This is a genomic window from Rhizobium sp. PL01, from assembly GCF_033447125.1.
GTDB lineage: Bacteria > Pseudomonadota > Alphaproteobacteria > Rhizobiales > Rhizobiaceae > Pararhizobium.
In genome coordinates this window covers 226,299-667,271 of record NZ_JAWQUM010000002.1, presented here as the reverse complement: position 1 = coordinate 667,271, position 440,973 = coordinate 226,299, and the positions used below count along the sequence as shown (strand labels likewise).

Below are 440,973 nucleotides of genomic sequence, written 5' to 3'. Positions count from 1 at the left end.
GAAGGAAGAAGGCGGCCGTCATACACCGTTCTTCACCAACTACCGTCCGCAGTTCTACTTCCGCACAACGGACGTGACCGGCATCGTGTCGCTTCCTGAAGGCACGGAAATGGTTATGCCTGGTGACAACGTCACGGTTTCCGTCGAGCTGATCGTTCCGATCGCGATGGAAGAAAAGCTGCGCTTCGCTATCCGCGAAGGCGGCCGCACCGTCGGCGCCGGCATCGTAGCCTCCATCGTCGAGTAATTTACTCGGTTGGGAAGCGGCGCGTTATAAGCGCCGCTTCCTTGAAATTTTGCTGGTCGAAGCCTGCACCTGAAGGTGTATGCCTCTCGAATTGACGGAAGTGCGAAAAATCGTGCTTTCGTGGGCGTTCGGTCATTGTGTCGGACGCCGATTCCGTATATGTGCGGGTCGAATTGCAGAAACGGACAGAGAGTGATTTGCTCTTTGTGCTCTTTGAAGCATCAGCACCCGGAAACGACTAACGAACTGCCTCAATTTGTGGCATTCGCTAACAACAACAAGGATAACTCGAATGAACGGCCAGAATATCCGTATCCGCCTCAAGGCGTTTGATCACCGGATTCTTGATGCCTCCACGCGGGAAATCGTTTCGACGGCCAAGCGCACAGGCGCTTCGGTCCGTGGTCCGGTGCCGCTTCCTACGCGGATTGAAAAGTTTACTGTCAACCGCTCGCCCCACGTCGACAAGAAGAGCCGTGAGCAGTTCGAGATGCGCACCCACAAGCGCCTCCTCGATATCGTCGATCCTACTCCGCAGACTGTTGACGCGCTGATGAAGCTCGACCTCGCTGCCGGCGTAGACGTGGAAATCAAGCTTTAAAAACAAGGAAGGTACGTGGACTTCGGTCCAACGGCTTCCAAAAACGGGCGACCCTCAATTTTCCGGCCAAGTGGGCGGGTGATCCGAGGGAGACCTTAAACCAGAGATGTAACGGGGTTTTCTCCGTTGCTAACTCTTAAGAGGAATGAACCAATGCGTTCAGGTGTGATTGCACAGAAGATTGGGATGACCCGCGTCTATAACGACGCTGGTGAGCATATCCCGGTTACAGTATTGCGGATGGAAAACTGCCAAGTGGTAGCCCATCGCACAGAAGACAAGAATGGCTACACCGCAGTTCAGCTCGGTGCGGGTCAGGCTAAAGTCAAGAACACGAGCAAGCCGTTGCGTGGTCAGTTCGCTGCCGCCAACGTAGAGCCGAAAGCCAAGGTCATTGAGTTCCGCGTTTCGTCGGACAATCTGATCGATGTCGGCGCTGAGCTTACTGCAAACCATTTCGTCGCCGGCCAGCTGGTCGACGTGACCGGTACATCTTCCGGTAAGGGTTTTGCCGGTGCCATGAAGCGCCACAACTTCGGCGGTCTGCGTGCAACGCACGGCGTGTCCGTATCGCACCGTTCGCATGGTTCGACTGGTTCCAACCAGGATCCGGGCCGCGTCTGGAAGGGTAAGCGCATGGCTGGCCACATGGGTCAGACACGCATTACCACCCAGAACCTGGAAGTGGTCTCCACCGATGAAGACCGCGGTCTGATCCTCGTCAAGGGCGCCGTACCCGGCTCCAAGGGCGCATGGATCGTCGTTCGCGACGCCATCAAGTCCGGCACTCCGGCTGACGCTCCGCGTCCTGCCGCTGTGCGCGCAGCCAAGTAAGGGGGCCAGATCATGGATCTCAACGTCACCACACTCGAGGGCAAAGAGGCCGGTACGGTTTCCCTGTCCGACGCGATTTTCGGCCTTGAGCCGCGCGAAGATATCATTGCCCGCGTCGTTCGCTGGCAGCTTGCTAAGAAGCAGCAGGGTACGCACAAGGCAAAGGGTCGTGCAGAAATCGCACGCACCGGCGCCAAGATGTTCAAGCAGAAGGGTACGGGCCGCGCTCGTCACCATTCGGCTCGTGCTCCGCAGTTCCGCGGCGGTGGTAAGGCTCATGGCCCGGTTGTTCGCAGCCACGCCCATGACCTGCCCAAGAAGGTTCGTGCTCTCGGCCTGCGCCATGCGCTGTCCGCTAAGCTGCGTGCCGAAGAGCTGATCATCGTTGACAACCTGGTTGCTGCTGAAGCCAAGACGAAGGTGCTGACCGGCGCATTCGCAACGCTCGGCCTGACCAACGTGTTGTTCATCGGCGGCGCCGAACTCGACAGCAATTTCAAGCTCGCAGCTCAGAACATCCCGAACGTGGACGTTCTGCCGGTGCAGGGCATCAACGTTTATGACATTCTGCGCCGCGGCAAGCTCGTCCTGTCCAAGGCTGCAGTTGAAGCTCTTGAGGAGCGGTTCAAATGACTAACCTTCGCCACTATGATGTGATCCTCGCTCCGTCGATCACCGAAAAGTCGACGCTGGTTTCTGAACAGAACCAGATCATCTTCAACGTCGCCAAGGATGCGTCGAAGCCTGAAATCAAGGCTGCAATCGAGGCACTGTTCGGCGTCAAGGTTACGGCTGTCAACACGCTGGTCCGCAAGGGCAAGCTGAAGCGCTTCCGTGGCTTCGCTGGCCGGCAAAAGGACGTCAAGAAGGCTATCGTCACGCTCGCTGACGGTCAGACCATCGACGTCTCCACCGGACTCTGAGGAATAGAACAATGGCATTGAAAAGTTTCAATCCGACCACCCCGAGCCAGCGCCAGCTGGTCATCGTCGACCGGTCCGGCCTGCACAAGGGCAAACCAGTCAAGTCGCTGACCGAAGGCCTGTCCTCCAAGGGCGGACGTAACAACACTGGCCGCATCACCGTGCGCTACCAGGGTGGTGGTCACAAGCGTACCTACCGCCTGATCGACTTCAAGCGTCGCAAGTTCGACGTTGAAGGCACGGTTGAGCGTCTGGAATACGACCCGAACCGCACGGCGTTCATCGCGCTGATCAACTATGCGGACGGCCAGCAGGCTTACATCATCGCTCCGCAGCGTCTCGCTGCCGGCGACAAGGTGATTGCTTCGGAAAAGCAGGTTGACGTGAAGCCAGGCAACACTATGCCGCTTCAGTACATGCCGGTTGGTTCGATCGTTCACAACGTCGAGATGAAGCCAGGCAAGGGCGGTCAGATCGCTCGTTCCGCTGGCGCCTACGTTCAGCTGGTCGGTCGCGACCAGGGCATGGCGATCCTTCGCCTGTCGTCTGGCGAACAGCGCCTGGTGCACGGCTCCTGCCTTGCAACGGTCGGTGCAGTCTCCAACCCTGACCACGGCAACATCAACGACGGCAAGGCCGGTCGTTCGGTGTGGCGTGGCAAGCGTCCGCACGTTCGCGGCGTCGTCATGAACCCTGTTGACCATCCGCACGGCGGTGGTGAAGGCCGCACCTCGGGTGGCCGTCATCCGGTTTCGCCTTGGGGTAAGCCCACCAAGGGCAAGCGTACGCGCTCGAACAAGTCGACCGACAAGTTCATCATGCGCTCGCGTCATCAGCGTAAGAAGTAAGAGAGGAAGTCTCCAATGACTCGTTCAGTATGGAAAGGTCCGTTTGTTGACGGCTATCTTCTCAAGAAGGCTGAGAAGGTTCGTGAAGGCGGCCGTAACGAAGTGATCAAGATGTGGAGCCGTCGCTCCACCATCCTGCCGCAGTTCGTCGGTCTCACGTTCGGCGTCTACAATGGCAGCAAGCATGTTCCGGTTAGTGTCAACGAAGACATGATCGGTCACAAGTTCGGTGAATTCTCTCCGACCCGGACCTATTACGGTCACGGTGCGGACAAGAAGGCAAAGAGGAAGTAATTATGGGTAAGGCAAAAGCCGAACGCCGGCTGAAGGATAACGAGGCGCAGGCAATCGCGCGCACGATCCGCGTCAGCCCCCAGAAGCTCAACCTGGTAGCTGCGATGATCCGCGGCAAGAAGGTCGACCGGGCTCTGGCCGAACTCGAGTTCTCGCGCAAGCGGATCTCGGACACTGTCAAGAAGACGTTGCAATCTGCGATCGCAAACGCAGAGAACAACCACGATCTCGACGTCGACAGCCTGATCGTAGCCGAGGCTTACGTTGGCAAGTCCATCGTCATGAAGCGTTTCCACGCTCGTGGCCGTGGCCGTGCATCGCGTATCGAAAAGCCTTTCGCGCATCTGACGATCGTTGTTCGCGAAGTCGAAGCTAAAGGGGAGGCCGCATAATGGGTCAGAAGATCAATCCAGTCGGCTTCCGCCTCGGCATCAACCGTACCTGGGATAGCCGCTGGTTCGCGGACAACGCAGAATACGGTCAGCTTCTTCACGAAGACCTGAAGATCCGTGCCTATGTCATGGAAGAGCTGAAGCAGGCCGGTATCGCCAAGGTGATCATCGAGCGTCCGCACAAGAAGTGCCGCGTGACGATCCACTCGGCTCGTCCGGGCCTGATCATCGGCAAGAAGGGCGCAGACATCGAAAAGCTGCGCAAGAAGATCGGCGAGATGACCAAGTCGGAAACGCACCTCAACATCGTTGAAGTGCGCAAGCCGGAAGTTGACTCGACGCTCGTCGCCCAGTCGATCGCTCAGCAGCTCGAACGCCGCGTGGCTTTCCGCCGTGCGATGAAGCGTGCCGTTCAGTCCGCAATGCGTCTTGGCGCCGAAGGCATCAAGATCACCTGCGGTGGTCGTCTCGGCGGTGCTGAAATCGCGCGTACCGAATGGTATCGTGAAGGCCGCGTGCCGTTGCACACGCTTCGCGCCGACATCGACTACGGTGTGGCTGAAGCCAAGACCGCTTTCGGTATTTGCGGCATCAAGGTCTGGATTTTCAAGGGCGAAATCCTCGAACACGATCCGATGGCTTCCGAGCGTCGTTCGTCCGAGGCAGATGCCCAGGGCCCCAGCAGCAACAACCGTCGTCGCGAAAACGCGTAACAGTCGTTCCTGGCAGCTAATATCGGAGAATTAAAAAAATGTTGCAGCCAAAGCGCACTAAGTACCGCAAGCAGTTCAAGGGACGCATCAAGGGCGTTGCCAAGGGCGGTTCCGACCTTGCTTTCGGTGAATTCGGCCTGAAGTCTCAGGAGCCGAACCGCGTAAACGCACGCGAGATCGAAGCGGCCCGCCGCGCGATCACCCGTCACATGAAACGTGCCGGCCGCGTATGGATCCGCGTATTCCCAGACGTACCGGTCACGGCAAAGCCGACCGAAGTCCGCATGGGTAAAGGTAAGGGTTCGGTTGAATATTGGGCTTGCAAGGTCAAGCCCGGCCGAATGATGTTTGAAATCGACGGCGTCAGCGAAGAACTCGCCCGTGAGGCGCTTCGCCTTGGTGCTGCGAAACTCTCTGTCAAGACGCGCTTCGTTCAGCGCATTGCAGAGTAAGGAGTAAAGCCCAATGAAAGCCGATACCATCCGCGCGCTCAGCGCCGATCAGCTCAACGAAGAGCTCGCCAAGCTGAAGAAAGAGCAGTTCAACCTGCGCTTCCAAAAGGCCACAGGCCAGCTCGAAAAGTCGTCGCGCATCAATGAAGTCCGCAAGGGCATTGCGCGCGTCAAAACCATTGCCCGCCAGAAGGCGGCAGAAGCCAAGGCTTAAGGATCTAAGAATATGCCAAAACGCATTCTGCAGGGCACAGTCGTCAGCGACAAGAACGATAAGACCGTCGTGGTCCGTGTCGAGCGTCGTTTCGCGCACCCGATCTTCCAGAAGACCGTTCGCCGGTCCAAGAAGTACAAGGCGCATGACGAGAACAACCAGTACAAGGTCGGCGATCAGGTTTCCATCGAGGAATGCGCGCCGATTTCTAAGGATAAGACCTGGACAGTGGTTTCCGCTCAGGCCTAATTCTTAAGAGTTTCGCATCCGGCCCTTGCGTCGGCTGCGAAAATCTGTATGAAGCAGCGTAAGGACGCTCGACTACGAGCGTTCTTTTGCTTTGAGCGCACGGAAGGTCCTGTTTAGGAAACCACCCTGGCAACGATCGATCCCGCGCGAGAACAGAAATTTAGAAGCTGGAACAGGGGGCCCTCAATCTGATGAGGTTGGCCCAACCGGTCCGGTCACAACAAGAAGGCGACCTGACATGATTCAGATGCAAACAAACCTCGACGTGGCGGATAATTCCGGCGCACGTCGTGTCATGTGCATCAAGGTGCTGGGCGGTTCCAAGCGCAAGTACGCTTCGGTCGGCGACATTATCGTCGTTTCGATCAAGGAAGCTATTCCGCGCGGCCGCGTCAAGAAGGGTGATGTGATGAAGGCGGTTGTGGTTCGCACAGCCAAGGACATCCGTCGTCCGGACGGCAGCGTCATCCGGTTCGATAACAACGCAGCTGTTCTTATCGACAACAAGAAAGAGCCGATCGGCACCCGTATCTTCGGACCGGTTCCGCGCGAACTTCGCGCCAAGAACCACATGAAGATCATCTCGCTGGCTCCAGAAGTACTGTAAGGAGCGATTGAGATGCAAAAAATTCGTAAGGGCGACAAAGTCGTCGTATTGACCGGCAAAGACAAGGGTCGTTCTGGGGAAGTTCTCCAGGTTCTGCCTAAGGAAGACCGGGCCGTTGTGCGTGGCGTAAACATGGTGAAGCGTCACCAGCGCCAGACCCAGGCCCAGGAAGCTGGTATCATCAACAAGGAAGCCTCCATTCACCTTTCCAACCTTGCGGTTTCCGACAAGGATGGCAAGCCGACCCGCGTCGGCTTCAAGGTTCTTGAGGACGGCAAGAAGGTCCGTGTGGCCAAGCGTTCGGGAGAAGTGATCGATGGCTGACGTCAAGAAGTACGAGCCGCGGCTCAAGGTTGATTACGTCGAGCGTATCACCAAGGCGATGCAGGAGAAGTTCTCCTACGCAAACGTCATGCAGATCCCACGCCTCGACAAGATCGTTATCAACATGGGTGTTGGTGAATCGACGGCTGACTCCAAGAAGCCAACGGTTGCTGCAGCAGACCTCGCAGCGATTGCCGGCCAGAAGCCGGTCATCACCAAGGCCCGCACCTCGATCGCCGGCTTCAAGCTGCGCGAAGACATGCCGATTGGCGCAAAGGTTACCCTGCGCGGCGTTCGCATGTACGAATTCCTGGACCGCCTGATCAACATCGCGCTTCCGCGCGTTCGAGATTTCCGCGGCCTGAATCCGAAGAGCTTTGACGGCCGTGGCAACTTCGCCATGGGTGTCAAGGAACACATTGTGTTCCCGGAGATCAACTACGACAAGGTTGATCAGATGTGGGGCATGGACATCATCGTTTGCACGACGGCAACGAACGACGACGAAGCTCGCGCTCTGCTCACAGAGTTCAACTTCCCGTTTCGCACGTAAGCCGTAACGACAAGCAGAAGGATTAAGTTGAATGGCGAAGACGAGCGCAATTGAAAAAAACAATCGCCGCCGTAAGTCGGTTGCCCAGGATGCGTCCAAGCGCGCAGTCCTGAAGGCAACCATCATGAACCAGTCTCTTCCGATCGAAGAGCGCTTCAAGGCAACTTTGAAGTTGGCGAGCCTGCCGCGTGACGGTTCCAAGACCCGCGTTCGCAACCGTTGCGAAGTGACCGGTCGTCCGCGCGCATATTATCGCAAACTCAAGATGTCGCGTATTGCGCTTCGTGAACTTGGCAATTTCGGCAAGGTGCCGGGCATTGTTAAGTCGAGCTGGTAAGGAGACGGGTAGATGGCAATGACTGATCCGCTGGGCGATATGCTCACCCGTATCCGCAACGGTGCTGCACGCCGCAAGTCGAGTGTTTCCACTCCGGCTTCCAAGCTGCGCGCACGCGTTCTGGATGTCCTTCAGGCTGAAGGCTACATCCGCGGTTACTCGGAAACAGAATTTGGTAACGGCAAGGCCGAGATCAATATCGAACTGAAATACTACGAAGGTGCGTCGGTGATCCGTGAGATCGGCCGCGTATCGAAGCCGGGCCGCCGAGTTTATGTCTCGGTCAAGTCCATTCCGCAGGTCGCGAACGGTCTCGGTATCACTATCCTTTCGACTCCGAAGGGTGTGATGGCCGATCATCAGGCACGCGAACAGAACGTTGGTGGCGAGGTTCTCTGCTCCGTATTCTAATACGGTAGCAGTGACCTCCATAACGGACAGACAGGTTTGAAATATGTCTCGTATCGGTAAAAAGCCCGTTCAGGTTCCTGCAGGTGTCACGGCCACGGTTAATGGCCAGACAGTGACTGCAAAGGGCCCGAAAGGCGAACTCTTCTTCGTTGCTAACGACGAAGTCGTCGTAAAGCTGGAAGACAACAACGCGGTGTCGGTGACCCCGGTTGACCAGTCCAAGGATGCTCGTTCGAAGTGGGGCATGTCCCGCACGATGATCGAAAACATCTTCAAGGGCGTCAAGGACGGTTACGAGCGCAAGCTCGAAATCAACGGCGTCGGTTACCGCGCGACGCTTCAGGGCAAGAACCTGCAGCTCGCACTCGGTTTCAGCCATGACGTTGTCTACCAGACTCCTGAAGGCATCTCGATTGCTGTGCCGAAGCCGACGGAAATCGTCGTTACCGGCATCGACAAGCAGCAGGTCGGCCAGGTCGCGGCGGAAATCCGCGAATACCGTGGTCCTGAGCCCTACAAGGGCAAGGGCGTTCGGTATGCAGGTGAGCGGATTGTCCGCAAAGAAGGCAAGAAGAAGTAAGGATCACGCGAAATGGCTACAAGGAAAGAGACACTTGTGCGCCGCGCCAGCCGCGTGCGCCGTCAAGTCAAGGCAGTGGCCAATGGCCGTCTGCGCCTGTCCGTTCATCGCTCGTCGAAGAACATCTACGCACAGGTTATCGATGATGTTGCTGGCAAGACCGTTGCGTCTGCCTCGACACTCGACACGGATCTGCGTCCGTCGCTTAAGACGGGTGCTGACACGGCAGCAGCTGCTGCCGTTGGCAAGCTCCTCGCAGAGCGCGCCTCGAAGGCTGGTGTCAAGGACGTTGTCTTTGACCGTGGCGCCTTCATCTATCACGGCCGCGTCAAGGCGCTCGCCGAGGCAGCCCGCGAGGGTGGCCTGAACTTCTGATGCAATTTCCAGGCATTCGTGTCTGGACTTATGAAAGTTGCACGGATACTACCCGGTCGCTTCGGTCTCGTACCGAAGCGACTTTTGTCAATCTGCCGATTGCACCCGGAAAAGAAAAAGGAAAAGGACAATGGCACAAGAAAAAAGAGGTTCGCGCGATGATCGCCAGAACCGCGAGGAGCGCGACAGCGAATTCGTTGACAAGCTCGTAGCAATCAACCGCGTCGCAAAAGTCGTCAAGGGCGGCCGTCGTTTCGGCTTTGCCGCTCTCGTCGTCGTTGGCGACCAGAAGGGCCGCGTTGGCTTCGGTCATGGCAAGGCACGTGAAGTGCCGGAAGCCATCCGTAAGGCCACCGAAGCTGCCAAGCGCGAACTGATCTTCGTTCCGCTGCGCTCGGGCCGTACGCTTCATCACGACGTTCATGGCCGTCACGGCGCAGGCAAGGTTCTGCTGCGTGCTGCCAAGGCCGGTACCGGTATCATTGCTGGTGGTCCGATGCGCGCCGTTTTCGAAACGCTCGGCATGCACGACGTTGTTGCGAAGTCGACGGGTTCCTCGAACCCGTACAACATGATTCGCGCCACGTTCGACGCCCTGAAGAGCCAGATGCACCCGAAGGATATCGCAGCTCAGCGCGGCATGAAGTATGCCACTCTGCAGGGCCGCCGCGTATCCGCCGGCGTTGCTTCCGAAGAATAAGGGAGCCAGACAATGGTCAAGAAAGAAGCTGCAAAGAAGACGGTTTCGGTCGAACAGATCGGTAGCCCCATTCGCCGCCCAGCCGTCCAGCGCGCAACGCTGATCGGTCTCGGTCTCAACAAGATGCACCGGGTTAGCGTTCTGGAAGATACACCTTCCGTCCGCGGCATGATCCGGGCCGTCCAGCACCTCGTTCGCGTCGTCGACGAGAAGTGAGGGGGATACCATCATGAAACTGAATGAAATCAAAGACAACGAAGGTTCTACCAAGAACCGCAAGCGTCTCGGCCGAGGTATCGGCTCCGGATCCGGCAAGACTGCCGGCCGCGGTGTCAAGGGTCAGAAGGCTCGTTCCGGCGTCGCCATCAATGGCTTCGAAGGCGGCCAGATGCCAATCTACCGCCGTCTGCCGAAGCGCGGCTTCAACAACATCTTCCGTTCGGATTTTGTTGTTGTGTCGCTCGGCCGTATCCAGATCGCCATCGACGCGAAGAAGCTTGATGCTTCCAAGACCATCGATGCTGCTGCTCTGACGGCTGCTGGCGTTATCCGTCGCGCCAGGGATGGCGTTCGGGTCCTCGCCGATGGCGAACTGAAGGCAAAGGTAACGATCGAAGTTGCCGGCGCTTCCAAGCCTGCGATCGAAAAGATCGAAAAGGCTGGCGGTTCGATCAAGTTGCTTTCGGGCGCTGCTGAATAATAAGTTGCTGATGAACCGCCCGGGGTGCTTCACACCGGGCGGTTTTGCTCCCATATGAGAGCCTCACAGATTGCACGGCCGGATTCGTCCGGCGCAGCAGAATATTGATCGGGAACCACGGTGAGGCGCGAGATTGCAGTTGCAGTCGTTTCCAAGCCGGTTTTCATAAAAAGAAGATAGCTCTTTCCGGATCTGACCGGGTTTCCCCGCGGGTTCCGAACTGGCTACGCGGAGAATTGCATGGCTTCTGCAGCGGAACAGCTCGCCTCCAACCTGAATTTTGCGACATTCGCAAAAGCCGAAGATCTGAAACGCCGCCTCTGGTTTACCCTTGGTGCGCTTCTGGTGTATCGCCTTGGCACCTATATTCCGCTGCCAGGCCTGAACCCGGAAGCTTTTGCACAGGCATTTGCCGGGCAGAGCGGGGGTATCCTCGGCCTTTTCAACATGTTTTCCGGCGGCGCCGTCGAGCGCATGGCGATTTTCGCCCTCGGCATCATGCCTTACATTTCCGCCTCCATCATTGTTCAGCTGATGACCTCCGTGGTTCCCTCGCTCGAGCAGTTGAAAAAGGAAGGCGAGCAGGGCCGCAAGGTCATCAACCAGTACACCCGCTACGGCACGGTGCTGCTCGGCACGCTGCAGGCCTATGGCATCGCAGTCGGCCTTGAGAGCGGCAACGGCCTCGTCGTTGATGCGGGCTGGTTCTTCCGGATCTCTACGGTCATTTCGCTGCTCGGTGGCACGATGTTCCTGATGTGGCTGGGCGAACAGATCACCTCGCGCGGTATCGGCAACGGTATTTCGCTGATCATCTTCGCCGGTATCGTCGCGCATCTGCCGACGGCTCTGGCCGGCACGCTTGAACTCGGCCGCACCGGCGCTCTGTCGACTCCGCTGATTCTCGCCATCATCGTCATGGTCGTTGCTGTTATCGCGCTGATCGTCTTCGTTGAGCGTGCCCAGCGCCGGCTTCTGATCCAGTATCCGAAGCGGCAAGTCGGCAACAAGATGTTCCAGGGTGACACCTCGCATCTGCCGCTGAAGCTCAACACCGCCGGCGTCATTCCTGCAATCTTCGCGTCGTCGCTGCTGCTTCTGCCGGCGACGCTTGCTGGCTTTGCCAACAGCGCTGTACTGCCAGGCTGGGCAACGACCATCGTTGCTGCCCTCGGCCACGGCAAGCCGCTCTACATGGTGCTCTACGGCGGCATGATCGCGTTCTTCGCCTTCTTCTACACGGCCATCGTTTTCAATCCGAAGGATACGGCCGACAATCTGAAGAAGCACGGCGGCTTCATCCTCGGTATTCGCCCAGGCGAGCGCACCGCTGAATACATCGACTACGTGTTGACGCGCATCACCGTGCTCGGCGCGATCTATCTGATGTTCGTCTGCATTCTGCCCGAAGTCATGATCGCGCAGACCGGCGTGCCGTTCTACCTTGGTGGTACGTCGCTTTTGATTGTTGTCAGCGTTACCCTTGATACTGTAGCACAGGTGCAGGGTCACTTGATTGCCCAGCAGTATGAGGGGCTGATCAAGAAATCAAAGCTGCGTGGAGGGAAGAGGGGCCGATGAGACTAATATTTTTAGGACCGCCGGGTGCAGGCAAGGGAACACAGGCCAAGCTCCTGACGGAAAAATACGGTATTCCGCAGCTTTCCACAGGCGATATGCTGCGGGCGGCCGTTCAGGCTGAAACCGAGGTTGGCAAGCGCGCCAAGGCCGTCATGGACGCCGGCCAGCTCGTTTCGGACGAGATCGTCAATGAAATCGTATCCGACCGGATCGATTCGGCTGACTGTGCGAATGGTTTCATCCTCGATGGCTATCCGCGCACCGTTCCGCAGGCTGTTGCCTTGGGCAAGATGCTTGCAGGCAAGGGATTGCGGCTCGATTCGGTTATCGAATTGAAAGTGGATGAAGATGCGCTTGTACGGCGCATTGAGAATCGCGTAGCAGAAACCATTGCCGCTGGCGGTAAGGTTCGCTCCGACGATAATCCGGAAGCATTCAAGAAGCGTCTTGTCGAGTATCGCGAGAAGACGGCGCCGTTGTCGCAGCATTATGCTGTGACGGGCGAGTTGAAGACAGTTGATGGAATGGCGCCGGTCGAGACCGTCACGTCTCAGATCAACGCAATTCTGGCATCGGCTTCGGCCGACGCCTAAAAGGCAGTTCTTGAAAAAGGACTGCCGGGGAGTTGACTTTTGCGGTCGATTCCTTCAAAGACCGCGCTAACTCGCAGCATGCTAGGGATCGGCGCGGATTTCAAAGACGAAGTCCGGGCGCGATTCTTTTGACGTGTTCCGAACAGAACTTTCACAGTCGGCCTCTCAAGGGCTGCATAACGAAGCACCTATTGCCGGATGGCAACTGGAAGCAAGGAGAACAGGCGTGGCACGTATCGCTGGCGTCAACATCCCGACGAGCAAGCGCGTAGTAATCGCGCTTCGTTACATTCACGGGATCGGAGCGAAGTTCGCACAGGAAATCGTCGAGAAGGTCGGTATTCCGGCTGAACGTCGTGTGCACCAATTGACGGATGCTGAAGTTCTTCAGATCCGCGAAGCTATCGACCGCGATTATCAGGTTGAAGGCGACCTGCGTCGCGAAACCTCGATGAACATCAAGCGTCTGATGGACCTGGGCTGCTACCGCGGTCTGCGTCACCGTCGTTCGCTGCCTGTTCGCGGTCAGCGCACGCACACCAATGCCCGCACCCGTAAGGGCCCGGCAAAGGCGATTGCAGGCAAGAAGAAGTAATTTCCCAGAAATGGGAAATGCAGAGGCTGGCGCTTGGCGCCGGCCTCTTTTGTGGTTTCGGATGGGCGCGCCTCGCGTCCCTCCGGTGGAGCTGCTGGAACTACGGCAGTGACGATATCGCCGCGCAGAACGGGTTTTCCGTTCGCGCATGACTTGAAAATTCAGGGCAGGGGTTATCCTCCGCCCGGTGGAGCCGCTGGTACTACGGCGGTGCAGAGATCAACGAAAGGTATACCATGGCCAAGGAAGCCACACGCGTTCGCCGTCGCGAGCGGAAAAACATTTCTACGGGCGTTGCACACGTCAACTCGTCGTTCAACAACACGATGATCACCATCACCGACGCACAGGGCAACGCGATTGCCTGGTCTTCGGCTGGTTCGAAGGGCTTCAAGGGCTCGCGTAAGTCGACCCCGTTCGCAGCCCAGATGGCTGCTGAAGATGCGGCCAAGAAGGCCCAGGAACACGGCATGAAGACGCTCGAAGTCGAAGTTTGCGGCCCGGGTTCCGGCCGTGAATCGGCTCTGCGTGCGCTTCAGGCTGCTGGCTTCATGATCACCTCGATCCGTGACGTCACGCCGATCCCGCACAATGGTTGCCGTCCGCGCAAGAAGCGCCGCGTTTAAGTTTACGCATTCATCCTGCCGGTGAGGGGGTTACCTCTCCCGGCGCTTCAAGGCTCGGTTGTCACGATTGGATGGTGGCAACGAACGGAAGGCAAAACATATGATTCAGAAAAACTGGCAGGAACTGATCAAGCCGAACAAGGTTGAGTTCTCCTCGACCGGCCGCACCAAGGTTAGCCTTGTTGCCGAGCCGTTGGAGCGTGGCTTTGGCCTGACCCTCGGCAACGCGCTTCGCCGCGTTCTTCTGTCGTCGCTTCGTGGTGCTGCTGTTACTGCAGTGCAGATCGACGGCGTTCTGCACGAGTTCTCCTCGATCCCGGGCGTCCGGGAAGACGTGACGGACATCGTGCTCAATATCAAGGAAATCGCCATCAAGATGGATGGCGACGACGCAAAGCGCATGGTTGTGCGCAAGCAGGGTCCGGGCGTTGTTACCGCCGGTGACATCCAGACGGTTGGCGATATCGAAATCCTCAACCCGAACCATGTGATCTGCACCCTCGACGAGGGCGCTGAAATCCGCATGGAGTTCACCGTCAACAACGGCAAGGGCTACGTGCCTGCGGACCGCAATCGTTCGGAAGATGCACCGATCGGCCTTATCCCGGTCGACAGCCTGTATTCGCCGGTCAAGAAAGTGTCCTACAAGGTGGAAAACACCCGTGAAGGCCAGGTTCTCGACTACGACAAGCTGTCGATGCAGATCGAGACCGATGGTTCGGTTACCGGTGAAGATGCAGTCGCTTTCGCGGCCCGCATCCTTCAGGACCAGCTCGGCGTTTTCGTCAACTTCGACGAACCGCAGAAGGAAGCCGAAGAAGAAGCCGTTACCGAATTGGCGTTCAACCCGGCACTGCTCAAGAAGGTCGACGAACTGGAACTTTCCGTCCGTTCGGCCAACTGCCTGAAGAACGACAACATCGTTTATATCGGCGACCTCATTCAGAAGACCGAAGCCGAAATGCTTCGTACTCCGAACTTTGGCCGCAAGTCGCTGAACGAAATCAAGGAAGTTCTCGCTTCCATGGGCCTGCATCTCGGCATGGAAGTGCCCGCATGGCCGCCCGAGAACATCGAAGATCTCGCCAAGCGTTACGAAGACCAGTATTAACAATAAAAAAGGCAGGTTTTGACTGCCTTTCCCCGTCAAACAGCAGGCAAAAGTCTGCATGTGCCAGGAAACGGCAGGCCCATACGCAAGAGGGAACCTGCAATTAAAGGAGAATAGCAATGCGCCATGGTGTAGCCGGCCGCAAGCTGAATAGAACTGCAAGCCACCGTAAGGCAATGTTTGCCAATATGGCTGCTTCGCTCATTGAACATGAGCAGATCGTCACGACCCTGCCGAAGGCAAAGGAAATCCGTCCGATCGTCGAGAAGCTCGTCACGCTCGGCAAGAAGGGTGACCTTCATGCTCGTCGTCAGGCCATCTCCCAGATCCGCGACGTTGCTGTCGTCGGCAAGCTGTTCGACGCCATCGCAACACGTTACGCAACCCGCAACGGCGGCTACCTGCGCATCATGAAGGCTGGCTACCGTCACGGCGACAATGCGGCTCTGGCTGTTATTGAATTCGTTGACCGCGACACCTCGGCCAAGGGCGCCAAGGACATCGCTCGCGTTGCTGCCGAAGCAGAAGCTGCAGACGCAGCCTGATCCGACTGGATCTTGTCTAAGATAATAAAAGCGGCCGGGTGGTTTTCACCCGGCCGCTTTTTTGCGTTCTGCCCTGTGCCCGGGAGTTGCCTCTATGGCGCGTCGCTGACCGTTCGCCTGGCCGCAGCCGACTGAACGGATTGGCGTTTGCGGCGCAGATAGGGCTTGCGCACCGCACGCCAGCCAAGCAGCAGGGCGACGAGCGCGAGATAAATTGCCTGCTCCGGGCCGACGACTTTGACGGACATGGCAAAATGCAGCGCGCCGGCGGCAGTGATGACATAGGCGAGGCGATGCAACGTGTTCCAGCGTTGCCCGAGCCGGCGGATAGACCAGGCATTCGATGTCAGTGCCAGCGGCACCAGCACGACAAGCGCTGCCATGCCGATGGTGATGAACGGCCTCTTGATGATATCGGCGACGATAGCCGTGATGTTCAGGGACTGGTCGAGCACCATATAGGTGAGGAAATGCAGCAGTACATAATAGAAGGCGAGCAAGCCGAGAGCACGCCGGTAGCGAAGCCAGTTGATCCCAAATAGATCGCGTAGCGGCGTGATTGCCAGCGTAGCGATCAGAAACCTTAGCGCCCAGATGCCGAGCAGGTGTTCGAATTCCTTGACAGGATTGCCGGGCAATTGCCCGGTCGCACCGAGATAGAAGGCGTAGGCTGCCGGGACCAACCCGATGATATAAAGCGCCCAGACAGAGGGGCCATGCAACCGCTTGGGCAGGGAAGGGAGGGGCGCCATCGTCAGAAGTTCGCCTTGAGGTCCATGCCGCTATAAAGCCCTGCGACCTCGTCGGCATAGCCGTTGAACGGCAGTGTCGGCCGGCGGTTGGAGCCGAAGAAGCCGCCACCGCCGATGCGATTCTCCGATGCCTGACTCCAGCGGGGATGATCGACGGCGGGATTCACATTGGCGTAAAAGCCGTATTCGCTTGGCGCCGAGAGATTCCACGTCGACGGTGGTGGTGTCTCCGTCAGTGAAATGCGGACGATCGATTTGATCCCCTTGAACCCGTATTTCCACGGAACGACGAGGCGCACAGGTGCGCCGTTCTGGTTCGGCAGGGTGTTGCCGTAAACGCCGAGCGCAAGGATGGCCAACGGGTGGTTGGCTTCATCAAGGCGCAAGCCTTCGCGGTAGGGCCATGGTAGTGGCTGGAAGAAACCGGATTGTCCCGGCATTTCTTCCGGCCGGACGATTGTTTCGAACGCCACATACTTGGCGCTGCCGAGCGGCTCGACCTTGTCGAGCAGTGCCTTGAGCGGAAAGCCGACCCATGGAATGACCATCGACCACGCTTCGACGCAGCGCATGCGGTAGACGCGCTCTTCCATAGGGAAGGCCAGAAGCTCCTCAAGGCCAAATTCCTTCGGCTTGCCGACAAGACCGTCCACCTTGATCGTCCACGGGGATGGCTTGAACGACGCCGAGTTTGCCGCCGGATCGCCCTTGCCTGTGCCGAATTCATAATAGTTGTTGTAGCCGGTCACGTCTTTTTCGGGCGTCAGCTCCTCATCGACCTTGTAGGTGCTTTGTTGCGCTGTCAGGGGAGCGGCAGTGGCAGCAAGGCCGCTTCCGGCAGCGATCAGGCCACCGGCCGCCATGCTCAGGAAGGACCTGCGTTTGACGAAACACTGCTCCGGTGTGATCTCCGACGATGCGATAAAGGGTTGGCGGTAGGCTGGCATGGGCGATCCTGACGTTTAGGCGATGATGTTCAAGTAAAGTTGCCGGACTTTCCACCATCGAAAAAATCCGGGAAAGCCACGTTTTCGTGTACGGGATGTGAGCGCTACCGAATTCGACCAGCACAACAGCATGTGCCATTTGCCTTTTTTCCGGCGAGATCCTATCTGATCGTAGGATAACATTGGAGAACGTTTCATGATCTTTGGCTGTCGGGCGCTTGCTGCCATTTTCCTTTCCGTCGTTGTCTCTGGCCCGGTAAGCGCCCAGGATGCAAAGGCCGTTCCGCAATCCCGCATCGAGATGCAGCTGTCGTTTTCGCCGCTGGTCAAACAGACGGCCAATGCTGTCGTCAACGTCTACGCCGAAAAGACCGTTCAGAGCCGGTCGCCGTTTGCCGACGATCCGTTCTTCGAGCAGTTCTTCGGTCAGCGCATGCCGAACCGGTCGGAAAAGCAGTCCTCTCTCGGCTCCGGCGTCATCGTCGGCAAGAACGGCATCGTGGTCACCAATTATCATGTCATCACCGATGCCGATAATATCAAGATTGCGCTCGCCGATGGCCGCGAGTTCGAAACCTCGGTCATGCTGAAGGACGAACGGCTTGATCTCGCCGTTCTGAAAATCAAATCCGACGGCCCCTTTGACACTGTCCCGCTTGGTGATTCCGATGCCGTCGAAGTCGGTGATCTGGTGTTGGCGATCGGCAATCCCTTCGGCGTCGGCCAGACCGTCACCAGCGGCATCGTTTCGGCACTGGCGCGCAATCAGGTAATTTCCGGCGATTTTGGCTTCTTCATCCAGACCGATGCGGCAATCAACCCAGGCAATTCCGGTGGTGGCCTGATTGATATGAATGGTGAGTTGATCGGCATCAATACCGCAATCTTTTCGCGCGGTGGCGGCTCCAACGGCGTTGGCTTTGCCATTCCCGCCAATCTCGTCAAGGTCTTCGTGGCGTCGGCCGAAGGTGGCAATGGCAGCTTTACCCGGCCGTTCATTGGCGCAAGCTTTGAACCGGTGACTTCGGAAGTTGCCGATGCGCTCGGGCTCGACCGGGCGCGTGGCGCGCTGGTGAGTTCCGTCATCGAAGGCGGTCCGGCGGAAAAGGCAGGCATCAAGCCGGGGCAGGTGATCACAGCCGTCAACGGTATTCCGGTCGAGCATCCCGATGCGCTGGGGTACCGCCTGACAACGGTCGGGATCGGCCATGTCGCCAAGGTAACGGTGATTGAAAATGGCAAGACCCGAGATATCGACCTTGCGCTGGCCGAAGCGCCGGAAACATCGCCGCGCGACGAGCGGCTGATTGAGGGGCGCAACCCCTTCGCAGGCGCCGTGGTTGGCAATCTGTCGCCGCGCCTTGCCGATGAACTGCGGATGCCAGCGTCGTCGCAAGGTGTTGTGATTACAGAGATCAATCGTGGATCGCCTGCAGCCCGCGTCGGTTTCCAGCCGAAAGACATCATCATTGCCGTCAATGGTACGCCGATCGACAAGTCCGCCACGCTTGAGACCATTGCCAAGGATAATCCGTCGCTGTGGCGCGTCGAGATTGAACGCAACGGTCAACGCATCCGCCAGTTCTTCCGGTGATCGTTTTGCCGGGTTTAGGCGAACCCAAGGACGTAAGCATCTTGCACCGGCCGGTCATGGAACCGGCCGTTCCGGATGGAGGAGTTGCGTGTGACGCTGTTCGATGAGGCTACCCACCGGCCGCTTGCTGATGCTCTTCGTCCTGAAACGCTGGAAGAGGTCATTGGTCAGGATCACCTTCTGGGCGAGAATGGACCGATTGCCCGCATGCTGACAGGCGGTACAGTCGGATCCTTTATTCTCTGGGGGCCGCCTGGCGTCGGCAAGACCACGATTGCGCGCCTTGTCGCCACCTCGGCGAAAATGGAGTTCGTCCAGCTTTCAGCCGTCATGTCGGGCATCGCCGATCTGCGCAAGGTTTTCGACACCGCAAAAAGCAACCGCACCATTGGCCGCCAGACGATTCTCTTCGTTGATGAGCTGCACCGCTTCAACCGCAGCACCCAGGATGCGCTGCTGCCACATGTCGAAAACGGCTCGGTCATTCTGATTGGTGCGACGACGGAAAATCCGAGCTTCAGCCTGGTGGCGGCATTGCTGTCGCGGCTGAAGGTTTTCACGCTCAATCCGTTCGATGCTGCCTCCTCCGAATTGCTCTTGGCGCGGGTCGAGAATTTTGTCGGAAAGCGCTTGCCGCTGACAGATGATGCGAGATCCTCCCTGATCAACATGGCCGATGGGGACGGGCGCTATCTGGTGGGTCTGGCCGACGACGTTCTATCGCTCGGTGAGGACGGCGATCTCGACATCGGGCGGCTTTCGAAGGCCCTGCAGAAACGTATGCCTGTCTACGACAAGGCGCAGGATGGTCATTACAATCTGCTGAGCTGTTTCCATAAAAGCCTGCGGGGCAGTGATGTCGATGCAGCATTATATTGGGGTGCGCGGATGGTAGATGCGGGTGAAGACCCGACGACCCTGTTTCGGCGGCTCGCCTGTGCTGCCAGCGAAGATGTCGGCATGGCCGATCCGAACGCCATGCCGCAGGTCATCGCCGCCTGGACCGCTTTCGAGCGCATCGGCTGGCCGGAGGGTCGTTTGTTTATTGCCCAGGCGATTGTCTATGTGGCGACCGCGCCAAAATCGAATGCCAGTTACCGGTCTTTTGATGCAGCACTGGAGATGGCCCGCCAGACCGGCTCGATTCCTCCGCCAAAGAGCATTCTTAACGCCCCGACCAAGTTGATGAAGGATCTCGGTTATCACGAGGGTTACAAATACGACCACGATTATCCGGACGCCTATTCTGGACAGGAATTCTTTCCAGAAGAGCTGCGCAGCAAGGACACGCGGTTTTACAAGCCACAGGAACGCGGCTTTGAGCGTGAAACACTCAAACGCCTGGAGTTCTGGCAACGCCTGAAGCGCGACCGCTCGTCAAAGGAATAGGCTGGATCGGTCGCTGCCGACCCAGCCGGAGTTAGTTCACTCGGGCAGTTTGAAGAACGCCTCGAGGCGATAGCCATCGGGATCGACGATAAAGCCGGCATAATAAAACTGGCTGTATTCCGGCCGCAATCCCGGCAACCCGTTGTCTTCGCCGCCGTTTGAGACACCGGCTGCGTGGAAGGCATCGACCGAAGCGGCATCGGGTGCGATGAAGCAGAAATGCAGGCCGGAGCTTCTGTCGGCGGGGACGGGGCTCTCGACCTTTGCAATCCACAGGCTGATCCGGTCCGAACCATAACCGATCACGGTGTCTGTTTTTGACAACCGCTCGTAACCGAGCGGCATCAGAATCGCGTCATAGAAACGGCGCGAACGATCGAGATCTTTTACGCCAATCGACACATGGTCAAACATTGCGGAATACTCCCTGTTTCGCGCCCATCTTCTCCGTTCAAAATCACCCGCACAAGAGCAAACCGTATTTGAACGCGGATTGTCTTTCGCTGGCAGGGGGAGAGCTGCGAATGGTTGGCACGGCTGGCAAGCTCTTGTCACAGTCAAACCGGGGTAGCATAGAGTGCATATGCAGACGGCTGCACGGGATCGGCATACATGCCACGACCCGAACATCCGCGAGGACGGCCTCGCTCCTTTGGACGGAGTCATTATGGCCTGGATTATCCTCTTCCTCGCAGGAATTCTTGAGATCGGTTGGGCGATCGGCCTGAAATATACCGAAGGCTTCACCAAGCTTCTGCCCACAGTTCTGACCGGCGCCTCGATGGTGGCCAGTGTCGTCCTGCTCGGCATCGCCGTACGCACTTTGCCACTGGGCACAGCCTATGCTGTTTGGACCGGTATCGGCACGGTTGGAACGGTGATCCTAGGCATCGTGCTGTTTGCCGAGCCGGCAACAGCCGTTCGCATCGGCTGTATCGCGCTGATCATTGCCGGCATTGCCGGGCTGAAGCTGACCGCCTGAAAATTCTTCGATGCTGAAAAGAAAACACTCCCGTGCAGGTCGTTGCGCGGGAGTGTGGCTGTATCGGTTGCTGATGCCTTGGAAATCAGCGCAGGGCGTCGAGCGTTGCCGTTGCGGCCTGCATTTCCCGCCAGCGGTTTTCGCGGCGCTGGAAGGCTTCGTCGTCGGTGCCCCAATGCTCGATCTGCCAATCCTCGTCGACATGAGCAAGTGCCCAGGCCTCTTCCGCCGATAGCTGCTTTTCGGCAAAGGCTATGGCGAGCAGGGCAGAGCCGGTGAGCGTGGTGATCGTGTGCAGGCAGGCAAGACCGAGTGGTGTCGCATAGGCACGAAGCGCTTCGGCAACGCCGTTGATGGCGGCGCGCGGCTGGACCTGATGCACAACGCCTTCGACGAGAACGAAGCGCGCGCTCAGTTTTTCCGATGCCCAGTTGACGACCGGATCCCAGCGTTCCGACTGGCGAACAACCAGGCCCTCAGGCTCACTAGCCCGGTAGCAGAGAAGATCGGTTCCGGCAAAGTTGAGGATGTCGTCAAAAACGGCGCGGATATCCTTGGAGACGCCATCGATCGCCGTGTTGGCAAGCCGGGTGACGGGCATAGTCGCCGGGTTGATCTCTTCCTTCTGGGCATCCCATTCGGCCACCAGCAGATCAGCGGCGGCTTGGGTCGGAACAGTCAGATACTGTTTTGCCGGGGTGCGCACAGAGCGGCCGTCGAGGAGAATGGCGTGGCCGCCGTCTTCTGCCGGGCCGATGCTCACCGTGGTATAGAAACGCTTCGCCAGCGGCTTGTGCATCTGTATCTGCGCGCGGCGTACGGGATCCGGATCGCTTAGCGCGTCAGACAGATCGTCGCGAATATCAGGCATGATGTGTCTCCATCCAGTCCAGAATATCATGCGGGGTGCGGGCAATGAAATCTGCCCCAGCTTCGATGAGCTCGGGAACGGACGCATAACCCCATGCGACACCGATGGCGGATGCACCGGCGCTCTTGGCCATCTGCATGTCGTAGATCGCGTCACCAATGACGACGGTATCCCTGGCGTCGATGCCAGCCTCGGCACAGCACTCCGTCACCATCGCTGGATGCGGCTTGGAAGGGCAGTCATCCGCCGTCCGGGAAACGAAGAATGTCTTTTCATAACCGTGGCTTGTACAGATCTGATCAAGTCCTCGGCGGGATTTTCCCGTTACGGCACCCAGAAGCAGTCCATCACGGGCCATCAGCGTCGCGATGAGCGGAGCAATACCGTCAAACAGCGGCTCGCGAAAATTCATCTCGGTGCGCACGCTGCCATAAAGCTTCTTGTAATGCGCCGTCATCGCCAGGGCACGATCGTCCACATGCGGCTGGTGCATCAGCCGGGCTATGGCGATATCGAGGGTCAGGCCGATAATGCTTTTCGTGGCATCCAGCGAGATTCGTTCGAGGCCAAAATCCTCGAACGTACGCGCCATGACTTCGTGGATGAGCCCGGCGCTGTCGACCAGGGTGCCGTCACAATCGAATAGAGCGAGTTTCATCAATCGTCGGCTTCCTCGGCGCTGGCCATGTCGAAACCGATCAGATTCCAGCTCTGGACCATGTGTGCCGGCATTGGCGCGGTGACGATCAGGCGTCCGCCGTCCGGATGGGGCACGTCAATGCGCCGGGCGTGGAGATGGAGCTTGTTCTGGACGCCGCCGGGGAATGCCCAATTGAATTCAGCGCCAAAATACTTCGGATCGCCGATGATCGGGTGGCCGATATGGGCGGCATGGACGCGCAACTGGTGGGTACGGCCGGTATAGGGTTCCATTTCCAGCCATGTGAGGTTCTGGCCGGCGGTCTCGATAATCCGGTAGTAGGAAACGGCGTGGTCGGCGCCGTCCTCGCCATGTTTGGCAATCCGCATGCGGTCGCCGTCCGGCGTCTGTTCCTTGACCAGCCAGGTCGAAATCTTGTCTTCCTTCTTGCGCGGAACACCCTTGACCATCGCCCAGTAGGTTTTCTTGGTATCGCGTTCGCGAAACGCTGCCGTCAGCTTCTGGGCGGCGCCACGGGTGCGGGCGATCACCAGAACGCCGGATGTATCGCGGTCGAGGCGATGCACGAGGCGCGGTTTCTCGCCCTTTGGGCTGGTCCAGGCTTCCAGCATGTCATCGATATGACGGTTGATGCCCGAACCACCCTGAACTGCGATGCCCGGCGGTTTGTTGAGAACGATCACCTTGGCGTCTTCATGCAGGAGCATGCGCGATAGAAGCTCATGATCGGAGGCGTGCCGCAGGTCACGGCCGGCAATCGGGCCTGTCCGTGTCTTCGGATCGACTTCCATCGGCGGGATGCGCACGACCTGACCGGGCTGGACGCGCATATCCGACTTGACGCGGCCGCCATCGACGCGGACCTGGCCGGAGCGCAGCAGCTTCTGCAGCGGACCGAAGCCGAGGCCCGGATAATGTATCTTGAACCAGCGATCAAGGCGCATGCCCGCCTCGTCGGATTCGACTTGCTTGTGTTCAATACCCGCCATGTGTTTCTACCTGCATCCAAGTGCCATAGCGCCCCGACATTGGTGCCGACCGGAAATCCGTGCGCAAACTGATTTATGACAGAGCAGGCCGGTCCAATCGGACGCACGGCGCTCTGAGAGGTCCCTTTAGACTATTGTGCGCATAAGGACCAGCCCGGCAAACACCGCTACTGCCGAAAGAAGCACGCTGGAAGCCACATAAATCAACGCCGTGACCGGTTCGCCGCGTTCAAACAGCGTGATGGCGTCCAGAGAGAAGGCTGAGAAGGTGGTGTATCCACCAAGAATTCCGGTGATCAGGAACAATCGCATCTCGGCCGATGCCCCGAATTTGCGCGCGATCATCTCTGCAAAGACGCCGATCAGGAAGGATCCGGTGATGTTGACCGTCAGCGTTCCCCACGGAAACGACGGGCCGAAACTGCGCAGCGTCCAGAGCCCGACGAGATAGCGCAGGACCGAACCGAGAGCGCCACCGGCGGCAACGAGAAGGATATGTATCATGGGAAATGCCATAGCCGAAACCGGCGGGGCAGAAAAGATGGCCGTCCGTTTTGGTGCATCTGAAACCGCCCTGCTGCTAATTGGCGGACAAGCGGAAAACCAATTTTTAACGCGAAAATGCTTATATGCCAGTCTCCCACCAAGCTGTTTTCAAGCGGACGTACCATGACAAAAGTGAAATTCAGCTTCACCCATTACGACCTCAAGCAGCAGCGCGCCGGCGTGACCATCGAGATCACCCTGTCGGCGGTTGCCAATGTCCGGCTGATGACCGGCAACAATTTCCAGCTCTATACGGAAACGCTGAAGCACCAGTTCGTCGGCGGTGTGGCGCGCAAATCACCGATCCGCCTGACCATCCCGCAATCCGGTCACTGGCATGTGGTCGTCGATATGGAAGGCCATCATGGCCAGTGCGAATCGAGCATACGTATCGTTGAAAGTCTCGCCCGTCCGAGCTTCCAATCCGCATCGTGAAACGAACCGCGCCGTAGAGAGACGCGGTTCTTCAATCCGGACGGATAAAGCTTAAGCCAGCCGCTCGGCGTGCCATTTCAGATGCTCGTCCATGAAAGACGAGATGAAATAGTAGGAGTGATCATAGCGCTCGTGCATGCGCAGTGTCAGACCGATGCCGGTGCCCTTGATGGCGTCCTCGAACAGCCATGGACGCAGGCCTGTTTCCAGAAAATTGTCGGCCTTGCCCTGATCGATCAGGAATTCCGGGAAGCGCGCCCCGTCTTTCACCAGTGCACAGGCGTCGTATTGCCGCCAGCTAGCCTTGTCGTCACCGAGATATTTCTCGAAGGCGCCAATGGACCAGTCAGCAGTCGAAGGTTCTACGATCGGCGCGAAGGCCGAGCAGCTCTTGAACCGGTCGGGGTTCTTCAGCGCGATGGTCATGGCGCCGTGGCCGCCCATGGAATGTCCAAAAATGCCCTGCCGTGCCATGTCGGCACGAAAGTGCTGGGCGATGAAAGCCGGCAGTTCTTCAGTGATGTAAGTATACATCTGGTAGTTCTCGGCCCACGGCTCCTCCGTGGCGTCGAGATAGAACCCGGCACCCTTGCCCATCTGCCAGTTTGTCAGCTCGTCCGGAACGTCGCTGCCGCGCGGGCTGGTGTCGGGGCAGACGATGATCAGCCCAAGCTCGGCTGCCATCCGGCGATATTCGCCTTTTTCCATGACGTTGGCATGCGAGCAGGTGAGGCCGGAGAGATACCAGACGACCGGGCAGGGAGCGGTGATCGCCTGTGGCGGAATATAGACTGCAAAGGTCATCTCGACGCCGCAAGCCTGTGAATCGTGCGAAAAAACGCCCTGCATGCCGCCGAATGCGGTGTTTTGGGAAAGGACTTTCAAACTGTGCTCCTTCGAGGCTGAACGCGATCCTATGCCAGCGAAACGGCTGCGTTGACCGCAGCCGCCACCAGCACGGTGTTGAAGAAAAAGGAGACGACCGCGTGCAGAAGGTTGATCTTGCGCATCTCGGTCGTGGTCACGGCGACATCCGAAGTCTGGGCGGTCATGCCGATCACAAACGCGAAGTAGAGGAAATCGTAGCCGCTGGGGTCCTTGGTGCCGGGGAACTCGAGACCGTGGTTTTTGTCGTCGCCTCCGCCCGTCTCCAGTCGCCAATATTGGTGGGCATAGTGCATAGCCGCCATCGTGTGGATGGTCAGCCAGCCGAGCGTGACGGAACCGAAGGCGAGAACAAGTTCAACCACCGTTTCGCTGCGGCCTGCGTTCAACGCCAGGAACAGCGATACGATTGAAATCGCGGCGGTCGCCACCGTGACGGCAAAGATGATGATCGCCGGCTCGTCGGTACCGGCCGCGTTGTGCTTGAGGTAGGCCGCGGTGAGCTTGGGCAAACGTTGGCCGATCATCACCAGGTAGACGAGGAAGAAGACCACCGCCGCCCAATTGATGGCGAGCTTCGGTGCGGCAAAGGCGGAGATGGCCAGCGTGATCAGCGCGCAAATGCCGCCCGTGTAGAACGGTGCATGGCGGCGACGGGCGATCTTGCTGTCCATCTTGCTCATAGGGCCTCCCAGCCGTTCTAGCGTTGTTTGACGCGGCGGCAAAGCCGGTCGAGCGTTTCGAGGAAAGCCGACCGGTCGCGCGGCGAGAAGGCGGCATTGTAACCCTTGCTCTCCCCGGTCTCGCGCAAATGTGCACCGAGATCCCGCATGGCGGTTGCCATGCCGATATTGGCCTTGTCGAAGACACGTCCTGTTGGTCCGGTGACCTGTGCACCGGCGGCAACGCAGCGGCCGGCCAGCGGCACATCGGCGGTAATCACGATGTCACCGTCGCCAGCGCGTTCGGCGATCCAGTCGTCAGCGGCGTCGAAACCCGCCGAGACGATGACATTGCTCACCATCGGGTCACGCGAAGGTCTGAGGCCGGAATTGGCGACCAGTATGACCGGCAGGCCGTGGCGCTCTGCGACCTTCAAGATTTCCGGTTTGACCGGGCAGGCATCGGCATCGACATAGATGGTGCTTTTTGGCAGGGTTGGGTCTGACATGGCTGCTAGTATCGCTTCCCTGTTGTCATGGCCGCGCCGGAGAATTGCTCATCGGCTTTATCGCTTCGCCGGTCGTGGCTTTTGGCCGCTCGAGCGATCGCGCCGCGCCGCTGCGGATCCACGTTTCCGTCGAAATCTTCTCGCCATCGGCGTAGGCCCAATGTCCTTTCCAGGAACCATCCGGCTGCCGATCATATTGCGAAATTCCAAAGCCGCTTTCGTTGCCGTAGCCGACGGTGATCATATCGTCATTCGCTGAGGCAATCCCCGTCGTTTCTTTGCTGCCACGCCTGCCGCCGATGCCGACGCCGTTTGATTCCGTTCCGGCAATCGTCCACGCCACCGAATAGGTTTCGCCCGTGCGGCTGACGACGACGGTTCCCTGATATTCGCCACCGTCGTCGGGATTGGTGCCGATGACGTCATAGGTGCCGACCGGATCGGCGAGGGCCGGGGCGGAAAGGGCGGCAGCCAAAAGAAGGCTGGCAATGCCAAAACTAAGCCTGATCATTCCGCCCCGCATGCTTTTCTTCCCTGGACCATTTTCGGTCGTTGTCTTTTGAACGCATAGCTGTCCGGCTGTTCGAAATCCAGAACCATATCAAGCGGGCAAAGATCCCCTGACAAATAAGCGCCGCGCCTTGAACAGACGCGGCGCCCTGGAGACGGTTTTTCGATGATCAGAAAACCAGGGCCGTATCGGCCGGCTTCTGCTAGTAGATCACCACGCTGCGGATGCTTTCGCCCCGGTGCATGAGGTCAAAGCCCTTGTTGATGTCTTCGAGCGGCATGGTGTGGGTGATCATCGGATCGATCTGGATCTTGCCCTCCATGTACCATTCGACGATCTTCGGCACGTCGGTACGGCCGCGCGCGCCGCCAAAGGCGGTGCCCATCCAGTTGCGGCCGGTGACCAGCTGGAACGGACGGGTGGAGATTTCCTGGCCAGCACCGGCAACGCCGATGATCACCGACTTGCCCCAGCCGCGATGCGACGATTCGAGCGCCTGGCGCATCACCTTGGTGTTGCCGGTGCAGTCGAACGTATAATCGGCGCCGCCGATCGTGTCGCCGTTGCGTTTGGTCAGGTTGACCAGATAGGGCACGATGTCGTCGCCGACTTCCTTCGGGTTGACGAAATGGGTCATGCCGAACTTTTCGCCCCAGGCCTTGCGGTCGTTGTTGATATCGACGCCGATAATCATGTCAGCGCCGGCAAGGCGCAGGCCCTGCAGCACGTTCAGACCAATACCGCCGAGACCGAAGACGATGGCGGTCGAGCCAATTTCGACCTTGGCCGTGTTGATGACGGCGCCGATGCCGGTCGTCACGCCGCAGCCGATGTAGCAGATCTTGTCGAACGGTGCGTCCGGGTTGACCTTCGCCAGCGCGATCTCGGGCAGGACCGTGAAATTGGCAAAGGTCGAGCAGCCCATATAGTGGAAGATCTTGTCCTTGCCGATCGAGAAGCGCGACGTGCCATCCGGCATCAGGCCCTGACCCTGTGTTGATCGGATCGAGGTGCACAGATTGGTCTTGCGGCTGAGGCAGGAATAACATTCGCGGCATTCCGGCGTGTAGAGCGGAATGACGTGATCGCCCTTCTTCAGCGAGGTGACGCCTGGGCCGACATCGACGACGATACCGGCGCCTTCATGGCCGAGGATGGCCGGGAACAGGCCTTCCGGATCGGCGCCCGACAGGGTGAACTCGTCGGTGTGGCAGATGCCGGTCGCCTTGACCTCGACCAGCACTTCGCCGGCGCGCGGCCCGTCCAGCTGAACGGTCATGACTTCGAGTGGCTTGCCAGCCTGCACGGCAACAGCGGCGCGTACGTCCATAGTTCGTCTCCCTGAAATGATTTCGCGCCACAATCGCAGAGTGGACGATGGCGCTCAAGCCGGAATCGGCCCAGAATCGGTCGTAAATATTACATGTCCTGTAGGACGCGGTTGATCTCCATCTCAAGGGCGGAGATCGCCTTTCCTGTCTGCTCGTGCAGTTTCTTCACCTGTATCAGCTGGTCGCGCAATGGACCGGATGCCGTGCTTGTGAGGTCATCCTTTGGTGCTTCGCCGATCCCGGCGATAAGCCAGGCCGGTGCTACGCCGAGCACACCGGCAAGCATGAAGAGCCGGTTGGTGCGTGGCTCGGAGCGGTCGCGCTCCCAGGCAGAAATCGTATCGGTGCGCACCCCGAGCTGGTTGGCCAGATCCTTTGTCGAAAGATTCATCGCATCGCGGGCACGCCAGATACGGCCTCCCAGCGTATCATTGTCGCTTGGCTGGCGAATCATGGCTAAAGCGGTATCGGTCGATAGACGCATCGGTCTCTCCTTTGTGCCTTGCTGGCTTGGATGGGTCGAGTTCCGGGGCGGCCGCGTGATCGCGGTCGATGACTTTATCGTTGCAATTTATAGGTCATCCGGCGAGATTGGACACCCTTCCACGTCAAAAATGCAGCCAAAAACGTCTTCCGGTCGTTGCCGATGTTCGACGATGCCGAGAATGGGACCTCCACATTGACCGCTTCCCATCGCCCTTCCGATAGCCCGGCCCATACCGTCATGCAGGGGCTGGCGATCATGGTGTTCGCCATGCTCATCCTGCCTTGCATGGATGCGATCGCCAAGTACATGGCGGTCTACCAAGGCATGTCGCCGGCGCAGGTGACATTCTACCGGTTTTTCTTCCAGCTGGTCTCCATCCTGCCGATGCTGCTTTCAACCGGCGGTCTTCGGGCGTTGAAACCGAAGCGTCTCTGGTTCAATCTTTTGCGCGGCGTGCTGCTGGCTGCGGCGGCCTTGCTGTTCTTCGTCTCGGTCAAATACATGCCGCTTGCCGATGTCTTCGCCATCTATTTCGTCGAGCCGTTTATCCTCACATGCCTGTCGGCTCTGATCTTGCGTGAAAAAGTCGGCTGGCGGCGTTGGTTTGCGATCTTCATCGGTTTCGGTGGAGCGATGATCGTCATCCAGCCGAGTTTCGAGATCTTCGGGTTGAAATCCTTGCTGCCGGTTTTCTGCGCCTTCCTGTTTGCCTGCTATTTGCTGTTGAACAGGGTTGTCGGCAATGCGGACACGCCTTTGACGATGCAGACGATCGCTGGCATTGGCGGCTCGCTGTTCATGATAGCCGCCATCGCGGTCGGCTACAGCGCCGGGTCGGTGGATTTCATACCGTCACTGCCGCACTCCACCCTGGGCTGGGTGCTGGTTATCGCGCTCGGTACCATCTCCGGCTACGGCCATCTTCTGGTGGTCAAGGCATTTCAGGCAGCCCCCGTGTCGCTTCTGGCGCCGTTCCATTATCTGGAGATCATTACCGGCACCGCGCTGGGCTTCCTGATTTTCGGCGAATTCCCGACGCTGTCGAAATGGCTGGGTATCGCCATTATTGTCAGCTCCGGATTGTTCATGATCTGGCGGGAGCGGAGAGCCGGGTTAATGGTAAAAATTGATTGAATCTTTCAAGCCTTTGCTAACGCTCATTCTTTCCGAATTCGCAACCGCCCGTGTCTTAGATTCAATCCAGTTTCATGATGAAACGGGAGAGAAACGATGGGTGAACTTCGTCTTTCTTATCCGGCATGTGTCATCGCCGGAAAGACGCGCTTGACGGTCGACGATATCGCCATTCTGCGTGAACATGTTTTCGTTCCAGGGATTACCGCTTCGCAAGACGCGGTAATCCTCCTGGCGATCAACGGCTCGTGCAGCGAAAAGTGCCCGGAATGGCATCGCTATTTCATCGACGCGATGACGGAATTCATCGTCCGAACCAGCTACCCGCAAGGCGCCATGGATGAATGGAATGCCGATTGGCTGATTGCGATGATCTCCACACGCGGCGTGGTGAATTCGCGGATCGAGCTCGATCTGTTGTTTCACATCATCGACATCTCCACGAAAATTCCAGACAGCCTGTCCATCTTTGCGCTGGAACAGATCCGTATGGCGATGACCGAGGATGCCAGTGCCAGTGCCAGTGCCTGGGCCGGGCTGCGCGGCAGCCGGCAAAATGGGCTGCAGAAAGCCGATATCCTTCTGATTGCCCGGGTCATGAGCGCCATTGCCCGCTCTCGCGGTAGCCAGTTGACCTTACGGGAACGCAGGATGCTTGAGCAGGTTGGTATTCTGACCGGGCTTTCGGGCGAGCGGATTGAAGCAGCATAGCGCTTTAACAGCAGGGAAGCCGGCAGATGCCGGCTTCCCGCACGATTTGTTCACGCTCTGCAGCTAGCGTTCGGCTGACGATCAATTGGAGAGCGCATATGGCGACGCATGCACCGGCGATCGCGCTGCTTGTCATCAATGTCGGGCTGCTCTGGCTTCTGCTGGCCGTTCCTCTCGGATTGCGCACTGTGCGTGTGCGTGGATCGTTTCGTGCAAGCCGGGAAAAGGTCTGGAATGCCGTTTTTCCCCTTGGAACGTCGGCCGACTGGCATCATTCGGTTCTGACCAGCCGGATTATACCGGACACCCCCAACCGGGTGCAGCAGACCTATACTCATCTCGATCGGCACGGCCAGCCAATCGTCCGGTTGCTGGAGATCACCGAAACGGTGCCGGACACTGAGTATGATGCCCGCGTGCTCGATGACAGCGCACTCGATGCCATATTCTGGAAAGATTTTCGCGAACGCCGGCGGCTGGTCGAAGACGGCGACATGGTTCACCTGACGATCGAGCAGACGGACCGCTATCGTGGCCTGGCATTTCTGATCTTTCGCTTCTTTGCCCTGCGGCGCGAGGTAAAAGCGCTGCAGCAATGGCTCGAGACCGGACAGAGCAAGCCGGCGCGCGTCGTATTCGAGCATCCGCTTGTCCAATGTGGGTTGGCGCTTCTATCGACACTGCTTCTGTGGCCGTTCTTCGGTCTCACCCGTGGCGGCCTGTTACTGTCGGCACTTTTAACGCTGGTCATCGTCCTGCACGAACTGGGCCACATGGCCGCTTACCGTGCCTTCGGACACAAGAGGGTGCGGATGATCTTCGTGCCGCTGCTGGGCGGTGTCGCCATCGGCGGAAGGCCCTACAATTCTCTTTTCGAGGTTGCCACCTGCGCCCTCATGGGCGCCGGCATGTCGGCCTTCCTCATTCCCCTGGCCATCATTCTGTACGAGGCAGCGGGTAATGAGGTGTTCGGGTCGGGAACGGCGGTTCTGATTTTCCTGCTGATCCTCGGTGCCTTCAACCTGCTCAATCTTCTGCCAATGAACAGGTTCGATGGCGGCCAGGTCTTGCGCCAGGTTTTTCATTCACATGTCAGCCGGATGGTGGGAAGTTTTCTCATCACCTTGATCATCGCCGGTGTCGGCTGGCGGATCGGTATGCCAACACCGGCATTGCTGGCAGGGCTCGCCGTGTTTGCCCTTTTGAGCATGATGGGCACCAGCGGCGTCAAGCCGCGCCACCGCCTCGACGAGATGACGGGCGGCCAGCGAATACTCAGTGGCCTGGGCCTATACTCCGCTGTGGCACTGCATGGTTATGCCATCGTCTATGCGACCGACCGGTTGTTTTCCTGATCCAGCGGCGGACAGTCGGCGTCATTGACGGCGGGGCCGAAAATATCTCCGAATGCTTGCCGAAGCTTGATGTCGACATCGGTCATCATCACCGGCAGGCCGAGATCGACCAGGCTGGTGACGCCATAGCCGCGAATACCGCACGGCACGATGCCGTCGAAATGTTCGAGGTCGGGATCGACATTCAGCGACATGCCGTGAAAGCTCACCCATCGGCGCAGGCGGATGCCGATCGCCGCAATCTTGTCCTCCGCTATTGAGCCGTCTGGCAGGCTCGGCCGTTCCGGACGCCGGACCCAGACGCCGACGCGGTCCTCGCGCCGTTCACCCCTGACATTCATGCTGGCGAGCGTTTCGATGACAAGGCTCTCCAGCGCCGCGACAAAGGCGCGAACATCCTGCTTACGCCGCTTGAGATCGAGTATGACGTACACGACGCGCTGGCCCGGGCCATGATAGGTGTATTCGCCACCACGGCCGGTTTGAAACACTGGGAATCGGCCGGGCATGACGAGATCGTCGGCATTGGCGCTGGTTCCTGCGGTATAGAGGGGCGGATGTTCGACGAGCCAGACGAGTTCGTCCGCTTCGCCCGCAGCAATTGCCGCTGCCTCACGCTCCATTGTTTCGATTGCGTCGGCATATTCGACCGGCGAGGGCGCGATTCTCCACCGCACCGGCGGACAGCCATCGGCTGCGAAGAACGTTTTCCCTAGATTTTCGCGTTGCATGGTCAAAGCAATCCCGTTGATTTGTTTTTCTAAATGGTACGCCGAAGGCCAAGAGTCCAGCATTCTCAGGGGTGCGAGAACTGGCCTGTTGAAATAGTTGATGTTGCCGTCAATTTTCTGTCATCCTGCCCTTGTGCACCCCAAATGCTTTTGCTACATGCAGCCCCGCTGGAGCAGTTCGGCACCTACCACGATGCGGTCGTGGCGGAATTGGTAGACGCGCAGCGTTGAGGTCGCTGTGGGGCAACCCGTGGAAGTTCGAGTCTTCTCGACCGCACCATTTGGCCTTCGGGCCAAACAAGAAACCCGCTTTTAGCGGGTTTTTTTGTGTCTTATCATCGTGTTGGTTTTCGATGCGCCCCGTGGCAAAGCGAAGCCTGCGGCAACCTAACCCGGTAAAGTGCCGATTTTCGGCGCACTAGAGCTACAAATCCACCTCTCCGGATAGAGAGTAGCGGCACACATCAAGGCTGCGGCACTATGAGCGTTCGCAAGCAGACTATGCTGTTGTGTGGGACGACGACGCCACCATTCGCGTATTTTCACAATCCACCATGGTCGTTCAGTCTGAAGTCTTCGGCTCTGCGTCTTGAAATGATTTTCAGCGAGCGATCTGGCTGTATTTGATAGGTCTCGCTCCAATAGTTGCCGCTGTTGTCGTGGAAGGTGTGACTGAACGTGCTACCGGCTGGCGACTTCGTCAACTTGGTGCGCGGCTGGCCATTGTAGGTGATGCTGCCCGGAATTGGCTCCACGTCCACTGCTGTGCATGAGGCAAGCAGTACCGCTGCCACCATAAACATGCCCCGTTTCATTGCCGGTTTCCTCCTATCGCCCTTCGTTATTTTATACTCTTCTAATTAAAACGCGCCAGCATGAAATCCAACGATGAGATCCAGTCACGCATCTGCGCGTCCGCCAGCGTTTTCGGTTTCGCTGGGGCTCGTTCCCACTTCAGGTGATGCTTGATCGCCAAATGGCATGGTTGCGGCGTGGCCGGTATCTGGCACTCGCTCTATGCTCCTGCACTTTTGCAGCTTTTTTCAAGAAGCAGCTGCCTTCTCCTGCTTGGCAAAGCGCTTGATCGCCCGCTCGCGTTTCAGGCGCGACAACCTTTGAAGCCAGAAGAGACCGTCGAGCTGATCGATCTCGTGCTGGAGGCAGATGGACAGAAGGCCGTCTGCTTCATCTTCCTTCAATTCTCCCAGAATCGTCTGGTAGCGGACGCGCACCTGACTGGGCCGGGTCACATCTTCGCTTACTCCCGGCATCGAAACGCTGCCCTCCGTATGTGATGCCGTTTCAGTCGATGACCATGTAATTTCCGGGTTGACGTAGATTTTCACGCCAGACTGAGGATCGAGTTCGATGACGGTCAGGCGCTGCAGCACACCGATATGCGGCGCGGTAATGCCGATTCCGGGGGCCGCCCGCATGGTGTCGAGCAGGTCTGCCGCCAGCGTCTCAAGCTCTGCATCGAATTGCGTCACCTTGCTGGTGGACATGGATAGAAAGGGATCGGGAAAACGCTGGATGGGTCGTATGGACAAGGCGTGTCTCCGTGGTTTTTCGCTCCGTCAGAGCTAAACATTTCATATTATTTTGCAACAGCTTGAGTAAAAACGGCGGCAGGATCGGATTGCCAACGCATCGGGTTGTGGACCTCACCGGTTTGTTGGGCTAGCAGGACAGGGCGGTTCAATTTTTCAATCCGGCCGTGGCCTTCGGTCGATGACATTGCCATCCTGCTCCCGTCCGGTTCTGCCGGCGTCTTGGATGGCTGCAATTCTTTTGAGGGCGGGCACATGAGCAGTACCGGCGACCAGGACAAAGACCGCAATCCTCCGGAAGCCGATGTTTATGACGGCTCGGATATCTACGCCGAAGATGGCTCGGTGCGTTCCGATTATCTGATGCATGTCGGTGCCGCCATTGCCGACCGTGATCTTCTTTATCTGCGCCAGCACGTCGCTCGCCTGCACGCATCCGAAATGGGTGACCTTCTGGAAGCGATACAGCAGGACCAGCGCCGGGCGCTGGTTTCGCTGCTGGGCGACGATTTCGATCTGTCGGCGCTGACCGAGGTGGATGAGGCCATCCGCCTCGATATCGTCGAACACCTGCCCAACGAACAGATCGCCGCAGCTCTTGGCGAAATGGATTCCGACGACGCCGTCTACATTCTGGAAGACCTCGATCAGGAGGATCAGGAAGAGATCCTGTCAAAGCTGCCGTTTACCGAACGCGTGCGGTTAAGAAGGTCCCTTGATTATCCCGAAAGCACCGCCGGCCGCCGCATGCAGACGGAGTTCGTCGCGGTGCCGCCGTTCTGGACGGTCGGCCAGACCATCGACTACATGCGCGAAGACGAGAACCTTCCGGAGAGCTTTACCCAGATCTTCGTCATCGATCCGACCTTCAAGTTGCTAGGCGCGCTTGATCTCGACCGTGTGCTGCGCACCAAGCGCTCCGTCAAGATCGAGACAATCATGCGCGAAACCAACCATCCGGTGCCGGCCGAGATGGACCAGGAGGAGGCGGCACAGCTTTTCGAGCAGTATGACCTTCTGTCCGCAGCCGTCGTCGATGAGAACAACCGCCTGGTCGGGGTGCTGACCATCGATGACGTAGTCGACGTGATCCAGGAAGAAGCGGAAGAAGACTTGATGCGCCTTGGCGGCGTCGGTGATGAAGAGCTGTCCGATTCGATCGGCAGCACGTCGCGTTCGCGCGTGCCGTGGCTGATGGTCAATCTCTTCACTGCATTTCTGGCCGCTTCAGTCATCGGGCTGTTCGAAGCAACGATCCAGCAGATTGTCGCCCTTGCCGTACTGATGCCGATCGTTGCCGGCATGGGCGGCAATGCGGGCTCGCAGACGATGACGGTGACCGTGCGCGCGCTCGCCACCCGCGATCTCGATATTCACAATGCCTGGCGCATCGTTCGCCGTGAGGCCGGTGTTGGCCTGTTAAACGGGCTGTTGTTCGGCATTCTGATCGGTATCGTCGCCGGTGCTTGGTTTCAAGACTACAATATTGGCGGTATCATCGCGGTTGCGATGTTGATCAACATGATTGCCGCCGCGCTTGCCGGGATCACGATCCCGTTGCTGCTTGACCGGTTCGGCGCCGACCCTGCCGTGTCGTCTGCGGTTTTCGTCACGACGGTCACGGATGTCACCGGCTTTTTGGCATTTCTGGGGCTTGCAACGTGGTGGTTTCACATCGGTTGACGCTCACGCCGAAGTTTGACTTTTACGTCAAAGTCAATCAAACTACCCTCTGACATTGTAGCGGCCCCAAATCAGGTGGCGGACCGGTGCGACACTTCAACCGCAATTGCATTCTCAGGCGCACTGTGCCCGATTTTCGCGATTGCGGCGTAAGGCGAGGCAGGCGTGGACAAGTACTATACCATTACGGAGCTGACGCGGGAATTCGGAGTTTCGACCCGTACTCTGCGCTTCTATGAGGACGAGGGACTTATCCATCCAGAGCGGCGCGGCAGGACACGTTTGTTCCGTTCGGCAGACCGCCGCCTGATCATGGAAATTCTGCGCGGCCGCCGTATCGGCTTCACCATCGCCGAAATCCGCGAGATCATCCAGGTCTACCGGGATCCACCGGGTGAGGCCGGTCAATTGCGCCTGTTGATGAAGCGTGTCGAAGAAAAGCGCGACGATCTCAACCAGAAGCGCAAGGACATTGAGGAAACCCTGGAGGAACTCGGCAATGTCGAGGAAGCCTGTCTGACCCGGCTCGCCGAAATTGGCGTTGGTACCTGATCGTCACGGCTTTCTACCGGTTCATTTCTAAAACAACCTGATCCAAATTCTGCCACCGAGCATTGGCGGTCTGCACGTCACAGCACGTTCACAGCTGCATGCAATATCGCCTTCGTCACACAAATCGGAGGCTTGCATGTCAGATCGCCAGAAAACCCGCGCCCGGCCAAACCCACGCCGCGCCTTTTCCTCGTCCTACGGTGAAATTCTCGCAGAGGGCGTCAATCGCCGCACTGTTCTCAAGGGCCTTTTCGGCTCGGCCGCCATTGCCGCACTCGGTAATGGCTTTTCAGCCCATCCGGTTCAGGCTGCTGGCACGTCCACATTGACGTTCAAGGAATTGCAGCGGGTCCGCGATACCGCCGACCACTGGCCGGAAGGGTATGGCCGCCAGATCCTCGCCCGCTGGGGCGATGCACTGTTTCCCGACAGCCCCGCCTTTGACATTGCCAGCCTCGACGGCAAGGCGGCGGAACGCCAATTCGGCTACAACAACGACTTTACCCAGTTCCTGCCCTTGCCGCAGGGCTCGACGTCGTCGGATCGCGGGTTGATGGTCGTCAGCCATGAATATGCCTCACCCTTCCTGATGTTTCCAGGCCTCACAGACGAGGATTATCGCGAAAAGCTGACCGAAAACCAGATCCGCGCCCTGATGGGCTGTCTTGGGGTGAGCGTCTTTGAAGTCGCAAAGACTGGCACCAACTGGAAGATTGTTCTCGATAGCAAACACAATCGCCGCATCCATATGGGCACGGAGATGGATATTTCCGGCCCGGCGGCTGGTGATGATCGCCTGAAGACCAAGGCCGATCCGACGGGACGGATTGTCTTCGGCACGATCTCCAACTGTAACGGCGGCATCACGCCCTGGGGCACGATGCTATCCGGCGAGGAAGGCGCAATGGATGTCTTTGCCGGTGATTACAAGACGCTGCCCAATCAGGAACTAGTCGAACGGCAGGGTTGGGACGAAGACGAGAACGACATCTATGCGGTCAGCCGCATCGACCCACGCTTCAAGTTCGAGGAAGAACCAAACGAGTGGATGCGATTTGACTGGGTGGTCGAGATCGACCCGTTCGATCCGGATGCAAAGCCGGTGAAGCGGACATCGCTTGGCCGCATGACCCATGAGGGTGCGCAGGTCACCGTGGCGCCGGATGGCCGTGTTGTGGTGTTCATGGGCGATGATGACGACTTCGAATATCTCTACCGTTTCGTCACCCGCGATCCCTGGAACCCCGCCGACCGGGCTGCCAACAAGGACCTGCTCGACAATGGAACCTTGTCCGTCGCCAAATTCGCAAGCGACGGCACCATGGCCTGGTTGCCGCTGGTGGCAGGGCAAGGGTCGCTGACGGCGCAGACCGGTTTTGCCACGCAGGCAGACGTTGTGCTCAACACCCGCGCTGCAGCCGATCTGGTTGGCGCTACGCCCATGGATGCGCCGGAAGGGTTTGTGCCGCATCACGGTACCGGGAAACTCTACGTCGCGATGACAGAGAACGAGGACCGGCTGGCCGTCGGCAAGGGTGACGAGCGCGAAACCGTCAATATCGCCAATCCGCGCGGACCAAACCCGCATGGTCATCTGCTCGAACTCGTACCGCCCGGTGCGCCGGAGAAGCCGGATCATGCCGCCGATACCTTCACATGGGATGTGTTTGTGCTCTGTGGCGATCCCGCAAAGCCCGAGGATGAGGCGATGTTCAATCCCGCGACAACAGCGTCGGGCTGGTTCACTGACCCCGACAATCTCGGTGTCGATCCGGCCGGGCGTCTGTGGGTCACCACCGACGGTCCGCCACCGGAAGGCATCGCCGACTCGATGTATGTGATGGACACCGAGGGCCCGGGCAGGGCGTTGCCAAAGCTGTTCTATATCGCGCCGGTCGGTTCGGAATGCTGTTCGCCGACCTTCACGCCGGATGGCACGAATGTGTTCGTCTCCATCCAGCATCCGGGCGAATTGCGGCTGACCGACAATGAAGATGCAACGGCGATCGCCGATGCCGGAACCGCTTGGCCGGACTTTGCCGACGGCATCCCGGCGCGTCCGTCACTGGTCGTGATCACGCGCGATGATAAGGGTGTGGTTGGAAACTGAGACCGAAAAAAGTGTCGAGGCCGGTGGGTTCAGATCCACCGGCTTGTGGCGCGGCAATAGCGTTCGAATTCGAAGCCGAAGCGCGACAGGAGGTGGCGTTCTTCGTTGCGGACGGCAAACAGCGTCATGACCGCAACGGCAGCGCTGGCCATGATGAAGAACCAGGGATTGAGCGTGATCAAGCCGAAACCGACCATCATCAGGGTGTAACCGAGATAGATGGGATTGCGGGTGAAAGAGAATGGTCCGCAGGTGACCAGATAGGATGAACCTCGATGCGGCAGAACCGCCGTACGCCGTTCGATCAACGTCTTCACCGCCCAGACATCCAGGCAAACTGCAATGACGATCAGCGCCGAGCCTGAAAGCCAGGGGAACCAGCCATGGCCGTGGATGACCGAAATCGGCAGTGTCCGCCCCAGCGCCACTGCCCCCGAAAAGGCCGCCACATAGAGAAACGGGGGCCAGGGATAGGTCAACGGTTTGGCGCGATAGGCGTTCATATCCTATTCCTTGGGTTGTGACACCATGGTGCATTGCCCGGCGATTCGCGCAATGCGCTCATCCGTCTTGACGTCAATTTTGCCTTCGTTCAGCGGCTCGAAGAGGTTTTCTTCCATCAGCTTGTCCAGCGTGCAGCCGCAGAAGGTGGTGCAGAGTGCCGCACTTTCCTGCAGGCTGCAGGAGGCCACGCAGTTGTTTTGATAGGTCTCGACCGGATCGGGCTTGGCAGCTGGAAAACCCAGAGAATAGACATAGACCAGCGCGAAGAGCAGCGGCTGATGAACAAGATAGATGATCAGGCTGTGACGGCCGGCGGCCGTGAGGATCGTCTTCCAACGGGCGCTGCCATCGGTGCGCAGTTTCTCGAACCAACCGAGGCTGAGCGAAATACGTGCGATGGCGATACCTGCCAGGAACGGCGCCAGCCAGGGAAGCAGCGGCACGTAATCGTTGGAGCGCGGCAGTGTCTCCGATAGTCCGACCCACCAGAGCGCCGGCGTGTCGAAAATAGACGAGCGCAGATAAAACGGTGCCGCAAATGCAGCCGCAGCAGCTATCATCGTCAAGATTGGGGGCAGGCGCAGGAAGAGAAGACCGATCAGGCTTGCCGCAGCAATTGAATGCAAAATACCGAAGAAGATGAAGCCATCGGGAAAGGCAAACCAGGTAGCGATGGTGATGACCAGCGCGGCTGCGGCGATCTTGGCAAAGCGGATGGCGAAGGCGCGCGGCTTGAAGGCCGGATAATGGCCAAGCACCAGGCCGACCCCCGCCAGAAACAGGAAACTGCTGGCGATCATCCGCGCATAGATCTTGAATGCACCTGTGCCGACCGTTCCCGGATCGAGATAGCCGAAATATTCCAGATCCCAGGAAAAATGGTAGGTTGCCATGGCGATCAGAGCGAACCCGCGCAGGGCATCGATTGCCCAGATACGGCCACGCCGTTCTGCGGCTACCGGCGGTGCCGTCCCGTTGTTGGTTTCGCTGGCTGCGTTGGTAATCAACATGGCTCAATCTTTTCCGATGGCGAGATCATAGCGCGGCGAGCTTGCGTCAGGCGCAACGCATCGCAAGGCTTGTCGCCCGAGACTTTCAGGGGTTTGTGTCGTCAAGAAGGGCTTCGCGCGCTTCCGAATAGAATTGCCGGCGTGTCAGCACGAAAATGACGAAAACCGTCAGCGCGATGAAGACATAGGGGCTGATGAACCAGCCGAGATAGCCGATCGACAGGAAAACGCTGCGCAGTCCGGCATTGAAATGCTTGGCCGCAAGAATGTTCATTTTCACTGCCCGCCCGGCGGCGCGTTCCGCTCCAGCGCGATCCTGCATGATGTCCGACATCATCGGAATGCAGCCGACGAGAATGGAGCAATAATTGAACAGGCGGTAGGACCAGGCAAATTTGAAGAAGGCATAGGCGAACAGGCAGGCAAGGCCGCCAACCTTCAGCTCAAAGGCCGTGCGTCCGCCATGGAAGACATAGGGCAGGTCGCCCATGATCGCCTCGACCCGATCGGTGGCACCCAGAAGCGCAAAGCAGCCGCCGAGCGCAAAGATTGTCGTCGAAGCGAAGAACGCGGTTCCCGCCTGCAGTCCCGCCACGATCTGGGTGTCGATCATCTTCAGGTCGCGATTGAGGGAATTCAGCAGCCAGCGCCTCCGGTTCTCCATCATCAGGCGCGTCAGGCTGATGCGCTTGAGGTGCACCTTGCCGTCCGTTGCCCAGTTGTAGCCGGTCCACAGCAGTGCAAAGACTGCGAGCGCGATATAGTCGGTGAGTGTCATGCCTCGTTTTTGGCATGCTTTGCTGAAATTGCAAGGTATCGCGAAACTTTACCCTGCCCCTTGAAATCTGTGGCCGGGCATGGCGACTTATGGATCAGGAATCATGCTACAGCCACCCAGCAGCCGCTCGTGTCGCACGCACGGGAGCGGATGTCGGTTGATCACCTGATGACCAGCGCAGTATGGCCTAGTTTCGATGCAATGATTATGGTCCGGCAATCTTGCCCGGTCCTGCAGTCCCGGGGCGGAGTTCGCATGTTTCTTTCGGTTTTTGATGTCTTCAAGATTGGTATCGGCCCCTCCAGTTCGCACACGATGGGACCGATGTCGGCCGCCAATCGCTTTCTCGACCTCATCCTGTCGAGCGACTGGCCGCGCCCCGCCAATGCCACTGTAGCGTCGATCAAGTCGAGCCTGCATGGTTCGCTGGCCTTTACCGGCATCGGTCATGGGACGGGCAGGGCGGTCGTTCTCGGGCTGATGGGCGAGCGTCCGGACCGGGTAGATCCCGATCGTATGGATCCGATCATAGAGGAAGTCGAGCGTACCGGACGGGTTACGCCTGCGGGGCATCCGAGCTACGAATTCCAGCCTAAGACCGATCTGGTTTTCGATAAGAAAGTGCCGCTGCCCGGCCACGCCAATGGCATGTCCTTTTCCGCTTTCGACAAGGACGGACGGCTGCTCCTGAAGCGGGTCTACTACTCCATTGGCGGCGGCTTCGTCGTTACCGATACCGAACTTGAGGCGATGAAGGCGAGCAAAACCAAGCCGGGCGGCGTCAAGGTTCCCTATCCTTTCTCGACCGCAAAGCAGATGCTTGACATGGCCCAGCATTCCGGCCTGTCGATCGCCCAGATGAAGCGGGCAAACGAGGAATGTTCGATGTCAGCCGAGGAGCTCGACGAAGGCCTCGACCGGATCTGGGCGGCGATGAAAAGCTGCATTGATCGTGGACTGACCGGGTCCGGCATTCTCCCGGGCGGCCTTAAAGTGCGCCGCCGCGCCGGTATGATCCATGACAAACTGCAGGACGAATGGCGTTCCAACAAGATCAACCCTTTGCTCGCCAACGATTGGCTGAGTGTTTACGCCATGGCGGTGAACGAGGAGAATGCCGCTGGCGGCCGCGTCGTCACCTCGCCGACCAATGGTGCTGCCGGTGTCGTGCCGGCGACCATCCGTTACTACCTGCATTTTCATGAGGATGCCGATCACCACGGCATTCGCGACTATCTGCTGACGGCGGCCGCAATCGGCGGCATCATCAAGTTTAATGCCTCGATCTCCGGCGCTGAAGTCGGCTGTCAGGGCGAGGTCGGTTCAGCCTCGGCAATGGCGGCGGCGGGACTTGCCGCTGTGATGGGTGGCACGCCGGAGCAGATTGAGAATGCCGCTGAAATCGCGCTGGAGCATCACCTGGGCATGACCTGCGATCCGATCGCCGGTCTCGTGCAAGTGCCGTGCATCGAGCGCAACGCGCTGGGTGCGGTCAAGGCCGTCACCGCGGCGTCCTTGGCGCTCAAGGGCGACGGCCAGCATTTCGTGCCGCTCGACGCCTGCATCGAGACGATGCGCCAGACCGGTTTCGACATGCACGATAAATACAAGGAAACGTCGACAGGCGGCCTTGCCGTCAACGTTGTCGAGTGCTGACAGGTACCCATCTGTGGAGCGGTCGAGAACAGGCTTGACCGCGACCGCTTTGCGGGTGTTCAACTCCGGCCATGGCCTTGCATCTCATCAAGCTCTGCGTCGGCGCAGAATCGATTGACGACCTTCGCGAATGGGTGTCGCGCAAAGCACTGACGGCAATCGCCGCCGGTCTCGAACCACATTCCTACCATACGACGCGCATGGTGCCGAAGCGTGTCGAGGAATTGCTGGAGGGCGGATCGCTCTATTGGGTGATCAAAGGGCAGGTGCAGGCGCGTCAGAAGCTGACCGGCATCGAAACCTTCACCGATTCAGAGGGCATCGGCCGCTGCAATCTGATCCTCGGCCCGGAAGTCGTCGAAACGACCTATCAGCCGCGCCGTGCTTTTCAGGGTTGGCGCTATCTCCAGGACACTGAAGCGCCGCGCGATTTGGCGGCATTGGGCGCTGCTGCGGAAATGCCGCTGGAGCTACGCCGCGAACTGGCCGAGCTCGGCCTTCTCTGAAAATTGAAGCCATCATGAAAAAGCCCGGCGGTGCCGGGCTTTGATCGTTGGATGTCCATATTTCTATCGGATCCGCAGCCGGATCGGATACCGCCCGGACGGGGACGTCACGTGCACGTGGATTTGTGCATCCGGCTGTGTCGAGCGCCATGCCCGTGCCCCATGCGTCAGAAGCAGCGTTACCAGATCCTTGGTCTTCGACCGCGGCCTGCTGCCGAGTTCGGCAATCCGCATCGCCGCTTCGTGCAAAGGATGCAGGCCGGAACGCGGTGATTTCCGCTTCTTGTCCGGCGCAGGCGTCATGCCCGATCCATTCTCATTCATTCCCATAACTAACCTCGTTACGCAAAACCAAATCCGAGGAGGATCACCGGCAAACGCTACACGCCGCTGATCGAAACTTGTGTGATGTTGTTACTGCAGGCTTGCCCAGCAGGCGAAGCCCTTGCTCTTCAATGTCTTGCAGGCGGAAACGGCCTTGTCCTGATTGGAGAAGCCGCCGAAGCGCGCCCGGTAGAGGTGGCCGTCGCCGCTCGCAAAAGCGACCGTGAACGGCGTTGCATTACGTAGGGCCTTGCCGCCCTTGTCTTTGGCGTTTTCGAGCAATGTCATGGCTTGGCCCTTGTCCGGTGTCGCACCGATCTGGATTACCCAGCCAGCCGGCGCGTTGTCGGCGGCCGCAGCCGTTTCGGCAGCAGGCTTGGCAACCGAATTGGTGACCTGGTTATCGACATCGGCGGCCGGGACGGGAGCAGCTTTGGCAAGCTTGCGGCTCTGTGCTTGCAGCGTGTTCGGCATGACCTTGTCATTCAAAAGCGGATTGGCACTGGCTTTGACCGGCGCTGCATAGGCAACTTCGATGCTTTTGGTGGTTTCGCCGCTATAACGGAAATCCGGGACCGGGCCGTTGTTCGGCAGGTTGAAGCTTCCGCCCGTCGCGGCAACGACCGTTTCAGCCGGCTCTGTCACAGCTTGCGCCTGCATGGTCGGCGCATCCGCTGTTTCGGCAACGAGATTACCACCGCCACGGCGCGAAGCGGATGGCATGTACTTGGCGACGAGAGCGCGCATCTGTGCGTCGCGGGCACCACCGGACTTGCCGCCCAGAACGACGCCGACGATGCTGCGTCCGTCCGCCTCAGCAGATGTCACGAGGTTGAAACCGGCTGCGCGGGTATAGCCGGTCTTGATGCCGTCAACGCCGCGCACATTGCCGAGCAGGCGGTTGTGATTGCCGATCGTTTGCTTGCCGAAGCGGAAGCTGCGGGTGGAGAAATAGGAATAATACTGCGGAAAGTGCTGGCGAAGCGCCATGCCGAGCCGGGCCTGATCGCGTGCCGTCGTCATCTGCGCGTCGTTCGGCAGGCCGTTGGCGTTGCGATAGGTGGTTCGAGTCATACCGAGCGCACGTGCTTTATTGGTCATGATGCGGGCGAACCGGTCTTCGGAACCTCCGAGCAATTCGCCCAGCGCAGTCGATGAGTCATTGGCGGAGCGTGTGACCATAGACAGGATTGCCTGTTCCACGGTGATCGAATTACCGGAACGCACGCCGAGTTTCGACGGCGGCTCAGCCGATGCATTCTTGGAGAACGGAACAGGCGTGTTCTTGTTGATCTTTCCGGCTTCCAGCGCCTCGAAAGTCAGATAGAGCGTCATCATCTTTGTCAGCGATGCTGGATAGCGCAGGCTATCGGCGTCTTCGCTGTACAGTACCTTGCCGGTCTTGGCATCGACCACGATACCCGCATATTGCGCGGCGTAAGCGACGGGGATTGCCGTAAATGTGGCGGCCAGCGATACCAGCAGTACCCGGCACGCCTTCTTGAAAAATAGCACAGGGGCGTATGGAGCGGAGCCGTTGAATATGGATTTGGACACTACACTACTCTTCATTCTATTTTCACAGATGCCGTCCGGGCGTGGCCTGCAGAAACGACTGTTCTCGAAACTCTATCGGGATAGCGTTACCAATCGGTTTATGATGAATGATTGGTTTCAGTAGTCTGATGTCTTCTTTTGCATTTTGGTACAGTCCCGCTGCTGGTGCGGACTCCGGAACGCGACACGCGCGGCGAAGAAATTCAAGGGATCAGCTTGTTGTTCAGGAATGTTGCGACGGCGGTGTCGATGGCTTGCCATTGTGGCAGCAATTGGCTGGAAAAGCGGTAAAGCACAACAAGATCGCGGCCGATGTGAATATCGCGCTGGCAATCGGCGCTGGTCGATAGGGCAGGCGTTGCTGGCATCATGCAGCGCACGGCGTAAGGCGTATCGCCCTCGCGGTTCGCCGTAAAAAAGACTTCCTGACCATAGCCGGAGTTTTGTTTCGTTTCGTGCCGCACCAATCCTGCCGGACCGGGCAGCATCGTTCCGTTGAAAAGATGCTGGTAGATAGGCTCGATCCGTCCCGACATGTCGCGTGACATCGTGCTTTGGGAGATATCAAGGAAAAGCAGCGATTCCGGCTGGTTGACATCATTGAACAGAGCGCGTGTCTCGTCTGTATACCCCTGCAGTCCCGGCCAGGTGAGGTAGAGATCGACGCGTTCGGCGCGGCCGGTCACACGCTGCTGTTCGAAGCGGATGAAATTGGAAGAAAACCGCAGATGATCCTGGCCGATGAAGATATCGGTCGGCTCCGTGTTGGTCGTGTGCCCGGCCAGCGCCAGGTTTTTTCCATACCAGCGGCCGGCAAGGCTGATGGTTGCGGTCAAGACTGCCAGCCCGACGACAATGGCCGTCAGGGTGTAGACGAAACGTGCGGAGATCAGCGGAGCGTGACCTTCATTATTGGCTGTCATGGACGGTTCGCGGTCTTGCTGTCGTTAACTGGAAGTATCGTCGCCGGGTTGGCTTGTGCCGGAATGGAGCAGCGCAACGCGGCACGGAAATTGCTGATCGAGGGAGCAATGCAAGGCTGGCTTAACATGGTTAATTTTCAATGAATATCGCGATGCTTCTCATCCTGCTGGCCACCGGTTTCGGTACCTCATTCCTCGTGCTCGATATCAGTCGCGCCGCCGCTCGCCGCCACTGGCCGACAGTTGATGGTGCCGTGGCCGAACGATTTCGGCCGTTTGCAGTATTTCTAGCGCTATTTGCTGGTCCAGCTTTGTTTGCCGGTTCCGTATGGCGGATGCGGATGGCTGACACCTTGTCTTCGATCGAAGTCCTTGTTGCCGCTACGATCGCTTCCGGTTGGGCCATTTGCTATGGACTGGTGATTGTGCAGGGGGCCTGGCGTCTGTTCCCAGCAGGCCTCTGAGTTTCTGACAATAGAAAAAGGCCGGTTCCGGGGACAGCGGAACCGGCCAGCAGGGCCTTGGTCTGGGGCGGGGATGGGGACTGACCGAAGCCCTTTTCACGCGCAGCCCGGGCATCCTGAGCCGGGTCGCGAATGTCAGGTATTCATCTGCCTTACTGGCTGACGCTGCCGACAGCCACGGTGCGGCCGTCCTGAAGTTTCACCCAGCGGCCGGAATGCTGTTCCGACTGGCGCTTGAGATAGGTGTATTCGGTCTCAGACCACAGCAGCACCTTGTTGCGCATGTTGTCGAGGACGAAGTCGCCGCGATCGGTCCGCACCGTCAACACCGCATGGCCTTCGCCGTTTGGCTGTAGCACGACGGTGATCAGCAGATCTGACGGCGAGAAGCCTGCCTTCATCAGGCGTTTGCGCTTCAAGAGCACATAATCTTCGCAATCGCCGACCTTGTCGGGATAGGCCCAGTGCTCTTCGACGCCGTAGATTTCCATATCGGTCAGCGGCGCCACGGATTCGTTGACGTCGTAATTGACCTCGAGAATTTTCTTCCACCCTTCGCGGGTGAGGGGCAGAGGCCCGTTATTGCCCGGGTTGGCGCGGCATTCCTGCGGCAGGCTCCGGCAGAATTCATAATGTCCGACAGGCGGGTTGGTGCTGCCGCTGGTGATCATGTTGGCGGGCAGGGCAAAAGCCGATTGTACCGCTGCTGCCGAAAGAAATGCGCCGATCAGGCTGGCCTTCAGGAATGATGTCGTTGTCATGCTTGTCTCCCCGTTCTGGAGTGACAATGACACCGAGATTTTTATCGCTCGCGAAAATTGGAAGTAAAATAAAGTACAAAACAAATTGAAATAAGTAGAAAATTCGAATTAATCTTGAATAGATATTGAATCTTGTTTTATTCAAATTCATCTAAAATTTGAACTGTTCTCACATTGATGCACGAGCCATTAACGCCAGAGAAACCACTTATGTTACTGTAAACGCAGGGGGTTATTTCGGTCCGGCAGGTTTTTCGCGGCGATTTTTTACGCTCGATCTGAAAGTCCGGTACGTCAGAAATGAGTGAAGGGGCACCGGTTTAGACTTGATTTACCAAAGCAACTGCCGATTTCGGCTGGAATTTGCTGAAAATCACGGAAAAATTATTTTCTATTCTGGCACGGAAAATGATGGCCAGACTGTGTTTTCATCAAAACGGCACGCATCAGGGGCAGGATTTGTATCATATTGGGTCGCCGCGCTCTGCGCGCAAAGCGGGATTACGGCGCGCGTGCTTGGCCGCCGGCTTGCATTTCGGGAACTGGCTCACGGAACCCGCGTTATCCTGGCTGGCGACGGACCAGAACAGCAGGAGGCAAATAGCCATGACCGAACTCCCGGATATCTACAGAAGCTATATCGCCTGCCTGAACAAGCAGGATTGGCCAAACCTGGGAGCGTTTGTTGCCGACGGCGCCTGCCACAACGGCAGGCAGATCGGATTGGCCGGGTATCGCGACATGCTCGAAGGCGACTACCTCGATATCCCCGATCTCCAGTTCAATATTGAGCTGCTGATCTCGGATCCGCCCTTTCTCGGGAGCCGCCTTGCGTTCGACTGCACGCCGAGAGGGATGTTTCTCGGTCTGCCGGTCGACGGCCGGAGAATTTCCTTTGCCGAGAATGTCTTCTACGAATTTCGAAACGGAAAGATTGCGCGCGTCTGGTCGATTATAGACAAGGCAGCCATCGAAGCTCAGCTCTAGGCGATTTCTATCGCGTTGCGGACGCGTGCCATTGCGGATAAATTGTGCCGCAGGAAATGGCCATATGTCGAGGCATGAAGACCCATGGAAGCATCGGAGCAGATCGATCGGCTGATCGCTGGTCTTACCGACTGGCGTGGCGCTACGCTCGCCAGCATTCGCAAGGTCATCCTCGAGGCCGATCCCGCGATCGTTGAGGAATGGAAGTGGATGGGTAGCCCGGTCTGGTCTTGCGACGGGAACATGGTGGTCGGCAATGCCCATAAAGACAAGGTGAAGCTGACCTTTTCCCATGGTGCGAGCCTGCCTGATCCCGACACGCTGTTCAACAACGGCTTCGGAGGCAAGGTCTGGCGCGCGATCGATGTTTTCGAGGGCGATAGGATTGACGAAGGTGCGCTAAAACAGCTCATCCGTTCGGCGGTCGAGCACAATCAGAACAAAAAGAAGGAAAAAGCGGCGGCTGCTTCACGTGCGAAAGCGCAGAAGAAGGACGCCTGAACCTACGGTAGGTCCTGTCGCATCTAGCACCGAGAACTGGATAAGTGTGTATCAAGCTGTGGGTGGCTTTCAGGTGAGGGCGCTGCGGACCTAGAGAAACTCGCGCAGAGCCTCACGTGATTGAATTCCGAGGAATTCGATCGCCACGCCTTCCTGGAAATGACGCACCACGCGGCCTTTCATGCTGCCGAGCAGAATCGCTGTGCCGAGCGGAAGGCGGGTCTCCATGTCGACGGCGGCACCGGACAGGGAAAGGTCAATGATACGGCAGACATATTTGCTGCCGTCTTCCAGGGTGATTTCCGTGCGGATCTTGCGCGGCGCAAGGCGGTCGTGGCGCCGGTCTTCCGGCAATCCCAGTTCGTGCTTGTTGGCAATCCAGGTCAGTTGTGCCGCGAGCTTTTCGCGCTTGCGGTCGGTGGCATTGATCTGGATAACGAAGGCGTTTTCGGCGAGGCGCGAAACCGTGCCTTCCAAGCGTCCCACATGATCGACATAGGCGATGATACGTTCGCCGGCTCGCGGCCGGGCATCGCAGGTGAACAGCACATCACCCGGAGACATATCGATAGCGGTGCACTCGAATTCATCGTGATTGGCAAGCATGAGGCGGCCTGTCAGGTTCACAGAAACGCGCTGGAAAGCGCCTTCGTTGTGCTGCTTGGGGCCGGCCGTCTGCGATTGCTGAAACGAATACATGACCACACTTGTGCAATGTCCATCCAAGTCACAGCTTTAACCTCTTCCAGTTAACAGAAGGTTTTTGTGCGTGCCTGTATTTGAACCGTATTAATCTCTGCGGCCACCCTCAAGCACCCGAAGATGAAGCACGCGGCGGATGGCGCCGGCTATACTGTGATCGCCCATCGGTTGGTGGGCCGTCTGCTGGCGGGTTGCGGACGGGGCGGTTCCTGGAGCGTTATGTAGAAACAGGTCGGTCTTCTCGATATCGAGAACACGCATGCCGTCGAGTTCGAGATAATTGACCGGGGTAGCCTCAAGCCAGTGCGGGCGCGACAGCGGAACCAGCGCGCCGATGATGCGATCGACATTGCCGTCCGGCGAGCGCAGCGGCAGGAGGATGATCTCGGTCGGCAGGCGGTCGGCAACGCCCGCAAGCGAAACGGACGACAGAACGACCGGCGTCTTCTGTGTCATTACGTCGTTCGCGATGCGGGCAAGACGACCGGTTTGTTCGGCAAGCCAGAGCGCATCAAAGGTCGAACCACGCAGTTCGCGCGCAAACAATGCACAGATGCGCGTGCCGGCGAGCCGGAAACGGATATCGCCACGCGGTGTTTTTTCCAGGATAAAGAGATCCGCCAGGATATTGCGGATCTGACCGGGCTCAATCTGGCTGCGGGCAGGCACCTCGCGATGCCCCCGCAACTCGTCCCAATAGGCGTAGATCTCTATAGCGGTCTTGCTGCGCATGCTCTCATTCCATTCGACACATGTTTGTGCCGCTTTGGCACATCCGGCCGGAAAAATGCTCCGGTAGGGATTACTCAGCGATTTTCGTGCCAGCTCGGTATTAAGGTTAATGTTTGGTTTAGATTGAAAGTGCCCGGCTCTGATGGCATGAAAGGGCATCACTTCACGAAGGGTTGCCTTCGGCACACTGACTTAAGGGCTCGGGGTTTTTGGGGGCTCACCGGCCGTTCAGTTTTTTGACTGAACGGCCTTTTTTTGTCGGCAAACCTGCGCCTGAATTGCAAAACCTTTTGATTTGATCTCTTCCCGCAAGCTGTGCGAACAAGTGCCGCGCATCTCACCGCTTTTGACGTGACCGTGAATCGTATAGAGCGAGACATGAGAGCCCGGTGAGGATGAGCCGGCGGAAGGAAATGTGAGTAGCATGACGGACCAAACCGACGGTGCGACGCCGCCGCAGGGCGCTGAATCGGACTATGTAACGCGGGTCAGCGAACCGGCGTTCAATCTGCCGTCAGGTCTTGTTGCCATGCTGGCATTGCTGGTGGTCATTCATGTCGTGCGCACGTATCTCATATCGGCCGCCATCGACAGCGAAGTGATTTTGAACTTCGCGTTCTGGCCGGCGCGGTACGATCACCCCTTCGCGGACCAGAATTTTGCCTGGCTCTGGAGCCCGCTCACATATTCCCTGCTGCACGGCTCCTGGGAACACCTGATTTTCAACGGATTCTGGATGGTGGCGTTTGGCGCCCCGGTTATTCGCCGGATCGGCCCGGCGCGTTTTATGCTTTTCTGGTGCCTTTCGGCTGTTGCCGCCGTCGCGTTGCATGTCGCGTTCCATTGGGGTGAAACGATCTTTGTCGTTGGTGCCTCCGGCGTGGTCGCCGGTCTGATGGGCGCCGCTGCCCGCTTCGTCTTTTCGCCCAGCGGCCGAATCAGCCGGCAGTTTGCCCATCTCAACCGCCGGCTGACCGTCGGCGAGGCGCTGTCGAACCGCTCGGTCGTGGTTTTTACCGGCATCTGGTTCCTGACCAATTTCCTGATCGGCCTTGGCGTCTTTGCCTTTGGCGGGGCAGGCGGCATTGCCTGGGAAGCGCATATTGGCGGCTTCCTGTTCGGCTTTCTGCTGTTTGGCCTTTTCGACCCGCGCCAGTAACCTTCGCAAGGCTGTGGCTGGTTTTTGAAAGCCCGTTGCTCGTTTTTTAAAGATTGACGGTCTCACCGAGAGCGCTTGATTTTCGGCGGCCTGTAGCGCACCATTCCCATCCGAAGGCAGTGAACCGCGAGGAGTCTGGTTTGCTGCCAGTGGGCAGATAACGCGACAGGAATGATGTCTGTCTTGCGAATTGGTCCATAATCGCAGCGCGAGGAGCGCTTATGCGGTTCGCCAATATCCCGGTCAGATGCAGGTCGCTGAAACGGGAGGGTTTGAATGTCTGTTAAGGCAATACTCAATGAAAAGGGCCGTCAGGTCGTGACGGTCGATCCGCAGGCCAAAGTGCGCCAGGCGGTCGCCTTGCTGAGTGAACATCGCATCGGTGCCGTTATCATCGTCAAGCCGGGCGACAAGATCGCTGGCATATTGACGGAGCGCGATGTGGTGGCGGCGATGGCCAAGTTCGGTGCAGACTGCCTGGACAAGACGGTGTCTGCTGTCATGTGGTCAAAGGTGTATAGTTGCACCGAGGACATGAGCATCAATGACATCATGGAAATCATGAACAATATGCGCGCGCGCCATCTTCCCGTCGAAAAAAATGGACGGCTGGTCGGCATCGTTTCGATCGGCGACGCGGTTCGTCACCATATCCGCGCGATCGAACACGAGGCCGAGCAGATCAAGGCCTATATCGCCGGCTAACGGCGTGTTTCTCATAGAAATGCCGCGCTGCTTTGAAGGCCGCGCGGCATAAGTTTTGATAGTCATGCCGCGACTATCGCAGCATGACTTCCTGAAGCCGTTGCAGTTCGCTGAGCTTGGCCTTGGTTTCGTAGTAACCGCGATCGATCGCTTCGCCGGCGCGGTGAAACTCCGACAGGCCTATATCGTTAAGCTTGGGATGCAGCGCCAGGTCCGGTGGATCTCCTGCAAGGCGCGCGCGTGAAATGCGGTCTTGGATGATGTTGAAAGCCTGGACCATGACGCTGGTCATGCCCAGCCGTCCTGCCTGGCCTTGCGGTTGTTTCGGCATCTGCGGCTGCTCGGCGGTATGGCTTCCCGCATTGTGCTTGATGACGGCGGAGCGGCCGTAGAGATCATAGTTGAGGTTGACGGCAACGACCAGCTGCTGCTCGTGGGCGCGGCAGACAGATACCGGAACCGGATTGACCAGCGCGCCGTCCATCAAGGTGCGATTGTTGCATTTAACCGGCTCGAAAATGCCGGGCAGCGCATAGGAAGCGCGGATCGCGGTGATCAGCGATCCCTGTCCGATCCAGACTTCGTGGCCCGAATTGACCTCGGTCGCGACAGCGACGAACGTCCGATCGAGGCCCTCGATCGACAGGTCCTGCAGGTGTTCCTGCATGCGCTTGGTCAGGCGGAGGCCGCCGAACAATCCACCGCCGCCGATGGCGAAATCAAGCAGTCCGGCGATGCGGCGCATGGTGAGGGAGCGGGCGAAGGTTTCGAGCTCATCGAGCTTTCCAGCCAGATAACAGCCGCCGACCAGCGCGCCGATCGATGTGCCGGCGATCATGCCGACTTCGATCCCTTCCTCGTCCAGCGCTTTCAGCACGCCGATATGGGCCCAGCCGCGGGCAGCCCCGCCGCCAAGGGCAAGGGCGATTTTGGATTTGGGAGGTTTGATCTCTATGGGGGGAGGAGACGCCAGGGCATGGGAAGGGCCGCCGGGCGCCGATGCATCTGCGGTGATACCGCTGCGATTGAATGTCCAGTTCAACATTCGGCACCTCCATGCCGCAGAACACACTGTTACAGGCCGTCACGTCTCGCTTTACTGCGTTGCAAGCGCATGCCGTAAGAACTCAATCTACTGGAGGGCGTTCCGTGCGGGTGTTCCCGGCGGAACGCTTCCTTGTTGTCGAGATTACGCGCCCAGTCTGGTTGCGAAATCGTGAATCTGCGAAGAATGTGAGCCAAAAAGCGCCAGATGATTAATTTTTGCCGTAAACGTCGTCCGGATGGAAATGAATTTCGGTGTCAACAATGTTAAGCAACGTGACGCCGTCCTTGGCTTCGACAGCGCGATAGAAACAGGAACGTCTGCCGGTGTGGCAGGTCGCGTCATGGCCAGCCACGCGAACCTTCAGCCACAGGGCATCCTGGTCGCAATCGGTGCGCAGTTCCACGACTGTCTGCAGATTACCGGAGGTTTCGCCCTTCTTCCAGAGACTTTTGCGCGAGCGGCTATAGTAATGCGCGATCCCGGTCTCGATGGTTAGCGCCAGCGCTTCGGCATTCATGTGTGCCACCATCAAAAGCACGCCGTCATTTGCGTCGGTGACGACGGCGGTGATCAGCCCATTGGCGTCGAAACGGGGCGTGAAAGCGGAGCCGGATTCCAGCTCCGCCTTGTCGGCGGACGGGCGGTCGAATTCAATCGTCATCGGAAGGCTCCGGTTGACGGAGCTTACTTGAAGCCCCGCAGCATGGTCATGAAGCGGGCCTGCTCGGCAGGCTCGGTCTTGAAGGCGCCGGTGAAGGTGGTGGTCAATGTCGTCGAGCCCTGCTTCTGGACGCCACGCATTGCCATGCACATATGTTCGGCTTCGATCATCACGGCAACGCCGCGCGGCCGCAGCGTGTCGTCGATCGCCTTGGCGATCTGTGCGGTCATGGTTTCCTGCGTCTGCAGACGGCGGCCGAAGATATCGACAACACGGGCGATCTTCGACAGTCCGAGCACCTTGCCATCCGGCAGGTAGGCGACATGCGCCTTGCCGATGATCGGAACCATGTGATGTTCGCAGTGCGAGAAGAACGGGATGTCCTTGACGAGAACGATGTCGTCATAACCGCCGACCTCCTCGAAGGTGCGGCCAAGCACGTCCTCGGCGGCAAGGTCATACCCGGAAAACAGCTCTTTATAGGACTTGGCAACGCGCGCCGGCGTATCGAGAAGCCCTTCACGCGCCGGATCGTCACCGGCCCAGCGCAGGAGAACGCGTACCGCGTCCTCGGCTTCCTTCTGGCTCGGCCGGCCGTCGGTGGCGGGCAAGGCAGGAAAATTCTTGACTATGGCGTCCATAATGGCCTCTTGCGTAACGCGGGGTTACTTGACGTTTATCTTTTCGGACAACTCGCCACTGGCCATTGACCTGACGTTTTCAGGTCTGGTTTCCGTCGGCGGGCTCCGGGGCTTTCCGATTTGCAGAGGTTAAGGGCTCTGGATCATCCGGCACGGTTTCCCAAACAACAGGCGACTGTTCGCTCTTGCGAACCTGTCGCCCCCACACGACATACCATATAATATGCCGGGATACATGTGGAAGGGGCACAGATGGAGACAGTGTGTTTTTTTCCAGGATACGATAGAAAATCATGCGCCGTTTGCCTGAAAACGCGCAAAAACAAGCGGATCGCGCCGAATGATGGACGAAATCTATAATAGCAGGATCCTTGAGTTTGCCGGCAATATCCCCAAAAGCGGCACGCTTGCCGATCCCGATGCAGAAGCGAGCGCCCATTCCAAGCTGTGCGGCTCGAAGGTGCGCATCGGCCTGAAGATGGACGGCGATACCGTCACCGACTTCGCTCATGAGGTAAAAGCCTGTGCTCTCGGGCAGGCGTCATCCTCGATTATGGCGCGTCATGTCGTCGGCGCGACATCCACCGAAATCCGTAAGGCCCGCGAAGACATGCTGGCGATGCTGAAGGCAGACGGCGAGGGGCCATCGGGCCGTTTCGAGGACATGCGCTTCCTGAAACCCGTCAAGGATTATAAAGCCCGCCACGCCTCGACCATGTTGACCTTCGATGCTGTCGTTGAGGCCATCGATCAGATTGAAGCGTCGCGCGTGGCCAAGGCTGCCCGCTGAGATGTGTGGCGAGCCGGGATGCCAAGGGCACGATGATAGCGGCGCAAGGCGTCCCTATTCAGGCCGGAATTATGCAGGCCCGTTTCGCAAGACGCCGGGGCGGCTTTTCGGCATGGCTTTCGTCCGGCTCTACCAACTGACGTTGTCCGGCTTTATCGGCAATTCCTGCCGTCATATCCCGACCTGTTCTGAATATGGCTATGAGGCCATCGCCCGCCACGGCTTCTGGCCGGGGGGCTGGATGGTGCTGTTCCGCTTCCTGCGCTGTGGTCCGGGCGGCACGAGCGGGCTCGATCCGGTGCCGGAAAAACTGTCGCCGTCGAAGCATTGGTACACGCCGTGGCGCTACTGGCGGCCGACCGCGGTCTTGCAATGACGGTCTATGTCGCTCTTCTCCACAGCATCGTTCTTGGTGCGGGGCGCCGCGTCATAATGTCGGATTTGCGGGCAACGGCCGAGCGCATCGGCTTTCGATTGCCGCGGACATTGGTTGCAACGGGAAATCTGGTCTTCGACGTCGACTTTGACAGTGTTTCCGAAGTGGAGAATGCGCTTGAACTGGCCTTTGCCGAGGATTTCGGCACGCCTGTCGATATTATCGCGCGGACTGGGGAGAGTTGGCTTGCCCTTGCTGCCGGCAATCCCTTTCCCGCCGCAAGTGATGCGGAAGCGCAAAATATCGTCGTGCGGGTGATGCGCACGCCGTTGTATCTCGGTGTCTTGCAGGATTTGGAACGCCGCTGTGATGGTGGCGAGCAAATTCGGATTATCGATGGCGACCTCTGGATCCATTTTCCGGGCAAGCCGAGTGAGTCCAAACTGCTTTCGGCGTTGACCGCCAAACGCCTTGGTCCCGGCACGCTGCGCAACTGGAACACGGTGCGCGGTCTTGCAGATATGATCAAAGCCTGATCAAGCCTGTTCTTTACTCCGCCACAAAAACGCTCTATCACCCGCGCGTCAATTTGCCGGCTGTGCCGGTCATTAAAACCACCCGCATTCGTTGGCGGGACTGGACAAGGAAGAAATCATGTCTGACGCTGTTTCCCTTACATTTCCCGATGGTTCCGTCCGCGGTTACGCCGCTGGCACGACGGGCCGTGAAGTTGCCGAATCGATCTCCAAGTCGCTTGCAAAGAAGGCCATCGCGATCGCGCTGGATGGCGAATTGCGCGACCTGTCCGATCCGGTCGTCTCCGGCAAGCTCGAGATCGTAACGCGCGAAGACGCCCGCGCACTCGAACTGATCCGCCACGACACCGCCCACGTGATGGCCGAAGCCGTGCAGGAACTGTGGCCCGGTACGCAGGTGACTATCGGTCCAGTGATCGAGAACGGCTTCTATTACGACTTTGCCAAGAATGAGCCTTTCACGCCCGACGATCTGCCGAAGATCGAAAAGCGGATGAAGGAGATCATCCAGCGCAACAAGCCGTTCACCAAGGAAATCTGGCCGCGCGACAAGGCGCGTCAGGTCTTTGCCGACAAGGGCGAGGCCTACAAGGTTGAACTGGTCGATGCGATTTCCGCCGATCAGGATCTGAAGATCTACTATCAGGGCGACTGGTTCGACCTTTGCCGTGGTCCCCACATGGCCTCCACCGGCCAGATCGGCAATGCCTTCAAGCTGATGCGGGTGGCCGGTGCCTATTGGCGCGGTGATTCAAACAACCCGATGCTGACACGCATCTACGGTACGGCCTGGCGCACGCAGGAAGAACTCGACCAGTATCTGCACATTCTGGCCGAAGCCGAAAAGCGCGACCATCGCCGCCTTGGCCGCGAGATGGATCTGTTCCATTTCCAGGAAGAAGGCCCGGGCGTCGTCTTCTGGCATGGCAAAGGCTGGCGCGTTTTCCAGACGCTGGTCGCCTATATGCGCCGCCGTCTGGCGGGCACCTATCAGGAAGTCAACGCGCCGCAGGTGCTCGACAAATCGCTGTGGGAAACGTCCGGCCACTGGGGCTGGTACCGCGACAACATGTTCAAGGTGACGGTCGCCGGTGATGAAACCGACGACGAGCGCGTCTTTGCGCTGAAGCCGATGAACTGCCCCGGCCATATCCAGATCTTCAAGCATGGCCTGAAATCCTACCGCGAACTGCCGATCCGTCTTGCGGAATTCGGCAATGTCCATCGCTACGAGCCTTCGGGCGCGCTTCACGGTCTGATGCGGGTGCGCGGCTTCACGCAGGACGATGCGCATGTGTTCTGCACCGACGAGCAGATGGCGGCCGAGTGCCTGCGCATCAACGATTTGATCCTGTCGGTCTATCAGGACTTCGGCTTCAAGGAAGTCGTGGTCAAGCTATCGACCCGTCCGGAAAAGCGCGTTGGTGACGATGCCCTTTGGGATCGCGCCGAAAGCGTCATGATGGACGTGCTGAAGACGATTGAAGCGCAGTCGGAAGGCCGCATCAAGACCGGTATCCTGCCGGGCGAGGGCGCTTTCTACGGTCCGAAGTTCGAATATACGCTGAAGGATGCCATCGGCCGTGAATGGCAGTGTGGCACGACACAGGTCGACTTCAACCTGCCGGAACGCTTTGGTGCCTTCTACATCGACAGCAACTCCGAAAAGACGCAGCCGGTAATGATCCACCGCGCCATCTGCGGCTCGATGGAACGTTTCCTCGGCATCCTGATCGAGAACTTCGCCGGCCATTTCCCACTGTGGCTCTCGCCGCTGCAGGTCGTCGTCGCCACGATCACCTCGGAAGCCGACGATTACGGCCGTGAAGTTGCCGAACTGCTGCGCGACGCGGGGCTTGAGGTTGAGACTGACTTCCGTAACGAGAAGATCAACTACAAGGTTCGCGAGCATTCGGTGACCAAGGTGCCGGTGATCATCGTCTGCGGCATGCGCGAAGCCGAAGAGCGCACCGTTAACATCCGCCGTTTGGGCTCGCAGGCCCAGACGCCAATGACATTGGACGACGCGATTGTGTCGTTGGTGTCGGAAGCAACGCCGCCGGATGTGAAGCGCAAGGCGGAGCGCCGGAACAAGGCCAAGGCCTGATCATCGCGAAAGTGTGTATGATCTAATTAAGAAGGTGTGGCAGGGCCACACCTTCAGTTTACTGTCAGAAAACTGTAACATTCGCAGACTATCCGGTTGATGCGTGATCGGCGGGCATGAACACTCGCCTTTGCAGCGCAAATCCGGTGAAACCGAAATGCCTGTGCTGCGTCGCTTCGGACGCACATTTTGGAACGGGGAACAACGTGCAGTTCAAAGAGCTGTCTTACGCCAACGAAAACGATCGACGGCTGAAACGTTGGTTTATCCGTTCCATGGAAGGTCTTGCAGGGCGCAATCGTTATGCCAGGCTCTACACCCAATGGCGCGATACGATTGTCGGCAAGAGCGACCGGATTTTCGGGGAAATGCTGGAGCTGATCAATGTGCGCGTTCGCGTGCAGGGCGAGTGGCCACCACGCAATCTGCCGGATACGCCCGTGGTCATCGTCGCCAACCATCCCTTCGGTATCGGCGATGGCATTGCCGTGCTGTCGCTTGCCGAACAGCTCGGCCGGCCGTTTCGTGTGCTGATCAACAATGAGCTTCTGAAAGTGCCGGAAATGGCACCCTATTCGTTGCCGATTTCATTTGAAGAAACCAAGGAAGCTCTGGCGATCAATATGCAGACGCGCCACGAGGCCGTACGCCTCCTGAAGGAGGGCGTCACACTGATCGTCTTTCCGGCCGGTGGGGTTGCCACGGCGAGGAAGGGATTTGGCAGAGCCGAGGATCTTCCGTGGAAAATGTTTCCGGCCAAACTTATCCAGGCGGCCAAGGCAAGCGTTATTCCAATATATTTCGAAGGTCAGAATGGCCGGCTGTTTCACCTGGCAAGCAGGGTATCGCTGACATTGCGCATCTCCCTGCTGATCCGCGAGTTCCGGAGGCTTTCCGGCACGACCATCTCGTCGCGCATCGGTCAGCTGATCGCCTGGGAAGAACTGAGCGCCATCGGTGACCGCAAAGATATCTTGACGCGGATTTATGACGGCGTGTTCTGCATGGCGCCGCCACGCCGCCGGTTCCTCAGCAGGGCTACGTCCTGATACTTCAATCCTGCGCGTCTGACGCGCCGGACGCGGGCTGCGTGCCCTTGTCGTTGAGCAGGACCTCGACATCGGTGTTGACGCCGGCTTTCACAGTGAAATCACGCTGGAAAATCTTTTCGTTGTTGCGGGCGATTGCTGAATAGCTGCCTTCAGCCAAGACTAGCGTTGGAAACGCGCCGACACTTTCACTGACGACGTCGCCGGATGAGGTCAGGATCGACCAGGCCGTGTCGGCGATCGCTTCGCCGCCGGGCTCGGAGACAAGCTTCAGCGTCAATTTCGCCGCGCGATGCTGGATCGTTGCTTCCGTCAGTTTGCCGGCTTCGATCTGGATATCGGCGCGAATAACGGCATTGACCGAACCGTAGTTGGAAACGACGTGATAGGTGCCAGTGTTCAACCGGACGACCGTGTTCGCCTTGACGTCGGCAACCACAAGCGCGCGTTCGCCATCTTCCTTCGAATCCGCTGAAAAGATCGAAAAGCTCAGTTCGCCTGGCGGGATGCGCACATCGCTGCCGGATACGGCATTGAGCATGACACCGCCGGCATCAAGCACGAGCACTTGTTTTTCGACGAGGCCGGCGTCCGCCACCCTGATCTTGCGCGTCGCACCAGCGCGGCCGAAGGCGACATTGACGAAATATTCGCCGGGGATCAGTTGGAACGCGGCCGATCCACCTTCCGACGTTGCCACCAGCGGCAACTTGCCGTCCGAGCCGGGAATAGGGCTGAAAACGCGCCAGGTCAAACCTTGTTCGACAGACTTGCCCTTGTCCGTCAAATGCGCTTCTAGCGCAATGTCCTTTGCTGTCGGACCTTGCGTCGCGGCATCCGGGACCAAGGGATTGAAGCTGTTGAGCTTCGGCATTTTCTTGGATGGAGCGGATACAGCCGGAAAGGCCTTGAAGGGGTCGGCAAGCTCCTGCGCCCGCAGCCCGCTATTGCCTGCTGTTGCAAGAACGAGCGCTACGACGATAGCGCGAACGTGACCGGCCTTGATGTGCATGGGGTGGTTGACATCCTGAGTGTGTGGCTCCACTTGAAACGCCGATATGGCAATTTCGTGGCTGCCTGTGTGGCGGCGGCGTGCGATGGCAAACTAGTGGAAATGTATAGCGATGAAAACTGAAATCAGTCTGCGCGATTATCTGGCAACCCGCCGGTCTATTCCCGCCTTTCAGATGGGGGGACCGGGACCGGGCACGGCTGAGATCGAAGAGATGCTGACACTTGCATCGCGGGTGCCGGATCATGGCAAGCTGGCCCCCTGGCGCTTTATTGTCTATCGCGGTGAAGAGCGGGTTCGCATCGGTGCCGAACTGGCAAAAATGGCGCTCGCAGCCAAACCTGATCTTTCCGAAGAGATGGTCAAGGTTGAAAATGCCCGGCTGTCGCGCGCGCCAGTCGTCGTCGCCGTCGTCAGCAAGGCGGCCCCGCATTTCAAGGTGCCCGAATGGGAACAGGTGATGTCCGCAGGTGCCGTCTGCCTCAACCTGCTGATGGCTGCTAACGCGCTCGGATTCTGCTCAAACTGGCTGACGGAATGGTACGCCTTCGACGAGAAGGCCTATCCGCTGCTTGGCGTAAACCCCGGCGAAAAGATCGCGGGCTTCATCCATATCGGCACGCCGCAGGTTCCTCCGACGGAACGCCCGCGTCCGGAGCTCGCTGAAATCGTTACCTGGGTTGGCGAGGACGCCTGATGTTTTATGCGACCGCGGAAAATGCGCACGGCCTTGCCCACGACCCATTCAAGGCCATCGTCTCGCCGCGGCCGATCGGCTGGATCGGATCAAAGGCTGCCGATGGCAGCCTCAATCTCGCGCCCTATTCGTTTTTCAATGCGATCAGCGATACGCCGAAGCTGGTGATGTTCTCGTCATCCGGCCGCAAGGATTCTGTTCGCAACATCGAGCAAACGCGGGAATTCACCGCCAATTTCGTCAGTTTCGATATTCACGAGGCGATGAACATCACATCGGCTCCGGTTCCGCATGGTGAGAGCGAATTTGCGCTTGCCGGATTGACGCCGGTCGAAGGCCAGTTCGTCCAGGCGCCGTTTGTTGCCGAAGCTTATGCAGCACTCGAATGCAAGGTGACGGAAATATTCCAGCCCAAGGCGCTTGATGGCACTCTGTCCGAAAACCATGTGGTCATCGGCCAGGTCGTCGGTATCCACATTCGCGAGGAAGCGATCCGGGATGGCCGTTTCGACATGGCAAAGGTCCGGCCGGTCGGCCGCATGGGATATATGGATTATTGCGATGCTGGAGACGTTTTCGAGATGTTCCGGCCGAAGCGTTAGGGCCGGTCCCTATTATCCCGCAAGTGCCGCGAGTTGCGCGGCATTCCTGGCAACCACGCCGGAAAAACCATCGGCAAGAGCGATCTGGCGCGTGGTTTGCGGGTCGTTATCCGTGTCTTTCAGCAGCTCATAGCAGGCAATACCCGCCTGCCTTGCCTTGATGACAGCGGCCGCGCGAGCAAGGAGAAGCGGCGCGCCAGCTCTTGACGCTGCCATATTGAACGCCTGGCTTGCCGTTGCCTGCGTCACGCCTTCACCGTCGAAAATAATGGCTTTCAGCCGGTGCGACACGACTTTCAGCGAGGTGAGCGAGAGAAGGAAAGCCGCATCCTCGCCAAGCTCGGCAACCAGCGCAGTTGATCCCGCCTCGATCCCGTTTCTGGCTTCCGCGACCCGCAGCATCACGTCGAATGTCTGGATATCGGTGGCACCGCCACAGCCGGAAAGCACAAAGCCATGCGGGCGCAGCTTAAGCAGCCGCTCGATCGCGGTCTGGCCAGCCTCGTCATCGGGCCTGCGAACACGAAACAACATGCAGGTTGCCACCGACTGCCCTTGCGTGAGGATCGGCTGTATCTCGCCGGCTGCGCTCACGGTTGCCCAGTCCTTGCGGATATCAAGGATCACCGTCGCAGCCCCGCCCGCATCGATCTGCGGCGGCAGCGCATCCGGCGCTGCGCAAATCATCGGCAGCGCGATTTCGAAGCGGTTAACGGACATGGTGAACCAATCTTAAACCTTTGATCGCTAACGTATGAGGCACCATGATTGTGGCTGGTTGGTGTGTAGTGAGGCGTCGGTGATCATTCAAGCATTTCTTCGTTGGGTCGAAACCGCCAAAACTGGCGATCGGGTTCGGGCGGCGCAGGCTTTGGGCCGTGCCTATGTTGCGGCAGAAATGAATACGCTCGACGTGCATGCAGCTGAAATGGCGATGACATTTCTTCTCGACGATCCCTCACCAAAAGTCCGGTTGGCGCTGGCCGAAGTGGTCGCCGATTGCGCCCGTATTCCCCGCTCGATCATCCTGTCGCTTGCCGAGGACCAACCTGAAACCGCCTACGCCGTCATTTCACGCTCTCCTGTGCTGAACGATATGGACCTTGTCGATCTTGCTGCCAAGGGCACGCCGGAGACCCGTGCGGTCATCGCTGCCCGTCAGGCCATGTCTCGGCCGGTTGCCGCCGCCATCGCTGAAATCGGCGGCGAGGAGGAGGTTTTGATCCTGCTCGAAAACGAACAGGCGCGGTTCTCCTGCCGGACGTTGAAGCGCCTGAGCGACCGGCTCGGCCATCTCTGGTCGGTCCGCAACACCCTGCTTGACCGTGACGATCTGCCGGCCGATGCGCGCCATGCGCTGGTTGAGAAGGTCGGGGCGGCCCTGTCCGGGTTTGGTCTCGTGCAGGCCGCAATTGGCGAACGCCGGGTCGAGCGCATTACCCGCGAAGCCTGCGACAAGGCTGCCGTCGGCATGGCAGGGGCTGCGCAGGCGGATCAGATCCCCAATCTGGTGGAGCACCTTCGGGTAACGGGACGGCTGACGCCGGCTTTCCTTTTGAACGCGCTGTGTTCCGGCAAGATCGATTTTTTCGCAGCCGCCATCGTCAACCTGTCTGCGGTCGCCGATAAGCGGGTTCGCTCGATCCTGTCTGACGGCCGCATCCATGCTATTCGTGCCTTGTTTGAAAGTGCAGGCCTTGGCCGTGACGTCAGCACCCTCTTTGCAGAGGCCGTATTGATCTGGCGTAAGGAAAACCGGGTCGGTTCACCGGGCGTGACATCAACAATTTCCGCCGTCTTGCTGTCGAAACTGCGCGGTAGAAACTATGTCTCTGAGGCATCCGGTGGTCTTGCTGATCTGATCGAGAAGCTGACCATTGCCGAGCAGCGCCAGACCGCCCGCGACTATGCGCAGCTTGCAGCACGAGAAGCTGCCTGACCTTTTAGGCACCCGCGCTTCCTGTTGCCCGACCATGCTGACAATCGGCCTTTGACACAGGGTCCCAAACTTACCATGTAGCGTGTGGATATTAGAGCGGTAGGTTGCAGGGGTAGAGCCGTGAATAACGATAGGACAAGACCAGTCGCTGTAACCGGCATAGGCGGTTTTCTCGGCCGTCATGTTGCCGCGCATTTGTTGTCGGCTGGCTACGAGGTTCGTGGAACCATTCGGTCAATGCAAAAGGCGGAGGCCATCGAGGCGGCGATCCGCTCTGTTGATGACGCAGCTCAAGGAAAGCTCTCCTTCGTTGTTGCTGATCTCACGGCTGATGCGGGATGGGATATTGCCTTTGCAGGGGGCAGCCATGTCATTCATACCGCATCGCCCTTTCCTTCGCGTACTCCCAAGCACGAGGATGACCTTATTCTTCCCGCTCGCGAGGGAACGTTGCGTGTCCTGCGGGCCGCAAAAAATGCCGGGGTCAAACGCGTGGTGCTGACGTCCTCGATCGCTGCCATCAGCTATGGTCCGGGCATAGCGCCTTTTACGGAAGCCGACTGGACTGATGTCAACGGGCGGCTTGCCACCCCCTATTACAAGTCAAAGACGCTCGCCGAGCGCGCTGCCTGGGACTTTGCGCGCGAACATGGCCTTGAGCTGGCCGTCGTCAATCCGGGGATGATCCTCGGACCTATCCTTGGCACGGAAACCGGCACATCGGTTGGCCTCGTGCAAAGCCTGTTGAAGGGCCGTTATCCCGCCATGCCGGATTTCAGCGTGCCTGTTGTCGATGTGCGCGATGCTGCAGAGGCCCATGTTCTTGCCATGACGGCCGCTACTGCTGCTGGCGAGCGTTTCATCATTGCCGAGGAGGCGCTATCGATCAGCGATATCGTTAAGGTCCTGAAACGGGACTTCCCGGCTTATCGGAAAAAAATGCCGAAATTCGTTCTGCCCAACTGGCTGGCAGGAATTGCGTCGCGCTTCGATCCTGGTCTGAAACTGATTGTCGGCGAACTGGGCCGCGACGCGCGCGTGTCGAACGACAAGGCGAAGCGTTTGCTGGGCTGGAAGCCTCGTTCAGGGGACGAGGCAATCCGTGCCAGTGCGGAAAGCCTGATCGCAGCCGGGCTGGTATAGGCCTATTCGGTGAATTTCCGCGCCACCCAGGAATAGCCATCCTCGATATAGTGGACGGGCTTGGTCACGGCGTTGCGCAGCGCCGACGCGTCGGGCAGGGCTCCGGTGATCATAGCCAGGGTCCGGCGGGGCAGGTTCGGTTGTTTCTGTTCGGTGGTGGGCGGTGCGGGTACGGTGTCCTGCGTGACGGCAGGCGTCTGATCGAGCGCCGTTTGGTTGGTCGGTGCGGGTGCCGGATCCTTGGCATTGGCCATATTGTCACCGGATGTTTCGCAGACTGCGACGATCACCGGGTAGTTGACGTTGGAGAATTTTGGCAATTGTTTCTGCGATTCCGCATCGCATAGGGCAATCGTCTGCCAGGTGCCGTTGACCGTCGAGACGTAGTGGCATTGGCTGACACCGTCGTCGCAGCCGAGAATTGTCATGACGATCAGGGCAGGAACCATTGTGGATGTTTCTCCAAGTCGGTGAAGATGTGGCTCGCTAGGAAGCGATTCTGTATTCTCTGAACTAAAAGTCCGTTTGCTCCGGAAGTAAGGCGAAATGGGAAACGGTTGAAAACAATTTGTTTCTGCCGGTTGCGCCGGGTGAGAGACGATTGTCGAGCATTGCGAGATTTGGCGTCTGTCGTTTTCTGCGCTGTGCGTTAGTGTTGACCTTGAGCGGCATGAATCGACCTGTGAGGGAATAACGCCAAGTGACTCTGACCATTGAAAAAGAACCGCCACGCCAAGCGGGTGTCCTACACCTGCTCGACCAATCAGACGCCTATGCACAGTCGCTTTATCCGGCAGAAAGCAATCACCTGGTCGATATCTCGACGCTGGAGAAACCATCCGTTTCCTTCTTTGTCGCCCGCCACGAAGGACAAGTCGTCGGTTGTTGTGCGCTGGTGGATTCAGGCGATGGCAGCGCCGAGATCAAGCGCATGTTCGTTGATCCGCAGGCACGCGGCCTGAAGATCGGCCGCAAGTTGCTGGAGCATCTCGAAGGTCACGGCCGCGATGCGGGGCTTTCGGCGATCCGGCTTGAGACCGGCATCTATCAACCGGAGGCGATCGGTCTCTATAAGACTGCTGGTTATGTCGAGATTGGGCCGTTCGGTTCCTATCAACCGGACCCGTTCAGCCTCTTCATGGAAAAGGCAATCGCCTGACGCAAGGCGAACTCCCCGAGAGGAAAAGCGTTTCCGCTCCGTGAGTTGGAGCGGAAAGCTGAATCAATTCAACAACGTGTTGAATCGGCCCGTGAAGGTCCTGAACTAGATATCCAGGTTATCTGCAAACACGGCGCGTTCCTGGATGAAGCGGAAGCGGGCGTCGGCCTTGGTGCCCATCAGGTTGTCGACGGCTTCGCGCGTGCCTTCGAAATCCACCTCGTCGATGGCGACCTTCAGCAGCGTCCGCTTGGAAGGATCCATCGTGGTTTCCTTCAGCTGCGCCGGCATCATTTCGCCAAGGCCCTTGAAGCGGCCGATCTCGACCTTGCCGCGGCCGTTGAATTCCGTCTCCATCAGTTCCACCCGATGAGCGTCGTCGCGGGCGTAGAGTGTCCTCGCGCCCTGGGTAATGCGGTAGAGCGGCGGCACGGCCAGATAGAGATGGCCGCCCCGGACGAGATCCGGCATTTCCTGATAGAAAAAGGTGATGAGCAGCGAGGCGATATGGGCGCCATCGACGTCGGCATCGGTCATGACGATGACGCGCTCGTAACGCAGGTCTTCCTCGCGATACTTGCTGCGCGTGCCGCAGCCAAGCGCCTGGATGAGGTCGCTGATCTGCTGGTTGGCGCCGAGCTTTTCACGCCCGGCGCTGGCAACGTTGAGGATCTTGCCGCGAAGCGGCAGGATTGCCTGGTTAGAGCGGTTGCGCGCCTGCTTGGCCGAACCACCGGCCGAGTCGCCTTCGACGATGAACAGTTCGGCACCCTCGGCCGAGTTCTGCGAGCAGTCGGCAAGCTTGCCCGGCAGGCGCAGCTTGCGGACCGCCGATTTGCGGGTGACTTCTTTTTCCTTGCGGCGGCGCACCCGTTCGTCGGCGCGCTCGATTACCCATTCCAGGAGCTTGTGGGCTTCCTGCGGGTTGTCGGCGAGGAAGTGGTCGAAGGGATCGCGCAGGGCATTTTCGACGATGCGCTGGGCCTCGACCGTCGCCAGCTTGTCCTTGGTCTGGCCGACGAATTCCGGTTCGCGGATGAACACCGACAACATGCCAGCCGCGGAAATCATCACGTCTTCTGTGGTGACGATAGCGGCGCGCTTGTTCTGCGTCAGTTCCGCATAGGCTTTCAGGCCCTTGGTCAGGGCGATACGGAAGCCGGCTTCGTGCGTGCCGCCTTCGGGGGTCGGGATGGTGTTGCAGTAGGAATGCACGATGCTGTCGCCGCCATACCAGGTGACGGCCCATTCCATTGCGCCATGGCCGCCGGTCTTTTCGGTCTTGCCGGCAAAGATTTCGCGGGTGACGGTGAATTCCTTGCCCATCGTCGCCTGAAGATAGTCTTTCAGACCGCCGGGGAAGTGGAACACGGCCTTGTCAGGCGTATCTGTGCCTTCGATCAGCGAGGGATCGCAGGACCAGCGGATTTCAACGCCGCCGAACAGATAGGCTTTCGAGCGCGCCATGCGAAACAGCCGGGCCGGATCGAATTTTGCGTGCGAGCCAAAAATCTCCGGGTCTGGATGGAATTTGACCTTGGTGCCGCGCCGGTTCTGGATATCGCCCAGTTCCTCCAGCCCGCCCTGCGGAATGCCCCGCGAAAACCGCTGGCGATAGAGCTTGCGGTTACGGGCAACCTCGACTTCGAGAATGTCCGAGAGAGCGTTGACGACCGAGACGCCGACGCCGTGTAGACCGCCGGATGTTTCATAGACCTTGCTGTCGAACTTGCCGCCCGCATGTAGGATGGTCATGATCACTTCGAGCGTCGACTTGCCCGGAAATTTCGGATGGTTCTCGACCGGAATGCCGCGGCCGTTATCGGTGACAGACAGGCAGCCTTCGGCATCGAGATGGACGTCGATGAAATTGGCGTGGCCGGCAACCGCTTCGTCCATCGAGTTGTCGATGACTTCGGCAAACAGATGGTGCAGCGCCTTTTCGTCGGTACCACCGATATACATGCCCGGACGCCGGCGCACCGGCTCCAGGCCTTCAAGGACTTCGATGGTCGACGCATTGTAATCGCCGGTATCGGCCTTCAGCGTGGTGGACGCGCCGCTGCGCTGCTCCGCCATGGGAGAGGCGGCGGGCGTAGCAACAACCGGCTTCGGCACGACGGGATCCGTCGCAGGCTTGGGTACCAGGGGCATTGCTGAAAAGAGATCGTTGCTGTCGGTCATAGTCTGTTTTGATGTCTTTCCGTGGTGGCGGCTTCAGACCCGGCCCGGAGTGCGGACTTGGTCGTCATGCTGGGCCGTCATGAATGTCTGCACGAATCGCCGGAATTCTGCCAAATTCTTGGCGCGAGAGCGACCAGGCCATATGGCTCAGTCGGCGCGCGCCGATACGCTGCCTTCAATAGCCCCAACTGTTGCGTTGCGGAAGGTCTGATGGCAAGGCTTGGATCAAACGAGGAACATTCAGGATGCACCTGTCCACAGCTCATTTGGTCTTTCGCGTTCTTTTGGGCTGTGCCGTCGGCACCGCTCTGGCTTTGCCACTGCAGGCCGCACCGCTGAAGCCATTCAAGGACGAGCTGTTTTCCTACGGAATTGTGCTTGAGACTGCGGATGACGGTGATTACCGCGTCGTAGACTACCAGAAAATGCGCGATCTCCACGCCCGCGATCAGGAACCGGAGCGCCGGGTAAAACGTGCCTATGTGTCGCTCGGCGTCAAGCGTGAGCAGGTCAATGAGACGATCGATACCGGTAACCGGCCACTTGATGTGATGCGCGTCGGCGCCGCGGCCGGTGCGGCATTCACAGTCATTTTCATCCATGGCCGGGGCGGCGACAGGCGGTTGGGTGCCAATGACTGGTCGTTCGGCGGCAATTTCAACCGGCTGAAGAACCTCGCTGTCGACAATGGCGGTGTTTATTATGCACCGAGCATGCGCTCGTTTGATGATGCGGGCGTTGCGGATATCGCGGGATTGATCGCCTATGCCCGGCAGCAATCACCGGACAGGCCGGTCGTGCTTGCCTGCGCCTCGATGGGTAGCTTCATCTGCTGGGGCCTCACCCGCAATCCGCAGGCGGTTGGTGCTCTCAAGGGCATGATGATCATGGGAGGCCCGACCGACCCGGCCTTCAGCAAGAGTGCCGCCTACAAAAAGAAGCTACCGATCTTCTTCAGCCATGGCAGTGATGACACCGTCTATGCCGCAGCCGGTCAGATTGCGTTCTACCGTTCCTTGAAGAAAGCGAATTATCCCAGCCGCTTCGTCCTGTTCCAGACCGGGTCGCATGGAACCCCCGTTCGCATGACCGATTGGCGCGATGCGTTGAACTGGATCGGACTTGATTGAAGCTCCTAATATATCCGGGATTTGTTAACCAACGCAGCAATTTGAAACTCTAACGCGAGCGCTGTTTGCACTTTAGAAAGCTGATCATGGGACTGTCCCGGGTATATATTCTTGGGGTTTGATCTTATGGATGCTCGAACAGAAACGCGGCATATTCCGCTGTGCGTCGATCTTGATGGCACATTGCTTGCTGCTGACACGCTCTGGGAGGGCGTGGCGATCATTCTTTTGCGCAATCCGCTGATGTTGTTTGCAGTGCTTGTCTGGATGTCGAAGGGCAAGGCACGGCTGAAATACGAAGTTGCTGCGCGCTCCGGACGGCAGGCGGCCGACTGGCCTTATCGCGAGGCGGTGCTCAAGCGTCTGACGCGCGAGCGCGAAACCGGCCGGCAGATCATCCTTGTTACCGGCGCCGCCGAAAGCGTGGCACTCGGGGTTGCTGCCCATACCGGCGCTTTTTCGTCTGTCCTGCACAGCACCACGGACATCAACCTTACCAGCCGCCGCAAGCGGGAAAAGCTGATCGAACAGTTCGGCGAGGGCGGTTTTGACTATATGGGCAACAGCCGCGATGACGTGCCGGTGTTTGACGCAGCGCGCAAGGCGATTGTCGTGGCGCCGGATGCCGCCGCCGAGAAATGGCGCCGGGCGCATGATGCCGAGCGGCTTGATCTCGGCAAGGCCTCTCGTTTTGCAGCCTTGAAATCGATCCGCGTGCATCAATGGGCAAAGAACGTGCTGATCGGCGTGCCGATGATCCTCAATCATGACATTCTGCACATGGATGCGGTGGTCAATGTCATCCTCGCGTTCTTTGCCTTCAGTTTTCTTGCCTCTGCCGTCTATGTGGTCAACGACCTGTCGGATCTCACCAACGACCGGCGCCATCCCAAGAAACGCAACCGGCCGCTGGCCAGCGGCCAGATGTCGGTGCCGATGGGCCTGATGATGGCGCTGTGCCTACTGGTGGCTTCGCTGTCGCTGACGGCTGTGCTGCCTTCTGATTTCGCCCTTGTACTCGGCTTCTATGCCCTGGCGACGACGGCTTATACGTTTGTACTCAAGCGCAAGCTGCTGGTTGATGTCTTCACGCTGGCAGGGCTTTACACGGTTCGCATCATCGCCGGTGCAGCGGCGACCGGCACAGAACTTTCCTTCTGGCTGCTGTCGTTCTCGATCTTCTTTTTCCTTAGCCTGGCGCTGGTCAAACGCTATGTCGAACTCGACGAGTATGATGGCCGTGACGGCAACCAGGTGCCCGGGCGCGGCTATCTGGCCGTCGATTTCGAAATGGTCGGGCAGGCAGGCGTCTCTTCTGCGTTCGCTGCCGCGCTGGTTCTGGCGCTCTATATCCACAGCAAGGAAATGCAGGAGATGTACACGCTGGACTGGGCGCTCTGGCCGCTTTGCCCTCTGGTGCTCTACATGCTGCTGCGCATCTGGATGCTGGCGCGCCGTGGCATGCTGCATGAGGATCCGGTGGTGTTCATCATGCGCGACTGGCGCAGCCTTGTGACCATGGCGATCGGCGCAGGGTTTGTGCTCGCCGGTGCTATGGGAACGCCATGACCGCCGCTGAATTTGACAGCTGGGGCCGGATTGATTGCCGCGCCCGGCAGTCCGTATCGCCCGATGCCTACGAGAACCTCCGTGAAAATGTGGCACCTGGCGCCTTCCTGCCGTTCGGCAACGGAAGATCCTATGGCGATAGCTGCCACAATGATCACGGCAGGCTGATCGAAAGCCGGGTGCGCACTCGTATCATCGGGTTTGATCCGGGAACCGGGATCATCTCCTGCGACGCAGGCGTAACGCTTCGCGCCATTCTCGAAACGGCGATCCCGCACCGGTTTTTCCTGCCGGTGACGCCGGGAACGGCTTCGGTCACCGTCGCCGGTGCTGTCGCTAACGACGTTCACGGCAAGAACCATCACGCACGCGGCACGTTCGGCAAGCATGTGCTCAGTCTGACATTGTTGCGGTCGAACGGCGAAGTGCTGACGTGCTCGCCAGCGGAAAACCGTGATTTGTTCTTTGCCACCATCGCCGGCATGGGCCTGACGGGATTGATTGTGTCGGTTGATCTGCAGCTGATGAAGGTGCCGTCAGCCCACATCCAGCAGCACGCCATCCGTTTCGACAGTCTGGACGAATATTTCGGTATGGTCGAAACCGTTGACGGCGAGCATGAATATTCCGTCGCGTGGATCGATCAGTTGGCGACCGGAAAACGCACGGGCAGGGGCGTTCTTCTTGCTGGCGACCATGCCGATGCTTCCTGCGAGTTTCCCGACATGCCGCGTGCAAGGCGGTTGGCTGTGCCGTTTGCGCCGCCGTTTAATCTCCTGAACACGCTCACGCTGAAGGCGTTCAACGAGCTGTATTTCCGTAAGGAAAAGCCGGGTGAAACGGTCAAGACAGTCAAGTGGCCGGGTTACTTCCACCCGCTGGATGCCATCGGCAACTGGAACCGGCTGTATGGCCCCAAGGGCCTCTACCAGCACCAGAGTGTCTATCCGTCAGAGAACGCGCCGGAGCTGACGGCACAGCTGCTGGAGACCGCCCGCAAGGCTGGCCACGCCTCCTTCCTCACCGTTTTGAAAAAGTTCGGGGAGCAGACATCCGGCGGACTTTTATCCTTTCCGAGGCCTGGTTTTACACTGACGCTGGATTTCGCCAATCAGGGTGAAGAGACCCTTAAGCTCCTCAACCGTCTGGACGCCATGGTTGTCGAGGCTGGCGGTGCCATCAATCCCTACAAGGATGCCCGGATGAGCCCGCAAACCTTTGATTTCTCGTTCCCGCAATGGCGCAAGCTGGAAGCACTACGTGATCCGGCAATGGTCTCGAATTTCTGGAAGCGGACGGCTTTGGCTTTGCCAAAATGAGAATACGAACAATTTGAATTAAATAAACGCGGGAATTTCACGGAATATACGGCTCTTGCCTGTAGGTATTGCGACGGGAATAGGGGATTTTAACATGAAGTATATCGTATTCATTCTCTTCACCGTGATTACCAACGCTGCGGCACAAGTCATGCTCAAACAAGGCATGCTGTCGCTCGGACCGTTGAGCTTCACGGCTGATACTTTCATTGCCCGCATTTTCCAGGTGGTTTTCAACCCCTGGGTTTTCGCCGGACTTGCGACCTTCGTCATTTCGATGGTGTCGCATCTTTACGTATTGTCGAAGGTGGAACTTTCCTTCGCCTATCCATTTCTGAGCCTTGCCTATGTGGCAGTGGCCGTCTTTGCCTATTTCGTCTTCCACGAGGATCTGAACGCCTGGCGCATCGCCGGCATTGGCTTCATCTGCGTCGGAACCATTCTCATCGCCCAGTCCGGCATGTCCTCGCACGAGGAGCAGCCTTCGCTTGAAGCAGCGGGCGCAAAAACAGCAAAAATCGGGAGTGCATCATGAAACATATCATTTTCGGCGGTGACGGTTTCGTCGGTCGTCATCTCGCAGAGCGTTTGGTCCAGGACGGTGAAGAGGTTCTCGTTGCCGATATAGCCAAGTCCGACCTGCCACATTACGCCCGTGCCCGTTTTGTCCATTGCGACGTCACCAACGCCGATGATGTGATGAAGGTCGAGATCGGCCCGGACGACATGGTCTACAACATGGCGGCCAAGATGCTGTCGCCGTTGCAGGTGCGCTCCAAGCGCTGGCAGTTCTTCTGGCCGGTCAACTATTACGGCGCTGAAAACATCATGAAGGCGACGGCAAAGTCCGGCGCCAACCGGCTGGTGCAGTTCACCACCGATATGATCTACGGGCATACGGTGATGTCGCCGCAAACCGAGGCGCATCCGGCGAAGCCCTTGGGTGAATACGGCAAGTCGAAATGGGCAACCGAGCAGCTCGCCGCCGAATGGCGCAAGCAGGGCATGAACATCTCGATCTTCCGGCCGCGCCTGATCATCGGCCCTGGCCGCCTCGGCATCCTGGAAAAGCTGTTCAAGCTGATCGACGCCAACCTGCCGGTGCCGATGATCGGTTCGGGCAAGAATCCGTACCAGTTCATCTCGGTGTTCGATTGCGCCGAAGCTGCGCGTCTTGCCTGGAAGGGCGGCGTACCGAACGAGGCCTACAATCTCGGCTCCGACAATCCGCCCTCGGTGAAAAAGCTGCTCGGCGACCTGATCGTCCATGCCGGTTCGAAATCGTTCCTTTTACCGACACCGGGCTTTGCGGTGAAGGCGACGCTGGCTGCCTTCGATTTCGTCAACATGCCGATCATGGATCCGGAACAGTACCTGATCGCCGACGAGATGTGCATTCGCGAAACCGGCAAGCTCAAGAAGGAGCTTGGCTGGAAGGCGCAGTACAATGACGGCGCCATGCTGATCGCAGCCTATGACGAATACCGCGCCAAGAAAGCCGGTAAGCTTTTCGCACAGACAACCGCCGTACCGGCCGAATGAACCAGGGGATCAGGACAATGCTCGACAAAACGCAATCTGTCGCCATCGACGCGCCCGCCCTTTCAGGCGGCATCAGCAAGCCCAACCTCCTGACGGTTGAACAGGCCAAGGATATGAGCGTCGCCGACATGACGACGCTGTTCAAGGAGCACCTGAATCCGGGGCAGCTTCACTTCATGAAGCTGCTCGGTTTCAACAAGATAAAGATCGAGACGGCCGAGGGTATGTATTACGTCGACCAGAATGGTCGAAAGATTCTCGACTTTTTCGGTGGTTTCGGTTCGTTGGCGCTCGGCCACAACCATCAGCGCCTGATATCCGCGCGAAAACAGTTCCAGGACGAGAATCGCCACGAGATCGGTATCGCCTTCATGTCGCAATATGCTGCGGCACTCGCCAAGAACCTCGCCGAGATCGCGCCGGGCGACCTCGACATGGTGTTCCTCGGCTCCTCCGGCTCGGAGGCCATGGAAGCTGCCATCAAGCTTGCCGAGCGCGTTGCCGGCCCGAAGCGGCCGCGCATCGTCTATGCCGAGAACTCCTTCCACGGCAAGACGCGCGGTGTATTGTCGATCACCGACGGTCCACTTTATCGCGGCGAGTTCAAGCTGCTTGAAAACAACGTCAAGGTTCCCTTCGGCGAGATTGAGGCGATCCGCCGTGCTTTCGAGAGCGATCCGACGATCGGCGTCCTCGTGCTGGAAACCATTCAGGGCGGCGGCGGCATCAACATCGCACCGCCAGAGTTCTGGCAGGAAGTTCGCGCGCTCTGCAACAAGCACGGCGTCATCTGGGTGGCTGATGAGGTGCAGTGCGGCGTCGGCCGGTCCGGCCGCTTCTTCGCCTTCGAATATGCCAACGTGGTGCCTGATATCACCGCGGTCGCCAAGTCGCTCGGCGGTGGCAAGACGGCCATGGCCGCGATGATCGCCCGCCGCGAAATCTACATGAAGGCCTATGGCACGCCGAAGACTGCGATGATCCATGCCCATGCCACGTTCGGCGGCATCGGCGAGGCCTGCATTACGGCGATCGAGACTTTGAACGTTCTCTATGACGAGGACCTGATCGAGAACTCAGCCGTGCAGGGCGAGTACCTGTTGGAACGCCTTACCACGCTGAAGGAAAAATATCCGAAGATCATCAAGGACGTGCGCGGGCAGGGCCTGATGATCGGCCTTGAGTTCCAGGATTTCAGCCAGACGTTGCCGCTCGTGCTGCGGCCGGTGGTGGCGGTGTTGGACGACAAGTTGAAGGGCTCGCTGTCGGGCTTCATCGGCGCGCTACTGCTGCGCGACTACGATACGCTGGTGGCGTTCACGGAGTATAACCGTAACGTCATCCGGCTTTTGCCGCCGCTGATCTGCGAGCGCCAGCATGTCGACCAGCTCTGCGACGCCCTCGATGACCTGCTTGGCCGCGGTATCATCCGCATCGTCAAGGATTTCGTCGGCAGCCAGTTCGGCTGATCGAAGCGTTGAACTCGAGAAAGGGGTACGGTGCCGCATGCGCCGTGCCTTTTTTGATTCCGCCGTCAGGGCGGCGCTCTGCCAATTGGCGTATCGAAGTGAAGTGCCTCCGAGCTTGCCTTGGGCGAGACGTGATAACATCGTTATCCGCTTTGCGCCCTATTGTGGTTCATCGCCTACTTGACATATCCCAGCCTACCAACTCGGTACGAAAGCAAGATAACGGGCAGAATGAAACTAACCGCCGCTCATATTTTCCTCGTATGCGTTTTGACAGTCTATCCGCTGAATGTTGTGCCGCCTGCTTGGACGCTTGGGACACCACGGGTGCTGGAGAGGCCCCAACTGATTGCATGGGCGTCACTCGCCGGGTTCATCGATGGATGCGATTACGCCGTTTATCGGCTTTCATTGAGCATGACGGAAAAAGTTCGCACGATAGGCTTGAAAGCCTTTGAAGGACCCAACGCGAAACCGATCAGCAATTCCGAGCGTAATCCGTATAGCAAGTGGGCCCAGACCCCTGTGCCACTGGACGAACCAGTCTATGCGCTCAACAGTGGCGGTTGTAATGGCCCAGGCTATAGCTTCGATCTGCAAAAGGTGGCTGGTGGCAACACATCCTATTTCAGCCTATCTCGTAATCATGAAGGCATCTGGCTAGTTGATACCGTCGAGGGCATTGTTGTATTCAGCTATTCCGGCTAGCGCGGCCTTACGCTCCATGCAGCGAGTGCACGGAATACAAACTTGCAATATCCGATTTCGGCGTATTCTGGTCAGCACGGCGCGGCGGTTTATTTGGACCATAATCGGCCTCCCACTTCGCGGCATTCAACATCTTCTCGCGGGCTCATGCTTCCCGCCGGGATAGCTTCAGTCCGGCCACAATGGAGACTGCGGATGGGCATAAAGCCAATCGGTCAATCTACTGTTTCAGCGTCGAAATCTCGACCCGGCGATTGCGGCCGTCTTCGGGATCGGCCGGAAAGAGCAGGGCGGTTTCGCCGAAGGCGCGCAGGACGAGCCGCCGAGGATCGATCTGGTAATGCGCCAGCAGATACTGCGTCGCCGATGCGGCTCGCGCCCGGCTGAGATCGAGATTGTCTGCATCGCTGCCGGCCGCATCCGTATGGCCGCCGATGACGAACCGGTAGGATTTAAGGTCGCTGGATTGCAGCGCCATGCCAACATTGTCGAGAAGGCGCTCTGCCTGCGGTGTCAGTTCGGCTGAGCCGAAGCGAAAGTTGACGGCGAGATTGACCGTCGCTGCGAGCGTGTCGCCATAGCTGTTGACCTGCTCCAGGTCCTTGGCGCCGACGATCTTCAATCCGCGCGTTTTTTCCCTTTGCACCAGCACGGGATTGAGCGAGCGGACCAGAAGGTCCGGCGTTGCCGTGGTCAATACGTCCTGTGCGCTTGCGGCGACCGGAAGCAGGCCGAGGCTGAAAACCAGAGATTTGAAAAAGCATACCACATGCATCCGCCCCGGGTTCCCAAGCCATGAAATAAGTGAAGAACAAGCAATGCAGGCAAGAGTAGAATTGCATCCATACGCCGTCAATTCCCAGACAGGGAGCGGCGACGTCAAGCCATCTTGGGCCTTGAGCGGCTGGCTGACCTGTTCCCGCAGGAACAGTCTGCGGACATTGGAAGGGCGCAGCCCGGCGGTATCGTGAAGACTAGTGTTTTTGCCCGTTCACCATCATGTCGAACTGCACGATGTTGGAATAGATCGGTATTCCCACCGACATGTCATAGCGGGTGCGGTAGACGCCACCTTGAATGTGAAAGCCGATGATCCGCTTGTTCCATTTGGTCAGCGTCGCGTCAAAATGTTCGGTTCTGGTCGTGCCCTTGGCCGTGAGATTGCCTTCGATGTCGGCGGTGTCTTCACCGGTACGGGTGATCTTCGTCGAGCGGAAGATGATCTTCGGATAGTTCGTGGTGTCGAACACGGCGGTGGAGCGCAGGAAACTCTCGATACGTGGCTCGCCGGTCTGGACCGTTTCCGGAAAGAGCGCAAATTCCACCACGGATTTGCCGATGTCACCGCTATCCAGCTGGAACGTGCCAGAGAATTTTGTGAATTTTCCGGAAATGCCACCGCCACCGCCGACCTGGCCGACTTTGAAATTGATCTGCGAGGATCCATCGATGTCGTAGCGGCCGGCTGCGTCATCCAATGTCGGCGCCTTGGCCTGAGAGGCGGATGCGGGCAGTACGAAGCCTGCGAGTGTTATCCATGTGGCGGTGATTGTCGTGAAGTGTGCGGACATTGTTACGATCCTTCCCGATGCTTGGTTGGCGCTCGGTAAGACGCACGATGGGTGAGGAATATTCCTAGCCATTCTGTCGCCTGTTGCGCAGCATGCGGACAAGCACCGCATCGTGCCGGATGAAATGATGGTGCAGGGCCGCACCGGCATGCAGCAGGACAAGCGCGGCCAGACTATAGGCGAGGACTGCATGGGCGGTTGTCCACAAGGCCTCGGCGAGGGCGGATTTCTCCAGCGGCAGATGCGGGATGACGACGATATTGAAATAGAAGCTCGGAATGTCCAGCGTCGAGGTCGAGGCAAGCGCCCAGCCGGTGACCGGCACCGCGAGCGTCAGGCAAAGCAGCAGGATATGAACGAGAAAGCTTGCATGTCTTTCGCGGGCCGAAAGCCCGGCCACGGGCGCCGGATGCTTTCCGGCAAGCCACCAGAGGACCCGGATGACGCAAAAGCCAAGCGCGGTGAACCCGAACGACTTGTGCCACTGGAACAGGTCGAATTGCAGCACCGGGTCGATGCCCGGCCGGGCCATGGCGTAACCGAGCACCAGTAGCCCGGCGATCAGAATGGCAATCGTCCAGTGAAGAAGGATGGTCACCCATCCGAACGCGTCCAGCCCGTTGCGCAGCATCACTGATCTCCGACTGTCAAAAGCTCTGTCGAATCATCGCTCTTTCCGCATGGCCGAACAAGCCGTGTGTCCTTCACGGTTTCGATACAGGAGCTTGGGATATCAGGCGCAGCATGGGTGCCGTGTTCGCCGGCGTGCTTTTCTTTGTCCGGCTTATTTGCTAGGGCCTTTGCCGGGAAAAGGACAATGCCCTTAAGGAGACGACATGACGCCCGACGTAAAACCGCTTGTTGCCGGAAACTGGAAAATGAATGGTTTGCGGGCTTCGCTCGATCAGATCAAGGCGATGGCGGAAGGCGTCAAGGGCGGTCTGTCCGCAAAGGTCGAAACGCTGATCTGCCCACCGGCGACGCTGCTCTATGTGGCAACGGCGCTGTGCGACGACAGCCCGCTTCTGATCGGTGCGCAGGATTGTCATGACAAGGTTTCCGGCGCCCATACCGGCGATGTCTCGGCTGAAATGATCGCCGATTGCTTCGGCACCCACGTGATCGTCGGCCATTCCGAGCGCCGCACCGACCATAAGGAAACGGATGCACTCGTTCGGGCAAAGGCCGAGGCTGCCTATGCCGCCGACCTGATCGCCATCATCTGCATCGGTGAAACCGGTGACGAGCGCAAGGCAGGCCAGACGTTGGACGTGCTGAAGCGCCAGCTGGCAGGCTCCATTCCGAATAGTGCGACTGCTGAAAACACCGTTATTGCCTATGAGCCGGTCTGGGCGATCGGCACCGGCCTGACGCCGACCGCAGCGGACGTCGAGGAGGCGCATGCCTTCCAGCGTTCCGAACTGGTCGCACGCTTCGGCCCGGCCGGCGCCAAGATGCGCATTCTCTACGGCGGTTCGGTCAAGCCGGGTAACGCAAAGGAATTGATGGGCATTGCCAATGTCGATGGTGCTCTGATCGGCGGAGCAAGCTTGAAAGCCGACGACTTCCTCGCCATTTACCGGGCGTATGAAGAATTGACGGCTTGATGCCAGCGATTGGCGCTAAGCCGTCCTTTAGGTTTCTGTCCGCCGATCCTTGGTATTAAGTCCATGGAGAGACGGGCAGGGGCTTTTAATGCGCGGTGGCTTGGTATATGCAGCCGCCAACACTAATCTTTTCCGCTTGGAGCGGACGTCGAAACTTGCGTTGCAATTTCGCTGCGTCTCCTATGACGGACGATCACTCGATCGCGTGTCAGGTCTTCGGCTTTTGTGAAGCCGGACTGAGCGTGATCTAAGGCAGGACTGGACAAAATGCAGACCGTATTGCTTGTCATCTATCTCATGGTTGTTCTGGCGCTGATCGGCGTCGTGCTGATTCAGCGTTCCGAAGGCGGCGGCCTCGGCATCGGCGGCGGTTCGGGCTTCATGTCTGCCCGTGGTACAGCCAATGCTTTGACCCGTACCACCGCGATCCTCGCAGCCCTGTTCTTTGTTCTGGCGCTCGGCATGGGCATTCTGGCCCGCTACCAGCCGAATGCGACCGACGTTCTCGACCGGATCCCCGGCACGACCAACAACGGCAAGGGCGTGCTTGATTCGCTCGGTGGTGGCACGACGCCGCCAGCTGGCGAGACGCCTGCGCAGACACCGGCGCAGTCCGGCGCCAATACACAGACGCCTGCGACCACCACGCCGGCGACGACACAGACACCTGCCACGCAGACCCCTGCGACGACCGAGACAAAGCCGGCAACATCCGGTTCGGACGTTCCAAGCGGCCAGTAAGGCCGGAAGCAGATATAATCGCCGGCGGAAGCCAGTCTTCCGCCGGTTTTCTTTTGTTTGAATTTTGCCACCTGAACTTTTTGAACGGAAAAATTCTGAAAGATGAATTTTTCGGTGGCGGAATCATTTTTGAAACGGTATCCGGTGAAGCCCATGGCGCGATATGTATTCATCACTGGCGGCGTGGTTTCGTCCCTTGGTAAAGGGATCGCCGCAGCTGCTCTCGGAGCGTTGCTGCAGGCCCGGGGTTACCGGGTGCGGATTCGCAAACTTGACCCCTATCTGAACGTCGATCCGGGCACCATGAGCCCGACGCAGCACGGCGAAGTGTTCGTGACGGATGACGGCGCGGAGACGGACCTCGATCTCGGTCACTACGAGCGCTTTACCGGCCGCTCGGCGACCAAGACCGACAACATTACCACCGGCCGCATCTACAAGAACATCATCGACAAGGAACGCCGCGGCGACTACCTCGGCGCGACCGTTCAGGTCATTCCGCATGTCACCAACGAGATCAAGAATTTTGTCACCGAAGGTAATGACGATTTCGATTTCGTCATCTGCGAAATCGGCGGCACCGTCGGCGACATCGAAGCGATGCCGTTTATGGAGGCGATCCGCCAGCTGAAGAATGATCTTCCGCGTGGTACCGCGATCTATCTCCACCTGACGCTGATGCCATATATCGCTGCGGCCGGCGAGTTGAAGACCAAGCCAACCCAGCATTCCGTCAAGGAACTGCAGGCGCTCGGCATTCATCCCGATATCCTGCTGGTGCGCGCCGACCGCGAAATCCCGGAAGCCGAACGCCGCAAGCTGTCGTTGTTCTGCAACGTTCGTGCGTCTGCCGTTATTCAGGCACTGGACGTGGCTTCGATTTATGACGTGCCGATCGCCTATCACCGCGAAGGCCTCGACAACGAGGTCTTGGCCGCCTTCGGTATTGAACCGGCACCGGCGCCCCGTATCGAGAACTGGCTTGAAGTCGCCAACCGTATCGGCACGCCGGAGGGCGAAGTCACCATCGCTATCGTCGGCAAGTACACCGGCCTCAAGGATGCTTACAAGTCGCTGATCGAGGCGCTCTACCACGGTGGCATTGCCAACCGGATCAAGGTGAAGCTCGAATGGATCGAGGCGGAGGTCTTCGAAAAGGAAGATCCGTCGCCTTATCTCGAAAAGGTCAACGGCATTCTCGTTCCCGGCGGTTTTGGCGAACGCGGTTCCGAGGGCAAGATCCAGGCTGTGCGGTTTGCCCGCGAGCGCAAGGTACCGTATTTCGGCATCTGCTTCGGCATGCAGATGGCGGTCGTTGAAGCGGCCCGCAATCTCGCCGGCATCGAAAAGGCCTCGTCGACCGAATTCGGCAAGACCGAAGAGCCGGTCGTTGGCCTGATGACGGAATGGGTCAAGGGCAATGCGCTGGAGAAGCGCGCAGCGTCGGGCGATCTCGGTGGTACCATGCGTCTTGGCGCCTACAAGGCGAGCCTGAAGAAGGGCACCAAGATCGCCGATATCTACGGTTCGACCGAGATTTCCGAGCGCCACCGTCACCGTTACGAGGTGAATGTCGATTACAAGGATCGGCTGGAAGCCTGCGGTTTGGAATTCTCCGGCATGTCGCCGGACGGTATCCTGCCGGAAACCGTCGAATACCCGGATCACCCGTGGTTCATCGGCGTCCAGTACCACCCGGAACTGAAGAGCCGCCCACTCGACCCGCACCCGCTGTTTGCCAGCTTCATCGAAGCCGCAGTCGAGCAGAGCCGACTGGTTTAGGAACGAGGTGGTCCCATCCGGTCCACTTTGAAAGCCAAATATTTCTAGCTGCAAAAACACCCGCAAAAGCCACGCTTTGCGGGTGTTTCCATGTCGAAGACGTCTCAAATTTCCGGTAAGATGAAGTTTGTCGTGAAGTTTAGCTGTTGCGCGACAAAAATGCGAAACTTTGCCGGGAAGCTGGTACAGGTCGAAGCTGATCCCTTCTTGTTGCACGCGGCCCATGACATCCTCCATCAGCTTTCGCGAACGCATTGCCCTCTATGCTCTTCTGACCTCGCTGACTTCGCTCAGCATCGACGCATTGTTGCCTGGGTTACGCCAGATCAGCGAGGATGTTGGTACCGCGCCCCCGCTTTCCACTCAGCACGTCATATCGCTCTTCATTTTCGGTATGGCGTTCGGTGAATTGCTCCTGGGGCCACTGTCCGATGCGATGGGGCGGAAAAAGGCGCTCGTGCTCGGCCTCGGCGTCTATATGGCCGGAACAATCACGGCCATGTTGGCCGGATCGCTCGAAATGGTGATCCTTGGCCGGTTTCTTCAGGGCCTTGGCGTGTCCGGCCCGAAGATCGCAACGCGCGCCATGATCCGTGATCAGTTCGAGGGCGAAGCGATGGCGCGTGTGATGTCCCTGATGTTCACGCTCTTCATTCTCGTGCCAATGCTGGCCCCTGCCTTGGCACAGGGATTGATTTCGTTCGCCGGGTGGCGATCGGTCTTCGGCGTCTATCTTGTGATGGCGGTGTTGCTTGGCCTTTGGCTGGCGATGCGGCAACCCGAAACACTGCCTGCCGAAAAACGCATACCCTTCCGGCCGAAGCTGCTGTTTTTGAACGGCCGGCGTATCCTGTCAAAACGCCGGGTAGTGTTGCTGATTATTGCGACCGGTATCGTGTTCGGTGCGCAGCTTCTCTATCTCAGCACGGCGGCCGATCTGTTCTTTGACGCCTATGGAATCAAGGACACCTTCCCTCTCTATTTTGCGATGCTGGCCACGGGCGTGGGACTTTCTTCCTTTCTCAATGCAGAGCTCGTGCTGCGGTTTGGGATGGATACCATGGCGCGTACCGCCTTCATGGGATTGGCATCGACCGGTCTTCTGATGCTGCTCGCATCCGTGCTCTGGGGCGGCCTTCTGCCGCTTGCCGCGTTGATGGTGTTCTGTTTCTCAGCCTTCTTCGCCATTGGCATATTGTTCGGCAATCTCAATGCCATGGCGATGCGTTCTCTTGGACAGGTTGCGGGCCTGGGCGCATCACTGATCGCGTCGGGATCGAGCCTCATCGCCACCCTGTTCGCTATCGGAATCGGTCATTTCTACGATGGTATGACCACGTACCTGGCAGCAGGTTATTGTATCGCAGGTGTCAGCGCGCTCATTCTGGCGGAACTGGCAATGCAGGGCGACCCTTCGCCAGTCGAAGCGGCTCGCTAGGTAGCAGACGGCGACTATCTGACGGCTTTCATTTCACGGCAGACACCGTGCGGGGGCGCTTCCTGATGTCTTGGGTTTCCGGTTTTCGCCTTTACATCGCGCCCTTCGGCGCTAGGTCGCTGGAATGGCTTTTGTAAAGGCGCGCATCATTTCCTCCAATGGAAGCCGGCTGCGCACCTGAGGAAGGAATGTATGATGACGGATGCTGCCGGCACGGAAACACACAGGACTTTGCAGGCAGAAGTCCCGGTCAGCGCAACGCTTCATGTCTGGTTGAAGGCGGTCACGCCGGATGCACCGGGGACAATGGCCTTCATGCTCGGTGGCGACAAGATCGGCGAGGTTTCGGTCAGCAATGCGGAGGAATATGTCTTCCGCACCTTCATCGCCACAAGCGGTGGCGACCTTGCCTGCATCTATGACACCGCGACCACAGCGGTTTCCGTCGCTTATTTTTTCAACGCAGCCGAGGTGGTGGAAAAGGGCATTACGGTGATGCACACCAGTGCCGCCAATGCGCCGGCCCCCGTGCCGCACGGCTATCACTTCCGCCCGCCGTTCGGCTGGATGAACGATCCCAATGGTTTTGGCCGGTTTGCCGGGCGACCACACCTGTTCTATCAGCATTATTCCCACGGTCTTCGCTGGAACACGATGCACTGGGGACATGCGGTGTCGGAGGATTACGTCCACTGGCATCACATGCCGATCTTCCTGTTTCCCTCCGAAGACCTGACCGCACGCCCGGATCGGCGGGGCGGGGCCTTTTCTGGTTCCGCCATTCCGATCGACAATGAGGGTGGCATCCGCGTCTTCTTCACCGAGCAGGTGATCGACCGCACGCCCGAAACCCAAGTGCAATTGACCGCTACCTCTCACAACATCATCACTGCCAGCGAGGCGCAGGTTATCTTGCCCAGTCGGCCAGCGGGCCTCGGCCTGACGCTCGATTTTCGCGATCCTTACGTGGTCAAAGGGCCGGATGGACTGTGGAAAATGGTGCTCGGCAGCCTTAGCCAGCAGGGCGGTGTCATTCTTCTCTACGAGACGGACGATCCGGCAGCCGCCGATGGCTGGCGTTTCACTGGTACGCTGCTTCTGGAGGAACGGTTCGGCACGGCGGTGATCGAATGCCCCTGCCTCTTGCCGCTCGATGGTCCGGCCGCCGATCCACAGACTCGTTGGGGGCTGATCTATGGGCTTATGAACAGCACGCACGCCGATACCGGACGCAAGAACTTGACGCTGATTGCCGTCGGTCATTTCGATGGCGTTCGTTTCCAGACGGACTTTGAGCAGGAACTGGACTTCGCCACCGACAATTATGCATTTCAGGCCTTCGTCGACGACGGTATACCGGTCGGCATCGGCTGGCTCGCCAACTGGGCGGATGTCTCCCACACGATCGATTTTCCAACGGCGATGACGTTGCCACGCAACCTGCGTCTTCACGATGGCGCTATCCTGACGCCACCGGTTGCGGCGGTTGACAGCATACGCAATGGGGTGATCGACGATACTAGGCTTGTGGCGGGCGAAACTGTCCGGCTCGAGAACGGCGCGGTCGAAATCGTTCTGGACTTGTCGTGGCCTGGCGCATCCTTCGTTCTCCATTTCGATCATCCGGACGTCGATCTGGCGCTGCAACTCGATGCGGAGGGGTTGTCGATCCTCTACGCCCTGCCGGGGGCGGCGCCCGGTCCGCGTTATATCGCGCGCGGTGCGCGGCCTTCCACCCTGCGGATTTTCCTCGACGCAGGCTCCCTCGAAGTCTTCGCCGATCATGGCCGGTGGGCAGGAACAAAGCGGATCGAAGGGTTTGAACCGGTCCGCTCGGTGCGTCTTGACGCGGCGCAAGGTTACGTAACGTCAGGCAGAATTTTTGCATTGAAATTATAGAGTTTTTCGGCGTGAGGGCGCACTAGGGCAGGGGTCGATTTATCTAAAAACCGATCTTTAACGTTTACCGGTTAGTAATCTCTCTGAAAGTGAGAGATCTGAAGCGATGCGTATTGCGTTTATCGTCGCCCTTCTGCTGCTGGCTGGCTGTGCGAGTGCCCCTAGAGACACACGGAACGCCTGCGCGATTTTCGAGCAGCGCGACGGCTGGTTCAACAATTGGCAGCGCGCCGCAAACCACGCCGAGCGCGAATATGGCGTTCCCGTGCATATCCTTATGGCGACGATTTACACCGAATCCGGCTTCCGCCCGAATGCCCGGCCGCCGCGCACCAAACTGTTCGGGTTCATCCCCTGGAAGCGGCAATCGACGGCCTATGGTTTCTCGCAGGCGCTGAATGGCACGTGGTCAGAATACAAACGCTCGACCGGAAACCTGATGGCGCGGCGGACGAAATTCTCCGACGCTATCCATTTCGTCGCCTGGTACCACAATAAAAACAGCCGGAAGAACGGTATCGCCCGCAACGATGCCTACAATCTCTATCTGGCTTATTATCTTGGGGATGCCGGCTACAGAAAGGGCGGCTGGCGCGGCAATACCCAGTTGCAGAAAGCCGCCCAGCGCTCAGCAAACATCGCCAATTCCTATGCCAAGCAGTTGCGTTCCTGCAACTGATCCGAATGCCTCATTTTGAAAATGCCGGATCCCAGTAGGGCGGGCTGCCGAACGCGGCGCGCAGATGATCGGCCAGCGCTTTTAACTTGACCGACGGCCGCCGTCCTTCCGGATGGGCGATGTGGATATATTCAAGCTCCGGCTGGACGCCTATATCGATTGTCTCGAGTTCGCCGGCCGCAACCTGTGCGCCGACGATGAACATCGGAATGAGTGCGATGCCGAGCCCGGCGATGGCGGCGTCGCGCAGCATGTCGCCGTTGTTCAGGCCAAGGCCCATTTTCCCACGCACGATGACGGTGCCACCGACGCTGGGAAATCGCCAATCGGCCACGCCGCGGTTGGTGTAGAAGATGCCGCGATGCTGTTCGAGGTCCTCGATGGACGCCGGCTTGCCGTTGTCTCTGAGATAGGCCGGTGAAGCGACCAGCACGCGCCGGCTCGGTGCGAGACGCCAGGCCATGAGCCGGGAATCGGCGATCGGGCCGTTGCGCACCACGGCATCATATCCGTCCGCTGCTGCATCGACACGCCGGTCATCGAGATCGAGTGTCAATTGAAGTTCGGGATGGTCCGCCAGAAACGGATAGAGCGCTGGGCCAAGATGCATGCGGCCGAAAGTGACCGGTGCGGAAATGCGCAAGGGGCCGGAGATCGTGCCGCGCCGCTCGGCCATATCGGATGTAGCCGCCTCGATCTCCTGAACGATCCGGTGAGCCCGCTCGAGAAAAGCGGCTCCATCCTCCGTTAGGGTGAGCTTGCGCGTCGTGCGGTGGAGCAGGCCGGCGCCAAGGCTGCGTTCCAGTTCGGCCAGCCGCTCGCTGACCACGGATTTCGACAACCGCAGCCGCCGCGCCGCCTCGCTGATCGAGCCGCTTTCGGCCACGGCGACAAAACTGGCAATCCCGTCGAGCTTCATCATCGTTCGGTTTTTCCGGATACGAGTTCCTTGATTTGAAGACTAATCCGAACGCTGGAATAAAGCCATATTCACCTCAAGCAAACGGCATGAAACGGTATGAAGAGGCAGCCGACACGGCGTCTCAACCGATCTGCCGAAGAGGAAGACATCATGGAACGCCTGTCCAACAAAGTCGCAATCGTCACCGGTGCCAGCGCCGGTATCGGCCGCGCCACCGCCAAGCTTTTTGCAGCCGAAGGTGCAAAACTCGTTGTCGGCGCCCGCCGCCAGAACGAGCTTGATGAACTCGTAGCCGAGATTAAGGCAGAGGGCGGGCAAGCCGTCGCTCTGGCCGGTGACGTCCGCTCGGAGGAATACGCCAAGGCACTTGTCGCTCTGGCGGTTGAAAAATACGGCCGCCTCGACATCGCCTTCAACAATGCCGGTACACTTGGCGAGGCGGGCCCTTCCACCGGTGTCTCCGAACAGGGCTGGAGTGATGCAATTGCCATCAACCTCACCGGCTCGTTCCTTGGCGCCAAGCACCAGATCGCCGAAATGATCAAGCATGGCGCAGGCTCGGTGATCTTCACCTCGACTTTCGTCGGCTACAGTTTTGCCTTTCCGGGCGTTGCCGCTTATGCCGCCTCGAAGGCCGGCCTGATCGGCCTGACACAGGCACTTGCTGCAGAATTCGGTCCGCAGGGCGTGCGCGTCAATGCCATCCTGCCCGGCGCTGTTGATACGGATATGTACCGCGAGATGAACAACACGCCGGAATCGCAATCCTTCATCACCAATCTGCATGCGCTGAAGCGTGTCGCAGCACCTGAAGAACTTGCCCGCTCGGTATTGTATCTCGCGTCCGACGATTCTGCCTTCGTCACCGGCACTGCCTCGCTGGTTGACGGCGGCGCCTCGATCACCCGCACCTGACTTTTCAACTGAACCCCAGTAATCACGCATCATTCAAGGAGCTTCATCATGTCACGCCTGCAGAACAAGACAGCCCTGATCACCGGCGGCACCAGCGGTATCGGTCTTGAAACCGCCCGCCAGTTCATCGCCGAGGGCGCTCGCGTCGCCGTTACAGGCACAAACCCGAAAAATATTGAAACGGCGCGCGCCGAACTCGGGGATGGGGTCGTTTTCATCCAGGCCGACGCCGGTGATGTCGCCGGACAGAAGGCGATCGCCGAGACTGTCGGGGAGGCATTCGGTCATCTCGACATCCTGTTCGTCAATGCCGGTGCCGCGGATTTCCGGCCGATCGAGCAGTTCGACGAAGAGGCTTTCGATCGCTCCGTCGCAATCAACGTCAAAGGCCCGTTCTTCCTGATCCAGGCGCTTCTGCCAATCCTGGCCAATCCGGCTTCCATCGTGCTGAATACGTCGATCAACGCCCATATCGGCATGCCGAACACCAGCGTTTACGCGCTGACCAAGTCTGCCTTGCTGTCCTTTGCCAAAACCCTGTCCGGTGAATTGATCGGCCGCGGCATCCGCGTCAATGCCGTCAGTCCTGGTCCGGTCTCGACGCCGCTCTACGGCAAGCTCGGAATGTCGGCTGCGGATACGCAAGCCATGGCTGCGGCCAAGATCCCGGTCGGCCGATTTGGCAATCCGAGTGAAATCGCCAAGGCCGTGGTTTTCCTCGCTTCCGACGAATCGGCTTTTACGGTTGGCAGCGAATTGATCATCGATGGCGGCATGAGCACTCTCTGATCGATGATCCGCATGGCCCGGCCTCCAGCGTTGGGCCATGCGGTTGCGATCAACACAAAGTCGACAATTCAACATTTCCTTGAAATCGACGGTCAAAAAGGGCAAAGCACCAACCAACGACCAGTTACAGGGAAATTCATGAGCGCCGCCTCCCGTACACCCCGTCTGCTCGACCATCTGGTCCTGCCGGTTATCGATCTGGCAACGGCCAGGTATCGCTACGAGCAGCTTGGCTTTACCGTCGCTGCGGATGCGCTCCATCCCTTCGGCACCGAAAACGCCTGCGTCTTCTTTGCCGACAAGACCTATCTTGAGCCTCTGGGGATCGCCCAGCGCGAGCAATGCGAAGCGGCTGCACTGGCCGGTAATGTCTTTACAGGCCGGGACCAGGCCTACAGGTTCCGGCGCGGACAGGACGGCTTTTCCGCAATAGTGGTAAGCACGGACGACGCAAAAGCCGACCACGTCCGGTTTCAGGAACGAGGCATTTCGGCTGGCGACATGTTGGAGTTTTCGCGGCCGATGAAGCTGCCGGATGGTTCCGAGGCTGTCGGCAGCTTTCGCCTGTCCTTTGCCGCCGATTTGCGCGCGCCTGATTTCTTTTTTTTCAGCTGTCAGCGCGTCAAGTCGTTGCCATCGGACCGTTCCGCTTTGGAAACTCATGCGAACGGCGTCAAGGGTGTGGCCGAAGTCGTGCTGTCGGAGCCCAATCCGACCGATTTCCAGTATATCCTGCAGGAAGTGGTCGATGAGCGCGAGGTTTCTGCGCATTCTTTCGGCATGGACATCGAGACGCGCAACGGCGTCAAGATTTCCGTCCTCAACCCGGCCGGCATGGCGGGCTTCTTCGATAAGAAGACACCGGGCCATTCGCGCGGCCTGCGCGGCCGGGCCATTGTCTTCAAGGTTGCCGATCTCGCTGCGACCGAACAGCTACTCACTGCCAATGCAGTGTCCTTCATCAGAAAAGACAATCGCCTGATCGTTCCGGAGACTCCGGGGCAGGGTGTCATCTTCGCATTCGGAGAATAATCATGCAGACCAATGCAAACGTGGTGGCCGGTAGCGGTGCCTCCCAGGTGGTGTTTTCCAACACGCAGAAACTGTCGCTGATCGCCGGTCCCTGCCAGATGGAAAGCCGCGATCATGCCTTCATGATAGCCGGCACAATGGTCGAACTCTGCAAGTCGCTCGGTCTTGGCTTTGTCTATAAATCGTCCTTCGACAAGGCTAACCGCACGTCGATCTCCGGCAAGCGCGGCATCGGCCTTGAAAAGGCGATGGAAATCTTTGCCGATCTCAAGAAGGAATACGGCTTCCCGGTTATCACCGACATTCACACGGAAGAGCAGTGCGCACTGGTCGCGCCGACGGTTGATATCCTGCAGATCCCTGCTTTCCTCTCCCGTCAGACGGATCTTTTGATTGCCGCTGCGAAGACCGGCCGTGTCATCAACGTCAAGAAGGGTCAGTTTTTGGCTCCTTGGGACATGAAGAACGTGCTCGCCAAGTTCACAGAAAGTGGCAATCCGAACGTGCTTCTGTGCGAACGCGGCGCTTCCTTCGGCTACAACACACTCGTCTCTGACATGCGCTCGCTGCCGATCATGGCGAGCCTTGGCGCCCCGGTGATCTTCGACGCCACCCATTCCGTGCAGCAGCCGGGCGGGCAGGGCGCATCGTCGGGCGGGCAGCGCGAATTCGTCGAAACCTTGGCACGTGCAGCTGTTGCTGTCGGCGTCGCCGGTGTGTTCATCGAGACGCATGAGGATCCGGACAATTCGCCGTCCGATGGCCCGAACATGGTGCATCTGAAGGACATGCCGCGTCTGCTGGAGACGTTGCTGGCATTCGATGCGGTTGCAAAACGCTGAAGGCGGGCTTTGTGAATTTTTTTTGAAGGCCGGGCGCCGGGCTGCAATTGCTCGGGCCCGCCATTGTAATTTCCGGTCCATGAATTATGACAGGGCCATCCTCCACCACCACGTTTGAAGCAGGGAAGAGATCATGACTGCAATCATCGACATCATCGGCCGCGAAATTCTCGACAGCCGGGGTAACCCGACCGTCGAAGTCGACGTCCATCTCGAAGACGGCAGCTTTGGCCGCGCCGCCGTTCCGTCGGGCGCTTCCACCGGCGCACATGAAGCCGTCGAACTGCGCGATGGCGGCAAGCGCTATCACGGCAAGGGTGTCGAAAAGGCAGTCGAAGCCGTCAACGGTGAAATCTTCGAAGCGATCGGCGGCATGGATGCTGAAGACCAGCTCCACATCGACGCCACGATGATCGAACTGGACGGTACGGCCAACAAGTCGCGTCTCGGCGCCAACGCCATCCTCGGCATTTCGCTCGCCGTTGCCAAGGCCGCTGCCGAAGCCTCCAACCTGCCGCTGTTCCGCTATGTCGGCGGCCCGAACGCCCGCCTGCTGCCGGTGCCGATGATGAACATCATCAACGGTGGCGCCCATGCCGACAACCCGATCGACTTTCAGGAATTCATGATCCTGCCGGTTGGCGCCGAAAGCCTGCGCGACGCCGTCCGCATGGGGGCGGAAGTGTTCCACGTTCTGAAGAAAGAACTGTCGGCCAAGGGCCACAACACCAATGTTGGCGATGAAGGCGGTTTTGCACCGGGCCTCAACAGCGCGTCGGAAGCGCTCGATTTCATTATGAAGTCGATCGAAAAGGCTGGCTACAAGCCGGGCGAAGACATGTTCCTCGGCCTCGATTGCGCCTCGACCGAATTCTTCAAGGACGGCAAGTACGTCATGGAAGGCGAGGGCCGCACTCTCGAGCCAGGCGCCATGGCCGAATACCTGGCCGAACTGGCTGCAAAGTACCCGATCGCTTCGATCGAAGACGGCATGGCTGAAGACGACTGGGAAGGCTGGAAGACACTGACCGAGCTCGCCGGCAAGAAGTGCCAGCTGGTCGGCGACGATCTGTTCGTCACCAACTCCTCGCGCCTGCGCGACGGTATCAAGATGGGCGTCGCCAACTCGATCCTCGTCAAGGTCAACCAGATCGGTTCGCTCTCGGAAACGCTCGATGCGGTCGAAACAGCCCACAAGGCCGGCTACACCGCCGTCATGTCGCACCGCTCGGGCGAAACCGAAGATTCGACGATTGCCGATCTCGCCGTTGCCACCAATTGCGGACAGATCAAGACCGGTTCGCTGTCGCGCTCTGACCGTCTTGCCAAGTACAACCAGTTGATCCGCATCGAGGAACAGCTTGGTCCGCAGGCAAAATATGCTGGCCGCTCGATCCTGCGCGGCTGATATCCGCAAGCTTTGACATGAAGACACCCGCGTCTGGAAACGGACGCGGGTTTTTTGCTGCCATTTCTTATGGTCAACGGTCGGTTAATCAATGGCTGGTAGCGTGTCTTTGTATTGCGTATCAGGGCATGATCTATGTGGACCAAACACCATAAGAAACGGCAGCTCGGGCGGTTTGTGATGCCGCTCATCACCGTCGCTTTCCTCTCCTATTTCGGATATCATTCTATCCATGGCGATTATGGATTGAAGGCGACCGAGAAGTTCGACCGGCAGCGTATCGAGCGCCAGGCTCGTCTGGATGAGCTGACGAAGCAGCGCGAAACTCTGGAAAAAGAAGTCGCGTTGCTGAGTGACGGCTCGCTTGAGCGCGACATGCTTGATGAAAAAGCACGGTTCGGCCTGAATATGTCCCGCAGCGACGAAATCGTTATTTTTCACTAAGTTGCCGCATTAACCGAAAACAGGTTAATTCGAAATATGTCATTTTTATCAACGTGTTGATAGGAATGTGAGCCATGCAAATATGGCATTGCTGTGATCGCATTCTTTCCCTATGGTACCGCAAAAGCCAACCATAGGGAGGATTGAATGGCACCGCGAAAATCCGCGTCCGTTTCCAGTCGCAAGGCCGCTGCAAAGCCAGCTAAAAAGGACTTCACAAAGGGCACGATCGCCGAGTTCGATCGTGATACCGATCTGAAGGCCTACCGCGAAATGCTCCTCATCCGCCGTTTCGAGGAAAAGGCCGGCCAGCTCTATGGTATGGGCTTCATCGGTGGTTTCTGTCACCTCTACATCGGCCAGGAAGCTGTCGTCGTCGGCATGCAGATGGCGTTGAAGGAAGGCGATCAGGTCATTACTGCCTATCGTGACCACGGCCATATGCTGGCCTGCGGCATGAGTGCGCGTGGTGTCATGGCTGAGCTGACCGGCCGCCGCAGCGGGCTTTCCCGCGGCAAGGGTGGCTCGATGCACATGTTTTCCAAGGAAAAGAATTTTTATGGCGGCCACGGCATCGTCGGCGCCCAGGTGTCGCTCGGCACCGGTTTGGCATTTGCCAACCGCTACCGCGGCAATGACAATGTCTCGCTTGCCTATTTCGGCGATGGCGCTGCCAACCAGGGGCAGGTCTACGAGAGCTTCAACATGGCTGCTCTGTGGAACCTTCCGGTGATCTATATTGTCGAGAACAACCGCTACGCCATGGGCACCTCGGTGTCGCGCGCCTCTGCCGGTCATGATTTCTCGCAGCGCGGCGTCGCGCTTGGCATTCCGGGCTTCCAGGTCGACGGCATGGACGTGCGTGCGGTCAAGGCTGCCGGTGATGAAGCCGTCGAGCATTGCCGTGCCGGCAAGGGCCCGATGATCCTCGAAATGCAGACCTACCGCTATCGTGGTCACTCGATGTCCGACCCGGCCAAGTACCGCTCGAAGGACGAAGTGCAAAAGATGCGCTCCGAGAACGACCCGATCGAAAAAGTAAGGGTGCGCCTGCTGGAGAACGGCTGGGCGAGCGAAGACGAGCTGAAGGCAATCGACAAGGATGTTCGCGACATTGTCGCCGACAGCGCCGATTTTGCCCAGGCCGATCCGGAGCCGGATGTATCCGAGCTCTACACCGATATTCTGCTTTAAGACCGGGACGAGGAAAACATCATGCCTATCGAAATTCTGATGCCCGCTCTGTCCCCGACGATGGAAGAAGGCACGCTCAGCAAGTGGCTGAAAAACGAAGGTGACAAGGTCACCTCCGGCGATGTGATCGCCGAAATCGAAACCGACAAGGCAACCATGGAAGTGGAAGCCGTTGACGAAGGCGTTATCGGCAAGCTGCTGATCGCCGCCGGCACCGAAGGCGTCAAGGTCAACACCGTGATCGCAGTCCTCCTTCAGGACGGCGAGAGCGCCAGCGACGTTGCCGCTCCGAAGGCAGCGGCACCTGCTGCCGAGCCTGTTAAAACCGAAGCTCCGGCCCCTGTTGCCGCAGCAACTGTTCCTGCTCAGCCGAAGGCAGCCGTGCCGTCCGATCCGGATATTCCAGCTGGCACCGAAATGGTCTCGACCACCGTGCGCGAAGCTCTTCGCGATGCGATGGCTGAAGAAATGCGCCGTAGCGAAGACGTCTTCGTAATGGGCGAGGAAGTCGCCGAATATCAGGGCGCCTACAAGATCACGCAGGGATTGCTGCAGGAATTCGGCCCACGCCGCGTTGTCGACACGCCGATCACCGAACACGGCTTTGCCGGCATCGGCGTTGGTGCTGCGATGACTGGCCTGCGTCCGATCGTCGAATTCATGACGTTCAACTTCGCCATGCAGGCGATCGACCACATCATCAACTCGGCTGCCAAGACCCTTTATATGTCCGGCGGCCAGATGGGTGCGCCGATGGTTTTCCGCGGTCCGTCGGGTGCAGCAGCACGCGTCGGTGCGCAGCACTCGCAGTGCTATGCCGCATGGTACAGCCATATTCCGGGCCTCAAGGTCGTCATGCCGTACACGGCAGCGGACGCCAAGGGTCTCTTGAAGGCTGCGATCCGCGATCCGAACCCCGTCATCTTCCTTGAAAACGAAATGCTCTACGGTCACTCGTTTGATGTGCCGAAGATGGACGATTTCGTCCTGCCGATCGGCAAGGCGCGTATTCACCGCGTCGGCAAGGATGCCACCATCGTTTCCTTCGGTATCGGCATGACCTACGCGGTCAAGGCTGCGGCCGAACTGGAAAAGGAAGGCATCGACGTCGAGATCATCGACCTGCGCACGATCCGTCCGATGGATCTGCCGGCTGTGATCGAATCGGTCAAGAAGACCGGTCGTCTGGTCACCGTCGAGGAAGGCTTCCCGCAGTCCTCCGTCGGCACGGAAATCGCCACGCGCGTCATGCAGCAGGCCTTCGATTATCTCGATGCGCCGATCCTGACGATTGCCGGCAAGGACGTTCCGATGCCTTACGCCGCCAACCTTGAAAAGCTGGCCCTGCCGAATGTCGGTGAAGTCGTCCAGGCGGTGAAGACCGTCTGCTACAAATAAGGGAGGGTGAAGAGATGCCTATCAACATCACCATGCCAGCCCTTTCGCCGACCATGGAAGAGGGCAACCTTGCCAAGTGGCTCGTCAAGGAAGGCGACAAGGTTTCTGCCGGCGACGTTCTCTGCGAGATCGAAACCGACAAGGCGACGATGGAAGTCGAAGCCGTCGATGAAGGCACCGTTGCCAAGCTCGTCGTTGCCGCCGGCACCGAGGGCGTCAAGGTCAATGCCCTGATCGCAATCCTTGCTGCTGAAGGCGAAGACGTTGCTGCTGCCGCTTCCGGCGGTGGTGCGGCCCCGGCTGCAAAGGCTGAACCTGCCAAGGAGGACGCTGCTCCGGCAAAGACAGAGGCTGCACCTGTTGCCGCTGATCCAGCGCCGGTTGCTGCACAGGCATCCGCTTCGGCGCATTCGGGCACGCGGACTTTCTCTTCGCCGCTGGCCCGCCGTCTGGCCAAGGACGCCGGGATCGATATCTCGGCTGTTTCCGGCACTGGCCCGCATGGTCGTGTGGTCAAGAAGGACGTGGAAACCGCAGTTGCCGGTGGCGGAGCAAAGGCTGCTCCTGCAGCCGCCGCTTCTGTAACCGCTGCTGCTCCGGCACCGCTCGCCAAGGGCGCATCGGACGAAGCTGTTTTGAAGAACTTCGCCGAAGGTTCCTACGAACTCGTGCCGCATGACGGCATGCGCAAGGTGATCGCCAAGCGCCTGCAGGAATCCAAGCAGACCATTCCGCATTTCTACGTTTCCGTCGATTGCGAATTGGACGCGCTTCTCGCTCTCCGTGCCCAGCTCAACGCTGCAAGCCCGGAGCGGGATGGCAAGCCCGCCTACAAGCTCTCGGTCAACGACATGGTCATCAAGGCGCTTGCCCTAGCCCTGCGTGACGTGCCGGATGCCAACGTATCCTGGACCGAAACCAACATGGTCAAGCACAAACACGCCGATGTCGGTGTTGCCGTGTCGATCCCGGGTGGCCTGATCACGCCGATCGTTCGTAGCGCTGAACTGAAAAGCCTGTCGGCCATCTCCAACGAGATGAAAGATCTCGGCGCCCGCGCCAAGAGCCGCAAGCTGAAGCCCGAGGAATTCCAGGGCGGCACCACTGCAGTGTCGAACATGGGCATGATGGGCGTGAAAAACTTCGCCGCCGTCGTCAATCCTCCGCACGCAACGATCCTTGCGATCGGGGCTGGCGAGGAGCGGGTTATCGTCAAGAAGGGCCAGATGGTCGTTGCCAATGTCATGACCGTGACGCTGTCGACCGACCACCGTGCCGTCGATGGCGCGCTCGGAGCCGAACTGCTCGGCGCCTTCAAGCGCTACATCGAAAGCCCGATGGGCATGCTGGTCTGACCAGGAGAGAGCGTCGCGACGATGTCTTCCACCGTGGAAAACACAGCTGAAAAGAAACTGACGTTGCGGCGCTTCTGCGCCGCAACTGTCGCTGCCATTTTCCCCTTGTTTTTCGTGACGTCGGCTCAGGGGGAAGACCTGAACCAGCAGGTTTCCCAGCGTATCGAGCAGATCACGGGCCGGACGCTTTTGTTTCGCAACGACAGCGATCGGATACCCCAGCTCGAATATCTTCGACCCGACGGCACCGGTGTCGTCTGGTCGGCGGCACTGGGCGATAAGGTGGTGCCGGTAGTCTGGACCTCGAGCAACGGCGCTGACGGTATGGGCTCTCTCTGCTTGCTGTTCAAAGGCGCGGATATCGGTACGGCCCAGGACCTCCGGATGTGTGACGGCTTGGCCGTTATTGAGGCCGGCATTCGCGATGCCCGAGATGGTGACCCCTATGGTCTCACAGATGCGACGCGCATGAAGATCGAGCTGCCGCAGGACGTTGACGGTTTGGCTGATATAGACCGTTTGTTGGGACAGGAATGACGCTATGAAAACAGTCCTCTGCTACGGCGACAGTCTGACCTGGGGTTATGACGCCGAGACCGGCGGCCGGCATGCGTTGGAAAATCGCTGGCCAACTGTCCTGCAAAAGGCGCTGGGCAATGACGTTCACGTCGTCGCCGAAGGTTTGAACGGCCGCACAACGGCTTATGACGACCACCTGGCTGACTGCGACCGCAATGGCGTGCGCATCCTGCCGACTATCCTTCAGACCCATGCGCCGATCGATCTGGTTATCCTTCTGCTCGGCGCAAATGATATGAAGCCCGTGGTGCACGGAACCGCTTTTGGCGCAGTGAAGGGCATAGAGAGACTGGTCAAGCTCGTCTGGCACCACAGCTGGCCGGATGTGCAGGCGGAGGCTCCGGAAATTCTGATCGTAGCGCCGCCAGCAATAAGCGAAACGGCGAATGCAAATTTTGCGGCCATGTTTGCCGGGGCTGTCGAGCAATCGTCGATGATGGCCTCGCTTTATGCTGATCTCGCCGATGAACTCGGCTGCGGTTTCTTCGATGCCGGCTCGGTAGCGCGCACGACGCCGCTCGATGGCGTGCATCTGGATACGGACAATACGCGCGCCATCGGACGCGGCCTTGAGCCGATGGTCCGAATGATGCTCGGGCTCTGAATGACTGCGGCTTTGCATTTACGGGCGGCAGAGCGGCGGGATGCGGCGGATCTGGCCATTCTGGTCGATATCGCCTCTCATGGTTTTGCGACATGGCTTTGGCACGGCGCCGTGATGCGCGGAACCAAGGATAGCGCCATGGAGCAGGGCCGGTCGCGGTTGCGGATGGACGACGAGCTGGGCACCTGGAAAGATGCGACGCTGGCCGAATGGGACCGCGAGATTGCCGGTGTGTCGATCGGTTACGATCTGGATGAGAATGTTCGCGAGGTCGTGGCACCGCATCCGGTGATCAAGCCGCTGTTGGATTTGCAGGTGCAGGTGATCGGTAGCCGGTTCATCGACAGCCTGGGTGTCTACCGGCATCATCGCGGCAAGGGTATCGGGCGGGTGCTACTTGCCCACGAAATTGACAAGGCGAACGGCAGGCAGGTCAGCCTGATCACCGAAAGCCACAATGATACGGCGCTGGCGCTTTACGCAGCCAACGATTTTACAGAGAAGGCGCGGCTTCCAGCCGTGCCGCTCTTTGAAGATAGCAAAAGGCATGAATGGGTCCTGCTGGCCCGGAACATGACCTAAGGAAGAGGCAGGAAACAAGAATGGCAAATTCCTACGACGTCATCGTTATCGGTTCCGGCCCCGGCGGCTATATTGCGGCTATCCGCGCAGCACAGCTGGGCTTGAAGGTCGCTGTTGTCGAGCGCGAGCATCTGGCCGGCATCTGCTCCAACTGGGGCTGCATTCCGACCAAGGCGCTGCTGCGCTCCGCCGAAGTGTTGCACCTTGCCGAACACGCCAAGAATTACGGCCTGACACTCGAAGGCAAGATCTCGCCGGACCTGCAGGCCATCGTCAAGCGTTCGCGCGGCATTGCCGAGCGCATGAACGGCGGCGTTGCCTTCCTGATGAAGAAGAACAAGGTTGATGTGATCTGGGGCGAAGCCAAGCTCACCAAGGCAAACGAGATCGTCGTTGCCAAGACCACCAAGGCGATCGTCCAGCCGCAAGGCCCGATCCCGAAGAACACGCTGGGCGAGGGCACCTACACCGCCAAGCACATCATCGTTGCGACTGGCGCCCGTCCGCGCGCGCTGCCGGGCATCGAGCCGGACGGCAAGCTGATCTGGACCTATTTCGAGGCGATGAAGCCGGAAGAAATGCCAAAATCGCTTCTGGTCATGGGTTCAGGCGCCATCGGTATCGAGTTCGCCTCGTTCTACCGCACCATGGGCGTCGATGTGACTGTTGTTGAACTCATGTCGCAGGTCATGCCGGTCGAGGACGCGGAAATCTCCGCCTTCGCCAAGAAGCAGTTCGACAAGCAGGGAATGAAGATCATCCTCGACGCCAAGGTGACAAAGGTCGAAAAGGCTGCCAACTCTGTCACTGCCCATGTCGAGAAGAAGGACGGCTCGGTCGAAAACATCACTGCTGACCGGATGATTTCGGCTGTCGGTGTTCAGGGCAATATCGAAAATCTTGGCCTCGAGGCGCTTGGCGTCAAGACCGATCGCGGCTGCATCGTCATCGACGGTTACGGCAAGACCAACGTGCCGGGCGTCTACGCAATCGGCGACGTTGCCGGCCCGCCGATGCTGGCTCACAAGGCCGAGCATGAAGCCGTCATCTGCGTCGAAAAGATCGCCGGCCTGCCGAACGTGCATCCGATGGACAAGCTGAAGATCCCGGGCTGCACCTATTGCAACCCGCAGGTCGCTTCCGTTGGTCTGACGGAAGCCAAGGCCAAGGCCGAAGGCCGCGATATCCGCGTTGGCCGCTTCCCCTTCGTTGCCAATGGCAAGGCGATTGCGCTCGGCGAAGATCAGGGCATGGTGAAAACTATCTTCGACAAGAAGACCGGCGAATTGCTCGGCGCGCATCTGGTTGGCGCCGAAGTTACCGAGCTGATTCAGGGCTTTGTCGTCGCCATGAACCTCGAAACGACCGAGGAAGACCTGATGCACACGATCTTCCCGCATCCGACCATTTCGGAAACGTTGAAGGAAAGCGTGCTGGATGCCTACGGGCGTGCACTGAACGCTTGATTGTGTTACGGCTCGCCTCCATGTGAAAGGCGGGCCAATTTTTCCGGCCCGATGGACGCGGCTTGAACGCGGCGCCCGATGGAAAGTGAAAGTTTCGATGGTCACCATTCTCGACAGAACCAACCCTGCCGAAACCACGAGCATTGCCCGTATTCGCCACCCGGAAAAGGCTCACAAGCCCGATACCGAGATGCTGCGCAAGCCGGAATGGATCCGCGTCCGCGCGCCGACTTCGAAGGGCTATGCCGAAACCAAATCGATCGTGAAGGAGCACAAGCTCGTCACGGTCTGCGAAGAGGCAGGCTGCCCGAATATCGGCGAGTGCTGGGACAAGAAACACGCCACGTTCATGATCATGGGCGAGATCTGTACCCGTGCCTGCGCCTTCTGCAATGTCTCCACAGGCAAGCCGAACGCGTTGGATATGGCCGAGCCTGAAAACGTCGCCAAGGCCGTCAAGCAGATGGGCCTGTCGCACGTTGTCATCACTTCCGTGGACCGTGACGATCTGGCCGATGGTGGCGCCGAGCATTTCGAAAAGGTGATCTGGGCGATTCGCGCAGCGTCACCACTGACAACCATCGAAATCCTGACGCCGGACTTCCTGAAGAAGCCGGGTGCGCTGGAGCGCGTCGTCGCCGCCAAGCCCGACGTCTTCAACCACAACATGGAAACCGTTCCGGGCAACTATCTGACCGTTCGCCCAGGTGCACGTTACTTCCACTCGATCCGGCTCTTGCAGCGGGTCAAGGAACTCGACCCGACCATGTTTACCAAGTCCGGCATCATGGTCGGCCTCGGTGAAGAGCGCAACGAAGTGCTGCAGCTGATGGATGACCTGCGCACCGCGGATGTCGACTTTCTGACGATCGGCCAGTACCTGCAGCCGACCCGCAAGCATCATGCGGTCATGAGCTTCGTCACACCGGAAGAGTTCAAGTCCTACGAGACCGTCGCCTATACCAAGGGCTTCCTGATGGTCGCGTCCAGCCCGCTCACCCGCTCGTCGCACCATGCCGGTGACGATTTCGCCCGGCTGCGGGCAGCACGCGAGAAGAAGCTGGCGGCCGCAGCCGGATAATGATCCGGAGGTTGCCAATCCTGATTTGAACCTTATGGTGCGCGGCTTCAATGTTTGGAGCCGCGATGCCGTTCGATATCCCCGAAATCGAGGATGCTTTGCCGATTTTACGGCAAGCACGCCGCATTCTGGTGATCGGCTGCTCCGGCGGTGGCAAAAGCACGCTGTCCCGAAAACTCTCTCAAAAACTCGATCTGCCCTACATCTCGATGGACCGGGATTTTTTCTGGCTGCCGGGTTGGGTCAAGAGACCGAAAGCCGAAGAGCGTGCTTTGATAACAGCCAGTGTTGCGAAGGAGCGCTGGATCATGGATGGCAGTGGCCCATCCACATTTGATCTGCGGTTTCCACGAACCGATCTTGTTATCTGGGTTCGCGTGCCACGCCGGGTCTGCCTTTGGGGACTGATATGCCGGGTCGCGTCGAGCTTTGGCCGCGTCCGTCCAGACATGGCGCCGGGTTGCCCCGAACAATTGCCGGATTTGGAATTCCTGTCCTATATTTGGAATTTCGAACGTCGTGTTTCTCCCGTCATCGCCCGGATGCTTGACCGGTACGCGCCGGATATTCCGGTTCTGGCGCTTCGCAGCCGCCGGGACATCCGGGCTCTGACGGACAGCGTGCAGCGGGCGATGGAAGCCGTGAATGTCAAATAAGCTCTTGAATGTTGAACAGACCGCGGCGGCCCTTCGCTCTGCCGAGCGTATTCTCGTGATAGGCTGCTCCGGCAGCGGCAAGAGCACTTTAGCACAAACCCTCTCGGGCCTATTCAAGCTTCCCTACGTCTCCATGGATAGGGACGTCTTCTGGATGCCGGGGTGGACGCAACGTCCAAGGGCCGAGGCGCTTGGCATCGTCGAGCAGGCGGTGACTGAGCCATGTTGGATCATGGATGGGACAAGCCCCGGCACCTTGCCGCTGCGTCTGCCGCGCACCGATCTCGTCATATGGATGCGGCCGCCTCGCCACGTTTCGCTGTACGGCGTCATCAGCCGCTGGATTCGGTTTCGCGGCAAGACACGTCCGGAAATGGCCAAGAACTGCCCGGAGCGTCTGACGTTTGAGTTTCTGACTTACATCTGGAATTTCGAAAAGACGGAAAGTCCGGAAATCGAGCAGAAGCTGGCCGACTATGGCAGCGACGTACCGGTATTGATCCTGAAGTCGCATTCCGAGACGCGCAGCCTGCTGGAGAAACTTCGCGACCATTGAAGCAGTCGCGGGTTCCCTCTATTCTGGCGCCGGGTTCGCAAATCTTGGGAGGCAGGCATGAATGCTGGTGCACTTTTCCAGAGGGCTGCAACATATGCCGCGGAGTTCCGGCGCTCGGTCGCTGACCGGGCACAACGGCCGGCCCATGATTATGCCCAGTCTGTTGCCGTATTTTCCGAGGAGTTGCCGGAGCATGGCTCGCCGGCCGATAGCGTGCTCGACACTCTGATTGCCAAGGCTGAGCCAGGACTGCATATGCCGACGGGGCCGCGATTTTTCGGCTGGGTCATGGGCGGCTCCCATCCCGCCGGTGTTGCTGCCGATTTCCTGACATCCGCCTGGGGACAGAACGCCGGCAACCATGTGGTGGCGCCATCGGCGGCGGCCGTTGAAGCGATTGCGGCGCGCTGGCTGCTTGAACTGCTCGACCTGCCGCGTGAAAGTTCGGTAGGCTTTGTCACCGGTGCGACGCTGGCGAATTTCACCTGTCTTGCCGCGGCGCGCGGCGAGGTGCTGCGCGCCGTGGATTGGGACGTGGACAAGCAAGGCCTGTTCGGTGCGCCGCAGATCACGGTCGTCATCGGCGATGATGCGCATACCACGGTCTTTTCGGCCCTCCAGTTTCTGGGGCTTGGTCATGACCGTGTCTTGCGGGTGGCCACGGATGATCAGGGGAGAATGCGACCGGCTGCCTTTTCCGAGGCGTTCAGATCGGTCCGTGGCCCAGCAATTGCGATCTTGCAGGCCGGGCAGATCAACACCGGCGACTGCGACGACTTCGCAACGCTCGTTCCCATCGCAAAATCGCAGGGAGCATGGGTTCATGTGGATGGAGCATTCGGCCTATGGGCTCAGGCTTCGCCGCAGAGACGTAGCCTGACGACGGGCGCCGGTTTGGCCGACAGTTGGGCGACGGATGGCCATAAGTGGCTGCAGACGCCGTACGACTGTGGTTATGCGATCGTTCGGAATGAAATGGCGCATCGCAGGGCAATGTCCATCGCGGCAAGCTATCTGCCGCTGCCGGCAGAAGGCGAGCGCGATCCCTCGCATTACGTTCCCGAGTTGTCGCGCCGGGCGCGGGGATTTCCAACCTGGTCGATGATCAAGCATCTGGGGCGTGACGGCATCGCCGCATTGATAGACCAAAATTGCGACGCGGCAGGGGACCTTGCCGGAAGGCTTGACGCGGAACCGGGCATTGAGATCATCAACAGGGTCGTTCTCAACCAGGTGATCGTCCGCTTTGGCAGCGGGCTGGGCGATGACGATGCAGATGATCTGACCAAGCGGACGATCGCACGCCTGCAAAAGGACGGCACGGCATTCGCTGCCGGGGCGCTCTGGCGGGGCAGACATGTGATGCGGCTGTCATTCAGTAATTATCAGACGGATGCAACGCAGGTGGAGATAGCAGCGCGCGCGATCATCGAAGCCTATCGTAACGTTAGGCGTGAGGGTGGTATCCCCTGACGTAACGTTTGCACTGGGAGTACGGTGGGAAGACATCTTGTTTTTCCGCACGTCATTGAATATCTGAACGCCATGCCACAATTCGAGACCCGCCGGCCCGTCAAGCATACGCCCGATCAGATGTTCGACCTGATCGCCGATGTTGAAAAATATCCGCAATTCCTGCCGCTGTGCGAGGCGTTGACCGTGCGTTCCCGCAAGGAGCGCGATGGCAAGGAATTGCTCGTCGCCGATATGACTGTCGGCTATAAGGCGATCCGCGAGACGTTCACGACGCAGGTCCTGTTGAACAAGGCCGAGCGTATCATCGACGTCAAATATATCGATGGACCGTTCAAATATCTCGACAACCGCTGGAGCTTCGAAGCGATGGGCGAGGGCGGCTGTTCCGTCAACTTCTTCATCGACTACGAATTCAAAAGCCGCATTCTCGGCGCCGTCATGGGCTCTATGTTCGACCGGGCATTCCGGATGTTTTCCGAAGCCTTCGAGAAGCGCGCCGATACGATCTACGCGACGGCGTAGCGGAAACCTCAGCTCGCCGCCGTCTCTTCCAGCATATCGAGTGCCGTGCGCACTGTCGCCATCCTGACCGCATCGCGGCCGATATCGCCGTAGCGCATCTCACGATGATGCACTGCGCCGTTCCGGCTGGCTGCGGCCAGATGCACCAGCCCGACCGGCTTGTCTTCAGATCCGCCGCCAGGACCAGCGACGCCGGTGACCGCAACCGCCATATCCGCCTTAGAATGGCTGAGTGCGCCGCGCACCATTTCGATCGCCGTCTGGCGCGACACGGCGCCGTGGACTTCAAGCGTTGCGGTGTTGACGCCGAGCATCTGTATCTTCGCATCGTTTGAATAGGTGACGAAACCGCGATCGACCACAGACGACGAGCCGGGAATTTCAGTGAGGACCCCGGAGATCAGGCCGCCGGTGCAGGATTCCGCAGTCGCCACCATAAGGCCGCGCTCGGAAAACGTGGCGATCAGCCTGCCTGCCTGGGCTTCGATATCGTCGGGCCATCCACTCATTTGCCGCCTCTCGCATAAACAACCGTCGCCGTGGCGATCGCGGCGATGCCTTCGCGCCGGCCGATGAAGCCGATCTTCTCGTTGGTCGTTGCCTTGACCGAGCAGCGATCCAGCGAAATGTTGAGCATATCCGCGAGGTTTTCACGCATCGCCAGCCGGTGCGGGCCAATTTTCGGAGCTTCGGCGATCAGCGAAACGTCTGCATTCATGATGGTGCCGCCATTGTCGCGGACGATCTTTGCGGCGTGCTCGAGGAAGATCCGCGAGGCGGCGCCTTTCCACTGCGGATCGGACGGCGGAAAATGATCGCCGATATCGCCTGCGCCACAGGTGGCAAGCAGGGCGTCGGTCAAGGCGTGAAGGGCGACGTCCGCGTCGGAATGGCCGAGCAGAGTCTGGTCATGCGGCATGAAGATACCGCAAAGCGTTACGCCGTCACCATCGATCAGTTGATGGACGTCATAGCCATTGCCTGTGCGGACATCCGGAAGGGCGTTCCGGTTCAGTTTTTCATCGGCCATGGCTATATCCCGTTTGATCGTCAGTTTCACATTGTCCACCGATCCTTCGATCAGCGTCACGGGTATCCCAACCCATTCGGCGATCGAGGCATCGTCAGTAAAATCGGAGCGGCCGGAGGCGGCGGCATCGGTATGCGCTTCCAGGATCGGCGCGAAGCGAAAGCACTGAGGTGTCTGGGCGCCGTAAAGGCCCGTCCTCGGCACGGTTTCCAGGACCTTTCCGTCCGTTGACCCGCGTTTCAGCGTGTCGGCAACCGCAACTGCGGGCAAAAGGGCGTCAGCACCCTGTGTCAGTGTTGAGACGCACCGGTCGAGCAATGCGTGGTCGATGAACGGCCGGACCGCATCATGGATCATCACATGGGTAATGCCGGATTGTTCCAGCGCCTTTAACCCTGCTAATACCGAAAGCTGCCGCGTCGGCCCGCCATGGACGAACGTAAGGGTCGAAGTGTCGCCGGAAACGAGGCTGCATGCCAGGTGGAACAAGGCTTCGTCATCGGGATGAATGACGACCACAATTGTTTTATCCCTCGGCCATGTCGTAAAAACGTCAAGCGTGTGGGTCATAACCGGCCGCCCGCCGATGGCGCGGTATTGCTTCGGTCCATCCTGCAGCGAGCCGGCGCGTTCACCCCGGCCGGCAGCAACAATGACGACACCACAGGAAAACTGTTCTTTTGCGTGCATCTTCTATATGGGTTCCTGCAAATAGATCGCCGTCATGGCTCTATGCCGAATGTCCGGACAGCTCTCTCGTTCCAGTCTTAGCGTCAAAAACACCCGGCCCATGCCGTTTCGGTATGTGGGCTTCAAATCGTTGGGGTGATTTACCGCGAAGGGTGGGGCTTTACCAGTTGTCCCGGGAATTTTGTCGTAGAGCTCTGAAATCGCTTGGCAAGCCCGTCAGTTATGTCTAAAAATAGTGCAGATTAAAGATGTGCCCGAAAGATAATCAATTGCAGATACCGGATTTGTCATCCCCGTTCCGGGTTGGCCGGCTCTCCTTCAGGAACCGCGTCGTGCTTGCGCCGATGTCGGGCGTGACGGACTTGCCGTTCCGGCAATTGGCCTGGCGGTTTGGCGCGGGTCTGGTCGTGACCGAAATGGTAGCAAGTCGCGAACTGGTCGGCAACGCCTCGGAAAGCTGGTCGCGGCTGAAAAGTTCCGGCATCGATCCGCATATGGTGCAGCTCGCCGGACGCGAGGCGCACTGGATGGGCGAGGCGGCAAAGATCGCTGCGGACAACGGCGCCGATGTCATCGATATCAATATGGGCTGCCCGGCCAAGAAGGTGACCGGCGGTTATTCCGGCTCGGCCCTGATGCGCGATCCCGATCATGCCCTGTCGCTGATCGAGGCTACGGTCAAGGCGGTCGATGTGCCGGTGACGCTGAAGATGCGTCTCGGCTGGGATGAAAATTCCATCAATGCGCCGCTGATCGCCAAACGGGCAGAAGAGGCCGGTGTCCAGATGATCACTATTCACGGCCGTACCCGCATGCAGTTTTATAATGGCACGGCCGATTGGGATGCCATCCGCGCTGTTCGCGACGTGATCTCGGTGCCACTGGTTGCCAACGGTGATGTGGCGACACGGGACGATGCCAACGAAATTCTCCGGCGCTCCGGTGCCGACGCCGTTATGATCGGTCGCTCCAGTCAGGGGCGGCCCTGGCATGCCGGCGTGCTTGCCGGCGCGGTCCAGCATCCGGACGCAGCAGAGATAGCGGACCTTGTTGCCGAGCATTACGGCATGATGCTGGAATTTTACGGAACCGACATCGGTCTCCGGCATGCGCGAAAACATCTTGGTTGGTATTTGGGCCGTTTTGCGCCGCAGCTCGCAGCGCAGGAGAAAGCGGCGATCATGACCTCCACAGAGCCTGCCGCCGCCCTATCCGGCGCGGTTGCTGCTATTGCGGCCGGGCGTGGCCTCGGCGAACAAAAGGATGCAGCATGACCGAGAAAATGAGCGATGAGGAGCGTAAGGCTGTCAATTCGCTGCCGATGGCCGTTCTGAATGCCATCCAGAATCCCGTCATTCTCGTCGATGAAAAGGGTCTTGTCGCCTTTGCCAACTGGGAGGCCGAGGCATTCTTTGGCGCCAGCGCCAACTATCTCGCCCGCCACGACATCAGCGCCTTCATTCCGTTCGGGAGCCCGCTTTTGACTTTGATCGAGCAGGTCCGCGAGCGCCGCGCCGCCGTCAACGAATATCGTGTCGATCTGAGTTCGCCGCGGCTGGGTGCTGACAAGCTTGTCGATCTCTATGTGGCACCGGTTCTGTCCGAGCCGGGCTCGGTCGTGGTGGTCTTCCAGGAGCGCTCGATGGCTGACAAGATCGACCGGCAGCTGACCCACCGGGCAGCGGCGCGGTCTGTCACCGGTCTGGCGTCGATGCTCGCTCACGAGATCAAGAACCCGTTGTCTGGTATTAGAGGGGCGGCCCAGCTTCTGGAGACCTCCGTGAATGACGAAGACCGGGCGCTGACGCGGCTGATCTGCGACGAGACCGACCGGATCGTTTCGCTCGTTGACCGCATGGAGGTGTTTTCAGACGAGCGCCCCGTCGATCGTCATCCGGTCAATATCCACTCAGTTCTCGATCATGTGAAGGCCATTGCCAAAGCTGGTTTTGCCCGGAAAATTCGGATTACCGAGAATTACGACCCATCGCTGCCGCCGGTCTATGCCAACCGTGACCAGCTGATCCAGGTTTTTCTCAACCTGATCAAAAATGCGGCCGAGGCAGTTGCCGATAAGCCGGAAGGCGAGATCATGCTGACGACGGCATACCGGCCCGGAATACGCTTGTCCGTCGCTGGAACGCGGGAGAAAATCTCCTTGCCGCTCGAGTTCTGCGTCCATGACAACGGACCAGGCGTGCCCGCCGATCTGGTGCCGCATCTGTTCGATCCGTTCATCACCACCAAGACCAACGGTTCCGGTCTCGGCCTTGCCCTCGTCGCCAAGATCATCGGCGGCCATGGCGGCATCGTCGAGTGCGATAGCCAGTCGAGCCGTACAACATTTCGCGTTCTGATGCCTGCTTCAAAAGGACCGACGGCCGAAGACAGCGAGCCACTGACCCTCATAAAAGGACAATCCCGATGACTGGCGCCACTATTCTCGTCGCTGACGACGACGCTGCCATCCGTACCGTTCTGAACCAGGCGCTGAGCCGGGCAGGTTACGACGTTCGCATCACCTCGAACGCTGCGACGCTGTGGCGCTGGATTTCGGCTGGAGATGGCGATCTCGTTGTCACCGATGTTGTGATGCCGGACGAGAACGCCTTTGATCTCCTGCCGCGCATCAAGAAGGCGCGACCGGATCTGCCGGTGCTCGTCATGAGCGCCCAGAACACCTTCATGACGGCGATCAAGGCTTCGGAAAAAGGTGCCTACGACTACCTGCCGAAACCCTTCGACCTCACTGAACTGATCGCCATCATTGGCCGGGCCTTGGCCGAACCGAAGCGCAAGCCGGTGAAGCTGGAAGACGATCCGCAAGACGGCATGCCACTGGTTGGCCGCTCGGCCGCCATGCAGGAGATCTACCGTGTTCTCGCCAGGTTGATGCAGACCGATCTGACGCTGATGATCACTGGCGAATCCGGTACCGGCAAGGAACTGGTCGCCAAGGCGCTGCACGATTACGGCAAGCGCCGCAACGGGCCCTTTGTCGCGATCAATATGGCGGCAATCCCGCGCGATCTCATTGAGTCTGAATTGTTCGGTCATGAGAAAGGTGCCTTTACCGGCGCGCAGAACCGCTCGACTGGCCGGTTCGAACAGGCCGAGGGCGGCACGCTGTTTCTCGATGAAATCGGCGATATGCCGATGGATGCGCAGACGCGCCTGCTGCGTGTTCTGCAGCAGGGTGAATACACCACCGTTGGCGGCCGCACGCCGATCCGCTCCGATGTTCGTATCGTCGCTGCAACCAACAAGGATCTGAAGCAATCGATCAACCAGGGGCTGTTCCGCGAGGATCTTTATTACCGCCTCAATGTCGTGCCGCTACGGCTGCCGCCGCTGCGCGATCGTGCCGAGGATATCCCCGATCTCGTCCGTCATTTCGTCCAGCAGGCGGAAAAGGAAGGACTCGATGTCAAGCGCTTCGATCAGGAAGCGCTGGAGTTGATGAAGGCGCATCCCTGGCCCGGCAATGTCCGCGAGCTCGAAAACGTCGTGCGGCGCCTGACCGCACTTTATCCACAGGACGTTATCACCCGCGAAATCATTGAAGCCGAATTACGCTCCGACATTCCCGACAGTCCGATCGAGAAAGCGTCAAGCCGCTCGGGATCGATGTCGATTTCGCAATCCGTAGAAGAGAACATGCGGCAATATTTTGCCGGCTTTGGCGAGGCTCTGCCGCCAGCGGGCCTTTATGATCGCGTGCTGGCTGAAATGGAGTATCCGTTGATATTGGCTGCCCTGACGGCAACGCGCGGCAACCAGATCAAGGCGGCCGACCTGCTTGGCCTGAACCGGAACACTCTGCGCAAGAAAATCCGCGAACTTGGTGTGTCGGTTTATCGAAGCTCTCGCAGCGCTTGACTCGGTAGCAATAAGCGTTGCATTTTCGCCACAATATGTTGCTTAGAAAGCACACGGGTGACGGCGATTCTTTCCGCTCGTTACCTGCCGGATCTGGCCTCTCTGTGTTTGAAAGCAGAGAGACGATCGGGTCATGGCGGTCATTTCTTGACCAAGGCGCGTAAAAACGCCCGCTGCTTTCTGATGGAAAGCGAGGCGGGCCGGGGATGCATTTTTGATGGCCGAAGGGCTGACTGTGCCACTGGCGAAAGAAGACGTTGCCGTAATCGGCCATGACCGGCGCGCATCCTTTGCGTTGCCGGGTCTGTTGCTGGCGACCGGGGCCTTGGTCTGCGCGATTGTATCGCTTCTTGTTTTGCTCGGGCTCACTCCGATCAAGCCGGAAACCAACGTTATTATCGGCTCTGCAGCGATCAACGCGCTGTTCGTGCTCGGGCTGTTGTTTCTGATCGGCCGCGAGATCCTGCGCCTGTTGAAGGCGCGGAGCCGTGGAAGGGCGGCCGCCCGTCTGCATGTGCGCATTGTTGCGCTGTTTTCGATCGTCGCCATCACACCCGCAATCCTTGTGGCGATCTTTGCCAGCATTACGCTCGATGTCGGCCTCGATCGCTGGTTCTCGCTGCGCACGCAGTCGATCGTCAGCTCTTCTCTCGACGTGGCGCAGGCCTATATGCTGGAAAACGCCAGCTATCTGCAGGGCCAGACTGTCTCCATGGCCAATGACCTGGAGCGCAACCGGCAACTCTACAGTCTCGACCGGACGGGCTTTATCGAGCTGATGACGCGGCAGGCCCGCGGACGCGGCATGCTGGGTGCCTTTCTGGTGCGGGGCGACGGGTCTCCCATCGTTCAGGCCAATATCCCCACAGAGCGGCCGCTGCCGGCGATTCCGAAGGACGCGCTGCTCAGCACCGTCTCCGGCCAGCCGACCCTTATTCCGCCGGGCGTCACCAACCTCGTCGGCGCGATCATCCCGATCGACAATATCGAGGGTGCCTATCTCTATACCGTGCGCAGCGTCGATCCAAAAGTCATGCGCTCGATGCGGCTGATGGAGGAGAACACTGCCGAGTACAAGAATCTCGAGGCTGGCCGTACATCGCTGCAGGTGGCCTTCGGAGTGCTCTATCTGGGTTTCGCACTGATCGTGCTTCTGGCGGCGATCTGGACTGCCATCGCGGTCGCCGACCGGATCGTCCGGCCGATCCGGCTTCTGATCGGCGCTGCCGATAGCGTTGCGAGCGGCAATCTCAATGTCATCGTGCCCGTGCATGCGGTAGACGGCGATGTCGGCAGCCTGTCGCGGACGTTCAACAAGATGATCGCCGAGATCCGCACACAGCGCGACCAGATTCTTGAGGCGAAGGACGAGATGGATGACCGGCGGCGGTTCATCGAGGCCGTGCTCTCAGGCGTGACGGCGGCTGTTATCGGCGTCGAGGACGACCGGCGCATCACCATCGCCAATCCATCGTCTGAGCATTTCCTCTCGCGCACCACGCTGGAACTTGTGGGCGAAAGGCTTGCCGATGTGGCGCCGGAAATCGAGCAGGTGCTCAACGAGGCCGCCAGCCGCCATCGCAACGATTATCGCAAGCAGATCAACATCATGCGCGGCGGTACGGAGCGGACGCTGAACGTCCAGGTGACGCGCGAGGAATCGCACGAAGCCAAGGATTCCTATGTCATCACCGTCGACGATATCACCGATCTCGTCATCGCCCAGCGTTCAACCGCCTGGGCTGACGTTGCGCGACGCATCGCCCATGAGATCAAGAATCCGCTGACGCCGATCCAGTTGTCGGCCGAGCGCCTGAAGCGCCGCTATGGCAAGCAGATCAACCAGGACGACCGGGCGGTGTTCGATCAGTGTACCGACACCATCGTTCGTCAGGTCGAGGATATCGGCCGTATGGTCGATGAATTCTCCGGTTTTGCCCGCATGCCCAAGCCGACCAAGGAAAAGGCCGATCTGCGCAATATCCTCAAGGATGCGATCTTCCTGCGCGAAATGGGCAATACCCATGTGACCTTCATCCGTGATCTGGGCGAGGAGCCGCTCGACGGCACGTTCGATAGCCGCATGCTGGGCCAAGCCTTCGGCAACATCATCAAGAATGCGGTCGAGGCGATCGAGGCCTTGCCGGCCGATGCCGTTCGCGGCGATCGCAAGGTGATGGTGCGCTCTCGGCTGAATGAAACGAGCGGCCAGTACGTTATCGATATCATCGACAACGGCCGGGGACTGCCAACTGAAAATCGCCATCGTATTCTCGAGCCCTACATGACGATGCGCGAAAAGGGCACCGGGCTTGGTCTGGCGATCGTCAAGAAGATTATCGAAGACCACGGCGGACAATTGGAACTGCATGATGCTCCCGCCGATTTCGATCGCGGTCAGGGCGCGATGATTCGCATTATTTTGCCGCCGGCTGGACAGAGCAGCGGCACCGAAGACAGACAAGACAAGGATACTTCCTATGGCCGCTGACATTCTGGTTGTGGACGACGAAGAAGACATTCGCGAAATCGTCTCCGGTATCCTGTCCGACGAGGGGCATGAAACCCGCACCGCGTTCGACAGCGACAGCGCGCTTGCCGCCATCAGCGATCGCGTGCCACGCCTCGTGTTCCTCGATATCTGGATGCAAGGCAGCCGTCTGGATGGTCTGGCACTGCTTGACGAGATCAAGAGCCGCTATCCTGATCTGCCGGTGGTGATGATTTCCGGGCACGGCAATATCGAGACCGCCGTTTCGGCGATCCGGCGCGGTGCCTATGACTTCATCGAAAAGCCCTTCAAGGCGGACCGGCTGATTCTCATTGCTGAGCGGGCGCTGGAAAACTCCAAGCTGAAGAAGGAGGTGTCCGAGCTCAAGAAACGCTCCGGCGATCCTGTCGAACTGATCGGCACGTCTGTTGCCGTTTCCCAGTTGCGCCAGACCATCGAGAAGGTTGCACCGACCAACAGCCGCATCATGATCCATGGTCCGTCCGGCTCCGGCAAGGAATTGGTCGCCCGGATGATCCACCGCAAGTCGTCGCGGGCTGCAGGTCCTTTCGTGGCGCTGAATGCGGCGGCGATCACGCCAGATCGCATGGAAATGGCGTTGTTCGGCACAGAGGGAACACCGGGCCAGCCGCGCAAGACCGGCGCGCTCGAAGAGGCCCATGGCGGTATGCTCTATCTCGACGAAGTCGGCGAGATGCCGCGCGAGACACAGAACAAGATTCTGCGGGTGCTGGTCGACCAGCAGTTTGAGCGGGTCGGTGGCTCCAAGCGCGTCAAGGTCGATGTCCGCATCATTTCCTCGACCGCCTACAATCTCGAAACCCAGATCGCCGAAGGCGCTTTTCGCGAAGATCTCTACCACCGGCTGGCCGTTATTCCAGTTCGTGTGCCGCCGCTGGCCGAACGGCGTGAGGACATTCCGTTTCTGGTCGATATATTCATGCGCCAGATCAGCGAGCAGGCGGGTATCCGTACACGCAAGATCGGCGATGACGCTCTGGCCGTGCTGCAATCGCATGACTGGCCAGGCAATATCCGGCAGCTGCGCAACAATATCGAACGGCTGATGATTCTGGCCCGCAGCGATGGTCCCGATACGGCCATCTCTGCCGATATGTTGCCGAGCGAGGTCGGCGACAGCCTGCCGAAGATTTCGACGCAGGGCGATCATCACATCATGACGCTGCCGCTGCGTGAAGCGCGCGAAATGTTCGAGCGGGATTATCTGATCGCCCAGATCAATCGTTTCGGCGGCAATATTTCCCGTACGGCGGAGTTTGTCGGCATGGAGCGTTCGGCGCTACATCGCAAACTGAAGTCGCTTGGGGTCTGAAAACCCGAATTTTATCTTTCTGAGACAGGTCATCCATGTCGCGCATTGCCTATGTCAACGGTGCCTACCAGCAGCATACCGAAGCTACTGTTCATATCGAGGATCGCGGCTTCCAGTTCGCCGATGGCGTCTATGAGGTCTGCGAGATCCGTCACGGTTTCATCGTTGATCTCACCCGCCATCTCGACAGGCTGGACCGCTCGCTGAGTGAACTGCGGATCGCGTGGCCGATGACGCGGGCAGCACTCATCGTCGTCATTCGCGAGGTCGTGCGCCGCAACCGGGTAAAGAACGGCTTGTTCTACCTGCAGGTGACGCGCGGCGCGGCGCGGCGGGATCACGTCTTTCCAGCAAGGGATACGCCGTCGACCATCGTTGTCACGGCCAAGCGTACCGATGCGTCGGTGATTGCCAGGAAGAATGCCCTGGGGATCAGCGCCATTACCGTTCCGGAAAATCGCTGGGACCGCGTCGACATCAAGTCCGTCGGTTTGTTGCCGAACGTGCTGGCGCGCCAGGCTGCCAAGGACGTGGGCGCTCAGGAGGCGATCTTTATCGATCCGGATGGTACGGTGAGGGAGGGTGCCGCAACCAATGTCTGGATCGTCGATAAGTCAGGCCGGCTGCGCACGCGCCACGCCGAGCATGGCATCCTGCGCGGGATCACCCGCACGACGCTGAAGGATGTCACTGCCGCGATCGGGCTGGAGATTGTCGAACAGGCTTTTTCGGTCGAGGACATGCTGGAAGCGCGTGAGGTTTTCATCACAGCTGCCACGAGTATTTGTTTTCCAGTCGTTGCCGTTAACGGTAAAACCATCGCCAACGGCCATCCGGGCAGTGTGTCACAGAAAATTCGTGAAGCCTTTTTCGACATTGCGGAAAAGACCGCGATTTGATACCAAATCCGGGGGGACGCTATTAAGACGAGTTTTTTTCAGCGTTCGGGCTATTCAGATCGTATAATCAACCGGTTAAATCGGACCGGAAAATAAGAAAGTAGCGGCGCTATGGCGGAACGTTCTCAGAACTTGCAGGATCTTTTTCTCAACACCGTCCGCAAGCAGAAGATATCTCTGACGATATTTCTTATCAATGGTGTGAAACTGACGGGCGTTGTCACGTCTTTTGACAATTTCTGTGTGCTTTTGCGGCGTGACGGGCATTCCCAGCTCGTATACAAGCACGCAATCTCGACAATCATGCCGGGCCAGCCGATGCAGATGTTCGAGAGCGAAGAATCCGCATCCTGACGGGATACAAGACACATTACCAAACGTGATACAAAATCGGCGTCGATCATCCCGGAGCTTGAAAAGCTTCGCGATGACATGCGCGCTGTCGTCATCGTCCCGGTCCTGAAAAAGACCGGCAGACAGAATGCGGATATCATTGCCGCGACCTCGACGCGCACCGATGAAAGCCGGCTGGAAGAGACGATCGGGCTTGCGCTCGCCATCGATCTCGAAGTCGTGCACGGTATGATCGTGCCCGTCGCCCAGCCAAAGCCGGGCACGCTGCTTGGAAGCGGAAAGATCGAGGAGATCGGCCATTTGCTCAGCGAGCATAATGCCGGCCTCGTCATTATCGATCACCCGCTCACCCCGGTACAGCAGCGTAATCTGGAAAAAGAATGGAACTGCAAGGTCATCGACCGGACCGGTCTCATCTTGGAAATCTTCGGCCGTCGCGCGTCCACCAAGGAAGGCACGCTGCAGGTCGAGCTTGCCCATCTGAACTATCAGAAGGGCCGTCTGGTTCGCAGCTGGACCCACTTGGAGCGCCAGCGCGGTGGTGCGGGCTTCATGGGTGGTCCGGGTGAAACCCAGATCGAAGCCGACCGCCGTTTGCTGCAGGAAAAGATCGTCAAGCTCGAGAAAGAGCTGGAGCAGGTACGTCGCACCCGCCAGCTTCATCGCGCCAAGCGCAAGAAGGTGCCGCATCCGATCGTGGCACTTGTCGGCTACACCAATGCCGGAAAATCGACGCTGTTCAACCGGATCACCGGTGCGGGCGTTCTCGCCGAAGACATGCTCTTTGCGACGCTCGACCCGACGCTGCGCCGGATGAAACTGCCACACGGCCGCATGGTCATGCTGTCCGACACTGTCGGCTTCATTTCCGACCTGCCGACCCATCTGGTCGCCGCCTTCCGGGCGACGCTGGAGGAGGTACTGGAAGCCGATCTGATCCTGCATGTGCGCGATCTCGCCGATCCGGACAATCAGGTACAGGCGCAGGACGTCCTGCGCATTCTCGACGATCTCGGTATCGATGAGAAGGCGCGCTCGGAACGCATCATCGAAATCTGGAACAAGATCGATCTGCTGGATGAAGAGGCCCGTGAGAGCCTCATCCAGAAAGCCGAGAACAGCGACAACACCGTTGCCGTTTCGGCGGTGACAGGCGAGGGTGTCGATCACCTGCTTGGTGAAATCAACAAGCGCCTGTCTGGCGTCCTGATGGAATGCAATGTCGTCCTGCCGGCCAACAAGCTGCAATTGCTGTCATGGGTCTACGAGCACACGATGGTCGATGGCAGAGAAGATCTGGAAGACGGTTCCGTCAGTCTCGATCTGCGCATGACACCCAGCGAATCGGAAGAACTCGACCGGCGCCTTGGCAATAGCCCTAAGGCAGCTGCACAGGACTGGTAGGCCTTAAAAATAACGCTGACGTTACGGCATGCCGTTACGTCAGCGTACGCAATGCGCTATTTCAGCCGCCTTTCGATCGCTTTGGCCGCCTGCCAGAGGTCTTCCATTCGCTCCAACGTTGCCTCTTCGAGATTTTCGCCGTTGGCATTCAACTCGGTCTCGATATGCGAAAAACGGCGCCGGAATTTGGTGTTGGTGCCACGCAGCGCCATTTCCGGGTCAGTGCCGACATGGCGGCCGATGTTGACAATAGCGAAGATCAGGTCGCCGAGTTCGTCCGCCACCTTTGCCTTGTCATTCGACGCCAAAGCCTCGCGCAGTTCGGCGATCTCTTCCTCGATCTTGTCGAGGATGGGCTCTGGCGAGGACCAGTCGAAGCCGACTTTGGCTGCCCGTTCCTGTAGTTTCAATGCTTCGACAAGTGCGGGGAAACTGCGCTGGACGGAACCGAGATGGCCTTTGTCGGCATCTTCGGGCAAGCCGCGCTTGGCCCGTCGCTCGCGGCGCTCGGTTTTCTCCGCCTGTTTGATTTCATCCCACTGCAATTTCACTGCCTGCGGCGTATCCGCATCGGAGCGCGCAAAAACATGCGGATGACGGCGGATCATTTTCCGGGTGATGGCGTCGACCACGTCACCGAACGAAAAATCGCCGGCTTCCTCGGCCATGCGGGCGTGAAAAACCACCTGCAGCAGCAGATCGCCGAGCTCGTCGCAGAGATCGTCCATATCGGCGCGCTCGATGGCGTCGGCGACCTCATAGGCTTCTTCCAGCGTATAGGGCTTGATGGTCTCGAAGGTCTGGACGATGTCCCAGGGGCAGCCGGTTTCGGGCTTCCGCAGGGCTTCCATGATGTCGAGCAGGCGGGTGATATCCTTGGAGGACTGCATGGGGGTCAATTCAGCGGAATGGCGTTATCGTCCTTGCCGGACTGGTAGGCATCCGACAGCGATTGATATCTTGCGCGGATGCGCTGGTCCTGTGCCCGTAGTGCTGGCTTGCCGGCTTCATTCGAAGTCGCCACCAGATCAGCGATCGAGGACGAGCGCCAGAAGGCGTTGGTCTTGGCGTAGCCGCCGGGATCGAGCCGGAAAACTTCTTTGAGGATTTTCAGATCGTGCGGGATCGAGAAGGCGTCACGCGAATCCTCGTGGCTGAAGAAATAGTAGAAATTGTCGAAACCCGCCCAGGTAATCGCCGAGAGACACATCGAGCAGGGCTCGTGGGTGGAGAGGAAGATCAGGTCCTTGGTATCCGGCTTTTCCGCGCGCTCGTAGAAGCGCTTCAGCGCATGCACCTCGCCATGCCAGAGCGGGTTTTCCGTCTCGTTGTTGGTTTCGGCAATCACCAGCGACAGGTCCGATTTGCGCAGGATCGCCGCACCGAAAACCTTGTTGCCGGCGGCCACGCCTTTTTCCGTCAAGGGAAGGATGTCCGCTTCAATGACGGTCAACAGGCGGTCTGCAAGGTCGGAATTGTTCATCAGCGCATGGCTCCGGTCTATGATAATGGTGGCATTTAACGGATATCGGCTGGAATAGGCAATGCCAGATGGCCGTTGCGGCAGACTGTTGCCGCGCGGCCCGGCCGGAGATATTTGCTCAAATTGTGCTGGAGTCGAGCAAAAGAATATCCACTCGCAAAGGCATCGGAATTTCTGTTTCTTCAATTTCAGCTGTATAAAAGAGATATTCCGCAGAACCTGTAACAGGATCAGAATCCCGCGCTATGACCGAGCAACTGACCGTCTTTCCGGCCTTCTTCCGCGTTGCGCAGAAATGCGTGGCGGTTTTCGGCAATGGTGATGAGGCATTTGCCAAGGTTCGGCTGTTGCTGAACACGCAGGCGCGGATCGTTGCCTATGCGGATGCGCCGGAAGCTGACTTTGCCGCGTTCCTGTCCGTCAACGCCATCGAGCTCGTGCGGAAGCATTTCGAAGTGAACCAGGTTGATGGTGCAACGCTGGTGTTTGCCGCAACCGGCGATGCCGCGCAGGACCGCTTGATTGTTGCTGCTGCCCGCGCGCAAAAAATCCCGGCCAATGCGGTTGATCAACCCGAATTCTGTGATTTCCTGACACCGGCACTGGTCAACCGTGCGCCCGTTGCTGTTGCCATCGGCACGGAGGGGGCTGGCCCGGTGCTGGCCCAGATGATCCGCGCGCAGATTGACCAGCTTCTTTCGCCGTCGCTTGGCGCGCTCGCCTCGCTGGCGCAGGCGTATCGTGATGCAGCCGACCGCGTTCTGCCGCGGGGCGTTTCCCGCCGTGTTTTCTGGCGCCGCTTCTTTTCCGGTCCGGTGGCTGATCAGGTGTCGCTTGGCAATGTCGCCGAAGCCCGCCGCGAAGCTTCCCGGTTGCTGCAATCCGTTGACCGTGTTCCCGGCCATGTCTGGCTGGTTGGCGCCGGTCCAGGCGCTGTAGACCTTTTGACCTTGCGTGCGCAGCGCGTGATGATGGAAGCCGACGTGATCGTCTATGACGCGCTGGTGCCGCAGGCAATTGTCGATATGGGCCGTCGCGATGCTGAGCGCCTGTCGGTCGGCAAGCGCAAGGGCTGTCATTCGAAGTCGCAGCATGAGATCAACCAGCTGCTGGTGCGTCTCGGACAGGACGGCAAGCGTGTCGTGCGGTTGAAGTCCGGCGATCCGCTGGTCTATGGCCGCGCTGGCGAGGAAATGGCCGCATTGCGCGAAGCCGGCGTCACCTACGAGATCGTGCCCGGCATCACCTCGGCCTTTGCGGCGGCAGCCGATTTTGAATTGCCGCTGACGCTGCGTGGTGTCGCCTCGTCGTTGATCTTTACCACCGGCCATGACCTGACCGGTGATGTCTTGCCGGATTGGGCTCGTCTCGCCATTTCCGGCGCGACCATTGCCGTCTATATGGGCCGCACGGTTGCGGCTTCCGTGGCCGCGCGCCTGATCGAAGCGGGCTTACCGGCGGAAACCACGGTTGCGGTGATTGAAAATGCCAGCCGCGCGGAGCGCAAGCTGCTGCACGGGACGCTGAAGGACCTGCCGGACCTGCAATATCGCGACGAACTCGATGGTCCGGTTATGGTGATCATCGGCGACGCGGTTGCAGGTGCGAATTTTGAGCGTTCCGAGCCGTTGGTGAAGGGGCAGTCGCTTAAGAATACCGTCGCCAGGACCGTGGCGACGCACAAACAGACTGATGAAGTGAGGAACTGACATGGCCGACAAGGTATTGACCGCAAACCGCCTGTCTGACGGCATCTCCGTCTGGCTCGATGCCTCGGGCAATTGGGTGGAATCGCTGCAGGATGCGTTTGTCGCCCGCCATGCCGAAGCTGTCACCGCTCTGGAAGCAACTGGCAAGGCGGCGTTCGCCGACAACAAGGTGGTTGACGTGAATGTCATTGATATTGAAGAAGTGGCAGGCATTCTGCGGCCCTTGCGTATGCGCGAGCGCGTTCGTGCCGAAGGCCCGACAATCGATTATGCGCCAGGATACAAGGGCCTGACCGGCCCCGTGCACGCGGCTTAAGGAAGACAAGACCGATGTACCGTTACGACGAATTCGACCATGCCTTTGTTGCAGACCGCGTCGCGCAGTTTCGCGATCAGGTAACACGCCGCCTCTCTGGTGAGCTTGCCGAAGATGCCTTCAAGCCGCTGCGGCTGATGAACGGCGTCTATCTGCAGCTTCACGCCTATATGCTGCGCGTTGCGATCCCCTATGGCACGCTGAACAGCAACCAGATGCGCATGCTCGCCCATATCGCTCGCAAATACGATCGCGGCTACGGGCATTTCACCACGCGTCAGAACATCCAGTACAACTGGCCAAAACTTTCCGAGACGCCGGATATTCTGGCAGAACTCGCCTCAGTCGAGATGCACGCCATCCAGACCTCGGGCAACTGTATTCGTAACGTGACGGCTGACCATTTCGCGGGTGCCGCTGCCGATGAAGTTGCTGACCCGCGTCCCTATGCCGAAATTTTGCGTCAGTGGTCGTCGGTTCATCCGGAATTTTCCTTCCTACCGCGCAAGTTCAAGATCGCCGTCACCGGCGCCGAGCGTGACCGTGCAGCCATTCAGGTGCATGATATCGGTCTGCATCTGAAGAAGAACGACAAGGGCCAAATCGGCTTTGCCGTCTATGTCGGCGGCGGGCAGGGACGCACGCCAATGATTGCCAAGAAGATCCGCGACTTTCTGCCGGAAGAGGACCTGTTGTCCTACACGACGGCAATCATGCGCGTTTACAACCTGCATGGCCGCCGCGACAACAAGTACAAGGCGCGCATCAAGATCCTCGTGCACGAAACCGGAACCGAGGTTCTGACCGGCCAGGTCGAGCAGGAATTCCTGCAGTTGAAGAACACCGAGCTGAAGCTGCCGGAAGCCGACATCCAGGCCATCACCACCTATTTCGAGCTGCCGCCGCTTGCCGATCGTCCGGAAGGCTGGGCCAGTCTGGCGGGCTGGAAGAAAGCCGATCCGGATTTTGCCCGCTGGGTGCAGCAGAACGTCCAGCCGCACAAGCATCCGGACTATGGCATGGTGACCGTGTCGCTGAAACCGATCGGCGGCATTCCGGGCGATGCCAGCGACAGCCAGATGGATGCGATCGCCGATCTGGCCGAAGAATATGCCTTCGACGAAATCCGCATCAGCCATGAACAGAACATCATCCTGCCGCATGTAGCACTTGCCGATCTGGAGGCACTCTATCGCGGTCTTGTTTCGATCGGTTTGGCAACGGCCAATGCCGGTCTGATCACGGATATCATTGCCTGTCCCGGCTTGGACTATTGCGCGCTCGCCAATGCGCGCTCGATCCCGCTGTCGCAGGAAATCTCCATGCGGTTTGGCGATCCTGACCGGCAGGCGGAGATCGGCGAGCTGAAGATCAAGATTTCCGGCTGTATCAATGCCTGCGGCCACCACCATGTCGGCCATATCGGCCTTTTGGGCGTGGAAAAGAAGGGCGCCGAGCTCTACCAGATCACGCTCGGCGGTTCCGGCGACGAGAACACCTCGATCGGTGAGATCATCGGCCGCGGCTTCGAGCCTGAAAAGGTCACGGATGCTATCGAAACAATCGTGAACGTCTATCTCGGGCTTCGCAACGATGCCTCGGAAATCTTCCTCGATGCCTATCGCCGGGTCGGGCCACAGCCCTTCAAGGACGCGCTCTACGGTGGTAATGCGCAGGAAGCGGCCTGAGGTTCAAGGACAAGCATATGACAAAGATCTGGAAAGAAACCGGCTTCGTGACCGACGATCCCTGGGTTGTCGAAAGTGAGGAAACCAAAGCTGGCTCCAACGAAAAAGCCATTCTCGGGATCGATGCCTTCCTTGAAAAGGCATCGTCCGGTGACAGCGGGCTAGGTGTTTTGGTCAATCCGGCTGACGATGTGACGCGGCTGCAGCCGTATCTGGAGCAGGTGTCGCTGATTGCGGTGGCTTTCCCCGCCTTCAACGATGGCCGGGCGTTCAGCCATGCGTCGCTGCTGCGCGTTCGTCTTGGTTATGGCAAGGAAATCCGTGCGGTCGGCGACGTGTTGATCGACCAGGTGCCGCTGATGCTGCGCTGTGGCGTCGATAGCTTTGCCGTCAGCAACGAAACGGCTCTGAAGCGCCTGTCCGAAGGGCGGCTGCCGGGGATCGACAATCATTACCAGCCGACCGCCAAACCATCGACTGACGCGAAATCCTACAGCTGGCGCCGGGTTTCCTGAGACCGCGACATACTGAAGCACGCATCAATCTGCAAAAGGCGCTATAATTGGAACGGAATTGCTTCCAAATCAGCGCCTTTTGGAATATCCGCTGATACCTGAAAGAGTTACTCATCATTACAGGACCTGACGCCGCAATGAATGCTCCTGCCAAGATCGAAGAATTTGCCGCAACCGTACCCGCTGGCGTGTTCGCTGAAACGGTGACGAAGGTCACGCATTATACGGACCGGCTGTTCAGCTTCCGCATGACGCGTCCGACCGAGTTTCGTTTCCGCTCGGGCGAATTCGCCATGATTGGCCTGATGGTTGATGGCAAGCCGATCTACCGCGCTTATTCGATCGCCAGCCCTGCCTGGGACGATGAGCTTGAATTCTTCTCGATCAAGGTTCCGGACGGGCCGCTGACATCGCATCTGCAGGGTATCAAGCCAGGCGACCAGGTGCTGATGCGCAAGAAGCCGACCGGCACGCTGGTGCTTGACGCACTGACGCCCGGCAAGCGTCTTTACATGTTTTCGACCGGAACCGGCATCGCACCGTTTGCAAGCCTGATCCGCGATCCGGAAACGTTCGAGAAGTTTGAAGAAGTCATCCTCACCCACACAACCCGGGACGTCGCCGAGCTGAAATACGGCTTCGATCTGATCGAGGAAATCCGCAATCACGAATTCCTGGCCGAGCTGGTCGGCGACAAGCTGCGTCACTATGCGACCGTCACCCGCGAAGATTATCCGTTCAAGGGCCGCATCACCAACCTGATGCGCGACGGCAAGATGTTCTCCGACCTTAGCCTCCCGGCTTTCGATCCCGCGGTCGATCGCGGCATGATCTGCGGCTCGACCGAGATGCTGAAAGAAACCAAGGAGATCCTCGAAGCCGCCGGTTTGCACGAAGGTGCCAACAACAAGCCGGGCGAATTCGTCATCGAACGTGCATTCGTTGGCTGATAACCTTAGAAACGCGGAATAGGAGAGGCGGCTTTCGGGCCGCCTTTTTTGTTTCACCGCAGAGCGGTTTGTGAGTCTCGCAAACCCGTTACTCCTTCAGGTGGAGCACAAGCTACGCCTTTTTGCTGAAGGAGGCACTAAAGGGTTGTCTGATGTGGATTTCAGTAGCTGTGAATTGTCTGTTTGGCCGGTCTGCGCCCACAACGGAAATTGCCAGCAAACACAGAAGCTTGGATGTCCGCGAATAAAGTCCGCTGCAAAATCGTATGTTCTACAATAGCAGTTGACGAAGCCGGAGCGCCTTGCCAGTCTTGCCTTTGGGGCTCCGCTGCTGCGGAACGGTGGGGATTTCGCGTGAGCATGGGTGCTGTTCTTGTCTGGTCGTTGATAGGATTTGCGGGGCTCTTGGCCGTCCCTGCGGTCAGTCACACCAACGCGGGCACCACGTTTTCACTGATGGCATCCTCCATGGCCTTTACCGGAATGGCGCTGGCCCTGTTCATGGCAACCCGCCCGCCGTTGGTCGAGCGCCTTTTCGGCGGACTGGACCGGATTTACCAGATGCACCGGCGGGTCGGTATCACGGTGCTTATCTTGATCCTCGTGCACTATGTCATCACCCCGGATTTTAAAGGCCTGTCGCTGACCGGCGGGCTGAACAAGCTGGCGGCTCAGGCTGGGGAATATGCTTTCTATGCGCTGGTGGTTCTGCTGGTTCTCAGTATGATCAAGATCATTCCGAAGACGAAGATCGAGATACCGTATCATTTCTGGCGGCTGACGCACCGTTTCATCGGTTTGCTGTTCATCATGGTCGCGTTCCACCAAACCTTCATCAAGCGGCCCTATGACGGCACGGCCATGCTGGCGACCTATCTCAATATCTTTGCGATGATCGGCACGGGGAGCTACATCTACACGCAGCTTTTCCCCTGGCTGCGCACCCGGACCTACGAAGTCTTCGACGTGACGCGCCATGAAGGCGCGACGATCATTTCCGCCCGGCCAACACGGAGTCCACTGCGCGCAAAGCCCGGCCAGTTCGGGTTTTTCCGGGTCAACAAGCCGGGCCTGCGCGAACCGCATCCCTTCACGATTGCCGGCATGGATGACGATGGCGTCGTCCGTTTCGCTATCAAGCCGCTGGGTGATTACACCAAGGCCCTGCGCGAAGGTATCGCCGTCGGTGATCGCCTCAAACTGGAGGGCGGCTATGGCCATTTCAACCATCGCCGTGGCGGCAAGAAACAGATATGGCTCGCCGGTGGCATTGGTGTTACGCCGTTCCTGGCGATGGCGGGGCGCCTAAAGGGGGATGAAGGCCAGGATATTCACATGGTCTATTGCGTGCGTGATCGAAGCGAGGCGATCGGCCTCGATACGTTCGAAACGCAGGCGGAAAAACTATCGAATTTCAGTTTTACTTTGCACGATTCCAAAATCGATGGACGGCTCGACGCGGCAAAGCTTGCGGCATCGAGCGTCGTCGATCCGGCGGGCGCGGACCTTTGGTTCTGTGGACCGCCATTGCTACGGAAAGCTATTGAAAAAGGACTGAAGGACCTCGGCAAGAAACCCAGACGGGTTGAGTTCGAGCAGTTCGAGTTCCGATAAGGCATCGCCTTTTGTCGTTTGAGAAAGCAAGGAGAACAAGCCATGCGCATGTTCGATCAATTGTCCGGGAAAATGATCCCTGGACTGCGCCTGCCGCGCTCTATTCTAGCAATAGTGGCGACAGTGCTGGCATTGACCCAGTGTCCGGGCGCTGCATCGGCCCGCGATGCCTTTGCTGACGACGCCTACACGACCTACAAGGCGAATACTGACAACGGCAAATATCTGTTCAACGCTTCCGGCTGCGGTGCCTGCCATGGATCCGGCAGGAGTGCCGAGATCCTGTCCGGCGGTCTGGAGATGGATACGGCGATCGGCAAGTTCTATGCGCCGAATATTTCATCCCATGCCAATGGTATCGGCGGCTGGACCAATGCCCAGTTTCTCAATGCAGTGATGCAAGGGATCGATCGCGAAGGCGACAATCTCTATCCGGTCATGCCTTATACCGCCTATGGCGGTATGAAGCCGGAAGACGTGCTCGATATCAAGGCCTATATCGACACGCTGATTGCCTCGGATGCCGTGTCGAAAGAACATGAGATTGCATTCCCCTATAGCCGCCAAACGACGATTACGCTCTGGAAACGCAGCCATTTCGATGTGCCGGAATATCAGTCACGTGAAGAAACGCAGATGGAGCGCGGGCGCTATCTCGTCGAAAACGTCGGCGGGTGCGGCGATTGCCACACGCCGCGCACCACCACCTATGGCCTCGATATGGAAAACGCCTATACCGGCGAAAAGGGCCTGACGGGTGCGGTCGCTCCAGATATCTCCAAGGCGCGGATGGCGGGCCTTGCTTCGCCGGAGGTGTTTACCGTCGGTCTGATCGACGAAGGCAAAAAGCTGTCCGGTGCACCTTTGACCGATCCGGTGATGCGCGAGATCGCTCACGGACTGTCGGCGCTGACCGAAAAGGACCGCACGGCGATTTACGCCTTCCTGTCCGACCGTGAGGTCAAACCGCCGCAGCCAGTGGCGCAATCGGCAACGGCTGTCTGCAAGGAAAGCACGCCGGCATCCGCTCTTGCCGGTGATAATGCGGGTCTGGCAACCCAGGCCGATGCCTTCATCGGCAAATATTGCCGCAATTGCCACGGCCCAGGCGAAAGCTCGCAAGGCTCCTATCCGGCCGGCGACCTCCACACCATCGCAGCTGACGCCGCCTTCGTTGTTCCGGGTGATGCCGCCAAATCCCGTCTGTTCACCTCGGTCACCAGCGGCCGCATGCCGCTTGGCAAACGTCCAACCGCCGAGGAGGTCAAGAGCCTCGAGGACTGGATCAATTCGCTCAAGCAATCGGACCTGCCGCAGACGGCGGCCAGTAAACCGCAACGCACGCGGCCTATGCTGTCCTATCGCGACTTCGTCGAGGCTGGGCTGAAGGATATTTCCAAGGTCAACGATCTCGACCGGCAATACATGCGCTACTTCTCCTACCGCAACCAGTACAACGGCATGATGGGCTGCGAGGAGGACAAGACCTTCATGAAGCGCATGGACGTTTTGGCTGGCGGCTTCAAGAAACTGTTGAACTCGCTCTCCTATGGTCCGAAACTGGTCTTGCCACAGGAGGTCGAAGGCACCAACGGACTGATGGTCCGGGTCGACCTGCGTGACCTGCAATGGTCGGCGGACGACTACAATTTCCTGATCTCGCAATATTTCTACGGTGTCGATCCCGGCAGTGATGCGTCGCTTCTGGCGCTGACCAAGCAGACCGACACCGTCCTGCCGATCATGCGCATCGACTGGTTCATGGCCAATGCGGCCAAGCCGAAGATCTACAACCAGCTGATGAAGCTGCCGACGCACATTCGCGAGCTTGAACAGCGGTTCCAGATCAACGTGGATGAGAATATCCGCCGCCGCCAGGTGCTGCGTGCGGGGTTTGCTGACGGCTCGTCCGGTGTCTCCGATCATAACCGCATGCTTGAGCGTCATGAGATGCCGTTCGGCGGTTACTACTGGAAATCCTATGATTTTGGCGGCGACGTTGGCCGCCAGGTGCTGAAGCGTTTCCCGCAAGGTCCGAAGGAACTGGAGCCGTTCGACGGCGGGCTGACAGCTTTCGAACATGATGGCGGCGAAATGATCTTCTCGCTGCCGAATGGATTGCAAGGCTATTACCTGTCGACGTCGGCAGGCAAACAGCTGGATGTCGGTCCAACCACGATCGTTTCCTTCCGCAAGCGGCCCATCGGCAAAGGTGTCGAGATCATCAATGCCCGCTCGTGCTTCGACTGCCACGCCAACGGCATCCTGTCGAAACGCGACCAGTTGCGCGAACATATCCAGACGTCGACGCTGTTCAACAAGGATCAGCAGGCCATCCTGCTCGATATGTATGTGCCTCAGGAAGAGCTTGATGCCGCCTACAACAAGGACCGGCAGCGTTTCGTCGAAGCGCTGGTCAAGCTTGGAGTGACCGAGCCGACACCGGATGGCAGCGCCCAGAGCATGCAGGCGCCGGGCAATGCCGAACTCGTCACATATTTTGGCGACAAGTATGAGGATGAACTCGATTTCGATGCGCTGGCCGCCGAATTCGACATGACCCCGGCCGAACTTTCCTCGGCGATCAAGCGGGTGGAAGATGTCGATACCCTGCGGCTTGGCATCGACTGGGTCACGACACTGGAAGCCGGAGCAACGATCCCGCGGGCGGAAGTCGAACAGCAGTTTCCGCTGCTGCTGTATCCATTGATGCAGTTGAAGCCGCTCGATACGACCACCGTCCATGTAGCCGTGCTAAGCCAGAGCCAGGATGTGGCGGGTCAGACGGCGCAGCAGGATTACGTCAAGCCGGAGACGGTCGCTGCCGCAACCCCTGCCTATCGCCAGGAGCAGCCCGCCGACTATAACAAGCTCGAACTGGCACTGCATGTCGCAACGACCACCGCGAAGGTCGGCGACCAGCTGTCTTTCGAGCTGAGTTCCAACAAGGCCTGCGAGCTGCAGATCCTTTATGTGGAGGAAACCGGCAACGTCGAAGTCATACCGGATGAAATGATCGGCAACACAACGCTGCAGGCGGGCGAAAAACGGCAGATCCCGCAGCCGGGCACCGGCAATCTGACGTTCGATACACCGGCACCGGCCGAAACCATGATTGCCTATTGCCGCGAAGGCGGGCTGGGTGACCAGAAGCTCTCGGTCGAGCGGGCACGGCAGCTGGTGGCGCAGTCGCATCTACCGCCGACGCGCGGACTGGCGATCAACCTTGCCAAGAAGGCTGAGGATGACAAAGGCGCGAGCGGCCTGCAAGTGGTGACATTCGAGATCAGGCAATAAGGAACATGCCGGCCGCGACGTGGCGGCCGGCAGGTTCGCGCGGTATTTTGGAATGGCATGGGAAGGCGCGTGATGACATTGAAGGTTTTGGTTGGCGTATCGCTGCTGGCATTTTTCGCCGCCGGGACGGCGTCCGCAGCGTGTGATGCCCTGACGCAGGTTGCCGAGGCCACCAATGCCGGAAACGAGGCGCTGGCGAAACAGATCGCTGGCAGGCCGAAGCCGGGCTGCACGGTGGACGACAAGGCGATGATCAACCGTGTGGCGACGCTCGCATCCTTCAACCGGATAGTCGGCGCTGTTGGACAAGGTGCCAATCTGGTAGATTTCGAGGAGGAACTCGAGACGATCCGCACCAGTAGTTCAGCGCCCTGGCAGGTTTTTGACGCACTCGGCGATATCAACCGCGACCGGCGGGATTATGAGGCGGCCGCACGCTACTATCAGCTGGCGCTGGAGGATGCCGCCAACGAGATGCTGACGCCGCAGTGGATGGCACCGGATGACGCCTATATCGTTCGTCTGGATCATATGGCGACAGAGATGCGGCTTGCGGCACCCAAACCGATCAAGCTCGCCATGCGCGGCGCCTGCAAGATCAGCTATCGTGGCGTGTCGCTGAAAAAGAAATCGACGCCGGTGCGCTACGTCTTCGGCACGGCCGAGTTCACCCAGGAGGGACTGATCTCGGCCAAGGATCTGTCCGAGTGCCTGAAATCGGTCAAACCCAAGGCGATTACCCTGATCGGCCATACGGATCCGGTTGGCACGGCTGAGGCCAATCGGGTGCTTTCACTGGAGCGTGCCGAGGCCTTAGCCCAGTACCTTGTCGCAGAAGGCTATGCCGGGCAGTGGACAACGTTCGGCAAGGGCGAAGACGAGCCGTTCAAGGCGGATGACGCCAGCGCCTATGACGAGGAGACGCTCAACCAGATGAACCGGCGTGTCGAAGTCGATGTGGAGAACTGAGTGATGTTGCGCCGTCTGGTTTTCGCTCTCGTGCTTTCCGCAGCGCCCATCGGTGCCGCATCGGCAAAGACCTATGCTTTGGTGGTCGGCATCGACGCCTATCCCTACGAGGTGAGCCTGGATGGGGCCGTCAAGGACGCCAAGGATGTGGAAGGTGCCTTGCGGCGGGCGGGGGTCGATCGGATAACGGCGTTTTTCGATGCCGCCGCCCGCAAGGACGATATTCGCGCGGCCTGGATCGATTTGGTCGGCAGTGCGGGGAAGGGCGACACGATCATCTTCACCTATGCCGGGCACGGTGCGCAGATGCCGGAGCTTGTTGCCGGTGATGAGGCCGATGGGCTTGATGAGTTTCTGCAGCTACCGGGTTTCGACCGAAGCCGCGCTGAAGAGACCGATCACGAAATCATCGTCGATAACGAGCTGAATGCCTGGTTTTCCGAGGCCGAGGCAAAGGGGGTGCAGGTGCTTTTCGTTTCCGACAGCTGCCATTCCGGCGGCATGAGCAGATCCTTTTCCGGCAAGACTCGTCTTGCCCAGGCTGTCACCGTAAAACTCAAACCGCCGTCACAAGAGGCGGTGTCCGGTGCCGGAGTGAAAGAGGCACAGTTCCGCAACGTGACGGTGCTTGCCGCTTCTCTGGAGAGCCAGCCGTCACCCGAAGTGATCATTGACGGCGAGCCGCGCGGTGCGTTGAGCTGGAGTTTTGCCCGTGCCGTGGAGGGATCGGCGGATCGCAACGGCGATGGCCGTCTGTCTCGGGTGGAGCTGGAGGATTATGTCTTTGCCAATGTGAAAACCCAGTCAGAGGCACTTCAGGTTCCGAACTTTACACCGCAGTTGCCGCGTTCGGAAGACGAGGTGGTCATGCCACTGACCCGGAGTGTGGCCGTCACCACCGAGCCGGCAGTAAAAAAGACCTATAAATCCGTTCGTGAGATGGGCTGGGATGGCAAACTGGCACTGTCCGTCGAAGCGACTGATGCCGTACCGGACAATACCGGTGGAACGGGCGTGCCTTATCGTTGGGATGCGGCCAGCGGCATCTTTTACACACCGAATGGTGACGTTGCGGGCGAGCATATCTATGCCGGGATGATCCAGTCTGTTGTGAACAAATTCATCCTGCTCGATTTTCTGAAACTCATGGCGAGCCAGCATCCGGGTGCCGTGTCCTTGACGCCACAAAAGGACATCTATGTCGCCGGCGACAAGATTTCCTTCGATGCGCCGGAAGCAGACTACAAGAACATGGTGGTGTTCAATCTGGCCAATACCGGCCAAGTGCAACTGCTCGACGTTCAGTCTGAAGGCACGGCAAGTGTCGAGTTCAAGCTCAGCAATCTACAGGTCGTTGAACCTTTTGGCGCGGACCATCTGATTGTGATTGCTACCAATGAACCCATTGATGCGATTGGCGCGGCATTGGCCAGCAAGAATGTCGATGCGGCGACCGTGTTGCAACTCCTGTTAACGCGCGTAGACGGCACCGATACAAGCGTGGCGATCCAGCCGCTCTACACCCGGGAAAAATTGTGATGACCGTTTTCCGCATGATTGCCGCCGCAGGGCTATGGTGCCTGTCCTCGTTGGCCATGCAAACCGCAGCGGCATACGCGGAAGACCGGGCGCTTGTGATCGGTATCGGCACCTACGAAAACCTGCCTCCGGATATGTTCCTGCATGGTCCGAAAAACGACGTGAAGGCAATCCAGGCGCTGCTGACGGGGACGTTGAGCTTCAAGCCTGAGGCAATCCGGGTTCTAACGGATGAAAAGGCTACGAGACAGGCGATGCTATCCTCGATGGACGAGTGGCTGGTTAACGGAACAGTGCCCGGCGACCGGGTCTATCTCTATTTTTCCGGGCATGGTCTGCAGGTCAAGGATGTTAGCGGCGATGAGGAGGACGGAATGGACGAGGCCATTTCGACCTACGACATCAAGGCCGGCGAGGACGACTGGTCGAACGTCATTCTGGACGACGACCTCAAGGCGGTATTGGAAAAATTGAAGGGCAGGGCAGTGACGCTGGTGATCGATGCCTGCCATTCCGGCACGATCTCGCGGTCGTTGTCGCCACAGGCAGTATCGGGCCTGAAAGGCGCGCGCTATCTGCCGCGTCCGTTTGCCCGCGCAGGCAAGCAGCCGCTAACCCGAGGATTGCGCATCGACCTCGGCGTTGTCGACAAACCCGCGCAATTGACGGCGGGTGGACTGACCGCCTGGAGTGCTGCCGCCGCCTATCAGGTGGCCTGGGACGATACCCGCCTGCCGATCGACGACCGGCACGGTGTTTTTACTTCCGCTTATATAGCCGGCTACGCACCAAAGGAATCTGATGCGAATGGCAACGGTCTTGTCAGCAATGCCGAGCTTTTCGAATATGTGACCCGGAAATCGAAGGAGTATTGTTCGACGCTAGAAGATTGCGACAATCTCGATCCGCAGTTGGAAAGCGTGCCGGAGGCCCTTGGCAGCAGCGTCGCCAAGCCTGAGCCATACGCGGCAGAACAGGCGATAGCGAATCAACCTCTGAGCAAGCCGGAGCCGGTTTACCAGGAAGCAAAGGTCGAAGCCGGCGTTGCACCGGCCTATGTCGATGCCAATCCTGTAACGGCTGTCGGAGATATTACCGGCAAGGCGGATACCGGTGAAGTCATGGTTTCACTGGATACCGGTCCGAAGCTGAAAAAGGGCCAGGTCTTCAAGATCTCGGTCACCAGCCAATATGACGGAGATCTCGTCTTGCTGGATGTGAATGGCAAAGGCATCGCAACGCAGATTTTTCCAAACGATATGGCGCAGAAAATCACGCCGCTATCGGCCGGTTCGACATTGACGATACCGGATGACTATTACGGCTTCGATTTCGAGGCTGACGGTAATGGCGAGAATATGTTGGTCGCCATCGTCGTTGGCGATGCTGTGGATATGAAGGACGTGGCACCGTCGGCGCAGGGCCTCAATGCCGAACTCGATGCCCGGCAGTCCCTCAGTGAAATCGTCGCCAGGCTCCAGAAAACCTGGACCGGTGATACCGAAAACCGCGGCGTGCATTGGTCGCTGGGAACGCTGAAATACACCGTCGAGTAGTCTCCAGACGCGCGGTATCTGAAAACAGAAAGGCCCGCAGCGAATGCTACGGGCCTTTCTGATTCAAACAGGTGTTCCGCTTAGTGCAGGATCTGGCTGAGGAACAGCTTTGTGCGCTCGTGCTGCGGATTGTCGAAGAAGGCAGCCGGCTCGTTCTGTTCGACGATCTGGCCCTGGTCCATGAAGATCACGCGGTTGGCAACCTGACGGGCAAAGCCCATCTCGTGGGTGACGCAGATCATCGTCATGCCTTCCTCGGCAAGGCCGACCATAGTGTCGAGCACTTCCTTGATCATTTCCGGATCGAGCGCCGATGTCGGTTCATCAAACAGCATGACACGTGGGTTCATGCACAACGAGCGGGCGATCGCCACGCGCTGCTGCTGACCGCCGGAGAGCTGGCCCGGATATTTGTGTGCTTGCTCCGGAATCTTGACGCGCTTGAGGAAGTGCATCGCCACTTCCTCTGCCTGCTTCTTCGGCATCTTGCGGACCCAGATCGGTGCAAGCGTGCAGTTTTCCAGGATCGTCAGATGCGGGAACAGGTTGAAGTGCTGGAACACCATACCGACTTCGCGGCGCACTTCATCGATCTTCTTCAGGTCGTTGGTGAGTTCAATGCCATCGACGGCGATCTTGCCCTTCTGGTGTTCTTCCAGGCGGTTGATGCAGCGGATCATCGTCGACTTGCCGGAGCCGGACGGGCCGGCAACGACGATGCGCTCGCCGCGCATGACCTTGAGATTGATGTCGCGCAGAACGTGGAAATCTCCATACCACTTGTTCATGCCGACGATTTCGACGGCGACGTCGGTGGACGAAACTTCGATTTTTAGCGGTTTGGCTTCAGCTGCCATTTTATTTCACCTCACTCATTATCGTTTGTGGCCCTTGTCGAGCTTTCGTTCCATGAACCCTGAATAGCGCGACATGCCGAAGCAGAAAAGCCAGAAAGTGAATCCGGCAAAAACTAGGCCCGACAGCGGTGTGACCGGCGATGCCCAGTTGGCGTCGGAGAAGTTCTGGCGGACGATGCCCAGCAGGTCGAACATGCCGATGATCGAAACCAGCGATGTGTCTTTGAACAGGCCGATGAAGGTGTTGACGATACCCGGGATGACCAGTTTCAGCGCCTGCGGCAGGATGATCAGCCGCATCTTCTGCCAGTAGCTCAAGCCTAGCGAATCGGCGCCTTCCGCCTGTCCCTTTGGAATGGCCTGCAGCCCGCCGCGCACCACTTCGGCCATATAAGCAGAGGCGAAGAGCGAAACCCCGATCACGGCCCTCAGAAATTTATCGACCGTCATGCCCTGCGGCAGGAACAAAGGCAGCATGACGCTGGCCATGAACAGCACCGTGATCAGCGGAATACCGCGGACGATTTCGATGAATGTGGTGCAGAGCAGGCGGATAACCGGCATTGTCGATCGTCGGCCGAGCGCCAGAATGATGCCAAGCGGGAGTGAGACTGCAATGCCGACGAAGGACAGGATCAGCGTGACCATCAGGCCACCCCAGAGCGGCGTTTCCACATAGGGAAGGCCGAACACGCCGCCGATCAGGATGAAGAATGACGCGACGGGCAGCACACCGAAAAGCAGGATGGCGTTGAGGCCCTTGTAGGGAACCTTTGGAATCAGGATTGGGACCAGAAGTGCCACGAACAGGATGCCCACCAGCATCGGACGCCAGCGTTCATCGATCGGATAACGTCCGAACATGAACACGTCGAATTTTGCGCCGACAAAGGCCCAGCATGCTCCACTCCAGCCCTCCGGCTGCGAGCCGCCTTGAGCGGCCGTTGCGCAAACACCGCGCCCACCGCCTGTCCAGGAAGCGTCGATGAATAGCCATTTGATCGCGGGCGGCAGCGCCCAGGCGAGAACCAGAAGGGCGATAATTGTCAGCGCCGCGTCGAGCGGCGTGGCCAGCAGGTTTTTCCGGATCCAGGCGATATAGCCTTTCTCCAGCACCGGCGGTGTGGATTGTTCCAGCATGCTGGTGCGAACGAAGTTGGTCTGATGTGTGTTCATGATCTTATCTCTCCACCAGTGCCATCTTGGCGTTGAACCAGTTCATGATCGCAGACGTCGACAGGCTGAGCGTCAGATAGACGACGATCCAGATGCTGACGATTTCAATAGCTTGGCCGGTCTGGTTGAGAATGGTGCCGCCGGTCGATACCAGGTCTGAATAACCAATGGCGATGGCGAGCGACGAGTTTTTCGTCAGGTTGAGATATTGGCTGGTCAGCGGTGGGATAATGATCCGCATGGCCTGCGGCACGACGACGAGGCGTGTCGTGAGACCTGGTCTAACACCGAGTGCATGCGCCGCTTCCGATTGGCCATGGCTGACGCCGCGGATACCCGCGCGGACGATTTCGGCGATGAAGGATGCCGTATAGAAGGACAATGCCAGGAACAGTGACAGGAATTCCGGGCCAATGACCGATCCGCCCGTCAGATTGAACTTGCCGGCTACCGGTATATCGAAAGAGATCGGCATGCCTGTCGCAAAATAAGTGAGCAGAGGCAGGCCTATCAACAGGCCAATCACTGTCCAGAGCACGGGCATGCGTTGGCCTGTCTCCATTTGCTTCTTGTTGGCATACCGGGAGAAGAGAATGCTGCCGACAACCGCGATGAGAAAGGCAATAAGGATAAAATGCGAACCGCTGTCGAAGACCGGGCGCGGGAAGGCGAGGCCACGATTGTTGATGTACATGTCCAGCGGAAGCGCCAGCGATTCCTTCGGCTGCGGCAGAACCGCGAGAACGCCGGAATACCAGAAGAAAATCACCAAAAGCGGCGGAATGTTGCGAAAGATCTCGACGTAGACCATCGACAGCTTGGCGATCAGCCAGTTCTTCGACAGTCGGCCGATACCGACCAGAAAGCCGATGATTGTGGCGGTGATAATGCCAGCAACGGCAACCAGGATGGTGTTGAAGAAACCGACCACAAGTGCGCGGCCATAGGTCGAATCGCTGGAATACGCGATCAGCGACTGGCCGACATCGAAACCGGCACGTCCTTTGAGAAAGCCGTAACCGGAAGCAATGTTTGCACGCTTCAGGTTTTCACTGGTGTTCATTGCGACCCAGTAGATGAAAGCGATCAGCAACAGCAGCGTCACGGCCTGGTAGATGATACCGCGAACCTTGGGGTCGTTTAAAATTGAGCCGGTCGGCTTGTCCTTGCCGGGCGGAATCGTGGCGTCGATCGTCATGCAGAGCCTCTTAATCCCCTGATCACCCTGTTTCGAGCGATTCTTATTTTTGGGAAGGAAAGCGGCCAGAGCCGCTTTCCCAATTGTCGTAAAGTCTTAGCGCACTGGCGGTGCGTACTGGATGCCGCCCTTGCTCCACAGCGCGTTCAGGCCGCGTTCGATCTTCAAGGGGCTGCCCGTACCGATGTTGCGGTCGAACACTTCACCGTAGTTACCAACGGCCTTGATGATCTTCACAGCCCAATCGTTTTCGAGGCCGAGGTCAGTACCGATCTTGGTGTCTGCCTCAACGCCAAGAAAGCGCTGGATATCCGGGTTGGTCGACTTCTTCATCTCCTCGACATTCGCCTGGGTGATGCCGAAGTCTTCAGCGCCGACAAGCGCGTAGTGAACCCAGCTGACAATGTCAAACCACTGATCGTCGCCCTGACGGACGGCCGGTCCAAGCGGCTCCTTGGAAATGATTTCCGGCAGGATGATGTGATCGTCCGGAGCAGCCAGCGTCAAGCGCAGCGAGTAAAGGCCCGACTGGTCGGTCGTGTAGACGTCGCAACGGCCAGCGTCATAGGCAGCGTTCACTTCTTCGAGCTTTTCGAAAACAACCGGATTGTACTGCAGGTTGTTGGCCTTGAAATAGTCGGCAAGGTTCAGTTCTGTCGTCGTGCCGGTCTGGACGCAGACCGCAGCGCCGGACAGTTCGAGAGCCGATTTCACGTTCAGCGACTTGCGGACCATGAAACCCTGGCCGTCGTAATAGTTGACGGGGCGGAAGTTGAAGCCGAGCGCGGTGTCGCGGTTGATCGTCCAGGTCGTGTTACGAGCCAGAACGTCGACTTCGCCGGACTGCAGAGCCGGGAAACGGTCCTTGGCGGATGTTGGCGTGTACTTGACCTTGGTTGCGTCGCCGAAGATGGCAGCGGCAATCGCCTTGCAGTAATCGACGTCAAAGCCGCTCCAGTTGCCGGATGCGTCCGGGGAGGCAAAGCCGGTCAAGCCGGTGTTGACGCCGCATTGAAGGAAGCCCTTCGCTTTTACGTCGCCGAGCGTCGTTGCCGATGCAGCCTGAGCGCCAATCCCCATGACGGCAGCGCCGATCAGCGCTGTCAAAATTCTTTTAGCCATTTTAGAACCTTTTTCTGTTGTCTTTGTTCTCGTCCCGGACAGCTGCGCTTTGGATGCAGCTACGGCCCCCGCCACCCTCCTGGCGCGAGTACCGTCTATCTCATGCTCAAAACCGCGCAGGGTCAAGACACGTTGCCGATTTTCCGGGCTGGGTCACGAGAATCGTTGATTGCGCCGCATGTTTAGGCAGTTTTGGATCGTTTGGTGCACGTTTTTGGTCAAAAAATCGCCAAAAACTGAGTTTTCCACCCTTGTGCCGGTGTGCCGCAGCGGAAGTCTCTTGACCCTCCGGGTCTGCGGGCGGAAAAGTGTTCGCACATGCAATTTCATAAGCGGACGTTCCCCATGACTGAAAAGAATGATTTCCTCGCCGGCGCTGGCGTGAACACCCGGCTGTCGCATATCGGCAATTCGCCATCCGACTTTCATGGTTTCGTCAATCCGCCAGTCGTGCACGCGTCTACGGTGTTGTTTCCAAATGCAAAAGCCATGGAAACAAAGTCGCAGAAATACACGTATGGGACGCGCGGAACGCCGACGACCGATGCATTGTGCGAGGCAATCGATGCGCTCGAAGGCTCGGCTGGCACAGTGCTTGTGCCATCGGGTCTGGCCGCCGTTGCGGTACCGTTCCTCGCTTTCCTGTCGGCAGGCGATCATGCGCTGATCGTCGATTCGGTCTATTTTCCGACCCGGCATTTCTGCGATACGATGCTGAAGAGGCTTGGCGTCACCGTCGAATACTACGACCCGATGGTCGGTGCGGGTATCGAAGGCCTGATCAAGCCGAACACCAAGCTGGTTCATACCGAAGCGCCGGGCTCCAACACATTCGAGATGCAGGATATCCGCACGATCTCGGCTGTTGCGCATCGCCACGGCTGTGTGGTGACAATGGACAATACCTGGGCAACGCCGCTTTACTTCAAGCCGCTTGATCACGGCGTCGACATATCGATCCACGCGGCGACCAAATATCCGTCCGGTCATTCCGATATTCTGATGGGAACGGTCTCTGCCAATGCGGCGCATTGGGAGCAATTATTGGACGCGCATGGTGCTCTAGGCCTTTGTGGCGCACCGGATGACAGCTACCAAATCTTGCGCGGGTTGCGCACGATGGGCATCCGTCTCGAACGCCATCAGGAAAGCACACTCAACATCGCCCGCTGGCTGGAAGAGCGGGACGACGTCGCGCGCGTGCTGCACCCGGCCTTGCCGAGCTTCCCGGGCCATGACCTTTGGAAGCGCGATTTTACCGGCTCGAGCGGCATCTTCTCGTTTGTCCTCAAGACTAACAAGCCGGAACAGTTCAAGCCCAAGGCGCATGCTTTCCTCGACGCCCTGTCGATTTTCGGGCTCGGCTGGTCCTGGGGTGGTTTTGAGAGCTTGGCCGTCCATGTCGGTCTTTCCGATCGCAAGATCTGTAAGGCGCCAACAGAAGGCCCGGTTATCCGCCTGCAGATCGGTCTCGAGGATGTCGCGGATCTGCGCAAGGATATCGAGGCTGGTTTCGCGGCGGCAAAGGCCGTCTGATCCTCAGTCCTTGGGCTCGTATCCATAGAGCCAGTCGAAATCGGCGGCCAGACTTTCCGGCCGCCGCAGCGACAGGACGAGATCACGCCCGAGCCGCACCGGGCCGCGGGCGTGATAGGCAAAGCGATTGAAGGTACCGCGCGAGCGGACGCGTGCGATCCGGCTTTTGCGGTGATCGGCAAAGGCGGCAAGCGGCTTTCCATCTGCCACGAAGGATGCGAGTTCAAACGCATCCTCGATCGCCATCGCCGCACCTTGGGCCGCAAACGGCATCATTGCATGGGCTGCGTCACCGATCAGAACGATCTCCTCGCCCCGGTGCCAGGCTCCGTCATTCACGTGATACAGTGGCCAGACCGTTGGCTCGACCGCATGCCGCAGCAGATCGACGATCCGGGGATGCCATCCGGAAAAGGCCTCAAGCAACCGCTGCTCGCTCGTTTCCTGGGGCAGGGAGCGGCTCCATGATTCTCCCGAATCGGCACCACTGGTGATGGCCACCATGTTGAAACTGCGCGTCTGCTGCAGCGGATAAACGACGAGGTGCGAGCCGCCGCCAAGAAATGCGGTGACCTTGGTTGTATCGAAAAACGCCGGAGCGTCGCCCTCACTGAGCGTAAACCGCCAGGCGACATTACCGGAAAAAGTCGCTTTTCCAGCACCTTCTATCCGCTTTCTCATTGTTGACCAGACGCCATCGGCGCCAACCACAAGGCGCGGCTTGGTAGCGGTCATGTGTGCGGAAAGATCGAACTCGGCGCCGAGATGAAGGCGGCACAGCGGATTGGCCGTTACGGCATCAAGCAATGTCTTTTGGAGGTCGGCCCGGTGAAGGACCCCATAGGGTGCCCCCCAACGATCGCGTGCAAATTGACCGGACGGCACGGACGCAATCATCCGCAGCGATGATCCGCTGACGAGGGTGACGGCTTGCGGTTCACGCCACAGGTTTTCCAGCTGCGGGAGAAGGCCGAGCTTTGTCAGGAGGCGTGTTGCATTGGGGGATAGTTGCAGTCCGGCGCCGGTTTCGCTGAGAACGCTCGTCCGTTCGAAAATTTCGGCGGAGATACCCTTGCGGGCAAAGCTGAGCGCCGCCGTCAGGCCGGCTATACCGGCACCGACGATTACAACGGGCTGGCTCGTTGTCATGCCAGGAGCGTTTGCAGCTCAGGCCGCCTTTGCATTGAACGTGCAGCCGTCCGGGACAGTCTGGTCCGCATGGAGCTTGGCGTTGTAACGGTACAGCGTCGAGCAATAGGAACAGACTTTTTCGTTATCGTCGCCCATGTCGATATAGATGTGCGGATGATCGAAAGGCACGGATGCGCCGGTGCACATAAATTCCTTGACGCCGACCTCGATGACCGCGTGACCGCCATCGTTTTGAAAGTGGGGAATACCGTGCCCGGCCATGTCATGCTCCGTCGTGTAGAAGAATAGTCGAATTTCGCCGCACCATAGAAAGCTTTGCGTCAAAAGTGTAGCGGCAAAGATGCCGCGCCTGTGCGTTTTTTGGCGTGCCGGGGTTTTCCCGGCGCTGGCGCTGTCATAGGGTCGCTCAAAACAGGACGCATGCCATGGATCTGAACCCGCCCGCCTTTTCGACCTTCACTCACGATGGCCTGTCGATCGCCTACTTCGACGAGGGCGATCCGTCCGGCGATCCGATCTTGCTGATCCACGGATTTGCCTCTAGCGCTAATGTGAACTGGGTCTATCCGGGTTGGCTGAAGACGCTGGGCGATGCCGGATACCGGGTGATCGCGCTCGACAATCGTGGCCATGGCGCCAGTGACAAGCCGCACGATCCGGCAGTCTATCACCCGCCCGCTATGGCTGGCGATGCCGTGGCGCTGCTTGATCATCTGGGCATCGCCGACGCTCACGTGATGGGCTACTCGATGGGGTCCCGCATTTCCACTTTCCTGACGCTGGCGCATCCGAACCGTGTGCGCTCTCTCGTTCTCGGCGGACTTGGCATCGGCATGGTGACCGGCGTCGGTGACTGGGATCCGATCGCCGACGCATTGAATGCGCCTTCTCTCGATGTTGTTACTCATGAGCGCGGGCGGATGTTCCGCGCCTTTGCCGACCAGACGAAAAGTGATCGCAAGGCGCTGGCTGCCTGTATCTCGACCTCGCGCGATCTGCTCTCAGTCGAGGACATGGGCCGCATCGATGTGCCGGTCTTGATCGCGGTCGGGACCAAGGATGATATTGCCGGTTCCCCACAGGAATTGGCCGCCCTTGTTCCACATGCCGTGGCATTGGATATCCCCGGCCGCGATCACATGCTTGCCGTTGGCGACAGGGTCTTCAAGAAGGCTGCGCTTGAGTTTTGGGCCAAGGTCGGGCAAGCGTAACCCGCGAAGGCATTTCGAGCGGCCATTTATATTCATCGTGATTTGGCCTATATCTGATGTGCACGGATTTCGAAGGAGAGTGGCGATGGTCGCCAGGACTGACATACGCCCGACCGAGACTGTGAAGGTCATGGATCCGATCTGGGATAGTCTGCAGGAAGAGGCGCGGCTCGCTGCCCAGCAGGATCCCTTGCTTGCTGCATTCCTCTATTCGACCATTATCAACCAGCGTTCGCTGGAAGACAGCGTCATCTACCGGATCTGCGAGCGGCTCGATCATCCCGATCTTCAAGCCAATCTGCTGCGCCAGACCTTTGCCGAAATGCTGGAAGACTGGCCGGAATGGGGTACCATCCTGCGTGTCGATATCCAGGCCGTTTATGACCGCGATCCGGCCTGCACGCGTTTTCTGGAGGCAATCCTTTATTTCAAGGGGTTCCACGCCATCCAGACCCATCGTCTGGCGCATTGGCTGATGAACCGTGGACGCCGTGATTTCGCGCTGTATCTTCAAAGCCGTTCCTCGTCCGTTTTCCAGACGGATATCAATCCGGCTGCGCGTATCGGGAAGGGGATTTTCCTCGATCACGCCACCGGCCTCGTGGTCGGCGAGACCGCTGTGATTGGCGACAATGTTTCCATCCTGCACGGCGTGACGCTGGGCGGCACCGGTAAGGAAGGCAGCGACCGCCATCCGAAGATTGGCAATGGTGTACTGATTGGCGCGGGCGCAAAAATTCTCGGCAATATTCATATCGGCAATTGCTCCCGGGTGGCGGCTGGGTCCGTCGTGCTCAAGGAAGTTCCGGCAAAGACCACTGTTGCCGGTGTTCCGGCGCGGGTCGTCGGCGAAGCCGGCTGTTCGGAACCATCACGCTCTATGGACCAGTTGCTCGTGTCCTTCGAGATTTGAGCCCGGAAATTTGTCTGTTGCCTCACTTTTGCGGGGGTTTACACCGATTGAAGCTCTATGCGAGAAGCGGCGCAAATCAAACCGCCATGGAGAAAAGACGTGAAGCCCGAAGAAATCAAAAAGCTCGAAGCCTATTTCAAGCGCACGTTCAACCAGGAAATGGTCATCAAGGCACGGCAGAAAAAGGATGAATCCGCCGAAGTTTATCTGGGCGACGAGTTTCTGGGCGTGGTGTTCCGGGACGAGGAAGACGGCGAATTGTCTTACAGCTTCTCGATGGCTATTCTCGATATCGACCTTTAAACGCAATTTTCAGTTGAGCGCGTAATTTGGCCCGGCCCTGTTCATCAGGCCGGGTTTTTTGATAAAATCATACTTTTTGTTTATTTTTCTGGCGAAATGCGACCGGTTTCGCCCTTTTTCATCAAGCTGTTGCAATGACAACGTTTTATTGCGTTGCACGCCTACATTGACTTTATTGTGCAGTGCACATAAATTGTTGCTATTGCGAGCGTCACAAAAGGAGCAGCCTGATGTTCAATTTCGAAGATGCGAATAAAAAAAGCAAAGAGAACATGGATACGATGTTGAAGAGCTATGCGTCATTGACGAAGGCTTTCCAGGCAATCGCCACCGAAGCAGCCGACTATTCCAAGAAGGCCTTTGAAGACAGTGTTGCCCACATCGAGAAAATCAGCACGGTCAAGAGCGTCGAAGCCGCTTTCGAGCTGCAGACGGGCTATGTGAAGACCGCTTATGAAGGTTATGTCGCCGAAGCCACCAAGATCGGCGAAATGTATGCCGATCTGGCCAAGGACGCCTACAAGCCATACGAAGCGCCGGTTGCCAAGGCAACGGCCGCTGTCAAGGCTGCGGTCGCCGCTTAAGGCTCCAATCCCATACTTTAAAGTACCGAATAACCGGCTGCGCTTTCTGCAGCCGGTTTTTTGTTGTCTATCTGGTGGATTGGCGATAGGCGGCCTGAAGAAAGTTGCGCAATCTTGTGCCTGACGACGCAAATGTGATTGCAGTGCAGACGAACAGCCTTAAAATCTGAAAAAGAACCACTAGATTAAGTGTCACGAACAGGTCGCGAATTTCTCCCAAGCATTTGCGGCTGGACAAGGGAATGAAGTAGAATGATCGCCATGCCGGTCCGGATGCAAAAAGACAGCGACGGGGATGGGGGCAACGCCAACCGTGGCACGTCCGTTATCACTCGGACACAGCCGAAGACCAAGAAGCCGAGCCTTTATCGCGTCCTGCTTTTGAACGACGACTATACGCCGATGGAATTCGTGATCCACATTCTGGAGCGTTTTTTCCAGAAGGACCGCGAAGCGGCAACTCTGATCATGCTGCATGTTCACAATCACGGCGTGGGTGAATGCGGTGTTTTCACCTACGAAGTTGCCGAAACCAAAGTGACGCAGGTGATGGATTTCGCCCGCGAGCATCAGCACCCGCTGCAATGCGTCATGGAAAAGAAATGAGGAACTGACGTGCCAACATTTTCAACAAGCCTTGAAAAAGCCCTGCACCAGGCTCTGACGCTGGCCAATGAGCGCCATCATGAATATGCGACCCTGGAGCATCTCCTGTTGGCATTGATCGACGATGCCGATGCGGCGGCTGTCATGGGCGCGTGCAACGTCAATCTCGATGCACTGCGCAAGACCGTCTCCGATTATGTCGATAACGAACTCGGTAACCTGGTCACGGGTTACGATGAGGATTCCAAACCGACGGCGGGTTTTCAGCGTGTCATCCAGCGCGCGGTGATCCATGTCCAGTCGTCCGGGCGTGAAGAAGTAACGGGCGCCAACGTGCTTGTCGCTATCTTCGCAGAACGCGAGAGCCATGCGGCCTATTTCCTGCAGGAGCAGGAGATGACGCGCTACGACGCGGTCAACTTCATCTCGCATGGTATCGGCAAGCGCCCCGGTGCATCCGAGGCGCGCGCGCCACGTGGCGCCGATGAGCCGGAATCCGAACAGAAGGCATCGCGCGAGCAGGACGAAAGCGGCCCGAAGAAGCAGCAGGATGCGCTGACGGCCTATTGCGTCAATCTCAACGAGAAGGCCAAGGTCGGCAAGATCGATCCGCTGATCGGCCGCCATGCCGAGGTGAACCGGACGATCCAGATCCTGTGCCGCCGTTCCAAGAACAACCCGCTTTATGTGGGCGACCCCGGCGTCGGCAAGACGGCGATCGCCGAAGGTCTCGCCAAGCGCATCGTCGAGAAGAAGGTTCCCGAAGCGTTGCAGGACGCGACGATCTTCTCGCTCGACATGGGCACGCTGCTCGCCGGTACCCGCTATCGCGGTGACTTCGAAGAGCGTTTGAAGCAGGTGGTCAAGGAACTGGAAGAATATCCGGGCGCCGTGCTGTTCATCGACGAGATCCACACAGTGATTGGTGCCGGTGCGACCTCCGGCGGGGCTATGGATGCCTCCAACCTGTTGAAGCCGGCGCTGTCCTCCGGCGCGATCCGCTGCATCGGTTCGACCACCTACAAGGAATACCGTCAGTTCTTCGAAAAGGACCGCGCACTCGTGCGCCGGTTCCAGAAGATCGACGTCAGCGAACCGACGATTGACGATGCTATCGAGATCATGAAGGGCCTGAAGCCTTATTTCGAGGACTATCACAAGCTGAAGTACTCGAACGAGGCGATCAAGTCGGCCGTCGAGCTTTCTGCCCGCTACATCAATGACCGTAAGCTGCCGGACAAGGCGATCGACGTGATCGACGAAACCGGTGCGGCCCAGATGCTGCTGCCCGTCAGCAAGCGTCGCAAGCTGATCACCGAGAAGGAAATCGAAGCGACGATCGCGACGATGGCCCGCATTCCGCCAAAATCCGTTTCCAAGGATGACGAGGCCGTTCTCGCCAATCTTGAAAAGGAGCTGCGTTCGGTCGTCTACGGCCAGGACCTGGCAATCGAGGCGCTTGCGTCGGCGATCAAGCTGGCCCGTGCCGGCCTGCGCGAGCCCAACAAGCCTATCGGCTCCTATGTCTTCTCCGGCCCGACCGGCGTCGGCAAGACGGAGGTTGCCAAGCAGCTGGCCGCATCGCTCGGTGTGGAACTCATACGCTTCGACATGTCGGAGTACATGGAGCGCCATACCGTATCGCGTCTGCTCGGTGCACCTCCCGGCTATGTCGGCTTCGATCAGGGCGGCCTGTTGACCGATGGCATCGACCAGCATCCGCATTCGGTGCTGCTGCTCGACGAAATCGAGAAGGCGCATCCGGATCTGTTCAACATCCTGTTGCAGGTCATGGATCATGGCTCGCTGACCGACCATAACGGCAAGAAAATCGACTTCCGTAACGTCATCCTGATCATGACGACCAATGCGGGCGCGTCCGAGATGGCAAAGGCTGCCTTCGGCTTTGGCTCTGCCAAGCGCGAAGGGGATGATGTGGAGGCGCTGAACCGTCTGTTCACGCCGGAATTCCGCAACCGTCTCGATGCGGTCATTCCGTTCGCGTCGCTGCCGACACCGGTCATTCATCAGGTGGTGCAGAAGTTCGTCATGCAGCTGGAAACCCAGCTGGCAGAACGTAACGTTACCTTCGACCTGCAGCCGGAAGCCATCGCCTGGCTGTCCGACAAGGGCTATGATGAAAAAATGGGCGCGCGGCCACTGGCACGTGTCATCCAGGAACACATCAAGAAGCCATTGGCGGACGAAATCCTCTTCGGCAAACTGAAGAAGGGTGGCGTCGTCAAGGTGACGGTCGGGACCAAGCCGGATGGCGCAAAGGGTCTGCTGCTTGACTACGTTTCGGAGACAGCGCGCATCAAGCCCAAGGCTGAAGTTGTGACCCCTGTAAAGAAGGCGTCGAAGGCAGCAAAGCCGAAGGAACTGGAAAGCGTCGGAGCCGAACCTGATGTCTCCATCAAGCCGAAAAAAGCAGCCAAGTCCACTAAGGCTGAAGAACCGGTGAGCGCCAAGGCTGCCGAGCCGCCGCGCAAGGGAAGCACGGTACCCAAGGTGCCGCGCAAGAAATAACGCATCCTAAAATGAGACACGGTGCCGGACTTGATCGTCCGGCACCGTTTTTTTGTGGCAATGAACAGACGGATGTTGTGATGGACGATGGCCAGACGATCGGCTCCGGGCGGACATGGTTCCTGGCGGGCATGCGCGGCATTTTCAGCCTTCCGGCAATGATGCTGATGCTGTCTTTCGTCGGCTTTTGTGCCTTTACGGCTCAGGCCGGTATTCCGGTCGAGCAGGTCGTGTTCATGGTCGGTGCCGTCTGGGCCCTGCCAGCCAACGTTATCCTCGTCAGTTCGATCCTCGGCGGCGCCAATCTGCTTGCTGCCTTTATCGCCGTGACCCTGTCTTCCATCCGGCTGATGCCGATGGTCGCAGCGCTTGTCCCGGAAATCCGCACCGAAAAAACGCCCACTTGGCTGCTTCTGTTGCTGTCGCATTTTGTGGCGATTACCGCGTGGGTGTTTGCGATGGAGCGAGTTCACGCGGTGCCGCGTAAGCATCGAGTCGCTTTTTTCGCCGGTTTCGGCATCACGCTGGTTCTGGTCAACATGGTTCTGGTGGCCGCCGTCTATCAATACGTTGCGGAATTTCCACCCATCGCGGCCGGCTGTCTGTTCTTCTTGACGCCGGTCTATTTCCTGGCGTCGATCTGGAGTTCCGCGCGTCACCCGGTGATCTACGCGGCATTGGTCGTTGGTCTCGTGGCTGGACCGTTCTTCTACTGGCTGGTACCGGAGTTCGATATTTTGCTGGCAGGTGTTGGTGGTGGAACGTTGGCATGGTTGGCGGAACGCCAGTGGCGCAAGCGCGGGGAGGTCCGTGCATGACAGCGTTTGAAGGCTGGTGGCCGTATGTGTTCATTGCCGTTGCCGGTTGGTTGGCCACCGATCTCTGGCGCTGGCTCGGCGTCCTTGCCGGCAACCGGCTGCGCGAAGATTCCGAAATCCTGAATTGGGTGAGGGCGGTCGCAACAGCATTGGTAGCGGCGGTCATCGCCAAGCTCATTCTTTACCCAACCGGCGTTCTTGAGCACTCACCGCTGTGGCTGCGAATAGGATCGGTCGCGGCTGGTGCAGCAGCCTTTTTCATCGGCCGGCAGAAGCCAGCGATCGGTATCGCCACGGCCATCGCTGTGCTGGTGATTGGTTTGTGGGGGCTCGGTTTTTAGACCGTTTCAGGCGGCATTCAACTGCGCTTAGCCGAATCTTAAACGCCATGGCGTATGTGTTGCCTAACTTCAAAGGATAGCAGATGCGCTTTTTGCCCGCGGAATGGTTTGTCGTTCGAATTCTTCTGACGCTAGCCGCGTTGGATGCCGTGCTGCTCTATTCTAAAAACATCCGGGTAGATGTTGCTGGCTACGCGAGCCTCATTGGCATTGGATTGCTTCTGCTAGGGGGGGGGCAATATTATCGTGTCATCCGTAATGAAGCCCGCATGGCATTGGCGTTGACCGCAGCTGGGCTATTTGTGCTGTTCACAATCACTGGCTCGATCTTTAACTACACGTTCTTTCCTAACACCTTCCCGCCAATCGATAGGTTTTTGCTCCAAGTCGATGCGGCGATGGGATATCGTTGGGATGTATTGATGATTTGGGTATCGCATTATCCTTGGTTCGGGGCCTTGTTGTACCATGTCTATTTGACATCCCTGCCACAGCTTTTGATCATTATTCTCCTGCTCGGCTTTATGGGGGAGGCTCAACAGCTGCACCGGTTTCTGCTGACCGGCGTCATTGGCGGACTTTTAGCCATAATGATATGGGCGCTGTTCCCAAATTTTGGTGCGAAGAGCTCTGATCATCTATCGCAAGCTGTATTGGCTGCATTTCCCATCGCTGTCACACCAGCCTACGGTGAGACGCTGCTCGCGCTCAGCCGAAATGGGGTAGATTACCTAACCCCCAAAGATGTGCTTGGTTTAATCGGTTTTCCGTCATTTCATACCGTCATGGTTTGTATGTCGGTGTGCTTCGTGCCCCGTCAGCGCATGCTGACGCCCATCTTCTTCTGCCTCAATGCTCTTATGGTACCGGCGATTCTTGTACAGGGGGGCCATTTCCTGATCGATATGATCGGTGGCGTTGGGGTGTTCTTTTTGGCCTATTTGCTATCGAGTGCAACTATGCGCCGCCTCAAAGGGGGCTACGAAACGCCCCCTGAAGCCGGAAGAAAATTGATCTCGTCGATCAAAGAGAATCCCTGATCCTCTCAGCGTTCGCCGCAAGCACTGCGCCATCCTCCATCTTGCCGGAATGCGGCCGCAACGGCATGCCTTCCTTGCGCGGAATAACGTGGAAATGCAGGTGGAACACCGATTGTCCTGCCGGTGCTTCATTGAACTGCATGATTGTCACGCCGTCTGCTTCGAATGCATCCTCGGCTGCAATCGCCACTTTTTGAACAGCAGCGATAAGGGCGCCCAGTGTCGCCGGGTCGGCATCGAGAATGTTGCGTGACGCCGCCTTCGGAACGACCAGGACATGGCCTTCCGCCTGTGGCATGACATCCATGAACGCCAGCACGTTGTCGTCCTCATAGACCTTGTGGGCGGGAATTTCGCCGCGCAGGATCTTGGCAAAGATGTTGTTGGTGTCATAGGCGGCGTTGGTCATGTGCGTCTCTCCTCAAAATGCCCGTCACTTTTATTCAGTCGTCGGTCTCTTGCCGCTCGCCTTTGCGAAACGGGCTGTGTTCGGCCAGGATATCGCTCATCTGCTCGACCTCCTGCCGTTCGCGTTCGAGATAATCCGCAACGGCGCGCTTTAATCCGGGATGGGCGATGAAATGGGCCGAATGGGTCGTAGCGGGCAGATACCCGCGCGCCAGCTTGTGTTCGCCTTGGGCGCCGGCTTCAACGCGCTTCAAACCCTTGGCAATCGCAAAGTCGATGGCCTGATGATAGCAGACCTCGAAATGCAGGAATGGATGATCTTCAATAGCACCCCAATGCCGGCCGTAGAGCGCATCGCTGCCGATGAAGTTGATGGCGCCGGCGATATATTTGCCATTACGCTTGGCCATCACCAGCAGGATGTCGTCGGCCATGCGTTCGCCGATCAGTGAATAGAATTTTCGGGTCAGATAAGGGCGGCCCCATTTGCGGCTACCTGTATCCATATAAAAGGCGAAGAACTGATCCCAGATGCCTTCCGTCAAATCCTTGCCGGTCAGCCAGTCGATGCTGATGCCGCCTTCGAGTGCTGCGCGGCGTTCCTTCTTCAGCGCCTTGCGTTTGCGTGAGGCCAGCGTGTCGAGGAAGTCGTTGTGCGATGTATAGCCATTATTGAGAAAATGGAACTGCTGGTCGGTCCGGTGCAGGAAGCCGGCATGCTCGAATGTCGGGATTTCGTCTTCCGGCAGGAAAGTCACGTGCGCCGACGACACTGTGTGGCGGCGGGTGAGTTCCTGAAGACCGGCGGCAAGTGAGCCGCGAACGATAGCGGTATCTGCCGCCGTGGCGGTCAGGAGCCGTGGCCCCGTGGCCGGCGTAAAGGGAACCGAGCATTGCAGCTTTGGATAATAGCGCCCACCGGCCCGCTCCAGAGCGTCGGCCCAGCCGTGATCGAAGACATATTCGCCCTGGCTATGGTTTTTCAGGTAGCAGATCAACCCGCCTGAAAGCCCGCCCTGGCCGTCTTCCATGAGCAGATGCTGGCCGAGCCAGCCGGTATCGGCCGTAGCAGAGCCTGATTCTTCAAGCGATGACAGATAGGCATACGAAATGAACGGATTGTAGAGACCGCCGGGTTGCCCCTTGGCGGCACCTGACAATCCGTCCCAGCTTTCTTTCGAAATATCCTGAAAGGACGTCTCGACGCGGATTTTGACCTCGCCTGTCATTCTTTAAGCGATAAGCCTTTCCTTGGGATCGAACCCCTCGAATGTCATCTGATCCGCCTGAGCATAGGTGTGATCAACGCCCGCCTGATCCCGCACTGTCCAGGTCAAAATCGGCCGGCCAAGGGAGCGTTCCTTGGTGATGAACGAGTTTGGCAAATCCCCGTAGAAATAGGAAATGAAATCAAGTCCGAGCTGCATCGCTTCTTCGTGAACGAGGAACTGCTCAGGCTGGTTGCCGCCTGCCGTCAGGCCTATCGGGTAGGGCGGGTCTTGCGCCTTGAGATCCTGCAGCAGCCAATGGTCGAAACTCATCAGGGCAACAGGCCCGTCATAGCTTTCAAGGGCCTCCAGCACGGCGTCGGCAAAGCCCTCGTCGTCACCCTTGCGGCCCTTCAGTTCCAGCAGGATCGGCACGCGACCCTTGACCAGCCTCAGAAGCTGCCCGAGCGTCGGGATTTTGTCGGCGGTGCCGCCGATGGCGATGAGGCCCAGCTCACCCGCAGTCTTTTCGCGGATGTCACCCTTGATGCCGCACAGCCGCTGCATGTCGTCATCATGGAAAACCACCGGCACGCTGTCGGCGGTGTATTGCAGGTCGCACTCGATGGCGAAGCCGTTTTCGGCCGCGCGGGAAAACGCCGAAAGCGTATTTTCCCAGATGGCATGGTTCATGTCGTGATAGCCGCGATGAGCGACCGGTTGCGCCGTCAGCCAGGACAGATCTTTCATGGGTATCGTTCCGCTCAGGCGATTTCGATCACGGCGTCGATTTCGACGGCGGCATTGAAGGGCAGGGAGGCCATGCCGACAGCGGCGCGCGCATGAATGCCGGCGTCGCCGAGAACCTTGGCGATCAGGTTGGAAGCGCCGTTCATGACCAGATGCTGCTCGATGAAGGTCGGCTTGGAAGCGATGAAGCCATTCAGCTTGACGATGCGTCGAATGCGCGAGAGATCGCCACCCAGTGCTGCCTTTGCCTGTGCAAGAATGTTGATGGCGCAGAGTTCGGCGGCGCGCTGGCCTGTGGCAACATCGATACCGTCGCCGAGATGACCAGTGATCGCGATCTTGCCGTTTTCCATTGGGAGTTGCCCGGAGATATAAAGGTGCGATCCACTGATGACAAAGGGAACATAGTTGGCGGCAGGTGCCGCAGCCTGGGGCAGGGTGATTCCCAGTTCCTTGATGCGTGCTTCAATATCTGCAGACATGGATAACTCCGGTCATTGTTGTGTTTTGTCGTCAAATGCTGCATGCACAGCATGTTTCATGAAGTGGTAAAATACCGCATCTCGAACATTGATGCCTCGCTTTTGCCCGATGTGTTCTTATAGCATCGGTAGCGAATCCAACAGGAGGAAACGGATGTTTCGTTCAGGCTTTGCCTCTGTCATTCTGACATGGGCGTGTTTATCGGGTGTGACGGTCGGCGGTGCTTCCGCTGCGTCAGCCAACATCCTGGTGCCTCACCGCGCTGTCTATGATCTGGAGCTGAAAGACGCATCGGAGCGTTCCGGAATTTCCGGGATGTACGGCCGCATGGTCTATGAATTCAATGGCTCGGCCTGCGAGGGCTATACCGTCAGCTTCCGGTTCGTGACCAAGGTCGATACGGGTGACGAGGTCAAACTGACCGACCAGCAGACAACGACCTACGAGGATCTGAAGAGGGGAAGCTTCCGCTTTTTGACTCGTTCCTTTACCGACGAGAAGCTCGACAAGGAAGTGCGCGGTTCCGCCCATGAGGCCAAGCAGGGCCTGACGGTCGACCTGACCTCGCCGGACAAGCGCAAGGTCGATCTTGCGCAGGGTCTGTTTCCGACCGAGCACATGCTGGATGTCATCGAGCGGGCAAAGAAGGGCGAGACGCTGTTTGAATCGCGTATCTTCGACGGCTCCGATGCGGGCGACAAGACGCTGATCACCACCACCATGATCGGCAAGCCGCAGAAAGCTGTTGCTGGAGATGCCGATGCCGACAAGGCTGCTGCCATGGCAGAGAAACCCTATTGGCCGGTGACCATTTCCTATTTCAACGACAACGCAACCGGTGACGCTTTGCCGATCTACCGCATGGAGTTCAAGCTCTATGAAAACGGCATCACTCGCGACCTGACCATGGACTATGGCGATTTCGTCCTGACCGGCAAACTCGCTGATCTGAAAGTCTTCAAGCAAGAAAAGTGCAAATAGGCCTCAGGGACCTGTACCCGCTATTTTCTGCCTTCACCCTTGATTTATCGGGCGGCAGGGGGTAAGGGCAGCGCATTCCACACGTAAGGTTTGGGATTGTTCGGGAGAAATCCGGACAGTTCCACCCGGTGGTGCTCTCAAAGAGAGTGCTGTTTGCCTTGCGGAGGTTCAACCGGAAAAGGAGAAAAAGGCATGGCATTGCCCGATTTTAGCATGCGTCAGCTTCTGGAAGCTGGCGTTCACTTCGGTCACCAGACTCACCGCTGGAACCCGAAAATGAAGCCGTACATCTTCGGCGATCGTTCGAACGTTCACATCATCGACCTCGCGCAGACCGTTCCGTTGCTGTCGCGCGCTCTGCAGGTTGTCAGCGACACCGTTGCCAAGGGCGGCCGCGTTCTGTTCGTCGGCACCAAGCGTCAGGCATCCGAGATCATCGCTGACGCTGCCAAGCGTTCGGCCCAGTACTACGTCAACGCGCGCTGGCTCGGCGGCATGATGACCAACTGGAAGACGATTTCGAACTCGATCCAGCGCCTGCGCAAGCTCGACGAAATCCTGAATTCGGAAGCTTCTGGCTTCACGAAGAAGGAACGCCTCAACCTCGAGCGCGAACGCGAGAAGCTCAACCGCGCCCTCGGTGGTATCCGCGATATGGGCGGCGTGCCGGACCTGATGTTCATCATCGACACCAACAAGGAATCGATTGCCATCGACGAAGCAAAGCGTCTTGGCATCCCGGTTGTTGCGATCATCGACTCGAACTGCGATCCGGACCGTATCGACTTCCCGATCCCAGGCAACGACGACGCTTCGCGTGCGATCTCGCTTTATTGCGATCTGATCTCGCGTGCAGCGCTTGACGGCATTGCCCGTCAGCAGGGCTCGTCCGGCCGCGACCTCGGCGCTTCCGCCGATCTGCCGCTTGAGCCGGCTCTCGAAGAAGCTGCCGAAGCCTGATAAGGCCGAATGGCGGGTCTGCCCGCCATTTTATCACACGATCAGGACGAGGCCGTTTACGACTAAAAAAGTGAACGGCCTTGTTCTTTTGCATCGGATCAGCCCATCGAGCGCTGGTCGCCACGATGCCAATCGTCGGGATGACCCTTTCATCACGATGTCACATTCAGGGGTCATGCCCTGCCACATCCTCCTGGTATCGCGCCGGTTTTCTGGCAGCGCGCCAGCCGAACAAACGAAGAGGCAAAAAAGATGAGCACTATTACTGCAGCAATGGTGAAGGAACTGCGCGAAAAGACCGGCGCAGGCATGATGGATTGCAAGAAGGCACTTGGCGAAACCAATGGCGACATGGAAGCTGCGATCGACTGGCTGCGCGCCAAGGGTATCGCAAAGGCTGACAAGAAGTCCGGCCGTGCAGCTGCCGAAGGCTTGATCGGTATCGCCAGCAGCGGCACCAAGGCCGTCGTCATCGAACTCAACTCGGAAACCGATTTCGTTGCCCGCAACGATGCCTTCCAGGACCTCGTTCGTGGCGTCGCAGCTGTGGCTGTCGGCACCGACGGTTCTGTTGAAACCATCAGCGCTGCCAATTACCCGGCAACCGGCAAGTCGGTTGCTGAAAGCATCACCGACGCGATCGCAACCATCGGCGAGAACATGGCTCTGCGCCGTTCGGCCATTTTGTCGGTCCAAGAAGGCGTTGTTGCCACCTACATCCACAATTCGGTTGCTGACGGCCTCGGCAAGCTCGGCGTTCTCGTCGCGCTGAAGTCGACCGGCGACAAGGATGCCCTGAACGCTATCGGCCGCCAGGTCGCCATGCACATTGCTGCGACCAACCCGCTGGCCATCCGCTCGACGGAAGTCGATGCTGCTGTCGCCGAGCGCGAACGCAACATCTTCATCGAGCAGGCCCGCGAATCCGGCAAGCCGGAAGCGATCATCGAGAAGATGGTTGACGGCCGCATGCGCAAGTTCTTCGAAGAAGTCGCGCTTCTGTCGCAGGCTTTCGTCATGAACCCTGACCTGACCGTCGAAGCTGCCGTCAAGGAAGCTGAAAAGACTGTTGGCGCACCGATCGAAGTTGTCGGCATGGCTCGCCTGCTTCTCGGCGAAGGCGTCGAAAAGGAAGAAACCGACTTCGCAGCTGAAGTTGCTGCTGTCGCCAAGGGCTGATTTCTTCATCCTGATTGGGAAAACCGCCATCCTTGTTGGGAAACAGTTAGGGCATCGCGTGACAACGCGGTGCCCTTCGTGTATCCGGCATCATCATCACATTGGCGCAGGCTCCTTCGGGGATCATCCGGATGATATCGGCCGCGCTGGGGTGAATAGACCAGTTTTATGCACCATCTCGCATGTGTGCCTTCTTGGACAGGAGTGACGATGTCGGCCGAACCTCTCTACAAACGTGTGCTGCTGAAAGCTTCAGGCGAAGCGCTTATGGGCAACCAGGGGTTCGGGATCGATGTTGCGGTCGCTGACCGCATTGCCTCGGACATTGCCGAAGCCCGCGCCATGGGCGTTGAGGTCGGCGTCGTTGTTGGCGGCGGAAACATTTTTCGCGGTGTCGCGGTTGCTTCCAAGGGCGGCGACCGGGTGACCGGCGACCATATGGGCATGCTGGCGACGATCATCAACGCACTGGCGCTGGCGACCTCGCTGCGCAAGCTTGACGTTGATACCGTCGTTCTGTCAGCCATCGCCATGCCGGAAATCTGCGAGAGTTTTTCGCAGCGCGCCACGCTTTTTCACCTCTCGCTTGGTCGCGTGGTGATTTTTGCCGGTGGTACCGGCAATCCCTTCTTCACCACCGATTCGGCAGCCGCACTGCGCGCAGCCGAAATGGGCGCGGAAGCGATCTTCAAGGGCACTCAGGTTGACGGCATCTATACCGCCGATCCAAAAAAGGATCCGACAGCGACCCGTTTCGACCGCCTGACGCACAGCGAAGTCCTGCAGAAGGGTCTGGCCGTCATGGATATCGCAGCCGTAGCACTGGCGCGCGAAAACAGCATTCCGATCATCGTCTTCTCGATTCACGAGAAAGGCGGGTTCGCAGAAATCTTGACCGGCGGCGGCCGGGCGACCATCGTAACAGACAATTGAGCAGTTAAAGGGTGGTCGAAGGACCGCCGTGATAAACGGGAGTTTGATCCATGAGTGAAGGTATTGACCTGAGTGACCTGAAGCGCCGCATGGATGGCGCCATTGCTGCGTTCAAGAGCGATATCGCATCGCTGCGCACCGGCCGGGCATCGGCCAACGTGCTCGATCCGGTCATGGTCGAGGCCTATGGTTCGCGTGTGCCGCTGAACCAAGTTGCCAATATTACGGTTCCGGAATCGCGTATGCTCGGCGTGTCGATCTGGGACAAGTCGATGGTCAACGCCGTCGATCGCGCCATCCGGGAATCGAATCTCGGCCTCAATCCGATCATGGACGGTCAAAATCTGCGCATTCCACTGCCGGAGCTGAACGAAGAGCGCCGCAAGTCACTGGTGAAGGTCGCTCACGATTATAGCGAAAAAGCCAAGGTCGCTGTGCGAAACGTGCGCCGCGACGGCATGGATGGCCTGAAAAAGGCCGAAAAGGATGGCGATATCGGCCAGGACGTCAGCCGCAGCCAGTCGGAAAAGGTCCAGAAAATGACCGATGAGATGATTTCCGACATCGACCGCTTGCTCGCTGACAAGGAAAAGGAAATCATGCAGGTTTAGTCTGCGCTTTTGCGAGTCTCTGTTTTTGGGCCATCGATGACGAACCCCTTGCTTAGAAATGTTCCCGCGCACGTTGCCATTATCATGGATGGCAACGGCCGTTGGGCCAATTCGCGCGGACTTCCACGAACGATGGGCCATCGCAAGGGCGTCGAAGCCGTGCGCGAGGCGGTGCGCACCGCAGGCGAGGTGGGCATCCGCTATCTGACGCTTTTTGCGTTCTCGTCCGAGAACTGGAGCAGGCCCGAGGCCGAGGTCTCCGATCTGATGGGGTTGCTAAAAGCCTTCATCCGCCGCGATCTGGCCGACCTGCACCGCCAGAACGTTCGTATCCGGGTGATCGGCGACAAGAACAATCTTCGCGGCGATATCCTGCCTCTGCTTCTGGAGGCCGAGGATACGACGCGCAACAACACGGGTATCACACTGGTTATTGCCTTCAATTATGGGTCCCGTGATGAAATGACCCGCGCCATGCAAGCACTGGCGGTTGATGTCGCCCAGGGGCGATTGACGGCCGATCAGATCACGCCAGAGCGCATTGCCAGCAAACTTGATACGGCCGGTATTCCCGACCCTGATCTCGTTCTGCGTACCAGCGGCGAGGAGCGGTTGTCGAACTTCCTGCTCTGGCAGGCTGCCTATTCCGAATTGTTATTTGTCCCCGAACTGTGGCCGGACTTCAACCGCGAAGTCTTCCTCAATGCCTTGAAGACCTATGCCGGACGCGAACGTCGATTCGGTGGTCTGTCGCAGCCGACTCTTGCGGTTGGTTCATGATGCAGAGCGAACTGCGACTGCGCATCATCTCCGGCATCGTGCTGGCTGTTGTCACCCTGGGTGCGACCTGGGCCGGCGGAACCGTTTTCGAACTTCTGTCCGTGGCCATTGCAGTACTCGTCTATTATGAATGGTCCACGATCACCCGGCTTGCCGAGCGTGATTTCCAGGGCAACGCTTTCGGCTGGCTGGCGCAGGCGGTAATTTCCGCTCTCATTCTGTTTGATGGCGCGCATGTCACACTGCTTGTTTTGGCCGGGTTTGCGGCGCTCGCAGCGCTCTGGGTGTTTTTGCGCGGCGGCACCTGGTGGCTGCCCGGCGGCATCGTCTATGCCGGCCTGACGGGCATTTCGCTCTCGGCCATTCGTGGCGAGGGCGATATCGGACTGATCGCCATGGTCTTCATCTTTGCCGTGGTCTGGGCAACGGACATTCTGGCCTATTTCACCGGCAGAGCGATCGGCGGCCCGAAGCTGGCTCCACGCATTTCCCCCGGAAAAACCTGGTCCGGTGCGATCGGTGGCACGGTTTGCGGGGTGATCGCGGGCGTTGCGGTGTTCATGAGCTATTTTTCGCTGAACGATGCGCGCATTCCACTGCTGGCACTGGCACTCTCGGTGTCGAGCCAGATCGGCGACCTGTTTGAATCCTATATCAAGCGACGGTTTGGCGTGAAGGATTCAAGCAAGCTTATTCCGGGGCATGGCGGTGTCATGGACCGGGTCGATGGACTTGTTTTTGCCTGTTTTGCCGCGCTTTTGATTGCTTTGGTGCAAGTCGTGTCCACCGGTGGACAGAATGTGCCCCTGGGGGCAATCCTGCTGGCGCCGTAAAACGCCCGCATACCTGATCGAGGATCTTATGGCTTACCTGGCCGATACGCTTCAACTGATTGTCGGCTATATCGTGCCGTTCCTGCTGGTTCTGACGTTGCTCGTCTTCGTGCACGAAATGGGACACTATCTTGTCGGCCGCTGGTCCGGCATCCGTATCCTCGCTTTTTCAGTCGGCTTCGGCCCGGAACTGTTCGGCTATACCGACAAGCAAGGGACGCGCTGGAAGTTTTGCGCCATCCCGCTTGGCGGCTACGTGAAGTTCTTCGGCGACGAGGATGCTGCAAGCGTCCCTGATTATAGCCGCCTTGAGCAATATTCAGCCGAAGATCGCGACCGGACATTTCTCGGAGCCAAGCTCTGGAAGCGGGCTGCCACGGTGGCTGCCGGGCCGATTGCCAATTTCATCCTGGCAATTGCGATCTTCGCTGTGCTGTTTACTGTCTACGGCAAGCCGATCGCCGATCCGGTCGTTGCCGAAGTTAAGGAAAACAGCGCTGCTGCCAAGGCGGGCGTCTTGCCGGGCGATCTGCTGGTGGCGATCGATGGTACGCATGTCACCACCTTCGACGATGTGCGCCGCTATGTGAGCATCCGTCCGGAAACGCCGATCACTATCCAGATCAAACGCAAGGGCGAATTGCTGGATCTGCCGATGGTGCCCCAGCGCACCGAAATCACTGACCAGTTCGGCAACAAGATGGAACTCGGCATCATCGGCATCCTGACGAATCAGGAGACAGGAAATTTCCGGCTGGAGACCTTTGGTCCGATCGAAGCCGTGGGGCAGGGTGCGGTCGAAAGCTGGCACATCGTCACCGGCACGTTCAATTATCTCGCCAACCTCGTGACGGGCAGGATGAAGGCCGATCAACTGGGTGGTCCCATCCGTGTCGCCCAGGCTTCCGGGCAGATGGCGACGATCGGTGTCGCTGCCGTTCTGCAGCTCGCGGCGGTTCTGTCAGTTTCCATTGGACTTCTTAATCTAATGCCGGTTCCTGTACTTGATGGCGGGCATCTGATGTTTTATGCGGTGGAGGCCGTTCGTGGAAAACCGGTTGGACCACGCACACAAGACGTCGCGTTCCGGATCGGGTTTGCCATGGTGCTGATGCTGATGGTGTTTGCCACATGGAACGATATAAGTTCGCTTTTGGGCTAGTATTGGAGGCCTGCGGCGGGCATGTAGGCGCAGGAGAGGCGATCGGCTTTGTTGAAAATTCAACGGGTTGATCGAAAGGATTTGTTTACGATAAAACAATTCCGTAGTGGCCGTTAGGACACGGTTTCAATTGAAGTAAACAGAAATTAACGAGCTGGCTTGCTTGTATATGAAAAGCGGTTAAAACGGCAGCCGTGACCGGAGTCGGTACGAGTTCGCTGCGGGGCATTGGGAAGAAGGTAAGATTTATGAAAGCTGGTTCAAAATTTTTGAACGCGGTGTCGGCGGTTGCGCTGTCTGCTAGCATGGTCGCAACGGGGTCTGGCATCGTAACGCTTGCAAGTGCGACTGTCGCTGAAGCTGCAACGATCAACCGTGTCGAAGTTCGCGGCGCCACACGCGTCAGCCCCGAAACGGTCCGTGCAAACATCACGATCGTTCCCGGCAAAAGCTTCAGCAATGGCGATATCGATTCTTCCGTAAAGCGTCTTTATTCCACAGGCTATTTCTCCGATGTCAGCATCAATGTCTCCGGCGGCACGCTCGTCGTCACCGTGAGCGAGAACCAGCTGATTAACCAGGTCGTTTTCAACGGCAACCGCAAGATCAAGGACGACAAGCTTCAGGCTGTCGTGCGCACACGTTCGCTCGGTCCTTACAGCGAAGCGACTGCCGAGGCTGATATTCAGGCCATCAAGGATGCCTATGCTGGCATCGGTCGCGAAGATGTGACGGTGACGACGCAGGTCGTTCCGATCGCGGAAGGTCGCGTCAATCTGGCCTTTGTTATCAACGAGGGTGATCGTACCAAGATCACCGCAATCAATTTTGTCGGCAACAATGCCTATAGCAACGGTCGTCTCGAGGCTGTGATCTCGACGAAGGAATCGGGGATCTTCTCCTTCCTGAACCGCAAGGATGTTTACAACGCCGACAAGCTGCGCGCTGATGAAGAGCTGCTTCGCCAGTTCTACTACAACCGCGGTTATGCCGATTTCCGTGTTGTGTCCTCGGATGCTGTGCTGGATGAAGCCACCAACGAATACACCGTAACAATCACTGTCGAAGAAGGTGAGCGCTACGACTTCGGAACGGTCAACGTTGAATCGACCGTTGAAGGTGTCAATCCTGAGGAGCTGAAGGCTCTCGTACGGACTTCGGAAGGTACGATCTACAAGGCTAAGGACGTTCAGGATAGCATTTCCGCGATTTCGAAGCGCGTTGCATCGCAGGGCTATCCGTTTGCTCGTGTAACCCCGCGCGGCAACCGCGATTTCGGTAACCGCACGATCGCTGTTGATTATCTCGTCGATCAGGGCGAACGTGCCTATATCGAGCGCATTGAAATCCGTGGCAACACACGCACACGTGACTATGTTATCCGTCGCGAGTTCGACATGAGCGAAGGCGATGCGTTCAACCAGGAAATGATCACGACGGCCAAGCGTCGCCTGGATGCCCTTGGTTACTTCTCCACCGTCAATGTTTCGACCCAGCCTGGTAGCGCTTCCGATCGCGTCGTTGTGATCGTCGATGTGCAGGACCAGTCAACCGGTTCGTTCGGTATTGGTGCCGGCTATTCCGCTGGTAGCGGTGGCGGCTTCCTGCTGGAAGCCTCGATCGAGGAAAAGAACTTCCTCGGCCGTGGCCAGTACATCCGTCTTGCTGCAGGTCGTGGGCAAGATAGCCGTACCTATAACGTTTCGTTCACCGAGCCCTATTTCCTCGGTTATCGTCTTGCTGCCGGTTTCGATATCTTCAAGAACGAAAACGACTATGATGACGACAACTACAGCTACGAAGACAAGGGCTTCAGCCTGCGTGTAACGGCGCCGATCACCGAACGGGTGTCGACGACGTTCCGATACAATCTGACGCAGATGGACTACAGCGGTAATACCGCCGACCTGTCCAGCCCGTATGACCGTGTTGTCAACGGCTCGCCGTGGACGCGTTCGTCGATTTCGCAGACGATTAGCTACAACTCGCTGGACGACTCGACTTTGCCGCATGAAGGCATTCTCGCTTCGGCAACGCAGGAATACGCTGGTCTCGGTGGCACCTCCGATTTCTACAAGCTGACCGGTAAGGCCAAGTGGTATTATACCGTGAACGACGATGCCGATATTATCGCATCGCTTGCTGGTGGTGCAGGTCACGTGTTCAATACCGGTGGAAAGATGGAAGTCTTCGACCAGTTCCAGCTGGGCCAGAACGACATTCGTGGTTTCGAGCGTAACGGTATCGGCGCGCGCAGCGGAAAGTATGGCGACTCCATCGGTGGAACGACCTACTTCACCGCGTCTGCCGAAGCGACGTTCCCGTTGCCATTCGTTTCGCGCGATGCCGGTTTCCGCGGTGCAATCTTTGCAGATGCAGGTACGCTGTATGGCAATGAAGTCGATACGACGGCTGACGACCAGATCAAGGGCACCAACAGCTCGCTGCGTGCCTCCGTTGGTCTGGGCCTGATTTGGGCATCGCCCTTCGGTCCGCTGCGCGTCGACTATGCGTTCCCGATCGCCAAGGAAGATTTCGACCGCGTACAGAACCTAAAGTTCGGTATTTCGTCGTCCTTCTGATCCTTGCAGTCCAGAACTGCCTGCCAAAACTGTTCTGGAGTGTTGGCCATGGAAAACAATTGGTTCTTCCCACCACATGATGGGATCCGCCTGAGCGATCTGGCGGATCAGATTGGTGCGACACTACAGGCCCCGGAGTTGGGCGACCGGCTCGTGCGGTCTGTAGCGCCGACCTATCGGGCTGGCGAGTTCGATGTCTGCTACATGTTGCAGCGGCGCTTTCGCGATGAGTTTGAAACATCGAAAGCCGCCGCCATCATTTGCGACGATGCAATCGCTGCGATCGTCCCACCGCATATCCCTGTTCTTCTGGCCCGTTATCCGCACACGGCCTTCGCGCTTGCCGGAGCAATCCTGCATCCGCAGGCCGTGCGCCCTGAGCAGAACCTGTCGGGACCTGGCGGCATATCTCCTTCTGCTTTTGTCGATTCATCTGCGCAGATCGAAGACAATGTCGATATCGAGGCGACGGCTGTTGTCGGCGCCGGTGCGCATATCGGCACGGGTACACGGATCGCTGCTGGCGCCGTTATCGGTCCAGGCGTCCGTATTGGCCGGGATTGCACGATTTCTGCCGGATCAAGCGTGATGTACGCGCTTATCGGTAACGAGGTTATCGTCCACCCCGGTGCCCGTATCGGTCAGGACGGTTTCGGCAATGCGCCGGGACCAAAGGGTGGCATGATCAAGATCGTCCAGATTGGCCGCGTTATCCTGCAGGATCGAGTCGAGATCGGCGCCGGCACGACGGTTGACCGCGGTGCGATGGACGATACGGTCGTCGGCGAAGGAACGAAGATCGATAATCTTGTTCAGGTCGGCCACAATGTTCGTATCGGCCGTCACTGCGGCATCGCGGCGCAAGTCGGCATTGCCGGTAGCACACGTATTGGCGACGGCGTGATGATCGGCGGCGCTACAGCGATCAATGGGCATATAACAATTGGTGATAGGGCGCAGATTGCGGCCATGAGCGGTGTCGCTTCGGATGTGCCTGCCGGTGAACGCTACGGCGGTATTCCGGCGCGGCCTATGCGCGATTTCTTGCGCGACATCGCGGAAATGACAACGCGGGCAAACAATAGACAGAAGAAATCAGGAGGCAAAGATGAGTGAAGCTGGAGCAACCGTTCTCGGTACGGCTGACATCAGGGAAATCCTGAAGCTTCTTCCCCATCGCTATCCGTTCCTGCTGATCGACAAGATCATCGAGATCGATGGTGACAATTCGGCAATCGGCATCAAGAACGTGACAGCTAACGAGCCGCATTTTACGGGGCATTTCCCCGAGCAGCCGATCATGCCAGGTGTTCTTCTCGTCGAGGGCATGGCTCAGACGGCTGGTGCGATCTGCGCCCGCAAGAATGGCGGCGGCAGCAACCTGGTCTATTTCATGACCATCGACAATGCCCGCTTTCGCAAGCCGGTCATTCCGGGCGACCGGGTCGAGTTCCATGTCGTCAAGCAGAAGCAGCGCGGCAATATCTGGAAATTTCATTGTGATGCAAAAGTTGACGGGCAACTTGTTGCAGAAGCTGATATCGGCGCGATGATTATCAGCAAGGAAGACGCCTGAACATGATTGCCTCTACTGCGAAGATCCATCCGCTTTCGGTTATCGAAGACGGGGCGGTGATCGGCGATAACGTCGTTATCGGGCCGTTCTGCCATGTTGGTCCGAAGGTGACGCTCGCAGACAATGTCGAGTTGATCAGTCATGTCGTCGTGCTCGGACGTACGACGGTCGGCAAAGGATCAAAGATTTTCCCGTCGGCGGTGATCGGCGGCGATTCACAGAGCGTGCATCACAGTGCTGTCGATACGACATTGGTGATCGGTGAAAACTGCACCATCCGCGAAGGCGTGACGATGAACACCGGCACTGTCGAGCACGGCGGTACGACTGTCGTTGGCGACAACAATCTGTTCCTGGCCTATTCCCACGTCGCCCATGATTGCCGGCTCGGAAACAACATCATCCTGTCCAACAACGTCATGCTCGCAGGCCACGTTACGGTCGGAGATCGCGCCATTCTCGGCGGCGGTTCGGCCGTTCACCAGTTTACCCGCATCGGCCACCATGCGTTCGTCGGCGGTCTCTCCGCCGTTGCCTATGATGTCATTCCCTACGGCATGCTCAACGGTAATCCGGGCCTGCTTGGTGGCCTGAATATCGTCGGCATGAGCCGTTCTGGCATTGAAAAGCCGGTCATCCATGCCGTGCGCCGCGCTTACAAGCAGATTTTCGAAGGTCCGGAGTCGATCCGTGCCAATGCAGCGGCCATCCGCGCTGACTATGTTGACTGCCCTCCGGCGATGGAAATCCTCGATTTTATCGCAGCTGAAAGTGATCGTGCGCTGTCGTCCCCGACACGGGGCAGCAAGGGCTGAGGCATATGAGCATGCACAGCCGGCCAGAGATCAAAGACCGGCTGGCCATCATCGCCGGCAGCGGCTTGCTACCGGTGCATGTCGCAGAGGCGGCACGGACGCACGGCGAAAATCCTTTCATTATCGCGCTTGCCAATGAATCGGACCAGGACTGGTCGTCTTTCGATCACACGACACTTGGCATCGGAAATTTCAAGGCAATCAGCGGCGTCTTTCGCGACGCTGGCATTGGCCGCGTCGTGATGTCGGGTGCAGTGCGCCGCCGTCCGGACTGGCGCGACATCAAGCCGACGCTGAAAAGCCTTGTGAAGGTGCCGAGCGTTCTGCGCACGCTTTTGTCCGGGGGCGACGATGCCGTTTTGAAAATGGCGATCGAGCTTATCGAGACCAACGGCGCGCGGGTCATCGGTGTGCAAGACATTGTTCCAGAACTTCTGGCCGAGATCGGTCCTTTGGGCGCCCGCACGCCGGGGGCGGAAGATCAGGCAGATATTGAAGTCGCTGAAGCCGCGGCGATCGCACTTGGCCATCTCGATGTCGGGCAGGGCGCCGTCGCCGTCGGTGGGCGCGTCGTGGCCCTTGAGGGGCCGGAAGGCACCGATGCGATGCTGGAGCGGGTGGCCAGATTGAAAGCCGATGGACGCATTTCCAGCCGCCGTCGCGGCGTGCTGGTCAAGCTCTGCAAGCCGCAGCAGGATCTGCGTGCCGATCTTCCCTCGATAGGCCCATCGACAATCAGGGGCGCGCAGGCGGCCGGACTTGCCGGTATCGCGGTTGAGGCTGGCCGGGCACTGGTGCTGGATCGGGAAGAAATGATTGCGCTCGCCAACGAGGCTGGCCTCTTCGTCACAGGCGTGGATCGTGCCTTTTTGCGGGGTGGGCAATGAGCGCGAACGATCTCAAGCTCGCTGTCATTGCTGGCGAAGTATCCGGCGATCTGCTTGGCGCCGATCTCGTCAAGTCGTTGCGCCCGCTGGTCAAGGGCGATCTCTCGTTGATTGGTGTTGGCGGCGAGGGACTGGAGGCTGAAGGCCTGAATTCCTTGTTCGACTATTCCGAGCTTTCGATCATGGGAATCTCGCAGGTTCTCGCCCGGTTGCCGAAGCTGATCCTGCGCATTCGCCAGACGGCCAGGGCGATCGTCGCAGCCAAACCCGATATTCTCGTCATCATCGATAGCCCGGATTTTACCCATCGCGTTGCGCGCATCGTTCGCAAATCCCTGCCGGATCTGCCGATCGTCAACTATGTCTGCCCGAGCGTCTGGGCATGGAAGCCGGAGCGCGCCGTCAACATGCGCCCCTATGTCGATCATGTGCTTGCAGTACTACCCTTCGAACCAGAGGTCATGCAGCGTCTCGGTGGGCCGCCGACGACCTATGTCGGACACCGGCTTGCAAGCGATGCAAACGTTCTGTCGGTGCGAGCGCGCCAGATCGAGAAAGGTACCGGCAGCAGCCCGGGTTCGGTAACATGCTTGCTCCTGCCGGGGTCTCGCGGCAGCGAAATCAGTCGGCTTTTGCCGGCTTTTGGCGAGGCGGCGGACGAATTGCGCAGCCGCCATCCGGATATGCGGTTTCTCCTTCCAACGGTTCCACGGCAGGAAAATCTCGTGCGCCAGATAACGGCGTCTTGGCCGGTACAGCCGGAAATCACTGTCGGAGCCACAGCCAAGTGGAAGGCTTTCGCAGAGGCCGATGCTGCTGTTGCGGCGTCAGGCACCGTGATCCTGGAGCTTGCCCTGGCCGGAATCCCGGTCGTATCGACCTACAAGGCCGACTGGATCATTCGCTTGATGCACAAGCGCATCAAAATCTGGACGGCGGCAATTCCCAATCTGGTGGCAGATTATGCAATCGTGCCGGAATATCTCAACGAAGCCATTCGTGCGGGAGCGCTTTCGCGCTGGGTGGAGCGCCTGACGGGAAACACACCGGAGCGCCAAGCCATGCTCGCCGGATATGGCACCGTCTGGCAGCGCATGACGACGGAGAAACCGCCGGGTGAAACAGCCGCCCGTGTCGTTCTCGATGTTCTCAATACAAAAAAGCCCGGCCATTTCTGACCGGGCTTTTTCAATGGAAGTTTCCTGGGCTTAGCGCTTGGAAACCGGAACGTAATCGCGTTCCGGTTCGCCGATGTAGAGCTGGCGCGGCCGGCCGATGCGCTGTTCCGGATCTTCGATCATTTCGTTCCACTGGGCGATCCAGCCGACCGTCCGGGCGAGTGCGAACAGCACCGTGAACATGGTCGTGGGGAAGCCGAGTGCCTTCAACGTGATGCCGGAGTAGAAGTCGATGTTCGGATAGAGCTTCTTCTCGATGAAATAGCTGTCGGTCAGCGCGATGCGCTCCAGTTCCATGGCAACTTCGAGAAGCGGATCGTCCTTGTGGCCGAGTTCAGCCAGCACTTCATGCGTTGTCTTCTGCATGATCTTGGCGCGCGGGTCGTAGTTCTTGTAGACGCGGTGGCCAAAGCCCATCAGGCGGAACGGATCGTTCTTGTCCTTGGCACGGGCAACGAATTCCGGAATGCGGTCGACCGAGCCGATTTCAGCCAGCATGTTGAGCGCGGCTTCGTTGGCGCCGCCATGAGCCGGACCCCAGAGGCAGGCGATGCCAGCGGCGATACAGGCGAAAGGATTGGCGCCCGACGAGCCGGCGAGGCGAACGGTCGATGTCGAAGCATTCTGCTCGTGGTCGGCATGCAGGATGAAGATGCGGTCCATGGCGCGCGCCAGCACTGGATTGACCGTATATTCCTCGCATGGGACGGCAAAGCACATGCGCAGGAAGTTCGAGGCATAATCGAGGTCGTTCTTCGGATAAACGAAGGGCTGGCCGATGTGGTACTTGTAGGCCATCGCTGCGAGCGTCGGCATCTTGGCGATCATGCGCAGGCTTGCGACCATGCGCTGGTGCGGATCGGTGATGTCGGTCGAGTCATGATAGAAAGCGGACAGTGCGCCGACACAGCCGCACATGACGGCCATCGGGTGGGCATCGCGGCGGAAGCCGGTGAAGAAGCGCGACATCTGCTCGTGCACCATAGTGTGGTGCGTGACGCGATAGTCGAAATCCTTCTTCTGTGCTGCCGTCGGCAGTTCGCCGTAAAGCAGAAGGTAGCAAACTTCGAGGAAGTCGCCATGTTCGGCGAGCTGTTCGATCGGATAACCGCGATGCAGGAGGATGCCCTGATCGCCGTCGATATAGGTGATCTTGGATTCGCACGAGGCGGTTGACGTGAAGCCGGGATCGTAGGTGAACTGGCCGGTCTGCTTGTAGAGCGTGCCGATATCGACCACGTCCGGACCGATCGACCCCGATCGCACCGGCAATTCCACCGTTTTGTTGTCCACGGTTACGACTGCGCTTTTTCCTGTCATGGGGGATCCTCCGTTTGCAGCAAATTGGCACACAATTATGCCGCAGATATTAACGCCGACCATGTGCTATCCGATTTAGTCACGGCTGCCAAGTTGAACCAAAGGCAAATTGTGCGATGCAAAAATAGGCATATGGCAACGCAATAATTACACGTTCGGGCCATATGTCCAATGACATAATCGTTCGCAAACCCGTCGGGTATCCTAGCGTAAAAAAGTTTTGCATCTTTTTTGTGCATCAACCTCATCGGTTGCATTTTGTTTTTTTCGGTTGCAGAATGTGGCGGCACGGAGGCGGGTGGAACGGCATCCATGACAGAGGGGCAGGAGCCAGAAGTGGCGCCAAGCGTGCGGTCTGACCGTATGCTTCCCCATGCCTTTGCAAGCCATTTGCACATCCCCGCCACAACGGAAAAACAACCGGAAAACCGGGCTTGGCGCGGTTTCCTTGCCGGTCCATCGTCAAAGCGCAAGAGGTTTCCGACCATCCAATGGCGTGCGGAGCTCATACGGGCTGTGTCAGAGGAGGTGGCTTTCGGACACGCCTTTTTGTTTATTCCTGTCTTCCTCGGTCTCGGCTCGGTTTTCTGGTTTTGGCTTCCTCAGACGCCGGGCTATACCAAGCTTGCACTGCTGATGTGCGTTTTTGGCATGGCGGCTTTTGCGCTCCGGCATCGGTCAGGTCTTTGGCGTATAGGCATGCTGATCGCTGCTTTGTTGACTGCAGGCATGCTGCTTGCCTCATTAGAGACGGCGCGTGTGGATACCGTGGTGCTCGACACGCCGGTAACGACAATGGTGCGCGGTATCGTCACCGCGCGGGAAACTACCGATCGCGGTTATTGGCGATATACTGTAACTGTCGTCCAGACTGCGGATCCTGAATTGAAGCGCCCGCCAACCAGGGTCACACTTCTTTCCCGCAACCGTGAAGCCCCTGTCGAAATTGGTGGCGGGATCGAGGGCAGGGCGCGGTTATCGCCGCCGTCCGGGGCTGTCCTTCCGGGTCTTAACGATTTTGCCTTCGACAGCTATTTCAAGGGGATTGGCGCCGTCGGTTATTTCTACGGAAAACCGCAGTCGGTTTCAGGCATTGAAGATACGGCCAGAAGCGGAATGCGCGTTTGGCGTGCTCGTATCGGGGAAACAATCGCGCGCTGGCGGGAGGCGATCGGTGCGCGCATTCGCGGCACGATAGGAGGCGATGCGGGGGCAATAGCGGCGGCGCTGGTAACGGCCGAGGAGCGAGCCATCGGCAGGCCGACGATTGAGGCGCTGCGTGAGGCAGGGCTTGCGCATGTGTTGGCGATCTCCGGGTTGAACATGGTTCTGGCCGCCGGAACCTTCCTGATCGGTGCGCGCACCTTGCTTAGCCTTGTTCCCGGATTGGCGCACCGTTTTCCGATCAAGAAGCTTGCAGCCGCCGGCGCTCTGGTCATGGTGTTCGCCTATATCCTGATCTCAGGCGGGGCTGTTTCGGCGGTGCGATCCTGGATCATGATCTCCATCATGCTCATTGCCGTGTTCTTTGACAGGCCCTCGATCAGCCTGCGCAATGTGGCATTGTCGGCGTTGATCATCCTCATCATCACCCCCTCCGCCGTGACAGGCCCGGGTTTCCAGATGTCCTTTGCCGCGACACTGGCTCTGGTTGCAGGCTATGCTCATTGGCGCGAGCGGCCGGGCCGTGACGTTCTTCCAACGAACCACGGGATCGGTCCGTTTAAGGCTGTTGGTGGCTTCTTTGCCGGTCTGCTGCTCAGTTCGCTGATCGGCGGCCTTTCGACGATGATTTACTCCGCCGGACATTTCCACAAGCTGGCCTCCTACGGTTTGATCGGCAATATGCTGGCCATGCCGATCATCAGTATTTTCGTCATGCCCTTTGGCCTGCTGGCCATGCTGTTGATGCCCTTTGGTCTTGATCGTTATCCGTTGCTGATCATGGGGCAGGGGATTGACTGGATGATCTCCATTGCTCGGATGGTGTCTTCCTGGGAGGGCGAGGTGACGACCGGCCGTATTCCGGATCACGCATTCATGCTGATTGCCGCCGGAGGTGTTCTGGCCTGCTTGTTTCGTACATGGTTGGCCGTGTCGGGTTTGATGATTATCGCGGCCGGCCTTGTGGTCGCATCGACAAGCGCGGTTGCGCGACCGGATATGGTGATCGCCGAGGACGGGCGTCTGGTGGCGATGATTAGTGAGGCGGAGGCGGCCAGTAACCGGGCAAAGCCTCCTGATTTTGTGTTTTCCCAATGGCAGCGCGCTTTGCGTTTAAAGGATCATCAAAAGCCTCAGCTGCGGCCTGAACTGGTGGTCAGTGATGGCGATAGGCCAGCATCCGATTCCAGTGAAATCGCCGGGGTACGCATGACAAGACCGCCGATCGACAAGGATGCGGCGCGTATCGTGATCCGCGGGCTTTTGTCGAAGGCTGTGCCCGGCCGTTTTGTCTGTGTCGCGAAACAATGGTGTGCAGCAACGGCGCAGCAAGGCTGGCGTATCGTCACCGTCGATGATGCGCGTTTCGTGGGCATCGCCTGCGAAGAGGCTGATATTGTCGTGACACCGGTCATGCTGCGCTTTGACACCTGCCGCTCGGGTGCGCTGTTGCTGAGCGGCCAGAGTTTGCGTCGCACCGGTGCCGTCGAGATTTATGGTGTTAACTCCAGCACATTGGGTGACGATGCCGGTCGCGCTGAGATGCGGCTAGTTTTTGCTCAGGAGCAGTTGCAGCGTCCCTGGGCGCAACACAGAACCTATGATTGGCGCACCGGGCTGTTTGACGCGCGTGAGACAAAAGAATGACCCGCTCGAACGCTTCACGCCTGGTTGAGGCAAGCTGGATGTTTGCATGGATATTTATTCTTGATTAAATAACTCCACAAATCCTTGTCTTTCGGTCATAGTATGTCATATGAAGCCGCAATTGCCGCAGACGCGTTCGGCGCCGGCGGCCAAATGATGTGTTTATGTGCTCCCGCCGTCTTATCCTCCCAGGGTGCGGCGGCGATGACGAGGTAAGGATAGGTCATGCCGAACCGTGCAATGCCGAAATGGATGATGCTGGCAGCCGTGCTGCTGACGTTCTCGAATGCCGGAGCGCTTCGCGCGCAGGAAACTCCGGTCGCGACCGAGACACAACAGCCGGCTCAGGTTACCCCACAAGCTGGAGTGTTGCCGGTCACCCCGGCAAATCAGCCTACCCCGGTAAATGACGCAACCCAGCCGGCGACTGCAGTTGATCAGTCCGCACCGGCGGATGAAATTGCTCAGGACAGCCCAGAGTTGGCCTCACCCAATCCGGTCTTGCCACATGATCTTTCGCCGCTCGGCATGTTCATGGCAGCTGACATCGTCGTCAAAGGTGTCATGGGCGCTTTGATTTTGGCATCGATCGCCACCTGGGCTATTCTGTTTGCCAAGACTTTCGAACTTGCCGCCGCCAAGCGCAGCGCCAAGCGCGCCGTTCGCGCCTTGTCTGACGCCGTTGTCCTGCGGGACGTGCGCGAGATGCTGACCGCGAAAAAGGGACCGGCAGCGCAGATGATCGCGGCTGCCAACGACGAACTGTCGAAATCGGAGGCCGTGCTCGACATCGTTTCGACGCAAGGGGTCAAGGAGCGTGTCGCGTCGCAGCTCTCCCGCATCGAGGCCGGCGCCGGCAAGCGGATTGCCAGTGGCACCGGTATTCTTGCGACGATTGGCTCGATCTCACCGTTTGTCGGTCTGTTTGGTACGGTCTGGGGCATCATGAATTCGTTCATCGGCATCAGCAAGGCGCAGACGACCAATCTTGCGATCGTTGCGCCAGGGATCGCCGAAGCGCTGCTCGCTACGGCGATCGGCCTTGTTGCGGCTATTCCGGCTGTTGTTATCTATAATTATTTTGCCCGCTCGATCGGCGGATATCGCCTGATCCTTGCCGATGCCTCGGCTGCGGTCGAACGTCTTGTCAGCCGCGATCTCGATTTCCGTCAGGCCCGCCGCCTGGCACCGCGCAAGGCCGAAAGCCATGTGCATTCGGAATCAGGCATCGCGCGGATCGGATAAGACCATGGCCAGCAAAATCAGCGAAGGTGGCGGCGATCTCGAAGAAAACAGCGAAATCAACGTCACACCCTTTATCGACGTTATGCTCGTTCTACTGATCATCTTTATGGTGGCAGCGCCGCTTGCCACCGTCGATATGAAGGTCGATCTGCCGCAATCGGCGGCATCTCCGGTCAAGCGCGAAGACAAGCCGGTTTTCGTGACCCTCAAGGCAGACCTGTCTCTGGCGCTTGGGAACAATGAGATCGCTCGCGACGGTTTTGTCGCCGAACTGAACGGCATGACCGAGGGCAATCTTGAGACGCGAATTCTGCTGCGTGCCGACAAGGCTGTCGACTACGGTGAGTTGATGACGGTCATGAACCTCATTCAGCGGGCCGGTTATACCAAAATCGGGTTGGTTGGCCTGGAAGCTGCGCCTGCCGGCTAATGTCGGCAGTCAAGCTGGAAGTAGCCAGTTAGAATTTGTAACCGATGGCAAGGCCGGCATGGCTGAGGCCATCGTTCGGCCCGTCGCAGAGATTGGCATGCGACGAATGGTCGGCCGTCGCCAGGATTTGCCAATTGTCCGTGACGCGATAACCGAGCGCAATCTGTTCGCGAAAGAGCAGGCGGCAGCCGAGGTCCGGCCCCTTGCCGTTGCTGCCATCCAGCTTGCCATTGTGAACGGTTCCGCCAAGCCCAAGTTCAACGAACAGGCGGCTGGTAATATCGGCGGTCCAGCTGAAGCCACCAAAAATCTGATCCACTCCGTCACCCGTTCCCACCGAAGCGCCAAGGTAGATCCTCGGCTCCAGAATGGTCTGCTGCCACGTCGTGGCCGTGCCGCTTGATAACGGATCAAAGAAGATGGTGGCCGACGGAAAGATACCCGACTCATGAGAGTTGCCGCGACTAAGGGATGCGCTCACGCCGAAGCGAAGCTCATCGAAAATCGGTTCAGCCGCCACCGCGTTGCTCACGCTTGAGACGGATAGACACAAACTGGCCGATAGAAAAAGAGGCCAGGACGCAAAAGGGATTGGCTGTTTGAAGCGTCCTGTCACTTTCACAATCTCCAATTCCGGTGATTCGCGTAAATGCCGTAAAGCGAATCTGCCCAAATTTCTTGCCCACGGGAAGGGCAGAATATGTTGACCGGCTTTTGTGAAGCTTGCTTTTTTGCAAGAACTGCATTCCATAGCTTGAAACGGCAGATGCGCGGATTTATGAGCTTGGCCATGCCCGGTCGGCTGAAGCGCCACCGGTTGTTTTATCTGCGCAAGCCAAAAGCGCACACACGCCGGACGACGATCCGGATTACGAGGGCAGGCAAGATGAATTTCGAAGCAGCACGCATCAAGATGGTCGATAACCAGATCCGCACGACGGATGTGACGTCACACGCCGTTCTCGCGGCATTCCTGTCAGTTCCGAGAGAAGAATTCGTGCCTGCCGCGCTGAAGCCTCTCGCCTATATCGACAGCGATATCGAGTTGGCGGCAGACGCCGCTGGCGGACGGCGCTACCTGATGGAACCATCGCCTCTTGCAAAGCTTCTTCAGCTGGCTGCAATTTCCAAGGATGACAAGGTTCTCGAGATCGGCTGTGGCACCGGCTATGCCTCGGCGATCCTGTCGGAACTCGCGGCTTCGGTCGTGGCGCTTGAGAGCAATGCAAACCTAGTGTCGGAAGCGACCGCAACGTTGGGTCGTCTTGGTTATACGAACGTGTCTGTGGTCACCGGCGACCTCGAAAAGGGCCATGCAGCGGGCGCACCGTATGACGTGATCTTTGTTCACGGTGCCGTGGAGACGATACCGGATTCGCTGCTATCCCAGTTGAATGATGGTGGCCGCCTTGTTGCCGTGGTCGGTGTCGGCAATGCATCGAGAGCCCAGCTCTTCCTGCGTGAAAACGGCAGGACATCTGAGCGTCTGGCGTTCAACACGGCCGTGAAGCCGCTGCCGGGCTTCCGCTTGACGCGCGAATTCGTATTTTAAGACGTTTCCATTGACTATTAAGGGGCGTAACACCTGATTTTGGGCGCTAAGTTGGAAAAAAATGTATTTTTCAACTTAGCGATTAAATATTAGTTAAAAATAATATAAAGGTCACAAATGACGCCATTTTGACCATTTTTCCTCGATATCGGAACGGGCAAGGCGTGACAATCACATCCGGCACAACCGGAGCGTCACATTTTCGCATATAGGAAGTGCCCTGCCGGCCTTTGTCTTGGAGTTAAATTAGTGTCGATTTTTCGTAAAACGGCTGTGGCCGCCGCCTTCTCTTCCGCCTTGTGGCTTATGCCGTATTCCGTTCTTGCGGAAACCATTTCAGGCGCGATGGCAAAGGCTTACCAGAACAATCCGGACCTGAATGCCGTGCGCGCCGGGCTTCGTGCGACCGATGAAGGCGTGCCGATCGCCAAATCCGGTTACCGGCCACAAATCTCGGCTGCCGTCACCGGTTCGGCGACACGTCTGGGCACGGAGAACTTGTTTGGGCGAGGCACGCCGCTTGTCAACGAAGATTACACCAACGGATCTGCCAGCATCACCATTACCCAACAGATTTTCGATGGTTTTCAGACATTGAACAATGTCAGGGCGGCAGAGGCGAACGTTTTTTCAAGCCGCGAGACCCTCAAGGCGAATGAGATTTCCATCCTCCTGGCGGCGGCGCAGTCCTATGCCAACATCGCCCGCGATCAACGCATCGTGTCGATCCGTAAGCAAAATCTTGCCTTTCTGCGGGAGCAGTTGAGCGCCGCGAAGTCCCGGCTCGACGTGGGCGAGGGGACGCGCACCGACGTCAGTCAGGCCGAGGCGGAATTGGCGGGAGCCCAGGCGATCCTCGTCAATGCCGTTGCGCAACTGAAACAGAGCGAGGCCGTTTACGTCCAGATCGTCGGCGATGCCCCGACGGGTATCAAGCAACCCGCACCGGCATCGAAAGCGTTGCCGAAAAGCCTGGATCAGGCCGTTGCGGCAGGTTTGCGCGATCACCCGTCGATTGCTGCCGCGCAGTACAATGTCGATTCGGCTGGTTTCAGGGTCAAATCTGCAGAAGGCACGATGTTGCCGGGCGTCGTCATCCAGGGATCAGTGTCGCGCAATACGACCGACCGCGATCGCGACAGCGACACTGCGAACGCCTCCATTGTCGCAAGGCTTGAAGTGCCGATCTATCAGGGGGGCGCCGAATACGGGCAGATCCGTCAGGCCAAGGAACGGATGGGCCAGCAGCGCATCCTGGTGGACTCCGCCCGCGCGGACGTGCAGCAGACGATCATCACCGCCCACGCGCAGTTCGAGGCAGCACTTGCGACAACCGTTGCCAACAAATCCCAGGTTAGCGCGGCAAACCAGGCGTTGGCGGGTGTCATCGAGGAACGCAAGGTTGGCCAGCGGACAACGCTCGATGTACTCGACGCGCAACAGAGTGTGCTGGTCGCCGAAGAGAGCCTCGTGACCTCGCAGCGCAATGCTGTCGTTGCCAGCTACTCATTGCTGGCCGCAATGGGGCGTCTGACCATTCAGAGCCAAGGCCTGCAAGTGACGGAGTACCGCGCCGAGGAACACTACGAGGCCGTCAAGGATAAATGGTTCGGATTGCGAACCGTCGATGGCCGCTAACCTCCAGGTCTGATGTCACATTTGTGTGAGTGCCTCCGGGATTCCCCCGCGCGCAGCTTTGCCATCGATATCTGGCAGGTGACGCCGCCAATAAATCTGTGCAAGATTCCAGCTAGATGATTCGCAGCGTTTTGTTCGGCGCCGAACTCGCATACAGTCCGCGCCAATGACTGCGCGGCAATGTTTCGATCAAGCGCGACCGCAGAAACGGGGATAATGATGGCACAGCCCAATGTAGCGCGTGAACCTTCGATGGATGAAATTCTGGCGTCCATTCGAAAGATCATCGAAAGCAACGAGCCAGGCATTCCCGGCTTTCCTGCCAATGATCTCGGGCCGGCTCCGGACAATGCCTATCGCGGCTATGACGAGGACGATTCTGGCGAAGACATCCATCTGACCATCGACGACGAAGTTCTTGCAAAAGAGTTCGAAGCCGAGGAGCAGAAGCATTTTACGGCTGTTGAGCCTCCAGTGCGGGAGCCACAGTTGCGGGACGCTGAGGACGCTAACGCAAAACCTGCGACATCGTCGCCGCCGATGTCGCTCGCCGATGTCGCAGCCCGCGTTCGCGCTGCCTCCGAACGGCATTCGGCACCGCTGCGGGAAGCGGAAAGTCAGCCTACCGTTACACGTACCAAATCTGATAATCCGATGATCACATCGCGGATGGCGCCATCGTCCTTGCCTTTGCACGCTGAGAGCAAGCAAGAGGCAGCGCCAGCGGTTTCCCTGGTTCAGCCGATTGTTTCCGCTGAGATGCGAAATGAAACAGTCGAACCTGTCACTGCTGCTCTCGAACAGGGCCCTGCACAGCGCCAGCCGCTGTCCATCGTGGCTGACGTTGCTGCGCTCGTTTCGCCTGCCGTTGGCGAACAGGTTGCGCGGTCTTTTGGAGATCTGGCCCTGGCTGTCGATAGCAGTGCGCGCCGCTCCTTTGACGAAATCGCCGAGGATATGCTGCGCCCGATGCTGCACGAATGGCTGGATGACAATCTGCCGACGCTGGTCGAGCGGCTTGTGCGTGAGGAAATCGAGCGCGTTGCGCGCGGTCCGAGGCGCTAGACCACGCATTTCTTTCTCTCAAAGCCGCCAGCAATCACACTGGCGGCTTTTTTGCTGTTATTGTTGACAGCAATGCCCCGTTCCGATTTACAAACCACCGATATCAATCAGCAAGTTTGGCTCCAAAATGCTTGAAAAAACCTATGATTCCGCCGCTGTCGAACCGCGCATCGCCAAGACCTGGGATGACGAGGACGCCTTCCGTGCAGGTGCTGGGGCAAAACCGGGCGCCGACAGCTTTTGCGTGGTCATCCCGCCACCGAACGTGACAGGCTCGCTGCATATGGGCCACGCGTTGAACAATACGCTGCAGGACATCATGGTCCGCTTCGAGCGCATGCGTGGCAAGGATGTGCTTTGGCAGCCCGGCATGGATCACGCGGGCATCGCCACGCAAATGGTCGTTGAGCGCAAGCTGATGGAACGGCAGATACAGCGCCGCGAGATGGGCCGTGACGCCTTCATCGACAAGGTCTGGGAATGGAAGGCCGAATCCGGCGGGCTGATCTTCAATCAGTTGAAGCGGCTCGGCGCATCGTGCGACTGGTCGCGCGAACGCTTCACCATGGACGAGGGACTGTCGAAGGCTGTCCTCGAAGTTTTCGTTTCGCTCTATAAAGACGGCCTGATCTACAAGGACAAGCGCCTGGTCAATTGGGATCCGAAGCTCCTGACAGCGATTTCGGACCTCGAAGTCGAGCAGGTCGAGATGAACGGTAGCCTCTGGCATCTGCGTTATCCGCTGGAGGACGGCGTCACCTATCAACACCCCATCGCCTTTGACGAGGCTGGCGAGGCGACTGAGTGGGAAACGCGCGACTATCTGGTCGTTGCGACGACCCGGCCGGAAACCATGCTGGGCGATACCGGCGTTGCCGTTCATCCGGATGACCAACGCTACAAGGCCATCGTCGGCAAGCATGTCGTTCTGCCGCTGGTTGGCCGCCTCATCCCGATCGTCGCCGACGAATATCCGGACCCGAAGGCTGGAACCGGTGCCGTCAAGATGACGCCTGCGCATGACTTCAACGACTTTGAAGTCGGCAAGCGCCGCCATTTGCGCCAGGTCAACATCCTGACGATCGACGGTCACATCACGCTGGCCGGCAACGAGGACTTTCTCGAAGGCCTGCCGGCGTCGGATGAACTGGAGGCGTTGGTTTCGGCGCTTGACGGCGTTGAGCGATTTGCTGCGCGCAAGGCGATCGTGACGATGTTCGAGGAGCGTGGCCTGCTCGACAAGATCGAACCGCACAAGCACACTGTTCCGCACGGCGACCGCGGCGGCGTTCCGATCGAACCCCGTTTGACAGAACAATGGTATGTCGATGCCAAGACGCTCGCCAAGCCTGCGATCGCGTCCGTACGCGAGGGCAGGACCAACTTCGTTCCGAAGAATTGGGAAAAGACCTACTTCGAATGGATGGAAAACATCCAGCCTTGGTGTGTTTCGCGGCAATTGTGGTGGGGTCACCAGATCCCGGCCTGGTATGGTCCGGATGGCCAGGTCTTCGTTGAGAAGACCGAAGAAGAGGCGCTACACGCCGCCATCCAGCACTATCTCTCGCACGAAGGGCCAATGAAGGCCTATGTCGAGGACCTGCTTGAGAATTTCCGGCCAGGAGAAATTCTTGTTCGCGACGAGGACGTGCTCGACACGTGGTTTTCTTCGGCTCTTTGGCCGTTCTCGACACTTGGCTGGCCGGACAAGACCCCGGAACTGGACAAGTACTATCAGACAGATGTTCTGGTGACGGGCTTTGACATCATCTTCTTCTGGGTTGCCCGGATGATGATGATGGGCCTGCATTTCATGAAGGACACCGACGGTACGCCCGTCGAGCCCTTCCATACGGTCTATGTGCACGCCCTGGTTCGTGACAAGAACGGCGCCAAGATGTCGAAGTCCAAGGGCAACGTCATCGATCCGCTCGACCTGATCGACGAGTATGGTGCCGATTCGCTGCGGTTTACGCTGGCGATCATGGCGGCGCAGGGACGCGACGTGAAGCTCGACCCGGCTCGCATCGCTGGCTACCGCAATTTCGGCACCAAGCTCTGGAACGCCACGCGTTTCGCCGGCATGAACGGCGTTGCCAACGACCCTCATTTCGTTCCGGAAACCTGCTCGCTGACGATCAACCGCTGGATCCTGACGGAACTTTCACGCACGATCCGCGACGTGACCGAAGCGATCGAGGGCTACAGGTTCAATGAAGCTGCGGGCAGTCTCTACCGTTTTGTCTGGAACCAGGTTTGCGACTGGTATCTGGAACTGTTGAAGCCGGTCTTCAGCGGTGACGATGAGGCAGGGAAAGCGGAATCGCGCGCCTGCGTCGCCTATATTCTCGACGAGACCTACAAGCTGCTGCACCCCTTCATGCCGTTCATGACAGAGGAGCTTTGGGCGCAGACGGCGGGCGAAGGCACGACGCGCAACAGCCTGCTCTGCCATGCTGATTGGCCGGCTGCATCCTACGCCGATGATGCCGCTGCCGGAGAGATTAATTGGTTGATCGACCTCGTGTCTGGCATCCGTTCAGTCCGTTCAGAAATGAACGTTCCGCCGGCTGCCATCGCACCTCTGGTCGTCGTTGAAGCCAGTATGCTGACAAAGGAACGGCTGGAGCGCCATGCCGCTGCTATTCGCCGGTTGGCCCGCGTCGATGCGATCGATCTTGCGGCGGCTGCCCCCAAGGGCAGCGCGCAGATCGTGGTCGGCGAGGCGACGGTCTGCCTGCCGCTCGGCAGCTTGGTCGATCTGACGGCTGAAAAGCTGCGGCTGGAAAAGGCGATCGGCAAAGTCGAGCAGGAGCGCGAACGCATCCTCGGCAAGCTGTCGAACGAAAAATTCGTCGCCAATGCCCGTCCCGATGTGGTCGATGCGGAGCGCGAGCGTCTGGCCGAACTCGATGGCCAGAAGGCGTCTCTCGCGGTGGCATTGGCGAGGGTCTCTGACGCCAGTTGAAGGCACAAGGAAACATTTTGGCATCCATCGGCTGATGCAAAATGAATAGGATCAAGGAAAAGGCGGCTCTGGCCGCCTTTTTAACATTTGAAATGATTCTATTTTCCTGAACAGGCGCATTTCCTATTCAAAAACGCGCCGATTATGCCGTTTATGCCGCCTATTTGGCTGCGCCCATGCGCAGGAGTCAAAAAACGGCATTGTTGTGTCGAAGTGACACTTTGATATAGATACAGAAAAAAATTCTAAAATATGAATTTTTTGACCAAATGTATGGATTTTTTTGCTTCAATTGGTGAGATTTAGCTTCGTTCAGATTTTCTTACGTAAATTTTCGGAGACCGGCCGTCCTTGGCCGCCAAATCTAGGTATTTGCCATTAACCGTTCGCAGTCGATACTTTCCTCAAAGCGGTTGGCGCAAGCGTTGACCACTGTTCTATGTTCAGGGGAGGGACGAATGGTTCACAACAAAATGAAAGCGGCGATGACGGCGGCAATCGCTGTCTTGCTCAGCACCACGGCCGCAAGCGCCGGCGGACTCGAGCGTGGCGGCTACAATATCGACTTGCTGTTCGATCCGTCGACCTATGCGGCGGAAGCTGCGGCAACTTATGTCAATCCGCAGCGCGAACTCGACAATGTGGTGGACGTCAACCCGGCAAACGGCATCGGTTCGAATGGTATTGGTGGTGGCCAGACCAACGGCGTCGGCGAGACCGAAGGGTATTGGGTGCCGCGTATCGGCGTAAAGGCCGGTTTCGGCGACAGCGTCGACTGCATGGCCGATTATTCGCAGCCATGGGGCGCGCACACCAAGCCGGGTGCAAGCTGGATGGGCGCCAACGACAATATCGAAACCAAGATCGAGAGCGACAACTACGCTGCGACCTGCTCCTACAAGTGGGACGTTGGTAAGGGCCAGTTCCGCATCATCGGTGGTGGCTTTTACCAGGAAGTCGGCGGTTTCAAGGAGCGCTTTGTAAGCCCTCTCGTGGGACCGGGGTTCAACGGTGTTGGCCGCCTTGATCTGGACGGTAGCGGCTGGGGCTGGCGCGCCGGCGCAGCGTACGAAATTCCCGAATATGCGCTTCGTGCAAGCCTCGTCTACAACAGTGCGGTTGATCTCGACAATCTTGAAGGTACGATCGACCTTACCAAAGTTAGGCTTCCAATCCCGGGTGGTGGTAGCTTTGCCGGCTCTAAGTACGACGTGTCCAGCTTTGCGTCCATGCCTGACTCTCTGGAGCTTAAGGTTCAGTCCGGTATAGCACCTGGTTGGCTTGTTTTCGGATCAGTTAAATGGACCGATTGGAGTCAGCTACAGGTCATTCAGGTTACGGCGAACCAGCCCAGCCCGACACGGCCGCCAACCAGCCTTGTGCTTCTCTATCGCGACGGTTGGACTGTTACCGGCGGTGTTGGTCACAAATTCAACGATCAATGGAGCGGTGCTGCCAGCTTGACCTGGGATCGTGGTACCAGCCATGGCTATGGCAACCAGACCGACAGCTGGACGCTCGGAACCGGCATATCCTATCTGCCGACCGAAAATGTTGAGCTGCGGCTCGCGGGTGCGGTTGGCCTTCTCACGAGCGGCAGTTCCGTCGGCGAAGACGTGAAATACGATTTCGGCAATGACATCGTCACGGCTATTTCCACGTCGCTGAAGGTCAAGTTCTGATTATCTGAAGTTAAGCGCAAAAGGCCCGGTGCTCGCATCGGGCCTTTTTTGTGAGCGCTTGACGCCGTCAGGAAAGATCAATCCCGATTTCAAAATGCTTGCAGTCCGCATGAGCATGGGGCGACGGCGGAACGCATGCTATTTGTCTGGTTCTGTGAACAAAAATTTCAATGGCGCCCAAGCAAATTTCCGTGTTTCCGGCATCACGTTTTGTGACGATTCAGCAACACATTCTTTCTATACTCTGTGACAGCCTGCTGGCTGGCGATTCTGTCTATTTCCCGCCACAAACTGGGAGCACCGATAGACTTGACAAACGTGCCGGTAAGTTTTGAGCATGCGGCGTTTGAGGAAAGATGAGTTATCGCGTTTTCGAAAAAATCCATGTCTCCCATAAGGTTATGAAACTTCGAGACAGCTTTTCGGGGCTGTTTCGTGAGATGGGGATCTGTGGGGTGGATGGTGCGGCCGAGGTGGGCCGCACTCTTGCCGGAAACGCTGGGTACTGTTTTGAAAATGCCGGTATGAACGGCGCTTTCGACAGAGGCTCATTTGGAACTTTGATGGACCGGATCTTGGGTTTGAACGGAAGAAATAGACTATCATGCTGATACGCGGTTACCGGTCGTTGACGTTTCTTGTTCTGAGTGTAGCGCTCACGCTGGCCGCTGAGCACCGCATGGCCTATGCGTTCGATCCGAATGCCGGAATCACGAAGGAGTCTGGACCTTTCGCGCTCTTCAAGTTCGGTTTTTCCGCTTACAAGAATGGCCGCAAGGATGAGGCGGTCGAAGCTTACCGGTATGCTGCCGAAAAGGGGCATACGGGCTCGCGCTGGGCGCTCGCGAATATGTACGCTTATGGCGACGGCGTGGCTGAAAACGACTTGGAAGCGTTCAAAATCTACAACGAGATTGCCGAGAAGGGCGTCGAGCCGGGTTCCGAAGATACCGGGTATTTCGTCAATGCGCTGATTTCGCTGGCCGGCTATTATCGTCGCGGCATTCCCGATAGCCCGGTGAAAAGCGATCTCAGCCAAGCGCGCCAACTCTATTTTCAAGCAGCGTCCACCTTCGGCGTTCCCGAGGCGCAGTTTCAGCTCGCGAAAATGCTTCTGTCCGGGGATGGCGGCAACGTCAATGTCCAGCAGGCGAAGAAATGGCTCAACCGGGCCCGCAAGAACGGTCATGCCGGCGCCATGGGCGTATTCGGCAATGTGATCTTTCAGGAAGGTCAGACAGCACGTGGGCTGGCCTATATGACCGCGGCACTTGATCAGTGTACCCCGAAGGAAAGGCCTTGGCTGCAATCCCTGCAGGAGCAGGCCTTCTCGGTCGCCGGTGAAGACGACCGCCGCAAGGCCGTCGCCATGTCACACAGCATTCATCTCGACAGCGACAGCGATTGAGCAGGCAGATTCACGCTGCAAAATTGAACTCGGCTGCCACCGGCACGTGATCGGACGGCTTTTCCCACGCGCGCACATGCTTTTCGATATCCGTCGAGATCAGTCTGTCGGCCGCTTCCGGCGACAGCATCAGGTGATCAATACGGATTCCAAAGTTTTTCGGCCAGCAACCTGCCTGATAATCCCAGAATGTGTAGAGCGGTGCGGCATCCGTTGTTGAGCGGACAGAATCGGTAAAGCCCAGATTTTCCAGCCTGCGGAATGCCTGGCGGCTCCGTGGCTGGTATAGTGCATCGTTCTGCCAGACCTTGACGTCCCAGCAGTCATGCGGCTCAGCAATCACGTTGTAGTCACCGGCGAGAATCAGCGGTTCTTCCAGCGCAAGCCGGCTTTGTGCAAAGGCGTTCAAGCGCTCCATCCAGGAGAGTTTATAGGGAAATTTTTCCGTTTCGACCGGATTGCCGTTGGGTAGATAGAGCGAACAGACGCGGATTGCGCCGCCCTTGACAGAAAACACCCCCTCGATGAACCGAGATTGTTCATCCGCCGCGTCTCCAGGCAAACCACGATTGATTTCGTCTGGCTGCAGCTTTGACAGGATGGCGACGCCGTTGAAGCCTTTCTGGCCATGCGTCTCCACATGGTAGCCAAGCGCCTCGATCTCGCCGCGCGGAAAACCTTCATCCATCGTCTTGATTTCCTGGAGGCAGACGATATCGGGTTGCGATTCTTTCAGCCAAGCCACGAGAACGTCGATGCGGGCCCGAACGCCGTTGATGTTCCATGTCACGATTTTCATGCGATTGACGTCCTTTTGGCTGACGGCGCAGCGGCCTGTTCTGCTTTTAGCGCCAGTGCATCGTTTTCACAAACCCGATGCTGACGAAAGACGTGTGGATGGCGGCCGAATTGCTTCCTGATCCCGGCCCGTTATAGTTCGCTGCATGATCGACCTGTTGACAACCTACTGGCCGCATATCCTTGCGGCGCTTTCCATCATCCTCGGCGTTCCGGCCGCCATTCACGCAACGATGACCAAGGACGAGGTGCGCTCGGCCCTGGGCTGGGTCGGTGTTATTCTGCTGTCGCCCATTATTGGTGCGGTGATCTATGCGATTGCCGGCATCAACCGCATCCGCCGCTCGTCGATCGGTCAACAGCGATCGCTGTTCCGGGAGCGAGGACCGGATACGATGGGCAAGTTCGACATTTCGAGCACAGTGGTCGCCGAGCGGTTCGGGCAGCGGTTCGGCGCAATGAAGCTGCTCGGGGATCGTGTCAGCCGGCATCGCATGTGTGGTGGAAACGGCATCACGATGCTGGAGGGCGGCGATACTGCCTATGCGCTGATGCTGGAGCAGATCAGGGGCGCAACGCGCTCCGTCCTTCTCGAAACCTATATTTTCGATCGTGATCCAATCGGGTTGCGCTTTGCCGATGCCTTGATCGCCGCAGCCAAACGCGGCGTTGCCGTGCGGGTGCTCATTGACGCCGTTGGCGCTCGCTATTCGGTGCCAAGCATCGTTGGTTACCTGCAGCAAGGCGGCGTCACGGTCAAAGTCTTCAACGGCAACATCATCATGGGGCTGCGGCTGCCGTATGCCAACCTGCGCACGCACCGGAAAATCCTCATCGTTGATGGATCGGTCGCCTTTACCGGCGGCATGAACATCCGCTCGGGTTTTACGGGCGAGTTTGCCGGCGAAGGGCAGGCGCGTGATACGCATTTTCGCGTATCGGGTCCGGTCGTTGCCGATCTCTTCCAAGTGGCGTCCGAAGACTGGCAGTTTGCCAGCCACGAAGCTCTGGATGGGCAAGCATGGAAAGTCTCGGCGGCACCATCCCAACAGAAACCCACCGTGTTGATGCGGGCTGTGCCCTCCGGTCCAGACCGCGCCAACGAATCCAACCATAAGATGATGATGGGAGCGTTTTCCGTCGCCAGACGGAATATCCGCATCATGTCGCCCTATTTCCTGCCGGACCGGGAGTTGATCAGCGCGCTCGTCACGGCGGCGCTGCGCGGCGTGGAGGTGGATATCATCGTGCCCGCCGTCAACAATTTGGTGCTGGTGGATAGAGCCATGACGGCGCAGTTCGACCAGACCTTGAAGGGCGGATGCCGCATCTGGCGTTCTACCGGTGCCTTCAATCATTCCAAGCTGATGACCGTCGATGACCGTTGGGCCTATGTCGGCTCATCCAACCTCGACCCGCGCTCGCTGCGGCTCAATTTCGAGATCGACCTGGAGGTGCTGGATGCCGGCTTTGCCAGCGCTATCGGGCACAGACTACAGGCCGTGTTGAGCAGTGCCCAACCGGTGACACTGGCCGACCTGCGCGCCAAACCGTTCACGACGCGTTTGCTCAACAAGATCTTCTGGCTGGGTTCGCCGTATCTTTAGGACAATAGCCTGCCGTCAGACTGAGAAACTCGTGCCGCAGCCGCAGCTTGCAACGGCATTCGGATTCTTGATCTGAAACGATTGGCCGAGCAGGTTATCGACGAAATCGATTTCCGAGCCGCTCATATAGACCAGTGACATGCTGTCGATCAGAACTTTGGCCTCGCCTTTTTCCAGAATGAGGTCGTCGTCATCGGCATCACCGACCAGATCGAATTTGTAGGAAAAGCCGGAGCATCCGCCGCCTTCGACGGAAACGCGCATGGCCTTTTTCTCGGCATCCGATTTGAGGATTACGGCAATGCGTTTTGCAGCCGAGTCCGAGAGAGTTACGGTTTCAGTGGTCATATCTACCTCCTGCCGGGGTCAAGAACCGGAGAGATTCGTTGTTTATGTGACCCGTTGTCCAAATAGTGCCGACGGACGGGAAGGATCGATTGCGCGGCAACCCCTTGTTTTCGTTCAAGGTCACGAGCGATTTCCACTCGGTGCTTTCCTGCAGCGCCTACTATAGGTATGAAGGCTTTAATACCGCGTCAATGGGATGATGAACGGGAAATGACATTGGACAGACATGCGCTTGGTTTCGGTGCTGGTGAACGCGCGATTTTCGCCTCGGATCCATGGGCGAGCCGTGGACGGCTCTATCCCGAAACCGCCAGCCCGACGCGCTCCGATTTCCAGCGCGACCGCGACCGCATCGTTCACACGACGGCCTTCCGCCGGCTGAAGCACAAGACCCAGGTTTTCATCGCCGCTGATGGCGATCACTATCGCACCCGGCTGACCCACACGATCGAAGTGGCGCAGATCGCCCGCGCGCTCGCCCGTGCCATGCGGCTGGACGAAGATCTCGCCGAAGGCGTCGCCCTGGTTCATGATTTTGGCCATACGCCGTTTGGCCATACCGGCGAGGATGCGCTGCACGAGATGCTCGCGCCCTATGGCGGGTTCGATCACAATGCGCAGTCGCTGCGGATTGTCACCAAGCTTGAACGGCGTTATGCCGAGTTCGATGGCCTCAACCTGACGTGGGAGAGCCTGGAGGGGCTGGTCAAGCACAATGGGCCGCTCGTGGCTGCAAACGGCGAGGGTACACGCGGTCCCGTGCCTCAGCCCATTCTCGACTATTGCGCGCTGCACGATCTGGAGCTCGCAAGTTTTGCCAGCCTTGAAGCCCAGGTGGCGGCGATTGCCGACGATATCGCCTACAACACCCATGATATTGATGACGGCCTGCGTTCCGGCTACCTCAAGTTTGAGATGCTTGAGGAAATACCGTTCCTGGCCGGACTGATGCGCGAGGTCGGCGACCGCTATCCGGGGCTGGAAGCCAGCCGCTTTACGCATGAAATCATGCGCCGGCAGATCACCGCCATGGTCGAGGACGTCATCACGGTTGCACAGGATAATCTCAAGGACATCCAACCGCAGAGCGCTGCTGATGTGCGCAATGCAGGCAGGGTGATTGCGACCTTCTCTCAATCCATGGCCGAGACGGACCGGCTGATCAAGAAAATGCTGATGACGCGGATCTACCGGCATCCGGACGTCATGCGGGTGCGCAAGGATGCGGCCCTGATCGTCACCGATCTCTACAAGGCGTTCATGGCCGATCCCCGCGAAATGTTGAAACATTACTGGATTGACCAGATCCCCGGCATGGCAGAACCTGCCAAGGCCCGCCATGTGGGCGACTACCTGGCCGGGATGACCGACACCTATGCAATCTCCGTGCACCGGCGTTTGTTTGACCATACCCCTGATTTGCGGTAGTCACCGCGCCGGTTGGCGGCTGCATCGGGTATATCGGGCAGCCGTTGATATGAACGATAGGAACGCGGCCTCGCGCCTTTGGGCGGAGCTGAGCGGATGGGTGCTATGAATCTTTTCACTGACTTCGGATCAAGAATTAAAAACGTTCTGGAAGCGCTTGATATCGTGCGTGAAAACCGAAAAGGGCTTGATTTTAGCCGAATCAGCGTGGAATCGCCGCGCGATGCCAGCCATGGCGATGTCGCGACCAACGCTGCGATGGTGCTGGCCAAACCGCTCGGCACCAATCCGCGCGCGCTGGCTGAGCAGATCGTCGCCAAGCTGCAGGAAGACCCGGAAGTTATTGGCGTTTCTGTCGCTGGCCCTGGCTTCATCAACGTCAAGCTGTCCATCGCTTATTGGCAGAAGCTGCTGACCGTAATGGTCGCCGAAGGCACCGAATACGGCAAGAGCGCCATTGGCAGCGGCCGCAAGGTCAACGTCGAATATGTCTCTGCCAATCCGACTGGCCCGATGCATGTCGGCCATTGCCGTGGCGCCGTCGTTGGCGACACCCTTGCCAACCTGCTTGAGTTCTCCGGTTACGAAGTGACCAAGGAATATTACATCAATGACGCTGGCTCGCAGATCGATACGCTCGCCCGGTCGGCGTTCCTGCGCTACCGCGAGGCGCTGGGTGAAAAGATCGGTGAGATTCCGGCAGGGCTTTATCCTGGCGACTATCTCGTCCCGGTTGGAGAGGCGCTGGTCGCCGAGTTCGGCTCGAGCCTGCGGATCATGCCGGAAGACAAGTGGATGCCGCTCGTCAAGGAGCGCACCATCGCTGCGATGATGGTGATGATCCGGGAAGATCTCGACGCTCTTAACGTGCATCATGACGTGTTCTTCTCCGAGCGCACGCTGCATGCGGACGGCGCAACGCGCATTCGCAACGCCATCAACGATCTGACCTTCAAGGGGCACGTCTACAAGGGCACGTTGCCGCCGCCGAAGGGGCAGCTGCCGGAAGATTGGGAAGACCGCGAGCAAACCCTGTTCCGCTCGACGGAAGTGGGCGACGATATCGACAGGCCGCTGATCAAGTCGGATGGTTCCTATACTTATTTCGCCGCCGACGTTGCCTATTTCAAGGACAAGTTCGATCGCGGCTTCAGCGAGATGATCTATGTTCTCGGCGCCGACCATGGCGGCTACGTCAAGCGGCTGGAAGCTGTGGCGCGGGCTGTGTCTGGCGGCACATCGAAACTGACAGTCCTTCTGTGCCAGCTGGTCAAGCTCTATCGCGATGGCGAGCCGGTGAAGATGTCGAAGCGCTCGGGTGATTTCGTCACGCTGAGGGATGTCGTCGAGGAAGTCGGCCGCGATTCGGTGCGGTTTATGATGATCTACCGCAAGAGTTCCGAACCGCTGGACTTCGATTTTGCCAAGGTGACAGAACAGTCGAAGGATAATCCGGTCTTTTACGTGCAGTACGCCCATGCACGCTGCATGTCGGTTTTCCGGCAGGCGGCCGCAGCCTTCCCGGGTGTCGATTTCGCAACCGTCGATCTCGCAGGTGCCATCACCGGCAACATCTCTGATTCGAACGAGCTGCAGCTGGTTGCCAAGTTGGCAGAATATCCGCGTATTATCGAGGCGGCGGCATTGTCTCAGGAGCCCCATCGGATCGCATTTTACCTCTATGATCTTGCCAGCGCCTTCCACGCGCACTGGAATAAAGGTAAAGAGTCTCCAGAATTACGTTTTGTTAACGATAAAAATGGAGAATTGACTATTGCCAGACTTGGGTTGGTCCATGCTGTCGCCTCGGTGTTGAAATCGGGCCTGTCTATTACAGGCACTGCTGCACCGAATGAGATGCGATAGTATTGTCACCATTTACCCACAATGCACTGGCAATGACTGGCTAGTAGTTGTGAGTGGAGCGTATGGCAGACAAACAATTGGCACGAAGCGGGACTGCGGATTTCGGCGTTTTGGCGGACGATGATCCCTTGGCAGAACTCGCCCGCATTGTCGGTTATGACAATCGGCCTGCGGTCCAGCAGTTGCAGGAACTCGAGCGGCATCGTGAGATGGTGAGCAGGGAGCCCGTGCTGACGGAACCCGTTCTCGATCTCGAAGACGAGCTTCTGCGCGAATTCGATGTTTACGATGCGCCGCAGGCAGCGCCCGTCGTTTATGCTGCCGAGCCGGTGTATGTCGAAGAACCTGTCTCCTTCGTGCCGATCGAGGACGAATATCACGCTGCTGATGTTCATCAGGCCGAGCAGCCTGTCATCGAATATCAGGCCGCTGAAATCGCCGCGCCGGTTGTCGATGCATCTGCGCAAGGCGAAGGCGTCGAGCCGATTGCTGTCGATCTGCCTGTTTACGAGCAAGCTGTTCCCCTTGACGTGAGTGCGCAAGAATATTCCTTGGCCCAATCCTGGTCGCAGGAACCGGTGGCTATTGCCCCGGAAGTTGATAATGCCCCAGAAGTCGATGGTGGTTGGGCGGTCGAGCAATGGAGCGAGCCGGTTTTTGACGGCGCCGACCTCGAGCGTGAACTTGAACTTTCGATAAGCTACGACGAAGCGCAGATAGAAGCATATCCGGTGCCTGCACCTCACTTTGAACCGGAGCAGGATTTTGCCGCTGCGGCGGATGCTGAGCCAGTTGTTGCTTCGCCTCTGTTCGAAAGCCCGGTTGCGTTCGAGCCCGTGGACTTTTCCCCGTCCGAAGTTTCGCAGCCTATCGCTGAACCTGAAGCATTGATGCAGGCCGAACTGCCTCAATGGCAGAATGCACCGGCCCCGGTATCCGGAGACGTCGTTATTTCTCCGGCGGATGTGCATGGTATCGATGCTCTTTTGGCCGATATCGAGCGTTTTCCGGTGCCACCCAAGGCCGAGGTGAAGGCTGCAGCTCCGGCGGAGACTGCCCGCAAGGTCAACTACCCGTTTACGCCGACGTTCAGCCGTGCGACGCCCGTCGCCTCGAACAGTGGCGCCTCGTCACAGAAGGCGTATGCAACGCCGCTTGCTGCGACGATCGTTGCTGCGCCGGTTGCGGTGGCAGCCGTTGAAGCTACCTATCAACCGGCAGAATTGGCCACCGAATCGGGGGTGATCGAATCTGCTGCGGCGTTGAATCCACCCGTCAACGCGGAGCCGGATTTCGATCTCGATACGTTCGAACTTGATCTTTCCGATATTGATATCAATCTGGATGTTGACCCTTCGGAATTTGAGCCGGTACCACAAGAAATCGCCTTTGCCGCAGCCGAGCCTGTTGCCGCCGCACCGGTTGCTGCCTCTGTTATTGCCGCTGCGCCTGTGCACTACCTCCCCGAGGCCGTGGAAGAGGTTCGCCAGGAACCGGAAAGCGTATTGGCTTTCGATCCGTCGATGATAGCGGAAACCGAGGAAAGCCTGACTGCGATTGCCGATCTCAACGTTCCGCAATTGCCTGTTGTCGAGCAGGAACGTCCTGCTGTTCATCATACGGATTACGATCTCGATATCGATGCTGAAATGGCTCAGCTTTTTGCGGCACCGGCCCGGAATGCACAGAGTATCGACCGCAATGCCAATGTGGCGCAGGCTGCTGCACCAGCTCAGCCGTCCAATGTTCGAGTCGAAGAAGATTTCGACGAATTCGAAAAAGCTATGGAAGAGGACTTCCGGCTCTCGCTTAGCCAGCCGAAGGACAATAGTGACCCATCCTCCGACCGTCTCGCTGTCGGTTCCGGCTATGCCGCCGATTACGATGATGAGCGTCGCGGTTCTGGACGGCGTCGCCTGGCGCTGCTTGCCGCGACCGTTGCCGGTCTGGCGATCTTCGGTGGCGTTGGCGTCTATGCCTTCATGGGCGGCTCCGGTTCGGCGCTGTCAGGCGGCGAGCCGAAAATCATCCTGGCAGACAAGACGCCGGTAAAGATGGTGCCGGTAGAAAAAGGCGGCAAGACTGTTCCGAACCAGGACAAGGCCGTTTACGACCGTGTTGCCGGTGCGCAGGACACCACGCCACAACAGGGTACGCTGGTCTCCTCCACAGAGGAGCCGATGGATGTGGTTCAACGGACGCTGACGCCGGAAAATCTGCCGATGGAAGGCGCCGATGACGATCTTCCCGGTGTGATGCCGGTGGATGACGACGGTAGCGCCCGGCTTTTGCCGGATGGGCAGACAGCGGACAATACGGCAGCCGATGGGGAACAGTCGCCTGCCGTGTCGCCGCGTAAGGTCCGCACGATGATCGTCAAGCCTGATGGTACGCTGGTGGCCCGTGAGGAGCCGGTAGCCGAGCCGCAGACGAATGTTGCTGCCAATAACAGCAATCCGCAGGTGAATGTCGTCAAGACGACGACTCTGAACAAGCCGATTGAAACGGCATCGACACCGAAGTCGCAGCCGGTGGTGGAACAGCTTGCCGAGCAGGGGCAGAAGAGTGCGCTTGCTGAAGCTGCTGCCGTAACGGTTGATGAAACCGCTCCGGTCCGTCCCGTCAAGACCACGGCCGTGGCCGATGCAACACCGCAGGCACGCCCGGCCGCAGAGCAGAAGGTTGTCGATACGTTCAAGTCGGACATTGCGGCCACCCAGCCTGCTGCTGCAGAAAAGTCGGTCGAGACAGCTTCGATTGCACCAGGCACCTATGTGATCCAGATTGCATCGCTGCCGTCCGAAGCCGAAGCCCAGACGTCCTACAAGACGCTGTCCGGCAAGTTCGGCAGTGTCATCGGCGGTAAGGGGGTCGATATCAAGAAGGCCGAGATCGCAGGCAAGGGGACTTATTACCGGGTTCGTATTCCGGCCGGTTCCCGCGACGCTGCCAACGCAATGTGCGCGCAATACAAGAGCGCCGGCGGCAGCTGCCTTGTGACGCGATAATCTCGTCCAGCAATCAAACTATCGAAGGCGCGGCTTAACGGCCGCGCCTTTTGCATGTCCGGGCTTAGCAGCAATAGCTGTGAATGGCCGGGCAAGACGAGAAACCGGCTTTCACGTTGCCGAAAGCTGCGGCTATCATGCGGCATGACCGAATCAAAAGCATTCATTTCGGGCTGCAAAGGCCTGACCATCACCCCGGACGAAAAGGCCTTCTTTGCGGACGAGCGTCCGTGGGGGTTCATTCTGTTCGGACGCAATATTGGCGAAGCCAGTCAGATCGCCGATCTGACTGCATCCTTGCGCGACAGCATCGGCAATCCCGATGCGCCGGTGCTGATCGACCAGGAAGGTGGCCGCGTCCAGCGCATCCGCCCGCCGATTGTAGCGCAGTATCCGAATGGTGCGGCTATCGGCGAAATCTATCGCCGTGATCGCGAACAGGGCTTGCGCGCCGCCTGGCTGATGTCGCGCCTGCATGCGTTCGACCTGATGCGGTTCGGCATCACCATCGATTGCCTGCCCGTCCTCGATGTTCCCATCGAAGGCAGCAGTGACGTCATCGGCAACCGCGCCTATGGTTACGATCCGCGCGCCGTTGCTGAAATCGGTGCTGCTGCTTCCGCCGGTCTGAAGGCAGGCGGCATGCTGCCGGTGATGAAGCATATGCCGGGTCACGGCCGCGCCTTTGTCGATTCGCATCACAAGCTACCGGTGGTCGACGTTTCCTTCGACGAGCTGGCCAAGAGCGACTTCCTGCCTTTCGTGGCGATGAAGGACGAGCTGATGGGCATGTCAGCCCATATCGTTTTCACCGCGATCGATCACGACAATCCGGCAACGACGTCGGCCAAGGTGGTCCGCGACGTCATTCGTGGTCACATCGGTTTCGATGGTCTCTTGATGTCGGACGACGTGTCGATGAATGCGCTGGCGGGTGATATCGAAGCGCGGGCACGCGGTATTATTGCAGCGGGGCTCGATCTGGTGTTGCATTGCCATGGCATCATGGACGAAATGCATCAGGTAGCGCGTGTCGTTCCGGTTATTTCCGGAGACAGGCTGCGCCGTGTGAAGGCAGTTGAGGCTGGTTTTGCCAAGCCCGACACCTCGGACGAAGCAGCGTTGCGCGACGAATTTAACGGCATGCTGACCATCGCATAGGGTGCATGAGCTGATTTCAGGGACAGGGTAATCGTGAGTAACGCCGGCGACATGCAGAAGAAACCGGCGATAAGGGCGCCGATGGACCCGCTGTGGCAGGATGAACCCTCCGATCGCGGTCTGCACGAGGAAGAGCTGGTCGTCGATATCGCCGGTTTCGAAGGCCCGCTCGATCTTCTCCTGCATCTGGCCCGCAACCAGCGCGTCGATCTCTCCCGTATTTCGGTGCTCGCGCTTGCCGAGCAGTATATCGCCTTCATCGAACGCGCCCGCAGCATCCGGCTTGAGCTTGCGGCAGATTATCTGGTGATGGCGGCGTGGCTCGCCTTCCTGAAATCAAAACTGCTGATCCCGCAACAGGCAAAGGACGAAGGACCGTCCGGCGAAGAGATGGCGTCTGCATTGGCCTTCCGCCTCAAGCGCCTGGAAGCCATGCGCGAGGCAGCGACCCGGCTGATCAACCGCAATCGGCTTGGCCGCGATGTCTTTGCCCGTGGCGCGCCGGAACATATCCCGGTCGAAAAGAAATCGGCGTTTGAGGCCTCGCTCTACGATCTGCTCAATGCCTATGCATCGCTGCGCCAGCGTGAGGCGGTGATGCAGGTGACCATCGAGAAGCGGCAAGTCTGGTCGCTTGCCGATGCGCGGCTTCTGCTTGCCCGGTTGATCGGTGACATGGTCGACTGGACGGCGCTTGATCACTTTCTGCTGCGTTACATGACGAGCCCGAAGGAACGCGCCACGGCTATTGCCAGCTCCTTTGCCGCCTCGCTGGAAATGGTGCGCGAAGGGCGCCTCGAAATCCGCCAGGATGGCGCGTTTGCTCCGATCTATCTGCGTCAAGGCCCCAATCTGCTCACCGCCGACGCGTTGGCGGATATGGAGGCGGGGCGTGATTGATCCGCAAGAGCGTCTGCCTGGCATGATCGAGGAAAAAGACAGCGCAGAGGCAACCATTCCCCCGATCGACCCTCGGATTGAACTGGAAGCCGAACGCATCGCCGAGGCACTCGTTTTTGCGTCGGCCCAGCCGGTCTCGGAAGGGTATATCGCCGCGCGCCTGCCACAAGGGGCGGACGTGCGGCGCATCATGATGCGGCTGAAATCCATCTATGCCGGACGCGGCGTCAATCTGTTGCAGGTTGCCGATTATTGGGCGTTCCGCACGGCCGCCGATCTCTCTTTCGTCGTTCAGACGGACGAGAACGAAGTTCGCAAGTTGTCGCGTGCAGCCCTCGAAGTGCTGGCGATCATCGCCTATCACCAGCCGGTAACGCGGGCCGAAATCGAGGATATTCGCGGTGTTCAGACCTCCAAGGGCACGCTTGATGTATTGATGGAAGCGGGCTGGATCCGCTTTCGCGGCCGCCGCCGCACACCCGGAAGGCCAGTGACATTCGGTAGCACGCGGGATTTCCTTGATCACTTCGGGCTGGAGGAACTGCGCGATCTTCCGGGCCTTGAGGAACTGAAGGGGGCAGGGCTGCTGTCCGGCCGTATCCCTGCCAATTTCCAGATACCGGTACCGCTCGGCGACGACGGTTTTGGCGAGGACGAGGATCCGATCACTCAGCTCGATCTGGAAGAGTTGGGCCTGCTGCCGCCATCCGGTGGGGACGGCGAATAGGGGCCCGTCTTCATCATATCCTTCCATAGGTTCTCCGGTCACATCCTCGTGATTTTCCTGTCAGAATGCGCTGGAAAGTTCGGATATTCATACAGTTGGCTGTATCTCCGCCGCAGTCTCGGTGTAAGGATTGCGTGACGGGCGCCTTTCGGCTAACCAGCGAAATGGATTGCTGTTTGAAAAAGATGGTTGAACATCTTAAATCGGGGTTACAGGCTTCAAGGGAGTAAGAATATGGGTTCCTTTAGTATCTGGCATTGGCTGATCGTCCTGGTCGTCGTTCTGCTGCTGTTCGGTCGTGGTAAGATCCCGGAACTGATGGGTGATGTTGCCAAGGGCATCAAAAGCTTCAAGAAGGGCATGACCGAAGACGAGACGGCGCCAGCCGACAAGGGCGTCGACGGCAAGACTGTCGAACACAAATCCGACGAAGTCCGCTGATCATGCATTTTGTTCAGGGCCTGACCCAGAAGGGCAGGCCCTGCCGCCTTCGGTTTTGTGGAGTTCCTGAGAATGCTTGATGTCGGCTGGACCGAGCTTGTCGTTATCGCCATCGTTTTGATCATCGTGGTTGGTCCAAAGGATCTTCCGCCGATGTTGCGAACCTTCGGCAAAATGATGACGAAGATGCGCGGCATGGCGAACGATTTCCGCCAGCAATTCGACGAAGCCCTCAAGGAAGCCGACCTCGACGACGTCCGAAAGACGTTGAGCGACGCGCAAAAACTCAATCCGGCCAACACCATCCGCGAGGCGATGAACCCGCTCCGGCAGATGGGCAACGATATCAAGGCCGATCTGCAGAAGGCGACGACAGTCGATCCCGCACCCAAGGCGGATGTCCCGGCTGCTACCGTTTCAGCTGAAGCCGCCGTGCCGCAGGATCAGCCGAAGACCGATCCAGTTGCTTCTGCCGCCATTGCATCGGCTGCAAAGCAGATGGACCGTGCCGCTGAAGCAGAGAAGCCGAAAGCCAGGCGCGTTACAAAGCCAAAGACGGTGGTAGCCGAAGCCGCCGTTTCGCCCGCTGTGAAAGCTCCGGTGAAGAAGGCGAAGGTGGGTGCTTCCGATGCTGCGAAGCCGGCCGTGAGCAAACCTGCTGCCAAGACGACGAAGAAAAAAGGTGATGCATGAGCGGCGATATTGAAGACAAGCCCCAGCCGCTGATGGCGCACCTGATTGAATTGCGCAAGCGCCTGATGTGGGCCGTCGGCGCGTTCTTCGTGGCGTTCCTCGTCTGCTTCTATTTTGCCAAGGGTATCTTCAATATTCTTGTCCAGCCTTTCAAATGGGCTGTGAACTGGGCTGGGCTCAATCATGGTTCGGTCGAGTTGATCTATACCGCGCCGCAGGAGTTTTTCTTCACGCAGATCAAGGTGGCGATGTTCAGTGCGCTGGTGATCGCATTTCCGGTGATTGCGTCGCAGGTCTACAAATTCGTAGCGCCAGGACTCTACAAGAACGAGCGGGCGGCCTTCCTGCCGTTCCTGATCGCTTCGCCGCTTTTGTTCATTCTGGGCGGCTGCCTCGTCTATTTCTTCTTCACGCCGATGGTCATGTGGTTCTTTCTCGCCATGCAGCAGGATGGCGGCGAGGGGCAGGTATCAATCCAGCTTCTGCCCAAGGTGTCGGAATATCTCAGCCTGATCATGTCGCTGATCTTCGCGTTCGGCCTTGTATTCCAGCTGCCGGTCATCACCACGCTGCTTGCGCGCGTTGGATTCGTGACGTCGCAGGGGCTGAAGGACAAGCGGAAATACGCGATCGTCATCGCGTTCATTGCGGCTGCGATCCTGACGCCACCGGATCCGGTTTCCCAGATCGGTCTTGCTCTGCCAGCCATCCTTCTCTACGAGATTTCCATCTACACGGCCCGACTCATCGAGCGGCAACGGGCGCGCGACGCTGCTGCGCGCGAGGTTGCCGAGGCGGAAGAAAACGCCGGCTGATACGCTTCCGTATCAGCCAATGAGTTCGGGTTTCAGTTTTTACCAAGACCGATCAGGACCTGAACGACATGCTTGATATAAAATGGATTAGGGACAACGCCGAAGCCCTGGACGCCGCACTCGCAAAGCGCGGCGCCGAGCCCCTGTCGGCTGCACTGATTTCACTCGATGAAAAGCGCCGTTCCCTCGTCCAGTCGCTGCAGGACATGCAGTCGCGCCGCAATGCCGCCTCCAAGGAGATCGGTGCTGCGATGGCGCAGAAAAACAACGATCTGGCTGAAAAGCTGAAGGCAGAAGTGGCCGAGTTGAAGACCACGATGCCGGCACTGGAAGAGGAAAACCGGCTGACGGACGCCGCCCTCATAGAGGCGCTGTCCAGCATCCCGAATATTCCGCTCGACGATGTGCCGGTTGGTAGCGATGAAAGTGGCAACGTGGTCAAGCACAGCCATGGCCAGAAGCCAGGCTGGAATCACAAGCCGAAGGAGCATTTCGAAATCGGCGAAGAGCTCGGCTGGCTCGATTTCGAGGGCGCTGCCAAGATCGCCGGCTCGCGCTTCACCATCGTCAAGGGCCAGCTGGCGCGTCTTGAGCGAGCACTCGGACAGTTCATGCTCGATCTGCACACCAGCGAACACGGCTATCTCGAAGTCCAGCCGCCGCTGATGACCCGTGACGAAGCCATGTACGGGACGGGGCAACTGCCAAAATTCTCCGAGGATCTTTTCAGGACCACGGATGGACGTTGGTTGATCCCGACCGCCGAGGTGCCGCTGACCAACATGGTGCGCGAGCAAATCCTCGACGCCGATGCTCTGCCACTACGCTTTACGGCGCTGACGCCCTGTTTCCGTTCCGAGGCAGGCTCTGCCGGCCGCGATACCCGCGGCATGCTGCGCCAGCATCAGTTCAACAAGGTTGAGCTTGTCTCGATTACCGATGCCGACAACTCGATCGGTGAACACGAGCGCATGACGGCCTGCGCCGAAGAGGTCCTCAAGCGTCTCGGTCTGCACTACCGCGTCATGACGCTCTGCACCGGAGACATGGGCTTTGGTGCGCGCAAGACCTACGATCTGGAAGTCTGGCTGCCGGGGCAGGATGCCTATCGCGAAATTTCGTCCTGCTCGGTCTGTGGCGATTTCCAGGCCCGGCGGATGAACACCCGCTACCGGGTGAAGGACGACAAGGCCCTGAAGTTCGTTCACACGCTGAACGGTTCGGGCACCGCTGTCGGCCGCGCCTTGATCGCCGTCATCGAAAATTATCTGAATGAAGACGGATCGGTAACCATCCCGGACGTATTGTTGCCCTATATGGGCGGTCTCACGAAGATCGAAAAGGCCGGTTGAGCCGCGTCTTGCGGCAGGGGTTAAGATGCGAATTCTGCTGACAAATGACGATGGCATCCATGCCGAAGGCCTTGCCGTGCTCGAGCGGATTGCCCGCACGATCTCCGGCGATGTCTGGGTGGTAGCGCCGGAAACGGACCAGAGCGGCCTTGCGCATTCTCTGACCCTGTCGGAGCCGCTGCGGCTGCGGCAGATTTCGGAAAAGCACTTTGCGCTGCGCGGCACGCCGACCGATTGCGTCATCATGGGTGTGCGCAAGGTTCTGGACATCAAGCCTGACCTCATCCTGTCCGGGGTCAATGTCGGCGCCAACATGGCCGATGACGTTACCTATTCCGGCACGATCGCCGGTGCGATCGAGGGCACGCTGCAGGGCATCCGTTCGTTTGCGCTCAGTCAAGCCTATCGTCATGCGGACGGCGGCATCGTTCCATGGGATGTCGTGGAAACCCATGCGTCAAAACTTTTGAAGAAGTTGATGAAGCTCGATCTGCCGGACGGGACGTTCCTCAACCTGAATTTCCCCAATTGTTCGGCTGATGCCGTAACCGGCACAGAGGTAACCTGCCAGGGCAAGCTTGATTTCGGCCTGTCGATCGATGAGCGCTCCGACGGACGCGGTCATCCATACTACTGGCTTCGTTTTGGCGAGCGGTTCGGCGACTTCCGGGCGGGAACCGATATCCATGCGATACGCGAGCACAAGATATCCGTGACACCGCTGAAGCTCGATCTGACCGATTATGCCGTGCAGGATCGGGTCGCCCGTGCACTTCTCGACGGAGAGGCCGATTGAGCCCGCGCGTCATCGAGCAGGAGGGGTTTGCAGCCTTGGTATTGCGGCTGCGGGCCGAAGGCATCTCCAACAAGGAGTTGCTCAACGCCGTCGAGCAGACGCCACGGTCCATTTTTACCCCGCCGCAATATCAGGAGAATGCCTATTCTTCTCGGCTGGTTCCGCTGGATTGCGGGGCCTTCATGGAGGGGTTCGATTTTGCCGTCCGGCTTTTGCACTGCCTGAATGTCAAGGCGGGCCAGCGTGTTCTTGAAGTCGGTACCGGCAGCGGGTTTACGGCCGGCGTGATGGGGCGGATGGCCGAACGGGTGCTGACCATCGAGCGTTACAAGACGCTTGCGACCGGCGCCCAGCGCAACCTCGAAAAGGCCGGCATCCGCAACGTGATCGTCCGTCAGGCGGATGGCAGCATCGGACCGACGGGCGAGGGGACCTTTGACCGCATCCTGGTGACCACAGCATTCTCCAGCCTGCCGCGGGTCTTTTCCGATCACCTCGTATCGGGGGGCATTCTCATTGTGCCGATCATGATGAGCGAAACCGAATGCCGGATCGTCCGGTTGACACGCACCGGTAGCCGCTTTGACCGGGAAGATCTGTTCCAGGCGCCTTATCTGCCGTTCGTTCCGCAGGTCGCGTCCTTTCTCTAGAATCCAAAAAACTACAGCTACACATGACTATTTTTCGGGAAATGTCCGGAAAATCGTCATGTGGCAGCACTGATTCCGTTGCCGGTTACAGCACTGGCTGCATGGTTGCATGCATGCGGGATTGCTTGTTAAGTGATTTATTGGTGTGAAAACAGGATGTTAATCTCCTGTTAACTTTGGTCAGTTTGGCGCAAGCTTCGGGGCCTAACCGGAACCTGCGCACCAAAGTCATACAGATGAGCTGACCTCTGACCGGAAGCGTATGTGTCAGTTCTATTCCAGGCGTCAAAACGCAGGAGACGGCAGATGCAGATCGCAAACAGATTGACCTCGGCACCCGCCGGAGACGGCCTGAACAATCTTGCCGGCCGTGCTGCAGCGCAAGGTGTCTCTGGCAACCGGGAAGACGGTAGTGCGACGGCATTGCCGACGGGTGGCTATGACCCGTCCTCGCGTGTCGCGCTTTCAGCGGAAGCTCTTCTGTTTCTCGGCCGAACCAAGCGGGTTCAGGAAAAATACCCAGCACTGACGAGAGACGAGTGGAGCAACACGCTTTCACCGGAGCTTGCTGCGCGCGAATATCAGGCCTTCGGAAAATACAGCGAGACGGGCGATCACAAGGCCTATTATCGCGCCTTCATCGAATATCACGACAACCTGCGTCCGGAAGACCAAAACAGTCTTCGTTATTTCGGCACCCGCGATGCGGCCATCGCCGGTGCGCGCTCGGTCGCCTATAACGACGAGAGCGGCATAGACGGCGGCTCGACATTCCAGACGCTCGTTAGCGTTCTCTTGGACACTGACAAGGTACAGTCGGAGTTGACCGGAACGCCGGGCGAAGGCGGCATGATCACCGGCGACATGTTCGGCTGGGATACGGGCACCATCAGCTACGAGGATGTTACGCAGACGCGCAGTCCGGTGTCCGGGATCGAACAGTTCTACCGGGAAAATTTCTAAGCTCGAAGGCCGCTCTGAAATCACAAATTTCCGGCTTTCTGCACTTCAGCCGTCATGTGTCCGGTAAAGGCGAAAAGCCTTTGACACTATCGAGGGTTTCGTTTTCGGCGCCTGCGCATTGGGTGGATTGTCCGGAAGGCTTTGCCGAATTTCGCCCTCGCAGCCATCATGGTTATCAATTCATCAAAAAACATGCACGCCGATAGAGGCTTTAACTGCGCGGTAACTCTAATGCGTTTTAATCATTTTACACCGAGTTGTGTTCCAAGTGGGTAAAGTGTCATGCGTATTAGAGTTTCGTCGAGTGTGGGAAAGTCCGCTGTCCGCCTGTTTGCAGCAGTATTGCTGGCAAGCGTAGCGACAGGATGTAGCTCCGATGCGAGCCGCTTTGGTGGGCTCTTTTCGAAGTCCGATAATCTAACGACCAACTCAATCTCCAGCAGCAATGTTCCCATTCCGCGCAGCGATGTGCAGGGTGGCGGCGTGGCGATGGTGCCTGATAATCGTCAGGATGCGGTCAACCAGCCATTCCCCGATCCGGTGAACACCGCTTCAGCGCCGGTTTCACGGGCTCGCGAAGCCTCGACGCCGATCAATGTCCAGCGCGTTGCGCTCGCAGATCCGGCAGCAAAGGCGCGGGACACGTCGTTGCAGCAGCCTTTCCCGGCGGCGCAGAATACGGCCAAAGCCGAGCAAAAGCTGAATGCCGATCCAATCACAACGGCAACGACATCGAAGGGCGGTTGGTCGACGACGAATGCCCCTGCCGTGCTTCTGCGTCAGGGCGATACGGTCGCGACCCTCTCCAAGCGGTTTGGCGTACCGGAAAAGGAAATCCTGAAGGCAAACGGCCTGAAGTCCTCGTCTGAGGCAGAGCCCGGCCAACGCATTCTGATCCCGACCTTCGGTGTAGCCAGCAGCGCTGCCAAGGCTTCGGCATCGGACGCTGCCGCGAGCCTTGATGTCGACAAGCAGAAGAACATCCCGGTCCAGCCGGCCAGCCGCGACGTGGCAATTCTGCCTGGCCAGTCCCAGTCCCGTGAAAAGGGTGTTAACCGCACTGATATGGCCGCCGGCAAGCAGCCGGTTTCCGGCGACGGAAACGGTCAGGGCGGAGCTTACACGGTCAAGGCCGGCGATTCCATCAACCGGATCGCCAAGGCAAACGGTGTGTCGGTCGATGCACTGCGCAAGGAAAATGGCCTGACGAGCGCTGCAATCCGCATCGGCCAGACGTTGAAAATTCCGGGCGGCAATGCTTCGGCGGCAGATCAGGTCACAACGGCTTCGGTTCCGAAGAAGGCCGACGCCAAGGTTGCCAAGGCGGATAGCACGAAGCCGGCTGAATATACGGCACCAGTCGCCAAGCAGTCGGTTACGGAAGTCGCTTCGAAAGAGGACGCATCCGAAACGTCGCCCAAGGCAACAGGCATCAGCAAGTATCGCTGGCCCGTTCGCGGTGCAGTCATTGCCGGATACGGCGCCAATGTCGAAGGCAATCGCAACGACGGCATCAATATCTCGGTTCCCGAGGGCACGCCGATCAAGGCAGCAGAGAATGGCGTCGTGATCTATTCCGGCAGCAGCCTGAAAGAACTCGGCAATGCCGTTCTGGTTCGCCACGACGATGGCACGGTTACGGTCTACGGCAATGCGTCCGAACTGAAGGTTCAGCGCGGCCAGAAGATCCAGCGCGGCCAGACGCTGGCAGCATCCGGCATGAGCGGCACGGCAACGCAGCCGCAGGTACACTTTGAGGTGCGCAAGAACGCCAGCGCGGTCAACCCGTCTACGTTCCTCGAATAGTCTGGTGCGACAATCGACCATCAAAAGAAAAGCCCCGTTTCGGGGCTTTTCTTTTGCGTTCAGACCGGATCGATTTTCTTGTGCGACCGGCCAGCGAGGTCCTGGATGAATTGCCAGGCGACACGGCCGGAGCGCGCGCCGCGCGTCGTGCTCCATTCCAGTGCATCCGCGTGAAGCTTTGTAGGATCAGCTTCCAGCCCGAAATGTGCGGCATAGCCGTCGATCATCGCCAAGTAATCGTCCTGGCTGCACTTGTAGAAACCGAGCCAGAGCCCGAACCTGTCGGACAGCGAGACTTTTTCTTCGACTGCCTCGGAGGGATTGATGGCCGTCGATTGCTCGTTCTCCATCATGTGCCGGGGCAACAGATGCCGACGATTGGATGTTGCATAGAGCAGGACATTGGCGGGCCGGCCTTCAATGCCACCATCGAGTACGGCCTTGAGCGACTTGTACGATGTATCGTCGTGATCGAAGGACAGGTCGTCGCAGAAGACGATGACCGGCAGTGGCGCGGTCTTGAGGATTTCCATCAGGGTCGGCAGCGTGGCGATATCTTCGCGATGAACCTCGACCAGTTTCAGGCGAATGCCCGCATCTGCAGCGACACTAGCGTGAACCGCCTTGACCAGCGATGATTTGCCCATGCCGCGCGCACCCCAGAGCAGCACATTGTTGGCCGGAAAGCCTTGCGCAAATCTCAGCGTATTATCGAACAGAATATCGCGGACATGATCGACGCTTTGGATCAGCTTGAGTTCGACACGGTTCGGCTTGGTTACCGGTTGAAGGTGCAAGCGCTGGGGAGACCAGACGAAGCATTCTGCTGCGTCCCAATCGTTGACAGCAGGGGCCGGGCCGGCGATCCGTTCGATGGCTGCCGACAGCTTGCGCATTTCGGCGATCAGAAGGTCGATTTTTGTGTCCTGCATGAGAGCTTCCCCGATGGTGACTGTGGTTTTTGGCTGTGGGGCCGAACTGTCCGGTAGCATGGCTGATCTAACGGTAAAAGGCGTGAAATCCAGTAGAAAGAGCTTCTCCTCGGGCCGATTTCATGTATGAGGCTGGAGACAGAAGCCGGTTGGTCTGTTGTTGCATTGAAATCAGCCTTTCCTATAGTCCGGCGATCCGAAACGCGGGCATTCGTCCGCAAAACTGCATTCAAGGAGTGATTGATGTTCATTACCGAGGCATTCGCCCAGACGGCACCCGGCGCAAGCGGTGGCGGCGCTGATATTCTCATGTCGATCCTGCCGTTCCTGCTGATCTTCGTCGTGATGTACTTCCTGATCATCCGTCCGCAGCGCGCCAACATGAAGCGCCGCGAGGAACTGCTGAAGAACATCCGTCGCGGCGACCAGGTCGTGGCCGGTGGTGGCATTCTCGGCAAGGTAACGAAGGTCGTCGATGACAGCGAACTCGAAGTCGAAATTGCTGACGGCGTGAAGATTCGTGTGCTACGCAGTGGTGTATCCGAAGTCCGTGTGAAGGGCGAACCTGTCAAGGAATAAGCTTGCAGGGGGCCGGGCACACTGGTCACCTTGTAACGACGTATCTTTGAGAGCTTCATGCCGTATTTTTCCCGCTGGAAAACCATCATCGTCTGGCTCGTCGTGCTGTTCAGCATCCTGGTCGCCGTACCCAACGCGGTATCGACCGCGACGCTGGCCACATTGCCGGATTGGCTTCCGAAGAAGCAGATGATGCTCGGCCTCGATCTTCAGGGCGGATCCCAGATCACGCTGAAGATCGAACGGGAAGATGTCGTCAAGGCACGGCTTGAGGCTGTTATCAACGATGCCGGCACGCGCCTTCGCGCTGCCGGCATCGGCTATTCCGGCCTTTCCGGAACCGGGCAGGCGATCCAGCTTCGCCTTCGTGATCCAGGTCAAGCCGATGCTGCGCGGGCGGCGTTGAAACCTTTGACCGATATGGTTCAGGCCACCGGTCTGACGAAGGCTGACTTCAGCGAAGTCACCGTCGGGAATTTCCCCGATGGAACCTTGTCCATCGATGTCACTGATGACGGCATCAACCACAGAATCTCCGCTACACTTGACAATGCGATCACGGTTCTCCACCGGCGCCTGACGGAGCTCGGCTCCGTGCAGCCGAAGATCCGCAAACAGGGTGACGACAGGATCATCGTCCAGATACCGGGGCGCTATGATCCCGAGCAGGTCAAATATATCCTCGGTCAGGCCGGGATACTGTCGTTTCGCAGCATTGATATGTCGATGCCGGTCCAGGATGCCGTCAACGGTCAGCCGCCGGTCAATTCCGAAATTCTCTATTCGGCAGACGATCCGCCGATCGGCTATCTGCTGCGCCGCCAGCCCATCATCGGCAACGGCGATATCATCGACGCCCAATCGGCGGTTAATGCCCAATCCGGCAATCCCGTGGTCAACCTGCGGCTAGGGCCGGAAGGCACCGCACGGTTTGCGCAGGCAACGACGGACAATGCCGGCACGACGATCGCCATCGTTCTGGACGGCGCGGTCATTGCGACACCTTTGGTGCGTAAGGCAATTACCGACGGTACCGTCCAGCTGGTCGCCGATATGAGCACGGAAGGGGCCGACGATCTGGCGCTGCTGCTGCGCGCCGGAGCCTTGCCGACGCCGCTCACCGTTGTCGAGGAACGGTCGATCGGGGCGGGACGCGGCGCCGATTCCATCCACTCGATCATGACGGCCGGCGCAATCGGCGCTGTCCTCGTCATTGCTTTCATGGTGGGTTTCTACGGGCTCTTTGGCGCGGTTGCGAGCCTCGCCGTCGCTCTTAACGTTGTCATGATCATCGCCGTTCTGACAGCAACGGGGCTGCCGCTGACGTTGCCGGGTATTGCCGGGATCGTGCTGACCATCGGCATGGCGGTCGATTCGAACGTTCTGATTTATGAGCGTATCCGCGAAGAGGTGCGGCAGGGCCGTTCGGTAAGGGACGCCATGCAATATGGTTTCTCGCGCGCCTTTGCTGCTATCGTTGATGCCAACATCACCACCCTGATTGCGGCCATCATCCTGCTGTTCCTTGGAACGGGTTCGGTCCGTGGTTTTGCCGTGACGCTTGCCATCGGCATCGTCACCACGCTGTTCACGGCCTTTACCCTGACACGGGTCATGCTGGAGATCTGGGTTGACCGCCGGCGGCCGACGGCCCTGCCGGACGGCATCCGCACGGGTATATTCGATGGTGCCGCCGTGCGTTTCATGGCGATCCGCAACTATGTTTTTTCGCTAACGGCTCTGTTGTCAGTCCTCAGCATGCTTTTGTTTGGTGCGCTCGGCATCAATCTCGGCATCGATTTTTCCGGTGGCTCGGTGATCGAGTTGAAAGCCCGGGAAGGCAATGCCGATATCGAGGATATCCGCGGCCGCCTCTATGAACTCAATATCGGTGACGTTACGGTCAAGCCGTTCGGTTCGCCGCAGGATGTGGTCGTGCGGGTGCATTCGCGCGACGGCGGCGAGAATGCCGAGCAGACATCGGTGATCATGATTCGCGGTGAACTTGAGGATCAATACGAGTTCCGTCGCGTCGAAGTTGTCGGGCCATCGGTTTCCGGCGACCTGACCACGGCGGCCACCATTGGCGTGCTGGCGTCGCTTCTGGCGATCCTGATCTATATCTGGGTCCGATTCGAGTGGCAGTTTGCTGCGGGTGCGATCGTCGCCACGCTGCATGACGTGCTGTTGACCATCGGCCTGTTTGTCTTGACCGGAATGGAGTTCAATCTGACGAGTATCGCAGCCCTGCTGACGATCGTCGGTTATTCTCTCAATGATACCGTCGTCGTTTACGACCGTGTCCGCGAGAATCTGAGGCGATATCCGCGCATGCCGTTGCCGATCTTGATCGATACATCGATCAATCAGACCTTGTCCCGAACCGTCCTAACCGGCGCCACCACGATGCTTGCGCTCGCAGCTTTGTGCTTCTTTGGCGGCGAAGCGATTCAGTCATTTGCGTTTGTGATGCTGTTCGGCGTGGCTGTTGGTACATTCTCGTCAATTTATGTCGCAGGCCCGGTCCTCATCCTGTTCAAGCTGCGGCACGGAACGCCGGGTGACGCTGAAAAAACTGGCGGTATCGGCGTGCAGCCGGCCCGCGGAGTGCAATAACATGCGCAGGCCCATCGAAATCCGCCAGGCCCATTTTCCGGGCCGGGCGCCGATCGACAGTTATGGCAATGGCGGTTTCCGTTTTGCTGAAATGTCCCACCGTGGTTCCTTGCTGATGCTGCCATCGGGCATCTATGGCTGGGAGATGGTGGAAGGCGATCCGCTGACCGCTGAAAATTTCCAGCGAGTTTTCGAGGAAGCGGCTGACATCGAGGTTATTCTCGTGGGAACCGGCAAAGATATCAGGCCTTTGCCGGCCGCCTTGAAGGCGAAGTTCAAGGAGCACGGCATTTCATCCGATCCGATGAGCACCGGCGCCGCCATTCGCACCTACAACATCATGCTTGCAGAAGAGCGCGCGGTCGCCGCTGCCTTCATTGTCGTCTGAACGATCACCATGCCAGAAAACACTGCCCTTCCTTCACAGCCCATCTACGAGTTCAGCCTCGCCGCATTGCGCGACAGCGACCGCGATCGTTATCTTGCCTGCCTGCTGTCGCCGCAAGACAAGCGCGGCCCGCTCTCGGCGCTCTATGCGTTCCACGCAGAGATTGTCCGTGTACGCGATCTCGTGCGCGAACCCTTGCCCGGTGAGATGCGGCTGCAATGGTGGCGTGATGTGCTCGATGATCCAACGGGGACGAGCGGCGAAGGAAATCCGCTGGCTGAGGCGCTGCTTGCTTGCGTGAAAAGCCATAATCTTCCGGTCCCGGTGCTGCAGAACATGATGGATGCCCGCATCTTCGATCTCTATGACGATCCGATGGAAAGCCGCGCATCGCTCGAAGGCTATGCGGGTGAGACGGCGTCGGCGCTCATTCAGCTCGCAAGCCTGATTCTCGATCCCGCACAGGCGCAAAACTCAGCGTCTGCGGCCGGTCATGCCGGCGTTGCTCAGGCGATTGCCGGTCTTCTCCTCCTGCTGCCACAGCATCGCCGGCGCGGGCAGGTCTATTTTCCGGCCGAACTGCTGGCCGCGACCGGTCTTGATCGCGACAGTTTCCTGTCCGGCGAGAACGAACAGTCGGTCAGTCTGGCGATCCGCGCGTTTGCCGGTCTTGGTCGCGAGCATCTTGCAAAGGCCCGTGAGGCAGCTGGCACGATTTCGCCGGTTAACCGTTATGCGTTCACCGCACTGGCGCTGGCCGAACCGGTTTTCGATCGCGCCGAACGGGCTGGTGCGAAACTCTTCGAGCAGTCGATCGTACCGCCGCAATGGCGCCGGCAATGGTGGATGTGGAAGGCTGTGCGCAGCGGCAGGTGGTAGATTTCCCGCCACTGGTCTGCGGGGCCAGCAGCCGAATCGGCCGGCGGCACATTGGCGCAAGGTTCGCTTCTTAGGGTCGCACCCGTGTTATTGTCCGAAACTGTGTAAAAGGGAGTCGGCGCCATGGGTTGGCCGATTGTCATTATCTGCATCCTGATCGCAGGTGTTTTCTACATGCGAATGAAGACGCGTGCCGACAAGGACAGGCGAGAGCCGGACGCGGGGATAGCCATCCTCGATTTTGGCCGTGCATTTCCCGAGGAAGCCATCCGGGCCATTCATGCGACGGCGGATGAAAAAGCCTATTTCGTTCGTCTTCACGACGGCAAGGCCGGTTTCATGGCCGTGCACGGAACGCATTTCCTTTGCCACCTGATCGAGGCTGGCAAGGTTAATGTCAGCCATGCCGAGAGTGGACGCGGCCTGACGGTGCATTTCACCGATTTTTCGCATCTCGATGGGGTCTACGAGTTTGAAAGCCCCGAAATTGCAGCCGAGGTTTCCCTCTGGCTGCTCGGGAGTTTCAATCCGCAATCCGAGATCAAGCCCATTCAGGCGGATTGATCTGCCTTCAGCCACGCTGCGCAGTCGTCGAGTGCCCGTTGTGCCACCAGTTGCCTCTTCATCACCGTCTTGTCCTTGCCGCGAAAGCGCTTGACGCCCTCGGGCTTGACGATGGCGCCGGGATCAAGCAGCGGGAACAGGCCGAAATTGATGTTCATCGGCTGAAACGAGCGTTTGCCCGGTTCGTCATCAGAAATGATATGGCCGCCGGTGATGTGGTTGAGCAGCGAGCCGAAGGCAGTTGTTTCCGGGGGCAGCGGCAGCGGCTGGCCCTTGCGCTCGGCAGCGGCAAAGCGGCCGGCGAGCAAGCCGATGCTGGCGCTTTCGACATAGCCCTCGCAGCCCGTGATCTGGCCAGCGAATCGCAAGCCTGGCCGGGATCTCAGCGTCAGCGATCTGTCGAGAAGCACCGGTGAATTGATGTATGTGTTGCGGTGCAGGCCACCGAGGCGGGCGAATTCCGCCTTCTCCAGTCCGGGAATCATCCGGATGACTTCTGCCTGCGCGCCGTATTTCAGCTTGGTCTGGAAACCCACCATGTTGTAGAGCGTGCCGAGCGCATTGTCCTGGCGCAGCTGCACGACGGCATAGGCCTTGACGGTTGGGTTGTGAGCGTTAGTGAGGCCCATCGGCTTCATCGGGCCATGACGCAGAGTTTCTCGCCCGCGCTCGGCCATCACCTCGATCGGCAGGCAGCCGTCGAAATAGGGCGTGCCTTCCCATTCCTTGAAGCCGGTCTTGTCGCCGGCAATCAGCGCGTCGACGAAGGCGTTGTATTGCGCCTCGTCCATCGGGCAATTGATATAATCCTTGCCCGTTCCGCCCGGTCCGACCTTGTCATAGCGCGACTGGAACCAGCAGACATCCATATCGATGCTCTCGGTATGGATGATCGGCGCGATGGCATCGAAGAAGGCCAGGGCGTCGGCGCCGGTCTCAGTCTGGATCGCGGTTGCCAGGGAGGGCGCTGTCAATGGTCCGGTGGCGATGATCGCCAGATCCCATTCCTTTGGCGGCAGGCCGTCCACTTCCTCACGCACGACGGTGATCAGTGGATGGCTGCCGATTGCCGCAGTCACGGCATTGGAGAAACCGTCGCGATCAACCGCAAGCGCGCCACCGGCAGGTACTTGATTCTTGTCAGCGCAAGACATGATCAGCGAACCGGCAAGCCGCATTTCGGCATGCAGCACGCCAACCGCATTGCTGGTGGCGTCATCGGAACGGAAGGAGTTGGAACAGACCAGTTCGGCAAGGCCGTCGGTCTTGTGGGCATCCGTGCCACGGACGCCGCGCATTTCGTGGAGAATCACCGGAATTCCGGATTCTGCGATCTGCCAGGCTGATTCGGAGCCGGCGAGGCCGCCGCCGATAACGTGGATGGGAGAATGGAGAGATTTATCTGTCATGGGCAGTTTATTAGAGCAAGGCGGCCAGGAATGGAACTGCTTCCGTACGGCCGATAGGCGGGGAAAGTCCCGGAATCAAAAACGGCACCATATGGTGCCGTTTTTAGCCGATCGACATTCCCGGTCCGATTAACGGAAGGAACGCGAAGCGATGTTGCGGATGTCAAAGCGGGTGATACCGATATCTGTCAGGGCGTGGTTGGACAGGTTGCCAAGTTCAGCAACGGTACGGCGGTAGTTGATCCAGCTTTTTGCGATACGAATCGGGTTCATGATCTTTTCCTTAGAGAGATATAAATGAGCAGTGCAGTGATTGCCTGCTTCGTTGAGATCTTTGTACGCCTTTCGCGGGAAAAGATGGAGTGCAAAGAAAATGCATCTGCTATGCGTTTGTGCAATGCGATGCTGTTTCGGTGGGCATTTCGGGCTTCTGCTGAAAAAGAAGCCATAGGTTAATGGATGCATCGCTGAAGGCGGATTCCATTTAACCATTTGTTTTTTCGGTGTGTTCTTTGTGGCGAAATTATGTGGTGCGCGGGATGTCAGCGAAATTGCGCGGCACAAGACATGACGTATGCGTCGCTGCAACGAAAACAGGCAAGCCATCAGATGCTGCACTGCGTCGAAAGCTATGGTTGCGGGCCGTCCGGGGGCCGTGAGGAGTGGCCAGCGGACATCCAAATCCCGCATGCCGAATTTGGACGAAAAAAAACGCCCGCCGGTTTGAGCCGGAGGGCGTTTGGTTGCTGCGCATCAGGCCTGCAGAACAGGCCGGTCGCGAGACTTACTTGACTGCCTGACGGGCAACGTACTGGATGTCGCCACGGCCAATGCCGAGGTCATTCAGTTCGCGGTCGGTCATACGGCCGAGTTCGTTGCAGGTCTGACGATACTTGCGCCAATTGTTGAACGAGCGAGCGATGTTCATGATGCTGGTCCTTTCTAGGTTTGCCAGCACCGTGCTGGCCCTCATCTGATGGTTGGAATATAGACCCTGGCCGCCTGAAATTACAGAGACAATGCTGCATCGCACCCATGCGTTTGTTGCAGGTCTCTCTCCGTTGCTGGTCAAGCTCTGACCAAATTCTGTGCGAACGGGGCAAAGCAAAAGAAACTGGCCGATGTTCAGGGGAGGGCTATGAACAAAAAACAACGCCCGTCAGGGGAGGAGGTCCGACGGGCGTTGCTTGTTCTGATCGACAACTGGGAGGAGGAGTGTTGCCGATCCCATCGGGGCGCGCTGGGAGGAGGAGTGCGCTGCCCTGAAGCTGTATTGAAGATAATATCCGCCATGACGAATGTGTAGAGACAATGCCGAATGGCACCCATGTTTGGCGCGCATAGCTGCTTCAGTCTCGCGGTACAGGTCTGTTTAAATTTTCAGCATTTGCGCACCTACCAGGCAGCGGTAGCCTGAAAACAAAGGCTTTTATGGTAGGGGAAAACGAATAACGCCCGCTGGGGGAGGAGGTCCAGCGGGCGTCATTTAAGGTGATGAGCAACTGGGAGGAGGAGTGTTGCCCATCGGATCGGAGCGGCACTGGGAGGAGGAGTGCGCCACTCCGAATTCTATGAAGCGAACCTTTCAGTCCGCTGGCCTTTTCCACTTCTTAAGCGGAAGCGGCTGGCCTTGCCGCTGACGGCCCCGATCGCTTTCGCTGATCTCGTCCCGTCTTCTTGAAATCAATATAGGTGACTGGCGGCGATTTGTGCAGTGCAATATCATCATGGATGACATGCAAATTCTGCATAAGCCCTGCGGCACGTTCTATAGCTTCCTTCAGTACGAGAATCACACGAAACTCTTCATATTCCGTTAACGATGACCGCCCCATGGGACGAACATCCGGGCAGGCGTTCATCTAGGAATTGTGAATGCCTATGATATGTGTTGCCAAACAATGGCATGCAAGGAGATCGGTCGATGTACCGCGGACGGATCGAAAAAGACTTCAATATATGGATTTCCAAAGGCCTGCTCGATGCGGGATCCGCAAAGGCGATGCTGGCGGAGTACGATACCCGCGAGACGGTCTTCAGCGCCGGCAAGGTTCTTCTCGTGCTGGCAGCAATCCTCGTGGCCGCCGCAATCCTTCTTCTGGTAGCCTCCAATTGGGAAGCCATACCGCGTATCTTGCGTGTCGTAGGCATTGTTGGCCTGATCTGGGCCTTCTATCTGGCCGCTGCCGCCTGCCTTGGGCGTGGACTTAAGGCCATGGGTGCCGCACTGTTGGTGCTGGCGACCATGACATTCGGCGGTGCAATCGCGCTGGTCGGGCAGATGTATCACCTGTCGGGGGATGCGACGGATGCGCTGCTCGTCTGGTTCGCAGCCGCTTGCGTGGCGGCGGTGGCCTTTCGCTCCGCAGCACTTGCGGTTCTCTGCGGTTTCCTGGCCTGGGCCATTTTCTGTGAACTGGTCATCGAAAATGATGCGTCCTTCGAAGGGAATGGCTACGTCTACCTCGTGCCGCTGCTGGTCGTCACCGTTATTGCCTTGGTGCGATATACCAATGCCGGCATTGCGCGGCATCTAGCCTACCTTCTTGCTTTGGCCTGGCTCGGCTGGTTTTACATCGAGTTGCCGGAAGTTTGGGTTGCGAGCCTTCTCTTCGGGGCCGGTCTCGTGGCGTTCCTGGTTGCGAGCCTTCCCATATCGCCGCTTTATCGTTTCGCCCGTGATGCCGGAGCCGCGCCGGCTTTCTATAGCTTCGCGCTTGCGGTGCTGGGCTTGGCGGCCTTGCACACCGAAGTGGACGGCGTTGGTCAGGAGACTGCGATCGGAGCAACCACGCTTGCGGTGGCACTCGGCGGTATTGCCATCGCCGGACGGTTGAACGGTCCAGTCCGTTTTCTCGGTTACGCAGTTTTTGCGGCTGAAACCCTTTATCTGGCCTCCGAGACGCTGGGCAGCATCCTTGGCACATCCGGCTTTTTTCTGATTTCCGGTGTCGTCGTCGCCTTGATCGCCTGGTTGGTTATTCGGCTGGAAAAGCGGCTTTCATCTAAAGCCGCAACTGAAGGGAGCGTGGCATGAGCAACAATCCGTTGGTACGACCAATATTTGCTGCGATCCTGGTCGCCCTGCTGCAGACGGCTTTCCTTGGCTACATGATCGAGAGCCGCGCATCGATCCTGCGCAATGGTGTCGATGTAGTGTTGAAGACCGTTCCCGTCGATCCGCGCGACCTGCTGCGCGGTGATTATGTCATTTTGTCCTACGATATCTCGACCATTCCGGCAGACAAGGTGACAGGTGGCTTTCCCACCGAGCCAACTGACGCGCAGCTCTCGGTGCGCCTGGAAAAGCAGCCGGATGGATTTTGGGGCGTTGCGGAAGCTTCGTTCAGCACCCTTTCGGCAAAGGAAGGCAGCGTCATTGCCCGCAGCGCACCGTTCTATTTCTATCCGGCGCCGGATGGCCTGCAGGCTTCGTTGAATGTCGATTACGGAATCGAACGCTATTATGTGCCGGAAGGTGAGGGCAAGGTTCTGGAGGAGGCGCGCAATGCCAGCGCACTGTCGGTGACTGCAAGGGTCGATGATGACGGGCGCATGCAGATCCGTCTGATCGCCATTGACGGCAAGCCACTCTACGAGGAGCCACTTTATTGATTGTGAGAAGCGATCCGTGCCGGACGAGTGACAGGAACACGACAAAACCCGCATTTTTCCGTCGATCCCCATTTTTCCTTTGATCCCTTGGAAACGGGTGATATAGAGACGCCGCGCTCGGGAACGCCCTGAACCCGGTGCAGGTCTGTCTTTGGCGTTGTTGCTCAAGACTTTTCTGTGCCGATGCGAGCAGGCGCTGCGGTTTTCTGAATGCGGGTATGGTGAAATTGGTAGACACGCCAGATTTAGGTTCTGGTGCTGTAAGGCGTGGGAGTTCAAGTCTCTCTACCCGCACCAGAATAAAGGGACGTCCAGGGCTTGCCTTGGCGTCGATCGAGAGGACGGCGCCATTTTGCTTGCAAAACGGTGACTGATTTGCGTAAAGCCACTCCCGGCAAATGGATCGGCTCAAGTGCTCGTGTACAAAAAACACCGACAGAGCCCTGTCAACGTGAAATGAAGGTTTGAACATGCAGGTTATCGAAACGCTCGCTGAAGGGCTGAAGCGCGAACTCAAGGTCGTTATCCCGGCCAAGGACATGGAAGCTCGTATGAACGAGCGTCTCGCCGAAACCAAGGACAAGGTCCGTATCAACGGCTTCCGTCCGGGCAAGGTGCCTTTCGCACATCTGAAGAAGATGTACGGCAAGTCGATCATGGCTGAGCTCGTCAACGAGCTCGTTCGCGAAAAGCCGACCGAAATCCTGTCTGAACGCGGCGAAAAGTCTGCGACGCAGCCGGAAATCGCGATGACCGAAAACGAAGCCGAAGCGGACAAGATCCTCAACGCTGAAGCCGATTTCGAATTCACGCTGGCTTACGAAATCATCCCGGCGATCGAACTCAAGGACGTCAGCGGCATCACGGTGACGCGCGAAGTCGTTGATATCGACGAAGCCGAAGTGACCGAGCAGATCCTCAAGATCGCTGAAAATGCCCGTACCTACGAAACCAAGAAGGGCAAGGCCGCCGACGGCGACCGCGTTACCATTGATTACCTCGGCAAGGTCGACGGCGAAGCCTTCGACGGCGGCAAGGACGAAGACGCAGAGCTGGTTATCGGCTCCAACCGCTTCATCCCGGGCTTCGAAGAACAGCTCATCGGCCTGAAGGCCGGCGACGAGAAGGTCATCACCGTGACTTTCCCGGCTGAATACCCGGCTGCAAACCTTGCTGGCAAGGAAGCCACCTTCGACATCACCGTCAAGGACGTTGCTGCCGCTGCTGCCGTTGAAATCAACGACGACCTCGCCACCAAGCTTGGTCTCGAATCGGCTGACAAGCTGAAGGAAGTCGTTCGCGGCCAGATCGAAAGCCAGTATGGCTCGATGACCCGTCAGAAGGTTAAGCGTCAGATTCTCGACCAGCTGGACGAACTCTACCAGTTCGACACGCCGCAGCGCCTGGTCGACGCCGAGTTCGACAACATCTGGCGCCAGATCAACACCGACCTCGAGCAGGCCGGCAAGACTTTCGCTGACGAAGACACGACGGAAGAAGAAGCCCGCGTCGAATACCGCAAGCTGGCTGAACGCCGCGTCCGCCTCGGCCTCGTTCTCTCGGAAATCGGCGAAAAGGCCGGCGTCCAGGTAACTGACGAAGAAATGCAGCGTTCACTGTTCGAACAGCTGCGACAGTTCCCGGGCCAGGAAAAGCAGATCATCGACTACTTCCAGAAGACCCCAGGTGCTGCCGCTTCGCTGCGCGCACCGATCTTCGAAGAAAAGGTCGTCGATCATCTCCTGTCCGAAGTGAAGGTCACCGACAAGACCGTCAGCAAGGAAGAACTGATGGCTGACGACGAGGAAGGCGCTTCGGACACGAAGAAGGCCGCTCCGAAGAAGAAGGCTGCCAAGGCTGAAGCTGCAGAAGGCGAGGAAGCCGCTGCACCGAAGAAGAAGGCTCCGGCCAAGAAGAAGGCTGCTGACGACAGCGCCGAATAAGTTTGCACATCGTTGCATGATTTTGGAAAAGCCGTCCCGCAAGGGGCGGCTTTTTCTGCTTTTGCGAGGCCGGAACATCAAACGATGTTCCGGCCTTGTTTGTCACCGGGCTGGTCTAACGCAGTAATAACGGCGGCTGATTTCTGCGACATCAGGAAATACGGGAAAGTGTCTTGGTTTTTCCAGACCGGAGCAATCCTTGAGGCTAAAACATCAAGCACTTCCATAGATTGACACTTGCTATCGGAGAGACGAAGGTGAGGGTAGTTTACCTGATGTGATTGAGGGGGATATTCAATGGCAGGTTGCGCCTATCGATTGCTGGCCACAGCTGCAATGGCCATCTCCGCGATTACAATGGGGAACAGCGCTGCGGCTCAGGAGGCCGCCAAGCCAGCCCCCGCCCCATCGGTTTCCGTCACTCAGGTGGTTGAGAAGGATATCAGGCCAACGATTTCTTTCACTGGCCGCATCCAGGCTGTGGACAAGGTCGAGCTTCGGGCGCGTGTCGATGGCTTCCTTGAAAAGCGGCTTTTTACCGAAGGTCAGGACGTCAAGGAAGGCGACCTGCTTTTTGTCATGGAGAAGGGACAATACGAAGCTGCCGTTGTTCAGGCCCAGGGTGCGATCGAGTCTGCTGAAGCCGCGCTGGCCCTGACGAATATCGAGGTCGAGCGGCAAACAACGCTGGTTGCCAAAAGTGCCGCGCCGCAGAGCCAGCTAGACCTGGCGATTGCCAAGCAAAGCGAATCCAAGGGCAGCCTGACGCAGTTGAACGCCGCGCTGGACAAAGCCAAGCTTGATCTCGGCTATACCGAAATCCGCGCACCGATTGCCGGACGCATCGGTCGTTCGGCCTATTCCGTCGGGAATTTCATCGGCCCCTCAAGCAATGTGCTGGCGACGATCGTCAGCCAAGATCCGATTTACGCGAGCTTCTCGGTGTCCCAGCGTGAAATTCTCGCTATTCGGGACAAGCTGGCAAGCAAGGGGACGCTGGGCAGCACCGTCGATGCGGCGGTCGTCTATGTCGAATTGGCGGACGGAAAACGCTATCCCGAGTCAGGAAAGGTCAATTTTGTCGATGTGACAGTGGATCAGGGCACCGACACGGTACCGGTGCGGGCGACATTGCCCAATCCGAAGCGAATTCTGATCGATGGACAGCTCGTGACCGTTATTGTTGAAGGCGGCGAGGCGGAAAAATCGTTGGTCGTGCCCCAGGCTGCAATCCAGATCGACCAGTCCGGACCGTTTGCGCTTGTGGTCAACAGCGAGAACAAGATCGAGGTTCGCCGTATCGAGCCGGGGCAGACGGTGGGAAGCGACTTGTCTGTTCTCAAAGGGCTTTCCGTCGGTGACAGGATTGTGACCGAGGGCATACAGCGGGTTCGCCCCGGGCAGGTCGTCGAGCCGCTCGAAGCCAAGTCGGGATCCTGAGCATGTTGTCAGGCATTTTCATCGATCGGCCACGCCTCGCGGTCGTCATATCGCTCGTCATCACCATTGCAGGTCTGGTCGCGTTGAGCGTCATACCGATTGCACAATTCCCGGACATCGTGCCGCCACAGGTATCGGTGACGGTCAGCTATCCCGGTGCGAGTGCTGAAATCGTTCAGCAATCGGTCGCTCAGCCGATCGAGTCCCGCGTCGTCGGCGTCGACAACATGATCTACATGAAGTCGACCAGCGGCAACGACGGCAGCTATACGCTGACCGTCAGCTTTGCCGTCGGAACGGACCCTGACATCAACGCCGTCAACGTGCAGAACCGCGTCAATCTGGCAGAATCGCAGCTGCCGCAGGAGGCGCGGGCACAGGGGATCAGTGTCAAGAAAAAGTCCTCGGCGCTGATGCAGTTGATCGCATTCACGTCAAAGGACGGAAAGCAGGACCAGCTTTTCCTCTCAAACTACGTGACGATCAACGTCATGGATGGCCTGAAGCGCATCAAGGGTGTCGGTGACGTCTCGCTGCTGACGCCCTCCGACTACAGCATGCGCATCTGGGTGACGCCGGAACGGCTGACCAGTTTCGGCATGACGCCGAACGATATTGTCGATGCCCTGAAACGTCAGAACGTGCAGGCAGCCATCGGCCGTATCGGCGCCCAGCCGGCCCTTCCCGACCAGCAGTTTCAGCTGACCATTCAGACGAAAGGGCGCTTGAGCACCGTTGATGAGTTCGGCGCCATCGTGCTTCGTGCGCAGCCGGACGGGTCGTTCGTGCGAATTCGCGATGTGGCACGTGTCGAGCTGACATCGAAGACGGCCGAGCAGATCGGCCGGCAGGATGGCACGCCGGCAGCGGTTCTCGGCATCTATCAGTCACCCGGCGGCAACGCGATCGCGACGGCGGAAGCGATCGGGCAGCTGCTAGAGAAACTCAAGCCGTCGTTTCCCGATGGTGTCGATTACAAGATCACCTACGATACGACCAAGTTCGTCGCGGAGAGTATCCACGAGGTTATCAAGACACTCATCGAGGCATTCATCCTCGTCGTGATCGTCGTCTATCTGTTCCTTGGAAGCGTGCGGGCGACGCTCATTCCGCTGATTGCCGTACCGGTCTCGTTGATTGGAACGTTCGCCGTGATGATGGCGTTCGGCTTTTCAGCCAATACGGTCTCTCTGCTGGCGCTTGTTCTGGCGATCGGGATCGTTGTCGATGACGCGATCGTGGTGGTCGAGGCCGTCGAGGCCCAGCTGGAAAAGGACCCGAGCATCACGCCAGCGCAAGCTGCGCGGCTTGCCATGGGCGAGATCACGGCGCCGATTATCGCGATCACGCTGGTTCTGCTTTCGGTGTTCATCCCGGTAGCGTTCATTCCCGGCATTTCCGGCGAGCTGTTCCGCCAGTTTGCGGTTGCCGTCTCTGTGTCCATGGTAATTTCCGCCATTAATGCTCTGACACTGTCGCCGGCCCTCTGCGCCGTTCTTCTCAAAGCACACCATGGCCCGAAGCGCGGCCCGATTCGCTATGTGTTGAAGGGGATCGACTATGCCCGCGATGGCTATGCGGCCCTGGTGCGGCGGTTCGTTCGCTTCGCGTTTCTGGGTCTTGTGCTGCTGGCGGGTTTGGCTCTCGGAACCGGCTGGTTGATCAAGTCGACACCGACGGGCTTCCTGCCATCGGAGGACCAGGGCGCTATCTTCGGCGAAATCGTCCTGCCTGATGGTGCTTCGGTGAACCGAACCAATGATGTTGCCAAGCGGGTTGAGGAAATGATCCGGAAAACCGATGGCGTCGATGGTGTCATGTCGGTTGTCGGCTACAGTCTGCTCGATGGCCAGGTGAAGTCGAATTCGGGCTTGCTGGTGGTGACGCTGAAGCCGTTTGCCGACCGCGCGACGGTTGAATTGTCCGTCAATGGCCTGCTCACCAAGATCAGCACCGAACTGCAGACGATCAAGGACGCCAATGTCATCGTCTACAATTTGCCACCAATCATCGGTCTGGGCACGGGGAGCGGCTTTGAATACCAGCTGCTGAGCCTTGCCGGCGGCAGCGCCAGCGATGTTGCCCAGGCAGCACGTGGTCTGGTGTTTGCGGCCAATCAGGATCCGGCACTGAGCAAGGTGTTCACCACCTATGCGGCCAATACGCCGCAGCTCTATCTCGATATCGACCGCGAAAAAGTCCAGACGCTCGGTATCGAGGTTTCGGATGTCTTCAATGTGCTGCAGTCGGTACTGGGTAGCGCCTATGCCAACGACTTCAACCTGTTTGGCCGTACCTGGCAGGTCACCGTGCAAGGCGAGGCGTCGGAGCGATCGAAGGTTGACGACATCTACCGGATCAATGTCCGTAACAACAAGGGCCAAATGGTCCCGATCCGGGCGTTTGCGCAAGCGCGCCTGATTCTCGGGCCACAGCTGATCGTCCGCTACAACAACTACGCCAGCGCGACGATCAACGGCGGGCCGGCGGAGGGACGCAGCTCCGGGGAGGCGATCGCTGCCATGGAGGCGGTATCTGCCAAGACGCTTCCGGCTGGTTATAGTTATGAATGGACGGGAACGGCGCTGCAGGAAATCGAAGCCAGCGGCAAGACGACGATGATTCTCGGACTTGCTGTGCTCTTCGCCTATCTGTTCCTTGTCGGGCTATACGAGAGTTGGACCATCCCGATCGCAGTGCTGCTGTCGGTGACGGCCGGTATTGCCGGCTCGATGCTGGCACTCAAGGTCGCGGGGCTCGACAACAATCTCTATGCCCAGATCGGCCTCGTGGTGCTGATCGCGCTTGCGGCAAAGAACGGCATTCTCATCGTCGAGTTTGCCATGGAGCGGCGAAAGCACGGGCTTGGAATTTCGGAGGCGGCTGTCGAGGGCGCGCGCGAACGGTTCCGTGCTGTGATGATGACCAGCTTTGCCTTCATTGCCGGTCTGATACCATTGGTTATCGCGCAAGGGGCGGGCATGCTCAGCCGCCGCGGCGTCGGCACTGCCGTCTTCGGCGGCATGCTCGGGGCCGCACTGGTCGGTATCTTCCTGATTCCGATGCTCTACGTGAACTTCCAGTGGCTGCGCGAAAAGGCAAAGACGATCGGGCGGAAGACGGAAGAGCAACCGGCCGAGTAAATTGCCAAACCCAAGATATGAAAAGCCGCCCCTGAGGCGGCTTTTCATTGTGCATGCTCGAATGTTCGGACGGTTGGGTCCCAGACCGAATTTACGCCTTTGGTGCGATCTCGCCCATGCGGTTACCGGCATCAAGTCCGGCAATCTTGTAGGCTTCGGCAAGTGTCGGGTAGTTGAACGTGTTCTCGACGAAATACTCGACGGTGCCCTTGAGGTTCAACACGGCCTGGCCGATGTGAACGAGTTCAGTGGCGCCTTCGCCGACAATATGGACGCCAAGCAGACGCCGTGTCTTGAGCGAGAAGATCAGTTTCAAAAGCCCGGAATCCAGTCCCATGATATGGCCGCGTGATGTCTCGCGGAAACGGGCGATGCCGCATTCATAGGGGATGCCGCGTTCCTTGACCTCTTCCTCCGTCAGGCCGCAGGTCGAGATCTCCGGTACAGCGTAGATGCCGTAGGGGAAGAACTTCGGCGGTTCCTTGGCGATGGCGCCGACGGCGACACGGGCGGCGATGCGGCCCTGTTCCATCGAGGTCGAGGCAAGGCTCGGAAAGCCGACGACGTCGCCGGCCGCATAGATGTTCGGAACGGATGTCTGGAAGGTCTCGGGGTTGACGCTGAGGCGGCCACGATTGTCGGCTTGAAGACCTGCAGCTTCCAGATTGAGCGAATCGGTGGCGCCCATGCGGCCTGCAGCAAACAGCACCATTTCGCAGATGATGACGCGGCCGCTGTCGAGCTTGATCGAGCATTTGCCGTCGGGGGTCCGCTCCACTTTTTCGGCCTTCTGGCCGAGATGAAGCTTCATGTTGCGGTCGCGCAGCTGATAGGTGAAGTCCTCGACGATTTCCTTGTCGATGAAGTCGAGCATTGTGGACTTCGGATCGATCAGCGTGACCTGCGTATCGAGCGCACTGAAAATCGTTGCATATTCGATGCCGATGACGCCTGCGCCAATCACGGCCATGGAGCGCGGCAGGTCCTGGATTTCAAGCAACTCGTCGCTATCGAGCACGGTCTTTCCATCGAACGGAATATAGTCCGGGCGAAACGGTTTCGTGCCGACGGCAAGCAGGATGCTGGTGGCGGACACCTGGATGATTTCGCCATCTTCCTTGAGGATCTGCATTGTCTGCGGATCGACGAAACTCGCCTTGCCGCGAATATGCTGAACGCGGTTGCGGGCGAACTGATGTTCCAATACCTCGACCTCGTGATCAAGGGTGATCAAGAGGCGGCGGCGCAGGTCCTCGGCGCTGATCTCTTCCTTGACACGGTAGGCGCGTCCATAAAAACCGCGCTCGCGCCAGCCTGTAAGGTTGAGCGCGGTTTCGCGAAGGGTTTTGGAGGGGATGGTGCCGGTATGCACAGAGACGCCGCCGACACGCTTTCCCTGTTCGATGACAAGAACCTTCTTGCTCAGCTTGGCGGCCTGGATGGCGGCTCTGCGCCCTGCAGGTCCGCTGCCGACAACCACGAGATCGTACTGGTTCATGACACGTTTCCGATAATGGAGGGAGAATCATTGTGCGCTGCGATAAATGTCGCCTGCAAGCGTCTATATCGTCAATCTTACAGTTTAATAAAGCCTAGTGACCCGGCGCGAGGCTTGCGGATGCTTATTTTATCAAAAGCGATTATATTGAGCCGGAACAATCTGCTGTTGGCGGCGAGGAGTGCGCTTTCGGCGATGAGTGACGAGCCGGCACCGTCCGGCTTGCTGACGGGAGATGTACCATGGCTTTGCAGGAAGCAGAAGGCAGGCACGAACACGAGGCAGCTGCATCGCCTGATATCGCCAACATGCCCCCTGTTAAACCACGCAGCCGCCCCGGCGTAATCGCCGCAGCCGTCTATGAACACGGTCAACGGATCCTCGATATCGAGATCAAAGACGCACATACTTGGAAGGGCCGTGAAAAGGCGGTCGTCTGGATCGGCCTGCATGAACCGGATGAGGCCTTGCTACGCGAGGTTCAGGCCGAGTTCGGCTTGCATGAACTGGCCATCGAAGATGCCGGCCATGCCCATCAACGGCCCAAACTGGAGATCTACGGCGATTCCATCTTCGTTGTGGCGCGTACGGCGCATATGGGCGGCGGAGAAATCGTCTTTGGCGAAACGCATCTCTTCGTTGGACACGGCTATGTCGTTTCCGTGCGCCATGGACCCTCGACCTCCTACAATCTGGTGCGGCAACGCTGCGAGGCTTCACCTGCCGCATTGGCGCATGGCGAGAACTACATCCTCTATTCCATCCTCGATTTCATCGTCGACAACTATATGCCCGTCGTCGAAGGCATCCATGCCGAAGTGGAGGAGCTGGAAGAGCGGGTTCTGCGCGATCGGCTGGACAAGAAAGACATCGAGCGCCTCTATTTCCTGCGCCGCAGCCTGTTGCGCCTGCGCAATGCCGTCGTGCCTTTGGTTGATGTCTGCCGCCGGCACGAGCATCTCGATCTGCCCGGCATGGACGCAACGCTACACGCGCTCTTCCGTGACGTGACCGACCATGTCCGGCGGGTGCAGGAAGATATCGACACGCTGCGCGAGGTGCTTGCCTTCACCTTCGAAGCCAGTTTGATGATCGGCCAGTCGGAACAGACCGAGATTTCGCGCAAGCTGGCATCCTGGGCCGCAATTCTAGCGGTACCGACAGCGATTGCCGGCATCTACGGGATGAATTTCGACGACATGCCGGAACTGAAATTCAAATATGGCTACTTCGTCGTTCTGGCTCTCATCTTCGTCGTCTGCAGCATGCTCTACCGGATGTTCCGGCGGGCGAAGTGGCTCTGATCCGGTCCGATCAGATCAGGCGCAGCCCCTTGAGGCTGGCATGGCCATCCTTGCCGATGATGATGTGATCATGAACGGTGATCCCGAGTGGTTTTGCCGTGTCGACGATCATCTTTGTCATCTCGATATCGGCCCTCGACGGTGTCGGATCACCGGAGGGATGATTGTGGACTAAAATCAGGGCGGTTGCCGAGAGTTCGAGCGCGCGTTTGACCACTTCGCGCGGGTAGACCGGCGTGTGATCGACGGTACCCGTTTGCTGCACCTCATCGGCAATCAGCGCGTTGCGCTTGTCGAGAAAGAGAATGCGGAACTGCTCGCGGGTCTCGTGCGCCATCGCGGCATGGCAATAATCGATCACCGACGACCAGGAGGCCAAAACCTGCTTGCCCTTGAGTTCGCTCTTGAGGGTCCGGTGGGCAACAGTCGAGATCAGCTTCAGGTCGAAGGCGACGGCCTCACCGATGCCCTTCACTTCCTGTAGCAAAGCCGGCGATGCGCCGAATACGCCAGCGAGCGTTCCGAAACGCTCAAGCAGAGCCTTGGCGATCGGCTTGGTGTCGCGGCGCGGGATCAGGCGGAACAGCAAAAGCTCGAGGATTTCATAATCGGCCAGCGCTGTGTCGCCGTGATCTCTATAGCGCGCCCTCAACCGGTCGCGATGACCATGATAGTGCGCATCATCCTGTTGCACTGCGGGTAGGCCAAGGCCGGAGCGCTTCGGTTGCTGTTCGGCGAAAAAGCCCCTTTCATCAGCCGGTTGCGAGTGATCGCCTTCGGAAGGAAAAAGGGGCTTTGTCATCGCAAACCTTATGTTGGCAGGCCCGGACGGTCGAGGCCGCCAGGCGACAGGGTGAAAATCTCGCATCCGTCGGCAGTAACGCCCACAGCATGCTCGTATTGCGCCGACAGAGACCGGTCGCGGGTGACGGCTGTCCAGCCATCGGCCAGAACTTTTACATGCGGTCGGCCGAGGTTGATCATCGGCTCGATGGTGAAGATCATGCCTTCGCGCATTTCCGGGCCTTCGTTTGCCCGGCCATAATGGAGGATGTTCGGCGCGTCGTGAAACAGGCGGCCGACGCCATGACCGCAGAAATCGCGCACCACCGAACAGCGTTCCGCTTCGGCAAAGGTCTGGATGGCTTCACCGATGGCGCCGGTGCGCGCGCCGGGTTTGACGGCGGCGATGCCGCGCATCAGGCATTCATGGGTGACTTCGAGCAGACGCTGGGCGGCGCGCTTGATTTCGCCGACAGGATACATCCGGCTGGAATCGCCGTGCCAGCCGTCGATGATATAGGTCACGTCGATATTGACGACATCGCCTTCGCGGAGTGGTTTCTCGTTGGGAATGCCATGGCAGACGACGTGGTTGATCGACGTGCAGGACGACTTGGTATAGCCGCGGTAGTTCAATGTCGCCGGCAGGGCGCCGTGATCCATACCGAAGTCGAACACGAAACGGTCGATTTCGTCGGTCGTAACGCCGGGCTTGACGCGGCTCGCCAGTTCGTCGAGGCAGCGCGCGGTGAGTTGGCAGGCGCGCTTGATCCCGGCAAAATCCTCGGGCGTATAGAGGCGGATGACGCCGGTATTCTTGTAGGGCGCTGACGCTGCCTCGATATAGGTGACCATTACAATACTTTCAGTTGTCTTTCACAAATGTCATAGATCAGCACAGGCGGGTTCGTCTATCGGGATCAGGCCATCAGGCACAATTTGCTGCGGCGAAACCTGGCATTTGACGGCAAAGGCCTCAACCCCGCGCTGCATTGCCCGGCGATAAGCCTTTGCATAAACCGGGTCGAGGTCGTCACATATCCTGAACATTGCGCAGTCGTCTCGCTGGATCAGGTAGATCATGATGCCGCGATGGCCTGCCTCGACCATATCGCCGAGCTCCTCCAGATGTTTTGCACCCCGCGCGGTCGGGCTGTCGGGAAATTCCGCCAGGCCGGGTGCGCGGCTGAAATGCACGTTCTTGACCTCGACATAGGCGCTCCCGCGTTCCGCGTCACTGAGAAGGATGTCTATGCGGGAATTGCGGCCATATTTCTGTTCGCGCTGGACGGTTGAATAGAGATGGAGGTCGCCGACCTGACCCGCCCTGATGGCTTCCTCCGCCAGCTTGTTCGGCAAACCGGTATTGATGCCGACAACCGTGCCATCGACTTCGACCATCTCGAACATATGCTGATATTTGCGTGTCGGGCTGTCATGCTCGGACAACCAGATACGCGAACCCGGCGTCGTCAGCCCGCGCATCGAGCCGGTATTGGGGCAGGAGCCGGTGATGGCGCGACCGTCCTCAAGCACGGCATCGAAGAGAAAGCGTTTGTAGCGCTGGGTGAGAACGGCGGGCACCAGTGGCCGATCGAAGAGCATGAAGTGTCGGTGTCCGTTGTTTGATCAGGCGCGGGCACGGACATAGGAGCCCGGCGCTTCTTCCAGAGAGTTGAGGTTTCCGCCGGTCTTTCTTGCCGGGACGCGTTCGCCGTCGAGCGCCTCGATCCAGGTCTGCCAGTGTGGCCACCAGGAGCCTGGGGTCTCTTTGGCCGTCTTCGCCCAATCCTCGAAATCGCCGGTGGGAGCGCCGCCGGTCCAGAACTGGTATTTGCCTTTGTCGGGCGGGTTGACGACGCCAGCGATATGGCCTGAACCGGACATCACATAGGTGACCTCGCCGCCAAAAAACTGGCTGCCGACGAACACCGACTTTGCCGGGGCGATATGGTCTTCCTTGGTGGCGAGATTGTAGATCGGGATTTTCACATCACCGAGCGAGATCGTCTTGCCGGCCAACACCATCGCACCCTTGGTCAGATTGTTCTGCAGATAGCAGTTGCGCAGGTAGAAGGAGTGGTTGGCGGCGGGCATCCGGGTCGAATCGGAATTCCAATAGAGCAGATCAAAGGCAGAGGGTTCCTGACCCTTCAGGTAATTGTTGACGAAATAAGGCCAGATAAGATCCGAAGCTCGCAGCATGTTGAAGGCCATCGCCATCTTCGAGCCGTCGAGATAACCGGTCTCCTTCATCCCTTTTTCCATCTGGGCGATCTGCTCCTCGTCAGCAAAGACCTTGAGATCGCCGGCATGAGTGAAGTCAACCTGGGTGGTGAACAAGGTGGCAGACCGGATGCGCTTGTCACCCTCCTGCGCATGCAGGGCAAGTGTTGCGGCAAGCAGGGTGCCACCGACGCAGTAACCAATTGCATTCACCTCATCTTCGCCGGTCGCGTGGCGGATGGTGTCGAGGGCAAAGCCGATGCCTTCGCGGGCATAGGATTCCCAATCCTTGTTCGCGTGGCGTTCATCCGGATTGACCCAGGAGATAACGAAGACGGTGTGGCCCTGATCAACGGCCCATTTGATGAAGGACTTTTGAGGATTGAGATCCAGCACATAAAATTTGTTGATCCAAGGCGGGCAGATCAAAAGCGGCCGCTTCAGAACGGTCTCGGTGGAGGCATCATATTGCAAAACCTGGCAGACGTCGCTCTGGGCGATCACCTTGCCGGGCGTGATCGCGATGTTTTCACCGACAGCGAATTTGCTGACATCCGTCTGGCGCAGTTTCAGATCGCCCTTGCCGGCCACGATATCCTCGGCGAGCATCTGCATGCCCTTGACCAGGTTGGCGCCGCTTGAGGCGACCGTTTCGCGATAGAGCTGCGGATTGGTGGTGACGAAATTGGCCGGCGACAACGCGCTGGAAATCTGCCGCACATAGAAGGCGGCCTTGTGTTTGGTGTGCTCGTCGAGACCTTCCGCGTCACTTACCATGCGGTCGGCCCAGTTGGACGTGATGAAGTACGCCTGGCGCAGGAAATCGAAGAAGGGATTGGCGACCCAGTCGGCATCGGAAAACCGCTTGTCGTTGCGTGGCACCTCGTCGGGATCGCTGACGGCCTCGCCGCTCATTTTTTGAATGCTGCGGGTCCACATGGAGAAGAAGCTTCCCATTAGGTGGGTTTGTGCCTCAAGCGCCCGTCTCGGATCAGAGAGCCAGTATTCGGAGACTTTGGAGAGGGTCTTGACCATGTCGACCATGGGATCGGCGCCCCTGTCGGCCTTCTCACCGCTTTCGCGCGGGGCAAGCCAAGCCGATGCGGCCTTGCCGAGTTGCTCGACTGAGCGGGCCAGATTGATCGCAAAGGCTTCCGGGTCCTTGACGATATAGGGTTCAACGGATTTCGGGTCGAAACCGGGAAAACCATCCGTGCTGGTGTCGGCCTGGCCCGCGGCCTTCCTGTCTTCTGCCACCCAGTTTCCTCCACAGATGTTTGTTTGTTTTGTCTTTTTACATTCTGCCTTAAAATGATTACAAGTGCCAGCGCATGTTGGACTCGGGGCACATTGGCGGCCCGCCGGTTTCGGTCAGGGATTCAACGAAAGGGGCCGGGCAGGGGCAATATGACGAAGTCGGGGAAAGCAGTGATGACGCGGATGATGACGGCCTTTGGAATGGCAGGTTTGGTGCTTGTTCTTGCTGCTTGCAGTTCGGCAAAGGTCGAAGAGCAACCGTCAATCTATTCGGCCACCATGGCCAAGCCCATTCCCTCCGATGTCTATCCTGTCATCGAAGGCAAATTACCGGCAGCAACTACCCAGATGAGCAATGACGAAGCTGCCAGCCAGTCGGCGCGATTGTCGGCACTCGGGGCTGCCCGCTCGTCGGGCCAGATTTCCGAGGCGGAGTATCAGCGCCGCCTGAAGGAGCTTCAGCTTCTGGCCGCCAATCACGGCAGCGATACGCTGAAGCAGATACAGAAATAGCGCTTGCGTTTCGGCTGATTTGGACGCAAAGCGTTTCACGGCCGCGTGGGCCTGATTGCACCGCGCGCGTCTCCTTGCACGCATGATTCCGGCACGGGGACGGCGCAAGACGAGGTTTAGAGATGGAAGAGTTTCACAAAGTCCGGCGTCTGCCGCCTTACGTTTTCGAACAGGTCAACCGTTTGAAAGCCAGCGCGCGAGCGGGTGGAGCTGATATCATCGACCTCGGCATGGGCAATCCGGACCTTCCGACGCCGCAATCTGTCGTCGATAAGCTGTGTGAGGTCGTTCAGGATCCGCGCACCCATCGCTATTCGTCCTCCAAGGGCATTCCGGGCCTTCGCCGCGCGCAGGCCGCCTATTATGCCCGCCGTTTTGGCGTCAAGCTCAATCCCGATACCCAGGTCGTTGCCACCCTCGGTTCCAAGGAAGGCTTCGCCAATATGGCGCAGGCGATCACCGCTCCGGGCGATGTGATCCTTTGCCCGAATCCAACCTATCCGATCCATGCCTTCGGCTTTCTGATGACCGGCGGCGTCATCCGTTCGATCTCGGTCGAGCCGGACGACACATTCTTCCCGCCGCTCGAGCGGGCGATCCGTCATTCGATCCCCAAGCCGATTGCGCTGGTCATCAACTATCCGTCCAACCCGACGGCGCATGTGGCAACGCTCGATTTCTACAAGGAAGTCGTCGCTTTCGCGAAGAAGCATGACATCGTCATCCTGTCGGATCTGGCCTATTCGGAAATCTATTTCGACGGCGTAATGCCGCCGTCCGTTCTCGAAGTTCCCGGCGCGATGGACAACACCGTCGAGTTCACCTCGATGTCGAAGACATTCTCCATGCCCGGCTGGCGCATGGGCTTTGCCGTTGGCAACGAACGCCTGATTGCAGCATTGACGCGCGTTAAATCCTATCTTGATTACGGCGCCTTCACGCCGATCCAGGTGGCTGCGACCCATGCGCTGAACAGCGATGGCTCGGATATTGCCGAAGTGCGCAATATCTACAAGCGCCGCCGTGACGTGCTGGTCGAAAGCTTCGGCAAGGCCGGCTGGGACGTTCCGCCGCCGGCAGCGACGATGTTTGCCTGGGCCAAGATCCCGGAAAAGTTCCGTCATCTCGGTTCGCTGGAATTCTCCAAGCTTCTGGTCGAAAAGGCTGACATCGCGGTTGCGCCCGGCATTGGCTTCGGCGAGCAGGGCGATGACTATATCCGCATCGCGCTGGTCGAAAACGAGCACCGGATTCGCCAGGCCGCCCGCAGCCTCAAGAAGTTTCTTTCGACAGCCGACGATACGTTGCACAACGTCATCTCGCTGAACGCTCATCGCTGAGGCACCGGATTTTTCTGGTACCCCTCAAAATCTGCTCCGCCTTTTCAGGCGGAGCGCTCTCGATATGTTAGGAATAGTTGTATGGCAGATGCCCTTAAAATCGGCATTGCGGGCTTGGGAACTGTTGGCGCCTCGCTCGTGCGGATCCTCCAGGAGCGCCACGAGGCGCTGGCGACGACATGCGGCCGGGCCATCGAAATTACCGCTGTTACCGCACGTGACCGCAACCGCGATCGCGGCGTCGATCTTTCTGCCATTGAATGGCATGCCGATGCGCTTTCGCTCGCAACAAATGCTGATATCGACGTTTTTGTTGAATTGATGGGCGGTGCCGGAGAACCGGCTCTGTCCGCCGTTAAGGCTGCGTTGTCGCGTGGCGTCCATGTCATTACCGCCAACAAGGCGCTGCTTGCTGCCCACGGCATCGCGCTTGCCGGTCTCGCCGAAGAACACGGTGCGCTGTTGAACTACGAAGCCGCCGTCGCCGGTGGTATTCCGGTAATTAAGGCGGTCAGGGAATCGCTGACCGGCAACACGATCTCGCGCGTCTACGGCATCATGAACGGCACCTGCAATTACATCCTGACCAAGATGGAGAAGGAAGGCCTGTCGTTCGAGGCTTGCCTCAAGGAAGCGCAGCGTCTCGGCTATGCCGAAGCTGACCCGGCCTTTGACATCGAGGGCAATGATACAGCTCACAAACTGTCGATCCTGACGAGCCTTGCCTTCGGAACCGCGATCGCGGCCGATGACATCTATCTCGAGGGAATTACCAATATCTCGATTGACGATATCCATGCGGCGGCCGATCTCGGCTACCGGATCAAGCTGCTCGGCGTTGCCCAGCGCACGGAAAGCGGCATCGAACAGCGCGTGCATCCGACCATGGTGCCGCTCGATTCGGTGATTGCGCAGGTCGATGGCGTGACCAATGCGGTGGCAATCGAATCCGATATTCTCGGTGAACTGCTGATGGTCGGCCCAGGTGCCGGTGGCAATGCAACAGCATCCGCAGTGCTTGGCGATATCGCCGATCTTGCCAAGAGCCGCCCGGGCGCGCAGCACGTACCGGCCTTCGGCCGTCCGGTCACGGCCCTGCTACCCTACAAGCAGGCGCAGATCCAAAGCCATGAAGGCGGATACTTCATTCGCCTGAAGGTTCTCGACAAGACCGGCGTCTTTGCGAGCATCGCAACGCGCATGGCGGAAAACCGGATTTCGCTGGAATCGATCGTCCAGCATTCCAAGCAGCCCGTCGATCCCGATGGCCCGCAGACGATCATTCTCGTGACCCATGCGACGACCGAGGATTCGGTTCGCAAGGCCGTTGCCTCGATCAAGGGCGAGGGCTATCTCGTCGGCGAACCACAGGTCATCCGCATCGAACGGCCAAAGACGGCCTGATCCGAAATCGCAGATGCATGTCTTGCGGCCCCATCCGGCTATCTCCGGGTGGGGCCGTTTTCGTTGCGGTTTGCGCAGGATGCAAAACCCGCGTACGAACGGTCAAAAATCATGGGTGTGCGATGAGTGATGTGCCAGATCCCGTCCAGCGGGCGTTTCTCAATGTCGAGCGTTCGGTCACCGGTCAGCGCTGGGTATCGCGGCTGGATCAGGCCGGGCAGAACCGCGCGCTGGCTATCAGTCAGGTTCATGGCTTCTCCGATCTGATCGCGCGGGTGCTGGCGGGGCGTGGCGTGACGATGGACGACGCGGTGGCATTCCTCGATCCGACCATCCGTTCGTTGATGCCTGACCCGGATACTCTGACGGACTGCAACAAGGCCGCCGCCCGGATCGTCACGGCGATCAAGGCGCGCGAAAAGGTCGCCATTTTTGGTGACTACGATGTCGACGGCGCAGCGTCCTCGGCGCTGATGTTCCGGTTCCTGCGCCATTTCGGCGTCGACGCGGAGATCTATATTCCCGACCGGATTTTCGAAGGTTACGGCCCTAATCCTACTGCAATCAATCAATTGATCGACAACGGCGCCCGGCTGATCGTCACCGTTGACTGCGGATCGACCAGCCACGAATCGCTCGCAGCGGCCCAAGCGCGTGGCATCGATGTCGTTGTCATCGACCACCACCAGGTCAGTGCTGAGCTGCCGCCTTGCGTGGCGCTGGTCAATCCGAACCGCGAGGACGATCTGTCGGGGCAGGGGCATCTCTGCGCTGCAGGCGTTGTCTTCCTTGTTCTCGTCAACGCTGTGCGCCAGTTGCGCGAATCCGGCGACAAACGCGTCGCATCGTTCGATCTGCTTGCCTTGCTTGACATCGTGGCGCTGGCGACCGTGTGCGACGTGGTGCCGCTCAAGGGCCTGAACCGGGCCTATGTGGTTAAGGGACTGGTGGCCGCGCGGCACATGCAGAACCCAGGCCTATCGGCGCTGTTTCGCAAGGCTGGTCTTGGCGGGCCTGTTACACCCTATCATTTCGGCTTCCTGATCGGCCCGCGCATCAATGCTGGCGGACGAATTGGTGATGCGGCACTCGGTAGCCGGTTGCTGACGCTTGAAGACGAAGGTGAAGCCGAGGAGATCGCCGCAAAACTTGATGAACTCAATCGCGAGCGGCAGGTTATGGAAGTTGCCATGCTGGCAGAGGCCGAGGCCGAGGCACTGGCGGAATATGGCACAGGCGAATCGGCGTCGATCATCGTTACCGCCCGCGAAAACTGGCATCCGGGCATTGTCGGCCTGTTGGCTGCACGGCTGAAGGAAAAGTTTCGCCGTCCGGCCTTTGCGATCTCGTTCGATGCGAACGGCAAGGGAACCGGATCCGGCCGCTCGATCAGCGGTTTCGACATCGGCAAGATTGTTCGCGCAGCGGTCGATAACGGCCTGCTGGCCAAGGGGGGCGGTCACGCCATGGCGGCTGGCCTGACGGTCGAGCGTGCCAATCTCGGTAAGCTCAGGCACTTCTTCGACGAAAAGGCGCAGAATACCGTCAAGGACCTCGTCTCGGCTGAAACGCTGAAGATCGACGGTGCTCTGGGTGCCGCCGGGGCAAATCTGGCGCTGATCGATCAACTGGAGCAGGCAGGCCCGTATGGGGCAGGGCATCCGCAGCCAATCTTCGCACTGCCGGCGCACCGCCTGCGCGATTCGCGCCAAGTCGGCACCAACCATGTCAAAGTGACGTTGGAAGGTCAGGACGGCTCAAGGATTGAGGGCATTGCATTCCGGGCGCTGGAAACGCCGCTTGGCGACTTGCTGCTGTCGGAGCGCGGGACGTCGTTGCATGTGGCCGCCTCGATCTCCGCCGACATGTGGCAGGGAACACGGCGCGTTCAATTGCGGGTGATCGACGCCGCAAGGGCATTCTGAACCGGAATCGTGCGTGATAATACGGCGCGGGTCAGTTGCGCTGTAGAAAACTCTGCAATGTCAGGGAGATTGAAAGACCATGGTACGCCCTAGGGGAGTCGAACCCCTCTTCCCAGAATGAAAATCTGGTGTCCTAACCGATAGACGAAGGGCGCATCAGTGGTGTGGGCGTCTTATAGTCAGACAGGTTGAATGCTGCAAGCGCTAAATCGCATTTTTTGAAGAATTTTTCACAGTAAAATCAGCAGCTAAACCACGGGAGTTTATGTCACGCGAAAACGCCCGCGCCGCCCGATTTGGGCGTCTGCGAGGCAGTTTTATTCACTGAAAGGGAGGTTCACAATGGTACGCCCTAGGGGAGCTGCACTATCGTTGTTTTTCAATGTCTTAGATTGGCTAACCCGCCAAAATCGCGTCATTGTTATACAAACGTTATTTCCGCGATTGGCTAACCCTCAAGAGGCGGTACGCCAGCGCGTACCAGTCGAGCCCCGAGGCTCTAGACGGCATCCCTGACATCCTGAAAAAAGAAAAACCCCCGGTGAGTGACAACCGGGGGCTTAAGGAAGATCGGGTCGGCTAACCCAAACTATCAACGAACGTGACCGTAGCCGAACCGATTTTGTTTCGTAACCGAAATGAATTGGTTCAGCTATGCAAAACGGAATTATTCCACAGAACGTGATCGATGCAGGCCAAAGCGCGTATGCGCAGCTGATCAGCGATATGATCGCAATGGAGCATGGCATCGAACTTGGACTGGCCGGATATGCCGACACCGCCGAAGATGCGGCAAAGCTTCCCGTTTGGATGCGCACGGCATCGACAAAGGCGGCTCATAAGGTTGGAGCATCCGGCGCTGCCGTGCTTCCGAAGTCAGCCCAAGGGGATAGTGATATCCCACGCCTACCGAACTACCTCAAAATCCTCACTGCTCTTTCCAAGAATGTGAAATGCCGGGAGAAAGCTTTCGTCCGTTCGTTGTTGCGGGATATTTGTTTCCAGCACCATCAATCGACTAACGGCCGTTGGGATACAGACCTGCAGCGGTTTGAGCGTTGGGGTGCGCGTCCGGTGGACGATTGGAGGCGGTCTTGCGTGAATAAGGTGGCCGCCCCAGCGTCAGACGCTGTAATTGTGTCTGAGCGTACATTTCATCGGATCAAGGGCGAGTTGATCGACCAAGGCCTCATCGTCGCTCAGCCGCACCTATGGCACGGCAAGACCGTTTTGTGGATCAAACCCACAGAGAAGCTTTGCCGGATCGTGTTCGAAGCGGGTTATCTGGAGACCACCAGTTCCACCGACCAGCCGAAACCAGTCCAACCAGCCTCAACGGGAACAGTCGCCAAGAAACCCCGAGGGCTCTCTGCTCGTCACGCGGCGATCGACGTGGAACTCAAGGACCTCTACCGGAAAGCAACGACCACCAATTGCTCCCATCTGACGAAAGCAGATCGATGGAAAATATTCGAACGTCTCACACAGCCGATAGTGCTTTCCCCGAAGATGGAAAAACCTGCCTTTGCCGCTCCCGGTTCATACCGTTTTCATCGCCTGCATGACGACCTTGGGCTAATGTCCGAATAGCGTTTAGAAAATTTTAGTGGCAGTCCGCTTTTTACCCAAATCTCTCAAAAGTGAGGATCGTAATACACTGATATTGCTTATTGTTTCGAGTATATTTTCGTGTTTAGAAATTAAAGTGGCAGTTCCAATAGTAGATATAGATGGAAAAAACTTGGAAAAGCAGAAGAGGAAAAGGAGATAGCAAACCCAAACGGGATTTGCATTCTCGACGCTGCGCTAAGCAAGATTACGGGAAGAAAGACCCTTCCTCCCGGAAGGGAGCCCACCCCCCAAAGCCCCCCGCCCAGTTGTTTACCGGCCTGCCTTGCGCCAACCAGCGGCGCGGGCATCCGCTTCAGAGCAGAACCAGCGCTCCCCATAGTCTACGGATGTTGGTGGCCTCGTAGTATTCTTGCCCCGGTACGTGAAAGATGTGTTCCCCCGAACTGATCGAGATATTCCCCTTGATCAGACATGCGGGATCATACGTCTCGCGGGGCAGGAGCGTGTAGCCGCCCGCACCCAAAAAGGCTGCGACCGAGGACAGGATAACAAACAGCGTGAAATTACTCATGGCACACTTCTAACGCGCATGATTTGATATTCAGTTTCAGCGATCTCTAAAATTTTCTGAATGCCCCATGGCCACGCTCAGGCCCACGCGCGCGAGGGCTTGCAGACATTGCCCCGGACATATGTAATTTGAGTGTCACCCTGATTTGGCCGGTGACAGATGCGCAATCCATTCCGCAAGACACAGACGACGACAGAGACCGCACCCGAGGCGCGTTCCCTTGACGCCCCGACTGATCTCGATTTTTCCATTTTCGGAGTTGTCCAATCGGCCAGTGGGGCATCAGTCACCCCAGCCAGCGCACTGCGCGTCCCGGCTGTCGCTGCTGGCGTCAAGGCCATTGCCGAAGCCGTTTCCATCCTACCGCTGCACGCATACCGCCGTGCCAATGACGGTTCGCGGGAGCGAGACACAACGCATGTTGCGTCTCGCCTGCTGAATGGGGATGCCAATCCTTGGACCCGAGGTCCCCAGCTGCGCGAACTGCTGACGGCCGATGCCATCGCTTACGGCAATGGCTATGCGGAAATCCTGCGTAGCGCCGATGGCGAACCAACAGAACTCCATCGCCTCCATCCCCCGACAGTGACAGTCGAGATCGACAGCCGCACACAAGAGCCGCGCTATCGCATCAGCGCGGGCCAAGGACAGCGTTTCATCGACTTCCCCGATATCATCCATATGGGTTGGCGAAAGGCCAGACCACGGGAGCCGGTGACATCGCCCGCCTTCGCCATGCGGCCTTCCTCGATCTCCATGTCTGGGCCAAGGAAGCCGGTCTGGTCAGCTCGAAACAGATCGTCGGCACCGTCCGCACCGCGCTTGCTGATGCGGTCTGGAGCATTCCCGGCCTGCAGGTGGCAGACCTCCACATCGCCAGTAGCCGTTTTCTGCGCGATCCCGATGGCCTCTATTCCCACGCCGTCGTCAGCCTTGAAGCAATCGTTCTGGAGGTAGCGCCATGAGAGCCGGGAAACTCGACAAGACCATATCGATCGAACGGGCTGGCACCGTGGTGGACGACTACGGCACCCCGACAGAGGGCTGGGCCACCATCGCCACGGTTCGCGCCCAGATCATTCAGCAGACCACGCAGGAATTTCTGGCTGCACCCGGCACCAATGCCGAGACGGCCACCGTCTTCCGTATCCGCCACCGTGACGGCCTGCAGGTTGCCGACCGGATCACCTACGCGGGCCGCGCCTTCGACCTGAAAGAGGTGAAAGAACTCGGAAGACGCGAGGGGCTGGACCTGCGTTGCGTGGCTTCTGAATAGGAAAATTTGACCGATCTTGCACAAGTATTCCGAAAACACCAACAAAATCAATAAAAGGGATTTTTAAAAATGGCATTTCCCGGCGTTAAACCAGCCCTCAAAACCATCAGCGGTGGCTTGGACGGCATCCCCCCGTTGCCTGCCACGGTGGACGCTTCCATGTCCGAAGAGTGGAATGTCATCCTGCAGACCTGAAGAACCGGAAGCTGCTGGCAAAGCCGATGCTGGGCGTGCTCGAAACCTACGTGGCCGCTCTGTGGATGCAACGGGAAGCGCTAAAGGAAATCCAGACGAACGGCATCCTCGTGAAGACGGCGCATCAGGCACCGAAGGCAAACCCGGCCACGGCCATGCTGAAGGCAGCACAGATTTCCGTTGCCCGCCTGTCCGCAGAACTTGGCATCACCCCGGCATCCCGGTCGCGGGCTGGCATGGGCGGGGATGAACCCACACCCGATGATGACGACGCGCTGGGGCTCTGAACATGGTCAAGTTGATCCTGCCGCCCAAGCCGAAGAAAAAGACGACATACCCGGATTGGATATTTGACAATTCCCCGATTGCCGACCCGCTGGGCTATGGCGAACGGGCGGTGAAGTTTCTGCAAGCCCTGAAGCATCCGAAGAACCCGCTGCCGGGACATCATTTCCAGCTGGACCCGTGGCAGGAGCGTATCGTTCGCGCCATCTATGGCCCTCGCAACGAGGACGGGACGCGCATCGTGCGCACTGTTGTGCTGCTGTTGCCCCGTGGAAACCGGAAGACATCGCTTGCCGCTGCTTTGGCGCTTCTCCACACTTTTGGCCCGGAGAGAACGCCGGGAGGGGAGATAATGTCGGCAGCTTCCGACAGAAGCCAAGCGAAGCTCACTTTCGATGAAATCCAAGGCGTCGTTCGCGCCATGCCACAGATTGATGAGATCGCACGGATTGCGGACTATAAACACCGCATAACCAACGACCGGCACAAGAGCTTTTTTACTTGCGTGTCAAGCGATGCTGGTAGTGCTCACGGGCACACCCCAACGACCGCAATCGTGGACGAGTTGCACGCCCACAAGAAACGACATCTTTGGGACGCAATCCGAAGCGGTCTGCCAAAGACGAAAAACTCGCTTCTGATAATTACAACGACAGCGGGACGCGGGCAGGAAAATTTGGCCTTCGAACAAATTGATTATGCCCGCAAGGTGGCGAAAGGCGAAATCATCGACCCGGCCACGCTCCCGATATTGTTCGAGACCCCAGCTGATGCCGACTGGCAGGATGAGGCAGTGTGGTATCGGGCAAATCCCGGCCTTGCCCACGGTTATCCAGACATCGAAGGCCTTCGTCAGCTGGCCCGTGAAGCGGCAGAACGTCCCGGTGACCGTGAAGCGTTTCGCCAGTATCACCTGAACACTTGGATGGACCACAGCGCGGCCGCCTTTGTGGAAATGTCCACCTTTGATAGGGGCAGCAAGCCCTTCGACCTCGCAGACCTGAAGGGGCAACCGTGCTGGCTGGGCGTCGACCTATCTTCCACGTCCGACCTTACAGCCGTGGTTGCCGCATGGCGGGACGGGAATGACGGGTATATCGTCAAGCCGTGGTTTTTCTGCCCGAAAGACAACCTCGACAGACGGACACAGCAGAGCGGCTACCCGTATTCGCAGTGGGCGGTTGACGAATTTCTGATGCCGACATCGGGCAACGTGGTCGATATCAGGGCCGTCGAAAACCACATTCGCGACCTTTGCGAACGATTTGAGGTTCGGGAGATTGCCTTCGATCCGCACTATGCCCGCATCACCATGGCAAACCTCGTTGAGGACGGCTACCCGTGCGTAGAGTTTCGCCAAGGCTGGGCCACGATGGGACCGGCAATCCAGACGCTGGAAAAATCCATCCTCTCGCGGAAATTCCAGCACGGCGGGCATCCTATCCTGCGCTGGAACTTCGATAATGTCGTCAAGCGTCTGGGCTTCACCGCCGTTGATCTGAAGCGCAAGCTGCAGGACCCCAGCGCCCTTTTCTCCGAGATCATCGGCAAGCTGGGCCAACTGGACAAGGCTGCGCAAATCAGGGTGGCGGATGAAATCTTCGGCGGGACAGGCGGGGAGAAGTTTGTCCAGCTGATCGCCCAAGGGGAAGACGGTATCCGTAAAACGGTGCAGCAAGCCCACGACCTGGGCCTTGTCCTGAATGAGGAAGTCATTGCCCGCGCCGATGAAATCGACCGGAAGTTTAACGCCATTGCTGGGACCGTTGGCAGCGCCCTGAAAAAGGCCGTGGTCGATGTCGTCGGCGCAATGGACGACTGGCTGGACAGGATGAACAAGCTGGACGAACAGACCACGCGGAACATCCAATCCCAGCTTGTCGGCACCTATGACAAGATCAAGGAAGCGAAAGACCTCCTATCCGAGCTGCAGCTTGATAAGGCAGCGTTCCCAGAGGACGCCGGGATTGATTTGAATATCGATCGGCAGAAGGCCACGCTGGAGGAATTGACCGAACAGGCGTTGAAGCTGCGTGACAACCACATCACCAACACGTTTTCCCCGACAATCCCGATCACCGTTCAGGCGTCTGGAAATAAGGAAACTGACGGTGCTCTGGCTGACCGCCTATCGAAAGAAATGGAAACGCTGATGGACAATAAAATGGTGGACTTCACCCAGAACCAGCAGCGCCCCGGTAACATGATGAGCAAGAGCCGGTTTGTGTAGCAATGCACAATATGGTTGTGAAACAAGTTGTCGAAGGGCTTGCACGCGAGATCGCGGGACGTCACGTTACGCCACTTACGTTAAGGGAGTGGCCAATGGAAATGACAAATCACGATGAGGGTATTGTTTTCCTCAGCTACACATCTGCGGATCACGAAGTAGTTGCGGAAATTGCAGACGCGCTGTCCGGTCGACAGATTGACGTATGGATGGATAAGAGACGTCTAAAGCCCGGACAGAACTGGGACTTTGAAATCCGCCGTGCTCTGGACCGATCAGTTATCATAGTTGTTTTTGTCTCGCACAACTCTGTTAAGAAGACCGGCTATGTTCAGCGAGAAATTAGACTGGCGCTCGATAAGGCAGAAGAAAAGCTTATCGACGATATATATCTCATTCCTGTTTTATTGAACGATGACGTTCAAGTTCCGTCGCAGCTCAAGGACGTTCAGTTTATACGCTATAGTGAAGATGAATTTCTTGATAGTCTATCAGACGCGATAAAGCATCAATTAGAAAGGAAGGGAGCCGAGGTTGTAAGAAGTCAGGAGGATGCCGAACTTAATTGGATTTCAACTAGGATTAAGGAGCGGCGCGAAGGGTTGCCCGGTTACGAGGCTGAAATACAATTCTATAAGTTTTACTCATCAGTATTTCCTGCTGTCAGCCAAATTGGTGAATATGTTAAAGGTGATCTTATGGATCACCTATTCGATCTTCGATCGATGGTTGTCGAAGGTGGAGAGCACTTCAATTTTGGCCAGTCCCGATTTTTTCGAACCCATACCCTTGATATAGGCTCTTCCGGTCCGTCAGTTCACGGGCGGATCATTTCAATTCTTTATAATACGCATGTCTACTACGCTGGATCAGCGCATCCGAACCACGGATTTTCGTGCTACAATTTCTTTATTGATCCACTTATTAGGATAAAAAGTTTCCGAGACGTCTTCGAAGATGCTGAAATCGCGTTCCCGGTACTGCAGCAGCTTGTGAGATCGGAACTCAAGTCTTTAAAAATTGACGACGAGGATGATCCTATACTTGACGCGGAAATGATTGATGGGGGTACGAACGACTGGGATTGCTTTGAATGCTTTACCTTTGGAAATGACGGCATCCAAATTCACTTTCCCCCGTATCAAGTCGGCCCATATGCTGCGGGTCCTCACACGGTAGAAATACCCTACAAATTGGTGAAGAACCTAATTCGATCGCTGTACCAGTCGGCGCTCGATATCGAGTATATCGACCATCAAATCATTGGATCGTGAGACGCTAATTCGGCTGAACTTTTACAAGAGCAGCGAGAAACTCACTAGATTTTCCGTCCGACATGTAATTTCGAAGAGCATTCACTAACTCTTCGATACCTGTTTCCAGATATTCTACACGCTTTTCAAGATCGTCGCCCATCCCGGATCGAAGCAAGCGGCGGGCAGCTTCCGCACTCCTGCTATCAATGTTCCTAACTTCACTGACAAGCGACGCCTCCAATCGGGCAACAATCTCTTTGTTGAGACTGCGATTGTTCACGCGTGCAGCGGCTTCCAGCTGTTCCTTCACATCCGCAGACATCCGAACTTTAAAATCTGGCAGTGCCGATACCATAGGGTTACTCCATAGGGTCAAAGTGGGTTGACATCTATCGGTCACCATGGCTATTTGCAATCGGCCCACTATGGGGTCAATACGACGCCACCAAAGGAGATTGCCAGATGAAAGACACTGACCTGAAAATCCGCCTCCCGGCCGAGATTAAGAGGATGCTTGCTGCCACGGCAGAGGCAAACGACCGCTCCATGAACAAGGAGATTATCCAGATACTCAAGGCGAAGTTCGGGGTCACACACAAGACGGTCAAATCTCATGCATAAGCCCCAGCCTTCCGGCCTGTCATTTTTGAGAGAGATTGCGAAACGTTCCCAGCAGCCCAAGACCCACAAGCCCCTCAGCGCAGCGGCGGTAAAGAAGGTGACGAAGTTAATGGAAGCGGCTGGAAAAACTGTCACGGCCATTGCCGTTCAGCCTGACGGGACTTTCAGCCTGACGGTCGCTAGCAGCGCCATAAGCGTCAGCGCCACCCCCGCAAACCCGTGGGATGAGGTTCTGAAGTGATTTACGGCAAGAAACCCAAATACGTGCACGATCACGAAGATAGACACGGGAAGCCCCGCATCTATTTGAGAAAGCCGGGACAGCCGAAGGTCGCACTGCCTGGGCCATTGCTAAGCGAAGCGTTCTGGAAAGCCTATCATTCCGCTATGGCTGGCGAGACATTGCCGAAGGATGGGGCAGGATCATCGAAAACCGTGAAGGGCACCATCAACGATGGACTTGCCAAATATTATCAGTCTGCCGATTTCATCAATTCCGCCACGGCCACACAGCGGAATTACAAATCCGTGCTGGAGCCTTTTAGAAAGGACCATGGCGACAAGCCGCTGGAAAGCCTTAAACGGGAGCATATCAACGCCATCCTCGACAAGCGGGCAAAGACCTCCACAGCGCAAGCCAAGAACCTCGGAAAGCGCCTATCCACGTTCATGAAGTTCTGTGTGGATTTTGGCCTTTTGCAGCAAAACCCGATGATCGGGGTAAAGAAGATCAAGCATGAAGAGACCCACTACGAAATGTGGGAAGACGCAGACATTGCCAAATTCCGCCAGCATTGGAAGCCGGGAACGCCGCAGCGTGTCGCTCTGGAAATCCTCGTCTATACCGGCTTGCGGCGCAGCGATGCTGTCAAGCTTGGCCCGCAGCATGTCAAAGATGGTACGATCTCAATCACAGCGCAGAAGACGGGGGTGGAGCTTTATATCCCTGTCCATCCGCTCCTGAGAGAAGCGCTTGCCGGACATGAAAAACGCCACCTTGTCTACATCGTCACCATGCACGGCGCGTCCCGTTCGGAAAAGGCTTTCACCAACTGGCTTAAGGAAGCCGCGACGGACGCGGGCCTGCCTGATCATCGTTCGCCGCATGGTCTGCGCCGCGCCGCTTGCCGCGCCCTTGCCGAAGCAGGGTGTACTGTCTGGGAGATCATGTCGATCACCGGCCACCAGAGCATAAAAGAAGTCGAAGGTTACGTTGCCGACATCGACAAAAAGAAATTGGCTAACAGCGCCATGACGAAGTGGAAAAATGCGAAATGAGAACGAAGGAAAAACAGAAATCGGCTAACCTGTTTCCTGGGTTAGCCAAAGGCTCTTGCAAGCCCTTGAATATGCTGGGGGGAGGAAACACAATGGTACGCCCTAGGGGAGTCGAACCCCTCTTCCCAGAATGAAAATCTGGTGTCCTAACCGATAGACGAAGGGCGCATCCGTTGTGTGGGCGTCTTATAATCAGGGGTTTTGAATACCGCAAGCGGCAAATTTCATTTTCCTGTAAAAAAGTTCTGATAACGCGATGTTTTTGCCGTCTAGACAAATTACTCAATTAAAACAGGTGGTTGCTGTTAGCCTTTGCGGCGGCGGCACCGCCAATTCCAGTCGCGTTCTTCGCCTGTATCGATATGGACCGATTCCGTATGGCAATAGGTTCCAACACCGCCGCGCCCGGGAATGCTGCGCAGATATTCGGCAAGATCCCATTTGCTGACGCCGGGTACCTGGATGTCGGCTGCCTGGCAGGTGGTGTGAAGCGAGTGCTTGCGTCCGCCAGCGCTGGCATTGTGTTTCAGGTCGCGCAAGCCGGATGTCACTGTGAGCTTTCGGCCATAATGGTTTTCCACCACCTTCAGGACCTGCAGCAGGTCGGGCTGGAAACAGCCTGTTTCCACCTTTTCGGTTTGCAGCCAGAGTCCGTTCGGCGCCAGGCGGGCCAGACCGGATAACGATGCCATTTCGACAGTCGGGCTATCATCGTCGTGTCCCGGTTGCGAATCGTCGACGGTTGCAAACATTGACGTCGTACGCACGCCGGGCAGGGCGGTGAACCCGAGAGCGGCAATCTGCTGCGGTTTCAGGTCACTGGCAACAAGTGCCTTCTTCGCAGGCGTCTTGGCGAACCGGTCATCGTTGAACTGGCTCCGGTTCTTGCGTTTTGCGGCAAACAGACCCGCAAGCGTCAGAGTTTTATCTGCCTGATCCGGTTTGCCCTCATCGTTCTGCGAATTTCCGGAATCGGGAATCACTGCCGTCGCGCTGCTGACCCCCTCCGCGGATGCGGTTTGCATGGCGGCAGGCTGCTGAACATTACCGCCGCGCATGCTGTCACCGCTTGAGGGGATCGGCACGGCAACGGGAAGTGGCGTGCCGTCCGCACCGATCTCAGCGCTCGCGACCTGTTGGGTCGTCGCAGCGCCATCGGCATTGCTTGCACCTTCAAGCGGCAGGGGGATCTGGTTTGCGGCTGGCTGGCCGCTGTTGAAAAGACTGTTTGTCGCTGGCTTGACACCGGTGGCTTGCCCGACAGGCAACGGCGTATTGCCGGCGGCTGTGGCAGCATTCTGGACCGGCATCGCGTTTGGCGTCTGGACCGCAAAGATGCTGTTCGAGGTGGCGTTGAGGCCGGTACTCTGCATCGTCAGCGATGACGGTTGGCCATTGTTTGGCGCCGGCATCATTGCATTGGCCTGGGCTCCAGGCTGTTGCTGACCATTGGGGGCAACGGCGGAAACCTGCTGATCCTGATAGGAACCGGGCGCTGCTTGGGCCGCGCCAGCTGAGGCAATACCCGGCACCACCTCGTCGGCTGCGGATGCTGCCTCGGCGGTTTCTTTCGCTGCAGAGACGCAACCCGACAGCATCATCGCCGAAACACTGAGCGCAAGGGCGCAACCAAGGCCGCGAATCACCGCCGCTTTCTGCAAAATATGACGCAACGTTGGATCCCCACTCAATGCGGGCCGGGCGACACTTGCCGTCATGGCCTTTCATCAGGACGTTTCAAACCGCACGATCGGCGTGGCCTTTTTCAAGGATTTCCACACCTCCTCCATTGCGGTTTGACCGGTTCTACCGGGAAGGAGTACGCGCCAGCCTGACGCGGTGTGCACTCTCATTCCCTTAACGTTTCGTTCAAATATTAGTGAACGCACCGCTATTTGTAAACCTGCGCTGACGCAGGCGATATCTGCAGCCCAGCCACATCGGTGCTGGGAGGCCGTGGAAGATATCGCCCGGCGGCATTGTGCGGAGCTTACCAGGCGCCGGTATTGCCCATCGAGGCCCAGGGTTCCTGCGATTTCAGGTTTTCACCCTTCTGCAGGATTTCGATGGAAATGCCATCCGGCGAGCGAACGAAGGCCATGTGGCCATCGCGCGGGGGGCGGTTGATAATGACGCCGTTGTCCATCAGGTGCTGGCAGGTCGCATAGATGTCGTCGACCTCATAGGCAAGGTGACCGAAATTGCGGCCACCGGTATAATCCTCGGTGTCCCAGTTGTAGGTGAGTTCCAGGCAGGGCGACAATTCCGTCTTCGCATGATCGAGATCACCGGGTGCTGCGAGAAAAACCAGGGTGAAACGGCCCTTTTCATTCTCGTAGCGGCGGATTTCCACGAGGCCGAACAGCTTGGACCAGAAGTGAAGTGAAGCGTCCAAATCTTTGACGCGAACCATCGTGTGCAGATAACGCATTGGAATATCCTTGTTTTGCGGAAGATGGGTTATACTTAGCCGACAATCAGCCAGAGGCAAGGCTCGGCGGCTAGTGTGGTTCGACGGCAAATTTCATCCGAGGGCTTGCACATGTGCGGCGGGACGATGTTATTCTCACTGTCAAGAATCAGTTAACCGTAATGATGTGACGCGTAATCGAGGGGCTGGACAGGCAATGGCGGACAGAATTTCTGCAAAGGGCGTTACGCCGGATGACGATTTTGCCAATGACGCTCTCGATCTGGTTGAAATAACCGGCGTCATCAAATGGTTCGACGTCGCCAAGGGGTTTGGCTTCATCATTCCCGACAACGGCATGCAGGATGTCCTCGTTCACGTTACATGCCTGCGCCGCGACGGTTATCAGACCGTGCTTGAAGGCGCCCGTGTGGTTGCACTTATTCAAAGGCGCGACCGGGGTTATCAGGCTTTCCGCATCCTCTCCATGGACCAGTCGACCGCTATCCATCCGTCACAGTTGCCGCCGGCCAAGACCCATGTTCAAGTGACGCCGACCAGTGGGCTGGAGCGGTGCCTGGTTAAATGGTTCAACCGCACGAAGGGTTTTGGCTTCCTGACGCGCGGCGATGGAACCGAGGATATTTTCATCCATATGGAAACGTTGCGCCGGTTCGGGCTTACCGAATTGCGTCCGGGGCAGACCGTACTGGTGCGCTTCGGCGATGGCGACAAGGGCCTCATGGCAGCCGAGGTCCATCCCGATGTTCCAGCGCCGCTGGGCCGGGCACACTGATGGGCGCGCATCTCCCGCGCCTCGCTGGAAGCGCCCTTGTGGCGCTTTTTTTGTGGCTTACGCCGGTCGTTGCCTTAGCCGCCGATATCACATTTGAAACGGCACCTCTGCAGATCATCGCAACGGGCGGCAAGGTGCATAAATTTACCGTCGAACTGGCTGTCGATAATGATCAGCGCTCGCAAGGTTTGATGAATCGCCGCCATATGGCACGCGATCGCGGGATGCTGTTTGATTTTGGCGTAACGCGCCAGGTGATGATGTGGATGAAGAATACCTATCTTCCGCTCGACATGCTGTTCATCGCCAAGGATGGCAAGATCGAGACGATTCGGGAAAATGCCGTGCCTCAGTCCGAAGCGATCATCGATAGCCGCGTTCCGGTCGCGTTCGTTCTCGAACTCAACGCTGGAACCGTCAATCGCCTCGGCATCGCTCAAGGCGATATTGTCGATAGCGCACGCATCTCCGGTTTGAAGCCTTAAGCCATTGGATCGATTTCTTTTGGCTGTCTGTGGAATTGTGCAATTTAGGTGTTGCAGGGGCAGGGCGAAGCGTGTATCTCCCGGCCATCGACGGGTCACGGAGTGTAGCGCAGCCTGGTAGCGCATCTGGTTTGGGACCAGAGGGTCGGGAGTTCGAATCTCTCCACTCCGACCATCGACTCTCCCATTTTTACTGCTTAAGCAATGAACAAGGCTCTTGCCCTCGGGCGTTGTTCTGTGCTTGGAGCGCTGCTTTCTGCAGCGAAACGGCACAGCCGCCGAAATTGGCGGATATATCGCTGCAAGGTCATTTCGTTTTAATCCGTTCTGCGCTATGGCAATGCGCAGTGACCGGCAGCGCCGGTCGTATTGAACCATGGTGGAGCCGCTCAAGATATGTCCGCGAAAATCTATCGACCCGCAAAAACCGCCATGCAGTCTGGCAAGGCCAAGACGAATTTGTGGGTTCTTGAGTTCGATCAGGAAACGCCGCGCACCATCGACCCGATCATGGGCTATACGAGCTCTGCCGACACGCGACAGCAGGTCAAGCTGACATTCGAAACAGCCGAACAGGCTGTGGCCTATGCCGAGCGCAACGGCATCGAATATCGCGTCATCGCGCCGAAGGAACCAACGCGCAAGAGCATGTCCTACAGCGATAATTTCCGGTTTAGCCGCACGCAGCCCTGGACGCATTGATCCCGGACTGCCGGCAGAAGGGGGGAAACCTCCTCCAAGCGGCCCCTTAGCTCAGCTGGATAGAGCACCTGCCTTCTAAGCAGGTTGTCGCAGGTTCGAGCCCTGCAGGGGTCGCCAAATTTCTCAACGATTTCACAAGCTTGGCTTTTCATACGACATTTTTTCCGACATGTTTCCGATCCGACCAAATAGGCGATGTCGTAAAAATGTCGGATGGTGTTTTTCCCATTGCATTTGGACAGCTGCTGATATTGGCTACTGTAGCTTTAGTTGCAGAGAGGGTTATATGCGCGCGCTTATTTGTAGTCTGTTGTTGGTCGTCGTCGCGGGCTGCGTCTATCAGCCGGTAGGGAAATTCCATCGCATCAGCGATGGCCAGCCGGCGGATGCAAATCCGACCATTCTTGCAGCCTTTATGCAAGACAAGGCGATTTGCGATGGCGAAGCAGCCAAGGCAGGTCTCGTTTCAAACGAGCCTGACCGCTATACGCACAGCCGGAACATAAACCTGGTTTATGACGGATGCCTGGCCCAGCGCGGATACGTCCGCCGTTAGGCCCCGTCGTCCGCGTCGAACCAGATCACCAGCTTTGCCATCGCGCTATCTGCCATCTCCGGATTGAGCGCGAGATAGTGCTTCAGGATATCGTAGGCCGATTTGATCTCGTGGCCGGTGATGGCGCAGATCTCCGGAATAGTGCATCCGGCCATCGCCAGCCAGGTCACTGCCGTATCGCGCAGATCCTGATCGCGTAGCGTCTTCAGGCTGGGCATAGGAGCGATCGTCTTGCGTGTGGCTGTCTCCGGTAGCCCCTTTGCCGCTGCATCGCGCAGGTTGCCAAACTGGTGGCTGTAGTGATGCCGCTTGAAGGGGGTCCAGTGCTTTTCGTCGAGCACGACATAGGGCGAGATAACCTCCGCCAATTTGCGGCGTTTCTCGGACGCCTCGATGCGGGCTCGCAACAGCGGCGCTTCCGGCATCGAGACGATCGCCTTCGTCTTCATCTGGCGCAAAACGATTCGGCCCTTTTCCCTGCCTGCAATCTGAAAATTGAGACGATCGTTCTGTCGCTGACCTGACCAGACGCCGAGAATGATCATGTCGCCGATTTCCGATCGGCCGATTGCGTCGGCGACGGCTACCATCTGCGCGATTTCTTCCTTGGTCCCGAACCGGATGCGGGGCGGCGGCGTTTTCATGCGCAGCTTGTGGGCCGGGTTGACTAGCATTTCCGGCAGCCGGCCGCGATCCATCGCCCAGGTGAGGGCAGTGCCCAGCGTGCGCATTGTGGCGGACGCCTGAGACAGCCCTGCCTGCTGGCGCAGGATATCGTACATGCCAAGGCAGATGGGCTTGGTGAGCGCGGCCGTTTCGCTCTGCCAGACATCGGGCAGATATTTCTCGATGACCTTGCCCTTGTGCCGGTATTCGTACTGGGTCTTTTCCGAGATATCGGCCCAGCCCGGATTTTTCCCGAGATTGCTCCACTCGTCAAAGAGGGTCGAAACCGGGAAGGCTGGACGTACAGGCGGCGGCACGGGCAGGGCGGTGCGCTTCGGCTTCGTCTTGATCTTGTGCTTCTCGACGGCGAGTTGGCGGGCGAAATCCTGCGACCACTCCAGGGCATCTGCAGCGTTCATCCATTCGCCGGCGGCGTTCTTCAGATCCTCGCCCTGGTATCCGCGGGTGCGAAGCGTTGGCGAGGGCTCGAAGCGAGGCCGGCCGTTGCGCCAGGCGACATAGGGAATAGTGATTGAGGGCTTCTTCATGACTTTCTCCACGCTAAACAAAATCGCCCGGCGGTCACGCGAAACAACGACCGCCGGGCAGGAGCGATGCGCGCTGTTCCACCACGCGAGCATCGAGATCCGGCCGTGACTGGAAAACGGCCGGGTGGTTTCAAATGCGCGGGCCATGCCTTGGGGGACGCACGGCCCGCGCCTCACCGTCCGGCCGGATGCGGCCAGCGGGACGGGAAACGGTTATTGCTGGTAGCAGTATGCGGGCGGTATGCAGAACAGCGGGGGCTGCCGATCCGCTTCAGCTTCGCGCAGAATGCCCTTGGCTTCGACGACGAAGCTTGCAGATGCCATGCGCATGACGGACCGATAGCGCTGCAGCATCTCGATTTCATCGAGCAGATCCGCATGCTGTTTCAGGTCATCGATGACGCGGGCCATCAGTTCGTCACCATCGTGCATGGTCGCCTCGAGGCGGGCGATTGTGTCACGGCTGTTCATCGGCGGGTTCCTTTGCCAGCTGCTCCAGCAGCGGCTGATATTTGCGGGTGATAGCGTCGCATTCGTGCCGGGCCGCTGCCAGCGTCTCCGCGATCGCGACGGCGCTGTTCGCCATCAGGTTTTCCGCCAACAGTTGGGTGGCGTCGTGAAACCCGACGGTCTGGTTATTCACATCCCGGAAGGAGACTGCGATACTCACTTTAACAGGGGCGGCGTTCTCTCCGATGCCGCCATGGATTTCGAGCCAGGCGATGGCGCGTTCGAGGACGCCGGCGCGATAGCTGTCATTCCTGATTTGTTCGGCCAATGCGGTGATATCGATTTTCACTGGGTCTTCCCCCTTCGCAATTCAGCCAGGCGCTGGGCAGCGATGGTGCCGGCGGCAGTGAATGAAAGCGTTGCCCCGAAAGTGGCGCGGCGCTCGATAACCAGCTTGAGACTTTCCAGCCGGGCGACTACGCTCGTCGAGACCCGAACGGGGCCGAGCTGCCAGCCATTGCTGACGCGTTTGATTTGCCGGTAGTCATGCAGTGCCATCAGCGCGCTCTGTTGCGTGCGGCTGAGGACGCTTTGCGGTACCAGGGCGGCGCGGTTCTCGGAGGCCGGGATCATGCCGCTTCCTCTTGCTCGTCGAACAGCATTTTGCCTTCGCTCTCTATCTCTTCAGCGGCTTTTCTCATTGCGAGGGTGCACGGTCGATGGCTGGTGACACGATCGTTTTCGTCCACAACAAGCTCAGCACCGCAATAGAAGCTGATACCGGCCTTTACGCCCGATGCGAAAGTGTGACTTCCAATCAGCGCCGGCGTGCTCTCCGTGTCTCGGTGGCGTGTAACCTCGTCGCAACGATAACTGGCGACCTTGTGGCTATGGCAGAGCGGGCATGCTGGTTCGGCGAACAGCCGATCGGCGCGGCATTGCAGAAGCGTCTTCATGCCGCCCTCCCTGTCTGGTTGTGCGGCGCATACTTGCGGGTGAGTTCTTCGCGGTCCCAGTCGATGCGGATCTGCAGGAGGCCCTTGCCGTTGGCCTTGGTCTTCAGGTCGCCATAGCTTTCCAGCCAGGCCATGAACTTGGCGCGGTGCCAGCGGCCGCTAGGGAGCGGCGAAGGCATGCCGTCGATGCTGATCAACTTTTTGACCTGCCGGCGGAACCATCTGGTTTTCCAGCCAAGCAGATCGGCGATCTCGTCTGCCTGTATCATGGGATGTTCTTCATTGGGGATCATGTTTCGCGGTTCCCGTTGCAGCGCCTGCAAATCAGGCGTGATGCAAAGCTGTTACCGGTGACATCAAAAGTCAACAAGAAATCCATGGAGTGATGAATAATGGTGATTTGTGTCGTGCGCTCGAACCGCCAGAATTTGATCGCGAGGCACGAGTTTGCACCGGTGCGCAGTTCACTGTTGTGCACCGGTGCGCAGTTCAATGATCCCGATGATGCTGCACCGGTGCTGAATTCAGTACGAGGGATTGATTTGCACCGGTGCTTAGATCGGTGCGGTTATCGCGGAAGCGACATCAAGCGGCGCGGCGCTCGCGAATGCTGGACATAACGACGCCCCGGATCAGGACGTTCTTGTCAACCAGCACCGGCATCAATTGGGCGGGATCCATGGTGGCGCTGATGAGGAAAGGGTGTTCGAAGATCCGGAATATGGTTTCCGCCTTGCCATTGCGATCGTAGAGCTGGGCGCAGACGATATCGCCATTGGCTGGTACGGCGTTCAGGTCGACGATCAAGATGTCGCCCGGGACATAGCCGACATTCTCCAGGCAACGCGAGCGAAGAAGCCAGGGATCGACGCCGTTTTTGCCGCTACGTAGGGCGGATATGGCGGTCGCCAGCGGGTTCGCTTCCTCCGCCTGGTAGGGTGAAGCGTCGCCTGCCTCCGTGCCCCGCAGTTCCTCCGGTAGGCCCGCCAAGTCGGTCTGAAAGGCTGGAATGCCGCCAGCCTGTTCGATTTTTTCGATCGAGTAGCTGTTAAGCATGCGGCTGTTGGTGACGTCGGAGAGAAACCGCGTCAGCGTCGAGGGGTCAACGCCCGCTTCCATGGCAAGCCGGCGTCGGCTCCAGCGCCTCTGTGTGAGGATGAAGTTGACCCAGTCTAAGTGTTTCTTCCGAACGTTTTCCACAACGCGAAACATAATGCGGAAAGGCCTTCATTGCATTTTGCTATTTGTCCATTGACAGCATGAAGCAAATCACAACTTGTCATCATTAATCAATGGAGAACTTCATTTATGAGCCTCAACTGGGATGTTGTTGAAAAGTGGCGCGAGGAGAGCGGGATCAGCAAGGCTGAGCTGGCGCGCGCCGCCGGAATTCCTGAGAGCACCATCTACGCCGGCCTTCGTAAGAACAGCCGGTTGCAGCCGAGCATGCGCAGCGTTATGCGCACGATTTTCCCGAGGAAGTTCGATGACAGAGGCGAGGTTCGTTCATGAGCCAAGATCTGCTTGAATGCGTCCACTTCGTGAAAAACCAGCGCGCTTCTCTGCCGCACGTCGATAGCTCTAGCGGCGATCGCTACCATGAAACCTCCGGCAAACGTCGTATCGCCATCGAAGCGATAGTGGCGGCGATCGGCGCGAACTTGCCAAAGGTGAAAATCACCGAACGTTCCGACGTTGCGCGGGTCAGCGTTGCCGGCATCCGCGCCAGTTCGACGATGGGCATCGATGGCGCATTGGCCAATTGGGTCGCGGCGGCTTACCGGAAATTGGATGCGCAAAGATGAGCGAGGCTTATCTGATCGCGCTCGGTGCGCCCGGTCACGTGGATCCTGCGAAAAACAGCGCCGCCCATGTCCAGTTGCTTGCCGATCTCAATGCCGAGGCCGAACGCCTGCTCTGGGATGGCACGACGATCGACTTTTACCGTCGTCACGAGGGCTGGCTGTCAATCTATGTAACGCCCGGCGATGCGCCGGCGACGATGGAGGATCTGCGGCAGTTTCGCGATCAGCAGCGCCAGGCCGAGGTCGTAGAGCAGGATCAGCCGGAGCAGGGGAGATTGGTCTGATGGCGGCCTGTTCCTGCCCGACCTGTGGTCAGTCTCTACCGCCCGATTTGCTGGTCATCGATCGCGACGCCGGCATCATCGTTGCCGATGGTCGTTTCGCGCATCTGACCAGCCAAGAGTTTTCAATATTCATATCACTTTATGACGCGAAGGGCCGGGTGCTTTCGAAAGAGCAGCTGCTGCGCGCCGTCACCCGTCTTTGGGGCGATGAGCCCGAGATCAAGATCATCGACGTTTTCGTCTGCAAGGTCCGCGCCAAGATGAAGGGGATGCCGATTGGCATCGATACCGTCTGGGGCCGAGGCTATCGCCTTTTGTCACCGCGAAACATGGAGCTCGCGTCATGAGTGAAGCACTGCCGGCCGATCTTGGGCCGAAACCGGAACTGATGTGGGTCGAGGTGGGCAAGATCCGCGTCGATCGAAACTACCAGCGCGATATCAAGCCGATGCGAGTTGCCCAGATCCTGCGGGAGTTCACCTGGGCGCATTTCCAACCTGTATCGCTCGCAGAGCAGCCTGATGGGACCTACACGATTTTTGACGGTCAGCATCGCGTGGCTGCAGCCCGGGCCCATCCTGCGATCACGCACGTTCCGGCTGCTGTCAACCGCATCGAGAGTGCCAGGGAAGAGGCGGAAGCCTTTCTCGGCGTCAACGTTAACCGCACTGCTGTTTCGACAGTCGAGAAGTATCATGCTGGCATCGAGGCGGGCGATGCCGATATGATGGCCGTCTGTGCTGTCCTCGAGGAGGCCGGTTGTGAGGTTGTCGCGGCCGCCGGCGTCAAACCCGCTCCCAACAGGACAAATGCGGTCACTGCTGTCCAGCGTGCCATCAAAACCTATGGCGACCAGGCCGTGACCGATGCCTGCAAGACGCTCGTTCGCGCATGGCCCAAGGATACAGGCGCGCTGAATGGCGTGATGATCGGCGCGTTGGCCCGGTTGTTTCGCAATAACCGGAACATCATCAGCATTGAGCGCCTGGCGATAAAGTTGCACGGCAAGGATCGTAAGATCCTGACGTCCGACGCCGAGGCGATCCGTAGGATCGGCGGCGGTGATGCCGGGGTCAGCGTCGCGAAAGCGGTCGTCGAGGTCTATAACAAGGGTCTGCAGAAGGACATGATCCAGATCGGGGTGCGGTCATGAGCGGCCGGGAGCTGCTCGACCGCCTGGCCGCGCTGAAGGCTAAGGTTACGGAGGAGGTGCTGGACGATTATGGCCGGCACTTCACCGATGGAAATTACTGCGATCTTACCCAATGCCACCATGGTGATACGGGTAACTATCGCAACCGCGAAGACGGCCAGGCCGTAGCACTCCTTTGGAACCTATGGAAATCGGGCGCGCTCGACGAGATCGCTACCCCACCACCCCAGGATCATGTGACCACACCGGCAGCCGCTTACACAATCGATTTCACCGGCTGCGATCATATGAGCCGCGATGTTGCTCTCATCGAGCGTATCGCCTCGGCTGGTTCCAAGGGGCCGACAGAGGTCGTGTATCTCTACACCGGCCAACCGCCCTCAGTGAATGAGATGGGCCGGATCATTGCGGAACGGGACGCATTAATCGCAGCAGGTTTGAAATGCTGTGACGGAATACCTAACCCTAACCTGCGTCCGTTCGACTTAGCCTTGAGCTTCATCGACAGCACCAACACGGCCCGTAAAGGTGCTGATATGCTCTGGCAACAATACAAAGCAGAGCTTGATGCCATCAAATCCGCACCCGCACCCCAAGATCGTTCGCGGGGGATCGACTGGGAAAACCCAGAACATCCGGCCGTCAAATTGTTCGTCGGCTTCGACGTGGAAGGATATGTCGAGGAATACGAGCTCTGCGGGGAGGATGGCGACTATAGTCCGAACGAGCAGGAACGGGTGCTGCTTGTCGATGCTATCTACGGCGTGGTCAGCAACCTGCATGAGGGGTTGCGGAAGATCATTCCTTCGTCGTCAGTCGCTGAAGTGCTGAGCGTCACACCTTCAATCGAGGAAAGTCTCAGAATTCAGTTGGCATCTCTGCGCCGCGAACGTGACGCTCTGGAGATGATCATCTCCGCGAGGGACACAGCGCCTGCAGAGATTTCGCGGGGTGACATCGCCGCGATCCGCGAAGCTTTGAGCGACCCCACCATCGGCAGTTACCCGGATTTCACCAAAGCCGTTTCCGATGCTATGGACGAGCTCGAACGGCTTCGCGCTACTGCGTCGGAGGTCTCCGATGTCTGAGAACCTCAAAGACACGCACCGCGCCATTCTGTCAGCGAAAGCTATCATCGACGGTCGCGATCCGATCGCGCATCAATCCGCCATCCTTGTCACGGCAGAGCATGCGATCACCAGCCTTCTGCTCCTCTGCATGGGCGACCCGCGCAAAGCCGCGGCGATGCTTAATGAAGGCTTGGTGCCGGGCATCGAGCATCGGCTTGCTCTCTACTCTTCAAAAGGTGAACGGTCATGAGCGCTCCCCTCCTTCCGTGCCCATTTTGCGGTACGAAGCCCTACATTTCCCAGCCCATGGCAGGAGCGAAATGGTGGGAAGTTAGCTGCAGCGATGAAGATTGCGGTGCTATGGGGCAGTCTTGCCCTAACGTTGACGACGCGATCGCCGTGTGGAACCGCCGCACGCCACCGCCTGCGGATCAGGTGGTGTCGTCATGACCCGTTCTGAAGTGATCCGTCACAACGTCAAGGTCATTCTACCGCTAGTGCGGGGGAAGTGTGCTGATCAGCGCCGCGACCATTACTTGGTTTTGAAACTTGGCCCGATCGGCATCCCGCTTGCCGCGATCGCCGAAGTAGTCAGGGCCACATCGGCCGCACGGCTGGAGACACCATGAGCGGACTTCTTCCCATCATCGAGCAGCTCGCCGCCGCCGCGCATCATGCCGATCGGGCAAACTGGTTGCTGCGTTGCCCGCTCGACATTCTCGGCCGCTATGACGGGACGATCCGCAACCGACTGATGCATGCCGGATTTCCGGCCGGGATCGGTTACCTCGACGAACTGCGTACCGTGAAATGCGCCGTGCGTCGTGAGGACGGCCAGCTTTCTCTTGCGCAGACAGACATGCTGTCGGACGCGGCCGAACGATTGCGGGCGGCCGCCCACGGCTGGAACGTGCTTGAGACGCCGGGGGGCGTCACCGATCTCTAACCGAATTTGCATGCCGATTTGTACCGCGTACGGCCTTTTCATGGGGCTGACTGATGAATTCTATTGTCGAGATCGACAGCGCGATTGCCATGGCGGGGTTTCCGGAATGCGAAGTGTTGCAGACCGCCCGCATCGAGGCGCGCTATCTCTACGCTATCCGAACCGGGCGTCGGAAATTGACCCGCAAGACTTCCTCCCGGATCCAGTTGGCGATCGCCGAGCTGAAGCGGGTTCGTAAGGAGATGGAGAGGGATAAGACGACGGACGGCCGCACGCCATCGGCAAGCCGGGTCGCCGCTCAATATCGTATGTCGATCGCCTTCGTCGCCCAGGCCGCCGGCGTTTCGCCACAATTCATCCTGTCGGCCGACCCGGCCAGGCGCGCGACGGCGGATCCGCAATGGCTGAAGGCGGCCAACCTGCGCCGCGTCGCGCTCTACATCGCCAATCAATATCTCAACCTGCCGCAGGCGGATCTCGCCAGGGCGGCCGGCATGAGCAAATCCAATGTCAGCTGCGCCATGGGCGAAATCGAGGACGATCGCGGCAATCCCGAGATCGAGGCGATTTTATCAGCGGTGGAAGGAGCCTTTGAAGGATGAGCGACTGGGCAAAGCCGGGCGTGCAATGCGTCTGCATCAAGGAAGATTGGGGCTATGCGGTTTGCGGACCGTTTTCAGTGCCAACCCGTGTTCCCATGATCAACGAGGTCATGACGGTTTCAGAGGTCCGGCGCGTCGGGGATGCTGTTTTCCTGTTTTTTTCCGAGATACCCGAGCGCCAGCAGGACGGGCCATTGTTTGCGACGGTGTCGTGGGATGCCAGCTGCTTCCGACCGCTGATCAAGCGCAAGACCGATATCTCCATGTTCACGAAGATGTTGACCGACACCAAAACGACGGTGGATGCATGAACCGCTCCTCCGACCTTCCCCAGATCAAGCAGAAGCTGAAGGACGATATTGAGCTTCTGTGCCGAAAACTCCTGCCGCCTCCGGACGGCCGTCGGCAGGGCCGGTTGTGGGTTGCCCATAACCCTGTCGAGAACGATTTTGAGCAGAGCCCGGAATTCAAGGTGGCGCTCGATCGCGATCGTGGCGCCTGGAAGGACTGGCGATCGGGCGAGACCGGCGATGTCATCAAGCTGATCAGCTACATCAAAGGCATTGATTTCAGGGAGACCTTGGTTTTTGCCCGCGATTTCACGGGCATCCGCCAGATGTCATCTGATCAGCGTCGCAAGCTCGACGAGCGCACCCGCGAGGTCAAGCAGCGTGACGTCGAAGACGACCAGGCGCAGCGGCTAAAGCGCATGGGCGACGCCGAGCGGATCTGGAACGGCGGCTACCAGGACGGCGCCGGCAGTGCGGCCGAGGCCCATGCCCGGCGCTATTTCGCGGCACGCGCCATTCCGCTCGATGAGATCCCGAACCGGGATTTGGAGACGCTGCGTTTTGCGCCATCACAGGAATTCTGGTCACGGGCGCAGTATCGGTACCAGGACGGCCGCCGCGTCAAGATCGCGGCCGGGCCGAAGTTTCCCGCCATCTATTCAGCGATGCGGCTGGCAACCGGGCAGGTGGCAGCCGTTCACATGACATTCCTCGACCCGATGGGACCGCAGAAACTGCCGGTCAGCAAGGACGAGAACGCCAAGATCATGTTCGGCGAAGCGAAGGGTGCCGTGATCCGGATCGCCCACGGGCCGGAAGGCGAGCCGCCTGAAACGGCGCTTCAGCCGCATCCACTGATCATGGGCGAAGGCATCGAGACGACGGCGTCCGTGGCGATCTGCGCGCCTGAGGCGCGCGCCTGGGCGGCCGGCAGTCTCTCCAACATGCTCAACGCGCCGGTCTGGCTGCCTTGCGTGTCGTCGATCGTGCTCCTGAAGGATCACTTCAAGAGCCCGGCCACGGAAAAGCAGTTCGACCAGGCGGTGGAGGCGATGGTCAAGACCGGCAAGCCGGTGGCGATCATCGACAGTTACATCGGCAATGATTTCAACGATCTGATGCAGGAAGGTGAAAGTGATGAGTGAAGATGAAAATACGACGCCGGCGGCGCGCCGCCAATCCGTGGAAGAGCGGTTTATCGCGCAGTGCCGCGACTGGAGCCTGTCGATCGGTTCCTGGACGGTCAAGGCGGCCGAGCTGCGCAAGGAGCGTGAAAAGCTCGACGACGAAATGGTGTCGATCGCTTCCGGCGCCACCGTGATGCTGATGAAGACCGGCATGCGATTGCCCGACGCCGAGACGCATGTCGAAGCGCTGATGGAAAAGGCGTTCGCCCGGTGACTTATCCCAGCAACGGATCTGACGCGCACGGCATTGCCCGCGATCAGCTGCGCCAGTTCGTCGAGCGCATCGAGCGCCTCGACGGAGAGGCGAAGGACCTGAACGACGAACGCAAGGACGTCTATGGCGAGGCCAAAGGCTGCGGTTTCGACGTGAAGATCCTGAAGCGCGTCGTCGCCATCCGCCGCCAGGACAAGGACCAACGCATGGAAGAGGAGGCGATCCTCGACACCTATCTTGCCGCACTCGGCATGATCGAAAGCCCCGAAAACTAAGACTGCAACCTCAGAAGGAGACGAGCATGACCAGGAAGAAAAATGGGAAAGTGACATCCGCCGACGCCGGCGACGCGGGACTGCCGGGTTTGCCGCATGGCGCGATGGACCAGGCAGACAATGATGCAGGTTTTACGATCTTGGGAGACGCCGATGAAAAAGACACAGCAGAGCAGCAGCCGGAAGCGGGCACAACGTCTGAAGCGCCAGCAGACCCGGCACCAGAGGCTGAACGCGCTGTGGATGACGTTGATCGTGACGCCGTTGAAGCAGGCGCGGGCGAACACCAGGGCGAACCGGTTGGCACGGATCTCGTCGATACGGATGGAGGATTGAGCGATGCGGAAGAAAAAGCGGAAGTTGGGGCTGCAGTCGCCACTGTTGACGGCGACAACGGTGCTGGCGAGGCGAGCAGCGGTGCCGATGGTGTACCCGGGAGCCCGTCAGAGCCCAGCACAGACGTCACTGCCAGCAGCGAAAACGATCGCGGAGCTTCGCCACGACCTGACGACATTCGGATCGGCGATGCTGCCGATGGAGGGGGAAATTCTCTCGTTGGCGCCGGAAGTTCCGCGCACGCCGGAGCTGTTGGAGTGGATGACGGAGATCAACCGGAAGATTTACGCTTGGCTGATGGCGGATCTACCGGACGGCGGGATTATGACGGAGACGGAAGTACGGCTTCGCCAACGGGAACGCGTGATCAGGTTGAGGAACGGGGCGATCCTGCAGCTGCAGGGGAACAGCGACCCGATCAGGGGACTGGAACTGACGGAGAAATAATCGATGTCAAAACGCCGATCGATGCGGGGGACGGTTCCGCTGGGATATCCGATGCGCCGGCGCCGGTGGTTTCTGAAGCGCTTCCTGATGCTGCAGCTGGAGCGGGGATATTATCCGCCGCCGAGGCTGGCGCCGGTCCGGTGGACGGTGCAGACGGAACGGCAGAGCCTGCAGGCGAAGCGAATGCCCCGGCCGCGGTGGCGACCTTAGAGGAGATCGCAACGGCCGACGCCCCGGTGGAAATCTTCAAGGTCGCCTCCTACGCGGCTTTGAGCGCCTATAACGGCGCTGCCCACTACGCCTATCTGTCCGGCCAGGGCGATTTGCGCGACGAGGATTTTCTTGACCGCATCGAGCGCGAGGAGCTGGGCAAGCTCGTCCTGCAGATCCGCGAGCGGGCGACGCCGGCTGTACTGGCGCAGCAGCGCGTCATTTCCAGATTGCGCCAAAACGCTGATCTCAACCGGCCGGAAGAAATCGGCCTGAAGATTTTCGCATCCGTCATTCTCGAACTCGACGCCTACGATCGCGAGGAAACGGCACGCCTCGAGGCGAGGCAGGCCCCGCCGGTTGAGCGACCGCTGACGCCGATCGAGGACACGGTGATGGAGCCGCTCGACGATGTCATGGGGGGCTGGTGATGGCGATGGCCCCCGAAAATTTGAAGCGTATCGCAAAACCCAATCCGCGTCGGAAGCCGGAGCCCGCCGGCGCGTTCAAGCCCGGCGACCTGGTGCAGCTGAAATCCGGTGGCTTCCAGATGACGGTCTACGGCCTCGTTGATACCTGCGGCATTAAGGGCGAGCACGTCGAATTGCTTTGGACGCATGGCACCGCTGGCGGCAGTTCGTATCGCGACATCTGCCGCGACGTTGTGCCCGTCGCATGCCTGAAGCGGGCCGACCTCGACGACAACATTTCGTTCTAGCGAGGAAGGATTGCCGGCGGGCAATCCCGCTCGCCGGAACATGAGGAGAGACGAATGCGTACATTGACTGAACACCGGGTCAATCCGGCCAACGACAAGCTGACCATTTCGGTGACCGACCTGGCCGGTGCCGGAGGCGCTAATCACCGTTACGAGATTGGCGGCTTTTCGACAGAAAATAATCCCAGCCATGACGACACGCGCGAAGGTGAACTGGTCATTCTTTTTCAAAATGGGCCGATCAACGACGCTGGAGTGAATGGCGTTACGCAGGAAGTTCTGCTGGCGATCGTCGCCGATCGGCTGCGATCGTTCCAAGCTGGCCAATTCGCCTGCAGGGAAAACGCCCTTGCGTTGACCAAGATCGAGGAGGCGCAGCACTGGTTACATTCCCGCACTCTCGCCCGCATGCAGCGCGGCGTTGAAGGGACGCACCAGCAATAATTGCTGCGAGACCTATACCCGCCGCGCTGAGAAGGCGCGGCGGCCAATTCCTTCTTGATGCGGGCGGACATGACCAAAAAACCGAAAATACAGGCAGGCGTCAAAGGCGGCCGGGCGCTATTCCTTGACGCAATGCAAGTCGTTAACGAAGCGACGGCTTTTTCCGATCCGAACCCGAACCTTTTGCGCGACGGCATCAAGCCCGGCACCTGGGACGGCGCACCGCACGATGCCATGCCGCCGAAATGCCCGGTGACGGTCCTTGGCATGAAGGGCGAGACAGTCTACGTCATCTCCGCGATCGGCGAGATGCAGGCGGTCGATCGCTGGGATCTGGCAACGCTGGTCAAGCTGTTCGCCCCATTTGTGAATTATCTCTATTGGGCATGGCCGGCCTGGTCGAAGGCGAAGGGCGAACCCGGATCTGAAGGTTACGTTCCGCCGAAGGTCGAGCGTATCCAGCGTGACCAGGCGGTGACGGCGCTGATCGCCGAGGCGGGCCGGAAAGGTCTGTTCGATCCCCAACAGAACGTGCGCGGCCGGGGAGGCTGGAAAGCCCAGGACAAGTTTATCTGGCACAGCGGTCGATACCTATTTTCCGTCAACACCACGGCCGACAAGAAAACCAACCGGGCGATTGCCTGGGATCTGCAGGCGACTAGGCCAGCTGAGTTTGACGGCTATTTCTACAGCCAGGCCAGCGACATCATCGAGCCGTGGCACTCGCCGATCGGCGTCAATGACAGCCCGGCGCATGCGCTCCTGCAGGATTTGATGAAATGGAATTGGGAGCGGCCGTATATCGACCCGATTTTTCTTTTGGGCTGGATCGGTTCCGCGATCCTGTCCGGCGCCCTCGATGTCCGTCCGATCCTGTTTACCACCGGCGGTGCCGGCGTCGGCAAATCCACGTTGCACGGCATCATCCAAGCCTTGTTCGGTTCCGCGCTCTACACCACCGCCAACACGACGGCCGCCGGCATCTATCAGAACATCAAACAGGACAGCCGGCCGGTGGCGGTCGACGAGTTTGAGCGCAAGGCCAATTCCAACAAGGAGCAGCCGATCGTCGAGCTGGCTCGCCAGAGCTATTCCGGCGCCAAGGGTTATCGTGGCGGCGCAAACGGCGACGGTACCGAATTTGAGCTTCGATCCTCGTTCATGTTTTCCGCCATCATGCCGCCGGTGCTGGGCGTCCAGGACCGCACCCGCATGATCATCCTTAACCTGAAGGCGCTCGACAAGAGCCGCACGACGGAGCGGCCGATCATTCCCGACGTTGCCGGCCGGATGATCCTGCGCCAGTTGATGGATGGGTTTCACGACTTCTATTACCACACGCTTCCGAAGTGGCGGCAGATCCTGTCGGATCCTCGACTGTCTTTCGATGCCCGCGCGATCGACACCTATGGGACGGTGCTGGCTTGCGCCGAAATGCTGGTTGGCGAAACCGGTATGATCGACGCCGGCATGCGGGCAGACACTTCCGTCCGCGATCGGGCCGCGCTCGACATCGATCATCTGATCGAGACCCTGGAGCATGCGACGGCGGCCGAGCGGGCTGACCAAGTGCCGAAGTGGCAGGAAGTTATACAGAAGGTGATGAGTTCGCACCTGGACATCTATCGCGGCGGTGAGAAGCCGGCCGTCGGCGATATGATCGACGAGGTCGAGCAGAAAGGCTTGTCGCTCCTGCAGGCGCGCCAGAAGCTCAGTGTGTTGGGGCTTGGCCTCCGTGACATCGGCAAGCCGGGCGTCGGCTATTGCCTGGCGATCCCGAAGAACGATGACGGGGCGCTCAATAAGCTATTTGCCGAGACAGATTTTCATCGCGGCGGTTGGACCCATGCCCTGAAACAGGCCCCGGAGACGATCGTTCTGCAAAATCTGGATCGACGCTTCACCAATGTGGATATCAACCGTCAGACACGTGACTGCATCCTGGTCGATCTCGCAGGCTATGACGCATGGACGGGGCGCGTGCGCGAGACGGAATAGTAGAGGCCGGATTTACCGGCCCTTCACTCATTATATGTGCAGCAAATCTAAGGGCACGATTAGAGCATCGCCCCTTTGGTCATGACGAAACTTGAAACGCTTGCGCTCCTCGACGTCTGGCAAAGCTTTCAATGCTGGGAAATGCTTCCCCAGAGCCCAACTTGTGCCCTCAAACATCCGGCAAATGTTTCCGTCTTTTGCGATCGCTATGCAGCCTGTCTCATTCGGTTTCACGACGATCCCATATCGTTCGGTGTAGTGGCGAGCCGGGGCTCCGCTCTCAGCCTCGACGGCGGCCGTCATTCGTTCTGCTACCGAAGTGGTGTCATCGGCCCACCTTGCTTCTGCAAGGAGATAGCGCAGGCAGTCCTCGCCCGTTTCCGACCCTATGCCCGCCTTGGGCTTGCGCGAAGCTAAGGGTTTTTCGAGATCGAGGCCGAGGGCAGTCATGTATCGTGCGGCATCATCCCGGCCGCACAGATCGGCCACCAGGCGCACCAGCGCCACCTTCTCGCCGAGAGTTGCATCCTTGAAAAAATCGGTCATTGCCCTGTCTCCCGTTTAGCGGCGAATTGAACCCTGCGTGCCATATGTTCGCAAGGGCTTGAGCGCAGAGGCGCGTGGAAACGTCAGAATCGTCGTTTGTCCTCACAGCTAACATACACGGGATCGCCAGACCATAAGCGTTGATGTTCTTATTTTGTTCTGTTAGCCATATCGTATGGTTGAGACGATCGGCGAAGCTATGGATGCGGGATGGGTGCTGACGACCAGGTGCGCCTGGGGAAAGCGCGAAGGCCTGAAGACGGTTCGCGAATGCACTTGGCGATACGATCTAGATATGGTGACGCTCGTTGCAACGCGCGGCCGTGACTTTCCCCTTGCACGCCTTGCTGAGCGGCTGCGCTGTCCACGTTGCGGCAGCAGGCGGGTCGCTGTCGTGTTCGTGCCCGGCAAGCTACCGCCAGAGGCGCTGCATGCGCGATCGAACCATCGATGGTGACGGATTGCCCGCGCCCTTGATGCGTGCGCAGAATGGCCTCCTGGGGAATCAATGGGGCGATAGATGGACACTTGGCGGATAATCATAGGTGGAGCTTTTGTCTTCGGCGCTTTCGCCCTTCCGACCGTGTGCGCACGGATCGCAATCCGTCATACCGCATACCGTCATCCCATGCCCGTCCCGATCGGAGACAAGAGTGTTGACGACATCAGGCTTCATGCTTGGGGACAACAGCAAACGATCGAGTACGAAAAGGGCTGGGCGGTCGGGACCACGCTGCTGGTCGTTTCAATATGTTTCGGTATCGCGATAGGGAACGGTTTCATCTAACCCACGCCCTGTCCTAATCGCGTCATCAATCTCGCCAAAACAGCCGTCGCACTGAACTCCTTTCCCCCGCCCCGGAGGGATGAAAAGCGGAGCCCGCGCCAATTTTGAGACAAACGGGCGTCGGCCCTTCATTCTGCGTGTCTATTGAGCCGCCGCCCGCCACAAAAATCCGAGCGAAAGGTGCGCGGGCACTGAACACGGGCGAAATCATGGGACGTTCAGAACTGGCGGCGATTGTCGTTGGTCATCCGGGTGCGGGTGGCGACTGCATCAACCCGGTGTAGGTTCGATGTAGGTTCGATGTAGGACAAATTGCAGGTCCAATTATCAAGTAAAATCAACAGGGTGTGAATTTTGCCTACAAACCTACAGGCCAACAAGGTTCCTTACACGCGCATACGCGCGCGTCATGTGAATATAAAACTATGTAGGTTTGTAGGTTATAGGGATATCTTCCTGTTTTCCCTTGTAAATCAGACCTGCAATCCGGCCGACATCATGCCTACGATCGGCCTACATCTCCGGCTCGATTAAACAAATGGGGAAATAGCCATGGCCGATGACGACGGGCGATTTTTGGGGTCTTCTGAGGCCCACACGCCGCCGGAAATTTCGGCGGATCGCGCGGCGAAGGTCGGCGCGACCAGGGCGATGGCCGAGGCCGCCATGTCGGGGCTGGCCCAGCAGCTGGGCGATGGCGCGCCGGAACCCGACCAGCCTTCTTTGTTGCTTGCCGATCCCGATGGGGAGTTCTGCCTTTTCGGGGGGCCGGTGCAGCATGTGGCGGACATCATGGATACTGCCAAGCGGGCGCGGGGGAGGCCGAAGGGCAGCCAGAACCGGCGATCCGTTGACTTGGCCAACTATCTGCTATCGATGGGTTACCGCGATCCGGCCCTCAATCTGGCTGACCTGGCCAATGCCAACCCGCTGGAGTTGGCGGCCGAATTGTCCCAGCCGTACCGGGCGGTGGCAGGACGCCGCAAGGGTGAGCTGGTAGAGGAAAGCATGACGCCGGGTGACGCCCTGGCGCTGATCATGAAGGCCAACGTCGAGTTGATGGCATACTTCCATGCCAAGAAGCCGCAGGAGATCGAGGTCATCACCAAGGCCATGGGAGTGATGCTGATCGGGGAGATGCCAACCGATCGCGATACAGGCGGCAAAGTGATCGAGACCATGCGCTTTGATCAGCCTGAGTGATATCAATGGGTTAGCCGTCCGATATCATCGCTGAATGTCGGACGCATGTTAACCCGCTGATATCATTGGCTTGTCATCTGCCTAGAGATTAGGTGTTCATTTCATTCCAGCCTCGCACGCGCGAGGACCCGCCCCGCCTGCCGCCGCCCTGGGGGTACCCTCGCGGGTGCGCCCGCCCGCGAGGGGCCGCGCTTGGAAACCGCGCGCGCCCACCCCGGAGGGGGTATCGGCGCTCACACACACCGCTGTTTCCATGTGCCGGACTGAACGGGGGTGCGGCGAAACTACTCTCACCTTTGGCTGAGTGGGCGCGGGCGCGGGGCTTGCGGCTTTGCCAAGGGTTTCGGGTGATGGGTAGCGGTGTCGATTTCAAGCAGTACGAGCCACCCGGGCCTGTGGGCGCGGCCTTCATCAAATCGAAAGGGCCGATCGACCTGATCATGGGGCCTGGCGGTTCCGGCAAGACGGTGGCGAGTGTCGTCAAGGGGCCACGCCTGGCTGGCGCCTATTGCGCCGTAGACAAGAACGGATGGGTGAGGGTGAAGACGCTTTGCGTCCGCGAAACCTACCGTAGCTTTGCGGCAACGGCGCTTGCCAGCTGGTATAACATGTTTCCAGAGGATCATCCCTGGACCCACAAACACGAGGGCGGGCAGGATCGGCCGGTCAAGCATACGCTGCGTTTTCAGGTGCAGCGCGGCTGGGACGCGCTGAATGTCGAGTACACGATGGAGACCGGCGCCATCGGCGATAACAATTTGGAAGAGTTCTTCAAAGGCTACGAAATCACGCTTGGCTGGGGCAACGAATGCGACCTGTTGCCGGAGAACGCCATGCCGCTGATGCTGCAGCGTACCGGCCGTTTTCCGCCGCTCGACGAACTGGCGACGTCCGAGGTCGAGCGTCTGTCACGTGACGGCCGCGAGATGATGAAGCTGATGAACCTCGAGCTGGAAGATCCGAATGAAATCGTTTTGAACCGGATCGTGTGGGGCGACTACAATCCGCCGGATATCGACAACTGGGCGGTGCGGATCCCGATTACGGAAAAGCAGCCTGGGTATAACCACTTCCACCAACCGAGCGGCCTGGCGCATGACGCCGAGAACCGGAAAGGCAAGCCGCGCTCCTCGTACCAGGTCGAAGCCGCGACGACGAAGGATAAGCAGCTTGTCCGCCGCATGGTGCACTCGCTTCCGGGCTATGCCAAGGATGGAACGCCGGTCTATGAGGATGATTTCGACGAACAGCTGCACAAGGCCGACCAAACCATTCTGCCGGTTCCCCAGTTGGGGCTGACGATCGGGATGGACGCCGGGGGGTCTCCGGCCGCCACGATCGGCCAGTTCATGCCCGATGGACAGAACCGCTGCCTGGCAGAGCTAGCAACGAAACCTGGAACCGGGCCGACCCGATTTGCCAATGCCCTCCTGGAGCTGCTGATGCGGCGCTTCCCAGGTATTCCGATCATAGGCGCATGGGCCGATCCCTCATCCTGGTACGGAGGCGACAGTGCGACGGGGGAGCTAAACTGGATCAAAACCGTCCAAGGCATCCTGCGTTTTCCGATCATGCCTGCGCCGTCGAACGAACCCGGCATCCGCCAGGAGGCGGTTCGGTGGTATCTGGAAGGGCGCATCGATGGGCGGACGCAGCGATACCAGATCGATCCCAGTTGCAGATACCTGATCGCGGGATTTGCCGCGCACTTCAAGCTAACCAAGCAGGCGACGGCCGGCGCGACAAATTCCATGGAAGTCGTGAAAAACGAATATTCGCACGTCCATGACGCCGAGCAGTATCGCTGCCTTGGTTTTCGCGGTCTTGCAGCCGTCATCGGCGACGTGGCGAAGAATTCCCTGCCGGCCAATGTCAGCAGTATCCAACAGCGGCGCGAGGCTCGGGGTCTCAATCAGGAAGCACGCCGGAAACCCGGCGATTTTGACGTATGGCAGGTCTAAGTGTCCTTTCGCCGGCGGGCTGGACCGACTGCCTCACGTGCGCGGGCGGCCGGGCGCTCGCGCGTAAGGCTGCAATCTGGATGCGGGCGCAAGGCGAAACGGTGGCTATTTCCGCTGGCGAGGATTTGTTGGCCGTCGCGTATCTCGTTCCAGACAGTGCCGGGCGGTGGGAGTTCTGTCTTTCGATCCGGATCATCGCCCGCCCGCATATGCGTGCCCTTTGCCGACTTGCGCATTCAACGCTGGTCCGCCTCGTTGAAGATGGTGACGTGGTGGTCTGCCATGTTTCGCCGGGGAATATATCCGGTGCGCGCATGGCCCGCCTGTGCGGGTTTAAGCCCGTTGCAACCGAGTGGATATTCGAAGGGGATCGACATGGAGGCGGTAAAGGGGTTGTTTGGCGGCGGGAGCGACAAGAACGATGCGGCGAAAGCGGCGCAGGAAAGCCGACAGACGCAGCAGGTAGCCAATGATCGCCAGCTCTCAGAGGCAAACCGAAACAGCCAGGCAATCGGCGCGACCCGCCGTGCACCACGCGGTCGCCGGCTCTTCGAGGATGGTCCGAACTCTGCCAGCGCGGTGCTCGGCTGATGCAGGGCGACAACCAGGTTGACATCAAGACCCTGAAAACGCGCGTCGACAACACCTGGGGCGCCCGATCGGGATGGACGACGATCTACCAGGATGCCTATGATTTCGCCGTGCCGCACCGCCGGCCATCAGGCGGATCGAACGGAAAGACCCGCCAGCCCGATCGGCTTTTCGACATGACGGCGCCGATGTCCGCGATGTATTTCGCGGGCAACCTCCAACGCGATCTGTTTCCTGCCGGCCAATCCACCTTCGAGATGGAAACCGGACCGCTTGCCGCCATGGTGCTCTCCTCGTCCGACAAGAAGACATTCGACCGAGAATTGTCGAAGACTTCCAGCCTGATACACCCGTTCTTTCTAGCAGGTGATTGGGATACCGCCGTGCACGAAATGTGCGTGGACCTGGCGATCGGTACCGGAGCGCTGTTGCCGGTAAAGGGCACTGCGAGCAATCCGGTGATGTTCGCCTGCATTCCGTTTGATCAGCTGGCAATATCGACCGATGCTTTCGGCCGGGTCAATCTCGTGTCCTGGAAACAGATGCTGCGGGCAGATCAGATCGTCGATGCATGGCAAAACGGAGAGTTTCCCGCCGATTTCCGCGAGAAGGCGAAGACCAGGCCGTCCGATGAGTACGTCGTGTACCAGGATTGGTGGGCTGACGGCCGTCAGGGTGGTGGCTGGCATTTTGGAGCCCGCCTCGATAATTCCGAGAAGCTGATCACACACGAACGGTATCGGACGCAGCCGATTGCCATTCCGCGATATTATCGCGTCCCAGGCGAGGCCTATGGCCGTGGCGTCGTTTTGACGGCGTTGCCGACGATCAAAACTGTGAACAAGGCGCAGGAGCTGGCGCTGAAAAACTTCGCTATCAACATGCTCGGCATCTGGGGCTATCGCGCCGGCGGCACGTTCAATCCGGACACTGCGCGGCTTGGGCCCGGCGAGTTCTGGGCAATGCAAGCAACCGGCGGCGTACTGGGACCGGATGTCTCCCGCCTCGATACTCCGCAGGCCAGCTTCAACGTCGCCAACATGATGATCGGCGACCTGCAGGGGCAGATCAAAAACGCGATGTTCGATACGCGGTTGCCCGAATATCAGGGGACGCCGCGCTCTGCCTCCGAGATGGCCGGCCGTCTTCAGCAACGGGCGAACATCCACATCGGTGCCTTCGGACGCCTGGTCAATGAAATCATGCCGGTGATCGTGCCGCGTGTTGCCGAGATCCTGTACGAGTTCGGCATGCTGCCGATGATGCGCCAGGTCGACGACTTGTTGATTTCGGTCAAGGTCCGCTCGCCCATGCAGGCCGCATTGAACGCAGACCGGATCGCGGCGATTGCAAACTATCACGATTTCGTTCTCGCCTTCGCTGGCGAGGAAAACAAGGCGCTGTACCTGAAGGAAGAAAAGGTACTCGAACGCGTGGCCGATGGCTTCCAGATCGAAAAGGATCTGATCCCAGACGAGGCGGAACGCAAGCAGGTCGTCATCGACATCCAGAAGGCGCGCGAACAACAGCTGCAGGCAATGATGGCGGCCGAGGCCGCAAAGCAGGCACCTGGTGCGATCAAGGATATCGCCATGGCGGATATGAAGAGGGCGGCATAAATGTCAGGCCCATTCCTGCCCGCGCGAGCGGGCCAGCCGATCGACATGCTGGAAGCCGGCGCCGCCGGCGGCGGCTGGGAAGCGCTCGAGGAGCTGATGAAGCCGCACCTCAATGGTGCCCCGCTCCAGCCAGACGAGACCACGGCCGAGTTCATGTGGGGCCTTTACCACACCGGCGAGGGCCGGGCGATGTTCGAATGGATGATGGATATTTCCATCCGCCAGCCGCTTCGCGTGACGGGCGCAACAATCGAGCATACGGCCCTGCAGGCGGCGAGCAAGCAGGGGATCAACGGTTTTGCCGAGGCAATTCTTGCCTCGATCGCGCACGGCAAAAAGCTGAACGACCAACGTAAATCCCAGAATGGAGCTGGTTCATGAAAACCTTCCTCGACCGACTGATGCGCAACGCGCCTGGTGATCCGCCGGCCGGAGGCGGCGGTGACCTGCCGGCGGCCATTGGCGCAACGCCTCCTGCAGCGACGGTTCCTCCCGTTGCTGCAGGTAACCCGCCGGCTCCATCGGCGGGCGATCCTCCGGCGGTGACACCTCCTCCCGTCGCCGCCGGAGAGATCTACAAACCCGAGCATCTGCCCGATACCATGCTGGGCAAGTCCAACAAGGAAACGCTCGACAACGCCGCCAAAGCCCTGAAAGGCTATCGTGACCGTGATGCCGCCAACAACGTGCCCGACACGCGCGATGCCTATGCCGAGTTTGCCGGCGACATAGCCGAACCCATCAAGCCGCACCTGGAGACGTTGAAGGCGGATCCCTTGTTTGCGCGTGTAGCCGACAAGGCTCTGGCGATGAAAGTGCCGGTTCCTGTCTATCAGGGCCTAGTCCAGGAGTTCCTGTCGGTGTCGCAGGAAATGGGCCTGATGGAACCGATCGTCGATGCGGCAGCCGAGAAGGCCGCGCTTTTGCCCGAGACTGCCAAGCACCTCAGTGCGCCCGAGCAGACGCAGGCCATCGAGCAGCGCATGAATACAAACTTTGCGTTTCTTGATGCGATGGTAGCCCGTGGCGCCGATAAGGGCGGCATTGCCAAAGACGACGCCGATTTCGCCAAGGCGATGCTGGGTGACAGCGCGAAGGGACACCGGATCTTCGAATGGATGGCGAAAACAGCCGCTGGCGGTGCGGGCGGCGGTCCGGCCATGCAGGTCAACGGAGTGCCCCATGCCGCCGATCCGAAGGCCGAATTGCAGGCTCGCGCGGCGCTGCCGCAGAACACGTCGGGTCATCAGTTGTTCGATCGCGCGTCGTGGGATCAGCTCCAGGCCGACTATAGACGCGTTCACGGTAACTAATCGCACTGAACGGCCTCCGCCCGGTGGCAGCATCGACATGCTACCGGACGGGAGCGACCTGGACCATATGCTGGCTATCCTTCACAGGACCCGGCGCTAATCCGGCTAATCGGCCCTCTCGGTGATTTCGTCCATCACACTCCAATCCGAGGGTCTATCCATGGCTATTGAAGCATGGTTCAAGGAAATCATTAAAGACGGCGTGTCGCAGCGGCTAAAGTCCAACGGCGGACTGCTCGACGGAACGATGAAAAGCGGCGAGCAAGTTGCCGGTTTCGTCAAGTTTCCGATCTCCGGCGGCCGTATCAAGATGTACAAGCTGTCCGGTGCGATCGAGGAAGTCCGTCCGCAGGGCCTCGACGTCGATGTCGTTGCACTCCAGGCGGACGATTACACCGCAGAAGCGACTATTCGCAACCAGGACACTTTGCGCCAGACCCCGTCCTATCAGGCAGAAGTTTCTGATGCGATGTCCAAATCCGTGCGCGTCAAGCGGGACGGGATCAAGTTCGACGCCCTCAATGCCTTCTGCAATATCGGCAACGCCAACATACCCGGCGGCGGGCCCACGACGCCGGTCACCTTTGGTGACGGATCCGCACGCATCGATATGCTCTATGCGATGACGGCCTGCGCGCAGATCCGTGGGGCTGGTGGTGATGGCGAATGCTATTGGGCCATGCCGTTCATGTGGTTTGACCAGCTGGAGATGTACAAGGAATTCGCCAGCAAGGACTACCAGGGCGATAAGGAACTGCCGTTTGCGCGTTCGGCTCTGGTCAATAAAAAGACCTTCCGGGGCGTCCACTTCCTCGCTCTGCCGGATGAGCATTTCACCTATGGCACGGCCGCCTGGGTCGAAGGGCAGTCCGAGTGGGACGATACCAAGTATCTTGATAGCTTCCTTTGGACCAAGAACGCCGTCGGTTGCGAAACCTTCTGGTCGAAAGAGCAGATGGACATGAACGAGTGGATCGGTAAGGCGGGCAAGCCCATCCTTTGCGACACCGCTCTTTCGGGGGCTGCCATCGGCCTGCTGCCGGAAGGCGTCAAACGCATTCGCGCCAAGGCAATCAAAGACATCGTTCGCGTCTGATCACTGCAATTAGCGCCGTCCCGGCTACGGGGCGGTGTTGTTTCTTCCAATCATCAAGAGGATTTCACCATGGTACACCAGCCACGCGATCTTCGCCGTCGCACGACGATCAGCATCAAGGGTCAGCGGCAGATCATGTTCTTCGACTATGCCACCGTTCACACGCTCGCCGAGATCCAGGCGGCCGGTTTCTTCAACAGCAGCCGGGACAATCTCACCAAGGATAGCATCGTCGATGCGGTCGCCGACATCAACGGAACGCCCGCCCGTGTGGTGTTGCGCTTCGCGACCGTGCCGGCTTCCGGAAACATCACAACCGTCGTCGATGGTGGCCTAACCGCCACTTGACCCGTTGCCGCATTCAACGCCTCGCCGTGGCCGGTACTCTGGCCACGGTTCTTTATTTCCGGCGGGCTGATCATGAGCATCGACAAGGCGACAATCATCAATTGGGCTTTGACCGAGATCGGCGTCGGGCCGATGTTTTCCGTCGATGACGACAGCGATCTTGCGAGCCAGATCGAAAACGTCTGGCAGCCAGTGGTTGATCGTACCTTCGGCATGCACGACTGGACCTTTTCTCGCAAAACTTTCCGGAATACCCGCCTTGCCGACCGGCCGGAAAATGGCTGGTCCTATGGTTTTGATCTGCCCGGTAGTCGTATCGGTAACCCACTGAAGATCATGGATCAGGCCGGGCGTAGCCCGCGCCCGCTGCGCAATTTCACGATCGAAGAGGGAAAGCTCTTTTGTGAGTGTACAGAAACATGGTCGCTGGTCAAAGTGGCGGTCGATCCCGACACCTGGCCGCCAGAGTGGCGCGGCGCTTTCGTCGTGGCGCTGGGTGCCTATCTCTGTGTTCCCGTCTGGCAGGATAAGGATATGAAGGCCGACATGCTGGTGGAAGCTTTCGGAACCCCTTCACGTGAAGGAACCGGCGGTTTGTTTGGCCGGTTAATGGCGCAGGACAAGGCCAGTAATCCCATAGGTAGCCCGCAGGCGGACGACAATCCGCTGACCAACGCGCGGACCTCGACGCACGGTGGCGAAGATTGGGCGGGGAAATACGCATGACCCGCATTGCCGGTCCGCTCAAGAGCAGCGTTAACGCTGGTCAGCTTTCGAAAAGCCTTTATGGCAAGGTGAACCTGAAACAGTATTATTCCGGCGCCAAGCGGATGAAAGGCATCGAGCCAATTCCGCAGGCAGGTTTTAAGCTTTTGCCGGGGTCAGCCTATTGCGGCGCCGGCGTTGCATCGGTCTGCCGGCAGGGAGTGCTCAACGTTGATGCCAACCGCTCGTACACGCTTATTGTTACAGCGGGCAGCGTTGCCATCTGGCGTAATGATCGGGTGAAAGTCGCTACAGTCGCCGTCGTGTCGATCACTTCCGCAATGGTGCCTGATTTGCAGTTCTACGGGGAAGCAAACACCGTCGGCATCTTCCACCCCGACCTTTGGAACGCGGTGCGATTGTTTCGCAATCCTTTGGACGATACGTCCTGGACTGTTTCAACCTGGCCTTATGGCGATCTACCCGAAGTGGATCTTGGTGGTGTCTACACCAAGACCAACGATTACTGGTCCCTCTATCTGCGCTGGACGAGTGCGGCACCATCCTTGGTGATGAATGTCAGTATCGACGGCAACCAGACGGGTGCAGTGCGTCTGCTTAATGGAGCCAGCGTTGCGATCGCTCCGGACGTGTCCGTTGCAGCCGATTGGCACGCAATGGCTACGGCGTTGCGAACAGAGATCCGGGCATTGCCGGGTATGAACAATGACGTCGATATTCAATACGACCCCGCGCAGGATCAATCCCGCTACCGCACATTCAACATCGTGTTCACCAATAGCCTCTCCGGCAGCGAGTACCAGGTGGACGCACATGTGTTGAATACATCCGAAGTTTCGGTTCTCGCCTCACATATCGACATCGGTAAGACTCTGGGGGAGCCACTTATTTCCGTCACAAGGGGAGGCTTTTCCGGGTCGATCAACTATCAAGACAGGCAAATCTACCTTGCGCCGAACGCCAAGCCGGCGGCGCTGGCGATGTCAAAGACCGGTGAATATTTCGACCTAAACATCGAAAGCCAGAACGATGCCGGGGCTCGCCTGGAAGCACTCCGAACGGAAACGTCGGAAACTATCCTCCATGTCATCGATGCGACTTACCTCGTCGCCTTTACAGATCGGGGCGAGTATTTCGCCAGCAACCGGACGATTAAGCGCAACGAGCCCTTGAACTGGGTTCGGGCCTCGACGATCGGAAGTCGCAGGAGCTGCAGGCCGGTTTCGTTGGAAGGTTATGTCTATTTCGTTTCAAGCGACGGCGGCCGGTTGTACCGCGCCAACTACGACGCTGTGAGCGAAAGCTTTACGCCGGTTCCCGTCAACGATTTGAACGGCGCGGCGGATGGCGACCTGGTGCGCAATATCAAGTCGATTTCCGTGCAGCGCAAAACGGGAACCATGGTGTCCGACCGGCTCTGGATTTTGCGTGATGACGGCCGGGTAGTATGCGGCATTGCCAACGTGAGCGAAGATATTCGGTTTGCTGCATCCGAATGGACCGTCGCCGGCGGCGGCATTGTTCACGAACTTTCGGTGGATGGGCAGGATCAGGTCTGGGTTTCGGTGGAGCGTGCCGGTGTGCATTCGGTCGAGCTCCTCGAGGAAGACATAGCCAACCTGTTCCAGGTGGCTTTGGCGGTGACGACGGACCTTACAGGGCAGGCGAGCGGGCTGGCGATCCACAACGGGCGGGTGGTTTGGGCCTTGATCGACAACGACGTGTTCGGGCCATTCACTGTTTCCTCAGGTGCAATCCAGACCGATGTGCCTTCGCGGCCAGCGAAAATAGGTCTGTGGACAGCACCAATTCACGAAAGCATGCCGTATGTGCGTGTGCTCGCAAACGACGACGTGGTGCGTCGTCCGGGCAAAGTGGGATCGGCCCTGTTCTTCCTCGAGAACACGGCCAGCATCGCGATCGGCGCCAACGGACGGCCAGCGAAGGATATTCCGCTCAATAGGGGCGATGACGATCTTTCTCAGCCCAAGGTAAATTTCAACGGTCATCTGAAGGTCGCGGGTCTCATTGGCGCCTGCATGGATCCAACATTGACAATTACGCAAGTGCGGCCGGGCCGGCTGCATGTGCGGGATTATATTCCGGGGGTGAAATTGTAATGGAATTCGCGACGGCCTTTGCCTCGATTTTTACTCCCTCTGCCGCGACAGCTGGCGCAGCAGCCGCGACCACGGCGGCAACGGTCGCCCCTGCGGCCGCAAGCGGTGGATTTTTGCAAACCCTCCTGCAAGGTGGGGCAACGGTTTTCGGTATGGTGAATGCCTTGAACGCGGGAAATGCCGACGCCGAAGCCGCGACACTGGCAGCCGACGACGCGGCGCGCGAAGTGCCCCTGGAAACACTGCAGGGCATCAAGCGCCGTTCTTCAATCAAGCAGGAGATGATGGATCGCATTGGCGACCAAGATGTTGCCTATGCCGCATCCGGGGTCGATCTTTCTTTCGGTACGCCGGGCCAGGCGCGCAAGGAAGCCTTCAGGCAGGGGGACCTTGGACTGGCATCCGACAACGGGACAGAGCAGACCCGTGTTGCTCGCCTTCAGGAGAAGGAAGTTAACTACAGGAAGCGGGCGGCTCGCGCCAAGTCCGGCGGCTTGTTCGACGCCGCCATGATTGGGCTCAACGGCGCAAGCAGCATTGCAGGCAGGTAATAATGGCAAACCGTCGTCTTGAACCCGTATCTTACCGTCCGTTCCGCGTCGAGCCGGCGCTTGCCGACGGGCTCCTTTCGGTGCAACGTGAAGGCGGTGAGTTGGAGCGCAAGGTCTCCATGGGGATGGCCCGGCTAGCCGACGAAGCCGGGCGAAAAGCAGACCTGCAGGCAGAAGCCGCTGGCCTTCGCGATAGCCGCCGGGATGCCATTGCGAACACGCCAACAGCGGCTACGCTCAGTGGCGGCCAGGTGACTGGTACCGCTAGCGTGAATGGACAGGCAGGGCATGTTCGCGGTGCGCAGGGCGGAAACCGCGTCGTCGTGCCGCCAGAGCAAATCCGCGTCCTCATTGAGCAGTCCGCCGCACGACATGGTGTCGATCCCCACGCCCTATCGGAAACCACGAGGATTGAAAGTAACTTCAACCCAAACGCAAAAAACCCCAAATCAACGGCTGGCGGCATCCTTCAGTTTATAGACAGCACCGCGAGCGAATACGGGCTGACCGACAAATTTGATGCTGCTGCGTCGCTCGATGCCGGCGCTCGCCTTATGAAGGACAATACCGCAACGCTGACCAGCGCGCTAGGTCGCACTCCCACTGCGGGAGAATTGTACTTAGCACACCAACAGGGTGGCGGCGGAGCAGCTAAACTTCTCGCAAATCCGAATGCGAAGGCGAGTGATATCGTTGGCGTTGAAGCTGTGCTGAAAAACGGCGGCACCCTGGATATGAGCGCCGGACAGTTTTCTACACTTTGGACTAGCAAGGTGAGTGGCGGCGACAGCTATCAGAAATTGCCGACTGCCGCTTCCGTTGGTCCGATGTCAGTTACTCCGGTTCGAGAGCCCGTCACGCTCGAGCCTGGTAAAGCAGGGACATGGAGACCGACCGGCCGCGATACGGTATACGGCCGCGCCTATGATACGGCCGGTGAAAAGACCTATCTTGAGATGGCGGACGCCGCCATGGTTGAAAACCAGACGGCGCTTTATGATGCCTATAGCGACGATCCGGCCATGCTGCAGAAGGCTTTGGGCGAAGGTCTGACTGCCGATTTGCGAGACAATGTTTTCGAGGAGATTGCGCCAGAGTATACTGCTGCCTATCAAAAACGCGCGGCAGCGCTCATGTCTAAGAGCCGGGAGGCCCAACGTGAGAGGCAAGACCAGCAGGTTCGCATGCAGGCGATTTCCCGGATCGACGATCTGGAGAACCGGCGGGCCCAGCAGCTTGCCGGATATAAGCCAGGCGATCCGCTAGCCGCATCGGCGCTGGCCGATACGCAGGCAGCCATTGACGCAAACTATGATAGCGCCGTTGCGCGTGGCGTTATGGATGCTGAGCAGGCAGGAAAAGCCAAAAAGCTCAGCCGATCCACGATGACTGTCGGGTTTTATGTTGGACAGACCAAAGACATGTCCGCTGATCAGATCGATCAGATGCGCGCCGAGATGCAACGGGATTATGGTGAAAGTGGCATCGATGGCGTTACTGCCGATGATTGGACGGATATCTCAAAAGAATTGAGCAGTGCTGCGGCTACCCGCCGAACACAGGACGCCACCGTTACGGCCTCTCTGAAGCAGCGCGGCGACGATATAGCCAACAGAGTTGCGCGTGGCCAGCCCGTGGCGCCGGAGGAATTGTCCCGGTTTCAGCTGGACATCGGGCCGGGCGAAAAAAATAAGGCCATCGCCGCCTCGACCTTCGCCCGCATGCGTGTTGCCGACGCACTGCGAAAGCAGCCGATCGGCGAGGTTGAGCGCAACCTTGCTTCCATCCTGAAAGGTGGCGGCGAGACGGTCAACCCAGAGGATACCGAGTTTGCGCGTAAGACGATCGCCGAATTCCGCCAGGCCGTGCTGTTGGACCCTCTTGGCAAAGCCGAGGCTATTGGCCTTATCCCTCCAGTTGCCAGTATTCCCGTGGATGGAACGGCGACACCCGAACAGATCGCCGGTGCAGTGTCCTACCGGCGAGGGGCGGCCGATGCTGTTGCCAAACATTTCGGAATAAGCCCACGTTATTTCCGGCCTGGCGAGGCGGACGCTGTGTTGAAAGCGGCAGAACAGAACCCCGAAGCGCTGGTCGTGTTCACCCAATCCGTTCGCGATGCCTTCGGCCGTGATGCCAGCAAGGCACTTTCCGAGTTTTCGGAGAGCGGACCGGCGTTGGCTCACGCGGCCGGATTGTCGATCGCCACCGGTGATGTCGGTATTGCCCGGGACGTGGCGACGACCCTGTCGATGAAAAGGCAAAAGCAGCTGGCGGACCTGACACCAGAGACCGGCCGCAAGCTAAATGGTTTTGGCGCCAGTGCTGTTGCCGGTGCATTTCTTGCGGATCCGCGCACGCAAAACGCGGTGCTGCAGACGGCCCAGCTATTGTTTGAGAAGGACGCTTCGCGCATGGGCATCGATCCAGCCGAGATCAAGACCGAGGAATCGCCCGCGCAGACCCTCTATCTGAAATCGCTTGACCGCGCACTTGGCGGCCGGACCGTCAATGGCGAGAGCTATGGTGGCATCGACGAAGTGAACGGATCTCGTATTGTAACGCCTTCCGACATGGCGAAGGGCGAGCCGCAGCGGTTGGTGGAAACCATTACAGATGATCAGCTGAAGCTGTTACCGCCGATCCAGTCGACCACCGGTTATCCGGTCACGTCACGTCAGCTCCGCCGCTCGCAGTTGGTCAGCACCGGCGACGGTATGTATCGGGTTGCGTTGGGCGATCCCATGGGGGAAGAGCCACGGTATCTGACAAGACCAGACGGTGCCTATTGGACGCTCGACATAAGGGCGCTGCAGCGCGCCGCCATTGAGCATCCACTGTCTGATCGCATTGGTGGGTTCAACCCGTTTGGGTGGCAGCCGGAGCAGCCGCAATGAGCTTCTGGTACGGTAATGGCACCGAAGAGCGTCCGACCTCTGTAGGATCGGGACAGGCGCCGCTCGTCGAGCTTTTGGATGCATCGTCTGACCATCAGGTTTTTGTCGAGAACAGCGATAGCAGCTACCAGGCGCTCTATCGCGCCTATGACGACAGGATCAAGGCGATCCAGGAACGCACCGGGGAGACGCGCCAAAACCCGCTCTACCTGGCCGGACGCGGAGGGCAGGTTACCCCTGGTTTTCGCCGCCCAAGTCAGGGTGGTTTCCAGTCTCGATCGCAAGCCGGAACTGAGGTTGATGATTTCAACGCCTGGCTTGCACAGATTACGGTTCGTCATCCAGACGCCGCCGACGTCATCAAGGCCGATGTACCGCTCGAGCGGGACGCCGAGGCTCTAGCGAGACATATGGATGAACGGCTAGCAAAAGCTATGGCATCGCGCGATGGTGCAGCCAAATGGGCAGCAGTCCTTGCCGGTGGCCTGCAGGGCTCACTGTATGACCCTCTCCAGGTGATCACGCTTTTTGCCGGCGGTGGCGCCGGCGGCGCGAAAACTGCGATCGGCCGCATTGGTAAAGTCGCTCTGCAGGAAACGGCGATCAACGGCCTGTCGGAGGCATTGTTGCAGTCAGAGGTCCAGAATTGGCGGAAACAGGCCGGCCTACCGAACGGACTGGCAGAGGCAATGCAGAACATTGGTTTTGCTGCGCTGGCCGGCGGCGTCCTCGGCTCTGGCATGGCGGCGGCCGGCGAGGCGATCTCTCGCGGGTTCCGACCCCGAGATATCGAATCTGCCGCAGGTGAGTTGGCCAAGTCGCCGACTGTGCGTCCCGACGTGTCGGAGGGGCTGCGAGGCAACGGCCTGAAGGCGATCGAGACGCTCAAGCCAATCCGAGATACCCTGCCACCTGAGGTACGCGGAGCAATCGACCAGGCCGACTTGATCGCGCGGGACGGGTTGCTAATGCCACGGTCAGCAACCGAGCCGCATCATGATCTGATGATCGATCGGGCAACACGTGCGGCGCTCAGCAACGAGCCTTTCGTGTCGGAGGCCAGTGCCGAGCAGATCGCACGGATTGTCGATCGGCTGATGCCGGCAACCGGAGGCGCCGCTCCTGCTGAACGCAGCCTGCAGCAATTTCTTGCTTCTGCCGGTGGCGTTAAGGATTTCAAGGGTGAGCTTGAAGCCCTGGGCATTGCCAACGCATCGGAGCGCTTTGTCGGAAAACTGGTTAAACCCGACGGGATACCCCTTGACCAGGCGCGGCGCGTGGCGGCGGAAGCTGGGTATTTCGATCACCTTTATGGCACAGCAGAGAATGCCATGGAGAGAAGCACCGTCAATGATCTGCTCGATACGCTCGACACCGCCGCCCGGTCAGATGTTCGCGTGCGTGGTGCTGAGGGCGAGCGGGCGTATGTCGAAACCCTTGTGACTGATATTGCAGCTAGGGCCGGTCCTGCCGTCGATGACGATTTGATCGTCAAGGCGGCAGAGCTTGCTAATGCTGAAAACCTAGATCCTGGCACTGCGCTCGACCGCGTGTTGATCGCTATCGACCAAGCCGGCCGGGAAGCGGAAGAGGCAGATCGATCGGCGGCGACGTTCCGCCAGGCGAATACGACGGAGGCGCGGAGCGGTCTCTCCGATCCGGCCGTGATCGACGACGAAGCGCTGTTTACGGCGGCTGATCTCGAAGGTCTGCCCGAAGACTACGATATCCCTTTTTTCGACGACGGCCGGACTCTGACCGGCGCTGAGTTAATGGCCGAGATCGAACATCACGAAAACTTATTTCAGCTTGTGGAGGCCTGCCGGGCATGAGCTTCAAAGATTGTCTTACCAACGCTGTCGAAGGCGGCGAACTCTCCGAACTGGACGCGCAGAAGCTTGCGCGGGACTTCGACCGGCTGCGCGGCCGCTTCGCCGTCAACAGCGAGGCAACGGCCGATGCCGAGGCAAAGAAGGCGCTGGCAGCGCTCCTCAAGGCCGAGACCGCCCACCAGCGGCGCAAGGCAAAATTGGCGATATCGAGCATCAAGCGGATCGACGCGGATCTCAAAAGCTATAGGAACCCGAAGGGTGAGGCCGATATCGCGGCAGCTGCCACAGACTTGCTCGAGCATTTCGGTACAGCGCCGTTTTCCAGTGTAGAGGGCCGCCGGCGTGCGATCATCGGGATGGCACATGCCCGGATGGACGACGCTTTGTATCATTTTCGCAAGGGTGCGGTGGGCGGCGACGTGACGCGCCATAACAAGGCCCAGCTCGACAACGTCGTGCGTGAAGCGTTCGGCCAGGCAAGCGGCGACGAGGCGGCGAAGGAATTCGCCGGCGTATGGGAAAAGACCCATGAATGGTTGCGCGAGCGGTTCAACGCCGCCGGCGGCGCGATCGGCAAGCTAGAGAAATGGGGATTGCCCCAGCACCATGATGCGCGGGCTTTGCGTAAACGCGGGCTGGAAGCCTGGAAGGCGGATGTACGGCCGATGCTTGACGTCTCCCGCATGAAACATCCGCTGACGGGAGATGCTGTCGATGAAGGCGAGATCGACGATGTGCTGACGGAGATCTGGGAGAACATAGCTACTGAAGGATGGAACCGTCGCCAGCCGTTGCGCCAGAGTTTCGGCAAAGGCGCACTGGCCAACCAGCGGGCGGAGCATCGCTTTCTGGTGTTTCGCGATGCAGACAGCTGGATGGAATACCAGCGGCTTTATGGCGGTGGTGGTGACGCGTTTGCCGCCATGATGGGGCACCTCAACATGATGGCGAAGGACATTTCCGCGATGGAGGTGCTGGGGCCAAATCCGGATGGCACGATCGAATGGTTGCGGCAGGCGGTGCGCAAGGAGGCGATGAACCGATCGGCGGGGAGGCCGAGCCGTTTTGCAGCAACGCCGGAGAATGCCCTGGATAAAGCCAACGCTGCGGAAAAGCGCATTGGAGCGATCTGGGGATCTATCCGCGGTTCGCTTGAAACCCCAATCAACGGTCGTTGGGCAGCCGGCCTTTCCGCGGGCCGGAGCCTCATCACCGCCAGTGTGCTCGGATCTGCAGCACTATCATCCGTCAGCGATCTCGGCACGACATTTATTGCACGCAAGTTCGCGGGGATCGGCGGGCGAGGCACATTCTCCGATGTTGCTAAAGCGGTGATGCCTTCGACAAAACGCGAGGCGGTGGCGTCGGGTTTGATCCTCGACAGCGCCATGCATGTGTTTCACGCCCAGGCGCGTTACATCGGCACGCTCGATGGCCCCGGCTGGGCAAGCTATCTCGCCGACCGGGTGCTGACCTATTCGGGATTGACGCCCTGGACGCAAGCCGGGCGGCACGCCTTCGGCCTCGCCTTCATGCGAACCGCCGCCGAACAGTCCGGACAGGAGTTTACCAAGCTTCCAGATGCTTTCCGCAACGTCATGAAACGCTACGGTATAAACGGCCGCGAGTGGGACCAGGTGCGCAAGCTGCCGATGCACGATATGGGCCAAGGCACGATGATCCTACGACCGCAGGAGATCGATGCGCGCGTGCATCCGAAACTGGCTGAAAAATATTTGGAGATGATCCAGGCCGAAACCGAATATGCTATCCCGTCAGGTTCGCACCGATCGAAGGTGATGCTGGTCGACGAGAACCGTCCAGGCACTTTCATCGGCGAAGTTATGCGCAGCTTTGCGCAGTTCAAGAGTTTCGGCACAGTCTTCCTCGTGCTGCATGGCCGACGCGTCCATGGCATGATTGCAGGACAGGAGAAGGCCAAAGGGGCAGCCTACGCTGGCTCGCTGCTGATCTCGACGACGCTGCTGGGCGGCATGGCCCTGCAGATGAAGCAGATCGCGCAGGGCAGGGATCCGCAAGACATGGCCGACGAGGGCTTTTGGGGAGCCGCACTGCTTCAAGGTGGCGGCCTTGGAATCTATGGCGACTTTCTCTTTTCGAACGTGAACCGCTATGGCGGAGGCTTTGCCACCACGCTGGCCGGACCTCTCATCGGCCGGGCAAACGATGTTTGGAACCTCACCGGCGGGAACATGATCCAGCTGGCGAGCGGCGAGAAAACCAATTTCGGTCGAGAGGCTGTGAAATTCCTTCGCTCGAATGTGCCTGGTTCCACACTTTGGTACACCAGGCTGGCTTGGGAACGCATCGCCATGGACCAGTTGCAGTTTCTCGCAGATCCGGAAGCAAACAAATCGTTCAAGCGCCGGCAGAAATTTTTTCAGAAAGAATTCGGGCAGGACTTTTGGTGGGCTCCTGGCAAGACTATGCCTGATCGGGCTCCCGACGCCGGGGCAGCGGTCCAGTTCGGTAGCTAGACCGCACTGAACCGCCTGCGCGCGCCCGCATGATCGCTCTCATCATCTGATGAGGGCGCGACATGGCTGACACTCCCTATCCGCTACCGCGCCAGACGCGGCAGTCTGCGATCCTCTCCGGCAACGGGGTGAACGCAACCTATGGGCCGTTCGCGTTCAAGATCTTCGATATTGAAGACGTCGTCGTCGTTACCCGGCCCCTGAACGCAGCGAGCTTCGAGCCAGTGGCTGTTACTGTCAGCAAGGTTTCGAACCTATCGCTCGATTTCTTCACCGTGACCTTTGGGAGCATCTTGCCCGCCAGCACCAACTTCATTGTTTATGGTGCGCGCGTCGCCGAGCGGTCCGTTGGCATGAACAAGGGAACGCAGCTTAGCCTGAATGCGCTTGAGAAGGAGCTGTCCAAGGCAGCGGTGGCGTTGCAGGAGTTGCGGCGCGACGTCGATCGCGCTTTCAAAGTCAACTATGGTCAGGCGGCCGCCCCGCCTCAGCCCTATGAAAACCGTGTTCTCGGCTGGCAAAACGGGATGCTGGTCAATCTCGATCCTGCCCAGTTTATTAATGACGCCGGCTTCGCGACCGCTGCGCAGGGCACCAAAGCCGACAATGCCGATGGCCTCCTTGAGGGAATGTCTACGCGTTTCCCTTACATGGTCGAAAGCCGTCGTTTCGATGATATTGGTTTTCAAGCCTTTCTATTCGACGCCGCTGACGCTCAGTATCCCACCTTCGGACCTGCGGCTGTCCATGGAAGATCTACGGCGAAATATAACGGCGTCATAGGCGAGACCATTCAGGATGGCAGCAGCGGCTCGTCTTTCCCCGTCGGCGTCATTGGATATGGCGGCCTTCGCCATGCTGGCAACCAGGTGTTTGGTTTTTTCGGCAAGGTGGAGCAGTTCACACCAGGTGTAGCCACTCATGAATTCAATACTTTTAACTACAGCGCCGACGCGCCGACAAGCTATCCGTGGTCGCGGGCGTTCGGGATAACGACGACCGTTCCGGTTATCCTGACGGTTGCCGCAGGCGGAACATATATCTCCGCCGCCGGCATCGAGATTGGCCAGGAAGGTTCAGAGCCGAACGCCGTTCAATTCGGCATCGCTCTCCAGAAGAAAGCCGTCAAAAGGTGGTCCTACTTTCAGGACGCCGATGCTGTCGATGGGCCAAACAGCGGCATGTATCTCGCTATTCCGGGGGCTGGCATCAATCTGGTGCTCAAGACGGGCGGCTCTACCGTGGCCAAGAACGGTGTCCTGCAGGTCGCCAATTCGGCAGGCAACGAGCGTGCGTCAATCCGGCAGGACGGATCGGCGAACTTCGGAGCTACCGCAGGGTCATACCTTACGTCCCGCCTCAATGTGGCGGGAAGCGACACAGTGCGCGGCCTCGCCAACACTGCCGCGATGATCGGTCTCGACCTGTCCGCCGCGAATGCCGTCGGCGCGGCTGTTCAGCTGGGGTCGCTTAATGGCAACACTCCCTTCATCGCAGCGTCGAAGTACGACACAGCAGATAATGTTGCTTCACCGTTGGTCATCATGACCAATGCGACCGAACGCGTTCGCATCCTCGCGACCCCCGGCAATGGAATAGGTATCAAGACGCCGGTTCCCGCCAATTCCTACGCCAACGACGCGGCAGCAGCAGGTGCAACACCCGCTGTTGGCGTCGGCGAATGGTACCGAAACGGCTCCGCTATTCAGATGCGGGTCGCATAATCTTCACAAGGGACAAAATCGACATGGCTAAAATTGACTTCAGTTCACCAATCCTCGATCTCGCCGGCAAACAGATTTCGGTGGTGACCAGCCTGGAACCAAATGCTGATCGCATTCCCGCCACGCTTGCCGTGGTTTGCATCGAGGCCCTTCTCAGCCCTTTGCGCGGCGATAGCCCCTCCGGCGAAGTGAAGATGACCAGGTTCGAACTGGCGCGGAAGATCCATAACGGCGGCGAGGTTTCGCTCAGCGTTGACGAGCTCTCAAGCCTGAAGCATCTGGTCGGGCTCGCATGGCCGGCGCTCATCCAGGGCGCCACTTGGGAACTGCTCGATCCAAAGTAGTAGATGCCGCCCATTTGACGCGACCCAAACGGCTTTAGGCTTCAGCATCATCAATGCTGGAGCCTTTTTCATGGCAAACAAACTTCCTCTCATTGTTCCTCTTGCAGCGCTGATGCTGCTCGAATTCATCGTTACGATCGAGGCGCCAGCTGGCTATGACACGATTTATGGCAACAACCAGGATAAGCTGCCAAAGCCACTCACTCAGATGACGCTGGGAGAAGTGATCGACGTACAGAAGTCCTGGACCAGGCGCTTCAAATCGAGCGCTGCCGGCGGACTGCAATTTATGCGCAACACACTGATTGGCATTGCAAAGGAGATCCCGTCTCTGAGCGGAGACGCATTGTTTGATCGCGACCTGCAGCGGCGGCTTGGCTATTACCTGTTGCAGCGCCGAGGGTATGAAAGGTTCGTCGCCGGCGAGTTGTCGATCGTCGCCTTCGGCAGGGCGCTCGCGCAAGAATGGGCGAGCTTCCCTGTACTGTCGGCCTGCGAAGGGGAACATCAGTCAGTGGAACGCGGGCAGAGCTACTATGCCGGCGATGCCCTGAATAAGTCGCTGGTCAAGCCGGAGCGTGTCGAGGCGATGTTGCGCCAGGTGTTTGCCGCCGCAGCTGCAGCGAAGCCCGCTCCTTCTGTACCACCTTCGACCAATCTGCCGGCAGTGCCCCAGCCTGCACAAGCTGCGCACCCCACGGGCTGGGCTGCGCTCGGTGCCCTGCTGGCGAAGCTGTTTGGAGGTCGGAAATGAGAAAGCTCCTCGAGCGCATCGTTCGCTTCCGGACGTGGATCCTCAATCTTGTTCTGACACTCGCGATCGTTGCTCCGGACCTATTGAACTCGCCGGAGATGCTGGCGCTTGTGCCGGCGCAATATCAGCGCTGGGTGATCGCGGCGGCCTTCCTGGTTAATATCTGGATGCGGCCACGCCCAGCCGTAATCGCCAGCGATCCCGAGGCTGCCATTCGCCAGGAGACGTACCGATGAACTGGATGGCAGGAGCTACTGGCGCGATCGTCGGGGCAGCCCTGATGGCGATGCCAGCCTGCATCTACGGCCAGCGCGTCGAGCGCGACATAGCGGCGATCGAGACTGGCAAGAACGCGCTGGAGCGGATCCAGAAACTGGAGAGAAACAATGCAGAATACGAGAACCTTTCGGCTCGCGATCGTTGCCTTGTGTTCATGCTTGATAGCGGCCTGCCAGACAGCGCCTGCGACTGACGGCTCCGGATATCAGTTTATCCGCTTCGCCGACCCGAAGGCGGGCCAAACGGCATCGCTGGATGCGATGGCGGGTCCGTCGATCTTTTCCAATAACAGGCAGTGCCGGCAGGATCCCGGCTGCCGGAAATAGGAGGTTAGCATGCCAACGAAAACACTTACCGCAGATACTGCCGCGCCGGTCAGCCTAGGCATCGATGCGAGCACCGATGTAGGCTACCGCGTTCTAAGCTATAGCGGCTCCCTCGGCGGAGGAACGCTGCGTGTTCATACCCAGGTCGACGGGGGGGATATCGTGCCCGTTCCGAATTCGAAGCTGGTTATCGGCGACGTCGATACCAAGGGAGACGTAAAGCAACAGCTAATCTTCAGCTCAGCGGGGAATGTCTTCATTTCGCTGACGGGAGCGACGGCACCCAATTGCAAGGTTTCGGTCCAGTAGTCGAAGATGGATGCTCCTGTGAATGCTCCCGCCAAACTTATTGAATTGCCGCATGATACTCGGGAGTGGCTCGCCACCCTTCGAGAGGATGAACTGGAAACGCTGAAGGCGTTGGTCGATCTGCCTGCGAATGACGTACGCGATGGCTTCAAACTAGTTAGGGATCTACGCACCGTAGGGCGGTTCATCCGGTTTTCGGTGGTACTCATTTTGGCGATGCTAGTCGCGACCGTGACGCTCTACGAGAACATGATCAAAGTGTTCTCATGGTTTAAGGCTGGCACACCTCACTGATTGCACTGCTTCGTCAGAAATGAGCACACCCGGACAAATGCGATGCGTGACATTTAGTTAAGTCATTGAAAACACCAAAGTTCGTAAAATCTTCTAAGCAGGTTGTCGCAGGTTCGAGCCCTGCAGGGGTCGCCAATCATCTCAATGGCTTAGTCTCTACTTTTCCGATCGTTTTGGCTGCGTTTGCGGCCTTTTCCCAGCCGTTTACAAGATGCATTCTCCGGATGTCCTTGACGACCCTCAGAATGATCGCATCGCCGGTCTGTTGTTCCGGCGCAGGATCGTGTTTCAAATACTCCACGGGCCTTCGCGATTGAGTGGCTGGTGATCAATGCAATCATTTGAAATCGGCGCTGGCCAAGTACTCCAAGCAGCGCCATTCGGTTGCCGCTTGGCCGCGCACCGGTCTGGTTTCTACGGTGTTCACGAATTGTACGACTATTCCCCCCAAAAATGGCGCCTGGAGGGCTGGAAATCACGGGCCGTCCATTAGCTCTTCATTAAGGATGTGAGATCAGGCTTTCAACATCCAAAAGAGGAGTTGATCATGTCGAATGCAATCATCGATCTGCTTGAAAGTGCAAAGATTTTGGCAAGAGCCAGTGACGACAGGATGCTGGGCTACCTCATCGAGATGGCGCTGCACGAGGCTCAGGAATCCAAGGCGGCAGGGGTGAAGGCAAAGAAAGCAGCCTAGAGAACTTCACAGTGTCGCCAATGGTTGCAACAAAAACCCGCTGAGACGGGGTTGGATTGGATACGTGGCGATCGTGCCTCATGATCCCGCTGGCATCTCCGCACCATGATTTGATGCAATCCGGATTTTATCTGGTGTCGGTTGCGTTGCAAACGAGCGGCACTTGGCGCAAGCGCGGATTTTTCCGGCCTCTCGCTTTCATCAGGCCACGATGGTGCAGACGGACCCCTGGCGGCGCAGCCAGTGCCATATGCCACCCACGCGCATGATCTTGTGTTCCTCTATATGGCTTACCGGCAGAATCCGAAGCCGATTACTCAATCCACAACCGAGCCGTGAGCCTAAACTCCCGGGACCTCGTCATTGGCAACCAGACCACCTTCGCTTTCAAGAACAGAAAGACGGCGGGCCTCTGAACGGGTGAACTTGAGCTGGACTCCGAGGCCGCGTTCACCTTCCTCCAGGAACAGCGCTCCAGCCGCCTCCAAGGCGGTCTGCAGGGTTGAAACAACTTCAGCTGCCGGGGTCTCGAGTTTTCTTTCAAATCGGGCGATTGTGTCCTCGTTGACACCGGACAGTGTTGCGAGGAGCTGGCGCGAAACTTCGACAAGCGCGCGTGCGGCGCGGCATTGTGAGCCTGTAATCATGATCGCCCTCCTTGTTGGTACCAAGGATGGGCGAACGCCGATCTGAGGTCAAGCCGTGCCATCCTTGCTCAGGATCGTGCGTGTATGGAAAGCCCTAAAGCACGAAGAAGCCGATGATCGCGGCAATCGGTACGGGAACGCCGACGAGCCAGATCAACAATTCCCGGACCATGAAATTGCGGTAATCCGATGTCTCGCGGTCTGCCCGAATAGGCGTCTGGAAAAGTGGATGTGTCATGGTAGCCTCCGGCACTAGAAATGCAGCATCGAGGTCAAGAGGACGGAGAAGAAGGGAACACCGGTGAACAATAAGAGACCAGCGCGCAGCATATGAATTACCTCCGTGGAATCGATTCTGTTGAGCCGGTGCAGTAACGCGCGGTTGTCTGGTTTCGTTCCTTGCACCTGTTTTCGTCGATCCGGTTGCCGAGCGATGCGGTCCGCATCAACGCTGGGTGACCTCCGGGAACCATGTTTTGCTCCGCGCGTTCAGGCCGCATGGATCAGATTTTCGCAGACATGTTTCCCGCCACGCAAATTCCCTATCCGGTGATTGTCGCCCGTTTTTGCGGTGCAATCTTTTTCGGCGGGCTAATCGGTTTCGAACGCGAGGCGCAGGACAAGGCGGCGGGATTGCGGACGCACATTCTCATCAGCCTGGCCTCTGCCGTCTTCGCCATCATTTCGATCGAGAGCGTGCATATGCCGGGTCTTTCCGACGAACAGGTGCGCATCGATCCGCTGCGGGTGGTCGAAGCTGTCACCGCAGGCGTGGCATTCCTTGCCGCAGGAACGATCGTTTTGTCGCGTGGGGAGGTGCGGGGCCTGACGACGGGAGCAGGCATGTGGCTTGCCGGGGCCATCGGCCTTGCTCTTGGCTTCGGTCACTGGTTGATCGCCGCATTCGCGCTTACTGCCGGATTAACGGTGCTTTTTGCTGTCGGCAAGCTCCAAGCCGCTTTTAAGTCGAAAGCGATTTCCGGGGAAAAAGAAAAGTTGGCGGCGGCAGACAGCACTGGGCCGTGAAACGAAGTTCGCAAAAAAAACGGGCCGAAGGCATCTCTGCCGTTCGACCCGTCCGGTAAAGGTCGGTCGGGGGAATTTCCAGACATCCGCAGACTAGAATGCTGCAGATGGGAGGTCTTACAGTTGCATCATGCCTGGGTGATGCCAATTCATTTGACATAAGGCGCAGAAAATTTGACATTTCTCGTATGTCGTCACCCAAGATTTTTGATCGCGATGTGAAGGTTGTGATTGTCGTCCTGCCTGAATCATCGATCATGTCGCTGGCTTCGGTGCTGGATCCGATGCGTGCGGCCAATCGGGTGGCCGGAAAAATTCTGTTCGATTGGAAAATCCTGTCTCCCGATGGCGCACCGGTTCTTCTCACCTGCGGCGTGGTGATCGCGGTGGATGGGGTGTTTTCAGCACGGGAGCAGGGGGATTGCCTGCTGATCATCGGCGGATTCAATCTGGACCGCTATGCGCAAAAATCGTTCATCGCCAGCCTGCGGGCGGCCGCCCGGCATTTTTCTGTTGTCGCCGGAATCGAATCCGGTTGCTGGCTGTTGGCGCGCTGTGGTCTCGTTAACGGGCGGACAGCGACGGCACATTGGGAGGAACTGGAGGATTTCGCGCAGGCTTTTCCTGACGTTTCCGTTAGGGCCGACCGGTTCGTGACCGATGGAAAGTTCTGGACCTCCGGCGGCGCGTCGCCGACCTTCGATATGATGCTGCATCTGATCCGGCAGCGGTTCGGCTCATCCGTGGCGCTCGATGTGGCGAGCATCTTTGTCTATGACGAGACACATGCTGCCACAGATGCACAGCCACTGGTATCGCTTGGACGCATGGAGGCGCTCGATCCGGACCTTGCCCGGGCAATCCGCCTGATGGAGCGGACACTTGACCGGCCATTGTCGATAACCGCCCTTGCGCTTCGTGCCGGGCAGTCGCAGCGTCAGCTGGAAATGCGGTTTGCCAAGGCGTTGGGCATCAGTCCCGGAAGCTACTATCTGCGGCTGCGTCTGCAGTCAGCGCAACGGCTCGTCAGTGATACACAATTGAGCATCCGCGAGGTGGCTCTTCGTTGTGGTTTTGATAGCCTGTCGTCTTTCTCGCGCGCCTTCAAACGGCACTATGGCGGTAGCCCCATGAAGCTGCGCCAAGGCCGCTATTGACGGGATTCTGGGCAGCGTTCGTCAACACGGCTTTCATTATGTCCCGAGAGCCGGCGCCAATTTTGGGGGATTACGCACTCAGAAAGGCGGCCACCATCATTCCCTCTTGCCGCAATCCTGTGGCAGCCATATCTGTCGCAGAAATGGAGAGAGAAACCACAATGAAAACGCTGATTCTGGCCACCGTACTCGGCCTTTCAACCCTGATGCTCGCCGGCTGCGTCAGCGAAGGTGTTTCCTACGAAGACAACGGCTACAATGAATACAATTCACGGCCGCGCGATTACTCCGAGCGCTACAACCGCAATGAGCGCTGGCGTGACCGAACAGATTATTCGGGAGACCGGGAATACGGCCGCCGCGATCGCGGCAATGACGAGGGCCGCACTGATCGGCGCGAGCGGGAAAGCCGAAGGGGCAATGATCGCCGCTGCAGCAACGATCCCCGCTGCGAAGTTCCGGAATACAACCAGGAACGGCCCGGCCATTACCGCCGCGGCGAACAGGCCCAAGGCTATTGAAGTCAGGACCGGCATGGTTAAATGACCGCTGGTCATACGCGATAAGGATATGGACGGCGTTGCTTTAACCGGCAGCGCTGTTTTGCTGTGGCGAATCTCGTTTAGACTGTGATTTCGAGGTGCAGCTGCCAAGGCAGAAATAGACCTGCGATCCGGCATTCAACCGCTTATGCATCGATGACGGTGCTTGTAATGAGGTGGTGAGAGCGCAGGGATTCGAACCCTGGACCTACTGATTAAAAGTCAGTTGCTCTACCGACTGAGCTACGCTCTCCCAGGACCGGTCTGTTGTGTCCGGCGGAAGTGGGCGGACATATGCACAGCGGGCTTGTTTTGGTCAACCCAAAAAACAGGCAAAAGTGCAAATTCGATGTTTTACAAGGAGATCGCCAAAAGGTGATTGGTTTGACACCGGCTTCGGCGCTAAGACGGCCGGGCTTGTTGCAGGCTGGAGTTTTGACCTGGTGTCCATCGCTGATATTTCCATCTGGACCGCCGTTCTGGCGGGCGCGCTATCCTTTCTGTCGCCGTGCGTTCTGCCGCTGGTGCCGCCTTATCTGTGTTATATGGCGGGCATATCGGTGGATCAGTTCCGCGGTGGCGAAACACAGGTCGCCTCAAAGGGCACCCGGCGTGCGGTGTTCGGTGCCGCCTTCCTGTTCACGCTCGGCTTCGCCACGGTTTTCGTGGCGCTTGGGGCAGGGGCATCCAGCATCGGACTTGTGCTGCGCCAGCATATCGACATCTTGTCGCGCATCGGCGGTATCGTCATCATTATCATGGGCTTGCATTTCCTCGGTGTGTTCCGCATCGGCATTCTCGGGCGCGAGGCGCGGTTCCAGGGGAATGGCAAGCCGGCGACGCTGTCCGGCGCCTACATCATGGGTCTTGCCTTTGCGTTTGGCTGGACACCCTGCATCGGTCCGGTGCTCGGCACCATACTCGGTGTTGCGGCTGCGCGTGATACGGTGACCGATGGAGCGATGCTCCTGGCGGTCTATTCGCTGGGGCTGGCCATTCCGTTCTGGATCGCCGCCGGGTTCTCCGGCGCCTTTATGAAGTTCCTGTCGCGTTTCCGCCGCCATCTGGGTCTGGTGGAAAAGCTGATGGGCGTGTTGCTGATTCTCGCCGGCCTTGCCTTCGTCTTCGGATTCATCAGTTCGATGGCAATCTGGTTCCAGGAGACCTTTCCAGTCTTGATGCAAATCGGCTAAGCACGAACCTCAAACAGAGGTTTCGCGCGCAATGGCTGAAATAGCGGGTCTGGTACTGCCGTTCTTCGGCCTGATCCTCGTCGGTTATCTGACGGCGAAGTTTGCCCGCAATCCGGCAGGCGCCGGCGGTGGCGATGCCATGGGCTGGCTCAATATCTTCATCATCTATGTGTCGCTGCCGGCATTGTTTTTCAAGCTGGTGTCAAAGACGCCGATCGAGCAGCTGACGCGATTCGACTTCGTTTTTTCCTCGATGGCCGTGACCTACACGATTTTCGCGCTGTTCTTTGGCGCAGGCTACCTGATCCGCCGCAATTCATTTGCCGAATCGACTGTGCAGGGGCTGGCCGGAGCCTATGGCAATATCGGCTATATGGGGCCGGGGCTGGCCTTGCTGGCTCTGGGCGAACCGGCGGCCGTGCCGGTCGCACTGATCTTCTGCTTCGAAAACGTGCTGCATTTTATGGTGGCGCCCGCCATGATGGCGCTGGCAGGCGACGAGAAGAGATCACCCGGCCAACTGGTCTTCGGTATCGCCAAAAAGATCCTGCTGCATCCGTTCATTCTGTCGACGATCGCCGGGGTGATCGCAGCCTCGTTGCATTTCCAGCCGCCTGTCCCTGTTCAACGGCTGATAGACTATCTGGCGCAAGCCGCCGCACCCTGTGCGCTGTTTGCCATGGGCGTGACGCTGGCATTGCGGCCGCTGAAGCGCATTCCCGCCGAAATCGGCTACATCGTCCCGGCGAAGCTGATTCTGCATCCTGTGCTGATGTATCTGGTCTTGAGCCTTGTCGGCAATTTCGATCCGGTCTGGGTGCAGACGGCGGTGCTGCTCGCCTCGTTACCGACGGCGACCAATGTCTTCGTCATCGGTCAGCAATACGGCGTCTGGCAGGAGCGGGCATCAGCAACGATCCTGATCACCACCGTCCTATCGGTGGCGACAGTGACGATGCTGCTCTATCTGATCAGTTCAGGCGCTCTTCCGGCTGATCTTTTCCCGTAGGGCACCACGCAGGGATTGCAGGGCGCTACCGGGATTGATCCCCTCGCGCATCATCAGGTTGCGCAGTGGCGCTACGCTTGCCAAGGCCTGCAGCCCGGCGGCGCGCAGCATCTGTACCGGCAGAAAATCGGACAACAAAGAGCGATTGAGCAGATCGACGCTGACGGTGCGGCTAAGAATATCCGTCCGCCGCTTCCGGTCATAACGTGCGCCAAAATCATCGGGCACGGGCGAGGACCCAAGCAGGGATACGGCGGCCATGATGTCGCGCAGGCTGAGGTTGAGCCCCTGAGCGCCGATCGGCGGGAAGGCATGCGCTGCCTCGCCAATCAGGATCGTTCGGCCCTTGCCGAAGGATTTGGCAGCCATGCCGGAGAGTGGAAACGACTGCGGTGCGGCTTCGACGGTCACTTTTCCGAGCATTGACTGCATGCGTTGTTCGACGGAAATGGACAGTTTCTCAAGCGAAAGCGATCGCATTGCCTCCGTGTCCTCCGGCTTTTGCACCCACACAAGGCTCGAGCGCAAACCACCGGGCAGGGGGACCTGGGTGAACGGCCCGTGCGGCGTATGGAATTCCGTCGAGATATTCTGGTGGGGCACCTGATGGGAGAAATTGAGTACGAGCGCACTTTGCGGATAGGACCAACTGCGCACCTCGATTCCGGCCGCCTCGCGCACACCGGATTTTCTGCCGTCGGCGCCGACCACAAGGCCGGCTGTGATGCTGCGGCCGTCGTCAAGCGTCAAGATTGTCTGCCCGGTTTCGGATTCCACCTGCGTCAGGCTCGCGACGATGCGCGTCAGCGATGGCCGCTTGGCTGCTTCCTGTTCCAGCAGGGCAAGAAAAGGGGCGTTTGGAATATTGTATCCGAATGCCTCCAGTCCGACCTCTGCGGCATGAAACGTCACCGTTGGCGCACGCAGCAGGCGGTCCGTCCCGTCGATGATCCGCATGCTGGAAAGGGGGGCCGCCAAGGGGGCAATCGCCGGCCAGATGCCGAGGTTCCGGACAAGCTCAAGCGATTGATTCATCAAAGCCGTGGTGCGTCCATCGGCTTTGCCGGCGGCCGGCGCAATCAACGCAACGGTGCGGCCAGCATCGGCAAACGCAAGCGCTGCCAGAGATCCGGCCAGCCCGGCGCCGACGACTGCGATTTCAAAGTGCTCCATGGCGTCCGGTTCCCGTGCATGTATCTGTTGAGGTCTCAATCTTAACTGTTGGCGGCTGCGAATGAAATGGGGAGAAATGGCGCAGATGCCCGTCGCATCCACAGTTGATTGAAGCGCTTTTGCGACGTCAGGTGATTTTTGCTGGCAGCCAAACTCAAACGGTGCATATTACCGCCAACACCGCGCGATATCGCGGGTACGGGAGCGTGGGCCGTTGAAACGGCCGGTTCAGCATGTTTCCAAGGAAAGCGCAGAGTAAGGACAGGGTGCGTCTGCCAATGAAGTTTTTTAACTATAAGCGCGTGCCCTACGCGGAAATTCGCGCATTTTCCGTTCATATTCTCACCGCATCCGGCTCCTTTCTCGCCTTTTTGGGCGTGGTCGCTGCAGCCGAGCATCGATTCGTCGATATGTTCTGGTGGCTGGGGTTAGCCTTGGCTGTGGATGGGATCGACGGTCCGATCGCCCGCAAGGTGCGGGTCAAGGAAGTGCTGCCAAACTGGTCTGGCGATACGCTCGACAATGTCATTGACTATGTCACCTATGTGCTGCTTCCGGCCTTCGCACTCTATCAGAGCGGCATGATCGGCGAACCGTGGTCGTTCTTTGCCGCCGGTGCCATCGTCATGTCGAGCGCGATCTACTATGCCGACATGGGCATGAAGACGGATGAATATTTCTTCTCCGGCTTCCCGGTTGTCTGGAACATGGTTGTGTTCACGCTCTTCGTCATCGATGCCAGCGAACTGGCCGCGTCGATTGTGGTGTTTATCTCGGTCGTTTTGACCTTCATGCCGATCAGTTTCCTGCATCCGGTGCGCGTCAAGCGCCTGAGGCCGCTCAATCTGGCCGTTTTTGCCGTATGGTCGGTGCTGAGTGGCTACGCGCTGCTTCTCCACTTCGACACGCCCGCCTGGGTCGTGGCCGGTGTCGTCGGTACGGGCATTTATCTCTACGTCATCGGTTTCGTCTTGCAGATGTTTCCCCGGCTTGGACGGGGTTGAGGAGGTTTCATGGCACAGGCCATCATGGTGCGGTCGCTTGGCGGACCGGAAGTTCTCAAAATCGAAGGCATAACGCTTTCCGCCCCGGGGCCGGGCGAAGTGCAGATCCGTCAGGTCGCGGTCGGCGTGAATTTCATCGACGTCTATTTCCGCACTGGCCTTTACAAGTCCGCCGAGGGGCTTCCCTTCATTCCGGGCAAGGAAGGTGCGGGCATCATCACAGCGGTCGGTGATAATGTCAGCACGTTCGCAGTCGGTGACCGCGTGGCCTACGCATCCTCCGACGGGGCCTATTCGAGCGAGCGCAATATCGAGATTTCTCAGCTGGTGAAGGTGCCTGACGATATCACGCTGGAAACCGCAGCAGCGATGATGCTGAAGGGCATGACGGCACAGTATCTGCTCAACCAGACCTTCAAGGTCGGTCCCGAAACCACGCTTCTGTTTCATGCGGCTGCAGGCGGCGTCGGCCTGATCGCCGGCCAGTGGGCCAAGGCGCTTGGCGCCACTGTTATCGGAACGGCGGGTTCGCAGGACAAGATCGACCTGGCGCTTGCCCATGGGTACGACCATGTCATCAACTACCGCACCGACAATTTTGTCAGTGCGGTCAAGGAGATCACCAACGGCAAGGGTGTCGATGTGGTCTATGATTCGGTCGGTAAGGACACCTATCCGGCCTCGCTCGATTGCATCAAGCCACGAGGCCTCTGGGTGAGCTTCGGCAATTCTTCGGGTCCAGTTGAGGGCGTCAACATCGGCATTCTGGCGCAGAAGGGCTCGTTGTTTGCAACGCGGCCGACCCTGTTCAGCTATGTTTCGACACGGCCGGCACTGGAGGCGTGTGCAAACTCCCTGTTTGATGTTGTGCAAAGCAACAAAGTGCGTATCAATATCAACCAGACCTATGCGCTTGCCGATGCAAGTCAGGCGCATGCGGATCTGGAAGCAAGAAAAACGAGCGGAACAACATTGCTGATTCCCTGAGACAAGCCGAAGAGGCAGCCAGGGCAGCAGAGAATGAGAAAAGAGGGGCGGCGTGTCGGCTGAGGGACAACCCGCCAACAGTCTATTGCTGGCTGTTGGCCAACTGACAAAACTGTTCGGCACATTCGCTGCCTGTGACGGAATCAATCTCGATATCAGGCCTGGCGAAATCCATGCGCTTCTCGGCGAAAATGGCGCCGGCAAGTCGACACTCGTCAAGATGCTGTTCGGCGTTCTTGCGCCCACCAGTGGCCAGATTATCTGGCAGGGGCAGCCGGTCCGCATCGCCAGCCCCAGCGCCGCCCGAAAACTCGGTATCGGCATGGTGTTCCAGCATTTTTCGCTGTTCGAGGCGCTGACCGTCGCTGAAAATATTGCCTTGTCGATGGACCCGGGCGTGTCGCTGGCAAGGATCGCCAAGGAGGCGTCCGATCTATCGCATGCCTATGGTCTTCCGCTCGATCCGCACGCGCATGTGGCCGACCTGTCCGTCGGCGAACGCCAGCGTATCGAGATCGTCCGCGCCCTGCTGCAAAATCCGAAGCTGATCATTCTCGATGAGCCGACCTCGGTCCTGACGCCGCAGGAAGCCGACCGTCTGTTCGAGACACTGGAAAAACTGAAGGCCGAGGGACGCTCGGTTCTTTACATCAGCCACCGCCTGGAAGAGGTGCAGCGCATCTGCGACCGCGCCACTGTCCTTCGCCACGGCAAGGTGACGGGCGCCTGCGATCCGCGTCAGGAGACCCCGTCTTCGCTGGCCCGCATGATGGTGGGTAGCGACGTAGCGCATGTCAGCGCCGAAGGGACGAGCACTAAGGGCACGATCAAACTCGAGGCCCGCCATCTGTCTGCCGCAGCCAGAACGCCATTCGCCGTTTCTCTCAAGAATATCTGTCTGAAAGTGCATGCCGGCGAAGTGCTGGCAATCGCCGGCGTCGCGGGCAACGGGCAGGGCGAGCTTTTCGATGCCTTGTCTGGCGAATATCCAGTCGCCAGCGACGATGTCATCCTGATATCCGACAAACCTGTCGGCACACGCGGCATCAATGCCCGCCGGCTGATGGGCGCTGGTTTTGTGCCGGAAGAGCGGCATGGACACGCGGCCGTTTCGGCGCTTTCGCTTTCCGATAATCTCATCCTTGCCCGAAGCCAGTCCGACCGGCGCGCCTTTCTCGGCGGCGGCCCGCTCGGGCTGATCCGTCAGGATGCGGTGAAGATGGCAGCAAAGCGTATTTCTGCGGCAATGGATGTACGCAAGAGCGGTGAAAACCCGCCTGCTGGCTCCTTGTCGGGCGGCAATCTGCAGAAATTCATTGTCGGGCGTGAACTCGACCGCCAGCCGACGGTTCTGATCGTCAACCAGCCGACCTGGGGTGTCGATGCTGGTGCCGCCAGCCGCATCCGGCAGGCGCTCGTCGATCTTGCGAAATCCGGCTCCGCGGTCCTCGTCATCAGCCAGGACCTGGATGAAATTTTCGAGGTTGCAACCGAAATCGCCGTGATCAGCGAAGGCAGGCTCTCCGATATTTATCCGGCATCGGACCTGTCGCGCGAAAAGATCGGACTATTGATGGGCGGCATGTATGCCAAGACCGAGACTGCGGAGACGGCGCATGCGCATTGAACTGGAACGGCGCCCTGACGTCTCAAAACTGTTTTCAATCCTGTCGCCGTTCATCGCGCTTGGGCTGACGCTGATCTTCGGCGGCATCATGTTCATGATGCTTGGCAAGGACCCAATCTCGGCGCTCTACAGCTTCTTCATCGAGCCGCTGACGGAGGTCTGGTCGCTGCACGAACTGGCGATCAAGGCAGCCCCGCTCATTCTTATCGCTGTCGGCCTGTCGGTCTGCTATCGCTCGAACAACTGGAATATCGGCGCCGAAGGCCAGTTCATCATGGGGGCAATCGCCGGATCGATCCTGCCCGTCGTGTTCTACGAATGGCAGTCGCCGCTGGTGCTGCCGCTGATGATGCTGCTTGGCATGCTGGGTGGTGCATTGTTTGCCGGTATCCCGGCCTTCCTCAAGGCGCATATGAACACCAACGAGATTCTCACCAGCCTGATGCTGGTCTATGTTGCACAGCTGTTTCTCGACTGGCTGGTGCGCGGGCCGTGGCGCAATCCGGGTGGCATGAACTTTCCGGAAACCCGGACCTTCGACGCAACCGCCATCCTGCCGGAAATGATCGCGTCGGGACGGGCGCATTGGGGATTTGGTTTTGCGATCATCGCCGCGATCCTCATCTGGTTCATGATGCGCTACACGCTAAAGGGCTTTGAGATCACTGTGCTTGGCCAATCCCAGCGGGCCGGGCGTTTCGCCGGCTTTTCGTCGCGCAAGATGATCTGGTTTTCCATGCTGTTGTCTGGAGCACTGGCCGGTCTTGCCGGCATCGCAGAAGTCAGCGGCGCGATCCAGCAGCTGCGGCCGGTGATTTCACCCGGCTACGGTTTCACGGCGATTATCGTCGCCTTTCTTGGACGGCTCAATCCGCTGGGCATCGTCGTCGCAGGGCTCGTGCTGGCGCTGACCTATCTCGGCGGCGAGGCGGTGCAGGTTTCCTTACAGATTTCCGATAAGCCGATCCGGGTGTTTCAGGGGCTTCTGTTGTTCTTCGTCCTCTCCTGCGACACGCTCATCCATTATAAAATCCGAATGATGTGGTACGATTTGAACGACACGACCGGCGAGGGGGCGCGCTGATGGGTATCTATGAAGCGATCCTGCTGACGGTCATTACGGCGGCAACCCCGCTTGTTCTGGCGGCAATCGGTGAATTGGTCACCGAGCGGTCCGGTGTCCTCAACCTCGGCGTCGAGGGCATGATGGTCATGGGGGCGGCCTGCGCGTTCATCGCCTCACAAGTCACCGGGTCTCCTTACGTCGGCATTCTCGCCGGCATTGCGGCTGGCGCGTTGTTTTCGCTGCTGTTCGGTTTCCTGACGTTGACGCTGGTTGCCAATCAGGTGGCGACGGGACTGGCCTTGACCATCTTGGGGCTTGGCGTGTCCAGCATGATCGCTGAACCCTATCTCGGACAATCCGGTATCAAACTGCCGCAGATCGTCTTCCCGGTCCTGTCGGATATTCCGTTCCTGGGCGCTGTTCTGTTCAAGCAGGATCTGATTTTCTATCTGTCCATCGCGCTGGTTGCCGGTGTGAACTGGTTCCTGTTCAAGAGCCGCGCCGGATTGAAGCTGCGTTCCGTTGGCGACAGCCATGCCTCGGCGCATGCACTCGGCATCAACGTCATTCGCACGCGGTATCTGGCGGTGATGTTCGGTGGCGCTTGCGCCGGGTTGGCGGGGGCACAGCTGTCGCTGGTCTACACGCCGCAATGGGCCGAAAACATGTCGGCCGGGCGTGGCTGGATTGCGCTGGCACTGGTGGTATTTGCCTCATGGCGGCCGTGGAGGATCATCGCGGGGGGGTATTTGTTTGGTGCCGTATCGATCAGCCAGCTTTACGTGCAGGCTCGCGGCATCGACATTCCCTCGCAGTTTCTTTCTGCTCTTCCCTATCTGGCGACAATCATCGTACTAATCCTTATCTCGCACAATCGGCGCATGACGCTGATCAACACGCCGGCATCGCTCGGCAAACCGTTTGTGCCGGACAGGTAAACAAGAACAACAACCTAATTTCAAAAACCTACAGGGGTCAAAATGAAAAAATTGCTTTTCGCACTCGCTACGACCGCAGCTGTCATCGGCTTTTCCGCCGCTGCCAGCGCTGCCGACAAGGCAAAGATCTGCTTCGTCTATGTCGGCTCAAAGACCGATGGCGGCTGGACGCAGGCGCATGACATCGGCCGTTTGGAGCTTGAAAAAGCACTGGGCGACAAGATCGAAACCCAGTTCCTCGAAAACGTTCCGGAAGGCCCGGATGCCGAGCGCGCCATCGAACGCCTGGCGCGGTCGGGCTGCGGAATGATCTACACAACGTCGTTCGGCTTCATGGACGCAACCGTCAAGGTTGCCGCAAAGTTCCCCGACGTGAAGTTCGAGCACGCCACCGGCTACAAGACCGCCCCGAACCTTGCTTCCTATAACAGCCGCTTCTACGAAGGCCGTTACATCCAGGGTCAGATCGCTGCGAAAATCTCGCAGAAGGGTGTCGCCGGCTACATTGCGTCCTTCCCGATCCCGGAAGTGGTCATGGGCATCAATGCCTTCGTCACCGGCGCGCGCACGATTAACCCTGACTTCAAGATCAAGGTCGTATGGGCAAACACCTGGTTCGACCCAGGCAAGGAAGCCGACGCTGCCAAGGCACTGATTGACCAGGGCGTCGATGTTTTGACGCAGCACACCGACACGACTGCACCGATGCAGGTTGCGACCGAGCGCGGCATCAAGGCTTTCGGCCAAGCCTCCGACATGATCAAGGCCGGCCCGGAAACCCAGCTGACGGCAATCGTCGACACATGGGGTGCTTACTACATCAAGCGTACCCAGCTGTTCCTCGACGGCAAGTGGGAAACATCATCAAGCTGGGATGGCCTGAAGGACGGTATCCTGAGCATGGCGCCGTATACCAACATGCCGGATGACGTGAAGGCGATGGCGGAAGAGACCCAGAAGAAGATCGAATCGGGTGAACTGAAGCCTTTCACCGGCCCGCTGAAGAAGCAGGACGGCTCGGAATGGCTCGCAGCTGGCGTCTCTTCGGATGACGGCACGCTGCTCGGCATGAACTTCTATGTCGAAGGCGTTGACGACAAGCTGCCGAAATAATCCCGGCATCCATTTTTGCAATCAGAGGGCGGCCCCACGGCCGCCCTTTTTGATTCTGGCTCTGCGAAAATTTGAACGATCGAACGGGAAAAACTATTTACATAAGTCATATAGTATGATTTTTTAAATTAGCTGCTGAGGAGCAGTTTTTTGGGAGGAAATCATGAAAATCAAGACTGCACTTAGCTGTGCCACGGTTCTGGCTGCCTGCATGTTCGGTTCGGCCTCTGCTGCCGATCTGACGATCGGTTTTTCGCAGATCGGCTCGGAATCCGGCTGGCGCGCCGCCGAAACCACGTTGACCAAGCAACAGGCTGAAAAGCGCGGCATCGACCTGAAATTCGCCGATGCGCAGCAGAAACAGGAAAACCAGATCAAGGCCCTGCGGTCGTTCATCGCCCAGGGTGTAGACGCCATTCTGATCGCCCCGGTTGTGGCGACCGGCTGGGATGAAGTCCTGACGGAAGCCAAGGATGCCTCAATTCCTGTCATCCTTCTTGATCGTACGGTCGATTCGTCCAAGGACCTCTACCTGACGGCTGTCACATCCGACCTCGTTCACGAGGGCAATGTTGCCGGCAAGTTCCTGGTGGACAAGGTTGGCGGCAAGGCCTGCAATGTCGTTGAGTTGCAGGGCACCACAGGCTCTTCGCCGGCTATTGACCGCAAAAAGGGTTTTGAAGAGGCCCTCAAGGGCCACGATAACCTGAAGATTATCCGCAGTCAGACCGGCGACTTCACCCGCACCAAGGGCAAGGAAGTCATGGAAAGCTTCCTGAAGGCGGAAGATGGCGGCAAGAATATCTGCGCGCTCTATGCTCACAATGACGACATGGCCGTCGGCGCTATCCAGGCGATCAAGGAAGCCGGCCTGAAGCCGGGAACGGATATTCTCGTTGTCTCCATCGATGCCGTTCCGGACATTTTCCAGGCGATGGCAGCGGGCGAAGCCAATGCCACCGTCGAACTGACGCCAAACATGGCTGGCCCGGCGCTGGATGCACTCGACGCGTTCCTGAAGGACGGCACCAAGCCTGCCAAGTGGATCCAGACGGAATCCAAGCTCTACACTCAGGCTGATGATCCGCAGAAGGTCTACGAAGAAAAGAAGGGCCTCGGCTACTGATCAATTGCCGGCATCGCGCCAAAGTCACGTCTGCAGTCTTGTGATTGCAGATGTGACCACAGGGTTATGCCGGCAAATTGTCTTTTCTATTGGTCGCTCAAGCTTTCGGCTTTGCCACAGGATCAACCCTCTGCGAGGGACGCTGACCTGATAGGCGCAAATCTTTAAGCGAAGTCCGACCTCATTTCTTTGAAGAATCCGGTTTCATGCAGAACACCTCGAACGATATTCTTGTCGCCGCCGGGATCGTGAAAACCTTTCCGGGTGCCATCGCGCTCAACAGGGTTGATTTCTCGCTGCGGCGCGGCGAAGTGCATGCGCTGCTGGGTGAAAACGGCGCTGGAAAATCGACGCTGATCAAATGCATGACGGGCGCCTATCGCCGCGACGCCGGTCAGTTGACGCTCGATGGCGCAGAGATCGACCCGCGCGATACGCTGGATGCCCAGAAGCTGGGTATCGGCACCGTTTACCAGGAGGTCAACCTGCTCGGAAATCTGAGCGTCGCGGAAAACCTCTATCTCGGGCGCCAACCTCGCCGCTTTGGTCTCATCCAGAACGGAGAAATGAAAAGGCGGGCAAATGCGTTGCTGGCGCAATACGGTATCGACATCAACGTCTCGGCAGCACTCGAAAGCTATTCCGTCGCCATCCAGCAGGTGGTGGCAATCGCACGGGCCGTCGATCTCTCCGGCAAAGTACTGATCCTCGACGAACCAACCGCCAGCCTCGACGCGCAAGAAGTGGAGATGCTGTTCCGCATCATCCGCGACCTGAAGGCGAGGGGGCTTGGCATTGTCTTCATCACCCATTTTCTTGAGCAGGTTTACGATCTTTCCGATCGCATCACCGTTCTGCGCAATGGCCAGCTGGTCGGCACCCGCGATGCCATATCACTGCCACGCCGTGAACTCGTAACGATGATGCTTGGTCATGAGCTTCAGTCTGTCGAAAAGGCGGTCGGTGACACGCAGACCGCAAGCGGTCCCGTTCATTTCCGGTTTTCGAAATATGGCAAGTCGGGCAAGATCAAGCCGTTCGATCTGGATGTCCGCAAAGGCGAGGTCGTCGGCATCGCCGGTCTTCTCGGTTCCGGCCGGACCGAAACCGCGGAATTGATGTTTGGTGTGCACAGGGCCGACAGCGGCAGCGCCGACATTGGCGGCCGGACTGCCAATCTCTCGTCGCCGCGCGCAGCCATTTCCGAAGGGTTCGGTTTCTGCCCGGAGGACCGCAAGCTTGACGGCATCATCGGCGAATTGTCGGTGCGCGAAAACATTGCTTTGGCATTGCAGGCACGGCGTGGCTGGGCAAAGCCACTGTCGGCATCCGAACAAAACGCCCTGGCCGACCGCTACATCAAGGCGCTGGATATTCGCACCAGCGACAGGGAAAAGCCGATCCGGCTGCTCTCCGGCGGCAATCAGCAGAAAGCCATTCTGGCCCGCTGGCTGGCGACCAATCCGCAGTTTCTCATTCTCGACGAGCCGACACGCGGTATCGACGTCGGCGCTCACGCGGAAATCATCCGGCTGATCGGCGATCTCTGCGCGCAAGGCATGGCGCTGATCGTCATTTCTTCCGAGCTTGAGGAGCTTGTGGCTTACAGCTCAAGGATCATCGTTCTGCGGGATCGCGCCCATGTCGCGGAGCTGACCGGCAGCGAGATCACCACCGAACATATCGTCAATGCCATTGCTGCGGCAACGGCTGCAGGAGGCGCGCAATGATCGACAACGCAAAACGCCTCGGTCGGCGCCTGCTCCCGCAATTTGTGGCGTTGGCGTTGATTCTCGTGCTGATCCGTCTGGTCTTTCCGGACTTCTTCTCGATCGAAATCCAGAACGGGCGGCTTTATGGCAGTCTGATCGATATTCTCAACCGCGGTGCGCCGGTTGCTCTTCTGGCCGTCGGCATGACCGTCGTGATTGCAACGAAAGGTATCGATCTGTCCGTCGGCGCGGTCATGGCCATCTGCGGCGCTGTTGCCGCCGCGTCCAGCGTGCGCGGCGATCCACTGGCCGTCACCCTGCTGCTGGCGGTTGGCACCGGCCTGATCTGCGGTGTCTGGAACGGCTTTCTGGTGTCAGTCCTCAATATCCAGCCGATCATCGCCACGCTTGTGCTGATGGTGGCCGGGCGTGGCATTGCCCAACTGGTGACAGAAGGGGCGATCCTGACCTTCAACGATCCCGGTCTGATTTTCATCGGCAGCGGTTCATTTCTCGGCTTGCCCATGCCTGTCATTATCTGGCTGGTGTTCGGCATCGCCGTCGCATTGCTGGTGCGGCGCACGGCGCTCGGCATGCTGATCGAGGCCGTCGGCATCAATCGCCGCGCCAGCACGCTGTCCGGCATCCAGACGCCCCTGTTGTTGATGGCGGCTTACATGCTGTCGGGGCTCTGTGCGGCAATTGCCGGATTGATCGTTACGGCTGACATCAGAGGCGCCGATGCCAACAATGCCGGTCTCTGGCTGGAGCTCGACGCCATTCTCGCTGTCGTCGTCGGCGGGACGTCGCTGCTCGGCGGGCGGTTCAGCATCGTCGCCTCGCTGATCGGCGCGATGATCATTCAGGCGGTCAATACCGGCATCCTGTCGTCGGGCTTTCCACCGGAGTTCAACCTGATCATCAAGGCTGCGATCATCGTCATCATCCTTGTTATCCAGTCGCCACGCGTCCAGTCAGGATTGATGTTCCTTGGCCGGAAATCCCTCCGTGGAGAGACCGCAGAGCAGTCCGTCCAATGAACCAGAAATATCTCCCTCTGATTGCCACCATCGTCATCTTCGTCGTCTCCTATGCGGCGTGTGCTGCACAATATCCGAATATCCTGTCGACTCGGGTGATCGGTAACCTTTTGACTGACAATGCTTTTCTCGGTATTGCCGCAGTCGGCATGACCTTCGTCATCCTGTCGGGCGGTATCGACCTGTCGATCGGTTCGGTCATTGCCTTCACCAGTATTTTTCTCGCTGTTATGCTGCAGAATACAGGCATCCATCCGCTCGCAGCCTTCGCACTTGTGCTTGTGATCACGACGCTGTTCGGTGCGATCATGGGGGCGATCATCCACTATCTTGAAATGCCGGCCTTCATCGTGACGTTGGCCGGCATGTTCCTGGCCCGCGGCATGGCCTTTGTTCTGTCGGTCGATTCCATTCCGATCAAGCATCCATTCTACGCGACGATGAAGACTTTTTACTACAAGCTGCCGGGCGGTGGCCGCATCACGCTGATTGGCGGATTGATGCTTATGGTCTTTGCTATCGGCATCCTCATTGCTCAGCGCACCCGCTTCGGCACCAATGTCTATGCGCTGGGCGGCGGCGCCCAGACATCGGCGCTGATGGGCGTTCCCGTCGGTCGCACGACCATGATGATCTACGGTCTTTCCGGTTTTCTCGCCGGGCTTTCGGGAATCGTTTATTCCCTATACACATCAGCAGGTTATTCGCTCGCCACCGTGGGTGTGGAGCTGGATGCGATTGCCGCAGTGGTGATCGGAGGAACGCTACTGACAGGTGGCGCCGGGTTTGTTGGAGGAACACTCGTCGGCGTCTTGATCCAGGGACTGATCCAGACCTACATCACGTTCGACGGTTCGCTGTCGAGTTGGTGGACGAAAATTCTGATCGGTGCTTTGCTGTTTGCGTTCATTCTGATGCAAAAAACCATCCTGTTTTTGTCGCGTCAAAACAAAAGGTATTCCTGAGGAGGGGAGTTGCTTGCGTAAAGGTCTGCTCGAAACCGTCCTGACCGGTGCGCGCACGCGCACCAGCCATGCGCAGGTCGTGGATGAACTGGGCAAGGCCATTGTGTCGGGCGAGTTTCCAGTTGGCTCCATCCTGCCCGGCGACCCGGAACTGGCGATGCGTTTCAAGGTATCGCGTACGGTTTTGCGCGAGGCGATGAAGACATTGGCAGCCAAGGGGCTGATTGTACCACGTGCCCGCATCGGCACCCGGGTGACGGCCAAGAATCAATGGAACCTGTTCGACGGCGATGTCCTGACATGGCATTTTTATCGTGGTGTCGATGAGGAATTTCTCTATCATCTCAGCGAGATACGCCTGGCGTTCGAACCCCATGCCGCAGCGCTCGCGGCTGTCAATGCGACGGAAACCGAGATCAGCGGCATGATGCGGCTGGCAGTCGCGATGGGCGATCCAGACCACACCGCCGAAACGCTGGCCATGGCCGATCTGCGGTTTCACCTCGCGGTCGTCGAAGCCTCGGGAAACCCGTTCATGCGCACCGTCGGCAGCCTGATCGAGGCCGCACTTGTCGGCATCTTCAAGCTCAGTTCGCCCGCGTCTGGCCGCGACCGCATCGATGAGGTGGCGCGCTCGCACATCAAGATCGTTGAGCAGATCAGCCGGCGCGATGAGGCGGGGGCAAGGACAGCGATGGAGAATGTCATCCGCGTCGGGCGCGAGCGCGTCCGGGCAGCCCTCAAGGAACTCGATGAGGCCACGGCTCCGAACCGTTGATTTCTGCGGCCCTTTGGTGGCGCGATCGAAATTACCGGTACGTTTGGCCTTCGATAAAGCGGAACTACAGCCAAAAGAACCGTAAAATTCTGCAGTTGCTGCCTTGCTGCAACTGCGTCTTCCGCCTATTTGATAGGGCTGCAACTGACATGCGCCGCTTCCGGTGCGTGTATCTCCATCAACGGTGCCCGAGGGTTATGTCCGAACTGATTGTTATTTTCGTTCTTCTTTTGATCAATGCGTTTTTCGCACTTTCGGAAATGGCAATTGTATCGGCAAGCCGGCCACTGCTGCGGCAGATGGCAAAACAGGGCAACAACCGCGCCGAACTGGCGCTCCGGCTGGCCGAAGATCCGGGTAAATTCCTCTCCACGGTTCAGGTCGGAATCACCCTCGTCGGGACGCTAGCCGGTGCCTATGGTGGCGCGACGATCGCCGACAAGCTGGCGCCGACACTCGACACGATCAGCTGGATCAATCCCTATGGCAGCACGGTTGCCGTCGCGCTGGTCGTCACACTGATTACCTATCTCTCCGTCGTGATTGGAGAGCTTATTCCCAAGCAGTTGGCCTTGAAGAACTCCGAAGGCGTGGCGATGTTCGTCGCCGGCCCGATGTCGTTTCTCTCGCGTCTGGTTGCTCCAGTCGTCTATCTCTTCGAGATGTCGGCATCACTGTTCATGCGGATTTTCGGCGTTTCCAGCGATAGCGACCATGTCACGGAAGAAGAGGTTCAGGCGATCATGGCCGAAGGCGTCGAAAGCGGCGCAATCGAGAAGTCGGAGCACGAGATGCTGCGCCGAATCATCCGGCTTGGCGACCGCAACGTCAAATCGATCATGACCCATCGCACCGAAGTCAGCTTCATCGACGTCAACGACACGCTCGAAACCATCCGCGCCAAGGTCGAGCAATCGGCGCATTCCCGTTATCCGGTGATGGATGCAACCGGCGAGGTGCTCGGCGCGGTTCAGGTCAAGGAAATCCTCAACGCACCGGCGAAATCCGGCTTCCAGATCCGCAACTTCGTCAAGGATATCCATACTTTGCCGGAGACTGCTTCATGCCTGAAAGCATTGGAAGCCTTCAAGGCGTCGCATATCAACATGGCGATGATTGTCGACGAATACGGCAGTATCGAAGGCATCATCACCATCGCCGATATCCTCGAGGCGATCGTCGGTGTTCTGCCATCGAACTATGACGATATCGAGCACGCATTGATAAGACAGCGTGATGACGGTTCGTATTTGGTCGATGGCAGAACACCGATCGATGAAATCCATTTGACGATCGGCATCGATGAAATCGATTCGGACGGGAATTACGAAACCATCTCCGGCTTCCTGGTGCAGCAGCTACGCAAAAACCCGGAAGAAGGCGACATCACGGAAGCTTATGGCTATCGTTTTGAAGTCATCGACATGGATGGCCGCCGTATCGACAAGATTCTTGTCTCACGTGCTGCACACTGAAATTAAAAGTAATTCGGAAAGCAAAAAGGCCGGGAATACCCGGCCTTTTGTTTATTCACTCTATGCTTGGCCTGCTAGTACATCCGTAGTCAGGTCAACTGCAGCCATTATTCTGCTGCTTCGGTTAATAAATAGTTAACGTGACGGCGGCGCGGGTGCCGTCACTGTTCACTCAGTTTTCCTGGATCGAAATGCCGCCTTCGCCGATCTTCACCTCCACGCCGTCGGGCTTGGATTCCTTGTCGTAGATATAGATACCCAATCCCACGACCAGAACAACCAGGCCTCCGATCAGCATGTAGAGCGCATTGCGATTCAAATTCATTTCCTTCCATCAACTGCAATTCTGCCAAGCGATAGATAGGCGCAAAGTGCTGTTTGGGAAGGGTTGTTCTCGGCTCCAGTGTCAGTTGGTTGGCCAGCGCAGAACCATAATATCGCAAGGTGTGCCCGCATCCACGGCTGGCGCATGCGGTGGCCGGATGATCAGGCAATCGGACTGGGCAAAGACCTGCATCATCGAGGAATCCTGCCGCGAAAACGTCTCGGCTTGCAGTGAGCCATCGCTGCCGCGTTTGAGCCGGGCACGGACATAGTCCTGCCGTTTGTCGTTGGCTGGCAGTGCTATCAGCGTTTTTGCTTTGCCCCCGCGGTCACGCTGGGGCAGGGAGCCAAGATGGCGCAGTAGCGGCTCCAGGAAGAGGAGGGCGCAGACGAGGCTGGAGACCGGGTTTCCGGGCAGGCCAAGCACGGTCATGCCGTGAAGCGATCCGACCATCAACGGTTTTCCGGGGCGCATGGCAATCTGCCAGAAATCGAGCACCATGCCGCTATCGACCAGTGTCGACTGGACAAGATCGTGATCGCCGACCGAGGCGCCGCCAAGTGTCACCAGCACATCTGCGCCGGCAGCTTGGGCTGCGGCGACTGCCGCTGCAATCGCGGCCTTGTCATCACGCACGATGCCGAGGTCGATAATCTCTGCGCCGTTGTCGCGGGCAATCGCGGCAACACCATAGGTGTTCGAGGCAATGATCTGGTCAGGACCAGGAAGACTGCCGGGAGGCAGCAATTCGTCGCCGGTTGCCAGGATCGCTACCTTCGGGCGCTTCAGGACCGGCAGTTGCGGATGGTTCATGCCTGCTGCGACCGTCAGCCGTCCGGCGTCAAGCACGTGACCGGCGCGCAGCACGACGTCGCCAATGGTAAAATCCTGTCCCTTGGGGCGGATATGCCGACCTTTTTCCAAGACGAATGTGGTGCGGATCCGGCCATCCGGCAGTTTTTCTGCGTCTTCCTGGATCAGGACCGTATCTGCGCCGGAAGGAACCGGCGCACCGGTAAAGATGCGCACGACCTCACCCCGGCCGACATGGCCGGAAAAACCACGCCCTGCCGCCGATTCGCCGATCACGGCGAGTTCCGTGCCAATTTCGGCAAAGTCCTCATGACGCCCGGCATAGCCATCCATCGCGGAGTTGTCGAAAGCGGGATGGGTGACACCAGCGGCGATATCATCAGCCAGAACACGCCCCATCGCCTCATGCAGGCCGACCATTTCGGAGCGTGTTGCCGGTACTGCGGCTTTCAGCAGCCGAATGAGAGCGTCTGAAACCGGGAGCAATGCCATCAGCCCTGTTTTCCCTTGCGTTCATAATCGCCGGAACGCCCGCCTGATTTCTGGGCAAGCCGAATCCCACCGATTTCCATCTCGCGATCGGCTGCCTTGGCCATGTCGTAGATCGTCAGGCAGGCGACGCTGGCAGCCGTTAGTGCTTCCATTTCAACGCCGGTGCGGCCGGTGAGTTTCGCCATCGCCTCGACCCTCAGTCCGGGTAAAGTCTCGTCGGCGGAAATCTCGACTGAGACCTTGGACAGCATCAGCGGGTGGCAAAGCGGGATGAGGTTGGCCGTCTGTTTCGCCGCCATGATGCCGGCAAGACGTGCAGTGGCGAGCACGTCGCCCTTCTTGGCATTGCCTTTGAGAATGAGATCGAGCGTCTCCGGCCGCATGCGCACAAAACCTTCGGCAACCGCGATACGCACGGTCTCCGGCTTGTCTCCGACATCGACCATGTTGGCTTGGCCATCGGCGCCGACATGGGTGAGGGACGGAGCGCTCATTATTCGGCGGCCAGGATAGCGGCGGAACCGGTCAGCAGCGTGCGGGTCGCCGCGGTCACATCGTCCTTGCGCATCAGGCTTTCGCCGACGAGGAACGTCGAGATGCCACTCTTGGACAGGCGCACGCAGTCGTCATGGCTGAAGATGCCGCTTTCGCCGACAAGCAGCCGGCCGGCCGGAACCATCGGCGCCAGCTTTTCCGAAAGCGCGATATCGACTTCGAAAGTTTTAAGATTGCGGTTGTTGATGCCAAGCAGAGGTGAACTCAGCTTCAGCGCCCGTTCAAGCTCTTCCTCGTCATGGACTTCGACCAGAACATCCATGCCAAGCGAAAATGCCTCGTCCTCGAGCCTTTGCGCATCGCTGTCATTGAGCGACGCCATGATCAGGAGAATGCAATCGGCACCCCAGGCACGGGCCTCATGAACCTGATAGGTCTCGAACATGAAATCCTTGCGCAGGGCCGGAAGCGAACAGGCATTGCGTGCCGCCGTCAGGAATTCAGGAGCACCTTGAAAACTCGGCCCATCGGTCAAGACGGACAGACAGGCAGCACCGCCGATTTCATAAGCCTTTGCCAGAAGCGGCGGATTGAAATCCGGGCGGATCAATCCCTTGGAAGGGCTGGCCTTCTTGATTTCAGCAATCAGGCCGAAGCGCCCTTGCGCCTGCTTGGCTTTCAGCGCGTTTAGAAATCCGCGCGGGGCTTCTTGACCGGCGGCCATCGCTTTCAGATCAGCAAGGCCGACACGTGATTTTGCAGCGGCGATTTCCTCGCGCTTGTAAATCTCGATCTTTTGCAGAATATCAGCCATCAGTCGTCTCCTTACGCCGCGTTCGAAACGCGGATGAGCCGCTCAAGTGTCGCATCGGCAGCGCCAGATGTGAGCGACTGGCGGGCAAGCACCATACCTTCGCGAAGATCGGCGGCACGGCCTGCAATCACCAGCGAAGCGGCTGCATTGGCAAGCGAAATATCGCGGTAAGGCGTCGCATCGCCTTCAAGAACGCCCTTGAGCGCCACTGCATTGTGCGCGCCATCGCCGCCCTTGAGGTCGGCAAGCAGAACCGTTTCCAATCCGAAATCGGATGGCGTCAGCTCGAACGTGCGAACAGAGCCGTTTTCAAGTGCTGCCACCTGCGTGACGCCGGTCGTGGTAATTTCGTCTAGGCCTTCGCCATGTACGACCCAGACGTTTTTCGAACCGAGATCGCGCAGCACTTCGGCGACCGGAACCAGCCATTGCGGCGCATAGACCCCAACGAGTTGCTGCGTCACGCCGGCCGGGTTCGACAGGGGGCCAAGCAGGTTGAAGATCGTTCTTGTACCAAGCTCGATGCGGGTCGGCCCAACATGGCGCATGGCGGAATGGTGCTGCTGGGCGAACATGAAGCCGAGGCCGGCTTCCGAAATGCACCGTGCAATAGCGGCCGGCCCGATATCAAGCTTGACGCCGAGGCAAGACAGCGCGTCGGCCGTTCCCGACTTGGAGCTGAGCGCCCGATTGCCGTGCTTGGCAACAGGAACACCGGCGCCGGCAACAATCAACGCCGCCAGCGTCGAGATGTTATATGTCCCGGCGCCATCGCCGCCGGTTCCGACGATGTCGATGGCATCGGCTGGCGCTTCAACCGTCAGCATCCGCGCCCGCATGGCGCCGACGGCACCGACGATTTCATCGACGGTTTCGCCACGCACGCGCAGCGCCATCAGGAAGCCACCGATCTGCGAGGGGGTCGCCTCGCCGGACATGATGATTTCGAAGGCTGCACGGGCATCATCGCGGTTAAGCGCTTCACCCGCGGCGGCCTTGGCAACGAAAGGCTTCAAGTCCGGCATGCTGATCCCTTTTGCTTTACCGCTGCTGCGACAGTGCGAGGTCGGCGAGCTGCTGGTTGATCGTGACACCGTAGCCCTTCTGCAACTCGCTGACCATCTGATCGAGAATGTCGTCGCCGCTGGCCTGAGCGATGGCATTGATCTGCCGGTCGTCATTGTCGAGCGCATCGCCGGGATTGTCGTCGTCGACTTCGGTAACCTTCAGGAGGATCTGGCCTTCGCCACCAATACCGCTGGCATTGGCGACCAGACCGTTGGCACCACCAAAGGCGGCAGTCACGGCTTGCGGGCTCAGCGCTGCATCTTCTGCAGACCGGCGAAGTCCAGATTTGGTTTCGACAGCAATACCGAGTTCCGTGGCAATGGCTGCGAGCGTTTCGCCCTTTTCGACCCGGCCCTTCAACTCGACGGCCTTTGCTGCAAGTTCGTTGCGCTGCTGTTCTGCGGTCCAGTCGGCCACCACCTTTTCACGGGCCTCATCCAGTGTGCGGTCACGCGCGGGTGTGACTTCATCGACATCGAACCAGACGTATCCGTCGCGACCGAGGTTAACCGGCAGGGTTTCTCCACCGACTTCAGCCTTGAAGGCCTCTTCAAGCAAGGTCTTGGCTTCTGGGATGCCGGCAATTTCATCACCATTCGTGTCGTTGCCGCGTGCATCGACCGCATTCAGGACAACAAGCTTGAGGTTGGTCTGTTCTGCTGCTTCCTTCATCTGCGCGCCGGAAACCCGGGCATCCTCGAACTTGTCATGGATGCCCATGATCTCGTTGGAGGCATTGGTCAGCGCCAGTTCCTTGCGCAGCTCGTCCTTGACCTCGTCGTAGGACTGAACGGTCTGCGGCTTGATGTTGGTGACGCGCAGAATGACGGCACCGAAGGCACCGTCGATGACCGGCGTCGTCTGGCCGTCGGCCACGAGCGCAAAGGCGGCATCGCCCAGCTTGGCATCAGGCATGCGGTCGCGGGTGAAATCACCGAGCAGCACGTCGCTTGCCGTCTTGCCGGAATCGGTGACCAAGGCGTCGAAGGTCGTGCCGGTGGACAGCTTGACTGCCGCAGCGTCAGCCTCCGCACGTGAGGGGAAGGAAAGCTGTTCGACGGTCCGCGTTTCCGGCGTGCTGAAGCTGTTCTTGCGCTTCTCGTAGTCGGCACGGACTTCGTCTTCCGTGACCGAGGCAGGATCGATGATATCGGCCGGCTCAAGCTTCACATAGCTGATCTTGCGGAACTCGGGTGCCCGGTATTCGGCCTTGTGCGTTTCGAACCAGGGCTTGAGCAGCTCGTCGGACGGTGCCTTGACCGGATCGACATTGGCATTCGACAAAAGCAGATATTCGACGGTGCGTGTCTGGTTGCGATAGAGGCGCAGAGCATCGCCAAGCACCTTCGGCGGCGTGTAGCCATCCGACAGCGCTTCAACGATCTGCGAGCGCACGGCAACCTGGCTGCGGTTGTTGATGTAATCCTGCTCGCGTAGCCCGGAATTGCGCAGCACGCTTGAGAAGGTCGAGCGGTCGAACTGACCATTGACACCCTTGAACGCGGGGTCCTCGCTGATCAGCGATGCTAGGCGGTCCTGCGAGAGGCCAAGGTTCATGTTCTCGGACAGCTGGTCGAGCGTCGCGCCGGCGACCAGCTGAGAGTAGACCTGCGCTTCGACACCGAAGGCTTTGGCTTGTTCGCGGCTCAGACGTGTGCCGAACTGGCGGGAAAGCTGCGCGAGCTGGCGCTCATAGGCAAGGCGGAAATCGCTCGGAGAGACTTTGACGTCGCCGACCGTGACAACCGCATCGGCCGCTCCCGTTACCAGCGACGTGGACACACCCCAGACACCGAAGGAAAGAACAAGAAGGACCAGTAGGCCTTTGACAACCCAAGTCTGGGCACCTCTTCTCAGGAATTCAAGCATGGGACTGCATACCTCGTCGCAATTTCGTGGCCGCCGGATGGCTGCCGGTGTCGTTCCTTAGAGCAATACGCGGCGGAATTGAAGGGTTCAAACGCGCAAAAAGGCGAGGAAATCAGCACGGCGCTGGCGTATGGGGCAGCCATACGGATATTTGTTCGTGATGTTATGTCAACGGCGACAGAGCCGGAGCGGGTGCAACCCGGGGCCGTGCCGTTCGAAGACTGAAACATGTCGGAAATGTTAGCCGGATATCTAAAAATATCTGTCACTATCGATTGCAGCGTGGGTCGTATCACCCCCGAAAATGCTAGTATCGTCCCGCCAGAACATGCCGACTCGCTTGATGCGCAGCAATCTTGGCGGGAAAGCCGGAGTGCAGACATGGAATCCATCATCGTCATGGTCAATCTGTTCGGAGCGGTCGCGTTGCTGCTTTTCGGCTTGTCGCAGGTCAAGGAGGGGGCCACGCGTGCTTTCGGGATCAAGTTGCGGACCGGATTGGCGCAGGGCACCAGCGGGCCGGTGCGCTCGTTTGTGAGCGGGTTCGTTGCAACGATCGCCCTTCAAAGCTCGACCGCCACTGCGCTGATGATCGCGTCCTTCGTCGAAAAGGGATTGGTTCGTGCACGCATGGCGCAAATTGTGCTGCTCGGGGCAAATGTCGGAACAGCCGTTACCGCGTGGATCGTCGCGACCGGCATCGACTGGCTGTCGCCACTGCTTATCCTCGCCGGCGTGATGTTGTACCGGGCAGGGCGGTCAAGTGCAAAGCAGGGTGCAGGCACTGCGCTGGTCGGTATTGGCTTGATGCTGTTGTCGCTGCATCTGCTTGGGTTGGCGACGGAGCCGATGCGCCAATCGCCGGCGCTCGGAAGTTTCCTCACCATGCTCGACAGCGCCTGGCCTGTCGCCATGATCTTCGCGGCCGTGCTCGCCTTCGTCTCGTCCTCCAGCCTTGCTGTGGTCGTTCTGATCCTGTCGCTCTCCGCTGCGGGCATCCTGTCGTCCGGTCTGACGATCGCGCTTGTGCTTGGGGCCAATCTGGGTGGGGCGATCCCGCCGGTCATGGCGACATTGTCAGCTTCCGCCTCTGCCAAACGGGTAACGGCGGGCAATCTGGTGGTCCGCGCCATCGGCTGTCTGCTTGCGTTGTCAGTGGCAGCGCCTGCTGCGGCTTTTCTGCAGACGCTGCCGCTTTCGCCGTCAAAACTGCCGGTCGATATCCACCTGATTTTCAACGTCGCGCTTGCCATTCTCGCGTGGCCATTTTCGTCGCTGCTCTCATCCGCCATGCTTCGGCTTATTCCGGATGAGCCGAAAACAGAGACGGGGCCGCTCTATCTCGACGACCGCGCCCTCACAACGCCGGTCATCGCTCTCTCTGGTGCGACCCGGGAAGTGCTGCGCGTCGGTGATCTGATCGAGAAAATGCTGATTGCGACGATGAATGCGTTCAACAGCAACGATCGTCTCCAGCTGCAGGACATCGGAAAACTGGAAAAGCAGGTCGATCTGCTGCAGCAGGAAGTCAAACTCTACCTTTCACGGCTTGGGCGTAGCGGTCTCAGCGACGAAAACGGCCGCCGCTCTATCGTGATCATCGATTATGCCATCAACCTCGAACATATCGGCGATATCATCGAGAAGGGCCTGACAGAACAGGTCAAGAAGAAGATCGACAACGGCCTCAAATTCTCCGAGGACGGCTATCAGGAACTGACAACACTGTTTAATCTTACCATCGACAATCTGCGCATTGCCCAGACCATTTTCGTCACACGCGACGCCGATCTTGCCCGCCACTTGATGGAGGTGAAAGTCGATGTCCGTCACATGGAGAAGCGCTCGTCCGAGCGCCATCTGGAGCGCCTGCGCGACGGCCGCGCTGATAGCCTGCAGACAAGCTCCCTGCATCTCGACATCCTGCGCGATCTCAAGCGGATCAACGCGCATATCGTTTCTGTCGCGCATCCAATTCTTGACGAGAGCGGGCTCTTGACGGAAAGCCGGCTGCGGATGCCGCACTGACACTCAGGCCGCACTGACACTCAGGGCGCTGCGATAATCCCATTGCTTACGAAGGCATCGAAACAGGGCGTCAGCGTTATGCGGTGATGGCCGGGAGCAAACGCCGGCTGGTAGAGGTTCAAAAGTTTTAGCCGCGCGGCCGTCGGCGGGCAGGTCGGATAAAGCGCCAGATCGACGGCAGCCACGGCCGCGGTGACGTGTTGACCCGGCGGCGGCACAGCCCGGTACGGGTCGGCACCGATGGCGATGTATTTCGGCGCATGGCGATCCATCAGCCAGGGGAAGGGATTGGTGAAATCGATTGTCATGATCGTCTCGAACCGTACCTTGTTTTCTGTTTCGAAGGTCCGGATTGCCGCAATGACCTCATCTGCATTCTGCAGCCACAGCGCCTGAAACTCGAAGTCGCTGTAAAGCAGGAAGGATGGCAACTCGCCTGCTTCGGCCAGGGCCTGGTAGGCCGGGCGATAGGCCACGTAGTTGGTTTGCATATGCTGCACCCTCTGGCTGAGAGTGTCGCGAATGCCTACGGCGCCCATGCTTTTCAGGTTATCGTATTCAAGCGGCCTGTTATTGACGCTTCCGATCCAGGCGCGTGCCGCCTTCTGCGTGATGGTGACGACGGGGGGAATGGCAGCGCAAAATGCAAGGATCGCCACGATGGCAAAACTCGCTGACGGCCCCCTGTGGCGATAGTTCTCGATAAGGATGGCAAGCAGCAGCGGCCAGAGAAAGATGAACGCCTGGCTACCGGTATTCTGGCTTTCGAACAGCAGACCGGCCGCGACAAAACTCGCCAACCAGAGGAAGGAATGATCTGCAATCCTGCCGAGCGCCGGAAAACCAGGCTTGGTGATGAAGGCGCGGATCGTCGCTGAAAATGCGGGAAAGTCATTGATGAGCAGGACGAGGCCGAGCAGGCAGCAGGCCAAAACCACACCAAAATTGAGTGAAGCGGCCTGCAGCAGCCGAGGCAACAGGCTGGTGTCGTTCATCGAGACCAGCGACAGGATGTCGGTAGCATAGGCAGAAACCGTGCCGGACGTGACCTCCAGAAGCGCGATACCAGCAAAGAAGACGCCGCCGCCAACAAGAGCCGCGCGAAACGGCAGGCGTCCAGTCAGGAAAGCCATCAGGCACAGGACAAGCCCCGCGACCACACCGGTGACCTTGATGAACAGAAGGCCGAGCATGAGGAGCGCCGTGACCGTGGCGAGTGTTTTCCACCCGCGCACGAAGATCAGCCCGGCAGCCAACACGTAAAGCAATTGGCAGACCTGGCGGTTGTAAATGCCGAAACCATCGGAGCCCGGATAGGGATAGAAATCGCCTGTGTTGAACGGCAGGAGCGAAAACAACAGGAATGGCAGCAGCAGACCATATGCGTGGACTGCCGAACGTTTCTGAACGTCGAGGATGATCAGTGCCATTATGGGCGCCGTCAGTGTTATCAACGACCAGCTGGAAAGAAGCAGAGGGTGGCCATTGGGTAAAAGATAAAGCCATCCGGCAAAGAGATAATAGCCGAGGCCGCCCACCGGTGCGAAAAAATCGATCGAGGGGACCTGTCCGTCGAAAATGCGATTTGCTGCGTCGAGGTAGATGTATTGGTCCCAATACATCGGACCGATCGGCATGGTCACGGTCGCAAACAGTGCCAGCGGCAGACATGCAACAGCCAGCGCCAGGATGATCAGCGGCTGGCGTGCGAGTGTCACTCCAAGGCGGTTGCGCCCGCCGGAAAGCACTGTCTCGGTCGAACCATGCATCGTCGATATCACTCCCCGGCCATCGCGGCCATCACCGTAGCCTTCCCTTGTTTATGACAGGATCGGGTTTTATCCGGGTTAATATGGCGGCTCGCGCGGAGATTATGTTCCGTGCAATATCTTCCTGATATGTAGCGGGCAGAATCGCGCCGGTTTCGGAACCGGTTGCCATCAATGCGGGAGAACGTGAATGAAGCGCACATGCTTGGCGATTGTTTTGGCTGCGGGGGAAAGCACCCGGATGAAATCGTCGATGTCGAAGGTGCTGCACCCAGTCGCCGGCCGGCCGATGATCGCGCATGTGGTGGAATCGCTGGTAAACGCTTCGATTTCCTCGGTGGCGCTGGTTCTTGGCCGTGATGCCGAAGCGGTTCAATCCGCCGCCGCCCGCAACGATATCGATATGTCGGCATTTCTCCAGACCGAACGCCTCGGGACCGGCCATGCCGTTCTCGCGGCAAAGGACGCCATCGCCAAAGGCTATGACGATGTTCTCGTCGTGTTCGGCGATACGCCGCTGATCACTGCGGCGCCGCTTCTGGCCGCACGGCAGGGACTGGCCGAAGGCAACGATGTCGTCGTCATCGGCTTTCAGACCGCCGACCCCACCGGTTACGGCAGGTTGCTTGTCGAGAATGGAGCCTTGGTCGCTATTCGCGAACAGAAGGACGCAACCGAGGACGAAAAGAAGATCAGCTATTGCAACGGTGGCCTGATGGCGATCAACGGCGCCAAGGCGTTGGAATTGCTCGGCAAAATCGGCAATTCCAATGTTAAAGGCGAATACTACCTGACGGACATTGTCGAGATCGTCCGTGCTGAGGGCGGCAAGGCAATCGCCGTCGAGGCGCCGGAAACGGAGCTGACCGGCTGCAACAACCGCGCCGAACTGGCGATGATCGAGGCCATCTGGCAGAAGCGCCGCCGACACGAGATGATGGTCTCCGGTGTGTCGATGATTGCACCTGAAACCGTTTTTCTGGCTTTCGATACGCAGATTGCGCAGGACGTTCTGATCGAGCCCAATGTGGTTTTCGGACCCGGCGTTACCATCGAAAGCGGCGCTATCATCCACGCTTTCTCGCATATCGAGGGTGCGTATGTTGGTGCCGAGGCAACCGTAGGCCCCTATGCGCGCCTGCGGCCGGGTGCCAATCTCGGCTCCCACTCCAAGGTTGGCAATTTCTGTGAGGTGAAGAAGGCCGAGATCGGCGCAGGTGCCAAGGTCAACCACCTGACCTATATCGGCGATGCGTTCGTCGGCGAGAACACCAATATCGGCGCAGGCACGATCACCTGCAATTACGACGGCGTCAACAAGCACATCACCCGCATCGGTGCCGATGCTTTCATCGGCTCCAATTCGTCGCTGGTCGCGCCGGTTTCCATTGGCGACGGCGCGCTGGTGGCATCCGGCAGCGTCGTGACGGTGGATGTACCAGCCGATGCGGTCGCCTTCGGACGGGCGCGACAGGAGATCAAGCCCGGCCGGGCGAAAATCCTGCGTGAGCGCTATCAGGCAGAAAAGACTGCCAGAAAGAAATAGCATCCCGCCAAAGCTACGGTTAAAGCCTGAAATCGAAAGTGAGTTTCGGGCTGATTGCGCATTTTTCGAAATCCGGTACCAAAGCGGCATCTTAAAAAAGTATGTTGGCGGGCGGCCCTTCATTAGCGCCGGTCTTGCGAAGAAATTGCGGAGAAGAACCATATGTGCGGCATCGTCGGTATCGTTGGAAACCAGCCTGTCTCCGAGCGTCTTGTCGATGCGCTGAAGCGCCTCGAATATCGCGGTTATGATTCCGCCGGTGTCGCGACGATCCATGACGGTGTGCTCGAACGCCGCCGCGCCGAAGGCAAACTTGTCAACCTCGAAACCAAGCTGCGTGGCGAACCGCTGGCTGGCCAGACAGGCATTGCTCACACGCGCTGGGCGACCCATGGCGCGCCGACCGAAAACAACGCCCATCCGCATTTCACCGACGGCGTTGCTGTTGTCCATAACGGCATCATCGAGAATTTTTCCGAATTGAAGGACGAGCTTTCTGCAGCTGGAGCGACCTTCAAGACACAGACCGACACCGAGGTCGTTGCACAGTTGCTCGCACAGCTGATCCGCGACGGCATGGGCCACCGGGACGCCATGCAGGCGATGCTGCGCCGTGTTACTGGTGCCTATGCACTGGCTGTCATTTTTCAGGATGCGCCTGATATGATCATGGCTGCCCGCAGCGGCCCGCCGCTCGCCGTCGGTTTCGGCAAGGGCGAGATGTTCCTCGGTTCCGATGCGATCGCATTGTCGCCCTTCACCAATGAAATTACCTATCTGATCGATGGCGATTGGGCCGTGTTGACAGCCGACAGTATCGAGATCCTCGATCATGACGGAAAGCCAGTCTCCCGCCCGCGCCAGGTATCTGTGGCTGCCGCCTATATGGTCGATAAGGGCAATCATCGTCATTTCATGGAAAAGGAAATCTACGAACAGCCGGAAGTGATTTCGCACGCGCTTAGTCATTACGTCGATTTCATCGAAAACAAGGTCAATCCGATCGCAGCGGCAATCGATTTCGCCAAGGTGCCGAGCCTTGCCATTTCTGCTTGCGGTACCGCCTATCTTGCTGGCCTCGTCGGTAAATACTGGTTCGAACGTTACGCCCGCCTGCCGGTCGAAATCGATGTCGCCTCGGAATTCCGCTACCGCGACATCCCGCTCTCGCCGCAATCGGCGGCGCTGTTTATCTCGCAGTCCGGCGAAACCGCCGACACGCTGGCCTCGCTGCGTTATTGCAAGGAAAACGGTCTGAAGATCGGCGCCGTCGTCAACGTCAAGGAATCGACCATCGCGCGTGAATCCGATGCGATCTTCCCGATCCTGGCAGGCCCGGAAATCGGCGTCGCCTCGACAAAGGCTTTCACCTGCCAATTGTCCGTGCTGGCAGCTCTTGCGATCGGCGCCGGCCGGGCACGCGGTACCGTTTCCGAGGCCGAAGAAAAGGTTCTGGTCCGTAGCCTCGCCGAAATGCCACGCATCATGGGTAAGGTACTGAACTCGATCCAGCCGACGATCGAAAGCCTGGCGCGGGAACTGTCGAAATGCAAGGACGTACTCTATCTTGGCCGTGGCACCAGCTATCCGCTGGCGATGGAAGGCGCGCTAAAACTCAAGGAAATTTCCTACATCCACGCTGAGGGCTATGCTGCCGGCGAGTTGAAGCATGGCCCGATCGCCCTAATCGACGAAAATATGCCGGTCATCGTCATCGCGCCTCATGACCGTTTCTTCGAAAAAACCGTATCGAACATGCAGGAAGTGGCGGCACGCGGCGGTCGTATCATCTTCATCACTGACGAGAAGGGCGCGAGCGCCTCCAAGCTCGAGACGATGAGCACGATCGTGTTGCCGAATGTCGACGAAATCATCGCGCCGATGATCTTCTCGTTGCCGATCCAGCTCTTGGCCTATCATACCGCCGTCATTATGGGCACCGACGTCGATCAACCGCGCAATCTGGCAAAATCGGTCACGGTTGAATGATAATTTGTCCCGAAGGGCCGGCGGATGTCGCGGCGATTCGGGGCGTCACCGCCGCCGCCTTCGAGGATCATCCGTACAGCGATCAAACGGAACATCGGATCATCGATCGCTTGCGGCAAGCGGGTGTTTTGAGCATGTCGCTGGTTGCCGTGGTGGATGACGGGATCGTTGGGCATATCGCATTTTCGCCTGTCGAACTGTCAGACGGTTCGAAGGACTGGTTCGGGCTCGGCCCGCTATCGGTTTTGCCGGCATGTCAGGGGCAGGGCATCGGTGTTGCCTTAATCCGCCGCGGGCTGGCTATGCTGCGAGAGCAATCAGTGGGCGGTTGTGTGGTGATGGGCGATCCGGATCTTTATCGGAAGTTTGGGTTCCGAAACGATCCCCAGCTTATTCTCCGCGATTGTGCGCCGCAGTATTTTTTGGCGCAGCCCTTGTTCTCGCAGGGGGCGTCCGGCATTGTGACATATCACGCGGCGTTTTACGCTGACGTAGACGAATAGACGGAGCGGCATGACTGACAAACCGGCACGTGGGTTTTTCGCCACGCGGTTGAGGAATTATTTCCTGACCGGCCTGATCATCTGTGCGCCACTCGCCATCACAGCCTGGATTACCTGGTCGTTCATTCTCTGGGCCGACAGCTGGGTGAAGCCCTATCTGCCGTTTGATTACAACCCGGATAATTTCCTGCCCTATCCGGTGCCCGGATTCGGCTTGCTGACGGCATTGATGCTGATCACGCTGGTCGGCTTCTTCACGGCGAACCTGATCGGCCGCAGTGTCGTCGGCTTCGGCGAATCGCTGCTTGTTCGCACGCCCTTGGTTCGACCTATCTACAAGGGCCTGAAGCAGATATTTCAGACAGTGCTGCAGGATCAGTCGAATTCGTTCAAGAAGGCTGGCCTGATCGAATATCCAAGCCCGGGCCTCTGGGCGCTGGTGTTTATTGCCACGGATGCTAAGGGCGAGATCGCGGTCAAATTTACCGAACGCGGCCTGGACATGGTTGCCGTGTTCCTGCCACCCACGCCGGTACCGACCGCCGGTTTCCTGATTTTCGTACAGCGCGAAAAGATCGTGCCGCTGGACATGAGCCCGGAAGATGCCGCAAAGCTGTTGCTGTCCGGCGGCCTTGTTGCTCCCGACTATCTGCCGAAAGCTCTGGCGGTCACGCAGGACACAACATCCCCCGTCAAACGTGGCAAGACGCTTAGCCGGCCCTGAGAAAGCGGATCGCTTCGTCCCGTCGATGCAGATAAAGCAGCGTCCGCAATGCCTCGCCGCGCGCAGTCGTGAGGTCTGGATCGCGCTCGATGATATAGGCCGCATCCTTGCGGGCGATTTCCAACAGGTCGCCATGAGCCTCCAAGCTGGCAATACGGAAGCCGGGCGTGCCGGACTGGCGGGTGCCGAGCAATTCGCCTTCGCCGCGCAGTTTTAGATCCTCTTCGGCGATCAGGAAGCCGTCCTCTGTGTCACGCAGGATCGACAGGCGCGCCCGGCCGTTTTCGCTGAGCGGCCCCTTGTAAAGCAGGATACAGGTCGAGGCTTCGTCACCACGGCCGACGCGGCCGCGCAACTGATGCAGCTGAGCCAGCCCAAAGCGCTCCGCGTGCTCGATCACCATGATTGTCGCATCCGGCACATCGACCCCGACTTCAACGACAGTGGTTGCGACCAAAAGACGGATGTCACTATTCTTAAACGCAAGCATCACTGCGTCTTTTTCCGCGCCGTTCATCCGCCCGTGCACCAGACCGACATTCGGACCGAACTGCTTGTCGAGGCTTTGAAAACGTTCGTCGGCGGACATCAGGTCGGACGCTTCCGATTCTTCGACCAGCGGGCAAATCCAATAGGCTTTTTTGCCCTCTGCCAGTGCCGTTCGCAGCCGCTCGACGATTTCGCCGGTGCGCTCGGTCGACACCGTCACCGTCTGGATCGGCTTTCGCCCCGCCGGTTTCTCGGTGAGTTTCGAGACGTCCATATCGCCGAATGCTGCCAGAACCAGCGTGCGCGGGATGGGGGTTGCGGTCATGACCAGCATATGCGGGGAAATCCCCTTGGCCGTCAGCCGCAAGCGCTGGTGCACACCGAAACGGTGCTGTTCATCGACGACGGCCAAAAGAAGATTGTTGTAGACGACGGTATCCTGGAACAGCGCATGCGTACCGATAACGATCTGCGTCTCGCCGGATGCGATACGTTCCAGTATGGCGTCCCGCTCGCGGCCCTTGGTGCGGCCGGTCAGCACATCTATGGTGACACCAGCGGGGGCTGCCATCTTCGACAGCGTGGCGAAGTGCTGACGAGCGAGAATTTCCGTTGGTGCCATCAACACCGCCTGACCACCGGCCTCCACCGCAGCCAGCATCGACATCAGCGCCACTGCCGTTTTTCCCGAACCGACATCGCCCTGCAGCAGACGGAGCATCCGCTCGGTGCCTGCCATGTCCTTCAAGACTTCGTCGATCGCCACTGTCTGGCTACCCGTCAGCGAAAACGGCAGTGCGGTAAGGACCGGCCTGCTCAGCTTTCCCGTTGCATGCACCGGTATTCCGGCGACCTTGCGCAATCGCTGCCGCACGAGAGACAGGGAGAGTTGTCCGGCCAGAAACTCGTCATAGGCAAGGCGCCGCCGTGCCGGCGCCTGTGGGTCGAGATCGGTTCCGTCGCGCGGATCATGCAGGGCAACGAAACAGTCGCGCACGGAGTGAAAGCCCTGTTTTAGCATCAAGGCTTCTTCGATCCATTCCGGGAAGTCGGGGATTCGAGGCAGAGCCGCTTCGACTGCCTTGCGCAGGATGCGGGCTGATAAGCCTGCCGTCAGCGGATAGACCGGCTCGACCAGCGGCAGGTTTTCAGCCTCGCTCGCCCGCACCATATAATCGGGATGCACCATCGATGGGCGGCCGTTGAACCAGTCGACCTTGCCGCTGACCGTTACGGTCTCATCGACCGGCAACGCTTTTTCCAGCCAGTTTCCCTTGACCCGGAAGAATGTCAGGGCAAGCTCGCCAGTGTCATCGTGCAGGAAGACGCGGTAGGGCTGGCTGGTGCGCGGCGGCGGTGGTTGGTGCCGGTCGACCCGGCCGGTGATGGTGACAATGACGCCCTGCGGCGCACGCGCAATGCCCGGTTGGTGGCGCCGGTCGATCAGCGAATGCGGTGCGTGGAAGACGAGGTCGATCACCCGGCAGTCATCAATGCTTTCGAGGCCAAGCAGCCGCGCATAAAGTTCTCCCGCTTTCGGGCCAATGCCGGGAAGCGAGTTGAGGGGGGCAAAAAGTGGGTCGAGAAGGGCAGGGCGCATGCGGGGCAGACTGAAACGAGGATTAGGTCTTTGGCAAGGCTGACAATACTCTTTTCAGCGTTTATAGAGCCATAGCGATACGCCGCCCTCAGCGACGCGGCGACAGGAAGGACTTTTCATGACCGGCATCACCCGCACCAGCGCCGATCTCGATCCGCGCCGCAAACGGATTCTTTTCCGCGCCTGGCACCGTGGTGTTCGCGAGATGGATCTGGTTTTCGGGCAATTTGCCGATAACGAGCTGGCCGGCCTGGCCGATAGTGATCTCGACGAGCTTGAGACCATCATGGCCGAAGAGGACAATGATTTGGTCAAGTGGATTATCGGGTCGCAGCCGGTGCCTGAGCGGTTTCGGACACCATTGTTCGAGCGCATCAACGCGTATCGGCCTGATTTTGACGTGCTGTTTGATCACAAGGACAAAAACGCCTGATGATTGCCGGTTTTGATCCCAAGAAAGTCGCGCGTGCCAGCCGCGAGCTGACCATCGGTCCGGTCCCAGCCGGTGTCGAGCCGCTGATCCTCGCCGAGCTCGCCCGCGCCAACGGCCCCGTCGCCTATATCCTTTCCGATGGCCAGCGCATTGCCGATGTCGAACAGATGCTGGGGTTCGCAGCGCCGGATATTCCGGTGCTGACACTGCCGGGTTGGGATTGCCTGCCTTATGACCGTGTTTCCCCCAGCGCCGATACGTCGGCGCGGCGGCTGGCAACGCTGAGCGGCCTGATTGCGCATGCGAAAAAGCCACATCCGGCCATCGTGCTCGTTACTGTCAACGCCGCCCTGCAGAAGATGGCGCCACAGGATATCATCGAGAGCCTTGCCTTTTCGGCCCGCCCGGGTGCCAGCATCCGGATGGATGATATAGCAGCCCGCCTTGGGCGTAACGGCTTCGAGCGCGTCGCCACCGTTCGCGAAGTCGGCGAATATGCGGTGCGGGGCGGCATTCTCGATGTCTTTGTTCCCGGCAGCGACGAACCCGTCCGTCTGGACTTCTTCGGCGATACGCTCGAAAGCATCCGGTCCTTCGATCCGGCCAGCCAGCGCACCACCGGCCAGGCCCGCTCGCTCGATCTGAACCCGATGAGCGAGGTATCGCTTACGCCGGAGACGATCAGCCATTTTCGCACACAATATCTGTCGATGTTTGGCGCGGCCACCCGCGATGACGCGCTCTATCTGGCGGTCTCTGAAGGCCGTCGTTATGCCGGCATGGAACACTGGCTGCCGCTGTTCTACGACACCCTCGATACGGTGTTCGATTATCTCGCCGGTTTCCATATCGTCACCGATCATGTGGTTCGCGAAGCCGCAGCCGAGCGCGCCAAGCTGGTTCAGGATTATTACGAGGCCCGCCAGTTGTCGGCGTCGCCTAGCAAGTCACAGATTTCGCAAGGCACGCCCTATAAGCCGGTGCCGCCGGAGATGCTGTATCTGAGCGTCGAAGCGTTTAATGCTGCTCTGGTGTCGCGTAATGCCGTCCGCCTCTCGCCATTCAGCGAGCATGAGGGTGAAGCACGCCAGGTGATTACCGTCGATGCGCGGCTCGGCGTGCGCTGGGCGAAGAATGCGACGGAAGCGACCAGCGACGCCGAGCGCGTCAACGTCTTCGACTTGGCCGTCAAATACATCGCCGACCGTCGTGCCAAGGGTGCCAAGGTGCTGATCTCCGCATGGTCGGAGGGGTCGTTGGACCGCCTTCTGCAGGTGCTAGTTGAACACGGCCTTGCCAACATCAAGCCGATCAAGGCGCTGTCCGAACTCAACAGCCTGAAATCCGGGGAGGCGGCGTCGGCTGTCCTTAGCCTCGAAAGCGGCTTTGAAACCGGCAATCTCGTCGTCATCGGCGAACAGGACATTCTCGGCGACCGCATGGTGCGCCGCTCAAAACGCCGTAAGCGCGGTGCCGATTTCATCGCCGAGGTCGCTGGCCTCGATGAGGGCAGCATCGTCGTGCATGCGGAGCATGGTATCGGCCGGTTTATCGGCCTGCGCACCATCGAGGCAGCCGGAGCGCCGCATGCCTGTCTGGAGCTGGTCTACGCCGATGAGGCGAAGCTGTTCCTGCCGGTTGAAAACATCGAACTTCTGTCGCGCTACGGCTCCGAGGGCAGCGACGCCGTGCTCGACAAGCTGGGCGGCGTCGCCTGGCAGGCCCGCAAGGCCAAACTGAAGAAGCGCCTGCTGGATATGGCCGGTGGCCTGATCCGGATCGCTGCCGAACGGCTGACCCGGCATGCGCCGGTGCTGACCACGCCGGAAGGCCTCTACGACGAATTTGCGGCGCGCTTCCCTTATGACGAGACCGAAGATCAGATGACCTCGATCGAGGCCGTTCGCGACGATCTTGGCGCTGGCCGTCCAATGGACCGGCTTGTCTGCGGCGACGTCGGCTTCGGCAAGACCGAGGTGGCTCTGCGCGCTGCTTTCATCGCTGCCATGAATGGCGTGCAGGTGGCCGTGGTCGTGCCGACGACGCTGCTCGCCCGCCAGCACTTCAAGTCCTTCACCGAGCGTTTTCGCGGGCTTCCGGTGCGCATCGCACAGGCGTCGCGTCTCGTCGGCTCCAAGGAACTGGCGCTGACCAAGAAGGAAGTGGCGGAAGGCAAGACCGATATTGTCGTCGGTACACATGCGCTGCTCGGCACTTCGATCAATTTTGCCAATCTCGGCCTGTTGATCATCGACGAGGAACAACACTTTGGCGTCAAGCACAAGGAGCGGCTGAAGGAGCTGAAATCCGACGTGCACGTGCTGACACTGTCGGCAACGCCGATCCCGCGCACGCTGCAACTGGCGCTGACGGGCGTTCGCGAACTGTCGCTGATCACCACGGCGCCGGTCGATCGCATGGCGGTGCGCACGTTCATTTCGCCATTCGATGCCCTGGTGATCCGCGAGACCTTGATGCGCGAACACTATCGCGGCGGCCAGAGCTTTTACGTCTGCCCGCGTCTGGCTGATCTCTCGGAAATCCACGACTTCCTCAAATCCGACGTGCCGGAATTGAAGGTTGCCGTCGCCCACGGACAGATGCCGGCCACCGAACTCGAAGACATCATGAACGCCTTCTATGAGGGCCGCTACGATGTTCTGCTCTCAACGACGATCGTCGAATCCGGTCTCGATGTGCCCACGGCCAACACCCTGATCGTCCACCGCGCCGACATGTTTGGTCTGGCGCAGCTCTATCAGCTCAGAGGCCGTGTCGGCCGCTCCAAAGTCCGCGCCTTCGCGCTGTTCACGCTGCCGGTCAACCGGACGCTGACGGGCATGGCGGAGCGCCGCCTCAAGGTGCTGCAGTCGCTCGATACTCTCGGTGCGGGCTTCCAGCTGGCAAGCCACGACCTTGATATCCGTGGCGCCGGCAACCTGCTCGGTGACGAGCAATCGGGCCATATCAAGGAAGTTGGCTTTGAACTTTACCAGCAGATGTTGGAAGAGGCTGTTGCCGAACTCAAGGGCGACGAGGAGATTGCCGATAGTGGCTGGTCGCCGCAGATTTCCGTCGGAACGCCAGTGATGATCCCGGACGATTATGTTCCGGACCTGCACCTGCGCCTCGGCCTCTACCGCCGTTTGGGCGAGATCACCGAGCTGGGCGATATCGATGCCTTCGGCGCCGAGCTGATCGACCGTTTCGGTCCGCTGCCGCTGGAAGTCCAGCATCTGTTGAAGATCGTCTATATCAAGTCGCTCTGCCGCACCGCCAATGTCGAGAAACTCGATGCAGGTCCAAAGGGTGTCGTGGTGCAGTTCCGCAACCGCGAATTCCCCAATCCGGGTGCGCTGGTCGGCTATATCGCCAAGCAAGGCATCATGGCGAAGATCCGTCCGGATCACAGCATTTTCTTCCAGCGCGATTTCCCGACGCCGGAGAAGCGGCTGGCGGGCGCTGCCGTCGTCATGACGCAGCTGGCCGGACTGGCAAAGAGCTGACAACAAACAAAGAAAGCCGCGCGAAGTGTTTTCGCGCGGCTTTCTAAATTTACCGGATGACGCAGGCTCAATTGATCTGCGACGTATCTTTCATCTTGGCAATATCACGCAGGGCGTCTTCCAGAACCTCGACCGACTGTGCGCCCATGACGGCATATTTGCTATCGACGATGAAGCAGGGAACGCCGGTGACGCCCATACCGCGCGCCATCTCGATTTCCTCGGAAACCGCGTCCTTGTCCGCATCTGAAGCTAGCAATGCGGCAATGACGGTACGATCGAGACCAGCCTCGGCCGCAATGTCCAGCAGCACCGCGTGATCGCCGATATTGCGGCCCTGTTCAAAATTAGCCTTGAACAGCAAGGCGGCGACTTCGTTCTGAGTGTCTCCGCCTTCCGTCAGCGCCCACCTGATCAACCGGTGCGCATCGAGCGTGTTGGGGCTGATCTTTACGGCATCGAAATCAAACGCAATGCCGTCCTGTTCGCCAAGCCCTGCCAGCATTTCATGCGCGCGATCGACCGCCGCCTGGCCGCCGAGCTTGGCAGCGAGATGGGCTTTATGATCGACGCCCTCCAGCGGCAGGTCGGGATTGAGCTGATACGGCCGCCAGTTGACGGTGACGAGGATATCATTGGCGACATTCGCGATCGCCTGATCGAGCCTCGCCTTGCCGAGATAACACCAGGGGCAGACAACGTCGGAGACGACATCGATATTGACATGGTTCATGGCGCTTGCTCCTCGCGCTGAAAATCGTTGATCAGCGACATAGGCGTCCCGGTTTGCGCTTTCAATGCGTTACCAAAAGTATACCGCCATCATTTCCGCATCACTGCACAGTTTCGTCAAACCATGCCGGCAGCTGGTAGCCGTAGAGCGGCACGACACTGGGGCGGCCAATGTGCTTCTCCCGGGCGACCCACTGCGAATCGACATGGTAGAGCGGCACCAGATAGAAATTGGAGACCAGTAGGCGGTCATGCGCCCTCACAGCAGCCGTGAAGTCTTCGAGGCTCACGGCGCGCAAGATGGCGTTGATTAACGTATCGACATCCTTGTCGGCGACTCCTGCAAAATTATCACTGCCTTGGCGGTCGCGTGATTCGGAAGACCAGCGGCCAACCTGTTCGATGCCCGGCGACAGGGAGGACGGGAAGGACTTCACGATGATATCATAGTCAAAAGATTGGGTGCGCTGCTGATACTGCGAGTCATCGACGGTTCTAACCGACGCCTTGATGCCAAGTGCTGCGAGAGAGCGCTGGTAGGCGAGCGCCATTTTCTCCTGCCCTTCGTTCTGGGTCATAATCTCGAAGGCGAGCGGCGTACCGTTGGCGCTGAGCATCTTGCCATCCTTGATGCCATATCCAGCTTCACGCAGCAGCGTCACGGCTTCGCGCAGCACGTTGCGGTCGCGCCCCGAGGCATCGGTCACGGGCAGACGGTAGCTTCCATCGAGAACCGATGGATTGATGCGGTTCCGGATGTCGCCGAGTATCCCGAGTTCGCGGTCATCGGCCGCCGCACCGAGATAGGAAAGAGCTGAGTTCTGCCAAAAGCTCTGCGTGCGGGTATAGGCATTGTCGTAGAGGTTCTTGTTGACCCATTCGAAATCGAACACCAGGGCCAGTCCCTGGCGCAGTTTCGGGTTTTCGAACATCGGCCGGCGCGTGTTGAAGACGAAACCGAGCATGCCGGACGGTGTCTTCGGCGTAAACGTCTCCTTGATCACCTTGCCGGACTGAACGGCCGGAAAGTTATAGTTTCGCGACCATTTCGTCGGGCTGCCTTCCGGGTAAATATCGATCTCGCCCTTTTTGAAGGCCTCGAACAAGGAATTCTCCTGCAGGAAATATTCGACAGAAATCTCGTCGTAATTGTCCAAGCCGACCTTTGTCGGCAGATCCTTTGCCCAATAGTCGGGGTTGCGCTTGTAGACGATCCGCTCTCCGGGCTTGACCTCGGCGACACGATAGGGGCCGGAGCCGATCGGGAATTTAAGCGAGGTCTGGTCGAACGTCGCCACATCGGTCGCGTGTTTCGGCAGGATCGGCGTTGAGGCGATCAAAAGCGGAAATTCGCGGTCGGCCTGATCGTTGAAGGTGAAGCGAACACTGCGATCGCCAACCTTCTCGATCTTGTCGACCTTTGAAAGCCGCGTGCTGAATGGGGCGCGGCCCTTGTCGCGAAACAGTTCGAACGTGAAGATCACATCCTCCGGCGTCACTGGCTGGCCATCGGCCCACTTCGCCTTCGGATTGAGGTTGAACTGGATGAAGCTGCGGTCGTCATCCCACTCCACCGTCTCGGCCAGTAGGCCATAGAGCGAAAAGGCTTCGTCGCGCGAGCGCTGCATCAGCGAATCATAGACGAGATTGCCGTATTCCGGATCGAGCATGCCGCGCGCCGTGGTGCGCATGCTTTTCAGGATGAACGGGTTGAGACTGTCAAACGTGCCGACGACACCATAGGAGACGCGGCCGCCCTTCTTGACGTCTGGCTTGACGTAAGGGAAGTTCTTGAAATCGGCGGGTAGGGCGGGTTGGCCATGCATGGCGATCCCGTGAACCGGTTCCGCCTGTGCTGTCACACCGGTACAGAGCGTCGCCAGCACCGAAATCAAACCCAAAAATAATGCGCGCAAAGCCCGCCTCCTGCTATCGTCGGCTCGTGAATCACGGCAAATTAACACGTTGACCAGCATTTCCAACCAACCGATACTTTAAAAGCCGATGCCTGCCCAAGAACGGAACGTAAAAAAATGGCAGAGAGGCTGGATATCCGTCGCCGCTCGCTGTAACAGGTGTTCCCGGAGACGAGGGTCATGCAATTGCCTCATTTGCCCAACAGGAGAGCGGGCAGCTGACCATTGATCACGAGCGTCTTTAGACTGCTCAGACACCGGAATTCAGGAGACGGATATCATTATGATCTTCAAGTCGAACTTCACCAAAAAGGCTGCTTTGTCGGCATTCGCCGGCGCACTTGCTGTTGCCGCGACGCCCGCTGCATCTTTCGCACAGCAGGCTGCCGGTGCCGGCCGTCCGCCCCAGGGCTGGTTCAAGGTCTGCACCAAGCAGGAAGACAACGATGTGTGCATCGTGCAGAACTTGTTGACGGCCAGCAACGGCCAGCTGATCACCGCCGTTGGCTTGATCAGTGTCCAGGGCAAGGTTAACCGCAAAGTTCTGCAGGTTTCGGTTCCCTCGGCGCGTCTCATTCCGCCGGGTATCCAGATGCAGATCGATGGCGGCAAGGGTGCCAAACTCGATTACGCCATCTGCATGCCTGACAAGTGCGTTGCCGAAGTGCCGCTCAGCGATGCTGTTCTTGCCACCCTGAAGAAGGGCGGCGAAGTCGTGTTCACGTCGGTCAATTTCCAGCGCGCGCCGAACCCGATCAAGATTTCGCTCGGTGGATTCACCGGCGTTTTCGACGGTGAGCCGATCGAACAGTCCAAGCTCGAAGAGCGCCAGCGCCTGCTGCAGGAAGAAATGCAGAAGAAGGCTGAAGACGCCCGCAAGAAGCTTGAAGACGCCCAGAAGGCTGCAACGGCAAACTAATTGCCTGCTTCATCTAACAAAAGCCGCCGCGATAATCTCGCGGCGGCTTTTTGTGTTTAAGGTCGAGCCTGATGGATTGTTCTCAGTGCTGGACGACCGCTTTCGGCTTGTACTGTCCGACAGTCTCCGGATCGAAGAATGCGTTCACCTGCGAGTGGCGCACCGGCGTTCCGCTTTCATCCGAAATGAGGTTCTGTTCGGAGACATAGGCGACGTATTCCGTCTCCTCATTCTCGGCGAGCAGATGGTAAAACGGCTGGTCCCTGGTCGGGCGGACTTCAGCGGGAATTGAATTCCACCATTCCTCGGTGTTGGCATATTCCGGGTCGACGTCGAATATGACGCCGCGGAATGGAAACACGCGATGGCGAACAACCTGTCCAATCTGAAATTTTGCGTCTCTTTGTTTCATCATGTTAGGTTCCTTTCGCTCTAGTATGTGGTGGTTTTTCCTCAAACATCAATAGCGAAGCTCAGGCGGGACATAGGCTCACTGCGGCCCGGAACGACGAGGCAGCATCGCCATACGCTGTTGCTTGCCTCACCATGAAAATCATCGTACCTCACTTATGAGGAGTCTTCGATGGCAGATATTGCATGAGCAATCAGTGGGGTAGGGACCAACAGGTAACACGTGGCCGTGGCTCGTCCGGCCTTCTGCTGCCGGCCGTGCTCTGCGTGGCGCTGATTGCCGCCGGGGGCTATTTCTGGTTTGCCCGGCAGAACATGCAGGCCGATATCGCCGCGCTGAGGTCCAAGGCAACCTCGCTTACGGCCGAACTTGCCAAAGTCACGGCGGAAAAGGACAAGGCGAGCAACGATCTCGTCAATCTCAAGAAGAATTCCGGGAACTGGGCCGAGGAACTTGAAAAAGACTACGCCGACCTGAAACTCAATGAGGTTCCCAAGCTCAATCGGCTCTTGGACAAGCGCGACGCGGATATTGCCGCGCTCGAAAAACTGCTTGTGACCGAAAAGACTGCGTCGAAGTCAGACGCTGATGATTTTACGGCAACGATTGCCGGACTGAATGAGCAGCTGAGCACAGCCCAAACCGCTTCTGCCGATGCCCGAACAGAGGCGCAAAATCTGGGTGCTGATAAGCTTGCCCTGAACAAGCAGATAACCGGCTTGAAGGCGGCGCTCGAGAGGGCAATGGCCGATACGGTGGCCGCGCAGAAGGCGCTGGAGCAGAAGATAGCGGAAGCAGAGAAAAAAGCGACCTCCAAATCGGCGCTCGATCTGGCCCGTGACGCAGAGATCCGGACGCTGGAACAAAGCCTTGGCGAAGAACGCCAGAAAGTTACGGCGCTGCAGAAGAGGCTTGAAGATCAGGCCGCAGCCGCAGACAGAATGACCGCGCAAACGCCATCCGATATGCCGGTGATCGACAAGACCATATCAGAGACCAGCCAGCCTGCCCCAGGCATTGGATTGCTGCCGCGCGACCGGCAGATGGTGGACAACATCATTGGCACGACCCGTGGTGTGGGCTTTCTGGACGACGAGAAGAAGCAGCGGCTGAAAGACCAGCTGGCGTCAGGTGCCTGCGTCACCGATGCACTGGAAAGCGTCTTTGACAAAGTACCGCTGATCCTGATGCGCAATCTGATGCGCGATTTCAAGAGTGATTGCTGACAACCGGCATCTGCCAGCCCGGCGGCGCCTTACGTGGAGAAACATGATGTTGCGACAGGCTTTTGTGGCCGCTGCGATCCTCGCGGCGCTTGCGCTCAATCCGGTATCGGCTGCCGAGTTCGAAAAAAACATCATGACCGGTGGGCCACAGGGCACCTATATTCAGATCGGGCGGGATGTCGCAACGCTCGGTAAGACCTGTGGCCTGACACTCAACGTCAAGGAATCCGCGGGATCGCTTGAGAATTTTGTCGGTGTCCGCAACAGCAAGAACACCCAGTTCGGTATCGTTCAGAGCGATGTGCTCGAATATCTGAAAACATTCGAAGCCGATGATCCGGAAGTGCAGCAGGCCGTGCGCGGCGTGCGCATTATGTTTCCGCTCTATAACGAGGAAATCCATGTTCTCGCCCGTGCCGATATCAAGGACATGGGAGATCTCGCCGGCAAGAAGGTTGCCGTCGGGGTAAAGGACAGCGGCACGTTTCTGACCTCTTCGCTGATCCTCGACATCCTGCAGGTGAAGACTGGGGAGCGGGTCCCGCTCAATCCGGATGCAGCCTTGCCAAAGCTGCTCTCTGGCGAGATCGACGCCTTTTTCTACGTTGCCGGTGCGCCAGCAGCGCTGTTCAAGAACAATCCGATAGACGGCACGAAATTCCATCTCGTACCCATCACCGAAGCACCGCTGCTTGCAACCTATACACCGTCGCGTATCGATAGCGGAACCTATGCCTTCCAGAAGGAGCCTGTCGATCTGATCGCGGTCAAGGCTGTGATGATGACCTATGACTATGACGTCAAGCGCAACGCTTACCAGCGGGAAAGCTGCAAGGCGGTCTCGGAGTTTTCCAGCCTCATCCTCAACAATCTCGACAAGCTGCAGGCGAGTGGTCATCCGAAATGGAAAGATGTCGATCTCTCGGCGCTGCCGCCCGGCTGGCAGGTCGGTGTTTGCGTCAAGGCCGGTATGGCGATCGACTACAAACCCACATGCAAGGCCCCGATAGCTGTAAGCGCGCAACCGGATGGTAACGAGGAATATCTCAATCTTCTGAAGGAACGGCTGAAGAAGAAATAGAGCCGACAGTGGCTCATCAAACAAAAGGCCGGCTTTCTAGCGAAAGCCGGCCTTTTGTTTGAGACGGACCCGCCGATGACGGGTCCGAAACTGGCTGTTAGGCCGAGTAGTACATGTCGAATTGCGTGGTATGGAAAAGTTGAATATAAATCAATATGTTAGGAAGTGATCCTAACCACTTTCCTAGCCTCTTTCCTAACCATTATCCGCACCTCACGTCGTCCCCGTGCGAGATAAAATCTTCGTCCTCCGAGCATTCTTCTTGACGGCCTCGTGACGAGTATCACCGAGCCCGCGCTTTAACGTTTTTGCTTCCTTCCGCTCGCGAGCGGCGTCTCTGGACAGACTAAGTTGTTCGTACGTCAACGCAACTGCTGCACACGCGTGATAGTTGGTGTCGAGAACTGGCCCCATTGCCAAGACAGCTGCAATGCGGCGCACCATCTGCGAGACATAGAGGACTTCGTCCGCTTTCAGCGGCCGACCGACAACGCCTTGCTCGCGGTAGCTCAACCATTTCTTGATGACTTGGTAGCCGCCCAAGGAGTAGTTCCAAATTTTTTCCGGTATGCACGACCACCAAGAATCACCGTTTAAGTGAACGTCGACAGCGCGCTCGCCCACCAACGCCAGAAGTTGATCCGGAGTTATCCCGAGTACTGATGCTTCCAGCTCCAGCGCGACGCGCTCAGCCGAGCTGTAGTCGCGGGGCACAATAAGGCCCTGACCCGCCATCGTCTTCCGGTTGCCTGTCTTGCGATCGATCTGGAAATACCCCCAGCCAGCGGTCACAGCGAGGTCAGACGTTTGCAGCCCACCGCCGCCCCGCTTGGTAGGTAGGCCCATGATACGTAGTCCAGGTCGAAGCGCGCCCGTCGAGACCCCGGCCACATGAGCCTCTGGGTTCAGCAATGAAGCCAATGTCGAGCCTAGAGCCGCCGAAGCTGCCAATAATTCGGCATCACCGGCCAACGGAATCCGTGGCCAATCCATGCGCAGCGCGCCTTCGTTGTCCAACCGATACGTCGGTGCGTGTAAGATTGCCACCGCGTTGAAAAATGCAGTGTCGTCAGCACATCCGAGACTGCGCAGATGGGAAATAGCAGTGGCTGACGTGTTGTACGTTAGATCGCCGGTCAGGGGGTCCCTTGTACTAACAGGGAAATTTGTTGCCCCTCTATCGATCAAATCGAGACAGGCGATGGCACCGACCACCTGGGACGATTGCCATTCGCCACGGGGCTTTTGTTGCGTAGACAACGCAATGTTTCCGGGGAATGCGTGGGGCCAGTAGTCAGCTCGCTTTTCATCCAGAAGTTTTGTTTCTGGCTCCCAATACAGCCAGCGCACATCGAACGGGCGATATGCGTAACGGATTAAGTTTTCGATTCTTGCGCCGCGCTTTACGAGTGTGTCTCTGGTTGCAATGGGGTCGAACCGATCTGAAGCGGTCATTATCGACGCGTATCGACTTCGTGTCTCGTCATTGGATATCTTGCGATCGAAGTAGTCCGCCACCCTTTGTTCCAAGGAATCCCGGTCGACGTCGACAAGAAACTCATCGCGACTAGTTTTAACTCCGGGGAAGGAGACTGGGAACAGATCAGGTAACGATATCCAGTCTAGATAGCCCGCACCGACAACGGTGCTAACAAAGGGAAGCCCCAATTGGAGTGGAGGCGTTACCGTTTGGTACAGCGCGAGCGGATCGGTATCCGCACTATCAAGTAATTCTTGACGTTTGTGCGTTCCCCACAAATGCCTGAATTCCACGGATTTAGACGGCACATGCGCCTCTTTGCGGATCAAGGTCGCAATCGCAGTACCTACCTGGATACCCTCTCGATTGTGCTCGGTTGAGAAAATGGACGGATCAGGTCTGCCATCGGGCGTCGTTTTGCCGGTTTTGTAGCGGTCACCATTAAGGCAGTCGATTCGTATCGCGTCGTAGGCTTCGAGGTAACGTTCCCGCATAGCTGTGAATGACAGACCGTCCAGCCACGAGTAATTCGAGATAAAGCAGACAATTCCACTGCCGCCATCCTCGTAGTGGAACGTCATTGCATCGGATAGGAGATCCGTCTTCTCGACAGTAACTTTTTGGACTATCCGACGTTCAGCCATTCTGAAGAACCGGATATACAAATCATTCAGTCCTTGTCCTTCTGGTCTGCGAACGGCCTTGGGCTGCTTGTAAGCATCTGTTAGAGCGCGTTCCTCCTTACCTTCGTTAACACCCGCAAACCCGTTGTAGGGTGGGTTTCCTATAACGACTAGAATGGGGGCTTCCTGCTTCACGCGATCGGCCCGTGAGCGTTCTTCCTCCAACTCGGGGAATGGAAGCGGTTTAGTGACGTGCGGCTCCCATCCAGTCAGGGCATTAGTCAGGTAGATGCCAGCGCGTTCGGTGCTGCTGTCCAGAGTTGCCCCCATATCTCTTAAAGTCAGGCCGACTTGGAGATGTGCTACCACGAACGGTGCGGGCATAATTTCAAAACCGAACACTCGCGAGAGTGCCGCCTGCTTAACCATCTGGCCCTTCAATGCACCAAGCCCTTTGGCTTCGTAACTAGCCTCTATTCGCTTCAAAACAGACGCGAGAAAAGCCCCGGTGCCACAGCAGGGATCGAGGATGAATACCCGATCGGATGCAAGACCGTCTTCGATGCCGAGATCGTCGCGCAGCGCCTTGTCAACACGCGCGACCATGTAGTCCACGACTTCAGTCGGCGTATACCAGACACCAAGGTCACGCCGAAGTTCTGGATCGAAGGCTTCAAGAAACGGTTCATAAAAGAACTGAACGGCATCTGCGTCGTTGAAGCGCTTGAAAAATTCAGTGGTGTCTACCCGATTGAGGGTCGCTGCAGTCCAGTCCAGAACTTCTACAAGCCGAAGTGGCTGCAGATGGGCGGGGCTCGCGATTTGCTGGAACAGTGTTCGAATGAAAGGAACCGTAAGGTGCCACGTCGCTAGCTTCCAATCGAATTTCAGCGAAGAGCGCGGTGTCTCCCGCGCCCAAATTACCCATGCCGAGAACACGCCATAAAACAGCGTTTGGACCAGCGTGGATCGAAAAAAGTGGCCACCCTTTTCGGCATCGAAGGTAACGCCTAGGGCCTGTTCTAAAGAGGATCGGACATTCGCCAGTGCAGGTAATTCGCCAGCCTCTTCTACACGCTGTAACGCGTCCCGTGCATAGGAGGCGAGGAACCACGCCACATCTCTTGGCTCCCGCAAAGCAACCGATTGTGTGAGCGCTCGTTTGAGATATTCTCCAAAAGCTCGACCAATAAGCTCGGCAGATTTCTTTGGCGTCGCCACCATGTCCCAGAAGGCCTTTGCGGTAGGCGCCAACCGAAAGCCTTCTAGCTTCGTTGCCTCGCCATTCGGCCCTTCGCCAATTATCAGAAAATCCCGAAGGTTTGAAACAATCACAAGCCGGTAAGCACCGAAGTATTTGCTCACCTGTTTAGTTTCGGCAGTCAGCCATGTTTCATCGGCTACGCCTTTCAATTCGACCACGCCACGTTCGGGCGGTTGCCCTTTGCGAGGCTCGCCCTTCTGAATCTGATTGGCGGCGTATAACCCGAAATCCGGATGCCCTGCGCCGGTGTTGGCGAGGTCGGAAAGGCAAATCACCTTGGGCTTCAATTCCTGCCCAAGGGAATTTAACAAATCGGCGAGGGCGGGATAATATGACCGCTCTTTCGTACCGGTGCCGAGCCCACGCTCATCTCTTAGGCGGAAGAAATATCGTTCAACGATTTGTATAAGCCGGTCGGTCATTTGGTGAAAGGTTCCCCTCGGCATGGCCGATCGATACGCAAACTGCCACCCCAGCAAGCAGTGCTTCCACCTCGGGTAGAATCACGCGATTGCAGTCCGTGATTGCCCTCAACATTGCCGTTTCGAGTGAGAAGAGCAACTGCTGTGTCGTTGCACGCAACCAACCCTAAGGGGAGTTGAAAGCTTCGGGACGGTTGGCGAAGTTACTTCAATAAATTCAGCGACCTAGTCCATATTTCTCAAGAATGTTTCTAAGTCGATTTTTGTGTGTAATTTCAATGTCTTAAATGGGTTTTGAGGGGAAATGTTTCCAACTCGTCTCTTTTAAGAAATTGAACCAGCATCTATATAACGAATGCGGTTCCCAGAAGTGCAGGGACGTCGGTAAATATATCTGGCGTCCCTCTCGCCGCAGATAAGTATATCTACCTCTCACAATGCGAGGTGATACTTTGACCGCACTTCACGTCGTTTACGCTGGTACTTCTCCCGGAACCGCAAACTCCGAAAGACGCCAGTAAATGTTGAAACCGCGCAGATCAATCGCGATCTGCGCGAACGGACCTGCACGTCTGTAATTTGGAGATTTAACATGCCTGAGAATACCAAGTTCGAGCCGCCACGCTCAACCGATGCACCTATGTCTATGCCCCTGAATCAAGCGGAGGTCTACGGGGAGCTTTCAAACGAAATCCTCGACACAAAAATCGCAATATCGACGGCGGCTAAGCGCGACGACAAGACCTTCAAAGTCTCGCCGGAATTCAAGTTTAAAGATCTTCTGCATTCGAACCTCTCCAAGGTCCGGGTCGGCAAGAAGGACGGTTTGTGCTTCGTGCCTGGCATCCTTATGGATGGACGCAGGCTCAATAATGCCGTGACAAAGCTCTTCATGATGGGGCTTGACGTGGACTCCGGTGCATCCATGACTGACACGATCAAGAGGCTCCAGTCCATGGGACTGTTCTTCGTTGCCTATACGACGCACTCGCACGAAACGACCCGCCTCGAAATCAAGAAGGACATGTTCTATAAGTGGGCCAGTGAAAACGGGCATGACACCGAACTGGAGATCGGGCCGGATGCCAACCGGCGTATTCAGCTTTTCTTGGCCGAGCAGGCGAAGTACGTTCGCGAGGTGATAGCATCAGCTGAGTACGTGGAGACAGTTCACGAAGCCACCGGCATCCAGCACATCATTCGAACCCGGCCAATCGACAAGTTCCGGCTCATCCTTCTTTTGCAGAAGCCTTACGTCATCGCTGAACAGCCGATGGCGCAGAAGGATGCCATCAGGGCGTGGGGCGACATGATCCTCGGCATGGGGCAGATGCTCGGCATCAAGGTCGATCGCGCGGCCCGAGATTGTTCGCGCCTGTTCTACCTCCCCAGCCGCGATGCGAAGGCGACCAATGCCAAGATCATTGTCAACGCAGGTGATAGGCTCGACTGGACGAAAATTGAGAAGGTGTCGATCCATAAGTATAACACCGTGGACGACGTGTTCGACCAAGCTGGAAGCGCAATGGGAGGCGGTGGAAAACAGCACCTGAACGTAAAAGGTGTTGACCTTCTCTATTGGGCGAAGAAGCGCGCCGACGGGTTCGATATCTCTAGTCTGTTCAAGGATTTTTGTGAGGATCGACTTCGCAAGGAAACCGCGCCGGGCAAGTTCACGGTCGAATGCCCGTTCGATGAAGATCACGGCAACCCCGGCGATCCTGAAGACCCCGGCTGCTTCCTCCACAGTGCTGGGTGCGACGCCGAGACGTTTGCGTTCCGCTGCAGCCACGAATCATGCGCGGGACGCGACCGCCTCGTAATGCTCAAGCGAGCAGTAGAAGCGGAATGGTTTCAGGTTAACGCGCTTTGGGAGGATGCGTACTATGTGCTTGATGATGCCGATGGGCACGCGAAACCTAAAGCTGCTTCGTCCGAGACGGCGGGACCGCAACGCTTTTTCGATGACATAGACGACGGCATTGATGCACTTAATAAGTTCGTCGCAAAGGTGAAGTTCAGCGGCAAGCCCCGCGTCTTGATCCAAGGTGATGGGCCGGACGAATTCCTCACGTTCCAAGATGCCCGGAACTGGTTTGCTGACTATTCTTATGCTGGAGCAGCGGATAAGAATGGCAACGCGACAATCAAGCGCCTCTTCGCCGCTTGGGAAGCATCCGAAAAAGCCCGCCGTTATGAGCAAGTCGAGTTCAGACCGGGTACGCCCGATGAAGCCATGCCGGAGCGCACTTACAATCTGTTTCGCGGCTTCAACAAAATTCCGGCAGAAGGTGATTGGAGCCGCTTCATTTGGCACACCTTCCATATCATCTGCGACGGCAACAAGGAGCATTTTGAATGGCTTCTCGGTTGGACAGCCGACATTTTCCAGAATCCCGAGGAAAAGCCGGGCACCGCTGTCTTGCTGCAGGGGCCGATGCGAAACGGTAAATCGACCTTCGCGGGAGCGCTTCTCGACATTATGGGTCTCGAACACGGAATCGAAGTTCCGGAATCGGGCCGTCTCGTGCAGAAGCATAACACCATGCTCGGCATGGCTCTGCTTGCAGTGGGCGAAGAGATCGAAGCCGGTAGAGATATTGCCGGAGTCCTGAAATATCTTATTGCGAATGACTATCTCCCCATCGAGCCTAAGGGCGTCAACGGATACATGTCGAAGAATTACATCCGGCTCCTTTTGATTTCTAACAAAATTAACGCCGTCCCTCTGGAGGAAGGCGATATGAGATATTTCATCCTGAACGTCGGGACGGCGATGCAGTATAATACACAGTATTTTAAACTGCTTAAGGGGCAGCTTAAAAATGGCGGATCGGGGGCTATGCTCTACGATCTCCTCAAGTACGACTACTCCCACGTCAATTTGCGGAAGCCGCCACGGACGGTTGGCTTTGCGCGCCAGATGAAGGCCGCGATGCTCCCCGGTGACCGATGCTACATGGAGTTTTTGGAAACCGGTTCGCTATCCGATGTTAACGACAAGCTTTTGCGGTGGGGTCAAGCTTATCGCGATCAACCCGAAGCGTCTCGTCTACAGGAGCAGCCGGTAACGGTGACCAAAGAGACGCTGTACAGCATCTTCCGGGAAGCCCTCGCGGATCGTAGTGGCCGGGTGCCGATGGACTCGGAGATTGGCAGCTGGCTCGTTGTGCGAATCCCGGGCCTTAGGAATTGGCGTAGCACTGTCGATAGCAAGCGGGCATACGTTTACACCTTGCCGCCCTGTTCTGAGCTGCGGTTTGCATTCCAAAAGGAAACCGGGATTGCATTCGCAGACGATCGCGAGGCGGTTTCCGGTGACAGTACGGTAGTAGAGGCGGTTGTCGACCGGCTTCAGGATCACATTCCAATCGAGGTAAGACGCCCGACACTTGACGGAGGGCAAGAGATCGACACGTTGCTCACGGCCGTCGTGCAAATGGAAAGCGAAGCATATCTGGCAGGGTTCACTGATGTGCTCGGCAGCTACCACGTGTTGCGCGACGAGGCGCGTGAGCGGCGCGACCATGCCTACGCCGACCGCGCCAGCGGGGTTTCTTCTGCCCCGGTATAAATCGTCCGGGGTGTCCGTCATCTCTTTCAGACTGCTTGGCAAAAATTCCAAATGATGACAGTGACTTACGATCAGATGTCCGGGGCGTCCGGGGGGAACCGAAACCGTTCGCATAAGTGCTATTCAGTCCACTGCGATGCGGGCCGTATATCTTTTGAATTTACCCTAGACACCCCGGACTCCTCGGACAACAGGTGAAAAAGAGTAGTGTATTCAAATCATTAAGTTGTCGGAGGGTGGCGTCTTCCCAACCGCCAGCCCCGGACACGTTCACCTATTCGGCAGCATAGCTGCGCCTAGTGTGATCGGGTGCGGGCGAGGCCATCATTTCTGCAAACGTAACCGGCCCATCGCCAAGACATCCTGACGACATCGGTTGAGTACAGAGTTCCCTTTGCTCTGCACTCAATCCCGTCACCCCCCTCCGGCAAGCACTCGACCACCTCTAGGCGCTGGAGCCAATGGCCTCGATTGGAAAGGTTGAGTGCAGAGGCTGTGCATCCAACCTCTTTCCCGCACGCCCGTTCTTGACAGATGCCGACCAAGCCGCCTGTCGATCTACAACGCACTGCGCCGTGATGATAATTTGATCCATTCGACCTCACTCCGCCCGGCTCGGGAGAGCGGTAACGTGTCCGATCATTGCGTTAGTATCGCAGACCAGTGCAAACGTCATCTTGCGCGAGGTATTAAGGGCTTACCGGATTGCAGGTGATGATCGGCTGCGCCGCCGATCGCCCCAGCTTAACCTTGCGCTAATCACATTTTTCGATGCCTCCTAAAATGCCTGAATGTTAGCTTGTTGTTAAGCGCTGACGTTTGGAGTCTGCCTCATCAAACAAGGACATGGAACATGTTGAAAGCACTTCTCACCGGTATCGCCCTCGGCGCTGGTCTCATGGTTGGGGTAGGCGCGATCGGCTTTATTGGCATGCACTACGTCGCGGGCAAGATGGAAGTCGCCACACAGCGCGCCACAGACGGACTCGAACGTGCCAACGCGTCAATCGAGCGGGAATTTCCGGCTCCCGTGTTCCGTCACAATCTCGAAGCCTACCGGGCATGCCTGCACGCCAACGACGAGGGCAACGTCTCCGCCACGATCGACGCCTGCCGCGATGAATTCCGCAAGTGGGAGGAGGCGCCGCAATTCGCGCTTGAACTCGAAAAGTTGCAAATAACCGACATCCGCGCGGCCGAAATCATGACCGCCTATGATAACGTCAACTCGACAAAATATTTCGACTAAATCGCCTCGTATTTTTGCCGGATCGTCCTTCTTCTGGTCTCCAATCTCACTTTCCACGCGCGAGAATTTTTGGTGAGGAGGGCTCGTCTTTTCTAATGAGACCGCGGCATCGGCACGCGCTATATCGGTCATCACGCGCGTGCCATATTTGTACCGACCGATGGTCGTTCTGCACACAACCTTGAGTTTTCGCAACTACCTTACAGGCGCGGCGATGCCGACGGCAGAATCTTGAGTCGGATGAGCGGGGGCCACACGTAATGCCTCCACCACCGTCGCCAGCTACATGGAAGACGGTAATGGATAAGGGGAGGTTGAGTGCAGAGCGGCGAATATACGAAAAATGATCGTTAAAATACTGTTCAAATTGTCCAGATCGAGGCATTAAAAAACCGGGGCAGAAACCCCGGCTAAATTGCGGCATACAGGTTAGCTAGCTAGGTGGTAGTTGGCACTTGCAGCCGCTTCGCCAACCTCGCCAGTGTGCTCCTAGAGGCTCCAGTGGCCGCTAGAATGCTCGACCAACTTTGACTACTGCGCAGCATCTTCATAAGAGCGGCGTTGCGTTGCTCATCTTCCGGCCTGCCACGGTAGCGGCCGTCCTCCCGCGCCTTGGCAATTCCTTGCGCCTGTCTACGGCGGCGATCGATGTAATCCTTGCGCGCGATCGCGGCGAGCATATCCAACATCATCCCGTTCAGGGCTTCGAACATGCGGGCCGTGAAGTCATCTTCGCCGCCAGTCGCCATCGTCCATGATGTAGGGAGATCCAAAGCGACAACCTTCACCCGGCGCTGGCGGAGCTCCTCCTTAAGGCGCTCCCAATCTGAGGTGTTCAACCTCGACAAGCGATCGACCTGCTCTGTTAGCAGGATATCGCCCGGATGGCATTCTGACAGAAGCCTGAACAGTTCGGGGCGTGCCAGCGAAGCGCCGGACTCGTTCTCCGTATACCAAGCCGCGATTTTGAGTCCGCGTTCGGCTGCGAACGCTTCAAGATCAGCCTTGGCACGTTTGGCGTCCTGTTCAACGGTGGAGGCTCGGAGATACGCACGGATGAACACAGCAGCCCTCTTGGTTCGATTTATATGGTCTGATTATTGCCGGTTCGATTGAAGTGGTCAAGCGGAATTATCGAACCAAAAACAAACATAAAACGCTCCCAAATCCTGATTTGGTTGAACACATCGAATAGTTCCGTTCAAGTAGACCCAAAAAAGACCGGTCAAAGTGAGCCACTATCTCACAATTCTTGACAATTCTGTCCATCGTGTCTAGCATTGCCATATTCGAAAGCGGTCGCCGCGGGGGGCGCGATCAACGTCTGCATTCGAACCAATCCCACATCAACATTTTCATAGGAGGTCCAATTGACCGCCCGAACACCTGTGCGCGTCTGTCTGGACGCCAAACAACTCGCGTTCGCCCGCACGATGGCAGAGGGCAATCAAGCTTCCCTCGGTTCGGTCCTGCGGATAGCTCTTGATTACTTCATTAAAACCATCGCCAAGAAGGGGCCGACCGATGACTAATGACAAAGTGCGGCTGTCGGCCGTGGTGACTCTAGATCAGATGGACTTCCTCGATGAGCGCGCAGCGAGGTTGCAATGCAGCCGCTCGGCCGTGCTGCGGACTGCCGTAGTGCTCGCCATGGCGGCGAAGCGCAAGCAGGCGGAAATGGCAGCAGCAGAGGTCGATCAGGATGGCTAGAGAAAATCACTCTGATTGGGGCGCGGTAAGCGTAATTCTGACTGCCGATACGATCATCTATCGTCTTGCGCAAGCTTGTCGTCGTGAAAGCACAACGCGAGCCGATGTCGTCCGCGCCGCGATTGCCGAATATCTAGACCGCGCCGAAGAAAAGGAGGTGACAGCATGATCTCGTCCGACAAAGACGAACTCACCGTCGCGATCTTCGTGACGCCCATCCACCGACAATTCATGAAGAGGCTAGCGGCGAAATACGACTGGTCCATCGAAGAGGTGATCAAGCACATGTTCTTGGTCACGCACATCAACGAGCTGATTTTTGACGCCGAACAGGAGGCAAACAATGACCGACATTAACGAACCGAACGAGGCACAGCGCGAACTCCTGCGTATGACGGGCGTCATGGGCGCAGTCGAGTTGACTAATCCGATGGATCGGCTCGAATACAGTAACCGTGGTTCCACACCTCGCGCAAAAGTCGAACCCCACGCAGGCCCGATGCTTTCAAAGTCGGGTGCTGAATACCTTGCCACCACCGGCAAGAAAATCAGCGAACTTGACGAGGCCGAACGAGATAATCTCGCGTTCTGGCATGAACTCGGATTACGCGTTGAAACACCAGCGCCAGCCGCCGCGACGCCGACCAGTTTGAAGACGCTTGATCCCGAAAAGATCAATGCCGCAAATCTAACGCCGCAATTGCGGCTCGCAATCAACGAAGCCCTTGACCGGCTTAACCACGACCGCTCGGGTCGCATGTCTCTTGATGTGAGGTCCAAAGAAGCGGCTATGCTAATGGTTGCTCCATATCTCTTAGCCTGACAACACGACCAGTACGAGACCCCGACGTTTTTCGATTGCAGCGTGGGGCACTTTTAACGATTGAGACGCGCGCCACGATGGCAGACAGCGCGGCCTCATATGGCCGACTCCATAATCAGACGATGGAGTCGGCCATTCCGGTTTATGGGCTAGCGTCTGCCCCTTAACCCCAAGCCGTGCGCAATTCTGAATCGTCGTAATCGCCTTGCAAGGTTTTAACTCAAATGTAAAATTTGTTGGGATGGAACCATAGGGGGTGTATGGCTACCTTGGATTGCGGTTCACAGAGAGACTGTCGATCTGAAAAAATCGAATTGGCCGTTATGCAAAATGGCCATTCTGGTTCGTCTAGGAACGAGGCGGGTCCGCTTGACCCAAACGATACGCGTATCGATCCAGTCACTTCATAAAGCCCGCGACCTATTACCAGATTCACCGCGATGTCGGTTTAGATTGGATATGACAGAAACCGTTCTGCCTCGGATAATAAATTTGTTAAGAACTTTCCGAGACGAGACTCAGCTACCTCCGATTGATTACTTTGCTGCAGTTGTTCCCAAGGAGAGTTGGATGAAGAGTTGCAGGGCGGTTGCTTATCTTATCGAGGTCCGGAAGCTAAACGCGAAATCCACCGACAATCTCAGATTCAAAGACTTCAACGGTGCAGACTCGTTGCGGACGGTCCTTCAAAAAATTCTTTTGAAATACGCGAATTATCAAAACCTGAAACTTCACGAAAAACTGTTCAAAATTGAACTGATTAAGAACAACACTGGCCCGCTCGTTGGTCGCTTCATGGCCGGTGATTACGGTCAGGCTGGCGAAATTATCGAAGCTACCAACGGCAGCATCGCCTACAAAAAGAAGAAGTCGGAGGCCCTCCCAGAGCCATTCTTCTTCCACATCGCTTTGCCAGACAATGAAAAGCGAGGCATCGTCTGCCTTCAACAGACCGGCTTAGGCGGCGTGAAGGGGCTTTTCGAAACGGCGGTGGTCGGGGTCTTTGAAAAGCAGTATCCGGGGTATCGACTTCACGTTAGGCAGCTTACGGTTGCCGACACCCTATCGCAGCTCCTCAAAAACGGGCTTGTCGAAGAGGTGATAGTCGAAAAACATGAGATTCCAGCTGATATCGCAGATAGATTTGGCGGACAACACAAAGCCTATCCTGGCAAATTCGTTTACTCAATCCAACCCAAAACAGGCTTCTTGAACTCGGGTATGTTTAAGAAGGACGGGCTGCTCGCGTTTGCGAAGGGAAAGAAAAATCTCGAAGATGTCTTTGAATTTGACGATCGTGGTTTTGACGTTGTCAAAACGAAAATTCGCATAGGGGACGAGATCAAAACTGTGAACTTAACGAAGCCGGACTCGATATCCTCCTCATATGATATTTCGAAGGACGTCGTGATCGGCGGCGATGGCTACCCAACTCTGGCAAGTCTGCAATCGGAGTTCAACAAGATCGTAGTTGACCTCGCCAAGAGAGGAGGCATCAAACTATGACGTCGAAGATTGATGTTTCGGTCATTGTTGCGGAGCATTTTGCTACTTTCCGAGATGAAGCTACAAATCGGTACAGCATTCTCGATTTTGTAGTGATGCTTGCGCTCCCCGGCGCGGTTGCGATTCTTGCTAGTATCATCGGTTTTCACATCAAAGACGACTATGTTGGGACTCTTATTTCGGCCTTCGCTATTTTTTCGGGGCTCCTGTTCAACGTATTGGTTCTGATTTACAGCATTACTGACACCGGGCCGGAAAAAGATGAAGTACGTGAGAGGTTGATAAGTCAAACTTTTGCGAACATATCGTTCTCGGTTATGTCCTGCTTGGTAGCGGTGATGCTCCTTTCAATTCTGTTGTTTGTTCAAGGGATAGCTCAGGCGATTGTCGAATCTTTAGTGTATTTTATCGGGCTCAATTTCATGTTGACTATGTTAATGGTGCTCAAAAGGATGCATATCCTAATGCGCGGAGGGGCATGACAGTGGCCTTTTACTGAACTAGAAGATTATACGTCGCGTCTTCTTCAACACCATCAAGCAATTCGTCTGCGTCCTCATCTTTGAATTCAGACACGACGCGCCGCTTGTCGAACGGATCAGCTTTCGCCATCCATTCTGCCATAATGACGATCTGCGCACTTCCGTACCCGCGCCCCGTGCGGTGCAGGGGACTGCTGTGCCCCATAATTTGCTCAACCACTTCCTCCGGCGCTTTTGCGAGCCGCATAGAGTCCTTGAAACCATGCCGCATAGAATAGGGAACAAGGCGAGGGTCTTTCGATATCTTCCCGTCGATAAGCCGGGTCAGCCGATCCTGCATGCGACCATAACGACGACCCCGCCCGTCTGCCTCAAGGGATGAGAAAAGATAAGGACGATCGGACGCCCCACGCACAAATGCCGCAAAGCCGAGCCGCAACAATTCTGGGTGCACAGGGACTTTGCGCACTGAAGACGGATTTTTGATGTGGTTGTCGCCTGCATCATGTAAATTCAAACACAGGTGCCCGGCGCGCATTTCCACGTCAGAAGCAGAGAGCTGTGCCAATTCCTCGGGGCGGGCGCCGGTGTAGGTCATCAAGCGCAGGAACCACATGTTTTCATCATTGTCTCGCCACCGGTTAGTGCTCGCGGCTTGAACTAGCATCGTCATTTCAGCGGGACTGAACGTCCGCCGCTTGATTTTCTCACCTTCGGAGTATTTCTCCTTTGGAGCGCGAAACTTGATGCTCGCGGCGACGTTCACGTTGATATACTGCTCTTCGAAAGCGAATGTGAAGAGGGCCTTTAGGCACCTAAAATGCTTTCCGGCTGTCGACGCTTTTAACGGTTTGAGTTTTCCGGTTTCCGCGATCTGAATGACCTGTTGCATAGTCATGCCATCATACTTGCCTCCCGACGCTGGAGGCATCTTAATCAAAGCGTCACGGAAGGCGCGCACGTGGTCAACACCGATATCCTTCATCGGAAGGGCACCATGCAGTTCCTCGAACAGCTTTGTTGGATACTCGTACTGTTCCGGGGCGACTGGCGAAGTCTGCTCCTTCCACGCCGCCACTACGCCGCTTAATGTGATCGTTTCCGGGTCTCTAGGATTGACCTCGATCGCATCCGCAGCAGCGAATAGTCGATCTTTGCGAAGCTCTGAAGCGGTCTTACCAAGCGTGCGAAGGTGAGGGGCGTCCCGTGCGATCTGCCGATTGATCTGCAAGCGCTCCGCGTCGAGGGCCGCCGCCTTTGCGGAAGCCCAATCCGGGTCGGCAATGTCGTCATCAGGCCCGTGCTCTGCGGCGTGCTCCCTCCATGAGGCAGCTTCGTCGCCGAGACGTACGGCCTCGCTGGCGCGCTGATCGAACCATTTCAAAAAACCGGCTTGCCCGCCTGCGAGATCAAACGCGGCGGTGCCAAGTGGATTGGCGCGACCGAGAAGATGCGGGTTACGAGAGGCGGCGATAATCTGGTCATGCTCGTTAGCGAGCCGTCGCGCTTCAGTGATGGCGCCGTCGTGCGAGAATGCTCGCAGTGACTTCTTCCATTTCGCCTTTCCAACGATGTGCCGGATATCAGCCGGCACATCGCGATCGTATTCGGGATGCTTCGATCCCTTTCGATACTTTATGTAGGTGTTTGTTGTCTGGCGTCCCATGAAGAACTCGAATTTTTCGGTTTTCCTAACCGAATTCCTAACCTGATTTCCAACCACTTTACAACCGTAACCCTTGAAAATGCTGAAAATATCGACCTTTCAAGGGTTTACAGGTTACGCCGAGTAGTACATGTCGAATTCAACCGGGTGCGGGGTCATTTCGTAACGCATGACTTCGACCATCTTCAGCTCGATATAGGAATCGATCTGGTCGTCGTCAAACACGCCGCCGGCGGTCAGGTACTTGCGATCCCTGTCGAGGCTTTCCAGCGCTTCACGCAGCGAGCCGCAGACTGTCGGGATCTTCTTCAGTTCCTTCGGCGGCAGGTCGTAGAGATCCTTGTCCATGGCTTTGCCGGGATGGATTTTGTTCTTGATGCCGTCGAGGCCGGCCATCAGCATCGCGGCAAACGCGAGATATGGGTTTGCCAGCGGATCAGGGAAGCGGACTTCGACGCGCTTCGACTTCGGGCCTGTGCCGAATGGAATGCGGCAAGACGCAGAACGGTTGCGTGCGGAATAAGCGAGCAGAACCGGTGCCTCATAACCCGGAACGAGACGCTTGTAGGAGTTCGTCGTCGGGTTGGAAAAGGCATTGATCGATTTGGCGTGCTTGATGATGCCGCCGATGAAGAAAAGGCAGCTTTCCGACAGGCCGGCATATTCGTCGCCTGCGAAGGTCGGCTTCGAGTCCTTCCAGATCGACATATGAACGTGCATACCCGAGCCGTTGTCGCCGAAAATCGGCTTCGGCATGAAGGTTGCCGTTTTGCCATATGCGTTGGCGACCTGGTGCACGACGTATTTGTAGATCTGCACCTTGTCGGCATTGCGCACCAGGGTGTCGAACCGGACACCCAGTTCGTGCTGGGCTGCGGCCACTTCGTGGTGCTGCTTTTCGACGGTAACGCCCATTTCGGTCAGAACCGTCAGCATTTCGGAACGCATGTCCTGGCAGCTGTCGATCGGCGGAACCGGGAAATAGCCGCCCTTGACACGCGGACGGTGGCCGAGGTTGCCGGTCTCATAGTCGGTGTCGTCGTTCGACGGCAGTTCCGAACTATCGAGCTTGAAGCCGGTATTGTAGGGATCGGCCTTATACTTGACGTCGTCGAACACGAAGAATTCCGGTTCCGGGCCAACGAAAACGGTATCGCCGATACCGGACGCCTTGAGATAGGCCTCTGCCTTCTTGGCGATGCCGCGCGGGTCGCGGTTATAGGCTTCGCCGGAGACCGGATCGAGAATGTCGCAGACGATAACCATCGTGGACTGGGCAAAGAAAGGATCCATGTGCACGGTCGCCGTATCAGGCATCAGCACCATGTCGGACTCGTTGATGGCCTTCCAGCCGCCGATCGACGAGCCGTCGAACATGACGCCATCGGCGAACATGTCTTCGTCAACACAGCCGACGTCCATCGTCAGGTGATGCAGCTTGCCCTTGGGGTCGGTGAAGCGCAGATCAACGAACTTGACGTCGTTATCCTTGATTTGCTTGAGGATATCATTTGCAGTCGTCATTTTTTGAAAGTCCCTCTTTTGAGATGACGAGGTAGGGCCTGAACCGAACGGTCAGGCGGATTAGATGGCGTCGATGCCGGTTTCACCGGTACGGATGCGGATGACCTCCTCGATATTGGAGACGAAAATCTTTCCGTCGCCAATACGTCCGGTCTGGGCGGCATTCCGTATGGCCTCGATCACGGCCTCCGCATTTTCGTCAGCCAGTACGACTTCGACTTTCACCTTCGGGAGAAAATCGACAACGTATTCCGCCCCACGATACAGCTCCGTGTGGCCCTTCTGGCGTCCAAAGCCCTTGGCTTCGGTGACGGTGATCCCCTGCAGGCCAACTTCCTGAAGGGCTTCCTTCACTTCGTCGAGCTTGAAAGGCTTAATGATCGCTTCGATCTTTTTCATGAGAAAATGTCTCTCCGCTTCTCCCGTTATGGCAGGCTTATGCCCACTCGCCCTCAATATGCATTTTACATGCCAGATATGGCAAATGCGATGCTGTTTTGGATGAAAACACCCGCAGCTGCGGTGATCATATCCCTTTCTCCGGAATAAACAGCGCCATTTGCCTATTTTTTATGAATTTTTCTGCGCGAAGGGGCTTTGTCCTCAGTGCATGTCAGACGTAGCTGCGAATGGTGTCATCGGCGAGCATGAATTGTATGCAAATGCCTAAAAAATATACAAAATAAGGTCGCGTTTTAAGCTTGTCGGCTCCTCTGCTTGCGGGCATTTTGAGGCATGGCCTTTGATCGAGACGCATCCATCATCACTCCATCGGCAATGGCCGCGGTCGATAGCGATTCCGCACGGTCCGGTATCGACAGTTTCGCCCTGATGATATCGGCAGGGCAGGCTGTTTCCGCTGCAGCACTGCGGCTCTATCCGCAGGCGCTACGGTTTGTCGTTCTGTGCGGTCCGGGCAACAACGGCGGTGATGGATATATTGCCGCCGCAGCCTTACGGCGCAGTGGCGCAGTGGTTGCAGTTTACGCGCTCGGAGATACCGCTCGTCTTAGAGGCGATGCGGCGCTTGCCGTTGCGCAGTGGGCGCGCAGCGCTGAAACACTGGAGGCCTACCGGCCTGAGCCTGGGGACGTCGTTATCGACGCCCTGTTCGGCGCTGGTCTGTCCCGTCCGGTTCCGGATGCAGTGGCAGTCGCGATTCAGGCTGTCACGCGGGCGCAGGTTCCCGTTATCGCGGTTGACCTGCCGTCCGGTCTTGACGGCCGCACCGGGCAGGTGCTGGGCGAGAGTTTTCGCGCCAGCCACACCGTTACCTTCATGGCGCGAAAACCGGGTCATCTGCTGCTGCCGGGCGGGGTACTCTGTGGCAGCCTCGAGGTCTTCGATATCGGCATACCCGAGCGAATTTTGCAGAAACATACGAGCGGGCTTTGCGAAAACACTCCTCATCTGTGGGGCGGGGAGGCGCGCGCCCCTGATCCGTCGTCCCATAAATTCAAACGCGGGCATCTCGCCATCTTTTCGGGCGGGCCACTGGCAACCGGCGCGGCGCGGCTTTCCGCTGCGGCCGGATTGAAGGCTGGCGCAGGCCTGGTAACGCTGGCCGCCACATCCGCAGCGCTCAGCGCCAACGCGGCCCATCTGACGGCGGTGATGCTGAAGGAAATCGAGGATGCCGCTGCTCTATCGCATTGGCTTGCCGATAAACGTCTCAGCGCCTTTATCCTGGGGCCAGGCTTCGGTGATTTGGAAAAGGCGCGGCAATACGCCGTGATGCTCAGTGATAGGGCATTGGTGCTTGATGCGGACGGGATCACTGCTTTCAAGGACGATCCGGCGCCGCTTTTCGAGGCCTTTGCCGGAGGCGATACCCGGCTGGTGATGACACCGCACGAGGGCGAGTTCGCCCGGTTGTTTCCGGATATCGACGCCGACCCAACTCTCTCGAAGGTTGATCGCGCCATCGCGGCCGCGAAACGCAGCCACGCCGTCATTGTCTACAAGGGGGCCGATACAGTTATTGCATCGCCCGATGGCCGAGCCACCATCAATACCAACGCGCCGCCGTGGCTGGCGACCGCTGGATCGGGCGATACGCTCGCCGGCATTATCGGCGCGCACCTGGCGCAGGGCATGCCGGCTTTCGAGGCTGCAGCGGCCGGCGTCTGGCGCCATGGCCGGGCAGGGACCAAGGCGGGCGAGGGCTTGACCGCAGAAGACCTTGCCGCAGCGATCGAGCCTCTGCCAGCTGCCCGCTGATCAATCCACCCGCTTCTGCAGCGCCCGCGCGCCATTCGGTGCATTGACCTTGCCCTCGGTGATGAAGAAGGCAAAGACGTCGCGCTGCTTTTTTTCCGGCTTGTGGGCGGGATCGGCATGGGCGAGGTCGCCGATGTCGCCACCTGCCGCCCAGGTTTTGACCCGGTCGGCCCACAGATCGAGCCGCTTTTCATCGTAACAGGTCTCGACGTCATCGCTGCCGGTCTGAAGGCGCGTGTAGACAAAATCACCGGTCACATCTGCGATCATCGGATAGTCGAAATGGTCGGCGCAGACGACCGCCACCTTATGCTTGACAAGAAGGGCGGTGAATTCCGGTGTGCAGAAGGAATCGTGACGTACCTCAACGACATGACGCAGCGTCAAGCCATCCTGTTTCTCCGGCAGCAGCGCCAGAAACGCCCCGAAATCATCGGCGTCGAATTTCTTGGTCGGCATGAATTGCCAGAGAATAGGCCCGAGATGCGGCCCGAGTTCCGTCAGCCCTTGGCCAAGGAATTTTCCGATCGACTCACCGGCCTCCGCCAACACCTTCTTGTTGGTGGCAAAACGGCTGGCCTTCAGCGAGAAGATGAAATCATCCGGCACTTCCGACGCCCACTTGGCAAACGTTTCCGGCTTTTGCGAACCGTAATAGGTGCCATTGACCTCGATGGCCTTCAGCTGGCTGCTGGCATATTCCAGCTGCCGCTTCTTCGCCAGCGTTTCCGGATAGAACGTCCCCTCCCAGGGATCGAAGGTCCAGCCGCCAATACCGCAGCGAATTGTGCCTGATGTCGACATGCTATCTCCCTCTCGTTGTATGCTCTACTCGGCCGCAGCCATCTTGCGGATCGGCCGGCGTTCCAGAAGCTCCTTCAGGAAGACGCCAGTATGGGAGCGCTTTTCCTTGACGATATCCTCTGGCGTTCCGGTCGCCACCACTTCGCCGCCGCCATCGCCGCCTTCAGGTCCGAAATCGATCACCCAGTCGGCCGTCTTGATAACTTCGAGATTGTGTTCGATGACCACGACCGAATTGCCCTGATTGACCAGTTCGTGCAGCACTTCCAGAAGTTTGGCGACGTCATGGAAATGCAGACCGGTGGTCGGCTCGTCGAGTATGTAGAGCGTGCGGCCGGTTGAGCGTTTCGACAGCTCCTTGGCAAGCTTGACGCGCTGCGCCTCGCCACCCGACAGCGTGTTCGCCTGCTGACCGACCTTGATATAACCGAGACCAACGCCCTGCAGCGCCTGCAGCTTGTCGCGCACGGCCGGAACGGCGGCGAAGAACTCGACACCTTCCTCAACTGTCATGTCGAGCACGTCGGCGATCGACTTGCCCTTGAAATGCACGTCGAGCGTTTCGCGGTTGTAGCGCTTGCCATGGCAGACGTCACAAGTGACATAGACATCCGGCAGGAAGTGCATCTCGATCTTAATGACGCCGTCGCCCTGGCAGGCTTCGCAACGCCCGCCCTTGACGTTGAAGGAGAAGCGGCCGGGCTGATAACCGCGGGTCTTGGCTTCCGGCAGGCCGGCAAACCAGTCGCGGATCGGCGTGAAGGCGCCGGTGTAGGTGGCTGGGTTCGAACGGGGCGTACGACCGATCGGCGACTGGTCGATATCGATCACCTTGTCGATATGCTCAAAACCGTCGATCCGGTCATGCTCGGCCGGGTTTTCGCGCGCACCCATAATGCGCCGGGCCGCTGCCTTGTAAAGCGTCTCGATCAGGAAGGTCGATTTTCCGCCGCCTGACACGCCCGTGACCGCGGTGAAAATGCCGAGCGGGATGGATGCTGTGACATTTTTCAAGTTGTTGGCGCAGGCACCGACGACGGTGATTTCCTTTTTCTTCTTTGCTTTGCGCCGTTCGGCCGGAACCGCAACCGCCATTTCGCCGGACAGATATTTTCCGGTCAGCGAGTTCGGGTTGTCGAGCACCTGCTGCGGCGTGCCCTGTGCGACAACCTCGCCGCCGTGAATGCCGGCAGCCGGGCCGATATCGACGACATAATCGGCGGTCATGATCGCGTCTTCGTCGTGTTCAACGACGATCACCGTGTTGCCGATGTCGCGCAGGTGGCGCAGCGTATCGAGCAGGCGGGCGTTATCACGCTGGTGCAGGCCGATCGACGGTTCGTCGAGAACGTAGAGCACGCCAGTCAAGCCCGAGCCGATCTGCGAGGCCAGCCGGATGCGCTGGCTCTCGCCGCCAGACAGCGTGCCGGAATTGCGCGAGAGGCTGAGATATTCAAGGCCGACATCGTTGAGGAAGCGCAGCCGTTCGCGGATTTCCTTGAGGATACGCACCGCGATCTCGTTCTGCTTGGCATTCATATGTTCGGGCAGGACGTCGAACCAGTCGCGCGCCACGCGGATCGACATCTGCGTGACTTGACCGATATGCATCTTGTTGATCTTGACCGCCAGCGCCTCTGGCTTCAGACGGAACCCGGCGCAGGCCGGGCAGGGGGCTGCCGACATGTAGCGTTCGATTTCCTCGCGCGCCCAGGCGCTGTCAGTCTCCTTCCAGCGCCGCTCCAGATTGGGCACGATGCCTTCGAAATTCTTGGTGGTGGTATAGGAGCGGGCACCGTCCTCGTAGTGGAAACTGATCTTTTCCTCGGTGCCCTGCAGGATGGCGTTTTTAGCCGCGCCGGACAGGTCTGTCCATTTGCTGGACAGCTTGAAGTCGAAGACCTTGCCGAGCGCTTCAAGCGTCTGATTATAGTAAGGCGACGACGATTTGGCCCAGGGGGCGATGGCGCCGTTCTTCAATGTCCGGTCGGGCTCCGGAATGATCAGCGCCTCGTCGATCTTCTGCTGGCTGCCGAGGCCATCGCAGGTCGGGCAGGCACCGAACGGATTGTTAAACGAAAACAGCCGCGGCTCGATTTCCGAAATGGTAAAGCCGGACACCGGGCAGGCGAATTTTTCGGAAAACAGCACGCGCTCGTGCGTTTCGTTGAGCGATTTGTTGGCCGAACCACCTGCGGCTGTTTCTTCCGGCGGCAGCGGCTTATCGGCAAATTCGGCGATGGCCAGGCCATCGGCCAGCGTCAGGCAGGTTTCCAGACTGTCGGCGAGGCGCGCGGTCAGGTCCGGACGTACGACGACGCGATCAACGACGACATCGATGTCATGCTTGTATTTCTTGTCGAGTGCTGGCGCTTCGGCGATTTCGTAGAACTGCCCGTCGATCTTGACGCGCTGGAATCCCTTCTTCATCAGCTCGGCAAGCTCTTTCTTATACTCGCCCTTGCGGCCGCGCACGATCGGCGCGAGAATATAAAGACGCGTCCCTTCGCCGAAATCGACAACCCGGTCGACCATCTGACTGACGGTCTGGCTTTCGATCGGCAGGCCGGTTGCTGGCGAATAGGGCACGCCGACGCGGGCAAACAGCAGGCGCATGTAGTCGTAGATTTCGGTGACCGTACCGACCGTCGAGCGCGGGTTGCGCGAGGTCGTTTTCTGTTCGATCGAGATGGCCGGCGACAGGCCATCAATCTGATCGACATCGGGCTTTTGCATCATCTCGAGGAACTGGCGGGCATAGGCCGACAGACTTTCGACATAACGCCGCTGTCCTTCCGCATAGATCGTGTCGAAGGCGAGCGAGGACTTTCCGGACCCGGAGAGGCCGGTCATGACGATCAGCTTGTTGCGCGGCAGATCGAGGTCGATGCCCTTCAGATTGTGCTCACGCGCGCCGCGGATGGAAATGGTCTCGAGTTTGCTCATCGTGCCCAGCTTTATATCTGCATTGGAAAGCTCCTATTTAAGTACGCCAGCGCCCATGTCGAGGCGCAAGGTGAAAAACAGCGGGCTTTCCGAGTCGGTTGACACGATATTACAAATTTATTAGAACAAAGAAAGAACGAATTTTGAAATCTGTTGTGGATGACACAACGCAAAGGGGCGTATGCTTGGCCGTCAGCCGCTAAGATGCGCGCTCTGAATTTGGTAGCCGGGCTGAAAGGCCGGGCAGGATAGCGGGAAAAGCAAGATGGCAGGCAGTGTCAACAAGGTGATTTTGATCGGCAACCTCGGGGCAGACCCAGAAATCCGGCGTACGCAGGATGGCAAGCCGATCGCCAACCTCAACATTGCGACCTCGGAAAGCTGGCGCGACCGGAATTCCGGTGAGCGCAAGGAAAAGACCGAATGGCATCGTGTGGTGATCTTCAATGAAGGTCTCTGCAAGGTTGCCGAGCAATATCTGAAGAAGGGTGCGACGGTCTATATCGAAGGCCAGCTGCAGACCCGCAAATGGCAGGACAAGGACGGCCAGGATCGCTACTCGACGGAAATCGTGCTGCAGGGCTTCAATTCGACGCTGACGATGCTCGGCGGCCGGGGTGACGGGCAGGGTGCCGGCGGTGGCCGTGGCGGTTCTGAGTATGGCGGCGGCAACACCGGTGGCGGTTCAGACAACTACGGTGGCGATTATGATCGTCCGTCCTCTGCACCGTCCGGCCGCTCCAGCGGCAATAGCTCCAGTGGCAATACCGGTGGCGGCAATAGCGGCGGCGGCGGAAACTTTTCGCGCGACATGGACGATGACATTCCGTTCTGATCGAAGCGATCGCGCAATCAAAAGGGCCCGGGAAACCGGGCCTTTTTCGTTTTCACCTAATGGCAAGCATCGTCACAAGGCCATGGTCGACTTGATACCATCGACAACGAATTGCACTGCCAGGGCAGCGAGGATGACGCCGAGCAGGCGTGTCAGGATGGCGCGGCCGGTGACGCCGAGGAACCGGTCGATGCGCTCAGCGATGACGAGGGCGGCAAACAGGATGGCGAGGCAGAAGGCGATGACAAGTATCAATTGAGCCCTGTCGATCGTCGCCGAGAATGAGCCTGAGAGCAGAATTGTCGCCGAGATCGCGCCGGGACCGGCAATCAGCGGCAGCGCCAGCGGAAACACCGCTATATTGTGGATGTGGTCGCGGGTGATGGCGGTTTCACCGGTCTTTTCCTTGCGCTCGTTGCGCTTCTCGAAAATCATCTCGAAGGCGATCCAGAACAGCAAAAGGCCACCAGCGATCCGGAAAGCACCAATGGAGATGCCAAGCAGTCCTAGGATGCCGTTTCGGAACAGCGCAAAGGCCGACAGGATGAAGAACGCGATCAGCGTACCACGGCGGGCCACCAGAAAGCGCTCCTGCCGGCTCATGCCGACCGTCAGGCTAAGGAAGATCGGCGCAAGGCCGGGCGGATCGATAGTGACCAGGATCGTGGTCAGCGCATTGATCAGAAGGTCGAATTGAGACATTCCGTTCCCCTCGCGGCCTTGTTTATGATGACCGTCTGATGAATTGTTAGGCGAGGGTGGGGACGAATGAAAGGCCCGTCCTTCACTGTTCTGCCGCTTTTGCCTTGCAAATGCCTGTGAGAGCGCCGATGAGCCTAAAAGGCTGTTCAAAACCCGGCCTCGAAATTGGCGCTCGCCAATGCATTCGGCTATAAAAATCTGTCTGATTCTGAACAAAGATCGTGATCGAAATTGACTGAACAAAGCACACCAGGCGGCGGCAAGAACCCACCAGGCATCGAGCCCATTTCCATCATGGAGGAAATGCAGCGCTCGTATCTCGATTACGCCATGAGCGTTATCGTCAGCCGTGCTCTTCCCGATGTTCGCGATGGTCTGAAGCCCGTGCACCGGCGCATCCTGTTCGGGATGAGCGAACTGGGCATCGACTGGAACAAGAAATACGTCAAATGCGCCCGCGTCACCGGCGACGTGATGGGTAAGTTCCATCCGCACGGCAACTCGGCGATCTATGATGCGCTGGCCCGTATGGCGCAACCCTGGTCGCTGCGGCTGCCGCTGATCGACGGTCAGGGCAATTTCGGCTCCATCGACGGCGACCCGCCGGCGGCCGAACGCTATACCGAGTGCCGGCTTCAAAAGGCAGCGCATGCGCTGCTCGATGACCTCGACAAGGAAACGGTCGATTTTCGCGACAACTATGACGGCACGCTTTCCGAGCCGTCGGTGGTGCCGGCGAAGTTCCCAAACCTTCTGGTCAACGGCGCGGGCGGCATCGCCGTCGGCATGGCGACCAACATCCCGCCGCACAATCTGATCGAAGTCGTCAACGGCTGTATCGCGCTGATCGACGATCCGGCGCTCGAACTGCCGCAGCTGATGGAGATCATTCCGGGGCCGGACTTCCCGACCGCTGCCTTCATCCTCGGGCGTTCCGGCATTCGTTCGGCCTATGAGACCGGCCGCGGTTCCGTGATCATGCGCGGCCGCGCCACCATCGAGCCGATGCGCGGCGACCGCGAGCAGATCATCATCACCGAAGTTCCCTATCAGGTGAACAAGGCGACGATGATCGAGAAGATGGCCGAGCTGGTCAAGGACAAGCGCATCGAGGGTATTTCCGACCTTCGTGACGAGTCTGACCGCCAGGGCTACCGCGTCGTCGTCGAGCTGAAGCGCGACGCCAACGCCGAGGTCATCCTCAACCAGCTTTACCGCTATACGCCGCTGCAGACCTCGTTTGGCTGCAACATGGTGGCACTGAACGGTGGCAAGCCGGAGCAGATGACGCTGCTCGACATGCTGCGCGCCTTCGTTACCTTCCGCGAGGAAGTCATCAGCCGCCGCACCAAATACCTGCTGCGCAAGGCGCGTGACCGGGCGCATGTGTTGGTCGGCCTGGCGATTGCCGTTGCCAATATCGACGAGATCATCAAGCTGATCCGAAGCGCGCCGGATCCGGCGACAGCGCGTGAACAGTTGATGACACGCCGTTGGCCGGCGTCTGATGTCGAAAGCCTGATCCGTCTCATCGACGATCCGCGCCACCGCATCAACGAGGACCTGACCTACAACCTGTCTGAAGAGCAGGCCCGGGCGATCCTCGAGCTGCGCCTTGCCCGCCTGACGGCCCTTGGCCGCGATGAAATCGGCGACGAACTGAACAAGATCGGCGCCGAGATCAGCGATTACCTCGATATCCTGTCGTCACGTATCCGCATCATGACCATCGTCAAGGACGAGCTTATCGCCGTTCGCGACGAGTTCGGCACTCCGCGCCGGACCCAGATCGTCGAAGGCGGTCCGGATATGGACGACGAGGATCTGATTGCCCAGGAAGACATGGTCATCACTGTGTCCCATCTCGGCTATATCAAGCGTGTGCCGCTGACGACCTACCGGGCGCAGCGCCGCGGTGGCAAGGGCCGCTCCGGCATGGCAACGCGCGACGAGGATTTCGTCACGCGCCTGTTTGTCGCCAATACCCACACGCCGATCCTGTTCTTCTCGTCGCGTGGCATCGTCTACAAGGAAAAGGTCTGGCGTCTGCCGATCGGCACACCGCAATCGCGCGGCAAAGCCCTGATCAACATGCTGCCGCTGGAACCCGGCGAGCGCATCACCACGATCATGCCGCTGCCTGAGGACGAGACGACGTGGGAAAACCTCGACGTGATGTTCTCGACAACGCGTGGGACGGTGCGCCGGAACAAGCTGTCGGATTTCGTCCAGGTCAACCGCAACGGCAAGATCGCCATGAAGCTCGATGAAGAGGGCGACGAAATCCTCTCCGTCGAGACCTGCACGGAGCATGATGACGTTCTTCTGACGACGGCGCTCGGCCAGTGCATCCGCTTCTGCGTCGATGACGTGCGTGTCTTTGCCGGCCGCAACTCAATCGGCGTACGTGGCATTACGCTGGGTGAAGGCGACCGCATCATCTCGATGACCATCGTCGGCCATGTCGATGCCGAGCCTTGGGAGCGCGCAGCCTTCCTCAAGCGTGCAGCTGCCGAACGGCGTGCGGCAACCGGCGAGGACGAGGAAATAGCGCTCGTTGGCGAAGAGGTCACCGAAGAAGGTCAGTTGACCGATGAGCGTTACGAGGAGCTCAAGGCACGCGAACAGTTCGTGCTGACGGTCTCGGTCAAGGGCTTTGGCAAGCGTTCGTCCACTTACGACTTCCGCACCTCCGGCCGTGGCGGCAAGGGCATCCGTGCCACCGACACGTCGAAGACCGGCGAAATCGGTGAACTGGTCGCGGCCTTCCCGGTCGAAGACAACGACCAGATCATGCTCGTCTCCGATGGTGGCCAGCTGATCCGCGTTCCGGTTGGCGGTATCCGGCTTGCAAGCCGTGCCACCAAGGGCGTGACGATCTTCTCCACAGCCAAGGACGAAAAGGTCGTCTCGGTCGAGCGTATCAGTGAGCCCGAACCCGAAGAAGACGAAGACGTCGCAGGCCAGACGGAGACATCGGATGACGATGCGTCGGCCACGGAGACACCAGCCGCAACGGAAGAATGAAACCTTCCATGATATGATTGGAAAAAGCCGGGCGATCGCATCGTCCGGCTTTTTTGTGAGTTTGTCATTGAGGTGATGAAGACAAAGAAAAACCGGACTGGCAGGGGAACCGTCCGGCTTTTGTGTCAGCGGGCACTGGAGGTTGCCGCTGTAGGAAACTTTGGAGGGTCAGACGCTGAAACCGCCAGCGTCTCCGCTCATCGCCTTCATCGCGCTTCTGTCGCGTTGAAGTTCGAAAATTGTTTTGGCGAAATCAACCAGGAACACGATACTAATCACTGCCGATATGATCATCATTGTGATGGCCATTGCGGATCATCCTCTACTTGAACAATCGAGTGCGGTTAAGATCAGGCCGGTCCACGCGCGCTTCGTTTCTGATTGCGTTTGCCGTTGCAAAAAGCATGACAAAAAACATGGTCATCGACAGAAGAATAAGTGCCATAGCGGTGATCCTTTCAGCCAGTAAACGGCATTGACTGCAAAAAGTTCCGTTCTCTACTTCGCGAAATACAAAATCGTGCTTGAAGCAACCTCGAACGCACCATTCATTTTACACTTATGCGATCTGGATGCTGTTCCTTAGGGAACACGGGGAGCGGCGTGCGTGCTCCCTTGCGATTGGCCTCAGTCCGTGACAAAAGGCTTCGAAACGGAAACAGGCGCGATGACCATTGCTTTTTATCCGGGCTCCTTTGACCCGATGACAAACGGCCACCTCGACGTGCTGGTACAGGCGCTGAACGTGGCGCCGGCGGTCATCGTTGCGATCGGTATCCATCCCGGCAAGACGCCGTTGTTTTCCTTTGAAGAGCGTGCAGCCCTCATTGCGCAATCGCTACACGAATTCCTTCCGGAAAGAGCTGGCGATGTCTCGGTCGTTTCTTTTGACAATCTGGTGGTCGATGCGGCGCGAAAGCATTGCGCCTCGCTTCTGGTCCGCGGCCTTCGTGATGGCACGGACCTCGACTATGAGATGCAGATGGCCGGTATGAACCGGCAAATGGCGCCGGATATCCAGACCCTGTTTCTGCCGGCAGGCACGGCATCACGACCCATTACCGCCACATTGGTTCGCCAGATCGCTGCCATGGGCGGTGATGTCAGCGCCTTCGTACCCAAGGCCGTTCATCAGGCCCTGAACGCAAAACGTAAATCCTGACGTTTTCCTTTTATTTCCACGGGAGTTCATATGAAAATTCTCCAACTCGCTTTCGCAGGCGCCGTTGTCCTCGCATCCCTGACCAGCAATGCCTTCGCCCAGGCCAAGGAATACATCACCATCACGCTGAAGGACGGTCCGGTCGTCATCGAACTGATGCCGGATGTTGCGCCCAAGCACGTTGCGCGCATCAAGGAACTGGCTGAAGCTGGCGATTATAACAATGTTGCCTTCCACCGCGTCATTCCGGGCTTCATGGCGCAGACAGGCGACGTCCAGTACGGCAACATGGAAAAGGATTTCAAGGCCGATATGGCCGGCATGGGCGGTTCGTCGAAGCCGAATGTCGAAGCTGAGTTTTCCAAGGTTCCGTTCGCACGCGGCACGGTCGGCATGGCGCGCAGCCAGGATCCGAACTCCGCCAATTCACAGTTCTTCATCATGTTCGCACCCGGCGATTTCCTGAACGGCCAGTACACGGTTGTCGGTAAGGTCGTTGAAGGCATGGACAATGTCGACAAGATCAAGAAGGGCGACGAAGCCAACAATGGTTCCGTCACCGATCCCGACCGCATGATCAGCGTCAAGGTCGGCAAGTAACACACGTTTTAAAACGCCCGCTTTAACAAGCCCGCTTTACAAAGAAGGAGAAGACCATGACCGAGATCAAGGATCCGGAAAACACCATCATCATGGAAACCACCAAGGGGCAGGTCATCATCCAGCTTCTGCCAGACCTGGCACCGGGCCATGTTGCCCGCATCAAGGAACTGTGCGCGGAAGGCGCCTATGACGGCGTGGTGTTCCACCGCGTCATCGACGACTTCATGGCGCAGACCGGCGACGTGCAGTACGGTAAAACGGGCGGCAAGGATTTCAATCCGGCCCGCGCCGGCATGGGCGGCTCCGAAAAGCCGGACCTCAAGGCTGAATTCTCCAACATGAGCCACGTGCGCGGCACATGCTCGATGGCCCGCAGCCAGATGCCGAACTCAGCCAACTCGCAGTTCTTCATCTGCTTCACCGACAGCCCATGGCTGAACAAGCAGTATTCGGTCTGGGGTCAGGTCATCTCCGGCATGGACATTATCGACAAGATCAAGAAGGGCGAGCCCGTCAAGGATCCCGACAGCATCGTGTCGATGAAACTTGCTGCCAACGCCTAATTCAGGCTATTGCCAAAACCCGTCCCGGAACGCCTTGAAAGGCGCCGGGGCGGGTTTGCTGTTTTAAAGAAGAATCTTGATGCGCGTCGATCTGTTCGATTTCGATCTCCCCGAAGATAATATTGCGCTGCGGCCCGCAAGCCCGCGCGATAGCGCCCGCCTGCTCGTCGTGCAGCCGCAGGACGGCGCTGAGCTGACCGATCGCAGTGTCATGGACCTGCCTTCATTCCTGCGCGCCGGCGATGCCCTCGTCTTTAACGACACGAAGGTCATTCCCGCGCAGCTGGAAGGTTTGCGCAGGCGTGGCGAGGATGTGGTGACGCAAGTGTCGCTGACGCTGCATATGCGCGTCGCCGCTGATCGCTGGAAGGCGTTTGCACGGCCGGCCAAACGCCTCAAGCCCGGTGACAGGATCGAATTCGGCCATGGCTCCAACACCTGCCTGATGGGCGCGCTGGACGCGACCGTCGAGGAGAAGGGAGATGCGGGCGAGGTGACGCTGAAGTTCGATCTTTCCGGCCCGGCGCTGGACGAAGCCATTCTGGCCGTCGGCCACATTCCATTGCCGCCCTATATCGCTTCCAAGCGCCCGGAGGATGAGCAGGACCGCACAGACTACCAGACGGTTTACGCGCGCGAACACGGTGCTGTCGCAGCGCCAACCGCTGGCCTGCATTTCACCGGCCGCCTGTTCGAAGCGTTGGATACGCTCGGCGTCGAGCGCCACTTCGTCACTTTGCATGTCGGCGCCGGAACCTTCCTGCCAATGAAGGTCGACGATACTGACGATCACGTCATGCATCAGGAGATCGGCCATGTCAGCGCCGAGGTCGCCGAGCGGCTGAACGCGGTCAAGGCGAGGGGCGGGCGCATCGTTTGTGTCGGCACCACCTCGCTGCGCCTGATTGAAAGTGCTGCCGACGAAAGCGGTGATATCCGCCCATGGTCAGGCCCGACCGGCATCTTCATCACGCCCGGTTACCGTTTTCGCGCTGTCGATATGCTGATGACCAATTTTCATCTGCCGAAATCGACGCTGTTCATGCTCGTCTCGGCCTTCAGTGGCATGGAGACGATGCGGCGTGCCTACGAGCACGCGATCGACACCGGCTACCGCTTCTATTCCTATGGCGATTCCAGCCTGCTTTTCCGGGACACACCCAGGATCGAGACACCATGACCGAGACATTCCAGTTCAACATCACGGCAACCGACGGCAAGGCGCGTCGCGGCACGGTATCGATGCCGCGCGGAGAAATCCGCACGCCGGCCTTCATGCCGGTCGGAACCGTTGGCACGGTCAAGGCGATGTATCTCGATCAGGTTCGCGATCTCGGCGCCGATATCATTCTCGGCAATACCTATCACCTGATGCTGCGCCCCGGCCCCGAGCGGGTGGCGCGCCTTGGCGGCCTGCACGAGCTGATCCGCTGGCCCTATCCGATCCTGACCGACAGCGGTGGCTTTCAGGTCATGTCGCTGGCGGGGCTGCGCAAGCTTGACGAGAAGGGCGTGACCTTCAAGAGCCATGTCGATGGTGCCCTGCATCATATGTCGCCGGAGCGCTCGATCGAGATCCAGGGCATGCTCGATAGCGATATCCAGATGCAGCTCGACGAATGTGTGAGGCTTCCGGCCGAACCTACTGATATTGAACGCGCAATGGAAATGTCTCTGCGCTGGGCCGACCGCTGCAAGACCGCCTTCGGCGACCAGCCCGGCAAGGCGATGTTCGGCATCGTCCAGGGCGGCGACGTACCGGCACTGCGTGTCCGCTCGGCTCAGGCGCTGTCTGGACTTGATCTGAAGGGCTATGCAATCGGCGGTCTCGCCGTTGGTGAGCCACAGGCCGTCATGCTCGATATGCTTGATATCACATGTCCGGAACTGCCGGCCGCAAAGCCGCGCTACCTGATGGGCGTCGGCACACCGGACGACCTCCTGAAGTCCGTTGCGCGGGGCATCGATATGTTCGATTGCGTCATGCCGACCCGCGCCGGCCGTCATGGGCTGGCCTTCACCCGGCGCGGCCGCGTCAATCTGCGTAACGCCCGCCATGCGGAGGATATCAGGCCGCTGGATGATCAGTCCGCATGCCCGGCAGCACGCGACTATTCGCGCGCCTACCTGCATCACCTCGTCCGCGCCGACGAGAGCCTGGGCGGCATGCTTTTGACCTGGAACAACCTTGCCTATTACCAGGACCTGATGGCAGGCATCCGCAAGGCGATCGAGGAAGGCCGCTATGCCGCGTTCATGGAAGAAACGCAGGATGAATGGGCGCGGGGCGATCTGGCACCGCTGTGAGCGGCAGTCAGGTCAAATTTCAGGGCCGGGGGCCTGCTGCAGCATCTGGACGCCGTTGATCTTGTAGCTGCCATCCGGTTGCTTCACCAGAAAATACAGCGCTGTCCAGTCTTTGCCGTCAGGCGCTGAGATCAATACTTCCTGCGCGACTGTGTCGCCCACGACCTTGCTGCGCCCAAACGCGAAATTTCCGGGCCGGTAAACCGGCGTATAGCCGCGCTTGACCATCTCGAAGAAGATACTCTTGTCGGGAAATTTCTGCCTGATCTGCGGCGAGGCAAACGAATAGGCGCTTTCGGCGTCGTCGTTGAGGAAAGCCTCGATCTGGCTCTGGATGATCGATTGCGCGGTATCGACGGGCTCTGCCGCCAGTGCCAACGGCACTGTCGACAACAGAATAGCAATGCATACACAGGCTCTCAGCGTCCGGATCATTCCCCATCTCCTTGCTGGCCATCAGGATAGATATGATACGTGTGTCGAACGAAAATGGTTTCCTTGCATAGGCAAGATAACTAATATCGAATATTTTTCGTATTTTCAATTGCTTCGTAGGCTTTGTTAAACTGATTTTCGATGAAACGTCACGAGACATTGAGGGCTTTCTTGGGCCATCCCTCGGATTTATATGCCCAGCCGATCCTTCATTCTGCCCCAGATCATCGCGGAGTGCACGCCGATCGGCCAGAGCGGATGGAACCGCATGGGGTTGATGCCGGTCACAGGCAGGTCGATACGGGCGGCTGCACCACTTACCAGACGTTCGGACAACTGTTTGCCCATAGTCGTTGCCAGCGCCACCCCACGGCCATTGCAGCCGAGATAGATCAGCGCGTCTTCGGATGGCTCATGCAGATGGGGCAGGTGGTCCGGCGTGATCGCCAACTGGCCGTTCCAGGCATGCGTCCAGCGGACACCTCGCAGGCCTGGCCAAAGCCGTTCAGCATAACGCTTCAGATAATCGAGCGACCCGGTATGCCCGGCCAATGCCCGCTGTGGCCCACGGCCTCCCATCAGCAACCGGTTCTGCTTGTCGAGGCGGTAATAGACGGTGATATGGCCGCTTTCGTAGAGCACCGGACGCTGGGGCAGGATGTGGGCTGCAAGATCGCCGGGCAGGGGTTCCGTTGCGACGATCGAACTGTAGACGGGAACCAGAGATCTCCTCAAGTCGGGCCAGAGCCCATCCGCGTATGCATTTGTAACAACAAGCAATTTATCCGCCGTGATGGTGGCCTTGTCCGTGCGCAAAATCCAATTTCCGGATTGCTTTCGTGCCGAGACAACACGGCTATTGCCATGGATCGACGCACCTGCATTCTGGGCTGCAGCGGCAAGGCCACGTGCATAATTCAGTGGATGCAGATCGCCACCGCGCGGATCGAACAGTGCTGCCGGGTACCGGTCTGTACCCGTTGCAAATGCGGTTTCCTCAGCATTGAGCAAGCGTGTCGGCATGTGATGCGCAGCGCATTGGATTGCCGTGGCCGCGACAGCAGCTGCCGTCCGCGTATTGGTCGCCGCCCGTAGCGTACCGTTTTGCCTTGCGTCGCAATCAATGCCCAACCGCCGGATGAGGCCGAAGGTAAAGTCCGGTCCACCCCAGGCCATGTCGATCATGCGCCGGCCAAGATCGCCGCCGAACCGCGACAGCAGTTCATCGGGGTTGAACTTGAGCCCGGGATTGACCTGTCCGCCATTCCGTCCGGATGCACCCCAGCCGGGTTCGTTGGCTTCTAGCACGCAGACATCCACGCCCATTTCAGCCAGATGCAGCGCTGCAGAGAGCCCGGCAAACCCGGCGCCAACAATGGCGACCGATACGGTTCGATCAGTGTCCAGCGGTGGCGTTGACGGCGCAGGATGCGCGGTGTCGGTATAGAGGTTGGTCGGCAACGGGACTGCGGGCATGCTGTGCCTTCATGTAAATGAGACAATCATTCTGCACGGCAGGCTTCATTTGAGAAGGGAGAATTGGAGCAACCATCCATCGTCGATGGGTAACTGACCTTTACAATTCACCCTCGATTTGCGCCAATAGGCAGGACGGAGCGGGATCAATGAATTCTGAAATAATCGAAATCTATCATTCGCGCGGTGTTTCAAATTTGGGTCTGTGGGACATCGCCGGTCTCAAGTTCAAAGTCTACGGACTTGTCGCGGATAACAAGGCGATCGACCAAGGCATGCTGATCCTCGCGCAGTCATTTGTGCAACTGGATGTTCTGCCGCGTGTGGCAGACGAGGGCGGTGACAACGGTATGGGCTTTGTAATCATTCATCCTGGCGAGCTTGGCATTTCGATTTCAGCTCACTGGTGGATACAGGGGTCGGTGCTTTGTCAGCATATCTATCGGAAGCTTTATTCCGCTACCGAGCCGATGGACACAGTCAAGAGGCCTGTGATCGCCTGTGTCTGGGAATTAGCTCTTATAAACGCAGAGCAAGAAGCTTGGCGAAGGACGATGATGAAGAGCAAGCCTAGCCCATCGGTCTACTTAAGCACTCGAGCCGACTTCGCAGTGGCGTAGAGACCGGCATCTACGGTTTTGATTGATGCGGTATGCTGGTTGTCCGGCTTGTTCAAACGCGGGGAGAAAGAACGGGCATTCCATCCTCCTAAAAATATGGCCATTATTGTCTTCGTTGCATTTGAAAATGGAATCTGCCCGGCTACATACATCAGTCACATAATGTACATTATGGAACTAATCTATCTGCGAAACGAGCCAATTGCCCGCATTCCTGCGGTCCCGCGGCTTGACCTTACCCGGTCCCAAGGCTTAAGCGATAGCGGTCTCCACCGTCAGCGAAAGACCGGACCCGATGAGCGATTTGCGCATTCTTTCAGATGCTTTCATTCCTGAATTGCCAGGACGCTACAATGGCAAGGTCCGGGACAATTACGATCTGCCGGATGGCAATCGCATCATCATCGCCACCGACCGGCTGAGCGCCTTCGACGTCATCCTCACTGCGATCCCGTTCAAGGGCCAGGTTTTGACGCAGACGGCCCGCTACTGGTTTGAACAGACCGCCGATATCTGCCCGAACCATGTGGTGTCGTATCCGGACCCCAATGTTGTCATCGGCACAAGGCTCGACATCCTGCCAGTCGAAATCGTCGTGCGTGGTTATCTTGCCGGCACGACCAGTACGTCGATCCTGACCAAATATCGCAATGGCGAACGCGCCATGTATGGCATCCGCTTGCCGGACGGTCTGAAGGACAACGAGAAACTGCCGCAGCCGATCATCACGCCAACCAGCAAGGCGTTTGACGGCGGCCATGACGAGCCGCTCTCAGCCGATGAGATCCTGGCGCAGAAGCTCTTGACCGCCGAACAATGGGAAACGGTGTCGCGTTATGCCTTGGCGCTGTTTGAGCGCGGTCAGCAGCGCGCTGCCGAGCGCGGTCTGATCCTTGTCGATACCAAGTATGAATTTGGCACCGACAAGAATGGCCGCATCGTTCTCGCCGACGAAATCCATACGCCGGACAGCAGCCGTTACTGGATCGCCGAAAGCTACGCAGAGAGCTTTGCTACGGGCGCGCGCCCAAAAAGCTTCGACAAGGATTTCGTTCGCGCCTGGGTGACCGAGCGCTGTGATCCCTACAAGGACCCGATTCCTGAAATTCCAGCCGACCTCGTCGAGCAGACGTCAAAGGTCTATATCGAAGCCTATGAGACCATCACCGGCGAGCGTTTCGTCGCTGATCTCTCTGGCGCCACCGTTCTCGACCGCATCCGCGCAAATTTGCAGCCCTATTTCAGCTGAACTTATACAACTGGGCTGAATGATTTCAGCCGGGCTCATTGCCGACGTCGAATTCGATCTGCATGCCGTCATAGGCCGGCTCGATGTGGTCGGCCGTCTCGCGCATCACGGTCTCGTAGTCGAGTGGTGTGTGCATATGGGTGAGCACCGCACGCTTGGGCGAAAGACGTTCGATCCAGCCAAGCGACTGTTCAAGCGACAGATGGCTCGGATGGAACTTGTATTGCAACGTGTCGATCACCAGCACATCCAGTCCGGCAAGCTTGCCGATGGTGTCCTGCGTAAAATCGCTGACATCGCTGCAATAGGCAAAGCCGCCGATCCGAAAACCCATCGACATGATGCTGCCATGGTGCTGAAGCACCGGCTCAAACACGATGGTGCCGCCGGCGCCGCTGATTGCGACTGGCGCAAGAGACGGATCGATGATCCTTGGTTCGACGATCGGTGGATAGCCGCTGCCCTCCGGCGTTTCCAGACAATAGCGAAACCCTTCGCGGATGCGTTCCATCGTTAGCGCATCGGCCCATATCGGCATGCGTTTTCCGGTGTTCTGAACATAGCCGCGCAGATCATCGATCCCATGAATATGGTCTGCGTGCGGATGCGAGTAAAAGACCGCATCGATATTCTTGACCTTCGCCGCGATCATCTGCTCGCGAAAATCCGGGCCGGTATCGATGACGACGGTGGTCGTGCCACCGTCATGGCCGGTCTGCTCGACCAATAAAGCGGCGCGGCTCCGGCGGTTTTTCGGATTAGTGGGATCGCAGGCGCCCCAGTCGCCATTGATACGCGGCACGCCCGGGGATGAGCCGCAGCCGAGAATGGTGAAGACCCGCCTCACCGCCATGTCACAGTCTCGGCATTTTGGAAAAGACGCGGAAAGCATTGTCCGTGGTGATCGCGGCAATCTCGTCCGTCGAAACGCCGATCGTTTCGGCCAGAACCTGTGCGGTATGCGTCACATAGGCCGGCTCGTTGCGTTTTCCACGGAACGGCTTTGGCGCCAGATACGGTGCGTCGGTTTCGACGATCATCCGGTCGTGCGGAACAGTCTTGGCGATCTCGCGCAGTTCTTCGGATTTCGGAAAGGTCAGGATGCCGGAAAAGGAGATATAGCCGCCGAGATCGACGCCAACCTTTGCGAGATCCGGGCCGGACGAGAAACAATGAAGAAGGAAAGGGAAGGCCCCCTTCCCTGTTTCCTCGGTCAGGATCGCAGCCATGTCATCGTCCGCCGAGCGGCTGTGAATGACCAGCGGCAATTGGGTTTGCCGGGCCGCTGCGATATGACGGCGCAGGCCGATAGCCTGTGCATCGCGCGGTGCATTGTCGTAGAAATAATCTAGCCCGGCTTCACCGATGGCGACGACCTTCGGATGCGCCGACAGGCGCACCAGATCATCCGTCTCGATATCGAGTTCCTCATCGGCATTGTGCGGATGCGTGCCGACCGAACAGAAGACGTTGGCGTAGTTTTCTGCAATGGCCAGGATCGTGTCGAATTTTTTGACGCGCGTCGAGATGGTGATCATCTGGGCGACGCCAGCCGAACGTGCACGCTCGATGATCGCGTCACGCTCGGCGTCGAAATCCGGAAAATCCAGATGGCAATGGGTATCGATTAGCATCGCTGGATGTCCTCAAGCTTCCGGCGGGACGTAACGCGGGAAAACCGGCTTCGGTGCTTCCAACGCGGTTCCTGCCACCAGACGCCCGGCTGGCCCGAGTGCTGCAAAGTCGCGCTTGTCCGCGGGGGCTGCCACGAGGTCGAGTAGTTTTGCGGCCGATTCCGGCATGAAAGGCTGCAAGAGAATGGCGATCTGGCGCACGACATCCGCCGTGACATAGAGAACAGTCGCCATGCGCGCCGGGTCGGTCTTCTTCAGCGCCCAAGGCTCCTGGCTTGCAAAATAGCGGTCTGCCTCGGAAACGACGGCGATGATCGAGGCCAATGCCCGGTGGATCATCAGCGCATTCATATCATCGCGGGTCGAGGCGTGTAACGCGTCAGCGGCGGCCAGCATCGCCTTGTCCTCGTCGGTCAATTCGCCACATTCCGGAATCTGCCCGTCGCAGTTCTTGACGATCATCGACAGCGAGCGGCTGGCCAGATTGCCGATGCCGTTGGCGAGATCGGAGTTGATGCGGGTAGCAATCCCCTCCTCGCTATAGCTGCCGTCCTGGCCAAACGAGACTTCGCGCAGGAAGAAATAGCGGATGGGATCGAGGCCGAAATGCTCGACCAGATTGACGGGATCGACGACGTTGCCGACTGACTTCGACATCTTCTCGCCCTTGTTGAGCAGGAAGCCGTGGGCAAACACCTTCTTCGGCAAAGGCAGGCCGGCAGACATCAGGAAGGCCGGCCAGTAGACGGCGTGGAAGCGAATGATGTCCTTACCGATCATGTGGATATTGGCGGGCCAGAATTTGGCACGCGGGCCTTCCGGATCCGTGAGGTAACCGGTCGCGGTGATGTAGTTGGTCAGCGCATCGACCCAGACATACATGACATGGCTTGGATCGTTGGGAACCGGAATGCCCCAGTCGAAGGTCGTGCGCGACATCGACAGGTCGCGCAGGCCGGATTTCACGAAGGAAATTACCTCGTTGCGGCGCTCGGCCGGGCCGATGAAATCGGGATTGTCTTCGTAGTACTGGAGCAACTTGTCCTGATAGGCGGAGAGTTTGAAAAAGTAGCTGGCTTCCTCCACCCATTCGACCGGCGATCCCTGCGGCCCGTAGCGCACGCCATCGCCGCGCACTTCCGTTTCGCCTTCCTGATAATAGGCTTCATCGCGCACGGAGTACCAGCCCGAATAGCTGTCCTTGTAGAGGTCGCCCGCCTCGCCCATGCGGTTCCAGATGTTCTTGACGGCCTCATGATGACGCGGTTCCGTCGTACGGATGAAGTCGTCGTTTGAAGCGTTCAGCAGAACGGCCATGCTCTGGAATTCAGCCGAATTTCGGTCTGCCAGTTCCTGCGGGCTGATGCCTTCCTTGCGCGCCGTCTGCTGCATCTTCTGGCCGTGTTCGTCGGTCCCGGTCAGGAACAGAACCTCGCGCCCTTCCAGCCGCTGGAAGCGTGCCACCGCATCCGTCGCGATCAGTTCGTAGGCATGGCCGATATGAGGCTTGCCGTTCGGATAGGAGATCGCGGTGGTGATGTAGAAGGGGGACGTGTCGGTCATGATCGGGTTTCGGCCTGTGTCTGATCTTGGGTGTCTGGCTATTAGCGCATCCAACGGCGGGATGAAACAGTGCACGCTTAGAAAAGCAGGAGCGTGCTGGCGCGATGCAACTGCGCAAAACCATATCGATACCGCTGCCGCATCGGAACAACGTGGACGTTCAGGCCGTCGCGCGCGACGTTGCCCTGAGGTCGTCCAAAATCGAAAGAACCGTTTGCTTGCGATCGAGATTGTAAGCCTGCGCCACGGTAATCCGCTCGGTCACACTGCTCGAAAGGCGCGCAAACCGGTCCGCCCTGTGGAGATCGCCGGAATGCGCGGCGCGGCGGGCCTCGTCCATCATATGGCCAGTCACCAGCGCCAGGAAGAACGCAAAAATCGTTTCGCTATCTTTTCCGGCCAGCACCTCGGCAAGCTTGTGCATGTCCTTGCGGATTCCCGGTTCCTGTCCGGCCAGAATGGTCTCGAACGTGGTCATGATGTCGAGGCCACCGTAGTTGATCAGCTTCAGGGCCTCGGAAACGCTGCCGTCTGCCGACGTCAGCACCTTTTGTCCATCCGGCCCGGAAAGATCAAAACCTAGATTGTTCATGGCGTTGCGCATCGCGTCTGGGAGAAGAGGCTTCAGTTGCAGCGGCAGGCAGCGCGAACGGATGGTCGGCAAAAGCTTGCCTGGGGCATGGGTCAAGACCAGGAACAGCGAACGCTTGGGTGGCTCCTCGAGGATTTTCAGGATCGCGTTGGCGGCATTGCGGTTGAGGTCATCGGCCGGATCGACGATAACGATCCGCCAGTTGCCCGTACCGGACGTCTGCGAAAAGAATTTTCCGGCCCGGCGCACTTCATCAACAGTAATCGCGCTTTTGACCTTGCCCGTCTTTTCATCGCTCGGGCGTGTCAGGTGCAAAAGGTTATGGGAGGCTCCAGACGCGATCTGCCGGCTGACGATCGAATTCGGATCGGGATCGGCCAGTTCCGCCGGTGCCTGCGCCGGCTCGGGATGTGTCAGCACATGATTGGCAAAGCGGAAGGCCAGTGTTGCCTTGCCGATACCTTCTGGCCCTTCAATCAGGATGGCGTGATGCCCCTTCCCCGACCGGTAGCTTTGCGCCAGAAAATGCTCGGCCTCCGCATGGCCAAAAAGACGCATGTTTTCGGCCGGAGAGATGGCGCCGTCGAGAACGTCGAACCTGTCGCTGCTCATTGTGCTGCTTCCGTATCAGGTCCGCTGCCCGATCCGGGCAACATCGGCTCGATGATCGAAAGTACGCGCGCAGCAATGTCGCTGGCCGAGGCAGAGGCATCGACCACATGACAGCGTTTAGGATCGGCACTCGCAATATCAAGAAAGGCCTCGCGGCGCTTTTCGTGGGTTTCGAGTTCTTCTTTCTCGAAACGGTCCAGTTCGACTTGCTGGCCTGTCTGTATTTCTGCGGCTCCTGCCCGCCTGCGCACTCGCTCGAGGCCAAGGGTTGCCGGCAGGTCGAAGATGATCGTGCACGCAGGCACCACGCCATTAACAGCAACCCGCTCTAGCGCCTCGATGAAGCTGGGCTCCAGATTGCCGGTAACACCCTGATAAACGCGGGAGGAGTCCATGAACCGGTCGCAAATGACGACCGTGCCTTTCAGCAGAGCCGGCCGGATGATTTCCTCGACATGGTCGCTGCGGGCGGCGGCAAACAGGATTGCTTCCATGCGCACGCCGAATTCCTGCGCAGCGCCGGACAAAAGCACATGCCGCACAGCCTCCGCCCCCGGCGAACCACCTGGCTCGCGCGTCGTCAAAACGGTGTAGCCGCGCTCGCGCAAGGCATCGGCCAGCAGGCGAATCTGGGTGGATTTTCCAGCCCCCTCGCCGCCTTCAAATGTAACAAACAAGCCTGTTCCGACTGACACCGCTGATTCCTGTAGATAATTCTTCAATTGAACATCCGTGAGAATGGACGCCCCTGTCTGTGTGCCGCGCGCCCAGAAACCGATACGATGGCCGGTCAAAAGCGTCACACAGGGTCTGTTTAACTGATTGTGTCCGGCCGCGAAACCGCTGGAAGCGTCATTTCATCAGAGCCAGAAGAACAAGAGTTCCTGCAGCGCATCCACTGCTCGTGTCGAGAGTGATCCTTGACCTACGGTCGCATTGGTTTCAACCGGCACTTCGCGCAGCAGCCGCTCTCCGCTCCAGATTTTTAGCGTGCCCGCTTGTTTTCCGGCCTCTACCGGCATGGCCGGTGGCCAGCGATAGACCACCTTGGCCGAAAGCCGCTCCGGATTGTTGACCGGGACAAGGACATCGACAGCATTGGCCGTGACAAGCTGCACATGCGATACCGCGCCGCCGTAGACGCTTGCCTCGCCGACGGCTTCTCCGGCTTCGAACAGCCTCTTTCTTTCAAAAGCCGTCATGGACCAGTCGAGGATCTTGCGCGTCTCCTCGACGCGCTCCTTGTCGGTGGCAAGACCGCCCAGCGCCAGAAAAACGCGCCTGGCATCTTTCTGCATGGTGGCAACCATGCCAAAGCCGAACCCCTCGGCAAATCCGGTGGCAAACCCGTCGACGCCGATACCGGCCGAGATCAGCGGCGTGCGGTTCCGCTGCAGGATCTTGTTCCATTCGAATTCGGTCTGGGAATAATACTTGAACAGGTCCGGATAGTTGGCCTGGATGTGCTGCGCAAGCAGGGCCATGTCGCGCATCGTCGTCTTGTTCTCGGGATCAGGCAGACCAGTGGCATTGTGAAAGACAGAGCCGGTCAGCCCGAGTTCGCGGGCGCGCTCGGTCATGCGCTTGGCAAAGGCTTCCTCGCTGCCCGCCATGCCCTCACCCAGAATGATGCAGGCATCATTGGCAAGCTGAACGGTGACGCCCTGGATCAGATCGACAACACGGACGCGTGATTTCAAGGCGGCGAACATCGTCGATGTTCCCGCCGGCGCGCCGCCCGTTCGCCACGCATGTTCGGAGACTGGAAATTCGGTGTCGAGGGTCAACTCATTCTTGCGGATCGCATCGAAGACCACTTCCATGGTCATCAGCTTTGCAAGCGATGCCGGTGGAATGACGGCATTTTCATCCTTGGCGAAAAGAACCGTGCCCGTCTCGGCATCGATCAGGTAGACCTGCTTCGCCTTCGTCTCGAAGGCCTGAGCCTGCGCCGTCATCGGCGCGCACGCAATCAAGACGAGGGAAATGAAAACCGAGATCAGCCGTATACGCATTCCAAACTCCGGTGCCTCCCCCGGCAATAGCAGCCGGCCCACCGGTGATCAATCGCGAAGGATCGGGATTAGCGTGTGACGCTCTTGCGCTTGGCGTATTCGACAATCGAATCCGGTGTCAGCGGGTTCTGATCGACCAGAATGGCATCGAAAGCCGTCTCGGAATCGCTGACGCGCGCTTCGACATAAGCAGCCGCAAAGGCCATATTGCCATTGGGCATCGGAATATATTCCGGACGTTCCCGCGGGATAGGGCCAATTTCCGGCAGCATCGCGAAAGCATCGAGCCCGGCCGATGACGCATGCGGCGTCTCAGGTTCGGCAAGTGCCGTCACTGGCACGCCCATGTCCAGGTTCGATTTGGACGGGATGGTCAGCATGCCGAGATTGCCTGCCTGCTTGCGCAGCGGCTCATTCGACGCAACCATCACACCCGTGGCGATCTGGCCTTCGGGGAATGCGTTCGGGGTGCGATCACCCTTCTTGACGTAGGACGCCATCAAATAGGGCATGTCGTTACCCTCAAGCGGTGCCTTGCCGATATATTGCACCCGAACCTGCGCACTACCCTTGCGCTTCATGTCGAGAAAGTCGGCCGTCTTGGACGAGACGTCGATGATCCGCCCATATTCATAAGGACCACGATCATTGACCCGGACAACGACGGACGTACCGTTTTCCAGGTTGGTGACACGGGCATAGCTCGGCAAAGGGAATGTCGGGTGGGCGGCCGACAGGTGATATTTATCGTAGACTTCGCCATTCGCCGTCAGCCGGCCATGAAACGCGGAGCCGTACCAGGACGACATGCCGGTCTTGTTGTAGCCAAAATCCTCTTTCGGCTGATACCATCTGCCTTTGACCTGATAAGCCTTGCCGACCTGATAGCGGCCGCCGCCCTTGGGAACGGCTTTACCTTCATCCACAACGCGCGGGCTCGCCTTCACGCCATAGATCGATTCGGCAAAATATTCCTTGCTGCGCGGCTTGTCCTTCTTGATGCTTCCTGTCGATCCGCACGCGGTCAGCCCGACGCAAAGCATCGGAACGGCGGCAACGCGCAATCCCTTGAAGAAAAAAGCCGCAGTCAGATTGGAAGTCATGTGCCCCACATCGCCATTCGTAAAAGCCGTACGCAGTACTCTCCCGCGTTTGCCTCCGCGAAAGTACCGGCGTTACGAAACGTAACAGTCGATTAATCATGACAACAACGTGGCGAAAATGCGAACGGTTAACCGTGCCGGAATGAAACAATTGGGATTATGGTTTACGAATAGTTAACGCCGCGCCGCGCGGATATGAGCCGAGAGGATCGAAAAGCACCTGAAAATGCATGTAATGAAGGCGCGAAAGTGGACGAATACGTGCTCCTAGCAGACATATTCAATGCTGTCGCAGCGAATACCGACGATGGTGCCATCGATGTCGGAAATAAATGTGGAAGATACTGTGAACCAGGCGGTAATGCAGGCGCCGGTCTGCCGATCTGCAAGAGACCGCCAGCCGCCACGATAACCATGTTCTACGTGTGAACATCCGGCGCCTCAAGGAAGGCGTAGGCCCGTTATACAATCATCAAACCACGCAGGATGAAAAAAGCACTCAAGCGCGGTGGAGGGCATTTGTGTCTACGATGGATTGGGGCGGAAAATGGCGGAAGAGGTGGGATTCGAACCCACGGTACGGTCTCCCGCACGCCGGTTTTCAAGACCGGTTCCTTAAACCACTCGGACACTCTTCCTGATGACGGGCATTATGATGATACCGTTTTGACCGGGCGGTGGTTTTCCCGTGCAAACATTTGGACATCAGCCTGTCACGGCTCGCTTTATAGCTTGCCGATTGCGAACGTCAACCGGTTCTGCAGTATGCCGCCATCGCCTGCGATGCGTGCCCGGCTGGCTGAACCTTGGATGCTGCCGGTAGCGCAACGGGGAAAGGTCTTGAACACAGTAGTGTGTATTGCTGCTCTCGCCATTGTTCATCGCAATTTGCGGAGACGGCGACGCTCATAAAAATCCAGATTCGGGCCGCCGTAGATACGCTCGTCGCTACTACGCGGCACCCTGGTCGCGTCGCTTCTACTTGGCAGTGGCTTGTGACCGCGTCCCCCTCGTCCATCCCGATGGTCATAGGCAGAGCAGACCAGATCATAATTGCTGCGTGTGAGGCGAATGGATGATGGCCTGTCACCGTTCGGCTTAATCACCGCGAGAATGTTTCATCGCTTGCCGAAATATGATATCTTGCACTCCTACGCATTGAGTACGCATCCAGCAGTGGAACGCCCGTGGCCAGCGTGTTGCAGCGTCGGTTCACCCGTTAAAATCAAGTGCTGCAAAGCGCGGTGAAGGAGAATGCAATGCATTATAGCGTGCAGTTTTTCACCTGGACCCCGAAGCAGGGCGTTCACCAGGTCGGATCGACGATCGAAATCGATGCGGTCAACCCCAAGCTCGCGGCCGTGTCGCTGCTGGGGCTAAGATTGGACGAGACCGGTGCAGCCAAGAAACTCGCAGTGCGCGTCTGGACAACACCGGATGACAGCAAGGCTGATTGCGCCTGCTTCTATTATCATTGAGCAATCCCCCTGCTTCGCGATGCACCGACGGGGATTATGCAACGCTATCGTTTGTCAACGACGGCATGGTCTCTAGCTGTCCAGGCAAGATGGGAAGACGGAAACCTATCGATCCGATCTCTCTGAAAACTCTTCACAAGAGTGAAAACCCGCTGAGCGCGACCTATCGGCAAGGCCATCGACGCCTGCGCTTCTTCCCTGTCAATTTTCTATGTGTGGGAAAGTTTGGAGGCCTCGCCCGGAATTGAACCGGGGTGCAAGGATTTGCAGTCCTCTGCGTCACCACTCCGCCACGAGGCCTCACGAGTTCAAATAATCGAACTGTGGCGGCGGTTTAGAATGATCCTAGACAAATCGCAAGAGGATATTTCTGAAAATATCCTCGGTCGTTTGTGAAATGAAGTTTCCGAGCCGCTCTCCCACAGGCTTAAGGGGATGAGATCGCTACGGCCCGCACCTTTGAGATGATGAGGCTCGCGTTCCGATCGCGAACCTCATTTGTGATTTCACGCACCCAACTGGTCATCGTAGACAAAGACACATTTCAGGGCAGGATCCGTTTTTGACACCGGCATTCGAATTGAGAGGCGGTTTGCTTTGGATATATGAAGCGGCATGGCAACGACCGAGCTGAACGGCAACAGGACCGGCTTCATCCAGCAAAGTCCATAACCAAAAACTCATCTCCAAGCCGCAGGCAGGTCGAAGATAAAATTCGGCAAGATCAATGATAACGGCGGATCAGCCCGACGAGTTTGCCCTGTATCTTGACCCGGTCCGGCCCAAAGATCCGCGTCTCGTAGGCGGGGTTGGCGGCTTCCAGCGCAATCGAGGCGCCTTTCCGGCGGAACCGCTTCAGCGTCGCTTCCTCGTCATCAACCAGGGCGACGACGATTTCGCCGGGGCTGGCGCTGTTCGTATTGCGGATGATGACCGTGTCGCCATCCAGAATTCCTGCCTCGATCATCGAATCACCACGCACTTCCAGTGCGTAGTGCTCGCCGTTACCGACCATCTCGAGGGGGACGGAAATATCATGCGTGTTGTTCTGGATCGCCGAGATCGGCACGCCGGCGGCGATCCTGCCCATAACCGGTATCGAGACGGTGTCGCTGTGTGAGGCAGTCTTGACAGGTGCTGGGGGCACTGGTTGTACGCCGAGGCTGCCCTGAATGACGCTGGGTGAAAAGCCACGCTTGGGCTGGAGGCTCATTGAATAGGCCTCCGGCAACTTGATCACTTCCAGCGCCCTCGCCCGGTTGGGAAGGCGCCGGATGAAACCCCGCTCCTCAAGCGCGGTAATCAGCCGGTGAATGCCGGATTTCGACGCAAGATCCAGCGCATCTTTCATTTCATCGAATGATGGCGGCACACCCGATTCTTTCATTCTTTCGTGAATGAACAGAAGCAGTTCCTGTTGCTTGCGGGTCAGCATGAACGATCACTCCAGAATCGAGAAACAAATCAAGAACGAACACTATCTGTTCCATATGTGTTCCGCAAGTCCCTAAAATTCATCGAATGTTTTCAGAGATAAGTGTCGTTTCTGACGATCGGGTTGAGGTCTTGCATGTTGTTGTCTCCAGAGACTCGCATTCACTCGCTCATGGCCTTCCCCTTTTGAAGAGCCCTTGGGTGATTCCGAACGTGAGAGGATATGATGATCGGCATTGTTCTAGTTGGATGCCGGCCATTTTCGAGCCCACCAGACCGAAAATTTGCGCCGCTTACGCCGAATGAAGGCGAGATCATGCGACAGGACGAGTAGGCCCAGCGGCACCATCCAGAAGCCGAGGACAGGCAGGAAACCGAGAATGCCACCAAAAATCAAAACGCCGCCGATGGCGATACGCAGCGGACGTGATTGCGGCAGCCGCATCCGCCATGAGCCGATAACCAGCTCCTGTGTTCGGGCGTCGATGCCGAATTTTTTCGTTTTCTGCGGTTCTGCCATAAATCTCACCTATCAAACATAAAGCCTGCCCCGATACCGCTGCAATGCCGCGATGCCAAGGGTTTGGCTTGCGTGACATCGAGAATGCACCACTCCCCACAGATGGGAAGTTCTCCACAGTCTGACAAGATTGTGCATTTTTTTTGAAAAACCGCTTGGCAAATCGGAAAAGCATTTGTATTAGCAGCCTCACTTCTGCAGCACACACCGCGCAGACGTTCCCTGGTAGCTCAGCGGTAGAGCATTCGACTGTTAATCGACAGGTCGCCGGTTCGAATCCGGCCCGGGGAGCCAGTTTTCAAAGGCCTTGCTGAAAAGCAAGGCCTTTTTGGTTTCTGGTGACACCGCACCGCCTCTCGTCTGATTTCGCTGTTCTACCGATAGCCACTGGCATCCGCTATTTTCCCCGCCTCCTGCACCTCTGTCATGTCGCGCCAGCAGTCCGTCCGCGACCCGCCGAGATCGGCGAACTCTCAGATCTTTGCGAGATCCCGCTTGACGTGGATTGTACGGTAAAGCGGTTCCGCTCCGAGTCCGTTGCCTGGGCCGCAGCAATTTCAGGCCCTTTTCGAGCGAGTGTTCCCAGACCGGCTTGTCCCACTCGGTCATATGCTCGCCGCCCGAGATATCGTTGATGAGAATATCGAGTCGTGATTCTTCGCGGCGGATACGGTCAACCAAGAGACGCGACTTCCGCGTGAACAAGATGATCCACCGGCACTGCAATGCCTTTGCCGCCAGCCTCCGCGACCAGTTCGGCCGTCTCTTCGATGATGGGGATTCGAGGCGGATGGTCCGGTGGTGCCGTATGTGGAGGCGCAGATTCAGGACTTTCTCGCCGAATTTTACGGGTAATCGTATCCCTCACCGGCTTTCCTCCGTAAACGCGCCCGGTGTAAAAACCTGGAGATTTTCTGTTCCGGGCTAATGAAATCACGTTCGGCAATATCCATGTCGTGCTGGGGCGCGACATCGCCTTCGCCAGACAAGACGAGGGGAATGAAACCTGACTGATTATCAATACGGATCAACCCGGTTGACGGGCTTTTCTCTTGGAAGCCAATGGATTGCCTACCTTCATGGCGAATCGGGTGATGCGCTGTTTCGGCGCGCCGATGGCAGCGCTTACGCCAAAGTGGCTACCGGCAGCGGTGTGGCGCTGTTGGATGACGAGCGTCGGCGGACGGCATGGCTGTCTGCGTTTGAGCTCGGATCCCCTTCGGTGCTCGATTGGCAAGTGTCTGACGACGTTGCATGCCTTGTGACGAGTGCCGTGCCGGGCGTGCCGGCGGATCAGCTGGAAGTGTCCGCACTTATAAAGGCATGGCCGTCCATCGTCGCGCAGGTGCGCGATCTCCATGCCATTCCGGCCCGAGACTGCCCGTTTGATCGCGGCCTTCAAACAATGTTCGATCGGGCAGCCGATGTGGTTGCGCGCAAGAGTGTCAATCCCGACTTTCTCGATCCGGACGATCAGGACACGCCGCCCGAAACCCTGCTCGATCGATTAAAGAGCGAACTGCCCGCGCGGCTCACGCAGGAAAACACGGATCGTGTTGTTTGCCACGGCGATGCGTGCCTGCCCAATTTCATGGTCGATCCGGAAACGCTTTGCTGCACGGGAATGATCGATCTCGGGCGGCTGGGGATGGCGGACCGCTATGTCGACTTTGCGCTGCTTGTCGGCAATACCCGCGAAACATGGCGCACCACTGCGGAAGCGCGGGCTGCGCACAATCGTTTGTTCGACCTACACGCAATCGCTAATGCTGACCGGGCACGGCTCGATTTCTATCTGCGCCTCGATCCACTGACCTGGGCCTAGGCTGCGCAGAGCAGGGATGCACGACTATCTCAAAATCCTGTTGTATAGATCGGGTTTGCAACCGGAATCAGGGACAGGAATAGACAATGCCGTCGATCGAGTTGCTTATCGCCTTCATCGCTACCACGGCGGTCTTCGCCTATATTCCCGGTCCGGCAATGCTCTATGCGGCAGCCCAGACCATCGCACGCGGCCGCTGGTCGGGGCTGATGGCGGCGCTCGGCATTCATCTTGGCGGTTATGCCCATGTCATTGCCGCAGCTGCAGGACTGTCTATTCTGTTTCATGCGGTGCCGACCCTCTACCTGATCGTGAAATTTGCCGGTGCCGCCTATCTGGTCTGGCTGGGCATTTCGCTGTTTCGTGCCAAGGTCGAGGGCGATGCCGCCCAAGCAAGCATCGAGCCGAAATCCGGCCGGCGTGCCTTCTTCCAAAGCGTCACCGTCGAGGTTCTCAATCCCAAGACAGCGATTTTCTTCGTGGCTTTCCTGCCGCAATTCGTCGATGCATCCGCCGCCTTTCCGGTCTGGCTGCAGCTGGCTATTCTCGGAACCATCGTCAACCTGATGTTTTCATCCGCGGATATCGTCTGCGTGTTTCTGGCCGGTGCGGTGATGACCAAGCTGCGCCGCTCAAGCTCTGCGCAACGGCTGATGCAGCGCGCCGGTGGCACCATGCTGGTTGGTCTCGGGGCTCATCTGGCCTTTCAGAAGAGTTGAATCCCTCTGGCCTGCGCGTTCACTTCTGGCTTCAGCCGTCGCGTCCTACGGTGAAGCGGCGGTTGAAAATTTGTCGATCGTCTTGCCCCGCAAAACGATGAAATAAAAAGCTTTCTCCGCGAAACCTTTGATCCGCCATCCCCGTATCTGCGTACACGACGACGTTGGATATGCTGCGCGGATGAAAATGAAAAACGACGACCCTTCTCACGAAAAACCCATCATCGTCTGGTTTCGCAAGGACCTGCGGCTGGACGACAATCATGCGCTTCATGCTGCGGCTCAAACCGGCCGTGATGTCATTCCGGTCTATATCCGCGAACCTTCCCGGCACGGCACCGGGCCACTCGGCGCGGCGCAGGCCTGGTGGCTGCATCATTCGCTCACACGTCTGGAAATGGCACTCGGCAAGCTCGGAAGCCGGCTTATCCTGCGCAGCGGTGAGCCGGGCAGTGTTCTGGCCGGACTGATCGCTGAAACCGGTGCATCAACCGTCCATTGGAATCGCCGCTACGACCCGAACGGCATCGCCGTCGATGGGCCGCTGAAGGACAAGCTTACTTCCACTGGAGTAACCGTCAAAAGTTTTGCCGGACAGCTTCTCCACGAACCCACGCGGCTGAAGACCGGCTCAGGCACGCCCTACCGCGTCTACACGCCGTTCTGGCGCGCGCTGGAGGCATCCGGTGAGCCGGATCAACCGCTTGACCGGCCGGATGCGCTGGTGTCTCCAGCCACATGGCCTGGCAGTGAAGATCTGGCCTCCTGGGCGCTTTTGCCGGCAGCGCCGGACTGGGCGCAGACATTTTCCGAAATCTGGACCCCAGGCGAAGCTGCAGCGCTCGAAAGGCTGGAAGCATTCATCGAGGACGATCTGTCCGGCTACAAGGCCAGACGCGATCTGCCGGCAACCGACGGCACGTCGAGGCTCTCACCGCATCTGGCCATGGGGGAAATCTCCCCTGCCCGCATCTGGCACGCCACCCGCAATCTGCGGGACGTTCCGGGCGATGACCTGATCACCTTTCGCAAGGAACTGGTCTGGCGCGATTTCTCCTACCACCTGCTCTTTCACAATCCGGATTTGCCGCGGGAAAATCTCAACCGGAAATATGACGCTTTCGCCTGGAGCGGAACGGACGACGCTTTCAGGTCTTGGACGAAAGGGCAAACCGGTTATCCGATCGTCGATGCCGGCATGCGGCAATTGTGGCGGCACGGCACGATGCACAACCGTGTCCGGATGATTGCAGCATCTTTCCTGATCAAGGACCTTCTGATCGACTGGCGACGGGGCGAGGCCTGGTTTCGCGACACGCTGGTGGATGCCGACCCTGCCTCCAACGCCGCAAGCTGGCAATGGGTGGCTGGCAGCGGTGCCGATGCCTCGCCATTCTTCCGGATCTTCAATCCTATTCTGCAGGGTGAAAAATTCGATCCCGACGGCATCTACGTCAAGACCTTCGTGCCGGAACTGGAAGGCTTACCCGCAAAATTCGTTCACCGGCCGTTCCAGGCGCCTGAAAGCGTTCTTGATGCCGCCGGTCTGACGCTGGGGGATGCGTACCCGAAACCGCTCGTGGACCATGCAAAGGCGCGCGACCGCGCTCTTGCTGCCTATAACAAGATCAAGGACGCAGCATGAACGCCCCCTTCTCCCACGGCCCCCATCATCTTCCCGGCCGGCGCCTGTCGATTGCGGTTATCGGCTCCGGTGTTTCCGGCAGTTCGGCGGCATGGGCGCTTGATGCCGTCCACGATGTCACACTCTACGAGAAGGACCAGCGTCCAGGCGGCCACACGGCGACGGTTGATATTGATTATGATGGGACGCCGATTTCAGTCGATACTGGTTTCATTGTCTATAACGAAGCCAATTATCCGAACCTCACAGCGCTGTTTGCCGAGCTGGACGTGACAACACATAAGAGCGATATGAGTTTCTCGGTGTCGCTCGATCAGGGGCGGCTGGAATGGAGCGGCGACAATCTGGCCACCGTCTTTGCCCAGAAGCGCAATCTCGTCCGGCCTTCGTTCCTGATGATGCTGCGCGAAATTCTCCGCTTCAACCGCATCTGCCTGGAAGATCGCAGCGCCGGTCTGCTCAAGGCCATGTCGATCGGCGATTATCTCAACTGGCGCGGTTTTTCGCCGGGCTTCACCAACAATTACCTGGCACCGATGGCCGCGGCGATCTGGTCGTCGCCAACAGCGAAGATGCTGGAATTTCCGGCCGAGAATTTCATCCAGTTCTTCGACAATCACCGGCTGATCTATTCAAAACCGCATCCTTGGCGCACAGTGACAGGTGGAAGCCGAAACTATCTGCGCAAGCTTCTGCGGCCGCTTGGCGATCGCGTTCGTCTCGGCTGCGGGGTAACATCGATCCGCCGTGAAGACGGCAGGGTCACCATCATTGACGAGCATGGTACGACGAAAATCTTCGACAAGGTGATCATCGCCGCGCACAGCAACCAGGCGCTGGCTATGCTTTCCGACCCTACCGCCACGGAAAGCGCTTTGCTGTCGGCTGTCCCCTACCATCCCAACCGGGTGATCCTGCACCGCGACGCGGCGTTGATGCCGAAGCGCCCAAAAGTCTGGGCGTCATGGAATTACCTGCGCTCGACCAAACCTTGTGGATCGCAGGGTGTCGCCGTCAGCTACTGGATGAACCGCCTTCAGGGCATCGCGCCACAGCATCCATTGTTTGTGACGTTGAACCCCGAACGTGAGCCGGCACCGGGGACCGTTTTTGCCGAATTCTCCTATGACCATCCGCAGTTCGACGCAGGCTCCATGGCTGCTCAGCGCGCTCTGCAGGCGATCCAGGGCGACAACGACACATTCTTTGCCGGGGCCTGGACCGGATACGGATTTCACGAAGACGGCCTGGCATCAGGGCTTGCGGCTGCAGAGGTACTCGGCGGTATCATCCCCTGGCGCCAGCAAATCTCGTCTGTGTTCAAGGAGGCGGCAGAATAGATGCGTGCGTCATCCGGATCGGTCATGACGAAGAACGGCGCGCCTCCGGAGGCAGCGGCCGCGCTTTATGCCGGCCAAATCATGCACCAGCGAATGAAACCGGTCGGCCATCGTTTCAGCTATGACGTCTTTTCGCTGATGATCGATCTCGACCGGTTGGACGAGGCGGATGGAATGAGCAAGGTTTTCTCGGTCAATCGCCGCAATCTTCTGTCGTTCCACGAGAAGGACCATTCAGGCGATCGCGCGGTGCCGCTGCGCGCCTATATCGATGCGTTGCTGGCGAAGAACGGCTTAACCATGCGCCCGGCCCGCGTGCTTCTCGTCTGCTACCCGCGCATCCTCGGCCTCGTCTTCAACCCGTTGGCCGTCTACTACGCTTATGGTGACAACGGCGCGCTGAGCGCCATGATCTACGAGGTTCGCAATACCTTCGGCGAACGCCACACCTATGTCTGCCCGATTGGCCCGGACGATGTGTCCGACGCCGGTGTTCGCCAGCAATGCGACAAGCAGTTTCACGTCTCGCCGTTTATCCCCATGGCCATGCACTACCAGTTCCGCATGCTGCCACCCGGAGAGGAAATACGCTGGCGCATCTTGGAGACCGATAAGGACGGCCCGCTGCTGGCTGCAACCTTCTCCGGCGTTCGGGTTTCTTTGAAAACAGGCAAGATTTTGCGTCTTGTTGCGCGCATTCCGCATCTTACACTCAAGATCGTTGCAGGGATTCACTGGGAGGCGTTGAAGCTCTGGATCAAAGGCGTCCGCTATATCCCGCGGCCGCAAGCGCCCGAACCGACGAGTGCCTGGAGTGAGGGCCGCAAAGTGAACCACGGTTACCCACATGAATCTCAGGTTGGCGGTGCGGCGGAATGAGGTTATTTTGTGTCACGAGCAATGATTGCTGAGGATCTGTCGAATGAGCACAGCAGGCACCGGTTATTGTGATCCGAAAGACGGAGAGCGTCTTTCCACCGAAAATTTGTCGCGCATCGTCAAAGGTTTACCAGCAAAGGCGCAGATGGTTCTGCGTGGTCTTGTTCATATGCAGGTGGGGTGTCTGAAGTTGACTCTGCCCGATAGCCGTACCGTGGTCGTCAAGGGCAAGGCGCAAGGGCCGGTCGCCTCGGTGACGCTGCACAACTGGAACCTGCCGCAGAGGGCGTTGACCGGCGGCACGATCGCCGTTGCCGAAAGCTACATGGACGGTGACTGGGACAGCCCGGATGTCGGCGCTTTTCTGGAGCTTTTCCTCGTCAATACCGATGTCGGCCGCAACTTCTCCAACGGCGCGCGCGGCGTGCTGCGGCTGGTTGAAAAATTCCGCCACTGGATGAACGCCAATACGAAATCCGGTTCCAAAAAGAACATTTCCGCCCATTACGATCTCGGCAATGCCTTCTACAAGCAATGGCTTGATCCGACGATGACCTATTCTTCGGCCCTTTATTCGACGGGCGCTCATGACCTGCAATCGGCGCAGCGCGCCAAGTACAAGGCCTTGGCCGATGCAGCCGGCATCAATGCAAGCCATCACGTGCTGGAGATCGGCTGCGGCTGGGGTGGTTTTGCCGAGTATGCGGCGGGTGAAATCGGCTGCAAGGTGACAGGATTGACGATCAGCCGCGAACAGCTGGCCTTCGCCAATGAGCGGATGAAGAAGGCGGGCCTATCCGACAAGGTCGAGATCAAGTTCCAGGACTATCGCGACGAGACCGGGCGCTATGATCGAATCGTCTCAATCGAGATGTTTGAGGCCGTTGGCGAAAAATACTGGCCGGCTTATTTTTCGCAGTTGCAGCGCTGCCTGAAGCCGGGCGGCAAGGCCGGTCTGCAGATCATTACCATCAAGCCGGAGGCTTACGAGGAATATCGCGCCAATCCGGATTTCATCCAGAAATACGTCTTTCCGGGCGGCATGCTACCAACCCCGCAGCATCTCATCGATCTCGGCCGCAAGGTGGGCTTGAAGATCAGCGGCGATTTCGGTTTCGGGCTGGATTATGCCCGCACGCTTGCCGAATGGCGCGAACGTTTCTGGAGCGTCTGGGATAAGGTCGAGCCGCTGGGTTTCGATATCCGCTTCAAACGGCTCTGGGAGTTCTACCTGTTCTATTGCGAAGCCGGTTTCCGCGCCAAGAATATCGACGTCCGACAGATCGTGTATGAATGAATAAGCCCGCAGCCGGCGGCGTTGCCAAAACGCAGATCAGCCGCCGGATGCTGTTCGCCTATGCGCTGCCTGCAGCGCCGCTCGCAGCCCTTGGTCTGCCACTCTATTCGCTTGTTCCGACCTATTATACCGAAACACTCGGCCTGCCGATTGCCTCGGTGGGGTGGGCGCTATTGCTTGTGCGACTTGTTGATGCAATCACCGATCCACTGGCGGGTTATGCAGCAGACCGGATCAATCCCGGTTTTGGCCGCCGCAGAATGCTCTTCCTTCTGTCCTTGCCCGTAGCCGCTCTGTCGGCCCTGATGCTTTATTGGCCCGCAGACGGTGCCGACGTTGGGTGGCTGGCCTTCTGGGGCATGCTGACTTCGCTGGGCTTTACGCTGGCAGTCGTGCCCTACTCGGCCTGGGGCGCCGAACTGGTTTCGGACTATCATGGCCGAACGCGGCTAACCTCGGCGCGGGAAGGCCTGACGCTGGTCGGCACGCTGATTGCCGTCGTGCTTCCGTTTGCAATTGGGTTTGAACAACGGGGGTTTTCCGGCCTTGCCGTGCTCGGGATCACTGTCGCGGTGACACTGCTTGTCTTCGGCGGACTAACCGTCTGGATCGTTCCGGAACCGGCCAATCTGACACGACAATCTTTGCCGCTGAGAGCGGCCCTGTCCTGCATAGGCCGAAACAGGCCATTTCTAAGATTGGTCGCTGCCTTTTTCCTGAACGGCCTTGCCAACGGCATTCCGGCAACGTTGTTTCTTTATTTCGTTTCGGCGCGATTGCAGTTGCCGGATATGCGCGGGCCGCTGCTCTTTCTCTACTTCCTGAGTGCCGTCGCAGGCATACCGCTTGCAGCTTGGACGGCGCAAAAGCTCGGCAAACACCGGGCATGGGCATGGGCGATGCTTGCTGCCTGTGCCATATTTGCGGCGGCCCCAATGCTCTCGCCGGGCGCGCTCATACCGTTTGCGCTGATCTGTGCCTCCACCGGGATTTTGCTCGGCTTCGACCTGACGCTGCCGCCATCAATCCAGGCCGATGTCATCGATGCCGACACCGCAGCCTCCGGTGATCAGCGCAGCGGCTTCTACTTCGCAGCCTGGGGTCTTGCGACCAAGCTTTCCCTGGCAGCCGGCGTCGGCATCGTCTTTCCGCTGCTCGGTTTTTTCGGCTTTGATCCGGCAGCGGTTGTGCAAGATCACGAGACTGCGCTGTTCGCTTTGGCCGTGATCTATGCCTGGGTTCCGGTCGTGCTGAAGCTTGCCGCGATCGCGCTGATGTGGAATTTCCCACTGGATGAGACAGAACTGAAAAAACTTCAGTCGCGTATTCGCCCATAAGTTCGATCCGGAATGAAGGCACTTTCGGGGTGCGTTGCCCGCAGTTGCTACACCGCCTGAGGATTTCGCTCAAGCACATCGACGGTGTGACCCTCGGTAACCAGAGGCCGCGTTTTCCATCCCGTAGCCCTGTTGACCAGCCAGAAATAGAGACTGTAGGGCAAGAGGTTGAGCAGCTTCATCGTATAGGTGAAGCGTTTTGGAAACGTGATCTCGAAGCCGCTGGATTTCAAACCATCGGCAATGCGATCAGCCGCCACCTCAGCGCTGACGAGGGCCGGCATCGGAAAAGCGTTCTTTGCCGTTGCTGCCGTTTCGACGAAGCCGGGATTGATGATCTGCAGGCGTACACCCACTTTGTCGAGATCAAACTTCAGGCTTTCCGCCATGTTGATCAGTGCCGCCTTGGTTGCTCCATAGGCCGCACTTGTCGGCAGGCCACCATAGCCCGTGACGGACGAGACGATAGCAATCTGACCATGCCCCCTCGCCTTCATATGGCGGACCGCCGGCAGCAGACAATTGACCGTGCCATGCAGGTTGACCGCAAAAGTCTTCTCGAAATCCTCGCGATGCAGGTCCTCACCGTGAACGGCAACATAAACGCCGGCATTGAGAACCGCGAGCACCATTGCACCGTGCTCATACTCGATCGCAGCCAGTATCCGCTCCATGTCACGCGGGTCAGTGACGTCGCCATCCAGCACGATCATCTTACCCGGTCCGGGCGATTCGTGCTGCAACTGGACCAGCTTTTCGTGATCACGGGCGGTGACGACGACGTTGAAACCGTCCTTAACCAGCCGCAACGAGAGGGCTCGGCCGATACCGGAGCTTGCTCCCGTGACCCAGGCCAGACCCATCTCGGGGTGTGCGACAAAATCGGTCATGGGGTTTCCTTTCGATGCTCCACCGCAGACCCCGGAAACCGGGATCACCAAACAATACGCATTGAAATCTAGTTTGTTCCCGCATTCGGGCCATTGTTCGGCAGAATGATCAGCCGATCATGTCACCGAGCAATTGTCTCCATGAGCCGGTCAGTTTGACCGGGGCCTGGGAGACGGCAAAGCCGATGCACGGGCACTCCGCCTCCGCCACCGGGCGGTGATCAATGCTTTCGTCCGCCACCGATATGTCGCCTTTGGCAAAGCGCCCGCGCGTGTCGTTGAAGGCGCCATCGAGAACAAGAGAAAGCTCGTATCCTTCATGCGTATGGGCCGGGATCACACGTCCCGGCTTCAGCCAGAAGAAGCTGACATCGCAACCATCGATCTTTCCGAGGCTGTATTCCTTGAAGCCCGGCAACTTTCGTTTCCATGGAATGTCGGCAGCATCGTGCCCGGCAAAATCGAGAATTGCTTTTGGGAAAAGTCTGTTTGCAGGCTGCACTGATGGTGCATCGGCGATGGCAAGGGGAGCTGCCATGAAAATAGCTCTCAACGCCGCATCTCTGGACGTGAGAGAAACCGGTTCCATGTTTTCCAGGATATCGCCGACGACCGTTTCGTACTCGGCGACCTTGGGCCTGTTGGCGGATTGCATCTGGAGATGCGCTTCGACAAGCACGCGCGCCGGCTCGGGCAAAATGCCCGCAGCATATCTCGCCATCAAGGCATCGATTGTATCCAGCTGAATATCAGCCATTCATTTTCAAACCTGTCTTGCCGCAGCGCGCAGCGGAAACTATCGCCTCACTACGCCAAGGGTCAAGAAATGGATCACCCCGGTTGCGAAACGCCATCTACCACTTTTGGGTCAATTTTTGTTCACGACAGCGCCGGGGTGAAACGCTATTTCTTGCTTCAGCAGAAGCTTAGGCCGAAAAGACGCCAGGATTTCGGCATGTTGAAAGGCAGGGCATTTTTACGGCTCATGCCGTTTCCTCATGTCCTGATCACATCGTCATCAGCTTCAGGCGCCTGCCTGACGCAATTATCCGCAGCCAAGAGGTTCGCTCATGTCCGTTCTGCCTTCCGTTCTCGATGCCATCGGTAATACGCCGCTGATCCGCCTCAAGGGTGCTTCAGAAGCGACCGGATGCACCATTCTCGGCAAGGCGGAGTTTCTCAATCCGGGTCAGTCGGTCAAGGATCGCGCCGCGCTGTCGATCATCCGTCATGCCGAAAAATCCGGACAGCTGAAGCCGGGCGGCGTCATCGTTGAGGGCACGGCCGGCAACACCGGGATCGGTCTTGCCTTGGTAGCCCAGGCGCTCGGATATCGCACGGTTATTGTCATCCCCGAGACACAAAGCGAGGAAAAGAAGGATGCGCTGCGGCTTCTCGGCGCCGAACTCGTCGAGGTTCCGGCTGTTCCCTACAAGAACCCCAACAATTATGTGAAACTGTCTGGCCGCCTCGCTGCTGACCTCGCAAAGACCGAGCCAAATGGGGCGATCTGGGCCAATCAGTTCGACAATATCGCCAACCGTGACGCCCATGTGGAAACGACCGCGCCGGAAATCTGGCGGGATACGGACGGCAAGGTCGATGGCTTCATCTGCGCGGTCGGTTCCGGCGGCACGCTGGCTGGCGTCGCCCTTGGTCTGAAAGCGAAGAACCCGGACGTCAAAATTGGTATTGCCGATCCGGAGGGCGCCGCACTCTACAATTTTTATGCCCATGGCGAGCTGAAATCATCCGGTGGATCGATCACCGAGGGCATCGGACAGGGGCGCATCACCGCAAACCTCGAAGGCTTCACGCCGGATTTCGCCTATCAGATACCGGATGCCGAAGCTGTTCAGCTGGTGTTCGATCTTGTTGAAAACGAAGGCATCTGCGTTGGCGGTTCCTCCGGCATCAACATTGCCGGCGCCATTCGCCTGGCAAAAGATCTGGGACCGGGACATACTATCGTGACGATCCTCTGCGACTATGGTAACCGCTATCAGTCGAAACTGTTCAACCCGGCATTTCTGAAGTCCAAGGGCCTTCCTGTTCCGGCCTGGCTGACGCGGAATTCCGGAATAACGGTCCCATACGAACCCGCCGGATAAGCATCTCATGACAACGACTGCCCTTTTTCGCGACGATTTCTACCTTTCAACCACGGAGGCGATCGTCACGGGAATACGGGAAGACGGTGGCATTGAACTGGATCAGACCTGCTTTTATGCGACGTCGGGCGGACAGCCCGGTGATACCGGTTTTTTCGAGCGCGCTGACGGTAGCCGTATCGAGATTACGTCCACCCGCCACGGCGATACCAAGGACATCATCATCCATGTACCGGCGGTGGATCAGCCCGCTGTGGTGGTCGGTGAAAAGCTGGTTTTGCATATCGACTGGGCGCGCCGCTACAAGCTGATGCGCATGCACACCGCCTGCCACCTGCTCTCCGTTGTCTGCCAATATCCAATCACAGGTGCCGCTGTCGGCGAAGATGAGAGCCGCGTCGATTTCGACATGAGCGAAACCATCGACAAGGACGCCGTCACCGCAGCGATGATGGCGCTGGTCGAGGGCAATCACCCGATCTACCTGCAATGGATCACCGACGCCGAACTGGCTGCCAATCCCGACATCGTCAAATCGAAGAATGTCCGCCCGCCCATCGGGCTTGGCCGCGTCAGCCTTGTCTGCATCGGCGAGAACGCGTCGATCGATAGCCAGCCCTGTGGCGGCACGCATGTGTCGGAAACCCAGGAAGTCGGGCCTATCTACATCGCCAAGATCGAAAAGAAGGGCAAGGAAAACCGGCGTTTCCGCATTCGTTTCGGCACGCCAGATGCCATGTCCACCGGAGAATAGATCGATGACCGAACAGAAAAGCGCTTTCGTCGTTTCCGCCGATTGGCTCGGGCAGCGGCTCGCAGATCCCTCGGTCAAGATCCTCGATGCGGCCTGGTATCTGCCGGCGCAGAAACGGGATCCAAAGGCCGAATACGTGGCAGGACATATTCCCGGCGCCGTCTTCTACGATCAGGACGCCATCGCCGATCTGACCAGCGGCTTGCCGCACACCATACCGTCGCCCGAATCTTTTGCCGAATCGGTTGGCAAGCTCGGGATCAGCGAGACCGATACCATCGTTGTCTATGACGGTCCCGGCATCTTCACGGCGCCGCGGGTTTGGTGGCTGCTGCGTACCATGGGTGCACAATCGGTTTTCGTGTTGGATGGTGGCATCGACAGCTGGAAGGCGGAAGGCCGCCCGGTCACCACCGATATCCCGCAGCCCGTACCCGCAAAATTCCAACCACAGTTCAATGCTGAAGCCGTGACCTCGTTTGCGCAAATGCGCGACATTGTAGCGGCTGGTTCTCGCCAGATTGCCGATGCGCGCGGTTTTGCACGCTTTACCGGCGAGGAAGCAGAACCGAGAGCCGGTATGCGATCCGGCCATATGCCCGGTGCCAAGAGCCTGCCTTCCGGTGTTTTCTCGACCGGTGGCAAGCTCAAGTCGCTCGACGCCCTGCGCGAAACGATCGAGGCTGCTGGTATCGATCTCGACAAGCCGGTCGTCACCTCCTGCGGTTCCGGCGTCACCGCTGCGATCATCATGCTGGCGTTGCAATCGCTGGGCCACACCGAAAATACGCTCTATGATGGCTCCTGGTCGGAATGGGGCAGCCGGGAAGACACACCCGTCGTAACCGGGAGAGAGTGATCACTATGGCCGACGGCAAAGCAATCGAAGCGCTCGACGTCCGCGTCACCGAACTGGAAATGACCACGCCGCCCAAGCAGAGCCTGCCGGTGCCGGTCAATATCCAGACCGCGATCATGCGCGTTCCTGAAATTCCGCTGTCCTTCTATCGCTTCCTTTATTTGCAGGTCGGCAAACGCTGGAATTGGGCCGATCGGCTGCGGATGAGTGATACCGAGTTGACCTCGGTCCTTCATGACAAGCGTAATGCCGTCACCGTGCTTTACGTTAACGGTGCTCCGGCTGGGTTTTTCGAACTGCTGCAGGTGGATGAGGACACTGTCGAGCTCTCACATTTCGGCATGTTCGAACACGCACTCGGTCTCGGTCTCGGCAAATGGTTTCTGCTGCAGACATTGTATGCCGCCTGGAACACGAATCCCAAAACGGTGCGTGTCTCAACCAACACGCTCGACCATCCCCGCGCTCTGCAACTCTACCAGCGCTTCGGATTCTCCCCGGTGTCCACACATGACGCGTCCGTCCTCCCTCTGAGCAATGACGAACTGTTGGCATTCGCCCTCAGTCTCTGACGTTCGGGACGGCAAGAATCGGGTGTTGCCCGCTTTGAGCGAATGTTAGTTCCTCCGCTGTTGAACAAGGAGGAACCGATAATGAACCTGCGATACAAACCGATGCCAAGCGATCTTGCCGCACGCTACCGGCGCCGCGAGCCCGATGCCTATGGCCTGATACCGGAAGTGAATGTGTCAGATGGCCAGGGAATGCCCTGCCGCCATTGCCTCGCCAACATCGCCCACGGTGATCGCTATCTGATCCTTGCCTATCGACCCTTCCCGGAACTTCAGCCCTATGCGGAAACCGGGCCTATTTTTCTACATGCGGAAGAGTGCGAGGCATATACGGGGGGCGAAGCTGTTCCGCCGATCCTGTCGACCAGCAAGGACTACCTTTTGCGTGGCTACAATGCCGACGACCGGATCGTCTACGGCACCGGCGCAATAACGCCAGTTGATAGTATCGATGCCCGGGCAGCCGAGCTGCTGGAGAGGCCCGAGGTGGCCTATGTTCATGTGCGTTCGGCCCGCAACAATTGTTATCAATGCCGCATCGAGCGCGCATGAAAAACGGGGCCGGAAGATACCGGCCCCGCCTACAGCCATGTTACCGGCGATGGGATCAGGCGATCATCAGCACGGCTTCCGGGGCAAAGCTCTCGTAACCAAGCGCTTCGGCGACCGCCTTGTTGGTAACGCGGCCCTTATGGACATTGAGGCCGGCACGCAGATGCCGGTCCTCGGCAATCGCCTTCAGGCCACGGTCAGCAAGCTGCAGACCGTAGAACAGCGTCGCATTGTTGAGCGCATGTGCCGAAGTCACCGGAACGGCACCGGGCATGTTGGCAACGCAATAGTGCACAACACCATCGACTTCATAGGTCGGATCTGAATGTGTCGTCGCATGCGAGGTCTCGAAGCACCCCCCCTGGTCGATGGCGACATCGACGATGACTGCCCCCTTCTTCATGCCGGAGAGCATTTCGCGTGTAACCAGTTTCGGAGCGGCGGCTCCCGGGATCAACACGGCGCCAATCACCAGGTCGGCGGAGAAGACTTCTTCTTCCAACGCATCGATGGTGGAGAACCGGGTATGGACACGACCGGCAAACAGATCGTCGAGTTGCCGGAGGCGTGGAAGAGAGCGATCGAGGATGCTGACATCGGCACCAAGACCGGCGGCCATGCGTGCGGCATGCAATCCGACGACGCCGCCGCCAATCACGGACACTTTGGCAGGCAGAACGCCTGGCACGCCGCCGAGCAGGATACCGCGGCCGCCGTTGGCCTTCTGCAGCGATGTGGCCCCAGCCTGGATGGCCAAGCGGCCGGCGACTTCCGACATTGGCGCGAGCAGTGGAAGACCGCCGCGATCATCGGTGACCGTCTCGTAGGCAATCGCCGTCACGCCGGAGCCAAGCAGCCCCTTGGTCTGTTCCGGATCGGGAGCAAGATGCAAATAGGTGTAGAGGATCTGACCGTCGCGAAGCTGCGCCCATTCTGCGGGCTGCGGCTCCTTGACCTTGACGATCATGTCGGATTTTTCAAAGACGTCCTTGGCCGTAGCGACGATTTTTGCGCCGGCCGCCCGGTAGCTGTCGTCTTCCGCGCCTATGCCTGCGCCGGCCTTTGTTTCGATGATCACTTCGTGACCATGGGCCACATATTCCCTTACCGATCCCGGTGTTAAACCGACACGATATTCATGGTTTTTGATTTCCTTCGGGCAACCGACACGCATCTTCGCGTTCCTCTCCTGTGCAGCTTTCGCCGTCGTTGTTTTACCCGCGTAGCGAAACAGAAAGATCGCCGCATGTCCTTGCGAAATGATGGGTTAATATCGTAATATTTCGCAGATTATTGCGTATATGGCAGAAAATTCGAAGGATATTCGGTTGGCGGCGATGGATACAATTGATGCTGCAATCTTGAGGATTCTGCAGCAGAACGGCCGGATCGCCAATGCTGAGCTGGCCGAAAGGGTTGGGCTATCCGCGTCCGCCTGCTCACGCAGGGTCGATATCCTCGAAAAGTCCGGAGTAATCAGCGGCTATCATGCGCGCCTGTCCCATAAGGCTCTCGACTACCGCATCATGGTTATCGTCCATATCTCGCTATCAGGCCAGTTTGCCAAGACCTTGACGGAGTTTGAGGCGGCGGTGAAACTCTGTCCGAATGTGCTGGTCTGTTATCTGATGTCGGGAGAATACGATTATATTCTACGGGTCGCCGCCAAGGACCTCGAAGACTATGAGCGCATTCACCGGGATTGGCTCTCGGCCCTTCCCCATGTGGTCAAGATCAACTCCAGTTTCTCGCTGCGGGAGATCATCGACCGGCCGAATGTCGGTGTTTGAAAACCACCGGTAGAAGGGTCTCAAGCGTTTCCGACCACGCAATTGCGTCCTCTGCGCTTGGCTTCATACAGCCGTACATCGGCCTTCGATAGCAGATCGCGCGTCGTCGTTCCGTCGACAGGCGTCGAGGCAATTCCTATGCTGACAGTGACCGCCGACCTGTCGGGAGTCATCACGTCCATCAAAACACGTTGCCGCAACTGTTCGGCCCGGGACAATGCACTCGTGTGGTCAAGCCCATCACACAGGACAACGAATTCCTCTCCGCCATAGCGGAAAAGATGATCACCCGGGCGCAGGCCTGCTTGGATAGCGTCGGTAATCGATTTCAGCACCCGATCGCCTTCGAGATGGCCAAAGCGGTCGTTGATGCTCTTGAAGTGATCTGCATCGATCATGATCAGGCTGATGACCCCGCCCGAGGACGCTGCGTTGCGGATCAACCGCGGTGCTTCGAATTCGAAACGGCTACGATCAAGCGTGCCGGTCAGCATGTCACGTCCCGATTTCGACAAAAGATCTTCGTAGCGCTCCCGGAATGTCAGCGTGTTGAAGATGTCGCCGATTGGCCGCCGCACCACGGACAGCACCGAATGGCTGGAAAAATGCAGATAGGCACCGAGAATCAGGGAATAGAAGACTGCCGCCCCCATCTTGGCAATCCAGCCGCCCCAGAACACTTCGGCCGGTGCATTGTTCAGCGCGTGCAGCGCGATATAGAAACCCGCCTGATCGAAGGTCAGCACCACGACGCCGCAGATGAGGAACCGCAAGGTGAGAAAACCGCGCGTCCAGCGGCCAATCCGCTCGTAAAGCAGGATGATCAGCAGCGAATCCAGATAGAGCAGCAGTGTTCCCCACAGCATCAGCCATCCCATCTCGTCGATGAAGGCGAGGTCGGCGCTCCGGTTCGGGACAGCAGAGACGGTTTGTTGCATCTGCAACAGCAGACTGAGCGCGACAGTGATAAAGTTCCCAGCCAGAAGGCCGTAGATTGGCTGGCGGACCGTTGCCGCATCCTCTTTCACGTAGAGAAGAAGGATCATCATCAGCTTGCCGGAAAACAACACGGCGGAGCCCGGTGAAATCACGCCGAACGGCAACTGCACGTAAAAAACCGCAGCAAGATATGTCTCGATAAAATGCAGGACGCCGAGTGCTGCGATGAAGACGCCAAGCCCCAAACGATGGCGCAGGTGTAGCAGCGTGACCATGACTGCGACGTAGACAAGGCCTTCGCAGAAAAACAGGACTACATTGGTCATGCCAGACGTTCACTCGGATTTTCACTATGCGAATCTATAAGCCGCAAATTTAAAGAAACGTTTAGAGGCGCCGTCGATTGTGAAAGGCAAACCGTTCGGCATGGGAAAAGCCGTTAGCGCAAGGTCTTTCAACCTTTCGCAGCAAGCACTTCTGCCGACGGCAGTTCGAAAATCGGAGTTTTTAACTATCCGGCGTTATACCTGCCGCGAGGCGACATCGTCGGAAAACAGCGACGGGCCGTGCTGGTCGATAATCTGATGCGCCTTGCGCAATGTCGCGTCGATCACGTCCTGTTCCGAACTGAAAACGTCGGCGCGGATGAATGTACGAACACGGACAGCCCCGTCGACATCCTTTTCAACCGAACCGGCCAGCCGGAATTGGGAACCTTCGCGCATCGGCGTGGCGCGAATCAGGCAGTCGCCATAGCTCTCCGTCTTGCCGGAAGGCGCAGCCGTCTCGGTACCGGAGCCACTGGAAAAGCCGAACAATTTTGACAGAAAAGAAGCCATGCGAAAGACTTACCCATGGCAAACAGGGCTGTCAAAGGCTAAGTTTTGACTATCGGTGATCCGCTCGCGGGTTCAGGAAAAAATGGAATGACAAGGGCGCTGTCGCGATCATGACATCCGATTTTGCTGATACCGCATCGATTGCTGATATCGAGGCACGTCTCGCCGCCAGCGAATCTGCTTTTCCGGATATCAGGCCGGGATTGGCCAAACAGGTCGTCTGGGCCGCCCCTTTGGCAAAGCGCCGAACGCCACTTGCCATTGTCTACATCCATGGATTTTCCGCGTCCAAGGGCGAGGTCCGCCCCCTGCCCGATCTGGTGGCGAAAGCGCTGGGTGCCAACCTGTTTTATACGCGCCTTGCAGGCCATGGCCGCAGCGGCGATGCGATGGTCGAAGCCTCCGTGGCCGACTGGCAAGAGGACATGCGCGAGGCGTTGGATATCGCCGGCCCTGCTCGGCGACCGCACGCTGATCATTGCAACCTCGACCGGCGCGACACTCGCCACCTGGGCTCTTTTACAGCCCGCATTGGCCGCACGCGTCGATGGCGCTGTTTTTCTTGCTCCGAATTTCCGGATCAGGGGCCGTGGCGCTTTCCTGCTGACGGCGCCGCTTGCCCACCTGAGTGCACGCCTTATTCTTGGCCGTCGCCGTTCCTTCGTTCCGATGAACGCCCTTCACGCCGCCAATTGGACAACGGACTATCCAGTCTCTTCGCTGCTGCCGATGGCATCGCTGGTCGCGCAGGTTCGAGCGCTACCCTTTGAAAGGATAGCGACACCCACACTGCTCATTCAATCGCCCAGGGATCAGGTTGTCGATCCGAGGCAAACCTCTGCTGTCGCCGCGCGTTGGGGCGGACGAGTCGCTATCCTTGATCCCGGCGACATCGGCGATCCCTACAGCCATGTGGTCGCCGGCGATGCCCTATCGCCAGACACGACAGACCGGCTCGCGGAAACCATCATTGTTTGGTTTAAGAAGAACAATCAACAATCAGATATTGAATAATAATATCAGATCACAAGATTGGCCAATATCTCGTTATCGGTGATATCCTGGTAATGCAGACCTGCACCGTCGAAGGCCGCTTTCAGCCGTGGAAAGTTCTCCGGATGCTTGGTTTCGATGCCGATCAGGATCGAGCCGAAATTGCGTGCCGATTTCTTCAGATATTCAAACCGGGCGATATCGTCCTCCTCGCCGAGCAGGCCGAGAAAGTCCTTCAGCGCACCCGGGCGCTGCGGCATCCGCAGGATGAAGTATTTTTTCAGGCCTGCATGCCGCATGGCCCGTTCCTTGACATCAGGCAGGCGTTCAAAGTCGAAATTGCCACCGGAAACGACGGCAACGACGGTCTTTCCCTCCAGCGCGTCTCGCCCGAGCGTTTCCAGCGCCGTGATCGACAAGGCGCCTGCCGGCTCCAGCACAACGCCTTCGACATTGAGCATGTCGGTGATCGTGACGCAGATCGCATTTTCCGCCAGAAGTAAAACCTGATCCGTGGAGAAATGCTTCAGCGCCGCGAAATTAAGGTCGCCGATGCGTCCGACAGCGGCTCCATCGACAAAATTATCGACCTGATCGAGCGTCACCACTGCCCCTGTCTCCAGACTGCGGCTCAGGCTCGGCGCCCCCTCCGGCTCGCAGAAAATAAAGGCTTCCGGCCGAACAACGTCGTTCAGGTAGCCGGTCATGCCGGCGGAAAGTCCACCACCACCAACGGGCATGATTACCAGATCCGGAACGACGCCTTCCGGCAATTGTTCGATCATCTCGGCTGCCACTGTCGCCTGGCCCTCGATGATATCGGCATGGTCGAAAGGTGGCACCATGACGCCGTCGATCTGCTCCACATGATCACGCGCAGCCTTGTAGCACTGGTCGAAGAAATCGCCGACCAGCTTGATGCTGATGAACTCGCCGCCGAATATCCGCGTCTTGTCGATCTTCTGTTGCGGTGTCGTCACCGGCATGAAGACCACGCCGGGCACGCCAAAATGCCGGCAGACGAAGGCGAACCCCTGTGCGTGATTGCCGGCAGACGCGCAGACGAACGTCTTGCCGGTACCTCCGGTCTCGATCACCTTGCGGAAAAAGTTGAACGCACCCCTGATCTTGTAGGATCGAACCGGCGAAAGGTCCTCGCGCTTCAGATAAATCGTTGCTCCGTAACGGGCACTCAGATGATCGTTGAGCTGCAGCGGCGTTGCCGGGAATAGCGTGCGCAAAGCCTCGACGGCATTATCAACGTCCTGCTTCATGGGATGCGGTCTTTCGTTCGGGTTCGTATCGCCCTGCCTATGCCACAACACCGCCGGCGAAACCACATTTATCCATCAATAAGTTGAGTAATATAATCATCTTTTTTCAAGGGAGTGACGTGGCTTGACTCCGGCCGGCAAATCCCGAACATCCACAACCGATGCAGGATCAGGGGGAGAGACTATGCGCACCGGCAATCTAAAAGGCGGCCTGAGGGGCGCAATCAGCGCGATCCCCTTCCTGTTATTGCTGGTTACACCTGCCCTCGCGGGACCACTCGCAGATGCGGCAACGAAAGCCGAAGCGCTGGCAGCCTCCGGCGATACGCTTGGTGCCCATGATGCCATGCGCTCGGCAATCAGCGATTTTTCAGCGACATTACCCATTTCCATCGGCAAGGCGGTGTTTGTTGCGGCTCCGCCCACCGGCTATGCCATGTATGAACCGAAACCGCAGCCGGTGTTCAAACCGGGTGAAGCGCTCGTCTCCTATGTCGAGCCCGTCGGCCTGACCTGGAAGCCGGCAGCGGTTGCCGGCAAGATGGAAACGCATTTTACAGTCGATCTGGATATCCTCAGCGCTTCCGGTGAAGTGCTGGCCAACCAGAAGGCTTTTGGCGATTTCACCTTTACCGGGTTCCTGCGCAACCAGGAAATCTACGCGACGCTGACCACTGATGTCAGCGGCGCAGCTGCTGGCGATTATGTTCTGCGGTTTCATTTCAACGATCTGAACAGCGGCAAGTCCGCAAGCGTCGATCAGAAATTCACGATCGCCGCCGCAACTCCAACGCCGTAACGGCTCAGGCGCTTTTCTTCGCCGCCGCGATTTGCTCGATCATCGCCTTCACATCCGCCTCCGCTGCATCAAGCAAGGCCTCGTCGCGGGCGCGGATCACCAGGTCGGTCGAAAATGACGTGCCGTCGAACTTCGGATAGGACCCGATACTGGTCATGGGATGCATTTTCTGCACCTCGCCGAGCGGCCCACCGATATCGCCTTCGCCGAAAGGAGAGCGGACGGTCCGTGATTTGACGACCGTACCGCTTTCAAGGTGCGGCAGCAGCGCATCCAGCATGGCCTGGAAGACCTGCGGCACACCGGCCATCACGTGAACGTTGCCGATGATGAACCCGGGCGCGGTCGATACAGCATTCGGTATGTGACGCGCGCCCTTTGGCATACGCGCCATGCGCTGCCGCGCTTCGGTGAATTCCAGGCCACGCCGCTCATACATAGCGCCCATCAGGGTCATCGCGTCCGGGTCGTGATGGCACTCGACGCCGAACGCCCGCGACACCGCATCGGCAGTGATGTCGTCATGGGTCGGACCAATGCCACCCGAGGTGAAGACGTAGTCGAACTCAGCCCGTAGTGCATTGAGTGCCGCAACGATCGCCGACTCGTCGTCGGCGACAATGCGGACCTCCTTCAGATCGATCCCGGCGAGCGTCAGTACATCTGCCAGATGGCCAACATTCTTGTCTTTGGTCCGGCCGGAGAGCAATTCGTCGCCGATGGCGAGCATGGCGGCAGTGACGATTTTTTCGCTGGTCATCGGAAGGTCCTGTGTAAAATTGAGATCGTTCACTTGAAAATCCGACTGTCTCTTATTCTCGAACAGTCTGTCGCTCGCTTCGCTTCTGACAGCGGGCAGGTAAACTGATAAATCCTATCTCCAGCGGCAATCAAGCGGAATTGCCAACTCACAGGAGAATACGATGGCTAAGGTATTGGTGCTCTATTATTCGGCATACGGACATATCGAAACCATGGCTTACGCAGTGGCCGAAGGCGCCAAGTCTGCCGGCGCTGATGTCACCGTCAAGCGTGTACCGGAACTGGTGCCAGCTGACGTTGCCAAGGCCTCGCATTTCAAGGTCGATCAAGCAGCCGAAATTGCCACACCGGATGAGTTGGCCGATTATGACGCCATCATTTTCGGCGCCGGCACGCGTTTCGGAACGGTTGCATCGCAGATGCGCAATTTTATCGATCAGACCGGTGGCCTATGGATGAAGGGCGCCCTTGTCGGCAAGGTGGGCTCGGTCTTCACCTCTTCGGCGACACAGCATGGCGGCCAGGAATCAACAATTCTCGGCTTCATCCCGACCCTGATGCATCAAGGCATGGTCGTTGTCGGACTGCCCTATGCGTTCCAGGGCCAGATGGGTCTTGACGAGATCAAGGGCGGTTCGCCCTATGGCGCTTCGACGATCACTGGTGGCGATGGTGCCCGCCAGCCGTCGGAAATCGAACTGGAGGCAGCGCGCTACCAAGGCGCTCATGTTGCCAAGATCGCGGCCAAGCTGTCAGCCTGAGCCACATAACGACCACCACAATAAGTTTGAAGGGCGATCGCAAGATCGCCCTTTTTGCGTCTACGCACGAAGGCTGATGATGGTGACGGGAACCGAAGAGCCGTAGTATCCGACGCATCCACCGGAAATGTGGAAAATCGCTGGGGTTCCGTGCTACCTTGGGCTGCCACGACGCAAGGCGAGAATTCGCAATGCGGATTGAGGCGATTGGAACGTTTGACCTATCGGCCGTTCCTGTCCGGTCACGTCGACTCCATGAGATATTGGAATACGGCGCACTCCAGGGAGTACGAAATGACCAAGGTGGTATATGCAATTGTCGAGCATGACGGCGGATGGGCCTATAAGCTTGCCGACGTGTTTTCCGAGGCCTTCCCGAACCGGGACATGGCTGTAGCGGCGGCAAAAGCCGCAGCGGCTGAGCAGCAAGTCGGCGGCGACGATGAGGAAATCAGTTTTCAGGACCAAAGCGGTCAATGGCATTTTGAACACGCAGACGGTGGTGATCGGCCGGAAGCCATTGTCGAGGATCAGTAAACTTCGGCAACACGCCGAATTGGGATGCATCTGGTCCGCCGATGGGCCAAACCACAATGCCCCTCTCCGGCGCCGAAGAGGGGCTTATAGTTTGGTGCTGAAAATGCCGAGTTTCCCTCCCTCGGCACCGCTGGTTAAAGCGCTGTTGTGCCGAAGCATCAACTGAAACCGTTGGTTAACCTTCACAGGTAGGGTTAATGGCTGGACTTGCCGCCGGAAAGCAGCAGATCAGTCCCGGCTTTGATTTTTGTTTTCCACGACAGGCTGCCGCCATTTTGGAATCCGGCAATCAGTTCCGGAGATTATGCCCTACGCCGCCTTGGCGGTTCTTTCCTTCGGGATTTGCCTGGCCTCAAGAATGGCCATGCAGATCAGATAACTCAGCATCACATTCTGCTGGGAGTCAGCCAGCAATTTTGCAGCTTGCAGAAGATCCGTGACATGCGTTTTGTCTGACATCGGAAGCCTCACCTTTTCAACGATTGCAGCACCCATAGTAATATTCAATATTCGTAATTCAACTATAAGTTATCGCTGATTATTATCCCCAGTTGATTGTTTTAAAAATACACGCCATGTAGCGCCAATCCCCGAGAAGCAATTTACGTCGATGCGGCCTCGTTCAGCAGGCCCGCCAGTCTGAACCATTCTTCGACACTGGCCTGCACGGCCGCTTTGGCATCATCCAGCGTTTCGGCCCACTGGAAATCGTATCGTATCGTGCCGTTGCAACCGGACACCATCCATTTCCAACCAGTCTGCCCGTCATGCTGTAGCACGTAGGCCAACTCCTGCTGGCCCAGCATGCCGGCGAACGAACGGTTCCGGATCGGCTTCCACGTCAATGGGATTTCTTGCAACACGTCGCCCCTGCCTCAGCATTGATTCATAAAGTAAATATAAGCCCGCAGCCCGCTTGGCATAACCCTGTGGTTTGAGGGGTTTTTATAAATCGGCTATTATTGCTTAACAGAGCCAAATTCGTCGTCCGGCTGATGTCTTCAAAAAAAGCGGCCGCTTGCCCCCAAGCCGGTACGTTTCAAAAGGAAGGAAAGCGGACGTGGCGAAACGGGTAGACGCAAGAGGCTTGAAACCCGTCATGAAATCAGCCTTTCACGCTGCAGAACATCTCCATGTTTCATGCTGAAAATGACAGAACAAAATAGGGTTCTCATAACATTCCGGATGGCCTTGACACTCCCTCAAGCAGGAACATAAATAGAACATTCGCGGCGAATGCGGAACGCCAACCTGAAAACCTATGTACTTTTTATCCATTGCTCGGGCGCAATGGACGGGGAAAAACCATGCCTACGATCAGTGCTGCCGCGTATGACGTCCAATTTTCCGGCCCAGTCGATGAGATCGCCGCCGCCCTCGCTTTTCACGATAGTGATGTGCGCGCCACGATTGGAACTCTGCTGGCAGACATCACGTTTTTAAAGGAACAGCTCGCCATTGCGCAGATCGGGATGAGCATCGGCTTCACCCGTGGCTGGATGCCGAGTTATGACCGGGATTGATCACCGTGCAACATGACAGAAGCATAGAGCGGATCCCGGTCGCCATCGTAAGGAACCACTACGTCTTCTGGCGGGCATCATGGTTCTCTACACCCTCTGCCCCATCCTAGCCCAAAGGCTGTGCCCGGACACCTTATATCGGAATTGAATTCTCAAGCTCCCGGGGGATAAATAGTAGCGTTGGCTTTAAACGCCATAGGGGCATGGTCGTTGGTTTATTTCGTATTGCCATGCCCCGCCCAACGCCATGCTGATACTGACAATTGTACGCGACGCAAACGCCCAAACTCCGCGGGAAACATATCTGGCAGCGCTGTGCGGATTTTTTATGCCTATATCGCGGTCTGTGCTGTTCTGAGTGGCCTCGCCCTTTGGACCGTATTCCTGCTCGTCTCTCCGTCGAAACACACTGCGCAGCCGACAACAGGATTTTCCAACTCTGATACGGAAAGCAAGCCATATAGAGGAGCGCGAAGATCATGCTCCATTGGTGGTATATGCCCCTGAATGCCGCCGCCAAGGCGTATTTCATGATCCATGGATTATGCTGCCTGGAACACCTGGACGGCGATGTGATCGGGATGGGCGGCCGTCTGTGCGAAACATTCCGTAAACTTGATGCAAGCTTCGCATGAACATCAGGCGGCAGCTTTAACCACATCGTTCCAACGCCCCGGCTCTGCATTTTCGTCACGCATCACAGAGAGCCTGTTATTGAGAGGCGTCAGCCCCCTGGCAGCAATGCGTTTTGCCACCCCTGAATGGCCTTATTGGGTGCTCATACGTGTCTTCCTGCACACTCCCGTTTGCCGCCTCTCGACAACTTTGATTTCCTAATGCTAGTTGCGATTGTTTTTCAAACGCGGGGTGTCAGTGGACTGGCAATCAAAATCTATGACCAAAACAGTATTTGACACTTTGACCGGCATGTTCTTCACAGTTGATGATCCAGATGGAAGCTATGGCACGGGCCAAGTCATCCGCCTCGCTGCCGAGGGAATTTACTTCATCCGCTTCGACGGAACCGAGTTGACGTTGCCTTTAGAACTCGTATCCATCGGCGAGATGCTGGATACCACTGACGACGAGTATAAACGCTGGCGGTTCTTCGATACGACCGAGGAACGGGACAAGTGGATCGAGTGGTTGGATGCGCCGTCCAAGCCTCGGGTCATTTCGCTTGTGAAGCCGACGAAATGACGGGCACAGAAGAACTGCGCCGCCGGTGAGACAGCCGCATCGAGCAAGCGCACTCCATAAAATTGATTTGGTATCCCGCGCAGTACACCTGGCATGTAGACAATGCGCCAAGATGATTGGGGCATTCGAAGGCAAACAGAAGACGTGACCGGAGCGCCACGGGAAGGATTTCTGCAAAAAAACGGGGAAAAGGCTGCAAAACATTTGCTTGACGAACTGAAGCAAGTGTTTGAAAGGAAAAGCAGGCGGACGTGGCGAAACTGGTAGACGCAAGAGACTTAAAATCTCTCGGAGAGATCTGTACGGGTTCGACCCCCGTCGTCCGCACCATTCCCGAAACCGGATGCCTCGATCAACTGGAGCTTGAGCATGTCACTTCCTGAAAAAGCATTTCCCGTTTCCTGGGACCAGTTTCACCGTGACGCGCGCGCACTTGCCTGGCGTCTTGCCGACAATGGCGGCGAGTGGAAGGCGATTGTCTGCATCACTCGTGGTGGTCTGGTTCCGGCGGCCATCGTCTGCCGCGAACTGAACATCCGGTTGATCGAGACCGTCTGCGTCGCTTCCTATCACGACTATGATGCGCAGGGGCAGATGTATGTGCTCAAGGGCATTTCGGAAGAATTGAAGGCGGATGGCGGCGAAGGCGTTCTGATCATCGACGACCTCACCGACACCGGCAAGACCGCAGCGGTGGTTCGTGCCATGCTGCCCAAGGCCCACTTCGCCGCCGTCTACGCCAAGCCGAAGGGCCGGCCGCAGGTTGATACGTTTGTCACCGAAGTGAGCCAGGATACCTGGATCTACTTCCCTTGGGATATGGGCCTCACCTATCAGGAACCGATCGCCAAGGGATCGCGCGGCTAAGACAGGGTATCATCAGGCCATAGCCTTGCTTATCCATATATAAGTCGTGTCGAATATTTCCTGTTTGAACGATGGCCTGCTCTGCTAGATTGGTCCATCTTGCGCGGGCGGCGCAAGCAAGCGCCCGGATGGAATGCCCCAAGGCTTTCTTTAACGGATCGTATGGGGAGGATGGTTGCTCGTGGGCCGGATATACTTGGGCGCTTTGGCTGGCGCAGCACTCTGCTTGATCCAGGCTGCGCCATCGAAAGCCGGTGATGTTCACGTCGAGCCGGTCACGACCTATGTCGCGGCCAATATCCGGACGTGGATCGAAGACCCGCTCATCATCGAAGAGCTAAAAAAACAGAACGTGCTTCATGCCGGCCTGAGCCAGACTGAAATTGACAGCCTGGATGCGACGTGGCGCGCTGAATTTGCAAGCGATGACCATCCGCTGATCGACGCGATCGTCGGTAATCCACTGTCGACGTTTCTCAAGGGCAAGCAGATTGCATCAGGTGGCGTCATTACCGAGATCTTCGTCATCGACGCCAAGGGGCTGTCGGTTGGCGAAAGCGAAATCAGTTCCGACTATTGGCAAGGGGACGAACTGAAATGGCAGAAAACCTACCTTGCCGGGTCCTCCACCCTTTTCGTCGATGCGGCGGAAAAGGATGAATCGACGCAGATGCTGCAATCGCAGGCCAGTCTGACGATCACCGATCCAAAGACCGGGCAGCCGATCGGCGCCATCACCGTCGGCATCAATCTCGACGCCCTTTAGGCCTGCGATGCCACTTTCCGAATCAGTTTTGAGAACCCCCACATTTCGCGCGCCACGGCTATGACCTGCGGGCACCATGGTAAATATAGTGTGGTTTCTTACCCGCAAAATTTCGCAAAATTGCCTGCCGCTGCGGACGGTGCTGGAGGGAATTGGGCGAAGCATCTGATTTTACTGTATTTGCCCGCTGTCCCCGTTTTCCACAGGTCACACACACAACATCTGGTGTTCGCAATTACGACACAAACCAGCCCTTGACGGACTCGGGTCGAATGCCGTTAATGGTTTCTACGTTGCGGCGGCGGCGGGACCGGAAAGTAACGAGGCCGGTTCATTTCAGAAAAAATCGTCTGTGTTTTCAGAACTGTCCGATGGATGATCCATTGGTCGTGACGGTTATTTTTTGTGATCTCCCCAGGCGCCAAACACGTCACAAAAAGCTGGCGTAAGTAAGTTGTTGATACTATATTTAGTGTTTGCAGCCAAAATCAGCACAAGATACAGGGTCTCCCGAGACGGGTTTCCCATCATTGCGGAAAACGGAAACTGGCTGCGCAGATTGCGTGCGGCCGGACGCGAACAGTTGTGCCCTGAGCCTTGAATTGGTTCGGGCATGCGGCAAACAAAGGACAAGGGACAGATGCAGATCGAACGTCGTTTCACCAAGCCAGGCCAATCGGCCTATGCTGAAATTGAGTTCCGCAAGGCCATCAGCGAGATCAAGAATCCCGATGGCTCGATCGTGTTCCGTCTGGCGGATATCGATGTGCCCGCGCAGTTTTCGCAGGTTGCAGCCGACATTCTCGCCCAGAAATATTTCCGTAAGGCCGGAGTTCCTGCGCGCCTGAAGAAGGTGGAGGAAAACTCCGTCCCGTCATGGCTGTGGCGCTCCGAGGCAGACCTTGCCGCCATGAAGGACCTGCCGAAGGAAGAGCACTACGGTTCAGAAACCGATGCCCGCCAGGTTTTCGATCGCCTGGCCGGCACCTGGACCTATTGGGGCTGGAAGGGCAATTACTTCGCATCCGAAGAATCGGCCCTCGCCTTCCGCGATGAACTTGCCTACATGCTCGCCACCCAGCGCGTCGCGCCGAACTCGCCGCAGTGGTTTAATACCGGCCTGCATTGGGCCTATGGCATTGACGGCCCCGGCCAGGGCCATTTCTATGTCGACCCCTTCACCAACAAGCTGGTGAAGTCGAAATCGTCCTACGAGCATCCGCAGCCGCATGCCTGCTTCATCCAGTCCGTCGGTGACGACCTCGTCAACGAAGGCGGCATCATGGACCTGTGGGTGCGTGAAGCCCGTCTGTTCAAGTATGGTTCCGGCACCGGCTCCAACTTCTCCTATCTGCGCGGCGAAGGCGAACGCCTGTCGGGCGGCGGCAAGTCGTCGGGCTTGATGTCGTTCCTGAAGATCGGCGACCGCGCCGCCGGTGCCATCAAGTCGGGCGGCACCACGCGCCGTGCGGCCAAGATGGTCGTCGTCGATATCGATCACCCGGATATCGAAGCCTACATCAACTGGAAGGTCAAGGAAGAGCAGAAGGTTGCAGCCCTCGTCACCGGCTCAAAGATCGTCGCCAAGCATCTGACGGCGATCATGAAGGCCTGCGTCAATTGCTCGGCCGAGAACGACGCCTGCTACGACCCGAAGCAGAACCCTGCCCTCAAGCGCGAAATCAAGGCCGCCAAGCAGAACCAGGTTCCGGAAAACTACGTCAAGCGCGTTATCCAGTTCGCCAAGCAGGGCTACAAGGATATCGAGTTCAAGACCTATGATACGGACTGGGATTCGGAAGCCTATCTCACTGTCTCCGGCCAGAACTCCAACAACTCCGTCTCCCTGAAGGACGATTTCCTGCGGGCCGTCGAAACCGACGGCAACTGGAACCTCACCGCCCGCAAGGACGGCAAGGTCATGAAGACGCTGAAGGCCCGCGAACTCTGGGAACAGATTTCCCACGCCGCGTGGGCGTCGGCCGATCCGGGCCTGCATTTCAACACGACGATGAACGACTGGCACACCTCGCCGGCCGCCGGTCCGATCCGCGCATCCAACCCGTGCTCGGAATACATGTTCCTCGACGACACGGCCTGCAACCTTGCTTCGCTGAACCTGCTTCAGTTCAAGGATTCCGCCACCAAGAACATCGACATTGCCGATTACGAGCATGCCGTTCGGCTCTGGACGCTGGTTCTCGAAATCTCGGTAATGATGGCGCAGTTCCCATCGAAGGAAATTGCCGAGCGCTCCTATGAATACCGCACGCTGGGTCTCGGCTACGCCAATATCGGCGGCCTGCTGATGTCCTCCGGCATTCCATATGACTCGATCGAGGGCCGCGCCATCGCTGGCGCCCTCACCGCGATCATGACCGGCGTCTCCTATGCGACCTCGGCCGAGATTGCGGCCAAGCTTGGCCCGTTCCCGGGCTTCAAGCCGAACCGCGAATCGATGCTGCGCGTCATCCGCAACCACCGCCGCGCCGCCCATGGCGAAACCCAGGGCTATGAGGGTCTGTCAGTTGATCCGGTTGCACTGATCCACGGCGAATGCCCGGATCAGGCCCTGATCGCTCATGCCAAGGATGCCTGGGATAAGGCACTGACGCTCGGCGAAAAGCATGGCTACCGCAATGCTCAGGTCTCGGTCATCGCCCCGACCGGCACGATCGGCCTGGTCATGGATTGCGACACGACCGGTATCGAGCCTGATTTCGCTCTGGTAAAGTTCAAGAAGCTCGCCGGCGGCGGTTACTTCAAGATCATCAACCGTGCCGTTCCGGAAGCGCTGCGCACGCTCGGCTACTCCGAAAGCCAGATCGCCGAGATCGAGGCCTATGCGGTCGGTCATGGCAATATCCACCAGGCACCGGCCATCAACCCCGGTTCGCTGAGGGCCAAGGGCTTTACCGACGACAAGATCGAGGCGATCAACGGCGCCACCAAGGCCGCTTTTGACATCAAGTTCGTGTTTAACCAGTGGACGTTAGGCCTTGATTTCCTGAAAGAAACCCTGAAAGTTAGCGACGAGCAACTCGCCGACATGAGCTTCAACCTGCTGGAGCATATCGGTTTCTCGAAGAAGGATATCGAAGCTGCCAACGTGCACGTCTGCGGTGCGATGACGCTGGAAGGCGCGCCGTTCCTGAAGAACGAACATCTGCCCGTCTTCGATTGCGCCAATCCGTGCGGCAAGATCGGCAAGCGTTACCTCTCGGTTGAAAGCCACATCCGCATGATGGCGTCTGCCCAGCCGTTCATCTCCGGTGCGATCTCCAAGACCATCAACATGCCGAACGAGGCGACGGTCGAGGATTGCAAGGCCGCCTACATGCTGTCCTGGAAGCTGGCACTGAAGGCCAATGCACTTTACCGCGATGGCTCCAAGCTGTCCCAGCCGCTCAACGCCTCGCTGATCGAGGACGATGAGGACGAGGATGCGATGGAGGATTTCCTGGCAGCGCCGGCCGCTGCACAGGCCGTCACCGTCACAGAAAAAATCATCGAACGCGTGATCGAGCGGGTCACCCGCGAGCGTGAAAAGCTGCCGAACCGCCGCCAGGGCTACACCCAGAAGGCAATCGTCGGCGGACACAAGGTCTATCTGCGTACCGGCGAATTCGGCGATGGCCGCATCGGCGAGATCTTCATCGACATGCACAAGGAAGGCGCCGCCTTCCGGGCGATGATGAACAATTTCGCCATCGCCATATCGCTTGGCCTGCAATACGGCGTGCCGCTGGAAGAATATGTGGAGGCCTTCACCTTCACCAAGTTCGAGCCGGCCGGCATGGTGCAGGGCAATGACGCGATCAAGAACGCCACGTCGATCCTCGACTACGTGTTCCGCGAACTCGCCGTCTCCTACCTCAACCGCCACGACCTCGCCCATGTCGATACGTCCGACTTTTCCAACACTGCGCTCGGCAAGGGCATTCAGGAAGGCAAGACCAACCTGCTCTCGACCGGCTGGACCCGTGGCCATAAGCCGACCCTGATCCAGGGCGGCCAGATCGACCGCACGTCCGGTGAGCCGAAGGGCGCTGCAACCGCTGCTCCCGCCAAGGCATCCTCCTCCGGTGGAACGGTCACGGCCTTCTCCGGCAGCGCTGCCCGCAAGCTTGAAACGGTCGCTGCCGTCGCGATTTCCACCTCCGAAATCGTCGCCTTCAAGCGCGATTACGAGGAGCGCGCAGTCGAACTCACAGAAGAGATCGCCGACGACGCCAGCACCGAACCGGACGTCACCGCCCTCTTCTCCGACAAGGCCGCAGCAGAAGCCGCAGCCGCCAAGTCGGACGCCAAGAAGCTGGCAACCGAACGCCGCATCCGCTCGATCGCGCAAGGCTACACGGGCAACATGTGCTCCGAGTGCCAAAACTTCACGATGGTGCGGAACGGCACATGCGAGAAGTGCGACACATGCGGGGCCACGAGCGGCTGCAGCTAACAGCGGGAAAAGAGAAATTGCTTAGCGGCGGCCCGGGAGCAATCCCGGGCCGCTTTGCGTTTGAGCCATATCGACTTGGAAAGGAGACGATGGACTTCTCTTTGTTCTGCCCGAAATTGCTGCCGTATATGAGGAGCAGCAGACGTAATTTCCGTTAGTGCAAGAACATCCTCGATCCTGTCGAGCCGCTGTGATGCCGCGTCCGCAGCACATAAAGCTCAAAACCTCCGAAAGAAATTCTTCCACTGCGCGGACACGCGGTAACGCGATCCCGGATCAAGCCGGGAAGATGGAAGTAAGAAAAGCGCCTCAACGCCGCGGAAGTGGGGATGATGCATCGGGAAGGAAAATGGCCCTGCCATATCTCTCCTCGCCCAAGATAATTTAAAATCAAAACCTTAGTTGCAGGCTTGGTATCGCACTCGTCAGCAAAGACCTCAAAATCATCCCCGTCCGGCTCCTCCATGCCATACTCTTCGTCGTTCCGTCACGGATACACTGCCAGCCGTGGCAGCGAGGCGGGGCCGGCGCTGGTTTCAAGGAAAGGACGGAAGTTCTTGAAAACAGGGTTCGCGGAAAATGGTCTCCCCCCGGCGACACGGGAGAAGCGATGCGGCCGACAAGCCAAGCCGCTTCGGAAGCCCGAAAGAGCGCGCCGGGCGTGTCTGTGCGGCACACATGGTGGCCGGCCGGCGGGTTTCCCTCCGGGATGGCTGTGGCAGAGAGACCCAAGTCGCGGACAAAAACCGCCGAACGGGACGCTGAAAGGTGTCACCTTCTAACTACCCTAACGCGGCAGCTTTCAGCGCCCTGTCCGATCCTCTTTGAAACCACGGGCGAAATCCGCCGCGTGAATGCACCCGCGTGTCCGAACCAATCCCCGTCAGACAGCCGGCGGCCGCTGATCGTTGATTTCGATCCAGTAGAGATCGGGATCCTGCACATAAACCTGGCGAAAGCCAAGGCGATGCAGGCCAATGCGGCCGGGATTACCGGGCCAGTCGGTGAAGGGAACGCCGCTCTCGGTCAGATGCGCCACGAAGGCGTCGAAATCGGCTGCGGAAACCGCCACATGCGTGTCCTTGGTCACATGCGTCGCGCCGAAATCACCCTCGATCAGGTGAATGGCATCACCACCGCCGATCTCCAGCCATTGCACGCCTGGGCTGCCCTCGCGCTCGATCGGCACAAAACCCATCACGTCCCGGTAGAAGGCGACGCTGCGGTCGAGGTTGCGGACCAGAAGCGCGAAATGATCGAGACTAAAGGTGTTTGGCATCAAAGAATCCTCCCGTCATGTTGGTATCGTGACATGGCTATGCTGGCGAGTGATCGGTGCTGGGCGTGACAGGCATTGGTGTCCCGCTAACGCATGCTCTCGAGCTTTTTCACCACGCGTGCGGCAATCTCGCTGTCCTGTTCGCGGACGGCGTCCGTCAGTGCATGCAGTTTGGCGCGCAGGCCGTGTACCTGATCGACCAGCGCCATGATGACGTCGATGCCGTCCTGGTTGACGCCCATGCTGTCGGAGAGGTCAATAATCAGCAGCCCCCGCGCCAGGTCGGCGTCATGAAACGCCTCGGCCTCTTCGGTCAGTTCCGGAATGATCCATTGGCGGTCGATCCATATCGTCAGTGTGGAGGAAACGATGCTGAGACGCTCGCAAAACTCCAGATGATCCATGTCAATCTCCCCAGGCCTTTCGAGGATTGTGGGCTTGCCCCGCCGCCCAGCTGGTGGCGAAGGCCGTCAGTTCCGGATCCGCAGCCTCCGACAGCATGATCTTCAGGGTGATGTATTGGTCGCCATTGCCGCCGCCGCGCTTGGCAACGCCCTTGCCCTTCAGCCTGAGCGTCTTGCCGGTATTGGAATGGGGTGGCAGAGTGAGCATGACGCTGCCGGATATCGTCGGAACATTGACCTTGCCGCCGAGGATCGCTTCGCGCAGCGAAATCGGCATCTCAACCCGGATGTCGTCACCATCGCGGGTGAAAATGGGATTGGGCCGGACATGGATTTCGATCAGCGCATCGCCGGCTGGACCGCCACCTGTACCGGGCTCACCCTTGCCACGAAGCCGCAGTGTCTGGCCCTGCTGGGTGCCGGGCGGCACCTGCAGATCGAGTACCGACCCATCCGGCAGCGTGATCTTTTCCTTCGAACCATTGACCGCATCGAGGAAGTCAACGTCCATGGAGAATTGCAGATCCCTGCCCTTTGCGCGCATTGGCCCCTTGTCCCGCCGTGAAAAGAAGCTGGAGAAAATGTCGTCCGTGTCTGTGAAATCGGAAAAGCCGCTGCTGTTCTGGTAACGCGGATCGTTGCCGGGAGCACCGGCATATTCGCGGTAATAATTTCGCCGGGCCTGCTCTGTTCCCGCGCCATCAATCTCGCCCTTGTCGAAACGGGCCCGCTTGTCCTCATCACCCAGCACCGAATAGGCCTCGGAGACCGTCTTGAAACGATCCTCGGCACTTTTATCGCCCGGATTGAGGTCCGGGTGCAGCTTTTTGGCAAGCTTGCGATAGGCGCTCTGGATTTCCTTTTGCGTCGCGGTTTTCGCCACGCCGAGGGTTTTGTAGGGGTCGTTGGCCATGGGGCTCCCGCCGAAGCGTTGTCGTGACTGTGAAGATAGGCCATCTGCGTGCGAGAGCAAGCATCTGGAATGCGCCAAATGGCACTGGGGAGTGGAATAGCAGCTTGGCCTGAGTAAACCAGCGCTAAGACCGAGCGCCTATCCGGCGCGTTACAGATCGGTGATATTACCGGCCGTCAAACGGGTCGGCCAACGCGGCGTCGGGGCGGCTGATCGGATATTGGGTACCGGAGATGCTGGCAGCCAGCTTTTTCGGCCCTTGCGCCTTCAGCAACGCGCGAAAACTCGGATGCATGCCGCCATCGGAATAGGCGCTGAGAGTAGAGCTTGCGGGAACGGATCCGGTAATTGCAGTGTCGATCTTGCGATCTTCCGCCTCGATTTTGGCCATCGCCTGCGGTTCGAGCTGGTTGATGACTGGCGGGCAGGCAGAAAGCGCATCGGCCGGTTCGCCGCCCTCGAATTCCTTGTTGAAGACATAGCGGCTTCCACAGACCGAAACCTTCGGCTGGCGGCGCGTCACGTCGAAGGCATCGTAGCCCTCTTTCATGGTCCGCCAGAAGGACATGTTCGGATCGCCGCGATGACTGGCCATGTTCTGCGCCGTCATGCGGAAGGGGTAAGCCTGGACCTGGAATTTCTCCTGGCCGCTCGACAGCGCCTTCTGGACGATCGCATAGATCTCGCCGACGCCCTGGTCGGTCATCGCAAAGCATCCGGACGATGAGCAGGCGCCGTGCACCATCAGCGCCTCGCCGGTATAGCCAAGCGCAGATTCCAGTTTGTTGGGATAGCCGAGATTGAAGGACACATAAAACTGTGAGTTCGGGTTCAGCATCCCGGCCGAGACATGATAAAAGCCTTCCGGCGCGTGGCGGTCGCCAACTTTCGTTTTCGGTCCCAGTTCTCCAGACCAACGGCAGATCGGATAGGTCTTCAACAGCGCGTAAGCGCCGGTCTTATTGACCTTCCAGACTTCCAGCTCGCTCTCCTGCTTGAAGATGCGTACCAGAACCGGACTTTCCGGCTTCATGCCCTTCTTCGACATTTCCGCGATCATCTTGTTCGAAAGCTTCGGCGGTGCCTCGGAGAGATCATCAAGCGCCAGGCAGCCCGACAGCGCAACACCAAGGGCAAGCGCCGCCAATGTGCGCGAAACGACCTTGCGGGCGGAGCGGATGCGCGTCGTGGCGCGAGAAAGGGCAACCATAGAATTCATGAAAACGTCTATCGCTGGAAATCGTGCCAAAGTTTTGTCGGGCGTGTCGAATCGGAACAATCGCTGATCCGACCATCGAAGAATCGGACATCGCGGTTAGCGTCCGGTTAATATCCGCGTTGCAGCTTGCGGGAGGCAGGCGCTGTTGCACCCGCCTCCCCAAGGCTTATTGCCAGACGACGATCTTCGCCTTTGCGGGAACGCGCTGATAAAGGTCGATCACATCCTGGTTCATCAGCCGCACGCAGCCGGAGGAAACCGCCTTGCCGATCGACTTCCATTCCGGACTGCCGTGCAGACGGTAGAGCGTATCCTCGCCATTCTGGAAGATGTAGAGCGCGCGGGCGCCCAGCGGGTTTTTCAGGCCCGGCTCCATGCCGCCATTGGCGATCGAGTATTTGGCAAGGCTCGGCTGGCGCGCAACCATCTCGTTCGGCGGTTTCCAGCGCGGCCAGGCCTGGCGCCAGTGGATGACGCCGTCCCCCTGCCAGGCAAAACCCTCGCGGCCGATGCCGACACCATAGCGCATCGCCGTGCCGCCGGGTTCGATGACATAGAGCAAGCGCGATGGCGTATCGACGACGACAGTGCCGGGCGCCTCGCCCGTCCGGTCCGTAACACGCTGGCGGTAAAACTGCGGATCGATCTGCTGGTAAGGAATGGCTGGTATCAGGTAGGCACCGTCCTGCACGGGTCCGTACATCACCTGCAGTTCCGCGTCAGACGGTGGCCCGACCGGCCGGCTGAGCCGCCCGGGTGTCGGAGCGTTACTTCCACCCGGCATCGTTGTTGTACACCCGGCAAGCGTGCCGGCCGCGAGAACGCCGAGAAAACCGCGGCGGGAGAAACTGTGATCGGTCGTCATGAGCCCCATCAATTCGCTATTCAGCAATAATATCCGGTTGTCTGGACGAAACGGCTGGCATGCTTGCCAATAAGCATTGCGCCACGCGTCTTCATCGCGGAGGAATCGGATCAAAACCCTTATGCAGCCAATCGCAGCCCTTTCCAACGCTGCCTTGCGGTTCCCGCGCCATGTTTACCGCCTCCTCACCACATCGTGATCTGCCGTTGCGCGAAAGACGCAGCTGCGGGTGAGCCGTTGTTACTGTAACGTACTTCCAGATGCACATCGGGCTTGCGATGTTGCGAACATCGAAATTCGGAGGTCGCCATGGCGTTGGCATTGGATAGCGGGAAAGACAATGCGTTGGAGCTGAGCGATATGCTCTGGGTAGCAGGCCGCACCTTTACGATGGGGTCTGACAAACACTATCCCGAGGAGGCTCCCTCTCACCCTGTCAAGGTCGATGGCTTCTGGATTGAAGCGACACCGGTAACCAACCGGCAGTTCACGGCATTCGTCAAAGCCACCGGCTATGTGACATTTGCGGAGAAGGCGCCCGATCCCAGGGATTATCCGGGTGCTCTGCCGGAGATGCTTAGAGCCGGTTCGCTCGTCTTCACGCCACCGAAATCGGTCAGCGGGCCGGATATCAGCCAATGGTGGGTTTTCAAGTTCGGTGCCAACTGGCGTCGCCCCTACGGTGGCTTGAGCGACCTTCGCGGCAAGCTCGATCATCCCGTCGTACATGTGGCCTTCTGCGATGCCAAGGCCTATGCCGATTGGGCAGGCCTCGATCTTCCGACGGAAGCCGAGTGGGAGCTGGCCGGGCGCGGCGGACTTGACGATGTCGAATTTGCCTGGGGCGACGAAATGACCCCAGGAGGCGTCGCCATGGCAAACACCTGGGCCGGTACCTTTCCGACCCACAGCACCAAGCCAACCGGCAAGGACAGGACGACGCCGGTCAAGTCCTTCCAACCAAACGGTTACGGCGCCTATGACATGATCGGCAATGTCTGGGAATGGACGACGGATTACTGGTCAACACATCATCCGGAGCCAGCCGCCAAGTCATGCTGCATTCCGCAAAACCCGCGTGGCGGAGCGGTGGATGCGAGCTACGATCCGAATTCGCCTGATATCCTCATTCCCCGGCGAGTGCTGAAGGGCGGCTCGCATCTCTGCGCGCCGAATTATTGCCGCCGTTACCGCCCTGCCGCCCGCCATGCCGAGCCGGAGGACACGTCCACCAGCCATGTCGGCTTCCGGTGCGTCAAAAGACCTGCAAACTGATCCGGGGGAAATCCATGTTGAGCTTTGTTCGTGTATTCCTTGTCGTGCTTCTGTTGCCTCTGGCGGCGCTCGCGGATGACTTGCCGTCTTGGAACGACGGGAAGTCGAAACAGGCGATCGTCGATTTCGTTAAAAGGGTCACCGACGAGAAAAATACAGACTTCGTCAAACCGGAAGACCGCATCGCCGTCTTCGACAATGATGGCACGCTGTGGTCGGAGCAGCCGTTCTATTTCCAGCTCGGTTTCACACTCGACCGCATCAAGGCACTCGCGCCGGAACATCCTGAATGGAAGGAAACCGAGCCGTTCAAATCCGCGCTAGCCGGCGACCTCAAAGGGATGGCGGCGGGCGGCGAAAAGGGTCTGGTCGAGCTGATGATGACCACCCATGCCGGAATGACCACGGACGCCTTCAACACAATAGTCACCGACTGGTTTGCGGCAGCGAAACATCCGAAAACCGGAAAACCCTATAATCAGATGACGTTCCTGCCGATGCGCGAACTGCTCGATTATCTACGGGCCGAGGGTTTTAAGACCTTTATCGTCTCCGGCGGTGGCGTAGAGTTCATGCGGCCGATCACGGAAAACGCCTATGGCATTCCACCCGAACAGGTGATCGGCAGCACGATTGCCACCGAATATGCATTGGTTGACGGCGAACCGGTGCTCAATCGGTTGCCCAAGATCGACTTCATCGATGACGGTCCGGGCAAACCCGTTGGGATTAACAGGTTCATCGGCCGACGTCCGATCTTTGTGGCTGGAAATTCCGATGGCGACTATGAGATGCTGCGCTGGGTCACAGGCGGCAGGCCAAACAGCTTCGGCCTGATTGTCCATCACACCGATGTCGTACGCGAATACGCCTACGACCGGGAATCACATTTTGGTAAACTCAGCAAGGCGATGGATGAGGCAGAGCAGCGCAATTGGCTTCTCGTCGACATGAAAAACGACTGGAAGAAGATTTACGCGTTCGAAACACCCTGAACCCGCTACAATTCTTCATCACCGACAACAGCGGCTCCTCACTCGCCGTCCCGATGAAAGAGGAGCCGGCTTCATGACCGCGCCCGCTGATCTGACGGATGCCTGATCCAGCCACTCATTTTATGATCATTCGCCCGGTTGAGGCTTAAACGTCGAGCAATCCGACGGTATCGGCAATCATCAGCGTATCGACGAACTGGGTCATGTCGACAATCTTGCCATCCTTGAAGGTGAAGCGGTCGAGAAATTCGGTTTCGACCTCCTTGCCGTTCGGTGTGTAACGGATCACTCCGGCGCGATGCGCGAAAACCGTGTTGCCATCGACATGGAGGCTGGTGGTTTTAACCTTGGACATATCCCAATGCGCCACCAGCGTCTGCACCGCTGTATCGACGGCTGCGGGTTCGCTGACCTGCTGGGTCATCGGTGTCAATCTGCCGCTGCCGACCATGCGGAAGCTGAAATCCGGACCGGCGAGAGCCATCATTGCACCGATGTCGTTCACCCCGCGCGCGGCATAGAGTGTGTTGACAACGCCTTCGAGTGTTTCCCTGTCAGTCATGCGCCCTCTCCCCTTGGTTGCAGGAAGTGTGCTCGTATTCAAGGAAGACTGCAAGTATCGGAGTTGCGAGACTGAAAGCCGCGCCGTTCCGTTGTTCCACTATAAAATCTTTATCTCTTGGCTGCTGCCCTTGAATGGATTTCAAATGCGGTGCGGCACTAGCATCCGGGCATTCGAAACAGGTCGCTGCCACGATGCCCATGCTCCACGTTCATCCTTCCCATTTTTCCACATCGACGAGCGAGCAGCACGGCCGCTCCCGGCCTGAAGCTCCGATGCGCTCCCGCAGGCAACGCCGCGCCCGCTTAACGGCGGTACTGAATGCTGCTGCGATCTTTCTCTCCCTTGGCGGCGTCACCCTCATTTTCGTCCTCGCCTGAGGCCCTGCATGAGCACGACACCATCAGCACAGCAGCAATTACCATCCATCAATGCCACCCACTCCTTGGACCGTGTGGCAGCAGGTACAGCACTCTCCAGCCTGATTGCCCGGGTTTGCGCCGCTCGGGTTCTGCGCGAGCACCACATCTGGGAAGCGGTGCGCATTCTGCCGGAGATCGCTGGCCTGCCCGACGACATCAAGCAGTCGCCAGAGTTTCGCCGGTTGATGGAAAAGGAGGCGTTTACCGCCGCTGTTCGCCTTCTGGCGCAAACCTGCCAGCCCGCCCGCGACATTCGTGATCTTGAGCCGCACGGAGATCATTGGGCCGTGACCCTGTCCGTCCGCAGCGCCCTTTCCCAGACACAGCGGCGCAAGCTGATGCGCGCTGAACATCGCGATCCGCCGGCTGCCGTGCTGATCGCTCTTCTGAGCAGCGCCATCCGCAAGGCCAGACCGCTTGCACACCGAAGACGGCCACACGCAGCCGGGCAAAAGGAATTTGGAAATGAGTGAACACATCCGGATCGACACCACGCCGCATGGAGCCATCTGCGACCTCGTCACACCCTTTCAGGGCGATGAATTGGACGAAGCCGCGTTCGCTGACCTCGCCGAATGGCAGATCAACAGCGGCATATCGGGCCTGCTCGTTGCTGGGCCGGCCGGTGAGCCCTGGGCGTTGACCGATGACGAACGGACACGACTGATCCGGCTTGCCGTCGCCGTTGCCGGCAACCGCGTCCCGGTTTTCGCCGGTACGGGCACGAACTGCACGGAAATAACGATTGCACGGACGGCAGAGGCGAAGAGCATCGGGGCGACTGCAGCCTATGTGGTGACGCCTTACTACAGCAAACCCGCTCAGGAAGGCCTGTTCCGCCACTACCAAGCGATCGCCAATAGCGTCGACCTGCCGCTCATCATCGGTGTCTCGCCGCAGCGAACGGCGATAGATCTTTTTCCCCGTACGCTGGAGCGGCTGGCAACCTTGCGGACCGTTGTCGGAATTACCGATGAAACGGGAGACATCACGCGCCTTGTGGCAATGCCGGTGGCCCTGCGTCAACGGTTCGCGCTCTATTCCTGTCACGATCTGACGGCAATGCCCTTCACCCTCATGGGCGGCCGTGGTGTCTTTTCGGCAGCGGCCAATCTGGTGCCAAGGTTGACAGTGGCACTGCATCAGGCGCTTGCCACCGGAAACCAGCAATCGGCGCAAAGCCTGCAGGAGCGGCTGAGCCCTCTGTTTCAGGCGCTGGAACGGGAGCCAAGCCCGGCTGCAATCAAATACGGTCTGAGCCTGCTTCGAGGCATCAACGATGATGTCCGGTTGCCACTGACCCCGATCGTTGCGGAAACCACAGCGGCGATCCGTATGGCGCTGGCGCCGGTGCTTTGCAAACCGGCACCGGAACGCCGGCAATTCCTATGAGATTTTAACAACAAAGCCGGCGGTCACACATGGAACGGCGATGGCAGAGCAGATATTTTCTCATGGCAATCAGTGCGTTATGGATTGCAAGCATTCCAATCGAAAGAGCAGGTCATGCAACAATACGCCCGGAAAAATTCATTAGGCAGGCCGCAGCAGCCATGACACCGGATCGCAGCAGCCTGTCGGGCGCCGTCATCCGTTTGGTCGCAGTCTTTGCCTGCGCCGGCACTGTTCAGATACTGGCAGGCTGGCTTCTGCGCTGAGGCGCTGAGGCGCTGAGCACCACGTCATGAACAACATGTTATCAACAACACAAAGGTCTCCAAGGATCATGGGCAGTCGATACCCCCTCACGAAGACACATCCTATAATGCCGCGTTTCACCGTCGGCTGCGATCACCACGGCTGGTGGGTCGTGCACGACCAGTTGGGCCGGGTCGGCGGATTGTTTGCCAGCGAAGCTGCGGCCCTGCGCTTTGCCGATGAAGAATGCAATCACGATGCGCGCGCCGTATGCCGCGCACCGGCCGGCAAATGCGTCGAGTTCGACGGGATAACGGCTTCAACAGCAGTAGCGCCGCAAAACTCCCCTTCACGGCGTTACGCCTGAACCTTTGGGGCGCGCGCTATCCCCAGCGGTCTGCGCCCCCTTTTTCCATCGAATGATCGATAAGATTTGCCTTAAATGCGACCACGCGATTTCACCGGGATGAAACGGCGGCCGGGTTAAAAACGATCGATGTTCAATCGAAGGAGTGCCCGGTAAGGGCAGATCGTCCATGACCCTGGTCGTTACCATGTCTGCGAACACGGCGGCTTACGCGGCGCAAGCCCTCAAGCCGTCCGCACGCGTCAGCGGCGATGGCCCGACCGACGAGGCGATTACCCTGCTTTCGGCACGGCCGAAGGATGACGCGGCCAACACGCATACCGCGATTGCGGCCTTGCGCAGCCCGACATCCCTGTCGCTGATGCTGATGAGCTCCAACGGCCGTCTGCCACAGGGCACGCGCGGCGAAGCGGTCCGCCGCTACATGGAGTTCGATCTGGATGAGCCCTCTTCCGATGAGAGTGACGAGGCACTGAGGCCGGACGAAGAAGCGGCCGACGCCTAAAAACGGTCCGGAAAACTGCCCGGTCAAACCAAAACGGCGCAGCTTCCTGCGCCGTTCTTTATCCCGAAAAAAATCCGGCGATTTTATTTGTGCTTATGGGCGCCACCGGCAGCGTTGCCGACGGACAGCACGTAATCGATCTTGCCTGCCTTCTCAAAGGTCAGCGTCACCGGGATGCTGTCGCCTTCAGCGAACGGCTTTTTCACATCCATGAACATCAGGTGCAGGCCGCCTGATTGAAGCGTAACGGTTTTGCCAGCCGGAAGGGCAACACCGCTCTCCAGCTTGCGCATTTTCATCACGTCGTTCTGCATAGTCATCTCATGAAGTTCGACGCGGCCTGCCGCCGGGCTCTCGACTGACACAAGCATGTCGTCTTCAGCCCCTTCGTTCTTAATGAGAAACCCACCACCGCCGACCTTGGCGCCGGGAAGCATCGCCTTGACCGCACCGCCGGAAATTTCCAGGGAACCGGCCTTGACGGGAGCGCCGTCGGTTGCGCCCATACCGGCCATCGCCGCCATATCGTGATGATCGTGGCCGCCAGCTTTGGCAGGGGTCACGGTTACAGTCGGTGCCGGATGTTCCAGCGCATGGGCGCTCTGGCCTGCAGCAGGGATTTCATCCCACACGACTTTGTCGGCGGAACCGCAGAGCTGTGTGACCGGGAAGGCAACCTCGGTTTCCTTGTCGAAGCCGGAGATTTTGCCGCTGATGACAAAGGTGTCGTAAAAATCGTCTGACAGATTGCCGTTCTTCCAGCGAATTTCTAGCGGGCCGGACGTGACCGTCTTGCCGTGGTTGTCATAGCTCTTCTGATAGTCGCCCTTGATGATTTCAAGCTCCCAGCCAGCCTTGGGCTGCGGCTTGGCGAAGACGAAGCCTTCCGGCAGTTTGACCTGTACTTCAGTGGTGGCTTTGCCGTCGCAGCCATGCGGAACCTGCAGGACGGCCTTGAAGCTGCTTTCCGAGGCGACTTCATCGGTTTCAAAGGATGCATGGGCGTGCGCGGTGGCGGCTGTGCCGAGCGAAAGCGCGAGTGCGAGAAGGGTTGTTCTGGTCTGTGTCATTGATCTGCCTCCGGACCGGTTGCTGCCAACAGCAGGCATGCCGGTCAAAGCCGCATCGGGCGGCTAAATGCTCTGAATAAAGTGGAAATCGCCGGAGCGATACTGTCAGAGCGAGAATGGAGGCGCCCGTGATTGCGGCAGCAGGCGCGGACGCGACACGAAAATTGAAAGGAAACCCGGCTTGCGGTCAGAAATCGCGGCAACACGGACAATGAGATGGCCATCGCCTGGGGGAGATGGCAAGACAATAGAACCTGCCAGCCGGCAATAGTCGCAAACCGGCGCCAGGGCCTCATGCGAAGAACCGTGGCTCTTGCCCTCGATGCCATCAAGTCCGAAGCAGATATCGCCGATCGTACCGTCCGGCAGCAGGTAGCCTGCCGCCATTGCCGGCGTGATCTGGCGGGCGAAGGCCGGCTGATGGGCAAATGACAAAAACAGCAGGGCCAGCGCTGAAAGCACCCGCACCGCTTTCCGCCATTGTTGCCCGGCTGCCGCCATCGATCATCCTCATCGTGTATGATTGCGTTATCGCCTCGGCAGCAAAAATGCAAAGGACGATTTTCTATCCTGTTCACGACGACCAAACAGGCACGACAAAAATCTGTTCGGGCGCGACATTTTGCGCTTGCCAAGCCGCTGGCATCGCCGTTATCTGAAATCGATCTTGTTGGGAGAATCCGGTTAATACCGGTGCCGAAGGAGCAACCGCCCCGGAAACTCTCAGGCCAATGGACCAGCAAGGTGCCGGTAGGACTCTGGAGAGAAGCGGTTTCGCTCGCCGAAGGGATAACAATCTCAGGCAAAGGGACAGAGGGGGCTTGAGGAAACGTCGCACAAAATGCGCCGTGGAGATGAGCCGGCGTGTGACGCCAGACCTGGAGGCCGGACTTTGGACGATCATTCCCCCCTGAAACAAACACCGCTGCATGCGTTGCACGTGTCGCTCGGTGCCCGAATGGTGCCGTTTGCCGGCTACGACATGCCGGTGCAATATCCCGCTGGCGTCATGAAGGAGCATCTGCACACCCGCTCCGCCGCCGGCCTGTTCGATGTCTCGCATATGGGACAAGTGATCCTGCGGCCGAAATCCGGCCGGATTGAGGATGCGGCACTGACGCTCGAAAAGCTGGTTCCCGTCGATGTGCTTGGCCTTGCCGAAGGACGCCAGCGTTACGCGCTGTTCACCGATGACAAGGGCCATATTCTCGATGACCTGATGGTCGCCAATCGCGGTGACCACCTGTTTCTCGTCGTCAATGCGTCCTGCAAGGAAGCCGATTTCGCCCATATGCAAAAGCATCTTGGCGACACCTGTGAGCTGACCCTGCTCGACGATCGCGCGCTGATCGCGCTGCAGGGGCCACGCGCCGAATGCGTGCTGGCCGAACTCTGGGCCGATATCGCCACCATGCGCTTCATGGATGTAGTGGAAGCTGCCCTGCACGACGTTCCCTGCATCATCTCCCGCTCCGGTTACACCGGCGAGGACGGCTTTGAAATATCCATTCCGGCCGCTTCTGCTGAGGACGTGACGCGCCGGATCCTCGAGCATCCCGACGTCATGCCCATCGGCCTTGGCGCCCGCGATTCCCTGCGTCTCGAAGCTGGCCTGTGTCTCTACGGAAACGATATCGACACCACGACGACGCCGGTCGAGGCGGGCCTCGAATGGGCGATGCAAAAGGCACGCCGCGCCGGTGGTACCCGTGAGGGCGGCTTCCCGGGCGCCAACGTCATTCTTCGCCAGTTCGCTGACGGTGCCAGCCGTCGCCGTGTCGGCCTGAAGCCGGAAGGCAAGGCTCCCGTTCGCGGCGGAGCGCCGCTGTTTGCCGATGCCGAGGGCAAGACGCCGGTCGGCACTGTCACATCCGGCGGCTTTGGCCCCAGTGCAGATCATCCCGTTGCCATGGGCTATGTCGATATGGCCCACACCGCCAACGGCACCCAGGTTTTCGCGGAAGTACGCGGCAAATATCTGCCGATTACCGTCTCCGCCCTTCCCTTCGTCACCCCGACCTACAAACGCTGATCAGGAGCTGAACCCCATGCTGAAATTTACCGATGAACACGAGTGGCTGAAAATCGAGGGTGATGTTGCAACGGTGGGTATTACTGCCCACGCTGCGGAACAGCTCGGCGACCTCGTCTTCGTGGAACTGCCGGAAGCCGGTACCGCACTCGACAAGGGCGCCACCGCTGCCACAGTCGAATCCGTCAAGGCAGCCTCCGACGTCTATTGTCCACTTGATGGCGAGATCGTTGAATCCAATCAGGCCATCGTCGATGATCCGGCTTTGGTCAACAGCGACCCGCAGGGCGCCGGCTGGTTCTTCAAGCTGAAGCTTTCCGATCCGTCGGCCGTCAATGCCCTCCTGGACGAAGCCGCCTACAAGGAGCTGATCGCCTGATGAGCATGCCGAAGGATTTCACCTTTACCGACTACCAGCCGTATGACTTCGCCAACCGGCGTCATATCGGCCCCTCGCCCGATGAGATGACGGCGATGCTCAAGGTCATCGGCTATCCCAGCCTCGACGCCATGATCGACGACACTGTTCCGCCGTCGATCCGCCAGAAGGCCCCGCTTGCCTGGGGTGCTGCCATGACCGAGCGCGAAGCGCTCGACAAGATGCGCGAAACGGCCAACCGCAACAAGAAACTTGTCTCGTTGATCGGCCAGGGCTACTACGGCACGATCACGCCGCCGGTTATCCAGCGCAACATCCTGGAAAACCCGGCATGGTACACGGCCTATACCCCTTACCAGCCGGAAATCAGTCAAGGCCGTCTCGAGGCGCTGTTGAACTATCAGACGATGGTCTGCGACCTCACGGGTCTCGACGTTGCCAACGCCTCGCTGCTCGACGAAGCAACCGCCGCCGCCGAAGCCATGGCGATGGCCGAGCGCGTGGCAAAATCCAAGGCCAAGTCCTTCTTCGTCGACGAGGGCTGCCATCCGCAGACCATCGCGCTTTTGAAGACGCGCGCTGAACCGCTCGGCTGGTCGATCGTCATCGGCAACCCGTTTACCGATCTCGATCCGGTCGACGTTTTTGGCGCGATCTTCCAGTATCCCGGTACCTATGGCCACGTTCACGATTTCACCGGCCTGATCGCACGCCTGCATCAGACCGGCGCAATCGCCACGGTCGCCGCTGATCCGTTGGCGCTGGCGCTGTTGAAGTCGCCCGGCGAAATGGGTGCCGATATTGCTATCGGTTGCACCCAGCGTTTCGGCGTTCCGGTCGGTTACGGTGGTCCGCATGCGGCCTACATGGCCGTCAAGGATGCCTACAAGCGCTCGATGCCCGGCCGTCTGGTTGGCGTTTCACAGGATAGCCGCGGCAACCGCGCCTACCGCCTGTCGCTGCAGACCCGCGAACAGCACATCCGCCGCGAAAAGGCGACGTCCAACATCTGCACCGCGCAGGTGCTGCTCGCCGTCATGGCGTCGATGTATGCCGTCTTCCACGGCCCGAAGGGCATCAAGGCGATTGCCCAGAGCGTGCACCAGAAGGCTGTCTTGCTGGCGCTTGGCCTCGAAAAGCTAGGCTACGTTGTCGAGCCGGACGTGTTCTTCGACACGATCACGGTCGATGTCGGCAAGCTGCAGGGCATCATCCTGAAATCAGCCGTTGCCGAAGAGGTCAATCTGCGCCGAATCGGCACCACCAAGATCGGCATCAGCCTTGACGAGCGCTCGCGCCCGGTCACGCTGGAAGCCGTCTGGCGGGCGTTTGGAGGCGATTTCAAGGTAGAAGATTTCGAAGCCGGCTACCGCCTGCCCGAAACCCTGCTGCGCACCAGCGAATATCTGACCCATCCGATCTTCCACATGAACCGTGCGGAAAGCGAGATGACCCGCTACATCCGCCGGCTGTCGGACCGGGATCTGGCGCTCGACCGGTCGATGATCCCGCTCGGCTCCTGCACGATGAAGCTGAACGCGACAGCCGAAATGCTGCCGATCACCTGGCCGGAATTTTCGGAAATCCACCCCTTTGTGCCGGCCGATCAGGCTGAAGGCTATCGCCACATGATCACCGATCTCTCGCAGAAACTCTGCGAGATCACCGGTTATGACGCGCTTTCCATGCAGCCGAACTCGGGTGCACAGGGCGAATATGCTGGACTTCTGACCATCCGCGCCTATCACCGTGCCAATGGTAACGATCATCGCGATGTCTGCCTGATCCCGACCTCCGCCCACGGCACCAATCCTGCCTCGGCCCAGATGGTCGGCATGAAGGTCGTCGTCATCAAGGTCAGCGACAACGGCGACATCGACATGGACGATTTCCGCGCCAAGGCGGAGCAGCATGCAGCAAACCTGTCCTGCTGCATGATCACCTACCCGTCGACGCATGGCGTGTTCGAGGAAAATGTTCGCGAAGTCTGCGACATCGTCCACAAGCACGGCGGCCAGGTCTATCTCGACGGTGCCAACATGAACGCCATGGTGGGTCTCGCCCGCCCCGGCGATATCGGCTCCGACGTCAGCCACCTCAACCTGCACAAGACCTTCTGCATTCCGCATGGTGGCGGTGGTCCGGGCATGGGACCGATTGGCGTCAAGGCGCATCTGGCTCCTTACCTGCCCGGCCATCCGGAAACCGATGGTGGCGAAGGTGCCGTTTCGGCTGCCCCGTTCGGCTCGGCGTCAATCCTGCCGATCTCCTGGAGCTACTGCCTGATGATGGGCGGCGAAGGGCTGACGCAGGCGACAAAGGTGGCTATCCTCAACGCCAACTATATCGCAGCACGGCTCAAGGGCGCTTACGACGTGCTCTACAAGTCGGCAAAGGGACGCGTGGCACATGAGTGCATCATCGACACGCGTCCGCTGGTCGACAGCGCGGGCGTAACCGTTGATGACGTTGCCAAGCGGCTGATCGACTGCGGCTTCCATGCCCCGACCATGAGCTGGCCAGTTGCCGGCACGCTGATGATCGAGCCGACGGAATCGGAAACCAAGGCTGAAATCGATCGCTTCTGCGACGCCATGCTGGCGATCCGCGCCGAGGCGCAGGCCATCGAAGACGGCAAGATGGACCGGACCAACAATCCGCTGAAGAACGCCCCGCACACGGTGGAAGACCTCGTCGGCGAATGGGATCGTCCTTATTCGCGCGAACAGGCCTGCTACCCGCCGGGCGCCTTCCGGGTCGACAAGTACTGGTCGCCGGTCAACCGGGTCGACAACGTCTTCGGTGACCGTAACCTGGTCTGCACCTGCCCGCCGCTGGAAGATTACGCTGAGGCAGCTGAGTAAGCACAAAAGAAATGAAAGGGGCGCTCGATGCGCCCCTTTTTACATCCAGCGATGTGCCGGGATTAAGCTTGCGTCTGGTTTGGAGGGTAAACCGCAATATCGCCCCAGAAGCGCGTGAACCCCTCGGCAAAGCGTCTGTAGCCACTGACGGACGAAGGTTTCAGGGCATAGGCGTTGGCGCCGCAGGCATAGGATGTCTGCACGTCGCTCGGATTCATCGATGAGGTCAGCATGATCACCGGAACGATCGCGGTCTTCTCATCCGTGCGGATGCGCCGCAACAGGTCCGTCCCGTTGGTTCCCGGCATGTTGATGTCCAGAAGGACATAATCGAACGGCTCGCACGACAGTCGTTGTGCCGCCACGTCTCCATCCGTGATATGGGTGATCTCTAAATTGCCGCCAAGATCGGAGAAGGCGCGTTTGACGAACTGCGCGTCAATCTCGTCATCATCGACCATCAGCAGCTTCTTCACGCGGGTTTCCAAACGCTTCTTGCTTTCCTCCAGATTGCCTCAGTTCCGGGAGTGTCACGATGAAACGTGCACCGTGGGTGAAGGCCGTGTCAAGTTCGATGGATCCGCCGTGGCTCTCGGCAATGCGTTTTGCCAGCGCCAGCCCGATACCCGTACCGGGGTAGATGGTTTCGTCCCGGTGCAGGCGCTGGAACACATCGAAAATCTTCCTGGAGAAGCGCGGGTCAACGCCGATGCCATTGTCTTCGAAAAACACCCGGACTATATCCTCCGCCGTCTCGGCGTAGATGCGGACGACAGGTTTCACGTCCTCCCGCCGGTACTTGATGGCATTACCGATCAGGTTCTGGCATAGGCGCTTCAGCAGTTCGGGGTCGCCCTTCAGCTGCGGCAGTGCCGAAAACTCGACGCTGGCCCCGGATTCCCGGATGAAACTATCGAGATTGAGGATGGTATCGGAAATCACGTCGGCCATCGAGACGATCTGCCAGCTGCCGATTTCGTCAGCAATCTGGGCATAGTCCAGAAGGCTGTCGATCAACTGATCCATCCGCCGCGCACTCTGGCGCAGATGGCCGGCATAAACCGGTAGTTCTTCAAGATTGCCAACGGCGACATCCTCGACGATCATTTCCGAAAACATCGACATGTGTCGCAGCGGCGCTTTCAGGTCATGCGACACCGTTCCTGTAAACTGATTGAGCGCATCGTTCTTGCGCTGCAACTCGGCACGCTGCTGGACGATGCGTTGCTGCTGCTGCTTCAATTCAGTGATATCACGCCCGATCGTGACATATTCGGCCAGCTTGCCACCATCGAAGACCGCGATATTTGACCAAAACAGCCAGAGATCGCTGCCATCAGCCAATGTCCGGTGTTGCTCGCGCGCAGCGAGTGGCGCCTCGACAGACAGGTTTTTCATCGTGGCGAACAAACGTTCGCGGTCCTTTTCCGGAACAAAATCGAAAATCGATTTTCCAATCAGATCATCAGCCGGCGTATGAACCAGCCGCGCGTACCGGTCGTTGACGAACGTGTATCTGAAATCGTGGGAGATGCGGCAAATGACGTCGGGAATATTCTGCACCAGCGTGTAATATTCAAGCCGCTGCCGATCGAGCGCAATCTCAGCCCGCTTCAAATCGGTGACGTCGATGCGAAGCGCAACAGTATTGCCGTCCTGCGTCCTCAAATCTTCGATTCGCAACCAGCGGCCGTCGCCATACTCGAAAATCTGGTTGTCGCCGCCCGGATTGCGGAAGGCCCGCATGCGTTTCTCCAACCACGCCTTGGCCTGCGGTGATCCAACGGGGGCATTGGGGTAATATCCCACCTCGTAGACGGAGAGCATGATCTCTTCGGCCGTCATGCCGATTTTGAGTTTGGGGCCGGCTGCACCGCAGATCCGCCTATAGGCATCGTTGTAAACGATGATCCGCTCCTCGGCGTCAAAGATTGCAAACCCTTCCGGAATGGCCTGCAGTGCCGTATTGAGAATCTCGTCAGCTTTCCGGCGTTCGCGGTCAAGTTCAAGATAATCGGAGATATCGTGAACGATACCGGCAAACCCCAGCCTCGCGCCGGTCGAATCGACGACTGGCGTGACGCGCAACCGGGCCTGGAACACCGTGCCGTTGCGGCGGCGGTATCGGTAGATACCTTCCGAAAATTGCGCCTTACCAGGGCCTGCGGCGCTCTGGAAACTTGCCGCTTCAAAGTCCTCGTCGCTGGCGTAGAGACAGCGCGATGAACCGCCAATCACCTGTTCGGCCGCATAGCCAAACTGCTCGATGGCGGCAGCGTTGACGGACAAGATGATGCGATCGGCATCGACAAAGATGACGGGCGAAGGAAAGAGATCATAGATCGCCTGGACAAATTCTGTCTGCGCCGCCGCCATCGGATATTCAGTTACACTCCGCCCCGTAGTCATATGCGTATAAAAACAGAAAAAGAGACTGGCGCAAACCAGTCTCTTTGTGAATTTCCGATATAGCGCTGCAGCGCAGCAGCATGCTCAGCTGGCGCGAACGACCGCATCACCCTTTGCTGCCAGTGCAGCCAGATCGGCGGGCTGCAGTTCGACGGATTCGCCGCAGCCGCAGGCCGATGTCTGGTTCGGGTTGTTGAAGGTAAAGCCCGAGCGCAGCGTCGTCACTTCGAAGTCCATCCGGGTTCCGAGCAGATAAAGCACGGCTTCGGGGGCAACCCAAACCTTGGCGCCCTGATATTCGACCAGATCGTCCTTCGGATTCGCCGCGGTCACCATGTCGATGGCATATTCCATGCCGGCGCAGCCGCCCTTCTTGATCCCAACGCGAATGCCTTGGGCGTCACCGCCGGCATTTTCGACGATCGCCTTGACGCGGCCAGCCGCCGCATCGCTCAAACTCATGACTGCAAAGCCCATGGGCCGTTCTCCTTGTAGCAACCAGGTTCAAGGCCTGTGCTTTCCGAGTCCAGAATGTAATGCGCGCCGGTTAAGGGATCAATACGCGATCAGTACCAACCGACCGCAACCTGCGCCTCTTCCGACATACGGTCCGGCGTCCACGGCGGATCGAAGGTCATCGACACTTCGACACCGGACACGCCCTCGACAGCACCGACGGCATTTTCAACCCAGCCCGGCATTTCGCCGGCGACGGGGCAGCCAGGGGCCGTCAGCGTCATGGCGATCTTGACCATGCGATCGTCTTCGATGTCGATCTTGTAGATCAGACCAAGTTCGAAAATATCGGATGGAATTTCGGGATCGTAGACGGTCTTCAGCGCGGAAATGACATCATCGCTCAGGCGCGCCAGTTCGTCCGCCGGAATTGCGGAGTGAACAATCCCTTCACGAACGTCGATCTTGTCTGCAGTCGTATCAAGGCTCATCGGTTTATGTCCTTACGCAAAGAATTTGCGGGCTTGCTCAAGCGCATCCACCAGCACATCGACTTCGGCCCGCGTATTGTAGAGACCAAAGGATGCACGGCATGTGGAGGTCACGCCGAAGCGTTTCAAGAGCGGCTGCGCGCAATGCGTTCCTGCTCTCACCGCTACACCGGCGCGATCGATGACCATCGACACATCGTGGGCATGGATACCCTCAAGTTCGAAGGAGAAGATACCACCTTTGCCCGGTGCCGTCCCGATCACCCGCAGCGAGTTGACCGACGATAGGCGCTGGTGCGCATAGGCGGCAAGATCGGCTTCATGGGCCGCAATTGCTGCCCGGCCGAGAGTGTCCATGTAATCCAGCGCATAACCGAGACCGATCGCCTGAACGATCGGTGGCGTGCCGGCCTCGAAACGATGCGGCGGTTCGTTGTAGGTCACTGCGTCTTCGGTCACCTCGACGATCATCTCGCCGCCGCCCATGAACGGACGCATTTCCTTCAGCCGGTCCATTTTGCCATAGAGCACGCCGATTCCGGACGGGCCATAAAGCTTGTGGCCAGTCATGACATACCAGTCGCAATCGATATCCTGCACGTCCACCGGCATATGGACGGCAGCCTGGCTGCCATCGACAAGTACCGGAATGCCGCGTTCGCGTGCGATACGGCAGATCTCCTTGACCGGAACGACGGTGCCCAGCGCATTCGACATATGGGTGATGGCGATCAGCTTGGTCTTGTCAGTCAGGCATTTGACGAAATCGTCGATATGGAATGTGCCCTGATCATCAACCGGCGCCCAGACCAGCTTGGCGCCCTGGCGTTCGCGGATGAAATGCCACGGCACGATATTGGAATGGTGCTCCATGATCGAGACGACGATCTCGTCGCCATCGCCGATCTTTGGCATGCCGTAGCCATAGGCAACCGTGTTGATCGCCTCGGTCGAGGATTTTGTGAAGATGATATTGTCGACCGAAGGCGCGTTCAGGAACCGGCGCACTTTTTCTCGGGCACCTTCATAGGCGTCGGTCGCGGCATTCGACAGGAAATGCAGGCCGCGATGGACATTGGCATATTCATTGGCATAGGCATGGGATACGGCGTCGATGACCACCTGCGGCTTCTGCGCCGAGGCGCCATTGTCGAGATAGACCAGCGGCTTGCCGTAGACGGTCCGCGACAGGATCGGAAAATCCCTGCGGATCGCTTCGACGTCATAGGCCGCTACCGGCACCGTATGTTCCATGTCCATGATCCAATCAGGCGTGCTTTTCGAGCCAGGCGGCGATGATCGTTGCCAGCGTCTCGATCAGGTCTTCATGTTCGAGCTCCTCGACAATCTCATCAACGAAGGCGTTGACCAGCATGGCACGCGCCTTGTTTTCAGGAATGCCGCGGGCACGCAGGTAGTAGAGATGCGTCGGGTTGATATCGATGACCGTGGCACCATGGCCGCATTGAACGTCGTCGGCAAAAATTTCCAGCTCCGGCTTTGCCGAAAAATCGGCGTCGTCGGAGAGAAGCAGCGTATTGCACGCCATCTTCGCGTCGGTCTTCTGTGCGTCCGGAGCAACGCGAATCTGGCCCTGAAACACACCCTTGGCGCGATCAAACAGCACGTTGCGGAGGATTTCGGTCGATGTGGTGTTCGGTACGTCATGACCGAGCGTGAACGTCACGTCGGTATGGGTATCGCCACCGAGCAGGTTGATGCCGCGCATCTTGAAATCAGCACCTTCGCCCGTCGTGACGCCATGCACTTCCTGACGCACCAGCTTGCCGCCGGCATTGATGATGAACAGCCGGAGCTTGGCATTGGTGCCAAGGTCGAAATTCACCTGGGCAAGATGGCTGTCGCTCATGCCCTGCTGCTGCAGGATGATCCAGGTGATTTCGGCACCTTCGTCAAGGATCAGGTCGCTGACAACCGTCACCAGGCTGGCGGCATCGCTGACCGAGAGATGGCGTTCGATGATCGTTGCCTTGGAATTGGCACCGAACGTCACCGGAAAGCGGGAATGGCTCTGGCCGGCACTCTGAACCAGCTGAAATTCGAGAGGCTGTTCCAGCTCGGTACCCTCGGGCACTTCGATCTCGAAACCGTCGCGCACGAAGCTGCCGTTGATCCGGCCGATCACGTCGTCCTGATCGCGTTCGACCAGATCGGCAGCGGCGACACCATCGATCAGGCTTTCGGCATAGGAGCGCACGTTGATGCCGGCAGGCAGGTTCTTTGTGTCAGCCTTGCCGTTCAGCACTGCAAGCACCGAAGAACCCGGAACCAGCGGATCGACCTTCTGGGCAAACGCCGCCGGGTCGAAGGCCGGAACGGCACGCAACAGCGCGCGCAAGTCCGTATAGTGCCAGGATTCGACGCGGCGTGTCGGCAGGCCCTGCTGCCTGAGATTTGCCAGCAAGGTATCGCGGGCAGACAACACGGCGCCTTCGCCGGGCAGTTCACCGATCTGGGCGGTATAGGCATCGACGAGGGCCGTCTCGGCGGCCGTCATCGTGATTGCCGTTTGCATGTTCATCCCGGTACTCCTCAAGCTGCCGCATCGATGATGTCGGCATAACCATTGGCTTCAAGATCAAGCGCCAGCGACTTGTCGCCGGACTTGATGATCTGGCCCTTGTAGAGAACGTGGACACTATCGGGCACGATATACTCCAGCAGGCGCTGATAGTGGGTGATGACGATCACCGCACGGTCAGGCGAACGCAACGCGTTTACGCCGTCCGAAACGATCTTCAGAGCGTCGATGTCGAGGCCGCTGTCGGTTTCGTCGAGCACGCAAAGCTTTGGTTCCAGAAGGGCCATCTGCAGGATTTCGGCCCGCTTCTTTTCGCCACCGGAGAAACCAACGTTCAGCGGCCGTTTCAGCATGTCCGGGTTGATCTGAAGCTTGGCAGCGGCTTCCTTGACGCGGCGAATGAAATCCGGTGTCGAGAGCTCGGGTTCGCCGCGATACTTGCGTTGCTCGTTCAAGGCCACCTTAAGGAACTGCATGGTCGCAACGCCCGGGATTTCAACCGGATACTGGAAGGCAAGGAAGATACCCTTGGCGGCGCGCTCGGACGGGTCGAGCTCAAGAACGCTCTCGCCGTTGTAGAGGATGTCGCCTTCGGTGACTTCGTAATCGCTGCGGCCTGACAGGATGTAGGACAGTGTCGACTTGCCGGAGCCGTTCGGACCCATGATGGCAGCGACTTCGCCAGCCTTCACGGTGAGGTTCAGACCACGGATGATCTCGGTGCCATCTTCGGCGATACGGGCATGGAGGTTTCTGATTTCAAGCATGTTACGTCGTCCTCTTGGGAAACGAATAGAGTTTTGGGCGCGACGGTCCGCGCACCACGTTCAAAATGTATGCGGCGTTTAACCGACTGAGCCTTCCAGCGAGATCCCGATTAGCTTCTGCGCTTCGACCGCAAATTCCATCGGCAGTTCCTGAATGACTTCCTTGACGAAGCCGTTGACGATCAGTGCGATCGCCGCTTCCGTTGGAATGCCGCGCTGCAGGCAATAGAACAGCTGGTCTTCGGAAATCTTCGACGTCGTCGCCTCATGCTCAAACTGGGCCGAAGAATTGCGCGCCTCGATATAAGGAACCGTGTGGGCGCCGCACTTGTCGCCGATCAGGAGTGAGTCGCACTGCGTGAAGTTACGCGCGTTCTCCGCCTTGCGGTGAGTCGAGACCTGGCCGCGATAGGTGTTCTGGCTAAAACCGGCAGCGATGCCCTTTGAGACGATGCGGCTCGAGGTGTTCTTGCCGAGATGGATCATCTTGGTGCCGGAATCGATCTGCTGATGACCGTTCGAAACAGCAATCGAGTAGAACTCGCCGCGCGAACCATCGCCGCGCAGGATGCAGGACGGGTACTTCCAGGTGATCGCCGAGCCGGTTTCGACCTGCGTCCACGAAATCTTAGAGTTCTTGCCGCGGCAATCGCCACGCTTGGTGACGAAATTGTAGATGCCGCCCTTGCCGTTCTTGTCGCCAGGGTACCAGTTCTGGACCGTCGAATACTTGATCTCGGCGTCGTCAAGCGCAACCAGCTCGACAACCGCCGCATGCAGCTGGTTTTCGTCGCGCTGCGGCGCTGTGCAGCCTTCCAGATAGGAGACGTAGGCCCCCTCTTCCGCGATGATCAGCGTGCGCTCGAACTGGCCGGTGCCCTTTTCGTTGATACGGAAATAGGTCGACAGTTCCATCGGGCAGCGAACGCCCTTGGGGATATAGACGAACGATCCGTCGGTGAACACGGCGCAGTTCAGCGTCGCATAGTAGTTGTCGGTGGTCGGAACGACCGTACCGAGATACTTCTTCACCAGATCCGGATGTTCGCGAATGGCTTCGGAGATCGACATGAAGATCACGCCAGCCTTCTTCAGCTCTTCCTTGAAGGTCGTGACAACCGAAACGGAATCGAACACGGCATCGACGGCGATGCGCGGCGTTTTCACCCCGGCCAGGATTTCCTGCTCGCGCAAGGGAATGCCGAGTTTTTCATAGACCCGCAGAAGCTCGGGATCGACATCGTCGATGGACGTCGGGCCCGGCGTGCTCTTCGGCGCCGCGTAGAAATAGATCTCGTTGAAATCGATCTTCGGATAGTTGACGCGCGCCCAGTTTGGCTCTTCCAGCGTCAGCCAACGCTGATACGCTTCCAGACGCCATTCGAGCATCCACTCCGGTTCGTTCTTCTTTGCCGAAATGAAACGGATGATGTCTTCGGACAGGCCCTTGGGCGCCTTGTCCATTTCAATCGTCGTCTCAAACCCGTATTTGTACTGGTCCACATCAATCAGGGCGACCTGATCGATTGTTTCCTGCACAGCAGCCATGTCGTTCTCCAATCTCGCCGGATACAAGGTCCGGCAGCTTGTCAGTACGATACAATGTTCGTGTATCGCCTATGTAGTGGGCTTAAGGGGCATTTTCACCCCGTTTGCCAAGCGGAAAATTCAATTTCCGCAATTTAATTCAGAGTCAAGCCGCAGCCCCCGCAAGTCTGCGCCGCGCCGCGACCTTGGCAAAGACCTCGGCGCATCGATCGATCTCCGCTTCCGTCGTTGACGGCCCGATCGAAATCCGCAGTGCCCCATGGCGCGGATCGTGTCCCATCGCTGACAGAACGTAACTCTGGCCGACTTTGCCGGAAGAGCAGGCGGAGCCTGCCGAAAGTGCGACCCCTTCAAGATCGAAAGCGATCTGACCGGTTTCCGATTTGAGCCCCGGCAGCGTGAAGAAGCAGGTATTGCCAACACGCGCACCGTCGCGACCATGAATGATAACATCGGGTTCTGCTGCGATCATCGCGGCTTCCAGCCTGTCGCGCAGTGCCGAGACACCGCTCATCCGCCCTTCCAGATCCTCAGCCACAAACCGCGCCGCAGCGCCAAATCCGGCAATGGCGGCCGGGTTTTCGGTTCCGGAGCGATGCCCCTTCTCCTGGCCACCGCCACGGATCAGTGCCGTAGGCATCAGGATTTCGCCGCGCGCGATGAGGGCGCCAATGCCCTTCGGGCCGCCGATCTTGTGCGACGAGATGATCAGGAAATCGGCACCGAGTGCTTCTATCGACAGAGGCAGTCGTCCGGCGGCCTGAACTGCATCGACAACCAGAATACCGCCCACCGCCTTGACCAGGCGAGACACGTCATCGATCGGCTGGACGATACCCGTCTCGTTGTTGGCCAGCATCACGGCAACCATCGGCAGGCCAGACTGGCGATCATGGGCTTTAAGAGTGGCTTCGAGTGCAGCCAAATCGATCGTGCCAGCCGGCGTCACGGCAATCTCGCTGACATCAGCCTTGCCGAAACGCCCGCCTTCGCGAACTGCCGGATGCTCGATCGCGGAAATATAGAGGTGGCCGATCGTCAGCGGTGTCTTGCCCATGCGAAAATCCGGCGTCAACACCCAATTGGCTGCTTCCGTCGCGCCACTGGTAAAGGTCACGCCTGAAGCAGACGCCCCGCAAAGAGCCGCGACATCGCGGCGCGCATTTTCAATCAACGTGCGGATTTTACGGCCTTCGCCATGTACCGAAGATGGGTTGCCCAGGAGATCGAGCGCAGTCAGGCACGCCTCGCGCGCCGCCAGCATGAGCGGCGCGGTGGCGTTCCAGTCCATATAGATGCGCTCTTGTGCCATATTCCCTTGCCAAAGATGAACCGGCTGCCATCTAAAGGCATGCGGCCGGTGCATTTTCCTTGAATTTTTCGCTTCGCTTGCCGTAAGAGACAGCACTCGCCACGGAAAGTCCGTGTCAAAGTTTTGAATGGTTCTAAACTGGTTTTAGAAAAGCTGACTGCTTTCGTCAAGACTGCATCAGCTCTGAACCGGTTTTTAGTACCAGAATCAAGCCCGGAGAGCCAATGCCCGAAATCATCTTCAACGGACCGGCCGGTCGCCTCGAAGGCCGTTACCAGCCGTCCAAGCAGAAGAACGCCCCGATCGCCATCGTCCTGCATCCGCATCCGCAATTCGGCGGCACGATGAACAACCAGATTGTCTACCAGCTGTTCTACATGTTCCAGAAGCGCGGCTTTACCACGCTACGGTTCAATTTTCGTTCGATCGGCCGTAGCCAGGGTGAATTCGACCATGGTGCCGGCGAACTCTCGGATGCCGCATCGGCGCTCGACTGGGTACAAAGCATGCATCCGGATTCGAAGAGCTGCTGGGTTGCCGGCTATTCCTTCGGCGCCTGGATCGGCATGCAGCTTTTGATGCGCCGTCCGGAAATCGAAGGTTTCATGTCGATTGCGCCGCAGCCGAACACCTACGACTTCTCGTTTCTTGCACCCTGCCCGTCGTCCGGCCTGATCATCAACGGCGATCTCGACAAGGTAGCACCAGAAAAGGACGTCAACACGCTGGTCGATAAGCTGAAGGCGCAGAAGGGCATCCTGATCACGCACAAGACCGTGCCCGGTGCCAACCATTTCTTCAGCGGCCAGGTCGATACGTTGATGGCTGAATGCGAGGACTACCTTGATCGCCGCCTGAACGGCGAATTGACGCCAGAACCGGCAGCAAAGCGAATCCGCTAACCAGGCAGGGGTCGGTTGCACCGGCCCCCTTGCCAACGGGCGCATAAGCATTCTGGGATTAGCTGCCCCCGTATATTCTGGAATGGCACTCTGCGTCTCAACAGCCGCAGAGTGCCATTTTTTATGCGGAGTCGCGGAACTGCAGATTTTGCTCTGCGCCCTCGCGGAGGACTGCAGGCAACCATCAGCCTCCTTCTTGTTGCCCTCTCCGACTCGCGATATGAATCAGGGTACAGGCTTGGCCCGCGCCTCCTCCCTCCAAATCGGGGAAGTATCGTTCATACGGGGCAATTCCATCATCGATCCATCTGTTCGGGCGCCGCATAAGGAGGGATTGCGTTTTCTGCTCGCAATGGAGGTTTTGTGATGAGATTATCCGCCCCGATCTATCAACTGAAACGCCGGGCTAAATTGTTGGCCCGCGACGAAAAAATCGCCCTGCATGCCGCACTCGATCGCATAGCCCGTAAAGACGGTTTTGCAGACTGGAGCCTGCTTGCTGCACAAGCTTCAGGCAGTTCCGGCGAAAGAGGCATCCTGTCCCGGCTCTCCGACGGCGATATCGTATTGCTGGGTGCCCGTCCCGGACATGGCAAGACGCTGTTAGGGCTCAAACTCCTGCTGGAAGCGACCAGTGACGGCAGGAGAAGCGTGTTCTTCACCTTGGAATATACCGAAGGCGAAACCAAGCAGCGTATCCGCGCGTTGGAAGGCGAAATATCCGGCCTAGGTGACGCGCTAGAGATTGTGGCTGACGACGACATTTGCGCCGGCCATATCATCCGTCATCTTGCCGGTGCTCCCCGCGGAACGGTTGCCGTGGTCGACTATCTGCAAATCCTCGATCAGCGCAGAGACAAGCCGGAACTTTCAGAGCAACTCGGCGCCCTTCAAGCTTTCGCAGAAAAGGCAGGGATCATCTTTGTTTTCCTGTCTCAGATCGATCGTTCCTATGATCCTGAAAGCAAACCACTGCCAGACTTGCAGGACATCCGCCTGCCCAATCGCGTCGATATGAGCCTGTTTTCCAAGGCGTGCTTCCTGCACGAAGGCAAAGTACAATTTCAAACGATAGCTTGATTGTCCAACCTGCCGGGTACGCATTCGGCGCCCCGGCGTCCGGTCATTATGACCTTGCCAACATGGACATCATGCCTGTGCCTGCCAACCTTCCGGGTTGACGGATATCGCCTGTCCTGCTCGGTTTACCCTGTTGCGCCCGCCCTTCTTGGCGTCATAGAGCGCAGAATCTGCGCCCTTGATGGTATCGACGATACTGTCCCCGGGTGAGGCCAGCGCGCAAACGCCAAAACTGGCCGACAGGCGAACCGTGTCCGGCAATCCGATAATCGCAAGCGACGAAAAGCTGTTTCGAAGCCCCTGTGCGAACAGATACCCCGTCGTTTCGCCTGTCGACGGCAGGAAGATGGCAAACTCCTCACCGCCGAAACGCGCGCAGATCGCCTCCGGTGGTGCATGCCCCGCAAGCATACGGCCGAAAGCCAGGATCACCTGATCGCCGGCGCCGTGACCATAGGTGTCGTTCACGGCCTTGAAATGATCGAGATCGCAGACAATCACGCTATGCGGATAGGCAGACATCGGGCGGGCAAGGATCTGGCTTACTCTCGCGTCGAAACCGCGCCGGTTCAAAAGCCCTGACAGAGGGTCGATTTCAGAGTTCGCCTTGGCGTCATCCATGATTTCAACGACGATAACGGCCAGCAATGTGAGACCTGTGGAGACGACCAGCACGGCGCTGAGGCTCTGGGAAACCAGCGCAAAGGTACTGCCAAGATAGGCTTGGGCCGTGTCTCCACCGCTAAATTTCACCGCAAAATAGACTTTGCTGGCAAAATTTCCGGCCGTGACCAGCAGCAATGCCATGAGGACCCGGTCGGCTGTCTCACGCCGCCCGGACCGGTAGACCGCTACCGCACAGATCAACTCCGCAATCGCGAACGGCATCTGGTAGCCGAGTGAATGCGCGAACGAGCCCCGCGGCAAATCATAGATCATCAGGTTGAGAGGCAGTGCTGCACACAGAAGCGCCGTGATGGTCCAAATATTTGCCGGTACCGCATACAGGCGGCCGATACCGACTCGGATCATCAAAAGTGCACTCAGCACGGAACTGAATGCCCCGAAGCTCGCAATCCGGTCGAAATCCCCGTAGCGAATCATGACCTCAAACACCGCAGACAGCGAGGCGACGGCAAAGGCAGCAGCAAACCAGAGCCCAGCGGACGGAATGCGGCTGCGCCGGGAGATGACAAGGAAAAACGCGCAAAAAAGCTGCGCTATCAGAAAATTAACCGTCAGTAGGAAGAGCGCGCCGTTCATTGATATGTCCGTTTCGAGAACACGCACGCCGCGTGTTCTCCTCCGCCCATGCCAAAGGACATCGCAGATTCGCGTGAATGGTAACGGTGTCCGGCAAAAGAAAGGTTAATCAGGGAAGGACGGCAGAGGCCCCGAAAGCGGATTGAAGACGCCGCCAGTGACCGGTTTTGCTACTCCCGTCGTGCCGGGAAATGTCAGCGGCAATCCCTCAAGCGAACGCACGGCAAGGTAGGCCCATGCCTCCGCCTCCATGGCATCGCCATCCAATCCGGCTTCCTCGGCAGACATGACCGTTGCCTCCTCGCTCAATGCAAGATCGGTGAGGTCGCGCATGATGATCCGGTTCAGCCGTCCACCTCCACAGATAATGTACGTGCCTGGCTGCTGTGGCAGATGCTGTGCAGATTTGAGAATGGCAGCTGCCGTGACGTAAGCAAGCGTGCGTGCGCCATCCTCAAGGCTCGCATCCGCGCCGGCCGGTGGCGAAAAGTCGTTGCGGTCAAGGGAGCGGCGCTTGTTTACGGAGAAAAACGGATTGGACAGATACCGTTCTGCCAGATTGGTCAAAACACGTCCCTCACTGGCGATCATGCCACCCTGATCATACGGAATGCCGGCATGCGCCTCGACCCATTGGTCGATCAAAGTGTTGCCCGGGCCGCTATCATAGGCAACGATCTGTCCGCCTGTACCGATATATGTCAGGTTGGAGATGCCGCCGATATTGACAAACACGACCGGCCGCTCCGAGCGCAGTTCCGTAGGCAAACCGGCTGCAAGGGCCGCATGGTAGACGGGGATCAGCGGCGCACCCTGCCCGCCATGCACCATGTCGTTGGCGCGCATGTCGTGAACAACGGCAATGCCGGTTTCGCGTGCCAGCAGCGCGCCATCGCCAAGCTGCACCGTCAGGGCGTCGTCGGGACGATGCAGTACCGTCTGGCCGTGAAAGCCGATCACATCAATATCTGCGGGCTGCAGATTGTTTTTCTTCAGGAAACTGTGCACGGCCTCAGCATGACGCAACGTCAACTGTCGCTCGACATCGGCAAGACTGCCCGGCCGCTCCGCGCGTTGCCGCACCACCCTTGCATCCTCCAGCGCCTGTTTCAAGCGATCGCGAAACTTTGTGTCATAGGTTATTCCAAGGGTTGCGCCGCGCTCGACCCTGTCACGGCCATCGGTTCGGACCAGCGCGATATCGATGCCATCCATGCTGGTGCCGCTCATCAGCCCGATTGCCGTCTTCATCTGCGCCATCCCGCACTCAACTCCCAAGCAAACATTCACGATGCAAACACGTGCACTTTTCACCAAACAGTGCTAAACGCCGCGCAAATATCCAGCAAGTGCTCATTCCTTTCAAAACAGCCCACCGAAAGAGACAGGTCATGTCCGAATTCAAGTCCGATTTCCTTCACACCCTCCATGAACGCGGCTTCATCCACCAGACATCCGACGATGCCGGACTGGATGCGCTGTTCAACAAGGAAACCGTGACGGCCTATATCGGCTTCGATCCGACCGCACCGAGCCTGCACGCCGGCGGCCTGATACAGATCATGCTGCTGCACTGGATGCAGGCGACTGGTCACCAGCCGATCTCGCTGATGGGCGGCGGCACCGGCATGGTCGGAGACCCATCCTTCAAGGATGAAGCGCGTCAGCTGATGACGCCGGAGACCATCGCGTCCAACATCGCCAGCATCAAATCGGTCTTCTCCAACTATCTGACCTATGGCGAAGGGCCGAAAGACGCCCTGATGATCAACAATGCCGATTGGCTGCTTGGCATCAACTATCTTGAATTCCTGCGCGATGTTGGCCGTCACTTCTCGGTCAATCGCATGCTCGCCTTCGATAGCGTCAAAACCAGGCTCGAGCGCGAGCAATCGCTGTCGTTCCTCGAATTCAACTACATGATCCTGCAAGCCTACGACTTCGTCGAACTCTACAAACGCACCGGTTGCCGCCTGCAGATGGGGGGCTCCGACCAGTGGGGCAACATCATCAATGGTATCGATCTCGGCCACCGCATGGGAACGCCGCAGCTCTACGCACTGACCTCGCCACTGTTGACCACGTCCTCGGGCGCCAAGATGGGCAAGTCGGTCAACGGTGCCATCTGGCTCAACCCGGACATGATGTCAGCCTATGACTTCTGGCAATATTGGCGCAACACCGAAGATGCCGACGTGTCGCGCTTCCTCAAGCTGTATACGACGCTTCCGATGACCGAGATTGCTCGCCTTTCGCAGCTCGCTGGCACCGAGATCAACGAGGTCAAGAAGATACTGGCGACCGAAATCACAGCGACGCTGCACGGACGTGCAGCAGCAGAAGAAGCAGCCGAGACCGCCCGTAAGACCTTCGAAGAAGGTGCCCTTTCAGCCAACCTGCCGTCCATCGATGTACCGGCAGCAGAGCTTCAGGCTGGCATCGGTGTTCTCGCGCTGTTCGTCCGTGCCGGATTGGCAGAGTCCAACGGCAAGGTGCGGCAGTTCCTCAAGGATGGGGCAGTCCGCCTCAACGATGCAGCCGTCAGCGACGATCGTCTGCTGATCGGCACCGGTGATGTTACGGCAGACGGCGTTATCAAGCTGTCACTCGGCAAAAAGAAGCACATCCTCGTCCGGCCCGTTTGACGCGCAGCACGGGTACAGAACCTGAAAAACCGGCGGCGCTCCCGCCGGTTTTTTATTGGAATTCGAAGATGCTGCGGAACACGCCGGGCGCGATGATCGAGAGCGGATTGATTGTCAGGTTCGGTTTGGCGAACGGCCCGACCAGTTTGAAGGTGATGCCGAGCAGGCCCCGGTCCCGGCCATTGCCGAGGAGAACGCCGATGATCGGCAGTTCGCCGAACAGCCGGTTAAGCCCATAGGCAGGCATGAACGTTCCGGTCATATCCATATTGCCATTCTTGTCGCGCACCGTTCCCTGGAAGGTTGCGCCGACATCGACACCGCGAACGAC

The 440,973-nt window shown here is 58.4% G+C and carries 442 protein-coding genes, 11 tRNA genes, 4 pseudogenes and 1 riboswitch (1 of these 458 cut by a window edge); of the genes and pseudogenes, 312 read left to right on the top strand and 145 right to left on the bottom strand.

The features are described 5' to 3' along the window. The 28 genes and pseudogenes from tuf to rplQ form a co-directional block, all read left to right on the top strand. Nucleotides 1-247, top strand: a pseudogene (gene tuf, locus R6X40_RS07740) (elongation factor Tu); the annotation flags it as partial. Between the two features lie 292 nt (nt 248-539). Then, nucleotides 540-848 (top strand): 30S ribosomal protein S10, encoded by a 309-nt coding sequence (rpsJ, locus tag R6X40_RS07735; RefSeq protein WP_003507767.1) that lies wholly within the window; start codon nt 540-542, stop codon nt 846-848. A gap of 153 nt (nt 849-1,001) precedes the next feature. Beyond that, nucleotides 1,002-1,682: a 50S ribosomal protein L3 gene (rplC, locus tag R6X40_RS07730; RefSeq protein WP_318412344.1), complete on the top strand. Its 681-nt coding sequence runs from the start codon at nt 1,002-1,004 to the stop codon at nt 1,680-1,682. A gap of 12 nt (nt 1,683-1,694) precedes the next feature. Further along, entirely contained in the window at nt 1,695-2,315 is a 621-nt protein-coding gene (gene rplD, locus R6X40_RS07725) for a 50S ribosomal protein L4 (RefSeq protein WP_318412343.1), read from the top strand. Continuing rightward, a complete protein-coding gene (locus R6X40_RS07720) occupies nt 2,312-2,605 on the top strand; it encodes a 50S ribosomal protein L23 (RefSeq protein ID WP_113317587.1) in 294 nt (97 codons plus the stop codon). The genes rplD and R6X40_RS07720 overlap by 4 nt, the downstream gene beginning before the upstream one ends. An 11-nt stretch (nt 2,606-2,616) precedes the next feature. After that, complete coding sequence (gene rplB, locus R6X40_RS07715; protein WP_113243431.1) at nt 2,617-3,453, top strand: 50S ribosomal protein L2; 837 nt, start codon at nt 2,617-2,619, stop codon at nt 3,451-3,453. A gap of 15 nt (nt 3,454-3,468) precedes the next feature. Further along, nucleotides 3,469-3,747 carry a 30S ribosomal protein S19 gene (gene rpsS, locus R6X40_RS07710; RefSeq protein ID WP_037100590.1) on the top strand — a complete coding sequence of 93 codons (279 nt, stop codon included), beginning with the start codon at nt 3,469-3,471 and terminating at the stop codon, nt 3,745-3,747. A 2-nt stretch (nt 3,748-3,749) separates the two neighbouring features. After that, a complete protein-coding gene (gene rplV, locus R6X40_RS07705) occupies nt 3,750-4,139 on the top strand; it encodes a 50S ribosomal protein L22 (protein WP_318412340.1) in 390 nt (129 codons plus the stop codon). Then, the gene (rpsC, locus tag R6X40_RS07700; RefSeq protein ID WP_318412339.1) at nt 4,139-4,852 is read left to right on the top strand and encodes a 30S ribosomal protein S3; all 714 of its coding nucleotides are present in this window, start codon (nt 4,139-4,141) and stop codon (nt 4,850-4,852) included. The genes rplV and rpsC overlap by 1 nt, the downstream gene beginning before the upstream one ends. Nucleotides 4,853-4,890: 38 nt before the next feature. Then, nucleotides 4,891-5,304: a 50S ribosomal protein L16 gene (gene rplP, locus R6X40_RS07695; RefSeq protein ID WP_018239489.1), complete on the top strand. Its 414-nt coding sequence runs from the start codon at nt 4,891-4,893 to the stop codon at nt 5,302-5,304. A 13-nt stretch (nt 5,305-5,317) separates the two neighbouring features. Then, nucleotides 5,318-5,518: a 50S ribosomal protein L29 gene (rpmC, locus tag R6X40_RS07690; RefSeq protein WP_113243433.1), complete on the top strand. Its 201-nt coding sequence runs from the start codon at nt 5,318-5,320 to the stop codon at nt 5,516-5,518. A gap of 12 nt (nt 5,519-5,530) precedes the next feature. Next, nucleotides 5,531-5,767, top strand: coding sequence for a 30S ribosomal protein S17 (gene rpsQ / locus R6X40_RS07685; protein WP_113317589.1), 237 nt, complete (start codon nt 5,531-5,533; stop codon nt 5,765-5,767). A 238-nt stretch (nt 5,768-6,005) separates the two neighbouring features. Next, nucleotides 6,006-6,374, top strand: coding sequence for a 50S ribosomal protein L14 (gene rplN, locus R6X40_RS07680; RefSeq protein WP_018328276.1), 369 nt, complete (start codon nt 6,006-6,008; stop codon nt 6,372-6,374). A 12-nt stretch (nt 6,375-6,386) separates the two neighbouring features. Beyond that, nucleotides 6,387-6,698, top strand: coding sequence for a 50S ribosomal protein L24 (gene rplX, locus R6X40_RS07675; RefSeq protein ID WP_113317590.1), 312 nt, complete (start codon nt 6,387-6,389; stop codon nt 6,696-6,698). Then, the gene (gene rplE / locus R6X40_RS07670) at nt 6,691-7,251 is read left to right on the top strand and encodes a 50S ribosomal protein L5 (RefSeq protein WP_318412335.1); all 561 of its coding nucleotides are present in this window, start codon (nt 6,691-6,693) and stop codon (nt 7,249-7,251) included. The genes rplX and rplE overlap by 8 nt, the downstream gene beginning before the upstream one ends. A 31-nt stretch (nt 7,252-7,282) precedes the next feature. Continuing rightward, nucleotides 7,283-7,588 (top strand): 30S ribosomal protein S14, encoded by a 306-nt coding sequence (rpsN, locus tag R6X40_RS07665; protein WP_318412334.1) that lies wholly within the window; start codon nt 7,283-7,285, stop codon nt 7,586-7,588. Between the two features lie 12 nt (nt 7,589-7,600). After that, a complete protein-coding gene (gene rpsH, locus R6X40_RS07660; RefSeq protein WP_056335736.1) occupies nt 7,601-7,999 on the top strand; it encodes a 30S ribosomal protein S8 in 399 nt (132 codons plus the stop codon). 43 nt (nt 8,000-8,042) lie between these two features. Further along, nucleotides 8,043-8,579 carry a 50S ribosomal protein L6 gene (rplF, locus tag R6X40_RS07655; RefSeq protein ID WP_318412333.1) on the top strand — a complete coding sequence of 179 codons (537 nt, stop codon included), beginning with the start codon at nt 8,043-8,045 and terminating at the stop codon, nt 8,577-8,579. Nucleotides 8,580-8,591: 12 nt separating this feature from the next. Then, the gene (rplR, locus tag R6X40_RS07650) at nt 8,592-8,954 is read left to right on the top strand and encodes a 50S ribosomal protein L18 (protein WP_318412332.1); all 363 of its coding nucleotides are present in this window, start codon (nt 8,592-8,594) and stop codon (nt 8,952-8,954) included. 130 nt (nt 8,955-9,084) lie between these two features. Continuing rightward, entirely contained in the window at nt 9,085-9,654 is a 570-nt protein-coding gene (rpsE, locus tag R6X40_RS07645) for a 30S ribosomal protein S5 (RefSeq protein WP_037169472.1), read from the top strand. 12 nt (nt 9,655-9,666) lie between these two features. Then, a complete protein-coding gene (gene rpmD, locus R6X40_RS07640) occupies nt 9,667-9,870 on the top strand; it encodes a 50S ribosomal protein L30 (protein WP_209845954.1) in 204 nt (67 codons plus the stop codon). A 13-nt stretch (nt 9,871-9,883) separates the two neighbouring features. Continuing rightward, the gene (gene rplO, locus R6X40_RS07635) at nt 9,884-10,354 is read left to right on the top strand and encodes a 50S ribosomal protein L15 (protein ID WP_318412329.1); all 471 of its coding nucleotides are present in this window, start codon (nt 9,884-9,886) and stop codon (nt 10,352-10,354) included. 240 nt (nt 10,355-10,594) lie between these two features. Beyond that, nucleotides 10,595-11,935 (top strand): preprotein translocase subunit SecY, encoded by a 1,341-nt coding sequence (secY, locus tag R6X40_RS07630; protein WP_113317593.1) that lies wholly within the window; start codon nt 10,595-10,597, stop codon nt 11,933-11,935. Then, nucleotides 11,932-12,528, top strand: a complete 597-nt coding sequence (locus R6X40_RS07625) for an adenylate kinase (RefSeq protein ID WP_318412326.1) — start codon at nt 11,932-11,934, stop codon at nt 12,526-12,528. The genes secY and R6X40_RS07625 overlap by 4 nt, the downstream gene beginning before the upstream one ends. Nucleotides 12,529-12,754: 226 nt before the next feature. Further along, complete coding sequence (gene rpsM / locus R6X40_RS07620) at nt 12,755-13,123, top strand: 30S ribosomal protein S13 (RefSeq protein WP_071832785.1); 369 nt, start codon at nt 12,755-12,757, stop codon at nt 13,121-13,123. A 236-nt stretch (nt 13,124-13,359) separates the two neighbouring features. Then, nucleotides 13,360-13,749 carry a 30S ribosomal protein S11 gene (gene rpsK, locus R6X40_RS07615; protein ID WP_018328263.1) on the top strand — a complete coding sequence of 130 codons (390 nt, stop codon included), beginning with the start codon at nt 13,360-13,362 and terminating at the stop codon, nt 13,747-13,749. Nucleotides 13,750-13,849: 100 nt separating this feature from the next. Next, on the top strand, nt 13,850-14,860 hold the full coding sequence (locus R6X40_RS07610; RefSeq protein WP_060638418.1) for a DNA-directed RNA polymerase subunit alpha: 1,011 nt from the start codon (nt 13,850-13,852) through the stop codon (nt 14,858-14,860). A 119-nt stretch (nt 14,861-14,979) separates the two neighbouring features. Beyond that, nucleotides 14,980-15,405: a 50S ribosomal protein L17 gene (rplQ, locus tag R6X40_RS07605; RefSeq protein ID WP_113317595.1), complete on the top strand. Its 426-nt coding sequence runs from the start codon at nt 14,980-14,982 to the stop codon at nt 15,403-15,405. 92 nt (nt 15,406-15,497) lie between these two features. On the opposite strand, the gene msrQ is transcribed toward rplQ, so the two are convergent. Then, nucleotides 15,498-16,157, bottom strand: a complete 660-nt coding sequence (gene msrQ / locus R6X40_RS07600) for a protein-methionine-sulfoxide reductase heme-binding subunit MsrQ (RefSeq protein ID WP_318412322.1) — start codon at nt 16,155-16,157, stop codon at nt 15,498-15,500. 2 nt (nt 16,158-16,159) lie between these two features. Next, on the bottom strand, nt 16,160-17,104 hold the full coding sequence (gene msrP, locus R6X40_RS07595) for a protein-methionine-sulfoxide reductase catalytic subunit MsrP (RefSeq protein WP_318412321.1): 945 nt from the start codon (nt 17,102-17,104) through the stop codon (nt 16,160-16,162). Nucleotides 17,105-17,300: 196 nt separating this feature from the next. On the opposite strand from msrP, the gene R6X40_RS07590 reads away from it, so the two are divergent. Beyond that, nucleotides 17,301-18,698, top strand: a complete 1,398-nt coding sequence (locus R6X40_RS07590; protein WP_318412319.1) for a DegQ family serine endoprotease — start codon at nt 17,301-17,303, stop codon at nt 18,696-18,698. A 90-nt stretch (nt 18,699-18,788) separates the two neighbouring features. Then, nucleotides 18,789-20,087: a replication-associated recombination protein A gene (locus tag R6X40_RS07585; protein WP_412178341.1), complete on the top strand. Its 1,299-nt coding sequence runs from the start codon at nt 18,789-18,791 to the stop codon at nt 20,085-20,087. A 36-nt stretch (nt 20,088-20,123) separates the two neighbouring features. Here R6X40_RS07585 and R6X40_RS07580 read toward each other — a convergent pair whose 3' ends face one another. Continuing rightward, a complete protein-coding gene (locus R6X40_RS07580; RefSeq protein WP_318412317.1) occupies nt 20,124-20,501 on the bottom strand; it encodes a VOC family protein in 378 nt (125 codons plus the stop codon). A gap of 253 nt (nt 20,502-20,754) precedes the next feature. Here R6X40_RS07580 and sugE point away from each other — a divergent pair, with 253 nt between their 5' ends. After that, on the top strand, nt 20,755-21,069 hold the full coding sequence (gene sugE, locus R6X40_RS07575) for a quaternary ammonium compound efflux SMR transporter SugE (RefSeq protein WP_318412316.1): 315 nt from the start codon (nt 20,755-20,757) through the stop codon (nt 21,067-21,069). An 85-nt stretch (nt 21,070-21,154) separates the two neighbouring features. Here sugE and R6X40_RS07570 read toward each other — a convergent pair whose 3' ends face one another. The 4 genes from R6X40_RS07570 to crcB form a co-directional block, all read right to left on the bottom strand. Further along, on the bottom strand, nt 21,155-21,940 hold the full coding sequence (locus R6X40_RS07570) for an ATP12 family chaperone protein (protein ID WP_318412314.1): 786 nt from the start codon (nt 21,938-21,940) through the stop codon (nt 21,155-21,157). Next, nucleotides 21,933-22,598 (bottom strand): HAD-IA family hydrolase, encoded by a 666-nt coding sequence (locus R6X40_RS07565; RefSeq protein ID WP_318412312.1) that lies wholly within the window; start codon nt 22,596-22,598, stop codon nt 21,933-21,935. Before R6X40_RS07565 ends, R6X40_RS07570 begins: the two co-directional genes overlap by 8 nt. Continuing rightward, entirely contained in the window at nt 22,598-23,590 is a 993-nt protein-coding gene (locus tag R6X40_RS07560; protein ID WP_318412311.1) for an RluA family pseudouridine synthase, read from the bottom strand. The genes R6X40_RS07565 and R6X40_RS07560 overlap by 1 nt, the downstream gene beginning before the upstream one ends. Nucleotides 23,591-23,716: 126 nt before the next feature. Further along, the gene (gene crcB / locus R6X40_RS07555) at nt 23,717-24,094 is read right to left on the bottom strand and encodes a fluoride efflux transporter CrcB (protein WP_318412310.1); all 378 of its coding nucleotides are present in this window, start codon (nt 24,092-24,094) and stop codon (nt 23,717-23,719) included. On the opposite strand from crcB, the gene R6X40_RS07550 reads away from it, so the two are divergent. Then, entirely contained in the window at nt 24,093-24,263 is a 171-nt protein-coding gene (locus tag R6X40_RS07550) for a hypothetical protein (protein WP_318412309.1), read from the top strand. The two genes, crcB and R6X40_RS07550, sit on opposite strands and share 2 nt — an antisense overlap. Then, nucleotides 24,260-24,571: a DUF1883 domain-containing protein gene (locus R6X40_RS07545; RefSeq protein ID WP_318412308.1), complete on the top strand. Its 312-nt coding sequence runs from the start codon at nt 24,260-24,262 to the stop codon at nt 24,569-24,571. Before R6X40_RS07550 ends, R6X40_RS07545 begins: the two co-directional genes overlap by 4 nt. 51 nt (nt 24,572-24,622) lie before the next feature. On the opposite strand, the gene fghA is transcribed toward R6X40_RS07545, so the two are convergent. The 6 genes from fghA to R6X40_RS07515 form a co-directional block, all read right to left on the bottom strand. After that, nucleotides 24,623-25,456 carry an S-formylglutathione hydrolase gene (gene fghA, locus R6X40_RS07540; RefSeq protein ID WP_318412307.1) on the bottom strand — a complete coding sequence of 278 codons (834 nt, stop codon included), beginning with the start codon at nt 25,454-25,456 and terminating at the stop codon, nt 24,623-24,625. Between the two features lie 29 nt (nt 25,457-25,485). Then, entirely contained in the window at nt 25,486-26,130 is a 645-nt protein-coding gene (locus R6X40_RS07535) for a DUF1345 domain-containing protein (protein ID WP_318412306.1), read from the bottom strand. Nucleotides 26,131-26,156: 26 nt separating this feature from the next. Beyond that, nucleotides 26,157-26,627 (bottom strand): YaiI/YqxD family protein, encoded by a 471-nt coding sequence (locus R6X40_RS07530; protein WP_318412304.1) that lies wholly within the window; start codon nt 26,625-26,627, stop codon nt 26,157-26,159. A 25-nt stretch (nt 26,628-26,652) separates the two neighbouring features. Further along, nucleotides 26,653-27,138, bottom strand: coding sequence for a hypothetical protein (locus R6X40_RS07525; protein WP_318412303.1), 486 nt, complete (start codon nt 27,136-27,138; stop codon nt 26,653-26,655). 202 nt (nt 27,139-27,340) lie between these two features. Then, a complete protein-coding gene (locus R6X40_RS07520) occupies nt 27,341-28,468 on the bottom strand; it encodes an S-(hydroxymethyl)glutathione dehydrogenase/class III alcohol dehydrogenase (RefSeq protein ID WP_318412301.1) in 1,128 nt (375 codons plus the stop codon). A gap of 89 nt (nt 28,469-28,557) precedes the next feature. After that, nucleotides 28,558-28,953: a helix-turn-helix domain-containing protein gene (locus R6X40_RS07515; RefSeq protein ID WP_318412300.1), complete on the bottom strand. Its 396-nt coding sequence runs from the start codon at nt 28,951-28,953 to the stop codon at nt 28,558-28,560. Nucleotides 28,954-29,193: 240 nt separating this feature from the next. On the opposite strand from R6X40_RS07515, the gene R6X40_RS07510 reads away from it, so the two are divergent. From R6X40_RS07510 to R6X40_RS07500, 3 genes are all read left to right on the top strand, one after another. Next, complete coding sequence (locus R6X40_RS07510; RefSeq protein ID WP_318412393.1) at nt 29,194-30,090, top strand: DMT family transporter; 897 nt, start codon at nt 29,194-29,196, stop codon at nt 30,088-30,090. A 96-nt stretch (nt 30,091-30,186) separates the two neighbouring features. Then, the gene (locus R6X40_RS07505; protein WP_318412299.1) at nt 30,187-30,801 is read left to right on the top strand and encodes a hypothetical protein; all 615 of its coding nucleotides are present in this window, start codon (nt 30,187-30,189) and stop codon (nt 30,799-30,801) included. Nucleotides 30,802-30,899: 98 nt separating this feature from the next. Further along, a complete protein-coding gene (locus R6X40_RS07500; protein WP_318412298.1) occupies nt 30,900-32,156 on the top strand; it encodes a hypothetical protein in 1,257 nt (418 codons plus the stop codon). Here R6X40_RS07500 and lipB read toward each other — a convergent pair. Beyond that, nucleotides 32,129-32,887: a lipoyl(octanoyl) transferase LipB gene (gene lipB / locus R6X40_RS07495; protein ID WP_318412297.1), complete on the bottom strand. Its 759-nt coding sequence runs from the start codon at nt 32,885-32,887 to the stop codon at nt 32,129-32,131. The two genes, R6X40_RS07500 and lipB, sit on opposite strands and share 28 nt — an antisense overlap. A gap of 195 nt (nt 32,888-33,082) precedes the next feature. On the opposite strand from lipB, the gene R6X40_RS07490 reads away from it, so the two are divergent. After that, a tRNA-Leu gene (locus tag R6X40_RS07490) sits at nt 33,083-33,167 on the top strand. A gap of 262 nt (nt 33,168-33,429) precedes the next feature. On the opposite strand, the gene R6X40_RS07485 is transcribed toward R6X40_RS07490, so the two are convergent. The 3 genes from R6X40_RS07485 to R6X40_RS07475 form a co-directional block, all read right to left on the bottom strand. Further along, on the bottom strand, nt 33,430-33,702 hold the full coding sequence (locus tag R6X40_RS07485) for a hypothetical protein (RefSeq protein WP_318412295.1): 273 nt from the start codon (nt 33,700-33,702) through the stop codon (nt 33,430-33,432). A gap of 228 nt (nt 33,703-33,930) precedes the next feature. After that, entirely contained in the window at nt 33,931-34,437 is a 507-nt protein-coding gene (locus R6X40_RS07480; RefSeq protein ID WP_318412293.1) for a peptide deformylase, read from the bottom strand. Nucleotides 34,438-34,484: 47 nt separating this feature from the next. After that, nucleotides 34,485-34,625: a hypothetical protein gene (locus tag R6X40_RS07475; RefSeq protein WP_318412291.1), complete on the bottom strand. Its 141-nt coding sequence runs from the start codon at nt 34,623-34,625 to the stop codon at nt 34,485-34,487. A 67-nt stretch (nt 34,626-34,692) separates the two neighbouring features. Here R6X40_RS07475 and mgtE point away from each other — a divergent pair, with 67 nt between their 5' ends. The 3 genes from mgtE (at nt 34,693) to R6X40_RS07460 (ending at nt 38,782) form a co-directional block, all read left to right on the top strand. Further along, nucleotides 34,693-36,120: a magnesium transporter gene (gene mgtE, locus R6X40_RS07470; RefSeq protein WP_318412289.1), complete on the top strand. Its 1,428-nt coding sequence runs from the start codon at nt 34,693-34,695 to the stop codon at nt 36,118-36,120. 165 nt (nt 36,121-36,285) lie between these two features. Beyond that, nucleotides 36,286-36,672 (top strand): MerR family DNA-binding transcriptional regulator, encoded by a 387-nt coding sequence (locus R6X40_RS07465; RefSeq protein WP_318412288.1) that lies wholly within the window; start codon nt 36,286-36,288, stop codon nt 36,670-36,672. A gap of 136 nt (nt 36,673-36,808) precedes the next feature. Continuing rightward, on the top strand, nt 36,809-38,782 hold the full coding sequence (locus tag R6X40_RS07460; protein WP_318412286.1) for a PhoX family phosphatase: 1,974 nt from the start codon (nt 36,809-36,811) through the stop codon (nt 38,780-38,782). Between the two features lie 29 nt (nt 38,783-38,811). Here R6X40_RS07460 and R6X40_RS07455 read toward each other — a convergent pair whose 3' ends face one another. From R6X40_RS07455 to R6X40_RS07445, 3 genes are all read right to left on the bottom strand, one after another. After that, complete coding sequence (locus R6X40_RS07455; protein WP_318412284.1) at nt 38,812-39,285, bottom strand: isoprenylcysteine carboxylmethyltransferase family protein; 474 nt, start codon at nt 39,283-39,285, stop codon at nt 38,812-38,814. Between the two features lie 3 nt (nt 39,286-39,288). Continuing rightward, nucleotides 39,289-40,296: a DUF1624 domain-containing protein gene (locus R6X40_RS07450; RefSeq protein WP_318412283.1), complete on the bottom strand. Its 1,008-nt coding sequence runs from the start codon at nt 40,294-40,296 to the stop codon at nt 39,289-39,291. Between the two features lie 85 nt (nt 40,297-40,381). Next, complete coding sequence (locus R6X40_RS07445) at nt 40,382-41,074, bottom strand: DUF599 domain-containing protein (RefSeq protein ID WP_318412282.1); 693 nt, start codon at nt 41,072-41,074, stop codon at nt 40,382-40,384. Between the two features lie 255 nt (nt 41,075-41,329). Between R6X40_RS07445 and R6X40_RS07440 the strand changes: the two genes are divergently transcribed. After that, nucleotides 41,330-42,730, top strand: coding sequence for an L-serine ammonia-lyase (locus tag R6X40_RS07440; RefSeq protein ID WP_318412280.1), 1,401 nt, complete (start codon nt 41,330-41,332; stop codon nt 42,728-42,730). Nucleotides 42,731-42,801: 71 nt separating this feature from the next. Next, entirely contained in the window at nt 42,802-43,236 is a 435-nt protein-coding gene (locus R6X40_RS07435) for a DUF1489 family protein (protein WP_318412278.1), read from the top strand. 63 nt (nt 43,237-43,299) lie between these two features. On the opposite strand, the gene R6X40_RS07430 is transcribed toward R6X40_RS07435, so the two are convergent. The 3 genes from R6X40_RS07430 to R6X40_RS07420 all read right to left on the bottom strand — a co-directional run bounded on the left by R6X40_RS07430 (nt 43,300) and on the right by R6X40_RS07420 (nt 46,040). Further along, nucleotides 43,300-43,566, bottom strand: a complete 267-nt coding sequence (locus R6X40_RS07430; RefSeq protein WP_060505114.1) for a hypothetical protein — start codon at nt 43,564-43,566, stop codon at nt 43,300-43,302. Between the two features lie 84 nt (nt 43,567-43,650). Then, nucleotides 43,651-45,132, bottom strand: coding sequence for a D-alanyl-D-alanine carboxypeptidase (locus tag R6X40_RS07425; RefSeq protein ID WP_412178340.1), 1,482 nt, complete (start codon nt 45,130-45,132; stop codon nt 43,651-43,653). 188 nt (nt 45,133-45,320) lie between these two features. Continuing rightward, complete coding sequence (locus R6X40_RS07420) at nt 45,321-46,040, bottom strand: hypothetical protein (RefSeq protein WP_318412274.1); 720 nt, start codon at nt 46,038-46,040, stop codon at nt 45,321-45,323. A 140-nt stretch (nt 46,041-46,180) separates the two neighbouring features. Here R6X40_RS07420 and R6X40_RS07415 point away from each other — a divergent pair, with 140 nt between their 5' ends. After that, complete coding sequence (locus R6X40_RS07415) at nt 46,181-46,504, top strand: DUF6949 family protein (protein WP_318412273.1); 324 nt, start codon at nt 46,181-46,183, stop codon at nt 46,502-46,504. Nucleotides 46,505-46,656: 152 nt separating this feature from the next. Here R6X40_RS07415 and R6X40_RS07410 read toward each other — a convergent pair whose 3' ends face one another. Further along, a complete protein-coding gene (locus R6X40_RS07410; protein ID WP_318412271.1) occupies nt 46,657-47,265 on the bottom strand; it encodes a transglutaminase-like cysteine peptidase in 609 nt (202 codons plus the stop codon). A gap of 606 nt (nt 47,266-47,871) precedes the next feature. Here R6X40_RS07410 and R6X40_RS07405 point away from each other — a divergent pair. Next, a complete protein-coding gene (locus tag R6X40_RS07405; protein WP_412178348.1) occupies nt 47,872-48,252 on the top strand; it encodes an ester cyclase in 381 nt (126 codons plus the stop codon). An 84-nt stretch (nt 48,253-48,336) separates the two neighbouring features. Beyond that, entirely contained in the window at nt 48,337-48,753 is a 417-nt protein-coding gene (locus tag R6X40_RS07400; protein WP_318412270.1) for a DUF1801 domain-containing protein, read from the top strand. Between the two features lie 90 nt (nt 48,754-48,843). Here the strand turns inward: R6X40_RS07400 and R6X40_RS07395 are convergent, their stop codons facing one another. Then, nucleotides 48,844-49,452: a PilZ domain-containing protein gene (locus tag R6X40_RS07395; protein ID WP_318412268.1), complete on the bottom strand. Its 609-nt coding sequence runs from the start codon at nt 49,450-49,452 to the stop codon at nt 48,844-48,846. A 90-nt stretch (nt 49,453-49,542) separates the two neighbouring features. Next, a complete protein-coding gene (locus R6X40_RS07390; protein WP_318412267.1) occupies nt 49,543-50,187 on the bottom strand; it encodes a PAS domain-containing protein in 645 nt (214 codons plus the stop codon). A gap of 424 nt (nt 50,188-50,611) precedes the next feature. Between R6X40_RS07390 and R6X40_RS07385 the strand changes: the two genes are divergently transcribed. After that, nucleotides 50,612-51,346, top strand: coding sequence for a rhomboid family intramembrane serine protease (locus tag R6X40_RS07385; protein ID WP_318412265.1), 735 nt, complete (start codon nt 50,612-50,614; stop codon nt 51,344-51,346). A 276-nt stretch (nt 51,347-51,622) separates the two neighbouring features. Then, the gene (locus R6X40_RS07380; RefSeq protein ID WP_318412264.1) at nt 51,623-52,051 is read left to right on the top strand and encodes a CBS domain-containing protein; all 429 of its coding nucleotides are present in this window, start codon (nt 51,623-51,625) and stop codon (nt 52,049-52,051) included. Between the two features lie 73 nt (nt 52,052-52,124). Here R6X40_RS07380 and R6X40_RS07375 read toward each other — a convergent pair whose 3' ends face one another. From R6X40_RS07375 to folE, 3 genes are all read right to left on the bottom strand, one after another. After that, nucleotides 52,125-53,096: a patatin-like phospholipase family protein gene (locus R6X40_RS07375; RefSeq protein ID WP_318412262.1), complete on the bottom strand. Its 972-nt coding sequence runs from the start codon at nt 53,094-53,096 to the stop codon at nt 52,125-52,127. A gap of 211 nt (nt 53,097-53,307) precedes the next feature. Next, nucleotides 53,308-53,760 (bottom strand): phosphoribosyl-AMP cyclohydrolase, encoded by a 453-nt coding sequence (hisI, locus tag R6X40_RS07370; RefSeq protein WP_318412260.1) that lies wholly within the window; start codon nt 53,758-53,760, stop codon nt 53,308-53,310. Nucleotides 53,761-53,783: 23 nt separating this feature from the next. Continuing rightward, nucleotides 53,784-54,401, bottom strand: a complete 618-nt coding sequence (folE, locus tag R6X40_RS07365) for a GTP cyclohydrolase I FolE (protein WP_318412258.1) — start codon at nt 54,399-54,401, stop codon at nt 53,784-53,786. Nucleotides 54,402-54,741: 340 nt separating this feature from the next. Here folE and R6X40_RS07360 point away from each other — a divergent pair, with 340 nt between their 5' ends. The 5 genes from R6X40_RS07360 to R6X40_RS07340 all read left to right on the top strand — a co-directional run bounded on the left by R6X40_RS07360 (nt 54,742) and on the right by R6X40_RS07340 (nt 59,259). Then, nucleotides 54,742-55,191, top strand: a complete 450-nt coding sequence (locus R6X40_RS07360; RefSeq protein WP_318412256.1) for an iron-sulfur cluster assembly scaffold protein — start codon at nt 54,742-54,744, stop codon at nt 55,189-55,191. Between the two features lies 1 nt (nt 55,192). Further along, nucleotides 55,193-55,567 (top strand): membrane protein insertion efficiency factor YidD, encoded by a 375-nt coding sequence (gene yidD / locus R6X40_RS07355; RefSeq protein ID WP_318412254.1) that lies wholly within the window; start codon nt 55,193-55,195, stop codon nt 55,565-55,567. Beyond that, nucleotides 55,564-56,103 (top strand): DUF1697 domain-containing protein, encoded by a 540-nt coding sequence (locus R6X40_RS07350; RefSeq protein ID WP_318412391.1) that lies wholly within the window; start codon nt 55,564-55,566, stop codon nt 56,101-56,103. The genes yidD and R6X40_RS07350 overlap by 4 nt, the downstream gene beginning before the upstream one ends. Before the next feature lie 118 nt (nt 56,104-56,221). Further along, nucleotides 56,222-58,210, top strand: a complete 1,989-nt coding sequence (gene thrS / locus R6X40_RS07345; RefSeq protein ID WP_318412252.1) for a threonine--tRNA ligase — start codon at nt 56,222-56,224, stop codon at nt 58,208-58,210. A 206-nt stretch (nt 58,211-58,416) separates the two neighbouring features. Continuing rightward, nucleotides 58,417-59,259, top strand: coding sequence for a lysophospholipid acyltransferase family protein (locus R6X40_RS07340; RefSeq protein ID WP_318412251.1), 843 nt, complete (start codon nt 58,417-58,419; stop codon nt 59,257-59,259). A 4-nt stretch (nt 59,260-59,263) separates the two neighbouring features. Here the strand turns inward: R6X40_RS07340 and R6X40_RS07335 are convergent, their stop codons facing one another. After that, the gene (locus R6X40_RS07335) at nt 59,264-60,271 is read right to left on the bottom strand and encodes a hypothetical protein (protein WP_318412249.1); all 1,008 of its coding nucleotides are present in this window, start codon (nt 60,269-60,271) and stop codon (nt 59,264-59,266) included. 112 nt (nt 60,272-60,383) lie between these two features. On the opposite strand from R6X40_RS07335, the gene R6X40_RS07330 reads away from it, so the two are divergent. Together R6X40_RS07330 and R6X40_RS07325 are read left to right on the top strand one after the other, a co-directional pair. Then, nucleotides 60,384-60,968 carry a nitroreductase gene (locus tag R6X40_RS07330; protein WP_318412247.1) on the top strand — a complete coding sequence of 195 codons (585 nt, stop codon included), beginning with the start codon at nt 60,384-60,386 and terminating at the stop codon, nt 60,966-60,968. Further along, on the top strand, nt 60,968-61,570 hold the full coding sequence (locus tag R6X40_RS07325; protein WP_318412246.1) for a flavin reductase family protein: 603 nt from the start codon (nt 60,968-60,970) through the stop codon (nt 61,568-61,570). Before R6X40_RS07330 ends, R6X40_RS07325 begins: the two co-directional genes overlap by 1 nt. 12 nt (nt 61,571-61,582) lie before the next feature. Here the strand turns inward: R6X40_RS07325 and R6X40_RS07320 are convergent, their stop codons facing one another. Then, nucleotides 61,583-62,290, bottom strand: a complete 708-nt coding sequence (locus R6X40_RS07320) for a hypothetical protein (protein ID WP_318412244.1) — start codon at nt 62,288-62,290, stop codon at nt 61,583-61,585. Nucleotides 62,291-62,369: 79 nt separating this feature from the next. On the opposite strand from R6X40_RS07320, the gene R6X40_RS07315 reads away from it, so the two are divergent. After that, nucleotides 62,370-63,509, top strand: a complete 1,140-nt coding sequence (locus R6X40_RS07315; RefSeq protein WP_318412242.1) for a DUF2336 domain-containing protein — start codon at nt 62,370-62,372, stop codon at nt 63,507-63,509. Nucleotides 63,510-63,593: 84 nt separating this feature from the next. Continuing rightward, nucleotides 63,594-64,652 carry an aldehyde reductase gene (locus tag R6X40_RS07310; RefSeq protein WP_318412240.1) on the top strand — a complete coding sequence of 353 codons (1,059 nt, stop codon included), beginning with the start codon at nt 63,594-63,596 and terminating at the stop codon, nt 64,650-64,652. 2 nt (nt 64,653-64,654) lie between these two features. Here R6X40_RS07310 and R6X40_RS07305 read toward each other — a convergent pair whose 3' ends face one another. After that, complete coding sequence (locus R6X40_RS07305) at nt 64,655-65,101, bottom strand: hypothetical protein (protein WP_318412238.1); 447 nt, start codon at nt 65,099-65,101, stop codon at nt 64,655-64,657. A 251-nt stretch (nt 65,102-65,352) separates the two neighbouring features. Between R6X40_RS07305 and R6X40_RS07300 the strand changes: the two genes are divergently transcribed. Beyond that, a complete protein-coding gene (locus tag R6X40_RS07300) occupies nt 65,353-65,811 on the top strand; it encodes a GNAT family N-acetyltransferase (RefSeq protein WP_318412236.1) in 459 nt (152 codons plus the stop codon). Nucleotides 65,812-65,916: 105 nt separating this feature from the next. Here the strand turns inward: R6X40_RS07300 and parE are convergent, their stop codons facing one another. After that, on the bottom strand, nt 65,917-67,890 hold the full coding sequence (gene parE / locus R6X40_RS07295) for a DNA topoisomerase IV subunit B (protein WP_412178347.1): 1,974 nt from the start codon (nt 67,888-67,890) through the stop codon (nt 65,917-65,919). 350 nt (nt 67,891-68,240) lie between these two features. Here parE and R6X40_RS07290 point away from each other — a divergent pair, with 350 nt between their 5' ends. The 7 genes from R6X40_RS07290 to R6X40_RS07260 all read left to right on the top strand — a co-directional run bounded on the left by R6X40_RS07290 (nt 68,241) and on the right by R6X40_RS07260 (nt 75,732). Continuing rightward, nucleotides 68,241-69,125, top strand: a complete 885-nt coding sequence (locus tag R6X40_RS07290; RefSeq protein WP_318412232.1) for an alpha/beta hydrolase — start codon at nt 68,241-68,243, stop codon at nt 69,123-69,125. A 126-nt stretch (nt 69,126-69,251) separates the two neighbouring features. Next, on the top strand, nt 69,252-70,694 hold the full coding sequence (locus tag R6X40_RS07285; protein ID WP_318412231.1) for a UbiA family prenyltransferase: 1,443 nt from the start codon (nt 69,252-69,254) through the stop codon (nt 70,692-70,694). Continuing rightward, nucleotides 70,691-72,013, top strand: coding sequence for an FAD-binding oxidoreductase (locus R6X40_RS07280; protein WP_318412229.1), 1,323 nt, complete (start codon nt 70,691-70,693; stop codon nt 72,011-72,013). Before R6X40_RS07285 ends, R6X40_RS07280 begins: the two co-directional genes overlap by 4 nt. Nucleotides 72,014-72,107: 94 nt before the next feature. Then, a complete protein-coding gene (locus tag R6X40_RS07275) occupies nt 72,108-72,548 on the top strand; it encodes a transporter (protein ID WP_318412227.1) in 441 nt (146 codons plus the stop codon). Then, nucleotides 72,545-73,555 carry an NAD(P)-dependent oxidoreductase gene (locus tag R6X40_RS07270; RefSeq protein ID WP_318412225.1) on the top strand — a complete coding sequence of 337 codons (1,011 nt, stop codon included), beginning with the start codon at nt 72,545-72,547 and terminating at the stop codon, nt 73,553-73,555. The genes R6X40_RS07275 and R6X40_RS07270 overlap by 4 nt, the downstream gene beginning before the upstream one ends. Nucleotides 73,556-73,572: 17 nt before the next feature. Then, nucleotides 73,573-75,024, top strand: coding sequence for an aspartate aminotransferase family protein (locus tag R6X40_RS07265; protein WP_318412223.1), 1,452 nt, complete (start codon nt 73,573-73,575; stop codon nt 75,022-75,024). Nucleotides 75,025-75,255: 231 nt separating this feature from the next. Further along, the gene (locus tag R6X40_RS07260) at nt 75,256-75,732 is read left to right on the top strand and encodes a hypothetical protein (RefSeq protein WP_318412221.1); all 477 of its coding nucleotides are present in this window, start codon (nt 75,256-75,258) and stop codon (nt 75,730-75,732) included. 220 nt (nt 75,733-75,952) lie between these two features. On the opposite strand, the gene R6X40_RS07255 is transcribed toward R6X40_RS07260, so the two are convergent. From R6X40_RS07255 to R6X40_RS07245, 3 genes are all read right to left on the bottom strand, one after another. Further along, nucleotides 75,953-76,501: an OmpA family protein gene (locus tag R6X40_RS07255; RefSeq protein WP_318412219.1), complete on the bottom strand. Its 549-nt coding sequence runs from the start codon at nt 76,499-76,501 to the stop codon at nt 75,953-75,955. Nucleotides 76,502-76,706: 205 nt separating this feature from the next. Continuing rightward, complete coding sequence (locus R6X40_RS07250; protein WP_318412217.1) at nt 76,707-77,303, bottom strand: YceI family protein; 597 nt, start codon at nt 77,301-77,303, stop codon at nt 76,707-76,709. Between the two features lie 64 nt (nt 77,304-77,367). Then, nucleotides 77,368-77,934 (bottom strand): cytochrome b, encoded by a 567-nt coding sequence (locus R6X40_RS07245; protein ID WP_318412216.1) that lies wholly within the window; start codon nt 77,932-77,934, stop codon nt 77,368-77,370. Between the two features lie 205 nt (nt 77,935-78,139). Between R6X40_RS07245 and tpiA the strand changes: the two genes are divergently transcribed. The 6 genes from tpiA to R6X40_RS07215 all read left to right on the top strand — a co-directional run bounded on the left by tpiA (nt 78,140) and on the right by R6X40_RS07215 (nt 85,449). Further along, the gene (gene tpiA, locus R6X40_RS07240; RefSeq protein ID WP_318412215.1) at nt 78,140-78,910 is read left to right on the top strand and encodes a triose-phosphate isomerase; all 771 of its coding nucleotides are present in this window, start codon (nt 78,140-78,142) and stop codon (nt 78,908-78,910) included. A gap of 267 nt (nt 78,911-79,177) precedes the next feature. Continuing rightward, a complete protein-coding gene (gene secG / locus R6X40_RS07235) occupies nt 79,178-79,651 on the top strand; it encodes a preprotein translocase subunit SecG (protein WP_318412214.1) in 474 nt (157 codons plus the stop codon). A 144-nt stretch (nt 79,652-79,795) separates the two neighbouring features. Then, nucleotides 79,796-81,433: a CTP synthase gene (locus tag R6X40_RS07230; RefSeq protein ID WP_318412389.1), complete on the top strand. Its 1,638-nt coding sequence runs from the start codon at nt 79,796-79,798 to the stop codon at nt 81,431-81,433. Between the two features lie 223 nt (nt 81,434-81,656). Then, nucleotides 81,657-82,871, top strand: coding sequence for a multidrug effflux MFS transporter (locus tag R6X40_RS07225; protein WP_318412212.1), 1,215 nt, complete (start codon nt 81,657-81,659; stop codon nt 82,869-82,871). Nucleotides 82,872-83,063: 192 nt separating this feature from the next. Next, nucleotides 83,064-84,770, top strand: coding sequence for a glycoside hydrolase family 32 protein (locus R6X40_RS07220; RefSeq protein ID WP_318412210.1), 1,707 nt, complete (start codon nt 83,064-83,066; stop codon nt 84,768-84,770). Between the two features lie 106 nt (nt 84,771-84,876). Then, the gene (locus R6X40_RS07215) at nt 84,877-85,449 is read left to right on the top strand and encodes a transglycosylase SLT domain-containing protein (protein ID WP_318412208.1); all 573 of its coding nucleotides are present in this window, start codon (nt 84,877-84,879) and stop codon (nt 85,447-85,449) included. 10 nt (nt 85,450-85,459) lie between these two features. Here R6X40_RS07215 and R6X40_RS07210 read toward each other — a convergent pair whose 3' ends face one another. Further along, on the bottom strand, nt 85,460-86,371 hold the full coding sequence (locus R6X40_RS07210; protein WP_318412206.1) for a LysR family transcriptional regulator: 912 nt from the start codon (nt 86,369-86,371) through the stop codon (nt 85,460-85,462). 150 nt (nt 86,372-86,521) lie between these two features. Between R6X40_RS07210 and R6X40_RS07205 the strand changes: the two genes are divergently transcribed. The 18 genes from R6X40_RS07205 (at nt 86,522) to R6X40_RS07120 (ending at nt 103,270) form a co-directional block, all read left to right on the top strand. Next, complete coding sequence (locus R6X40_RS07205; protein ID WP_318412204.1) at nt 86,522-87,286, top strand: SDR family oxidoreductase; 765 nt, start codon at nt 86,522-86,524, stop codon at nt 87,284-87,286. Nucleotides 87,287-87,334: 48 nt separating this feature from the next. Continuing rightward, a complete protein-coding gene (locus R6X40_RS07200; protein ID WP_318412202.1) occupies nt 87,335-88,075 on the top strand; it encodes an SDR family oxidoreductase in 741 nt (246 codons plus the stop codon). 138 nt (nt 88,076-88,213) lie between these two features. Continuing rightward, a complete protein-coding gene (locus R6X40_RS07195) occupies nt 88,214-89,107 on the top strand; it encodes a VOC family protein (RefSeq protein WP_318412201.1) in 894 nt (297 codons plus the stop codon). Next, nucleotides 89,107-89,949 carry a 3-deoxy-8-phosphooctulonate synthase gene (gene kdsA / locus R6X40_RS07190; protein WP_318412387.1) on the top strand — a complete coding sequence of 281 codons (843 nt, stop codon included), beginning with the start codon at nt 89,107-89,109 and terminating at the stop codon, nt 89,947-89,949. Before R6X40_RS07195 ends, kdsA begins: the two co-directional genes overlap by 1 nt. A 133-nt stretch (nt 89,950-90,082) precedes the next feature. Continuing rightward, nucleotides 90,083-91,357 (top strand): phosphopyruvate hydratase, encoded by a 1,275-nt coding sequence (gene eno, locus R6X40_RS07185; RefSeq protein ID WP_318412199.1) that lies wholly within the window; start codon nt 90,083-90,085, stop codon nt 91,355-91,357. A 135-nt stretch (nt 91,358-91,492) separates the two neighbouring features. Further along, complete coding sequence (locus tag R6X40_RS07180; RefSeq protein WP_318412197.1) at nt 91,493-91,801, top strand: septum formation initiator family protein; 309 nt, start codon at nt 91,493-91,495, stop codon at nt 91,799-91,801. Between the two features lie 147 nt (nt 91,802-91,948). After that, a complete protein-coding gene (pdhA, locus tag R6X40_RS07175) occupies nt 91,949-92,995 on the top strand; it encodes a pyruvate dehydrogenase (acetyl-transferring) E1 component subunit alpha (RefSeq protein ID WP_318412195.1) in 1,047 nt (348 codons plus the stop codon). Nucleotides 92,996-93,016: 21 nt separating this feature from the next. Continuing rightward, complete coding sequence (locus R6X40_RS07170) at nt 93,017-94,393, top strand: pyruvate dehydrogenase complex E1 component subunit beta (protein WP_318412193.1); 1,377 nt, start codon at nt 93,017-93,019, stop codon at nt 94,391-94,393. Nucleotides 94,394-94,407: 14 nt separating this feature from the next. Beyond that, entirely contained in the window at nt 94,408-95,748 is a 1,341-nt protein-coding gene (locus R6X40_RS07165) for a pyruvate dehydrogenase complex dihydrolipoamide acetyltransferase (protein ID WP_318412191.1), read from the top strand. 21 nt (nt 95,749-95,769) lie between these two features. Beyond that, entirely contained in the window at nt 95,770-96,285 is a 516-nt protein-coding gene (locus tag R6X40_RS07160) for a hypothetical protein (protein ID WP_318412189.1), read from the top strand. Between the two features lie 4 nt (nt 96,286-96,289). Then, the gene (locus tag R6X40_RS07155) at nt 96,290-96,931 is read left to right on the top strand and encodes an SGNH/GDSL hydrolase family protein (protein ID WP_318412188.1); all 642 of its coding nucleotides are present in this window, start codon (nt 96,290-96,292) and stop codon (nt 96,929-96,931) included. Beyond that, on the top strand, nt 96,932-97,513 hold the full coding sequence (locus tag R6X40_RS07150; protein ID WP_318412187.1) for a GNAT family N-acetyltransferase: 582 nt from the start codon (nt 96,932-96,934) through the stop codon (nt 97,511-97,513). Nucleotides 97,514-97,533: 20 nt separating this feature from the next. Beyond that, nucleotides 97,534-98,979, top strand: a complete 1,446-nt coding sequence (gene lpdA / locus R6X40_RS07145) for a dihydrolipoyl dehydrogenase (protein ID WP_318412186.1) — start codon at nt 97,534-97,536, stop codon at nt 98,977-98,979. 97 nt (nt 98,980-99,076) lie between these two features. Further along, complete coding sequence (lipA, locus tag R6X40_RS07140) at nt 99,077-100,060, top strand: lipoyl synthase (RefSeq protein ID WP_318412185.1); 984 nt, start codon at nt 99,077-99,079, stop codon at nt 100,058-100,060. A 65-nt stretch (nt 100,061-100,125) separates the two neighbouring features. Beyond that, complete coding sequence (locus R6X40_RS07135; protein WP_318412183.1) at nt 100,126-100,716, top strand: AAA family ATPase; 591 nt, start codon at nt 100,126-100,128, stop codon at nt 100,714-100,716. After that, nucleotides 100,706-101,272 carry an AAA family ATPase gene (locus R6X40_RS07130; protein WP_318412181.1) on the top strand — a complete coding sequence of 189 codons (567 nt, stop codon included), beginning with the start codon at nt 100,706-100,708 and terminating at the stop codon, nt 101,270-101,272. Before R6X40_RS07135 ends, R6X40_RS07130 begins: the two co-directional genes overlap by 11 nt. A gap of 57 nt (nt 101,273-101,329) precedes the next feature. Then, entirely contained in the window at nt 101,330-102,745 is a 1,416-nt protein-coding gene (locus R6X40_RS07125) for a pyridoxal phosphate-dependent decarboxylase family protein (RefSeq protein WP_318412179.1), read from the top strand. 72 nt (nt 102,746-102,817) lie between these two features. Then, a complete protein-coding gene (locus tag R6X40_RS07120; protein ID WP_318412385.1) occupies nt 102,818-103,270 on the top strand; it encodes a type II toxin-antitoxin system RatA family toxin in 453 nt (150 codons plus the stop codon). A gap of 8 nt (nt 103,271-103,278) precedes the next feature. On the opposite strand, the gene R6X40_RS07115 is transcribed toward R6X40_RS07120, so the two are convergent. Further along, nucleotides 103,279-103,779, bottom strand: coding sequence for a CinA family protein (locus tag R6X40_RS07115; protein ID WP_318412178.1), 501 nt, complete (start codon nt 103,777-103,779; stop codon nt 103,279-103,281). Beyond that, the gene (locus tag R6X40_RS07110; protein WP_318412177.1) at nt 103,776-104,990 is read right to left on the bottom strand and encodes a bifunctional 2-C-methyl-D-erythritol 4-phosphate cytidylyltransferase/2-C-methyl-D-erythritol 2,4-cyclodiphosphate synthase; all 1,215 of its coding nucleotides are present in this window, start codon (nt 104,988-104,990) and stop codon (nt 103,776-103,778) included. The genes R6X40_RS07115 and R6X40_RS07110 overlap by 4 nt, the downstream gene beginning before the upstream one ends. 248 nt (nt 104,991-105,238) lie before the next feature. Between R6X40_RS07110 and dusB the strand changes: the two genes are divergently transcribed. From dusB to hflX, 8 genes are all read left to right on the top strand, one after another. Continuing rightward, nucleotides 105,239-106,264, top strand: coding sequence for a tRNA dihydrouridine synthase DusB (dusB, locus tag R6X40_RS07105; protein ID WP_318412175.1), 1,026 nt, complete (start codon nt 105,239-105,241; stop codon nt 106,262-106,264). Next, complete coding sequence (locus R6X40_RS07100; RefSeq protein WP_318412174.1) at nt 106,261-107,418, top strand: nitrogen regulation protein NR(II); 1,158 nt, start codon at nt 106,261-106,263, stop codon at nt 107,416-107,418. The genes dusB and R6X40_RS07100 overlap by 4 nt, the downstream gene beginning before the upstream one ends. Beyond that, entirely contained in the window at nt 107,415-108,869 is a 1,455-nt protein-coding gene (ntrC, locus tag R6X40_RS07095; protein ID WP_318412173.1) for a nitrogen regulation protein NR(I), read from the top strand. Before R6X40_RS07100 ends, ntrC begins: the two co-directional genes overlap by 4 nt. Nucleotides 108,870-109,086: 217 nt before the next feature. Next, nucleotides 109,087-111,360 carry a PAS domain-containing sensor histidine kinase gene (locus R6X40_RS07090; RefSeq protein WP_318412171.1) on the top strand — a complete coding sequence of 758 codons (2,274 nt, stop codon included), beginning with the start codon at nt 109,087-109,089 and terminating at the stop codon, nt 111,358-111,360. Beyond that, on the top strand, nt 111,350-112,714 hold the full coding sequence (locus tag R6X40_RS07085) for a sigma-54 dependent transcriptional regulator (RefSeq protein WP_318412169.1): 1,365 nt from the start codon (nt 111,350-111,352) through the stop codon (nt 112,712-112,714). The genes R6X40_RS07090 and R6X40_RS07085 overlap by 11 nt, the downstream gene beginning before the upstream one ends. A gap of 35 nt (nt 112,715-112,749) precedes the next feature. Continuing rightward, nucleotides 112,750-113,613: a D-amino-acid transaminase gene (locus tag R6X40_RS07080; protein WP_318412168.1), complete on the top strand. Its 864-nt coding sequence runs from the start codon at nt 112,750-112,752 to the stop codon at nt 113,611-113,613. Between the two features lie 111 nt (nt 113,614-113,724). Next, nucleotides 113,725-113,967 (top strand): RNA chaperone Hfq, encoded by a 243-nt coding sequence (gene hfq, locus R6X40_RS07075; protein WP_018325164.1) that lies wholly within the window; start codon nt 113,725-113,727, stop codon nt 113,965-113,967. A gap of 78 nt (nt 113,968-114,045) precedes the next feature. Continuing rightward, complete coding sequence (hflX, locus tag R6X40_RS07070; protein WP_318412164.1) at nt 114,046-115,371, top strand: GTPase HflX; 1,326 nt, start codon at nt 114,046-114,048, stop codon at nt 115,369-115,371. A gap of 56 nt (nt 115,372-115,427) precedes the next feature. Here the strand turns inward: hflX and mazG are convergent, their stop codons facing one another. After that, the gene (mazG, locus tag R6X40_RS07065) at nt 115,428-116,261 is read right to left on the bottom strand and encodes a nucleoside triphosphate pyrophosphohydrolase (protein ID WP_318412162.1); all 834 of its coding nucleotides are present in this window, start codon (nt 116,259-116,261) and stop codon (nt 115,428-115,430) included. A 5-nt stretch (nt 116,262-116,266) separates the two neighbouring features. Continuing rightward, complete coding sequence (locus R6X40_RS07060; RefSeq protein WP_318412160.1) at nt 116,267-116,854, bottom strand: nucleoside deaminase; 588 nt, start codon at nt 116,852-116,854, stop codon at nt 116,267-116,269. Between the two features lie 245 nt (nt 116,855-117,099). On the opposite strand from R6X40_RS07060, the gene cysG reads away from it, so the two are divergent. The 10 genes from cysG to R6X40_RS07010 all read left to right on the top strand — a co-directional run bounded on the left by cysG (nt 117,100) and on the right by R6X40_RS07010 (nt 131,007). Next, nucleotides 117,100-118,563 (top strand): siroheme synthase CysG, encoded by a 1,464-nt coding sequence (gene cysG, locus R6X40_RS07055; protein ID WP_318412159.1) that lies wholly within the window; start codon nt 117,100-117,102, stop codon nt 118,561-118,563. Nucleotide 118,564: 1 nt separating this feature from the next. Next, nucleotides 118,565-118,879: a DUF2849 domain-containing protein gene (locus tag R6X40_RS07050; protein WP_318412158.1), complete on the top strand. Its 315-nt coding sequence runs from the start codon at nt 118,565-118,567 to the stop codon at nt 118,877-118,879. Between the two features lie 14 nt (nt 118,880-118,893). Then, nucleotides 118,894-120,567 (top strand): nitrite/sulfite reductase, encoded by a 1,674-nt coding sequence (locus tag R6X40_RS07045; RefSeq protein ID WP_318412156.1) that lies wholly within the window; start codon nt 118,894-118,896, stop codon nt 120,565-120,567. Nucleotides 120,568-120,584: 17 nt separating this feature from the next. Beyond that, nucleotides 120,585-121,082, top strand: coding sequence for a DUF934 domain-containing protein (locus R6X40_RS07040; RefSeq protein ID WP_318412155.1), 498 nt, complete (start codon nt 120,585-120,587; stop codon nt 121,080-121,082). A gap of 137 nt (nt 121,083-121,219) precedes the next feature. After that, nucleotides 121,220-122,032, top strand: coding sequence for a ferredoxin--NADP reductase (locus R6X40_RS07035; RefSeq protein WP_318412153.1), 813 nt, complete (start codon nt 121,220-121,222; stop codon nt 122,030-122,032). 360 nt (nt 122,033-122,392) lie between these two features. After that, nucleotides 122,393-123,646 carry a ferric reductase-like transmembrane domain-containing protein gene (locus tag R6X40_RS07030; RefSeq protein WP_318412151.1) on the top strand — a complete coding sequence of 418 codons (1,254 nt, stop codon included), beginning with the start codon at nt 122,393-122,395 and terminating at the stop codon, nt 123,644-123,646. Between the two features lie 42 nt (nt 123,647-123,688). Continuing rightward, nucleotides 123,689-126,943, top strand: coding sequence for a c-type cytochrome (locus tag R6X40_RS07025; protein ID WP_318412149.1), 3,255 nt, complete (start codon nt 123,689-123,691; stop codon nt 126,941-126,943). Between the two features lie 72 nt (nt 126,944-127,015). Beyond that, nucleotides 127,016-127,912: an OmpA family protein gene (locus tag R6X40_RS07020; protein WP_318412148.1), complete on the top strand. Its 897-nt coding sequence runs from the start codon at nt 127,016-127,018 to the stop codon at nt 127,910-127,912. Between the two features lie 3 nt (nt 127,913-127,915). Further along, the gene (locus R6X40_RS07015) at nt 127,916-129,451 is read left to right on the top strand and encodes a caspase family protein (protein WP_318412146.1); all 1,536 of its coding nucleotides are present in this window, start codon (nt 127,916-127,918) and stop codon (nt 129,449-129,451) included. After that, nucleotides 129,451-131,007, top strand: a complete 1,557-nt coding sequence (locus R6X40_RS07010; RefSeq protein ID WP_318412144.1) for a caspase family protein — start codon at nt 129,451-129,453, stop codon at nt 131,005-131,007. The genes R6X40_RS07015 and R6X40_RS07010 overlap by 1 nt, the downstream gene beginning before the upstream one ends. 80 nt (nt 131,008-131,087) lie before the next feature. Here the strand turns inward: R6X40_RS07010 and R6X40_RS07005 are convergent, their stop codons facing one another. The 4 genes from R6X40_RS07005 to R6X40_RS06990 form a co-directional block, all read right to left on the bottom strand. Then, nucleotides 131,088-131,864, bottom strand: coding sequence for an amino acid ABC transporter ATP-binding protein (locus R6X40_RS07005; protein ID WP_113243548.1), 777 nt, complete (start codon nt 131,862-131,864; stop codon nt 131,088-131,090). A gap of 18 nt (nt 131,865-131,882) precedes the next feature. Further along, the gene (locus tag R6X40_RS07000; RefSeq protein WP_318412141.1) at nt 131,883-133,040 is read right to left on the bottom strand and encodes an amino acid ABC transporter permease; all 1,158 of its coding nucleotides are present in this window, start codon (nt 133,038-133,040) and stop codon (nt 131,883-131,885) included. Nucleotides 133,041-133,044: 4 nt separating this feature from the next. Then, nucleotides 133,045-134,238 (bottom strand): amino acid ABC transporter permease, encoded by a 1,194-nt coding sequence (locus tag R6X40_RS06995; protein ID WP_318412140.1) that lies wholly within the window; start codon nt 134,236-134,238, stop codon nt 133,045-133,047. Nucleotides 134,239-134,334: 96 nt separating this feature from the next. Further along, nucleotides 134,335-135,360, bottom strand: coding sequence for an amino acid ABC transporter substrate-binding protein (locus R6X40_RS06990; protein ID WP_318412139.1), 1,026 nt, complete (start codon nt 135,358-135,360; stop codon nt 134,335-134,337). Nucleotides 135,361-135,705: 345 nt separating this feature from the next. On the opposite strand from R6X40_RS06990, the gene R6X40_RS06985 reads away from it, so the two are divergent. Continuing rightward, nucleotides 135,706-136,896, top strand: coding sequence for a cystathionine beta-lyase (locus tag R6X40_RS06985; RefSeq protein WP_318412138.1), 1,191 nt, complete (start codon nt 135,706-135,708; stop codon nt 136,894-136,896). Between the two features lie 3 nt (nt 136,897-136,899). Here the strand turns inward: R6X40_RS06985 and R6X40_RS06980 are convergent, their stop codons facing one another. Together R6X40_RS06980 and R6X40_RS06975 are read right to left on the bottom strand one after the other, a co-directional pair. After that, nucleotides 136,900-138,045, bottom strand: coding sequence for an FAD-dependent monooxygenase (locus R6X40_RS06980; protein ID WP_318412136.1), 1,146 nt, complete (start codon nt 138,043-138,045; stop codon nt 136,900-136,902). A gap of 18 nt (nt 138,046-138,063) precedes the next feature. Further along, nucleotides 138,064-138,309: a zinc-finger domain-containing protein gene (locus tag R6X40_RS06975; RefSeq protein WP_037100916.1), complete on the bottom strand. Its 246-nt coding sequence runs from the start codon at nt 138,307-138,309 to the stop codon at nt 138,064-138,066. Between the two features lie 164 nt (nt 138,310-138,473). Here R6X40_RS06975 and R6X40_RS06970 point away from each other — a divergent pair, with 164 nt between their 5' ends. From R6X40_RS06970 to R6X40_RS06930, 9 genes are all read left to right on the top strand, one after another. After that, nucleotides 138,474-139,259: an alpha/beta hydrolase gene (locus R6X40_RS06970; protein ID WP_318412132.1), complete on the top strand. Its 786-nt coding sequence runs from the start codon at nt 138,474-138,476 to the stop codon at nt 139,257-139,259. An 85-nt stretch (nt 139,260-139,344) separates the two neighbouring features. After that, nucleotides 139,345-140,172, top strand: coding sequence for a serine O-acetyltransferase (gene cysE, locus R6X40_RS06965; RefSeq protein WP_318412130.1), 828 nt, complete (start codon nt 139,345-139,347; stop codon nt 140,170-140,172). A 99-nt stretch (nt 140,173-140,271) separates the two neighbouring features. Beyond that, nucleotides 140,272-140,475, top strand: coding sequence for a DUF3126 family protein (locus R6X40_RS06960; protein WP_318412129.1), 204 nt, complete (start codon nt 140,272-140,274; stop codon nt 140,473-140,475). A 230-nt stretch (nt 140,476-140,705) separates the two neighbouring features. Beyond that, on the top strand, nt 140,706-141,059 hold the full coding sequence (locus tag R6X40_RS06955; RefSeq protein WP_318412127.1) for a phasin family protein: 354 nt from the start codon (nt 140,706-140,708) through the stop codon (nt 141,057-141,059). 252 nt (nt 141,060-141,311) lie between these two features. Next, nucleotides 141,312-141,665, top strand: coding sequence for an ATP-dependent Clp protease adapter ClpS (gene clpS / locus R6X40_RS06950; RefSeq protein ID WP_060638280.1), 354 nt, complete (start codon nt 141,312-141,314; stop codon nt 141,663-141,665). A 9-nt stretch (nt 141,666-141,674) separates the two neighbouring features. Beyond that, the gene (gene clpA / locus R6X40_RS06945) at nt 141,675-144,194 is read left to right on the top strand and encodes an ATP-dependent Clp protease ATP-binding subunit ClpA (protein WP_318412124.1); all 2,520 of its coding nucleotides are present in this window, start codon (nt 141,675-141,677) and stop codon (nt 144,192-144,194) included. A gap of 80 nt (nt 144,195-144,274) precedes the next feature. After that, entirely contained in the window at nt 144,275-145,012 is a 738-nt protein-coding gene (locus R6X40_RS06940) for an AzlC family ABC transporter permease (RefSeq protein WP_318412122.1), read from the top strand. Beyond that, entirely contained in the window at nt 145,009-145,353 is a 345-nt protein-coding gene (locus tag R6X40_RS06935; RefSeq protein WP_318412120.1) for an AzlD domain-containing protein, read from the top strand. Before R6X40_RS06940 ends, R6X40_RS06935 begins: the two co-directional genes overlap by 4 nt. 83 nt (nt 145,354-145,436) lie before the next feature. Further along, entirely contained in the window at nt 145,437-146,393 is a 957-nt protein-coding gene (locus R6X40_RS06930) for a phosphatase PAP2 family protein (RefSeq protein WP_318412119.1), read from the top strand. Here R6X40_RS06930 and R6X40_RS06925 read toward each other — a convergent pair. From R6X40_RS06925 to R6X40_RS06910, 4 genes are read right to left on the bottom strand one after another with little or no spacing between them, the layout of a single operon-like run. Then, nucleotides 146,377-146,802: an HIT family protein gene (locus R6X40_RS06925; protein ID WP_318412118.1), complete on the bottom strand. Its 426-nt coding sequence runs from the start codon at nt 146,800-146,802 to the stop codon at nt 146,377-146,379. The two genes, R6X40_RS06930 and R6X40_RS06925, sit on opposite strands and share 17 nt — an antisense overlap. Nucleotides 146,803-146,836: 34 nt before the next feature. After that, nucleotides 146,837-148,030, bottom strand: coding sequence for a GNAT family N-acetyltransferase (locus tag R6X40_RS06920; protein WP_318412116.1), 1,194 nt, complete (start codon nt 148,028-148,030; stop codon nt 146,837-146,839). Nucleotides 148,031-148,033: 3 nt separating this feature from the next. Next, nucleotides 148,034-148,759 carry a glycerophosphodiester phosphodiesterase gene (locus R6X40_RS06915; RefSeq protein ID WP_318412114.1) on the bottom strand — a complete coding sequence of 242 codons (726 nt, stop codon included), beginning with the start codon at nt 148,757-148,759 and terminating at the stop codon, nt 148,034-148,036. Between the two features lie 14 nt (nt 148,760-148,773). Further along, nucleotides 148,774-149,241, bottom strand: coding sequence for a RidA family protein (locus R6X40_RS06910; protein WP_318412112.1), 468 nt, complete (start codon nt 149,239-149,241; stop codon nt 148,774-148,776). 154 nt (nt 149,242-149,395) lie between these two features. On the opposite strand from R6X40_RS06910, the gene R6X40_RS06905 reads away from it, so the two are divergent. From R6X40_RS06905 to lpxB, 14 genes are all read left to right on the top strand, one after another. Beyond that, nucleotides 149,396-150,223, top strand: coding sequence for a cell envelope integrity EipB family protein (locus tag R6X40_RS06905; protein WP_318412110.1), 828 nt, complete (start codon nt 149,396-149,398; stop codon nt 150,221-150,223). A gap of 192 nt (nt 150,224-150,415) precedes the next feature. Next, nucleotides 150,416-151,183, top strand: a complete 768-nt coding sequence (rpsB, locus tag R6X40_RS06900) for a 30S ribosomal protein S2 (RefSeq protein WP_318412108.1) — start codon at nt 150,416-150,418, stop codon at nt 151,181-151,183. Between the two features lie 252 nt (nt 151,184-151,435). After that, nucleotides 151,436-152,362 (top strand): translation elongation factor Ts, encoded by a 927-nt coding sequence (gene tsf, locus R6X40_RS06895; protein ID WP_318412107.1) that lies wholly within the window; start codon nt 151,436-151,438, stop codon nt 152,360-152,362. Between the two features lie 210 nt (nt 152,363-152,572). Next, the gene (gene pyrH / locus R6X40_RS06890) at nt 152,573-153,295 is read left to right on the top strand and encodes a UMP kinase (RefSeq protein WP_318412105.1); all 723 of its coding nucleotides are present in this window, start codon (nt 152,573-152,575) and stop codon (nt 153,293-153,295) included. A 50-nt stretch (nt 153,296-153,345) separates the two neighbouring features. Then, complete coding sequence (frr, locus tag R6X40_RS06885) at nt 153,346-153,906, top strand: ribosome recycling factor (RefSeq protein WP_318412103.1); 561 nt, start codon at nt 153,346-153,348, stop codon at nt 153,904-153,906. A gap of 36 nt (nt 153,907-153,942) precedes the next feature. Further along, a complete protein-coding gene (locus R6X40_RS06880) occupies nt 153,943-154,686 on the top strand; it encodes an isoprenyl transferase (RefSeq protein WP_318412101.1) in 744 nt (247 codons plus the stop codon). Continuing rightward, on the top strand, nt 154,686-155,519 hold the full coding sequence (locus tag R6X40_RS06875; RefSeq protein WP_318412384.1) for a phosphatidate cytidylyltransferase: 834 nt from the start codon (nt 154,686-154,688) through the stop codon (nt 155,517-155,519). The genes R6X40_RS06880 and R6X40_RS06875 overlap by 1 nt, the downstream gene beginning before the upstream one ends. Before the next feature lie 28 nt (nt 155,520-155,547). Continuing rightward, on the top strand, nt 155,548-156,681 hold the full coding sequence (rseP, locus tag R6X40_RS06870) for an RIP metalloprotease RseP (RefSeq protein WP_318412100.1): 1,134 nt from the start codon (nt 155,548-155,550) through the stop codon (nt 156,679-156,681). A gap of 248 nt (nt 156,682-156,929) precedes the next feature. After that, nucleotides 156,930-159,263 carry an outer membrane protein assembly factor BamA gene (gene bamA / locus R6X40_RS06865; RefSeq protein WP_318412099.1) on the top strand — a complete coding sequence of 778 codons (2,334 nt, stop codon included), beginning with the start codon at nt 156,930-156,932 and terminating at the stop codon, nt 159,261-159,263. A 48-nt stretch (nt 159,264-159,311) separates the two neighbouring features. Beyond that, a complete protein-coding gene (gene lpxD, locus R6X40_RS06860; RefSeq protein ID WP_318412098.1) occupies nt 159,312-160,379 on the top strand; it encodes a UDP-3-O-(3-hydroxymyristoyl)glucosamine N-acyltransferase in 1,068 nt (355 codons plus the stop codon). Further along, nucleotides 160,372-160,839 (top strand): 3-hydroxyacyl-ACP dehydratase FabZ, encoded by a 468-nt coding sequence (gene fabZ, locus R6X40_RS06855; protein ID WP_318412096.1) that lies wholly within the window; start codon nt 160,372-160,374, stop codon nt 160,837-160,839. The genes lpxD and fabZ overlap by 8 nt, the downstream gene beginning before the upstream one ends. A gap of 2 nt (nt 160,840-160,841) precedes the next feature. After that, nucleotides 160,842-161,654, top strand: a complete 813-nt coding sequence (gene lpxA, locus R6X40_RS06850) for an acyl-ACP--UDP-N-acetylglucosamine O-acyltransferase (RefSeq protein WP_412178337.1) — start codon at nt 160,842-160,844, stop codon at nt 161,652-161,654. Between the two features lie 5 nt (nt 161,655-161,659). Beyond that, on the top strand, nt 161,660-162,541 hold the full coding sequence (locus tag R6X40_RS06845; protein WP_318412095.1) for an LpxI family protein: 882 nt from the start codon (nt 161,660-161,662) through the stop codon (nt 162,539-162,541). Then, a complete protein-coding gene (gene lpxB, locus R6X40_RS06840; RefSeq protein ID WP_318412093.1) occupies nt 162,538-163,719 on the top strand; it encodes a lipid-A-disaccharide synthase in 1,182 nt (393 codons plus the stop codon). Before R6X40_RS06845 ends, lpxB begins: the two co-directional genes overlap by 4 nt. Nucleotides 163,720-163,749: 30 nt before the next feature. On the opposite strand, the gene gltA is transcribed toward lpxB, so the two are convergent. Then, complete coding sequence (gene gltA, locus R6X40_RS06835; RefSeq protein WP_318412092.1) at nt 163,750-165,039, bottom strand: citrate synthase; 1,290 nt, start codon at nt 165,037-165,039, stop codon at nt 163,750-163,752. Between the two features lie 363 nt (nt 165,040-165,402). Here gltA and R6X40_RS06830 point away from each other — a divergent pair, with 363 nt between their 5' ends. From R6X40_RS06830 to exbD, 3 genes are all read left to right on the top strand, one after another. Beyond that, nucleotides 165,403-167,850 carry a ComEC/Rec2 family competence protein gene (locus R6X40_RS06830; protein ID WP_412178346.1) on the top strand — a complete coding sequence of 816 codons (2,448 nt, stop codon included), beginning with the start codon at nt 165,403-165,405 and terminating at the stop codon, nt 167,848-167,850. A gap of 225 nt (nt 167,851-168,075) precedes the next feature. Beyond that, nucleotides 168,076-169,095: a tonB-system energizer ExbB gene (gene exbB, locus R6X40_RS06825; RefSeq protein WP_318412090.1), complete on the top strand. Its 1,020-nt coding sequence runs from the start codon at nt 168,076-168,078 to the stop codon at nt 169,093-169,095. 4 nt (nt 169,096-169,099) lie between these two features. Beyond that, entirely contained in the window at nt 169,100-169,525 is a 426-nt protein-coding gene (gene exbD / locus R6X40_RS06820) for a TonB system transport protein ExbD (RefSeq protein ID WP_318412088.1), read from the top strand. A 28-nt stretch (nt 169,526-169,553) separates the two neighbouring features. On the opposite strand, the gene R6X40_RS06815 is transcribed toward exbD, so the two are convergent. Further along, entirely contained in the window at nt 169,554-170,117 is a 564-nt protein-coding gene (locus R6X40_RS06815) for an acyloxyacyl hydrolase (RefSeq protein ID WP_318412380.1), read from the bottom strand. A gap of 294 nt (nt 170,118-170,411) precedes the next feature. On the opposite strand from R6X40_RS06815, the gene R6X40_RS06810 reads away from it, so the two are divergent. The 6 genes from R6X40_RS06810 (at nt 170,412) to exoR (ending at nt 179,838) form a co-directional block, all read left to right on the top strand. Next, on the top strand, nt 170,412-171,077 hold the full coding sequence (locus tag R6X40_RS06810) for a protein-L-isoaspartate O-methyltransferase (RefSeq protein WP_318412378.1): 666 nt from the start codon (nt 170,412-170,414) through the stop codon (nt 171,075-171,077). A gap of 306 nt (nt 171,078-171,383) precedes the next feature. Continuing rightward, complete coding sequence (locus R6X40_RS06805) at nt 171,384-172,715, top strand: TolC family outer membrane protein (RefSeq protein WP_318412376.1); 1,332 nt, start codon at nt 171,384-171,386, stop codon at nt 172,713-172,715. A gap of 219 nt (nt 172,716-172,934) precedes the next feature. Next, the gene (locus R6X40_RS06800; RefSeq protein WP_318412086.1) at nt 172,935-173,780 is read left to right on the top strand and encodes a PopZ family protein; all 846 of its coding nucleotides are present in this window, start codon (nt 172,935-172,937) and stop codon (nt 173,778-173,780) included. 127 nt (nt 173,781-173,907) lie between these two features. Continuing rightward, on the top strand, nt 173,908-176,748 hold the full coding sequence (locus R6X40_RS06795; RefSeq protein ID WP_318412084.1) for a valine--tRNA ligase: 2,841 nt from the start codon (nt 173,908-173,910) through the stop codon (nt 176,746-176,748). A gap of 458 nt (nt 176,749-177,206) precedes the next feature. Continuing rightward, on the top strand, nt 177,207-178,430 hold the full coding sequence (locus R6X40_RS06790; RefSeq protein WP_318412083.1) for an OmpP1/FadL family transporter: 1,224 nt from the start codon (nt 177,207-177,209) through the stop codon (nt 178,428-178,430). Between the two features lie 604 nt (nt 178,431-179,034). Then, entirely contained in the window at nt 179,035-179,838 is an 804-nt protein-coding gene (gene exoR, locus R6X40_RS06785; RefSeq protein WP_318412082.1) for an exopolysaccharide production regulator ExoR, read from the top strand. A gap of 10 nt (nt 179,839-179,848) precedes the next feature. On the opposite strand, the gene xth is transcribed toward exoR, so the two are convergent. Continuing rightward, nucleotides 179,849-180,637, bottom strand: a complete 789-nt coding sequence (gene xth / locus R6X40_RS06780) for an exodeoxyribonuclease III (RefSeq protein ID WP_318412080.1) — start codon at nt 180,635-180,637, stop codon at nt 179,849-179,851. 145 nt (nt 180,638-180,782) lie between these two features. Here xth and R6X40_RS06775 point away from each other — a divergent pair, with 145 nt between their 5' ends. Next, nucleotides 180,783-182,243 (top strand): phospholipase D-like domain-containing protein, encoded by a 1,461-nt coding sequence (locus R6X40_RS06775; protein WP_318412078.1) that lies wholly within the window; start codon nt 180,783-180,785, stop codon nt 182,241-182,243. A gap of 15 nt (nt 182,244-182,258) precedes the next feature. On the opposite strand, the gene erpA is transcribed toward R6X40_RS06775, so the two are convergent. After that, the gene (gene erpA, locus R6X40_RS06770; RefSeq protein ID WP_318412077.1) at nt 182,259-182,591 is read right to left on the bottom strand and encodes an iron-sulfur cluster insertion protein ErpA; all 333 of its coding nucleotides are present in this window, start codon (nt 182,589-182,591) and stop codon (nt 182,259-182,261) included. A gap of 210 nt (nt 182,592-182,801) precedes the next feature. On the opposite strand from erpA, the gene R6X40_RS06765 reads away from it, so the two are divergent. The 14 genes from R6X40_RS06765 (at nt 182,802) to R6X40_RS06700 (ending at nt 199,197) form a co-directional block, all read left to right on the top strand. After that, nucleotides 182,802-184,019: a deoxyguanosinetriphosphate triphosphohydrolase gene (locus tag R6X40_RS06765; protein WP_318412075.1), complete on the top strand. Its 1,218-nt coding sequence runs from the start codon at nt 182,802-182,804 to the stop codon at nt 184,017-184,019. 105 nt (nt 184,020-184,124) lie between these two features. After that, nucleotides 184,125-185,885 carry an arginine--tRNA ligase gene (gene argS / locus R6X40_RS06760; RefSeq protein ID WP_318412074.1) on the top strand — a complete coding sequence of 587 codons (1,761 nt, stop codon included), beginning with the start codon at nt 184,125-184,127 and terminating at the stop codon, nt 185,883-185,885. 62 nt (nt 185,886-185,947) lie between these two features. Continuing rightward, entirely contained in the window at nt 185,948-188,893 is a 2,946-nt protein-coding gene (locus R6X40_RS06755; protein ID WP_318412072.1) for an SPOR domain-containing protein, read from the top strand. Nucleotides 188,894-189,037: 144 nt separating this feature from the next. Further along, nucleotides 189,038-190,054, top strand: a complete 1,017-nt coding sequence (gene nagZ, locus R6X40_RS06750; RefSeq protein ID WP_412178335.1) for a beta-N-acetylhexosaminidase — start codon at nt 189,038-189,040, stop codon at nt 190,052-190,054. Between the two features lie 51 nt (nt 190,055-190,105). Further along, nucleotides 190,106-190,954, top strand: a complete 849-nt coding sequence (locus R6X40_RS06745; RefSeq protein ID WP_412178345.1) for a segregation and condensation protein A — start codon at nt 190,106-190,108, stop codon at nt 190,952-190,954. A 22-nt stretch (nt 190,955-190,976) separates the two neighbouring features. Continuing rightward, on the top strand, nt 190,977-191,681 hold the full coding sequence (scpB, locus tag R6X40_RS06740; protein ID WP_318412372.1) for an SMC-Scp complex subunit ScpB: 705 nt from the start codon (nt 190,977-190,979) through the stop codon (nt 191,679-191,681). Between the two features lie 234 nt (nt 191,682-191,915). Further along, nucleotides 191,916-192,122, top strand: a complete 207-nt coding sequence (locus tag R6X40_RS06735) for a twin-arginine translocase TatA/TatE family subunit (protein ID WP_318412070.1) — start codon at nt 191,916-191,918, stop codon at nt 192,120-192,122. A 72-nt stretch (nt 192,123-192,194) separates the two neighbouring features. After that, the gene (gene tatB, locus R6X40_RS06730) at nt 192,195-192,815 is read left to right on the top strand and encodes a Sec-independent protein translocase protein TatB (RefSeq protein ID WP_318412068.1); all 621 of its coding nucleotides are present in this window, start codon (nt 192,195-192,197) and stop codon (nt 192,813-192,815) included. After that, on the top strand, nt 192,812-193,630 hold the full coding sequence (tatC, locus tag R6X40_RS06725; protein ID WP_318412066.1) for a twin-arginine translocase subunit TatC: 819 nt from the start codon (nt 192,812-192,814) through the stop codon (nt 193,628-193,630). Before tatB ends, tatC begins: the two co-directional genes overlap by 4 nt. Nucleotides 193,631-193,698: 68 nt before the next feature. Then, nucleotides 193,699-194,982 carry a serine--tRNA ligase gene (gene serS, locus R6X40_RS06720; protein WP_318412065.1) on the top strand — a complete coding sequence of 428 codons (1,284 nt, stop codon included), beginning with the start codon at nt 193,699-193,701 and terminating at the stop codon, nt 194,980-194,982. 25 nt (nt 194,983-195,007) lie between these two features. Beyond that, nucleotides 195,008-195,778 carry a 5'/3'-nucleotidase SurE gene (gene surE, locus R6X40_RS06715; protein ID WP_318412063.1) on the top strand — a complete coding sequence of 257 codons (771 nt, stop codon included), beginning with the start codon at nt 195,008-195,010 and terminating at the stop codon, nt 195,776-195,778. Beyond that, complete coding sequence (locus tag R6X40_RS06710) at nt 195,775-196,428, top strand: protein-L-isoaspartate(D-aspartate) O-methyltransferase (RefSeq protein ID WP_318412061.1); 654 nt, start codon at nt 195,775-195,777, stop codon at nt 196,426-196,428. The genes surE and R6X40_RS06710 overlap by 4 nt, the downstream gene beginning before the upstream one ends. Nucleotides 196,429-196,734: 306 nt before the next feature. Next, nucleotides 196,735-197,391 (top strand): biotin biosynthesis protein BioC, encoded by a 657-nt coding sequence (locus R6X40_RS06705; RefSeq protein ID WP_318412059.1) that lies wholly within the window; start codon nt 196,735-196,737, stop codon nt 197,389-197,391. A gap of 282 nt (nt 197,392-197,673) precedes the next feature. After that, a complete protein-coding gene (locus R6X40_RS06700) occupies nt 197,674-199,197 on the top strand; it encodes a peptidoglycan DD-metalloendopeptidase family protein (protein WP_318412057.1) in 1,524 nt (507 codons plus the stop codon). A 59-nt stretch (nt 199,198-199,256) separates the two neighbouring features. On the opposite strand, the gene R6X40_RS06695 is transcribed toward R6X40_RS06700, so the two are convergent. Continuing rightward, nucleotides 199,257-200,129 carry an ATP-binding protein gene (locus tag R6X40_RS06695; protein ID WP_318412055.1) on the bottom strand — a complete coding sequence of 291 codons (873 nt, stop codon included), beginning with the start codon at nt 200,127-200,129 and terminating at the stop codon, nt 199,257-199,259. Nucleotides 200,130-200,372: 243 nt separating this feature from the next. Here R6X40_RS06695 and yajC point away from each other — a divergent pair, with 243 nt between their 5' ends. From yajC to R6X40_RS06670, 5 genes are all read left to right on the top strand, one after another. Further along, the gene (gene yajC / locus R6X40_RS06690) at nt 200,373-200,708 is read left to right on the top strand and encodes a preprotein translocase subunit YajC (RefSeq protein WP_318412053.1); all 336 of its coding nucleotides are present in this window, start codon (nt 200,373-200,375) and stop codon (nt 200,706-200,708) included. Between the two features lie 57 nt (nt 200,709-200,765). Next, nucleotides 200,766-203,324: a protein translocase subunit SecDF gene (secDF, locus tag R6X40_RS06685; RefSeq protein WP_318412052.1), complete on the top strand. Its 2,559-nt coding sequence runs from the start codon at nt 200,766-200,768 to the stop codon at nt 203,322-203,324. 1 nt (nt 203,325) lies between these two features. After that, nucleotides 203,326-203,712 (top strand): Mth938-like domain-containing protein, encoded by a 387-nt coding sequence (locus R6X40_RS06680; RefSeq protein ID WP_318412051.1) that lies wholly within the window; start codon nt 203,326-203,328, stop codon nt 203,710-203,712. A 9-nt stretch (nt 203,713-203,721) separates the two neighbouring features. Continuing rightward, complete coding sequence (locus R6X40_RS06675) at nt 203,722-204,591, top strand: phytoene/squalene synthase family protein (protein WP_318412050.1); 870 nt, start codon at nt 203,722-203,724, stop codon at nt 204,589-204,591. A gap of 123 nt (nt 204,592-204,714) precedes the next feature. Further along, a complete protein-coding gene (locus tag R6X40_RS06670) occupies nt 204,715-205,155 on the top strand; it encodes a hypothetical protein (protein ID WP_318412049.1) in 441 nt (146 codons plus the stop codon). On the opposite strand, the gene trmFO is transcribed toward R6X40_RS06670, so the two are convergent. Together trmFO and R6X40_RS06660 are read right to left on the bottom strand one after the other, a co-directional pair. Further along, entirely contained in the window at nt 205,143-206,564 is a 1,422-nt protein-coding gene (trmFO, locus tag R6X40_RS06665; protein WP_318412047.1) for a methylenetetrahydrofolate--tRNA-(uracil(54)-C(5))-methyltransferase (FADH(2)-oxidizing) TrmFO, read from the bottom strand. The two genes, R6X40_RS06670 and trmFO, sit on opposite strands and share 13 nt — an antisense overlap. A 129-nt stretch (nt 206,565-206,693) precedes the next feature. Then, on the bottom strand, nt 206,694-206,837 hold the full coding sequence (locus R6X40_RS06660) for a DUF1127 domain-containing protein (protein ID WP_081927849.1): 144 nt from the start codon (nt 206,835-206,837) through the stop codon (nt 206,694-206,696). A 24-nt stretch (nt 206,838-206,861) separates the two neighbouring features. On the opposite strand from R6X40_RS06660, the gene R6X40_RS06655 reads away from it, so the two are divergent. After that, nucleotides 206,862-207,020: a hypothetical protein gene (locus R6X40_RS06655; protein ID WP_318412043.1), complete on the top strand. Its 159-nt coding sequence runs from the start codon at nt 206,862-206,864 to the stop codon at nt 207,018-207,020. Nucleotides 207,021-207,348: 328 nt separating this feature from the next. Here R6X40_RS06655 and R6X40_RS06650 read toward each other — a convergent pair whose 3' ends face one another. Then, a complete protein-coding gene (locus R6X40_RS06650) occupies nt 207,349-207,492 on the bottom strand; it encodes a DUF1127 domain-containing protein (RefSeq protein WP_018325257.1) in 144 nt (47 codons plus the stop codon). A gap of 996 nt (nt 207,493-208,488) precedes the next feature. Here R6X40_RS06650 and R6X40_RS06645 point away from each other — a divergent pair. From R6X40_RS06645 to R6X40_RS06620, 6 genes are all read left to right on the top strand, one after another. Continuing rightward, nucleotides 208,489-209,601, top strand: a complete 1,113-nt coding sequence (locus R6X40_RS06645; RefSeq protein WP_318412041.1) for a DUF2157 domain-containing protein — start codon at nt 208,489-208,491, stop codon at nt 209,599-209,601. Then, entirely contained in the window at nt 209,598-210,179 is a 582-nt protein-coding gene (locus R6X40_RS06640; RefSeq protein ID WP_318412039.1) for a GDYXXLXY domain-containing protein, read from the top strand. The genes R6X40_RS06645 and R6X40_RS06640 overlap by 4 nt, the downstream gene beginning before the upstream one ends. A gap of 212 nt (nt 210,180-210,391) precedes the next feature. Beyond that, nucleotides 210,392-210,476 (top strand) — tRNA-Leu (locus R6X40_RS06635). Nucleotides 210,477-210,649: 173 nt separating this feature from the next. Next, entirely contained in the window at nt 210,650-212,122 is a 1,473-nt protein-coding gene (gene tig / locus R6X40_RS06630; RefSeq protein ID WP_318412038.1) for a trigger factor, read from the top strand. Nucleotides 212,123-212,419: 297 nt separating this feature from the next. Beyond that, nucleotides 212,420-213,562 (top strand): efflux RND transporter periplasmic adaptor subunit, encoded by a 1,143-nt coding sequence (locus tag R6X40_RS06625; protein WP_318412036.1) that lies wholly within the window; start codon nt 212,420-212,422, stop codon nt 213,560-213,562. Nucleotides 213,563-213,564: 2 nt separating this feature from the next. Beyond that, nucleotides 213,565-216,705, top strand: a complete 3,141-nt coding sequence (locus R6X40_RS06620; RefSeq protein ID WP_318412034.1) for a multidrug efflux RND transporter permease subunit — start codon at nt 213,565-213,567, stop codon at nt 216,703-216,705. A gap of 91 nt (nt 216,706-216,796) precedes the next feature. Here the strand turns inward: R6X40_RS06620 and sthA are convergent, their stop codons facing one another. After that, nucleotides 216,797-218,203, bottom strand: coding sequence for a Si-specific NAD(P)(+) transhydrogenase (sthA, locus tag R6X40_RS06615; RefSeq protein WP_318412032.1), 1,407 nt, complete (start codon nt 218,201-218,203; stop codon nt 216,797-216,799). 308 nt (nt 218,204-218,511) lie between these two features. Here sthA and R6X40_RS06610 point away from each other — a divergent pair, with 308 nt between their 5' ends. Further along, nucleotides 218,512-219,507, top strand: a complete 996-nt coding sequence (locus R6X40_RS06610; protein ID WP_318412370.1) for a magnesium and cobalt transport protein CorA — start codon at nt 218,512-218,514, stop codon at nt 219,505-219,507. 10 nt (nt 219,508-219,517) lie between these two features. Here the strand turns inward: R6X40_RS06610 and radC are convergent, their stop codons facing one another. Genes radC through phaC form a run of 4 tightly spaced genes read right to left on the bottom strand, consistent with a single transcriptional unit; the run spans nt 219,518 to nt 223,773 of the window. Continuing rightward, the gene (gene radC / locus R6X40_RS06605) at nt 219,518-220,309 is read right to left on the bottom strand and encodes a RadC family protein (RefSeq protein ID WP_318412030.1); all 792 of its coding nucleotides are present in this window, start codon (nt 220,307-220,309) and stop codon (nt 219,518-219,520) included. Nucleotides 220,310-220,317: 8 nt separating this feature from the next. Continuing rightward, nucleotides 220,318-221,145: a type I methionyl aminopeptidase gene (map, locus tag R6X40_RS06600; RefSeq protein ID WP_318412028.1), complete on the bottom strand. Its 828-nt coding sequence runs from the start codon at nt 221,143-221,145 to the stop codon at nt 220,318-220,320. Nucleotides 221,146-221,175: 30 nt separating this feature from the next. Further along, nucleotides 221,176-221,895 carry a DNA/RNA nuclease SfsA gene (gene sfsA / locus R6X40_RS06595; RefSeq protein ID WP_318412026.1) on the bottom strand — a complete coding sequence of 240 codons (720 nt, stop codon included), beginning with the start codon at nt 221,893-221,895 and terminating at the stop codon, nt 221,176-221,178. A gap of 24 nt (nt 221,896-221,919) precedes the next feature. After that, nucleotides 221,920-223,773, bottom strand: a complete 1,854-nt coding sequence (gene phaC, locus R6X40_RS06590) for a poly(3-hydroxyalkanoate) polymerase subunit PhaC (RefSeq protein WP_318412024.1) — start codon at nt 223,771-223,773, stop codon at nt 221,920-221,922. Between the two features lie 174 nt (nt 223,774-223,947). On the opposite strand from phaC, the gene R6X40_RS06585 reads away from it, so the two are divergent. The 4 genes from R6X40_RS06585 to recJ all read left to right on the top strand — a co-directional run bounded on the left by R6X40_RS06585 (nt 223,948) and on the right by recJ (nt 228,955). Then, nucleotides 223,948-224,286, top strand: coding sequence for an SHOCT domain-containing protein (locus tag R6X40_RS06585; RefSeq protein WP_318412022.1), 339 nt, complete (start codon nt 223,948-223,950; stop codon nt 224,284-224,286). Nucleotides 224,287-224,408: 122 nt separating this feature from the next. Then, nucleotides 224,409-225,626: an LL-diaminopimelate aminotransferase gene (locus R6X40_RS06580; RefSeq protein ID WP_113315759.1), complete on the top strand. Its 1,218-nt coding sequence runs from the start codon at nt 224,409-224,411 to the stop codon at nt 225,624-225,626. An 81-nt stretch (nt 225,627-225,707) separates the two neighbouring features. Further along, entirely contained in the window at nt 225,708-227,030 is a 1,323-nt protein-coding gene (locus tag R6X40_RS06575; RefSeq protein ID WP_318412020.1) for a homoserine dehydrogenase, read from the top strand. Nucleotides 227,031-227,152: 122 nt separating this feature from the next. Next, nucleotides 227,153-228,955: a single-stranded-DNA-specific exonuclease RecJ gene (gene recJ / locus R6X40_RS06570; protein WP_318412018.1), complete on the top strand. Its 1,803-nt coding sequence runs from the start codon at nt 227,153-227,155 to the stop codon at nt 228,953-228,955. 80 nt (nt 228,956-229,035) lie between these two features. Here recJ and R6X40_RS06565 read toward each other — a convergent pair. Beyond that, a tRNA-Glu gene (locus R6X40_RS06565) sits at nt 229,036-229,110 on the bottom strand. Between the two features lie 499 nt (nt 229,111-229,609). On the opposite strand from R6X40_RS06565, the gene R6X40_RS06560 reads away from it, so the two are divergent. Beyond that, a complete protein-coding gene (locus R6X40_RS06560; RefSeq protein ID WP_318412016.1) occupies nt 229,610-230,545 on the top strand; it encodes a hypothetical protein in 936 nt (311 codons plus the stop codon). A 291-nt stretch (nt 230,546-230,836) separates the two neighbouring features. On the opposite strand, the pseudogene R6X40_RS06555 reads toward R6X40_RS06560, so the two are convergent. Further along, nucleotides 230,837-231,098 (bottom strand): annotated as a pseudogene (locus R6X40_RS06555) (hypothetical protein). Nucleotides 231,099-231,257: 159 nt separating this feature from the next. Between R6X40_RS06555 and R6X40_RS31575 the strand changes: the two are divergent. The 7 genes and pseudogenes from R6X40_RS31575 to R6X40_RS06525 all read left to right on the top strand — a co-directional run. After that, a pseudogene (locus R6X40_RS31575) lies at nt 231,258-231,725 on the top strand (phage portal protein); the annotation flags it as partial. Nucleotides 231,726-231,784: 59 nt separating this feature from the next. Then, a complete protein-coding gene (locus R6X40_RS06550; protein ID WP_318412015.1) occupies nt 231,785-232,063 on the top strand; it encodes a DUF3168 domain-containing protein in 279 nt (92 codons plus the stop codon). After that, on the top strand, nt 232,060-232,374 hold the full coding sequence (locus R6X40_RS06545) for a phage head closure protein (protein WP_318412013.1): 315 nt from the start codon (nt 232,060-232,062) through the stop codon (nt 232,372-232,374). Before R6X40_RS06550 ends, R6X40_RS06545 begins: the two co-directional genes overlap by 4 nt. A gap of 69 nt (nt 232,375-232,443) precedes the next feature. Further along, the gene (locus R6X40_RS06540) at nt 232,444-232,569 is read left to right on the top strand and encodes a hypothetical protein (RefSeq protein WP_318412012.1); all 126 of its coding nucleotides are present in this window, start codon (nt 232,444-232,446) and stop codon (nt 232,567-232,569) included. 26 nt (nt 232,570-232,595) lie between these two features. Then, nucleotides 232,596-232,856, top strand: a complete 261-nt coding sequence (locus tag R6X40_RS06535) for a phage terminase small subunit P27 family (RefSeq protein ID WP_318412010.1) — start codon at nt 232,596-232,598, stop codon at nt 232,854-232,856. A 2-nt stretch (nt 232,857-232,858) separates the two neighbouring features. Beyond that, entirely contained in the window at nt 232,859-235,084 is a 2,226-nt protein-coding gene (locus R6X40_RS06530) for a terminase large subunit (protein ID WP_318412009.1), read from the top strand. A 95-nt stretch (nt 235,085-235,179) separates the two neighbouring features. Further along, the gene (locus R6X40_RS06525; protein WP_318412008.1) at nt 235,180-236,358 is read left to right on the top strand and encodes a TIR domain-containing protein; all 1,179 of its coding nucleotides are present in this window, start codon (nt 235,180-235,182) and stop codon (nt 236,356-236,358) included. Nucleotides 236,359-236,362: 4 nt separating this feature from the next. On the opposite strand, the gene R6X40_RS06520 is transcribed toward R6X40_RS06525, so the two are convergent. Next, nucleotides 236,363-236,695 (bottom strand): Arc family DNA-binding protein, encoded by a 333-nt coding sequence (locus R6X40_RS06520; protein ID WP_318412007.1) that lies wholly within the window; start codon nt 236,693-236,695, stop codon nt 236,363-236,365. Nucleotides 236,696-236,802: 107 nt separating this feature from the next. On the opposite strand from R6X40_RS06520, the gene R6X40_RS06515 reads away from it, so the two are divergent. Continuing rightward, nucleotides 236,803-236,961 (top strand): Arc family DNA-binding protein, encoded by a 159-nt coding sequence (locus R6X40_RS06515; RefSeq protein ID WP_318412006.1) that lies wholly within the window; start codon nt 236,803-236,805, stop codon nt 236,959-236,961. A gap of 306 nt (nt 236,962-237,267) precedes the next feature. Further along, nucleotides 237,268-238,239: a tyrosine-type recombinase/integrase gene (locus R6X40_RS06510; protein ID WP_318412004.1), complete on the top strand. Its 972-nt coding sequence runs from the start codon at nt 237,268-237,270 to the stop codon at nt 238,237-238,239. A 93-nt stretch (nt 238,240-238,332) separates the two neighbouring features. Here the strand turns inward: R6X40_RS06510 and R6X40_RS06505 are convergent. The 3 genes from R6X40_RS06505 to R6X40_RS06495 all read right to left on the bottom strand — a co-directional run bounded on the left by R6X40_RS06505 (nt 238,333) and on the right by R6X40_RS06495 (nt 240,670). Further along, nucleotides 238,333-238,407 (bottom strand) — tRNA-Glu (locus R6X40_RS06505). Nucleotides 238,408-238,544: 137 nt separating this feature from the next. After that, on the bottom strand, nt 238,545-239,912 hold the full coding sequence (locus R6X40_RS06500; RefSeq protein ID WP_318412002.1) for a YcbK family protein: 1,368 nt from the start codon (nt 239,910-239,912) through the stop codon (nt 238,545-238,547). Nucleotides 239,913-240,229: 317 nt separating this feature from the next. Continuing rightward, complete coding sequence (locus R6X40_RS06495; protein WP_318412000.1) at nt 240,230-240,670, bottom strand: VOC family protein; 441 nt, start codon at nt 240,668-240,670, stop codon at nt 240,230-240,232. Between the two features lie 196 nt (nt 240,671-240,866). Here R6X40_RS06495 and R6X40_RS06490 point away from each other — a divergent pair, with 196 nt between their 5' ends. The 6 genes from R6X40_RS06490 (at nt 240,867) to R6X40_RS06465 (ending at nt 243,188) form a co-directional block, all read left to right on the top strand. Then, on the top strand, nt 240,867-241,445 hold the full coding sequence (locus R6X40_RS06490) for a cold-shock protein (protein ID WP_318411998.1): 579 nt from the start codon (nt 240,867-240,869) through the stop codon (nt 241,443-241,445). Then, complete coding sequence (locus R6X40_RS06485) at nt 241,445-241,930, top strand: DUF192 domain-containing protein (protein ID WP_318411996.1); 486 nt, start codon at nt 241,445-241,447, stop codon at nt 241,928-241,930. Before R6X40_RS06490 ends, R6X40_RS06485 begins: the two co-directional genes overlap by 1 nt. Before the next feature lie 98 nt (nt 241,931-242,028). Then, nucleotides 242,029-242,105: transfer RNA gene (locus tag R6X40_RS06480), tRNA-Pro, on the top strand. Nucleotides 242,106-242,326: 221 nt separating this feature from the next. Next, nucleotides 242,327-242,632 (top strand): ETC complex I subunit, encoded by a 306-nt coding sequence (locus R6X40_RS06475; RefSeq protein ID WP_318411994.1) that lies wholly within the window; start codon nt 242,327-242,329, stop codon nt 242,630-242,632. Between the two features lie 40 nt (nt 242,633-242,672). Further along, nucleotides 242,673-242,749: transfer RNA gene (locus R6X40_RS06470), tRNA-Arg, on the top strand. A gap of 169 nt (nt 242,750-242,918) precedes the next feature. After that, entirely contained in the window at nt 242,919-243,188 is a 270-nt protein-coding gene (locus tag R6X40_RS06465) for a hypothetical protein (RefSeq protein WP_318411992.1), read from the top strand. Here the strand turns inward: R6X40_RS06465 and R6X40_RS06460 are convergent. The 7 genes from R6X40_RS06460 to R6X40_RS06430 form a co-directional block, all read right to left on the bottom strand. Then, nucleotides 243,185-244,402: a hypothetical protein gene (locus tag R6X40_RS06460; protein ID WP_318411991.1), complete on the bottom strand. Its 1,218-nt coding sequence runs from the start codon at nt 244,400-244,402 to the stop codon at nt 243,185-243,187. The genes R6X40_RS06465 and R6X40_RS06460 overlap by 4 nt on opposite strands. A gap of 213 nt (nt 244,403-244,615) precedes the next feature. Continuing rightward, nucleotides 244,616-244,873: a hypothetical protein gene (locus tag R6X40_RS06455; RefSeq protein ID WP_318411990.1), complete on the bottom strand. Its 258-nt coding sequence runs from the start codon at nt 244,871-244,873 to the stop codon at nt 244,616-244,618. Continuing rightward, nucleotides 244,860-245,201: a hypothetical protein gene (locus tag R6X40_RS06450; protein ID WP_318411988.1), complete on the bottom strand. Its 342-nt coding sequence runs from the start codon at nt 245,199-245,201 to the stop codon at nt 244,860-244,862. Before R6X40_RS06450 ends, R6X40_RS06455 begins: the two co-directional genes overlap by 14 nt. Next, on the bottom strand, nt 245,198-245,485 hold the full coding sequence (locus tag R6X40_RS06445; RefSeq protein ID WP_318411986.1) for a hypothetical protein: 288 nt from the start codon (nt 245,483-245,485) through the stop codon (nt 245,198-245,200). Before R6X40_RS06445 ends, R6X40_RS06450 begins: the two co-directional genes overlap by 4 nt. After that, nucleotides 245,482-245,808, bottom strand: coding sequence for a hypothetical protein (locus R6X40_RS06440; protein WP_318411984.1), 327 nt, complete (start codon nt 245,806-245,808; stop codon nt 245,482-245,484). The genes R6X40_RS06445 and R6X40_RS06440 overlap by 4 nt, the downstream gene beginning before the upstream one ends. Next, entirely contained in the window at nt 245,805-246,077 is a 273-nt protein-coding gene (locus tag R6X40_RS06435) for a hypothetical protein (RefSeq protein WP_318411983.1), read from the bottom strand. Before R6X40_RS06435 ends, R6X40_RS06440 begins: the two co-directional genes overlap by 4 nt. Before the next feature lie 316 nt (nt 246,078-246,393). Then, nucleotides 246,394-246,927 (bottom strand): hypothetical protein, encoded by a 534-nt coding sequence (locus R6X40_RS06430; RefSeq protein ID WP_318411981.1) that lies wholly within the window; start codon nt 246,925-246,927, stop codon nt 246,394-246,396. A gap of 189 nt (nt 246,928-247,116) precedes the next feature. Between R6X40_RS06430 and R6X40_RS06425 the strand changes: the two genes are divergently transcribed. From R6X40_RS06425 to R6X40_RS06340, 19 genes are all read left to right on the top strand, one after another. After that, nucleotides 247,117-247,320 (top strand): helix-turn-helix transcriptional regulator, encoded by a 204-nt coding sequence (locus tag R6X40_RS06425; RefSeq protein ID WP_318411980.1) that lies wholly within the window; start codon nt 247,117-247,119, stop codon nt 247,318-247,320. Then, nucleotides 247,317-247,613 (top strand): hypothetical protein, encoded by a 297-nt coding sequence (locus R6X40_RS06420; protein ID WP_318411978.1) that lies wholly within the window; start codon nt 247,317-247,319, stop codon nt 247,611-247,613. Before R6X40_RS06425 ends, R6X40_RS06420 begins: the two co-directional genes overlap by 4 nt. After that, on the top strand, nt 247,610-247,897 hold the full coding sequence (locus tag R6X40_RS06415) for a hypothetical protein (protein WP_318411976.1): 288 nt from the start codon (nt 247,610-247,612) through the stop codon (nt 247,895-247,897). The genes R6X40_RS06420 and R6X40_RS06415 overlap by 4 nt, the downstream gene beginning before the upstream one ends. Next, entirely contained in the window at nt 247,897-248,244 is a 348-nt protein-coding gene (locus R6X40_RS06410; RefSeq protein ID WP_318411974.1) for a winged helix-turn-helix domain-containing protein, read from the top strand. The genes R6X40_RS06415 and R6X40_RS06410 overlap by 1 nt, the downstream gene beginning before the upstream one ends. Then, the gene (locus tag R6X40_RS06405) at nt 248,241-249,050 is read left to right on the top strand and encodes a DUF6551 family protein (RefSeq protein ID WP_318411973.1); all 810 of its coding nucleotides are present in this window, start codon (nt 248,241-248,243) and stop codon (nt 249,048-249,050) included. Before R6X40_RS06410 ends, R6X40_RS06405 begins: the two co-directional genes overlap by 4 nt. Then, nucleotides 249,047-250,138 (top strand): hypothetical protein, encoded by a 1,092-nt coding sequence (locus tag R6X40_RS06400; RefSeq protein ID WP_318411971.1) that lies wholly within the window; start codon nt 249,047-249,049, stop codon nt 250,136-250,138. The genes R6X40_RS06405 and R6X40_RS06400 overlap by 4 nt, the downstream gene beginning before the upstream one ends. Further along, entirely contained in the window at nt 250,131-250,370 is a 240-nt protein-coding gene (locus R6X40_RS06395; RefSeq protein ID WP_318411969.1) for a hypothetical protein, read from the top strand. The genes R6X40_RS06400 and R6X40_RS06395 overlap by 8 nt, the downstream gene beginning before the upstream one ends. Beyond that, on the top strand, nt 250,367-250,570 hold the full coding sequence (locus R6X40_RS31570; RefSeq protein ID WP_412178334.1) for a Lar family restriction alleviation protein: 204 nt from the start codon (nt 250,367-250,369) through the stop codon (nt 250,568-250,570). The genes R6X40_RS06395 and R6X40_RS31570 overlap by 4 nt, the downstream gene beginning before the upstream one ends. Next, the gene (locus R6X40_RS06390; RefSeq protein WP_318411968.1) at nt 250,567-250,749 is read left to right on the top strand and encodes a hypothetical protein; all 183 of its coding nucleotides are present in this window, start codon (nt 250,567-250,569) and stop codon (nt 250,747-250,749) included. Before R6X40_RS31570 ends, R6X40_RS06390 begins: the two co-directional genes overlap by 4 nt. Continuing rightward, nucleotides 250,746-251,066, top strand: a complete 321-nt coding sequence (locus R6X40_RS06385) for a hypothetical protein (RefSeq protein WP_318411967.1) — start codon at nt 250,746-250,748, stop codon at nt 251,064-251,066. Before R6X40_RS06390 ends, R6X40_RS06385 begins: the two co-directional genes overlap by 4 nt. Nucleotides 251,067-251,119: 53 nt before the next feature. After that, nucleotides 251,120-251,668, top strand: coding sequence for a hypothetical protein (locus R6X40_RS06380; RefSeq protein ID WP_318411965.1), 549 nt, complete (start codon nt 251,120-251,122; stop codon nt 251,666-251,668). Then, a complete protein-coding gene (locus R6X40_RS06375; RefSeq protein ID WP_318411963.1) occupies nt 251,665-251,979 on the top strand; it encodes a hypothetical protein in 315 nt (104 codons plus the stop codon). The genes R6X40_RS06380 and R6X40_RS06375 overlap by 4 nt, the downstream gene beginning before the upstream one ends. Further along, nucleotides 251,976-253,103, top strand: a complete 1,128-nt coding sequence (locus R6X40_RS06370; RefSeq protein WP_318411961.1) for a toprim domain-containing protein — start codon at nt 251,976-251,978, stop codon at nt 253,101-253,103. Before R6X40_RS06375 ends, R6X40_RS06370 begins: the two co-directional genes overlap by 4 nt. After that, nucleotides 253,096-253,359 (top strand): hypothetical protein, encoded by a 264-nt coding sequence (locus R6X40_RS06365; protein WP_318411960.1) that lies wholly within the window; start codon nt 253,096-253,098, stop codon nt 253,357-253,359. The genes R6X40_RS06370 and R6X40_RS06365 overlap by 8 nt, the downstream gene beginning before the upstream one ends. Then, the gene (locus tag R6X40_RS06360; RefSeq protein WP_318411959.1) at nt 253,356-253,634 is read left to right on the top strand and encodes a DUF2312 domain-containing protein; all 279 of its coding nucleotides are present in this window, start codon (nt 253,356-253,358) and stop codon (nt 253,632-253,634) included. Before R6X40_RS06365 ends, R6X40_RS06360 begins: the two co-directional genes overlap by 4 nt. Before the next feature lie 26 nt (nt 253,635-253,660). Then, entirely contained in the window at nt 253,661-255,058 is a 1,398-nt protein-coding gene (locus tag R6X40_RS06355; protein ID WP_318411958.1) for a hypothetical protein, read from the top strand. Between the two features lie 5 nt (nt 255,059-255,063). Further along, nucleotides 255,064-255,345, top strand: a complete 282-nt coding sequence (locus tag R6X40_RS06350) for a DUF2158 domain-containing protein (RefSeq protein ID WP_318411957.1) — start codon at nt 255,064-255,066, stop codon at nt 255,343-255,345. 54 nt (nt 255,346-255,399) lie between these two features. Continuing rightward, entirely contained in the window at nt 255,400-255,789 is a 390-nt protein-coding gene (locus R6X40_RS06345) for a hypothetical protein (RefSeq protein WP_318411956.1), read from the top strand. A 69-nt stretch (nt 255,790-255,858) separates the two neighbouring features. After that, entirely contained in the window at nt 255,859-257,787 is a 1,929-nt protein-coding gene (locus R6X40_RS06340) for a hypothetical protein (RefSeq protein WP_318411954.1), read from the top strand. Between the two features lie 30 nt (nt 257,788-257,817). Here R6X40_RS06340 and R6X40_RS06335 read toward each other — a convergent pair whose 3' ends face one another. Then, nucleotides 257,818-258,333, bottom strand: coding sequence for a hypothetical protein (locus R6X40_RS06335; protein ID WP_318411953.1), 516 nt, complete (start codon nt 258,331-258,333; stop codon nt 257,818-257,820). Nucleotides 258,334-259,672: 1,339 nt separating this feature from the next. Between R6X40_RS06335 and R6X40_RS06330 the strand changes: the two genes are divergently transcribed. The 22 genes from R6X40_RS06330 to R6X40_RS06225 all read left to right on the top strand — a co-directional run bounded on the left by R6X40_RS06330 (nt 259,673) and on the right by R6X40_RS06225 (nt 282,602). Then, on the top strand, nt 259,673-260,323 hold the full coding sequence (locus tag R6X40_RS06330) for a hypothetical protein (protein ID WP_318411951.1): 651 nt from the start codon (nt 259,673-259,675) through the stop codon (nt 260,321-260,323). A gap of 350 nt (nt 260,324-260,673) precedes the next feature. Beyond that, complete coding sequence (locus R6X40_RS06325) at nt 260,674-262,284, top strand: hypothetical protein (RefSeq protein WP_318411949.1); 1,611 nt, start codon at nt 260,674-260,676, stop codon at nt 262,282-262,284. Nucleotides 262,285-262,659: 375 nt separating this feature from the next. Beyond that, complete coding sequence (locus R6X40_RS06320) at nt 262,660-262,875, top strand: hypothetical protein (protein WP_318411947.1); 216 nt, start codon at nt 262,660-262,662, stop codon at nt 262,873-262,875. After that, on the top strand, nt 262,875-264,494 hold the full coding sequence (locus tag R6X40_RS06315) for a portal protein (protein ID WP_318411945.1): 1,620 nt from the start codon (nt 262,875-262,877) through the stop codon (nt 264,492-264,494). Before R6X40_RS06320 ends, R6X40_RS06315 begins: the two co-directional genes overlap by 1 nt. After that, nucleotides 264,495-264,875, top strand: a complete 381-nt coding sequence (locus R6X40_RS06310; RefSeq protein ID WP_318411944.1) for a hypothetical protein — start codon at nt 264,495-264,497, stop codon at nt 264,873-264,875. Next, the gene (locus R6X40_RS06305; RefSeq protein WP_318411942.1) at nt 264,872-265,807 is read left to right on the top strand and encodes a hypothetical protein; all 936 of its coding nucleotides are present in this window, start codon (nt 264,872-264,874) and stop codon (nt 265,805-265,807) included. Before R6X40_RS06310 ends, R6X40_RS06305 begins: the two co-directional genes overlap by 4 nt. A 160-nt stretch (nt 265,808-265,967) precedes the next feature. Continuing rightward, nucleotides 265,968-266,903, top strand: coding sequence for a phage capsid protein (locus R6X40_RS06300; protein ID WP_318411940.1), 936 nt, complete (start codon nt 265,968-265,970; stop codon nt 266,901-266,903). Nucleotides 266,904-266,972: 69 nt separating this feature from the next. Then, nucleotides 266,973-267,251, top strand: coding sequence for a hypothetical protein (locus tag R6X40_RS06295; protein ID WP_318411938.1), 279 nt, complete (start codon nt 266,973-266,975; stop codon nt 267,249-267,251). A gap of 72 nt (nt 267,252-267,323) precedes the next feature. Next, nucleotides 267,324-267,977, top strand: a complete 654-nt coding sequence (locus tag R6X40_RS06290; protein ID WP_318411937.1) for a hypothetical protein — start codon at nt 267,324-267,326, stop codon at nt 267,975-267,977. Next, complete coding sequence (locus R6X40_RS06285; RefSeq protein ID WP_318411935.1) at nt 267,974-270,097, top strand: hypothetical protein; 2,124 nt, start codon at nt 267,974-267,976, stop codon at nt 270,095-270,097. Before R6X40_RS06290 ends, R6X40_RS06285 begins: the two co-directional genes overlap by 4 nt. Beyond that, entirely contained in the window at nt 270,097-270,648 is a 552-nt protein-coding gene (locus R6X40_RS06280; protein WP_318411933.1) for a hypothetical protein, read from the top strand. Before R6X40_RS06285 ends, R6X40_RS06280 begins: the two co-directional genes overlap by 1 nt. Nucleotides 270,649-270,650: 2 nt before the next feature. Further along, nucleotides 270,651-273,545 (top strand): transglycosylase SLT domain-containing protein, encoded by a 2,895-nt coding sequence (locus R6X40_RS06275; RefSeq protein ID WP_318411931.1) that lies wholly within the window; start codon nt 270,651-270,653, stop codon nt 273,543-273,545. Next, the gene (locus R6X40_RS06270; RefSeq protein WP_318411929.1) at nt 273,542-275,377 is read left to right on the top strand and encodes a hypothetical protein; all 1,836 of its coding nucleotides are present in this window, start codon (nt 273,542-273,544) and stop codon (nt 275,375-275,377) included. The genes R6X40_RS06275 and R6X40_RS06270 overlap by 4 nt, the downstream gene beginning before the upstream one ends. Further along, nucleotides 275,374-277,875, top strand: coding sequence for a hypothetical protein (locus R6X40_RS06265; RefSeq protein WP_318411927.1), 2,502 nt, complete (start codon nt 275,374-275,376; stop codon nt 277,873-277,875). The genes R6X40_RS06270 and R6X40_RS06265 overlap by 4 nt, the downstream gene beginning before the upstream one ends. Nucleotides 277,876-277,937: 62 nt before the next feature. Then, nucleotides 277,938-279,599, top strand: coding sequence for a hypothetical protein (locus tag R6X40_RS06260; RefSeq protein ID WP_318411925.1), 1,662 nt, complete (start codon nt 277,938-277,940; stop codon nt 279,597-279,599). A gap of 23 nt (nt 279,600-279,622) precedes the next feature. Next, nucleotides 279,623-279,943 carry a hypothetical protein gene (locus R6X40_RS06255; protein WP_318411924.1) on the top strand — a complete coding sequence of 107 codons (321 nt, stop codon included), beginning with the start codon at nt 279,623-279,625 and terminating at the stop codon, nt 279,941-279,943. A 70-nt stretch (nt 279,944-280,013) separates the two neighbouring features. Then, entirely contained in the window at nt 280,014-280,697 is a 684-nt protein-coding gene (locus R6X40_RS06250) for a hypothetical protein (RefSeq protein ID WP_318411922.1), read from the top strand. Next, nucleotides 280,694-280,933: a hypothetical protein gene (locus R6X40_RS06245; RefSeq protein WP_318411920.1), complete on the top strand. Its 240-nt coding sequence runs from the start codon at nt 280,694-280,696 to the stop codon at nt 280,931-280,933. The genes R6X40_RS06250 and R6X40_RS06245 overlap by 4 nt, the downstream gene beginning before the upstream one ends. Continuing rightward, nucleotides 280,930-281,169: a hypothetical protein gene (locus R6X40_RS06240; protein WP_318411918.1), complete on the top strand. Its 240-nt coding sequence runs from the start codon at nt 280,930-280,932 to the stop codon at nt 281,167-281,169. Before R6X40_RS06245 ends, R6X40_RS06240 begins: the two co-directional genes overlap by 4 nt. A gap of 142 nt (nt 281,170-281,311) precedes the next feature. After that, entirely contained in the window at nt 281,312-281,611 is a 300-nt protein-coding gene (locus R6X40_RS06235) for a hypothetical protein (protein WP_318411916.1), read from the top strand. A 6-nt stretch (nt 281,612-281,617) separates the two neighbouring features. After that, nucleotides 281,618-281,905 (top strand): hypothetical protein, encoded by a 288-nt coding sequence (locus tag R6X40_RS06230; protein ID WP_318411914.1) that lies wholly within the window; start codon nt 281,618-281,620, stop codon nt 281,903-281,905. A gap of 547 nt (nt 281,906-282,452) precedes the next feature. Continuing rightward, nucleotides 282,453-282,602, top strand: coding sequence for a hypothetical protein (locus R6X40_RS06225; protein ID WP_318411913.1), 150 nt, complete (start codon nt 282,453-282,455; stop codon nt 282,600-282,602). Nucleotides 282,603-282,943: 341 nt separating this feature from the next. On the opposite strand, the gene R6X40_RS06220 is transcribed toward R6X40_RS06225, so the two are convergent. Together R6X40_RS06220 and R6X40_RS06215 are read right to left on the bottom strand one after the other, a co-directional pair. Next, a complete protein-coding gene (locus tag R6X40_RS06220; RefSeq protein WP_318411912.1) occupies nt 282,944-283,249 on the bottom strand; it encodes an XRE family transcriptional regulator in 306 nt (101 codons plus the stop codon). A gap of 94 nt (nt 283,250-283,343) precedes the next feature. After that, complete coding sequence (locus tag R6X40_RS06215) at nt 283,344-283,487, bottom strand: hypothetical protein (protein WP_318411911.1); 144 nt, start codon at nt 283,485-283,487, stop codon at nt 283,344-283,346. 260 nt (nt 283,488-283,747) lie between these two features. Here R6X40_RS06215 and R6X40_RS06210 point away from each other — a divergent pair, with 260 nt between their 5' ends. From R6X40_RS06210 to R6X40_RS06200, 3 genes are all read left to right on the top strand, one after another. Next, nucleotides 283,748-284,275 (top strand): MgtC/SapB family protein, encoded by a 528-nt coding sequence (locus tag R6X40_RS06210; protein WP_318411910.1) that lies wholly within the window; start codon nt 283,748-283,750, stop codon nt 284,273-284,275. A 188-nt stretch (nt 284,276-284,463) separates the two neighbouring features. Then, on the top strand, nt 284,464-285,432 hold the full coding sequence (locus R6X40_RS06205) for a GlxA family transcriptional regulator (RefSeq protein WP_318411908.1): 969 nt from the start codon (nt 284,464-284,466) through the stop codon (nt 285,430-285,432). A gap of 161 nt (nt 285,433-285,593) precedes the next feature. Continuing rightward, entirely contained in the window at nt 285,594-285,953 is a 360-nt protein-coding gene (locus R6X40_RS06200; RefSeq protein ID WP_318411906.1) for a hypothetical protein, read from the top strand. Nucleotides 285,954-286,151: 198 nt separating this feature from the next. On the opposite strand, the gene R6X40_RS06195 is transcribed toward R6X40_RS06200, so the two are convergent. Next, nucleotides 286,152-286,227: transfer RNA gene (locus tag R6X40_RS06195), tRNA-Lys, on the bottom strand. Nucleotides 286,228-286,417: 190 nt separating this feature from the next. On the opposite strand from R6X40_RS06195, the gene R6X40_RS06190 reads away from it, so the two are divergent. Both R6X40_RS06190 and R6X40_RS06185 read left to right on the top strand, forming a co-directional pair. Then, the gene (locus R6X40_RS06190) at nt 286,418-287,167 is read left to right on the top strand and encodes a cytochrome c biogenesis CcdA family protein (RefSeq protein ID WP_318411904.1); all 750 of its coding nucleotides are present in this window, start codon (nt 286,418-286,420) and stop codon (nt 287,165-287,167) included. Nucleotides 287,168-287,198: 31 nt separating this feature from the next. Further along, nucleotides 287,199-288,176 (top strand): AEC family transporter, encoded by a 978-nt coding sequence (locus R6X40_RS06185; RefSeq protein ID WP_318411902.1) that lies wholly within the window; start codon nt 287,199-287,201, stop codon nt 288,174-288,176. Here R6X40_RS06185 and R6X40_RS06180 read toward each other — a convergent pair. Further along, nucleotides 288,144-289,349 carry a UbiH/UbiF family hydroxylase gene (locus R6X40_RS06180; protein WP_318411901.1) on the bottom strand — a complete coding sequence of 402 codons (1,206 nt, stop codon included), beginning with the start codon at nt 289,347-289,349 and terminating at the stop codon, nt 288,144-288,146. The genes R6X40_RS06185 and R6X40_RS06180 overlap by 33 nt on opposite strands. A 278-nt stretch (nt 289,350-289,627) precedes the next feature. Here R6X40_RS06180 and pcsA point away from each other — a divergent pair, with 278 nt between their 5' ends. The 12 genes from pcsA to R6X40_RS06120 all read left to right on the top strand — a co-directional run bounded on the left by pcsA (nt 289,628) and on the right by R6X40_RS06120 (nt 303,180). Next, nucleotides 289,628-290,353, top strand: coding sequence for a phosphatidylcholine synthase (gene pcsA / locus R6X40_RS06175; protein WP_318411899.1), 726 nt, complete (start codon nt 289,628-289,630; stop codon nt 290,351-290,353). A 9-nt stretch (nt 290,354-290,362) separates the two neighbouring features. Then, nucleotides 290,363-291,340, top strand: coding sequence for a quinone oxidoreductase (locus tag R6X40_RS06170; protein WP_318411898.1), 978 nt, complete (start codon nt 290,363-290,365; stop codon nt 291,338-291,340). 52 nt (nt 291,341-291,392) lie between these two features. Then, nucleotides 291,393-292,967: an ABC transporter ATP-binding protein gene (locus R6X40_RS06165; RefSeq protein WP_318411896.1), complete on the top strand. Its 1,575-nt coding sequence runs from the start codon at nt 291,393-291,395 to the stop codon at nt 292,965-292,967. Then, a complete protein-coding gene (locus R6X40_RS06160) occupies nt 292,957-294,051 on the top strand; it encodes an ABC transporter permease (protein WP_318411894.1) in 1,095 nt (364 codons plus the stop codon). The genes R6X40_RS06165 and R6X40_RS06160 overlap by 11 nt, the downstream gene beginning before the upstream one ends. Next, a complete protein-coding gene (locus tag R6X40_RS06155; protein WP_318411892.1) occupies nt 294,051-294,971 on the top strand; it encodes an ABC transporter permease in 921 nt (306 codons plus the stop codon). Before R6X40_RS06160 ends, R6X40_RS06155 begins: the two co-directional genes overlap by 1 nt. A gap of 42 nt (nt 294,972-295,013) precedes the next feature. Further along, a complete protein-coding gene (locus tag R6X40_RS06150; protein WP_318411890.1) occupies nt 295,014-296,084 on the top strand; it encodes a BMP family ABC transporter substrate-binding protein in 1,071 nt (356 codons plus the stop codon). Between the two features lie 163 nt (nt 296,085-296,247). Then, nucleotides 296,248-297,210, top strand: coding sequence for a galactofuranose ABC transporter, galactofuranose-binding protein YtfQ (gene ytfQ / locus R6X40_RS06145; RefSeq protein WP_318411888.1), 963 nt, complete (start codon nt 296,248-296,250; stop codon nt 297,208-297,210). Between the two features lie 206 nt (nt 297,211-297,416). Beyond that, complete coding sequence (gene ytfR / locus R6X40_RS06140) at nt 297,417-298,940, top strand: galactofuranose ABC transporter, ATP-binding protein YtfR (RefSeq protein ID WP_318411886.1); 1,524 nt, start codon at nt 297,417-297,419, stop codon at nt 298,938-298,940. Further along, nucleotides 298,937-299,962 carry an ABC transporter permease gene (locus R6X40_RS06135; protein ID WP_318411884.1) on the top strand — a complete coding sequence of 342 codons (1,026 nt, stop codon included), beginning with the start codon at nt 298,937-298,939 and terminating at the stop codon, nt 299,960-299,962. The genes ytfR and R6X40_RS06135 overlap by 4 nt, the downstream gene beginning before the upstream one ends. Next, nucleotides 299,959-300,927, top strand: coding sequence for a galactofuranose ABC transporter, permease protein YjfF (yjfF, locus tag R6X40_RS06130; RefSeq protein WP_318411882.1), 969 nt, complete (start codon nt 299,959-299,961; stop codon nt 300,925-300,927). The genes R6X40_RS06135 and yjfF overlap by 4 nt, the downstream gene beginning before the upstream one ends. Before the next feature lie 13 nt (nt 300,928-300,940). Beyond that, a complete protein-coding gene (locus R6X40_RS06125) occupies nt 300,941-301,705 on the top strand; it encodes a FadR/GntR family transcriptional regulator (protein WP_318411881.1) in 765 nt (254 codons plus the stop codon). A 197-nt stretch (nt 301,706-301,902) separates the two neighbouring features. Further along, complete coding sequence (locus R6X40_RS06120) at nt 301,903-303,180, top strand: hemolysin family protein (protein ID WP_318411880.1); 1,278 nt, start codon at nt 301,903-301,905, stop codon at nt 303,178-303,180. Between the two features lie 172 nt (nt 303,181-303,352). Here the strand turns inward: R6X40_RS06120 and R6X40_RS06115 are convergent, their stop codons facing one another. The 6 genes from R6X40_RS06115 to R6X40_RS06090 all read right to left on the bottom strand — a co-directional run bounded on the left by R6X40_RS06115 (nt 303,353) and on the right by R6X40_RS06090 (nt 309,056). Beyond that, nucleotides 303,353-303,505, bottom strand: coding sequence for a hypothetical protein (locus tag R6X40_RS06115; RefSeq protein ID WP_318412396.1), 153 nt, complete (start codon nt 303,503-303,505; stop codon nt 303,353-303,355). 81 nt (nt 303,506-303,586) lie between these two features. Continuing rightward, nucleotides 303,587-304,810, bottom strand: a complete 1,224-nt coding sequence (glp, locus tag R6X40_RS06110; RefSeq protein ID WP_318411879.1) for a gephyrin-like molybdotransferase Glp — start codon at nt 304,808-304,810, stop codon at nt 303,587-303,589. Next, nucleotides 304,810-305,304, bottom strand: coding sequence for a cyclic pyranopterin monophosphate synthase MoaC (gene moaC, locus R6X40_RS06105; RefSeq protein WP_318411878.1), 495 nt, complete (start codon nt 305,302-305,304; stop codon nt 304,810-304,812). Before moaC ends, glp begins: the two co-directional genes overlap by 1 nt. Then, the gene (gene trpC / locus R6X40_RS06100) at nt 305,304-306,119 is read right to left on the bottom strand and encodes an indole-3-glycerol phosphate synthase TrpC (protein ID WP_318411877.1); all 816 of its coding nucleotides are present in this window, start codon (nt 306,117-306,119) and stop codon (nt 305,304-305,306) included. Before trpC ends, moaC begins: the two co-directional genes overlap by 1 nt. 11 nt (nt 306,120-306,130) lie before the next feature. Further along, complete coding sequence (trpD, locus tag R6X40_RS06095) at nt 306,131-307,144, bottom strand: anthranilate phosphoribosyltransferase (RefSeq protein WP_318411876.1); 1,014 nt, start codon at nt 307,142-307,144, stop codon at nt 306,131-306,133. Nucleotides 307,145-307,160: 16 nt separating this feature from the next. Beyond that, nucleotides 307,161-309,056 (bottom strand): SurA N-terminal domain-containing protein, encoded by a 1,896-nt coding sequence (locus R6X40_RS06090; protein WP_318411875.1) that lies wholly within the window; start codon nt 309,054-309,056, stop codon nt 307,161-307,163. Between the two features lie 381 nt (nt 309,057-309,437). On the opposite strand from R6X40_RS06090, the gene R6X40_RS06085 reads away from it, so the two are divergent. Then, the gene (locus R6X40_RS06085; RefSeq protein ID WP_318411874.1) at nt 309,438-311,084 is read left to right on the top strand and encodes a Na/Pi cotransporter family protein; all 1,647 of its coding nucleotides are present in this window, start codon (nt 309,438-309,440) and stop codon (nt 311,082-311,084) included. 20 nt (nt 311,085-311,104) lie between these two features. On the opposite strand, the gene R6X40_RS06080 is transcribed toward R6X40_RS06085, so the two are convergent. After that, complete coding sequence (locus R6X40_RS06080; RefSeq protein WP_318411873.1) at nt 311,105-312,853, bottom strand: hypothetical protein; 1,749 nt, start codon at nt 312,851-312,853, stop codon at nt 311,105-311,107. 190 nt (nt 312,854-313,043) lie between these two features. On the opposite strand from R6X40_RS06080, the gene glmU reads away from it, so the two are divergent. The 4 genes from glmU to R6X40_RS06060 all read left to right on the top strand — a co-directional run bounded on the left by glmU (nt 313,044) and on the right by R6X40_RS06060 (nt 317,615). Continuing rightward, complete coding sequence (gene glmU / locus R6X40_RS06075) at nt 313,044-314,399, top strand: bifunctional UDP-N-acetylglucosamine diphosphorylase/glucosamine-1-phosphate N-acetyltransferase GlmU (protein ID WP_318411872.1); 1,356 nt, start codon at nt 313,044-313,046, stop codon at nt 314,397-314,399. 162 nt (nt 314,400-314,561) lie between these two features. After that, the gene (glmS, locus tag R6X40_RS06070) at nt 314,562-316,388 is read left to right on the top strand and encodes a glutamine--fructose-6-phosphate transaminase (isomerizing) (protein WP_318411870.1); all 1,827 of its coding nucleotides are present in this window, start codon (nt 314,562-314,564) and stop codon (nt 316,386-316,388) included. Beyond that, complete coding sequence (locus R6X40_RS06065) at nt 316,385-316,891, top strand: N-acetyltransferase (RefSeq protein ID WP_318411869.1); 507 nt, start codon at nt 316,385-316,387, stop codon at nt 316,889-316,891. The genes glmS and R6X40_RS06065 overlap by 4 nt, the downstream gene beginning before the upstream one ends. Before the next feature lie 10 nt (nt 316,892-316,901). Continuing rightward, a complete protein-coding gene (locus R6X40_RS06060) occupies nt 316,902-317,615 on the top strand; it encodes a DUF502 domain-containing protein (RefSeq protein WP_318411867.1) in 714 nt (237 codons plus the stop codon). On the opposite strand, the gene recG is transcribed toward R6X40_RS06060, so the two are convergent. Next, nucleotides 317,602-319,704 carry an ATP-dependent DNA helicase RecG gene (gene recG / locus R6X40_RS06055; protein WP_318411865.1) on the bottom strand — a complete coding sequence of 701 codons (2,103 nt, stop codon included), beginning with the start codon at nt 319,702-319,704 and terminating at the stop codon, nt 317,602-317,604. The two genes, R6X40_RS06060 and recG, sit on opposite strands and share 14 nt — an antisense overlap. A 118-nt stretch (nt 319,705-319,822) precedes the next feature. Between recG and R6X40_RS06050 the strand changes: the two genes are divergently transcribed. Then, nucleotides 319,823-320,137: a succinate dehydrogenase assembly factor 2 gene (locus R6X40_RS06050; protein WP_318411864.1), complete on the top strand. Its 315-nt coding sequence runs from the start codon at nt 319,823-319,825 to the stop codon at nt 320,135-320,137. Next, nucleotides 320,137-323,643, top strand: coding sequence for a transcription-repair coupling factor (mfd, locus tag R6X40_RS06045; RefSeq protein ID WP_318411863.1), 3,507 nt, complete (start codon nt 320,137-320,139; stop codon nt 323,641-323,643). The genes R6X40_RS06050 and mfd overlap by 1 nt, the downstream gene beginning before the upstream one ends. Before the next feature lie 67 nt (nt 323,644-323,710). Here mfd and R6X40_RS06040 read toward each other — a convergent pair whose 3' ends face one another. Further along, nucleotides 323,711-324,376, bottom strand: coding sequence for a DsbA family oxidoreductase (locus tag R6X40_RS06040; RefSeq protein ID WP_318411861.1), 666 nt, complete (start codon nt 324,374-324,376; stop codon nt 323,711-323,713). Between the two features lie 100 nt (nt 324,377-324,476). Beyond that, nucleotides 324,477-326,351 (bottom strand): extracellular solute-binding protein, encoded by a 1,875-nt coding sequence (locus tag R6X40_RS06035; RefSeq protein ID WP_412178333.1) that lies wholly within the window; start codon nt 326,349-326,351, stop codon nt 324,477-324,479. 223 nt (nt 326,352-326,574) lie between these two features. Here R6X40_RS06035 and R6X40_RS06030 point away from each other — a divergent pair, with 223 nt between their 5' ends. Next, on the top strand, nt 326,575-327,210 hold the full coding sequence (locus R6X40_RS06030) for an invasion associated locus B family protein (protein ID WP_318411858.1): 636 nt from the start codon (nt 326,575-326,577) through the stop codon (nt 327,208-327,210). A gap of 82 nt (nt 327,211-327,292) precedes the next feature. Here R6X40_RS06030 and hspQ read toward each other — a convergent pair whose 3' ends face one another. Next, nucleotides 327,293-327,622 (bottom strand): heat shock protein HspQ, encoded by a 330-nt coding sequence (gene hspQ / locus R6X40_RS06025; RefSeq protein WP_037101318.1) that lies wholly within the window; start codon nt 327,620-327,622, stop codon nt 327,293-327,295. A 185-nt stretch (nt 327,623-327,807) separates the two neighbouring features. Between hspQ and R6X40_RS06020 the strand changes: the two genes are divergently transcribed. After that, entirely contained in the window at nt 327,808-328,848 is a 1,041-nt protein-coding gene (locus R6X40_RS06020) for a hypothetical protein (protein ID WP_318411857.1), read from the top strand. Between the two features lie 43 nt (nt 328,849-328,891). Next, nucleotides 328,892-329,929, top strand: a complete 1,038-nt coding sequence (locus R6X40_RS06015) for a TAXI family TRAP transporter solute-binding subunit (RefSeq protein ID WP_318411856.1) — start codon at nt 328,892-328,894, stop codon at nt 329,927-329,929. A gap of 213 nt (nt 329,930-330,142) precedes the next feature. Here R6X40_RS06015 and R6X40_RS06010 read toward each other — a convergent pair whose 3' ends face one another. Continuing rightward, the gene (locus tag R6X40_RS06010; RefSeq protein ID WP_318411855.1) at nt 330,143-333,718 is read right to left on the bottom strand and encodes a type ISP restriction/modification enzyme; all 3,576 of its coding nucleotides are present in this window, start codon (nt 333,716-333,718) and stop codon (nt 330,143-330,145) included. A gap of 592 nt (nt 333,719-334,310) precedes the next feature. Here R6X40_RS06010 and R6X40_RS06005 point away from each other — a divergent pair. Continuing rightward, on the top strand, nt 334,311-337,292 hold the full coding sequence (locus R6X40_RS06005) for a primase-helicase family protein (RefSeq protein ID WP_318411853.1): 2,982 nt from the start codon (nt 334,311-334,313) through the stop codon (nt 337,290-337,292). An 853-nt stretch (nt 337,293-338,145) separates the two neighbouring features. Further along, entirely contained in the window at nt 338,146-338,541 is a 396-nt protein-coding gene (locus R6X40_RS06000; RefSeq protein ID WP_318411851.1) for a hypothetical protein, read from the top strand. Nucleotides 338,542-338,978: 437 nt separating this feature from the next. Here R6X40_RS06000 and R6X40_RS05995 read toward each other — a convergent pair whose 3' ends face one another. Next, nucleotides 338,979-339,605 carry a recombinase family protein gene (locus R6X40_RS05995; protein ID WP_318411850.1) on the bottom strand — a complete coding sequence of 209 codons (627 nt, stop codon included), beginning with the start codon at nt 339,603-339,605 and terminating at the stop codon, nt 338,979-338,981. Between the two features lie 306 nt (nt 339,606-339,911). Here R6X40_RS05995 and R6X40_RS05990 point away from each other — a divergent pair, with 306 nt between their 5' ends. The 7 genes from R6X40_RS05990 to R6X40_RS05960 all read left to right on the top strand — a co-directional run bounded on the left by R6X40_RS05990 (nt 339,912) and on the right by R6X40_RS05960 (nt 343,062). Beyond that, nucleotides 339,912-340,073 carry a hypothetical protein gene (locus R6X40_RS05990; protein ID WP_318411849.1) on the top strand — a complete coding sequence of 54 codons (162 nt, stop codon included), beginning with the start codon at nt 339,912-339,914 and terminating at the stop codon, nt 340,071-340,073. Continuing rightward, on the top strand, nt 340,066-340,251 hold the full coding sequence (locus tag R6X40_RS05985) for a hypothetical protein (RefSeq protein WP_318411848.1): 186 nt from the start codon (nt 340,066-340,068) through the stop codon (nt 340,249-340,251). Before R6X40_RS05990 ends, R6X40_RS05985 begins: the two co-directional genes overlap by 8 nt. After that, complete coding sequence (locus R6X40_RS05980; RefSeq protein ID WP_318411846.1) at nt 340,244-340,420, top strand: hypothetical protein; 177 nt, start codon at nt 340,244-340,246, stop codon at nt 340,418-340,420. Before R6X40_RS05985 ends, R6X40_RS05980 begins: the two co-directional genes overlap by 8 nt. Then, the gene (locus tag R6X40_RS05975; RefSeq protein WP_318411844.1) at nt 340,417-340,608 is read left to right on the top strand and encodes a hypothetical protein; all 192 of its coding nucleotides are present in this window, start codon (nt 340,417-340,419) and stop codon (nt 340,606-340,608) included. Before R6X40_RS05980 ends, R6X40_RS05975 begins: the two co-directional genes overlap by 4 nt. After that, nucleotides 340,595-341,074, top strand: a complete 480-nt coding sequence (locus tag R6X40_RS05970) for a hypothetical protein (RefSeq protein WP_318411843.1) — start codon at nt 340,595-340,597, stop codon at nt 341,072-341,074. Before R6X40_RS05975 ends, R6X40_RS05970 begins: the two co-directional genes overlap by 14 nt. A gap of 459 nt (nt 341,075-341,533) precedes the next feature. After that, complete coding sequence (locus R6X40_RS05965) at nt 341,534-342,580, top strand: hypothetical protein (protein ID WP_318411841.1); 1,047 nt, start codon at nt 341,534-341,536, stop codon at nt 342,578-342,580. Further along, complete coding sequence (locus R6X40_RS05960) at nt 342,577-343,062, top strand: hypothetical protein (RefSeq protein ID WP_318411840.1); 486 nt, start codon at nt 342,577-342,579, stop codon at nt 343,060-343,062. The genes R6X40_RS05965 and R6X40_RS05960 overlap by 4 nt, the downstream gene beginning before the upstream one ends. 10 nt (nt 343,063-343,072) lie before the next feature. On the opposite strand, the gene R6X40_RS05955 is transcribed toward R6X40_RS05960, so the two are convergent. The 3 genes from R6X40_RS05955 to R6X40_RS05945 all read right to left on the bottom strand — a co-directional run bounded on the left by R6X40_RS05955 (nt 343,073) and on the right by R6X40_RS05945 (nt 346,651). Then, complete coding sequence (locus tag R6X40_RS05955) at nt 343,073-344,728, bottom strand: tyrosine-type recombinase/integrase (RefSeq protein WP_318411838.1); 1,656 nt, start codon at nt 344,726-344,728, stop codon at nt 343,073-343,075. A 114-nt stretch (nt 344,729-344,842) separates the two neighbouring features. Continuing rightward, nucleotides 344,843-346,252 carry a type I glutamate--ammonia ligase gene (gene glnA / locus R6X40_RS05950; protein WP_318411836.1) on the bottom strand — a complete coding sequence of 470 codons (1,410 nt, stop codon included), beginning with the start codon at nt 346,250-346,252 and terminating at the stop codon, nt 344,843-344,845. Nucleotides 346,253-346,312: 60 nt separating this feature from the next. After that, nucleotides 346,313-346,651, bottom strand: coding sequence for a P-II family nitrogen regulator (locus R6X40_RS05945; RefSeq protein ID WP_018324798.1), 339 nt, complete (start codon nt 346,649-346,651; stop codon nt 346,313-346,315). A gap of 336 nt (nt 346,652-346,987) precedes the next feature. On the opposite strand from R6X40_RS05945, the gene R6X40_RS05940 reads away from it, so the two are divergent. Further along, nucleotides 346,988-348,472, top strand: a complete 1,485-nt coding sequence (locus R6X40_RS05940) for an NAD(P)H-hydrate dehydratase (protein ID WP_318411832.1) — start codon at nt 346,988-346,990, stop codon at nt 348,470-348,472. Here the strand turns inward: R6X40_RS05940 and R6X40_RS05935 are convergent, their stop codons facing one another. Further along, nucleotides 348,473-349,276, bottom strand: a complete 804-nt coding sequence (locus R6X40_RS05935; protein ID WP_318411831.1) for a DUF72 domain-containing protein — start codon at nt 349,274-349,276, stop codon at nt 348,473-348,475. Between the two features lie 24 nt (nt 349,277-349,300). After that, nucleotides 349,301-352,222 carry an excinuclease ABC subunit UvrA gene (uvrA, locus tag R6X40_RS05930; protein ID WP_318411830.1) on the bottom strand — a complete coding sequence of 974 codons (2,922 nt, stop codon included), beginning with the start codon at nt 352,220-352,222 and terminating at the stop codon, nt 349,301-349,303. A 265-nt stretch (nt 352,223-352,487) separates the two neighbouring features. Between uvrA and R6X40_RS05925 the strand changes: the two genes are divergently transcribed. Next, complete coding sequence (locus tag R6X40_RS05925) at nt 352,488-353,057, top strand: single-stranded DNA-binding protein (RefSeq protein ID WP_318411828.1); 570 nt, start codon at nt 352,488-352,490, stop codon at nt 353,055-353,057. A gap of 72 nt (nt 353,058-353,129) precedes the next feature. Here the strand turns inward: R6X40_RS05925 and R6X40_RS05920 are convergent, their stop codons facing one another. Continuing rightward, nucleotides 353,130-353,759: a MarC family protein gene (locus tag R6X40_RS05920; protein ID WP_318411827.1), complete on the bottom strand. Its 630-nt coding sequence runs from the start codon at nt 353,757-353,759 to the stop codon at nt 353,130-353,132. Between the two features lie 231 nt (nt 353,760-353,990). Between R6X40_RS05920 and gyrA the strand changes: the two genes are divergently transcribed. Continuing rightward, a complete protein-coding gene (gyrA, locus tag R6X40_RS05915; protein WP_318411825.1) occupies nt 353,991-356,786 on the top strand; it encodes a DNA gyrase subunit A in 2,796 nt (931 codons plus the stop codon). A 168-nt stretch (nt 356,787-356,954) separates the two neighbouring features. Here gyrA and R6X40_RS05910 read toward each other — a convergent pair whose 3' ends face one another. Next, nucleotides 356,955-357,095 carry a hypothetical protein gene (locus tag R6X40_RS05910; protein ID WP_318411824.1) on the bottom strand — a complete coding sequence of 47 codons (141 nt, stop codon included), beginning with the start codon at nt 357,093-357,095 and terminating at the stop codon, nt 356,955-356,957. A 358-nt stretch (nt 357,096-357,453) separates the two neighbouring features. Here R6X40_RS05910 and coaD point away from each other — a divergent pair, with 358 nt between their 5' ends. The 5 genes from coaD (at nt 357,454) to tgt (ending at nt 361,421) form a co-directional block, all read left to right on the top strand. Beyond that, a complete protein-coding gene (coaD, locus tag R6X40_RS05905; RefSeq protein WP_318411822.1) occupies nt 357,454-357,948 on the top strand; it encodes a pantetheine-phosphate adenylyltransferase in 495 nt (164 codons plus the stop codon). Between the two features lie 30 nt (nt 357,949-357,978). Further along, the gene (locus R6X40_RS05900) at nt 357,979-358,548 is read left to right on the top strand and encodes a peptidylprolyl isomerase (RefSeq protein WP_318411821.1); all 570 of its coding nucleotides are present in this window, start codon (nt 357,979-357,981) and stop codon (nt 358,546-358,548) included. Nucleotides 358,549-358,604: 56 nt separating this feature from the next. Further along, a complete protein-coding gene (locus R6X40_RS05895; RefSeq protein WP_318411820.1) occupies nt 358,605-359,114 on the top strand; it encodes a peptidylprolyl isomerase in 510 nt (169 codons plus the stop codon). A gap of 79 nt (nt 359,115-359,193) precedes the next feature. Next, complete coding sequence (gene queA / locus R6X40_RS05890) at nt 359,194-360,294, top strand: tRNA preQ1(34) S-adenosylmethionine ribosyltransferase-isomerase QueA (RefSeq protein WP_318411819.1); 1,101 nt, start codon at nt 359,194-359,196, stop codon at nt 360,292-360,294. Beyond that, nucleotides 360,291-361,421: a tRNA guanosine(34) transglycosylase Tgt gene (gene tgt, locus R6X40_RS05885; protein WP_318411818.1), complete on the top strand. Its 1,131-nt coding sequence runs from the start codon at nt 360,291-360,293 to the stop codon at nt 361,419-361,421. The genes queA and tgt overlap by 4 nt, the downstream gene beginning before the upstream one ends. A gap of 12 nt (nt 361,422-361,433) precedes the next feature. On the opposite strand, the gene R6X40_RS05880 is transcribed toward tgt, so the two are convergent. After that, the gene (locus R6X40_RS05880; RefSeq protein ID WP_412178344.1) at nt 361,434-361,853 is read right to left on the bottom strand and encodes a DUF4864 domain-containing protein; all 420 of its coding nucleotides are present in this window, start codon (nt 361,851-361,853) and stop codon (nt 361,434-361,436) included. Between the two features lie 192 nt (nt 361,854-362,045). Next, nucleotides 362,046-363,332: an FAD-binding oxidoreductase gene (locus R6X40_RS05875; protein ID WP_318411814.1), complete on the bottom strand. Its 1,287-nt coding sequence runs from the start codon at nt 363,330-363,332 to the stop codon at nt 362,046-362,048. Between the two features lie 149 nt (nt 363,333-363,481). Between R6X40_RS05875 and R6X40_RS05870 the strand changes: the two genes are divergently transcribed. Continuing rightward, on the top strand, nt 363,482-363,952 hold the full coding sequence (locus tag R6X40_RS05870; protein WP_318411812.1) for a hypothetical protein: 471 nt from the start codon (nt 363,482-363,484) through the stop codon (nt 363,950-363,952). Nucleotides 363,953-364,256: 304 nt separating this feature from the next. Beyond that, nucleotides 364,257-365,201 carry a phosphoribosylaminoimidazolesuccinocarboxamide synthase gene (locus R6X40_RS05865; protein WP_318412367.1) on the top strand — a complete coding sequence of 315 codons (945 nt, stop codon included), beginning with the start codon at nt 364,257-364,259 and terminating at the stop codon, nt 365,199-365,201. A gap of 25 nt (nt 365,202-365,226) precedes the next feature. Here the strand turns inward: R6X40_RS05865 and R6X40_RS05860 are convergent, their stop codons facing one another. From R6X40_RS05860 to R6X40_RS05825, 8 genes are all read right to left on the bottom strand, one after another. Continuing rightward, a complete protein-coding gene (locus R6X40_RS05860) occupies nt 365,227-366,054 on the bottom strand; it encodes an MBL fold metallo-hydrolase (protein WP_318411810.1) in 828 nt (275 codons plus the stop codon). A gap of 1 nt (nt 366,055) precedes the next feature. After that, nucleotides 366,056-366,835, bottom strand: a complete 780-nt coding sequence (locus R6X40_RS05855) for a TatD family hydrolase (protein WP_318411808.1) — start codon at nt 366,833-366,835, stop codon at nt 366,056-366,058. A 12-nt stretch (nt 366,836-366,847) separates the two neighbouring features. Beyond that, the gene (gene metG / locus R6X40_RS05850; RefSeq protein ID WP_318411806.1) at nt 366,848-368,398 is read right to left on the bottom strand and encodes a methionine--tRNA ligase; all 1,551 of its coding nucleotides are present in this window, start codon (nt 368,396-368,398) and stop codon (nt 366,848-366,850) included. 160 nt (nt 368,399-368,558) lie between these two features. Continuing rightward, nucleotides 368,559-369,602, bottom strand: a complete 1,044-nt coding sequence (locus R6X40_RS05845) for a DNA polymerase III subunit delta' (RefSeq protein WP_318411804.1) — start codon at nt 369,600-369,602, stop codon at nt 368,559-368,561. Continuing rightward, nucleotides 369,599-370,297, bottom strand: a complete 699-nt coding sequence (tmk, locus tag R6X40_RS05840; protein ID WP_318411802.1) for a dTMP kinase — start codon at nt 370,295-370,297, stop codon at nt 369,599-369,601. Before tmk ends, R6X40_RS05845 begins: the two co-directional genes overlap by 4 nt. 165 nt (nt 370,298-370,462) lie before the next feature. Continuing rightward, the gene (locus tag R6X40_RS05835) at nt 370,463-371,617 is read right to left on the bottom strand and encodes a D-alanyl-D-alanine carboxypeptidase family protein (protein WP_318411800.1); all 1,155 of its coding nucleotides are present in this window, start codon (nt 371,615-371,617) and stop codon (nt 370,463-370,465) included. 68 nt (nt 371,618-371,685) lie between these two features. Continuing rightward, on the bottom strand, nt 371,686-372,720 hold the full coding sequence (locus R6X40_RS05830) for a septal ring lytic transglycosylase RlpA family protein (protein ID WP_318411798.1): 1,035 nt from the start codon (nt 372,718-372,720) through the stop codon (nt 371,686-371,688). A gap of 548 nt (nt 372,721-373,268) precedes the next feature. Beyond that, nucleotides 373,269-373,358, bottom strand: a tRNA-Ser gene (locus R6X40_RS05825). Nucleotides 373,359-373,979: 621 nt separating this feature from the next. Here R6X40_RS05825 and R6X40_RS05820 point away from each other — a divergent pair. Further along, a complete protein-coding gene (locus R6X40_RS05820; protein ID WP_318411796.1) occupies nt 373,980-374,198 on the top strand; it encodes a hypothetical protein in 219 nt (72 codons plus the stop codon). Between the two features lie 226 nt (nt 374,199-374,424). Here the strand turns inward: R6X40_RS05820 and R6X40_RS05815 are convergent. The 3 genes from R6X40_RS05815 to R6X40_RS05805 all read right to left on the bottom strand — a co-directional run bounded on the left by R6X40_RS05815 (nt 374,425) and on the right by R6X40_RS05805 (nt 376,152). Continuing rightward, nucleotides 374,425-374,498, bottom strand: a tRNA-Cys gene (locus R6X40_RS05815). Between the two features lie 424 nt (nt 374,499-374,922). Next, nucleotides 374,923-375,633, bottom strand: coding sequence for a transcriptional repressor LexA (gene lexA, locus R6X40_RS05810; RefSeq protein ID WP_318411794.1), 711 nt, complete (start codon nt 375,631-375,633; stop codon nt 374,923-374,925). Nucleotides 375,634-375,873: 240 nt separating this feature from the next. Then, nucleotides 375,874-376,152 carry a hypothetical protein gene (locus R6X40_RS05805; RefSeq protein WP_318411792.1) on the bottom strand — a complete coding sequence of 93 codons (279 nt, stop codon included), beginning with the start codon at nt 376,150-376,152 and terminating at the stop codon, nt 375,874-375,876. Between the two features lie 219 nt (nt 376,153-376,371). Between R6X40_RS05805 and R6X40_RS05800 the strand changes: the two genes are divergently transcribed. Continuing rightward, a tRNA-Asn gene (locus R6X40_RS05800) sits at nt 376,372-376,446 on the top strand. Between the two features lie 252 nt (nt 376,447-376,698). Here R6X40_RS05800 and R6X40_RS05795 read toward each other — a convergent pair. Then, nucleotides 376,699-377,020 (bottom strand): annotated as a pseudogene (locus R6X40_RS05795) (hypothetical protein); the annotation flags it as partial. A gap of 168 nt (nt 377,021-377,188) precedes the next feature. Between R6X40_RS05795 and R6X40_RS05790 the strand changes: the two are divergent. From R6X40_RS05790 to R6X40_RS05760, 7 genes are all read left to right on the top strand, one after another. Continuing rightward, nucleotides 377,189-377,977: an APH(3'') family aminoglycoside O-phosphotransferase gene (locus tag R6X40_RS05790; RefSeq protein WP_318411791.1), complete on the top strand. Its 789-nt coding sequence runs from the start codon at nt 377,189-377,191 to the stop codon at nt 377,975-377,977. 86 nt (nt 377,978-378,063) lie between these two features. After that, on the top strand, nt 378,064-378,696 hold the full coding sequence (locus R6X40_RS05785) for a LysE family translocator (RefSeq protein ID WP_318411789.1): 633 nt from the start codon (nt 378,064-378,066) through the stop codon (nt 378,694-378,696). 181 nt (nt 378,697-378,877) lie between these two features. Continuing rightward, nucleotides 378,878-380,341 (top strand): deoxyribodipyrimidine photo-lyase, encoded by a 1,464-nt coding sequence (locus R6X40_RS05780; RefSeq protein ID WP_318411788.1) that lies wholly within the window; start codon nt 378,878-378,880, stop codon nt 380,339-380,341. After that, entirely contained in the window at nt 380,338-381,681 is a 1,344-nt protein-coding gene (locus R6X40_RS05775) for an NAD(P)/FAD-dependent oxidoreductase (protein WP_318411787.1), read from the top strand. Before R6X40_RS05780 ends, R6X40_RS05775 begins: the two co-directional genes overlap by 4 nt. Beyond that, a complete protein-coding gene (locus R6X40_RS05770; RefSeq protein WP_318411785.1) occupies nt 381,682-382,560 on the top strand; it encodes a DUF1365 domain-containing protein in 879 nt (292 codons plus the stop codon). A 43-nt stretch (nt 382,561-382,603) separates the two neighbouring features. Continuing rightward, nucleotides 382,604-383,857, top strand: a complete 1,254-nt coding sequence (locus R6X40_RS05765; RefSeq protein WP_318411783.1) for a cyclopropane-fatty-acyl-phospholipid synthase family protein — start codon at nt 382,604-382,606, stop codon at nt 383,855-383,857. After that, on the top strand, nt 383,854-385,194 hold the full coding sequence (locus R6X40_RS05760) for an MFS transporter (RefSeq protein WP_318411781.1): 1,341 nt from the start codon (nt 383,854-383,856) through the stop codon (nt 385,192-385,194). The genes R6X40_RS05765 and R6X40_RS05760 overlap by 4 nt, the downstream gene beginning before the upstream one ends. A gap of 47 nt (nt 385,195-385,241) precedes the next feature. Here the strand turns inward: R6X40_RS05760 and R6X40_RS05755 are convergent, their stop codons facing one another. After that, a complete protein-coding gene (locus R6X40_RS05755) occupies nt 385,242-386,084 on the bottom strand; it encodes an SDR family NAD(P)-dependent oxidoreductase (protein WP_318411779.1) in 843 nt (280 codons plus the stop codon). Between the two features lie 109 nt (nt 386,085-386,193). Next, nucleotides 386,194-386,841: a cupin domain-containing protein gene (locus tag R6X40_RS05750; protein WP_318411777.1), complete on the bottom strand. Its 648-nt coding sequence runs from the start codon at nt 386,839-386,841 to the stop codon at nt 386,194-386,196. A 313-nt stretch (nt 386,842-387,154) separates the two neighbouring features. On the opposite strand from R6X40_RS05750, the gene R6X40_RS05745 reads away from it, so the two are divergent. From R6X40_RS05745 to R6X40_RS05725, 5 genes are all read left to right on the top strand, one after another. Beyond that, nucleotides 387,155-388,195: a cysteine synthase A gene (locus R6X40_RS05745; RefSeq protein ID WP_318411776.1), complete on the top strand. Its 1,041-nt coding sequence runs from the start codon at nt 387,155-387,157 to the stop codon at nt 388,193-388,195. A 7-nt stretch (nt 388,196-388,202) separates the two neighbouring features. After that, nucleotides 388,203-388,949 (top strand): alanyl-tRNA editing protein, encoded by a 747-nt coding sequence (locus R6X40_RS05740; protein ID WP_318411774.1) that lies wholly within the window; start codon nt 388,203-388,205, stop codon nt 388,947-388,949. A gap of 4 nt (nt 388,950-388,953) precedes the next feature. Beyond that, nucleotides 388,954-389,808 (top strand): 3-mercaptopyruvate sulfurtransferase, encoded by an 855-nt coding sequence (gene sseA, locus R6X40_RS05735; protein ID WP_318411772.1) that lies wholly within the window; start codon nt 388,954-388,956, stop codon nt 389,806-389,808. A 5-nt stretch (nt 389,809-389,813) separates the two neighbouring features. Continuing rightward, nucleotides 389,814-390,380, top strand: coding sequence for a GNAT family N-acetyltransferase (locus R6X40_RS05730; RefSeq protein WP_318411770.1), 567 nt, complete (start codon nt 389,814-389,816; stop codon nt 390,378-390,380). Nucleotides 390,381-390,461: 81 nt separating this feature from the next. Further along, nucleotides 390,462-390,932, top strand: coding sequence for a DUF1203 domain-containing protein (locus tag R6X40_RS05725; RefSeq protein ID WP_318411768.1), 471 nt, complete (start codon nt 390,462-390,464; stop codon nt 390,930-390,932). Nucleotides 390,933-390,987: 55 nt separating this feature from the next. On the opposite strand, the gene ald is transcribed toward R6X40_RS05725, so the two are convergent. Continuing rightward, complete coding sequence (ald, locus tag R6X40_RS05720) at nt 390,988-392,106, bottom strand: alanine dehydrogenase (protein WP_318411766.1); 1,119 nt, start codon at nt 392,104-392,106, stop codon at nt 390,988-390,990. Between the two features lie 163 nt (nt 392,107-392,269). On the opposite strand from ald, the gene R6X40_RS05715 reads away from it, so the two are divergent. Further along, nucleotides 392,270-392,722, top strand: coding sequence for an Lrp/AsnC family transcriptional regulator (locus R6X40_RS05715; RefSeq protein WP_412178332.1), 453 nt, complete (start codon nt 392,270-392,272; stop codon nt 392,720-392,722). 20 nt (nt 392,723-392,742) lie between these two features. Here R6X40_RS05715 and R6X40_RS05710 read toward each other — a convergent pair whose 3' ends face one another. Together R6X40_RS05710 and R6X40_RS05705 are read right to left on the bottom strand one after the other, a co-directional pair. Further along, complete coding sequence (locus R6X40_RS05710; RefSeq protein ID WP_318411763.1) at nt 392,743-393,987, bottom strand: GGDEF domain-containing protein; 1,245 nt, start codon at nt 393,985-393,987, stop codon at nt 392,743-392,745. Nucleotides 393,988-394,182: 195 nt separating this feature from the next. Further along, complete coding sequence (locus R6X40_RS05705; protein WP_318411762.1) at nt 394,183-394,500, bottom strand: HlyU family transcriptional regulator; 318 nt, start codon at nt 394,498-394,500, stop codon at nt 394,183-394,185. Between the two features lie 336 nt (nt 394,501-394,836). On the opposite strand from R6X40_RS05705, the gene R6X40_RS05700 reads away from it, so the two are divergent. Beyond that, nucleotides 394,837-395,514, top strand: a complete 678-nt coding sequence (locus R6X40_RS05700) for a hypothetical protein (RefSeq protein ID WP_318411761.1) — start codon at nt 394,837-394,839, stop codon at nt 395,512-395,514. 5 nt (nt 395,515-395,519) lie between these two features. Here the strand turns inward: R6X40_RS05700 and ilvA are convergent, their stop codons facing one another. Then, the gene (gene ilvA, locus R6X40_RS05695) at nt 395,520-396,767 is read right to left on the bottom strand and encodes a threonine ammonia-lyase (protein ID WP_318411759.1); all 1,248 of its coding nucleotides are present in this window, start codon (nt 396,765-396,767) and stop codon (nt 395,520-395,522) included. A 184-nt stretch (nt 396,768-396,951) separates the two neighbouring features. Here ilvA and R6X40_RS05690 point away from each other — a divergent pair, with 184 nt between their 5' ends. Beyond that, the gene (locus tag R6X40_RS05690) at nt 396,952-397,566 is read left to right on the top strand and encodes a hypothetical protein (protein ID WP_318411758.1); all 615 of its coding nucleotides are present in this window, start codon (nt 396,952-396,954) and stop codon (nt 397,564-397,566) included. Between the two features lie 4 nt (nt 397,567-397,570). On the opposite strand, the gene R6X40_RS05685 is transcribed toward R6X40_RS05690, so the two are convergent. Then, the gene (locus R6X40_RS05685) at nt 397,571-398,326 is read right to left on the bottom strand and encodes a competence/damage-inducible protein A (protein ID WP_318411757.1); all 756 of its coding nucleotides are present in this window, start codon (nt 398,324-398,326) and stop codon (nt 397,571-397,573) included. 163 nt (nt 398,327-398,489) lie between these two features. Between R6X40_RS05685 and wrbA the strand changes: the two genes are divergently transcribed. Together wrbA and R6X40_RS05675 are read left to right on the top strand one after the other, a co-directional pair. Then, entirely contained in the window at nt 398,490-399,089 is a 600-nt protein-coding gene (gene wrbA / locus R6X40_RS05680; protein ID WP_318411755.1) for an NAD(P)H:quinone oxidoreductase, read from the top strand. Between the two features lie 294 nt (nt 399,090-399,383). Then, the gene (locus R6X40_RS05675; protein WP_318411754.1) at nt 399,384-399,626 is read left to right on the top strand and encodes a DUF2188 domain-containing protein; all 243 of its coding nucleotides are present in this window, start codon (nt 399,384-399,386) and stop codon (nt 399,624-399,626) included. A gap of 309 nt (nt 399,627-399,935) precedes the next feature. Here R6X40_RS05675 and R6X40_RS05670 read toward each other — a convergent pair whose 3' ends face one another. Further along, nucleotides 399,936-400,121 (bottom strand): hypothetical protein, encoded by a 186-nt coding sequence (locus tag R6X40_RS05670; protein ID WP_318411752.1) that lies wholly within the window; start codon nt 400,119-400,121, stop codon nt 399,936-399,938. Nucleotides 400,122-400,228: 107 nt separating this feature from the next. Beyond that, a complete protein-coding gene (locus tag R6X40_RS05665; RefSeq protein ID WP_318411750.1) occupies nt 400,229-400,489 on the bottom strand; it encodes a hypothetical protein in 261 nt (86 codons plus the stop codon). Nucleotides 400,490-400,933: 444 nt separating this feature from the next. Here R6X40_RS05665 and R6X40_RS05660 point away from each other — a divergent pair, with 444 nt between their 5' ends. The 7 genes from R6X40_RS05660 (at nt 400,934) to R6X40_RS05630 (ending at nt 408,438) form a co-directional block, all read left to right on the top strand. Beyond that, on the top strand, nt 400,934-401,149 hold the full coding sequence (locus R6X40_RS05660; RefSeq protein ID WP_318411748.1) for a hypothetical protein: 216 nt from the start codon (nt 400,934-400,936) through the stop codon (nt 401,147-401,149). A 479-nt stretch (nt 401,150-401,628) separates the two neighbouring features. Further along, nucleotides 401,629-401,784: a hypothetical protein gene (locus R6X40_RS05655; RefSeq protein WP_318411746.1), complete on the top strand. Its 156-nt coding sequence runs from the start codon at nt 401,629-401,631 to the stop codon at nt 401,782-401,784. A gap of 259 nt (nt 401,785-402,043) precedes the next feature. Next, a complete protein-coding gene (locus tag R6X40_RS05650) occupies nt 402,044-402,349 on the top strand; it encodes a hypothetical protein (protein WP_318411744.1) in 306 nt (101 codons plus the stop codon). Between the two features lie 245 nt (nt 402,350-402,594). Continuing rightward, a tRNA-Leu gene (locus R6X40_RS05645) sits at nt 402,595-402,679 on the top strand. A gap of 39 nt (nt 402,680-402,718) precedes the next feature. Continuing rightward, the gene (gpt, locus tag R6X40_RS05640; RefSeq protein WP_318411742.1) at nt 402,719-403,216 is read left to right on the top strand and encodes a xanthine phosphoribosyltransferase; all 498 of its coding nucleotides are present in this window, start codon (nt 402,719-402,721) and stop codon (nt 403,214-403,216) included. Between the two features lie 181 nt (nt 403,217-403,397). Further along, the gene (locus R6X40_RS05635) at nt 403,398-403,982 is read left to right on the top strand and encodes a hypothetical protein (RefSeq protein WP_318411740.1); all 585 of its coding nucleotides are present in this window, start codon (nt 403,398-403,400) and stop codon (nt 403,980-403,982) included. 640 nt (nt 403,983-404,622) lie between these two features. Continuing rightward, complete coding sequence (locus tag R6X40_RS05630; RefSeq protein ID WP_318411738.1) at nt 404,623-408,438, top strand: vitamin B12-dependent ribonucleotide reductase; 3,816 nt, start codon at nt 404,623-404,625, stop codon at nt 408,436-408,438. A gap of 883 nt (nt 408,439-409,321) precedes the next feature. Here the strand turns inward: R6X40_RS05630 and R6X40_RS05625 are convergent. The 5 genes from R6X40_RS05625 to R6X40_RS05605 all read right to left on the bottom strand — a co-directional run bounded on the left by R6X40_RS05625 (nt 409,322) and on the right by R6X40_RS05605 (nt 413,118). Further along, nucleotides 409,322-409,717: a VOC family protein gene (locus R6X40_RS05625; RefSeq protein ID WP_318411737.1), complete on the bottom strand. Its 396-nt coding sequence runs from the start codon at nt 409,715-409,717 to the stop codon at nt 409,322-409,324. Between the two features lie 86 nt (nt 409,718-409,803). After that, complete coding sequence (locus R6X40_RS05620; RefSeq protein ID WP_318411736.1) at nt 409,804-410,121, bottom strand: chaperone modulator CbpM; 318 nt, start codon at nt 410,119-410,121, stop codon at nt 409,804-409,806. A 1-nt stretch (nt 410,122) separates the two neighbouring features. Next, nucleotides 410,123-411,034, bottom strand: a complete 912-nt coding sequence (locus R6X40_RS05615; protein ID WP_318411734.1) for a J domain-containing protein — start codon at nt 411,032-411,034, stop codon at nt 410,123-410,125. A gap of 166 nt (nt 411,035-411,200) precedes the next feature. Then, nucleotides 411,201-412,244 carry a murein L,D-transpeptidase family protein gene (locus R6X40_RS05610; protein ID WP_318412365.1) on the bottom strand — a complete coding sequence of 348 codons (1,044 nt, stop codon included), beginning with the start codon at nt 412,242-412,244 and terminating at the stop codon, nt 411,201-411,203. Nucleotides 412,245-412,419: 175 nt separating this feature from the next. Next, nucleotides 412,420-413,118, bottom strand: coding sequence for a L,D-transpeptidase (locus R6X40_RS05605; RefSeq protein ID WP_318411732.1), 699 nt, complete (start codon nt 413,116-413,118; stop codon nt 412,420-412,422). Between the two features lie 309 nt (nt 413,119-413,427). On the opposite strand from R6X40_RS05605, the gene R6X40_RS05600 reads away from it, so the two are divergent. Further along, complete coding sequence (locus tag R6X40_RS05600) at nt 413,428-414,393, top strand: formylglycine-generating enzyme family protein (RefSeq protein ID WP_318411730.1); 966 nt, start codon at nt 413,428-413,430, stop codon at nt 414,391-414,393. Nucleotides 414,394-414,407: 14 nt separating this feature from the next. Then, nucleotides 414,408-415,388, top strand: a complete 981-nt coding sequence (locus tag R6X40_RS05595) for an HAD family hydrolase (RefSeq protein WP_318411728.1) — start codon at nt 414,408-414,410, stop codon at nt 415,386-415,388. A 145-nt stretch (nt 415,389-415,533) separates the two neighbouring features. Here R6X40_RS05595 and R6X40_RS05590 read toward each other — a convergent pair whose 3' ends face one another. Beyond that, a complete protein-coding gene (locus R6X40_RS05590; protein WP_318411725.1) occupies nt 415,534-415,950 on the bottom strand; it encodes a nuclear transport factor 2 family protein in 417 nt (138 codons plus the stop codon). A 388-nt stretch (nt 415,951-416,338) separates the two neighbouring features. On the opposite strand from R6X40_RS05590, the gene R6X40_RS05585 reads away from it, so the two are divergent. The 4 genes from R6X40_RS05585 (at nt 416,339) to R6X40_RS05570 (ending at nt 418,882) form a co-directional block, all read left to right on the top strand. Continuing rightward, nucleotides 416,339-416,845 carry a hypothetical protein gene (locus R6X40_RS05585; protein ID WP_318411723.1) on the top strand — a complete coding sequence of 169 codons (507 nt, stop codon included), beginning with the start codon at nt 416,339-416,341 and terminating at the stop codon, nt 416,843-416,845. Continuing rightward, on the top strand, nt 416,838-417,764 hold the full coding sequence (dapA, locus tag R6X40_RS05580) for a 4-hydroxy-tetrahydrodipicolinate synthase (RefSeq protein ID WP_318411721.1): 927 nt from the start codon (nt 416,838-416,840) through the stop codon (nt 417,762-417,764). The genes R6X40_RS05585 and dapA overlap by 8 nt, the downstream gene beginning before the upstream one ends. A gap of 373 nt (nt 417,765-418,137) precedes the next feature. Then, complete coding sequence (locus R6X40_RS05575) at nt 418,138-418,377, top strand: hypothetical protein (RefSeq protein ID WP_318411719.1); 240 nt, start codon at nt 418,138-418,140, stop codon at nt 418,375-418,377. Nucleotides 418,378-418,546: 169 nt separating this feature from the next. Further along, nucleotides 418,547-418,882, top strand: coding sequence for a hypothetical protein (locus tag R6X40_RS05570; protein ID WP_318411717.1), 336 nt, complete (start codon nt 418,547-418,549; stop codon nt 418,880-418,882). A gap of 83 nt (nt 418,883-418,965) precedes the next feature. Here R6X40_RS05570 and R6X40_RS05565 read toward each other — a convergent pair whose 3' ends face one another. Beyond that, nucleotides 418,966-419,952 (bottom strand): DUF1775 domain-containing protein, encoded by a 987-nt coding sequence (locus R6X40_RS05565; protein ID WP_318411715.1) that lies wholly within the window; start codon nt 419,950-419,952, stop codon nt 418,966-418,968. Nucleotides 419,953-420,057: 105 nt separating this feature from the next. Continuing rightward, nucleotides 420,058-420,453, bottom strand: a complete 396-nt coding sequence (locus R6X40_RS05560; protein WP_318411713.1) for a hypothetical protein — start codon at nt 420,451-420,453, stop codon at nt 420,058-420,060. A 160-nt stretch (nt 420,454-420,613) separates the two neighbouring features. Further along, a riboswitch (glycine riboswitch) is annotated at nt 420,614-420,701 on the top strand. 143 nt (nt 420,702-420,844) lie between these two features. Between R6X40_RS05560 and gcvT the strand changes: the two genes are divergently transcribed. Genes gcvT through gcvP form a run of 3 tightly spaced genes read left to right on the top strand, consistent with a single transcriptional unit; the run spans nt 420,845 to nt 425,227 of the window. After that, nucleotides 420,845-421,984, top strand: coding sequence for a glycine cleavage system aminomethyltransferase GcvT (gene gcvT / locus R6X40_RS05555; RefSeq protein ID WP_318411711.1), 1,140 nt, complete (start codon nt 420,845-420,847; stop codon nt 421,982-421,984). 16 nt (nt 421,985-422,000) lie between these two features. Then, complete coding sequence (gcvH, locus tag R6X40_RS05550) at nt 422,001-422,363, top strand: glycine cleavage system protein GcvH (RefSeq protein WP_113244772.1); 363 nt, start codon at nt 422,001-422,003, stop codon at nt 422,361-422,363. Further along, nucleotides 422,363-425,227, top strand: a complete 2,865-nt coding sequence (gene gcvP, locus R6X40_RS05545; protein ID WP_318411709.1) for an aminomethyl-transferring glycine dehydrogenase — start codon at nt 422,363-422,365, stop codon at nt 425,225-425,227. Before gcvH ends, gcvP begins: the two co-directional genes overlap by 1 nt. Nucleotides 425,228-425,289: 62 nt before the next feature. Here the strand turns inward: gcvP and R6X40_RS05540 are convergent, their stop codons facing one another. The 9 genes from R6X40_RS05540 to R6X40_RS05500 all read right to left on the bottom strand — a co-directional run bounded on the left by R6X40_RS05540 (nt 425,290) and on the right by R6X40_RS05500 (nt 434,752). Beyond that, nucleotides 425,290-425,703, bottom strand: coding sequence for a response regulator (locus R6X40_RS05540; RefSeq protein ID WP_318411707.1), 414 nt, complete (start codon nt 425,701-425,703; stop codon nt 425,290-425,292). Beyond that, nucleotides 425,678-427,603, bottom strand: a complete 1,926-nt coding sequence (locus tag R6X40_RS05535; RefSeq protein WP_318411706.1) for a PAS domain S-box protein — start codon at nt 427,601-427,603, stop codon at nt 425,678-425,680. Before R6X40_RS05535 ends, R6X40_RS05540 begins: the two co-directional genes overlap by 26 nt. Before the next feature lie 117 nt (nt 427,604-427,720). Further along, nucleotides 427,721-428,113, bottom strand: a complete 393-nt coding sequence (gene sufA / locus R6X40_RS05530; protein ID WP_318411704.1) for a Fe-S cluster assembly scaffold SufA — start codon at nt 428,111-428,113, stop codon at nt 427,721-427,723. An 89-nt stretch (nt 428,114-428,202) separates the two neighbouring features. Continuing rightward, nucleotides 428,203-428,583, bottom strand: coding sequence for an SUF system Fe-S cluster assembly protein (locus tag R6X40_RS05525; protein ID WP_318411702.1), 381 nt, complete (start codon nt 428,581-428,583; stop codon nt 428,203-428,205). A 12-nt stretch (nt 428,584-428,595) separates the two neighbouring features. Then, a complete protein-coding gene (locus R6X40_RS05520; RefSeq protein WP_318411701.1) occupies nt 428,596-429,837 on the bottom strand; it encodes a cysteine desulfurase in 1,242 nt (413 codons plus the stop codon). Nucleotides 429,838-429,850: 13 nt separating this feature from the next. Further along, complete coding sequence (gene sufD / locus R6X40_RS05515) at nt 429,851-431,125, bottom strand: Fe-S cluster assembly protein SufD (RefSeq protein ID WP_318411699.1); 1,275 nt, start codon at nt 431,123-431,125, stop codon at nt 429,851-429,853. Between the two features lie 11 nt (nt 431,126-431,136). Continuing rightward, nucleotides 431,137-431,892, bottom strand: a complete 756-nt coding sequence (gene sufC / locus R6X40_RS05510) for a Fe-S cluster assembly ATPase SufC (RefSeq protein WP_318411698.1) — start codon at nt 431,890-431,892, stop codon at nt 431,137-431,139. 78 nt (nt 431,893-431,970) lie between these two features. Further along, on the bottom strand, nt 431,971-433,440 hold the full coding sequence (gene sufB / locus R6X40_RS05505) for a Fe-S cluster assembly protein SufB (RefSeq protein WP_318411696.1): 1,470 nt from the start codon (nt 433,438-433,440) through the stop codon (nt 431,971-431,973). Between the two features lie 145 nt (nt 433,441-433,585). Beyond that, nucleotides 433,586-434,752: a cysteine desulfurase family protein gene (locus tag R6X40_RS05500; RefSeq protein ID WP_318411694.1), complete on the bottom strand. Its 1,167-nt coding sequence runs from the start codon at nt 434,750-434,752 to the stop codon at nt 433,586-433,588. Nucleotides 434,753-434,976: 224 nt separating this feature from the next. Here R6X40_RS05500 and R6X40_RS05495 point away from each other — a divergent pair, with 224 nt between their 5' ends. Both R6X40_RS05495 and R6X40_RS05490 read left to right on the top strand, forming a co-directional pair. Continuing rightward, nucleotides 434,977-435,654 carry an alpha/beta hydrolase gene (locus tag R6X40_RS05495; protein ID WP_318411692.1) on the top strand — a complete coding sequence of 226 codons (678 nt, stop codon included), beginning with the start codon at nt 434,977-434,979 and terminating at the stop codon, nt 435,652-435,654. A gap of 366 nt (nt 435,655-436,020) precedes the next feature. Then, entirely contained in the window at nt 436,021-436,734 is a 714-nt protein-coding gene (locus R6X40_RS05490; RefSeq protein WP_318411691.1) for a DNA helicase, read from the top strand. 69 nt (nt 436,735-436,803) lie between these two features. Here the strand turns inward: R6X40_RS05490 and R6X40_RS05485 are convergent, their stop codons facing one another. Next, a complete protein-coding gene (locus R6X40_RS05485; RefSeq protein WP_318411690.1) occupies nt 436,804-438,024 on the bottom strand; it encodes a GGDEF domain-containing protein in 1,221 nt (406 codons plus the stop codon). Nucleotides 438,025-438,102: 78 nt separating this feature from the next. Next, a complete protein-coding gene (locus R6X40_RS05480) occupies nt 438,103-439,257 on the bottom strand; it encodes an anhydro-N-acetylmuramic acid kinase (protein ID WP_318411689.1) in 1,155 nt (384 codons plus the stop codon). 131 nt (nt 439,258-439,388) lie between these two features. Here R6X40_RS05480 and tyrS point away from each other — a divergent pair, with 131 nt between their 5' ends. After that, nucleotides 439,389-440,642 (top strand): tyrosine--tRNA ligase, encoded by a 1,254-nt coding sequence (tyrS, locus tag R6X40_RS05475; RefSeq protein ID WP_318411687.1) that lies wholly within the window; start codon nt 439,389-439,391, stop codon nt 440,640-440,642. Nucleotides 440,643-440,694: 52 nt separating this feature from the next. Here the strand turns inward: tyrS and R6X40_RS05470 are convergent, their stop codons facing one another. Next, nucleotides 440,695-440,973, bottom strand: the end of a protein-coding gene (locus R6X40_RS05470; protein ID WP_318411685.1) for a DUF3971 domain-containing protein. 3,114 nt of this gene lie beyond the right edge of the window; 279 of the gene's 3,393 nt are visible here — the last part of the coding sequence; the start codon falls outside the window, past its right edge — the gene reads right to left on this strand; it ends in the stop codon at nt 440,695-440,697.

Bases quoted from the DNA above. Each gene is read 5' to 3' on its own strand.
- rpsJ (WP_003507767.1), top strand. From the start codon at position 540: ATGAACGGCCAGAATATCCGTATCCGCCTCAAGGCGTTTGATCACCGG.
- rplC (WP_318412344.1), top strand. From the start codon at position 1,002: ATGCGTTCAGGTGTGATTGCACAGAAGATTGGGATGACCCGCGTCTAT.
- rplD (WP_318412343.1), top strand. From the start codon at position 1,695: ATGGATCTCAACGTCACCACACTCGAGGGCAAAGAGGCCGGTACGGTT.
- R6X40_RS07720 (WP_113317587.1), top strand. From the start codon at position 2,312: ATGACTAACCTTCGCCACTATGATGTGATCCTCGCTCCGTCGATCACC.
- rplB (WP_113243431.1), top strand. From the start codon at position 2,617: ATGGCATTGAAAAGTTTCAATCCGACCACCCCGAGCCAGCGCCAGCTG.
- rpsS (WP_037100590.1), top strand. From the start codon at position 3,469: ATGACTCGTTCAGTATGGAAAGGTCCGTTTGTTGACGGCTATCTTCTC.
- rplV (WP_318412340.1), top strand. From the start codon at position 3,750: ATGGGTAAGGCAAAAGCCGAACGCCGGCTGAAGGATAACGAGGCGCAG.
- rpsC (WP_318412339.1), top strand. From the start codon at position 4,139: ATGGGTCAGAAGATCAATCCAGTCGGCTTCCGCCTCGGCATCAACCGT.
- rplP (WP_018239489.1), top strand. From the start codon at position 4,891: ATGTTGCAGCCAAAGCGCACTAAGTACCGCAAGCAGTTCAAGGGACGC.
- rpmC (WP_113243433.1), top strand. From the start codon at position 5,318: ATGAAAGCCGATACCATCCGCGCGCTCAGCGCCGATCAGCTCAACGAA.
- rpsQ (WP_113317589.1), top strand. From the start codon at position 5,531: ATGCCAAAACGCATTCTGCAGGGCACAGTCGTCAGCGACAAGAACGAT.
- rplN (WP_018328276.1), top strand. From the start codon at position 6,006: ATGATTCAGATGCAAACAAACCTCGACGTGGCGGATAATTCCGGCGCA.
- rplX (WP_113317590.1), top strand. From the start codon at position 6,387: ATGCAAAAAATTCGTAAGGGCGACAAAGTCGTCGTATTGACCGGCAAA.
- rplE (WP_318412335.1), top strand. From the start codon at position 6,691: ATGGCTGACGTCAAGAAGTACGAGCCGCGGCTCAAGGTTGATTACGTC.
- rpsN (WP_318412334.1), top strand. From the start codon at position 7,283: ATGGCGAAGACGAGCGCAATTGAAAAAAACAATCGCCGCCGTAAGTCG.
- rpsH (WP_056335736.1), top strand. From the start codon at position 7,601: ATGGCAATGACTGATCCGCTGGGCGATATGCTCACCCGTATCCGCAAC.
- rplF (WP_318412333.1), top strand. From the start codon at position 8,043: ATGTCTCGTATCGGTAAAAAGCCCGTTCAGGTTCCTGCAGGTGTCACG.
- rplR (WP_318412332.1), top strand. From the start codon at position 8,592: ATGGCTACAAGGAAAGAGACACTTGTGCGCCGCGCCAGCCGCGTGCGC.
- rpsE (WP_037169472.1), top strand. From the start codon at position 9,085: ATGGCACAAGAAAAAAGAGGTTCGCGCGATGATCGCCAGAACCGCGAG.
- rpmD (WP_209845954.1), top strand. From the start codon at position 9,667: ATGGTCAAGAAAGAAGCTGCAAAGAAGACGGTTTCGGTCGAACAGATC.
- rplO (WP_318412329.1), top strand. From the start codon at position 9,884: ATGAAACTGAATGAAATCAAAGACAACGAAGGTTCTACCAAGAACCGC.
- secY (WP_113317593.1), top strand. From the start codon at position 10,595: ATGGCTTCTGCAGCGGAACAGCTCGCCTCCAACCTGAATTTTGCGACA.
- R6X40_RS07625 (WP_318412326.1), top strand. From the start codon at position 11,932: ATGAGACTAATATTTTTAGGACCGCCGGGTGCAGGCAAGGGAACACAG.
- rpsK (WP_018328263.1), top strand. From the start codon at position 13,360: ATGGCCAAGGAAGCCACACGCGTTCGCCGTCGCGAGCGGAAAAACATT.
- R6X40_RS07610 (WP_060638418.1), top strand. From the start codon at position 13,850: ATGATTCAGAAAAACTGGCAGGAACTGATCAAGCCGAACAAGGTTGAG.
- rplQ (WP_113317595.1), top strand. From the start codon at position 14,980: ATGCGCCATGGTGTAGCCGGCCGCAAGCTGAATAGAACTGCAAGCCAC.
- msrQ (WP_318412322.1), bottom strand. From the start codon at position 16,157: ATGGCGCCCCTCCCTTCCCTGCCCAAGCGGTTGCATGGCCCCTCTGTC.
- msrP (WP_318412321.1), bottom strand. From the start codon at position 17,104: ATGCCAGCCTACCGCCAACCCTTTATCGCATCGTCGGAGATCACACCG.
- R6X40_RS07590 (WP_318412319.1), top strand. From the start codon at position 17,301: ATGATCTTTGGCTGTCGGGCGCTTGCTGCCATTTTCCTTTCCGTCGTT.
- R6X40_RS07580 (WP_318412317.1), bottom strand. From the start codon at position 20,501: ATGTTTGACCATGTGTCGATTGGCGTAAAAGATCTCGATCGTTCGCGC.
- sugE (WP_318412316.1), top strand. From the start codon at position 20,755: ATGGCCTGGATTATCCTCTTCCTCGCAGGAATTCTTGAGATCGGTTGG.
- R6X40_RS07570 (WP_318412314.1), bottom strand. From the start codon at position 21,940: ATGCCTGATATTCGCGACGATCTGTCTGACGCGCTAAGCGATCCGGAT.
- R6X40_RS07565 (WP_318412312.1), bottom strand. From the start codon at position 22,598: ATGAAACTCGCTCTATTCGATTGTGACGGCACCCTGGTCGACAGCGCC.
- R6X40_RS07560 (WP_318412311.1), bottom strand. From the start codon at position 23,590: ATGGCGGGTATTGAACACAAGCAAGTCGAATCCGACGAGGCGGGCATG.
- R6X40_RS07550 (WP_318412309.1), top strand. From the start codon at position 24,093: ATGGGAAATGCCATAGCCGAAACCGGCGGGGCAGAAAAGATGGCCGTC.
- crcB (WP_318412310.1), bottom strand. From the start codon at position 24,094: ATGATACATATCCTTCTCGTTGCCGCCGGTGGCGCTCTCGGTTCGGTC.
- R6X40_RS07545 (WP_318412308.1), top strand. From the start codon at position 24,260: ATGACAAAAGTGAAATTCAGCTTCACCCATTACGACCTCAAGCAGCAG.
- R6X40_RS07535 (WP_318412306.1), bottom strand. From the start codon at position 26,130: ATGGACAGCAAGATCGCCCGTCGCCGCCATGCACCGTTCTACACGGGC.
- R6X40_RS07530 (WP_318412304.1), bottom strand. From the start codon at position 26,627: ATGTCAGACCCAACCCTGCCAAAAAGCACCATCTATGTCGATGCCGAT.
- R6X40_RS07525 (WP_318412303.1), bottom strand. From the start codon at position 27,138: ATGATCAGGCTTAGTTTTGGCATTGCCAGCCTTCTTTTGGCTGCCGCC.
- R6X40_RS07520 (WP_318412301.1), bottom strand. From the start codon at position 28,468: ATGGACGTACGCGCCGCTGTTGCCGTGCAGGCTGGCAAGCCACTCGAA.
- R6X40_RS07515 (WP_318412300.1), bottom strand. From the start codon at position 28,953: ATGCGTCTATCGACCGATACCGCTTTAGCCATGATTCGCCAGCCAAGC.
- R6X40_RS07510 (WP_318412393.1), top strand. From the start codon at position 29,194: ATGCAGGGGCTGGCGATCATGGTGTTCGCCATGCTCATCCTGCCTTGC.
- R6X40_RS07505 (WP_318412299.1), top strand. From the start codon at position 30,187: ATGGGTGAACTTCGTCTTTCTTATCCGGCATGTGTCATCGCCGGAAAG.
- R6X40_RS07500 (WP_318412298.1), top strand. From the start codon at position 30,900: ATGGCGACGCATGCACCGGCGATCGCGCTGCTTGTCATCAATGTCGGG.
- lipB (WP_318412297.1), bottom strand. From the start codon at position 32,887: ATGCAACGCGAAAATCTAGGGAAAACGTTCTTCGCAGCCGATGGCTGT.
- R6X40_RS07485 (WP_318412295.1), bottom strand. From the start codon at position 33,702: ATGAAACGGGGCATGTTTATGGTGGCAGCGGTACTGCTTGCCTCATGC.
- R6X40_RS07475 (WP_318412291.1), bottom strand. From the start codon at position 34,625: ATGTCATCGACCGAAGGCCACGGCCGGATTGAAAAATTGAACCGCCCT.
- mgtE (WP_318412289.1), top strand. From the start codon at position 34,693: ATGAGCAGTACCGGCGACCAGGACAAAGACCGCAATCCTCCGGAAGCC.
- R6X40_RS07460 (WP_318412286.1), top strand. From the start codon at position 36,809: ATGTCAGATCGCCAGAAAACCCGCGCCCGGCCAAACCCACGCCGCGCC.
- R6X40_RS07455 (WP_318412284.1), bottom strand. From the start codon at position 39,285: ATGAACGCCTATCGCGCCAAACCGTTGACCTATCCCTGGCCCCCGTTT.
- R6X40_RS07450 (WP_318412283.1), bottom strand. From the start codon at position 40,296: ATGTTGATTACCAACGCAGCCAGCGAAACCAACAACGGGACGGCACCG.
- R6X40_RS07445 (WP_318412282.1), bottom strand. From the start codon at position 41,074: ATGACACTCACCGACTATATCGCGCTCGCAGTCTTTGCACTGCTGTGG.
- R6X40_RS07440 (WP_318412280.1), top strand. From the start codon at position 41,330: ATGTTTCTTTCGGTTTTTGATGTCTTCAAGATTGGTATCGGCCCCTCC.
- R6X40_RS07435 (WP_318412278.1), top strand. From the start codon at position 42,802: ATGGCCTTGCATCTCATCAAGCTCTGCGTCGGCGCAGAATCGATTGAC.
- R6X40_RS07430 (WP_060505114.1), bottom strand. From the start codon at position 43,566: ATGGGAATGAATGAGAATGGATCGGGCATGACGCCTGCGCCGGACAAG.
- R6X40_RS07425 (WP_412178340.1), bottom strand. From the start codon at position 45,132: ATGAAGAGTAGTGTAGTGTCCAAATCCATATTCAACGGCTCCGCTCCA.
- R6X40_RS07420 (WP_318412274.1), bottom strand. From the start codon at position 46,040: ATGACAGCCAATAATGAAGGTCACGCTCCGCTGATCTCCGCACGTTTC.
- R6X40_RS07415 (WP_318412273.1), top strand. From the start codon at position 46,181: ATGAATATCGCGATGCTTCTCATCCTGCTGGCCACCGGTTTCGGTACC.
- R6X40_RS07410 (WP_318412271.1), bottom strand. From the start codon at position 47,265: ATGACAACGACATCATTCCTGAAGGCCAGCCTGATCGGCGCATTTCTT.
- R6X40_RS07405 (WP_412178348.1), top strand. From the start codon at position 47,872: ATGACCGAACTCCCGGATATCTACAGAAGCTATATCGCCTGCCTGAAC.
- R6X40_RS07400 (WP_318412270.1), top strand. From the start codon at position 48,337: ATGGAAGCATCGGAGCAGATCGATCGGCTGATCGCTGGTCTTACCGAC.
- R6X40_RS07395 (WP_318412268.1), bottom strand. From the start codon at position 49,452: ATGTATTCGTTTCAGCAATCGCAGACGGCCGGCCCCAAGCAGCACAAC.
- R6X40_RS07390 (WP_318412267.1), bottom strand. From the start codon at position 50,187: ATGCGCAGCAAGACCGCTATAGAGATCTACGCCTATTGGGACGAGTTG.
- R6X40_RS07385 (WP_318412265.1), top strand. From the start codon at position 50,612: ATGACGGACCAAACCGACGGTGCGACGCCGCCGCAGGGCGCTGAATCG.
- R6X40_RS07380 (WP_318412264.1), top strand. From the start codon at position 51,623: ATGTCTGTTAAGGCAATACTCAATGAAAAGGGCCGTCAGGTCGTGACG.
- R6X40_RS07375 (WP_318412262.1), bottom strand. From the start codon at position 53,096: ATGTTGAACTGGACATTCAATCGCAGCGGTATCACCGCAGATGCATCG.
- hisI (WP_318412260.1), bottom strand. From the start codon at position 53,760: ATGACGATTGAATTCGACCGCCCGTCCGCCGACAAGGCGGAGCTGGAA.
- folE (WP_318412258.1), bottom strand. From the start codon at position 54,401: ATGGACGCCATAGTCAAGAATTTTCCTGCCTTGCCCGCCACCGACGGC.
- R6X40_RS07360 (WP_318412256.1), top strand. From the start codon at position 54,742: ATGATGGACGAAATCTATAATAGCAGGATCCTTGAGTTTGCCGGCAAT.
- yidD (WP_318412254.1), top strand. From the start codon at position 55,193: ATGTGTGGCGAGCCGGGATGCCAAGGGCACGATGATAGCGGCGCAAGG.
- R6X40_RS07350 (WP_318412391.1), top strand. From the start codon at position 55,564: ATGACGGTCTATGTCGCTCTTCTCCACAGCATCGTTCTTGGTGCGGGG.
- thrS (WP_318412252.1), top strand. From the start codon at position 56,222: ATGTCTGACGCTGTTTCCCTTACATTTCCCGATGGTTCCGTCCGCGGT.
- R6X40_RS07335 (WP_318412249.1), bottom strand. From the start codon at position 60,271: ATGCACATCAAGGCCGGTCACGTTCGCGCTATCGTCGTAGCGCTCGTT.
- R6X40_RS07330 (WP_318412247.1), top strand. From the start codon at position 60,384: ATGAAAACTGAAATCAGTCTGCGCGATTATCTGGCAACCCGCCGGTCT.
- R6X40_RS07325 (WP_318412246.1), top strand. From the start codon at position 60,968: ATGTTTTATGCGACCGCGGAAAATGCGCACGGCCTTGCCCACGACCCA.
- R6X40_RS07320 (WP_318412244.1), bottom strand. From the start codon at position 62,290: ATGTCCGTTAACCGCTTCGAAATCGCGCTGCCGATGATTTGCGCAGCG.
- R6X40_RS07305 (WP_318412238.1), bottom strand. From the start codon at position 65,101: ATGGTTCCTGCCCTGATCGTCATGACAATTCTCGGCTGCGACGACGGT.
- parE (WP_412178347.1), bottom strand. From the start codon at position 67,890: ATGGCGGAGCAGCGCAGCGGCGCGTCCACCACGCTGAAGGCCGATACC.
- R6X40_RS07290 (WP_318412232.1), top strand. From the start codon at position 68,241: ATGCACCTGTCCACAGCTCATTTGGTCTTTCGCGTTCTTTTGGGCTGT.
- R6X40_RS07285 (WP_318412231.1), top strand. From the start codon at position 69,252: ATGGATGCTCGAACAGAAACGCGGCATATTCCGCTGTGCGTCGATCTT.
- R6X40_RS07280 (WP_318412229.1), top strand. From the start codon at position 70,691: ATGACCGCCGCTGAATTTGACAGCTGGGGCCGGATTGATTGCCGCGCC.
- R6X40_RS07275 (WP_318412227.1), top strand. From the start codon at position 72,108: ATGAAGTATATCGTATTCATTCTCTTCACCGTGATTACCAACGCTGCG.
- R6X40_RS07270 (WP_318412225.1), top strand. From the start codon at position 72,545: ATGAAACATATCATTTTCGGCGGTGACGGTTTCGTCGGTCGTCATCTC.
- R6X40_RS07265 (WP_318412223.1), top strand. From the start codon at position 73,573: ATGCTCGACAAAACGCAATCTGTCGCCATCGACGCGCCCGCCCTTTCA.
- R6X40_RS07260 (WP_318412221.1), top strand. From the start codon at position 75,256: ATGAAACTAACCGCCGCTCATATTTTCCTCGTATGCGTTTTGACAGTC.
- R6X40_RS07250 (WP_318412217.1), bottom strand. From the start codon at position 77,303: ATGTCCGCACACTTCACGACAATCACCGCCACATGGATAACACTCGCA.
- R6X40_RS07245 (WP_318412216.1), bottom strand. From the start codon at position 77,934: ATGCTGCGCAACGGGCTGGACGCGTTCGGATGGGTGACCATCCTTCTT.
- tpiA (WP_318412215.1), top strand. From the start codon at position 78,140: ATGACGCCCGACGTAAAACCGCTTGTTGCCGGAAACTGGAAAATGAAT.
- secG (WP_318412214.1), top strand. From the start codon at position 79,178: ATGCAGACCGTATTGCTTGTCATCTATCTCATGGTTGTTCTGGCGCTG.
- R6X40_RS07225 (WP_318412212.1), top strand. From the start codon at position 81,657: ATGACATCCTCCATCAGCTTTCGCGAACGCATTGCCCTCTATGCTCTT.
- R6X40_RS07220 (WP_318412210.1), top strand. From the start codon at position 83,064: ATGATGACGGATGCTGCCGGCACGGAAACACACAGGACTTTGCAGGCA.
- R6X40_RS07215 (WP_318412208.1), top strand. From the start codon at position 84,877: ATGCGTATTGCGTTTATCGTCGCCCTTCTGCTGCTGGCTGGCTGTGCG.
- R6X40_RS07210 (WP_318412206.1), bottom strand. From the start codon at position 86,371: ATGATGAAGCTCGACGGGATTGCCAGTTTTGTCGCCGTGGCCGAAAGC.
- R6X40_RS07205 (WP_318412204.1), top strand. From the start codon at position 86,522: ATGGAACGCCTGTCCAACAAAGTCGCAATCGTCACCGGTGCCAGCGCC.
- R6X40_RS07200 (WP_318412202.1), top strand. From the start codon at position 87,335: ATGTCACGCCTGCAGAACAAGACAGCCCTGATCACCGGCGGCACCAGC.
- R6X40_RS07195 (WP_318412201.1), top strand. From the start codon at position 88,214: ATGAGCGCCGCCTCCCGTACACCCCGTCTGCTCGACCATCTGGTCCTG.
- eno (WP_318412199.1), top strand. From the start codon at position 90,083: ATGACTGCAATCATCGACATCATCGGCCGCGAAATTCTCGACAGCCGG.
- R6X40_RS07180 (WP_318412197.1), top strand. From the start codon at position 91,493: ATGTGGACCAAACACCATAAGAAACGGCAGCTCGGGCGGTTTGTGATG.
- pdhA (WP_318412195.1), top strand. From the start codon at position 91,949: ATGGCACCGCGAAAATCCGCGTCCGTTTCCAGTCGCAAGGCCGCTGCA.
- R6X40_RS07170 (WP_318412193.1), top strand. From the start codon at position 93,017: ATGCCTATCGAAATTCTGATGCCCGCTCTGTCCCCGACGATGGAAGAA.
- R6X40_RS07165 (WP_318412191.1), top strand. From the start codon at position 94,408: ATGCCTATCAACATCACCATGCCAGCCCTTTCGCCGACCATGGAAGAG.
- R6X40_RS07160 (WP_318412189.1), top strand. From the start codon at position 95,770: ATGTCTTCCACCGTGGAAAACACAGCTGAAAAGAAACTGACGTTGCGG.
- R6X40_RS07155 (WP_318412188.1), top strand. From the start codon at position 96,290: ATGAAAACAGTCCTCTGCTACGGCGACAGTCTGACCTGGGGTTATGAC.
- R6X40_RS07150 (WP_318412187.1), top strand. From the start codon at position 96,932: ATGACTGCGGCTTTGCATTTACGGGCGGCAGAGCGGCGGGATGCGGCG.
- lpdA (WP_318412186.1), top strand. From the start codon at position 97,534: ATGGCAAATTCCTACGACGTCATCGTTATCGGTTCCGGCCCCGGCGGC.
- lipA (WP_318412185.1), top strand. From the start codon at position 99,077: ATGGTCACCATTCTCGACAGAACCAACCCTGCCGAAACCACGAGCATT.
- R6X40_RS07135 (WP_318412183.1), top strand. From the start codon at position 100,126: ATGCCGTTCGATATCCCCGAAATCGAGGATGCTTTGCCGATTTTACGG.
- R6X40_RS07130 (WP_318412181.1), top strand. From the start codon at position 100,706: ATGTCAAATAAGCTCTTGAATGTTGAACAGACCGCGGCGGCCCTTCGC.
- R6X40_RS07125 (WP_318412179.1), top strand. From the start codon at position 101,330: ATGAATGCTGGTGCACTTTTCCAGAGGGCTGCAACATATGCCGCGGAG.
- R6X40_RS07120 (WP_318412385.1), top strand. From the start codon at position 102,818: ATGCCACAATTCGAGACCCGCCGGCCCGTCAAGCATACGCCCGATCAG.
- R6X40_RS07115 (WP_318412178.1), bottom strand. From the start codon at position 103,779: ATGAGTGGATGGCCCGACGATATCGAAGCCCAGGCAGGCAGGCTGATC.
- R6X40_RS07110 (WP_318412177.1), bottom strand. From the start codon at position 104,990: ATGCACGCAAAAGAACAGTTTTCCTGTGGTGTCGTCATTGTTGCTGCC.
- dusB (WP_318412175.1), top strand. From the start codon at position 105,239: ATGTGCCCGAAAGATAATCAATTGCAGATACCGGATTTGTCATCCCCG.
- R6X40_RS07100 (WP_318412174.1), top strand. From the start codon at position 106,261: ATGACCGAGAAAATGAGCGATGAGGAGCGTAAGGCTGTCAATTCGCTG.
- ntrC (WP_318412173.1), top strand. From the start codon at position 107,415: ATGACTGGCGCCACTATTCTCGTCGCTGACGACGACGCTGCCATCCGT.
- R6X40_RS07090 (WP_318412171.1), top strand. From the start codon at position 109,087: ATGGCCGAAGGGCTGACTGTGCCACTGGCGAAAGAAGACGTTGCCGTA.
- R6X40_RS07085 (WP_318412169.1), top strand. From the start codon at position 111,350: ATGGCCGCTGACATTCTGGTTGTGGACGACGAAGAAGACATTCGCGAA.
- R6X40_RS07080 (WP_318412168.1), top strand. From the start codon at position 112,750: ATGTCGCGCATTGCCTATGTCAACGGTGCCTACCAGCAGCATACCGAA.
- hfq (WP_018325164.1), top strand. From the start codon at position 113,725: ATGGCGGAACGTTCTCAGAACTTGCAGGATCTTTTTCTCAACACCGTC.
- hflX (WP_318412164.1), top strand. From the start codon at position 114,046: ATGCGCGCTGTCGTCATCGTCCCGGTCCTGAAAAAGACCGGCAGACAG.
- mazG (WP_318412162.1), bottom strand. From the start codon at position 116,261: ATGCAGTCCTCCAAGGATATCACCCGCCTGCTCGACATCATGGAAGCC.
- R6X40_RS07060 (WP_318412160.1), bottom strand. From the start codon at position 116,854: ATGAACAATTCCGACCTTGCAGACCGCCTGTTGACCGTCATTGAAGCG.
- cysG (WP_318412159.1), top strand. From the start codon at position 117,100: ATGACCGAGCAACTGACCGTCTTTCCGGCCTTCTTCCGCGTTGCGCAG.
- R6X40_RS07050 (WP_318412158.1), top strand. From the start codon at position 118,565: ATGGCCGACAAGGTATTGACCGCAAACCGCCTGTCTGACGGCATCTCC.
- R6X40_RS07045 (WP_318412156.1), top strand. From the start codon at position 118,894: ATGTACCGTTACGACGAATTCGACCATGCCTTTGTTGCAGACCGCGTC.
- R6X40_RS07040 (WP_318412155.1), top strand. From the start codon at position 120,585: ATGACAAAGATCTGGAAAGAAACCGGCTTCGTGACCGACGATCCCTGG.
- R6X40_RS07035 (WP_318412153.1), top strand. From the start codon at position 121,220: ATGAATGCTCCTGCCAAGATCGAAGAATTTGCCGCAACCGTACCCGCT.
- R6X40_RS07030 (WP_318412151.1), top strand. From the start codon at position 122,393: ATGGGTGCTGTTCTTGTCTGGTCGTTGATAGGATTTGCGGGGCTCTTG.
- R6X40_RS07025 (WP_318412149.1), top strand. From the start codon at position 123,689: ATGCGCATGTTCGATCAATTGTCCGGGAAAATGATCCCTGGACTGCGC.
- R6X40_RS07020 (WP_318412148.1), top strand. From the start codon at position 127,016: ATGACATTGAAGGTTTTGGTTGGCGTATCGCTGCTGGCATTTTTCGCC.
- R6X40_RS07015 (WP_318412146.1), top strand. From the start codon at position 127,916: ATGTTGCGCCGTCTGGTTTTCGCTCTCGTGCTTTCCGCAGCGCCCATC.
- R6X40_RS07010 (WP_318412144.1), top strand. From the start codon at position 129,451: ATGACCGTTTTCCGCATGATTGCCGCCGCAGGGCTATGGTGCCTGTCC.
- R6X40_RS07005 (WP_113243548.1), bottom strand. From the start codon at position 131,864: ATGGCAGCTGAAGCCAAACCGCTAAAAATCGAAGTTTCGTCCACCGAC.
- R6X40_RS07000 (WP_318412141.1), bottom strand. From the start codon at position 133,040: ATGAACACACATCAGACCAACTTCGTTCGCACCAGCATGCTGGAACAA.
- R6X40_RS06995 (WP_318412140.1), bottom strand. From the start codon at position 134,238: ATGACGATCGACGCCACGATTCCGCCCGGCAAGGACAAGCCGACCGGC.
- R6X40_RS06990 (WP_318412139.1), bottom strand. From the start codon at position 135,360: ATGGCTAAAAGAATTTTGACAGCGCTGATCGGCGCTGCCGTCATGGGG.
- R6X40_RS06985 (WP_318412138.1), top strand. From the start codon at position 135,706: ATGACTGAAAAGAATGATTTCCTCGCCGGCGCTGGCGTGAACACCCGG.
- R6X40_RS06980 (WP_318412136.1), bottom strand. From the start codon at position 138,045: ATGACAACGAGCCAGCCCGTTGTAATCGTCGGTGCCGGTATAGCCGGC.
- R6X40_RS06975 (WP_037100916.1), bottom strand. From the start codon at position 138,309: ATGGCCGGGCACGGTATTCCCCACTTTCAAAACGATGGCGGTCACGCG.
- R6X40_RS06970 (WP_318412132.1), top strand. From the start codon at position 138,474: ATGGATCTGAACCCGCCCGCCTTTTCGACCTTCACTCACGATGGCCTG.
- cysE (WP_318412130.1), top strand. From the start codon at position 139,345: ATGGTCGCCAGGACTGACATACGCCCGACCGAGACTGTGAAGGTCATG.
- R6X40_RS06955 (WP_318412127.1), top strand. From the start codon at position 140,706: ATGTTCAATTTCGAAGATGCGAATAAAAAAAGCAAAGAGAACATGGAT.
- clpS (WP_060638280.1), top strand. From the start codon at position 141,312: ATGATCGCCATGCCGGTCCGGATGCAAAAAGACAGCGACGGGGATGGG.
- R6X40_RS06940 (WP_318412122.1), top strand. From the start codon at position 144,275: ATGGACGATGGCCAGACGATCGGCTCCGGGCGGACATGGTTCCTGGCG.
- R6X40_RS06935 (WP_318412120.1), top strand. From the start codon at position 145,009: ATGACAGCGTTTGAAGGCTGGTGGCCGTATGTGTTCATTGCCGTTGCC.
- R6X40_RS06930 (WP_318412119.1), top strand. From the start codon at position 145,437: ATGCGCTTTTTGCCCGCGGAATGGTTTGTCGTTCGAATTCTTCTGACG.
- R6X40_RS06925 (WP_318412118.1), bottom strand. From the start codon at position 146,802: ATGACCAACGCCGCCTATGACACCAACAACATCTTTGCCAAGATCCTG.
- R6X40_RS06920 (WP_318412116.1), bottom strand. From the start codon at position 148,030: ATGACAGGCGAGGTCAAAATCCGCGTCGAGACGTCCTTTCAGGATATT.
- R6X40_RS06915 (WP_318412114.1), bottom strand. From the start codon at position 148,759: ATGAAAGATCTGTCCTGGCTGACGGCGCAACCGGTCGCTCATCGCGGC.
- R6X40_RS06910 (WP_318412112.1), bottom strand. From the start codon at position 149,241: ATGTCTGCAGATATTGAAGCACGCATCAAGGAACTGGGAATCACCCTG.
- R6X40_RS06905 (WP_318412110.1), top strand. From the start codon at position 149,396: ATGTTTCGTTCAGGCTTTGCCTCTGTCATTCTGACATGGGCGTGTTTA.
- rpsB (WP_318412108.1), top strand. From the start codon at position 150,416: ATGGCATTGCCCGATTTTAGCATGCGTCAGCTTCTGGAAGCTGGCGTT.
- tsf (WP_318412107.1), top strand. From the start codon at position 151,436: ATGAGCACTATTACTGCAGCAATGGTGAAGGAACTGCGCGAAAAGACC.
- pyrH (WP_318412105.1), top strand. From the start codon at position 152,573: ATGTCGGCCGAACCTCTCTACAAACGTGTGCTGCTGAAAGCTTCAGGC.
- frr (WP_318412103.1), top strand. From the start codon at position 153,346: ATGAGTGAAGGTATTGACCTGAGTGACCTGAAGCGCCGCATGGATGGC.
- R6X40_RS06880 (WP_318412101.1), top strand. From the start codon at position 153,943: ATGACGAACCCCTTGCTTAGAAATGTTCCCGCGCACGTTGCCATTATC.
- R6X40_RS06875 (WP_318412384.1), top strand. From the start codon at position 154,686: ATGCAGAGCGAACTGCGACTGCGCATCATCTCCGGCATCGTGCTGGCT.
- rseP (WP_318412100.1), top strand. From the start codon at position 155,548: ATGGCTTACCTGGCCGATACGCTTCAACTGATTGTCGGCTATATCGTG.
- bamA (WP_318412099.1), top strand. From the start codon at position 156,930: ATGAAAGCTGGTTCAAAATTTTTGAACGCGGTGTCGGCGGTTGCGCTG.
- lpxD (WP_318412098.1), top strand. From the start codon at position 159,312: ATGGAAAACAATTGGTTCTTCCCACCACATGATGGGATCCGCCTGAGC.
- fabZ (WP_318412096.1), top strand. From the start codon at position 160,372: ATGAGTGAAGCTGGAGCAACCGTTCTCGGTACGGCTGACATCAGGGAA.
- lpxA (WP_412178337.1), top strand. From the start codon at position 160,842: ATGATTGCCTCTACTGCGAAGATCCATCCGCTTTCGGTTATCGAAGAC.
- R6X40_RS06845 (WP_318412095.1), top strand. From the start codon at position 161,660: ATGAGCATGCACAGCCGGCCAGAGATCAAAGACCGGCTGGCCATCATC.
- lpxB (WP_318412093.1), top strand. From the start codon at position 162,538: ATGAGCGCGAACGATCTCAAGCTCGCTGTCATTGCTGGCGAAGTATCC.
- gltA (WP_318412092.1), bottom strand. From the start codon at position 165,039: ATGACAGGAAAAAGCGCAGTCGTAACCGTGGACAACAAAACGGTGGAA.
- R6X40_RS06830 (WP_412178346.1), top strand. From the start codon at position 165,403: ATGCTTCCCCATGCCTTTGCAAGCCATTTGCACATCCCCGCCACAACG.
- exbB (WP_318412090.1), top strand. From the start codon at position 168,076: ATGCCGAACCGTGCAATGCCGAAATGGATGATGCTGGCAGCCGTGCTG.
- exbD (WP_318412088.1), top strand. From the start codon at position 169,100: ATGGCCAGCAAAATCAGCGAAGGTGGCGGCGATCTCGAAGAAAACAGC.
- R6X40_RS06810 (WP_318412378.1), top strand. From the start codon at position 170,412: ATGAATTTCGAAGCAGCACGCATCAAGATGGTCGATAACCAGATCCGC.
- R6X40_RS06805 (WP_318412376.1), top strand. From the start codon at position 171,384: ATGCCGTATTCCGTTCTTGCGGAAACCATTTCAGGCGCGATGGCAAAG.
- R6X40_RS06800 (WP_318412086.1), top strand. From the start codon at position 172,935: ATGGCACAGCCCAATGTAGCGCGTGAACCTTCGATGGATGAAATTCTG.
- R6X40_RS06795 (WP_318412084.1), top strand. From the start codon at position 173,908: ATGCTTGAAAAAACCTATGATTCCGCCGCTGTCGAACCGCGCATCGCC.
- R6X40_RS06790 (WP_318412083.1), top strand. From the start codon at position 177,207: ATGGTTCACAACAAAATGAAAGCGGCGATGACGGCGGCAATCGCTGTC.
- exoR (WP_318412082.1), top strand. From the start codon at position 179,035: ATGCTGATACGCGGTTACCGGTCGTTGACGTTTCTTGTTCTGAGTGTA.
- xth (WP_318412080.1), bottom strand. From the start codon at position 180,637: ATGAAAATCGTGACATGGAACATCAACGGCGTTCGGGCCCGCATCGAC.
- R6X40_RS06775 (WP_318412078.1), top strand. From the start codon at position 180,783: ATGATCGACCTGTTGACAACCTACTGGCCGCATATCCTTGCGGCGCTT.
- erpA (WP_318412077.1), bottom strand. From the start codon at position 182,591: ATGACCACTGAAACCGTAACTCTCTCGGACTCGGCTGCAAAACGCATT.
- R6X40_RS06765 (WP_318412075.1), top strand. From the start codon at position 182,802: ATGACATTGGACAGACATGCGCTTGGTTTCGGTGCTGGTGAACGCGCG.
- argS (WP_318412074.1), top strand. From the start codon at position 184,125: ATGAATCTTTTCACTGACTTCGGATCAAGAATTAAAAACGTTCTGGAA.
- R6X40_RS06755 (WP_318412072.1), top strand. From the start codon at position 185,948: ATGGCAGACAAACAATTGGCACGAAGCGGGACTGCGGATTTCGGCGTT.
- nagZ (WP_412178335.1), top strand. From the start codon at position 189,038: ATGACCGAATCAAAAGCATTCATTTCGGGCTGCAAAGGCCTGACCATC.
- R6X40_RS06745 (WP_412178345.1), top strand. From the start codon at position 190,106: ATGCAGAAGAAACCGGCGATAAGGGCGCCGATGGACCCGCTGTGGCAG.
- scpB (WP_318412372.1), top strand. From the start codon at position 190,977: ATGATCGAGGAAAAAGACAGCGCAGAGGCAACCATTCCCCCGATCGAC.
- R6X40_RS06735 (WP_318412070.1), top strand. From the start codon at position 191,916: ATGGGTTCCTTTAGTATCTGGCATTGGCTGATCGTCCTGGTCGTCGTT.
- tatB (WP_318412068.1), top strand. From the start codon at position 192,195: ATGCTTGATGTCGGCTGGACCGAGCTTGTCGTTATCGCCATCGTTTTG.
- tatC (WP_318412066.1), top strand. From the start codon at position 192,812: ATGAGCGGCGATATTGAAGACAAGCCCCAGCCGCTGATGGCGCACCTG.
- serS (WP_318412065.1), top strand. From the start codon at position 193,699: ATGCTTGATATAAAATGGATTAGGGACAACGCCGAAGCCCTGGACGCC.
- surE (WP_318412063.1), top strand. From the start codon at position 195,008: ATGCGAATTCTGCTGACAAATGACGATGGCATCCATGCCGAAGGCCTT.
- R6X40_RS06705 (WP_318412059.1), top strand. From the start codon at position 196,735: ATGCAGATCGCAAACAGATTGACCTCGGCACCCGCCGGAGACGGCCTG.
- R6X40_RS06700 (WP_318412057.1), top strand. From the start codon at position 197,674: ATGCGTATTAGAGTTTCGTCGAGTGTGGGAAAGTCCGCTGTCCGCCTG.
- R6X40_RS06695 (WP_318412055.1), bottom strand. From the start codon at position 200,129: ATGCAGGACACAAAAATCGACCTTCTGATCGCCGAAATGCGCAAGCTG.
- yajC (WP_318412053.1), top strand. From the start codon at position 200,373: ATGTTCATTACCGAGGCATTCGCCCAGACGGCACCCGGCGCAAGCGGT.
- secDF (WP_318412052.1), top strand. From the start codon at position 200,766: ATGCCGTATTTTTCCCGCTGGAAAACCATCATCGTCTGGCTCGTCGTG.
- R6X40_RS06680 (WP_318412051.1), top strand. From the start codon at position 203,326: ATGCGCAGGCCCATCGAAATCCGCCAGGCCCATTTTCCGGGCCGGGCG.
- R6X40_RS06675 (WP_318412050.1), top strand. From the start codon at position 203,722: ATGCCAGAAAACACTGCCCTTCCTTCACAGCCCATCTACGAGTTCAGC.
- R6X40_RS06670 (WP_318412049.1), top strand. From the start codon at position 204,715: ATGGGTTGGCCGATTGTCATTATCTGCATCCTGATCGCAGGTGTTTTC.
- trmFO (WP_318412047.1), bottom strand. From the start codon at position 206,564: ATGACAGATAAATCTCTCCATTCTCCCATCCACGTTATCGGCGGCGGC.
- R6X40_RS06660 (WP_081927849.1), bottom strand. From the start codon at position 206,837: ATGAACCCGATTCGTATCGCAAAAAGCTGGATCAACTACCGCCGTACC.
- R6X40_RS06655 (WP_318412043.1), top strand. From the start codon at position 206,862: ATGAGCAGTGCAGTGATTGCCTGCTTCGTTGAGATCTTTGTACGCCTT.
- R6X40_RS06650 (WP_018325257.1), bottom strand. From the start codon at position 207,492: ATGAACATCGCTCGCTCGTTCAACAATTGGCGCAAGTATCGTCAGACC.
- R6X40_RS06645 (WP_318412041.1), top strand. From the start codon at position 208,489: ATGTACCGCGGACGGATCGAAAAAGACTTCAATATATGGATTTCCAAA.
- R6X40_RS06640 (WP_318412039.1), top strand. From the start codon at position 209,598: ATGAGCAACAATCCGTTGGTACGACCAATATTTGCTGCGATCCTGGTC.
- tig (WP_318412038.1), top strand. From the start codon at position 210,650: ATGCAGGTTATCGAAACGCTCGCTGAAGGGCTGAAGCGCGAACTCAAG.
- R6X40_RS06625 (WP_318412036.1), top strand. From the start codon at position 212,420: ATGGCAGGTTGCGCCTATCGATTGCTGGCCACAGCTGCAATGGCCATC.
- R6X40_RS06620 (WP_318412034.1), top strand. From the start codon at position 213,565: ATGTTGTCAGGCATTTTCATCGATCGGCCACGCCTCGCGGTCGTCATA.
- sthA (WP_318412032.1), bottom strand. From the start codon at position 218,203: ATGAACCAGTACGATCTCGTGGTTGTCGGCAGCGGACCTGCAGGGCGC.
- R6X40_RS06610 (WP_318412370.1), top strand. From the start codon at position 218,512: ATGCCCCCTGTTAAACCACGCAGCCGCCCCGGCGTAATCGCCGCAGCC.
- radC (WP_318412030.1), bottom strand. From the start codon at position 220,309: ATGACAAAGCCCCTTTTTCCTTCCGAAGGCGATCACTCGCAACCGGCT.
- map (WP_318412028.1), bottom strand. From the start codon at position 221,145: ATGGTCACCTATATCGAGGCAGCGTCAGCGCCCTACAAGAATACCGGC.
- sfsA (WP_318412026.1), bottom strand. From the start codon at position 221,895: ATGCTCTTCGATCGGCCACTGGTGCCCGCCGTTCTCACCCAGCGCTAC.
- R6X40_RS06585 (WP_318412022.1), top strand. From the start codon at position 223,948: ATGACGCGGATGATGACGGCCTTTGGAATGGCAGGTTTGGTGCTTGTT.
- R6X40_RS06580 (WP_113315759.1), top strand. From the start codon at position 224,409: ATGGAAGAGTTTCACAAAGTCCGGCGTCTGCCGCCTTACGTTTTCGAA.
- R6X40_RS06575 (WP_318412020.1), top strand. From the start codon at position 225,708: ATGGCAGATGCCCTTAAAATCGGCATTGCGGGCTTGGGAACTGTTGGC.
- recJ (WP_318412018.1), top strand. From the start codon at position 227,153: ATGAGTGATGTGCCAGATCCCGTCCAGCGGGCGTTTCTCAATGTCGAG.
- R6X40_RS06560 (WP_318412016.1), top strand. From the start codon at position 229,610: ATGCAAAACGGAATTATTCCACAGAACGTGATCGATGCAGGCCAAAGC.
- R6X40_RS06545 (WP_318412013.1), top strand. From the start codon at position 232,060: ATGAGAGCCGGGAAACTCGACAAGACCATATCGATCGAACGGGCTGGC.
- R6X40_RS06540 (WP_318412012.1), top strand. From the start codon at position 232,444: ATGGCATTTCCCGGCGTTAAACCAGCCCTCAAAACCATCAGCGGTGGC.
- R6X40_RS06535 (WP_318412010.1), top strand. From the start codon at position 232,596: ATGCTGGGCGTGCTCGAAACCTACGTGGCCGCTCTGTGGATGCAACGG.
- R6X40_RS06530 (WP_318412009.1), top strand. From the start codon at position 232,859: ATGGTCAAGTTGATCCTGCCGCCCAAGCCGAAGAAAAAGACGACATAC.
- R6X40_RS06525 (WP_318412008.1), top strand. From the start codon at position 235,180: ATGGAAATGACAAATCACGATGAGGGTATTGTTTTCCTCAGCTACACA.
- R6X40_RS06520 (WP_318412007.1), bottom strand. From the start codon at position 236,695: ATGGTATCGGCACTGCCAGATTTTAAAGTTCGGATGTCTGCGGATGTG.
- R6X40_RS06515 (WP_318412006.1), top strand. From the start codon at position 236,803: ATGAAAGACACTGACCTGAAAATCCGCCTCCCGGCCGAGATTAAGAGG.
- R6X40_RS06495 (WP_318412000.1), bottom strand. From the start codon at position 240,670: ATGCGTTATCTGCACACGATGGTTCGCGTCAAAGATTTGGACGCTTCA.
- R6X40_RS06490 (WP_318411998.1), top strand. From the start codon at position 240,867: ATGGCGGACAGAATTTCTGCAAAGGGCGTTACGCCGGATGACGATTTT.
- R6X40_RS06485 (WP_318411996.1), top strand. From the start codon at position 241,445: ATGGGCGCGCATCTCCCGCGCCTCGCTGGAAGCGCCCTTGTGGCGCTT.
- R6X40_RS06475 (WP_318411994.1), top strand. From the start codon at position 242,327: ATGTCCGCGAAAATCTATCGACCCGCAAAAACCGCCATGCAGTCTGGC.
- R6X40_RS06465 (WP_318411992.1), top strand. From the start codon at position 242,919: ATGCGCGCGCTTATTTGTAGTCTGTTGTTGGTCGTCGTCGCGGGCTGC.
- R6X40_RS06460 (WP_318411991.1), bottom strand. From the start codon at position 244,402: ATGAAGAAGCCCTCAATCACTATTCCCTATGTCGCCTGGCGCAACGGC.
- R6X40_RS06455 (WP_318411990.1), bottom strand. From the start codon at position 244,873: ATGAACAGCCGTGACACAATCGCCCGCCTCGAGGCGACCATGCACGAT.
- R6X40_RS06445 (WP_318411986.1), bottom strand. From the start codon at position 245,485: ATGATCCCGGCCTCCGAGAACCGCGCCGCCCTGGTACCGCAAAGCGTC.
- R6X40_RS06440 (WP_318411984.1), bottom strand. From the start codon at position 245,808: ATGAAGACGCTTCTGCAATGCCGCGCCGATCGGCTGTTCGCCGAACCA.
- R6X40_RS06435 (WP_318411983.1), bottom strand. From the start codon at position 246,077: ATGATACAGGCAGACGAGATCGCCGATCTGCTTGGCTGGAAAACCAGA.
- R6X40_RS06430 (WP_318411981.1), bottom strand. From the start codon at position 246,927: ATGGAAGCGGGCGTTGACCCCTCGACGCTGACGCGGTTTCTCTCCGAC.
- R6X40_RS06425 (WP_318411980.1), top strand. From the start codon at position 247,117: ATGAGCCTCAACTGGGATGTTGTTGAAAAGTGGCGCGAGGAGAGCGGG.
- R6X40_RS06420 (WP_318411978.1), top strand. From the start codon at position 247,317: ATGAGCCAAGATCTGCTTGAATGCGTCCACTTCGTGAAAAACCAGCGC.
- R6X40_RS06415 (WP_318411976.1), top strand. From the start codon at position 247,610: ATGAGCGAGGCTTATCTGATCGCGCTCGGTGCGCCCGGTCACGTGGAT.
- R6X40_RS06410 (WP_318411974.1), top strand. From the start codon at position 247,897: ATGGCGGCCTGTTCCTGCCCGACCTGTGGTCAGTCTCTACCGCCCGAT.
- R6X40_RS06405 (WP_318411973.1), top strand. From the start codon at position 248,241: ATGAGTGAAGCACTGCCGGCCGATCTTGGGCCGAAACCGGAACTGATG.
- R6X40_RS06400 (WP_318411971.1), top strand. From the start codon at position 249,047: ATGAGCGGCCGGGAGCTGCTCGACCGCCTGGCCGCGCTGAAGGCTAAG.
- R6X40_RS06395 (WP_318411969.1), top strand. From the start codon at position 250,131: ATGTCTGAGAACCTCAAAGACACGCACCGCGCCATTCTGTCAGCGAAA.
- R6X40_RS31570 (WP_412178334.1), top strand. From the start codon at position 250,367: ATGAGCGCTCCCCTCCTTCCGTGCCCATTTTGCGGTACGAAGCCCTAC.
- R6X40_RS06390 (WP_318411968.1), top strand. From the start codon at position 250,567: ATGACCCGTTCTGAAGTGATCCGTCACAACGTCAAGGTCATTCTACCG.
- R6X40_RS06385 (WP_318411967.1), top strand. From the start codon at position 250,746: ATGAGCGGACTTCTTCCCATCATCGAGCAGCTCGCCGCCGCCGCGCAT.
- R6X40_RS06380 (WP_318411965.1), top strand. From the start codon at position 251,120: ATGAATTCTATTGTCGAGATCGACAGCGCGATTGCCATGGCGGGGTTT.
- R6X40_RS06375 (WP_318411963.1), top strand. From the start codon at position 251,665: ATGAGCGACTGGGCAAAGCCGGGCGTGCAATGCGTCTGCATCAAGGAA.
- R6X40_RS06370 (WP_318411961.1), top strand. From the start codon at position 251,976: ATGAACCGCTCCTCCGACCTTCCCCAGATCAAGCAGAAGCTGAAGGAC.
- R6X40_RS06365 (WP_318411960.1), top strand. From the start codon at position 253,096: ATGAGTGAAGATGAAAATACGACGCCGGCGGCGCGCCGCCAATCCGTG.
- R6X40_RS06355 (WP_318411958.1), top strand. From the start codon at position 253,661: ATGACCAGGAAGAAAAATGGGAAAGTGACATCCGCCGACGCCGGCGAC.
- R6X40_RS06350 (WP_318411957.1), top strand. From the start codon at position 255,064: ATGGCCCCCGAAAATTTGAAGCGTATCGCAAAACCCAATCCGCGTCGG.
- R6X40_RS06345 (WP_318411956.1), top strand. From the start codon at position 255,400: ATGCGTACATTGACTGAACACCGGGTCAATCCGGCCAACGACAAGCTG.
- R6X40_RS06340 (WP_318411954.1), top strand. From the start codon at position 255,859: ATGACCAAAAAACCGAAAATACAGGCAGGCGTCAAAGGCGGCCGGGCG.
- R6X40_RS06335 (WP_318411953.1), bottom strand. From the start codon at position 258,333: ATGACCGATTTTTTCAAGGATGCAACTCTCGGCGAGAAGGTGGCGCTG.
- R6X40_RS06330 (WP_318411951.1), top strand. From the start codon at position 259,673: ATGGCCGATGACGACGGGCGATTTTTGGGGTCTTCTGAGGCCCACACG.
- R6X40_RS06325 (WP_318411949.1), top strand. From the start codon at position 260,674: ATGGGTAGCGGTGTCGATTTCAAGCAGTACGAGCCACCCGGGCCTGTG.
- R6X40_RS06320 (WP_318411947.1), top strand. From the start codon at position 262,660: ATGGAGGCGGTAAAGGGGTTGTTTGGCGGCGGGAGCGACAAGAACGAT.
- R6X40_RS06315 (WP_318411945.1), top strand. From the start codon at position 262,875: ATGCAGGGCGACAACCAGGTTGACATCAAGACCCTGAAAACGCGCGTC.
- R6X40_RS06310 (WP_318411944.1), top strand. From the start codon at position 264,495: ATGTCAGGCCCATTCCTGCCCGCGCGAGCGGGCCAGCCGATCGACATG.
- R6X40_RS06305 (WP_318411942.1), top strand. From the start codon at position 264,872: ATGAAAACCTTCCTCGACCGACTGATGCGCAACGCGCCTGGTGATCCG.
- R6X40_RS06300 (WP_318411940.1), top strand. From the start codon at position 265,968: ATGGCTATTGAAGCATGGTTCAAGGAAATCATTAAAGACGGCGTGTCG.
- R6X40_RS06295 (WP_318411938.1), top strand. From the start codon at position 266,973: ATGGTACACCAGCCACGCGATCTTCGCCGTCGCACGACGATCAGCATC.
- R6X40_RS06290 (WP_318411937.1), top strand. From the start codon at position 267,324: ATGAGCATCGACAAGGCGACAATCATCAATTGGGCTTTGACCGAGATC.
- R6X40_RS06285 (WP_318411935.1), top strand. From the start codon at position 267,974: ATGACCCGCATTGCCGGTCCGCTCAAGAGCAGCGTTAACGCTGGTCAG.
- R6X40_RS06280 (WP_318411933.1), top strand. From the start codon at position 270,097: ATGGAATTCGCGACGGCCTTTGCCTCGATTTTTACTCCCTCTGCCGCG.
- R6X40_RS06275 (WP_318411931.1), top strand. From the start codon at position 270,651: ATGGCAAACCGTCGTCTTGAACCCGTATCTTACCGTCCGTTCCGCGTC.
- R6X40_RS06270 (WP_318411929.1), top strand. From the start codon at position 273,542: ATGAGCTTCTGGTACGGTAATGGCACCGAAGAGCGTCCGACCTCTGTA.
- R6X40_RS06265 (WP_318411927.1), top strand. From the start codon at position 275,374: ATGAGCTTCAAAGATTGTCTTACCAACGCTGTCGAAGGCGGCGAACTC.
- R6X40_RS06260 (WP_318411925.1), top strand. From the start codon at position 277,938: ATGGCTGACACTCCCTATCCGCTACCGCGCCAGACGCGGCAGTCTGCG.
- R6X40_RS06255 (WP_318411924.1), top strand. From the start codon at position 279,623: ATGGCTAAAATTGACTTCAGTTCACCAATCCTCGATCTCGCCGGCAAA.
- R6X40_RS06250 (WP_318411922.1), top strand. From the start codon at position 280,014: ATGGCAAACAAACTTCCTCTCATTGTTCCTCTTGCAGCGCTGATGCTG.
- R6X40_RS06245 (WP_318411920.1), top strand. From the start codon at position 280,694: ATGAGAAAGCTCCTCGAGCGCATCGTTCGCTTCCGGACGTGGATCCTC.
- R6X40_RS06240 (WP_318411918.1), top strand. From the start codon at position 280,930: ATGAACTGGATGGCAGGAGCTACTGGCGCGATCGTCGGGGCAGCCCTG.
- R6X40_RS06235 (WP_318411916.1), top strand. From the start codon at position 281,312: ATGCCAACGAAAACACTTACCGCAGATACTGCCGCGCCGGTCAGCCTA.
- R6X40_RS06230 (WP_318411914.1), top strand. From the start codon at position 281,618: ATGGATGCTCCTGTGAATGCTCCCGCCAAACTTATTGAATTGCCGCAT.
- R6X40_RS06225 (WP_318411913.1), top strand. From the start codon at position 282,453: ATGTCGAATGCAATCATCGATCTGCTTGAAAGTGCAAAGATTTTGGCA.
- R6X40_RS06220 (WP_318411912.1), bottom strand. From the start codon at position 283,249: ATGATTACAGGCTCACAATGCCGCGCCGCACGCGCGCTTGTCGAAGTT.
- R6X40_RS06215 (WP_318411911.1), bottom strand. From the start codon at position 283,487: ATGACACATCCACTTTTCCAGACGCCTATTCGGGCAGACCGCGAGACA.
- R6X40_RS06210 (WP_318411910.1), top strand. From the start codon at position 283,748: ATGGATCAGATTTTCGCAGACATGTTTCCCGCCACGCAAATTCCCTAT.
- R6X40_RS06205 (WP_318411908.1), top strand. From the start codon at position 284,464: ATGTCGTCACCCAAGATTTTTGATCGCGATGTGAAGGTTGTGATTGTC.
- R6X40_RS06200 (WP_318411906.1), top strand. From the start codon at position 285,594: ATGAAAACGCTGATTCTGGCCACCGTACTCGGCCTTTCAACCCTGATG.
- R6X40_RS06185 (WP_318411902.1), top strand. From the start codon at position 287,199: ATGGCTGAAATAGCGGGTCTGGTACTGCCGTTCTTCGGCCTGATCCTC.
- R6X40_RS06180 (WP_318411901.1), bottom strand. From the start codon at position 289,349: ATGGAGCACTTTGAAATCGCAGTCGTCGGCGCCGGGCTGGCCGGATCT.
- pcsA (WP_318411899.1), top strand. From the start codon at position 289,628: ATGAAGTTTTTTAACTATAAGCGCGTGCCCTACGCGGAAATTCGCGCA.
- R6X40_RS06170 (WP_318411898.1), top strand. From the start codon at position 290,363: ATGGCACAGGCCATCATGGTGCGGTCGCTTGGCGGACCGGAAGTTCTC.
- R6X40_RS06160 (WP_318411894.1), top strand. From the start codon at position 292,957: ATGCGCATTGAACTGGAACGGCGCCCTGACGTCTCAAAACTGTTTTCA.
- R6X40_RS06155 (WP_318411892.1), top strand. From the start codon at position 294,051: ATGGGTATCTATGAAGCGATCCTGCTGACGGTCATTACGGCGGCAACC.
- R6X40_RS06150 (WP_318411890.1), top strand. From the start codon at position 295,014: ATGAAAAAATTGCTTTTCGCACTCGCTACGACCGCAGCTGTCATCGGC.
- ytfQ (WP_318411888.1), top strand. From the start codon at position 296,248: ATGAAAATCAAGACTGCACTTAGCTGTGCCACGGTTCTGGCTGCCTGC.
- ytfR (WP_318411886.1), top strand. From the start codon at position 297,417: ATGCAGAACACCTCGAACGATATTCTTGTCGCCGCCGGGATCGTGAAA.
- R6X40_RS06135 (WP_318411884.1), top strand. From the start codon at position 298,937: ATGATCGACAACGCAAAACGCCTCGGTCGGCGCCTGCTCCCGCAATTT.
- yjfF (WP_318411882.1), top strand. From the start codon at position 299,959: ATGAACCAGAAATATCTCCCTCTGATTGCCACCATCGTCATCTTCGTC.
- R6X40_RS06120 (WP_318411880.1), top strand. From the start codon at position 301,903: ATGTCCGAACTGATTGTTATTTTCGTTCTTCTTTTGATCAATGCGTTT.
- R6X40_RS06115 (WP_318412396.1), bottom strand. From the start codon at position 303,505: ATGAATTTGAATCGCAATGCGCTCTACATGCTGATCGGAGGCCTGGTT.
- glp (WP_318411879.1), bottom strand. From the start codon at position 304,810: ATGGCATTGCTCCCGGTTTCAGACGCTCTCATTCGGCTGCTGAAAGCC.
- moaC (WP_318411878.1), bottom strand. From the start codon at position 305,304: ATGAGCGCTCCGTCCCTCACCCATGTCGGCGCCGATGGCCAAGCCAAC.
- trpC (WP_318411877.1), bottom strand. From the start codon at position 306,119: ATGGCTGATATTCTGCAAAAGATCGAGATTTACAAGCGCGAGGAAATC.
- trpD (WP_318411876.1), bottom strand. From the start codon at position 307,144: ATGCCGGACTTGAAGCCTTTCGTTGCCAAGGCCGCCGCGGGTGAAGCG.
- R6X40_RS06090 (WP_318411875.1), bottom strand. From the start codon at position 309,056: ATGCTTGAATTCCTGAGAAGAGGTGCCCAGACTTGGGTTGTCAAAGGC.
- R6X40_RS06085 (WP_318411874.1), top strand. From the start codon at position 309,438: ATGGAATCCATCATCGTCATGGTCAATCTGTTCGGAGCGGTCGCGTTG.
- R6X40_RS06080 (WP_318411873.1), bottom strand. From the start codon at position 312,853: ATGCATGGTTCGACCGAGACAGTGCTTTCCGGCGGGCGCAACCGCCTT.
- glmU (WP_318411872.1), top strand. From the start codon at position 313,044: ATGAAGCGCACATGCTTGGCGATTGTTTTGGCTGCGGGGGAAAGCACC.
- glmS (WP_318411870.1), top strand. From the start codon at position 314,562: ATGTGCGGCATCGTCGGTATCGTTGGAAACCAGCCTGTCTCCGAGCGT.
- R6X40_RS06065 (WP_318411869.1), top strand. From the start codon at position 316,385: ATGATAATTTGTCCCGAAGGGCCGGCGGATGTCGCGGCGATTCGGGGC.
- R6X40_RS06060 (WP_318411867.1), top strand. From the start codon at position 316,902: ATGACTGACAAACCGGCACGTGGGTTTTTCGCCACGCGGTTGAGGAAT.
- recG (WP_318411865.1), bottom strand. From the start codon at position 319,704: ATGCGCCCTGCCCTTCTCGACCCACTTTTTGCCCCCCTCAACTCGCTT.
- R6X40_RS06050 (WP_318411864.1), top strand. From the start codon at position 319,823: ATGACCGGCATCACCCGCACCAGCGCCGATCTCGATCCGCGCCGCAAA.
- mfd (WP_318411863.1), top strand. From the start codon at position 320,137: ATGATTGCCGGTTTTGATCCCAAGAAAGTCGCGCGTGCCAGCCGCGAG.
- R6X40_RS06040 (WP_318411861.1), bottom strand. From the start codon at position 324,376: ATGAACCATGTCAATATCGATGTCGTCTCCGACGTTGTCTGCCCCTGG.
- R6X40_RS06035 (WP_412178333.1), bottom strand. From the start codon at position 326,351: ATGCTGGTCAACGTGTTAATTTGCCGTGATTCACGAGCCGACGATAGC.
- R6X40_RS06030 (WP_318411858.1), top strand. From the start codon at position 326,575: ATGATCTTCAAGTCGAACTTCACCAAAAAGGCTGCTTTGTCGGCATTC.
- hspQ (WP_037101318.1), bottom strand. From the start codon at position 327,622: ATGAAACAAAGAGACGCAAAATTTCAGATTGGACAGGTTGTTCGCCAT.
- R6X40_RS06020 (WP_318411857.1), top strand. From the start codon at position 327,808: ATGAGCAATCAGTGGGGTAGGGACCAACAGGTAACACGTGGCCGTGGC.
- R6X40_RS06015 (WP_318411856.1), top strand. From the start codon at position 328,892: ATGATGTTGCGACAGGCTTTTGTGGCCGCTGCGATCCTCGCGGCGCTT.
- R6X40_RS06010 (WP_318411855.1), bottom strand. From the start codon at position 333,718: ATGACCGACCGGCTTATACAAATCGTTGAACGATATTTCTTCCGCCTA.
- R6X40_RS06005 (WP_318411853.1), top strand. From the start codon at position 334,311: ATGCCTGAGAATACCAAGTTCGAGCCGCCACGCTCAACCGATGCACCT.
- R6X40_RS06000 (WP_318411851.1), top strand. From the start codon at position 338,146: ATGTTGAAAGCACTTCTCACCGGTATCGCCCTCGGCGCTGGTCTCATG.
- R6X40_RS05985 (WP_318411848.1), top strand. From the start codon at position 340,066: ATGACTAATGACAAAGTGCGGCTGTCGGCCGTGGTGACTCTAGATCAG.
- R6X40_RS05980 (WP_318411846.1), top strand. From the start codon at position 340,244: ATGGCTAGAGAAAATCACTCTGATTGGGGCGCGGTAAGCGTAATTCTG.
- R6X40_RS05975 (WP_318411844.1), top strand. From the start codon at position 340,417: ATGATCTCGTCCGACAAAGACGAACTCACCGTCGCGATCTTCGTGACG.
- R6X40_RS05970 (WP_318411843.1), top strand. From the start codon at position 340,595: ATGACCGACATTAACGAACCGAACGAGGCACAGCGCGAACTCCTGCGT.
- R6X40_RS05965 (WP_318411841.1), top strand. From the start codon at position 341,534: ATGACAGAAACCGTTCTGCCTCGGATAATAAATTTGTTAAGAACTTTC.
- R6X40_RS05960 (WP_318411840.1), top strand. From the start codon at position 342,577: ATGACGTCGAAGATTGATGTTTCGGTCATTGTTGCGGAGCATTTTGCT.
- R6X40_RS05955 (WP_318411838.1), bottom strand. From the start codon at position 344,728: ATGGGACGCCAGACAACAAACACCTACATAAAGTATCGAAAGGGATCG.
- glnA (WP_318411836.1), bottom strand. From the start codon at position 346,252: ATGACGACTGCAAATGATATCCTCAAGCAAATCAAGGATAACGACGTC.
- R6X40_RS05945 (WP_018324798.1), bottom strand. From the start codon at position 346,651: ATGAAAAAGATCGAAGCGATCATTAAGCCTTTCAAGCTCGACGAAGTG.
- R6X40_RS05940 (WP_318411832.1), top strand. From the start codon at position 346,988: ATGGCCTTTGATCGAGACGCATCCATCATCACTCCATCGGCAATGGCC.
- R6X40_RS05935 (WP_318411831.1), bottom strand. From the start codon at position 349,276: ATGTCGACATCAGGCACAATTCGCTGCGGTATTGGCGGCTGGACCTTC.
- uvrA (WP_318411830.1), bottom strand. From the start codon at position 352,222: ATGAGCAAACTCGAGACCATTTCCATCCGCGGCGCGCGTGAGCACAAT.
- R6X40_RS05925 (WP_318411828.1), top strand. From the start codon at position 352,488: ATGGCAGGCAGTGTCAACAAGGTGATTTTGATCGGCAACCTCGGGGCA.
- R6X40_RS05920 (WP_318411827.1), bottom strand. From the start codon at position 353,759: ATGTCTCAATTCGACCTTCTGATCAATGCGCTGACCACGATCCTGGTC.
- R6X40_RS05910 (WP_318411824.1), bottom strand. From the start codon at position 357,095: ATGGCCATCACAATGATGATCATATCGGCAGTGATTAGTATCGTGTTC.
- coaD (WP_318411822.1), top strand. From the start codon at position 357,454: ATGACCATTGCTTTTTATCCGGGCTCCTTTGACCCGATGACAAACGGC.
- R6X40_RS05900 (WP_318411821.1), top strand. From the start codon at position 357,979: ATGAAAATTCTCCAACTCGCTTTCGCAGGCGCCGTTGTCCTCGCATCC.
- R6X40_RS05895 (WP_318411820.1), top strand. From the start codon at position 358,605: ATGACCGAGATCAAGGATCCGGAAAACACCATCATCATGGAAACCACC.
- queA (WP_318411819.1), top strand. From the start codon at position 359,194: ATGCGCGTCGATCTGTTCGATTTCGATCTCCCCGAAGATAATATTGCG.
- tgt (WP_318411818.1), top strand. From the start codon at position 360,291: ATGACCGAGACATTCCAGTTCAACATCACGGCAACCGACGGCAAGGCG.
- R6X40_RS05875 (WP_318411814.1), bottom strand. From the start codon at position 363,332: ATGCCCGCAGTCCCGTTGCCGACCAACCTCTATACCGACACCGCGCAT.
- R6X40_RS05870 (WP_318411812.1), top strand. From the start codon at position 363,482: ATGAATTCTGAAATAATCGAAATCTATCATTCGCGCGGTGTTTCAAAT.
- R6X40_RS05860 (WP_318411810.1), bottom strand. From the start codon at position 366,054: ATGGCGGTGAGGCGGGTCTTCACCATTCTCGGCTGCGGCTCATCCCCG.
- R6X40_RS05855 (WP_318411808.1), bottom strand. From the start codon at position 366,835: ATGCTAATCGATACCCATTGCCATCTGGATTTTCCGGATTTCGACGCC.
- metG (WP_318411806.1), bottom strand. From the start codon at position 368,398: ATGACCGACACGTCCCCCTTCTACATCACCACCGCGATCTCCTATCCG.
- R6X40_RS05845 (WP_318411804.1), bottom strand. From the start codon at position 369,602: ATGAGCAGCGACAGGTTCGACGTTCTCGACGGCGCCATCTCTCCGGCC.
- R6X40_RS05835 (WP_318411800.1), bottom strand. From the start codon at position 371,617: ATGCGTATACGGCTGATCTCGGTTTTCATTTCCCTCGTCTTGATTGCG.
- R6X40_RS05830 (WP_318411798.1), bottom strand. From the start codon at position 372,720: ATGACTTCCAATCTGACTGCGGCTTTTTTCTTCAAGGGATTGCGCGTT.
- R6X40_RS05820 (WP_318411796.1), top strand. From the start codon at position 373,980: ATGCATTATAGCGTGCAGTTTTTCACCTGGACCCCGAAGCAGGGCGTT.
- lexA (WP_318411794.1), bottom strand. From the start codon at position 375,633: ATGCTGACCCGCAAGCAACAGGAACTGCTTCTGTTCATTCACGAAAGA.
- R6X40_RS05805 (WP_318411792.1), bottom strand. From the start codon at position 376,152: ATGGCAGAACCGCAGAAAACGAAAAAATTCGGCATCGACGCCCGAACA.
- R6X40_RS05785 (WP_318411789.1), top strand. From the start codon at position 378,064: ATGCCGTCGATCGAGTTGCTTATCGCCTTCATCGCTACCACGGCGGTC.
- R6X40_RS05780 (WP_318411788.1), top strand. From the start codon at position 378,878: ATGAAAATGAAAAACGACGACCCTTCTCACGAAAAACCCATCATCGTC.
- R6X40_RS05775 (WP_318411787.1), top strand. From the start codon at position 380,338: ATGAACGCCCCCTTCTCCCACGGCCCCCATCATCTTCCCGGCCGGCGC.
- R6X40_RS05770 (WP_318411785.1), top strand. From the start codon at position 381,682: ATGCGTGCGTCATCCGGATCGGTCATGACGAAGAACGGCGCGCCTCCG.
- R6X40_RS05765 (WP_318411783.1), top strand. From the start codon at position 382,604: ATGAGCACAGCAGGCACCGGTTATTGTGATCCGAAAGACGGAGAGCGT.
- R6X40_RS05760 (WP_318411781.1), top strand. From the start codon at position 383,854: ATGAATAAGCCCGCAGCCGGCGGCGTTGCCAAAACGCAGATCAGCCGC.
- R6X40_RS05755 (WP_318411779.1), bottom strand. From the start codon at position 386,084: ATGACCGATTTTGTCGCACACCCCGAGATGGGTCTGGCCTGGGTCACG.
- R6X40_RS05750 (WP_318411777.1), bottom strand. From the start codon at position 386,841: ATGGCTGATATTCAGCTGGATACAATCGATGCCTTGATGGCGAGATAT.
- R6X40_RS05745 (WP_318411776.1), top strand. From the start codon at position 387,155: ATGTCCGTTCTGCCTTCCGTTCTCGATGCCATCGGTAATACGCCGCTG.
- R6X40_RS05740 (WP_318411774.1), top strand. From the start codon at position 388,203: ATGACAACGACTGCCCTTTTTCGCGACGATTTCTACCTTTCAACCACG.
- sseA (WP_318411772.1), top strand. From the start codon at position 388,954: ATGACCGAACAGAAAAGCGCTTTCGTCGTTTCCGCCGATTGGCTCGGG.
- R6X40_RS05730 (WP_318411770.1), top strand. From the start codon at position 389,814: ATGGCCGACGGCAAAGCAATCGAAGCGCTCGACGTCCGCGTCACCGAA.
- R6X40_RS05725 (WP_318411768.1), top strand. From the start codon at position 390,462: ATGAACCTGCGATACAAACCGATGCCAAGCGATCTTGCCGCACGCTAC.
- ald (WP_318411766.1), bottom strand. From the start codon at position 392,106: ATGCGTGTCGGTTGCCCGAAGGAAATCAAAAACCATGAATATCGTGTC.
- R6X40_RS05715 (WP_412178332.1), top strand. From the start codon at position 392,270: ATGGATACAATTGATGCTGCAATCTTGAGGATTCTGCAGCAGAACGGC.
- R6X40_RS05710 (WP_318411763.1), bottom strand. From the start codon at position 393,987: ATGACCAATGTAGTCCTGTTTTTCTGCGAAGGCCTTGTCTACGTCGCA.
- R6X40_RS05705 (WP_318411762.1), bottom strand. From the start codon at position 394,500: ATGGCTTCTTTTCTGTCAAAATTGTTCGGCTTTTCCAGTGGCTCCGGT.
- ilvA (WP_318411759.1), bottom strand. From the start codon at position 396,767: ATGAAGCAGGACGTTGATAATGCCGTCGAGGCTTTGCGCACGCTATTC.
- R6X40_RS05690 (WP_318411758.1), top strand. From the start codon at position 396,952: ATGCGCACCGGCAATCTAAAAGGCGGCCTGAGGGGCGCAATCAGCGCG.
- R6X40_RS05685 (WP_318411757.1), bottom strand. From the start codon at position 398,326: ATGACCAGCGAAAAAATCGTCACTGCCGCCATGCTCGCCATCGGCGAC.
- wrbA (WP_318411755.1), top strand. From the start codon at position 398,490: ATGGCTAAGGTATTGGTGCTCTATTATTCGGCATACGGACATATCGAA.
- R6X40_RS05675 (WP_318411754.1), top strand. From the start codon at position 399,384: ATGACCAAGGTGGTATATGCAATTGTCGAGCATGACGGCGGATGGGCC.
- R6X40_RS05670 (WP_318411752.1), bottom strand. From the start codon at position 400,121: ATGGGTGCTGCAATCGTTGAAAAGGTGAGGCTTCCGATGTCAGACAAA.
- R6X40_RS05660 (WP_318411748.1), top strand. From the start codon at position 400,934: ATGCCTACGATCAGTGCTGCCGCGTATGACGTCCAATTTTCCGGCCCA.
- R6X40_RS05655 (WP_318411746.1), top strand. From the start codon at position 401,629: ATGCTCCATTGGTGGTATATGCCCCTGAATGCCGCCGCCAAGGCGTAT.
- R6X40_RS05650 (WP_318411744.1), top strand. From the start codon at position 402,044: ATGACCAAAACAGTATTTGACACTTTGACCGGCATGTTCTTCACAGTT.
- gpt (WP_318411742.1), top strand. From the start codon at position 402,719: ATGTCACTTCCTGAAAAAGCATTTCCCGTTTCCTGGGACCAGTTTCAC.
- R6X40_RS05630 (WP_318411738.1), top strand. From the start codon at position 404,623: ATGCAGATCGAACGTCGTTTCACCAAGCCAGGCCAATCGGCCTATGCT.
- R6X40_RS05625 (WP_318411737.1), bottom strand. From the start codon at position 409,717: ATGCCAAACACCTTTAGTCTCGATCATTTCGCGCTTCTGGTCCGCAAC.
- R6X40_RS05620 (WP_318411736.1), bottom strand. From the start codon at position 410,121: ATGGATCATCTGGAGTTTTGCGAGCGTCTCAGCATCGTTTCCTCCACA.
- R6X40_RS05615 (WP_318411734.1), bottom strand. From the start codon at position 411,034: ATGGCCAACGACCCCTACAAAACCCTCGGCGTGGCGAAAACCGCGACG.
- R6X40_RS05610 (WP_318412365.1), bottom strand. From the start codon at position 412,244: ATGGTTGCCCTTTCTCGCGCCACGACGCGCATCCGCTCCGCCCGCAAG.
- R6X40_RS05605 (WP_318411732.1), bottom strand. From the start codon at position 413,118: ATGACGACCGATCACAGTTTCTCCCGCCGCGGTTTTCTCGGCGTTCTC.
- R6X40_RS05600 (WP_318411730.1), top strand. From the start codon at position 413,428: ATGGCGTTGGCATTGGATAGCGGGAAAGACAATGCGTTGGAGCTGAGC.
- R6X40_RS05595 (WP_318411728.1), top strand. From the start codon at position 414,408: ATGTTGAGCTTTGTTCGTGTATTCCTTGTCGTGCTTCTGTTGCCTCTG.
- R6X40_RS05590 (WP_318411725.1), bottom strand. From the start codon at position 415,950: ATGACTGACAGGGAAACACTCGAAGGCGTTGTCAACACACTCTATGCC.
- R6X40_RS05585 (WP_318411723.1), top strand. From the start codon at position 416,339: ATGAGCACGACACCATCAGCACAGCAGCAATTACCATCCATCAATGCC.
- dapA (WP_318411721.1), top strand. From the start codon at position 416,838: ATGAGTGAACACATCCGGATCGACACCACGCCGCATGGAGCCATCTGC.
- R6X40_RS05575 (WP_318411719.1), top strand. From the start codon at position 418,138: ATGCCGCGTTTCACCGTCGGCTGCGATCACCACGGCTGGTGGGTCGTG.
- R6X40_RS05570 (WP_318411717.1), top strand. From the start codon at position 418,547: ATGACCCTGGTCGTTACCATGTCTGCGAACACGGCGGCTTACGCGGCG.
- R6X40_RS05565 (WP_318411715.1), bottom strand. From the start codon at position 419,952: ATGACACAGACCAGAACAACCCTTCTCGCACTCGCGCTTTCGCTCGGC.
- R6X40_RS05560 (WP_318411713.1), bottom strand. From the start codon at position 420,453: ATGGCGGCAGCCGGGCAACAATGGCGGAAAGCGGTGCGGGTGCTTTCA.
- gcvH (WP_113244772.1), top strand. From the start codon at position 422,001: ATGCTGAAATTTACCGATGAACACGAGTGGCTGAAAATCGAGGGTGAT.
- gcvP (WP_318411709.1), top strand. From the start codon at position 422,363: ATGAGCATGCCGAAGGATTTCACCTTTACCGACTACCAGCCGTATGAC.
- R6X40_RS05535 (WP_318411706.1), bottom strand. From the start codon at position 427,603: ATGGCGGCGGCGCAGACAGAATTTGTCCAGGCGATCTATGATCTCTTT.
- sufA (WP_318411704.1), bottom strand. From the start codon at position 428,113: ATGGGCTTTGCAGTCATGAGTTTGAGCGATGCGGCGGCTGGCCGCGTC.
- R6X40_RS05525 (WP_318411702.1), bottom strand. From the start codon at position 428,583: ATGAGCCTTGATACGACTGCAGACAAGATCGACGTTCGTGAAGGGATT.
- R6X40_RS05520 (WP_318411701.1), bottom strand. From the start codon at position 429,837: ATGGAACATACGGTGCCGGTAGCGGCCTATGACGTCGAAGCGATCCGC.
- sufD (WP_318411699.1), bottom strand. From the start codon at position 431,125: ATGAACATGCAAACGGCAATCACGATGACGGCCGCCGAGACGGCCCTC.
- sufC (WP_318411698.1), bottom strand. From the start codon at position 431,892: ATGCTTGAAATCAGAAACCTCCATGCCCGTATCGCCGAAGATGGCACC.
- sufB (WP_318411696.1), bottom strand. From the start codon at position 433,440: ATGGCTGCTGTGCAGGAAACAATCGATCAGGTCGCCCTGATTGATGTG.
- R6X40_RS05500 (WP_318411694.1), bottom strand. From the start codon at position 434,752: ATGGCACAAGAGCGCATCTATATGGACTGGAACGCCACCGCGCCGCTC.
- R6X40_RS05495 (WP_318411692.1), top strand. From the start codon at position 434,977: ATGCCCGAAATCATCTTCAACGGACCGGCCGGTCGCCTCGAAGGCCGT.
- R6X40_RS05490 (WP_318411691.1), top strand. From the start codon at position 436,021: ATGAGATTATCCGCCCCGATCTATCAACTGAAACGCCGGGCTAAATTG.
- R6X40_RS05480 (WP_318411689.1), bottom strand. From the start codon at position 439,257: ATGGCGCAGATGAAGACGGCAATCGGGCTGATGAGCGGCACCAGCATG.
- tyrS (WP_318411687.1), top strand. From the start codon at position 439,389: ATGTCCGAATTCAAGTCCGATTTCCTTCACACCCTCCATGAACGCGGC.